Annotated in this window: 414 protein-coding genes and 4 pseudogenes; 182 read left to right on the top strand and 236 right to left on the bottom strand. The window is 67.1% G+C overall.

All coding sequences use genetic code 11. The features are described from left to right. Positions 1–485: 485 nt before the first annotated feature. The 7 genes from HWX55_RS04015 to phnS are packed head-to-tail and all read right to left on the bottom strand — an operon-like array spanning position 486 to position 7780. Complete coding sequence (locus HWX55_RS04015) at positions 486–1040, bottom strand: phosphonate degradation HD-domain oxygenase (protein ID WP_175974120.1); 555 nt, start codon at positions 1038–1040, stop codon at positions 486–488. 4 nt (positions 1041–1044) lie between these two features. After that, positions 1045–2499, bottom strand: coding sequence for a phosphonoacetaldehyde dehydrogenase (gene phnY / locus HWX55_RS04010; RefSeq protein ID WP_175974118.1), 1455 nt, complete (start codon positions 2497–2499; stop codon positions 1045–1047). After that, positions 2496–3806 carry a phosphonoacetate hydrolase gene (gene phnA, locus HWX55_RS04005; protein ID WP_175974116.1) on the bottom strand — a complete coding sequence of 437 codons (1311 nt, stop codon included), beginning with the start codon at positions 3804–3806 and terminating at the stop codon, positions 2496–2498. The genes phnY and phnA overlap by 4 nt, the downstream gene beginning before the upstream one ends. Beyond that, entirely contained in the window at positions 3803–4663 is an 861-nt protein-coding gene (gene phnV / locus HWX55_RS04000; protein WP_175974114.1) for a 2-aminoethylphosphonate ABC transport system, membrane component PhnV, read from the bottom strand. Before phnV ends, phnA begins: the two co-directional genes overlap by 4 nt. Next, positions 4653–5573, bottom strand: a complete 921-nt coding sequence (gene phnU / locus HWX55_RS03995) for a 2-aminoethylphosphonate ABC transporter permease subunit (protein ID WP_175974112.1) — start codon at positions 5571–5573, stop codon at positions 4653–4655. The genes phnV and phnU overlap by 11 nt, the downstream gene beginning before the upstream one ends. Next, positions 5551–6654: a 2-aminoethylphosphonate ABC transport system ATP-binding subunit PhnT gene (gene phnT / locus HWX55_RS03990; protein WP_175974110.1), complete on the bottom strand. Its 1104-nt coding sequence runs from the start codon at positions 6652–6654 to the stop codon at positions 5551–5553. The genes phnU and phnT overlap by 23 nt, the downstream gene beginning before the upstream one ends. Positions 6655–6688: 34 nt before the next feature. Further along, positions 6689–7780, bottom strand: a complete 1092-nt coding sequence (gene phnS / locus HWX55_RS03985; protein WP_175974108.1) for a 2-aminoethylphosphonate ABC transporter substrate-binding protein — start codon at positions 7778–7780, stop codon at positions 6689–6691. 259 nt (positions 7781–8039) lie between these two features. Between phnS and HWX55_RS03980 the strand changes: the two genes are divergently transcribed. Continuing rightward, positions 8040–9149, top strand: a complete 1110-nt coding sequence (locus tag HWX55_RS03980; RefSeq protein ID WP_175974106.1) for a 2-aminoethylphosphonate--pyruvate transaminase — start codon at positions 8040–8042, stop codon at positions 9147–9149. A gap of 102 nt (positions 9150–9251) precedes the next feature. Here HWX55_RS03980 and HWX55_RS03975 read toward each other — a convergent pair whose 3' ends face one another. The 3 genes from HWX55_RS03975 to aroQ are packed head-to-tail and all read right to left on the bottom strand — an operon-like array spanning position 9252 to position 11939. Further along, positions 9252–10595, bottom strand: coding sequence for an MFS transporter (locus tag HWX55_RS03975; protein ID WP_050017298.1), 1344 nt, complete (start codon positions 10593–10595; stop codon positions 9252–9254). 37 nt (positions 10596–10632) lie between these two features. Next, complete coding sequence (locus HWX55_RS03970; RefSeq protein ID WP_175974104.1) at positions 10633–11487, bottom strand: shikimate dehydrogenase; 855 nt, start codon at positions 11485–11487, stop codon at positions 10633–10635. After that, positions 11484–11939 (bottom strand): type II 3-dehydroquinate dehydratase, encoded by a 456-nt coding sequence (gene aroQ / locus HWX55_RS03965; protein WP_050017300.1) that lies wholly within the window; start codon positions 11937–11939, stop codon positions 11484–11486. Before aroQ ends, HWX55_RS03970 begins: the two co-directional genes overlap by 4 nt. Before the next feature lie 286 nt (positions 11940–12225). Between aroQ and HWX55_RS03960 the strand changes: the two genes are divergently transcribed. Next, positions 12226–14118 (top strand): sugar phosphate isomerase/epimerase and 4-hydroxyphenylpyruvate domain-containing protein, encoded by a 1893-nt coding sequence (locus tag HWX55_RS03960; RefSeq protein ID WP_175974102.1) that lies wholly within the window; start codon positions 12226–12228, stop codon positions 14116–14118. Positions 14119–14398: 280 nt separating this feature from the next. Next, positions 14399–14662 (top strand): hypothetical protein, encoded by a 264-nt coding sequence (locus tag HWX55_RS03955; protein ID WP_050017302.1) that lies wholly within the window; start codon positions 14399–14401, stop codon positions 14660–14662. A 76-nt stretch (positions 14663–14738) separates the two neighbouring features. On the opposite strand, the gene HWX55_RS03950 is transcribed toward HWX55_RS03955, so the two are convergent. Continuing rightward, entirely contained in the window at positions 14739–15533 is a 795-nt protein-coding gene (locus tag HWX55_RS03950; RefSeq protein WP_050017303.1) for an AraC family transcriptional regulator, read from the bottom strand. A 622-nt stretch (positions 15534–16155) separates the two neighbouring features. Here HWX55_RS03950 and HWX55_RS03945 point away from each other — a divergent pair. After that, entirely contained in the window at positions 16156–17292 is a 1137-nt protein-coding gene (locus HWX55_RS03945; RefSeq protein ID WP_084044544.1) for a branched-chain amino acid ABC transporter substrate-binding protein, read from the top strand. Positions 17293–17613: 321 nt separating this feature from the next. Further along, positions 17614–18924, top strand: coding sequence for an MFS transporter (locus HWX55_RS03940; RefSeq protein ID WP_175831668.1), 1311 nt, complete (start codon positions 17614–17616; stop codon positions 18922–18924). A gap of 113 nt (positions 18925–19037) precedes the next feature. On the opposite strand, the gene HWX55_RS03935 is transcribed toward HWX55_RS03940, so the two are convergent. From HWX55_RS03935 to garD, 4 genes are all read right to left on the bottom strand, one after another. Continuing rightward, positions 19038–19475 (bottom strand): DoxX family protein, encoded by a 438-nt coding sequence (locus HWX55_RS03935; RefSeq protein ID WP_006491342.1) that lies wholly within the window; start codon positions 19473–19475, stop codon positions 19038–19040. Between the two features lie 188 nt (positions 19476–19663). Next, positions 19664–20119: an RbsD/FucU family protein gene (locus tag HWX55_RS03930; RefSeq protein WP_175974100.1), complete on the bottom strand. Its 456-nt coding sequence runs from the start codon at positions 20117–20119 to the stop codon at positions 19664–19666. Positions 20120–20198: 79 nt separating this feature from the next. Continuing rightward, positions 20199–20591, bottom strand: a complete 393-nt coding sequence (locus HWX55_RS03925; RefSeq protein ID WP_124595400.1) for a nuclear transport factor 2 family protein — start codon at positions 20589–20591, stop codon at positions 20199–20201. A gap of 188 nt (positions 20592–20779) precedes the next feature. Continuing rightward, positions 20780–22333, bottom strand: a complete 1554-nt coding sequence (gene garD, locus HWX55_RS03920) for a galactarate dehydratase (protein ID WP_175974098.1) — start codon at positions 22331–22333, stop codon at positions 20780–20782. A 229-nt stretch (positions 22334–22562) separates the two neighbouring features. Between garD and kdgD the strand changes: the two genes are divergently transcribed. After that, positions 22563–23477, top strand: coding sequence for a 5-dehydro-4-deoxyglucarate dehydratase (gene kdgD, locus HWX55_RS03915; protein ID WP_089489801.1), 915 nt, complete (start codon positions 22563–22565; stop codon positions 23475–23477). Between the two features lie 116 nt (positions 23478–23593). On the opposite strand, the gene HWX55_RS03910 is transcribed toward kdgD, so the two are convergent. Further along, positions 23594–24148, bottom strand: a complete 555-nt coding sequence (locus HWX55_RS03910) for a hypothetical protein (RefSeq protein ID WP_050017310.1) — start codon at positions 24146–24148, stop codon at positions 23594–23596. Positions 24149–24533: 385 nt separating this feature from the next. Here HWX55_RS03910 and HWX55_RS03905 point away from each other — a divergent pair, with 385 nt between their 5' ends. From HWX55_RS03905 to HWX55_RS03870, 8 genes are all read left to right on the top strand, one after another. Continuing rightward, a complete protein-coding gene (locus tag HWX55_RS03905) occupies positions 24534–25043 on the top strand; it encodes a DUF1269 domain-containing protein (protein WP_175974096.1) in 510 nt (169 codons plus the stop codon). 102 nt (positions 25044–25145) lie between these two features. After that, positions 25146–25658: a hypothetical protein gene (locus HWX55_RS03900; protein WP_175974094.1), complete on the top strand. Its 513-nt coding sequence runs from the start codon at positions 25146–25148 to the stop codon at positions 25656–25658. 78 nt (positions 25659–25736) lie between these two features. Beyond that, positions 25737–26891, top strand: coding sequence for a c-type cytochrome (locus tag HWX55_RS03895; RefSeq protein ID WP_175974092.1), 1155 nt, complete (start codon positions 25737–25739; stop codon positions 26889–26891). 13 nt (positions 26892–26904) lie between these two features. After that, positions 26905–28659 (top strand): cytochrome c oxidase subunit I, encoded by a 1755-nt coding sequence (ctaD, locus tag HWX55_RS03890; RefSeq protein WP_175974090.1) that lies wholly within the window; start codon positions 26905–26907, stop codon positions 28657–28659. Beyond that, positions 28656–29267 carry a cytochrome c oxidase subunit 3 gene (locus tag HWX55_RS03885; protein ID WP_175974088.1) on the top strand — a complete coding sequence of 204 codons (612 nt, stop codon included), beginning with the start codon at positions 28656–28658 and terminating at the stop codon, positions 29265–29267. Before ctaD ends, HWX55_RS03885 begins: the two co-directional genes overlap by 4 nt. Next, positions 29264–29971 carry a heme-copper oxidase subunit III family protein gene (locus tag HWX55_RS03880; RefSeq protein WP_175974086.1) on the top strand — a complete coding sequence of 236 codons (708 nt, stop codon included), beginning with the start codon at positions 29264–29266 and terminating at the stop codon, positions 29969–29971. Before HWX55_RS03885 ends, HWX55_RS03880 begins: the two co-directional genes overlap by 4 nt. Positions 29972–29979: 8 nt before the next feature. Next, positions 29980–30321 (top strand): cytochrome C oxidase subunit IV family protein, encoded by a 342-nt coding sequence (locus HWX55_RS03875; protein ID WP_175974084.1) that lies wholly within the window; start codon positions 29980–29982, stop codon positions 30319–30321. A gap of 99 nt (positions 30322–30420) precedes the next feature. Beyond that, positions 30421–30735, top strand: a complete 315-nt coding sequence (locus HWX55_RS03870; protein WP_175974082.1) for a high-potential iron-sulfur protein — start codon at positions 30421–30423, stop codon at positions 30733–30735. 69 nt (positions 30736–30804) lie between these two features. Here HWX55_RS03870 and HWX55_RS03865 read toward each other — a convergent pair whose 3' ends face one another. Continuing rightward, on the bottom strand, positions 30805–32382 hold the full coding sequence (locus tag HWX55_RS03865; RefSeq protein WP_089489802.1) for an aldehyde dehydrogenase (NADP(+)): 1578 nt from the start codon (positions 32380–32382) through the stop codon (positions 30805–30807). A 246-nt stretch (positions 32383–32628) separates the two neighbouring features. Here HWX55_RS03865 and HWX55_RS03860 point away from each other — a divergent pair, with 246 nt between their 5' ends. After that, entirely contained in the window at positions 32629–34014 is a 1386-nt protein-coding gene (locus HWX55_RS03860; RefSeq protein WP_050017314.1) for an MFS transporter, read from the top strand. Positions 34015–34080: 66 nt separating this feature from the next. Here HWX55_RS03860 and HWX55_RS03855 read toward each other — a convergent pair whose 3' ends face one another. Together HWX55_RS03855 and HWX55_RS03850 are read right to left on the bottom strand one after the other, a co-directional pair. Beyond that, on the bottom strand, positions 34081–34806 hold the full coding sequence (locus tag HWX55_RS03855) for a site-2 protease family protein (RefSeq protein WP_175974080.1): 726 nt from the start codon (positions 34804–34806) through the stop codon (positions 34081–34083). Next, positions 34803–35765 (bottom strand): DUF2167 domain-containing protein, encoded by a 963-nt coding sequence (locus tag HWX55_RS03850; RefSeq protein ID WP_175974079.1) that lies wholly within the window; start codon positions 35763–35765, stop codon positions 34803–34805. The genes HWX55_RS03855 and HWX55_RS03850 overlap by 4 nt, the downstream gene beginning before the upstream one ends. A gap of 195 nt (positions 35766–35960) precedes the next feature. Here HWX55_RS03850 and HWX55_RS03845 point away from each other — a divergent pair, with 195 nt between their 5' ends. Continuing rightward, complete coding sequence (locus tag HWX55_RS03845) at positions 35961–36809, top strand: helix-turn-helix transcriptional regulator (RefSeq protein WP_175974077.1); 849 nt, start codon at positions 35961–35963, stop codon at positions 36807–36809. 32 nt (positions 36810–36841) lie between these two features. On the opposite strand, the gene HWX55_RS03840 is transcribed toward HWX55_RS03845, so the two are convergent. After that, complete coding sequence (locus HWX55_RS03840) at positions 36842–37468, bottom strand: LysE family translocator (protein ID WP_175974075.1); 627 nt, start codon at positions 37466–37468, stop codon at positions 36842–36844. A gap of 168 nt (positions 37469–37636) precedes the next feature. On the opposite strand from HWX55_RS03840, the gene HWX55_RS03835 reads away from it, so the two are divergent. Next, positions 37637–38101, top strand: a complete 465-nt coding sequence (locus tag HWX55_RS03835) for an Lrp/AsnC family transcriptional regulator (RefSeq protein ID WP_175974073.1) — start codon at positions 37637–37639, stop codon at positions 38099–38101. Positions 38102–38146: 45 nt separating this feature from the next. Here HWX55_RS03835 and zigA read toward each other — a convergent pair whose 3' ends face one another. From zigA to HWX55_RS03800, 7 genes are all read right to left on the bottom strand, one after another. Beyond that, complete coding sequence (gene zigA / locus HWX55_RS03830; protein ID WP_175974070.1) at positions 38147–39355, bottom strand: zinc metallochaperone GTPase ZigA; 1209 nt, start codon at positions 39353–39355, stop codon at positions 38147–38149. 151 nt (positions 39356–39506) lie between these two features. Further along, entirely contained in the window at positions 39507–40718 is a 1212-nt protein-coding gene (locus HWX55_RS03825; RefSeq protein WP_175974068.1) for an acyl-CoA dehydrogenase family protein, read from the bottom strand. Continuing rightward, positions 40715–41557: a hypothetical protein gene (locus HWX55_RS03820; protein WP_175974066.1), complete on the bottom strand. Its 843-nt coding sequence runs from the start codon at positions 41555–41557 to the stop codon at positions 40715–40717. The genes HWX55_RS03825 and HWX55_RS03820 overlap by 4 nt, the downstream gene beginning before the upstream one ends. A gap of 52 nt (positions 41558–41609) precedes the next feature. Beyond that, positions 41610–42266 (bottom strand): methionine ABC transporter permease, encoded by a 657-nt coding sequence (locus HWX55_RS03815; protein WP_050017321.1) that lies wholly within the window; start codon positions 42264–42266, stop codon positions 41610–41612. Then, positions 42259–43443, bottom strand: a complete 1185-nt coding sequence (locus HWX55_RS03810; RefSeq protein WP_175974064.1) for an ATP-binding cassette domain-containing protein — start codon at positions 43441–43443, stop codon at positions 42259–42261. The genes HWX55_RS03815 and HWX55_RS03810 overlap by 8 nt, the downstream gene beginning before the upstream one ends. A gap of 18 nt (positions 43444–43461) precedes the next feature. Then, positions 43462–44874, bottom strand: a complete 1413-nt coding sequence (locus HWX55_RS03805; protein ID WP_175974062.1) for an LLM class flavin-dependent oxidoreductase — start codon at positions 44872–44874, stop codon at positions 43462–43464. A gap of 10 nt (positions 44875–44884) precedes the next feature. Continuing rightward, a complete protein-coding gene (locus tag HWX55_RS03800) occupies positions 44885–45724 on the bottom strand; it encodes a MetQ/NlpA family ABC transporter substrate-binding protein (protein ID WP_050017324.1) in 840 nt (279 codons plus the stop codon). A gap of 434 nt (positions 45725–46158) precedes the next feature. Between HWX55_RS03800 and HWX55_RS03795 the strand changes: the two genes are divergently transcribed. From HWX55_RS03795 to HWX55_RS03775, 5 genes are all read left to right on the top strand, one after another. After that, positions 46159–47523, top strand: a complete 1365-nt coding sequence (locus HWX55_RS03795) for a 2-hydroxycarboxylate transporter family protein (protein WP_175974060.1) — start codon at positions 46159–46161, stop codon at positions 47521–47523. Positions 47524–47653: 130 nt separating this feature from the next. Beyond that, positions 47654–49540, top strand: coding sequence for an ATP-binding protein (locus tag HWX55_RS03790; protein ID WP_175974058.1), 1887 nt, complete (start codon positions 47654–47656; stop codon positions 49538–49540). Further along, the gene (locus tag HWX55_RS03785; RefSeq protein ID WP_175974056.1) at positions 49530–50891 is read left to right on the top strand and encodes a sigma-54 dependent transcriptional regulator; all 1362 of its coding nucleotides are present in this window, start codon (positions 49530–49532) and stop codon (positions 50889–50891) included. The genes HWX55_RS03790 and HWX55_RS03785 overlap by 11 nt, the downstream gene beginning before the upstream one ends. A gap of 25 nt (positions 50892–50916) precedes the next feature. After that, positions 50917–51246 carry a DUF3579 domain-containing protein gene (locus HWX55_RS03780; RefSeq protein ID WP_175974054.1) on the top strand — a complete coding sequence of 110 codons (330 nt, stop codon included), beginning with the start codon at positions 50917–50919 and terminating at the stop codon, positions 51244–51246. 240 nt (positions 51247–51486) lie between these two features. After that, positions 51487–52338 (top strand): alpha/beta hydrolase, encoded by an 852-nt coding sequence (locus HWX55_RS03775; RefSeq protein WP_175974052.1) that lies wholly within the window; start codon positions 51487–51489, stop codon positions 52336–52338. A gap of 93 nt (positions 52339–52431) precedes the next feature. On the opposite strand, the gene HWX55_RS03770 is transcribed toward HWX55_RS03775, so the two are convergent. Then, entirely contained in the window at positions 52432–52872 is a 441-nt protein-coding gene (locus HWX55_RS03770) for a PACE efflux transporter (protein WP_027790477.1), read from the bottom strand. Between the two features lie 101 nt (positions 52873–52973). On the opposite strand from HWX55_RS03770, the gene HWX55_RS03765 reads away from it, so the two are divergent. Further along, on the top strand, positions 52974–53882 hold the full coding sequence (locus HWX55_RS03765; protein WP_175974050.1) for a LysR family transcriptional regulator: 909 nt from the start codon (positions 52974–52976) through the stop codon (positions 53880–53882). Positions 53883–53944: 62 nt separating this feature from the next. Here the strand turns inward: HWX55_RS03765 and opcM are convergent, their stop codons facing one another. From opcM to HWX55_RS03745, 4 genes are read right to left on the bottom strand one after another with little or no spacing between them, the layout of a single operon-like run. Then, entirely contained in the window at positions 53945–55480 is a 1536-nt protein-coding gene (gene opcM / locus HWX55_RS03760) for a multidrug efflux transporter outer membrane subunit OpcM (RefSeq protein WP_175974048.1), read from the bottom strand. A gap of 10 nt (positions 55481–55490) precedes the next feature. Continuing rightward, positions 55491–58676 (bottom strand): multidrug efflux RND transporter permease subunit CeoB, encoded by a 3186-nt coding sequence (ceoB, locus tag HWX55_RS03755; RefSeq protein WP_050017332.1) that lies wholly within the window; start codon positions 58674–58676, stop codon positions 55491–55493. A gap of 45 nt (positions 58677–58721) precedes the next feature. Next, the gene (gene ceoA / locus HWX55_RS03750) at positions 58722–59939 is read right to left on the bottom strand and encodes a multidrug efflux RND transporter periplasmic adaptor subunit CeoA (RefSeq protein WP_050017333.1); all 1218 of its coding nucleotides are present in this window, start codon (positions 59937–59939) and stop codon (positions 58722–58724) included. Between the two features lie 32 nt (positions 59940–59971). Next, positions 59972–60832 (bottom strand): alpha/beta hydrolase, encoded by an 861-nt coding sequence (locus tag HWX55_RS03745; protein ID WP_050017334.1) that lies wholly within the window; start codon positions 60830–60832, stop codon positions 59972–59974. 174 nt (positions 60833–61006) lie between these two features. On the opposite strand from HWX55_RS03745, the gene ceoR reads away from it, so the two are divergent. Next, positions 61007–62011, top strand: a complete 1005-nt coding sequence (ceoR, locus tag HWX55_RS03740; RefSeq protein WP_089489807.1) for a putative multidrug efflux transcriptional regulator CeoR — start codon at positions 61007–61009, stop codon at positions 62009–62011. An 18-nt stretch (positions 62012–62029) separates the two neighbouring features. Here ceoR and HWX55_RS03735 read toward each other — a convergent pair whose 3' ends face one another. After that, complete coding sequence (locus HWX55_RS03735) at positions 62030–62647, bottom strand: hypothetical protein (protein ID WP_175974046.1); 618 nt, start codon at positions 62645–62647, stop codon at positions 62030–62032. Between the two features lie 351 nt (positions 62648–62998). Then, a complete protein-coding gene (locus HWX55_RS03730; RefSeq protein ID WP_124555316.1) occupies positions 62999–63316 on the bottom strand; it encodes an H-NS histone family protein in 318 nt (105 codons plus the stop codon). A gap of 331 nt (positions 63317–63647) precedes the next feature. Between HWX55_RS03730 and HWX55_RS03725 the strand changes: the two genes are divergently transcribed. Next, positions 63648–64334, top strand: a complete 687-nt coding sequence (locus HWX55_RS03725) for a response regulator transcription factor (RefSeq protein ID WP_175974044.1) — start codon at positions 63648–63650, stop codon at positions 64332–64334. A gap of 383 nt (positions 64335–64717) precedes the next feature. Continuing rightward, positions 64718–65011: a DUF4148 domain-containing protein gene (locus tag HWX55_RS03720; RefSeq protein ID WP_175974042.1), complete on the top strand. Its 294-nt coding sequence runs from the start codon at positions 64718–64720 to the stop codon at positions 65009–65011. 223 nt (positions 65012–65234) lie between these two features. Here the strand turns inward: HWX55_RS03720 and HWX55_RS03715 are convergent, their stop codons facing one another. From HWX55_RS03715 to HWX55_RS03700, 4 genes and pseudogenes are all read right to left on the bottom strand, one after another. Next, positions 65235–66314: a purine nucleoside permease gene (locus tag HWX55_RS03715; RefSeq protein WP_175974040.1), complete on the bottom strand. Its 1080-nt coding sequence runs from the start codon at positions 66312–66314 to the stop codon at positions 65235–65237. A 230-nt stretch (positions 66315–66544) separates the two neighbouring features. Next, positions 66545–67137 (bottom strand): annotated as a pseudogene (locus HWX55_RS03710) (LysE family transporter). 81 nt (positions 67138–67218) lie between these two features. Further along, complete coding sequence (selD, locus tag HWX55_RS03705; RefSeq protein ID WP_175974038.1) at positions 67219–68283, bottom strand: selenide, water dikinase SelD; 1065 nt, start codon at positions 68281–68283, stop codon at positions 67219–67221. Between the two features lie 140 nt (positions 68284–68423). Continuing rightward, complete coding sequence (locus HWX55_RS03700) at positions 68424–69932, bottom strand: PLP-dependent aminotransferase family protein (protein WP_175974036.1); 1509 nt, start codon at positions 69930–69932, stop codon at positions 68424–68426. A 126-nt stretch (positions 69933–70058) separates the two neighbouring features. Between HWX55_RS03700 and HWX55_RS03695 the strand changes: the two genes are divergently transcribed. Both HWX55_RS03695 and gabD read left to right on the top strand, forming a co-directional pair. After that, the gene (locus HWX55_RS03695; RefSeq protein WP_175974034.1) at positions 70059–71342 is read left to right on the top strand and encodes a 4-aminobutyrate--2-oxoglutarate transaminase; all 1284 of its coding nucleotides are present in this window, start codon (positions 70059–70061) and stop codon (positions 71340–71342) included. A 90-nt stretch (positions 71343–71432) separates the two neighbouring features. Further along, positions 71433–72902 (top strand): NADP-dependent succinate-semialdehyde dehydrogenase, encoded by a 1470-nt coding sequence (gene gabD / locus HWX55_RS03690; protein ID WP_124595385.1) that lies wholly within the window; start codon positions 71433–71435, stop codon positions 72900–72902. A 115-nt stretch (positions 72903–73017) separates the two neighbouring features. On the opposite strand, the gene HWX55_RS03685 is transcribed toward gabD, so the two are convergent. Together HWX55_RS03685 and HWX55_RS03680 are read right to left on the bottom strand one after the other, a co-directional pair. Beyond that, entirely contained in the window at positions 73018–74562 is a 1545-nt protein-coding gene (locus tag HWX55_RS03685) for a PAS domain-containing methyl-accepting chemotaxis protein (protein WP_175974032.1), read from the bottom strand. A gap of 411 nt (positions 74563–74973) precedes the next feature. Further along, positions 74974–76518 (bottom strand): PAS domain-containing methyl-accepting chemotaxis protein, encoded by a 1545-nt coding sequence (locus HWX55_RS03680; RefSeq protein ID WP_175974030.1) that lies wholly within the window; start codon positions 76516–76518, stop codon positions 74974–74976. A 311-nt stretch (positions 76519–76829) separates the two neighbouring features. Between HWX55_RS03680 and HWX55_RS03675 the strand changes: the two are divergent. Further along, a pseudogene (locus HWX55_RS03675) lies at positions 76830–76961 on the top strand (SAM-dependent methyltransferase); the annotation flags it as partial. Positions 76962–77044: 83 nt separating this feature from the next. Further along, positions 77045–77605 carry an N-acetyltransferase gene (locus HWX55_RS03670; protein WP_175974028.1) on the top strand — a complete coding sequence of 187 codons (561 nt, stop codon included), beginning with the start codon at positions 77045–77047 and terminating at the stop codon, positions 77603–77605. A gap of 158 nt (positions 77606–77763) precedes the next feature. On the opposite strand, the gene pcaF is transcribed toward HWX55_RS03670, so the two are convergent. Beyond that, positions 77764–78966 (bottom strand): 3-oxoadipyl-CoA thiolase, encoded by a 1203-nt coding sequence (pcaF, locus tag HWX55_RS03665; RefSeq protein ID WP_175974026.1) that lies wholly within the window; start codon positions 78964–78966, stop codon positions 77764–77766. A 229-nt stretch (positions 78967–79195) separates the two neighbouring features. Between pcaF and HWX55_RS03660 the strand changes: the two genes are divergently transcribed. Beyond that, complete coding sequence (locus HWX55_RS03660; RefSeq protein ID WP_050012439.1) at positions 79196–79981, top strand: IclR family transcriptional regulator; 786 nt, start codon at positions 79196–79198, stop codon at positions 79979–79981. A 228-nt stretch (positions 79982–80209) separates the two neighbouring features. Here the strand turns inward: HWX55_RS03660 and HWX55_RS03655 are convergent, their stop codons facing one another. Further along, complete coding sequence (locus tag HWX55_RS03655; protein ID WP_175974024.1) at positions 80210–81325, bottom strand: succinylglutamate desuccinylase/aspartoacylase family protein; 1116 nt, start codon at positions 81323–81325, stop codon at positions 80210–80212. Positions 81326–81389: 64 nt separating this feature from the next. Beyond that, positions 81390–82163, bottom strand: coding sequence for a transporter substrate-binding domain-containing protein (locus HWX55_RS03650; protein ID WP_175974022.1), 774 nt, complete (start codon positions 82161–82163; stop codon positions 81390–81392). 136 nt (positions 82164–82299) lie between these two features. Here HWX55_RS03650 and HWX55_RS03645 point away from each other — a divergent pair, with 136 nt between their 5' ends. Then, positions 82300–83220: a LysR substrate-binding domain-containing protein gene (locus tag HWX55_RS03645; RefSeq protein ID WP_175974020.1), complete on the top strand. Its 921-nt coding sequence runs from the start codon at positions 82300–82302 to the stop codon at positions 83218–83220. Between the two features lie 41 nt (positions 83221–83261). Here HWX55_RS03645 and HWX55_RS03640 read toward each other — a convergent pair whose 3' ends face one another. Further along, positions 83262–84593 (bottom strand): MFS transporter, encoded by a 1332-nt coding sequence (locus HWX55_RS03640; protein WP_175974018.1) that lies wholly within the window; start codon positions 84591–84593, stop codon positions 83262–83264. 55 nt (positions 84594–84648) lie between these two features. Then, the gene (locus HWX55_RS03635; RefSeq protein WP_175974016.1) at positions 84649–85839 is read right to left on the bottom strand and encodes a M20 aminoacylase family protein; all 1191 of its coding nucleotides are present in this window, start codon (positions 85837–85839) and stop codon (positions 84649–84651) included. 409 nt (positions 85840–86248) lie between these two features. Here HWX55_RS03635 and HWX55_RS03630 point away from each other — a divergent pair. Further along, positions 86249–86641: pseudogene (locus HWX55_RS03630) on the top strand (DUF3331 domain-containing protein); the annotation flags it as partial. 36 nt (positions 86642–86677) lie between these two features. Here the strand turns inward: HWX55_RS03630 and HWX55_RS03625 are convergent. From HWX55_RS03625 to HWX55_RS03610, 4 genes are all read right to left on the bottom strand, one after another. Further along, positions 86678–87067, bottom strand: a complete 390-nt coding sequence (locus HWX55_RS03625) for a limonene-1,2-epoxide hydrolase family protein (RefSeq protein WP_175974014.1) — start codon at positions 87065–87067, stop codon at positions 86678–86680. Positions 87068–87144: 77 nt separating this feature from the next. Continuing rightward, a complete protein-coding gene (locus HWX55_RS03620) occupies positions 87145–87981 on the bottom strand; it encodes an alpha/beta hydrolase (RefSeq protein WP_175974011.1) in 837 nt (278 codons plus the stop codon). A 159-nt stretch (positions 87982–88140) separates the two neighbouring features. Next, positions 88141–89223: an alkene reductase gene (locus HWX55_RS03615; RefSeq protein ID WP_175974009.1), complete on the bottom strand. Its 1083-nt coding sequence runs from the start codon at positions 89221–89223 to the stop codon at positions 88141–88143. Between the two features lie 56 nt (positions 89224–89279). Further along, positions 89280–90017 (bottom strand): SDR family oxidoreductase, encoded by a 738-nt coding sequence (locus HWX55_RS03610; RefSeq protein ID WP_175974007.1) that lies wholly within the window; start codon positions 90015–90017, stop codon positions 89280–89282. Between the two features lie 110 nt (positions 90018–90127). On the opposite strand from HWX55_RS03610, the gene HWX55_RS03605 reads away from it, so the two are divergent. Beyond that, entirely contained in the window at positions 90128–91048 is a 921-nt protein-coding gene (locus HWX55_RS03605; protein WP_175974155.1) for a LysR family transcriptional regulator, read from the top strand. 48 nt (positions 91049–91096) lie between these two features. Here HWX55_RS03605 and HWX55_RS03600 read toward each other — a convergent pair whose 3' ends face one another. From HWX55_RS03600 to HWX55_RS03555, 10 genes are all read right to left on the bottom strand, one after another. After that, positions 91097–92029, bottom strand: coding sequence for an amidohydrolase family protein (locus HWX55_RS03600; RefSeq protein ID WP_175974005.1), 933 nt, complete (start codon positions 92027–92029; stop codon positions 91097–91099). 2 nt (positions 92030–92031) lie between these two features. Continuing rightward, positions 92032–93354: an MFS transporter gene (locus tag HWX55_RS03595; RefSeq protein WP_175974003.1), complete on the bottom strand. Its 1323-nt coding sequence runs from the start codon at positions 93352–93354 to the stop codon at positions 92032–92034. An 11-nt stretch (positions 93355–93365) separates the two neighbouring features. Further along, a complete protein-coding gene (locus HWX55_RS03590) occupies positions 93366–94604 on the bottom strand; it encodes an MFS transporter (protein ID WP_175974001.1) in 1239 nt (412 codons plus the stop codon). Further along, on the bottom strand, positions 94601–95881 hold the full coding sequence (locus tag HWX55_RS03585) for an MFS transporter (protein ID WP_175973999.1): 1281 nt from the start codon (positions 95879–95881) through the stop codon (positions 94601–94603). Before HWX55_RS03585 ends, HWX55_RS03590 begins: the two co-directional genes overlap by 4 nt. Then, on the bottom strand, positions 95878–96924 hold the full coding sequence (locus HWX55_RS03580; RefSeq protein ID WP_175973997.1) for an amidohydrolase family protein: 1047 nt from the start codon (positions 96922–96924) through the stop codon (positions 95878–95880). The genes HWX55_RS03585 and HWX55_RS03580 overlap by 4 nt, the downstream gene beginning before the upstream one ends. An 11-nt stretch (positions 96925–96935) precedes the next feature. Further along, positions 96936–98087, bottom strand: coding sequence for a porin (locus HWX55_RS03575; protein WP_175973995.1), 1152 nt, complete (start codon positions 98085–98087; stop codon positions 96936–96938). A 49-nt stretch (positions 98088–98136) separates the two neighbouring features. Further along, entirely contained in the window at positions 98137–99516 is a 1380-nt protein-coding gene (locus tag HWX55_RS03570; RefSeq protein WP_175973993.1) for an MFS transporter, read from the bottom strand. Between the two features lie 91 nt (positions 99517–99607). Next, positions 99608–100537: an SMP-30/gluconolactonase/LRE family protein gene (locus HWX55_RS03565; RefSeq protein ID WP_175973991.1), complete on the bottom strand. Its 930-nt coding sequence runs from the start codon at positions 100535–100537 to the stop codon at positions 99608–99610. Between the two features lie 21 nt (positions 100538–100558). Then, complete coding sequence (locus HWX55_RS03560) at positions 100559–101506, bottom strand: hydroxyacid dehydrogenase (protein WP_175973989.1); 948 nt, start codon at positions 101504–101506, stop codon at positions 100559–100561. Then, on the bottom strand, positions 101506–102204 hold the full coding sequence (locus HWX55_RS03555; protein WP_175973987.1) for an RraA family protein: 699 nt from the start codon (positions 102202–102204) through the stop codon (positions 101506–101508). Before HWX55_RS03555 ends, HWX55_RS03560 begins: the two co-directional genes overlap by 1 nt. 165 nt (positions 102205–102369) lie before the next feature. On the opposite strand from HWX55_RS03555, the gene HWX55_RS03550 reads away from it, so the two are divergent. Continuing rightward, positions 102370–103080: an IclR family transcriptional regulator gene (locus tag HWX55_RS03550; protein ID WP_175973985.1), complete on the top strand. Its 711-nt coding sequence runs from the start codon at positions 102370–102372 to the stop codon at positions 103078–103080. Between the two features lie 118 nt (positions 103081–103198). Here the strand turns inward: HWX55_RS03550 and HWX55_RS03545 are convergent, their stop codons facing one another. Together HWX55_RS03545 and HWX55_RS03540 are read right to left on the bottom strand one after the other, a co-directional pair. Further along, a complete protein-coding gene (locus HWX55_RS03545; RefSeq protein ID WP_175973983.1) occupies positions 103199–104530 on the bottom strand; it encodes an MFS transporter in 1332 nt (443 codons plus the stop codon). 67 nt (positions 104531–104597) lie between these two features. Then, the gene (locus tag HWX55_RS03540) at positions 104598–106946 is read right to left on the bottom strand and encodes a cytochrome P450/oxidoreductase (protein ID WP_175973981.1); all 2349 of its coding nucleotides are present in this window, start codon (positions 106944–106946) and stop codon (positions 104598–104600) included. Positions 106947–107059: 113 nt separating this feature from the next. On the opposite strand from HWX55_RS03540, the gene HWX55_RS03535 reads away from it, so the two are divergent. Next, the gene (locus HWX55_RS03535) at positions 107060–107890 is read left to right on the top strand and encodes an IclR family transcriptional regulator (RefSeq protein WP_175973979.1); all 831 of its coding nucleotides are present in this window, start codon (positions 107060–107062) and stop codon (positions 107888–107890) included. Between the two features lie 54 nt (positions 107891–107944). Here the strand turns inward: HWX55_RS03535 and HWX55_RS03530 are convergent, their stop codons facing one another. Further along, the gene (locus HWX55_RS03530; protein ID WP_175973977.1) at positions 107945–108481 is read right to left on the bottom strand and encodes a carboxymuconolactone decarboxylase family protein; all 537 of its coding nucleotides are present in this window, start codon (positions 108479–108481) and stop codon (positions 107945–107947) included. Between the two features lie 65 nt (positions 108482–108546). Here HWX55_RS03530 and HWX55_RS03525 point away from each other — a divergent pair, with 65 nt between their 5' ends. Both HWX55_RS03525 and HWX55_RS03520 read left to right on the top strand, forming a co-directional pair. Beyond that, positions 108547–109584: an AraC family transcriptional regulator gene (locus HWX55_RS03525; protein WP_175973975.1), complete on the top strand. Its 1038-nt coding sequence runs from the start codon at positions 108547–108549 to the stop codon at positions 109582–109584. A 50-nt stretch (positions 109585–109634) separates the two neighbouring features. Further along, on the top strand, positions 109635–110540 hold the full coding sequence (locus HWX55_RS03520) for a LysR family transcriptional regulator (protein WP_124631311.1): 906 nt from the start codon (positions 109635–109637) through the stop codon (positions 110538–110540). A 57-nt stretch (positions 110541–110597) separates the two neighbouring features. Here the strand turns inward: HWX55_RS03520 and HWX55_RS03515 are convergent, their stop codons facing one another. The 5 genes from HWX55_RS03515 to HWX55_RS03495 all read right to left on the bottom strand — a co-directional run bounded on the left by HWX55_RS03515 (position 110598) and on the right by HWX55_RS03495 (position 115786). Next, positions 110598–111077 carry a nuclear transport factor 2 family protein gene (locus tag HWX55_RS03515; protein WP_175973973.1) on the bottom strand — a complete coding sequence of 160 codons (480 nt, stop codon included), beginning with the start codon at positions 111075–111077 and terminating at the stop codon, positions 110598–110600. A gap of 50 nt (positions 111078–111127) precedes the next feature. Then, positions 111128–113197 carry a pyridoxamine 5'-phosphate oxidase family protein gene (locus HWX55_RS03510; protein WP_175973970.1) on the bottom strand — a complete coding sequence of 690 codons (2070 nt, stop codon included), beginning with the start codon at positions 113195–113197 and terminating at the stop codon, positions 111128–111130. Positions 113198–113295: 98 nt separating this feature from the next. Next, a complete protein-coding gene (locus HWX55_RS03505; RefSeq protein WP_109342875.1) occupies positions 113296–113913 on the bottom strand; it encodes a glutathione S-transferase in 618 nt (205 codons plus the stop codon). Between the two features lie 268 nt (positions 113914–114181). Beyond that, the gene (locus HWX55_RS03500; RefSeq protein WP_175973968.1) at positions 114182–115057 is read right to left on the bottom strand and encodes an SDR family NAD(P)-dependent oxidoreductase; all 876 of its coding nucleotides are present in this window, start codon (positions 115055–115057) and stop codon (positions 114182–114184) included. Positions 115058–115207: 150 nt separating this feature from the next. Then, positions 115208–115786, bottom strand: a complete 579-nt coding sequence (locus HWX55_RS03495) for a TetR/AcrR family transcriptional regulator (protein ID WP_175973966.1) — start codon at positions 115784–115786, stop codon at positions 115208–115210. Between the two features lie 201 nt (positions 115787–115987). Between HWX55_RS03495 and zwf the strand changes: the two genes are divergently transcribed. Then, complete coding sequence (zwf, locus tag HWX55_RS03490) at positions 115988–117463, top strand: glucose-6-phosphate dehydrogenase (protein WP_050012127.1); 1476 nt, start codon at positions 115988–115990, stop codon at positions 117461–117463. A gap of 61 nt (positions 117464–117524) precedes the next feature. On the opposite strand, the gene HWX55_RS03485 is transcribed toward zwf, so the two are convergent. Then, positions 117525–118463 carry a LysR family transcriptional regulator gene (locus HWX55_RS03485; protein WP_175973964.1) on the bottom strand — a complete coding sequence of 313 codons (939 nt, stop codon included), beginning with the start codon at positions 118461–118463 and terminating at the stop codon, positions 117525–117527. Between the two features lie 101 nt (positions 118464–118564). Between HWX55_RS03485 and HWX55_RS03480 the strand changes: the two genes are divergently transcribed. The 7 genes from HWX55_RS03480 to HWX55_RS03450 all read left to right on the top strand — a co-directional run bounded on the left by HWX55_RS03480 (position 118565) and on the right by HWX55_RS03450 (position 124864). Further along, positions 118565–119767, top strand: coding sequence for an MFS transporter (locus tag HWX55_RS03480; RefSeq protein ID WP_175973962.1), 1203 nt, complete (start codon positions 118565–118567; stop codon positions 119765–119767). A 28-nt stretch (positions 119768–119795) separates the two neighbouring features. Then, positions 119796–120119 (top strand): adenylate cyclase, encoded by a 324-nt coding sequence (locus HWX55_RS03475; RefSeq protein ID WP_175973960.1) that lies wholly within the window; start codon positions 119796–119798, stop codon positions 120117–120119. Between the two features lie 13 nt (positions 120120–120132). Next, positions 120133–121083: an LLM class oxidoreductase gene (locus tag HWX55_RS03470; RefSeq protein ID WP_175973958.1), complete on the top strand. Its 951-nt coding sequence runs from the start codon at positions 120133–120135 to the stop codon at positions 121081–121083. 148 nt (positions 121084–121231) lie between these two features. Next, a complete protein-coding gene (dkgB, locus tag HWX55_RS03465) occupies positions 121232–122038 on the top strand; it encodes a 2,5-didehydrogluconate reductase DkgB (protein WP_175973956.1) in 807 nt (268 codons plus the stop codon). A 68-nt stretch (positions 122039–122106) separates the two neighbouring features. Further along, positions 122107–123222: an alkene reductase gene (locus HWX55_RS03460; protein WP_175973954.1), complete on the top strand. Its 1116-nt coding sequence runs from the start codon at positions 122107–122109 to the stop codon at positions 123220–123222. 19 nt (positions 123223–123241) lie between these two features. Beyond that, a complete protein-coding gene (locus tag HWX55_RS03455; protein WP_175973952.1) occupies positions 123242–124207 on the top strand; it encodes a cyclase family protein in 966 nt (321 codons plus the stop codon). Between the two features lie 138 nt (positions 124208–124345). Then, on the top strand, positions 124346–124864 hold the full coding sequence (locus tag HWX55_RS03450; protein WP_175973950.1) for a DUF3455 domain-containing protein: 519 nt from the start codon (positions 124346–124348) through the stop codon (positions 124862–124864). Positions 124865–124986: 122 nt separating this feature from the next. Here HWX55_RS03450 and HWX55_RS03445 read toward each other — a convergent pair whose 3' ends face one another. Beyond that, positions 124987–125652 carry an O-methyltransferase gene (locus tag HWX55_RS03445; RefSeq protein ID WP_175973948.1) on the bottom strand — a complete coding sequence of 222 codons (666 nt, stop codon included), beginning with the start codon at positions 125650–125652 and terminating at the stop codon, positions 124987–124989. A gap of 48 nt (positions 125653–125700) precedes the next feature. On the opposite strand from HWX55_RS03445, the pseudogene HWX55_RS03440 reads away from it, so the two are divergent. From HWX55_RS03440 to HWX55_RS03430, 3 genes and pseudogenes are all read left to right on the top strand, one after another. Next, positions 125701–126377 (top strand): annotated as a pseudogene (locus HWX55_RS03440) (TetR family transcriptional regulator). A 452-nt stretch (positions 126378–126829) separates the two neighbouring features. After that, positions 126830–128218 carry an NCS2 family permease gene (locus HWX55_RS03435; RefSeq protein ID WP_244140478.1) on the top strand — a complete coding sequence of 463 codons (1389 nt, stop codon included), beginning with the start codon at positions 126830–126832 and terminating at the stop codon, positions 128216–128218. Positions 128219–128422: 204 nt separating this feature from the next. After that, positions 128423–129016 (top strand): hypothetical protein, encoded by a 594-nt coding sequence (locus tag HWX55_RS03430; RefSeq protein ID WP_175973946.1) that lies wholly within the window; start codon positions 128423–128425, stop codon positions 129014–129016. 10 nt (positions 129017–129026) lie between these two features. Here the strand turns inward: HWX55_RS03430 and HWX55_RS03425 are convergent, their stop codons facing one another. Beyond that, positions 129027–129422, bottom strand: a complete 396-nt coding sequence (locus tag HWX55_RS03425; RefSeq protein ID WP_175973944.1) for a hypothetical protein — start codon at positions 129420–129422, stop codon at positions 129027–129029. Next, entirely contained in the window at positions 129419–129727 is a 309-nt protein-coding gene (locus tag HWX55_RS03420; protein ID WP_175973942.1) for a DUF3817 domain-containing protein, read from the bottom strand. Before HWX55_RS03420 ends, HWX55_RS03425 begins: the two co-directional genes overlap by 4 nt. A 105-nt stretch (positions 129728–129832) precedes the next feature. On the opposite strand from HWX55_RS03420, the gene HWX55_RS03415 reads away from it, so the two are divergent. The 4 genes from HWX55_RS03415 to HWX55_RS03400 all read left to right on the top strand — a co-directional run bounded on the left by HWX55_RS03415 (position 129833) and on the right by HWX55_RS03400 (position 134111). Next, positions 129833–130780 carry a helix-turn-helix domain-containing protein gene (locus HWX55_RS03415; RefSeq protein WP_175973940.1) on the top strand — a complete coding sequence of 316 codons (948 nt, stop codon included), beginning with the start codon at positions 129833–129835 and terminating at the stop codon, positions 130778–130780. 60 nt (positions 130781–130840) lie between these two features. Next, positions 130841–131761: a LysR substrate-binding domain-containing protein gene (locus tag HWX55_RS03410; protein WP_175884508.1), complete on the top strand. Its 921-nt coding sequence runs from the start codon at positions 130841–130843 to the stop codon at positions 131759–131761. 226 nt (positions 131762–131987) lie between these two features. Then, positions 131988–132770, top strand: coding sequence for an ABC transporter substrate-binding protein (locus tag HWX55_RS03405; RefSeq protein ID WP_050012144.1), 783 nt, complete (start codon positions 131988–131990; stop codon positions 132768–132770). A 225-nt stretch (positions 132771–132995) separates the two neighbouring features. Next, on the top strand, positions 132996–134111 hold the full coding sequence (locus tag HWX55_RS03400; RefSeq protein WP_050012145.1) for a succinylglutamate desuccinylase/aspartoacylase family protein: 1116 nt from the start codon (positions 132996–132998) through the stop codon (positions 134109–134111). A gap of 152 nt (positions 134112–134263) precedes the next feature. Here HWX55_RS03400 and HWX55_RS03395 read toward each other — a convergent pair whose 3' ends face one another. Next, positions 134264–135070 carry a MetQ/NlpA family lipoprotein gene (locus HWX55_RS03395; protein ID WP_175973938.1) on the bottom strand — a complete coding sequence of 269 codons (807 nt, stop codon included), beginning with the start codon at positions 135068–135070 and terminating at the stop codon, positions 134264–134266. A 330-nt stretch (positions 135071–135400) separates the two neighbouring features. Here HWX55_RS03395 and HWX55_RS03390 point away from each other — a divergent pair, with 330 nt between their 5' ends. From HWX55_RS03390 to HWX55_RS03345, 10 genes are all read left to right on the top strand, one after another. After that, positions 135401–136561 (top strand): porin, encoded by a 1161-nt coding sequence (locus tag HWX55_RS03390; RefSeq protein ID WP_050012147.1) that lies wholly within the window; start codon positions 135401–135403, stop codon positions 136559–136561. Positions 136562–136781: 220 nt separating this feature from the next. Beyond that, complete coding sequence (locus HWX55_RS03385; protein WP_124555281.1) at positions 136782–137042, top strand: DUF2866 domain-containing protein; 261 nt, start codon at positions 136782–136784, stop codon at positions 137040–137042. A 124-nt stretch (positions 137043–137166) separates the two neighbouring features. After that, positions 137167–137550, top strand: a complete 384-nt coding sequence (locus tag HWX55_RS03380; RefSeq protein ID WP_089437219.1) for a DUF6232 family protein — start codon at positions 137167–137169, stop codon at positions 137548–137550. 186 nt (positions 137551–137736) lie between these two features. Continuing rightward, positions 137737–137964 (top strand): hypothetical protein, encoded by a 228-nt coding sequence (locus HWX55_RS03375; RefSeq protein WP_012339294.1) that lies wholly within the window; start codon positions 137737–137739, stop codon positions 137962–137964. A 232-nt stretch (positions 137965–138196) separates the two neighbouring features. Next, positions 138197–140476, top strand: coding sequence for a TonB-dependent hemoglobin/transferrin/lactoferrin family receptor (locus tag HWX55_RS03370; protein WP_175973936.1), 2280 nt, complete (start codon positions 138197–138199; stop codon positions 140474–140476). A gap of 49 nt (positions 140477–140525) precedes the next feature. Next, complete coding sequence (locus tag HWX55_RS03365) at positions 140526–141617, top strand: ChuX/HutX family heme-like substrate-binding protein (protein WP_175973934.1); 1092 nt, start codon at positions 140526–140528, stop codon at positions 141615–141617. Then, the gene (locus HWX55_RS03360; RefSeq protein ID WP_175974148.1) at positions 141614–142531 is read left to right on the top strand and encodes a helical backbone metal receptor; all 918 of its coding nucleotides are present in this window, start codon (positions 141614–141616) and stop codon (positions 142529–142531) included. The genes HWX55_RS03365 and HWX55_RS03360 overlap by 4 nt, the downstream gene beginning before the upstream one ends. 15 nt (positions 142532–142546) lie before the next feature. Next, positions 142547–143635 (top strand): iron ABC transporter permease, encoded by a 1089-nt coding sequence (locus tag HWX55_RS03355; RefSeq protein ID WP_175973932.1) that lies wholly within the window; start codon positions 142547–142549, stop codon positions 143633–143635. 19 nt (positions 143636–143654) lie between these two features. Continuing rightward, the gene (locus HWX55_RS03350) at positions 143655–144476 is read left to right on the top strand and encodes a heme ABC transporter ATP-binding protein (protein ID WP_175973930.1); all 822 of its coding nucleotides are present in this window, start codon (positions 143655–143657) and stop codon (positions 144474–144476) included. 95 nt (positions 144477–144571) lie between these two features. Next, the gene (locus HWX55_RS03345) at positions 144572–144961 is read left to right on the top strand and encodes a VOC family protein (protein ID WP_175973928.1); all 390 of its coding nucleotides are present in this window, start codon (positions 144572–144574) and stop codon (positions 144959–144961) included. Positions 144962–144992: 31 nt separating this feature from the next. Here HWX55_RS03345 and HWX55_RS03340 read toward each other — a convergent pair whose 3' ends face one another. Both HWX55_RS03340 and HWX55_RS03335 read right to left on the bottom strand, forming a co-directional pair. Then, the gene (locus tag HWX55_RS03340; protein ID WP_175973926.1) at positions 144993–145604 is read right to left on the bottom strand and encodes a trimeric intracellular cation channel family protein; all 612 of its coding nucleotides are present in this window, start codon (positions 145602–145604) and stop codon (positions 144993–144995) included. Positions 145605–145612: 8 nt separating this feature from the next. Then, positions 145613–147751 carry a PBP1A family penicillin-binding protein gene (locus HWX55_RS03335; protein ID WP_175973924.1) on the bottom strand — a complete coding sequence of 713 codons (2139 nt, stop codon included), beginning with the start codon at positions 147749–147751 and terminating at the stop codon, positions 145613–145615. Positions 147752–147991: 240 nt separating this feature from the next. On the opposite strand from HWX55_RS03335, the gene HWX55_RS03330 reads away from it, so the two are divergent. Further along, positions 147992–148786 carry an aminoglycoside phosphotransferase family protein gene (locus tag HWX55_RS03330; protein ID WP_175973922.1) on the top strand — a complete coding sequence of 265 codons (795 nt, stop codon included), beginning with the start codon at positions 147992–147994 and terminating at the stop codon, positions 148784–148786. 373 nt (positions 148787–149159) lie between these two features. Here the strand turns inward: HWX55_RS03330 and HWX55_RS03325 are convergent, their stop codons facing one another. Continuing rightward, on the bottom strand, positions 149160–149735 hold the full coding sequence (locus HWX55_RS03325; protein WP_244140477.1) for a hypothetical protein: 576 nt from the start codon (positions 149733–149735) through the stop codon (positions 149160–149162). A gap of 302 nt (positions 149736–150037) precedes the next feature. Here HWX55_RS03325 and HWX55_RS03320 point away from each other — a divergent pair, with 302 nt between their 5' ends. Then, entirely contained in the window at positions 150038–150451 is a 414-nt protein-coding gene (locus tag HWX55_RS03320; RefSeq protein WP_175973921.1) for a hypothetical protein, read from the top strand. A gap of 79 nt (positions 150452–150530) precedes the next feature. Here the strand turns inward: HWX55_RS03320 and HWX55_RS03315 are convergent, their stop codons facing one another. From HWX55_RS03315 to HWX55_RS03295, 5 genes are all read right to left on the bottom strand, one after another. After that, positions 150531–151367: a bifunctional allantoicase/(S)-ureidoglycine aminohydrolase gene (locus tag HWX55_RS03315; RefSeq protein ID WP_175973919.1), complete on the bottom strand. Its 837-nt coding sequence runs from the start codon at positions 151365–151367 to the stop codon at positions 150531–150533. Positions 151368–152213: 846 nt separating this feature from the next. Next, positions 152214–152651: a hypothetical protein gene (locus tag HWX55_RS03310; protein WP_050012159.1), complete on the bottom strand. Its 438-nt coding sequence runs from the start codon at positions 152649–152651 to the stop codon at positions 152214–152216. Between the two features lie 378 nt (positions 152652–153029). Further along, positions 153030–153689 carry an isoprenylcysteine carboxylmethyltransferase family protein gene (locus HWX55_RS03305; RefSeq protein ID WP_175973917.1) on the bottom strand — a complete coding sequence of 220 codons (660 nt, stop codon included), beginning with the start codon at positions 153687–153689 and terminating at the stop codon, positions 153030–153032. A gap of 156 nt (positions 153690–153845) precedes the next feature. Continuing rightward, positions 153846–154010, bottom strand: coding sequence for a hypothetical protein (locus HWX55_RS03300; RefSeq protein ID WP_162838116.1), 165 nt, complete (start codon positions 154008–154010; stop codon positions 153846–153848). Between the two features lie 263 nt (positions 154011–154273). Beyond that, positions 154274–154693 (bottom strand): HIT domain-containing protein, encoded by a 420-nt coding sequence (locus HWX55_RS03295; RefSeq protein WP_089492911.1) that lies wholly within the window; start codon positions 154691–154693, stop codon positions 154274–154276. A gap of 235 nt (positions 154694–154928) precedes the next feature. Between HWX55_RS03295 and HWX55_RS03290 the strand changes: the two genes are divergently transcribed. Continuing rightward, positions 154929–156350 (top strand): serine hydrolase, encoded by a 1422-nt coding sequence (locus tag HWX55_RS03290; RefSeq protein ID WP_175973915.1) that lies wholly within the window; start codon positions 154929–154931, stop codon positions 156348–156350. Between the two features lie 66 nt (positions 156351–156416). Here the strand turns inward: HWX55_RS03290 and HWX55_RS03285 are convergent, their stop codons facing one another. From HWX55_RS03285 to HWX55_RS03260, 6 genes are all read right to left on the bottom strand, one after another. Next, positions 156417–157040: a glutathione S-transferase gene (locus tag HWX55_RS03285; RefSeq protein ID WP_175973913.1), complete on the bottom strand. Its 624-nt coding sequence runs from the start codon at positions 157038–157040 to the stop codon at positions 156417–156419. A gap of 72 nt (positions 157041–157112) precedes the next feature. Then, positions 157113–158612, bottom strand: coding sequence for a TIGR01777 family oxidoreductase (locus HWX55_RS03280; RefSeq protein WP_175973912.1), 1500 nt, complete (start codon positions 158610–158612; stop codon positions 157113–157115). Further along, positions 158609–159478 carry a DUF393 domain-containing protein gene (locus HWX55_RS03275; protein ID WP_175973910.1) on the bottom strand — a complete coding sequence of 290 codons (870 nt, stop codon included), beginning with the start codon at positions 159476–159478 and terminating at the stop codon, positions 158609–158611. Before HWX55_RS03275 ends, HWX55_RS03280 begins: the two co-directional genes overlap by 4 nt. Before the next feature lie 94 nt (positions 159479–159572). Beyond that, the gene (locus HWX55_RS03270; RefSeq protein ID WP_059238660.1) at positions 159573–160043 is read right to left on the bottom strand and encodes a DUF2269 domain-containing protein; all 471 of its coding nucleotides are present in this window, start codon (positions 160041–160043) and stop codon (positions 159573–159575) included. Next, positions 160040–161359 carry an SDR family oxidoreductase gene (locus tag HWX55_RS03265; protein ID WP_175973909.1) on the bottom strand — a complete coding sequence of 440 codons (1320 nt, stop codon included), beginning with the start codon at positions 161357–161359 and terminating at the stop codon, positions 160040–160042. The genes HWX55_RS03270 and HWX55_RS03265 overlap by 4 nt, the downstream gene beginning before the upstream one ends. A gap of 88 nt (positions 161360–161447) precedes the next feature. Further along, a complete protein-coding gene (locus HWX55_RS03260) occupies positions 161448–161981 on the bottom strand; it encodes a MarR family transcriptional regulator (RefSeq protein WP_050012168.1) in 534 nt (177 codons plus the stop codon). A gap of 162 nt (positions 161982–162143) precedes the next feature. Here HWX55_RS03260 and fabV point away from each other — a divergent pair, with 162 nt between their 5' ends. After that, positions 162144–163346 carry an enoyl-ACP reductase FabV gene (gene fabV, locus HWX55_RS03255; protein ID WP_089437238.1) on the top strand — a complete coding sequence of 401 codons (1203 nt, stop codon included), beginning with the start codon at positions 162144–162146 and terminating at the stop codon, positions 163344–163346. A gap of 57 nt (positions 163347–163403) precedes the next feature. On the opposite strand, the gene HWX55_RS03250 is transcribed toward fabV, so the two are convergent. Continuing rightward, positions 163404–164108 (bottom strand): SDR family oxidoreductase, encoded by a 705-nt coding sequence (locus tag HWX55_RS03250; RefSeq protein WP_175973907.1) that lies wholly within the window; start codon positions 164106–164108, stop codon positions 163404–163406. Between the two features lie 342 nt (positions 164109–164450). Here HWX55_RS03250 and HWX55_RS03245 point away from each other — a divergent pair, with 342 nt between their 5' ends. After that, entirely contained in the window at positions 164451–165029 is a 579-nt protein-coding gene (locus tag HWX55_RS03245) for a TetR family transcriptional regulator (RefSeq protein WP_050012171.1), read from the top strand. A gap of 48 nt (positions 165030–165077) precedes the next feature. Here HWX55_RS03245 and HWX55_RS03240 read toward each other — a convergent pair whose 3' ends face one another. Both HWX55_RS03240 and HWX55_RS03235 read right to left on the bottom strand, forming a co-directional pair. Beyond that, positions 165078–165656 (bottom strand): hypothetical protein, encoded by a 579-nt coding sequence (locus HWX55_RS03240; protein WP_175973905.1) that lies wholly within the window; start codon positions 165654–165656, stop codon positions 165078–165080. Between the two features lie 251 nt (positions 165657–165907). After that, on the bottom strand, positions 165908–166438 hold the full coding sequence (locus HWX55_RS03235; RefSeq protein WP_175973903.1) for a GNAT family N-acetyltransferase: 531 nt from the start codon (positions 166436–166438) through the stop codon (positions 165908–165910). A gap of 219 nt (positions 166439–166657) precedes the next feature. Between HWX55_RS03235 and HWX55_RS03230 the strand changes: the two genes are divergently transcribed. From HWX55_RS03230 to HWX55_RS03220, 3 genes are all read left to right on the top strand, one after another. Then, positions 166658–167023 (top strand): metalloregulator ArsR/SmtB family transcription factor, encoded by a 366-nt coding sequence (locus tag HWX55_RS03230; RefSeq protein ID WP_175973901.1) that lies wholly within the window; start codon positions 166658–166660, stop codon positions 167021–167023. Then, entirely contained in the window at positions 166995–167480 is a 486-nt protein-coding gene (locus HWX55_RS03225; RefSeq protein WP_050012175.1) for an SRPBCC family protein, read from the top strand. The genes HWX55_RS03230 and HWX55_RS03225 overlap by 29 nt, the downstream gene beginning before the upstream one ends. Positions 167481–167599: 119 nt before the next feature. Beyond that, positions 167600–168076 (top strand): SRPBCC family protein, encoded by a 477-nt coding sequence (locus tag HWX55_RS03220; RefSeq protein ID WP_175973899.1) that lies wholly within the window; start codon positions 167600–167602, stop codon positions 168074–168076. Positions 168077–168091: 15 nt separating this feature from the next. Here the strand turns inward: HWX55_RS03220 and HWX55_RS03215 are convergent, their stop codons facing one another. The 4 genes from HWX55_RS03215 to HWX55_RS03200 form a co-directional block, all read right to left on the bottom strand. Then, on the bottom strand, positions 168092–169207 hold the full coding sequence (locus HWX55_RS03215; protein ID WP_175973897.1) for an amidohydrolase family protein: 1116 nt from the start codon (positions 169205–169207) through the stop codon (positions 168092–168094). Position 169208: 1 nt separating this feature from the next. Further along, positions 169209–170516 (bottom strand): MFS transporter, encoded by a 1308-nt coding sequence (locus HWX55_RS03210; protein WP_175973895.1) that lies wholly within the window; start codon positions 170514–170516, stop codon positions 169209–169211. Positions 170517–170599: 83 nt separating this feature from the next. Beyond that, entirely contained in the window at positions 170600–171892 is a 1293-nt protein-coding gene (locus HWX55_RS03205) for a CaiB/BaiF CoA-transferase family protein (RefSeq protein WP_175973893.1), read from the bottom strand. Further along, positions 171889–172875, bottom strand: coding sequence for a hydroxymethylglutaryl-CoA lyase (locus HWX55_RS03200; protein WP_175973891.1), 987 nt, complete (start codon positions 172873–172875; stop codon positions 171889–171891). Before HWX55_RS03200 ends, HWX55_RS03205 begins: the two co-directional genes overlap by 4 nt. 172 nt (positions 172876–173047) lie before the next feature. On the opposite strand from HWX55_RS03200, the gene HWX55_RS03195 reads away from it, so the two are divergent. Together HWX55_RS03195 and HWX55_RS03190 are read left to right on the top strand one after the other, a co-directional pair. Then, positions 173048–173866, top strand: a complete 819-nt coding sequence (locus tag HWX55_RS03195) for an IclR family transcriptional regulator (protein WP_175973889.1) — start codon at positions 173048–173050, stop codon at positions 173864–173866. 145 nt (positions 173867–174011) lie between these two features. Beyond that, positions 174012–174650, top strand: coding sequence for a 2-hydroxychromene-2-carboxylate isomerase (locus HWX55_RS03190; protein ID WP_175973887.1), 639 nt, complete (start codon positions 174012–174014; stop codon positions 174648–174650). Between the two features lie 19 nt (positions 174651–174669). Here the strand turns inward: HWX55_RS03190 and HWX55_RS03185 are convergent, their stop codons facing one another. Then, positions 174670–175653 carry a LysR family transcriptional regulator gene (locus HWX55_RS03185; protein ID WP_175973885.1) on the bottom strand — a complete coding sequence of 328 codons (984 nt, stop codon included), beginning with the start codon at positions 175651–175653 and terminating at the stop codon, positions 174670–174672. A gap of 101 nt (positions 175654–175754) precedes the next feature. Here HWX55_RS03185 and HWX55_RS03180 point away from each other — a divergent pair, with 101 nt between their 5' ends. Then, a complete protein-coding gene (locus HWX55_RS03180; protein ID WP_175973882.1) occupies positions 175755–176987 on the top strand; it encodes an MFS transporter in 1233 nt (410 codons plus the stop codon). Positions 176988–177414: 427 nt separating this feature from the next. After that, complete coding sequence (locus HWX55_RS03175; protein ID WP_175973880.1) at positions 177415–178107, top strand: phosphatase PAP2 family protein; 693 nt, start codon at positions 177415–177417, stop codon at positions 178105–178107. 102 nt (positions 178108–178209) lie between these two features. Here the strand turns inward: HWX55_RS03175 and HWX55_RS03170 are convergent, their stop codons facing one another. Further along, positions 178210–178869 (bottom strand): glutathione S-transferase family protein, encoded by a 660-nt coding sequence (locus HWX55_RS03170; RefSeq protein ID WP_175973878.1) that lies wholly within the window; start codon positions 178867–178869, stop codon positions 178210–178212. Positions 178870–178995: 126 nt separating this feature from the next. Beyond that, positions 178996–180066 (bottom strand): MBL fold metallo-hydrolase, encoded by a 1071-nt coding sequence (locus HWX55_RS03165; RefSeq protein ID WP_175973877.1) that lies wholly within the window; start codon positions 180064–180066, stop codon positions 178996–178998. A gap of 290 nt (positions 180067–180356) precedes the next feature. Here HWX55_RS03165 and HWX55_RS03160 point away from each other — a divergent pair, with 290 nt between their 5' ends. Both HWX55_RS03160 and HWX55_RS03155 read left to right on the top strand, forming a co-directional pair. Then, positions 180357–181262, top strand: coding sequence for an HTH-type transcriptional regulator ArgP (locus HWX55_RS03160; RefSeq protein WP_175973874.1), 906 nt, complete (start codon positions 180357–180359; stop codon positions 181260–181262). Between the two features lie 169 nt (positions 181263–181431). Continuing rightward, entirely contained in the window at positions 181432–181644 is a 213-nt protein-coding gene (locus HWX55_RS03155) for a DUF1059 domain-containing protein (protein WP_034205979.1), read from the top strand. Positions 181645–181755: 111 nt separating this feature from the next. Here HWX55_RS03155 and ltaE read toward each other — a convergent pair whose 3' ends face one another. Further along, on the bottom strand, positions 181756–182769 hold the full coding sequence (gene ltaE, locus HWX55_RS03150; RefSeq protein WP_175973872.1) for a low-specificity L-threonine aldolase: 1014 nt from the start codon (positions 182767–182769) through the stop codon (positions 181756–181758). A 386-nt stretch (positions 182770–183155) separates the two neighbouring features. On the opposite strand from ltaE, the gene HWX55_RS03145 reads away from it, so the two are divergent. From HWX55_RS03145 to HWX55_RS03135, 3 genes are read left to right on the top strand one after another with little or no spacing between them, the layout of a single operon-like run. Beyond that, the gene (locus HWX55_RS03145) at positions 183156–184568 is read left to right on the top strand and encodes a cytochrome ubiquinol oxidase subunit I (protein ID WP_012339265.1); all 1413 of its coding nucleotides are present in this window, start codon (positions 183156–183158) and stop codon (positions 184566–184568) included. A 29-nt stretch (positions 184569–184597) separates the two neighbouring features. Then, on the top strand, positions 184598–185605 hold the full coding sequence (gene cydB / locus HWX55_RS03140; protein ID WP_175973870.1) for a cytochrome d ubiquinol oxidase subunit II: 1008 nt from the start codon (positions 184598–184600) through the stop codon (positions 185603–185605). Beyond that, entirely contained in the window at positions 185577–185756 is a 180-nt protein-coding gene (locus tag HWX55_RS03135; protein ID WP_050012191.1) for a hypothetical protein, read from the top strand. Before cydB ends, HWX55_RS03135 begins: the two co-directional genes overlap by 29 nt. Before the next feature lie 113 nt (positions 185757–185869). On the opposite strand, the gene HWX55_RS03130 is transcribed toward HWX55_RS03135, so the two are convergent. From HWX55_RS03130 to HWX55_RS03095, 8 genes are all read right to left on the bottom strand, one after another. Next, on the bottom strand, positions 185870–186154 hold the full coding sequence (locus HWX55_RS03130) for a helix-turn-helix domain-containing protein (RefSeq protein ID WP_175973869.1): 285 nt from the start codon (positions 186152–186154) through the stop codon (positions 185870–185872). Positions 186155–186168: 14 nt separating this feature from the next. Continuing rightward, on the bottom strand, positions 186169–187485 hold the full coding sequence (locus HWX55_RS03125) for a HipA domain-containing protein (protein ID WP_175973867.1): 1317 nt from the start codon (positions 187483–187485) through the stop codon (positions 186169–186171). Between the two features lie 120 nt (positions 187486–187605). Next, positions 187606–187800: a YqaE/Pmp3 family membrane protein gene (locus tag HWX55_RS03120; RefSeq protein WP_034206306.1), complete on the bottom strand. Its 195-nt coding sequence runs from the start codon at positions 187798–187800 to the stop codon at positions 187606–187608. A 121-nt stretch (positions 187801–187921) separates the two neighbouring features. After that, entirely contained in the window at positions 187922–188392 is a 471-nt protein-coding gene (locus HWX55_RS03115; protein WP_244140476.1) for a TIGR00725 family protein, read from the bottom strand. A 61-nt stretch (positions 188393–188453) separates the two neighbouring features. Beyond that, positions 188454–189284 carry an ABC transporter permease subunit gene (locus tag HWX55_RS03110; protein ID WP_175973862.1) on the bottom strand — a complete coding sequence of 277 codons (831 nt, stop codon included), beginning with the start codon at positions 189282–189284 and terminating at the stop codon, positions 188454–188456. Positions 189285–189294: 10 nt separating this feature from the next. Continuing rightward, the gene (locus HWX55_RS03105) at positions 189295–190383 is read right to left on the bottom strand and encodes an extracellular solute-binding protein (protein ID WP_175973860.1); all 1089 of its coding nucleotides are present in this window, start codon (positions 190381–190383) and stop codon (positions 189295–189297) included. A 26-nt stretch (positions 190384–190409) separates the two neighbouring features. Next, entirely contained in the window at positions 190410–191453 is a 1044-nt protein-coding gene (locus HWX55_RS03100) for an ABC transporter ATP-binding protein (RefSeq protein ID WP_175973858.1), read from the bottom strand. Between the two features lie 7 nt (positions 191454–191460). After that, complete coding sequence (locus tag HWX55_RS03095; RefSeq protein ID WP_175973856.1) at positions 191461–192312, bottom strand: ABC transporter permease subunit; 852 nt, start codon at positions 192310–192312, stop codon at positions 191461–191463. A 161-nt stretch (positions 192313–192473) separates the two neighbouring features. Here HWX55_RS03095 and HWX55_RS03090 point away from each other — a divergent pair, with 161 nt between their 5' ends. Then, positions 192474–193370 (top strand): LysR substrate-binding domain-containing protein, encoded by an 897-nt coding sequence (locus tag HWX55_RS03090; protein ID WP_175973854.1) that lies wholly within the window; start codon positions 192474–192476, stop codon positions 193368–193370. A gap of 433 nt (positions 193371–193803) precedes the next feature. Continuing rightward, the gene (locus tag HWX55_RS03085) at positions 193804–194025 is read left to right on the top strand and encodes a hypothetical protein (RefSeq protein ID WP_050012198.1); all 222 of its coding nucleotides are present in this window, start codon (positions 193804–193806) and stop codon (positions 194023–194025) included. Positions 194026–194087: 62 nt separating this feature from the next. On the opposite strand, the gene HWX55_RS03080 is transcribed toward HWX55_RS03085, so the two are convergent. Next, positions 194088–197921 (bottom strand): DUF748 domain-containing protein, encoded by a 3834-nt coding sequence (locus HWX55_RS03080; protein ID WP_175973852.1) that lies wholly within the window; start codon positions 197919–197921, stop codon positions 194088–194090. Between the two features lie 152 nt (positions 197922–198073). Then, positions 198074–199510 (bottom strand): DUF1254 domain-containing protein, encoded by a 1437-nt coding sequence (locus HWX55_RS03075; protein WP_175973851.1) that lies wholly within the window; start codon positions 199508–199510, stop codon positions 198074–198076. Positions 199511–199814: 304 nt separating this feature from the next. On the opposite strand from HWX55_RS03075, the gene HWX55_RS03070 reads away from it, so the two are divergent. From HWX55_RS03070 to HWX55_RS03060, 3 genes are all read left to right on the top strand, one after another. Beyond that, entirely contained in the window at positions 199815–200066 is a 252-nt protein-coding gene (locus HWX55_RS03070) for a toxin HicA (protein WP_175973848.1), read from the top strand. Beyond that, positions 200063–200386, top strand: a complete 324-nt coding sequence (locus HWX55_RS03065) for a toxin-antitoxin system HicB family antitoxin (RefSeq protein ID WP_175973847.1) — start codon at positions 200063–200065, stop codon at positions 200384–200386. Before HWX55_RS03070 ends, HWX55_RS03065 begins: the two co-directional genes overlap by 4 nt. A gap of 192 nt (positions 200387–200578) precedes the next feature. After that, entirely contained in the window at positions 200579–203710 is a 3132-nt protein-coding gene (locus HWX55_RS03060) for a heavy metal translocating P-type ATPase (protein WP_175973845.1), read from the top strand. A 159-nt stretch (positions 203711–203869) separates the two neighbouring features. On the opposite strand, the gene HWX55_RS03055 is transcribed toward HWX55_RS03060, so the two are convergent. The 4 genes from HWX55_RS03055 to HWX55_RS03040 form a co-directional block, all read right to left on the bottom strand. Then, positions 203870–204349 (bottom strand): GNAT family N-acetyltransferase, encoded by a 480-nt coding sequence (locus tag HWX55_RS03055; protein ID WP_175973843.1) that lies wholly within the window; start codon positions 204347–204349, stop codon positions 203870–203872. Between the two features lie 175 nt (positions 204350–204524). Next, positions 204525–204680: a hypothetical protein gene (locus HWX55_RS03050; protein ID WP_162838117.1), complete on the bottom strand. Its 156-nt coding sequence runs from the start codon at positions 204678–204680 to the stop codon at positions 204525–204527. A 175-nt stretch (positions 204681–204855) separates the two neighbouring features. Further along, positions 204856–206229 carry a flagellar hook-length control protein FliK gene (locus HWX55_RS03045; RefSeq protein ID WP_175973841.1) on the bottom strand — a complete coding sequence of 458 codons (1374 nt, stop codon included), beginning with the start codon at positions 206227–206229 and terminating at the stop codon, positions 204856–204858. Positions 206230–206334: 105 nt separating this feature from the next. Then, positions 206335–207033, bottom strand: coding sequence for an MgtC/SapB family protein (locus HWX55_RS03040; protein WP_175973839.1), 699 nt, complete (start codon positions 207031–207033; stop codon positions 206335–206337). Positions 207034–207148: 115 nt separating this feature from the next. On the opposite strand from HWX55_RS03040, the gene HWX55_RS03035 reads away from it, so the two are divergent. Then, positions 207149–208258 (top strand): AGE family epimerase/isomerase, encoded by a 1110-nt coding sequence (locus HWX55_RS03035; RefSeq protein ID WP_175973837.1) that lies wholly within the window; start codon positions 207149–207151, stop codon positions 208256–208258. Here HWX55_RS03035 and HWX55_RS03030 read toward each other — a convergent pair. After that, on the bottom strand, positions 208231–209850 hold the full coding sequence (locus HWX55_RS03030; protein WP_175973835.1) for a methyl-accepting chemotaxis protein: 1620 nt from the start codon (positions 209848–209850) through the stop codon (positions 208231–208233). The genes HWX55_RS03035 and HWX55_RS03030 overlap by 28 nt on opposite strands. Before the next feature lie 281 nt (positions 209851–210131). Here HWX55_RS03030 and HWX55_RS03025 point away from each other — a divergent pair, with 281 nt between their 5' ends. Beyond that, a complete protein-coding gene (locus HWX55_RS03025) occupies positions 210132–210575 on the top strand; it encodes a PaaI family thioesterase (RefSeq protein ID WP_124698878.1) in 444 nt (147 codons plus the stop codon). 28 nt (positions 210576–210603) lie between these two features. Here HWX55_RS03025 and HWX55_RS03020 read toward each other — a convergent pair whose 3' ends face one another. From HWX55_RS03020 to prpB, 7 genes are all read right to left on the bottom strand, one after another. Then, on the bottom strand, positions 210604–210885 hold the full coding sequence (locus tag HWX55_RS03020) for a type II toxin-antitoxin system RelE/ParE family toxin (RefSeq protein ID WP_059495132.1): 282 nt from the start codon (positions 210883–210885) through the stop codon (positions 210604–210606). Continuing rightward, positions 210875–211123, bottom strand: coding sequence for a type II toxin-antitoxin system prevent-host-death family antitoxin (locus HWX55_RS03015; protein ID WP_175973833.1), 249 nt, complete (start codon positions 211121–211123; stop codon positions 210875–210877). The genes HWX55_RS03020 and HWX55_RS03015 overlap by 11 nt, the downstream gene beginning before the upstream one ends. 121 nt (positions 211124–211244) lie before the next feature. Then, positions 211245–212297 carry a CaiB/BaiF CoA-transferase family protein gene (locus HWX55_RS03010; protein WP_175973831.1) on the bottom strand — a complete coding sequence of 351 codons (1053 nt, stop codon included), beginning with the start codon at positions 212295–212297 and terminating at the stop codon, positions 211245–211247. Positions 212298–212515: 218 nt separating this feature from the next. Next, entirely contained in the window at positions 212516–213706 is a 1191-nt protein-coding gene (prpF, locus tag HWX55_RS03005; RefSeq protein ID WP_175973829.1) for a 2-methylaconitate cis-trans isomerase PrpF, read from the bottom strand. Positions 213707–213730: 24 nt separating this feature from the next. Then, positions 213731–216325, bottom strand: coding sequence for a Fe/S-dependent 2-methylisocitrate dehydratase AcnD (gene acnD / locus HWX55_RS03000; protein ID WP_175973827.1), 2595 nt, complete (start codon positions 216323–216325; stop codon positions 213731–213733). 81 nt (positions 216326–216406) lie between these two features. After that, positions 216407–217579: a 2-methylcitrate synthase gene (gene prpC, locus HWX55_RS02995; protein ID WP_006480321.1), complete on the bottom strand. Its 1173-nt coding sequence runs from the start codon at positions 217577–217579 to the stop codon at positions 216407–216409. 39 nt (positions 217580–217618) lie between these two features. Continuing rightward, complete coding sequence (gene prpB / locus HWX55_RS02990) at positions 217619–218512, bottom strand: methylisocitrate lyase (protein WP_006480320.1); 894 nt, start codon at positions 218510–218512, stop codon at positions 217619–217621. Between the two features lie 170 nt (positions 218513–218682). Between prpB and prpR the strand changes: the two genes are divergently transcribed. Further along, the gene (gene prpR, locus HWX55_RS02985) at positions 218683–220671 is read left to right on the top strand and encodes a propionate catabolism operon regulatory protein PrpR (protein WP_175973826.1); all 1989 of its coding nucleotides are present in this window, start codon (positions 218683–218685) and stop codon (positions 220669–220671) included. 15 nt (positions 220672–220686) lie between these two features. Here the strand turns inward: prpR and HWX55_RS02980 are convergent, their stop codons facing one another. Then, positions 220687–221346: an ABATE domain-containing protein gene (locus tag HWX55_RS02980; RefSeq protein WP_175973824.1), complete on the bottom strand. Its 660-nt coding sequence runs from the start codon at positions 221344–221346 to the stop codon at positions 220687–220689. Between the two features lie 251 nt (positions 221347–221597). Here HWX55_RS02980 and HWX55_RS02975 point away from each other — a divergent pair, with 251 nt between their 5' ends. After that, positions 221598–221981, top strand: coding sequence for a VOC family protein (locus tag HWX55_RS02975; protein WP_050013351.1), 384 nt, complete (start codon positions 221598–221600; stop codon positions 221979–221981). 139 nt (positions 221982–222120) lie between these two features. Here the strand turns inward: HWX55_RS02975 and HWX55_RS02970 are convergent, their stop codons facing one another. Beyond that, on the bottom strand, positions 222121–222969 hold the full coding sequence (locus tag HWX55_RS02970) for an ureidoglycolate lyase (RefSeq protein WP_175973822.1): 849 nt from the start codon (positions 222967–222969) through the stop codon (positions 222121–222123). A 654-nt stretch (positions 222970–223623) separates the two neighbouring features. Between HWX55_RS02970 and HWX55_RS02965 the strand changes: the two genes are divergently transcribed. Both HWX55_RS02965 and HWX55_RS02960 read left to right on the top strand, forming a co-directional pair. Then, positions 223624–224445, top strand: a complete 822-nt coding sequence (locus HWX55_RS02965; RefSeq protein WP_124555231.1) for an IclR family transcriptional regulator — start codon at positions 223624–223626, stop codon at positions 224443–224445. A 185-nt stretch (positions 224446–224630) separates the two neighbouring features. Beyond that, positions 224631–225182: a hypothetical protein gene (locus HWX55_RS02960; RefSeq protein WP_006480314.1), complete on the top strand. Its 552-nt coding sequence runs from the start codon at positions 224631–224633 to the stop codon at positions 225180–225182. 651 nt (positions 225183–225833) lie between these two features. Here the strand turns inward: HWX55_RS02960 and HWX55_RS02955 are convergent. The 5 genes from HWX55_RS02955 to HWX55_RS02935 form a co-directional block, all read right to left on the bottom strand. Continuing rightward, the gene (locus tag HWX55_RS02955) at positions 225834–228191 is read right to left on the bottom strand and encodes a GNAT family N-acetyltransferase (protein WP_175973820.1); all 2358 of its coding nucleotides are present in this window, start codon (positions 228189–228191) and stop codon (positions 225834–225836) included. Positions 228192–228772: 581 nt separating this feature from the next. Then, complete coding sequence (locus HWX55_RS02950; protein WP_175973818.1) at positions 228773–229078, bottom strand: H-NS histone family protein; 306 nt, start codon at positions 229076–229078, stop codon at positions 228773–228775. Positions 229079–229180: 102 nt separating this feature from the next. Beyond that, positions 229181–229453, bottom strand: a complete 273-nt coding sequence (locus HWX55_RS02945; protein WP_012493616.1) for a hypothetical protein — start codon at positions 229451–229453, stop codon at positions 229181–229183. Between the two features lie 61 nt (positions 229454–229514). Then, positions 229515–230042 carry a BON domain-containing protein gene (locus tag HWX55_RS02940; protein ID WP_050013358.1) on the bottom strand — a complete coding sequence of 176 codons (528 nt, stop codon included), beginning with the start codon at positions 230040–230042 and terminating at the stop codon, positions 229515–229517. Between the two features lie 54 nt (positions 230043–230096). Then, the gene (locus HWX55_RS02935) at positions 230097–231584 is read right to left on the bottom strand and encodes a sigma 54-interacting transcriptional regulator (RefSeq protein WP_175973816.1); all 1488 of its coding nucleotides are present in this window, start codon (positions 231582–231584) and stop codon (positions 230097–230099) included. A gap of 326 nt (positions 231585–231910) precedes the next feature. Between HWX55_RS02935 and HWX55_RS02930 the strand changes: the two genes are divergently transcribed. Continuing rightward, on the top strand, positions 231911–233314 hold the full coding sequence (locus HWX55_RS02930; protein WP_175973814.1) for a GntP family permease: 1404 nt from the start codon (positions 231911–231913) through the stop codon (positions 233312–233314). A gap of 342 nt (positions 233315–233656) precedes the next feature. Then, positions 233657–233908 (top strand): DUF4148 domain-containing protein, encoded by a 252-nt coding sequence (locus HWX55_RS02925; protein ID WP_175973812.1) that lies wholly within the window; start codon positions 233657–233659, stop codon positions 233906–233908. A gap of 39 nt (positions 233909–233947) precedes the next feature. On the opposite strand, the gene HWX55_RS02920 is transcribed toward HWX55_RS02925, so the two are convergent. The 3 genes from HWX55_RS02920 to HWX55_RS36295 form a co-directional block, all read right to left on the bottom strand. Continuing rightward, complete coding sequence (locus tag HWX55_RS02920) at positions 233948–235543, bottom strand: thioredoxin family protein (protein ID WP_175973810.1); 1596 nt, start codon at positions 235541–235543, stop codon at positions 233948–233950. Between the two features lie 251 nt (positions 235544–235794). Continuing rightward, complete coding sequence (locus HWX55_RS02915; RefSeq protein WP_175973808.1) at positions 235795–236295, bottom strand: GNAT family N-acetyltransferase; 501 nt, start codon at positions 236293–236295, stop codon at positions 235795–235797. 114 nt (positions 236296–236409) lie between these two features. Beyond that, positions 236410–236544 (bottom strand): hypothetical protein, encoded by a 135-nt coding sequence (locus HWX55_RS36295; RefSeq protein WP_279612663.1) that lies wholly within the window; start codon positions 236542–236544, stop codon positions 236410–236412. 348 nt (positions 236545–236892) lie between these two features. Here HWX55_RS36295 and HWX55_RS02910 point away from each other — a divergent pair, with 348 nt between their 5' ends. From HWX55_RS02910 to HWX55_RS02900, 3 genes are all read left to right on the top strand, one after another. After that, positions 236893–239226, top strand: coding sequence for a phospholipase C, phosphocholine-specific (locus HWX55_RS02910; RefSeq protein ID WP_175973807.1), 2334 nt, complete (start codon positions 236893–236895; stop codon positions 239224–239226). A gap of 269 nt (positions 239227–239495) precedes the next feature. Beyond that, entirely contained in the window at positions 239496–239765 is a 270-nt protein-coding gene (locus tag HWX55_RS02905) for a hypothetical protein (protein WP_050013367.1), read from the top strand. A gap of 155 nt (positions 239766–239920) precedes the next feature. Further along, positions 239921–240913 carry a DedA family protein/thiosulfate sulfurtransferase GlpE gene (locus tag HWX55_RS02900; RefSeq protein ID WP_175973805.1) on the top strand — a complete coding sequence of 331 codons (993 nt, stop codon included), beginning with the start codon at positions 239921–239923 and terminating at the stop codon, positions 240911–240913. A gap of 55 nt (positions 240914–240968) precedes the next feature. Here HWX55_RS02900 and HWX55_RS02895 read toward each other — a convergent pair whose 3' ends face one another. The 7 genes from HWX55_RS02895 to HWX55_RS02865 form a co-directional block, all read right to left on the bottom strand. Then, positions 240969–242435 (bottom strand): OprD family outer membrane porin, encoded by a 1467-nt coding sequence (locus HWX55_RS02895; protein ID WP_124555224.1) that lies wholly within the window; start codon positions 242433–242435, stop codon positions 240969–240971. 168 nt (positions 242436–242603) lie between these two features. Further along, a complete protein-coding gene (locus HWX55_RS02890; protein ID WP_175973803.1) occupies positions 242604–243623 on the bottom strand; it encodes an oligopeptide/dipeptide ABC transporter ATP-binding protein in 1020 nt (339 codons plus the stop codon). Then, positions 243620–244612: an ABC transporter ATP-binding protein gene (locus HWX55_RS02885; protein ID WP_175973801.1), complete on the bottom strand. Its 993-nt coding sequence runs from the start codon at positions 244610–244612 to the stop codon at positions 243620–243622. Before HWX55_RS02885 ends, HWX55_RS02890 begins: the two co-directional genes overlap by 4 nt. Before the next feature lie 2 nt (positions 244613–244614). Further along, positions 244615–245517, bottom strand: a complete 903-nt coding sequence (locus HWX55_RS02880) for an ABC transporter permease subunit (RefSeq protein WP_050013371.1) — start codon at positions 245515–245517, stop codon at positions 244615–244617. A 13-nt stretch (positions 245518–245530) separates the two neighbouring features. Next, a complete protein-coding gene (locus HWX55_RS02875; protein WP_050013372.1) occupies positions 245531–246469 on the bottom strand; it encodes an ABC transporter permease subunit in 939 nt (312 codons plus the stop codon). Between the two features lie 10 nt (positions 246470–246479). Then, complete coding sequence (locus tag HWX55_RS02870) at positions 246480–248093, bottom strand: peptide ABC transporter substrate-binding protein (protein WP_175973799.1); 1614 nt, start codon at positions 248091–248093, stop codon at positions 246480–246482. Between the two features lie 178 nt (positions 248094–248271). Beyond that, positions 248272–248850: a cupin domain-containing protein gene (locus HWX55_RS02865; protein WP_011548888.1), complete on the bottom strand. Its 579-nt coding sequence runs from the start codon at positions 248848–248850 to the stop codon at positions 248272–248274. A gap of 496 nt (positions 248851–249346) precedes the next feature. On the opposite strand from HWX55_RS02865, the gene HWX55_RS02860 reads away from it, so the two are divergent. Both HWX55_RS02860 and HWX55_RS02855 read left to right on the top strand, forming a co-directional pair. Further along, a complete protein-coding gene (locus HWX55_RS02860) occupies positions 249347–250870 on the top strand; it encodes a peptide MFS transporter (protein ID WP_175973796.1) in 1524 nt (507 codons plus the stop codon). Between the two features lie 120 nt (positions 250871–250990). Further along, positions 250991–251197 carry a hypothetical protein gene (locus tag HWX55_RS02855; RefSeq protein WP_175973794.1) on the top strand — a complete coding sequence of 69 codons (207 nt, stop codon included), beginning with the start codon at positions 250991–250993 and terminating at the stop codon, positions 251195–251197. A 40-nt stretch (positions 251198–251237) separates the two neighbouring features. Here the strand turns inward: HWX55_RS02855 and HWX55_RS02850 are convergent, their stop codons facing one another. The 3 genes from HWX55_RS02850 to HWX55_RS02840 form a co-directional block, all read right to left on the bottom strand. After that, a complete protein-coding gene (locus HWX55_RS02850; RefSeq protein WP_175973792.1) occupies positions 251238–252362 on the bottom strand; it encodes an OpgC domain-containing protein in 1125 nt (374 codons plus the stop codon). A 408-nt stretch (positions 252363–252770) separates the two neighbouring features. Further along, positions 252771–253670: an EamA family transporter RarD gene (rarD, locus tag HWX55_RS02845; RefSeq protein WP_175973790.1), complete on the bottom strand. Its 900-nt coding sequence runs from the start codon at positions 253668–253670 to the stop codon at positions 252771–252773. A gap of 15 nt (positions 253671–253685) precedes the next feature. Beyond that, entirely contained in the window at positions 253686–253982 is a 297-nt protein-coding gene (locus tag HWX55_RS02840) for an acylphosphatase (protein ID WP_006480292.1), read from the bottom strand. 152 nt (positions 253983–254134) lie between these two features. Between HWX55_RS02840 and hpnA the strand changes: the two genes are divergently transcribed. Next, complete coding sequence (gene hpnA / locus HWX55_RS02835; protein WP_006480291.1) at positions 254135–255142, top strand: hopanoid-associated sugar epimerase; 1008 nt, start codon at positions 254135–254137, stop codon at positions 255140–255142. Between the two features lie 108 nt (positions 255143–255250). Beyond that, positions 255251–256651: a phage tail protein gene (locus HWX55_RS02830; protein WP_175973788.1), complete on the top strand. Its 1401-nt coding sequence runs from the start codon at positions 255251–255253 to the stop codon at positions 256649–256651. Between the two features lie 120 nt (positions 256652–256771). Here the strand turns inward: HWX55_RS02830 and HWX55_RS02825 are convergent, their stop codons facing one another. Then, complete coding sequence (locus tag HWX55_RS02825; protein WP_175973786.1) at positions 256772–257959, bottom strand: glycosyltransferase; 1188 nt, start codon at positions 257957–257959, stop codon at positions 256772–256774. Between the two features lie 403 nt (positions 257960–258362). On the opposite strand from HWX55_RS02825, the gene ispH reads away from it, so the two are divergent. Beyond that, positions 258363–259304, top strand: a complete 942-nt coding sequence (gene ispH, locus HWX55_RS02820; RefSeq protein WP_050013381.1) for a 4-hydroxy-3-methylbut-2-enyl diphosphate reductase — start codon at positions 258363–258365, stop codon at positions 259302–259304. Positions 259305–259316: 12 nt separating this feature from the next. Further along, complete coding sequence (gene hpnH / locus HWX55_RS02815) at positions 259317–260477, top strand: adenosyl-hopene transferase HpnH (RefSeq protein WP_012339213.1); 1161 nt, start codon at positions 259317–259319, stop codon at positions 260475–260477. A gap of 154 nt (positions 260478–260631) precedes the next feature. Here hpnH and HWX55_RS02810 read toward each other — a convergent pair whose 3' ends face one another. The 3 genes from HWX55_RS02810 to HWX55_RS02800 all read right to left on the bottom strand — a co-directional run bounded on the left by HWX55_RS02810 (position 260632) and on the right by HWX55_RS02800 (position 262063). Next, positions 260632–260892 (bottom strand): hypothetical protein, encoded by a 261-nt coding sequence (locus tag HWX55_RS02810; protein WP_050013382.1) that lies wholly within the window; start codon positions 260890–260892, stop codon positions 260632–260634. A 105-nt stretch (positions 260893–260997) separates the two neighbouring features. Further along, positions 260998–261471 (bottom strand): hypothetical protein, encoded by a 474-nt coding sequence (locus HWX55_RS02805; RefSeq protein WP_175973784.1) that lies wholly within the window; start codon positions 261469–261471, stop codon positions 260998–261000. Between the two features lie 214 nt (positions 261472–261685). Then, positions 261686–262063 (bottom strand): hypothetical protein, encoded by a 378-nt coding sequence (locus HWX55_RS02800; protein WP_175973782.1) that lies wholly within the window; start codon positions 262061–262063, stop codon positions 261686–261688. Between the two features lie 489 nt (positions 262064–262552). Here HWX55_RS02800 and HWX55_RS02795 point away from each other — a divergent pair, with 489 nt between their 5' ends. Next, a complete protein-coding gene (locus HWX55_RS02795; RefSeq protein WP_175973780.1) occupies positions 262553–262906 on the top strand; it encodes a DOPA 4,5-dioxygenase family protein in 354 nt (117 codons plus the stop codon). A gap of 113 nt (positions 262907–263019) precedes the next feature. Next, positions 263020–263445 carry a nuclear transport factor 2 family protein gene (locus HWX55_RS02790; protein WP_175973778.1) on the top strand — a complete coding sequence of 142 codons (426 nt, stop codon included), beginning with the start codon at positions 263020–263022 and terminating at the stop codon, positions 263443–263445. 59 nt (positions 263446–263504) lie between these two features. On the opposite strand, the gene HWX55_RS02785 is transcribed toward HWX55_RS02790, so the two are convergent. From HWX55_RS02785 to HWX55_RS02775, 3 genes are all read right to left on the bottom strand, one after another. Beyond that, entirely contained in the window at positions 263505–264125 is a 621-nt protein-coding gene (locus HWX55_RS02785) for a hemolysin III family protein (protein ID WP_050013387.1), read from the bottom strand. A 208-nt stretch (positions 264126–264333) separates the two neighbouring features. Further along, positions 264334–264540, bottom strand: a complete 207-nt coding sequence (locus tag HWX55_RS02780) for a YbdD/YjiX family protein (protein WP_012367086.1) — start codon at positions 264538–264540, stop codon at positions 264334–264336. A gap of 12 nt (positions 264541–264552) precedes the next feature. Continuing rightward, the gene (locus HWX55_RS02775) at positions 264553–266631 is read right to left on the bottom strand and encodes a carbon starvation CstA family protein (protein ID WP_050013389.1); all 2079 of its coding nucleotides are present in this window, start codon (positions 266629–266631) and stop codon (positions 264553–264555) included. 268 nt (positions 266632–266899) lie between these two features. Between HWX55_RS02775 and dapF the strand changes: the two genes are divergently transcribed. The 7 genes from dapF to HWX55_RS02740 all read left to right on the top strand — a co-directional run bounded on the left by dapF (position 266900) and on the right by HWX55_RS02740 (position 272338). Further along, positions 266900–267709, top strand: a complete 810-nt coding sequence (gene dapF, locus HWX55_RS02770; protein ID WP_175973776.1) for a diaminopimelate epimerase — start codon at positions 266900–266902, stop codon at positions 267707–267709. Next, on the top strand, positions 267706–268593 hold the full coding sequence (locus HWX55_RS02765; protein WP_175973774.1) for an RNA polymerase sigma-70 factor: 888 nt from the start codon (positions 267706–267708) through the stop codon (positions 268591–268593). Before dapF ends, HWX55_RS02765 begins: the two co-directional genes overlap by 4 nt. Positions 268594–268775: 182 nt before the next feature. Then, positions 268776–269255 carry a carboxymuconolactone decarboxylase family protein gene (locus HWX55_RS02760; protein WP_175973772.1) on the top strand — a complete coding sequence of 160 codons (480 nt, stop codon included), beginning with the start codon at positions 268776–268778 and terminating at the stop codon, positions 269253–269255. 62 nt (positions 269256–269317) lie between these two features. Next, a complete protein-coding gene (locus HWX55_RS02755) occupies positions 269318–269722 on the top strand; it encodes a cupin domain-containing protein (RefSeq protein ID WP_175973770.1) in 405 nt (134 codons plus the stop codon). A 109-nt stretch (positions 269723–269831) separates the two neighbouring features. Next, a complete protein-coding gene (locus HWX55_RS02750) occupies positions 269832–270836 on the top strand; it encodes a LysR family transcriptional regulator (RefSeq protein ID WP_175973768.1) in 1005 nt (334 codons plus the stop codon). Between the two features lie 205 nt (positions 270837–271041). Next, on the top strand, positions 271042–271797 hold the full coding sequence (locus HWX55_RS02745) for an SDR family oxidoreductase (RefSeq protein ID WP_175973766.1): 756 nt from the start codon (positions 271042–271044) through the stop codon (positions 271795–271797). A gap of 25 nt (positions 271798–271822) precedes the next feature. Further along, on the top strand, positions 271823–272338 hold the full coding sequence (locus HWX55_RS02740; protein WP_175973765.1) for an Ohr family peroxiredoxin: 516 nt from the start codon (positions 271823–271825) through the stop codon (positions 272336–272338). 55 nt (positions 272339–272393) lie between these two features. On the opposite strand, the gene HWX55_RS02735 is transcribed toward HWX55_RS02740, so the two are convergent. Both HWX55_RS02735 and HWX55_RS02730 read right to left on the bottom strand, forming a co-directional pair. Further along, a complete protein-coding gene (locus HWX55_RS02735; protein WP_050013398.1) occupies positions 272394–272822 on the bottom strand; it encodes a PRC-barrel domain-containing protein in 429 nt (142 codons plus the stop codon). 388 nt (positions 272823–273210) lie between these two features. Then, a complete protein-coding gene (locus tag HWX55_RS02730) occupies positions 273211–274341 on the bottom strand; it encodes a 3-deoxy-7-phosphoheptulonate synthase (RefSeq protein ID WP_077219626.1) in 1131 nt (376 codons plus the stop codon). A 282-nt stretch (positions 274342–274623) separates the two neighbouring features. Here HWX55_RS02730 and HWX55_RS02725 point away from each other — a divergent pair, with 282 nt between their 5' ends. Beyond that, entirely contained in the window at positions 274624–275178 is a 555-nt protein-coding gene (locus HWX55_RS02725; RefSeq protein ID WP_124594819.1) for a hypothetical protein, read from the top strand. Between the two features lie 28 nt (positions 275179–275206). Next, positions 275207–275629, top strand: a complete 423-nt coding sequence (locus tag HWX55_RS02720) for a hypothetical protein (RefSeq protein WP_175973763.1) — start codon at positions 275207–275209, stop codon at positions 275627–275629. Positions 275630–275728: 99 nt separating this feature from the next. Here the strand turns inward: HWX55_RS02720 and HWX55_RS02715 are convergent, their stop codons facing one another. Continuing rightward, complete coding sequence (locus HWX55_RS02715) at positions 275729–276439, bottom strand: YceH family protein (protein ID WP_050013493.1); 711 nt, start codon at positions 276437–276439, stop codon at positions 275729–275731. 408 nt (positions 276440–276847) lie between these two features. Between HWX55_RS02715 and HWX55_RS02710 the strand changes: the two genes are divergently transcribed. After that, positions 276848–277609: an SDR family oxidoreductase gene (locus tag HWX55_RS02710; protein ID WP_175973761.1), complete on the top strand. Its 762-nt coding sequence runs from the start codon at positions 276848–276850 to the stop codon at positions 277607–277609. Between the two features lie 17 nt (positions 277610–277626). Here the strand turns inward: HWX55_RS02710 and HWX55_RS02705 are convergent, their stop codons facing one another. From HWX55_RS02705 to HWX55_RS02695, 3 genes are read right to left on the bottom strand one after another with little or no spacing between them, the layout of a single operon-like run. Next, the gene (locus HWX55_RS02705) at positions 277627–278331 is read right to left on the bottom strand and encodes an MOSC domain-containing protein (RefSeq protein WP_175974144.1); all 705 of its coding nucleotides are present in this window, start codon (positions 278329–278331) and stop codon (positions 277627–277629) included. A gap of 8 nt (positions 278332–278339) precedes the next feature. Further along, entirely contained in the window at positions 278340–279236 is an 897-nt protein-coding gene (locus tag HWX55_RS02700; RefSeq protein ID WP_175973758.1) for a dihydrodipicolinate synthase family protein, read from the bottom strand. Between the two features lie 50 nt (positions 279237–279286). Next, a complete protein-coding gene (locus tag HWX55_RS02695) occupies positions 279287–280069 on the bottom strand; it encodes an aldolase (protein ID WP_175973756.1) in 783 nt (260 codons plus the stop codon). A 134-nt stretch (positions 280070–280203) separates the two neighbouring features. Here HWX55_RS02695 and HWX55_RS02690 point away from each other — a divergent pair, with 134 nt between their 5' ends. Both HWX55_RS02690 and hutC read left to right on the top strand, forming a co-directional pair. Next, entirely contained in the window at positions 280204–280746 is a 543-nt protein-coding gene (locus HWX55_RS02690; RefSeq protein WP_059688092.1) for an XRE family transcriptional regulator, read from the top strand. A gap of 31 nt (positions 280747–280777) precedes the next feature. After that, a complete protein-coding gene (hutC, locus tag HWX55_RS02685; RefSeq protein WP_124556554.1) occupies positions 280778–281515 on the top strand; it encodes a histidine utilization repressor in 738 nt (245 codons plus the stop codon). 82 nt (positions 281516–281597) lie between these two features. Here hutC and HWX55_RS02680 read toward each other — a convergent pair whose 3' ends face one another. The 5 genes from HWX55_RS02680 to HWX55_RS36290 form a co-directional block, all read right to left on the bottom strand. Beyond that, the gene (locus HWX55_RS02680; RefSeq protein WP_175973754.1) at positions 281598–282446 is read right to left on the bottom strand and encodes a phytanoyl-CoA dioxygenase family protein; all 849 of its coding nucleotides are present in this window, start codon (positions 282444–282446) and stop codon (positions 281598–281600) included. 31 nt (positions 282447–282477) lie between these two features. Then, positions 282478–283281: an ABC transporter substrate-binding protein gene (locus tag HWX55_RS02675; RefSeq protein ID WP_175973753.1), complete on the bottom strand. Its 804-nt coding sequence runs from the start codon at positions 283279–283281 to the stop codon at positions 282478–282480. Positions 283282–283706: 425 nt separating this feature from the next. Beyond that, entirely contained in the window at positions 283707–284105 is a 399-nt protein-coding gene (locus HWX55_RS02670) for a type II toxin-antitoxin system VapC family toxin (RefSeq protein ID WP_175973751.1), read from the bottom strand. Further along, positions 284102–284347 (bottom strand): AbrB/MazE/SpoVT family DNA-binding domain-containing protein, encoded by a 246-nt coding sequence (locus tag HWX55_RS02665; RefSeq protein ID WP_175973749.1) that lies wholly within the window; start codon positions 284345–284347, stop codon positions 284102–284104. Before HWX55_RS02665 ends, HWX55_RS02670 begins: the two co-directional genes overlap by 4 nt. Before the next feature lie 25 nt (positions 284348–284372). Beyond that, positions 284373–284504, bottom strand: coding sequence for a hypothetical protein (locus HWX55_RS36290; RefSeq protein ID WP_279612662.1), 132 nt, complete (start codon positions 284502–284504; stop codon positions 284373–284375). A gap of 186 nt (positions 284505–284690) precedes the next feature. On the opposite strand from HWX55_RS36290, the gene HWX55_RS02655 reads away from it, so the two are divergent. Further along, on the top strand, positions 284691–285554 hold the full coding sequence (locus HWX55_RS02655) for a LysR family transcriptional regulator (protein WP_006480257.1): 864 nt from the start codon (positions 284691–284693) through the stop codon (positions 285552–285554). Between the two features lie 55 nt (positions 285555–285609). Here HWX55_RS02655 and HWX55_RS02650 read toward each other — a convergent pair whose 3' ends face one another. Genes HWX55_RS02650 through HWX55_RS02640 form a run of 3 tightly spaced genes read right to left on the bottom strand, consistent with a single transcriptional unit; the run spans position 285610 to position 288574 of the window. Continuing rightward, on the bottom strand, positions 285610–286086 hold the full coding sequence (locus tag HWX55_RS02650; RefSeq protein ID WP_175973747.1) for a nuclear transport factor 2 family protein: 477 nt from the start codon (positions 286084–286086) through the stop codon (positions 285610–285612). Between the two features lie 54 nt (positions 286087–286140). Then, complete coding sequence (locus tag HWX55_RS02645) at positions 286141–287325, bottom strand: amidohydrolase family protein (protein WP_175973745.1); 1185 nt, start codon at positions 287323–287325, stop codon at positions 286141–286143. Between the two features lie 49 nt (positions 287326–287374). Beyond that, on the bottom strand, positions 287375–288574 hold the full coding sequence (locus HWX55_RS02640) for an amidohydrolase family protein (RefSeq protein WP_175973743.1): 1200 nt from the start codon (positions 288572–288574) through the stop codon (positions 287375–287377). Positions 288575–289033: 459 nt separating this feature from the next. Here HWX55_RS02640 and HWX55_RS02635 point away from each other — a divergent pair, with 459 nt between their 5' ends. From HWX55_RS02635 to HWX55_RS02625, 3 genes are all read left to right on the top strand, one after another. Then, positions 289034–289684: a glycine zipper 2TM domain-containing protein gene (locus tag HWX55_RS02635; RefSeq protein ID WP_175973742.1), complete on the top strand. Its 651-nt coding sequence runs from the start codon at positions 289034–289036 to the stop codon at positions 289682–289684. A gap of 267 nt (positions 289685–289951) precedes the next feature. Further along, positions 289952–290461: a GNAT family N-acetyltransferase gene (locus tag HWX55_RS02630; RefSeq protein ID WP_175973740.1), complete on the top strand. Its 510-nt coding sequence runs from the start codon at positions 289952–289954 to the stop codon at positions 290459–290461. Positions 290462–290962: 501 nt separating this feature from the next. Next, positions 290963–292324: an aspartate aminotransferase family protein gene (locus HWX55_RS02625; RefSeq protein WP_175973738.1), complete on the top strand. Its 1362-nt coding sequence runs from the start codon at positions 290963–290965 to the stop codon at positions 292322–292324. Positions 292325–292446: 122 nt separating this feature from the next. Here the strand turns inward: HWX55_RS02625 and HWX55_RS02620 are convergent, their stop codons facing one another. Together HWX55_RS02620 and HWX55_RS02615 are read right to left on the bottom strand one after the other, a co-directional pair. Beyond that, on the bottom strand, positions 292447–293631 hold the full coding sequence (locus HWX55_RS02620) for a M20 aminoacylase family protein (protein ID WP_175974143.1): 1185 nt from the start codon (positions 293629–293631) through the stop codon (positions 292447–292449). A 41-nt stretch (positions 293632–293672) separates the two neighbouring features. Continuing rightward, on the bottom strand, positions 293673–294905 hold the full coding sequence (locus HWX55_RS02615) for a diaminopropionate ammonia-lyase (RefSeq protein ID WP_175973736.1): 1233 nt from the start codon (positions 294903–294905) through the stop codon (positions 293673–293675). A gap of 176 nt (positions 294906–295081) precedes the next feature. Here HWX55_RS02615 and HWX55_RS02610 point away from each other — a divergent pair, with 176 nt between their 5' ends. Beyond that, positions 295082–295558 (top strand): Lrp/AsnC family transcriptional regulator, encoded by a 477-nt coding sequence (locus tag HWX55_RS02610; RefSeq protein WP_059581607.1) that lies wholly within the window; start codon positions 295082–295084, stop codon positions 295556–295558. A gap of 69 nt (positions 295559–295627) precedes the next feature. Here the strand turns inward: HWX55_RS02610 and HWX55_RS02605 are convergent, their stop codons facing one another. The 16 genes from HWX55_RS02605 to HWX55_RS02530 all read right to left on the bottom strand — a co-directional run bounded on the left by HWX55_RS02605 (position 295628) and on the right by HWX55_RS02530 (position 315600). Next, positions 295628–297352 (bottom strand): tannase/feruloyl esterase family alpha/beta hydrolase, encoded by a 1725-nt coding sequence (locus tag HWX55_RS02605; RefSeq protein ID WP_175973734.1) that lies wholly within the window; start codon positions 297350–297352, stop codon positions 295628–295630. A 33-nt stretch (positions 297353–297385) separates the two neighbouring features. Beyond that, the gene (locus HWX55_RS02600; RefSeq protein WP_050013420.1) at positions 297386–298534 is read right to left on the bottom strand and encodes a porin; all 1149 of its coding nucleotides are present in this window, start codon (positions 298532–298534) and stop codon (positions 297386–297388) included. Positions 298535–298601: 67 nt separating this feature from the next. Continuing rightward, a complete protein-coding gene (mhpT, locus tag HWX55_RS02595; protein ID WP_175973732.1) occupies positions 298602–299807 on the bottom strand; it encodes a 3-(3-hydroxy-phenyl)propionate transporter MhpT in 1206 nt (401 codons plus the stop codon). A 215-nt stretch (positions 299808–300022) separates the two neighbouring features. Continuing rightward, positions 300023–301915, bottom strand: coding sequence for a feruloyl-CoA synthase (locus tag HWX55_RS02590; protein WP_175973730.1), 1893 nt, complete (start codon positions 301913–301915; stop codon positions 300023–300025). Positions 301916–301926: 11 nt separating this feature from the next. Then, positions 301927–303375, bottom strand: a complete 1449-nt coding sequence (locus HWX55_RS02585) for an aldehyde dehydrogenase (RefSeq protein WP_175973728.1) — start codon at positions 303373–303375, stop codon at positions 301927–301929. Between the two features lie 72 nt (positions 303376–303447). Further along, complete coding sequence (locus HWX55_RS02580) at positions 303448–304278, bottom strand: p-hydroxycinnamoyl CoA hydratase/lyase (RefSeq protein ID WP_175973726.1); 831 nt, start codon at positions 304276–304278, stop codon at positions 303448–303450. Between the two features lie 238 nt (positions 304279–304516). Beyond that, positions 304517–305020 carry a MarR family winged helix-turn-helix transcriptional regulator gene (locus HWX55_RS02575; protein ID WP_175973724.1) on the bottom strand — a complete coding sequence of 168 codons (504 nt, stop codon included), beginning with the start codon at positions 305018–305020 and terminating at the stop codon, positions 304517–304519. Positions 305021–305295: 275 nt separating this feature from the next. Beyond that, entirely contained in the window at positions 305296–305529 is a 234-nt protein-coding gene (locus tag HWX55_RS02570) for a hypothetical protein (protein WP_175973722.1), read from the bottom strand. Between the two features lie 263 nt (positions 305530–305792). Beyond that, positions 305793–306695 (bottom strand): SMP-30/gluconolactonase/LRE family protein, encoded by a 903-nt coding sequence (locus HWX55_RS02565; RefSeq protein ID WP_175973720.1) that lies wholly within the window; start codon positions 306693–306695, stop codon positions 305793–305795. Between the two features lie 55 nt (positions 306696–306750). After that, complete coding sequence (gene araH / locus HWX55_RS02560) at positions 306751–307770, bottom strand: L-arabinose ABC transporter permease AraH (RefSeq protein WP_175973718.1); 1020 nt, start codon at positions 307768–307770, stop codon at positions 306751–306753. A 31-nt stretch (positions 307771–307801) separates the two neighbouring features. Next, on the bottom strand, positions 307802–309349 hold the full coding sequence (araG, locus tag HWX55_RS02555; protein ID WP_175973716.1) for an L-arabinose ABC transporter ATP-binding protein AraG: 1548 nt from the start codon (positions 309347–309349) through the stop codon (positions 307802–307804). Between the two features lie 21 nt (positions 309350–309370). Then, positions 309371–310384: an arabinose ABC transporter substrate-binding protein gene (locus tag HWX55_RS02550; RefSeq protein ID WP_175884365.1), complete on the bottom strand. Its 1014-nt coding sequence runs from the start codon at positions 310382–310384 to the stop codon at positions 309371–309373. 89 nt (positions 310385–310473) lie between these two features. After that, positions 310474–311403, bottom strand: coding sequence for a Gfo/Idh/MocA family oxidoreductase (locus HWX55_RS02545; protein ID WP_175973714.1), 930 nt, complete (start codon positions 311401–311403; stop codon positions 310474–310476). Positions 311404–311428: 25 nt separating this feature from the next. Beyond that, positions 311429–312358, bottom strand: a complete 930-nt coding sequence (locus tag HWX55_RS02540; protein ID WP_175973712.1) for a dihydrodipicolinate synthase family protein — start codon at positions 312356–312358, stop codon at positions 311429–311431. A gap of 49 nt (positions 312359–312407) precedes the next feature. Next, the gene (locus HWX55_RS02535; protein WP_175973710.1) at positions 312408–313766 is read right to left on the bottom strand and encodes an MFS transporter; all 1359 of its coding nucleotides are present in this window, start codon (positions 313764–313766) and stop codon (positions 312408–312410) included. Positions 313767–313848: 82 nt separating this feature from the next. Next, entirely contained in the window at positions 313849–315600 is a 1752-nt protein-coding gene (locus tag HWX55_RS02530) for an IlvD/Edd family dehydratase (RefSeq protein WP_089470867.1), read from the bottom strand. A gap of 114 nt (positions 315601–315714) precedes the next feature. Here HWX55_RS02530 and HWX55_RS02525 point away from each other — a divergent pair, with 114 nt between their 5' ends. After that, positions 315715–316665: a LysR substrate-binding domain-containing protein gene (locus tag HWX55_RS02525; RefSeq protein WP_050013434.1), complete on the top strand. Its 951-nt coding sequence runs from the start codon at positions 315715–315717 to the stop codon at positions 316663–316665. An 18-nt stretch (positions 316666–316683) separates the two neighbouring features. Here HWX55_RS02525 and HWX55_RS02520 read toward each other — a convergent pair whose 3' ends face one another. Continuing rightward, positions 316684–317160, bottom strand: coding sequence for an OsmC family protein (locus HWX55_RS02520; RefSeq protein ID WP_175973708.1), 477 nt, complete (start codon positions 317158–317160; stop codon positions 316684–316686). 140 nt (positions 317161–317300) lie between these two features. On the opposite strand from HWX55_RS02520, the gene HWX55_RS02515 reads away from it, so the two are divergent. Continuing rightward, on the top strand, positions 317301–317942 hold the full coding sequence (locus tag HWX55_RS02515; RefSeq protein WP_175973706.1) for a GntR family transcriptional regulator: 642 nt from the start codon (positions 317301–317303) through the stop codon (positions 317940–317942). A gap of 43 nt (positions 317943–317985) precedes the next feature. Here HWX55_RS02515 and HWX55_RS02510 read toward each other — a convergent pair whose 3' ends face one another. After that, positions 317986–318693 (bottom strand): TetR/AcrR family transcriptional regulator, encoded by a 708-nt coding sequence (locus tag HWX55_RS02510; protein WP_175973705.1) that lies wholly within the window; start codon positions 318691–318693, stop codon positions 317986–317988. 140 nt (positions 318694–318833) lie between these two features. Continuing rightward, positions 318834–319889 carry a LacI family DNA-binding transcriptional regulator gene (locus HWX55_RS02505; protein WP_175973703.1) on the bottom strand — a complete coding sequence of 352 codons (1056 nt, stop codon included), beginning with the start codon at positions 319887–319889 and terminating at the stop codon, positions 318834–318836. A 189-nt stretch (positions 319890–320078) separates the two neighbouring features. Between HWX55_RS02505 and ugpC the strand changes: the two genes are divergently transcribed. The 5 genes from ugpC (at position 320079) to HWX55_RS02480 (ending at position 326439) form a co-directional block, all read left to right on the top strand. Next, complete coding sequence (ugpC, locus tag HWX55_RS02500) at positions 320079–321236, top strand: sn-glycerol-3-phosphate ABC transporter ATP-binding protein UgpC (protein ID WP_175973701.1); 1158 nt, start codon at positions 320079–320081, stop codon at positions 321234–321236. Positions 321237–321245: 9 nt separating this feature from the next. Further along, positions 321246–323240 carry a beta-galactosidase gene (locus HWX55_RS02495; protein WP_175973698.1) on the top strand — a complete coding sequence of 665 codons (1995 nt, stop codon included), beginning with the start codon at positions 321246–321248 and terminating at the stop codon, positions 323238–323240. Positions 323241–323307: 67 nt separating this feature from the next. Next, positions 323308–324567, top strand: a complete 1260-nt coding sequence (locus tag HWX55_RS02490) for an extracellular solute-binding protein (protein WP_175973696.1) — start codon at positions 323308–323310, stop codon at positions 324565–324567. Between the two features lie 55 nt (positions 324568–324622). Beyond that, positions 324623–325567 (top strand): sugar ABC transporter permease, encoded by a 945-nt coding sequence (locus tag HWX55_RS02485; RefSeq protein ID WP_175973694.1) that lies wholly within the window; start codon positions 324623–324625, stop codon positions 325565–325567. A gap of 20 nt (positions 325568–325587) precedes the next feature. Beyond that, positions 325588–326439 (top strand): carbohydrate ABC transporter permease, encoded by an 852-nt coding sequence (locus tag HWX55_RS02480; protein ID WP_175973693.1) that lies wholly within the window; start codon positions 325588–325590, stop codon positions 326437–326439. A gap of 186 nt (positions 326440–326625) precedes the next feature. On the opposite strand, the gene HWX55_RS02475 is transcribed toward HWX55_RS02480, so the two are convergent. Continuing rightward, entirely contained in the window at positions 326626–327579 is a 954-nt protein-coding gene (locus HWX55_RS02475) for an aromatic alcohol reductase (RefSeq protein ID WP_175973691.1), read from the bottom strand. A gap of 93 nt (positions 327580–327672) precedes the next feature. On the opposite strand from HWX55_RS02475, the gene HWX55_RS02470 reads away from it, so the two are divergent. Next, a complete protein-coding gene (locus tag HWX55_RS02470; RefSeq protein WP_050013445.1) occupies positions 327673–328086 on the top strand; it encodes a helix-turn-helix domain-containing protein in 414 nt (137 codons plus the stop codon). A gap of 175 nt (positions 328087–328261) precedes the next feature. Here the strand turns inward: HWX55_RS02470 and HWX55_RS02465 are convergent, their stop codons facing one another. After that, positions 328262–328660 carry a nuclear transport factor 2 family protein gene (locus HWX55_RS02465; RefSeq protein WP_175974141.1) on the bottom strand — a complete coding sequence of 133 codons (399 nt, stop codon included), beginning with the start codon at positions 328658–328660 and terminating at the stop codon, positions 328262–328264. Between the two features lie 81 nt (positions 328661–328741). Here HWX55_RS02465 and HWX55_RS02460 point away from each other — a divergent pair, with 81 nt between their 5' ends. Further along, complete coding sequence (locus tag HWX55_RS02460) at positions 328742–329683, top strand: LysR substrate-binding domain-containing protein (protein WP_175973689.1); 942 nt, start codon at positions 328742–328744, stop codon at positions 329681–329683. An 80-nt stretch (positions 329684–329763) separates the two neighbouring features. Here HWX55_RS02460 and HWX55_RS02455 read toward each other — a convergent pair whose 3' ends face one another. The 3 genes from HWX55_RS02455 to glcC form a co-directional block, all read right to left on the bottom strand. Next, positions 329764–330147, bottom strand: a complete 384-nt coding sequence (locus HWX55_RS02455) for an ATP-dependent protease (protein WP_175973687.1) — start codon at positions 330145–330147, stop codon at positions 329764–329766. A 173-nt stretch (positions 330148–330320) separates the two neighbouring features. Continuing rightward, positions 330321–331775, bottom strand: a complete 1455-nt coding sequence (locus HWX55_RS02450) for a DEAD/DEAH box helicase (RefSeq protein WP_175974139.1) — start codon at positions 331773–331775, stop codon at positions 330321–330323. 61 nt (positions 331776–331836) lie between these two features. After that, entirely contained in the window at positions 331837–332607 is a 771-nt protein-coding gene (glcC, locus tag HWX55_RS02445; protein ID WP_050013449.1) for a transcriptional regulator GlcC, read from the bottom strand. A 223-nt stretch (positions 332608–332830) separates the two neighbouring features. Between glcC and glcD the strand changes: the two genes are divergently transcribed. From glcD to HWX55_RS02395, 10 genes are all read left to right on the top strand, one after another. Then, complete coding sequence (glcD, locus tag HWX55_RS02440) at positions 332831–334330, top strand: glycolate oxidase subunit GlcD (protein WP_175973684.1); 1500 nt, start codon at positions 332831–332833, stop codon at positions 334328–334330. Beyond that, complete coding sequence (gene glcE, locus HWX55_RS02435; protein ID WP_175973683.1) at positions 334330–335415, top strand: glycolate oxidase subunit GlcE; 1086 nt, start codon at positions 334330–334332, stop codon at positions 335413–335415. The genes glcD and glcE overlap by 1 nt, the downstream gene beginning before the upstream one ends. A 24-nt stretch (positions 335416–335439) precedes the next feature. Next, positions 335440–336660, top strand: a complete 1221-nt coding sequence (glcF, locus tag HWX55_RS02430) for a glycolate oxidase subunit GlcF (protein ID WP_175973681.1) — start codon at positions 335440–335442, stop codon at positions 336658–336660. A gap of 22 nt (positions 336661–336682) precedes the next feature. Beyond that, positions 336683–337087, top strand: coding sequence for a heme-binding protein (locus HWX55_RS02425; RefSeq protein ID WP_175973678.1), 405 nt, complete (start codon positions 336683–336685; stop codon positions 337085–337087). Between the two features lie 44 nt (positions 337088–337131). Next, the gene (locus tag HWX55_RS02420; protein WP_175973676.1) at positions 337132–339306 is read left to right on the top strand and encodes a malate synthase G; all 2175 of its coding nucleotides are present in this window, start codon (positions 337132–337134) and stop codon (positions 339304–339306) included. 538 nt (positions 339307–339844) lie between these two features. Then, positions 339845–341410, top strand: coding sequence for a sensor domain-containing diguanylate cyclase (locus tag HWX55_RS02415; RefSeq protein WP_175973674.1), 1566 nt, complete (start codon positions 339845–339847; stop codon positions 341408–341410). A 141-nt stretch (positions 341411–341551) separates the two neighbouring features. Further along, the gene (locus HWX55_RS02410) at positions 341552–342934 is read left to right on the top strand and encodes a cache domain-containing protein (RefSeq protein ID WP_175973672.1); all 1383 of its coding nucleotides are present in this window, start codon (positions 341552–341554) and stop codon (positions 342932–342934) included. 33 nt (positions 342935–342967) lie between these two features. After that, a complete protein-coding gene (locus tag HWX55_RS02405; RefSeq protein WP_069621734.1) occupies positions 342968–343612 on the top strand; it encodes a response regulator transcription factor in 645 nt (214 codons plus the stop codon). A gap of 202 nt (positions 343613–343814) precedes the next feature. After that, entirely contained in the window at positions 343815–344378 is a 564-nt protein-coding gene (locus HWX55_RS02400; RefSeq protein WP_175973670.1) for a PAAR domain-containing protein, read from the top strand. Next, complete coding sequence (locus tag HWX55_RS02395) at positions 344378–344971, top strand: type VI secretion system amidase effector protein Tae4 (protein ID WP_175973668.1); 594 nt, start codon at positions 344378–344380, stop codon at positions 344969–344971. The genes HWX55_RS02400 and HWX55_RS02395 overlap by 1 nt, the downstream gene beginning before the upstream one ends. Before the next feature lie 378 nt (positions 344972–345349). On the opposite strand, the gene HWX55_RS02390 is transcribed toward HWX55_RS02395, so the two are convergent. Then, positions 345350–345946, bottom strand: coding sequence for an ABC transporter substrate-binding protein (locus HWX55_RS02390; RefSeq protein ID WP_175973667.1), 597 nt, complete (start codon positions 345944–345946; stop codon positions 345350–345352). Between the two features lie 326 nt (positions 345947–346272). On the opposite strand from HWX55_RS02390, the gene HWX55_RS02385 reads away from it, so the two are divergent. Then, a complete protein-coding gene (locus HWX55_RS02385; protein WP_175973665.1) occupies positions 346273–348906 on the top strand; it encodes an MMPL family transporter in 2634 nt (877 codons plus the stop codon). Beyond that, complete coding sequence (locus HWX55_RS02380) at positions 348899–349930, top strand: VacJ family lipoprotein (protein ID WP_175973663.1); 1032 nt, start codon at positions 348899–348901, stop codon at positions 349928–349930. Before HWX55_RS02385 ends, HWX55_RS02380 begins: the two co-directional genes overlap by 8 nt. A 114-nt stretch (positions 349931–350044) precedes the next feature. On the opposite strand, the gene HWX55_RS02375 is transcribed toward HWX55_RS02380, so the two are convergent. The 5 genes from HWX55_RS02375 to HWX55_RS02355 all read right to left on the bottom strand — a co-directional run bounded on the left by HWX55_RS02375 (position 350045) and on the right by HWX55_RS02355 (position 355449). Continuing rightward, positions 350045–350752, bottom strand: a complete 708-nt coding sequence (locus HWX55_RS02375; RefSeq protein WP_175973661.1) for a phosphorylase — start codon at positions 350750–350752, stop codon at positions 350045–350047. A 3-nt stretch (positions 350753–350755) separates the two neighbouring features. Then, complete coding sequence (shc, locus tag HWX55_RS02370; protein WP_175973659.1) at positions 350756–352729, bottom strand: squalene--hopene cyclase; 1974 nt, start codon at positions 352727–352729, stop codon at positions 350756–350758. A gap of 12 nt (positions 352730–352741) precedes the next feature. After that, entirely contained in the window at positions 352742–353995 is a 1254-nt protein-coding gene (gene hpnE / locus HWX55_RS02365) for a hydroxysqualene dehydroxylase HpnE (RefSeq protein ID WP_175973657.1), read from the bottom strand. Between the two features lie 13 nt (positions 353996–354008). Beyond that, the gene (gene hpnD / locus HWX55_RS02360; protein WP_175973655.1) at positions 354009–354857 is read right to left on the bottom strand and encodes a presqualene diphosphate synthase HpnD; all 849 of its coding nucleotides are present in this window, start codon (positions 354855–354857) and stop codon (positions 354009–354011) included. Positions 354858–355116: 259 nt separating this feature from the next. Next, the gene (locus tag HWX55_RS02355; protein ID WP_124594853.1) at positions 355117–355449 is read right to left on the bottom strand and encodes a hypothetical protein; all 333 of its coding nucleotides are present in this window, start codon (positions 355447–355449) and stop codon (positions 355117–355119) included. A gap of 190 nt (positions 355450–355639) precedes the next feature. Here HWX55_RS02355 and HWX55_RS02350 point away from each other — a divergent pair, with 190 nt between their 5' ends. Continuing rightward, positions 355640–356524, top strand: coding sequence for an alpha/beta fold hydrolase (locus HWX55_RS02350; protein WP_124556598.1), 885 nt, complete (start codon positions 355640–355642; stop codon positions 356522–356524). A gap of 15 nt (positions 356525–356539) precedes the next feature. Here HWX55_RS02350 and HWX55_RS02345 read toward each other — a convergent pair whose 3' ends face one another. The 3 genes from HWX55_RS02345 to HWX55_RS02335 are packed head-to-tail and all read right to left on the bottom strand — an operon-like array spanning position 356540 to position 358465. Continuing rightward, the gene (locus HWX55_RS02345) at positions 356540–357481 is read right to left on the bottom strand and encodes a diguanylate cyclase (RefSeq protein WP_050013468.1); all 942 of its coding nucleotides are present in this window, start codon (positions 357479–357481) and stop codon (positions 356540–356542) included. Further along, the gene (locus HWX55_RS02340) at positions 357478–358104 is read right to left on the bottom strand and encodes a chemotaxis protein CheC (protein ID WP_175973653.1); all 627 of its coding nucleotides are present in this window, start codon (positions 358102–358104) and stop codon (positions 357478–357480) included. The genes HWX55_RS02345 and HWX55_RS02340 overlap by 4 nt, the downstream gene beginning before the upstream one ends. Beyond that, a complete protein-coding gene (locus HWX55_RS02335; RefSeq protein WP_050013470.1) occupies positions 358097–358465 on the bottom strand; it encodes a response regulator in 369 nt (122 codons plus the stop codon). Before HWX55_RS02335 ends, HWX55_RS02340 begins: the two co-directional genes overlap by 8 nt. 491 nt (positions 358466–358956) lie before the next feature. Between HWX55_RS02335 and HWX55_RS02330 the strand changes: the two genes are divergently transcribed. Next, positions 358957–361206, top strand: a complete 2250-nt coding sequence (locus tag HWX55_RS02330) for a hybrid sensor histidine kinase/response regulator (protein ID WP_175973651.1) — start codon at positions 358957–358959, stop codon at positions 361204–361206. Positions 361207–361274: 68 nt separating this feature from the next. Here HWX55_RS02330 and HWX55_RS02325 read toward each other — a convergent pair whose 3' ends face one another. Continuing rightward, positions 361275–361829, bottom strand: coding sequence for an NAD(P)H-dependent oxidoreductase (locus HWX55_RS02325; protein WP_175973649.1), 555 nt, complete (start codon positions 361827–361829; stop codon positions 361275–361277). Positions 361830–362199: 370 nt separating this feature from the next. On the opposite strand from HWX55_RS02325, the gene HWX55_RS02320 reads away from it, so the two are divergent. Both HWX55_RS02320 and HWX55_RS02315 read left to right on the top strand, forming a co-directional pair. Further along, a complete protein-coding gene (locus HWX55_RS02320; protein WP_175973647.1) occupies positions 362200–362799 on the top strand; it encodes an RNA polymerase factor sigma-70 in 600 nt (199 codons plus the stop codon). Continuing rightward, positions 362777–362992, top strand: coding sequence for a zf-HC2 domain-containing protein (locus HWX55_RS02315; RefSeq protein WP_175973645.1), 216 nt, complete (start codon positions 362777–362779; stop codon positions 362990–362992). The genes HWX55_RS02320 and HWX55_RS02315 overlap by 23 nt, the downstream gene beginning before the upstream one ends. 140 nt (positions 362993–363132) lie before the next feature. Here the strand turns inward: HWX55_RS02315 and arsC are convergent, their stop codons facing one another. Beyond that, the gene (gene arsC / locus HWX55_RS02310) at positions 363133–363489 is read right to left on the bottom strand and encodes an arsenate reductase (glutaredoxin) (RefSeq protein WP_175974137.1); all 357 of its coding nucleotides are present in this window, start codon (positions 363487–363489) and stop codon (positions 363133–363135) included. 965 nt (positions 363490–364454) lie between these two features. On the opposite strand from arsC, the gene parA reads away from it, so the two are divergent. Both parA and HWX55_RS02300 read left to right on the top strand, forming a co-directional pair. After that, positions 364455–365117, top strand: coding sequence for a ParA family partition ATPase (gene parA / locus HWX55_RS02305; RefSeq protein ID WP_006480195.1), 663 nt, complete (start codon positions 364455–364457; stop codon positions 365115–365117). A gap of 23 nt (positions 365118–365140) precedes the next feature. Further along, positions 365141–366202, top strand: coding sequence for a ParB/RepB/Spo0J family partition protein (locus HWX55_RS02300; protein WP_050013476.1), 1062 nt, complete (start codon positions 365141–365143; stop codon positions 366200–366202). A gap of 92 nt (positions 366203–366294) precedes the next feature. Here the strand turns inward: HWX55_RS02300 and HWX55_RS02295 are convergent, their stop codons facing one another. Continuing rightward, positions 366295–367662 carry a replication initiation protein gene (locus HWX55_RS02295; protein WP_006480193.1) on the bottom strand — a complete coding sequence of 456 codons (1368 nt, stop codon included), beginning with the start codon at positions 367660–367662 and terminating at the stop codon, positions 366295–366297. Positions 367663–369484: 1822 nt separating this feature from the next. Here HWX55_RS02295 and HWX55_RS02290 point away from each other — a divergent pair. Continuing rightward, complete coding sequence (locus HWX55_RS02290; RefSeq protein WP_175973643.1) at positions 369485–370666, top strand: DNA-binding protein; 1182 nt, start codon at positions 369485–369487, stop codon at positions 370664–370666. A 135-nt stretch (positions 370667–370801) separates the two neighbouring features. Here HWX55_RS02290 and HWX55_RS02285 read toward each other — a convergent pair whose 3' ends face one another. From HWX55_RS02285 to HWX55_RS02275, 3 genes are all read right to left on the bottom strand, one after another. Continuing rightward, positions 370802–371821 (bottom strand): tyrosine-type recombinase/integrase, encoded by a 1020-nt coding sequence (locus HWX55_RS02285; RefSeq protein ID WP_175974135.1) that lies wholly within the window; start codon positions 371819–371821, stop codon positions 370802–370804. Between the two features lie 103 nt (positions 371822–371924). After that, complete coding sequence (locus HWX55_RS02280) at positions 371925–372302, bottom strand: DUF2471 family protein (protein WP_050013480.1); 378 nt, start codon at positions 372300–372302, stop codon at positions 371925–371927. 141 nt (positions 372303–372443) lie between these two features. Next, positions 372444–373055 carry an XRE family transcriptional regulator gene (locus tag HWX55_RS02275; protein WP_175973641.1) on the bottom strand — a complete coding sequence of 204 codons (612 nt, stop codon included), beginning with the start codon at positions 373053–373055 and terminating at the stop codon, positions 372444–372446. A gap of 158 nt (positions 373056–373213) precedes the next feature. On the opposite strand from HWX55_RS02275, the gene HWX55_RS02270 reads away from it, so the two are divergent. From HWX55_RS02270 to HWX55_RS02255, 4 genes are all read left to right on the top strand, one after another. Beyond that, positions 373214–374413 carry a glycine C-acetyltransferase gene (locus HWX55_RS02270; RefSeq protein ID WP_175973639.1) on the top strand — a complete coding sequence of 400 codons (1200 nt, stop codon included), beginning with the start codon at positions 373214–373216 and terminating at the stop codon, positions 374411–374413. Positions 374414–374426: 13 nt separating this feature from the next. After that, a complete protein-coding gene (tdh, locus tag HWX55_RS02265; RefSeq protein ID WP_006480187.1) occupies positions 374427–375455 on the top strand; it encodes an L-threonine 3-dehydrogenase in 1029 nt (342 codons plus the stop codon). 551 nt (positions 375456–376006) lie between these two features. Further along, positions 376007–376612 carry a TetR/AcrR family transcriptional regulator gene (locus HWX55_RS02260; RefSeq protein ID WP_175973637.1) on the top strand — a complete coding sequence of 202 codons (606 nt, stop codon included), beginning with the start codon at positions 376007–376009 and terminating at the stop codon, positions 376610–376612. Between the two features lie 64 nt (positions 376613–376676). Next, on the top strand, positions 376677–377156 hold the full coding sequence (locus tag HWX55_RS02255) for a nuclear transport factor 2 family protein (RefSeq protein WP_050013484.1): 480 nt from the start codon (positions 376677–376679) through the stop codon (positions 377154–377156). Positions 377157–377631: 475 nt separating this feature from the next. Here HWX55_RS02255 and HWX55_RS02250 read toward each other — a convergent pair whose 3' ends face one another. After that, the gene (locus HWX55_RS02250) at positions 377632–378717 is read right to left on the bottom strand and encodes a tartrate dehydrogenase (protein ID WP_175973635.1); all 1086 of its coding nucleotides are present in this window, start codon (positions 378715–378717) and stop codon (positions 377632–377634) included. Positions 378718–378832: 115 nt separating this feature from the next. Between HWX55_RS02250 and HWX55_RS02245 the strand changes: the two genes are divergently transcribed. Continuing rightward, positions 378833–379756 carry a LysR substrate-binding domain-containing protein gene (locus tag HWX55_RS02245; protein ID WP_175973633.1) on the top strand — a complete coding sequence of 308 codons (924 nt, stop codon included), beginning with the start codon at positions 378833–378835 and terminating at the stop codon, positions 379754–379756. Positions 379757–379822: 66 nt separating this feature from the next. On the opposite strand, the gene argC is transcribed toward HWX55_RS02245, so the two are convergent. Continuing rightward, positions 379823–380764, bottom strand: a complete 942-nt coding sequence (gene argC / locus HWX55_RS02240) for an N-acetyl-gamma-glutamyl-phosphate reductase (RefSeq protein WP_175973631.1) — start codon at positions 380762–380764, stop codon at positions 379823–379825. 121 nt (positions 380765–380885) lie between these two features. Between argC and HWX55_RS02235 the strand changes: the two genes are divergently transcribed. Beyond that, positions 380886–381770: a LysR family transcriptional regulator gene (locus tag HWX55_RS02235; RefSeq protein ID WP_175973629.1), complete on the top strand. Its 885-nt coding sequence runs from the start codon at positions 380886–380888 to the stop codon at positions 381768–381770. A gap of 49 nt (positions 381771–381819) precedes the next feature. Here the strand turns inward: HWX55_RS02235 and HWX55_RS02230 are convergent, their stop codons facing one another. The 4 genes from HWX55_RS02230 to HWX55_RS02215 all read right to left on the bottom strand — a co-directional run bounded on the left by HWX55_RS02230 (position 381820) and on the right by HWX55_RS02215 (position 385263). Continuing rightward, positions 381820–382284, bottom strand: a complete 465-nt coding sequence (locus HWX55_RS02230; RefSeq protein WP_175973628.1) for a hypothetical protein — start codon at positions 382282–382284, stop codon at positions 381820–381822. Between the two features lie 60 nt (positions 382285–382344). After that, positions 382345–383562, bottom strand: a complete 1218-nt coding sequence (locus HWX55_RS02225; RefSeq protein ID WP_175973626.1) for a patatin-like phospholipase family protein — start codon at positions 383560–383562, stop codon at positions 382345–382347. 122 nt (positions 383563–383684) lie between these two features. Further along, entirely contained in the window at positions 383685–384470 is a 786-nt protein-coding gene (locus HWX55_RS02220) for a 3-hydroxybutyrate dehydrogenase (protein ID WP_126368365.1), read from the bottom strand. A 52-nt stretch (positions 384471–384522) separates the two neighbouring features. Next, positions 384523–385263 (bottom strand): acetoacetate decarboxylase, encoded by a 741-nt coding sequence (locus HWX55_RS02215; RefSeq protein ID WP_050017224.1) that lies wholly within the window; start codon positions 385261–385263, stop codon positions 384523–384525. A 433-nt stretch (positions 385264–385696) separates the two neighbouring features. On the opposite strand from HWX55_RS02215, the gene HWX55_RS02210 reads away from it, so the two are divergent. After that, entirely contained in the window at positions 385697–386278 is a 582-nt protein-coding gene (locus HWX55_RS02210; RefSeq protein ID WP_175973624.1) for a phosphatase PAP2 family protein, read from the top strand. A gap of 25 nt (positions 386279–386303) precedes the next feature. On the opposite strand, the gene HWX55_RS02205 is transcribed toward HWX55_RS02210, so the two are convergent. The 3 genes from HWX55_RS02205 to HWX55_RS02195 all read right to left on the bottom strand — a co-directional run bounded on the left by HWX55_RS02205 (position 386304) and on the right by HWX55_RS02195 (position 388259). Further along, on the bottom strand, positions 386304–386537 hold the full coding sequence (locus HWX55_RS02205) for a hypothetical protein (RefSeq protein WP_050017222.1): 234 nt from the start codon (positions 386535–386537) through the stop codon (positions 386304–386306). A gap of 148 nt (positions 386538–386685) precedes the next feature. Then, positions 386686–387507 (bottom strand): siderophore-interacting protein, encoded by an 822-nt coding sequence (locus tag HWX55_RS02200; protein WP_175973622.1) that lies wholly within the window; start codon positions 387505–387507, stop codon positions 386686–386688. Positions 387508–387545: 38 nt separating this feature from the next. Beyond that, on the bottom strand, positions 387546–388259 hold the full coding sequence (locus HWX55_RS02195) for a PadR family transcriptional regulator (protein WP_175973620.1): 714 nt from the start codon (positions 388257–388259) through the stop codon (positions 387546–387548). A 481-nt stretch (positions 388260–388740) separates the two neighbouring features. Here HWX55_RS02195 and tssI point away from each other — a divergent pair, with 481 nt between their 5' ends. Genes tssI through HWX55_RS02175 form a run of 4 tightly spaced genes read left to right on the top strand, consistent with a single transcriptional unit; the run spans position 388741 to position 395631 of the window. After that, positions 388741–391524, top strand: coding sequence for a type VI secretion system tip protein TssI/VgrG (tssI, locus tag HWX55_RS02190; protein ID WP_175973618.1), 2784 nt, complete (start codon positions 388741–388743; stop codon positions 391522–391524). An 11-nt stretch (positions 391525–391535) separates the two neighbouring features. Further along, on the top strand, positions 391536–393725 hold the full coding sequence (locus tag HWX55_RS02185) for a DUF3274 domain-containing protein (protein ID WP_175973615.1): 2190 nt from the start codon (positions 391536–391538) through the stop codon (positions 393723–393725). A gap of 6 nt (positions 393726–393731) precedes the next feature. Beyond that, positions 393732–395351 carry a DUF2875 family protein gene (locus HWX55_RS02180; protein WP_244140475.1) on the top strand — a complete coding sequence of 540 codons (1620 nt, stop codon included), beginning with the start codon at positions 393732–393734 and terminating at the stop codon, positions 395349–395351. Positions 395352–395370: 19 nt separating this feature from the next. Continuing rightward, positions 395371–395631, top strand: coding sequence for a PAAR domain-containing protein (locus HWX55_RS02175; RefSeq protein WP_012339060.1), 261 nt, complete (start codon positions 395371–395373; stop codon positions 395629–395631). 69 nt (positions 395632–395700) lie between these two features. Here HWX55_RS02175 and HWX55_RS02170 read toward each other — a convergent pair whose 3' ends face one another. Genes HWX55_RS02170 through HWX55_RS02160 form a run of 3 tightly spaced genes read right to left on the bottom strand, consistent with a single transcriptional unit; the run spans position 395701 to position 399345 of the window. Beyond that, a complete protein-coding gene (locus HWX55_RS02170; protein WP_244140474.1) occupies positions 395701–396915 on the bottom strand; it encodes an aromatic ring-hydroxylating dioxygenase subunit alpha in 1215 nt (404 codons plus the stop codon). Then, the gene (locus HWX55_RS02165) at positions 396816–398396 is read right to left on the bottom strand and encodes a GH3 auxin-responsive promoter family protein (RefSeq protein ID WP_050017215.1); all 1581 of its coding nucleotides are present in this window, start codon (positions 398394–398396) and stop codon (positions 396816–396818) included. Before HWX55_RS02165 ends, HWX55_RS02170 begins: the two co-directional genes overlap by 100 nt. A 13-nt stretch (positions 398397–398409) precedes the next feature. Then, entirely contained in the window at positions 398410–399345 is a 936-nt protein-coding gene (locus tag HWX55_RS02160) for a fatty acid desaturase (RefSeq protein WP_175973614.1), read from the bottom strand. A gap of 113 nt (positions 399346–399458) precedes the next feature. On the opposite strand from HWX55_RS02160, the gene HWX55_RS02155 reads away from it, so the two are divergent. Next, positions 399459–400343 carry a metal-dependent hydrolase gene (locus HWX55_RS02155; RefSeq protein WP_244140473.1) on the top strand — a complete coding sequence of 295 codons (885 nt, stop codon included), beginning with the start codon at positions 399459–399461 and terminating at the stop codon, positions 400341–400343. Next, on the top strand, positions 400340–401260 hold the full coding sequence (locus tag HWX55_RS02150) for a hypothetical protein (protein WP_175973612.1): 921 nt from the start codon (positions 400340–400342) through the stop codon (positions 401258–401260). Before HWX55_RS02155 ends, HWX55_RS02150 begins: the two co-directional genes overlap by 4 nt. On the opposite strand, the gene HWX55_RS02145 is transcribed toward HWX55_RS02150, so the two are convergent. Together HWX55_RS02145 and HWX55_RS02140 are read right to left on the bottom strand one after the other, a co-directional pair. Continuing rightward, positions 401248–402354, bottom strand: coding sequence for a hypothetical protein (locus tag HWX55_RS02145; RefSeq protein WP_175973610.1), 1107 nt, complete (start codon positions 402352–402354; stop codon positions 401248–401250). The two genes, HWX55_RS02150 and HWX55_RS02145, sit on opposite strands and share 13 nt — an antisense overlap. A 4-nt stretch (positions 402355–402358) precedes the next feature. Continuing rightward, positions 402359–403048, bottom strand: coding sequence for a hypothetical protein (locus tag HWX55_RS02140; protein WP_244140472.1), 690 nt, complete (start codon positions 403046–403048; stop codon positions 402359–402361). Here HWX55_RS02140 and HWX55_RS02135 point away from each other — a divergent pair. The 6 genes from HWX55_RS02135 (at position 403047) to HWX55_RS02110 (ending at position 413458) form a co-directional block, all read left to right on the top strand. Then, positions 403047–404606, top strand: a complete 1560-nt coding sequence (locus HWX55_RS02135) for a fatty acid desaturase family protein (RefSeq protein ID WP_244140471.1) — start codon at positions 403047–403049, stop codon at positions 404604–404606. The genes HWX55_RS02140 and HWX55_RS02135 overlap by 2 nt on opposite strands. Before the next feature lie 698 nt (positions 404607–405304). Continuing rightward, entirely contained in the window at positions 405305–406306 is a 1002-nt protein-coding gene (locus HWX55_RS02130) for an FHA domain-containing protein (RefSeq protein ID WP_175973608.1), read from the top strand. Next, a complete protein-coding gene (locus tag HWX55_RS02125) occupies positions 406303–410352 on the top strand; it encodes a TOMM system kinase/cyclase fusion protein (protein ID WP_175973606.1) in 4050 nt (1349 codons plus the stop codon). The genes HWX55_RS02130 and HWX55_RS02125 overlap by 4 nt, the downstream gene beginning before the upstream one ends. Before the next feature lie 33 nt (positions 410353–410385). Next, positions 410386–410730, top strand: a complete 345-nt coding sequence (locus HWX55_RS02120) for a BMA_0021/BMA_0022 family TOMM bacteriocin (RefSeq protein ID WP_175973604.1) — start codon at positions 410386–410388, stop codon at positions 410728–410730. A 16-nt stretch (positions 410731–410746) separates the two neighbouring features. Continuing rightward, entirely contained in the window at positions 410747–411109 is a 363-nt protein-coding gene (locus HWX55_RS02115) for a BMA_0021/BMA_0022 family TOMM bacteriocin (RefSeq protein WP_175973602.1), read from the top strand. 93 nt (positions 411110–411202) lie between these two features. After that, the gene (locus HWX55_RS02110; RefSeq protein WP_175973600.1) at positions 411203–413458 is read left to right on the top strand and encodes a TOMM precursor leader peptide-binding protein; all 2256 of its coding nucleotides are present in this window, start codon (positions 411203–411205) and stop codon (positions 413456–413458) included. A gap of 68 nt (positions 413459–413526) precedes the next feature. On the opposite strand, the gene HWX55_RS02105 is transcribed toward HWX55_RS02110, so the two are convergent. The 5 genes from HWX55_RS02105 to HWX55_RS02085 form a co-directional block, all read right to left on the bottom strand. After that, positions 413527–414618, bottom strand: a complete 1092-nt coding sequence (locus HWX55_RS02105) for a porin (protein ID WP_175973598.1) — start codon at positions 414616–414618, stop codon at positions 413527–413529. 176 nt (positions 414619–414794) lie between these two features. Further along, the gene (locus HWX55_RS02100) at positions 414795–415517 is read right to left on the bottom strand and encodes an SDR family oxidoreductase (protein ID WP_175973596.1); all 723 of its coding nucleotides are present in this window, start codon (positions 415515–415517) and stop codon (positions 414795–414797) included. Further along, a complete protein-coding gene (locus HWX55_RS02095) occupies positions 415495–416616 on the bottom strand; it encodes a 2,3-butanediol dehydrogenase (RefSeq protein WP_175973594.1) in 1122 nt (373 codons plus the stop codon). Before HWX55_RS02095 ends, HWX55_RS02100 begins: the two co-directional genes overlap by 23 nt. 1 nt (position 416617) lies before the next feature. Continuing rightward, positions 416618–417922 (bottom strand): MFS transporter, encoded by a 1305-nt coding sequence (locus HWX55_RS02090; protein ID WP_175973592.1) that lies wholly within the window; start codon positions 417920–417922, stop codon positions 416618–416620. Positions 417923–417940: 18 nt separating this feature from the next. Then, entirely contained in the window at positions 417941–418474 is a 534-nt protein-coding gene (locus HWX55_RS02085; protein WP_175973590.1) for a 2,4'-dihydroxyacetophenone dioxygenase family protein, read from the bottom strand. 177 nt (positions 418475–418651) lie between these two features. Here HWX55_RS02085 and HWX55_RS02080 point away from each other — a divergent pair, with 177 nt between their 5' ends. After that, complete coding sequence (locus tag HWX55_RS02080) at positions 418652–419632, top strand: helix-turn-helix domain-containing protein (protein ID WP_175973588.1); 981 nt, start codon at positions 418652–418654, stop codon at positions 419630–419632. A gap of 90 nt (positions 419633–419722) precedes the next feature. Here the strand turns inward: HWX55_RS02080 and HWX55_RS02075 are convergent, their stop codons facing one another. The 5 genes from HWX55_RS02075 to HWX55_RS02055 all read right to left on the bottom strand — a co-directional run bounded on the left by HWX55_RS02075 (position 419723) and on the right by HWX55_RS02055 (position 425490). After that, positions 419723–421288 (bottom strand): GMC family oxidoreductase N-terminal domain-containing protein, encoded by a 1566-nt coding sequence (locus tag HWX55_RS02075; RefSeq protein ID WP_175973586.1) that lies wholly within the window; start codon positions 421286–421288, stop codon positions 419723–419725. Positions 421289–421436: 148 nt separating this feature from the next. Next, positions 421437–422405, bottom strand: a complete 969-nt coding sequence (locus tag HWX55_RS02070; RefSeq protein WP_175973584.1) for a helix-turn-helix domain-containing protein — start codon at positions 422403–422405, stop codon at positions 421437–421439. A gap of 203 nt (positions 422406–422608) precedes the next feature. Then, on the bottom strand, positions 422609–423475 hold the full coding sequence (locus HWX55_RS02065; RefSeq protein WP_175973582.1) for a hypothetical protein: 867 nt from the start codon (positions 423473–423475) through the stop codon (positions 422609–422611). 97 nt (positions 423476–423572) lie between these two features. After that, positions 423573–424520, bottom strand: a complete 948-nt coding sequence (locus HWX55_RS02060) for an aldo/keto reductase (RefSeq protein ID WP_175973580.1) — start codon at positions 424518–424520, stop codon at positions 423573–423575. Between the two features lie 349 nt (positions 424521–424869). Further along, entirely contained in the window at positions 424870–425490 is a 621-nt protein-coding gene (locus HWX55_RS02055; RefSeq protein WP_175973579.1) for a LysE/ArgO family amino acid transporter, read from the bottom strand. A 109-nt stretch (positions 425491–425599) separates the two neighbouring features. On the opposite strand from HWX55_RS02055, the gene HWX55_RS02050 reads away from it, so the two are divergent. Then, entirely contained in the window at positions 425600–426493 is an 894-nt protein-coding gene (locus tag HWX55_RS02050; protein ID WP_006480142.1) for a LysR family transcriptional regulator ArgP, read from the top strand. A gap of 48 nt (positions 426494–426541) precedes the next feature. Here the strand turns inward: HWX55_RS02050 and fnr are convergent, their stop codons facing one another. The 3 genes from fnr to HWX55_RS02035 form a co-directional block, all read right to left on the bottom strand. Next, positions 426542–427288: a fumarate/nitrate reduction transcriptional regulator Fnr gene (gene fnr / locus HWX55_RS02045; RefSeq protein WP_069621242.1), complete on the bottom strand. Its 747-nt coding sequence runs from the start codon at positions 427286–427288 to the stop codon at positions 426542–426544. A 101-nt stretch (positions 427289–427389) separates the two neighbouring features. Beyond that, positions 427390–427857: a universal stress protein gene (locus tag HWX55_RS02040; RefSeq protein ID WP_089468845.1), complete on the bottom strand. Its 468-nt coding sequence runs from the start codon at positions 427855–427857 to the stop codon at positions 427390–427392. Between the two features lie 438 nt (positions 427858–428295). After that, the gene (locus HWX55_RS02035) at positions 428296–428703 is read right to left on the bottom strand and encodes a DUF3005 domain-containing protein (RefSeq protein ID WP_175973577.1); all 408 of its coding nucleotides are present in this window, start codon (positions 428701–428703) and stop codon (positions 428296–428298) included. Positions 428704–428981: 278 nt separating this feature from the next. Here HWX55_RS02035 and HWX55_RS02030 point away from each other — a divergent pair, with 278 nt between their 5' ends. Then, positions 428982–429215, top strand: a complete 234-nt coding sequence (locus HWX55_RS02030) for a hypothetical protein (RefSeq protein ID WP_050017188.1) — start codon at positions 428982–428984, stop codon at positions 429213–429215. Between the two features lie 138 nt (positions 429216–429353). Next, the gene (gene epsC, locus HWX55_RS02025; RefSeq protein ID WP_175973575.1) at positions 429354–430274 is read left to right on the top strand and encodes a serine O-acetyltransferase EpsC; all 921 of its coding nucleotides are present in this window, start codon (positions 429354–429356) and stop codon (positions 430272–430274) included. A gap of 163 nt (positions 430275–430437) precedes the next feature. Here the strand turns inward: epsC and HWX55_RS02020 are convergent, their stop codons facing one another. The 3 genes from HWX55_RS02020 to HWX55_RS02010 all read right to left on the bottom strand — a co-directional run bounded on the left by HWX55_RS02020 (position 430438) and on the right by HWX55_RS02010 (position 432899). Next, on the bottom strand, positions 430438–431241 hold the full coding sequence (locus tag HWX55_RS02020) for an SDR family oxidoreductase (protein WP_175973573.1): 804 nt from the start codon (positions 431239–431241) through the stop codon (positions 430438–430440). Beyond that, a complete protein-coding gene (folE, locus tag HWX55_RS02015; RefSeq protein WP_050017185.1) occupies positions 431241–431876 on the bottom strand; it encodes a GTP cyclohydrolase I FolE in 636 nt (211 codons plus the stop codon). The genes HWX55_RS02020 and folE overlap by 1 nt, the downstream gene beginning before the upstream one ends. A 96-nt stretch (positions 431877–431972) precedes the next feature. Next, a complete protein-coding gene (locus tag HWX55_RS02010; RefSeq protein WP_175973571.1) occupies positions 431973–432899 on the bottom strand; it encodes a LysR family transcriptional regulator in 927 nt (308 codons plus the stop codon). 117 nt (positions 432900–433016) lie between these two features. Between HWX55_RS02010 and pobA the strand changes: the two genes are divergently transcribed. The 7 genes from pobA to HWX55_RS01975 all read left to right on the top strand — a co-directional run bounded on the left by pobA (position 433017) and on the right by HWX55_RS01975 (position 439988). After that, entirely contained in the window at positions 433017–434249 is a 1233-nt protein-coding gene (pobA, locus tag HWX55_RS02005) for a 4-hydroxybenzoate 3-monooxygenase (protein WP_175973569.1), read from the top strand. Between the two features lie 144 nt (positions 434250–434393). Beyond that, positions 434394–435110, top strand: coding sequence for a 3-oxoacid CoA-transferase subunit A (locus tag HWX55_RS02000; protein ID WP_175973567.1), 717 nt, complete (start codon positions 434394–434396; stop codon positions 435108–435110). A gap of 20 nt (positions 435111–435130) precedes the next feature. Further along, complete coding sequence (locus tag HWX55_RS01995) at positions 435131–435787, top strand: CoA transferase subunit B (RefSeq protein ID WP_006482308.1); 657 nt, start codon at positions 435131–435133, stop codon at positions 435785–435787. Between the two features lie 88 nt (positions 435788–435875). Then, the gene (locus HWX55_RS01990) at positions 435876–437234 is read left to right on the top strand and encodes a 3-carboxy-cis,cis-muconate cycloisomerase (RefSeq protein WP_175973565.1); all 1359 of its coding nucleotides are present in this window, start codon (positions 435876–435878) and stop codon (positions 437232–437234) included. Positions 437235–437250: 16 nt separating this feature from the next. Then, entirely contained in the window at positions 437251–438036 is a 786-nt protein-coding gene (gene pcaD, locus HWX55_RS01985) for a 3-oxoadipate enol-lactonase (RefSeq protein WP_175973563.1), read from the top strand. A 10-nt stretch (positions 438037–438046) separates the two neighbouring features. Next, positions 438047–438433 (top strand): 4-carboxymuconolactone decarboxylase, encoded by a 387-nt coding sequence (gene pcaC, locus HWX55_RS01980; RefSeq protein WP_050017180.1) that lies wholly within the window; start codon positions 438047–438049, stop codon positions 438431–438433. 196 nt (positions 438434–438629) lie between these two features. After that, a complete protein-coding gene (locus tag HWX55_RS01975; RefSeq protein ID WP_175973561.1) occupies positions 438630–439988 on the top strand; it encodes an MFS transporter in 1359 nt (452 codons plus the stop codon). Between the two features lie 132 nt (positions 439989–440120). On the opposite strand, the gene HWX55_RS01970 is transcribed toward HWX55_RS01975, so the two are convergent. The 5 genes from HWX55_RS01970 to HWX55_RS01950 all read right to left on the bottom strand — a co-directional run bounded on the left by HWX55_RS01970 (position 440121) and on the right by HWX55_RS01950 (position 444272). Continuing rightward, positions 440121–440369, bottom strand: coding sequence for a hypothetical protein (locus HWX55_RS01970; protein ID WP_050017178.1), 249 nt, complete (start codon positions 440367–440369; stop codon positions 440121–440123). A gap of 110 nt (positions 440370–440479) precedes the next feature. Further along, positions 440480–441097, bottom strand: a complete 618-nt coding sequence (locus HWX55_RS01965) for a LysE family translocator (protein WP_175973559.1) — start codon at positions 441095–441097, stop codon at positions 440480–440482. 836 nt (positions 441098–441933) lie between these two features. Beyond that, positions 441934–443082: a hypothetical protein gene (locus tag HWX55_RS01960; protein ID WP_175973557.1), complete on the bottom strand. Its 1149-nt coding sequence runs from the start codon at positions 443080–443082 to the stop codon at positions 441934–441936. After that, positions 443054–443929: a serine/threonine-protein kinase gene (locus HWX55_RS01955; RefSeq protein WP_175973555.1), complete on the bottom strand. Its 876-nt coding sequence runs from the start codon at positions 443927–443929 to the stop codon at positions 443054–443056. Before HWX55_RS01955 ends, HWX55_RS01960 begins: the two co-directional genes overlap by 29 nt. Then, a complete protein-coding gene (locus HWX55_RS01950; protein WP_158380845.1) occupies positions 443874–444272 on the bottom strand; it encodes a hypothetical protein in 399 nt (132 codons plus the stop codon). Before HWX55_RS01950 ends, HWX55_RS01955 begins: the two co-directional genes overlap by 56 nt. Positions 444273–444451: 179 nt before the next feature. Here HWX55_RS01950 and HWX55_RS01945 point away from each other — a divergent pair, with 179 nt between their 5' ends. The 3 genes from HWX55_RS01945 to HWX55_RS35975 all read left to right on the top strand — a co-directional run bounded on the left by HWX55_RS01945 (position 444452) and on the right by HWX55_RS35975 (position 446438). Next, positions 444452–444664 carry a hypothetical protein gene (locus HWX55_RS01945; RefSeq protein ID WP_043204599.1) on the top strand — a complete coding sequence of 71 codons (213 nt, stop codon included), beginning with the start codon at positions 444452–444454 and terminating at the stop codon, positions 444662–444664. Between the two features lie 496 nt (positions 444665–445160). Continuing rightward, the gene (locus HWX55_RS01940; protein WP_175973553.1) at positions 445161–445517 is read left to right on the top strand and encodes a helix-turn-helix transcriptional regulator; all 357 of its coding nucleotides are present in this window, start codon (positions 445161–445163) and stop codon (positions 445515–445517) included. Positions 445518–445802: 285 nt separating this feature from the next. Then, on the top strand, positions 445803–446438 hold the full coding sequence (locus HWX55_RS35975; RefSeq protein ID WP_244140469.1) for a TnsA endonuclease N-terminal domain-containing protein: 636 nt from the start codon (positions 445803–445805) through the stop codon (positions 446436–446438). The last annotated feature ends 142 nt before the right edge of the window (positions 446439–446580 follow it).

Here is a 446580-nt window from a genome sequence, read left to right as displayed (position 1 = left end):
GTTAAGAACCGGTCGCTCACTCAAAGCTGACAGGAATATGAATCACTTCATAAACCTGACTTACTTTAGTGTGAGACTCTTGATACTTTCGCTATCTGATCCGAGGATCAGCTCGCTGCCATCAAGCGCCCACACTTATCGGCTGTTAATTTTTAAAGAGCATTTCTGCGAGAAACTTCGTGTTTCTCAGCAGCGCTGCGTTTTCAGCAGCAGAGAAGCGAGATTATGAACCGTGTTTCGCAGCTCGTCAACAACTTTCTGAACGACTTCGTTGCGACTGCGGGGCTCAACTTCCTGTACTGCCGAGGCTCGCTACGACCGAACCCCAACAGCACCGCTTCCCTTCCTCCCGCGCCGCGTTTCCGTTAGCGCGAAAGAGGCGTGATTCTATGCATCCCCTGGCAATCGCGCAAGAGGTTTCGCAAAAAAATATAAGGCGCCGCACGCTGCCGCGTGCGGCGCCTTATATAGAAGCAGCCGGACCGTCAGGAAGTCGCGCGCACCTGGCGCGCGACGATCTCCATATAGTGATCGAGATCCGGCGTCACCTTGCCTTCCTCCTTCGCCGTGTCGTCCCAGCGGCGCAGGCGCAGCGCGTCCTCCGCGAACGGGCGCTGCAGGAACGCTACCGTCTCCTCGTCACTAAAAATGCCGCCCTGCAACGCAAGACTGCGCACCGAGTCCGGAGACAGGCTCTCGAAGTAGCCGGCGTCCGTGCGGCACAGGCAGCGCTTCGCGTCGACGTGCAGCCGGATCGGCTCCAGCACCGCATCGTTGAACAGCGGCCGCAGGAATGGCAGCACGTAATACTGATGCAGATCGTCGATCCCGCGCGCGCTCGGCGTTTCGCCCTGGCGGTTCAACAGATGGCCGAGGTCGTGCAGGAACGCCGCCGCGACCAGCGCTTCGTCCGCCCCGGACTCCTCCGCCAGCAATCCGCTCTGCAATGCATGTTCGAGTTGCGTGACCGGTTCGCCGCTATAGGCCACATGGCCATGCTCGAGATACAGCCCGTGGATCTCTTCCACCGTCAGCGCCATCCGCTCACTCCCAAGGCAGCGAAAACGTCTTCAGGTTCGTGAAGCTCTTCATCGCCTCCTGGACGCCTTCCTTGTAACCGAGCCCGGAATCCTTGATTCCGCCGAACGGCGACAGCTCGATCCGGTATCCGGGCACTTCCCACACGTTCACCGTGCCGACGTTCAGCTCGTTCACGAACCGCACGACCGCTGCCGTGCTGTCCGTACAGACGCCCGACGACAGCCCGAATGCCGTGCCGTTGCTGATCCGGATCGCGTCGTCGATCGTGTCGAACGCGATGACGGGCGACACGGGCCCGAAGGTCTCCTCGCGCACGATCGTCATCGATGGATCGACGTTGTCGAGCACGGTCGGCGCATACAGCGCACCGCGCCGAACGTTGCCCGTCAGCAGGCGCGCGCCTTGCGCGACCGCCTCGTTCACGCGTGCCTCGAACAGCCGCGCCGCCGCCTCGTCGATCACCGTGCCCATCTCGTTCGCAGGATCGAACGGATCGCCGTATTTCCATGCGCGCGTCTTCTCGACGAGCAATTCGGTGAACGCAGGCGCGATCGAGCGCTGCACCAGCATCCGCTTGACGGCCGTACAGCGCTGGCCCGAATTCCGGTACGAGCCGAGCACCGCCAGCGATGCCGCGCGGTCGAGATCGGCGTCGGCGAGCACGATCAGCGGATCGTTGCCGCCCAGCTCCAGCACGATGCGCCGGTAGCCGGCCCGCGCGGCAATCGCCTTGCCGATCGCGACGCCGCCCGTAAAGGTAATCAGCGACGCATGCGGATGCGTGACGAGCTCGTCCGCGATTTCGGCAGGGTTGCCCGTCAGCACTTGCAGCATCGGCTCCGGCAGCCCGGCTTCATACAGCAGGTCGGCCAGATAGAACGCCGACAGCGGCACCTTCTCCGACGGCTTCACGATCACGCGGTTGTTGGTCGCGATCGCCGGCGCGATCTTGTGCGCGACCTGGTTCATTGGATGATTGAACGGCGTGATCGCGACGATCACGCCGTCGAGCGGCTGGCGCTGCGAGAACACGCGCCGTGTCTTGCCGTGGGGCGTCAGGTCGCAGGAGAAACTCTGCGCGTCGTCGCGCAGCGCCTCGGCCGCCGCGAACTTCAGCACGTCGGCCACCCGGCCGATCTCGTAGCGCGAATCCTGTTTCGACAACCCTGACTCGAGCGTGATCAGGTCGGACGCTTCCTCGGTGCGCTCGCGCAGCAACGCAGCCGCCCGTTCGAGAATCTGCGAACGCGCGTAGCGCGTGAGCGTCGGCCGGTAGGCCATCGCGTAATCGAACGCCGCGCGCACGTCGTCGACGCTGGCGAGCGGCGCGGTGCCGACGCGTGTGCCCGTGTACGGATCCGTGACGTCGAGCGTGCGCTCGCGCATCGCGCGCGTGCCGCACCAGCGCAACGCTTCGGCACGAAACGACGGATGATCCTGCCGCGGATGCGCCATCATGTCGCGATCCGGTTCAGCACGAAATCGAACACGTCGAAGTTGCGCGGGCGACGGGCGGGATCGTCCCGCTCGATACGGCGATTGAACAGCAGCGGCACTTCCTGCTCGGACACGCCTCCATGCGAACGCAACGGCACCGTGAGGCCCGACAGGTCGTGTTCGCGCTCGCGGGTGCCGAGCGTCATGTCGCGGCGGCCGATCACGATGAGATCGCCGATCCGGTCGGGCGGCAGTTCGAAACGTGCGGCGGCTTCCGCGTTGTCGAGTACGAGCTCGACGCCGTCGAGGCCGCCGACGCGCCACATCGCGTCGGCCCGGTCGACGCCCGGCGCCAGGTAGATCGTCGCGAACGAACCGAGCGCACCGTGATGCACGACGTACGGATCGGTAATCGGCAGGATCACGCGCGCAGCCTGCGCGCCGTACCAGCCATCGAACGCATCCTGCAGATAGATCACGTTCGGCCGGCCCGTCGCCGGATCGTGCTTCGCGTTCATCCCGTGGTCGGCCGTGAGGCCGATCGCCCAGCCGAGCGCGTCGAGCTGCGCGAGGTAGCCGTCCATCATCGCGTAGAACGCGTTCGCGCCGGCACTGCCCGGCTCGCATTTGTGCTGCACGTAGTCGGTGGTTGACAGGTACATCAGGTCGACCTGCCGCGTCTGCGCGAGCCGTACGCCGGCCGCGAACACGAATTCGGACAACGCCGCGCTGTACACGTCCGGCGACGGCAGGCCGACCCAGTCGAGCACGTCGACGATCCCGTTTTCCGCAAGATTGGCCTGCGCGGCCTTCTCGGCCGAAAAGCAGATGCCCTTCAACTGCCAGCCGAGCAGCCGGCGCAGCTTGTCCTTCGCGGTCACGACGGCCACCCGCGCGCCGACGTCGGCCGCCGCCGCGAGCAGCGTGCCGGCGCGCAGGTAGGCCGGGTCGTTCATCATCACTTCGGCGCCGCGCCCGCCGTCGGCGGCAGGATCCCAGAAATAGTTGCCGCAGATCCCGTGGACCGACGGCGGCACGCCGCAAACGATCGACAGGTTGTTCGGGTTGGTGAAGGTCGGCACGACGCAATCGGCACGCCACGCGGTGCCTTCCGCGATCATCCGCCCGATGAACGGCGCGACACCCGCTTCCACCGCGCGTTCGAGATAGTCGTACTCGCAGCCGTCGACGCAGATGACGACGGTCGGCTCGACCGGCAGCCGGTAGCGCCGGCCGTTGACGTCGATCGAGCGTCCCGCGAGATTCGCCGACCCGCTGCCGGCGGCCGCTTGCTCGCCGGGGCGCCGCAACGCGAACGCGGCGTTCATGATGCCGCCCGCGTGCCGCGCGGCACGCGCGCGGCGATCAGCAGCAGCGCCGCGAGCGACGCGCCGAGCATCAGCAGCGACAACGCCGACGCCGGCAGGTAATAGCCGCGCTCCACCTGGCCGATCACGACGATCGGCACGGTCGCGAAGCCGGGCGGATACACCGTCAGCGTCGCGCCAAGCTCGCCGAGCGACAGCGCGAAGCCGAGCGCGAGGCTCGCGCGCAACGCCGGCACGAGTTGCGGCAGCAGCACGCGGCGCAGCACCATCGCGGGTGGCGCACCGAGGCTCGCGGCGGCTTCGCGCAGCACGGTCAATTCGGGGCGCAGCGCGGCGGCCGCGCAGCGATAGCAGAACGGCAGAATCAGCGCGAGCTGCACCAGCACGACGATCGCCGCGGAGCTCGACAGGTCGAGCGGCTTCTGGTGATACGCGATCAGCACCGCGAGCCCGAGCACGACGCTCGGCACGCCGTTCGGCACCATCACGAGCGCGTCGACGAGCGCGCCGAGGCCGCGCCGGTCGCGCCCTTCGAGCGCGAGCGCCAGCCACAGCCCGAGGATCGTGCCGAGAACCGACACGCCGAAGCCGATTTCGAGGCTCGTCAGCAGCGCGTCGTATTCCGGCGACCCGAGCCGCTCGAACCAGCGCAGGCTGTAGCCGGCCGGCAAAATCGTTCCCGACCACTGCGTCGACACGCTCGACAGCGCGACGACGATCACCGGCAGCACGAACAGCCAGAAGCACGCGAACGCGGCCAGCGCGAGCGCGGCGCGCGACGCATGCTTGAGCAGCGTGTCGCTCCAGCCGATCCGGTGGCGCGGCACGGCGTGCCCGATACGGAATTCAGCGGACATCGTTCCCTCCCGTCGCGCGCCGGTTCACCCGGCGATAAACCGCATACAGCGCCAGCGACAGCGACAACATCACGACCGCGCCGGCCGACGCGGTCGGCAGGTCGAGATCGACGGTCGCGCTGCTGTAGATCGCGACCGACAGCGTGACGAGCCGCGCACTGCCGAGCACGAGCAGGATGCCGAACTCGTTCAGCGTCAGCAGGAAGCACAGCACGGTGCCGGCGGCGATGCCCGGCCATGCGATCGGCAGCACGACGCGGCGAGCGAGCATCCAGCCGGGCGCGCCGAGGCTGCGCGCGGCTTCGATCAGCCGCGGGTCGAGCGTCGCGAACGACGCGAGCGTCGGCCGGACGACGAACGGCGTGTAGAACACGGTCTGCGCGAGGATCACGCCGCCGATGTCGAACAGGAAGTCCAGCGGCGGATTCTCGAGATGGAACAGGTGCTGCAGCGCGATGCTGATCGAGCCCTGCGAGCCGTACAGGAAGATCAGCGTGAACGCGACGAGGAACGACGGAAACGCGACGTACAGTTCCAGGAAGCGCGTGACGAGCGACGCGCCCGGGAACGGCCTGAAGAACAGCAGTGCGGCCAGCAGCACGCCGAGCACCGACGCGGTGCCGGCGCTCGCGAACAGCACGCCGAGCGTCGTCAGCAGCACGTTGCGCGTGTCGGGATTGCCGAAGAAGGTCCGGTACGCGGCGAAACTCAGCCCGTGATCGCCCGACACGCTCAGCAGCACGAGCCGCACCAGCGGATAGACGACGAGCGGGCCGAGCACGACGATCGCGAGCGCGGCCAGGTGCAGGTCGCCCATTCGCCTGCGGCGCCGCGCGGCGGCCGCGTGTGCTGCGGCCGACGCGAGCACGTGCGGCGGCAGGCCGGCTTCAGGGCTCGATAAGGACGACATCGTCTGCCTCGCAATGCAGGGACACGCGCGCACCGCGCTCGGGGGCCGCGCCGCGGCCGCGTTGCATCGTCACGCGCACGGGCTCGTCGGGCGCCGCGTCGATCACGACCGCGATCGACAGGTCCGCGCCTTGCCATTCGACGGACGACACCGTGCCGTGCAGGCCGCCGGCCGCGGGCGGCATCACGGTCAGGCGCTCGGGGCGCACGCACGCGACCTTGCCGCGTATCTCGTGACGCGGATCGCCAAGCGGGAAGATCACGTGCGGCGGCAGCAGGTTCGCCGGGCCGAGATAGCGCGCGACGTAGCCGTCCTGCGGCGCGTCGTACAGCTGCTGCGGCGTGCCGAGCTGCGCGATGCGGCCGTCGCGCATCAGCAGCGCACGGTCGGACAGCACGAGTGCGTCGTCGCGATCGTGCGTCACGCAGACGACGGTCAGGTTCGGCAGGCGCTCGTGCAGCGCCTTCAGTTCGCTGCGCACCGACGCGCGCAGGTTCGCGTCGAGCGCCGACAGCGGCTCGTCGAGCAGCAGCACGTCGGGCTCGATCACGAGCGCGCGCGCCAGCGCGACGCGCTGCTGCATCCCGCCCGACAGCTGCGCGGGCAGATGGTGGCCCGCATCGCCGAGTTGCACGAGCTTCAGCGCATCGGCGACGCGGCGCGTCACTTCCGACGACGCCATCCCGCGTGCGCGCAGCCCGAATGCGACGTTCTCGAACACCGACAGGTGCGGGAACAACGCGTAATTCTGGAACAGCAGACCGAGGTTGCGCTTGTGCGGCGGCGCATAGGTCAGGTCGCGGCCGGCCACGGTCAGCGTGCCGGTCAGGCCGTCGGCCTTCACGAACCCGGCAATGAAGCGCAGCAGCGTGGTCTTGCCGCAGCCGCTCTTGCCGAGCACGGTCAGAAATTCACCGGCGCCGATCGACAGCGACAGATCTTCCAGCACCGTGCGTGCGCCGTAGCGCACGCTCAGGTGTTCGATCTGCACGCCGCCCGGCGCGCCGGACCACAGCGTCGCGTGCGGTTCGGCGGCGCCGAATGCGCCGGGATGGGTCAGGGTGGTTTCCACCGGGTTCATCCTCTTGCTCGCTGATACAGGCGGCGTGCGCCGCTCACTTCGGCTTGACGACGTCGAGCTGCTTGCCCGAGCTGCCGATCACGTCCTTCTTCCAGCGCTCGATCCATTCCGGCTTCTTCGCCATCACCTGGGTCCAGTCGACCGGAATCAGTTTCACGCCCGCGATCGCCTTCTTGACCGCTTCGCCGTTCTTGCCGGCTAGCGGCACGTCGGTGCGGCCCGGGATGCCGTACATGTCCGGCACCTTCGACTGCACGTCCGTCGACATCAGGTAATCGATCAGCTTCCTGCCGGCGTCCTGGTTCGGGCCGCTCTTGATCAGGCCGATGCCGTACGGCAGCTGGAACGTGGTCGGCTGGTCGCCGGCCTTCGCGGACAGGAAGATCGGCTTGACGGACAGCGCGCCGTGCTCGGCGTCGTCGAGATCCATCTGCAGATCGCCGTTCGCGACGCTGATCTCGTTGCGCGACAGCAGTACGTTCAGGTAGCCCGTGCCCTTCGTGTGGAACTTCACGCTCTGCGACAGCTTCGCGAGGTAGTCGAATGCCTTGTCCTCGCCCATCAGCGACGTCGTCAGGATCAGCACGGCCATCCCGTCGCCGGCCGTGGCCGGGTTCGAGTAGGCGACCTTGCCGGCGTAGGCCGGCGCGAGCAGGTCGGCGAACGTCTTCGGCTGGTTCTTCACGACGTCCGGGTTGATCGCGAACGAGAAGTAGTTGTTGACGAAGGTCGCCCACGTGCCGTCCTCGGCCTTCGCGATGGCCGGCACGTTCTTGTAGTTCACGCTCTGATACGGCTGCAGCAGGCCCATCTGGCCGGCTTGCTGGATGAACGGCGGCAGCGTGACGATCACGTCGGCCTTCGGGGAATTCTTCTCGATGTTCGCGCGGTTCACCACCTCGCCGCTACCCGCCGTCACGATCGCGACCTTCACGCCTTCCTTCTTCTCGAAAGCCGGCAGCACATCGCGATAGAGGTTCTCGAGGCCGTCCGCCGTGTACAGCACGACCGCATTCGCCGCCTGCGCCGGCATCGCGGCGCCTTGCAGCAGACCGGCGGCGCACGCGGCCAGCGCGAGCTTGCGGAATGCGCCGGCGGCGGCGCGCGAGGGTTTCTGCAGTGTCATCTCACTTCTCCGTAGGCGGAACACCAAACGGCCGGGGCACGATCCGGCTCTCCTGTTATCTCCGGGCAGGCCGACGAACGGCCGCCGCGCTGCCGCGCTCAGCTGGGTGTCGCGCGGCAACCGAAGGATCACAGCGTTCGATGACAAAGCCGTGACGAATGCCACAATTTCCAAAAAATGACACATTTTGCCACTATCATGCAAGTCATCGAGAAATGCCGCCCGGCGTTCCGTTCGCCCTTTGCTGGAGACAAAAGCCATGCCCGACCCGATTCTGCTCACGCCCGGCCCGCTCACCACGTCCGCCACAACACGCCACGCAATGCAACATGACTGGGGGTCGTGGGACGCCGCTTTCAATCAACTGACGGCCAGCGTCTGCGCGGATCTCGTCGCCATCGCGCAGGGCGGCGACGCGTACGTGTGCGTGCCGATGCAGGGCAGCGGCACGTTCTCGGTCGAAGCGGCGCTCGGCACGCTGGTGCCGCGCGACGGCGTCGTGCTGGTGCCCGACAACGGCGCGTATTGCGCGCGCATCCTGAAGATCCTCGGCCGGCTCGGCATCGAAGCGATCGCGTTGCCGTTCGGCGAGGACGCGGCCGTCGACACGGCGGCCGTCGAGGCCGCGTTCGCGCGCGAGCCGCGCATCACGCACGTCGCGCTCGTGCACCTGGAAACGAGCGCCGGGATCCTGAATCCGCTCGATGCGATCGCGGCCGCATGCCGGCGGCACGGCAAGCGGCTGATCGTCGATGCGATGAGTTCGTTCGGCGCGCTGCCGATCGCGCTGGCGGGCAGCGGCATCGACGCGCTGATCTCGGCCAGCGGCAAATGCCTGGAAGGCGTGCCGGGGATGGGATTCGCGATCGTGCGGCGCGACGCGCTCGACGCGAACGAAGGCAACGCGCGGTCGCTCGCGCTCGATCTCCACGATCAGTACGCGTATCTGCGCAAGACGGGGCAATGGCGCTTCACGCCGCCGACGCACGTGATTGCCGCGCTACGCGCCGCGCTCGACCAGTACCTCGCCGAAGGCGGCCAGCCGGCGCGCGGTGCGCGCTATGCGGAGAACTGCCGGACGCTCGTCGAATCGATGCGCGCGCTCGGCTTCGTGCCGTTCCTCGACGCGAGCGTGCAGGCGCCGGTGATCGTCACGTTTCACGCGCCCGACCATCCGGCCTACGATTTCCGCCGCTTCTACGACGCGGTGCGCGACGCGGGCTTCATCCTGTATCCGGGCAAGCTCACGCGGCTCGAGACGTTCCGCGTCGGCTGCATCGGCGCGATCGATGCGGGCGATATCCGGCGTGCGGTCGCGGCGATCGCCGCTGCGGTCGAATCGCTCGGCATCGCGATGCAGCACGCCTGAAGTGGCGTGCATGCCGGCCCGCCCGCCGGCACGCGCAAACAAAAAAGCCCGGCGGCCGATGGGCCGCCGGGCGAACGCACCGTGTGTGCGGGGAACCGGTGCTTACAGCTCGATCCGCTTGATGTCGCCGACGACGAAGATGTACGACAGCGCACCGACCAGCGCGATCACGCCGATGAACACGAGCGCGCCGACGAACGAGCCGGTCGACGCGACGATGAAGCCGACGACGAGCGGCGTGATGATGCCCGCGAGGTTCGCCGCGAAGTTGAAGATGCCGCCCGTCACGCCGAGCAGGCCGTCCGGGGCGATATCCGACACGAGCGTCCAGCCGAGCGCGGCCATCCCCTGCGCGAAGAATGCGACCGACATGATCGCGATCACCGCTTCGTTGCTCTGCACGTAGTTCGCGAGAATGATCGTCGACGCGAGCAGCAGGCCCGCGATGATCGGCAGCTTGCGTGCGAGGTTCGCGGACTTGCCGCGGCGCAGCAGCCAGTCGGAGAAGATCCCGCCGAACATCACGCCGACCGACGCGGCGATGAACGGCATCACCGCGAAGAAGCCGATCTTCAGCCAGCCCATGTGGCGCTCGGTTGCCAGATAGGTCGGGAACCAGGTCAGGAAGAACACGAGCGTCGAGTTGCCGGCGAACTGGCCGAGGCAGATGCCCGCGAGCTGGCGCTTCTTCACCAGTTGGCCGACCATCGACCAGCTGAACTTCGGCTGCTCGGCCTTGCCGCTCTTGGCGTCGGTCTTGCGCACGCCGTGCACGAGGCCGCCGCCCGCTTCGATATACGCGAGTTCCTCCGAGTTCGCGCCCGGATGGTTGCGCGGCTCGTGATAGAACTTCCACCAGACGAGGCCGAACGCGATGCCGACCGCGCCCACGACCCAGAACAGCGAGCGCCAGCCGAACGCGCCCATCAGCGCGAACAGCACGGGGCTGAAGAACGCGAGGCCGATATATTCGCCGACGGTATAGGTGCCGGTCGCCATCGCGCGTTCGTTCTGCGGGAACCACGTCGCGACGACGCGGCTGTTGGTCGGGAAGCATGGCGCTTCCGTCACGCCGAGGCCCAGCCGGCACGCGAGCAACGTCGCGACGCCCGGCACGAAGCCTTGCAGGAACGTGCACAGCGACCACAGCGTCATCGACCAGTAATAGGTGACCTTGCTGCCGAAGCGGTCGAGGAACAGGCCGCCGGGCACCTGCATCGCCACGTACGTCCACGAAAACGCGGAGAACATGATGCCCATCACGGCCGCGTTGATGCCGAGCTCCTTGGTGAGCTGCGGCGCAGCCACGCCCAGCACGGTGCGGTCGAGATAATTGATCATCGTGCCGATCGCGAGCAGTGCGAGGATCTTGTAGCGCGCCGACGTGCGCCGGACCGTGCCGGCCGCCTGCGCCGGCGCGGCGCTCGTGTGGGTAGTGTGCTGCATGGTCGTCTCCTGGTCTCTTTCTGTGTCTGTAAGGGGGTCAGCGCGCGACGAGCGACTGAAAGTGATCGAACATCCGCTCGGCGTCGGGCGTGCGCCCGGTGAAGAGCTCGAACGCGTCGACGGCCTGGTACACGGCCATCCCGCCGCCCGGCAGCGTCGCGCAGCCGGCCGCGCGCGCGGCGTGGATCAGTTCGGTTTCGAGCGGGAAATACACGATGTCGGCCACCCACATGCCCGCATGCAGCAGCTCGGCCGGCAGCGGCAAGCCCGGATGCTTGGCCATGCCGGTCGGCGTGCAGTGGATCAGGCCGGTCGCCGCGCGCATCGCGGCGGCGAGATCGCTGCCCGGCGTGACGCGGGCGGCGGGGAAGCGCTGCTGCAATTCGCCCGCCAGCGCGGTGGCGCGCGTGCCGTCGACGTCGAAAATCGTCAGTTCGGCCGCGCCCATCTGCAGCGCCGCGTGCGCGACGGCCGCGCCCGCGCCGCCCGCGCCGAGCTGGACGACGCGTTCGAGCGACGCGCCGGGCAGCCCACGGCTAAACGATTTCGCGAAGCCCGACCAGTCGGTGTTGTGGCCGATCCGCTTGCCGTCCTTGAACAGCACGGTATTCACCGCGCCGAGCGCACGCGCGTCGTCCGACAGCGCGTCGAGGTGCTCGATCACGCGCTGCTTGCACGGGTGCGTGATGTTCAGCCCGTTGTAGCCCATCCGCTGCGCGGCATCGAGCAGTTGCGGCAGCGCGTCGGCGGTCACGCCGAGCATGTCGAGATCGAGGCGCCGGTACACGTAGCCGAAGCCCTGGCGGAACCCCTCTTCCTCGTGCATCGCGGGCGACAGCGAACCGCCGATGCCCTGGCCGATCAGGCCGATCAGGAACGACGGGCGGCTCATCGTGCGGCTCCCTTCGCGAACACCGTCGCCAGGCGCTGCAGCGCGAACACGTAGCCTTCGGTACCGCAGCCGCAGATCACGGCTTCGGCGAGCGCCGACACATACGAATGGTGGCGGAACGCCTCGCGGCGATGGACGTTCGAGATATGCACTTCGATCACCGGCTTCGCGATCGCGGAAAGCGCGTCGGCCAGCGCCACCGACGTATGCGTATACGCGGCCGGGTTGATCACGATGCCGTGCGTGTCGTGACGCGCGGCGTGCAGCCAGTCGATCAGCTGATGCTCGGCATTCGACTGGCGAAAGTCGATTTCCAGCCCGAGCCCTTCCCCCGCCGTGCGGCAGCGCTGCTCGAGATCGGCGAGCGTTTCCGCGCCGTAGATATGGGGCTCGCGCGTGCCCAACAGATTCAGGTTCGGGCCGTTCAGCACCAGTACCTTGTGCTTGCTCATCGTGTTTCTGCTCCTGAAACAGGGGCGGACCACGATCGGCGCCGCCCCGAAGACATCGGAATTTGGCGCTAGTGTGCGCCCGTGCAAGCGGGCTGTCTTTCCGGGTTTTCGCTAATTTGTACCATCTAGTTAGTTTGTACAATACGGATAACTAGCCCAGTAAATTCGGGATATGGCGCCCGCACCGAACTCAACGACTGGTTCATTCAGGGTCGGTTCGACACGGTCGGTTAGACACGGTCGGTTAGACCGGCGTCATGCCCCGCTCATCCGCAGGAATCGCCCCATGCAGCGCTCGATCGCCACCGTGTCACTGTCCGGCACGCTCGCCGAGAAGCTCGCCGCCGTCCAGGCCGCGGGCTTCGACGGCGTCGAAATCTTCGAAAACGACCTCGTCTACTTCGACGGATCGCCGGCCGACGTCCGGCGCATGGCCGCCGATCTCGGCCTCGACATCGTGCTGTTCCAGCCGTTTCGCGACTTCGAGGGCGTGAGCGCGGCCCAGCTCGCGCGCAATCTCGACCGGATCAAGCGCAAGTTCGACGTGATGCACGCGCTCGGCACCGATCGCATCCTCGTCTGCAGCAGCGTGGCGGCCGATACGATCGCCGACGACGGGTTGCTCGTCGACCAGCTCGGCGTGCTCGCCGAAGCCGCGCGGCAGGCCGGCGTGGTGGCCGCGTACGAAGCGCTCGCGTGGGGCCGCGTCGTGAAGCGGTACGGCCACGCGTGGAAGCTCGTGAACGCGGTGAACAGTCCGCACCTCGGCCTCGCGCTCGACAGCTTCCACACGCTGTCGCTCGACGATTCGCCGGACGGGATCGCCGATATCCCCGGCGACCGCATCGCCTTCGTGCAGATCGCCGACGCGCCGAAGCTCGTGATGGACGTGATCGAATGGAGTCGCCACTACCGCTCGTTCCCCGGCCAGGGCGACTTCGACCTGGCGCGCTTCACCGCGCGCGTGATCGAGTCGGGCTATACGGGGCCGCTGTCGCTGGAGATCTTCAACGATGGCTTCCGCGCGGCGCCGACCGCGCTCACGGCCGCCGACGGCCATCGCTCGCTGCTCTATCTGGAAGACCTGACGCGCGCGCGGCTCGCCCAGGAGGGCCGCGCGCCGGCCGCCAGCCAGCCGCTGTTCGCACCGCCCGCGCCGCCCGCGCACGTCGGGTTCCAGTTCATCGAATTCGCGGTCGACGCGCAGGCGGCGGCAACCGTCGGCGAATGGCTCGGCCGGATGCGCTTCCGGCTCGCCGGGCGGCATCGCTCGAAGGACGTGACGCTGTTCCAGCACGGCGCCGCATCGATCGTGCTGAACGCCGAGCGCGACTCGTTCGCCGACGCGTTCTTCCAGCAGCACGGGCTGTCGCTGTGCGCGTCGGCGTTCCGCGTCGACGACGCGAAAGTGGCGTTCGAACGCGCGGCCGGCTTCGGCTACGCGCCGTTCTCGGGCCAGGTCGCGCCGAACGAGCGCGTGCTGCCGAGCGTGAAGGCGCCGGACGGCAGCCTCGAATATTTCGTCGACGAAGCGCCGGATGCGCCGACGCTGTATGAATCGGACTTCGTGCTGACCGACATCGACGGCCCCACCGAAGTCGGCCCGCTGACGGGCATCGACCATGTGTGCCTCGCGCTGCCGGCCGACGCGCTCGACACGTGGATCCTGTTCTTCAAGACGGCGTTCGGCTTCGACGCCGAGCGCAGCTGGCTCGTGCCCGACCCGTACGGGCTGATGCGCAGCCGCGCGGTGCGCAGCGCCGACGGCTCGGTGCGGATCGCGCTGAACGCGTCGGTCGACCGTCATACGGCCGTCGCCGAATCGCTCGACCGCTACCACGGCACCGGGCTGAACCACGTCGCGTTCCGCACGGACGACATCGTGAAGACGGTCGCCGCGTTCGCGGCCGACGGCGTCCCGTTCCTGCGCATTCCGGCCAACTACTACGACGATCTCGCCGCGCGCTATGCGCTACCGGACGAACTGATCGACACGCTGAGCGCGCATCACCTGCTCTACGACCGCGACGAGGACGGCGGCGAATTCCTGCATGCGTATACGGAACTGGTCGACAACCGCTTCTCGCTCGAGATCGTCGAGCGGCGCGGCGGGTATGACGGCTACGGCGCGGCGAACGCGGCCGTGCGGCTCGCCGCGCAGGCGCAGCGGCGGAAATAAGGATGAGAGAAGTTCGGGGCCGGAGCGCGCTCGCGATTCGGCGATCGATTGGACCGCGCGATCTCGCCGCGCGCCATCGTCGCACATCGGGCAGCCAGGTACCGGCCTGCGCGGTCGGCCGCGGCCATGCCGGCCCCCCCGCGCCGCCCGCCGTTACATCCCGTAACCCGTACCGCGGTGCAGCATTGCGCCGCCCGCCCCGGTTTTAAGAATCGCTTAAGTCTTCGACGGCACCATCCGCAACCAGTACCCGATGGTTATCTCGAAAAGGAGGAAAGCGATGAGCGCCGTAGAAGCACCCGCGGGCCGCCCGGCCGCGCCCCCTGCAAAGAAGACGATGCTGCGCCGCCTGCTCAGTCATCATGAAATCGCGACGTTGCTCGTGCTGCTGCATGCACCGATCGGCGCGAACGCCAAACCCGAATTGCCCGCGCTGCAGGAAGCCGGCCTCGTCGAAATGGTCAAGCTCGACCCCGATACGAGCCCGAGCTTCCGGCTGACCGAAGACGGCACGGCCGTCCTGAAAGGGCTCGGCTACCGCTGAGCCAGCGCTTCACCGTTTCCCGTTTCCCCGCCCCACCCCGATCCCTGTGACGCGCCAGCCGCCCCGGCGAGTCGCGTCACCCTGCCCGCTCCTGCAGCATCAACCGGTATTCCGTCGGCGTCACGCCGACCGTCGCCTTGAACTGGCGCGTGAACGCGCTGTGATCCGTATAGCCGCATAGCGCGGCGACGTCGGTCACCTTGTCGTGCGTGACGAGCAGCGCGGTGGCCGCGTCGAGCCGCGTCTTCAGCAGCACCTGGCGCGGCGTCAGGTGGAACACCTTGTGGAAGTAGCGTTCGAGTTGCGCGACCGACATGCCGGCCATCTGCGCGAGCTGCTTGAGGTTCAGCGGCTGCACGTAGTGGTCCTGGATGTGCTGGACCACGTCGGCGAGCCGGCTGTACGCCGGGTGCGATCCCTCGTGCGCCTTCAGGTCGCGCGAGATGCCCGCGAGGCCGACCACCCGGCCCGCGGCGTCGCGCAGCGGCTCCTTGCAGGTCAGGCACCAGCCCGGCTGGCGGCCCGGATACAGGTGCAGCTCGAGCTGATCCATCAACTGCTGGCCGGCGTTGATCGTCGCCATGTCCTGCTCGAAATAGCTGCGGCCGAAACGGCGCGGAAACACCTCGTCGGCCGTCTTGCCGAGCAGGTCGCGCTTGTCCTTGTAGCCGCAGCGCATCGCCAGCGTGCGATTGACGATCGCATAGCGACCGCTCGCATCCTTCACGAAGAACGCAACGTCGGGCAGCGCATCGAACACCGGTTCGAGCAGGCGAAAATGCGCGAGCATCGCGCCGAAATCGGCGTTGTCGGGCTGGTAGCACAACGTATCGGACAGGCTCATGGGCGGTACGGCAAGCAAGGTCGTCATCCCGGCAACCGCGAAGCGAGTGGCAGATGGCGTCGATTATAGGAGCGCCCCTTCGATCGCGTCGCATCGAATGCGGGGCGGACAAGACTGTGGCCGGCGGCATCGGACGCCGCCGATCGGCTCCATCGGTGGGCGACGCTGGTTGTGCACGCAACCAATGCGCATATGGTGTGCGGGCTAGCGACCGTTCCGCCCTCTCCGTAACCGGCGCAGCGCATCGACACGCCGGCACCACGCACCCGAATCCCGTCATCGTAAAAATGCCGACGACCCGCGTCTTGGCGGGTTTGCGCACTCGTCATGACGATTTCGGCATATATCAGGGTAATCGACGATATGCCGATATCGTCGCCGGCCGCGCATCGAACGCGCAAGACGCACGCATTTTCGCTATCTAGACTTCGCTTCACGGTCACGAGACGACCTCCCGGCGCTGCCGCAATCGGCACGCACGGGCCACCGCATCCGCTGTCGCGTACGCCGATTCCGGCACAGCACGCACGGCACGCGATGCACCTGCATGGCCTGCGCATCGGCCTGCCGACCAATACGTCTCGCCCGGTTTACCGGCGCCGCCCGCATGCGCGCGGCGCCCCAACCACGCCATCAAGGGGAAGTGAAAGTGAAGCTGAAGGTATCGCACGTCGCGCTGGCCGCCGCCTGCGCACTGTCGGGCGCGCACGCCGTCGCCGCCGACGTCGTCAAGATCGGTTTCGCCGCACCGCTGACCGGCCCGCAGTCGAATTACGGCACGGACATGCAGAAGGGCGTGCAGCTCGCGATCGCCGATTTCAACGCGACGCATCCGACGATCGGCGGCAAGCCCGTCACGTTCCAGCTCGACGCGCAGGACGACCAGGCCGACCCGCGCACCGGCACGACCGTCGCGCAGCGGCTGATCGACGACAACGTGCGCGGGATCATCGGCCACTTCAACTCGGGCACCAGCATTCCCGCGTCAGACCTGTACGATCGCGCGGGGCTGCCGCAGATCTCGATGGCGACGTCGCCGCAATACACGGCGCGCGGCTACAAGACGACCTACCGGTTGCTGACGAGCGACGCGCAGGCGGGCCGCATCGTCGGCACGTACGCGGTGAAGACGCTGCGCTTCAAGCGCATCGCGATCATCGACGACCGCACCGCCTACGGCCAGGGCATCGCCGACGAATTCGCGAAGGCCGTCGAAGCGGCCGGCGGCACGATCGTCAAGCGCGACTTCACGAACGACAAGGCGCTCGATTTCTCCGCGATCCTGACCAACCTGAAGGGCGTGAATCCGGACGCGGTCTTCTACGGCGGCGGCGACGCGCAATCGTCGCCGATGATCCGCAAGATGCGTCAGCTCGGGATGAAGTCGGCGTTCGTGACGGGCGAGATGTCGCGCTCGCCGACGTTCCTGAAGGTCGGCGGCGACGCGGCCGAAGGCGCGATCGTCTACATGGGCGGGCTGCCGAAGGAAAAGATGCCGGGCTTCTCCGGCTACGCGGCACGCTACAAGGCGCGTTTCAACGAAGACGTGATCACGTACTCGCCTTATTCGTACGACGGCACGATCGCGCTGCTCACCGCGATGAAGGACGCGAACTCGACCGATCCGAAGGTATACACGCCGTATCTCGGCAAGGTGTCGATCAAGGGCGTGTCGGCGCCCAGCATCGCGTACGACGCGAAGGGCGACCTGAAGGATGCGCCGGTGACGATCTACAAGGTCGAGCGCGGCGCGTTCAAGCCGGTCGACACGATCGCCGGCAACTGATAACCGATACGCGGCCCCGGCCCCGCGCGGCGCGCCCGCGGCTCACCGGCCGCCCGCGCCGCGCGCTTCGGCTGCATGGTCCGAAGCCGCTCCCGGCGCGCGCTCGCGCGCAGGCATTTCGCGCTCCTGTAGAATCCCCCCACCCGCTTTGACGCTTCGTCTCCGCCGTGCCCCATCCCGGTGCGGCGGCGCGTGTTGCGTGCCTCACCCGGCACGCGGCGCGCTTCGACGACGCAAGCCGCGCCTTGTCAGTCCATGCCGAAAAGCGGGCCCTGGAGACGCAGCACCGACAACTACATTCGAAAACCGATCGTCCTGACCATGCAAGCTTCCGAATTGAGCGGCGTGCCTCGCGCCGCCGAACGCGCGCTCACGCGCAGCGACTACAAGACCCTTGGCCTCGCCGCACTCGGCGGCGCCCTCGAGTTCTACGACTTCATCATCTTCGTGTTCTTCGCGCCGGCGATAGGACAGCTCTTCTTCCCGCACGACATTCCGGACTGGCTGCGCCAGCTGCAGACGTTCGGCATCTTCGCGGCCGGCTATCTCGCGCGCCCGCTCGGCGGCGTGATCATGGCGCACTTCGGCGACCTGTTCGGCCGCAAGCGGATGTTCACGCTGAGCGTGCTGATGATGTCGGTGCCGACGCTGCTGATGGGCCTGCTGCCGACCTACGACACGATCGGCATCCTCGCGCCGGTGTTGCTACTGCTGTTCCGCGTGCTGCAAGGCGCGGCGGTCGGCGGCGAAGTGCCGGGCGCGTGGGTGTTCGTGTCCGAGCACGTGCCGTCGCGCCACATCGGCTATGCGTGCGGCACGCTGACCGCGGGCCTCACGGCCGGCATCCTGCTCGGCTCGCTCGTCGCGGCCGGCATCAACAGCCGTTACTCCGCGGCCGAAGTCGGCGCGTTCGCATGGCGCATCCCGTTCCTGCTCGGCGGCGTGTTCGGGCTGTTCTCCGTGTACCTGCGCCGCTGGCTGCATGAAACGCCGGTGTTCGCCGAAATGAAGGCGAAAAAGGCGCTCGCCGCCGAGATTCCGCTGAAGGCGGTGCTGCGCGACCACGGCCGCGCGGTGATCGTGTCGATGCTGCTCACGTGGATGCTGTCGGCCGCGATCGTCGTCGTGATCCTGATGACGCCCGCGCTGCTGCAGAAACAGTTCCACCTGACGCCGGCGACGACGCTGTTCGCGAACAGCGTCGCGACGCTGTGCCTGACGGCCGGCTGCATCACCGCGGGTTCGCTCGCGGGCTGGATCGGCGCGAAGCGCGTGCTGGGCATCGGCGGCATCGGGCTGGCCGCGTGCTACTACCTGCTGTTCGTGCAGGTCGCGGCCGATGCGTCGACGCTGCCGCTCTACTACGGGATCGCGGGCTTCATGGTCGGCACGATCGGCGCGGTGCCGTTCGTGATGGTCAAGAGCTTCCCGGCCGTCGTGCGCTTCTCGGGCATCTCGTTCTCGTACAACGTCGCGTATGCGATCTTCGGCGGGCTCACGCCGGTGATCGTGTCGCTGATGATGAAGTCGAATCCGCTCGCGCCGGTCGTGTACGTCGCGGCGATCTGCGTGCTTGGCGCGATCGCCGTGCAGTTCTCGAAGGATGCGAAGGACGTGAAGGACGCACGCTGAACGTCGGCGCGCACGCGCCGGCCGGATGAACGAAGGGCCGAATCCCGCGGTGTGCGGGATTCGGCCCTTTTGTGTTGCGTCGGCGTCGCGGCGACTGCGCAGGTGTGCTCAGTTCAACGCAGCACGCCGTACGACGAACTCGGCCGGCGCAGCGCGTCGATGCTCGCGCCGCCGGCGCCGGTGACGAACAGCAGCAGGAAGCCGCCCGCGATCGCGACGTTCTTCCAGAAGTGAATCACCATGTCGTGCTGGACGGCGGCGTTCGTCGCGTCCCAGAAATTGTGCCCGACCATCGCGGTCGCGATCGTGTAGACCGCCATCAGCAACGCGAGCGGCCGGACCTTGTAGCCGACGATCAGCAGCAGGCCGCCGAGCCCCTCGATCGCGACGACGATCGGCGCGACGACCTGTTGATAGGGCACGTTCATCCCGTGCAGATACGCGACGAAATCGCTGTAGCCGAGCAGCTTCATGATGCCGCCCCACAAGAACAACGCCGCCAGCGCCAGGCGTGCGAAAAAAATGACGCCGGAATCGACGGTACGCGTCATGCCTCTCTCCTCGTATGCAATTCGGCCGCCCGCGCCGGGCGCGCCCGGGCGATTCGGCGCCGCGCGGCCCGGGAGGGCGCGCGGCAAATGGGCCAGCATAGAGGGTCTTTCCGCGGTGTCCAAGAGCTTGTAGCAAATCTTTACAACGCGGCGGCCGTGCGGGCCGCCTGGCGCACTGCAAAACGCGTTTAGCCCGCGTCGCTCAACAGCACGCCTTTCTTGAAGATGAAACAGCCGTAGCCGCGCGTTTCACCCGTGACGATCACTGCATACGCCTGCTGCGCGCGCTCGTAGAACGCGAAACGCTCGACGCCGGTCAGCGGCACCGAGCGCCCTTCCGCGCGGTCGATCTCGGCCTGCACTTCGCGCTGCACGGGCGGCAGCGCGGCCGCGTCGTCGACGACTTCCATTCGCCACGCGGGCGTGTCGACGAACGTGTCGAGCGGCAGCACCGACAGCACCGCGCGCACGACGCGCGCCGAATCGGCGCCGTCGACACGCAGTGCGCGGCCGACCACCGTGTGCTCCGCGACGGATTCCGCCGGGAAGTTCGCATCGCAGATCGCGATTTCGTCACCGTGGCCCATCGCGCGCAGCGTGTGCAGGATGTCGGCGTGGAGCAGCGGGTCGAGATTCTTCAGCATGTCGGTGGGTCTCCGGGGTGGGGAACGAATCGCATAACGTTACCCGATCCCGGCGGCCGTGGTGCATGCATCGTTCACGTCACGACGCCGCGGCCGGCATTTCGTCGATGAAACCCGTGACCGACGCGAGGCGGCCCGACGCGTCGACGATGCCGAAGTCCGAGCCCTTCACGATCGCCGCGCCGTCGGGCGACACGAGCGCCCACGAGAACCGCAGATGCTGGCCGAACGCGTCGACGTCGGTCGTGCGGCGAAAGCGGTACGCGGGGAAGCGTTGCTGCACGGCGGCGATCATCGTGTCGATGCCCGCGTGGCCGTCGCCGGCCATCAGCGGATCGCGATAGGCCGCGTCGCTTGCGTACGTCGCGTCGATCAGTTCGCGGCGGCGCGCGGCGTCGGATTCGTTCCACGCGTCGAAGTAGCGGTCGATCAGGTCGGCGTGGACGGACGATGCGGATTGAGCGGTGTTCATGGCGAGGCTCCTTGTGTCGGTGGACGATGTCGCGGACGTTTCGGGTCCGCGTGCCGCTATCGTCGCCGGGGCCGCGCGGACGGTCGATTACGTGCGAGGTAAGGAAATCGCGCGCGCCATCCCAAAAAGAAAACGGGCGCCCGAAGGCGCCCGCATCGTCTTGCCGCCACCACCGCGCGCGTCACGCGTCAGGTCACCGGCGCCGGATTGAACAGCGTCAGCGCATTCGCGAGCTTCCATTGCTCGGCCCACGTGCGGCGCTTGCCGCTCGCGACGTCGAGCATCAGCCGGAACAGTTCCCAGCCCGTGTCCTCGATCGTTGCCGCGCCGGTCGCGATCTGCCCCGCGTCGAGATCCATCAGGTCGTGCCAGCGGCGCGCGAGATCGCTGCGCGTCGCGACCTTGATCACCGGCACCTGCGCGAGCCCGTACGGCGTGCCGCGGCCGGTCGTGAAAATATGCAGGTTCATCCCCGCCGCAAGCTGCAGCGTGCCGCAGATGAAATCGCTCGCGGGCGTCGCCGCGTACAGCAGCCCCTTCTGCCGCGCGCGATCGCCGGGGCGCACGACGCCGGCGATCGGCGCGCTGCCCGACTTCACGATCGACCCCATCGCTTTCTCGACGATGTTCGACAGGCCACCCTTCTTGTTGCCCGGCGTCGTGTTCGCGCTGCGGTCGACGCGGCCGCGCTCCAGATAGCGGTCGTACCAGTCCATCTCGCGGATGATCTCGCGGGCCACCGCTTCGTTCGCCGCACGCGACGTGAGCTGCGCGACGCCGTCGCGCACTTCGGTCACTTCCGAGAACATGATCGTCGCGCCCGCGCGCACGAGCAGGTCGGCCGCGAAGCCGACGGCCGGATTCGCGGTGAGCCCCGAGAACGCGTCGCTGCCGCCGCACTGCACGCCGACGACGAGATCCGATGCGGGGCACATCTCACGGCGGCGGCAATTGAGCCGCTCGAGATGCGATTCCGCCATCTTCATGATCGAATCGATCATCGAATGGAAGCCGACGTGCGCGGCGTCCTGCAGGCACACGACGCCGCCGTTGTCGGTCGCGCCGTCGGCGGCCACCGGAATCGCGCCCGGCGGCAGCAGGCGCTCGGGCTGCAGCTTCTCGCAGCCGAGGCTCACGGTCATCACTTCGCCGCCGAAGTTCGGATTCAGGCTGATGTTGCGCAGCGTGCGGATCGGGATGTCGGCGTCGGGCGCATCGATCGCGACGCCGCAGCCGTACGTATGTTCGAGCCCGACCACGTCGTCGACGTTCGGGTAGCGCGGCAGCAGCTCGTCCTTGATCCGCTTCACCGCGTGCTCGACGACGCCCGACACGCACTGCACGGTCGTCGTGATCGCGAGGATGTTGCGCGTGCCGACCGAGCCGTCCGCATTGCGAAAGCCCTCGAACGTATAGCCTTCGAGCGGCTCGAGCGGCGGCGCGGCACGCGTCGCGAGCGGCAGGTCGTCGAGCCCCGGCGGCTCGGGCATGCGCATCGTGCGCTCGTTGACCCAACTGCCGCGCCGCAGGTCGGTCAGCGCATAGCCGATCACCACGTTGTAGCGAATGACCGGATCGCCGGCCGCGAGGTCGACGAGCGCGACCTTGTGCCCCTGCGGCACGCCTTCGCACAGCGTCAGCCCATCGGCGAACGTCGCGCCTTCGGGCAAACCGCCGTCGTTGACGACGATCGCGACGTTGTCGTCCGGATGCACGCGGATGTAGAGAGGGGAAGCAGTCATCGGAATTCCTGGAAGCCTATCTGCGATATCGTTAGTCATCATACGACATTCAACCTCACTTGATGATGCTGCGTAAACCCTTATCCGGAAAGACCCTACCCTTGACCCGCCAGCAAACCGCTTGCGTCGCTCATTCATGCGTTGTACGATGACATACAACGACATCGCCAATTCGGCTCGTATGCCGTTTCCGACGAACCAGCACTCGCGCTAGACGGACGACCCAACCATGACTTCACCGCAAGAACTCAAACAAATCATCTCCCACGGCCTGCTGTCGTTTCCGCTGACGGATTTCGACGCCGACGGCAGCTTCCGTCCGACCACCTACGCCGAGCGCCTCGAATGGCTGGCGCCGTATGGCGCGAGCGCATTGTTCGCGGCCGGCGGCACCGGCGAATTCTTCTCGCTCACGCAGCGCGAGTATTCGGACGTGATCCGCGTCGCGACGGAAACCTGCAAGGGCAAGGTGCCGATCCTGGCCGGCGCGGGCGGCGCGACGCGCGTCGCGATCGAATATGCGCAGGAAGCCGAGCGCCTCGGCGCGAGCGGCGTGCTGCTGATGCCGCACTACCTGACCGAAGCGAGCCAGGAAGGGATCGCCGACCACGTCGAGCAGGTGTGCCGCGCGCTGAAGATCGGCGTCGTGGTGTACAACCGCGCGAATTCGAAGCTGAATGCGGACATGCTCGAGCGCCTCGCCGACCGTTGCCCGAACCTGATCGGCTTCAAGGACGGCGTCGGCGAAATCGAGAGCATGGTCACGATCCGCCGCCGTCTCGGCGATCGTTTCGCATACCTCGGCGGGCTGCCGACGGCTGAAGTCTATGCGGCCGCATACAAGGCGCTCGGCGTGCCGGTGTACTCGTCGGCCGTGTTCAACTTCATCCCGAAGACGGCGATGGCATTCTACGAAGCGATCGCGAACGACGACCACGCGACGGTCGGCCGCCTGATCGACGAGTTCTTCCTGCCGTACCTGAAGATCCGCAATCGCCGCGCCGGCTACGCGGTCAGCATCGTGAAGGCGGGCGCGAAGCTCGTCGGCCACGACGCGGGCCCGGTCCGCGCACCGCTCGTCGACCTGACCGACGAAGAAGCAGCCGAGCTCGACGTGCTGATCAAGAAGATGGGCCCGCAGTAAGCCGGGTTCGCCGGCGGCGCGGGGCCTTCATCGGCACGGCGCGCCGGCTCCCGCAGTCCTCCGTATCCGTATCGTGCGATGGCCGCGCGGCTCGACGAGCCGGCGCGGCCATTGCATTACATCTGCGCGATCGCGCCGATGATCCGCTGCCGCACGCTCGCGAGCGTACGCTGCGTCTCGTCGATCCCCTTGCGGGCCGCAAGCGGTCGGCCGCGCGCCGGCGACTCGGCGCCGACGATCTGTTCCAGCACGTCGCGGTCGACGACCGCATCGAAGAAGCGCCCGACCGTGAACATCGCGTACTGCTTCGCGGTCGCGAGATGCGTGTTGGCCTGCGTGAGCGCGTCGGCGCGCTCCGCGCCGTTCGGCCCGTCGATGCTGCGGCGATGCTTCAGCGCGAACACCACGGCCTCCATGTCGTACTTGAAGCGCTCGACGGCCCTGCCGAAGATCAACGAATGCGGATCGGAGCCCGCGACGGGCCGCCCCTGGTTGATCGTCACGTCGAATTCGCTGCCGCCCAGTTCGCGCTGCAGCGCGAACAGCGCGTCGGCCAGCACGCGCCCTTCGCTGGTTTCGCCGATCTGGGTACGGACCGATTTCGCGACGTCGCCGATCGTTTTCCACAACCCGGCCGCGAACAGGTGGTCGCCACGCTTGCTGATAGTCATCGGATGGTTCCTTGTTGGTCTTGTGATCTCTCAGGCTCGCCTGCGGGCCGGACGGCCCGAGGCTTCGCTACTGTAGGAGAAAATCGGGTCGCGGGGAAGGTAGCGGCGACGATGCGCGTCGCCAACATCGGCACGGGTCGGAGAGGCGCTGCGTGCGACGGTTGCGCGCGAAAGTGCGCGGCGACTCGCCGGCTCAAAAATTCGTCACACGATTCCGTGCACGTCGCTTACCGCCGCGCTTCAACCGCGCATGCCACGCGTGTCGAACGACTGCACCGGGACGGTAAAAGCACCTACGCGTGCCTGCACGTACCGCGCGCCGATGCTGACATAGAATAAAAAAATACTTCCGTCGGAATGCGTTGACGGCAGAAAGGAGGCTGGCATGAGACGCCTTTATTTCCTCGTACCCGATACCGTGATGGCGAAGGCGATCGTCGATGACTTGCTGCGCGCACGCATCGTCTGGCGCCATATCCACGTCCTCGCCGATCACAGCGTCACACTTGATCAGTTACCCGAAGCGTCACTGCTGCAAAGCAGCGATGTCGTGCACGCGCTCGAGCGCGGCGTCGCGCTCGGCGGAGCGACGGGCGCGCTCATCGGCCTCATCGCGCTTGTGTTCCCCCCGGCGGAGCTCGTGATTGCGGGCGGCGCCGTCGTCGCATTGACGGTGGCGGGAGCGGGCTTCGGCGCGTGGACGGCCGGGATGATCGGCATCGCCGAGCCGAACGCGCGACTCCAGCGATTTCGAGAAGCGATAAAGGAAGGCCAGATTCTGATCATGGCCGATGTGCCGGCATTACGAGAGCAGGAAATCGAGCAGATGATCGCCGAGCATTTTCCGAAGGCGGATCTGGAAGGCGCCGATCCGACGACACCGGCCTTCCCCTGATACCTGAAACCGGCATGCACTGCCCCTGAGGCTGTCTCGACATCGAGCGTGCTGCGTCGGGCCACTGAAATTGGCCCCCGTCCACGCGGGAGAGGAGGTCGTATGGAACTGCACATTCAATCACACCATTGGGAGCGGCGCACACCTGACTGGCTCGCGGCTGCCGTGGCCGGTCTCGCGGGTGGCGCGCTGGTCATCGTGCTCGAGTTCTTCTGGTCGACCATGGTGCTAGACGAAAGTCCGTGGCAACCGACCCACAAGATCGCGGCCATGGTGATGGGCCGCAGCGCACTCGAAAACATGTCGGTTTTCAGCTATGGCATCGTCGGAACGGCGCTGGTATTGCACTACGTGTTCGGCTCCATCATGGGGATGATTCTCGCTGCGATCATGGCTCCGTTCCGCTTCGATTCGAGTGTGGGCATGGAGGCCGTCATCGGGCTGGCCTTCGGGATCGTCGCGTATGCGTGGAACTTCCATGTGATGACCGCCGTGTTCCCGTGGTTCGTCTCGGAGCGCGGTTCCGGACCGTTGCTGGCCAACCTGCTGTTCGGTGTGGTCACCGCCGTCGTCTACGGCATCCTCGAACGACGCAAGCAGAGCGAGATGCACTGACACGCCGCTTCTTCCCGCCGCGCGAGACGGCCGTCTCGTGTCGGCGGCCCCGGCGAGTGACATGCGGCGAGGCGGCTTATGGCGCTTGCGATTGCCCTGGTCCTGATCGTCCTGGTGGCGGTGGGGTTCCACTTTGCCAGTCCCTGGTGGATCACGCCGATCGCGTCGAACTGGGTGCGCATGGACGACATGCTGACGATCACGATCGTCATCACCGGCGCGTTCTTCATCGCGATCAACCTGTTCGTCGTGATCGCACTGGTGCGCTACCGCCACCGCGGCGGGCATCGCGCGGCCTACGAGCCCCACAACAGACGGCTGGAATGGTGGCTGATCGGCCTCACCACCGCCGGCGTGGCGGCGTTGCTGGCGCCGGGCCTCTTCGTCTATGCGGACTACATCCAGCCGCCGCGCGACGTGCTGCGGATGGAGGTGGTCGGCCAGCAATGGCAATGGCGCTTCCGCTTCGCCGGCGCCGGCGGCAAGCTGGGCACGACGGACGTGCGCTACATCAGCAACGACAACCCGTTCGGCCTGAACCCCGCCGACCCCGACGGCCGTGACAATTACCTGATCGAGACGCCCGAGGTACACCTGCCGCTGAACCGGCCGATCCAGGTCCTCGCACGCTCGCGCGACGTGCTGCACGACTTCTACGTACCGCCGTTCCGTGCGCGCATGAACATGGTGCCCGGCATGGTGACCACCTTCTGGTTCACGCCGACCAAGGCCGGGCGTTACGACATCCTGTGCGCGCAGCTTTGCGGGATCGGGCATTCCAACATGCGCGGCGTGGTGGTGGTGGAAGACGAAGCAGCGTTCTCGCGCTGGCTGGCGCAGCAGAGCACGTTCGCGCAGCGGCAGCAGGCCAGGGTGCAGGCCGCGGCGGCCACGGCAAGCGGCAGCGCGCAGGCGCTGGCTGACCAGGGCAAGGCGCTCGCGGCGGCCAAGGGCTGTTTCGCCTGCCATACCGTGGACGGCAGCCCGCGCGTCGGCCCGACCTGGAAGGGCCTGTACGGCAAGACCGAAACGATGGCCGACGGCAGCACCGCGAAGGTGGACGAAGCCTATCTGCGCGCCTTCATCCGCAACCCGACGGCCCGCGTCGTGAAGGGCTACGCGCCGATCATGCCGCATTTCGACCTGAGCGAGCCGGAGCTGACCGCGCTGGTGACCTACATCGAATCGCAAGGCGGCCCGGCCGCCAGCAGCGCGGCCAATCCCCAGCCCTAGCGGAGCAGACGCCATGACCTACGCGCACACCGATCACGTCCCGCACGGCTTCTGGACCCGCTATGTCTGGAGCCAGGACCATAAGGTCATCGCCGTGCAGTATGCGCTGACGGCCATCGCCATCGGCCTGGTCGGCCTCGTCTTGTCGGACCTGATGCGGTTGCAGCTCGGCTTTCCCGGCAAGTTCAGTTTCATCGACGCCAACCATTACTACCAGTTCGTCACCATGCACGGGATGATCATGGTGATCTACCTGCTGACCGCGCTGTTCCTGGGCGGCTTCGGCAACTACCTGATCCCGCTGATGCTGGGCGCGCGCGACATGGTGTTCCCGTTTCTCAACATGCTGAGCTTCTGGGTCTACCTGCTGGCCGTGCTGGTGCTGGTGGCGAGCTTCTTCGTGCCGGGCGGGCCGACCGGCGCGGGGTGGACGCTGTATCCGCCGCAGGCCATCCTGCCGGGCACGCCGGGCGTGGAATGGGGCATCGTGCTGATGCTGGTGTCGCTGGCGATCTTCATCGTCGCGGCCACGATGGGCGGCCTGAATTACGTCACCACCACGCTGCAGGCGCGCACGCGCGGCATGACGCTCATGCGCATGCCGCTCACGGTGTGGGGCATCTTCGTCGCGACCATCCTGGCGCTGCTGGCGTTTCCGGCGCTGTTCGTGTCGGCGGTGATGATGCTGCTCGACAGGACGCTCGGCACCAGCTTCTTCATGCCGGCCGTGGTGTCGATGGGGCAGACGCTCAAGCATGCCGGCGGTAGCCCGCTGCTGTTCCAGCACCTGTTCTGGTTCTTCGGGCATCCGGAGGTCTACATCGTCGCGCTGCCGGCCTTCGGCATCGTGTCGGATCTGATCAGCACGCACGCGCGCAAGAACATCTTCGGCTACAGGATGATGGTGTGGGCCATCGTCATCATCGGCGTACTGAGCTTCGTGGTCTGGGCGCACCACATGTTCATCTCCGGCATGAATCCGTACTTCGGCTTCTTCTTCGCCACCACCACGCTCATCATCGCCGTCCCGACCGCCCTCAAGGTCTACAACTGGGTGCTGACGCTGTGGCGCGGCGATATCCATCTGACCGTGCCGATGCTGTTCGCGATCGGCTTCATCAGCACCTTCGTGCTGGGCGGACTGACCGGACTCTACCTCGGCAACGTCAGCGTGGACATTCCGCTGTCGAATACGTACTTCGTGGTCGCGCACTTCCACATGGTAATGGCCGTATCGCCGATCCTCGTGGTATTCGGCGGCATCTACCACTGGTATCCGAAGGTAACGGGCCGCATGCTCGACGACCGGCTCGGGCGCGCGCACTTCTGGATCACCTTCGTCGGCACCTATGCGATCTACTTCCCGATGCACTATCTCGGCCTCATGGGCATGCCGCGGCGGTATTACGCGTATGAGGGCTACAGCTTCATTCCCCATTCGGCGCAAACTCTCAACGCGTTCATCACGATCGTTGCGCTGATCGTCGCGGTCGCGCAGTTGCTGTTCCTCTACAACCTGGCGTGGAGCCTCGTGCGCGGCAAGCGCGCCGACGGCAACCCGTGGCGGGCCACCACGCTGGAATGGCAGACGCCGCAAACGCCGCCCGCGCACGGCAACTGGGGCGCCGAGCTGCCGGTCGTCTATCGCTGGGCGTACGAATACAGCCCGCCGGGGCGCGAGGAAGACTTCGTCCCGCAAAACCAGCCGCCCGAGACGGCGCCTGAACCGGCCCGCCCGACGCTGCAACCCGGCGAGGTGCGCGAATGACCACGCTGCCACGCCCCTTCGTTCCCGACTCGCGCCCGGTCTTGCCGAATGCGAGCCGCATCGGCCTGTTCGTCTTCATGGCGGTGGCGACGGCGTTGTTTTCATTGTTGCTGCTCGCCTATGGCATGCGCATGCGCGAGCCCGACTGGCAGCCGATTCCGCACCCGGCGCTGCTGTGGTGGAACACCGGCGCGCTGGTGCTGGCAAGCATCGCCATGCAGCGTGCGCGGCAGATGACCTTGCACCGCGCGGCGTGGCTGGCGGCCGGCGGCGTGCTGGCGGCCGTGTTCGTGATCGGGCAACTGATCGCATGGCGCATGCTGGCGGCGGCCGGGCAGACCGTCGCCGTCAATCCTTCCAACAGCTTTCTCTACCTGCTCACCGGCCTGCACGGCGTGCACGTGCTGGGCGGGCTCGCGGCCTGGGCGGTGACGATCGCGCATCTGCGGCGCGCGGACCCGTTCCGGGCCCAGCGGGCCATCACGCTGTGCGCGATGTACTGGCATTTCCTGCTGGCTGTCTGGCTCGTGCTGCTGGCGGCGATGTCGTGGCTCACCCCCGCGATCATCGCGGCCATCTGCGGGCCGTCGTATGGAGTCGCGCCATGACCTCGCCCACGCTGCCCCCCGAGTCCGCCGCGTCCGCGGCCACCGATGCCGGGCCCGACGGCTGGCGCGGCATCGTCACCGACTGGTCGGCCGACCGCGCCGCCTTCAAGGTGCCGTGGGGCAAGGCGATGATGTGGATCTTCCTGCTGTCGGACACCTTCGTCTTCAGCAGCTTCCTGATCGGCTACATGACGGTGCGCATGTCGACCACCGTGCCGTGGCCCGACCCTTCCAGGGTGTTCGGGCTCACCGTGGGCGGAGTGGAAGTGCCGCTGCTGCTGATCGCGATCATGACGTTCACGCTGATCACGAGCAGCGGCACCATGGCGATGGCCGTCAATTTCGGCTACCGGCGCGACGCAACGCGCGCCGCCGCCCTGTTGCTGGCGACCGCGCTGCTGGGCGCGACCTTCGTGTCGATGCAGGCCTTCGAATGGACCAAGCTGATCACCCATGAAGGCATCCGCCCGTGGGGCAACCCGCTCGGCGCCGCGCAGTTCGGCGCGTGCTTCTTCATGATCACCGGGTTCCACGGCTTTCATGTGACCTGCGGCGTGATCTACCTGCTGCTGATCGCGCGCAAGATCCTTCGGCCGGGGTTCATCGAGCACGGCAACTTCCAGATCGTCGAGATTGCCGGCTTGTACTGGCACTTCGTCGACCTGGTGTGGGTGTTCATCTTTGCGCTGTTCTATTTGTGGTGAGGCAGATCATGGACCACACCGATTCCGGCCGTCGACCCGACGCCGCGCACGGCCAGCAGCATCCGATCGGTCTCTACCTGAAGATCTGGGGCCTGCTGTTCGTGCTGAGCACGATGTCGTACCTGGTGGATTACTTCCATGTGCACGGCCTGCTGCGCTGGACGCTGATCGTCGTGTTCATGATCGCGAAGGCCGGGCTGATCGTGTCGATTTTCATGCACATGATGTGGGAGCGGCTGGCGCTGGTGTACGCGATCCTGATACCGCCTCTGTGCCTGCTGGTGCTCATGGTGCTGATGGCCGCCGAAGCGCATCACACCTTCGGCATGCGGACGCTCTTCTTCCACTGATTCATTCGCTGCCCGCTTCGTCCGGCGACGCATGCGTCGCATCACGATGGGCCGGACGACGTCGGGCAATCCGTTCACGCCAACATGAAGGAGAACGCCATGAAATTTTCACGCCGACGTTTTATTGCGACCACCACCGCTCTGGTATCCGCGCTATCGCTGGGACGCCGCGCGGCGTCGGCAGAGGCCGCGGCCGTGCAGGAGTCCGATGCAAATGCCCAAGCCCTCGGTTACAAGACGGATGCGAGCCGGGTCGACCATGCGAAGTTCCCGCAATTTCAGGCGGGCCAGGCCTGTGCGAGCTGCCAGTTCTTCCAGGGTAAGCCCGGCGTCGCGATGGCGCCGTGCAGCATTTTCAGCGGCAAGCAGGTCAATGCAAAAGGCTGGTGCAGCGCCTACGCGAAAAAGGCGTAGCAGGGACGGCGTGGCGGCGGCACCTGCAGCCGCCGAAACGAAAACGATCCGTTCAGCCGTCCCGCCCCATCACTCCGCCTTGCCGTCCCGCAGCCGCGGAATCGCGAGCGGATTGCCTTCCCGCAGCCCTTCGGGCAGCAGGTCGTCCGGGAAGTCCTGATAGCACACCGGCCGCAGGAAGCGCTCGATCGCGGTCGCGCCGACCGACGTGACGGCCGGGTTCGACGTCGCGGGGAACGGCCCGCCGTGCACCATCGCATCGCACACTTCGACGCCGGTCGGGTAACCGTTGACCAGCAGGCGGCCGGCCTTGCGCTCGAGGATCGGCAGCAGCCGGCGCGCGAGCGGCTTGTCGTCGGCGTCGATTTGCAGCGTGGCCGTCAACTGGCCTTCGAGCGCGTCGAGCACGCGCGCGACTTCGTCGAGATCGCGGCAGCGCACGATCAGCGACGCCGGCCCGAACACCTCGTGGCTGAACGCCGGCTCGGCCAGGAACGCCTGCGCGCCCACTTCATACAGCGCGCCGCCCGCCTGGCAGTCGGTCTGCGCGGCCTCGCCCGCGCCGATTTCGCGCACGCCCGGCAATTCGGCCAGCTTGCCGCGGCCATTGCGATACGCGTCGGCGATGCCGTGCGTCAGCATCACGCCGGCCGGCTTCTTCGCGAGCGCCTGCGCGGCGACGGATTCGAAACGGTCGAGATCGGGGCCGTCGATCGCGAGCACGAGGCCCGGATTCGTACAGAACTGACCGACGCCGAGCGTCAGCGAATCGACGAAGCCCGTCGCGATCGCGTCGCCGCGCGCGGCCAGCGCGGCCGGGAACAGCACGACCGGGTTGATGCTGCTCATTTCCGCATAGACGGGAATCGGCTGCGGGCGCGCGTTCGCGTGCTGCACGAGCGCCATCCCGCCCTGCCGCGACCCGGTGAAACCGACCGCCTGGACCGCCGGATGGCTGACCAGCGCCGCGCCGATCACGCGGCCGGGGCCGACCAGCAGCGAGAACACGCCGGCCGGCATGCCGGTTTTCTCGACCGCGGCGCGGATCGCGCGGCCGACCAGCTCGGACGTGCCGAGGTGCGCTTCGTGCGCCTTCACGATCACCGGGCAGCCGGCCGCGAGCGCCGACGCGGTATCGCCGCCGGCCACCGAGAACGCGAGCGGGAAATTGCTCGCGCCAAATACGACGACGGGCCCGAGCGCGACTTTCTGCAGCCGCAGGTCCGAGCGCGGCAGCGGCGTGCGTGCCGGCTGCGCGGGATCGATCGACGCGGCGAGGAAGCGCCCGTCGCGCACGACGCGCGCGAACAACCGGAGCTGGCCGACGGTGCGGCCGCGCTCGCCCTGCAGCCGCGCGACGGGCAGGCCCGTTTCGGCGTGCGCGCGCTCGATCAGCGCATCGCCGAGCGCGACGATCTCATCGGCGATCGCTTCGAGAAACGCCGCGCGGGCCGCGAGCGGCTGCGTACGGTACGCATCGAACGCGTCGCGTGCGAGTTCGCACGCGCGGTCGACGTCGGCCTGCGTCGCGACGCCGAACGCCGGGGCCTCGATCGGCGCGCCCTTCGTCGGGTCGAACGCGTGCAAGGTGCCTGCCGAGCCGGCCACCGCTTCGGCGCCGATCAGCATCTCTCCTGTCAGTTGCATGGGTGTGCTCCGTGGTTCGGGAATGGATGGCTCATTGTAACGCAACAGATACGATGTCTGCCGACGGCATTGCATCATTCTCGCCGCCTGCGAGGGCGCGGACGATACACCGGTGCGCGTTGTCCGGCCAGTAAATCGCGACATTCCCATATTGTGACGCGTACTTTAAAGGGAAAACCCGAGGTTTCTGAATGCGTGCATTGTCAATACACTTTCGGCCATGTTATACGACGACGTACGTTTAAAATGCGCAATCCGTCCTCCCCTCGCGATCTTCCACTCGACCTCGCGCGCACCGCGCGTCGAACCGCGGTGCGTTACTGGATCCTGGCGATGCTGTTCGTCGTCACGACGCTCAACTATGCGGACCGCGCGACGCTGTCGATCACCGGCACGCCGATCCGCAAGGCGTTTGGTATCGATCCGGTGACGATGGGCTACATCTTCTCGGCGTTCAGCTGGGCGTACGTGCTCGCGCAACTGCCAAGCGGCTGGCTGCTCGACCGCTTCGGCGCGCGGCGCGTGTATGCGGCGAGCATCTTCCTGTGGTCGGCGTTCACGCTGTTGCAGAGCACGATCGGCCTCGGCGGCAGCGCCGCGTTCGCGGTCGCCGCGCTGTTCGCGATGCGCTTCGCGGTCGGCATCGCGGAGGCGCCCGCGTTCCCGGCGAACGCGAAGGTCGTCGCGAGCTGGTTTCCGACCGCCGAGCGCGGCACCGCGTCGGCGATCTTCAACGCCGCGCAGTACTTCGCGGCCGTGGTGTTCTCGCCGCTGATGGCCTGGCTCACGCATGCGTACGGCTGGCACCATGTGTACCTGTGGCTGGGTCTGGCCGGCATCGCGCTCGCGTTCCTGTGGCTGCGCGTCGTGAAGGACCCGGCCGACCATCCGGCCGTGAACCGCGCGGAACTCGATCATATCGAGCAGGGTGGCGGTCTCGTGCGGTCGACGGGCGGCGCGCGCGGCAGCGGCGGCGGCGCTTCCGAGGGCAGCCGCGTGGCCGGCTGGTACTACGTGCGCCAGTTGCTGTCGAACCGGATGCTGATTGGCGTGTACCTCGGCCAGTACTGCGTGAACGTGCTCACGTACTTCTTCCTCACGTGGTTCCCGATCTACCTCGTGCAGGCGCGCGGGATGTCGCTGCTGAAGGCCGGCTTCATGACGTCGCTGCCGGCGATCTGCGGGTTCCTCGGCGGCGTGCTCGGCGGGATGCTGTCGGACGCGCTGATCCGCCGCGGCGTATCGCTGACGCTCGCGCGCAAGATTCCGATCGTCGGCGGGATGCTGCTGTCGATGACGATCATCGGCTGCAACTACGTCGACAGCGAAGCGCTGGTCATCATGCTGATGGCCGTGTCGTTCTTCGGCAAGGGGATCGGCTCGCTCGGCTGGGCCGTCGTCGCGGATACCGCACCGAAGGAAGCGATCGGCCTGTCGGGCAGCCTGTTCAACATGTTCGGCAACACGGCGGGCATCGTCGCGCCGATCGCGATCGGCTATCTCGTCGGCGCGAGCGGCTCGTTCAACGGCGCACTGGTGTTCGTCGGGCTGAACGCGCTCGTCACCGTGTTCAGCTATCTCGTGATCGTGAAGGACATCAAGCGCGTCGAACTGCGTCATCGCGACGCGTGACGTTCGACCATTGAAAAACGGCGGCCGCCTTTTACGCGGCCGCCGTTTTTTTGCATCGGATCGGCGTCATGTCGACCCATGCACGACGCTCAGCATGTCGTGCACGCCGGACGTCATCAGCGCGAGGAACGCGAGCAGGCCGACGTAGCAGAGCGCGTAGGTCGTTTTCGTCTCGATCGACGTCGCGTAATACATGCGGTTCTCCGGCGCGTCGGGATCGTAGCGCCACGCGCGCTTCAACTGCGGCAGCGCGAGGATCGCCATCACGATCAGCAGCGGGCTCGGCCGATACGCGAACAGCGCGATCAGCACCGGCACGCCCGCGAACCAGATGCGCGGCGACAGCACCGCGGTGATCCGCCCGCCGTCGAACGGCGACAGCGGAATCATGTTGAACAGGTTGAGAAAGAACCCCGTGTACGACAGCGCAAGCAGCAGGTTGCTGTCGGTGTGCCGCGCGGCCGCGTAGCAGGCCAGCGCGCCGAGCGTGCCGACGAACGGCCCGGCGAGCCCGACGTACGCTTCCGTTTCCGCGTCGTGCGGCATTTCCTTCAACTGAATCCATGCGCCGACGAACGGGATGAAGGTCGGCAGCCCGACGTCGAGCCCGCGCCGCTGCGCGGCGACGTAGTGGCCGGCTTCGTGCACCAGCAGCAACGCGACGAAGCCGGCCGCGAAACGCCAGCCGTAGAACAGCGCATAGACCGCGATCGACGCGAGCATCGTGCCCGCCGATATGAGCACCTTGCCGAGCTTCAGGCCGCCGAAGATCAGCAGCAGCAGCTTCGTCATTCCTTGCGCTCCGTGGCGGCTGCATCAGCCGTATCGGATGCGTCGGCGACGGCCGGCACCGCGGCCGCCTTCGGCTTGCGCCCGAAGAAGCGCTTGAGCGCCGCGCCGCCGGCCAGCAGCGCAACCGCGCCGATCTTGAAGAACTTCACCGCGAACGCGCCGATCAGCGCGAGCAGGCCGAGCTTTTTCGCGCCGACGCCGACGATCAGCGCCGCGAGCCCGTACTCGGCGACGTGGTCGGTCGATTGGTTGAAGTCGGCATAGCGCTTGCCATCGTTGAAACGAATGTTCGACAGCAACTCGTCGGCCGACGCCTTGTACTTCGGCAGGTCGGCGAGCGTCGACGCCATCGTCAGCGACAGGTAGCCGTCGCGGCCGAGCACGAGCGTCCGGTAGTTCACGCCGTCGTTCGCGGCATTCGGCGCCGCGCCCTTGTCGCGAATGATCGCCGACCACACGAGCCGGTGCGTGGCCGCGTCGTAGGCGGGCGCCTTCGCCCAGCCGACCACCTCGGTTTCGGGCAGGCCGCGCTCCTTGCGCGCCGGGTTGTTTTCCTCGGTGCCGGCCTGCAGGCTTTTCAGCAGCTCGTCGGGCTTCCAGTCCTTCGCGTCGTCGTCGCGGATGTAGCCGCTCGGCTCGAACGACACGACCGAGATCCAGTCGGCGTCCGGATCGTCGGGCAGCACGAGGCCGACCAGCTTCGCCTCGTCGATCGCGTTGCCCATCGAGCGCAGGTAGCGGCCGGCTTCGGCGGCCGGCACGAACGATTCGCCGGCCTTCAGCTTCAGCACGGCTTCGTGTTTGATGTCGATGTCGGTCGGCCCCTTGACGACCGCTTCGTTGGCGGCCGCGGCGGCGGCCCTCATTTCGACCTGCGCAGCTTCGGTCTGCGCGTGGCCGCTGGTCGCGGCGAGTGCGAGCGTCGCCACGCAGGCGAGCCGGACGGCAAGTTTTTTCATTGTTGGATTCCCCTGGAATGCCTTGTTGTCGATGTGCGCGGCGGCCGGCCGATGCGTTGTCGTCGCGGGTCCGGCGCCGCCTCTCAGGTGGCACGGGCGCTATGGTAACGCAGCGGCTGCACGCGACCGGGCGCGGCGCGATGCTTACCTCGCAGGTAATGCCGAAGACGCGCGGGATTGCCTATCATCTTCCCCATGAACTCGACCGCTGCCCTCCCATCGCCCCCTCCGTCCGCCGGCCGTGCGTCCGGCATCGGCCCGCTGCTGCGCACGTGGCGGCAACGCCGACGCCTGAGCCAGATGGCGCTCGCGCTCGACGCGGAAGTGTCCGCGCGGCACCTGAGCTTCGTCGAATCGGGTCGCGCGCAGCCGAGCCGCGAGATGGTGCTGCATCTCGCCGAACGCCTCGACGTGCCGCTGCGCGAACGCAATGCGCTGCTCGTCGCGGCCGGCTTCGCGCCGCTGTTTCGCGAACGGCCGTTTTCGGACCCGCAGCTGGATGCCGCGCGTCACGCGGTCGAAGCCGTGCTGCGCGGGCACGAGCCTTATCCGGCGCTCGCGGTGGACCGCCACTGGACGCTGCTTGCGGCGAACCGGATGCTCGGCGCGCTGGTCGCGCAGGCCGATCCGGCGCTGCTGCAGCCGCCCGTCAACGTGCTGCGGCTGAGTCTGCATCCGGACGGTCTCGCGTCGCAGATCGTCAACTGGCACGAATGGCGCGCGCATATCCTGCATCGGCTGCAGCGGCAAATCGATGCGAGCGGCGACCGCACGCTGCATGCGCTGCGCGACGAGTTCGCCGCGTATCCGGCGCCGGCCGGGCAGCCCGACGATTCGCACGCGCGCACCGATTTCGCGGATATCGCCGTGCCGCTGCGGCTACGCACGACGCACGGCGAGCTGACGTTCTTCAGTACGACGACGGTGTTCGGCACGCCGGTCGACGTGACGCTGTCGGAACTCGCGATCGAGGCGTTCTTTCCGGCGAACCCGGAAACGGTGGAGGCGATGCGGGCGCTGGCGGAGGCGTTGCCGGCGGAGTAGAGCCTGCAGGCGTGCCGGCACGGTGGCCGCGATCAGCGGCGTTCGAGCGCGAGCTTCACGCCCAGCGCCAGCAGGACCATGCCGCTGACGCGATGCATGCGCGTCAGGATGCGCGGGTTGCGGCGAATCGACGCCGACAGCAGGCCGGCGAACAGCGCGACCGGCCCCTTGACGAGAAACGTCAGGCCGGCAAACGTCGCGCCCAGCACGAACAGCGACAACATCGGGTGCGCGGCGCCCGCCGGAACGAATTGCGGCAGAAACGCCAGGTAGAAAAGCGCGACCTTCGGATTCGACACGTTGGACAGCGCGCCTTGCGCGAACGTCCGGAGCCGCGATTCCGGCGCGGCGCCGCTGCCCGCGAGCGTCAATTCGCCCGACGAACGCAACAGCGTGATGCCGAGATACAGCAGGTACAGCGCGCCGATCACCTTCAGTGCGGTGAACAGCCATTCGGATGCCTGAAGAAGCGCGCCCAGCCCGAGCGTCGCGAGCATCGTGTGGACGAGCAGCCCGACGCTGACGCCCGCGGCGGTCACGAGGCCTGCGCGCGTGCCGCCGGACAGCGTGCACGACATCACGAGCACCATGTCCTGGCCGGGCGTCAGGATGATCAGAAGGGAGGTGGCCATGAACGGCAACCAGGCGACGTGCGGCATCGGGAATCTCCTGAGAGCGGCGCCGCGGCGGGCGGGAATCGCGCGCTTCCGGGCCGGGGCAGTCGTCAGATTATCGGGAATTTTCCGTGGAGATTGGATGCAAACCCGGCTATTTTTGGAGTCACATTTGGCGTTATTCTCCAATATCAACTTCATTGATAGCCAAAAATGCCAATCAAACTGGACGCGATCGATCGACGCATCCTGCGTGCGTTGCAGCAGAATTCGAACCAGACGAACGCCGACATCGCGCAACAGGCCGGGCTCTCGCCCACACCGTGCCTGCGTCGGGTTCACCTGCTCGAGGAACAGGGCGTGATCGATGCGTACGTCGCGCTGCTGAACCCCGCAGCCGTCGAGCTGCGCTTCACGGCATTCGTCCGCGTCACGCTGGAGCGCCAGGACAAGACGACGGTCGAACGCTTCGCGCGCGAGATGGAGCAGGCGCCCGAAGTACTCGAATGCCACCTGATGGCCGGCAGCTACGACTATCTGCTGCGCGTGATCGCGAAGGATCTCGACGACTATCAGCGCTTCCAGATGGAGACGCTCACGCAGATCGAAGGCGTACGCAACGTCGAAACCGAGATCCCGCTGAAGCGCATCAAGCAGACGATGCGGCTACCGATCTAGGTGTCGGGAAACGCCATCCGGATCGATGCGGGCAGCGCGTCCAGGTCAGGTCCAGTCGCGAAACGGGTTGTCCCATGCGGTCCAGTGTTCCGGGCCGGCGGCCATCTCGGCGTCGGTCAGCAGACACGCGTCGAAGCGCGCGCGCAACGCCGGCTCGTCCATGTCCATGCCGATCAGCACGAGTTCCTGCCGTGCATCGCCGACGTGCTCGTCCCAGCGCGCACGGATTTGCGCGACGGCTTCCGCGTCCCGCGGCCAGCGCTCGGGCGGCACGGCCGCCCACCAGTGGCCGGCCGGCCCGTGCCGCGCGACCGCGCCAGCCTGCGACCACGAACCGGCGACGGTCGGATGCGTGGCCAGCCAGAAGAATCCCTTCGAGCGGACGACGCCCGGCCATTCGCTTTCGACGAGATCGAAAAAGCGCTGCGGATGAAACGGCCGCCGCGCGCGATAGACGAAGCTGCGGATCCCGTATTCGTCGGTCTCCGGCGTATGCGTGCCGCGCATCTCCTGCAGCCAGCCCGGCGCGCGCGACGCCGCGTCGAAATCGAACAGCCCGGTGTCGAGCACGCGCTCGAGCGGCACCTTGCCGAACTCGGCGATCTCGATCCGCGCACGCGGGTTCAGCCCGCGCAGCAGCGCGATCAGCCGCTCGCGCGCGCTGACGTCGATCAGGTCGATCTTGTTGATCACGAGCACGTCGCAGAATTCGATCTGGTCGATCAGCAGATCGACGACCGTGCGCGCGTCCTCGTCGCCCATCGATTCGCCGCGTGCTTGCAGGCTGTCGCGCGACGCGTAGTCGCGCAGGAAATTGAACGCGTCGACCACCGTCACCATCGTGTCGAGCCGCGCGACTTCGCCAAGGCTACGGCCGTCCTCGCCTTCGAACGTGAACGTCTCGGCCACCGGCAGCGGCTCCGAGATGCCGGTCGATTCGATCACGAGCTGATCGAAGCGCCCTTCGCGCGCGAGCCGGTCGACCTCGATCAGCAGATCCTCGCGTAGCGTGCAGCAGATGCAGCCGTTGCTCATCTCGACCAGCTTCTCGTCGGTGCGCGACAGCCCCGCGCCGCCGTCGCGCACGAGCGCCGCGTCGATGTTGACCTCCGACATGTCGTTGACGATGACCGCGACGCGCCGGCCCTCGCGATTATTGAGGATGTGGTTGAGCAGCGCCGTCTTGCCGGCGCCGAGAAAGCCGGACAGGACGGTCACGGGAAGGCGCGTGGACGGATGAAAGGCGGGGCTCATCGGGCGATTCCGGAACAGGACGTTGAGGATGAAATGATATATTGTATCGATACGATATAACATATCATTTCGAACGTCCAGCAGGCCGTTCATCGATGTGGCGACAGCGAAGGCAGTACGCGGCGCCGTGCCGGTACTGCCCCGCCGCCAATTAGGTATAGAGCGACGCCGGCGGCAGTTCCGCGGTCAGCGCGAACCGGCCGACATCGCGCAACCGATAGTCGAGCGGATCGTGCAGCGTATGCGTGCGCGCATTCCGCCAGAAGCGGTCGAGGCCCAGGGACGCGGCCGTCGCGCGCGCGCCGCACGCATCGAACAGCGCCTCGCCGTTGTCGAGCGCCGCGCGCTGCGCGACGATCTTCGCTTCCGATACCGCGAGCGCGACTTCAGCGCGTTCGTCGGCCGTCAGCGCATCCTGCCGCACCCACGCGTGCTGCAACGCGCCGGCCGCGCGATCGGCCAGCGCCGCCGCCGCAACCGCGCGCACGCGCATGTCGCCGAAGCGCTGCAGCGTGTACGGATCGTCTTCGGCCCGCTCGACGCCCGAGTGAATCCACGGGCGGCCATGCTGCCGCACGTAGTCGCGCGCCTCGGCCAGCGCGCCTTCCGCCAGGCCGACGAACAGGTTCGTCAGCACGAGCTGCGACACGAGTGTGCGCAGCGTCGCGCGCGGCGTCGGCGCGGTCTCGGAGCGGTGCAGCACCTCGTCCGCCGCGAGTATCACGCCGTCGAAGCGCACGCTGCCGCTGTCGGTCTGACGCTGGCCGACCGGATCCCAGTCGTCGTTGACGGTGATCCCGGCCCGATCTGTCGGCACCACGCCGAACACGGTGCGGCCGATCGCCGGGTCGTGCGCGGACACCGTCATCCGCTGCGAGCCGCGCGTGCCGGAACAGAAGCCCTTCACGCCGTCGAGCCGGTAGCCGCCGTCGGGCGTCGCCGTGGCGACGAGCCGCGTGTCGAGCGGATTGACCGCGTTGCCCCACCACCAGCGCCCGTCGACCGTGCCGCGCAGATAGCGCTCGCGCTGCGCGGCGCTGCCCCACACGTCGACGCTCACCACCTGCAGACACTGGAAGCCGACGAGATGCGCGAGCGCGCTGTCGACCCGCGCGACCTGCCGGATCACGTCGTAGATCGCGGGCCACGCCGCTTCCTGCCCGCCGAACGCACGCGGCACCGCGAGCGTCAGCAAGCCCGCGTCGGCGAGCCACTGCTTCTCCTGCGCCGCATGACCGCCGGCGCGGTCGCGCTCGGCGGCGCTCACGCGCAGCGCATCGATCGCGCGTGCCAGCGCGGCGCGGTCGACGGCCGGTGTATCGGTATCCGGCGCCAGCGTCGCCGGGCCGCGTGGATCGTTCATGCGACAGCTTCCTGTTCAACGGTTTCGCCCGACAGCGGGACGAGCGCGCCAAGCTGGCGGCCGGTCAGCCGCGACAGGATCTCGCGCCGCCAGTCGTCGTAGATCGCACGATATTCGGCGATATCCGCGCCGAACACCAGTGCGGTATGCGCGTACTCGTCGTGCAGATAGCCGTCGAGCCGTGCCTGGGTTTCCTCGTCGGCCGCGATCACGCGATCGATCAGCGCGTCGCGCTCGGCCACCGGCAGCGCCTGTAGCGTGTCGAACCACCACTGGACGATCTGCACGCGATGCCATTCCTCGTCCGGGCGAATCCGGTTCTCGCCGTGCTCGCGCATCGCGCTGTCGCCGATGCGACCGGTCTTGCGCTGAATCCACAGCTTCGCGAGGATGTGCAACTCGTAATGCCATTCGAACGCGAGAAAGCCCGCGACGTCGCGCACCGCGATATCGCCGATGCGCGCCCAGTGCGCGGCGACGAGGCGGTCGACTTCCGGCAGCGGATCGCGCCCCGTGAGTTCGGTCACGCGCTCACGGCCAATCACCGCGTGCGCGCCGTCGTCGCCCAACTGGCGCGACAAGATCAGCTGGAAATGCGGATCGTCACGGAACAGCGTGTCGATCGCCTTCGCGACGACCTGCACAATGAACAGGTCGTGCGACGCCATCTTCGTGTAGTAGTCCGCGACGGCAGCCAGCTCGTCGCCGTTGCGCGGCTCGCGCGGCGGCGTCGCCACCTTGTCGGGGAAGTCCGGGCGATGGCGTCGCGCCACCTGCAGAAACAGCGCTTCCTCGAATTGTCCGTTCCATTCGCGCGGCGCGCCGATGGGCAAGGTCATGGTTTTTTCTCTCAGGATCAGGAATGAAGCGAGCGGACGCTTGTGGCGTCGCTCAGGTTCGCCGGGTCACGCGTCGGACCAGGCGGTCGCCCGTGATTTGCACGGCCGAGACGAGCGCGATCAGGATCACGATCACGGTCGCCATGACGGTGGTGTCGAAACGTTGATAGCCGTAGCGGATCGCGAGATCGCCAAGGCCGCCCGCGCCGACGGCGCCCGCCATCGCGGTCGAGCCGATCAGCGCGACGACGGTGATCGTGAAGCCGCCGAGCATGCCGGGCAGCGCTTCGGGCAGCAACACGTGCCACACGATGTGGCGGCGCTTCGCGCCCATCGCGAGCGCGGCCTCGATCAGCCCGCGATCGACTTCGCGCAGGCTCACTTCGGCGATCCGCGCGAAGAACGGGATCGCGGCGATCGACAGCGGCACGACGGCCGCCCATACGCCGATCGTCGTGCCGATCAGGATGCGCGTGAACGGCAGCAGCGCGACCAGCAGGATGATGAACGGCGTCGAGCGGAACACGTTGACGAGCGCGCCGAGCACCGCGTTCACGCCGCGCCGCGCGTAGATGCCGCCGGGCGCGGTGGTCACGAGGATCACCGCGAGCGGGATGCCGATCAGCGCGGCGATCGCGGCCGACGCGGCGACCATCGACAGCGTGTCGCGGATCGCGTCGAGCAGTTCGGGCCACCAGAGCTCAAACATAGCCGAGCACCTCCGCATGATTCGCATGACGGCGCGCACGTTCGAGCAGCGCGGCGACCGCGCCGCCGCGCGTGGCCGACGGGCCGGCGTCATCGGCACGCGGCGTCGCGGCGATCACGAGCCGCCCTTGCGCATGCCCCTGGATGCTCTCGATGCCACCGTGCAGGAACCGCACGGAGCCGCCGAGCGCCGCCGCGAGCGCGCCGACGTCCGGTTCGCCGCCGCTCTCGCCCGTATAGCGGACGTCGAGCACGATCTGCGCGCCGTCAGGCAGCGCGGCCTGCTCGGGCAGCGGCCGCACGCGCGCGGCCAGTTCGGCCGGCAGGTCGTGCTGCAGCGTGCTCAGCAGCGCGCGCGTCGCGCCATGGCGCGGATCGCCGAACACGCGCCACACCGGGCCCGTTTCGACGACTTCGCCCTGTTCGATCACCGCGACCGTGTCGCATACCGCGCGGATCACCTCCATCTCGTGCGTGATCAGCACGATCGTCAGCCCGAGACGACGGTTGATGTCCGCGAGCAGCGCGAGGATCGATTGCGTGGTTTCCGGATCGAGCGCCGACGTCGCTTCGTCGCACAGCAGCACCTCGGGATCGTGCACGAGCGCCCGCGCGATGCCGACGCGCTGCTTCTGCCCGCCCGACAGGCTCGCCGGGTACGCATCGCGCTTCGCGGCGAGCCCGACGAGATCGAGCAGCGCGTCGACCTTGCGCACGCGTTCGGCCTTCGGCACGCCGGCGATCTTCAGCGGCAGCGCGACGTTCTCGAACACCGTCTTCGCGGACAGCAGGTTGAAATGCTGGAACACCATGCCGGTGCGGCGCCGCAACGCGACGAGGCCATCCTCGTCGAGCGCGCCGACGTCGACGCCCTGCACGCGCACGCGGCCCGAGCTGGGCCGTTCGAGGCCGTTCAAGAGGCGCAGCAGCGTCGACTTCCCCGCGCCGCTGCGGCCGATGATCCCGAACACCTCGCCGCGCCGCACGTCGAGCGTCACGTCGCGCAGCGCGGCGGCCTGGCCGCGCGGCGTCGCGAACACCTTGCCGACCTGCTCCAGCGACACGGCCGCGCCGTCGGCCGGCACGGCCGTTTCGTCATGCGCCGCCGCACCGACGCCGGCGCCGGCGCGCACGGCCGATGCCTCGATGAAACCCAGCGTATCGAACAATTGCGTCATCGCTTCGCTCCGTCACGTTCAGGCATGCGCGGGATGCGCGGGTTCGGCTGCGGCCGCCGGCCGGTGCTGCGCGCCGGTGTGCCAGGCGGGCAGGCGCGGGCCGGCGCCGAACAGCTTCTCGCGCAGCGTCGACGCGGGGTCGTAGTCTTCCTTGTAGACGCCGCGGTTCTGCAGCTCGGGCACGACCCAGTCGACGAAATCCTCGAACGACTCGGGCATCACGGTGCGCGTCAGGTTGAAGCCGTCGATGCCGGTCTCGTCGATCCACGCCTGCAGTTCGTCCGCGACCTGCGACGGCGAACCGACGATCGGCGCATAGCGGCCGCCGAGCGACATCTGTTCGAGCATCCGGCGCACGGTCCACGTGCCGGTCGTGCTCTTCTTCGAGATCGCATCGACGGCCGACTGGATCGAATCGGTCTTCACGTACGAGATCGGCTCGTCGAGGCCGTACTTCGCGAAATCGATGCCGGTCGAGCTCGCGAAATGCGCGAGGCCGGCTTCGGGGCTCGCGTAGCGCCGGTATTCGTCGAACTTTTCGCGGGCGAGCAATTCGGTCTCGGCCGTCACGACGCTCACGCCGGCGAAGATCTTGATCGAAGCCGGGTCGCGCCCCTGCCGCGCGGCGGCCGCGCGGATGTCGAGCGCCGCCGCGCGCGCCGCGGCCTTGCTCTGCCCGTTCACGAACACGCATTCCGCGTGACGGCCCGCGAACTCGACGCCGCGCGCGGACGAGCCGGCCTGGTACAGCACCGGCGTGCGTTGCAGCGACGGTTCGCTCAGATGGATCGCATCGATCGAATAGAACGGCCCGTCGTGCTTCACGCGCCGCACCTTGCCCGGCTGCGCGAACACGCGTGCCTGCGCGTCGCGGATCACCGCATCGTCGTCCCAGCTCTGTTCCCACAGCTTGTAGACGACGTCCATGTAGTCGTCGGCGCGCTCGTAGCGGTCGTCGTGGCCGATCTGCTGTGCGAGGCCCATCCCGCGCGCGGCGCTGTCGAGGTAGCCGGTGACGATGTTCCAGCCCACGCGCCCTTTCGTCAGATGATCGAGCGTCGACATGCGGCGCGCGAACAGGTACGGCGGCTCGTAGGTCAGGTTCGCGGTCACGCCGAAGCCGAGATGCCGCGTGACCTGCGCCATCGCGGGCACGAGCAGCAGCGGATCGTTGACGGGCACCTGCACCGATTCGCGCAGCGCGGCGTCGGGCCCGCCGCCGAACACGTCGTACACGCCGACGATGTCCGCGAGAAAGATCCCGTCGAACTTGCCGCGTTCGAGCGTCTTCGCGAGATCGGCCCAGTAGTCGAGATCGGTGTAGTGCGCGGAGCGGTCGCGCGGATGCGTCCACAGCCCGTGGTTGATGTGCCCGACGCAGTTCATGTTGAACGCGTTGAGCAGGATCTTCTTGCGGTTCGCCGTCGTCATGCCGCCTCCGTCACCATGCGATCGCGTACAGCGAGCCGAACGCGTTGTCGAGCGCTTTGCGCACCGCCGGCGAGTGCTGGTAGATCGAGATGAACTTGCGGATGCGCGGATCGTTCGCGCTCTCGGGCCGCACGACCCACTGGATCGCGAAGTTCTTGTTCTCGGTGCCGTCGAACAGCAGCGCGCTGTTCGGGTCGGTCGTGCCGGCGAGCTTGATGAAGCTCGGGTAGCCCTGCGCGAGGTCGACGTCGTCGAGCGAGCGCGCGAGCTGCGACGCTTCGAGCGGGATGATCTTCAGGTGCTTCGGATTGGCGACGATGTCGTGCGTCGTCGCGCGGTAGTCGGCGCCCGGCTTCAGCGTGATGAGCCCCGCGCGCTGCAGCAGCAACAGCCCGCGCCCGCCGTTGACCGGATCGTTCGCGATCGCGACGCGCGCGCCGTCCTTCAGCTCGGCGAAGCTTTTCACCTTCTTCGAATAGAGACCGATCTTCATGATCGTGCCGGGCGCGATCGAGATGAAGTTGTAGCCGCCCTGCTTCTTCGCGTTCTCGAGAAACGGGATGTGCTGGAAGTAGTTGACGTCGATGTCCTTGTTCGCGAGCGCCGCGTTCGGCGTATTCCAGTCGGTGAATTCGACGATCTTCACGTCGAGGCCCTGCTCCTTCGCCTCCTTCGCGGCGATCTTCAGCGCCTCGATCTGCGGGCTGGTCGAGATGCCGACCTTCAGCGGCGCGGTGTCGGCGCGCGCGCCGTTCAGCAGCACGACGCCGAGCAGCGCGGCCGTCAGCAGGCGGGCGAGGCGGGCCACACGGCCGGCGGAAAAGCGGGCGGAAAACACGGGATGCAGCATGGGAACCACTCTCCTGTCCAAAGACGGTATCGACGGATGAGCGAAGCCGCGGCGAACGCGCGGGCGTTCTCCGGACAGTCGTCGTCACGTCGGAAAAAGATCAGCCGATGATAGAGAGCGGCGGGGAGGCGGTCTACGAAGCGATTGTGCGAAGAAAATCGCGCGCGGCGATATGGCGGGCGGTACCGCGGGCGGCTGGCATGGCCGGGCGCCCGGGCCGCCGTCAGGCCGAAATCTCGGCCTCGCCGCCGCGGGAATTCCGAAATCTCGGCCAGCCCGCGCGGAAAACCGTTTCCGCAGACGAAATAAATCCCTTATGAATCAATGGATTAAAAATATTCCGGCGCTTCGGAATTCTGGCATGGGGGTTGCGTAATAGACGGCACACGATGCCGCGAAGCAATGCAGGCATTCCAAACATCAGGAGACACGTCTTGCAGACCTCTATCCATACCCCGTCCCATCCCGAGCCGATTGCGGCAGCCGGTCCCGCCACGCGCGAACGCTTCTGGCCGGAAGGCTGGTGGAAGCTGATGGAAATCCGCATCGGCATCATTCCGCTGCCGGTCTACGTGATCCTGTTCGGGCTGATCGTCGGCTTCGCGGTGACGGGCAAGGTGCCCGGCGAAATCTCGATGGCGATCGCCGTGCTCGCGTTCTTCGGCTTCACCTGCGCGGAACTCGGCAAGCGCCTGCCGCTCTTGCGCAACATCGGCGCGGCCGCGATCTTCGCGACCTTCGTGCCGTCCGCGCTCACGTACTACCACGTGCTGCCGAAGCCGGTGCTGAACCTCACGGTCGAATTCACGAAGTCGACCAACTTCCTGTACCTGTTCATCGCGTCGATCATCGTCGGCAGCATCCTGAGCATGGATCGCCGCGTGCTGATCCAGGGCTTCGTGAAGATCTTCATTCCGCTCGCAGCCGGTTCGGTCGCCGCGGCGATCGTCGGCACGGCGGTCGGCACCGCGCTCGGCCTCGGCGCGCGCCACACGCTGCTGTACATCGTCGTGCCGATCATGGCGGGCGGCGTCGGCGAAGGCGCGATTCCGCTGTCGATCGGCTATTCGGAACTGATGCACCTGCCGCAGGGCGAGATGTTCGCGATGGTGCTGCCGCCGGTGATGCTCGGCAGCCTGACCGCGATCATCCTGTCGGGTGCGCTCGACATGCTCGGCAAGCGCCTGCCGCACCTGACCGGCAACGGCCGCCTGCAGGTCGGCGAAAGCGGCGACATGACGCCGCAAAGCGAGGAGATCCGCGGCCACGTCGACGTCACGCACATCGCGGGCGCCGGCATCACCGCGATCACGCTGTACCTCGTCGGCCTGATGGCCCACAAGCTGTTCGGCCTGCCCGCGCCGGTCGCGATGCTGTTCCTCGCGGTGCTGGTGAAGCTCGCGCGCGCGGTGTCGCCGCCGCTGCAGGAAGGCGCGTTCGTCGTCTACAAGTTCTTCTCGACCGCCGTCACGTATCCGCTGCTGTTCGCGATCGGCGTCGCGATGACGCCGTGGGACAAGCTGACCGCCGCGTTCACGATCGTCAACGTGGTCACGATCGTGTCGACCGTCGCGACGCTGATGGGCACCGGTTTCGTGGTCGGCCGCCTGCTGAAGATGTACCCTATCGACACCGCAATCGTGAACGCCTGCCACAGCGGGCAAGGCGGCACCGGCGACGTCGCGATCCTGACCGCCGCGAACCGGATGCAGCTGATGCCGTTCGCGCAGATCGCCACCCGCATCGGCGGCGCGATCGTCGTCACGGTGACGCTGATCCTGGTCGCGCACTTCGGATAACGCGCGGCCGCGCGCACCGTCGCGCCGGCTGCCTCGCACGCGCCGCCGCCGGCTCTGCCGGCGCGCGGCGCGCGTCGTTCCGGGCGGGCGATTGCGGACGGCCGGTAGCGGACGGCCGGTTGCGGCTTCGATGAGGGCGAACGTGCAGAAGAGCTTCAAGGGAATCCCGTGGTGGGGCTGGGCATCGGCCGCTGTGCTGTATGTCGGCGTGGCCGGCGCGGCCGTCGATTTCGCATGGGAACGCGCGATCGACGCGCTCGAGGAAGCCGGCGCGCACCGGCTCGACCTGTACGCGTCGAGCCTGAAAAGCGAGCTCGGCCGCTTCGAGATCCTGCCCGGCCTGGTCGCGCGGCAGGACGGCGTGCGCGCGATGCTGAAAGCCGCGCCGAACGACGCACCCGCGCTCGTGCATGCGGTGAACACCTACCTCGAAGCCGTGAATCGCGACGCGGGCAGCGGCGCGGTCGACGTGATCGATCTGCAAGGCGACGTGATCGCCGCAAGCAACTGGAACGAGACGATCAGCTTCGTCGGCACCAACGTGTCGTACCGGCCGTACTTCAAGGACGCGCTCGCGCGCGGCAGCGGCCGCTTCTTCGGCATCGGCACCAACACCGGCGTGCCCGGCGTCTACTTCGCGAGCGCGGTGCGCAGCGACGGCGCGCCGATCGGCGTGGCCGCCGTGAAGATCAGCGTCGACCCGCTCGAATCGGCGTGGCGCGCGCCGGGCGTCGCCGCGCTGGTCGTCGACAGCAACGGCGTGGTCGTGATCTCGACCGAGCCCGCGTGGAAATTCACCGCGCTGCGCCCGATCACCGCGCAGCAGCAGCGCGACATCCAGGCGTCGCGCCAGTACGCGGGCCGCACCGTCGACGCGCTGCCCTATCGCCGCATCGGCGACCGCAGCTCGGCCGCGTGGTTCGGCACCTTCCCCGATCCGCGCCACGCCGGCCGCACCACGCGCTATCTCGTGATGTCGCGCCCCGCGCCGCAGGGCGGCGATTCGTTGATGGTGCTGCTCGACATCGCGGGCGCGCGGCGCCAGCAGCAGACGGCGTTCGTGTTCGTCACCGGCGCGTTCCTGATCGTCGCGCTGCTGGTCGGCTATGCGATCCAGCGCCGCCGGGCGATCCTCGCGCGACTGAGCGCGCAGGACACGCTGCGCCGCGCGAACGACCGGCTCGAACTGACCGTCGCGCAGCGCACGGCCGCGCTGACGGCCGCGAACGAGCGGATGCAGCGCGAGATCGACGAACGCGAACGCACCGAGCAGCGGTTGCGCGATTCGCAGCAGGAAGTGGTGCACGCGGGCAAGCTCGCGGTGCTCGGGCAGATGGCCGCCGGCCTCACGCACGAGCTGAACCAGCCGCTCGTCGCGATCCGCACGCTGTGCGACAACGCGCGCACGTTCTTCGAACGCGGCCAGCCGGCGCCGGCGCTCGCGAATCTCGAACGAGTCGGCAAGCTGGTCGACGGCATGGCCGTGCTCACGGGCGAACTGAAGACCTTCGCGCGCAAGCCCGACGTCGAGCGCGTCGCGGTGTCGCTGAACGAGGCCGTCGCGCATGCGCGGCTCATCTACGATGCGCGGATTCGCGACGAAGGCGTGCGGCTCGACGTCAACATCGCGCCCGGCACGACGGTCTCGGCCGAATCGAGCCAGTTGCAGCAGGTGATCGTGAACCTGCTCGGCAACGCGCTCGACGCGGTCCACGACGCACCGGTGCGCCGCATCGTCATCGACGCGGCCGGCCCGGACGAGGACGGCCGCGTGCGCTTCACGGTGGCCGACAGCGGCGCCGGCATCGCGCCCGACGTGCTGCCGCACCTGTTCGAGCCGTTCGTCACGACCAAGCCGCGCGGCCAGGGCCTCGGGCTCGGCCTCGCGATCACGTCGCGCATCGTCGAGGCGTTCGGCGCGAAGATCGCCGCGACGAACCGCGACGAAGGCGGCGCGCAGTTCACCATCGAATTCGCGGCGGCGACGCCGCAACAAAGGACAGAGCATGGAAGATGAGATTCGCGTGCTGGTCGTCGAGGACGACGAGAACGTCCGGATCGGCGTCGAGCAGGCCGTCGCGCTCGCCGGGTTCCCGGTCGACGCGTTCGCGTCGGCTGCCGACGCGCTCGCGCACGTCGCGCCCGGCGCGCCGGTGGTGATCGTGTCGGACGTGCGGATGCCGGGCATCGACGGGCTGCAACTGCTCGACCGCGTGATGGCCATCGATGCGCAGATTCCGGTCGTGCTGATCAGCGGCCATGCGGACATCTCGACGGCCGTCGGCGCGATGCAGGTCGGCGCGTACGACTTCATCGAGAAGCCGTTTTCGTCGGACGTGATCGCCGGCCGCGTCGCGCGCGCGGTCGAGAAGCGCCGGCTGACGCTCGAGGTGCAGGGGCTGCGCGCGGCGCTGAACAACTGGCAGGGCATCGAGGCGTTCGTGCTCGGCAAGTCGCCCGCGATGGCCGACGTGCGCAAGAAGATCCTGCGCCTCGCCGATACGTCGGTGTCGGTGCTGATCACCGGCGAGACGGGCACCGGCAAGGAGCTGATCGCGCGCAGCCTGCACGACTTCGGCGGCCGGCGCGACGCGCATTTCGTCGCGCTGAATTGCGGCGGCCTGCCCGAGCAGATCTTCGAGAGCGAGCTGTTCGGCCACGAGGCCGGCGCGTTCACCGGCGCGATCAAGAGGCGCATCGGCAAGATCGAATGGGCGGATGGCGGCACGCTGTTCCTCGACGAGATCGAGACGATGCCGATCGCGCTGCAGATCAAGATGCTGCGCGTGCTGCAGGAGCGCGTGGTCGAGCGGCTCGGCGCGAACGACCTGATTCCGGTCGACTGCCGCGTGGTGGCCGCGTCGAAGGCCGATCTCGCCGAACTCGCGGCCGACGGGCGTTTCCGCGCGGACTTGCTGTATCGCCTCAACGTCGCGCAGATCGAGCTGCCGCCGCTGCGCGAGCGGCGCGAGGACGTGCCGCTGCTGTTCGAGCATTTCGTGCTCGCGGCCGCGCGGCGCTTCGGGCAGCCGGCGCCGGTCGTCACCGCCGCGCAGGTGTCCGAACTGATGACGCACGCGTGGCCCGGCAACGTGCGCGAGCTGCAGAACGTGGCCGACCGCTTCGTGCTCGGGCTGACCGGCGACAGCCTGCTGTCGTCCGGCGGCACGCCGACGGCCGGCAGCACGCTCGCGGAGCAGCTCGCGTATTTCGAGCGAATGCTGATCGAGGACATGCTGCGGCGTCACAACGGCAACGTCGCGGACGCGAGCGAGGCGCTCGGCATGCCGAAGAAAACGCTCTATCACAAGCTGCGCAACCTGCGGATTCCCGCGCGCGGCGACGCGGCGGCCGACGGCGGCGAATGACGCGCACGAGGACACGCACAACAGCATGGATCGCATCGACATCACCGAACACGGCCGCATCGCCGGCCACCTGATCCGCGGCGTCACGCGCGCGCAGAAAACCTTTCGCCCGAGCGACTGGCCCGAGCGCCTCGCGGGCGTCATCACGCTGTTCGTCGGCGAACGGCGGCCCGGCTATCCGTGCGCGCTGTCGCGGCTCGCGATGCCGATCGTCGACGGCGGCGTCAAATGCCTGTTCGTGTCCGACGAATTGCGCGTCGTGTGTGCGGATGCGTTCGAATTCGCGATGCAGTTCGCGGCGGACAACGATTTGCCGGTCGAGCTTCAGCGCGTGCCGGCGTTGACGGTGCGGTGATGCGCCCCCTTCCCCCGCTCTGATGCAAAAGCGCGTGCGCGCAGGCCGCCGCACGCCCCTTTCGGCGCCGCAATCAATCGTCAGACGATTGAAGGCTTCGACACATGACCACGCTCCGACAAGGGTCTCCGGCGCAGCCATCAATAAAATTGATCGTCACGATGAAAATTATGCGTTTTCCTTGCAGGTCGCCGTGATGCATAGTTGCGTCGTGTTGACGCACCCTTGAGTCTTTCAGCCATGAACATGCGAATCGAGCCGTCCGTGCTCGCGAACCCCGACCTGCAATTTGCGACGCTTTCGTCAGGCATCAGCCTGCCGTATGTCGAGCGGGGCGGCGGTGCGCCGATGGTGTTCGTGCACGGCTCGCTGTGCGACTACCGCTACTGGGATCCGCAGCTTGCGGCGCTGTCGGCGCACTACCGCTGCATCGCGCCGAGCCTGAGCCACTACTGGCCGGCCGTCGAAGCGGGCATCCAGGACGAGTTCAGCTGGCAGAACCACGTCGACGAGCTCGCCGAATTCATCGACGCGCTCGATCTCGGCCCCGTGCATCTGGTCGGCCATTCACGCGGCGGCAGCGTCGCGTTCAACGTCGCGCGCCAGCATCCGCACCTCGTCGAATCGCTGACGCTCGCCGATCCGGGTGGCCCGCTCCAGCAGCCGGGCGTGCGCGAAGCCGCGCTGCCGGCCGCCGCGCTCGCGCTGCGCACGAAGGCCGTGAACCTGATCGATCAAGGCGAAGTCGAAGCCGGCCTCGAGATGTTCGTCGATTCCGTGAGCCTGCCCGGCGCGTGGAAGAAGAGCACGTCGCGCTTCCGTACGATGGCGATCGACAATGCGAGCACGCTGCCGAAGCAGCTGCGCGACCCGCTGCCCGCGTATTCGCAGCACACGGCCGGCGATATCGCGTGCCGCACGCTGCTGATCGACGGCCAGCGCAGCCCCAAGATGTTCCGCCACAACGTCGACACGCTGTCGCAGTGGATCGGCAATGCGCAACGGCAGACCGTCGCCGGCGCATCGCACGGGATGAATGCGGCGAGCCCCGCCGTGTTCAACCGTTACGTGCACGAGTTCGTCGCCGCGTAACGCGAGCGGGCGGCATACGCGCCGCCCCGTCTTCCTCCCTCTTGCAGAAGCGAAACGGCGCGGGCAGTCCGCCTCGTTTCGCATCCGTCTGCATCACGCAGCCGACGCTGCCTTGCGCGTCACCGCATCCGGCAACCCGAACACGCTGTCGAACGCCCAGTTGTACGTGAACGTGAAGATCGGGAAGAACACGATCAGCACCGCGTCGTACAGGAACGCCTGCCATAACGACACATCGAGCCACCACGCGATCAACGGAATCAGGAACGTCACGAGCGCGACCTGAAACCCGATCGCATGCACGACACGTCGCCCGACGGTGCGCGTCGTTTCGGTGCGCCGCCGCTCCCACGCCTCGAACCCGAGGTTGTACAGAAAATTGACGGTGACGCCCGTCGTCGAGATCATCACGCCGAGCAGCCCGCTCGTCGCCGCACTCGCGCCGCTCAGCATGCCGAGCACCGACGATGCGACGAGGATGCCGAGCACCTCGAACATCACGACGTAGACTATGCGTCTCTTCCATCCTTGCATAACCGGCCACCTTCATATCGAACAAGGTGGCGAGACTACAGCGGGCACTGCGTCCGCAAAAGTCAGGTCCTTTCAATTTTTCTGACAGGAGGCGGCCGACCATGCTGACCAGCGATCACATCGACATGCTGCTGACCGTCATCGACAAAGGCTCGTTCTCGGCAGCCGCGCGTGCGCTCGGCCGCACGCCGTCGGCGGTCAGCATGGCGATCGCGAACCTCGAGGCCGAACTCGACCTCGTGCTGTTCGATCGCGGCTCGCGCGAGCCGACGCCGACCGCCGCGATGGCCGCGCTGCTGCCCGACGCGCGCGCGATCGCCGAACGGCTGCATGCGCTGCGTGCGCATGCGCAGCACTTGTCGGACGGTGTCGAGGACACGCTTCGGCTCGGGCTCGCGGCCGAAATCGACGGCGCGCCGATTGCGCGCGCGCTGACGGCCGTCGCCGCGAAATATCCGGCGCTCGCGGTCAGCGTCGTCACCGCGCCGCAGGATGCGATCGTCGATGCGTTGCATCGCGGCGCCGTCGATCTTTGCGTCGCGTACGGCGGACTCGATCTTCATCCGCAGGAACAGATTCACGCGTTGTGGACCGAGACGCTGATCGCGGTTGCCGCGCCCGGTCATCCGGCGATTGCCGACGCCGCGCATCCGGAGGCGATCGAGCGGTTGTCAGGGTTTCGGCAGATCGTGATCGCCGATCCGGAGCGGCCGCTCACCGACGTGCGGCCGCTGATCGGCAACCGCACGTGGAAGGTGACCGACATGGCGACCGCGATCGCGCTCGTGAAGGCCGGGCATGGCTGGGCGAATTTGCCGGAGTCGATCATCGGTCGGTATGTGGCCGACGGCGAACTCGCACCGCTCGTGTTCGCGAACATCCGCAACGGGCTGCCGTTGCCGGTGTATTTGAGGCGGCCGAAACATACGGGGCTCGGCAAGGCGGCGGGGGAACTCGTGCGGACGCTGCGGGCTGAAGACAGTCATAAAAAACCCGGCACACAGACCTAAGCCTGCATGCCGGGGTTCTTCGCTTCACGGCCGGCGAGCGACGACCCGCGCACCGTTCGCGCTTACCGCGCAGCCACCTCCGCCTTGACGGCCCCCACATCCCCGACAGCCGTCGGCGCCGGGCCCCACCCGCCGCCCAGCGCACGAATCAGATTAACGGTCGACACCGCCTGCGCACCCGTCAACTGGTTCGCCTGCAGTTGCGACTGCAACACCGACCGCTCGCTGTCGATCACGTCGAGATACGCGACCTCACCCTCTTGATACTGCGTCCGCGACAACGTCGCCGCCCGGCGCGACGCATTGACGGCCGCATCCTGCGCGCGGATCTGATCATCGAGCAGACGCAGGTCCGCAAGATTGTCCTCGACCTCGCGGAACGCGACGAGCACCTGCTGCCGGTAGTTCGCGACCTGCTCGTCGTACTGCGCGCGCGCCTGCTGCACGCCGGCCGCACGCCGTCCGCCGTCGAACAGCGGCAGCGTCAGCGCGGTGCCGGCGAACGGCCCGAGCAGGAACGTGCGGCTCGACCACAGGAACAGGTTGCCGAGCGTCGACGCTTCATACCCGAACGCGCCGGTGATATCCAGCTTCGGGAAATACGCCGACTTCGCCAGCCCGATCCGCGCGTTCGCGGCCGCCATCGCGCGCTCGGCCGCCGACACGTCCGGGCGCCGTTCGAGCAGCGCGGACGGCAGGCCTGGCGGAATCTTCACCGCGACCGGCACGATCGGCGTTTCCTTGAACGCGAAATCCGCCGGCGCCTTGCCGAGCAGAATGGCCAGCGCATGCTCGGACGCCGCGCGCCGACGCGCGACGCCGACCGCATCGGCCTGCGCGCTCGCCAGCTCGTTCTTCGCGCGCGACACGTCGAGCTCGCTGATGTCGCCTTCGTTGAAGCGGCGCTGCACGAGCTTCAGCGCCTGCTCGCGCAGCTCGACCGTGCGGCGGTACAGGTCCTGGTCCGAATCGAGCTGGCGCAGTTCGAAGTAGTTCTGCGCGACGTCGGCCTGCAGCGCGAGCTGCACCGAGCGGAACAGCGCTTCGCTCTGCGCCTGGTCGGCGCGCGACGCCTCGACGTTGCGGCCGACGCGGCCGAACAGGTCGGCTTCGTACGACACCGTGCCCTGCGCGCGCCACAGCGTCGCATTGGTCGGGCCGGTGCCCTGCGGCTGGAACTGCGACGCCGACGACAGCCCTTCGCGCGTCGGCCCGAACCCGGCGCCGATCTGCGGGAACCATTGCGAGCGCGCGGAACGGGTCGCCGCACGCGCTTCCTCGACCCGCGCGGCCGCGGCCTTCAGGTTCTGGTTCGCGGCGAGCGCCTGCGTCTCGAGCGAATCGAGCACCGGGTCGCCGAACACCTTCCACCATTCGCCGCGATGTTCACTGTCCGACGGCTCGGCCGTCTTCCACGTGCCGGCCTGCTCGCCGGCGGCGAGGGTCGGCGCTTCCTTGAACGCGGCGGGCGCCGCCGCGTCCGGACGCTTGTAGTCGGGGCCCACCGCGCACGCGGCGAGCAGCGTCGCGAGCAGGGTGCTCGCGGCCGCCACCTTCGCGAAGCGCATCAGGCCGTTCGTGTTGTGCAAGTTATTCATTTTCTGGTCCTCAAGCATCGGGCGCCGGCACGCCGTACCCCGTCGAATCCTTGCCGGCGACGTGAATCTTGCCGCCCGCGAGCGTACGCAGCACGACGTAGAACACCGGCGTCAGCATCAGCCCGAACAGCGTCACGCCCAGCATCCCGAAGAACACCGCGACACCCATCGCATGGCGCATTTCCGAACCGGCGCCGGTCGACGTGACGAGCGGCACCACGCCCATGATGAAGGCGATCGACGTCATCAGGATCGGGCGCAGCCGCAGCCGGCTCGCCTCGATCGCGGCCTCGAGCGGCGTCCTGCCGTCGTGTTCGAGTTCGCGTGCGAATTCGACGATCAGGATCGCGTTCTTCGCGGACAGCCCCACCAGCACCATCAGCCCGATCTGCGTGAAGATGTTGTTGTCGCCCTGCGTGAGCCACACGCCCGTCAGCGCCGACAGAATGCTCATCGGCACGATCAGGATCACCGCGAGCGGCAGCGTCAGGCTTTCATACAGCGCGGCGAGCACGAGGAACACGAGCAGCACGCTGATCGGGAACACGTACATCGCCGAATCGCCCGCGAGGATCTGCTGGTACGTGAGGTCGGTCCATTCGAACCGCACGCCGCGCGGCAGCGTTTCGTGCGCGATGCGCTCGACCGCGGCCTGCGCCTGACCCGACGAGAAGCCGGGCGCCGGGCCGCCGTTGATGTCGGCCGCCGTGTAGCCGTTGTAGCGCACGACCATTTCCGGGCCGAACGTCGGCGTCACCGTGACGAGCGACGACAGCGGCACCATTTCGCCCTTGTCGTTGCGCGTCTTCAACTGCAGGATGTCGTCCGCGCGCTGGCGGAACGGCGCGTCGGCCTGCACACGCACCTGGTACACGCGCCCGAAGCGGTTGAAGTCGTTCACGTACAGCGAACCGAGATACACCTGCATCGTGTTGAACACGTCGGTCACCGGCACGCCGAGCTGCTTCGCCTTCACGCGATCGAGATCGACGTTGAGCTGCGGCACGTTGATCTGGTAGCTCGTGAACAGCGGGCCGAGTTCAGGCGCCTGCTGCGCGCGCTTGATGAAGTCGTTGGTCGCATCCGACAGCTTCGCGTAACCGACCGCGCCGCGATCCTCGATCTGCATCTTGAACCCGCCGAGCGTACCGAGGCCGAGCACCGGCGGCGGCGGGAACACCGCGACGAACGAGTCCTTCATCGCGCTGTACTTCTGGTTCAGCGCACCCGCGATCGCGCCAGCCGACAGCGCCTTGCCGTGCCGTTCCGAGAACGGCTTCAGCGTGACGAACACGATGCCCGCGCTCGAGCTGTTCGTGAAGCCGTTCACCGACAGCCCCGGGAACGCGACCGCGCTCTCGACGCCCGGCTGCTTCAGCGCGATCGAACCCATATCGCGGATCACCTTCTCGGTGCGGTCGAGCGATGCGCCGTTCGGCAGCTGCGCGAACGCGATCAGGTATTCCTTGTCCTGCGCGGGCACGAAGCCGCCCGGCACGACCTTCGACACGAGCACCGTCGCACCCACCAGCACGAGGTACACGCCGAGCATCAGCGTCTTGCGCGACAGCACGCCGCGCACGCCGCGGCCGTAGTTCTCCGCGCCGCGATGGAACACCTTGTTGAAGCCGCGGAAGAAGCCGCCGAGCACGCGGTTCATCACGCGCGTAAGCCAGTCCTCCTTGTCGCCGTGCCCCTTCAGCAGGATCGCGGACAGCGCCGGCGACAGCGTCAGCGAGTTGAACGCCGAGATCACCGTCGAGATCGCGATGGTCATCGCGAACTGCTTGTAGAACTGGCCAGTCAGGCCCGACATGAACGCGAGCGGCACGAACACGGCGACCAGCGTCAGCGCGATCGCGATGATCGGCCCGCTCACTTCCTGCATCGCCTTGTAGGTCGCCTGCCGCGCGTTCATCCCGCCTTCGATGTTGCGCTCGACGTTCTCGACGACGACGATCGCATCGTCGACCACGATCCCGATTGCGAGCACCATCCCGAACAGCGACAACGCGTTGATCGAATACCCGAACGCGAGCAGCAGCGAGAACGTGCCGATGATCGACACCGGCACCGCGATCAGCGGAATCAGCGACGCGCGCCAGGTCTGCAGGAACACGATCACGACGATCACGACCAACGCGATCGCTTCGAGCAGCGTGTGCACGACGGCCTTGATCGACGAGCGCACGAACTGCGTCGGGTCATAGACGATCTTGTAGTCGACGCCCGCAGGCATGTCCTGCTTCAGCTCGGCCATCGTCTTGCGCACTTCGTCCGAGATCTGCAGCGAGTTCGCGCCCGGCGACTGGTTGATCGCCATCGCGACGGCCGGCTTGTTGTCGAGCAGCGAGCGCAATCCGTATTCGGATGCGTCGAGCCCGATCCGCGCGATGTCGCGCAGGTGCGTGACGCCGCCGTCCGGCGTCGTCTTCACGACGATGTCGCCGAATTCGTCTTCCGTCTGCAGACGGCCGCGCGCGTTCACCGACAGCTGCAGCGGCGTGCCGGGCAGCGACGGCGATGCGCCGATCACGCCGGCCGCGACCTGCACGTTCTGCTCGCGGATCGACTGCACGACGTCCTCGGCCGACAGCCCGCGCTGCGCGACCTTCTGCGGATCGAGCCACACGCGCATCGCGTAGTCGCCCGAACCCCACAGCTGCACCTGGCCGACGCCCTGGATCCGCGACAGGCGATCCTTCACGTTGATCAGCGCGTAGTTGCGCAGGTAGGTCATGTCGTAGCGGTTGTCCGGCGAGATCAGGTGGACCACCATCGTCAGCGTCGGCGAGCTCTTCACCGTCGTGATGCCGAGCCGCTGCACGTCTTCCGGCAAACGCGGCAGCGCCTGGTTCACGCGGTTCTGCACGAGCTGCGTGGCCTTGTCCGGATCGGTGCCGAGCTTGAACGTGACGGTGATCGTCATGTTGCCGTCGCTGTTCGCCTGCGACTGCATGTAGAGCATGTCCTCGACGCCGTTGATCTGCTCTTCCAGCGGCGACGCGACCGTCTCGGCGATCACTTTCGGGTTCGCGCCCGGGTACTGCGCCTTCACGATCACGGAAGGCGGCACGACTTCCGGATATTCCGAAATCGGCAGCAGGAACATCGCGATCACCCCGCCGAGCAGGATGATCACCGATAGGACTCCTGCGAAGATCGGCCGGTCGATAAAGAATTTGGAAATGTTCATGGGTTGCTCTGTCTGGTTGAACGCGGATGCGAAGCGGCGCGCCGCTTACGAATCCGCCTTCGCCGGTGCGGCCGGCTTCGCGTTATCCGCGAGCGGCGCGGACGGCTCGTCGCCGCCCGTCATCGGGACCATGTGCGGCTTCACCTGCGCGCCGGGACGCACGCGCTGCGTGCCGTTCACGACCACGCGATCGCCGGCGGCAAGGCCGCTCACGATCACGCGCCGGTTACCGTGCTGCATCCCCGGCTGCACTTCGCGATACGACACGCGGCCCTGCTGATCGACGACGAACACGAACTTCTTGTCCTGGTCGGTGTTGATCGCCGCGTCGTCGACGAGCAGCGCCTCGTGCGGCGCGCTGCCGCCCACCTTCACGCGTGCGTAGAGGCCCGGGACGAGCGTGCCGTCCGCGTTGTCGAAGCGTGCGCGCACGCGGATCGTGCCGGACGACGTGTCGAGCCGGTTGTCGACCGAATCGATCTCGCCGCTGCGCGAGTAGCCGGTTTCGTTCGCGAGGCCGAGCTCGACCGGCACCTTGCGGCCGCTGCGCGCGCCGTTGATGTATTGCAGATAGGTCTGCTCGTCCGCGTCGAACGACGCGTAGATCGGCGACACCGACACCAGCGTCGTCAGCGGCGCGGCCGATGCGCCGGCCGACACGACGTTGCCGAGCGTGATTTCCGCGCGCGACACGCGGCCCGATACCGGCGCGGTGATGCGCGTATAGCCGAGGTTGATGCGCGCCGTTTCCAGCGCGGCTTCGGCGGCCTTCAGGTTCGCGTTCGCTTCGCGCGCCGCATTCTGCTTCTCGTCGTAGTCGCGCTTCGCGATCGCGTTGTCGCCGATCAACCGCTGCGCGCGCTGCCAGTCGGTCTGCGCATAGCCGTTGCGTGCCTGCGCGGCCGCGAGCTGCGCGGCGGCGCGGTCGACTTCCGCCTGGTACGGGCGCGGGTCGATCACGAACAGCACGTCGCCCTTCTTCACGAGCGCGCCGTCCTTGAAGTTCACCGCGACGATCGTGCCCGACACCTGCGGGCGCACGTCGACTTTCTCGACCGCCTCGAGGCGGCCCGAATAGCTTTGCCAGTCGGTGACGGTCTGCGGCACGACGGTCGCGACGTCGACTTCGGGCAGCGGCGCCGCCGCTTTCTCGGGGGCGTTCGCGTTCACGCGCATCGCGCCGAACGTGCCGAGGCCGACGACGGCGAGCGTGACGATCGCCGCGGTCGCGATTCGGGAGCGGGAGGTGCGTAGGATGGCCATTTGGATCTCCGGTAAGCGTGGATTGGTTCTGGTTATTCGGAACGGTTCGGCTGGCGCGCCTGGAAGCGGCACTGAAAGAAGCGCACGGCTTCCTCGAATGCGGCTTCGTGCGTGGCGAGCGCGGCGTGCGTGATGTCCGGATAGCGGATCACCTGCGTGAGCACGCCCGACGAGATCAGGCAGCCCGCATATTTCTCCGCCTCGACGTGCAGCACGTCGTTCTGCGCGGTGACGACGAGCGTCGGCGGCAGCCCCGCGAGGCGCACCGACTCGATCGGCGCCGCGTACGGGTGCATGCGCTGCGCCGCCTGCGGCAGATATGCGCGATAACAGGCCGCGCATTCGCGCGCGGTGATGTCGGACGCGAGGCGCTCGGCGTCGCCGATGCGCGTCATGCTCGGATCGAGCATCGGCCCGAACAGCGCCTGCGCAGCGATCGACACTTCGCCGCGGTCGCGGGCGATGAAGGCCAGGCAGTTCGCGAGCTGGCCGCCCGCGTCGTGCCCGGCCACGCCGATCTTTTTCGGGTTGCCGCCGAACGCGCGGGCGCGCGTCGCGGCCCACACGGCGGCGCGATACGCATCCTCCGGCGCGGCCGGAAAAGGGAAGGCCGGCGCGAGCGAATAATCGACCGACACTACGAGCGCTGGTAAGCGTTCTGCTAAAAAGCGCGCGGCGAAATCCGCGTCTTCGAGCGAACCGCGGACGAAGCCGCCGCCGTGGAAATAAAGCACTACTGGCAGCCCGGTCTTGTCCGGACGGCGGTAGAGGCGCAGCACGATGTCCTGCGCGTAGCCGGGAATTTCCACTTCGGCAACCGTCAGCGCCGCGCCCGCTATGGCTTGAGCGGGCAGCGCGGCTTTCAGGAATTTGCTGAATTCAGAAGCGTCCATGACGATGCAGCGTCCATTTCGAGATGGAACGAATTCTGAGTCCGGCAGACATTGGGATAAATGCCTATAATCCGGCAACACAATTCAACGCCCCCGAACAATCCGAGGCTGCGTTTACCCACGAGGTAGCGCAGCCTTGTCGTTCCGGAGGCTCATTAGATTGCGGAGGTTGTGATGGACCGGCTTCAGGCCATGCAGGTGTTTACTCGCGTCGTCGATACAAGCAGCTTCACCAAGGCAGCAGAAACGCTCGGCTTGCCGCGGGCGTCCGTCACGACGATCATCCAGAATCTCGAAGCCTTCCTCGGCGTGCGGCTGATGCACCGGACCACGCGCCGGCTGTCGCTCACGCCGGACGGCGCCGCGTACTACGAACGATGCGTGCGAATCCTCGCGGACGTCGAGGAAACCGAAGCAAGCTTCCAGGCCAACAACCGGAAGCCGCACGGAAAGTTGCGTATCGACATGCCGGGCTCGATCGGGCGGCTGCTCGTGATTCCGTCGCTGTGCGAATTCCATACGCGCTATCCGGACATCGACCTGCAACTCGGCCTGTCCGACCGGCCGGTCGACCTGCTGCAGGAAGGCGTCGACTGCGTGATCCGCGTCGGCGCGCTGCAGGACTCGTCGCTCGTCGCGCGCCGCGTCGGCCTGTTCGAATGCGTGACGGTCGCGTCGCCCGACTATCTCGAGCACCACGGCGAGCCGCAGACGATCGACGACCTGAGCCAGCACAAGGCCGTCAACTACTTCTCGAGCCGCACGGGCCGCACGATCGACTGGACGTTCCTGATCGACGGCAAGGAAGTCGAGATGAAGATGGAGGGCATCGTGTCGGTGAACGACGCGGACGCGTACGTGACGTGCGGGATCGAGGGCTTCGGGCTGATCCAGCCGCCGCTGTTCATGGTGCTGCCGCACCTGCGCGAAGGCCGGCTCAAGGAAGTGCTGCCCGGCGTCAAGCCGCTGCCGATGCCGATCTCGGTCGTGTATCCGCACAGCCGCCATCTGTCGCCGAAGGTGCGCGTGTTCGTCGACTGGATCGCCGAGGTGTTCGACCGCTGCCCGCTGCTGAGCGGCAAGGGCAGCCTCGACGCGACGTGCAGCAAGCGGACGTTCGAGGAGGCCGAACGCGCGCCGGTGCTCGATACGCCGGTGATCAACGAGTGGGTTGCCTGAACGCGGCGCACCGCCGCGTCACTTCGCCCGCCAGTTGCGGATGAACGCGCCGACCTGCACGTGACGCGCGACGCGGCCGGGCCGCACCTCGTGCGCCAGCAGCCGCGCAAACTCGACGCGCTGCGTGTTCACATGCCGCGCGCAATGGCTATCGATCACCGCGATCTGGTGTTTCAGGAATGCGATCGTCTGCACGATGCCATTGCGCACGCTCGCGTGACACAACGTCAGCAGTTGATATTCCGCGATCTGCATGCGCGCCAGTTGACGTCGGCGCTGAACCAGCGCCTGCACGTGCGCCAGTTGCGGATCGGACAGCGGCTCGACGAGGCGCCCGCACGACGGATGCCGGTTCAGCGCATCCGCGAGCGCCGCCAGCAGGCGTGCCCGCGCCCCTTTTCCGTCGAGCGGTAGCGTCGCCGAATCCGGGAGCCAGTCCCGCGCCTGATGCGGCTTGACGATGGCAAGCGGCAATCGCAGCGCCTGCAGCGCGCACGCCACCTCATGCTCGGCCCCGCCGGCCGATTCCAGCACGATGACCGCGGGCGCCCATCCGGCGACCGCATCGGCCAGCGACTCGATGCCGAACGTCTCGTTCCGGTAACCGAAAATCGCGCTCACCGACGAAATACACATCTCTAGCGTGTCGTGTGTCACGCCGATCCCCACGCAAATGGGTTCGGGCGCCAGCCCCGGGTGATCCCGACCGGCCATTCCGTCGTTCATACGCATTTCCCCTTGCTACGACCCCGTATCCCGCCTCGTTGCCGGCAGGACCTTGGTCAGTTTCACGAAATGTCACAATGAAGATGTAATATGTTTGTATTGGAACCGGTCCTGTTTATGATGCCGATCGGGCCCTAGCAAGCCATCCGACCGGCGATCGCGCTGTCGGTGACCGGCCCGCCAGACGGGCGGGACGCACGGGGAAACATCAGCGTTACCGCACCGCCGGAACCCACATGCCGATTCATCGTTCATACGAGATCAGGAGTACTCAGGTTGATTCGAATCGACAGGCGGCGCATCGATCGCGAACCGGCTTCGATCCTGACCGCGTATCCATGCCGGTTCACGGCCGACGCCGGACCACGTCTGTCCGGTCTCCGGATTGAAGTATTTCGCGCGACGCTTTCTTCCGGGCGTACCGCCATCGCCCGAAAAAATCTCCTGCGGCGTGAAACCAAACTCTTCGATGCAACGTCGCACTTCGGTCAATACCGTCGCTGCAATGGCAAGACGTTCCCGCTCCAGCTGGGCCTCGAGCAGCGCCTTCTTTTCCACAAACGACTTGTAAATCAACATGCGCGCCCCCTGGATCGCTCATTCCTGTCGTGCGCCGGCCTGCTACCGGCACGACCAAGCGTAATCGAGCCATTCACGGACATTGACAACCTTTGTCAACAAAGAGACCAAACCTCGCGCCCCTTTCACAAACCAAAAAAAATGATTAATACCACTAACTTAATGAATTCCACACGTTCAAAATCGTTGACAATTTTTCCGACACATCGAGACGAATATCGCGGCAAATTACGTGCTGCCGATCGTCGGGTGCGTGAGCCGGATCGCCCTTTCCCGCCGGGACGCTCGACGCGGCCCGATCGTTACGATCAATATCCAAGGAGTACGTAGCATGAACGTTCTCTATCTCGAGGACGATCCCGCCTATGTCGAGTTGATCACGTCGATACTGGAAACGGCAGGCTATCGCGTGCATGCCGTCAGCAACGGAAATCAGGCAATTCGCTATCTGGAGAGTTCGGTGGTCGATCTGCTGATTCTCGACTGGCGGGTGCCCGGCATGTCCGGATTCGAAGTGCTCCAATGGACGCGCGAACGCATCGGCGGTCGCCTGCCGATTCTGTTCTTGACGCAACGCGCGCGCGACGATGAAGTCTTCTCCGCGATCAACGCGGGCGCCGACGACTACATGGTCAAGCCGATCAATCAGTTCGAGCTGCTGGCGCGCGCCAACGCGCTGCTCAGGCGCGCGTATCACGGCGGCGCCGGCCGGCACGACACGCTCAGGCTCGGCGGCTATCTGATCGACACGCGAACGCGAACCGTGCTGCTGCATGGCGCACCGGTCAAGCTGACGCCGCGGGAATTCGATCTCGCCGTGCTGCTTTTCCGCAACCCCAACCGGATCATGCCGCGCGACGCGCTGATTCGCTCGCTGTGGGGCCGCGACATGGCCGGCGTGTCGCGCAGCCTCGACACGCACATCTACCGGTTGCGGATGAAGCTCACGCTCCAGCCGTCGAACGGCGTGCGCCTCAGCGCGGTCTATACGCTGGGCTACCGGCTCGAAGCGATCTGATTCGCCGTCCCATCATCGCGTACCGCAGCCGGCCGTTCCCGTCGACACGATGCGCGATGAACGGCGCGCGCCGCGGCATCCTGACACCGTACGCAATGGACTGTTGCTGAACACGCGCCGATCGTCGCGGCACGCTCCGTCCGGGCCGCCGTATCCCGCCGGGGGCGCCGCCGGGCAAGGCTGTGCACATGTCCTCACTGCGTGTGCGGATTCCAATTGTTCCTGTACAGCGACAATTCAATTCGCGTCTGCCGCATTTATCGCGACGGAACGGACACCTAGAGTAAACCCTGTCGCGCACCTCGTTGCGCATCGAACAGATCCCGCCGCGCGGGACCGGAGTCAGCGCTCGGGCGCCAGCTCCGACTTCCAGGAGTCATGCCATGAACCGCCGCCATCTTCTCTCGGCCCTTGCTCTCGCACTTGCCGTGTCCGCACCGGCCTTTGCCGACTCGGGCACCCCGCATGCCGGCGACTACGCCAACACGTCGTGGTACTCGCAACACAACGGTCCGCGTACGCGCGCCGAAGTCAGCGCGGAAGTCGAGCAGGCACGCAAGGACGGCACGCTCGCGTACCTGCGCAAGGCGACCTCGTATCCGCAAGGGCTCGAACTCGCCCAAGGCCCGTATCGCCCGATGCCGGAAGGCAACCAGCTCGCCGGCGGGGGCCGGTAAACGCGCGACGCCGCGCAGCGGGTTGCCCCGTGCGCGGCGTCTCGAACGACCTTATCGACGACTTTGCTGAATCAGTTAGTTGCAGGAGCACATGATGAACGATCAACTTCCTTCGCCGCTCGATCACTGGGACGACACCACGCCGGTGTGGACGCCGTTCCGTTCCGGGCCGCAATCGCATTAAGGCTCGCGTCGACGCGTCGCTGATACCGTCCTGCGGCGATCAACGACGCGGCACCCCATCACGCCATTCGCCCCAGTGCGTGACGATGTCCTGCACCAGCGGATTGCCCGCACGATACAGGTTTTCGGTCGCGGGCGCGAAGCCGCCTTGATCCGCGTAGTTCAGTAGGTTGTCGGCGCTGGTCTGCCCCGCATACGGCCGGTCGAAGTCGGACCCCGTGCGCAGCACGGCCACGCGCGACAAGTCGACCCGCTTCACGCTCGCCGCGCGCTTGAGCGCTTCGAACGTCGCGTTGTCTTCCTGCGCGGTCATGCAGTAGGTGCCCTTGCCGTCCGTCAGGATCTTGGTCCACTGGCGCGCGCGCTCGCCGATCAGCGTGCCCGAGAACCACGTGTTGCCCGATGACGTGTCGCACTGGATCACCGTCGGCGGCCGGTTCGCCGGCGCATACGTGAACTTCGCGCGCGCGGCCTGCGCCTGTGCGCTGTCGGCGAGCACGACGTTGCGCGACAACGCATACGCGGCATCGGTCAACTGCGGGTTGAGCTGGAACACTTCGGTGCGATAGTCGAGCGGCGGCTTGTCGTTCGGGCTCTTCGTGTTGATGCCGAGAAAGCCGGTGTTCCACCCGGCCGGAATCTCGCGCGCATCGAGCTCCCACTGCAGGCTGAAATCGACGAGGTATTTCGACCACGCGGCCGACCCGACCGTGCCCTGTGCAGGGTCGACGCCCGCGATGCCCGAGACCAGGAAATACGTGCGGCGCAGATCGAAGCGTTGCGAGAACGTGAGCGCCATGATCGTCGCCGACGCGTTCGCATAGCCCATGCCGGTCGTCACCACGCACACGTCCTGCTTGTTGCAGTGGACGGCCGGATAGTCGGGCGACAGGCCGGGCACGGTGACGTCGCGCCACGGGCCGAGCCGGTCGAGCCACGCCTGGCCTTCCGGGCCGAACATCGTGATGATCATGACCTTGACCGGGCGGCCATGCGAGCCGGTCTCGGCGAATGCGGCATTGCCTGCATCGTTGCCCTGGTTGTCCTGCGCGATCGACGGCGCGGTGGCACAGGCGGCGAGCGAGAATGCAGCGGCGGAAAGGATGGAGCGAGTCAGCATCGGCGTTCCTTGTTTCGATGATGTTGGGTGAGAACGGCTGTCGGAGACTGCGCGACGAGTATAGAACGGGCGTGCGCGATGCGGAACCCGACTACGAAACGGCTGGCCGTGTTTCGTGCGAACGGATGCGTGTTGCGTGACGGAAAATCGCGCGTCCGTCGCGGTGTTGTAAACATCAGGAATGCTATCGGGTTCGGAGCTGCACGCGACATCGGCCGTTTCTCGCCGCACTACATGCGCATCAGCCCCGCGACGCCGTAACCGAGCACGACGAGTGCGGCGACCACATGACTCATCGCGAGCCACCCCGGCGATTTCACGAAGCGCCCGATCGCACTGCCGCCGAACGCGAACACGAGCTGCCCCGCGAGACTGCCTGCAAACACGCACGCGGCGCCGACCAGCCAGTGCCGGTGCGCACCGGCGGTAGCGGTCGCATAGCCGTAGAACAGCAGGATGGTCAGCGGGTTCGCGAGCGTGACGAAGAACATCGACACGAACGGGCGATCGCCCGGCGGCGTCGGTACGTCGCCGTCGGGCGTGCGGCGCCGGTCACGCAGCGCCTGCCACAGCATCCGTGCGCCCATCGCGAGCAGCACGAGCGCACCGACGGCGCGGAACAGCGACAGATGCGACGCGAGCGTGTTTGCGAGCATCGCACCGATCGTAAACGCGACGACCGCATAGCAGCCATCGGCAGCGGCCACGCCGATCGCCGCGCGCACGCCGGTCGCGGTGCCGGCGCGCATGCCGTAGTTCGCGATCATCAGTGCGACGGGCCCGACCGACAGCGCGATCATAGCCCGAACAGGAAGTCGTTCATCGGTCGTCGATGGCATCCATACCGTCGATGGAAGGCATCAATTCCGGCGACGTCGAAACGGTCCGGCGTGTGAATCCGAAGTCAAGCGACGTCGACGCGCGACGGCCCGTCCACCATCTCGCCGATCACGGCCGCGCGGTCGAAACCGTCGGCACGGAAGCACGCGAGCACGTCATCGACGGCCTCCGGCGCACACGCGACCAGCAGCCCGCCGGACGTCTGCGGATCGGTCAGCAGCGCCTGCGCGACGGGCGGCAGCCCGTCGGCGAGCCGCACGTCCGTGCCGTACGCGGCCCAGTTGCGGCCCGACGCACCGGTGAACACGCCGTCGGCAACGAACGTCTCGACGCCCGCGAGCCACGGCAGCGACGCGTAATGCACGCGCGCGGTGAGATTCGCGCCGCGCGCCAGTTCGAGCGTATGGCCGAGCAGCCCGAAGCCGGTGACATCGGTCAGCGCATGCACGCCCGGCAGCGCCGCGAGTTCGGCGCCCGGCCGGTTGAGCTTCGTTGTAGTCGCGACCATCTGCGCGTAACCGTCGGCATCGAGCTGGTTCTTCTTCAGCGCGGCCGACAGCACGCCGACGCCGAGCGGCTTGCCGAGCACGAGCACGTCGCCCGCGCGCGCGGCCGCATTGCGCTTCACGCGCGACGGATGCACGACGCCGATCGCCGCGAGCCCGTAGATCGGCTCGACCGAATCGATCGAATGGCCGCCGGCGACCGGAATGCCGGCCTCCGCGCACACCGATTCGCCGCCGCGCAGCACGGCCGCGATCGTCTCGTGCGGCAGTACGTTGATCGGCATGCCGACCAGCGCGAGCGCGAGGATCGGCTTGCCGCCCATCGCATAGACGTCGGACAGCGCATTCGTGGCCGCGATACGGCCGAAGTCGAACGGATCGTCGACGATCGGCATGAAGAAATCGGTGGTGGCGACGATCGCCTGCTCGTCGTTGAGCCGGTAGACGGCCGCGTCGTCGGACGTCTCGGTGCCGACCAGCAGATCGGGGAACAGCGCGGGCGGCGTCGCGCGCTTGAGCAGCTCGGACAGCACGCCCGGCGCGATCTTGCAGCCGCAGCCGCCCCCGTGCGACAGGCTCGTGAGGCGCGGAACGGCAGGCTGGGCTTGGGTGGCTTCGGTCATCGTCGGCATCCGGTGAATAACAACATTCTATTATCGACAATTCCGCGCGAGCGCGCCCGATCGCGCTCTCCAAGTTGCGAATCGAGCCTCGCCCCGTCTTTGACGGAATCGCAACGAGCCGATATTGCCGTGCTCACCCGTCAAGCCAGCGCAACGGCCCCACCGAACGCCCGCTCGTCGATCGCCTCGGCAAGCGTCGCGAACGCCGTCCCGATCTCGTCTTCCGGCACGCACGCATAGCCGAGCAGCAACCCCGATGCAGCGCGCGAGCGATCCGCGTAATACCCGGACAGCGGCCGCACGACGATGTTGCGCTCGAGCGCGGCCTGCGCGACCACGCGATCGTCGACGCCGGCCGGCAATTGCGTGACCAGATGCAGCCCCGCGTCGCTGCCGAGCGCGTGCAGCGTATCGCCGTAGCGGCGCGCGACCGCATCGAGCAGCACCTCGCGGCGCTGCCCGTACAGCGTGCGCATCTTGCGGATATGCGACACGAAATGCCCTTCCGCGATGAATTCGGCGAGCACCGCCTGCTGCAGCAACTGCCCTTCGCGATACAGTTCGGCGCTCGCGGTCGCGAAACTCTCCGCGAGCGGCTCGGGCGCGACGAGATAACCGACCCGCAGCCCCGGAAACAGCGTCTTGCCGAAACTGCCGACGTAGATCACCTGCCCGGCCGTGTCGAGGCCCTGCAGCGACGCGAGCGGCCGGCTGCCATAGCGGAATTCGCTGTCGTAGTCGTCCTCGATGATCCAGCAGCCGTGCTGGCGCGCGTATTCGAGCAGCATCCGCCGCCGCGCGAGGCTCATCACCATCCCGAGCGGATACTGGTGCGACGGCGTGACGAGCATCAGCTTCGGCGGCTCGGCGAGATCGGCGGCCGACGGCGCGATGCCTTCGTCGTCGACCGGAATCGGCCGCGTGGTCAGCCCCGACACGTTCAGCACGCTGCGCACGCCCCAGTAGCACGGATCTTCGGTCCAGATCGCGTCGCCCGGGTCGGTCAGCAAGCGCACCGCGAGGTCGATCGACTGGTGGATGCCGGTCGTGATCACGATCTGCTCGGGCGTGCAGCGCACCGAGCGCGACGTGCGCAGGTAGTCGGCCAGCGCCTCGCGCAGCAGCGCGAGCCCGCCGCCGGGCGCGTAGGTCAGCAGGTCCGGGCGCAGGCGGCGCCAGTACTTGTTGTGCAGCCGCGTCCACACGCGCGCCGGAAAGCGCGACACGTCGGGCACGCCCGGCATGAACGCGCCGCCCTGGCGCTTCGACACGCCCGCCCCTTCGACGAGCCGCGTGCCGCGCGCGGACAGCCGCCGCGCGGACGGCGTCGCGACGGCCGGGCCGGCCGCCGCGTCGGGCGGCGCGCCGACGATCTCGTCCGGCGCGCTGTCGGCGACGAAGGTGCCGCGGCCCGTCGCCGAGTTCACATAGCCTTCCAGCGCAAGCTGTTCGTAAACCTGCGTGACCGTGTTGCGCGCGATCCCGAGCTCGGCGGCCAGCAGCCGCGACGACGGCACGCGCGTGCCGGCCGGCAGTTCGCGCGACAGGATCGCCTGTTGCAGCAGCCGGTGAAGCTGCCGGTAGATCGGCTGTTCGCCGCCGCGCACGAGGCGCTGCGCCAGCCAGTCCGACAACACGCTCGCGCGCATGATTGGCTCCTGAATATTTATTGAAATGGCTCTGATTGCCAGAGCCAAATGTGATTATAGTCGCCTCCATGGGCTGCCCAGGCGCCCGATTTCCTACCCACCGGACAGAACATCAAGGAGATGACCGTGAAGAATGCCGACCTGCAGGCCCGCAAGAACGCCGCCACCCCGCGCGGCGTCGGCGTGATGTGCGATTTCTACGCAGCCCGCGCCGAGAACGCGGAGCTGTGGGACGTCGAAGGCCGCCGCTTCATCGATTTCGCCGCCGGCATCGCGGTGCTGAACACGGGCCACCGCCACCCGAAGATCGTCAAGGCGATCGCCGATCAGCTGAACCACTTCACGCACACCGCCTACCAGATCGTTCCGTACGCGTCGTACGTCGAGCTGGCCGAGAAGATCAACGAGCGCGCGCCGGGCGACTTCCCGAAGAAGACGGCGTTCTTCACGACCGGCGCCGAAGCCGTCGAGAACGCGATCAAGATCGCGCGTGCGGCCACCGGCCGTCCAGGCGTGATCGCGTTCTCGGGCGGTTTCCACGGCCGCACGATGATGGGCATGGCGCTGACCGGCAAGGTCGCGCCGTACAAGCTGAACTTCGGCCCGTTCCCGGGCGACGTGTTCCACGCGCCGTACCCGAACGCCGTGCACGGCGTGACGACGGCCGACTCGATCAAGGCGATCGAGATGCTGTTCAAGGCCGACATCGATCCGAAGCGCGTCGCCGCGATCATCTTCGAACCGGTCCAGGGCGAAGGCGGTTTCTACGCGGCACCGGCCGAATTCGTGCGTGCGCTGCGCAAGATCTGTAACGAACACGGCATCCTGCTGATCGCCGACGAAGTGCAGACGGGCTTCGCGCGTACCGGCAAGCTGTTCGCGATGCAGCACTACGACGTGCTGGCCGACCTGATCACGATGGCGAAGAGCCTCGCGGGCGGCATGCCGCTGTCGGGCGTCGTCGGTCGTGCGGACGTGATGGACGCAGCGACACCCGGCGGCCTCGGCGGCACCTACGCGGGCAACCCGCTGGCCGTCGCGTCGGCGCACGCGGTGCTCGAGATCATCGACGAAGAGAAGCTGTGCGAGCGCGCGACGCAGTTCGGCGACGTGCTGAAGGCAAAGCTGACCGCGCTGCAGGCCGACGTGCCGCAGATCGCCGACGTGCGCGGCCCGGGCGCGATGATCGCGGTCGAATTCCTGAAGCCGGGTTCGGGCGAGCCGGATGCCGAATTCACGAAGCGCGTGCAGACGCGTGCGCTCGAGCGCGGCCTGCTGCTGCTCGTGTGCGGCGTGTACTCGAACGTCGTGCGCTTCCTGTTCCCGCTGACGATCCCGCAAGCCGTGTTCGACGAAGCGCTCGCGATCCTCGAGGAAGTGCTGAAGGAAACGGTCGGCGTGCCGGCCTGAGTGCCCGTCCGCTTCCACTGAATGCGCCGCCGCCGTCGTGAAGACGGCGGCGGCCGTTTTCTTCCGTCCTTTTCATAGCAGGCGATTCATATGAGCACTGTTCAGGAAACCCTGGCACTGAAAGATCCGTCGCTGTTCCGCCAGCAGGCGTACATCAACGGCGAATGGCAAGGCGCAACGAATGGCGAGTCGTTCGAGGTCCGCAACCCGGCAACCGGCGGCCTGCTCGGCACCGTGCCGGCGATGGGCACGGCCGAGACGCGTCACGCGATCGAAGCCGCGAACGCCGCCTGGCCGGCGTGGCGCAAGAAGACCGCGAAGGAGCGCGCGACGATCCTGCGCAAGTGGCACGACCTGATGATGGAGAACGCCGACGACCTCGCGCTGATCCTGACGACCGAGCAAGGCAAGTCGCTGGCCGAAGCGAAGGGCGAGATCGGCTACGCGGCGTCGTTCCTCGAGTGGTTCGCGGAAGAAGGCAAGCGCGTGTACGGCGACACGATCCCGACGCCGGCGAGCGACAAGCGCATCGTCGTGACGAAGGAAGCGATCGGCGTGTGCGCGGCGATCACGCCGTGGAACTTCCCGGCGGCGATGATCACCCGCAAGGTCGGCCCGGCGCTCGCGGCAGGCTGCCCGATCGTCGTGAAGCCGGCCGAAGCGACGCCGTTCTCGGCGCTCGCGATGGCCGTGCTGGCCGAGCGCGCGGGCGTGCCGGCCGGCGTGTTCAGCGTCGTCACGGGCGACCCGAAGGCGATCGGCGGCGAACTGACGTCGAACCCGATCGTGCGCAAGCTGTCGTTCACCGGCTCGACGCCGGTCGGCCGCCTGCTGATGTCGCAATGCGCGGCGACGGTCAAGAAGGTGTCGCTGGAGCTCGGCGGCAACGCACCGTTCATCGTGTTCGACGACGCCGATCTCGATGCGGCCGTGCAAGGCGCGATCGCGTCGAAGTACCGCAACAGCGGCCAGACGTGCGTGTGCACGAACCGCTTCTACGTACATGAAGCCGTGTACGACCAGTTCGCGCAGAAGCTCGCGGCGGCCGTCGGCCAGTTGAAGGTCGGCCGCGGCACGGAGCCGGGCGTCACGCAAGGCCCGCTGATCAACGAAGCAGCGGTGCTGAAGGTCGAGGCGCACATCGAGGACGCGCTCGCGAAGGGCGCGACCGTCGTGACGGGCGGCAAGCGCCACGCGCTCGGCCACGGCTTCTTCGAGCCGACCGTGCTGACGGGCGTGACGCCGGCGATGAAGGTCGCGAAGGAAGAGACGTTCGGGCCGCTCGCACCGCTGTTCAAGTTCGGCAGCGACGACGAGGTGATCCGCCTCGCGAACGACACCGAGTTCGGCCTCGCTGCGTACTTCTACAGCCGCGACATCGGCCGCGTGTGGAAGGTGGCCGAAGCGCTCGAATACGGGATGGTCGGCGTGAACACAGGCCTGATCTCGAACGAAGTCGCGCCGTTCGGCGGCGTCAAGCAGTCGGGCCTCGGCCGCGAAGGCTCGCACTACGGCATCGACGACTACGTCGTGATCAAGTACCTCTGCCTCGCCGTCTGACGGTTCGGGGCCTGGCGCCTCGGCGACAGGCCCTGGCCGCCCGGCCGGAACCGGGCGGCCCGACGCGGGCCGGTATCCCTCTCCGCCGTACCCGCGTCACCTTCCCCTCCCGCGATCAGCGGAACACGTTCACCGCCTCCACCAGCCGCGTCGCCTGCTGCTTCAGGCTTTCCGACGCCGCCGTGCTCTGCTCGACGAGCGCCGCGTTCTGCTGCGTGATGTTGTCCAGATGCACGACCGCCTGGTCGACCTGCGCGACGCCCGTGCTCTGCTCGGCCGTCGACGAGCTGATCTCCGCAATGAGATCCGACACGCGCTTCACCTGCGTGACGATGTCCTCCATCGTCTTGCCCGCGCCATCGACGATCCGCGCGCCCGACTCGACCCGCTCGACGCTCGCGCCGATCAGCGTCTTGATTTCCTTCGCCGCGTTCGCACTGCGCTGCGCGAGCGCGCGCACTTCGCCGGCCACCACCGCGAAGCCGCGCCCCTGATCACCCGCGCGCGCCGCCTCGACGGCCGCGTTCAACGCGAGAATGTTGGTCTGGAACGCGATGCCGTCGATCACGCCGATGATGTCCGCGATCTTGCGCGAACTGTCGGTGATGTCGTTCATCGTCGCGACGACCTCGTTCACCGCCTGCCCGCCGCGCCCGGCCGCCTCGCTCGCGGAAACGGACAGCTGATTCGCCTGCAACGCCGTCTCGGCATTGCTCGACACGGTCGCCGTCATCTCGGCCATCGACGCGGCCGTCTGCTGCACGCTCGACGCGGCCTGCTCGGTGCGCGCGCTCAGGTCGTTGTTGCCTTGCGCGATCTCGTTGCTCGCGCGCTGCACGTTCAGCACCTGCTCGCTGACGTCGTCGACGAGCCAGCGGAACATCAACCCGAGCTGGTTGATCGTGCGCAGCGTCATGCCGATCTCGTCGACGCGGTTCATCCGCACACCGCTGCGGCTTTCGCCGGTCGCCACGCGCAACGCCTCGTCGCGCAGTTGCCCCAGCGGCCGCACGATCTGCGCGTCGAGCCACAGCCCGGCCGCCGCCGTCACGCCGACCGCCGCACCGGCAAACGCCGCGAACGCGCCGCCGGTCAACCCGGCCGCCCAGCCGGCGCCGACGACCGCCGGCGCGAGGACGCACAGCGTCGACACCAGCCGGGACCGCACCGACATCGTCTGGAACAGCGACGCGACGCGCATCGCGCCCGTGCGGACGATCAATCCCTTGTGGAACCGGCGGCTGCCGGCCTTGCCTTCGCGGAAATCGCGATACAGCGCCTCGGCGGCCGCGATCTCGTCGCGCGTCGCCTTCGTGCGCACCGACATGTAGCCCTTCGGCTGCCCGTTGCGCATCACCGGAATCGCGTTCGCGCGCACCCAGTAGTGATCGCCGTTCTTGCGGCGGTTCTTCACGAGCGCGGTCCACGGCTCGCCGCCCTTGAGCGTCGCCCACATGTCGGCGAACGCTTCCTTCGGCATGTCCGGATGCCGTACCATGTTGTGCGGCTGGCCTTCGATCTCCTCGGGAGAAAAACCGCTGACCTGGATGAACGCCGCGTTCGCGTACGTGATGTGGCTGTCGACGTCGGTCGTCGACATCAGCGTCGCATCATCGGCAAATTCGAATTCGCGTTGCGTGACAGGCTGGTTGTTGCGCATGGTGTGGAGCTCCGGGTGGCGGATCTTGCGTCCGTTCGTCGATTGATTCGAGACTCCACGCATGGCGATCGATTCGCCTGCGTGTGAGTCGACTCCTGCGCTTTGGGCAAATTCCGCCAAAACATGATGCCGTACTCGGGTAAATATGCATTAAAGATGCATGATCGTGTTTTTGCCGAATGATTTGTTTATGGATAAACCAGAATGCGTGGCCGCACAACGGCCTGACGGCCATTCGCCCGATCGTTCGACGTAATGCATTCGGCCCGATTTAGCGCGTAACGATAAAGTCGTAAATACGAATATTTCGCGTTTGGCGTCATTCGATTGAATTCGCCAATCCGAACATGTGCCGTGCGCGACATGCCGGATTCATTGATCGAATCCGCCCGTCGCGCACGCTTGCAACCCTCACCTGAACACGTTCACCGCATCGACGAGCCGCGTCGCCTGCTGCTTCAGGCTTTCCGACGCCGCCGTGCTCTGTTCGACGAGCGCCGCGTTCTGCTGCGTGATGTTGTCCAGATGCACGACCGCCTGGTCGACCTGCGCGACGCCCGTGCTCTGCTCGGCCGTCGACGAGCTGATCTCCGCGATCAGGTCCGACACGCGCTTCACCTGCGTGACGATGTCCTCCATCGTCTTGCCCGCGCCGTCGACGATCCGCGCGCCCGATTCGACGCGCTCGACGCTTGCACCGATCAGCGTCTTGATCTCCTTCGCCGCATTCGCGCTGCGCTGCGCGAGCGCGCGCACTTCGCCCGCGACCACCGCGAAACCTCGCCCTTGCTCGCCTGCGCGCGCCGCCTCGACCGCCGCGTTCAGCGCGAGGATATTGGTCTGGAACGCGATGCCGTCGATCACGCCGATGATGTCCGCGATCTTGCGCGAGCTGTCGGTGATCTCGCTCATCGTCGCGACGACCTCGCTCACCGCCTGCCCGCCGCGCTCGGCCGCGCCGCTCGCGGAAACGGACAGCTGATTCGCCTGCAGCGCCGTCTCCGCGTTGCTCGATACGGTCGCCGTCATCTCGGCCATCGACGCGGCCGTCTGCTGCACGCTCGACGCGGCCTGTTCGGTGCGCGCGCTCAGGTCGCTGTTGCCTTGCGCGATTTCGTTGCTCGCGCGCTGCACGTTGTGCACCTGCTCGCTGACGTCGTCGACGAGCCAGCGGAACATCAGCCCGAGCTGGTTGATCGTGCGCAGCGTCATGCCGATCTCGTCGACGCGGTTCATCCGTACGCCGCGCCGGCTCTCGCCGGTCGCGACGTTCAGCGCCTGCTCGTGCAACCGCTTCAGCGGTTGCACGATCTGCGCGTCGAGCCACCAGCCTGCCGCGACCGCCACGCCGGCCGTCACGCCGGCAAACGCCGCGAGCCCGCCGCCGGTGAGCCCGCAGGCCCACCCCGTGCCGACAACGGCCGGTGCCAGCACGCACAGTGCTGTATGAACGCGCGCACGCACCGACATCGTCTGCGGCAGCGACGCGATTCGCAGCAGCCCGGTGCGGATCACGAGCCCCTTGTGGAACCGGCGCCGGCCGGCCTTGCCGTCGCGAAACGCGCGATACAGCGCGTCCGCGGCAGTGCTCTCGTCGTGCGGCGCCTTCGTGCGCACCGACATATAGCCCTGCGGCGCGCCGTTGCGCATCACCGGAATCGCGTTCGCGCGCACCCAGTAGTGGTCGCCGTTCTTGCGGCGGTTCTTCACGAGCGCGGTCCACGGCTCGCCGCGCCGCAGCGTCGCCCACATGTCGGCGAACGCCTCCTTCGGCATGTCCGGGTGACGGACCACGTTGTGCGGCTGGCCGACGAGCTCCTCGGTCGAGAAGCCGCTCACTTGCGCGAACGTCGTGTTGGCGTAGGTGATGATGCTGTCGGCATCGGTCGTCGACATCAGCGTGACGTCGTCGGGAAAATCGAATTCCTGTTGGGTAACGGGCTGGTTGTTGCGCATGCAAGGCTCCGAAAGGCGGATCTGTCGTCCGCGCCGCGCTGAAATCGCGCTCAGTAGCCGAAAAACGGTTGTTCGCTTTACGACACTCTCGTCCTTACTGTCGGCAATTCACCGGCAAACCTTAATTTCGATGCGCATAAAACGGGCAATCCGGCCATTACCATGATTCAGATCAAATAATCCGGCGATAATCCCCGCGCACGTTTATCTGTCGGTCACGAAGCGCCGCACGACATTGGCAATGCCGGCCGCTGTTGCGCGCAGCGAAACGATTGGCCTATCCTGCTCCATTCCACTGGAATTCGAATTCGATGAAAAAGGCATTGCATGAGCTGAATCGGCTGTCCTGGAATACCGCGACGGCCGCGCATGAGCGCCATCAACGCGATCAGGCCGCGTTTTTCCGGAATGGCGGCGCCACGCGGTTTCCGGGACAACGCGAACCGGACGGCTATCGGATGGCGCCGCCCGACCGCATGCCGCGCCTGCCGCTGACGGGTACGATCGCCGCGCACCGGAGGGCCGCATGACGCGCCGCACCGCCGCCGAACGCGACGCGCTGTCGGCCCGCCCGCTTGCGCGCGACGACGTACCGCTCGTATGGACCATCGACCGGCGCGAAATCATCGAACACCTGTACGTGCTGCGCGACGGCACGCTGCATCTCGTGCCCGAGTTCTACGACGTGGCCGGCTGGCCCGACGGCGAAGCCGATCACTACACGCCGATCCTGCTCGACTGCCACGACCGCGGCGGCTGGTTTCTCGGCAGGTTCGACGGCGCGCGGCTGGTCGCGGCAGCGGTCGTCGACAGCCGGCCACTCGGCCCGCAACGCGACATGCTGCAGCTGAAGTTCCTGCACGTGAGCCACGACTGGCGCGGCTGCGGGCTCGGCGAACAGCTCTACCGCACGGCCCGCGCGCAGGCGCGTGCAATGGGCGCCGAGCGGCTGTACGTATCGGCCACGCCGTCGCAGCGCACGATCGACTTCTACCTGCGGCTCGGCTTCACGGTCAGCGCGTCGCCCGATCCCGAGCTTTACGCGCTCGAGCCCGACGACATTCATCTGGAAGGGCCGACGGCCTGACGGCTGGCACGCGGAGGGCGGCGCGCGCGTCAAGCAACTGTCGCGGGCCGGTGGTTAACGACGAAGGGCGGCGCGAGATGTCTCGTGCCGCCCTTCGTAGGAGAAACAGCGCAGCAGCAAAGCGGCGCGTATCCGGCCACTTCACCGCATCACGCCGCTCACACGCGTTCGATCGCGATCGCGATGCCCTGGCCGACGCCGATGCACATCGTGCACAGCGCAAAGCGGCCGTTCGTGCGATGCAACTGGTACATCGCGGTCGTCACGAGGCGCGCACCCGATGCGCCGAGCGGGTGGCCGAGCGCGATCGCGCCGCCGTTCGGGTTCACGCGCGGATCGTCGTCGGCGACGCCGAGCATGCGCAGCACCGCGAGACCTTGCGACGCAAACGCTTCGTTCAGCTCGATCACGTCGAACTGGTCGATCGTCATCCCGAGCCGCGCGAGCAGCTTCTGCGTGGCCGGCGCCGGGCCGATGCCCATCACGCGCGGCGCGACGCCGGCCGTCGCGATCCCCAGCACGCGGGCGCGCGGCGTCAGGCCGAAGCGCTTCGCGGTGGCCTCGTTCGCGAGCAGCAGCGCGGCGGCGCCGTCGTTCACGCCCGACGCGTTGCCGGCCGTGACCGAGCCGTCCGGGCGCACGACGCCCTTCAGCTTCGCGAGCGTCTCGAGCGACGTTTCGCGCGGATGCTCGTCGCGCGACACGACCAGCGGATCGCCCTTCTTCTGCGCAATCGTGACCGACACGATTTCTTCGGCGAGCGTGCCGTCCTGCTGCGCGCGCGCGGCCTTCTGCTGGCTGCGCAGCGCGAACAGGTCCTGATCCCCGCGGCTGATGTGGTAGTCGACCGCGACGTTCTCGGCGGTCTCCGGCATCGAATCGACGCCATGCAGCTGTTTCATCAGCGGATTGACGAAGCGCCAGCCGATCGTCGTGTCGTAGATGTCGGCCTGGCGCGCGAACGCGCTCGCGGCCTTGCCCATCACGAACGGCGCGCGCGTCATGCTCTCGACGCCGCCCGCGACCATCAGCGCGGCTTCGCCCGACTTGATCGCGCGCGCGGCCACGCCGACCGCATCCATCCCCGATCCGCACAGGCGGTTGATCGTCGATCCCGGCACGCCTTCCGGCAAGCCCGCGAGCAGCGCCGACATGCGCGCGACGTTGCGATTGTCCTCGCCGGCCTGGTTCGCGCAGCCGTAGATCACGTCGTCGATCGCCGTCCAGTCGACGTCGCGGTTGCGCTCGACGAGCGCCTTGAGCGGCACCGCGCCCAGATCGTCGGCGCGCACGCCGGACAGTGCACCGCCGTAACGCCCGATTGGCGTACGGATCGCATCACACAGAAAAGCTTCGGTCATCAGTGTCTCCGGTCCCATGGAAGGCTGGGAAATGAACAGGGCGCGCGCCCCTTGCATTGCCCGCCGGGATGCGCTTAAATGTTCTATATACGAACATAAGATCGTGTATCGAACGTTCAACGCATCATAGGGAGTGCGGGGACGACCTGTCAAGCGCGCGGTCCGCCGGGCGGTTGGCGTGTCAGGCCCCATGCGCTATCTTCTCGGCTGCACGACAAACCAACCGTTCATGACAACCGAAGACATCCAGAAACCCGGCGACTCCTATGTGCAGTCGTTCGCGCGCGGCCTCGCGGTGATCCGCGCGTTCGACGCGACGCGCCCGGAGCAGACGCTCACCGAGGTCGCGTCGGCCACCGGCCTCACGCGCGCGGGCGCACGCCGGATCCTGCTCACGCTGCAGACGCTCGGCTACGTCGAGGCCGACGGCCGGCTGTTCCGGCTCACGCCGAAGATCCTCGAGCTCGGCTTCGCGTATCTCACGTCGATGCCGTTCTGGAATCTCGCCGATCCGGTGATGGAGCAGCTGTCCGCACAGATCCACGAAAGCTGCTCGGCCGCGGTGCTCGATCGCACCGAGATCGTCTACGTGCTGCGCGTGCCGACCCGCAAGATCATGACGATCAACCTGTCGATCGGCAGCCGGCTGCCCGCGTACTGCACGTCGATGGGCCGCGTGCTGCTGTCCGCGCTCGACGACGCGGCGCTCGACGAAACGCTCGCGCAGAGCGGCATCCGCGCGCACACGCCGCGCACGATCACCGACCTCGGCGAGCTGAAGGCGGCGATCGCCCAGGCGCGCCAGCAGGGCTGGGCCGTGGTCGACCAGGAACTCGAAGTGGGGCTGATGTCGCTGTCGGCGCCGATCCGCAACCGGCGCGGGCAGATCATCGCCGCGATGAACATCAGCGGCAACGCGCAGCGGCATACCGCGAAGCAGATGGTGAAGGAGTTTCTCGGGCCGCTGCAGCAGGCCGCGCAAACGGTGTCGGAACTGGTCGCGCGGCGCGGGTGAGCGGTTACTTCGCTCGCGGGACCGGCACGACGGTCATTCGCGGATCGCGCGGATAAAAAGACGGGCGGCATGGGCCGCCCGCTCAACTCTCTGACTCTGCTTGCAACGTCCTTCTCACGGAACACGGAGCGCGCCCCGCAACACCCAATTTAGGGGCGCGGCAACGCCCGGTCAATTTGACGAGAACGAAATTGCGGGGCGCCGTTCGGACAGCGTCCGTCCCGCCACTCATGCGCCCAGCAGCATCCCCTTGCGCACCGGCACCGTGCCCGTCACGCGGCCGAGCGGCGCGCCGGCCGTCACGAAGCGGATCGCGCGGCGCATGTAGAACACGCCGTCGGTCGCGCTCGAGATCGTCGTGACCGCATCCGTCAGCGGATCGACGATGTCGAACAGCGGATCGCCCGCGCGGATCGTCGCGCCGATCGCCGCACGGTGCACGAGGATCCCGCTCACCGGCGCGTAGAACTGTTCGCTGCCCGCGAGCGGCGTGGCCGGCGCGGCCAGCGGCGGCAGCGGCGCGGGTTCGCCGCGCACCGCGCCGCGCCACACCAGATAGTCGACGAGCGCGTCGGCGTCGCGTTGCGCATATTCGTACGTCACGTCGCGCTGGCCGCGGCACTCGACCGTCACGGCCACCGTGCCGGCCGCCATCGGCGTACCGGCCGGCAACAGCGCGCGCAACCGCGACCACAGCAGGTGATGCGCATCGTCGAACGCGTGCCCGCCCGAATCCTCGGCGAGCAGCGACACCTGTGCGCCGAGATAACGCGCGAGCGGCTCGACGTCCGGCCACGCGCTATCGCTCGTGTACACGTGCATCACCGCTTCGAGCGAGCAATGCAGGTCGATCACGACGTCGGCGTCGTGCGACAGTTTCAGCAGCGCAAGCTGCAGCGCACCGAACTCGGTGCGCGGCGCGATTTCCGCGAGCGCCGCCCCGACGCATTCGCGCACGATCGCGCGATTGCGCGCGCCGTCGTCGCCGAGCCGGTCACGCGCGCTCGCGGCGATCTCCGCGAGCGGCAGAAAGCCGCGATTGAAGTTGCGGCCGCTCGCGAGGTCGAAACGGCCGATGAACTGCCCGAGCAGATGATGATTGAGGCCGATCGGGTTCGACACCGGCACGAGCACGATCTCGGCCGCGAGCCGGCCTTCGGCGTCGAGCTGTGCAAGGCGCTGCTTCAGCAGGACCGCCGCGAGCATCGCGGGCGTCTCGTCCGCGTGCAGCGCGGCCTGCAGGTAGATCTTGCGGCCGCTGCCGGCCGGCCCGAAATGAAAGCTCGTCAGCGTGCGCTGCGTGCCGATCGACGGCGACAGGAGCGGCGTGGTGCGAATCTGCATCGATGGTCTCGAACGGATGAAAACGGAGAATCGGAGGAATCTGCGGAATCGGCCGGCACGGCGCTCAGTCGCCGTACGGGTTGAAATCGAAATACTGCTTCGCGATCCGCTCGTACGTACCGTCCTTCAGCATCGACGCGATCGCGCCGTCGATCGACGCCTTCAGCGCGGTATCCGACTGCCGCATGCCGATGCCGACACCGCGATCGCCCAGGTCGAGCGGCGCGCCGACGAACGCGAAACCCTTGCCGCGCGGCTGGCGCAGGAACCCGTAGTCGGCCTCCACGGCGCCGAGCAGCGCCGCGTCGAGGCGCCCGTTCACGAGATCGGCGAACACGTCGTCCTGGCTCTTGTACGGCACCACGCCGACGCCGGCCGGCGCCCAGTGCGCGAGCGCCCACGATTCGAACTGCGTGCCCGACTGCACGCCGACGCGCTTGCCGGCAAGCGACGCCGCCGTGCCGTCGAGCCCGCTGCCGGGCCGCGCGACGAGCCGCGACTTGAAACGGAACAGCTTCGACGAGAACAGGATCTGCTTCTCGCGCTTCGCGGTGATCGCCATCGACGACAGGATCGCGTCGATCTTGCGCGCCTGCAGCGCGGGAATCATCCCCGAGAATTCAAGCTCGACCCACTGGCAGCGCAACTGCGCGCGGCGGCAGATTTCGTTGCCGAGATCGACGTCGAAGCCCTTCAGGCTGCCGTCGGGCGCTTTCGCATCCATCGGCGGATAGGTCGGGTCGATGCCGAGCCGCACCACGTGCGCGTCGAGCGCATACGCGGACGTGGCGGCCAGGCCAAGGCACAGGGAAACGAGCGGGACGAGGAAACGTTTCATGGTCGACGATGGGCAGGAAGCGAGGCAAACGGCATGAGCCGGACTGCCTGCGATCGTAGAAGCGCGGGGCCCACGCCGGAATCATCGGCTGACTTATCATGATCGGTATTTCCGATCACCGGCTTCGCTGCTTCCCATGGCGTTCACGCTGTCCCAGCTCCGCATTTTCCAGGCCGTCGTCGAGCACGGCAGCCTGCGCGCGGCCGCCCGCGCGCTCGACCTCGCGCAAAGCGGCGTCACGCAGCAACTGCAGGGCCTCGAGGCGACGCTCGGCGCGACGCTGTTCACGCGGACCAATCGCGGGATCGTGCCGACGGCGGTCGGCCAGCGGCTGCTCGCGCGCTCCGGTTCGATCCTCGGCGAATGCGAGCAGGTCGAGCGGGAAATCCGTCAGTTGAGCGGCGCCTACGAAGGCACCGTCACGCTCGGCCTCGTGACCGAGCCGCTGATCGACGCGTTCGCGCCCGTGCTGACCGCGTTCCGCGCGCGCTTCGACAAGGTGGACGTGCACCTGCGCACCGGCACGTCGCGGATGATGATCGGCTGGCTGCGCGAAAGCGCGGTCGATTTTGCGATCGCGCTGGTCGCGAAGCAGACCGACACGACCGATCTCGCGGTCACGCCGCTGCGCACGTCGGCGCCGGTGGTCGTGTGCCGCAACGGGCATCCGGCGATGCATGCGCAATCGCTCGCCGAGCTGGCCGACTATGGATGGGTGTCGACGCGCTCGCCGAACCTGAGCGCCGATCCGGTCGTCAACCGGCTGCTCGCGTACTTCGACGCGCACGGCCAGCCGCCGCCGAGGATTCTCGCGACCGTCGAAGGGATGTTCGAGACGCTGCAGATCGTCACGCAGACCGATTCCCTCGCGCTCGAAACCGAGGCGATCACGCGGCACGGGCCGTTCGCCGGCGCGCTGGTGAAAGTACCGGTGCGCGAACAGGCCGGCGCGCAGGACGTCTGCCTGCTGCAACGCGCGGCCGTGCCGCAGACGCCGGCCGCGCAGGAACTTGCGACGATGCTCGCGTCGTATCTGAGGGTGGTGCGCGGGCGGTAAGCGCACACGGCCGCGCCGCCGCCCACATCACGCCTCGCGCGTCAGTCCAGCGATTCCCGCGCCGTCTCGCGCAGCATCGCGACCGCGATCAGCGACAGCACCACGCACGCGGCCACGTAGCCGGCCGGCGCGAGCTTGCTGCCGGTCGTCTTCACGAGCCAGGTCGCGATCAACTGAGCGGTGCCGCCGAAGATCGTCACCGCGAGCGCATACGCGATCGAGATGCCCGTCGCACGGACGTGGCGCGGCAGCGACTCGCACATCAGCGCCATTTCCGACGCCGAGCCGAGCGAATAGAACAGCAGCATCAGCGCGGTCAGCGGCAGGATCACCGACAGCGTCGGATGATGGTTCATCAGCCAGAACGCCGGGAACAGCAGCGCGACCAGCACGCCGCGGCCGACGAAGATCGGCAGGCGGCGGCTGCCGAGTTTGTCCGACAGCCAGCCGAACAGCGGGCACGTGACCAGCATCACGCAGCCGGACGCGACGCCGACGAACATCGACAGCTTCATCGGCAGGCCGAGCGTATGGATCGCGTAGGTCGGCATGTAGAACGTCAGGATGTAGGTCGACACCGTGCCGCCCATCACCGTGAGCATCAGCAGCACCACCGTGCGCGTGTGCTTCGAGAACAGCTCGTGCAGCACGCCGCGCTCGATCCCGTGATGGCGGTCGCCGGGCGCATCGTCCGCGAGCCGGCGACGCAAGAACATGCCGACCGGCGCGATCAGCACGCCGACGAGGAACGGCAGCCGCCAGCCCCAGCCTTCGAGTGCGTCCTTCGTCATCGTGTTCGACAGCAGCGCCGCGAAGCCCGAGCCCATCAGCGCGGCGCCGCCCTGCGTCGCGAGCTGCCAGCTCGCGCGGAACCCGCGCCGCGACGTGCCGCCCTGCTCGAGCAGCGTCGACGTCGCCGCGCCGAATTCGCCGCCCTGCGAGAAGCCCTGCAGCAGGCGCGCGAACACGACGAGCAACGGTGCGGCCACGCCGACCTGCGCATAGGTCGGCGCGATCGCGATCAGGCCGGTGCCGAGTGCCATCAGCATGATCGTCAGGTTCAGCGCGGCCTTGCGCCCCTTGCGGTCCGCATAGACGCCGAGCACGACGCTGCCGAGCGGCCGCGTGAAGAAGCCGGCGGCGAACGTCGCGACCGACAGCAGCAGCGACGTGGTCGGGTCGCTCGACGGGAAGAACAGCTTGCCGATCAGCACCGCGAAGAAGCCGTACACGGTGAAATCGAAGAATTCCAGCCAGTTGCCGATCACGGCCGCCGCGATCGCGCCGCGCTTGGTGACCGCAGGCGCATCGCGCGTGCCGGTTTCAACGGCCTCCGCCGACGCGGGGTGCAGCGCGAGATGGTCTTTCTGCATTGCTATCCTCTCCTGTCAATGCGCCGGAAGCGCCGGCCGCGCGCCGCCGCCGCGATCACTGCCCGAGGTAACGCTCGACGAGGCGCGTCCAGAACGCCGCGCCGATCGGCAGGTTGCGATCGTTGAAGTCGTATTTCGGGTTGTGCACCATGCAGCCGTCCTCGCCTTCGCCGTTGCCGAGCCGCACGAACGAGCCCGGCCGCTGCTGCAGCATGAACGCGAAATCCTCGCTGCCCATCAGCAGGTCGGTCTGCTCGACCACGTGCGCATCGCCGACGAGTTCGCGCGCGACCTGCGCGGCGAAATCCGTTTCGGCATCCGTATTGACGACGACCGGATAACCTTCGATGTACTCGACGTTCGCGCTCGCGCCGTAGCTCGCGGCCTGCGTTTCGGCGAGCTCGGTGATGCGGCGCTTGAGCAGCGCGCGGACTTCCGGGCTGAACGAACGCACGCTGAGTTCGAGGCGCGCGCCGTTCGGAATCACGTTGTTCGCGGTGCCCGCGTGCATCGAGCCGACCGTGACGACCGCCGGTTGCGACGGGTCGACGTTGCGCGCGACGATCGTCTGCAGCGCCATCACGATGCTCGCCGCGACGACGACGGGATCGACCGTCAGGTGCGGCCGCGCCGCGTGGCCGCCGACGCCTTCGATCGTGATGATCGCCTTGTCGCCCGCCGACATGAACGGGCCGCGCCGCGTGAGGAACACACCGGGCGCCGCGCCCGGATGGTTGTGCATGCCGAACACCGCATCGCACGGGAAGCGCTCGAACAGGCCGTCGTCGATCATCTTCTTCGCGCCGCTGTCGACGCCGTGCTCTTCCGCCGGCTGGAAATACAGGTGCACGGTGCCTGAGAAGTTACGCGTTTTAGCGAGATGCTGTGCGGCGCCCAGCAGCATCGTCGTGTGGCCGTCGTGGCCGCATGCGTGCATCTTGCCGTGCGTGCCGCTCGCATACGGCAGGCCGGTCGCCTCGACGATCGGCAGCGCGTCCATGTCCGCGCGAATGCCGATGCTGCGCACGCCGTCGCCCACCCGCAGCGTGCCGACCACGCCCGTCTTGCCGACCCCGCGCGTCACCTGCCAGCCCCATTGCTCGAGCTTGTCGGCGACGAGCGCGGCCGTGTCGTGCTCTTCGTACGCGAGTTCGGGGTGGTGATGGATATGGTGACGGATCTCGCGCAGCCCGCCGGCGGCGGGCATCAGATCCTCGACTTCGGTGAATCGGGTATCGGTGGTCATCAAGGGGCTCCTGCGTTTGTCTACGCACGCCGATGGCGCGTGCGGGAAAGCGAGCCACTATATCCAGCCGATATCGGTTCAATAAGATGCGGAATTTTTCACCGTGATAAGGCTTTTTAATCAGGGTTAATACGGATGCGTCGGGTAACCCCCTTCGTCAGGAACCTCGGCCCAACGCGCAAGCGCTCATCCCTGACCTGTTCCATCGTGGAATGACACATCGGAGTCCTACGCCAATTTTCAATAAAAAATAGACGTCGTATCCTCCACGCTGTCGTGAACGTCCTTAAGCGAAAACAATTACCTGTCATTCGCCGATCGACTGGGTGGCATACCGCGCGCATCACTGAAAAGCGGCCATATCCCGGCCGCTAATTGAGGCGACGCATCTCTCACACCATTTTCGAAGATGCATGGCATGAACGACCTCAGTCCCTGGGAACAGATGATCGCGGCGCTTGCTGCCATGCTCGACGGTGGAACCCGTGTACCGGAGCAGGGTCGCGTCAATGTGATCGCAGCGCGAGAGCCAAACGGAACCGGCGTCCGGGCGAACGGTATTGACGAAGTCGCCAGGGCCATCGTCGCCGTCGAGCGTCTGAATGGGTCGACGGTCCTCGTGTCGTGGAGCGACTCGACACGCTGTCGCTATGACGAGCAGCGCTGGGTCAACGCGAAATCACGGCGCAAGGGGCGCTGTGCATTGAGTGGCGAACTCGTGCAAGTTGGCGACGATGTCTACAAGCCGCAGTGGCGTGGCTCGAAACGGCCGGGGAATAGCGCCGAGATGATCCTCGCGTCGGCAATGGATTGCATGATCCGCGGCCGCAGTTCAAGACTACTGCTTGATTGCGCTCAACTGCCGATCGAAGTCCGCGGGATCGAAGTAGTCTCGCCAAACCGTGATTCGATCATCGACGATGGTGAGTGTGCCCATTACGGGAAGTGTGATTTTTCCGCCTGAAGCGTGTTGAAAGACGTCGATCCGCTCATTGAGAACGACGTTTCCCGCTGCGGCGATATGGGTCACCGTCCAGTCGGCCTTGAACGTCGTACCGATCCCGAAGTCGCCGTGGAATTTGCGGACATTGTCCCGTCCAACGATGTCGGGGAACGGAACGTTATCGTAGAGGACATCATCGGAGAGCATCGACAGTGCGTCGTCGATGCGGTTCTCCGTCCAAAGCGAAAAGAAGCGAAGCGCCACAGCCAAAACATCGGTAGTCATCTCGGCTCCACGGATTAGGGAGTGGAAAGCAGGCGCGGTACATGGCGCATAGGCAGGGTCTCCATGTACCGCCGGTCTTAGCCTTGAACGAATGCCAGCAATTCTGGGTTCAAGACACCTGCGTTGACGGTCAACATCCCATGTGAGAAGCCCGGGAACGTCTTCAGCGTGCCGTTCTTCAACAGCTTGATTGTCTTGAGCGCCGCGTCTTTGTACGGGACGATCTGGTCGTCTTCGCCGTGAAGCACCAGCGTCGGCACGTCGATCAACTGGAGATCTTCGGTCTGGTCCGTTTCCGAAAACGCCTCGATACCGTCGTAGTGGGCCTTCGCGCTACCCATCATTCCCTGGCGCCACCAGTTCTGGATCACGCCCTGATGAACGGTCGCATCCGGACGGTTGAACCCGTAGAACGGACCCGCGGGCACGTCTACGAAGAACTGGGCGCGATTTTCGGCGAGCCCCTTGCGTAGCCCGTCGAAGACATCCTGCGGCAGGCCTTCGGGATTCGATGGCGTCTTCAGCATCAGCGGCGTCACGGCGCTCACAAGAATTGCCTTGGCGACACGCCCCGCCGGCCCGCCGTGTCTTGCAACATAGCGCGCGACTTCGCCGCCACCGGTGGAATGGCCGATATGCACGGCATTCCTGAGGTCCAGCGTCTCGACGAGCGCAAACACGTCCGCTGCGTAATGATCCATGTCGTGACCTTCGGCGACCTGCGACGAGCGCCCGTGTCCGCGCCGGTCGTGCGCAATGACGCGATACCCGTTCGACAGGAAGAAGAGCATCTGGGCATCCCAGTCATCCGCGGAGAGTGGCCAGCCGTGATGGAACACGATCGGCTGAGCATCCCTGGGCCCCCAGTCCTTGTAGAAAATGTCGACGCCGTCTCGCGTGGTAATGAATGACATGATCGTTTTCCTTTCGTACGGTTGCAGGGAAGTAACGGTTGCTGCGGAAGTCGTCGTGGCAAGCGCGATCTCGGGTGGTTGTCGCCCGAATGCGGCCGGCAGGCGAAAGGGACGTACACGGGTGCCGCCCGATCGCGAGCCCGCTTCAGGAAGGCAGAGTTACGTCGACGCCGCGAACGGGTAATCGATGTAGCCCTCCGCGTCTTGCGTGAACCACGTTGCCGGGTCGTCCGACGCGAGCGGAATCGCTTCGGCCAGACGCCGGGGGAAATCCGGATTGGAGATGAACGGGCGCCCGAACGTAACGGCGTCGCCAACGCCCGCATCGAGTTCCGCCTGAGCGCGAATGGCGTCGAAATCCGAGTTGAGCACCAGCGGTCCTTTGAAAGCCGGCCGAATTTTCGCAGCGAGCGGATCGAGGTAGCCGACGCCGAAACTGCCGTTCAGCGGAGGCTCACGCAGTTCCAGGAATCCGATCCCTACCGCGGATAGCGCCTCGGCGGCCGCGACAAACAACGGCAAGGGATCGCTGTCACGCACGCCCTGGGTTTCGCCGTTGGGAGACAGGCGAACGCTGGTACGGCCGGGACCCGCTACATCCGCGACAGCCCGGGTTGCCTCGATGAGAAGCCTGAGCCGATTCGAGATCGATCCGCCATACGCGTCGCTGCGGAAGTTGGCACTGTCTCGCAGGAATTGATCGATCAGATAACCGTTCGACGCATGCAGCTGTACGCCGTCGAAGCCGGCCTTCAGCGCATTCCGCGCTGCGGCGGCGAACTGCTCGACAACCGCGGGAATTTCGTTTGTCTCGAGTGCGCGTGCCTGCGTGTAGGGCTGCTTGCCCGAGTAGGTGTGAGCATGGCCGGGCGCCGTCGTCCCGGACGAGGAGACAGGCGGTGCGCCATTCAGAAAGCTCGGATGCACGACTCGCCCCATATGCCAAAGCTGAGCGATGATGCGACCACCCGCTTCGTGCACGGCATCGGTCACCGTGCGCCAGCCGGCAATTTGCGCAGTTGTCCACAGCCCGGTGGCGTAAGGCCATCCCAGGCCCTGCCGGGAGATGCCGATCGCCTCCGAGATGATGAGCCCCGCGGACGCACGCTGACTGTAATAGTCTGCCATCATCGCGGTCGGTACGTGTTCGCGCGTTCCCCGCGCACGCGTCATCGGCGCCATGAAGATACGGTTGGGCGCTTCAATCGCACCGAGTCGCAACGGATCGAACAGCGTAGGCACCCGAACCTCCTTCTCGTTTTTGCCAACGTGGAAATGCCGGCAACTCTTTATCCGACTCAGACAAGGCGAGCGCCGCCGTCGACATGAATCGTCTCGCCGTTCATGGATCCATTGCTCATGAGGAACACCACGGCAGCGCCCACTTCTTCGGCGGTTCCCAAACGGTGCAGCGGCAATTTGTCCTTCAATGCGTTGACGTACGCGTCACGCCCTTCGCCGAGCGTGCGAGCCAGCAACGGTGTATCGGTGGTGCCGGGCGAAACGGTGTTGACACGGCGAGGCGCAAGTTCGAGAACCAGCCCCCTGGCCAGCGCCTCCATCGCAGCCGACGCGGACGCAAGAATGGCTGTGCCATAGGCGTTGGGTCGATCGGCCAACATGCCGGAAATGAACGTGACGGAGGCATCGGCCGCCAGACGGTCACCCAATGCGCGCAAGGTATGGACGGCTGCCCAAACGCGCTCGTCGAACGCCCGCCGTAGATAGTCGACGTCCGCCTCGAGTACCTTGCCTGCCACGAAGGTTCCCGCGAGGAGAACGAGATGGTCGACGTGAGCGATGTCGGCCAGTGCCGCGACGATGGTTTCCGGCTGGGTCACGTCGGCGCTCCGCCAACCCGCGAATCCATTCTCGATCGCGACCTGTTCGGCGCCCTCCGGGTTGAACCCGACAACCGTGACGCTTGCACCGGCGGCCTTGGCCTGTTTGGCCGCGGAAAGGCCGATTCCGGACGTTCCGCCGAAGATGAGGACGGACTTGCTCTCGAGTGAATGCGAATCGAAATCGGAGGTCATGAAGGGGGTCCCTGTCAGCCGGCGCAACTCAAGACGGCGCCGTGCAGAGCACTCTATACTTGGCAGCGGACATTGATAATCAGCGCCGCATTCGCTTCTATATTTCCGCCATGGAACAAATCAGCCTGGACCGCCTCACCGGTCTCATCGCATTTAGCCGCGCGGCATCGTTAGGAAGCTATTCGGCTGCAGCGCGCGCGCTTGGCGTAACGCCTTCCGCTGTGAGCAAAAGTATCCAGCGCCTGGAGCGTCACTTCGAGATCAAACTGTTCAACCGCACGACACGGTCATTGACGCTGACTTACGAGGGGCGCGACCTGCATGAACGCACGCTGCGCCTGCTGTCGGAAATGGAAGCGATCGAACAGGCTGCTGCCTCGGCGCGATCCGAGCCTGCGGGCATCCTGAAGGTGACCGCGCCGCTCCCGATCGGGGTCCATCTGATCGCGCCCGCCCTACCCGCGTTTCGTCAGCGCTTTCCAAAGCTGTCGATCGACCTGCGCCTGGGCGATCATTTCGTCGACCTCGTCGGTGAAGGCATCGACGTGGCTGTTCGCGTGGGGGATCTCGCGGGCTCTCGTCTGGTCTCGCGAGCGCTTTCCCCTCACTACATCGGCGCCTACGCGTCTCCGGACTACCTTGCCAAACGCGGTGTTCCCAGACATCCCGACGACCTCGTGGATCACGATTGCGTGAACTTTCGTTTTCAAAGTTCGGGGCAAGTTCTTCGCTGGACTTTTGCCACGGGCGAAGGGTCGCTCAGCCTCACGCCGGATGCGGGTATCGTTGTCGATACCAGCGATGCGGTAGCTGCCGTCATGGCGGCAGGTGGTGGCGTGGGCATTTCACCGACGTATGTCGCTGCATCGTACGTTCGGCGCGGGGAGCTCGTGCCGATCCTCACCGAGTTCGTCGAACCGCGCTCCACTATCACTGCGCTGTGGCCGGAGAGCCGCAGGAGTAGCCCGGCCGTCAAAGTATTCGTGGCATACCTGAAAAAGGTCTTTGCTTCGTATGCGGCAGGCCATTGACGACGTACCCGCTGTCGGGTCGCGCCGATGCCGGCCCACCGCATTGGGCTATGCAAATCCGTACAACTTCGCAGGGTTGGTGACGAATATCAATTGCTGCCAGTCCGGACGCCCGATCCAGCCGGCGATCACGTCCAGCAGGCTTGCGTCGTCCGGCTTGTCCGGCTTCTGCGTCGGGTGCGGCCAGTCGGTGCCCCACAGCATGCGTTCCGGCGCCATGTCGATCAGTGCCTTCGCGACCGGCGCGACGTCGTCGTAGGCGGGCGCCCCCGTCTTGCTGTCGACGTACGGCCCCGACAACGTGATCCACGTATGACCCTTTTCGACGAGGCGTTGGGCGGTGCGAAACGCGGCCGACGACAGCCCGCCGGGCTGCGGCACATGCGCGATATGGTCGATGACGAGCGGACAAGGCAGCACCGCAAGATGTGGCTCCAGCTCCGGGAGCCGCGCACCCTGCACCACCAGTTCGATATGCCATCCGAGGTTCGCGATACGCGCGGCGAGCGGCGCCAGCATGTCGAGCGTCGTCGCGCCCGGATAGCTCAGGTTGAACCGGATCGCACGGATGCCGCCGCGATCGAGCGTACGAAGTTCGTCGTCGCTCGCGGTGCCGTCGACGACGGCGACGCCGCGCGCGTCGTCGCCGAACTGCGCGAGCGCCGCCAGCGTGCAGCGATTGTCCGTCCCGTACGTCGACGGCGTCACGACCACGTTGCGCTTCACACCGATGCGCGTCTGCACGCGCCGGTATTGCGCGACGGTCGCATTCGGCGGGCGCAGCGTCGTGCCCGGCGCAACCGGAAACCGGTCGTCGTAGATGTGCATGTGGCAGTCGATCGCCCCTTCGGGCAGCCGGAACGCCGGCCGTTCGATGCCGCTCGACCACGTTTCGTCGGCAGCGGCCAGCCTCGGCAATGCAGCCGAAGCCAGCGTCGCGCCGGCGATCCTGAGGAATCCGCGTCTCGCGATGCGCGCCATGATCAGATGGTCCCCGTCTTGCCGACCAGCTTGCCGGACGCATGATTGCGCGTGAGCAGCAACAGCGTCGCGACGCTCACGAGCGTGAGGAGCGCGAGCGGCATCAACGCGAGCGCGTAGCTGCCCGTCGCCGCCTTCACCCACCCGTACACGTTCACCATCAGCCCGCCGCCGAGCAGGTTCGCGATCGCATTGACCGTCGCGAGCCCGGCCGCCACGGTGCTGTTGGACAGCATGTCGGTCGCGAGCGCCCAGAACGGGCCCTTGAACGAATACGCACCGACCAGCACCGCGCAGAGCATGCAGATCGTCGGCAGCAGCGATCCGCTCAACGACGTCGCGAACAGGCCCACGCCGATCAGCAGCATCGGCACGACCGTGTGCCAGCGCCGTTCGCCGACGCGGTCCGAGCGCCGCCCCCAGTAGACCATCAGGACGGAGGCCACTGCGTACGGCACCGAATTCAGCAGGCCGGTCTCCATGACGGTCAAGCCGAACGACTTCAGCAGTTGCGGCTGCCACACCGACAGCGTGCTGCCTGCCGCGGAAGCGCACGTGTCGACGAGCGCGAGGCACAGCACGTAGCGGTTGCGGAACAGCTGCGTGAGCGGCAGCGACGGCACCTTCTTGCGCGCCTTGCGGCCGGCGGCCAGCGCGGTCGTGAGCCATGCGCGCTCGTCGTCGTCGAGCCACCTCGCGTCGTCCGGCTTGTTCGTCAGCACGAACAGGCACGCGATGCCGAGCAGCACGGTCGGAATGCCTTCGAGGATGAACAGCCAGTGCCATCCTCGCAGGCCCCAGACGCCGTCCATCTGGAGCAGCAGCGCGGAGATCGGCGAGCCGATGAAGCTCGCGGCCGGAATCGCGACCATGAACGTCGCGACGATCCGCGCACGATACTGCGCGGGAATCCAGTACGACAGATAAAGCAGCACGCCGGGGAAGAAGCCGGCCTCGGCCGCGCCCAGCAGGAAACGCAGCACGTAGAACGTCGTCGCGTTGTGCACGAGCGCGGTCGCCGCCGATACGATGCCCCACGTGATCATGATTCGCGCGATCCAGATTCGCGCGCCGTATTTCTGCAGCGCGAGATTGCTCGGCACTTCGCAAAAGAAGTACGAAATGAAGAACAGGCTGCTGCCGAAACCGAAGACCTGCGCCGACATCCCGAGGTCATGGTTCATCTGCAGCGACGCCATCCCCACGTTGCCGCGGTCGATGAAGGCAAGCAGGTAGCAGATCATCAAAAAGGGAATGAGTCGCCAGACGACCTTTCGTATGGCCCGGCGCTCGATCGCGGCCGCATCCATGAAACCGGTTTGCATGTTGTCTCCGTTTATTGTGCGCCTACGCGCGTATGGGTGAACCGTTGCCACGCGATGACCGCAATGACGCCGCATGCGAGCACGGCGGCCATGGCGGCGAAGGTGTGTCGCACGCCGAGCGCCTCCGATGCGCTGCCGACGAGCAGGTAACCGAACGGCATCGTGCCGTTGTAGGCCATGCCATACATCCCGACGAGCCCGCCGCGCACGTGTTCCGGACACTGCCGCTGAATCGTCGCGTTCGTCGACGTGGCCGCGAACGTGAGGCTGAAGCCGAGTGCATAGAACGCGGGAATCGATCCCGCCGCATCGGTGGTCGCGGCCAGCACGGCCAGCGCGCCGACTGCCGTCCACGGCGCATACGCGATGAACCGGTGCGACGCGCGCGGCCCGAACGCCGACGACAGCAGCACCGCCGCGCTCAACGAGCCGGCGCCGGCGCAGGCGAAGAACACGCCGGTAAAGCGCGCCGCATCGTGAAAGCCCTGGTCCGCGAGCAGCGGCACGAGCGTCTGGTAGCTGCCTGCGAACAGGCCGATGCACGCGAGAATCGGCAGATAGCGGGCCGAGAACGCATCGGACAGCACGTAGCCGACCGCGTCGCGCAGGCCGCTCTCCGCACGCGACGGGCGGTCCGCCGACGCAGTCCCGATCGACCGCACGCACGCCGCCATGAAGCACAGCGCGAGTGCATAGATCGCAAACGACGTCCGGGGCCCGAGCGTCGGGTAGACGAATCCGGCGACGGTCGGGCCGACCATGCGCCCGACGTTGTAGACCATCGTGTTCATCGCGACCGCGTTGGACGTGTGCGTCGCATCCTGCAGGCTCGTCAGCAGCAGCACCTGCCGCGCCGGCGTTTCCACCGCGCTCGACACGCCGATCGCCAGCGCATGCGCGAGGATCAGCTTCACGCCGAGCAGGCCGAGCAGCGACAACGTGAAGAGGCTGCCCGTCAGCAGCAGCGACGCCGTCAGCACGCATAGCGTCACGCGACGCGCGTTGGCCGAGCCGATGCGGGAGCCCGCCACCGGCGCGACGATCAATTGCGGCCCGTACAGCAGGAAGTTGAGCAGTGCGAGGATCGCCGCCGATCCGGACAGGTGATAGATCAGCAGATTCAGCGTGACGTTCTGCGTCCAGCTGCCGAGCACCGACGCGACCTGCCCGCCCAGATAGCGCCGCAGCGATGCCTCCGATAGCGCGGGAAACAGCCTGTTCACCCACCCCGCTTGCGTTGCGATGTTCATGACAGCGCCTTCCCGCGCGTTTCGGGCGCGAACAGCACGACTGCCGCCGCGGCGATGAACGCGACGATCGTCGTCGCGAGTCCGAGCACGAAGCCGCCCGACGTCGACGCCAGCGCACCGATGATCAACGGCGCGATGAAGCCGCCGAGCCGGCCGCCGTTGTATGCGAGACCCATGAAGAACCCGCGCGATGCCGTGTTGCCGATGATCTCCGCGAGGAACGGGCCGGCACCCGCGAAGATGCCGTTCACGCTGAAGCCGGTCAGAAAGATCGCGGTCATCAGCAGCAACGGATTCGCCGACACGATGTACACGCCGACGGCGACCGCACCGACCAGCAGATACGCCAGGAACATCGGTCGCCGTCCGAGCCGGTCGACCCATGCCGAGAACAGCAGAAACCCGGTGATCGCACCGAACTGCAGCGCCAGCACGAACTTCAGGCTATGCACGAAGTCGAGGTGCTTCACCGTGACGAGGAACGTCGGCGTCCACGTGAATACGCCCCAGTACAGGTACTGCAGAAAGAAGATGAAGCAGAACGCGGTGAGCAGGCCGCGCACGTTCAGCTTCTCGCGATCTGCCGCGTCGGGCTTGCGGGCCTGCGACTTCGCGTGCCGGCGTTCGAGCCAGATCGGCGACTCCGGCGTCTTGCGCGCGACCCAGAACAGGATGAAGAACGGCGATGCACCGATCAGGAACAGCAGACGCCAGCTGTCGCCGCCCAGTCCGCCATGCACCGCGCCGACGATGCCCGAGATCGCGATCGCGAGAATCGCGCCGATCGGCAAGCCCATCTGCATCAGCGCACCGCCCTTGCCGCGCCGGCTCGGGTGCCAGGTCTCCGCGACGAGCGCCGCGCCGGCGGTCCAGGTTCCGCCCATGCCGAGCGCGCCGAAGAAGCGCAACGCGGCGAACGAGTGCGCGTCGGGCGCAAATGCGATCAGGCCGGAAAACAGCGAGTAGATGCCGACGCAGAGCAGCGCGGTGCGCACGCGCCCGATCCGGTCCGACACGAAGCCGAACAGAATGCCGCCGACGATCTGTCCGGCCGCCGTGACGCTCGTGAACATGCCGAGCTGCGCCTTGCTCAGCCCGAACTGCAGCGCGAGCGTCGGCAGCAGCAGCGACAGCAGGAACGAGTCGTAGCTCTCGAACGTCCAGCCGAGCCCCGCGAGCGACAGCGAACGCCACTCGATACCGGTCACGTGCGTGAGCCCTTTTTTCGCGGCTGCGGAATCGATGTCCTGCGTCGCCGCGGTTGCACTCGTCTTCATGGGTTGTCTCCGGGAATCGCGACGCGATACGTCGAGGCGGCCGTCCGGCTGAACAGCGCGGCCTTTTCGTCGGCCGACATCGACGATGCGAGTCGTTTGAAGGCGTTCCACAGCACGCGATAGCCGAACATCCCCTTGTCGACGGGGAAGTTGCTTTCGAACATGCAGCGATCGACGCCAAAGCATTCGACGCAGGTATCGAAATACGGCTGCCACGCAGCCGCCAGTTCCTGTGACGACGGCGGCAGGTCGCGCGCGGCGAAGTCGAAGCCGAACACGGTCATGCCCGCGCCGCCGAGCTTCATGCGCGTGTTCGGCAGCGCGGCGAGACGCGCAAGTTGCCGTTTCCAGTGCGCCTGCACTTCCGCACGCCGGCCGGCATGCGGGCCCACGCCGACCGGACCGCCGAAATGGTCGATGACGACGGTGACGTGCTCGCATGCGCGCGCGAGTTCGTACAGGTCGTCGAGCTGCGTGTGATAGACCCACGCGTCGAGCGACAGTCCGTGGCGAGCGAGCGTCGTCACGCCCTGCCGGAAAGCCGGATCCGACATCCGGTCGCGCGGCGGCGTCACCGGGCTCGATCGCACGTCGGGGCTCGCATGCCACGCGAGCGGATTGCGGATCCCGCGCAGTCGCCCGCCGGACACCTGGAGCATCGTGTCGAGCACCGCATCGAGTTCCGCGCCGAGCGACAGATCGGCGCCGCCGACGATGGCCTCGCAGCACCGCGCGGGACCGTATGCGCCGCTGTCGAACATCGCGGCGACGCCGCTCGCGAATTCCACTTCGCCCACCGGCTTGAATGCGTCCGGCCCGCTTGCACGCAACATCGATCGGCACTGCACGTACACCGTCGACACGACCCGATGCCCGCTGTACACATCCTCACCGAACTCGTCCGCGAGATAGCGCCCGGTCTGGCGGTCCCACAGGTGATGATGGGCGTCGACGATCGCAAGCTCGGGGTCGAGCACCGGCTCGTCGCGCAAGGCGAGCCACTCGGGCCGGACGGGCAGATGGGGCGCATGAACGGTCTGCATCGCGCTCGCCGTCAGAACTTCTGGCGCATGCCGATCACCACGCCCGTCTGGTTGTGATCTGGCGCGACCGTGCCATAGCCGTTCACGCCGAGCGCGGAACCGCCCTTGTTGCGCGCGAAACCCGCCGTCGCATAAATATCGGTACGCTTCGACAGCAGATAATCCGCACACAGCACGGCGAGCCACGGATCGGCACTCGTCGAATGCACGTCCTGGTAATAGGCCGTTGCCGTGAACACGAACGCCGGCGACACCGTGTATTGCGCGCCGGCCCAGTACAGGTTCGCCGCGCTGGCTTCGGAACCGTTCGCGACACGAATCGGGTTCGCCGGCAGAAACGCGTTCGACGCCTGAAGGTAGCGATAACCGGCGAATCCCTTCACCGGTCCGATCGCATACGACGCGGCGGCCGTCGCGCGACGCTCGGCGCCCGTGTTGGTCGCGACGGTGTTGCTGTTGCGCTGCTCGTACGACACGCTCGCGGCGAGCGGTCCTTGCGAGAAAGTCAGCGCCCCGCTGAAGAAGCGGCCGGTGAGTTGCGCGCCCGGCACCTCGGCGCCATACCCGGTGTCGTAGCGGGTGCTATACATGGCCTGCGCCGTCAGCGGACCGAACACGCCGGTGTACTTCGCCGAATTGTCGATACGCGCGGCCGCCGCGTAGTCGAGCGACAGCACCGAGTATCGCGACGACGCGCCCATCGGGTCGAACGCCACGGCCTGTTCGTAGAAGAGCGAATTCTGGCGGCCGAACGTCAGCTGCTGCCCCCGGTACGACAGCCCGACCCACGCCTGCCGGCCGAAAATCCGCGACGTCGTGGCCGCATTCGAACCGAGGCCTTTCGTCGACTGCGCGGTCGTGCCGTCATTGATGTTAAAGCCGTTTTCCAGCTGGAAAATGGCCTTCATGCCGCCGCCGAGATCCTCGACGCCCTTCAGTCCCCAGCGCGAACCGGACAGATTGCCCGACGCTTCGCGCGTCTGCGCGCCGCCGGTAGTCGTGTTGTTGATGTGCTCGATACCGACGTCGGCAATGCCGTACAGCGTGACGCTGCCTTGCGCATGCGCGGCGCCGCACCACAAGGTCGCGCTCGCGACGGTGACGGCCCCGAGCGCAAGGCGGGGTTTCGGGCGGGTATGCAGGCTGGCCGAATTCGACAACATGGCGTCTCCAAACTGATTTTTGTGGGTGGGTCTTCTGGCGAACGAAAATTCACGGCTCGCGGGCGGCAGGCGCTTCGCCGGCGCCCGAGCCCGGATCGCCGAGCCACACGATGGTCAACGCGCCGAGCAACAGCACACCCGACACGGCGACGAGCGGCGCGGTGAAGCCGCCGGAGAATTGCCTTAGCGCGCCGATCAGCGACGGCCCGACGAAGCCGCCGAGATTGCCGACCGACACGATCAGCGCGAGCCCGCCCGCGGCGGCCCGGCCGGTGAGGAATCCCGACGGGATGGCCCAGTAAGTCGCCTGGAACGCGAGGATCCCGCTCACCGTGACGCACAGTGCGATCAGCTTGAAAACCGGCGCATGAATGAAGGCGCTCGCACACAACGCCACCGCGGCGAGCGCCAGTGCGCCGGCGACATACGGAATGCGGTTGGCCGCGCGATTGGCGAGACGCGCCCACCAGAGCATCGCACCGGCGCCGATCGCATACGGAATGGCCGTCAGCCAGCCGACCACCGCGTGTTCGACGCCGAACTGCTTGATGATCTGCGGCATCCACAAGCCGACGCCGAGCGAGCCGACGATCCCGCAGAAGTTGACGAACGCGAGCACGAATACGCGCCAGTTCGTCATCGCGTCGCGCAGCTTGCTGCCGTGCTTCGCGCCGATGTCGCGCTGTTCGAACGCGAGGCGCTTCGCGAGCGACGCCTTCTCTTCGTCGCTGAGCCACGCGGCTTTCTCGGGACGGTCGGCCAGCACGAACAGGCACGCGATGCCGAGCATCACTGCCGGTACGCCTTCGATCAGCAGCAGCCACTGCCAGCTGCGCAGCCCGTGCAGGCCGCCGAGTTCGAGCAGCGCACCGGAAATCGGCGAGCCGATCATGTTCGCGACGGGGATGCCGACGAGGAAGGCGGCCGTCACCTTCGCGCGCCACTTGCCGGGAAACCAGTGCGTGAAATACAGGTAGATGCCGGGCGTGAACCCTGCCTCGGCGAGCCCGAGCAGAAAACGCGCGGCCGCAAAGCTCTTCGGACCGACGACGAACGCCGTCGCCATCGAGAACACGCCCCACGTGATCATGATTCTCGCGATCCATACACGCGCCCCGACCTTCTGCATGATCAGGTTGCTCGGAATCTCGAACAGGAAATAGCCGATGAAGAACAGGCCGGCACCGAAACCGAACTGCTCGGCCGTGAGACCGAGATCCTTGTTCATCGTGAGCGCGGCAAAACCGACGTTGGTCCTGTCGAGATAGCTGATCACGTAGCAGACGAAGATGAACGGCAGAATGCGCCGGAACGCCTTCGCGAGCGTGCGCTCGCTGGCCGCGTAATCGTCGCCGGCCAGGCGCTCCGCCGATGACGCGTCGGCGTGCGGTGCGTCGTCGCCGGCATGCAGCGCGTGCGAAATGGTCATGCTTGTCTCCTTCGTCGCGCGGCTGGCGGCGCGATCTTTCGGCATACGGGCGGGAGGCCGACGTACGGCCTCCCGGCCCGGCTCGTGGGTCTCAGTCCTGCTTCGCCGCCTGCTTCGGCAGCGGCCCGGCAATGCGCATGTCCGCTTTCAGGACGGAACCGGACGTCGATTCGGTGATGAAGAGCGTCTTCATGTCCGGGCCGCCGAAGCACACGCTCGTGAGCGACGCCCCCTTCGGCCCGGTCAGGATCTCGACGGGCTCCGCGCAGTGGTTGAGCACCCATACGCGGCCGAGCCCCGGATTCGCGACGAACAGGCGGCCTTCGAGATCGACGGTGAGGCCGTCGGGGCCGCTCGGTCCGTAGGACGTGAAGAACGCGCTGACCTTGGTGACCGATCCGTCGGTCTGCAGCGGCATGCGCCACACGGCATTGCCGCGCGTCATCGCGACGAACAGCACCTTCTCGTCGCGCGACAGCACGAGCCCGTTCGGGCTCGGGCAGGTGCCGAGCAGCATGTCGAGCTTGCCGTCGGGCGACAGCCGATACACACGGCCCGTCGGATCGTGCAGCCCGGTCTGCCCTTGATCGGTGAAATAGATATTGCCGGCCGAGTCGAACGTCAGGTCGTTCACGCCCTTGAAGCGCTCGGTGTTGCGGCGCTCGAGATAAGGGCGCACTTCACCGCGCTCGATATCGAGCAGCATCAGGCCGTTCCGGTAGTCGGTGATGATCAGGTGCGATGCGTCGAAACGCTTCATCCCGTTGGGCTCGCCGTCGTATTCGACGACGAGATCCCAGTCTCCCGACGGCGAAATGCGGAAGATGCGCCCGTGCGGAATGTCGGTGACGAACAGATAGCCGTCCGGATCCCACACCGGCCCTTCGAGAAAGGAATCCGTGACCATGCCGCCGCGATTCGCGCGCGCCCATTCCGTGCGGACGTCCGGCTTGCGAAACTTCTCCGGCATGCGCGTGAACACTTCGGCTTCGCGCACGTCGGGACTCGTCAGATAAAACATGTGTACCTCGATGTTCGGGATTCAAGCCGCGCTGTGCGCACGTTCGTCCAGCACCGCGAGAACGTTGGCGGCCGCGCCCGTCCCCATGTTCACGTATGCGGCATCGCTCACGCCGCCGATATGCGGAGACAGAATCACGTTGGGGATCTGCTGGAACGGGTGCGGCACCGCCATCGGCTCCGCGTCGAAGCTGTCGAGGCCGGCCGCGCGCAAGTGGCCGCTCGACAGTGCGTCGGCAAGCGCGGCTTCGTCGATCAAGCCGCCGCGTGCGGTATTGACGAGCATCGCGCCGCGCTTGAAACGCGCGAGCGTGTCGCGGTCGAGCATCCGGCGGTTGTCGGCCGTCAACGGACAATGCAGCGACACGACGTCCGACTCCGCGTACAGCGTGTCGAGCGGTACCAGCTTCACACCGGCCGGCGCTTCCTTCGCGAACGGATCGAACGCGAGCACCTTCATGCCGAACGCCGCGCCGATCGCGGCCACGCGCCGGCCGATCGCGCCGAGTCCGACGAGGCCGAGCGTGCGCCCGTCGAGTTCGACGGACTTGTGCGTCGACTTGTCCCAGTGGCCTTCGCGCATGCGCATATCGAGCTGCGGAACCGACTTCGCACACGCGAGCAGCAGCGCCCATGTGTGCTCGGCGACGGCGGCCGCATTCGCGCCGACCGCGGCGCGCACCGCGATGCCGCGAGCGGCGGCAGCGTCCTGATCGATCACGTCGATCCCGCTGCCGTGCTTCGAAATCACCTGCAGATTTTCGGCCGCATCCATGATGCGGGCGTTGACCTTGCCGTACCGGACGACGATCGCGACCGGCTTGTGCCGGGTGCAGAGCGCCACGATGTCGTCTTCGGTCGGTTGCTTGCCGGCGAACACGACGTCGAACTGCGCAAGCATCTCGAGCGCCTGCGGCGCCAGGTCGGCGGCGGTCACGAGGACCACGGGCTTGTGCGAAGCGGCCTGCATCACAGTGCCTCGCCTTCTGCCAGCATGCCGGCTGCGCGCAACTCCTTCTCGATCCAGCCCGGGCGAAGGTCGCCCTTGTGGATCGCCGCGATACGCGCGGTTTCGAAGTCGAGCTTTTTCTGCGCGAGATCGACGATGCGCGCGACGTCGGCGCGCGCAATGACGACGACGCCGTCGGCGTCGCCGACCACCAGATCGCCCGGATTCACCGTCGTGCCGCCCAGCGAGATCGGCGCATTCACGCGCCCCGCGACGCTCTTGGTCGGGCCGCACGGATTGAGGCCGGCCGCGAAGATCGGATAGTCGCCGTTGGCCAGTTCGTGCGCGTCGCGCACCGCGCCGTCGATGACGATACCGGCGATGCCGGTCGCCTTCGCCTGCGCCGCCATGATTTCGCCGAGCAGCGCGCACGAGATGTCGCCCTTGCCATCGACCACGACGACGTCGCCCGGCTTCGCGACGGCGAGCGCCGCATGGATCGCGAGGTTGTCGCCCGCGCGGACTTCGACCGTGACCGCGGGGCCGGCGACCTTCATCTTCGGCGACAACGGCCGCACGCGGCCATGCACCGTGCCACGGCGGCCCGCGACGTCGGCCAGGATCGCGGCCTGGTAGCGCGCGGCCGCCTGAACGAGTTCGGGCGAGACGCGTTCGATGTCGCGATTGATCGGAGAAGTGCTGACGGATGGCTTGCTCATGTTTCGACCTCGGGTTGTGCGTTGTACTCTGTACAACACTGGTGTACATAGTGAAACCACTATAGCCAGAGGACACGCGCGAAGGCACTGGCGTTTACCCTTTTACGTGGTAAACCATCGTTTTACTCTGTACAATTTCGAATGAATGTAGACGGGAGAGAAGGAATGGGAAACGACGGGGTCGTTGCCGTGGAAAAGGCGCTTTCGCTGCTGGACTGCTTCAAGCCCGGCGCCGAATCGCAGTCGCTCGCGATGCTGTCGCAGGCATCCGGCATGCACAAGACGACGGTCTATCGGCTGATGAATTCGCTGGAGCGAATGGGGTATGTCGTGCGCGCGCAATCCGGCAACTATTCGCTCGGACATCGCGTGCTGTACCTCGGCAAGCTGTACGAGCAGTCCTTCCATCTGTCCACGGTGGTGGAACCGGCGCTGCATGCGCTGGCCGCGTTGACGAAGGAAAGCGCATCGTACTACGTGCACGACAACGGGCAGCGGCTCTGCCTGTTTCGCGTCGAGCCGTCCGAAGGTCTACGTGAAACGCGGCTCGCTGGGACGATGCTGCCGCTCGACGACACGGCCATCAGTCACGTGATCCGCTTCTGGGGGCTCGGCGAGCCGATCTACGACAAGCCGCCTGCACTGCCCCTCTTCACCGCGGGTGCGCGCGACGTGCACACGGCGGCGTTCGCGGTGCCGGTCTTCGGCGCCGGCGACAAGTTCATGGCGGCGCTGACGCTTTCCGGTCCTGCGTCTCGCCTCAGCGTCGCGCACGAGTCGGGCGAGCTGGATCGACCGCAACTGGATGCGGCCGCCGATCTATCGCGGAAGCTGGGCGCGAGTGTCGCGCTCTGCGAGAACGTCTACGGCACCTGATCGCCGCTTCGGCAAAGGCCGGGTTCGAGCCGACGAGCCGTAACAGGGCTAGTACGGACCGGTCGAGCCGGCACGCGCGCAACCCGCTTCTTCGCCCGCGTGACGCGGCCGCCGTTCTTTACGCATGCGTCGAGCGCGGCCGGTCGTTCGTCCGCATCGCATGTCCCGCGAACATCGACTGTGAATCGATGTCCTCACCGCGCGATTCGCGCGACGCGATCACCGCGACGAACGCGGGAAGCGCCATCAGCATCGCGTAACCCGCGACGAAGATCGCGGAGCCCGTGTAGCTCACGAGCAGCGTGCCGACGATCGGGGCGATCGACCCGCCGAGCACCGATGCGAGCTGATAGCTGGTCGACAGTGCGGTAAAGCGCACCCGCGTCGGAAACAGTTCGGCCATGTACGCGGCCATCGGTCCGAGAATGATGCCGTGGCAGGCCAGGCACGCGATCAACGCGAGTTGCAGATGCGCATAATCGCTGCCGGGCGACAACGTGAACAACGAACAACCGGCGACCGCCGCGCCGAGCAAGCCGGCGATCAGCACCGGGCGCCGTCCGACCCGGTCCGACACGTGCGCGGCGATCAGGATGACGACGACCTCGATCGCCGACGCCCACATCAGCGCGGACAGCGCCTGCGGCCGGCTGAAGTGCAGATAGCCGGTCGCGAGTCCGAGCGCGAATGTCGAGAACAGATACAGGAACGTGTTTTCCGCGGCCTTCACGAAGAACGCACGCGCCATCTGCCGCCAGTTGCCCGCACACGTTTCGCGCAGCGACGCGCGCTCGACCGTCCGATGCGCGGCGGCCAGCTCGGCGAACGCCGCCGATTCCTCGACGCGCCGGCGCGTCCAGAAACCGACGATCACGAGCAGCGCGGAGACGAAGAATGGAATCCGCCACGCCCAGTCGACGAATGCGGCATCGCCGTAGAACCGCTGCACCAGCCCGATCACGAACGCGGTCAGCACGTTCGCGAGCGGGCCGGCGAACATCGTGAAGCTGGTCCAGAAGCCGCGCTGCGCGGCGGGCATCGATTCGGCGATCATCAGGATCGCACCCGTCGCCTCGCCGCCGACCGCGATCCCCTGCACGATCCGCAGCAGCACGAGCAGCAGCGGCGCCGCGATGCCGATCGACGCATAGGTCGGCAGCAGGCCGACGCAGAACGTGCTGATGCCCATCATCAGCAGACTGACGACGAGCGTCTTGCGGCGGCCGATGCGGTCGCCGATCATCCCGAACACGATGCCGCCGAGCGGCCGCGCGACGAAGCCGACCGCGAACGTCGCGAGCGCGAGCAGCGTGGCCGCGAGCGGATTGCCGACGACGAAGAACTGCTTGTCGAACACGAGCACCGCACATGCGGCGAACGCGAAGAAGTCGTACCACTCGAGCGTGGTGCCGACGGTGCAGGCGAACATCAGGTTGGCACGCTTTTTCATCGCGCATGTCTCCGGTCTTTTTTGTGGTTTATGGGGGGCGAGCGGCGCTCGCGGCGCCACCGCGCGTTCAAAGTTCGAGAACGAGCCGCTCGCCGCCGCACGCGCGCGAACAGCAGGTCATCATGCGGTCGTGCGCGTCGCGCTCCGCGCGCGTGAGCACGCTGTCGCGATGATCGACTCGACCGGCCAGCACGCGGACTTCGCACGAGCCGCACAGCCCTTCGCGGCAGTCGCTCTGCACGTCGATGTTCGCGTGCTGCAACGCGTCGAGCACGGTCTGGTTCGCCGAGACCGTCAGCGTGATGCCCGAATCCTTCAGTTCGACTTCGAACGGCCGCTCCTTCGACGGATCGAGCGCCGCCTTCGTCGACACGAAATGCTCGACTCGCAGCGCATCGCGCGGCCAGTGTGCGCAGCTCGCTTCGAGTGCGTCGAGCATCCGCGCGGGGCCGCACGCGTAGATGTGCGTGTCGTCGGCCGGCTGCGCGAACAGCGCGCGAAAGTCGTTACGCGAGCCTTCTTCCGACACGTACACGTGCAGACGTTCCCCATGCAACGCGGCGAGCGTGCCGAGCATCGCCATCGACGCGCGTCGCGAGCCGCTGTAGTGGATTTCGTAATCGATCCCGCGCGCCTTCGCTTCGCGCGCCATCGCACTGATCGGCGTAATGCCGATGCCGCCCGCGACGAAGATGGCCTTGTCGGCGTCGGCTGCGAAGCGGAAGTGATTGCGCGCGCCGCGGATCTTCAGCCCATCGCCGGCGCGCAGATTCGCATGCACCCACGCCGATCCGCCGCGGCTCTGCGCTTCGTGCAGTACCGCGATCTCATACACGTCGCGCTCGTCCGGGTCGCCGCACAGCGAATACTGGCGCGTGATGCCGGTATCGCCGCAGATCACGTCGATGTGCGAGCCGGGCGTCCAGCGCGGCAGCGGGCGGCCGTCGGCGGACACGAGCCGGATGTGGGCGATGCGCTCCGCGCACATCGACACGCGTTCGACCGTGACCGCGCGGCTCACCGCGTGCGACGACGGCTCGCCGATGCGCACCGCCGCGCGCGGGCGCAGCACCGACGGGTCGCGGCGCTCGGGATTCAGCGCCGGATCCCATTCGACGTACAGATGCTCGGGGCCGCGGAACGACGTGTTCGGCACATACGTGAAGCGCTGCTCGGCGAGCTTCATGTGCGGCAGACGGCGCGTGAACTCGTCGAGGAAGACCTGCATCTCCATGCGCGCGAGATTCTTGCCCATGCACTGATGCGATCCATAGCCGAACGTCAACTGATCGTTCGCGTTCTCGCGGCGGATGTCGAACAGGTCGGCGTCCGCGAAGCGCGCTTCGTCGTGATTCGCGGACGACGTGACGATCAGCAGCTTCGAGCCCGCCGGAATGTCGATGCCGCCGATCGTCACGTCCTTCGTCGCGAGCCGTCGCCATGCGGCGACCGAGCCGTTGTGGCGCAGGCACTCCTCGACTGCGTTCGGGATCAGCGACGGATCCTCGCAGATGTCGCGCCACGCGTCGGGATGCTGCAGCAGCAGTTTCATCGCGTTCGCCGTCGCGTTCGCGGTCGTCTCGTGCGCGGCGACGATGCCCGCCATCATCATCGAATGCAGATACGAATCGGTGATCACGTCCGGCAGTTCCTTCTGCTTGCGGATCCCGTACTGCATCCAGCCGGGCCCGGACGGATTCTCGCGCATCTTGTCGAGCACCTTGCCCGCGAACTGCCAGAACTTGCCGACCGCGTGCGCGACCGCGACCTGCTCCTCCGGTTTCGGGCGCCCCCACGTGTTGATCGTGTGCGCGATCGAGTATTCGCGCAGCGTGTCCATGTCCTCCTCGGGCACGCCGAGAAAGTGCAGCGCGACGGTGAGCGGCACTTCCCACAGCATCTGGTCGACCAGATCCGCTCGACCGTCGTCGATGAAGCGGTCCACGTATTCGCGCGCGAGCCGGCGCACCATCGGTTCGTGATGCTTCAGCGCGTCGGGCGTGAACGGGTCGAGCAGCGCGCGGCGGCGCGGCATGTGCGCGGGCTCGTCCTCGTTGACGAGCGTGCGGTTCAGCGCAAAGCCGTACGACGCGAGCACCGCGTTCGCCTCGGGGCCGGTGGGCGTGATCTTCTCCAACGCGATCGACGGGCTGAACGTGAGGTTGTCGCGAAAGATCGCCTTGATGTCGTCGAAGCGCGTGACGACCCAATAGCCGAGTTTGGGGCTGTAGAACACGGGCTCCTGCTCGCGCGCCCAGCGCACGTACTCGGGCGGGTCCTGCTGGTAGCCGTCGTCGAACGGATCGAACGCGGCTGCGGCGGCGCTCACCGGACAGCCGTTCGGCGCGCGCGCCACGGCCGGCGCAGGATGAAACGGACATTTCGACGATGACGCGTGGCGCTCCGTGACGGACATGATTCACTCCCGTGCTATGATTTTGCGTAAATCTAATACGCAATGCGTAATCAAACGACTGGGGTAAACCTTGGCGGCCGGGCGCCGCCGGTCGTCCGGCTAGAATCCGGCTTATGGAAAAAATCGCCAGAACGAAGAAGACCGCGCCGCCCGAGCGCGACCGCCGGCAGCGCGTCCAGTCCGCGTCGACCGGCCTGCTCGTGCTGAAGGAGCTCGCCGCGTGCGGCGGCCGCGCCACGCTGACCGCGCTCGCGGCGCGACTCGACGAGAATCCCGCGAAGGTTCACCGCTATCTGGCGAGCCTGATGGAGGAAGCGTTCGTCACGCAGGAGCGCGCGAGCCAGCAATACGTGCTTGGGCCCCAGTGCATCTCGATCGGGCTCGCGGCGATCCGGATGGCCGACCCGATACGGCTCGCCGAACCGTCGCTCGTGCGCGTGCGCGAGCGCCTGGAAGTAACGTGCTTCGTCGCGATCATGGGCAACCGCGGGCCGACGATCATGCGCTTCGAAGAGCCCGGCCTGCCGGTCACGGTCAATGTTCGCGCCGGCTCGGTGATGTCGTTGCTATGGTCCGCAACCGGGCGGCTGTTCCTCGCGCTGCTCGACGAGCCGAAGGTGCGACAGCTTGCGGAAGACGAACTCGCGTCGGCGCCGGCCGAGCTGCGCGCGCAGCTCGATCGACGCGATCCGGTCGGTCAATTGCAGCGCGAGATTCGCGCGGCCGGCCTCGCGACCGTCTGCGACACCAACCTGAAGGGCATCAGCGCCGTGTCGGCGCCGCTATTCGATGCGAACGGACATATGTGCGCGGCGATCACCGCGCTGGGCGCGACCGGCGGCTTCGACGCATCGATCGACGGGCCGGTCGCGACGGCACTGCGCCACGAGGCCGCGCTGATCAGCGGCGAACTCGGGTACAGCGCCGATCCCGACGGCCGGTAGTGCATCCGCGTATCGGCGCAGACGCGGGCTTCCTGTCCGCGATCCACCGCGCCGTTACGCCACGGCCGGAAAATCGAGCGTCGTATCGTTCACGCGATTGACGAGGTTCGTGAACGTGATCGACGCGATGGCGAGATTGATCTCGATGAGCTGGCGTTCCGTATAGCCCGCCTCGCGCACCGCATCGACGACCGCAACGGGGACCGTGCCGTGCGTGCCGACGAGCGTACGGACATACGCGACCAGCGCATCGCGCGCGGCGTCGCCGGTTGCCGCGCCCGCGCGCACCTGCTTCATCTGATCGCTTGTCAGGCCTGCCAGCTTGCCCATCAGCGTGTGAGCGGCGACGCAGTAATCACATCCCGCGTATTCGCTGACCGCCAGCTTGATCGCTTCGATATCGGCCTTGCCGAGCGTGCTCGCCGCGACCGCCGCATCGAACGCCAGCGCCGCGCCGAGCGCTTCGGGGCTTTGCGTGCCGATGGTGGCGTATGCGTTGGGCACCTTGCCGACGGCCTTCTTGATCTTCGCGAACACTTCAGCGGCCGCGCCGGTTGCCTCTTCAGGGCGAATGGTGGTGAGACGGGACATGATCGACTCCTTGCTTCGTGGTTGAACGGTTAGCCATGTCGTATGGCATGGGAGTCAGTGTAGGGATGCGTGACGTTTTCTTTAATGCCATACTGCCGCAACTCCATGCTCAAACGTCTCATATGGAAATGCTCGACCGATTGCTGTCGATGATGCCGGTCACCGGGCGGCTTGACGTGCGGTGCCACTTCGGGTCGCCGTGGCGCATCGACCATCCCGAGTCGAGCGAGTGGGAACTCCCCTATCACATCCTGTTGCGCGGCGAGGCCGTCATCGAATGCGAGACGGACGGAGAAGACGAACCGACGCTGCGGATGAAGGCCGGCGACATCGTCGTGTTTCCGTCCGGCAGCGCCCATCGGCTGCACGACGGCAGCGGCGAGGCGCCGCGCGCGGCGCGCGAGCGGCACAACAACGGCCTGACCATCGCGACGAACGGCAGCGCCAATGCGAGCACCGATGTGCTGTGCGGGCGCTTCGTGCTGCCTGCCGTCCCGCAGCAGTTGCTGCGCGACCATCTGCCTCGACGTCTGCTCGTGAGCAGCGTAACCGCGGGCGACGAACAGACGCGCGACGCCGCGTTTGCAGTCACGCGGCTCGCGCGGCTCATCGACTTGATGCGAGAGGAAGCGCTGGAGCAACGCGCCGGCAGTGCCGCGGTCGTGGATCATCTGTCCGGTGCGCTGTTCGCGTTGACCCTGCGCAGTGCGTCCGAGGCAGGCCACGCGCCGCGCGGGCTGCTTGCACTGGCACAACGTCATCGGCTGCAGCCGGCGCTCGCAGCGATGTTCGACGAGCCCGAAAAGCCCTGGACGCTGGCCCAGCTGGCCGAGCGCTGCCACATGTCGCGCGCGACGTTCGCACGCCACTTCGACGAGGCGATCAGCCGCTCGGCAACCGATGTCCTGACTGAAATCCGCATGGCGCTTGCCGGGCGCAAGCTCGCGCAAACGACGATGTCCGTCGCCGAGATCGGCGAATCGGTCGGCTATCGATCCGAGGCCGCATTCCAACGGGTGTTCAAACGGCAGGTAGGCATGACGCCGGCGAAGTGGCGCATCCGATCGTCGAGCATCGCGGAGCCGGACGCGCGTTCATCCTGACGCACGATGCGCGTGCGGACACGTTCACTTCACCCGGATATCTTTCATACATGGACAGGCTCCAGGCCATGACCACCTTCGTCACGGTGGTCGAGACGGAAGGGTTCGCATCGGCGGCGCGCAAGCTGAACGTCTCGCCGTCGGTGATCAGCCGCGTGATGACGGAACTCGAGGAATATCTCGGCGTGCGGCTGTTGACGCGGACGACGCGCGTGGTCCGCATCACCGATGCGGGCGCGTCGTTTTACGAGGACTGCCGGCGCATTCTGGCGGACATCGACGCGGCCGAGCTTTCCGCCACCGGCACCGGCAATACGCCACGCGGCCAGCTCACCGTCACGGCGCCCGTGCTGTTCGGCAAGAGCTATGTGACGCCGATCGCGCTCGAGTATCTGCAGCAGCATCCTTCCGTCAATCTCAACTGCTGGTTTCTGGACCGTGTCGTCAATCTCGTCGATGAAGGCGCCGACGTGGCCGTGCGCATCGGCGAGCTGCCGAACTCGTCGCTGCAGGCGATCTCGGTCGGCAAGGTACGCCGCGTGCTGTGCGCGTCTCCCGCTTATCTGGACGCGCACGGCACGCCACAGCATCCGGACGATCTCGCGGCTCACGTCACGATTCAGGCGACGGGCATCACGCCGGCGCCCGAATGGCGCTTCCGCGCGCGGGACAAGACGCTCACCGTCCCCATCCAGCCGCGCCTGCTGACCACGACGAACGATTCCGCGATCGCCGCGGCAACAGCCGGCCTCGGCATCGTGCGCCTGCTGTCCTATCAGGTGGTCGACGAACTCGCGCAAGGCACGCTGTGCGTGCTGCTGGCCGAGCACGAACTTGCGCCGCTCCCGGTTCACGTCGTGCATCGGGAGGGCCGGCACGCGAACCGGAAAGCGCGCGCGTTCATCGATCTCTGCGTCGAAAGGCTGAGGGCCCAAGCGCCGATGTGGTCTGCCTAGCAGGCACCGGCGAGTCGGCACGCGTAGCGAGCATCGCGCGCCGTAGGCAAGCAGGCCTTACAGACCGAGATCGCTGAGGCCCGGATGATCGTCGGGCCTGCGCCCGAGCGGCCAGAAGAGCTTGCGATCGGCCTCGGCGATCGGCAGATCGTTGATGCACGCATGGCGGTGGTGCATGAGGCCATCGTCGCCGAATTCCCAGTTCTCGTTGCCGTACGAGCGATACCAGTTCTGCGCGTCGTCATGCCACTCGTAGGCGAAGCGCACGGCGATCCGGTTGCCGCCGTACGCCCACAACTCCTTGATGAGCCGGTAGTCGAGTTCGCGCTGCCACTTGCGTGTGAGCAACGCAACGATTGCCGCACGGCCCGTCGCGAATTCGGCGCGGTTGCGCCACACGCTGTCGACGCTGTATCCGAGCGAAACCTGCTCCGGATTGCGCGTGTTCCACCCGTCTTCGGCGAGCCGCACTTTCTCGATCGCCGTGTCCAGCGAGAACGGTGGAACCGGCGGGCGGGCAACGTTGACGTCTTTCATGGTCAAACTCCTTTCGTCGGGAATCGTCGCCGTGCGACGAGGGTTCTGAATCACACGTCGAGCAGCAGACGGTCGCCGCCGCCCGATCCGCGATGCGCGGGCACCGCGCAGCAGATCAGCGCTTCGTCGTCCGGTACCTTGAATTCCGGTGCGACCGGATACGTCACCGCGCCTTCGACGATCCGGGTGCGGCAGGTGCCGCAACTGCCTCCGCGGCACCCGTATTCGGGCGTCAGGCCGCGCGCCTCGGCCAGGTCCAGCAGCGAGCCGCTGCCCGGCTGCCAGCGCGCTTCCTTGCCCGACTTGACGAACGCGACGGGTGTCGGCGTATCCGCCGGCGCACGCAATGGGGCACTCGCGCCCGAATCGGCTCGACGCTTGAGCCCGGAAGGGCCGAACGACTCCGCGTGGATTCGATGGTCCGCCACGTTCAGGTCGCGGAGCGCGTCATAGACCGCTTGCATGAAACCCGACGGTCCGCACAGGTAAAAGTCGTAGTCGTCGAACGGCAGCGTCGCGCGCAGCAGGTTCGCATCGATGCGGCCGACGACGTCGACTTCGTCGCCCTCGCGCGCGCCGGTCGCGTCCGACAGCACGCGCACCACGTTCACCGCGCCGTTCGCCGCCGATGCGAGCTGGCCGATCTCGTCGCTGAACGCGCGCTCCTTCACGGAGCGTGCGGCGTGAAAGAACCAGGTCTTGCGGGTGCCGCGCTTGCGCGCGCCTTCGTAGACGATGTGACGCAACATCGCCAGCATCGGCGTCACCCCGACACCGGCCGCCAGCAACACGGCAGGACGGCGCTCGAGCGCATCGATCGTGAATTGCCCGGCGGGCGCTCGCACTTCGATGCGGTCACCGACCTGCACCCCGTCATGCAGATGCGACGACACGCGCCCTTCCCGCTTCACGCTGATGCGATACACACCGTCCGACGGCGCGCTCGACAACGTATAGGTGCGGATGAGCGGATCGCCGCCCTCCGACAGGTTCACGCGAATCGGCACGTGCTGGCCCGCCAGGTGCGGCACCAAGCCGGCGCCGTCCGCAGGGTCGAGCTGGAACGAGCGAATCAGCGTGCTCTCGTCGGTGATTTTCGCGACCCTGAACGGACGCCACGCCCGTGCCAGTTCGGCGGCGCTCAGGCGGCTCGCGGCCTCGTCCCAGCTCCCCGTCATCAGCGAGTTGGGCGACCAGCCTTCCGCCCGGAACGTCCAGCGCAACGGCAATGCGCCGGCGCGATAAACGACGCGGCGCGGCTTGAAGCGCCACAGTCGCTCCGCGCCCTGAAATGCGGCGATCTCCGGTGAATCGAGGTCGACTTCGGCTTCGCCGGTCATCTGCAACACATCGCCGGTTTCGAAGTCGGCAAACACGATGCCCGCGCGCGGATTGACCCGAAAATTGCCCAGTGTCGCGAAGAACAGGTTGCCGGCGAAATCCGGGATCGTCAGCACGCCGTCGTCGCCGATGCGCACGAACCCCGCCTTGCCGCCGCGATGCGAAACGTCGACCTGACGCTCGGCGCCGTCGCCGACGTAGGACGCCACGAACAGCGTGTCGGCAGCCGCGATGATCGCGCGGGCGCGATCGTCGAGACGATCGCTTTCCTCCGGTGCGATTTCCGAGAACGTATCGGGTTCGCGTACGAACGCGAAATCGCGCAACTGGATGTATTGCGGGCAGTTGCCGAAGCTCTGCACGACGTCGAGATCGAATGCGCGCGTCTCGCCGCGACGGATCATGCCGTTCAGGCGATTGCGACGCCGCGTATGCAGTTCGATGCCGAGCAGGCCGATCGCCGCGCCGTCGTGCGTGCCACTGGCAGCCGGATCGTTCGGATCGAATACGGTGTCGATGCGCAGGCGCTTGTCGTTCGGCGACTGCATGAAGCCGGGCTGGCCGAATGCGAAGGTCGCCCATACGTCTGCGTCGTCGGCCACCGCACCGACGACGACGAAAGGCAGCTGCGCGAAGAACGCGCGATGCTGGTCGGGCATGTGATCCCTGACGAAGCGCCGTCCCACGCTGTCCATCTTCTGCATCACGCCTGTTTTTTCCTGCAGCTCGAGTTCGCCCCGATGCCACGGCGAGTTCGCTTCATTGGATACCGTGCTCACGATGTGTCTCCTCGACGGAACCTGCACATGACGCATTCGGCGCGCGTTGACGCGCAGGCGTCGCCTCCGTCACCGCACGGGCGACGGGCCGACCTCGATCACGCAGCGGCCGCGAGCCCGACCGGCGTCTTCACGAACTCGACGAAACCCGGCAACGCTTCGATGCGGCGCAGCCACGCCGCGACGTTCGAATAGCCGGACAGGTCCACATTGCCTTCGGGTGCACGCGCAACGTAGCCGTACAACGCGACGTCGGCGATGGTGGGCTTCGGCCCGACGATGAAGTCGCGCCCCGCGAGTTCGGCGTCGATGAGCGCGAGGATGCGATGCGCACGGGCGATCACTTCGTCGGCATTGAACTTCGCACCGAAGACCGTGATGAGCCGCGCGGCGGCCGGCCCGAATGCGATCTCGCCGGCCGCGACCGACAACCAGCGCTGCACGGCGGCTTCCTGCACGGGCGATTGCGGAAGGAAGTCGCTATTGCCCGACGTGCGGGCGAGATACACGAGGATGGCATTCGAATCGGCGATCACGGTGTCCCCGTCTACCAGCACCGGCACCTGACCGAAGCGGTTCAGCGCCAGAAATTCAGGCGACTTGTGCGCGCCGGCGGCCAGGTCGACTTCGATCAGTTCATGCTCGATGCCGAGCAGCGAAATGAGCAGGCGGGCGCGGTGCGAATGACCGGAAAGCGGATGAACGTAGAGCTTCATGACTGTGTCCTTTTGGAAGGTGCGACGAGCAGGTCTCATCGCTTGAGGCAAGTCTAGAAACTCGACGGTTGCGACAGAATCCCCGCTGAGGAGAATTGATCGTTCTCGTTTCGCGAATGGTCGGGCGAAAGCCGGCGTTGCGATGCGGACCCACGCGGCGTTTTGCGCGCCGGGCCGCCGGCGAAATCGATCGCGCCGGCACGCGACCCGGCTTGCGGGAGCGACGCGGTCGACGCGATCGATGCGCCGCCCGCGACAGCGGCCGCCCTTACTCGATCGCCTTCAACGCCTCCAGCCCGTCCGGCAGCTTCGCGTCCGGAAACTGCGTGGACAGCGTGGCGTCCCGCCACCGCGCCGCCTCTTCCGCGCGCTGCCGTTCCGCCTGCTCGCAGACGAACAGCGCATCGCCGCCGAGCAGCAGGCGCAGCGGCACGTCGTCGCGGCGCGACAGGTCGACGATCAACGCCGCGATCCGCGCGGGATCGCCGACCTCGTGGCCGCCATACGCACCGAGCAACTCGAGAATCTTGCCGACCGACGGCTGATAGTCGGGCAGCAGATCGTCGACGTCGCGCTTCGCCTGCGCGGCCCATTCGGTCCGCATCCCGCCCGGCTCAAGCGTGCACACGCGCACGCCGAACGGCGCGACTTCCTTCGCGAGCACGTCGCTGAATCCGCCGACCGCCCACTTCGCGGCCTGATACGCGGACAACCCGGGCGTCGACGTCCGCCCGCCGACCGACGATACCTGGAAGATGCGCCCCGCGCGTTGTGCGCGCATCGTCGGCAGCACCGCGCGCGTGAGATTGATCACGCCGAACAGGTTCGTTTCGATCTGGTCGCGAAACACGTCGGCGCCCATCTGCTCGAACGGCGCCGTATGGCCGTAGCCCGCGTTGTTCACCAGCACGTCGATGCGGCCGAATGCGGCGCGTGCCGCCGAGACGGCCTGCTCTGCCGCCGCTTCGTCGGTGACGTCGAGCGCGACCGGCAGCAACCGGTCGCCATACCGTTCGGCCAGATCGGCCAGTTGCGCCGGGTTGCGTGCGCCGGCCACCAGTCGGTCGCCCGCCGCCAGCACGGCTTCCGAAATCGCGCGTCCCAGGCCGCGTGCGGCCCCTGTTACCAACCAGACTTTCGACATTTTCCACTCCTTGATCGTGGTGAAACGATGAAAATGAATGATTACTCACTCATTAATATGGACGATGAACCGATCCCATGACCTGCATCGCCCTGCCTGAAACTCCGTGCCTGTCGTCGCGGCACGCGCCGCCCGACGGCCATGCCTGACTCACACCGCATGCAACACGGCCCACAACGCGCGAAAGCCGGCTTCCTGGTACGCATCGGCTCGCACCGGCTCGCGTGCGATCGATTCCATCGCCGTTTCCGCAATCGACGTAAACAACGCCGAGCAGAACGCATGCGCTTCGTCGCGGTTCAGCGCGCCCGACGCGGCGACCTGTTCGCGCAGCAGCGCACGGATCGCGCCGAAGCCTTCGGCGCCGGCCGCGCGATGCGGGTCGTCGATGCGCCCGCTCACGCCGAGCTGCTGCAGCGCGCGCCGGCCGTCCGGATTCGCGACGCCCCACGACACATAGCCGTTCCACGCATGCCGTACCGCCTGCTCGGCCGGCGCGTGTTCCGGAAACCCGGTCATCATCGCTTCGCGCATGTCGGCCTTCAGGCTCACGTACAGCGCGTTCAGCAACGCGTCCTTCGTCTCGAAATACGTGAACACCGTGCCTTCCGCCACGCCGGCCAGCCGCGCGATGCGCGCGGTCGTCGCGGTCGCGCCGTCCTCGGCGAGCGCGCGCGCGGCCGCGGCGAGGATGGCTTCGTGCTTGTCGGGACTGCGCGGTCGGGCCACGTTCGACTCCTTTAATGAGTGAGTGCTCAATCATAATCGAGCCATCAGCGAGAACGCAAGCCCTGTTACATCCGGGGGAACGCACACGCAAACCATCAAAACGGTGCACTATTGCGTTTTGCCGTACCGGCGCCGGCCATCCGGCACCCGATTGCCCTCGACGTTCGTTTCACGTTCACCGTTTCAAACCGCGAACCTCCCATGACGAATCAGCCTTCCCAGACGGCGGCCGACCGGCCCGTCGACATGATCATCTTCGGCGGCGGCGGCGACCTGGCCGCCCGCAAGCTGTTGCCCGCGCTGTACATGGCGCATCTGCACTGCAATCTTCCGCCCGAGACGCGCATCATCGCCGTCGGCCGCCGCGACTGGGGCATCGACGGCTATCGCAAGTTCATGGACGAGCAATCGCGCCCGTTCATCGACGAGAAAGCGTTCGACGCCGACGCGTGGAGCCGCTTCCTCGACCTGTTCAAGTACGTGCTGATCGACGTGAACGCGCCGGACGACTACCTGCGGCTCGCCGAAGCGGCGCGTGGCGACGCGATCCGCGTGTTCTACCTGTCGACGTCGCCGGAGCTGTTCACGACGATCTGCGACAACCTGTCGGCCGCGCACCTCGTCGACGCGCACTCGCGCGTCGTCCTCGAAAAGCCGCTGGGCCACGATCTCGCGTCCGCAAAGGCGATCAATAACGCGGTCGGCAAGCACTTCGAAGAATCGCAGATCTACCGGATCGACCACTATCTCGGCAAGGAAACCGTGCAGAACCTGATGGTGCTGCGCTTCGGCAACCCGATCTTCGGGCCGCTGTGGCAGGCGCCGAACATCCGCAGCGTGCAGATCACGGTCGCGGAAACGGTCGGCGTCGGCAGCCGCGCGGGCTTCTACGACCATACCGGCGCGCTGCGCGACATGGTGCAGAACCACCTGCTGCAGTTGCTGTGCATCGTCGCGATGGAGCCGCCCGTGTCGCTCGACCCGGACGCGGTGCGCGACGAGAAGCTGAAGGTGCTGCGCTCGCTGCGGCCGATGTCGCTGTCGGACGTCGCGCGCGACACGGTGCGTGGCCAGTACACGGCAGGCGCGGTCGACGGCCAGCCGGTCAAGGGCTATCTCGAGGAAGACAACGTGCCGGCGGACAGCCGCGCGGAAACCTTCGTCGCGTTGCGCGCGCACATCAACAACTGGCGCTGGGCGAACGTGCCGTTCTTCCTGCGCACCGGCAAGCGGCTGCAGCGCCGCCAGTCGGAAATCGTGATCGAGTTCGCCGACATGCCGTTCTCGATCATCCCGACCGGCCCGCGCAATTACGGCAACCGTCTCGTGATCCAGCTCCAGCCGGAAGAGTCGATCCAGCTGCAGATGCTCGCGAAGGAACCGGGCAGCGGGATGAACATGGTGCCGGTGAGCCTGAACCTCGACCTGCAGCAGGCGATTCCGGAACGGCGCGCGGAAGCGTACGAACGGCTGCTGATCGACGTGATCCGCGGCCGCCTCACGCACTTCATGCGCCGCGACGAACTCGAAGCCGCGTGGTCGTGGGTCGAGCCGATCCTCGACGGCTGGAAGCAGCTCGGCGATCGGCCGCGCCTGTACACGGCCGGCACGTTCGGGCCCGCGGCTTCGTCGGCGTTGCTCGCGCGCGACGGGATGTCCTGGGCCGAAGAGGCGTAATCGCCGCACGACGGCGTGCCGCCGCGCGGCACGCCGAATTCGGAAAGGCAGCGCCGCGTCGCTACTGCGACTCCATCCACGCGGCCTTGCGCCGCGCCGGCGCATCGCCGCTGCCGCCGCCCAGCACCTCGATCAGGTAGTCGACGAACGACGCGATCCGCGACGAGATCGCGGTATTCCGGTAGTACACCGCGTGAATCGGCTGCCTGACGTCGAGCGTCTGGCGCGCAAGCACCTGCACCAGCCGCCCCGCTTCGCGATCCTGCGCGGTCACGAAATCCGACAGGCACACGACCCCCGTGCCCGCCAGCGCGAGCTGCCGCAGCGTCTCGCCGCTCGACGACCAGACGTCGGGCTCGATGCGGCAGGGCTCGCCGTCCGCGCCGAGGATCGGCCATACGTTCAACGATTCGGGCTGCGTGAAGCCGAGCAGCGTGTGCTTCGGCAGATCCTCGACCTTGCGCGGCTGCCCGTGCGCGTCGATGTAGTCGGGGCTGGCGAGGATGCGCACGCGGCTGTTGCCGATCCGCCGGCTGTGCAGCGTCGAATCCTTCAGCCGGCCGATCCGGATCGCGACGTCGGTGCGCCGCTCCAGCAGGTCGATGATGCCCTCGTTGCTGTTCAGCTCCAGCTCGACCTTCGGGAAGCGCTCGCGGTAGCCGCGCACGAGCGGCGCGATCACGTGCAGCATGAACGGCGTCGCGGCGTCGACGCGCAAACGCCCGGACGGCATCTCGCGCCGCGCGAGCATCTGCTCCTCCGCGTTCTCGACCGATTCGATGATCGCGCGCGCGTCCTGCAGGAATGCGCGCCCTTCCTCGGTCAGTTCGAGCCGGCGCGTGGTCCGGCGCAGCAGCGTGGTCTTCAGCTTTTCCTCGAGCCGCGCAAGCGTGCGGCTCGTCGCCGACACGGTGAGGTCGAGCTGCTGGGCGGCGGCCGTGATCGAACCGGTGTCGACCACGGCGGCAAAGGCCTGGAGTTCGTCGAGAGTGATCTTCATTGTTGATTTGAAATCAAAACAATTTGGTTTATAGACCAGTTTTTCCGCAAAAGTAAAGCCGGCACACTGCGATCCATTCCTACTGAAACCCGGATCCCGTCATGCCACTCGCGTTGCTTGCGCTGACCATCAGCGCCTTTGCCATCGGCACCACCGAATTCGTGATCGTCGGGCTGATCCCGACGATCGGCGCCGACCTCGGCGTCAGCCTGCCGTCCGCCGGCCTGCTCGTCGGCCTGTACGCGTTGAGCGTGGCCATCGGCGCGCCGCTCCTCACCGCGCTCACCGGCCGCGTGCCGCGCAAGGCGCTGCTCGCCGGGCTGATGGCGCTCTTCACCGTCGGCAACCTCGTCGCATGGCAGGCGCCGGGCTACGAATCGCTGATCGTCGCGCGCATCCTCACCGGCCTCGCGCACGGCGTGTTCTTCTCGGTCGGCTCGATCATCGCGACCACGCTCGTGCCGAAGGACAAGGCCGCCAGCGCGATCGCGACGATGTTCAGCGGGATGACCGTCGCGTTCGTCGCCGGCATTCCGCTCGGCACCTTCATCGGCCAGCACTTCGGCTGGCGCGCGACGTTCCTGATCGTCGCGCTGTTCGGCCTCGTCGCGTTCCTCGGCGCGGTCGCGTTCGTGCCGCGCGGGCTGCCGCAGACGCCGCCCGCGCCGCTCGCCCGCCAGTTGCGCGTGCTGGCCCAGCCGCGCCTGCTGCTCGTCTATGCGATGACTGCGGTCGGCTACGGCGGCTCGCTGATTGCGTTCACGTACATGGCGCCGCTGCTCGAACAGATCGCCGGCTTCACGCCGTCGCAGGTCAGCCTCGTGCTCGTCGGCTACGGCGTGTCGGTCGCGGTCGGCAACGTGTGGGGCGGCAAGCTCGCGGACGCCGTCGGCCCGGTGAAGGCGCTCAAGCGAATCTTCCTGCTGCTCGCGATCGTGCTGCTCGCGCTGACCTTCACGATCCACGTGAAATGGCTCGCGGTGCTGACGATGCTCGCGTGGGGCGCCGTGGCGTTCGGCAACGTGCCGGGGCTGCAGGTGTACGTCGTCAAGCAGGCGCGCCACTTCGCGCCGGACGCCACCGACGTCGCGTCGGGCTTCAACATCGCCGCCTTCAACCTCGGCGTGGCCGGCGGGTCGTCGCTCGGCGGCCTGATCGTCGCGAACGTCGGCCTCGGCCACACGCCGTGGATCGCCGCCGCCGTCACGCTGGGCGCGTTTGCGCTCACCGCGCTGAGCGGCCGTCTCGACAGCCGTCAGGGCCTGCCGGAACGCACGGCCGAACCCGTCGAACTCGCCCATTGAACGTCATCCTTTTGCAGGAGCCACCCGCATGAACGCATCGACCCAACGTCCGCCGTTCGCCGGCAAGACTTTCGAAGTCCGCTACGACGGCCTCACCGCGCTCAACGCGTACGACGAAGACGGCCTCCACATGCGCTACGAGATCACCGAAGGCCCGTACGCGGGCGCGCAGGGCGAAGTCGAATACGCATGGCAGCCGATCGCCGGCGACACCTACGCGATCTCGTGGCAGGAAGCCGATCGCGCCACCGTCGTGCATATCGACGATTTCGCCGCGGGCACGTCGCGCTCGTTCTTCACCGCGCCGTCGCTCGATTTCTACCGGCTCGACGGCAGCCTGCGCGCGATCTGAACGGAGCCCGACCATGCCCACTTCACTCGACACGCTCGCCGCCGGCGGCTTCAGCATCGGCATCGAACTGCCGCTCGACAACGACTGGACGCCGTCCGGCAATGCGAAACGCCGGCATGACGGCCGCCTCCCCGGCGTGCCCGACCTCGACATCCACGCGGAGCTCGCGCAACTGGCCGACACGCTCGGCTTTCGCGCGCTCTGGGTGCGCGACGTGCCGGTGTACGACCCGTCGTTCGGCGATGCCGCGCAGGTGTTCGAAACATTCTCGTATCTCGGCTACCTCGCCGGAATCACGCACGACATCCTGCTCGGCACCGCGGCCGTCGTGCTGCCGCTGCGCGAACCGCTGCTGACGCTGAAATCGGCCGCGACGATCCAGGAACTGAGCGGCGGTCGCCTGCTGCTCGGCGTCGCGAGCGGCGACCGGCCGGTCGAATATCCGCTGTTCGGCCGCGACTTCGCCACGCGCGGCGAAAACTTCCGCGACCAGATCGCGCTGCTGCGCGACGGCGCGCGCGGACACTTGCCGCCCGGCCTGGAAGTGCTGCCCGCCGCCCGTTCGCCGGTGCCGCTGCTCGTCGCGGGCCTCGCACAGCAGACGCCTGCGTGGATCGGCGAACACATGGACGGCTGCCTCGCGTATCCGGGCACGCCGGCCGATCACCTGCAGCGCGCCGCGAACTGGCACGCGGTGGCCGGCGACAAGCCGTACGTGAGCTTCATCCATCTCGACCTCGCGGAAGATCCGCACGAACCGCTGCAGCGGCACCGCTTCGGCGCCCGCGCGGGGCGCATCGCGCTGACGGAAGAACTCGCGGCGATGCGCGACGCGGGCGTGCAGCACATCGGCCTGCATTTCCGCCGCAACCGGCGGCCGCTCGACGAGACGATGGCCGAAATCGCATCGGACGTGCTGCCCGCGTTCCATCCGAACACGACGCCGCAGACGCGCGCCGCATAAGGGCGACCACGGTCCGGACGCCCGCGGCGCGACCTATATTTGACTTTAAATCAAATATTTTTGACTTATGAAGGCGTTTATCTCATCAGTCTCACGCGCCAGAATGACGTCCATACCGCAATCGTTCCCCCTCTTTCAGGAGCACATGATGAGCAAGATTCCCGCATTCGGCCTCGGTACCTTCCGCCTGCAAGGCCAGGTCGTCATCGACTCGGTCCGCAACGGCCTCGAAGTCGGCTACCGCGCGATCGACACCGCGCAGATCTACGGCAACGAAGCAGAAGTCGGCGAAGCGATCGCCGCGTCGGGCGTGCGCCGCGACGACCTGTTCCTCACGACGAAGATCTGGGTCGACAACTACGCGCCGGAAAAGCTGGCGGCCAGCCTCGAGGAAAGCCTGCGCAAGCTGCGCACCGACGTCGTCGACCTGACGCTGATCCACTGGCCGGCACCGGGCAACGGCGTGTCGATCGACGCGTTCATGACCGCGCTGGCGGACGCGAAGGCGAAGGGCCTCACGCGCCAGATCGGCATCTCGAACTTCAACATCGAACTGACGAAGGAAGCGATCGCGGCCGTCGGCAAGGACGCGATCGCGACGAACCAGATCGAACTGAGCCCGTACCTGCAGAACCGCAAGCTGGTCGAGTTCCTGAACGCCGAAGGCATTCACGTGACGTCGTACATGACGCTCGCGTACGGCAAGGTGCTCGGCGACCCGGTGCTCGGCGCGATCGCGCAGCGTCACGACGCGACACCGGCCCAGGTCGCGCTCGCGTGGGCGCTGCAGCTCGGCTACTCGGTGATTCCGTCGTCGACCAAGCGCGAGAACCTCGCGAGCAACCTGCTCGCGCAGACGCTGCGCCTGACCGACGAAGACATGGCGCAGATCGCCGCGCTCGAGCGCAACGGCCGCGAAGTCGACCCGGACGGTCTCGCGCCGAAGTGGGACTGAGCCCACGCCACCTTCATCCGACATGACCCGTCCGCGGCCCGCCGGCCGCGGCACCGACAGGACACACCATGACCCAGGACCCGCTTTTCCAACCGCTGCGACTCGGCGCGCTGACGCTGCCGAACCGCATCGTGATGCCGCCGATGACGCGTTCGCGCGCGAGCCAGCCCGGCGACGAAGCCAACGAACTGATGGCCGCGTATTACGCGCAGCGCGCGAGTGCGGGCCTGATCGTCAGCGAAGGCACCTACATCGCGCCGCTCGGCAAGGGCTACGCATGGACGCCCGGCATCCACACGCCGTCGCAGGTCGCCGGCTGGCGCAAGGTGACGGACGCCGTGCATGCCGCGCACGGCCGCATGTTCGCGCAGCTGTGGCACGTCGGCCGGCTGAGCCACACGAGCCTGCTCGGCGGCGCGCAACCCGTGTCGTCGTCGCCGCTCCAGGCGAAGGGCGTGAACGTGTTCATCGCCGGCGAGGACGGCAGCACGCCGGGCTTCGTGCAGGCGTCCGAGCCGCGCGCGCTGTCGATCGATGAGATCCGCGAGATCGTCGATCAATATCGCACCGCCGCGCGCCACGCGATCGAAGCCGGCTTCGACGGCGTCGAGCTGCATGGCGCGAACGGCTATCTCGTGAACCAGTTCATCGATTCGAACGCGAACACGCGCACCGACGCGTACGGCGGCTCGCTCGAGAACCGGCTGCGCTTCCTGCGCGAAGTCACGCAGGCGCTGATCGACGGGACCGGCGACGCATCGCGCGTCGGCATCCGCCTCGCGCCGCTGACCACGCTGAACGGCTGCGTCGACGACGATCCGGAAACGACCTACCTCGCCGCAGCGAAGCTGCTCGGCGAACTCGGCGTCGGTTACCTGCACATCGCGGAAGCCGACTGGGACGACGCGCCGCTGATGCCGGTCGCCTTCAAGCAGCAATTGCGCGCCGCGTTCCCGGGCGTGCTGATCTATGCCGGCGCATACACCGCCGAGCGCGCGCGCGAGGCGATCGCCGCCGGCTGGGCCGACCTCGTCGCATTCGGCCGCCCGTTCGTCGCGAACCCCGACTTGCCCGAGCGGCTGCGCACCGGCGCCGCGCTCGCGCCGCACGATCGCAACACGCTGTTCGGCGGCGGCGCCCACGGCCTGACCGACTACCCGACGCTCGCGCAAGCCGCGGCATAACGATCGACAGGAGTCTCGAATGAAAGCGACGCTCGCCCGGCTCGCGCTCGCCGCGATCCTGCCGTTCGCGGCCGCGCAAGCGGCCCACGCCGCCCCGTCCGAGGCGGCGGCGGCCGGCTGGTATCCGTCCGTCTATGGCGCCGACGACGAAATCGGCGCGGCCAACCTGCTGACGCCCGACGTCGTCAAGCAGGCGGTCGGCCTCGTGAAAGCCGGCAAGACCTATCCGCTGGCCGTGCCGGTGGACAAGAACCTGCCGGCATACCGCCACCGCAGCTTCCGGCTGTACAACGTGCAGGTCGGCCAGCAGGCCGGCAAGAGCCTCGGCCCGAACAAGTTCACGTTCAACGACGAACTCGTGAACGCATGGACCGGCGTCGGCACGCAGTTGAACGGCATCGGCCACATCGGCATCGACAACGTGTACTACAACGGCAACCGCGCGGCCGATTTCGTGACCGTCGACGGCGTGAAGAAGCTCGGCGTCGAGAAGGTGCCGCCGATCGTCACGCGCGGCGTCGTGCTCGACATGACCGCCCACTACGGCAAGCCGATCGTGCCGGGCGGCACCGAGTTCACGGTCGCCGATATCCAGGCCGTGCTGAAGAAGCAGCGGCTGACGCTGCGCAAGGGCGACGTCGTGCTGTTCAACACCGGCTGGCTGGAGCTGGTCGGCAAGGACAACAGGCAGTTCCTCGACGTCGAACCCGGCATCGGCATGGAAGCCGCGAAGTGGCTGGCCGATCAGGGGATCGTCGCGTTCGGCGGCGACACGTGGGCGTCGGAGGTCTATCCGAATCCGCATACGCAGGACGAATTCCCGGTCAACCAGTACATGCTCGCGAAGCGCGGCATCTACAACCTGGAGCTGATCGACAGCCGCGCGCTGGTGCGCGACAAGGCATGGGAATTCCTGTTCGTGCTCGGCCAGCCGCTGTACGTCGGCTCCACGCAGGTCAACATCAACCCGGTAGCGATCCGCTGATCGCGCATCCGCCCTCCGGCAATCGCGGCGACTATCGCCGCGATTGTCATTTCCGAGTTGCGGCCCACGCAATCGGCGTCTAGTGTTGACAGGATCGACTCCACACGACCGTCACCCGACCTGAAAGGACACCGCGCGATGCCAAGCCGCTCCCCGACACGCGACATGCTGCTGGCCCTTGCGGCCGGTTTTTCCCTCGCGGCCTTTACCGCGCCTTCGCACGCCGACGAGGCTGCCGGCCTCACGGCGCCAGCGCCGGCCACGCCGGTGCTGTCGACCACCGCGAGCGGCTTGCAGGTCTACACGTGCGAATACGATGCCGAACACCGGCTCGCGTGGACATTCCAGCACCCCGAAGCGCTGCTGTTCGATGCCGGCGGCACGCTCGTCGTCCGGCACGGTGCGGGGCCGTCGTGGGAAGCGCTCGACGGCAGCCGCATTACCGGCAAGAAGCTCGCGGAAGTGCCGAGCGCCAGCCCGGCCAGCATTCCGCAACTGCTGCTCGCGGCGACGCCGGCCGCAACCGGCACGCTCGCCGGCGTGCGCTTCGTACAGCGGCTCGACACGGCGGGCGGCACGCCGCCGGCCGCGACGTGCGCGACCGAGCATGCGGTCGGCCGCTTCCCGTACTTCGCGCGCTACGTGTTCCTGAAGTGACGCGCACGGCGTCGCAAGCGACGGGCATCATCCCGTCGCGTCTCGCCACGCTCTCATTTAATCAGTGATCCTATATTGGATGCGAGGAAGCGTGAAATCGTCGATACCCTCGTTCCGTCCGGTCAGCGCAGCCGCATCGACAATTCGACGTCGTCGCCGAACGGCACCGACAGATAGCCGTTTTCCGGCGCACGCACGTAAGCGAGGTAATCGGGGCTGTATTCCGCGTTGTCGGCCACGACGAATGCGCCCGCCCTGAGCCGCGGCTCGACCAGCGCGAGAATCTCCGGATACAGCGCCTTCGCTCCGTCGAGCAGCAGCAGGTCGACCGAATCCGGAAGATCGGCGGCCAGCGTGCGCAGCGCATCGCCTTCGCGAATCTCCACGAGATCGGCTAACCCGCCCGCCGCGAGGTTGGCCTGCGCGCGCACGACCTTCGACGGCTCGAACTCGCTCGTGATCAGCCGGCCGCCGCCGTTGTCTCGCAGCGCGGCCGCGAGATGCAGCGTCGAGATGCCGAACGACGTGCCGAATTCGACGATTGCCTTCGCGCCGCCGCCGCGTGCGAGCATGTACAGCAGCGTGCCCGTCTCGCGCGACACGGGAAGCGGATAGTCCCTCAGGCGCGCATACAGATCGGCGTAGTCCGTCTTGCTGCGCATCAGCCGCGCTTGCTCGTCGCGCGACACGTTGGCGAAGGCCGGGCTCGTCGCGGGCGACGACGCGTCGGCTTCGTCGAACAGGCGCGCCAGCAGCGAAGCCAGCGGGTCGAGCATCAGGGTGGTCATGCGATATCTCCGTATCGGGTTGAGTGCGTCAGTGCACCCGACTAGAATATGACGAACTATTCAGGTTTTACTATTCGCATTGGCAAACCGCTCATGACCGACCGCCGAAACGCCCGATCGCCACGCGCAAGCAGCCTCGGCAGGCGCGCTCGACCCGCCTCGTCGAGGACGTCCTGCAGGCCGCTATTCAGGTTTTGGCGAGCGAAGGCGCGCAGCGCTTCACGATGGCGCGCGTCGCCGAGCGGGCCGGCGTGAGCGTCGGCTCGCTGTACCAGTACTTCCCGAACAAGGCGTCCGTGCTGTTCCGGCTCCAGCACGACGAGTGGCGGCAGACGCACGACATGCTGTGCGCGATCCTGCAGGACACGCGCAAGACGCCGCCCGAGCGGCTACGCGCGGCCGTGCATGCGTTCATCCGTTCGGAATGCGACGAAGCGCCGATGCGGACCGCGCTCGACGATGCCGCTCCGCTCTATCGCGACGCCCCCGAGGCGCAGGACGTGAAGGCCGAGGGCAACCGGGCGTTCAGCGCGTTCATCCGCGAAGCGCTGCCCGACGTGCCCGACGCCACCCATGCGCTCGCGTGCGAGCTGATCCTGACGACGCTCACGACGGGCGGCAAGGCGTTCTCCGAAACCGCGCGCACGCCCGCGGAAATCGACGCGTACTCGGACGCGATGGCCGACATGTTCTGCGCGTATCTCGCGCATCTCGCGCGCAGTTGAAGCCCGCGTCGGGACGGAAACCATGCACGCGCACCGGCCTCCCGGGCCACCTTGAAAGCCATTCGTAACGTCCAATGCCCCCCCGCCCGCCGACCCTGCATTCAAATAGTCGCCTTAACGGATTCGAACTAGGCGTATACACGCGTGTCGGCGCGACGGAGCCCCGTTGCACGCCGATATAAGCGCTGCGACATGCGCTGCATGCTCTTCCCCCGATGGGACGTGATGGGCCGCTCGCCTAACCTTCGCTACGGCAAAGCACACGCGACGGGGTCGACCACACCATGCGTCGTCCGACGCGACACCCTCGCGATCGTTTCGATTCGCCCGTCACGACACGCACCGCGCGTCATGCGTCCCCGCGACGTTGCCGATCAATCCAACCAGATACGAGACACCCTGACGACGGTTCGCTGCGGGCCGTTTCAGCATGCTGATAAAGGAGCAAGCTCATGAGTGATACCCCGGTGCAGCCGACGGTCGGCGTCGGCGCGGAAGAAACCGGCTCAGGCGTCAACGGCGCCATCGACCGGTACTTCGGCATTTCGTCGCGCGGCAGCACGCAGCGCCGCGAGATCATTGCCGGCGTGACCACCTTCCTCGCGATGGTCTATTCCGTGTTCGTCGTGCCCGGCATGTTCGGCAAGGCCGGCTTCGACACGAGCGCCGTGTTCGTCGCGGTCTGTCTCACCACCGCGTTCGGCTCGCTGCTGATGGGCCTGTGGGCGAAGCTGCCGATCGCGATCGGCTGCGCGATCTCGCTGACCGCGTTCACCGCGTTCGGGCTCGTGCTGGGCAAGGGGCTGCCTCCGACGGTCGCGCTCGGCGCCGTGTTCCTGATGGGTCTCGTGTTCACCGGCATCTCGATCACCGGCGTGCGTTCGTGGATCCTGCGCAATCTGCCCGCGGGCGTCGCCCACGGCACCGGGATCGGCATCGGCCTGTTCCTGCTGCTGATCGCGTCGAACGACGTCGGCCTCGTGATCAAGAACCCGGGCGCCGGCCTGCCGGTGTCGCTCGGCCAGATCACCGCGTTCCCGGTGATCATGTCGGTCGTCGGCCTCGCCGCGATCTTCGGCCTCGAAAGGCGTCGCGTGCCGGGCGGCATCCTGCTCGTCGTGATCGCGATCTCGGTGTTCGGGCTGATCTTCGATCCGGGCGTGAAATACCGCGGCATCTTCGCGCTGCCGTCGCTGAGCGCACCGGGCCACGCATCGCTGATCGGCGCGATGGACATCAAGGGCGCGCTGTCGATGGCCGTGCTGCCGAGCGTGCTCGCGCTGGTGATGACCGCCGTGTTCGACGCGACCGGCACGATCCGCGCGGTCGCGGGCCAGGCCGGCCAGCTCGACGCGAACGGCCGCATCGTCAACGGCGGCCGCGCGCTGACCGCCGATTCGATCAGCTCGATCTTCTCCGGCTTCCTCGGCGGCGCGCCGGCGGCGGCCTACATCGAGTCGAGCGTCGGCGTGGCCGCCGGCGCGAAGACGGGCCTCGCGGCCGCGGTGGTCGGCTTGCTGTTCCTCGTCGTGATGTTCTTCTCGCCGCTCGCGGGTCTCGTGCCGTCGTATGCGACCGCGCCCGCGCTGATGTACGTCGGGCTGCTGATGCTCGGCAGCGTGAGCAAGCTGCACATGGACGACATGGTCGACGCGATGTCGGGCCTCGTGTGCGCGGTGTTCATCGTGCTGACCGCGAACATCGTGACGGGCATCATGCTCGGCTTCTCGACGCTCGTGATCGGCCGCGTCGCCAGCGGCGAATTCCGCAAGCTCAACGTCGGCACCGTGCTGATCGCGGCCGTGCTCGTCACGTTCTATCTCGGCGGCTGGGCGATCTGAGCGCGACACATGCGCGACGTCGCCTGCAGAAGGGCGGCGCGCATCGGGACGATACCGTCTCCTCCACCATCGTCGTTGATGGTTTCCCGCCTGGGAACGCGAGTTTCCAGGCTTTTTTTATCGGTGCGGCGCACTGCGCGAAAACGTCGCGACGCTCATTCGCGCGCGGTGCTACGATCGCGTTTTGCCCCTTCAGGAGTCGCGATGAACCCACTTGGCATCGTCTCCGAATCGACCACCCGGGCCTCGGCGCGCAAGCCGCCGTTCATTCCGTCGTTCGGCTTCCACGAAGTGCATGAATCGCAGCCGATCGACGCGCCGCCCGCATCCATCATCGATGTCGTCGCCTCGCTCGACATGCGCGCCGATCCCGTCATCGACACGCTGCTGACGGTACGAGAATTCCCGGCAGCCGTCGCCGGCGCGCTGCGCCACGCGCCGGCCCGCCCCGAACGCGCGCGCTTCGGCTTCGACACGTTCACGCCGCTCCATCGCGACGACACGTCGCTGTCGCTCGGCCTCGTCGGACGCTTCTGGCGCCCGACGCCCGACGTGCGCCCCGTCGCCGATGCCGACGCGTTCGTCCGGCACGACGACCCGCGCGACGCGAAGCTGGTGCTCCGGTTCGAGGTCGTCGGGCTCGCATCGGGCGCGCACATCCTGCGCACCGAAACCTTCGTCCATTGCCCGAGCGCGCGCACGCGCTGGCTGTTCACGCCGTACTGGCTCGCGATCCGGCTGGGCAGCGGCTGGATCCGGCGCCGCACGCTGGCGGCGGTCGAGATGGCGCTCGCCTGAACGCGCCGCGTCAGAACGGCTTGATCACGGCCAGCCCGACGACGAGCGCCATCCCGACGATCACCGCGCCCGCCGCGTGCCCGAGCCACGGCGCCGGCACGACGACGAGATCGTCGCGCGCCATGCGCCGCAGCGCGCCGGCCAGGATCCCGTGCAGCACCGACAGCGCGACGACGAGCGCGAGCTTCACCGACAGCCACGCGGCGCCGAACCAGTGACCGCTCAGCGCGATCGCGATGCCGGCGATCCAGACGATCGCGAGCGCCGTCACCGTGCGATCCCAGCGCCGCACCGCGCGATGCACGGCGAGGTTCGCGATCCGGACCGCGACAGACGACAACAACAACCCGCCGACGAACGTGACGACGGCAACCAGATGCACGGCCTTCAGCATCAGATAGATCATTGCGCGTGCCGCCTGCGCGCGATCCAGCCGGCGCTCGCGAGCCCCGCGAACGGCACGATGGCCGACAGCACGAGCCGCGCGACCTCGCCCTTGCTCCACAGCCCGCTCGATGCGGTGCCGACCACCGCCCACACGTACATCGCGAACGCGATGCCGTGAACCGGGCCCATGATCGACACCGCGACCGGGTAGCCGGCCAGATGCTTGAGCGGCACGGCCACGCAGACCAGCGCGACGAGCGTGGTCGCCTCCAGCAGCGACAGGTATTGCAGGTTCCGCAACGCGTTGCGATCGTCTTGTTTCATCGGCAGGGCTCCAGGTGGTCCGCCGCGATTGTCGCGTGTGGTGCCGGCCCGAGCCATTGGCTAGAATGACATCTTTCAACGGATTCTGGCCACGGCCGCAACGCCATGCACACGGTCGCCGTTCTTGCCTTGCCCGATGTCGTCCCGTTCGACCTCGGCGTCGCCTGCGACACGTTCGTGCGCGTGCGAGCGCCCCATGTCGAACAGGCGTACCGAGTACGCGTGTTCAGCGAGCAGCCGCGCGTCGGCGGCGACCTGTTCGAGCTGCGCCCGCCGTTTCGCCTCGATGCGCTGGCCGACGCCGATACGATCATGGTCCCCGGCACGTCGGTGCCGCTCGCGCCGACGTCGCGCCGCGTGCTCGACGCGCTGCGCGCGGCGGCCGCGCGCGGATGCCGGATCGCGTCGATCTGCAGCGGCGCGTTCGTGCTCGCGGAAGCCGGGCTGCTCGACGGCCTGCGCGCGACGACGCACTGGCTCGCGGCCGCCGAACTCGCGCGCCGCTATCCGACCGTCGACGTCGACCCGAACGTGCTGTTCGTCGACAACGGCCGGATACTGACCTCGGCCGGCGCGGCGGCCGGCCTCGATCTGTGCCTGCACATGATCCAGACCGACTACGGCGCGGCCGTCGCCGTCGACGCGGCCCGCAACGCGGTGGCGCCGCGCGTGCGCGAAGGCGGCCAGGCGCAGTTCATCGCGCCCGAATGGCCGGTCGGCGGCGACGGGCTGCACGACCTGATGGACTGGTTGCACGCGAACCTGCGCCAGCCGCTGACGCTCGACGCGATCGCGCGCAAGGCGTCGACGAGCGTGCGCACGCTGACGCGGCGCTTCCAGGAGCAGACGGGCACGTCGCCGGGGCAATGGCTGCAGACCGCACGCGTCAGGCATGCGCAGCAGTTGCTGGAGGTGACCGAACTGTCGATCGAACATGTGGCGACGGAAGCCGGGTTCGGCTCGGTTACCGCCTTTCGCGAACGCTTCGCGCGCATCGTCGGCACGTCGCCGCAGCGCTATCGGCAGGCGTTTCGCGCACGCGCCGATGCGTGACCCTCATCGGGCTCGCCCCCCGAACCCGCCGCCCCCTTTCGCGCCAACCGGACCCGACCGATGACCCGCATCCGCAATCCCCTGAACATCGCGCAGCTCCAGGCGTTCGTCTCCGCCGCGCATCTGAAGAGCCTGCGCGCCGCCGCGCGCGAGCTGGGCGTCACGCAGCCGGCGATCACGCATACGATCCGCGAGCTCGAAACGGCGCTCAACGCGGAGCTGCTCGTACGCAGCGTGCGCGGCGTCGAGCTGACCGCCTGCGGCGCGGCGCTGCTGCCGCGCGCCGAGCAGTTGCTCGGCGACGTCCGCCGCACGGTCGAGGCCGTCGAGCAGGTGAAAGGCGAGATGTCGGGCCGCGTCGCGGTCGGCACGATGCCGTCGATCGCGCTGACCGCGTTGCCGCACGCGGTGACGGCGTTCCGCCGGTCGATGCCGAACGTGAGCCTGCATCTGGAGGAAGTGACGGTGCCGGACGCGCTCGCGCAGTTGCGCAACGGCACGCTCGACATCGCTGCGATGCACCATGTGCCCGCGCTCGACCGCGATTTCACGCAATTGCCGCTGCTGTCGACCGAATTCACGATCGTGATGCGCGACGGTCATCCGCTTGCGCACGCGCGCCGGTTAGAGGAACTGCTCGACGCCGAGTGGATCGTCACCGTCGGCGCCGAGCAGTTTCCGCACAGCGTGATGGTCGGGATGTTCGAGGCGCACGGGCTGCCGCTGCCGAAACGTTTGCTGCGCTCGCCGATGTCGTTCGCGGTGACGCTGGGGCTCGTCGCGCGCTCGGACGTGATCGGCTGCTTCACGCGCCCGCTCGCCGCGATGGTCGCGCCGCTCGGCATCCGCACGGCCGAACTCGACGAAAGCATGCCGCGCTTCGACCTGTCGATCATCGCGCGGCGCGACCTGCTGCCCACGCCGGCCGTGTCGCACTTCGCCACGTGCCTGCAGCGCGCGGTCAACGAAACGCTCGGCTGAATCGTTCCTGTGTATGAAACGGCGGTGCGTCCGACGCGCCGCCGCCGGGCCCGGTATCGGGGCTTGTCCTAGGCGCCCTGCCGGTATTTTGTCTTGATAATCTTTCGCACGTCGCGCGCCCCCATCGGGCGGGCGAAACGGACTGTCCGACGCGAAGCCGCGGCGGGCCGAAGGCTTACGGCGCGGCACAACCGCGCACCCATCGAACAAAACGAGGAGTCACCGAGTGAAAAAGATTCTTGCGGCAGTGACCGTGGCCCTGCTCGCCGTATCGGCCGGCAGTGCATACGCGAAGGACTGGTCGACCGTGCGGTTCGGCGTGGACGCCAGCTACCCGCCTTTCGAATCGAAAGGCGCCGACGGCAAGGTCGTCGGCTTCGACGTGGATCTCGGCAACGAGATCTGCCGCCGCATCAACGCGAAGTGCGTGTGGATCGAAAACGACTTCGACGGGATGATCCCGGCGCTGAAGGCCCGCAAGTTCGACGGCGTGCTGTCGTCGATGTCGATGACGCCGGCGCGCGCCGAGCAGATCGCGTTCTCGTCGAAGCTGTTCAACACGCCGACGCGCCTCGTCACGAAGAAGGGCGCGAACCTGCAGCCGACGGCCGAATCGCTGAAGGGCAAGTCGGTCGGCGTCGAGCAGGGCACGATCCAGGAAACCTACGCGAAGACGTACTGGGCGTCGAAGGGCGTGAACGTCGTGCCTTACCAGAACCAGGACCAGGTCTACGCCGACCTGATCTCCGGCCGTCTGGACGGTGCGCTGCAGGACGCGGTGCAAGCCGAGATCGGCTTCCTGAAGACGCCGCGCGGCGCGAACTTCGACTTCGCCGGCAAGGACCTCGACGATCCGAAGACGCTCGGCAACGGCGCCGGTATCGGCCTGCGCAAGGAAGACACCGACCTGAAGACGAAGATCGACGGCGCGATCGCCGGCATGCGCAAGGACGGCACGTACGACAAGATCGCGAAGAAGTACTTCGATTTCGACGTCTACGGCAAGTAATCCGGCTGAACGACGCGCGATTCGGCGCGACGGGAACGGGCTCCGCGAGGAGCCCGTTTTTTTTTGCGCGCGGCGCGGGCAGCGTTATTTTTTCCGCGCCAACCCGATGATTCTCAACGGAAAACCGAACGCTCCGGCACCGGTTTGATGGCGGCGAGGAAGGCAACGTACAATCGATCTTCCACGCACACGGATCATTCGCGGCTGCGCCGCACTCCCCTCATCATGCAAACGCAGACCCATCCGCTGATTTCCCCCGCCGTCGGCACCGAACGCCAGATCACCAGCTTCCACTACGGCCCGCGCGGCGGCAAGAAGGTCTACATCCAGTCGTCGCTGCACGCGGACGAGCTGCCCGGCATGCTGGTCGCCACGCTGCTGCGTCGCAAGATCGCCGCGCTGGAGACGGCCGGCAAGCTGCAAGGCGAAGTCGTCATCGTGCCCGTGCCCAATCCGATCGGCCTGTCGCAACACGTGTTCGGCGATCACCTCGGCCGCTTCGAGCTCGGCTCGATGCAGAACTTCAACCGCAATTTCCACGATCTCGCGGCGCTCGTGCTGCCGCATGTCGAAAGCCGCCTCACGAACGACGCGCAGCGCAATCTCGCCGTCGTACGCGCGGCGATGCGCGAAGCGCTCGATGAACAGAAGCCGCGCACCGAACTCGACTCGCAGCGTCTTGCGCTGCAGAAGCTGTCGTTCGACGCCGATATCGTGCTCGACCTGCATTGCGACAGCGATGCGGTGATGCACCTCTACACGAATCCCGATCTGTGGGCGGACGTCGAGCCGCTGGCGCGCTATCTCGATGCCAAGGCGTCGCTGCTCGCGCTGAATTCGGTCGGCAACCCGTTCGACGAAATCCACAGCTTCTGCTGGTCGGATCTGCGCAACCGCTTCGGCGATCGCTTCCCGATCCCGAACGGCGCGATTTCCGTCACGGTGGAACTGCGCAGCGAACGCGACGTGTCGTACGAGTTCGCGGAAAAGGACGCGCAGGCGATCGTCGACTACCTGACCGAGCGCGGCATCGTCGAAGGCACGCCAGCGCCGCTGCCGCCGCTCGCGCATCCGGCCACGCCGCTCGCGGGCACCGATCCGCTCGTCGCGCCCGTGTCGGGCGTGATCGTGTTCCGCACGCCGGTCGGCGCGATGATCGAGGCCGGCCAGGCCGTGGCCGACATCGTCGATCCGCTGACCGATCGCGTCGTCACGCTGAAGAGCAGCGTGTCGGGCGTGCTGTACGCGCGCCAGGTCGTGCGCTTCGCGACGGCCGGCATGGAAGTCGCGCGCATCGCCGGCGCGACCGCGATCCGTACCGGTTCGCTGCTGTCGGCCTGAGCCTGCGCGCGGCCCGCGCGCCGGGCCGCGGCGCGCATCGCACGCCATCGGCTGCATCAAACGAAATCGCCCGCTTGCGCGGGCGATTTGCTTTCCGGAGCCGGCGTCGGCAGCCGATGCTGCGCCGCCGGCGCGCTGCGCGCGAAGGACGTTCAGAACGCCGGCACGATCGCGCCGCCGAACTTCTGGTCGATGAACTTGCGCACGTCGTCCGATTCATAGGCCGCGACGAGCTTCTTCACCCACGGCTTGTCCTTGTCCTGCGCGCGCACCGCGATCAGGTTCGCGTACGGCCCGCGCAGATCCTCGATCGCGATCGCGTCCTTCACCGGCGTGAGCCCGGCCTTCACTGCGTAGTCGGTGTTGATCGACGCGGCGTCGAGGTCGGGCAGCGCGCGCGGCAGTTGCGCGGAATCAAGCTCGACGATCTTGATCTTCTTCGGGTTCTCGGCGATGTCGAGCGGCGTCGCATTCACGCCGTTCGCGCCGACACCCGGCTTCAGCTTGATCACGCCGTACTTCTGCAGCAGCAGGAGCGCGCGGTTGCCGTTCGACGGATCGTTCTGGATCCCGACCTTCGCGCCCGTCGGCAGATCCTTCAGCGACTTGAGCTTCTTCGAATAGAAGCCCATCGGCGCGGTATAGGTGAGCCCCACGTTGACGATCTTGTAGCCGCGCTGCTTGATCTGGCTGTCGAGGAACGGCTGGTGCTGGAAGCCGTTCGCATCGAGATCGCCGGAATCGAGCGCCGCGTTCGGCTGCACGTAGTCGTTGAATTCGATGACCTTGATCGCGAGGCCTTCGCGCGCGGCGACTTTCGTCACCTCGGTCCAGATCTGCGCGTCGGGGCCGCTCATCGTGCCGATCTTCAGCGTTTGGGAGTCGGCGTGCGCGCCGGGTGCGGCGAATGCCAGCGCGGCGGCGAGTGCGCCGAGGCCGGTCAGAATCGAACGTCGCATGGGGTGTCCTCTTGTCCCGTGTCGTTTGTTGGAGCACGGATCGTGGCACGCGGCGCGGACGCGGCAAACCAAGCTTATTTCATGTGCATATTCCGGATGGGGATCGAATCTCAGCCGAAATCGGTATAACTCCCGCTATACAACCCGGGCAGAATTTAGGGCCTGCTTGCAGGCCTCAATGTCGCATCGGCACCACAGATTCGTCATATGACAGTCGCTGTCATATTCATTACGTGGCCCGCCGATAAAGTTGCGCCGGTCCGTGAAAGCGCTCCATAGAGAGCGCCGGAACCGCAACTGGACACGCCATTCATTCGCTCGGAGAATCCTTTGAACAAGAAACTGTTGACCATCGCCGCCCTCGCAGCAACGGCCGGCACGGCGCACGCACAAAGCAGCGTGACCCTGTACGGCGTCATCGATGCCGGTATCAGCTACGTGAACCACAGCAAGACCGCCAACGGCGGCAGCAGCAAGCTGTTCAAGTACGACGACGGCGTGGCCCAGGGCAGCCGTTGGGGCCTGCGCGGCACCGAAGACCTCGGTGGCGGCCTGAAGGCGATCTTCGTGCTCGAAAACGGCTTCAACAGCGGTAACGGCACGATCGGCCAAGGCGGCGCGATCTTCGGCCGCCAGGCTTACGTCGGCCTGAGCCAGGCGCAATACGGCACGGTCACGTTCGGCCGCCAGTACTCGTTCTCGACCGACATCCTCGGCTCGAACTACTCGACCGGCGGCAACACGGTCGCGGGTAACTACGCGTACCACGTGAACGACATCGACCAGCTGACGTCGAGCCGCATCAACAACGCGGTGAAGTTCCAGAGCGCGAACTACGCCGGCTTCACGTTCGGCGCGTTGTACGGCTTCTCGAACTCGACCGACTTCGCCGGCGCACCGTCGACGACGACGGGCACCACGACGACGGCCGGTTCGTCGCGCGCATACAGCTTCGGCCTGAACTACGCGAACGGCCCGTTCTCGCTCGGCGCCGCATACACGGACATCCGCTTCCCGAGCCAGTCGACGCCGGCCTTCTCGACGTCGATCGCGAACATCGCGCTGACGAACATCCGCGACCTGCGCACGTATGGCGTCGGCGGCCGCTATGTCTTCGGCCCGGCAACGGCATGGCTGCTGTGGACGCGCACGCAGTTCACCCCGATCGCGGCAGGCGCATCGGGCACGTTCTACAACGCATACGAAGCAGGCGTGAAGTATGCGTTCACGCCGGCGCTGTCGGCGGCAGCGGGCTACACGTACACGAACGCGACGCAAAGCGGCAGCTCGGCGCACTGGAACCAGGGCAACGTGGGCCTCGACTATGCACTGAGCAAGCGTACGGACGTGTACGGCCTGGTCATCTACCAGAAGGCATCGGGCAACAACGTGCAGGCGCAGATCGGTTCGAGCACGAGCTACTTCAATACGTCGGGCAACGGTTCGTCGAACCAGCTGGCTGCTCGCGTCGGTATCCGTCACAAGTTCTAAAGCATCCGCTTAACTGTCCGCGTCACGCGCGGATCAGGACGGCACGCAGCGCCCCGCTCGACGCGGGGCGCTTTTTTATGCGCTTTTAAGTTTCGCTTAATTCTGGGCTGAGACGATGCTCTCACCCCCCCTGTTGGCCGCCTGAGCATCGGCGGCTTTTTTTTTGAGACACCCTACGGCACCGCCATCAACTGCCCACAAGACAGGATCGGAGGCCACGATGATCGAAGATACCGTTTTCAGCCATCTGCACGCGATTCTGACGTGCCAACACTCGCTGCCGGTCCAGAGCTGCCGCGTCTCGGTGGAAATGCAGCGGCCATGGGGCCGTCCGTATCGCCTCGTCGAGTGGACGATGCATCTCGATGCACCCGCGCGGCGCCAGATCGTGCCGGCCGAATCGACCGACGCAGAGATCGCCGAGGTCGTCGCGTCGCACGTGCCGGGCCGGCTTTACGGCGACGGCCGGCTGCAGTTCTGAACGCGTTTCCACTCCCCCCATTTCCCGTCCGCCGGCCGCGCCGCACGCATCGTGCGGCAGTCGGTCTCGTTTGACGCGGCAACGAAACCTGCTACGCTGCGCGTTTTCGTCCACGTCACACACGATGGAAAACGCATTCAACGAACGTGGCGTCATGGTCACGCGCAACGGCCTGTCGGCCGCCGGGCAGGTATTCGCACTGCGTGACATCCGCCAGGTCGATGTCGTCAAGATTCCAAAGAACCGTCTCGTGCCGTCGCTGATCTCGCTGATCGGCGCGGCCATCGCCGTCGCGGGCGGCATCGGCGCATCGAGCGCCGCGCTGGTGGTCGGCGTGATGCTCGTCGTCGTCGGCTATCTCGCGTGGGCCACGCAGGACATCACGTATCGGCTGATGGTCGAGATGCCCGACGGCAAGCGCGAAGCGCTGTCGAGCGTCGACGCCGCGTTCGTCGAACGCGTCGCGCAGGTCGTGCGCGATGCGCAGTCCGCCACCGCCGCCGGCTGATTCCACTCCATTCGTGCACGCTTCGACTCGCGCTTGCCGCACGCCTGCGGCGAGCGTCGGCGCGCGCGGCCTGTCCGTCGAATCGCGTGCCATGCGCCGCTCCACACGCACCTCGCCTCCACGGCGGACGCCGACCGCCTAGTATGGAAAGAGCGGCTCGCCGCCGCATCGTCCGAGGAGGCCAGCATGAACGCTCAATCGCTGTCCGGCATGCTTCGCGCACAGGAACTGCTGATCGTGTCGATGATCCGCGCGCTTCCCCCTGACACACGCCGCGCGCTCGTCGAGCTCTACACCGAACAGATCGCGTTCGCCGAACAGGCCGGCATCGAAAGCCACAGCGATCGCGCCACGCACGACGCGTTCATCGCGCATGCGCGCAACCTGCTGATTCGCATCGAAGCGCTGGCTTAGCCCCTGTTTCTCTCAAATTTGCGCCACGGCTCGCCCGAGCCGTGCATGCAAGTGCTCACTCGCATGCGCCGCTTTGCGTTCTTGTATTGATAATAATTCTCATTTAAACTGACAAGGTTGTCAGTTGCCTTTCAAATCGCCGTTTGCCGCACGTCGCGCGCAAACGGGCCAGCCAGGTGAACGCGTCGCCCAGCCAGCCTTCGGGCTTGTTATCGTCAATGGGAGACCACCTGTGCATTGCTATACGCTGGCGCGGCGGCCGATCTGTGCCGCGCTGTTCGGCGCGTTCGGCCTGTCCGCTGCCCCGGCTCACGCCGATTCGTCGCCGCAAGGCGCCAACCCGCCTTCCGCCGTTCTGACCACCGCCGCCGCGTCCGCGCGCGGCGATGCGGCGCTGCTCGATCCCGTCACCGTCACGGCCACCCGCACCGCCACCGCGGCGAGCCGCACGGCGGCGTCCGTGTCGGTGATCACCGACGAGGATCTCGAAGAACAGCAGGTCACCAACATCAAGGACGCGCTGCGCTACGAGCCGGGCATTACGGTGCGCCGCACCGCGTACCGGCCGGGCAGCGCCGCGCTCGGCGGCGGCCGCGACGGCGATTCGAGCATCAACATCCGCGGCCTCGAAGGCAATCGCGTGCTGCTGATGGAAGACGGCATCCGCCTGCCGAACGCGTTTTCGTTCGGTCCGCTCGAAGCGGGCCGCGGCGACTACGCCGATCTCGACACGCTCAAGCGCATCGAGATCCTGCGCGGGCCGGCGTCGGCGCTGTACGGCAGCGACGGCCTGACCGGCGCGGTGAACTTCATCACGAAGGACCCGCGCGACCTGCTGTCGATCTACGGAAAGCCCTACTACTTCTCGTTCCGGCCGAGCTACGACTCGACCGACCGCAGCATCGGCGCGACCGTGTCGGCCGCGGGCGGCAACGATCGCATCCAGGGGATGATCATCGCCGACGGCCGGCGCGGCCACGAGGTCGACACGCGCGGCAGCAACAATTCGGCGAGCACGCTGCGCACGACGTCGAACCCGCAGGACGTCTATTCGGAATCGCTGCTCGGCAAGCTCGTGCTGACGCCCACCGCGCGCGACACGATCAAGTTCACCGCCGAAACGGTGCAGCGGCGCGTGAGCACCGACGTGCTGTCGGCGATCAATGCGCCGGCCACGCTCGGCCTCACGACGCACGACCGGCTCGAGCGCAACCGCTTCAGCGTCGACTACGACTTCCGCGACGACACGTTCCGCTGGTTCCAGACCGCGCACGTGCAGTTCTACTACCAGGACGCGAAGCAGGACCAGTACGCGTTCGAGACGCGCGGCAGGCAGCCGTCGCGTTCGCGCGACAACCAGTACAAGGAACGCACGTTCGGCGGCGCCGCATTCGCCGAAAGCGGCTTCGCGACCGGCCCGCTCGCGCACAAGCTGCTCTACGGCGTGGACGGCAGCGTCTCGCGCGTGACGAACCTGCGCGACGGCACGGTGCCGGGCGTCGGCGAAGCGTTTCCGAACAAGGCGTTCCCCGACACCGACTACACGCTGTTCGGCGCGTTCGTGCAGGACCAGATCGGCTACGGCCGCCTGCTCGTCACGCCGGGCCTGCGCTTCGACACGTACCGGCTGAGCCCGACCGAAAACGATCCGCTGTTCACCGGCAAGGCCGTGTCGACGAGCGCGAACGAACTGTCGCCGCGCGTCGCCGTGCTCTACGAGATCACGCCCGCCGTCATTCCGTACGTGCAGTACGCGCACGGCTTCCGTGCGCCGACGCCCGACCAGGTGAACAGCAGCTTCTCGAACCCGGTGTACGGCTACACGTCGATCGGCAATCCGAACCTGAAGCCCGAAACCAGCGACACGTTCGAAGCCGGCCTGCGCGGCAAGGCCGGCACCGGCTACGGCGTCGTGCGCTACAGCGCGGCCGCGTTCACCGGCCGCTACCGCAACTTCATCTCGCGCACGACGATCGCCGGCAGCGGCCGGCCGGTCGACCCGTTCGTGTTCCAGTACGTGAACTTCGCCGACGTGCGCATCCACGGCGTCGAAGGCCGCGCCGAATGGGTGATGCCGAACGGCATCACGCTGAAGACGGCGATGGCCTTCACGAAGGGTTCGACGCAGGACAACGGCGCGGCCAGCCAGCCGCTCGACACGATCAATCCGTTCTCGGCCGTGTTCGGCGTGCGATATGAACCGAGCGAACGCTGGTTCGTGCAGACCGACCTGCTGTTCCAGGCCGCCAAACGCGACAAGGACATCCCGGCGAACGCGTGCCCGGGGGCGAGAACGTCGTGCTTCGCGCCACCGTCTTCATTCGTCGTCGACCTGCGCGGCGGCTACCGCTTCAACAAGCACGTGAGCGCGACCATCGGCATCCGCAACCTGTTCGACCGCAAGTACTGGAACTGGTCGGACGTGCGCGGCATCGCGGCCGATTCGCAGGTGCTCGACGCGTATTCGTCGCCCGGCCGCACGGTCGCCGTCAGCATGAAAGTGGATTTCTGATGCGCGTCGCCCGCGCGCCCACCCCAACCGTTACTCGAAGGAGTCCGACATGATGCAATCCGCCCTTCCCGGTCAATCGGCCACGCCGGCCCGCGCGGCCGCCGCGCTGCGCGACGCGTTCGTCAAGCTCAAGACCGAGCGTCAGCTGCGCAACCGCGACGTCGCGCAGGCGCTCGGCGTCAGCGAAGGCGAGGCGCTCGCCGCGTTCGTCGGCGAGCACGTCGTGCGGCTCGACGCGCGCTTTCCGGCGATGTTCGAGGAAATGCCGCGCCTCGGCCGCGTGATGGCGCTGACGCGCAACGACACGGCCGTCCACGAAAAGGACGGCGAATATGCGCAGATGAGCCACGACGGCCCGGTCGGCCTCGCGCTCGGCGACATCGACCTGCGCATCTTCTATCGTCACTGGGTGTCGGCGTTCGCGGTGCGCGACGAGACCGCGCACGGCCCGCTGAAGAGCCTGCAGTTCTTCGATGCGCAGGGCCATGCGATCCACAAGGTCTATCTGCGCGCGCACAGCGATCACGCCGCGTACGACGCGTTCGTCGAACGCTGGCGAGCACCGTCGCAGGAGCCGGGCCTCGCGGTTGCGCCCGCTACGCCGAAAACGCCCGAGCGCGCCGATAGCGAGATCGACGTCGCGGGCTTTCGCGCCGCATGGGACGCGATGACCGACACGCACCAGTTCTTCGGCATCACGCAGCGCTTCGGCGTGAGCCGCATGCAGGCGCTGCGCCTCGCCGATCCGCACTACGCGTATCCGGTCGAAACCGCGCATGCGTTGCGCCACGTGCTCGAACACGCGGCGAAAAGCGGCCAGCCGATCATGGTGTTCGTCGGCAACGCGGGGATGATCCAGATCCATACGGGCCCCGTCGCGAACGTGCGCGAGGTCGGCGCGTGGATCAACGTCCTCGATCCGGGCTTCAACCTGCATGTGCGCGAGGACCTGATCGCCGCCGCATGGGTCGTGAAGAAGCCGACGAGCGACGGCATCGTCACGTCGCTCGAGCTGTTCGACCGGCAGGGCGACCACGTCGCGCTGCTGTTCGGCGAGCGCAAGCCCGGCAAGGTCGAGCGCGACGACTGGCGCGCGCTCGTCGCGACGCTGCCGGCGGCCGCATGCGGGGCCGCGCGGTGAGCGCGCGGCCGTTCGATCCGCGCCGCCGGTCGCTGCTGGCCGGCGCCGCGACCGGTGCGCTCGCGGGCGCGCTGCCCGCCGGCGTGCTCGCCCAGGTCGCTGCCGCCGCGCCGAAACGCGTGATCGTGATCGGCGGCGCGCTGGCGGAAACCGCGTTCGCGCTCGGCGGCACCGAGACGCCGCGTTACCGGCTCGTCGGCGCGGACACGACCTGCACGTATCCCGACGCCGCGAAGCGCCTGCCGAAGGTCGGCTACCAGCGCGCGCTATCGGCCGAAGGGCTGCTGTCGCTGCGGCCCGATCTCGTGCTGGCCTCCGCGGAAGCCGGCCCGCCAACGGCGATCGCGCAGGTGAAAGGCGCCGGCGTCACGGTGACGACGTTCGACGAGCGCCACGACGTCGAATCGGTGCGCGCGAAGATCACCGGCGTCGCCCAGGCGCTCGACGTACGCGACGCCGGCACCGCGCTGTTGCAACGCTTCGATCGCGACTGGCAGGCCGCGCGCGACGCGGTCGCCGCGCGCGTGCCCGGCGGCGCGCAGCCGCCGCGCGTGCTGTTCGTGCTGAACCACACCGGCACCCAGGCGCTCGTCGCGGGCCAGCGCACGGCCGCCGACGCGATGATCCGCTACGCGGGCGCGCGCAACGCGATGCAGGGCTTCGAGCACTACAAGCCGCTGACGACCGAGGCGCTCGCGGCGGCCGCGCCCGACGTCGTGCTGATCTCCGACGAAGGGCTGGCGGCCGTCGGCGGCCACGCCGCGCTGCTCGCGACGCCCGGCTTCGGCGCGACGCCAGCCGGCCGCGCGCGGCGCGTCGTGTCGCTCGACGCGCTGTTCCTGCTCGGCTTCGGCCCGCGCCTGCCGCTCGCCGTCACGACCCTGCATCGACGCCTGTCGGATGCGCTCGCCTGATTCCGGATCGACCCGATGCCCGCTCACGCTTCGCCCTTCAACGCGCCGTCGCCCGCCTCGCGCGCCGGCGCCGCACGCATCGGCACGTCGCGCCGCTTCGCGCCGTTCGTCCTCGCCGCGCTCGCCGTTCTGGTGGGCGCGATGTCCGTCGTCGCGCTGTGCGTCGGCGCGTACCGCATTCCGCTGGCGCAAGCCTGGGCCGCGCTGAGCGGCGACGCGGCCGCGCAGCAGGCGCGCGCGGTGCTGCTCGACATCCGCGCGCCGCGCGTCGTGCTCGCGCTGCTGGTCGGCGGCGGCTTCGGCGCGACCGGCGCCGCGATGCAGGCGCTGTTCCGCAATCCGCTCGCCGATCCGGGGCTCGTCGGCGTGTCGAGCGGCGCCGCGCTCGGCGCGACCACGCTGATCGTGCTCGGCCCCATGCTCTTTGCCGCGCACGCGAGCGCAGCCGCGCTGCCGGTTGCCGCGTTCGCGGGCGGCCTCGCGGTCGCGGCGCTCGTCTACCGGCTGGCCGCGTCGCGCGGCCGGCTCGCGCTGCCGCTGCTGCTGCTCGCCGGCATCGCGATCAATGCGCTGGCCGGCGCGGCGATCGGGCTGCTCACGTTCGTCGCCGACGACGCGCAGCTGCGCTCGCTGACCTTCTGGAGCCTCGGCAGCCTCGGCGGCGCGCAATGGTCGACGCTCGCGGCCGTCGCGCCGTGCGTCGCGCTCGGCTGCATGCTGCTCGTGCGCGAACGCGATGCGCTGAACGCGCTGCAACTCGGCGAAACCGAAGCGCTGCATCTCGGCGTGCCCGTGCAGCGACTGAAGCGGCGCGTGCTCGTCGCGGTCGCGCTCGCGGTCGGCGCACTCGTGTCGTGCGCGGGCATCATCGGCTTCATCGGGCTCGTCGCGCCGCATTGCGTGCGCCTCGCGTGCGGCCCCGACCAGCGCATCGTACTGCCCGGCGCCGCGTTGCTCGGCGCGTTGCTGACGCTCGCGGCCGATCTCGCCGCGCGCACCGTCGCCGCGCCCGCCGACATTCCGCTCGGCGTGCTGACCGCGCTGCTCGGCGCGCCGTTCTTCCTCGCGCTGCTGTGGAAGAACCGCGGCGCGCTCGGCGGCTAATCCCTTCTTCACGACGACCATGCTGACCGCCCATCACCTCGACGTCGCCCGCCGGCACGACACGATCCTGCGCGACCTGTCGCTGTCGATCGAACCCGGCCGCGTGACCGCGCTGCTCGGCCGCAACGGCGCGGGCAAGAGCACGCTGCTGAAAACCTTCGCCGGCGAGCTGACCGGCAGCGTCGCGCCGAACGGCGTGCGCGTGACGGGCGACGTCACGCTGAACGGCGAACCGCTCGCGCGCATCGATGCGCCGCGGCTCGCGTGCCTGCGCGCGGTGCTGCCGCAGGCCGCGCAGCCCGCGTTCCCGTTCAGCGTCGACGAAATCGTGCTGCTCGGCCGCTATCCGCATGCGCGGCGCAGCGGCGCCACGTCACATCGCGATCGCGACATCGCGTGGCGCGCGCTCGAACGCGCGGGCGCCGATGCGCTCGTCGGCCGCGACGTCACGACGCTGTCCGGCGGCGAGCTCGCACGCGTGCAGTTCGCCCGCGTCCTCGCGCAGCTGTGGCCGGACCACGACGCGACGGAACCCGGCCCGCGCTATCTGCTGCTCGACGAGCCGACCGCCGCGCTCGATCTTGCGCACCAGCACCGGCTGCTCGATACCGTGCGCGCCGTCGCGCGCGAATGGCAGCTCGGCGTGCTCGCGATCGTCCACGATCCGAACCTCGCCGCGCGACATGCGGACACGATCGCGATGCTCGCCGACGGCACGATCGTCGCGCAGGGTGCACCGCGCGACGTGATGACGCCGGCCCACATCGCGCTGTGCTACGGTTTCGCGGTGAAGATGGTGGAAACCGGCGACGGGACGCCGCCGGTGATGGTGCCCGCGTAGCGCGGGCGTGTGTCCCATGATCGTAGCGTCGTGCGCTGCCGTCAGCGGCGGCGTTCGCTCGATATTGTTCGTCTGCCCCTTTCGAGGAAACCTCCGTGCCGCTTCCGATGACCCGCATCATCCTGTACGTCCGCGACGTCGCGTTGCTGAAGGCGTTCTATCAACGCTATTTCGCGCTGCCCGTCATCGAGGAGATCGACGGCGAATGGGCCGTGTTGGACGCAGGCGCAATTGAACTTGCGCTGCATCGGGCCGGGCCGGCGTTCCGTGATGCGGTCGCATTCGCAAACACGAACGCGCACGCAGCCACCAGCAACGTGAAACTCGTATTCACGATCGACGCCGATATCGACACGTATCGCGACCGGCTCGCCCGCGACGGCGTGACCGTGCGCGATCTGAAGCGCTACGACGGCTTTCCGTACCGGATGGTCGACGGCGTCGATCCGGAAGGGAACGTCTTTCAGCTGATGCAGCCGGACTGAGCGCCGGCGCGGCAACCTCCGGCGCGAGCGCTCAACGCTCGACATCCGCCGCGCCGAAGCTCCGCATCTTCCAGCCGAGCCGCACCGCGAGCATTCGCATCGAGAAGCCGGCCGCCAGCGCGACGAGCGTCGCGAATCCCGCGTCGATGCCGACATGCTGCACCCCGACATACAGCGCGCCCGTGACGAACGCGACGCTCGCATACAGTTCCTCGCGCAGGATCAGCGGCATCTCGTTGCAGAGTAAATCGCGCAGCATCCCGCCGCACACGCCCGTGATGGCGCCGGCCAGAACGACGATGATCGGCGCCGTGCCGGTCGACGCGCCGATGTCGCAGCCGATGATCGTGAACGCCGCGAGGCCGATCGCGTCGACGGTGACGAACAGCGTCTTCATCCGCGCGACGTGCCGGGCCGCCCACGACGCGACGGTCGCCGCGACGAGCGTGATCACCAGGTATTCGGGATGCGCGATCCAGCCGAGCGGATAGTGGCCGAGCAGCACGTCGCGCACGGTGCCGCCGCCGAGTGCCGTCACCGCGCCGACGAGCGCGAGCCCGAAGCGGTCCATCCCGCGACGCATGCCCATCAGCGCCCCCGACATCGCTTCCGCGACGATCGCAATCAGATAGAGCGTATGCATCGTGCGCGTCAGTCGTCGGTCCGGAACAGGTCGAGCACGCGTTCGCGCTCGGCCGCATCGACGGCGGCCGGCATCGGTTCGCCGCGCTTGCCGTCGCCGGCCGGTGCATCGGACGCATCCGACGCATCGACGGCCGCCGCGCCGCCGCACGCAAAGCGGCTGCGGATATACACCGGCACGTCGGCCGTACACGTGCCGCGCGTGTATTCGGCGTAGACGAAATCGCCGTCGACCAGCGCGACGTCCTGCGGCGGCGTCGCATCGACCGGCGTGCGCCCGTCGACGGCCGTCTTCATGTAGTCGAGCCAGACCGGCAGCGCAAGCGTCGCGCCGGTCGCGCGCCCCATCGGGCGCGGCGTGTCGTAGCCGAGCCACGCGACCGCGACGATGCCCGACGAATAGCCGGCGAACCATACGTCCTTCGACCCGTTCGACGTGCCCGTCTTGCCGGCCGCGTCGTCGCGCCTGAGCGCGAGCGCGCCGCGCGCGGTGCCGGCGCGCACGACGTCGCGCAGCATGCTGTCCATCACGAACGCATTGCGCGCCGACACGACCCGCTCGCCTGCCGGCACGGTCGCCTCGTACATCGCGCCGCCGTGACGCTGCTTCACCGACAGGATCAGGCGCGGCTCCATCCGCGTGCCGCCGTTCGCGAACACGCTGTACGCGCTCGCGAGTTCGAGCGGCGTCACGGCGCCCGCGCCGAGCGCGAGCGGCAGCGACGCCGGATTGCGCTGCGCGTCGAAGCCGAAATGCACCGCATGCTGCTGCACGTAGCGCGCGTCGGTGGCCTGCATCAGGCTGACCGCGACCAGGTTCTTCGAGCGCACGAGCCCGCGCCGCACCGGGATGAAGCCTTCGTAGCGATTGCCGAAATTGCGCGGACGCCACGGCCGCGCGCCGGTTTCCGCGTGCGTGAGCGTGCGCTGCGTATCGTCGACGAGCACGCCGGGGAAGTAGCCCTTCTCCAGCGCCGCCGAATAGACGAACGGCTTGAAGCTCGACCCCGGCTGCCGATACGCCTGCAGCGCATGGTCGAACACGTTGCGATTGAAATCCGCGCCGCCGACCAGCGCGAGCATGTCGCCGGTGGCCGCATCGAGCGACACGAGCGCGCCTTCGAGGCCGTTGCGCGCATCGCGTGTCGCGCGCGACTGGCGGCTCAACGTGCGATCGAGCGCGGCCTCGGCGGCGCGCTGGTCGCGCATCGAGATCGTCGTCGTCACGTCGAGGCCGAGCGTGTACGCGTCGTCATGAAACCGCTCGACCATCATCCGGCGCGCCCGCTCGGCGACGTACGGCGCCGCGATGATCCCCGGCGGCGGCGTGGTCGCCAGCGCGATCGGCGCGTCGACGGCCGCGCGATACGCCGCATCGTCGAGCTGGCCGAGCGCATGCATCCGGCCGAGCACGTAGTTGCGCCGTGCGGTCGCGCGCGCAGGGTTGACGACCGGGTTGAACGCGGACGGCGCCTTCGGCAGCCCGGCGAGTACGGCCGCCTCGCCCGCGCTCAACGCGTCGAGCGGCTTGCCGAAGTACACGTGCGCGGCGGCCGCGAAGCCGTATGCGCGCTCGCCCAGATAGATCTCGTTCATGTACAGCTCGAGCAGCTTGTTCTTGCTGTATGCGCGTTCGAGCTTGGCCGCCATCAGGATCTCGGCGAGCTTGCGGCTCAGCACCTTGTCGCGCGTCAGGTAGAAGTTGCGCGCGACCTGCATCGTGATCGTGCTGCCGCCCTGCCCCGGCTGGCCGGTCACGACGTTCGCGAACGTCGCGCGCGCGAGGCCGCCGACATCGACCGGGCCGTGCTCGTAGAACTTTGCGTCCTCGGCCGCGAGCAGCGCGTGGCGCATCAGCGGCGGGATGCGTTCGAGCGGCACGAACTCGCGCCGCTCGACGCCGTATTCGGCCAGCAGATCGCCGTCGCGCGAGAAGATCCGCAGCGGCAGCGCGGGACGATAGACGGCCAGGTGCTCGACGGACGGCAGCTGCGTCCAGATGCGATCGATCGTCCAGGCGCCGATGCCCGCGCATGCGAGCGTCAGGCCGAGCAGCGCGCCCGCGAGCGTGCGCCATACGCGGCGGCGGCGCGGCGGTGTGGAGGGCGGCGCGGGCGGCGGAGGCGGATTGGCGGTGGGGTCGGTCATGTCGAGCTCCTTCTTCAGTGCCGCGACGACCGGCGCGAGACAGGCGCCGATCGGTCACGAAAGGCGCGCATTGTCGAAGGGATGGCATGAAACCGGAACATTCTTTAGCCAAAGTTTGGCTGGCTAAATTTTATTTAGGAAAGCGCTTTGGAGCCCGCTCGCACCGTGTATGCGGGTTTGCGGCATTCGTCGCGACGAGCGCGCCGGGCGCGTGAACCGGTTCGCTTGTACCATCGTCGGATGTTCGATCGATACCTCGACCTGTGGGGCCTCGTCCCCGACGGCGGCCCAATCCTGACCGCAAGCGGCGGCCTGCTGCCGGTCGTCTGGCACGCGCGGCCCGCGATGCTGAAAGTCGCCACTTGCGACGAAGAGCGGCGCGGCAATGCGCTGATGACCTGGTGGGACGGGCAAGGCGCTGCGCAAGTGTGGCAGCACGACGGCGACGCGATCCTGCTCGAACGCGCACAACCGGCGCCGACGCTCGCCGCGTTGTCGGCTGCGGGCCACGACGACGACACGATGTGCATCGCGTGCGACGTCGTCACGCGGCTGCACGCGCATCGTGCGCCGCAGGTGCCGCCGGCCGTGCCGCTGCATGACTGGTTCTACGCGTTGCTGTCGAACGATGCCGACAATGATGCGCTGCGCCGTTCGGCGGCGGTCGCTCGTCAGTTGCTGGCGGGGCCATCCGTCGACGAAGTCGTGCTGCACGGCGACATTCACCACGACAACATCCTTCATTTCGGCGATCGCGGCTGGCGCGCGATTGATCCGAAAGGACTGCGCGGCGAGCGCACGTTCGATTACGCGAATCTGTTCTGTAACCCTGCGCATGACATCGCGGTCGATCCGGTATGTTTCGAGCGGCGTGTCGTGATCGTGGCCGATGCGGCGCGGCTCGAACGGCGACGGTTGTTGAAGTGGATACTCGCGTGGGCCGGGTTGTCGGCGGTGTGGTTGATGGAGGACGATCTGCCGGCCGATACGCGGCTGCAGGTTGCGATGCTCGCGGCGGGTGTGCTCGGGCTGTAGCAATGCGCATCGACCATGAAAACAGCCCATCGCGGATTTCTGCGGGCAAGGAGAGATGGCCGACGGCCGCCGAGGCGACACTCAATGACGCCCTCCGCGCAGAGCCCAACGACGGGGTGCGAGAGTACATCACTCAGGTGCTTTCTCGTTAAACTCCGACGTCTCTTTACCGGCCATAAGCGGGTTAGGAGCACTTCTCGGCAATTTCGGTTTGTGAGACAAATCGCATGGGCGAGCCGAGCCGATGAATGTAGCCGTATTTCCACAATGGCTTGAGTACGCTCGCCGCGTGCGTCGGGATGAACGATGCGGCGGACACGCCAATGCCGACACCAGATTGTCGCCTAGGCCATAACTGGATCTTTGCCCGTCGCTAGGCGCAAGCACACCATTCGCGGAATCGCTCAAATATCCGGAATCCAACGTAATCGAGTGTCCGCTTGTATCGCCAGCGATAGTAGCAGTCCCAATAACTGATCATGCGATCGTGCGTTCGGCTCAAGAACGCCGGGTTGTCCCGGAAGAACGCTCCGTAAACGCTCTGGTCCATGAACGGCAAGTTCGCTTCGATCGTGGCGAGGATTTCAATGACATACTCACCGGAGAGGTGCACGACGAACGGCGCAATCCAAGGTTCGGATGACGTGACCAGCCGCTCGATATGGCGCTGACGTACATGTCCGTCGAGGTGTCTCGTCAACACACACGCATAGATCGCCGCCTGAACCTCGTTCAGTCGAGCAAATAGCGTGTCGTCGCAATCGTGGTGGATTCGATATGGGATATTGAGTGATTCACCTCGAACAATGACTGACGATCCGGGATGACTCGCTGCGCTGGGCCGAATCAAATCCGTGACGACGGTCACGTCGGAGCGAAGCTCTGCAGGAAAGGCCGTCCCTAACCGGCCGGTTTGAGCAATGTTGGCCGCAGCTTGAGTATTTTTCACACAATGTCGCCGTCCGCCCCAAAAGATAATTGTGTCATACGTTGCTCAACGATCGATGGGGCAGGTGAATGTCCGCATTGGGTATCCGCCACTGTCGCTTCAGAGGCGCCAGCCGTCGATTTCGTGCGCAAGCGCACCGATAGACGCAAGCGTCGACCCTGGCCTCGCTCGAAACAGCAGCCGCCCGATCGTGGAGTAGTATTCCCCGATATCGAGGCGATTGCCCGCCCTCTACGGCGCACAGCCGACCCGTTTACGTGTAGTGACGCCGACCGTGACGACGGCATTGATGGAAACGCATCATGTCAACCGAGTGGAAGCACCGCGTCCGACTGTTTATCCAGCGCTTCTGGCAGCCGACCAGCGCGTGCATGACCTGCATGCCCGGGAGCTGGGGAAACGTCATGAGCGTTGCCCACTGGACCATCGCCTTTCATACGGGTCTGCTGACCGGGCTCCTGGCGATACTTCTGACTTTCACGCCTGTCTCGAAACTCTACGCGCATCGATACGGCAATGCGCTGATCGTTGGCGTGCTGACGACGTTGGGCGATGCCTACTCGCACACGAGTCATTACCGCATCCCCTACGTCGAGCACATCGTGACGGGTGCGATTTCGGGTCTCTTGGCGCTTGCGGCCTCATATCTCTTCGAAGACCGCGCGCGACGCCTTCGGGCGGTGTGGGCTCGGGTTGTCGGACAGCCTATCCGCTGACTGTCTGAACCTACGCTGAACCCGAAAAAAACCCGCCGGCAAACACCGACGGGCTTTCATATCCGACCTGCGCCGCGCTTCAGCGCGCCGGGTTCAGCGTCAGATTCATGTGACGGTTCACATCCTTGTACAGCAGATAACGGAACCGCCCAGGCCCGCCCGAATAGCATGCCTGCGGGCAGAACGCGCGCAGCCACATGAAGTCGCCGGCTTCCACCTCGACCCAGTCCTGGTTCAGTCGATAAACGGCCTTGCCTTCCAGCACGTACAGGCCGTGCTCCATCACGTGCGTTTCGGCGAACGGAATCACGCCGCCCGGCTCGAACGTCACGATGTTCACGTGCATGTCGTGACGCATGTCGCTCATGTCGACGAAGCGCGTCGTCACCCATGCGCCGTTGGTGCCAGGCATCGGGATCGGCTCGACGTCCTGCTCGTTCGTCACGAACGCGTCCGGCAGCGGAATGCCGTCGACCGCTTGATAGTGCTTGCGGATCCAGTGGAAACGCACCGCGGCATCGCTGACGTTGTGCAGCGTCCAGTCCGCGCCCGGCGGAATGAATGCGTAACCACCCGGTTTCAGCGTGTGCTGCTTGCCCTGCAGCGTCAGCTCCGCTTCGCCTTCGACGACGAACAGCACGGCTTCGGCGTGCTTGTCCTGCTCGGGCTTGTCGCTGCCGCCGCCCGGATTCACTTCGACGATGTACTGCGAGAAGGTTTCCGCGAAACCCGACAGCGGGCGCGCGATCACCCACAGGCGCGTGTGGGTCCAGAACGGCAGCCAGCTCGTGACGATGTCGCGCATCACCCCCTTCGGGATCACCGCATACGCCTCGGTGAACATCGCGCGATCGGTCAGCAGATCCGTCTGCGGCGGGTGGCCGCCATGCGGCGCGTAATACGTTGTCTTAGACATAGTGCATCCAGGCAATGGGTTGGTCCGGCCCCGGGCGCAAACGGCATCGGGCGGTTCGCCTGCGCGTGAAACGCGCAGACGACGGCGGGACGTCGTTGCCGGGGTGGCTTGAAAGCGCATGCGCCTTCGGTCGGTCGGCCAGGCTTCGCATCGGGTCCGTCCGTCGAGCGGACGCGGCGGCCCGGATGGTCGGGCCGGCGGTCAGGCCGCGGCCCTCGCGATCAGGCAGCGAGGCGCGGATGGCGGCACGGTTCGACTCGGTACGCGAGCATCGCCGACGATAGCGAAGTCGATCTCGATCGACCAATTAAATGTTGCGATGACATGCATTCGATTTCCCACTACCCAGCAGCGCCCGCGATGTGCGGTGGGGAAGCGTTGCCGGGCGCGCCGGCTATCGGGGAAATCCTGACGGTTGCGAACGCTCGCGCGATGGGTCCGTCCACGACAACGCAGCGGGCAAAGCGCCGGTCTCGATGCATCCCATTACGCGGATCGAAGGCAGTCGATACGTGCGCGGCAGTTGATCGCTACGGCATGGTCACGGGATGCGGTCACGTCAGAACGAGCCGACGTGTCGAAGGAAAAGTGGACGGCATTCGGCCGACCCTGCCCGCGCACGTTCGGACGCGGCAACGGGTGCCGTCGAGAAACGGAGAAAACAGCGGAAGGAGGATTGCCGGCCCGTCGATCGGGCACATGGCAGCGGCTGATGAAGCCGGAGGAGAATCGCCGGTCCGGCCGGCGAAGCGGCCCGGCAGAGTGCCGGGCTGAGGCTCGCGTCGGGATGCCGACGCCGTCGGCGCGCCGGTGCGCGGGTCGCGCACCGGGCTGCGCCAGCGGCGATCAGTCCCAGTCGCGGTGGTGGCGATGCTTGCGGCGATGGTAGCCGCGGTCGCCGTGATCGCGATCGTACGAGCTGCGCGACATGTTGCCGCCGAGTGCCGCGCCGGCGCCGCCGCCGACGGCCGCGCCCAGCAGGCCGCCCGTGCGGCCGCCCATCGCGTTGCCTGCCGCGGTACCCGCGCCGCCGCCGAGGGCGCCGCCGATGATCGCGCCGGTGCGCTCGCGACGGTTCGACGTCACCGCGCCGCCGGCGCCGCCGCCGATCGCGCCACCGATGACGGAGCCCGTGCTGCCGCCGACCGCGCCGCCGACCGCTGCGCCGGCAACCCCGCCGAGCGCGCCGCCGAGCGCGTTGTTCAAGTCACCGGCCATTGCCGGCAGTGCAGTCGCGCCGGTCAACGCGGCGACGACGAGAGCGGGGGCGATTTTCTTCCACATTCCCGTATTCTTCCTTGTTCGCAATTCTGGTTATCGAGGTCCGCTCGGTACGACGATCTGAATCGATCGACGTCGGGCCAGGCATTGTGCCGAACCGCGGACCAATTCATTTCAACGAGCTTGCGGCGAAGAATAGCACCGGTCCCGCATTCCTGCCGTGGACATTGTGGTAACAAGTTGTTTACGAATAACAGACGATAAGCGGGCCCGCCGAATCCGCCTGAAACCCTTGCCGGTATTGGCTTCGGCACGGTTCCGGCCCCGCATCGCGACAGGCCGGCGATGCATGCGGCCGCACATTCGAGACACACGTGGCAACACATCCGTACATGCCGCGCGCGGGCCGCCGAACGACGATCAGGGGGAAGACGACGAGGGTCAGTACACGCCGGGCAGCAACCGCCACGTCCGCGCGCAGTACGCGTCGTACTCGGCGCCGAATTGCGAGCGCAGCAATGCCTCCTCCGAGCGAATTCGCGCGACGAGCGGCACGAGCGTCAGCACGACCAGCAGCACGCCGACGCCCGAGCGGAATGCCAGCGCCCAGCCGAACGAATTGACGACCAGGCCCAGATAGCTGGGATTGCGGATGCGGCTGTAGATGCCGCCGGTCACGAGCGTATGGCCTGGCTGGATCGCGACGAGCCCGCTGAAGCGCTTGCCGAGCACGAACACGGGCCACATCCGCAGCACGCCGCCCACGAGGTACAGCGCGACGCCGATCCAGCGCACCGTGTCGCCGCCGAAGGTCCAGACGTCGAGCCGGTCGGTCAGCGCGGGCAGGTACGCGAGCAGGAAGCCGCTCACCGCGAACGCCGCGAGCACCCAGCGGTTGTCGCGACGCTCGCGCTCGCCGCTACTCAGGTTGCCTTCGGTGAACAGCGCGGCGACGGCCATCGCGAGCGTCGCGAGCGCGACGACGGTCAGCTGGGGATGCGAGAAGAATGCAGCGAACCCGCCGATGCCGAGCACGGCGAGCCCGAGATAGACGAGCGTGGACAGGCTCGACAGAACGATGACCTTGCGGGTGGCTGTCATGACGGCCTCGCGGGGATACGCATTCCTGTGAAGTATAGGAACCGCGCAGCCCGCGCGCCGTGCAGCACCGTGATGCGGCGCGCGAACGCGCGGGCATCGTCCGGCCAACGGCAGCCGACCGGGCCGGTATGGCCGCGGCCGGCGTGCTGCGACGGATCAGCGGATGTGGAAGTGGCCGCCGATGCCGACGGTGACGGGCGGCGCGTAATACGCGGGGGCATAGCCGTAGTAGGCCGGCGCGGGCGCGTAGCCGTACGGCGGCGCGACATAGCAGCCGGACAGGCCGCCGATCAGGGCAAGCGTGATGAGAAGTCTGGACATGGCTCGGTTCCCGGCGCGAAAGACGAACGGCATCTCGCGAAGACCGCGCCGCCGCGTGTCGCCGCACCACGCGACGGCCGGCACGAAGAGGCGATCCGCCCCTCCTGTCGCTCGATGAAACAATGCGCGGAGTCTAGCGCCGGGCCCGGCCGGCCGAGTTTCCCGGGCGGTTACACGTGTTACCTGGTGTGACCGCTGAAACGGGCTCTGGCGGCGCAGCGGCCGGCCGGTGGAAGGCCGCTGCACCGGGTGCGGACGGGTTGTTACACGAAGCGGGCGCGAATGCGCTGCGCGAGCGCTTCGAGCGTCGCGGCGTCGGCGATGTCGCGCGCGTGCATTCGCAGCTCCGCGCCTTCCCAGCGCGGAATCACGTGGAAATGCACGTGCGGGACCGTCTGGCCGGCGGCCGCGCCGTTGAACTGGCCGATGAACACGCCATCCGGCTCGAGCGCCGCGCGCACCGCCGCCGCGACGCGCTGCGTCATGCGGATGCCGGCCGCGGCCGCATCGCCGGACAGCTCGAAGATCTGCGCGGCCGGCTCCTTCGGGATCACGAGCACGTGACCGTCGGCCTGCGGCATCAGATCCATGATCGCGAGCGTCGCGTCGTCTTCGGCGACCTTTACGCACGGCAGTTCGCCGCGCAGGATTTTGGCGAACGGGTTGTTGTTGTCGTAGGACATGGCGTTTTCCGATCTCGATTGGACAGGGGGACTGGGACAGCAATGCCGGACGATTATCGGCCGACGGCCGGCCCGATATCAACTCGCGCGACGCGTGCCGAATCGTCGAGCGGGCGGCAACGCGCCTGTATGCGGCCGTCGTCACGCGTCACGCAGCCGCGATTGCAACGCATCGCCCGAACCTGCGACACTGCCGCATCGTTGCCGGCCGGCACGCCACCGAGGACGCTCGCGCATGACGATCCCCCTCAAGAAGCTGATTCTGCGCGGTGTCGCGCTCGCGCTCGTCGCCGCGATCGGCTACACCGGCTACATGCTGTCCCGGCTCGCGCCGATCGCGACCGGCTATGCGGCCAAGGCGCTGTGCTCGGGCGTGTTCGTGTCGGGCCGCCCGGCCGCGTCCGTGATCGACGTCGACATCATGGCCGGCGTCCATCCGCTGCTGAAACTGGTACGCCCGTCGCTCGATCCCGACCATCATCGCGCGGTAGCGACCTTCGCCGGCTTCGCCGAACGCGAAGCCGACTTCCGGCCCGGGCTCGGCTGCACGCTCGCACTCGGGGCCCCGACCGGTGCGGCGGCGGCCACCTTGCCGGCCGCGTTGCCGGCCCTCCCCGATCCGCCGGTCGCACCGCCCGACCCACCCGCACCGGCCACGCCGCCCGCCGGCATCGACGCACGCAAGCTGCAGACCGCGCTCGACCGCGCGTTCGACGAACCCGATCCGGCGCGACCGCGGCGCACGCGCGCGGTCGTGGTGATGTGGCGCGGCCAGGTGATCGCCGAACGCTATGCGCCCGGCTTCACGGCCGACACGCCGCTGCCCGGCTGGTCGATGACGAAAACCGTGACGGCCGCGCTGGTCGGCACGCTGGTCGCACGGCACAAGCTGTCGCCGGACGCGTCGGCGCTGCTGCCCGAATGGCGCGGCAGCGGCGATCCGCGCGCGGCCATCACGCTCGACGCGCTGCTGCGGATGACGAGCGGCCTGCAATTCAACGAGGACTACGACGACCCGCTGTCCGACGTCGCGGTGATGCTGTTCACGCAGCCCGATACCGCGCGGTTCGCGTCGGCGAAGCCGCTTGTCGCGACGCCCGGCGCACAGTGGTCGTACTCGAGCGGCACGAGCGCGATCGTCGCGCGCGTGATGCGCGAAGCGCTGGGCGGCAGCGACGCCGACTACCTCGCGTTTCCGCGCAGCGCGCTGTTCGCGCCGCTCGGGATGCGCAGCGCGGTGTTCGAGCCCGATGCGTCCGGCACGCTCGTCAGCGCGTCGTACATGTATGCGAACGCACGCGACTGGGCGCGCTTCGGGCAGCTTCTGCTGCAGGACGGCGTGTGGAACGGGCAGCGGCTGCTGCCGGCAGGCTGGGTGCGCTACCTGACGCGCGCGACGCCGCAGTCGACGCGGCAGGAATTCGGCGCGCAGCTGTGGGTGAAGGTGCCGGAGCCGTTCAACGATCGCGATCCGAATGCCCGCGCGATGCCGGCCGATGCGTTTCATGCGGTCGGCCATGAAGGCCAGTTCGTGAGCGTGGTGCCGAGCCGCGAGCTGGTGGTCGTGCGGCTCGGGCTGTCGCGGCCGGAAGCCGCGTGGAATCACGAGGCGTTTCTCGCGCGCGTGCTCGACGCGATGCCGGCGCCCGGTGCGTGACGACGGGCGCTTGCCCGCTGGACGCGATGCGGCGGCGGCAGTAGCGCCGCCGCTTCAAGCGCTACCTTACGGATTCGCGCTGCCCGCGTACTGCTTGAACCCTTCGCGTGTCGCGAGGCGTTCGATGTAGCGCGACACCGCCGGCAGGTCCGGATGCTCGAACGGCGTGCCGAACCAGCGGTTCACCGACAAACCGATCGGGATATCCGCCAGCGTGAACGTGTTGCCGGCCACGTACGCGCCGGTCTTTTCGAGTTGCGCATTCAGCACGCGCATGTGCGTCGTCCAGCCCGCGATCGACCGCGCGATGCCGTCCGGATCCTGGTGGTCGGGCGACTTGCGCACGAGGCCGAGGAATGCGCCGACCCACGAGCGGTTCAGGTCCGAGCCCTGCCAGTCGATCCACTGGTCGACGCGCGCACGCGCCTGCGGCTCGGCCGGATACAGCGCATCGCCGCCGTAGCGGTTCGCGAGGTAGCGGATGATCGTGTTCGATTCCCACAGCACGAAATCGTCATCCTTGATGACGGGCACGAGCGCGTTCGGATTCAGCGCGAGGTAGGCCGGATCGTGGGTCGTGCGGAAGCCCGCGCCCCAGTCTTCCTGTTCGAACGGCAGGTTCAGTTCGGTGCACAACCACAGCACCTTGCGAACGTTGATGGACGGAATCTTGCCGAGGACGTGCAGCATGCAGTCTCCTTGTGAGGTCGGGTGCGGAGCGTTCGGCGCGCACGGCACACGCCGAACGCGTTCACGCCGAATTTATACACGACCTCGCGGGAAACGGCAGACCGCGGGCGCGAAATCGGTGTGCGGCCGATTCGTCAGGTCGCGCAGCGCGTGCTCGGCCGTCGGGAAGCGGAACATGAATCCGTCCTGATGCAGTCGTGCCGGCACCACGCGCTGCCCGTCCAGCAGCAGCTCGGCCATCTCGCCCATCGCGGCGCGCAGCGGCGCGGCCGGCACGTGCAGAAACGCCGGGCGGCGCAGCACCTTCGTCACGACCTGCACGAACGCGCGCTGGGTCAGCGGCACCGGTGCGACCGCGTTGTAGACGCCATGCATGCCCGCATTGGACATCGCCCGCGCGACGATCCGCAGCACGTCGTCGCGGTGAATCCAGCTCATCACCTGCGCGCCGTCGCCGAATCGTCCACCCAGCCCGACGTAATGCGGCAGCAACATCGGGCGTAACGCGCCGCCCGGGCCGAACACGATGCCCAGCCGCAGCACCACCGCGCGCACGCCGTGGCGCTCGAGCGGTTGTACGGACTGCTCCCACTGCCGGCACAGCTCGGACATGAAGCCGGTGCCGGTACTGCTGCTCTCGTCGAGCCGTTCGTCGCCCGGCCGCACGCCGTAGTAGCCGATCGCCGACGCCTGGATCCACGTGCGCGGCTTGACCTCGGCGGTCTCGACCCAGCGCATCAGCGCCTGCGTGACGCCGACGCGGCTGGCGAGCAGCAGCGCCTGCCGGCGCTTGCTCCAGCGTGCGCCCAGCACCGGCGCGCCGGCGAGATTGACGACCGTGTCGAAGCGCTCGTGCGGCTGCAGCTGCTCGACCGACGTCACGCTGCGCACGCGGCCTTGAAACAGGTAAGCCGCGCGCAACGGATCGCGCGCCAGCAACGTGACCGTATGCCCGGCATCGAGCAACTGGTTCACGAGCGTTTCGCCGATGAAGCCGGTCCCGCCGGTAACGAGTACATTGCCCGGCCGCTGCCCGGCGAACGGGTTGGCGGCCGGCGCGCGTGGCGCGATGCGGTATGCGGCGATCCCGTCGCGCACGCCCGACACCGTCACGCCGACGGCAAACAGGCTGAGCAGCCAGCCGCGCCAGCCGACGTCGATCGCGTGCAGCGCGGTCGGCTCGTGCGCCCACACGGCGAGTTGCATCGCGATCATCCCGAACAACGCACCGCCGTTGACGGCCAGCAGCGTATGCAGCACGCGCTCGGTCGCCGGCAGCTTGCGGCTCTGGTCCTCGACGACGAAATCCCACAACGTCAGCACCACTTCGACGAGCACGACCGTCGCGAGCGCCGCGACCCACGCGCCGTGAAACGCGACGTTCGCAATCGACGCGAACACGAGGCCGTACAGCACGGACCGCACCGCGTGAATCGCCAGCTCGAGCCGCGCGCGCGGGCTGTGCGGCAGGTCCTGCGTGAGTTCGTGGTGATAAAGCGTGTCGAATGCGCCCATCGCGCCCTGCACGATCAGCAGGTTGAGCGCCCAGTCGAAAGCAGGCAACGTATTCATGCGGCATCCCTCCTCCAAAGCCAGACGAGCGGCGGCGCCATCGCGACGAGTGCGGCAACGTCGATCGCCACGTGCCCCCACGCCTGCGCCTGCCACGACAACAGCATGTCCTGCGGCGCCCAGATCGACAGGCCGGCCAGCAGCCAGCCCCACACTTCCCGTTTCCGCAGCCGGTTGCCGAGATGGACGAGCGCGAGCATCCAGACCGACGCGCACTGCACCGTCGCGCCGAGCAGCGACATCCACCAGACCTGCTGGGCGCGCGCGGCTTCGGGCGCGGCTCCCGTCCAGAAATGCCACTCGATGTCGCGGTGATAGGCGTCGAGCCACGGCGCGCCGGCAATCCACGGGATCACCACGCCGACGAGCAGGTGCGCGATTGCGGCTGCGTACATCCAGCGCACGACGATGCGGCGTGGGGTGTCGCGCGGCGCGCGATTCACCGCCACGCTTTCGGCGTTCCTGCCGATGCCGCACACGTCGCCTTCACAGCAGGCTTCTGCGCGATACCCGAGCCAGCGCGATACCGCGTACCGGTTGCGTGCGAGGCGGCGATACAGCGGCGCGAACACGGCACGCATCGTCGGCACGCGAAGCAGCCAGGCGAACCAGCGACGCCCAACCAGCGCATGGGCGACCGCGATGCCGTCGACGCCGGTCAGCATGCGTCCGTCGGGCAGGCGCGCATGCAGTTCGCGATTCAGCGCGGGCAGGTCGACGCCCAGTGGCGCCGGATCGAAACCCGGCGTGGCGATATCGACGAACGCCAGCCGGTGTCGCGCGTCCCGCGCGCCGAGACGCCGGATTTCCGCGACGCATAACGGACATCGCCCGTCGAAGTACAGCACCAATTCATTGGCATTCATGCTTCGCACTCCTTCTTGTTATTGCAAGCATCATGAATCGATCGATTGACTGCTGTCCCGCGTACGCCGCCGCTCCCGCGCGACGGCGACAGGCTTACATCGGCTTGACCACCATCAGGAAGTACACGGTCAGCATCGCGAAGAACGCCGGATAACCGAGCAGTTCCCAGCGCTTCGCATAGCGCCAGTAGCGCTCGGGCAACGCGGCATCGCCGTTCGCGTGCGCGAGCTTCGCCATCGATGCAAGTTCGAGCTGCAGCCACACGACCGGCAGCCAGCACGCACCGGCGACCGCATACAGCACGATCGACGCGAGCAGCCACGGCGTATGCCACGGCCAGCCGGCCGTATGCGCGAGCCACAGCCCGGACGCCGGCTGGAAGATCACGGCCGGCGTCGTGAACCACCAGTCCGCGCGCACCACGAGCCGCGACACGGCCGCGATCGCGGGCACCGACCGCGTGCGGTTCGCGAAGAACAGGTAGAACGCGGTGCCGAACCCCGTGCCGACCAGCAGCACCGAAGACAGGATGTGAAGCGCCTTGATGACGAGATAGGTATTCATGCGTGTTCTTCTTCTGAATAGAGGATCAACAGGATGGCGAGGATCGGCACGTTCTTCAGCACGGGGCCGAACGGTTCGGCCAGCAGGCCGGGCATCGTGACTGCGATGACCGCCGAGTACGCGACGATCAGCGCCGCCTGCGCAGCCCACAGGCGCCGCGACGGCGCGACGACGGTCGCGATGCCGAACGCGAAATCCAGCACGCTGGCCGCGTAAAGCGCGATCAGCGCGGGCAGGCCCGTCAGGTGCGCAGCCGCAAGCAGCGCGAGGCTCGCGCGCAGCGGATGGATGAATGCGCTGGCGATCGCCGTCCAGATCCATACGATCGCGAGTGCGCCCAGCAGCAACGGGCGCCGCCACATCGCGAGCGCGTCGCGGCGCAATGCGCCGGCTTCCGCGCCGATGAAGCTGCCGAGGCCGCGCGGCGGCCGGCCCAGCATGGCGGTGGCGGCCGCCGGGTCGCCGGTGTTCCCGCCGCGCAGCATCGTCCACGTGTCGCGCGTCAGCATCGCCCCCGGCAGCGTGCCGAGCAGTGCGGCCGCCGCGCCGACCAACGGGCCCGGCAGCGTCACGCGGGCCGCCGGCGGAAATCCGAGCGCGGCGCGGTAGCCGGCCAGCATCTCGCGGTATTCGACTTCGTCGCTGCCGACCACGTCGATCACCCGGCTGTCGGCCGCCCGCGAATCGCCCGGCTGTACGACGAGTCGCGCCACGACTTCGGCGAGATCGTCGACATGCACCGGGCGCAGCCGTTGATGGCCGCCCGCCGGCAACATGTGCACGGGCAGGCTCGCGAGCATCCGGAAAAACCGCGCGGACGCGCCGGCCGCCCCGTAGACGAGCGCGGGGCGCACGATGCGGAAGTCGATCGGCAGCGTCTGCAGGAAGCGGTCGGCCGCCTGCTTGCTCGCGAAGTACCGCGTGTCGCCGCGTTCGACCCCGAGCGCCGAGATCTGGATCACGCGCCGCACGCCGGCCAGGCAGCACGCGGTAAAAAGCGCGCACGGCGCGGCGCGATGCACGGCATCGAGCGTCGCGCCGCGTCGATCGGCCAGCATGCCGACCGCGTTGATCACCACGTCGACGCCCTTCAGCCGCGCGAGCCACGCTTGCGGATCGACGTCCTGCGCGAAGTCGATCGCGACGTCGTGCGGGCCGGCCGCGCGGCGCACGCCGCGCAACACGCGATGCCCGCCGGCTTCGAGCCGCGCGCACAGCGCCCGCCCGATGAAGCCGTTCGCGCCGCAGACGAGCACGGTCATGCCGCGCGCGCCGGTGCGCTCGGGCGAACAGGTCGATGGCAAGACTGCGTTCATGCTCATCCTCTATTTACAGTTATTTCTGTACAGACAGAAATAAAAATCCCAAAAAAAGCGGGCTGCGTGCCCGCTCTGCCGTTACCGCTTACTTCGACGGCTTGCGCCTGACCGTCTGGCTGATCTTCGCGCCGATGCCGAGCGCCTTCATCAGCGTATCGGGCTTGAGCCGCAGCATTTCGTCGGACCAGGTCGTGAGCGTCTCGACGAACTGCAGCGTGTCGCGAATGCGCTGCTCGGTCTCGCGGCTCTCGTTCGCGATGTCCGGATTCGTCAGGCAATCGCGCAGCACCGTGAGCGTCGGCTCGATCTCGCGCTGCCGTCGCCCTTCGACGATCAGCTTGAACAACTCCCAGATGTCGGTCGACGTCTCGAAGTGGTCGCGGCGATCGCCCAGCACGTGCACGACCTTCGCGAGCCGCCACGCCTGCAGTTCCTTCAGGCTCGTGCTGACGTTGGAGCGTGCGACGTTGAGCGTCTCGGCGATCTCGTCGGCCGCAACCGGCCGTCCGGCCAGGTAGAGCAGCGCGTGAATCTGCGACACAGTACGGTTGACGCCCCACCGCGAGCCCATTTCGCCCCAGTGGAGAATGAATCGTTCGGCAATCGGTGTGAGTTCCATGGTGGGGAATTTAGTTTTTTCAGTTATTTCTGTCAAGAGAGAAATAACCGGGCGATCCGGCGCGTTCCGGCCGTGCCCGCCCGCGATCGGCCGCTTCCTTTACAATGCGCGGGATTTTTCCGATTTCAGGCCGTCCCCGCCTTTCTGACTAGAGGTTCTCCCATGATCATCAAACCGCGCGTGCGTGGCTTCATCTGCGTGACGACTCATCCGGTCGGCTGCGAAGCCAACGTCAAGGAACAGATCGATTACGTGACTTCGCACGGCCCGATCGCCAACGGCCCGAAAAAGGTGCTCGTGATCGGCGCGTCGACCGGCTACGGCCTCGCCGCCCGGATCTCGGCCGCATTCGGCTCGGGCGCGGACACGCTCGGCGTGTTCTTCGAGCGCGCCGGCAGCGAAACGAAGCCGGGCACGGCCGGCTGGTACAACAGCGCCGCGTTCGAGAAATTCGCCGCCGAAAAGGGGCTGTATGCGCGCAGCATCAACGGCGACGCATTCTCCGACAAGGTCAAGCAGGTCACGATCGACACCATCAAGCAGGATCTCGGCAAGGTCGACCTGGTCGTCTACAGCCTCGCCGCGCCGCGCCGCACGCACCCGAAGACGGGCGAAACCATCAGCTCGACGCTCAAGCCGGTCGGCAAGGCCGTCACGTTCCGCGGGCTCGACACCGACAAGGAAGTGATCCGCGAAGTGTCGCTCGAGCCGGCGACGCAGGAAGAGATCGACGGCACCGTCGCGGTGATGGGCGGCGAGGACTGGCAGATGTGGATCGACGCGCTGGCCGACGCCGGCGTGCTGGCCGACGGCGCGAAGACCACCGCGTTCACGTACCTCGGCGAGCAGATCACGCACGACATCTACTGGAACGGCTCGATCGGCGAGGCGAAGAAGGATCTCGACAAGAAGGTGCTGTCGATCCGCGACAAGCTGGCCGCGCACGGCGGCGATGCGCGCGTGTCGGTGCTGAAGGCCGTCGTCACGCAGGCCAGCTCGGCGATCCCGATGATGCCGCTGTACCTGTCGCTGCTGTTCAAGGTGATGAAGGAAACGGGCACGCACGAAGGCTGCATCGAGCAGGTGTACGGGCTCCTGAAGGACAGCCTGTACGGCGCGACGCCGCACGTCGACGCAGAAGGCCGCCTGCGCGCGGACTACAAGGAGCTCGATCCGCAGGTGCAGGCGAAGGTCGTCGCGATGTGGGACAAGGTGACGAACGAGAACCTGTACGAGATGACCGACTTCGCGGGCTACAAGACCGAGTTCCTGCGCCTGTTCGGCTTCGAGATCGCCGGCGTCGACTACGACGCGGACGTGAACCCGGACGTGAAGATCCCGGGCATCATCGACACGACGGTCTGACGGGTCGATCCGCCGCCGCGCGCACGGCGCGGGCGGCGGGTTCGCCTGCCGGCGGCGTCAACGCGGCGCCGGTTCTTCCAGATAGACGCCCGACGACAGCGTGGCCTTCACCTGCCGCGTGAACTCGTCGGTCGACACTTCCTCCGCCCCTGCCTCGATGGCGTCGTACGCCTGGCGCACGACGTCGGCCGGCGTGGCTTTCGGCACGTCGAGGCCGGCCGTCAGGTCGGTATCGATGAAGCCAGCATGCAGCCCGATCACCTGCGTGCGCTGCTCGCGCAGCGAATGGCGCAGCCCGTTGGTCAGCGCCCATGCGGCCGATTTCGATACGCCGTAGGCCGACAGGATCGGCCGGTTCGTCCAGCTCGCGACCGACAGGATGTTCAGGATCGCGCCGCCGCCGTGGGCCGCGAGCGTTCCCGCGAATGCGCGCGACATCGCCAGCATCCCGAACACGTTGGTCTCCAGGTGCGCGCGCAATGCATCGACCGCGCCGTCGTCGGTCAGGCTGCCGAGCCGCGCGATGCCGGCGTTGTTGATCAGCAGCGTGACGTCGCGCGCCGCCTCGGCGGCCGCGGCGACCGCCGCCGGATCGGTCACGTCGAGCTTCACGGGCACGACGCCCGGCAGCGTCACGCTGGCCGGATCGCGTGCGCCCGCATAGACCTTGCGCGCACCCCGCTCGAGCGCCTGCTTCGCGAACTCGAGGCCAAGCCCGCGGTTCGCGCCCGTGATGAAAACGACTGCACCTTCGATCTTCATGACCCTTCCTTTCGGAGATTGAATCCCGTGCGCGCCGGTTCGCCACACGCCCGGAATCCGGTGAAAAACCACGCTGCCATCGCGTACCGAACCGTTGCACCGCCGGTGCCGCCAGCCGGGCCGTCCCGCCGCCCGCGCCTCGCCGCACCCTGGACGCCGACCGACTTCGATCCATGCTGCGCCGAGTTGCTTCGCTTCGTCCGCGAAGTCGGCTACACTTGAATCTCAATGTCGATCACCATCGTCTTTGCGAAGCATGGTGCCAGCGCGAGGTCGGCACGTCAATGGCGATCACCATTGTGTTTTCCAATCGACGCAATTGCGGGAAAGAGGGAGGGATCGATGGGCGTCTCGAGACAACAGGCCGCGGAAAACCGCAACGCGATCGTCGCGGCCGCCGAGCGGCTGTTTCGCGTGCGCGGCGTCGAGGCCGTCGGGCTGACGGAACTGATGAAGGAAGCCGGCTTCACGCAGGGCGGCTTCTACAACCATTTCAAATCGAAAAATGCGCTGGTCGCCGCGGTGATGGAGAAAGCCATGCAGGACCGCGCGGATTCGCCGAGTGCCGGCAGCGTCGCGAAGCAAGTGACGGCCTACCTGTCGACCGCGCATCGCGACAACGTCGAAGGCGGCTGCCCGCTGTCAGGCTTCGCGGGCGACGCGCCACGGCTGACCGACGCGGCGCGCGCCTGCTACACGCGCGGCGTCGCCGGCTATCTCGACCGGCTGGAGCGGACGTTGGCCGCCGAAGGCTCGGCAGACGCGCGCCGCGACGCGCTCGCCGTCTTCAGCCAGATGATCGGCGCGCTCGTGCTGTCGCGCGCGATTGCCGGCACCGATCCGGCGCTGGCCGACGAGATCCTCGACGCGGGGCGGCGCACGCTCGTGGGGCAGCCGGACGATCCGACCGTGCCGGCGTAGCGGCATGTCGGGGCCGGTCGCGCGCGATCGTCATTGCCGTCATTCCCGCTATTCCACCGCCCGCGCGGCGTCCCACAGCGGCCGCGCGCCGCGCGCCGCATTCCACGCGGCGAACTGCGCGCGCCACGATTCGAACGGTGGCGCGAGCGGATGACGCGGATCGTCGCTGAGCGCATACGCCATCCCTTCGATCAGCCAGCGCGGCTTCGTCACGACCGCGACGTTGCCGAGCACTTCCGCCTGCCGGTGATGGATCAGCTCGTGCGCGAGAAAGTAGGTCTGCCAGCCGCGCGGTGCGATCGCCACGCCGAAATCGCCGAGCGCCAGCGCCGCGCGCGAGCCGAGGCCGAACGCATCGGCGCACGCGCGCGTCGAGCAGAACACGACGCGCGGTGAAGCCCGAAACGCGCCGACGGCCGCGGCCGCGCGCGCGTAGCCGTCGCGATAGAGCCGCCGTGCGTCGTCGAGCTTCGCGGCATCGTCCGTGCAGATGTCGGCGCTCGGGCACGACACGCCGGGAATCAGCGCGGGCGCGACGACGCGCAGCGGCTTGACGAGCGCATACGCGGCAATCGGCAGCGCGACCAGCAGGCCCGTGAGGGCGAAAGCGACATAGGAGCGTTTCATCGAGGCGGCGGTTGCGTGACGTGTCGTTGGCGTGTTTCTGCGTGACCGTGAATATATCGGACGGAGGCTGCGTCCGGTCCTGCTATTCCTGACGGTTGCCGCCGAGCGAGAGGCGACTCCCGAGACGCCGGGCACAATGCCGCGTACGGCTGACACCGTCCGTACCCGTCATGCGACGTGCGCCGTATGCATATCGCCGGCGGCTGCTCCCCGAAGCCACACCGGCCCGACCGGATGCATCGCGGATGCCGTTACGCGAGCTGCTTGTGGAAAACCGTCGTCGCGCACAGCGCGCCGTCGGGCATCAGCGCATAGTTCGGCACGATGCCGACGCGCTGCCAGCCGGCCCGTTCGTACAGCCGTTCGGCGTCGCCGCCCGTCACCGTGTCGAGCACGAGCACGGTCTTGCCGGCGTCGCGCGCGGCCGCTTCGGCCGCGGCCATCAGGCGCGCGGCGACACCCTGCCGGCGCGCGTGCCGCGACACGAGCATCTTCGCGATATCCGCGCGATGCGGCTGGTTCTCGGGCTGCGCGGTCACGACCTGCACGGTGCCGACGATCCGCCCGGCCCCGTCCTCGGCGACGAGCAGGATGCGCTCGTCGTTCGCGACGCCTTCGGCCACGCGCGTCCAGAACGCGACGGCGGTCGCCCGCTCGATCGGCAGCATGAAGCTAACGGACGCGCCGCCTTCGACGCAATCGATCAGCACGTCGGCCAGCGCATCGACACAGGCCATCGCTTCGCTCGCGCCGACGCGACGGACGGTAACAGGTTCGGTCATGCCATCTCCGGTAGTCAGGTAGTCAGCTGAGCCGCACGCGCGGGTTCGGCGTGGGGCGGGATCGGAACGAATGCCGGCCGGGTGTCGAGGCTCCCACCACGGCGGCCCGCGACAGACGCCCGGCAACGCCGTGCCCGGTCGGCGCGCGTTACCGCCCCATCATCGTACGCGACGAAAATTGTCGTTGCAGCGGTGTCGACATCGCCTACACTTAGCCGAATGGATAACCTTCCCCTCCCCATCAGCGACGTGTTCCATGCGCTCGCCGATCCGACGCGCTGCGCGATCGTCAGCGCGCTCGGCCATGGCGAGCGGACCATCTCCGCGCTGGCCGCGCCGTTCGACATGGCGCTGCCGTCGTTCATGAAGCATGTCGCCGTGCTCGAGCGCAGCGGCCTCGTGGAGACCCGGAAAACCGGCCGCTCGCGCACCTGCGCGCTGGTCGGCAGCCGGCTGACCGAGGCCGAGGCATGGCTCGCCGCGCAGCGCGCGCAGTGGGAAGCACGATCCGATCGTCTCGTCGAATTCGTCGAACGCCGTCACCAGGAGGAGCACGATGTCAGCCAGCCACGTCGACCCCGCTGAAGCCCACGATCTCGTCATCACGCGCACGCTGCGCGCACCACGCCACGCGCTGTGGCGCGCATGGACCGACCCCGAACTGCTGAAGGAATGGTGGTGCCCGAAGCCGTGGACCACCGAGGTGCGCGCGTTCGATCTGCGGCCGGGCGGCGCTTTCCATACGTTCATGCGCGGCCCCGACGGCGGCACGAGCGACAACCCCGGCTGCTTCCTCGACATCGTGCCGGAATCGCGCATCGCGTTCACGTCGATGCTCGCGGGCGGCTGGCGGCCGCAGACGCCGTGGCTCGGCTTCACGGCGATCGTCACGATGGCCGACGACGACGCGGGCAGCCGCTACGAGGCGCGCGTGATGCATCCCGACGCCGCGACGCGCGAGCGCCACGAAGCGCTCGGCTTTTTCGAGGGCTGGAACACCTGCATCACGCAGCTCGACGCGTTCGCCGCCACCCTGCGCTGAACGCCGCTGCACGTGCGGTCATTGCATGCCGCCGCGCCCGCGCCTAGGATTCCTGAAGGAAGCATGACGACACGCCGGGCGCCGGCGTGCACCGTCTCGCACGCTTCGCGGGAGGCGACATGTTGCACACGCACACGCATTCGACCCGGGTCAGCCGGCACCTGAACGCGCCGCGCGGGCGGGTCTACCGCGCGCTGCTCGACCCGCACGCGGTCGAGCAATGGAAAGTGCCCGACGGCATGACGTGCCGCGTGCATGCGTACGACACGCGCGAAGGCGGCGCGCTGCGCGTGTCGCTGAGCTACGACGCGCCGTCGGGCAGCGCCGGCAAGACGACCGCGCACACCGACACCTATCACGGCCGCTTCGTCACGCTCGTGCCCGACGAGCGGATCGTCGAGATCGATGTATTCGAAACCGACGACCCGATGCTGCGCGGCGCGATGACGATCACGATCACGCTGTCCGACGAAGCGGGCGGCACGCGCGTGGACGCGGTGCACGACGGCGTCCCGCCCGGCGTGCCGGCCGCCGACAACGAGACCGGCTGGCAGATGGCGCTGGCGCGGCTCGCGGCGCTGGTGGAAGCCGGTTGACGCCGCGCATGCGCGTCAGCCAAGCCGGTACGCGCGCGTGACCGTGCCGCGAAACAGCGCGTCGCGCTCATCCGCGCCGGCCTGCGCGGTCAGGCGCTTGAACGCGTTCCAGCCGTTCACGAACGAATACGAGCCCTTGTCGACCGGGAAATTGCTCTCGAACATGCAGCGCCCGGGGCCGAACGCGTCGATGCAGGTCATCATCCACGGCTTCCACGCGTCCGCGAGCTGCGTCGACGACGGCGGCTTCGCGCCTTTCTCGAAATCGAACCCGTTGATGCGCATCCCGAGGCCGCCGACCTTCACGTACACGTTCGGCAATTGCGCGAGCGTGCGCATCGACGCCGACCAGCGCGCGAACACCTCCGGCCGCTTGTCCGCATAGCTGCCGATCCGCACGACGCCGCCGCAATGATTGACGACGATCCGCGTGTCGGGGTTCGCTTTCGCGAGTTCGAACAATTCGGGCAACTGCGGGAAGAACAGCCACGCGTCGTACGACAGCCCGAGCGGCGCGAGCTGCGCGACGCCGGCCCGGTACGCGGGATCGAGCAGCAGCCCGCGCGGCACCGCCGACAGCGGATTGGCGAGCGTCGGATCGGCATCCCACGTGCTCAGGTGCCGCACGCCGCGAAACCGTCCGCGCCCGGCTTCGACATGCGCTTCCAGCACGTCGCGCACGCGTTCGCCGAGCCGCAGGTCCGCGTGACCGACGATGCCCTTCGCGACGGCCACCGGGCCGTGCTGAAGCGGCTCGGTCACGCCGGCGACGTAAGCCGTCTCGCCCACCGGCTTCAATTCGGCCGGGCCCGAATCGCGATAACGCGTCTGCGCCTGCATGTAGACGGACGCCTGGATGTTGTGACCCGAGCGCGCGTCCTGCAGATAATCGTCGAGCATGTAGACCCAGCCCGGCCGTTCGTAGAAGTGATGATGCGCGTCGACGATCGGCAAGTCGGGCTCGAGCGCGGGTTCGAGCGCCGACGCGAGCCAGTCGGGACGAACTGCGAGGTAGTTGCTTTGCGTCATGCGTGAAGCTCCATCATGGGCCGCCGTGTCGGCAAACGCAGGCAGCGCGAACGATGCGGCGGCCGCGCCGATCAACCGGCGCCGCTTGATCGAAAAGGTCATGTCATTCGCTCCGGTCGAATGCATACAGCGACAGCGTGAGTAACGTCGTGATCGCCAGCACGATCGCGAGGCCGAGCATCCCGGCCGTGAAGGTGCCGAAGCTGTCCTTCAGGTAGCCGACGAGATAGGGGCCCGCGAAGCCCCCGAGCGCGCCGATCGAATTGATCAGCGCCAGCCCGCCGGCCGCGGCCTGGCCGGACAGGAAGCGCGACGGCAGCGTGTAGAAGATCGTGCGGCCGGCAATCGTGCCGATCAGCGCGAGCGTGATGCCGACGAGCGCCGGCCCGAGCGTCAGGAAATGCGTCGACACGCCGAGCGCCACCGCGCCGATGAACAAGCCGATCGCCAGGTTCGCGACCGGGCCGCCGCGACGGTCCACCCGCTTCGCCCACCACAGCAGCGCAATCGTCGCGAAGAAGTAAGGCACGGCGGACAGCCAGCCGGTCTGCATCGTCGTCATCCCGTGCGCCTTCAGCATTTGCGGCAACCAGATGCCGATCCCGTACGAACCCATCGTGAAGCCGAACGAGATCAGCGCGAGCACGTACACCCGCACGTCGCGCAGCGCGACGCCGAAGCGCTTCTTGCGGCCGGCCGCCGCGCCGTCGCGCTCGAACGCGCGCTGCAGCGCGGCACGTTCGTCGTCCGACAGCCACGCGGCATTCGCCGGCGAATCGGACAGCAGCTTCAGCACCAGGAAACCAAGCGCGCACGCGGGCAGCCCTTCGACGATGAACATCCACTTCCAGCCGGCGAGCCCGAGCGTGCCGTCGAGCTGCAGCAGCCACGTCGACAGCGGGCCGCCGATCAGCGACGACAGCGGCGTCGACACGGTGAACCACGCGAGCACACGCGTGCGGTAGCTCGCCGGAAACCACACGGCGAGGAAGAAGATCACGCCGGGAAAGAATCCAGCCTCGCCGATGCCGAGCAGCAGCCGGATCGCATAGAAACTCGTCGGCCCGGTCGCGAGCGCGGTCGCGGCCGCCATCAGCCCCCACGTGATCATGATGCGGGCGAGCCAGCGGCGCGCGCCGAAGCGGTACAGCGCGAGATTGCTCGGCACTTCGAACACGCAGTAGCCGGCAAACATGATCCCCGCGCCCCAGCCGAACTGCGTCGCCGTCAGCCCGAGATCGCGGTTCATCGTGAGCGCGGCGAACCCGACGCTCGTGCGATCCAGATAGTTGAAGAAGTACGCGAGCGCGAGCAGCGGGATGAAGCGCCACGCGGCCTTGCGCACCGCGCGTTGCTCGATCGACGCGTCGGTGTCGCGATCGGCGGCCAGCGCCGGGGAAGCGGATGTCATGGTTGTCTCCGTGGATGCGGCGATCCTCTGCCGCGCGGCGCGCGGCCGGGACGCCTTTGTTCGTTCGATGAATCGCGGCTGCGCTACGCGCTCGCCACTTCGTTCGCAGACGGCGCGCCGCCCGGCCCGTCGCCGTGCGCGGCGACGTCCGCGCCGTATCGCCCCGCGACGACGCCGGCATCGATCAGCGCACGCGCGTCGTCCGGCGTGTAGCCGAGCTCGCCGAGCAGCGCGCACGTGTCCTGGCCGAGCGCGGGCGGCGCCGAGCGCAGCCGCAGTCGCTCGCCCCCGAGCGTCAGCGGCAGCAGCGCGGTGCGCGTGTCGACCGGCCGCCCGGCGCTGCTCGCGTCGGCCGGCAGCGTCACGGCTTCGAGGCCGCCCGTGGCGAGCAGATGCGGATCGTCGAACAGGTCCTGCGGCTTCGTGATCGGCGCATACGGCAGGCCGGTCGATTCGAAGATCGCGCCGATCTCCGCGGCCGAGTACGACGCGAGCCGCGAACGCAATGCCGGCAGCAGCCATTCGCGCGCCTGCACGCGCAGGTTGTTAGTCGCGAGGCGCGGGTCGTCCTTCAGCGCGGCCAAGCCGAACGCATCGCAGAACAGCGCCCACTGCGTATCCGACACGACCGCGAGAAAAATCTGTTCGTCATCCTTGACGGAGAACACGTCGTAGACGGCCCACGCGGAAATCCGGCTCGGCATCGGCGACGCGGCCTGCCCCGTCACCGCGAACTGCATCATGTGCTGCGCGACGAGAAACACGTTGTTCTCGAACAGCGAACTCTGCACCTGCTGGCCGCGGCCCGTGCGCTCGCGCTGCGCGAGCGCGGCCATCGCGCCGATCGCGCCGAACATGCCGCCCATGATGTCGTTCACGCTCGCGCCCGCACGCAGCGGCCGCCCTTCGGGGCCCGTCATGTACGCGAGGCCGCCCATCATCTGCACGACCTCGTCGAGCGCGGTGCGATGCTCGTACGGCCCCGGCAGGAAGCCCTTGTGCGACACGTACACGAGCCGCGGATTCAGCGCGTCCAGCTGCGGGTAGCCGAGCCCGAGCCGGTCCATCGTGCCGCTCTTGAAGTTCTCGCTGAAGACGTCCGCCGTCGCGACGAGCCGCCGCACGATCTCCAGCCCGCGCGGATCCTTCACGTCGACCGCGACGCTCTTCTTGTTGCGGTTGAACATCCCGAAGAAGCCCGCGCCGGACCCGCGCAGCGCCCGCGTGCTGTCGCCCGCGATCGGCTCGATCTTGATCACTTCCGCGCCGAGATCCGCGAGCAGCATCCCGCACGTCGGGCCCATCACCATGTGCGTCATCTCGATCACGCGCACGCCTGCGTACGGCAGCGCGGCAACCGGTTGCCGATCGTTCATCGTGCGACTCCCGTCACGCATCCTTCCGGCTGCGCGGCCGAGGGCACGCGGCCATCCGCATAGCGAAAGCCCTTCGGCAGCCCGGCGTCGGGCACGTGGCCGTACAGCGCGTCGGACGGCAGCGCCGCATGCAGGATCGCGCGCGCGGCGAGCAGCGCGTCGACGTCGACGCCCGTGTCGTATCCCATCGCTTCGAGCAGGAACACGAGATCCTCGGTGACGATGTTGCCGGTGGCGCCCGGCGCGTACGGGCAGCCGCCGAGGCCGCCCTGGCTCGCGTCGATCGTCGTCACGCCGGCGTCGAGCGCCGCGACGACGTTCGCGAGCCCCTGCCCGCGCGTGTTGTGGAAATGCGCGCCGCCGGCCTTGTCGCCGACTTCGCGTTGCAGCCGCGTGAACAGCCGGCGCACCTGCGCGGGATTCGCATAACCGCTGGTGTCGGACAGGCCGATTTCGTCGACGCCGCATTCGGCCATCGAGACGGCCATCGCGATCGTCTCGTCGTCGCTGACCGCGCCGGCAATCGTGCAACCGAACGCCACCGACACGCCGGCCTCGATCTGCACCGACGGAAACCGCGCGTCGCGCAGCGCGACGATCGCGCGCACCTCGTCGATCATCTGCGCGGGCGTCTTGCGGATGTTGGCCAGAGAATGCGCTTGCGTCACCGAGACCGGCAGCGTCAGCTTGTGCACGCCCGCGTCGAACGCGCCCTCGGCGCCGCGCAGGTTCGGCGCCAGCGCGGCGACGTGCAACCCGGGAATCGTAAGCGCGTGCGCGACGACTTCACGCACGTCGGCCATCTGCGGCAACAGCGTGGCCGGCACGAACGACCCGACCTCGATCTCGCGCAGGCCGGCCGCGGCCAGCGCGGTGATCCAGCGCAGCTTGGCGGCCGTCGGCATCACGGTCTTGATGCTCTGCAGCCCGTCGCGCGGACCGACCTCGCTAACCAGCACCTTCGGAGTTTCGGAAACCTTCATTCGGCACCTCATCGTTCTATCTGAAAGAACATAGTTCTGTTTGACAGAACTTTAAGCATGCATCGAAGGGGCGATAAGCGGGGTATACCCGTGAAATCGCGTTTTTCTGGAACTTGAGTTCTGTCAGATAGAACGATATAGTCCGCCGACCATCATTCGAAGGAATCAGGCCGTGCCTAGGAATCCAGCAGATCACGCCGGCGACGCAGCCGATCCGGCGACGGAAGAGGCGTCCAGCGGCGTCGCGGTGCTCGACCGCGCGTTCGCGATCCTCCGTGCGTTCGGCCAGACCGACGACCGGCTGTCGCTCGCCGAGTTGTCGCGCCGCACCGGGCTGTACAAGAGCACGATCCTGCGTCTGCTCGCCGCGCTCGAGCATGGCGGATTCATGCGCAAGCTCGACGACGGCCAGTACGCGATCGGGCACGAACCGTTGCGGCTCGCCGCGCTGTACCAGCGTTCGTTCCGCGTCGGCCCGGTGGTCGAGCCGCTCCTCGAGACGCTGAGCCGCGAACTCGGGGAAACGGCATCGTTCTATGTGCGCCAGGGCGACGTGCGCTCCGTCCTGTATCGCGTCGAGCCCGCACGGGCGGTGCGCGTGTCGATCCGCGTCGGCGAAGAGTTTCCGGTCGGCCAGGGCGCATCCGGGAAGGTGCTGCTGGCCTTCACCGACACGCAGGACGCCCGCTGGAACGACGTGCGCGAACAGCTGTGGGCCGCGTCGTACGGCGAGCGCGACCCGGAAACGGCGTCGGCGTCCGTGCCCGTGTTCGGCGCGGCCGGCGAATGCGTCGGTGCGCTGACGGTATCAGGCCCGAAGTCGCGGCTCGCCGCCGCGCCGGCGATGACGGCGGCGCTCGCGATGCTGCTGCCGCTCGCGCAGAAGGCGACCGTCGCACTCGGCGGCGCGGGCGCGCGCTACGACGCGCCGGCCGTGCGCGACAGTCTCGCGCGGCTCGCATCGTCGGCGGACGACGCTGCACGGTCGTAGGAAGCCGGTTGCGCGCGGCACGCGATACGGCAGCGCGAAAGACGGCCGCATGCGACACTGGCCGCCGATGCGCGCAGCGCGCCGTTCGCAGGCGACGCACCATGCGTGCAACCGACCACCGGACCCGCCCGAGGAGACCCCCGCGATGAACGCCGCGCGCACCGCCAGCTGGTATTTCGATTTCGTTTCGCCGTTCGCCTATCTGCAGCAGGAACAGTTCGACCGGTTGCCGCCCGCCGCCGCGTTCGAGCCGCGGCCGATCGTGCTCGGCGCGCTGCTCGCGCACTGGGGCCAGAAAGCGCCGGCGGAAATCGCGGCCAAGCGCGTGTTCACCTATCGGCATGCGCAATACCGCGCGGACAAGCTCGGCATTGCGTTCCGGATGCCGCCCGCGCATCCGTTCAATCCGATCAAGCCGCTGCGTCTCGCGATCGCGATGGGCAGCTCGCGCGACGCGATCCAGCGGATCTTCCGGCATATCTGGCGCGACGGCCAGGACGTGTCGACGCCCGCAGGCTTCGCCGCGCTGTGCGAAGCGGTCGGCTTTCCCGAAGGCGTGACGGCCGTCGAGGCTCAGTCGGTCAAGGACGCGCTGCGCGCGAACACGGATCGCGCGATCGCCGAGAACGTGTTCGGCGTGCCGACCTTCGTACTCGACGGCGACCTGTTCTGGGGCGAGGATGCGACCGACATGTTCGTCGACTGCGCGACGTCGCGCGCGTGGCTCGATTCGCCCGAAGTGCGCCGCATCAGCGCGCTGCCCGAAGGGATCCGGCGCGGCTGACGGCGAGCCGCCGCCCGCTTCAGCCGTCGCGCCCTTCGACGAGCGCCGGCACCGCCTCCCGCATCATCGCGGCGAACCGCACGAGCCGCGACGGATAGAACTGCGCATGCGGATAAGTCAGGTAGACGGGCAGCGCCGCGGCCTGCCATTCGGGCGCGAGGTGCACGAGATCGCCGCGCGCGAGATCGTCGGCCAGCATCCACGACGATCCGACGCACGCGCCGACGCCCAGCAGCGCCGCGCTGCGCAACGCATACAGGTTCGCGGTCGTGATGCGCGGGCGGATCGGAATGCGTCGCGTGTCGCCGGTGGCCGCATGCGTCAGCGCGAGTTCGGTGCGGTAGTACGTGCGCAACGCGAGCCACGGCAGCGCGGCGAGCGCGTCCGGATCGGCCGGCACGTCGGCGCCGCTCAGCACGGACGGCGCGGCGACCACGAAGCGCGGCACCTTCGTCAGCCGGATCGCGACCACGCCCGGATCGGTCGGTTCGCCGACCTGGATCGCGCAATCGATGCCGCTGCCGACGAAATCGCGCACCTCGTCCTGCAGCAGCCACTCGACCGACACGCGCGGGTAGTCGCGCAGGAACTGCGCGAGCGGCGCAACGAAACGCTGCTGGCCGAACGCGTGCGGCACCGCGACGCGCAGCAGCCCGTCCGGCTCCTCCTGCGCGCCACGCAAATCGGCTTCGAACGCCGCCCAGCTCGCCAGCAGCTCCTTCGCCTGCTTGAAGCACCGCTCGCCGTCGACCGTCAGCCGCATCGTATGGGTCGTGCGTTGCAGCAGCCGCATGCCGAGCGAATTTTCCAGCGCCTGCAGCCGCCGGCTGATGGTCGGCTGCGTCGTGTGCAACTGCACGGCGGCCGCCGACAGGCTGCCGGCCTCGACTATGCGCACGAAGGTTTCCATCAGCTCGAAACGATAGCCGGCGCCGTCCACCGGCACCGGCTGAATGCGCCGAGACCCGCCAGCAGCGGGAGAAGAAGAGGATTTTTCGGTCATTCGTGGAGCGTATAACAAATCTGCGCGAGGCGGCACTACCGTCGCCGGCCGTGTACCGCCACACTCGCGTCCATCCCATTCTTCCACCGAGGATGTACGCGATGTCCACCCCGACCCGTCTCGATGCCGCGCCCCGCGCGGCGCACGCTGCGGCCCGCCCGGCCGCCCATTCGATGCCCGATCGCCGGCTCGTGCTGCTGCTCGCGGCCGCCGCGGGCCTCGGCGTCGCCCCGCTCTACTACGCACAGCCGATGCTCGGCGCGCTCGCGCCCGATCTCGGCGCGTCGGCGCGAGCGATCGGCTTCGTGCCGACGCTCACGCAACTCGGCTATGCGCTCGGCATCCTGCTGCTCGCCCCGCTCGGCGACCGCTTCGACCGGCGCCGCGTGATCGTGACCAAGGCCTCTGCGCTGGTCGTCGCGCTGTTGCTGGCCGCCGTCGCGCCGTCGCTCGGGCTGCTGCTCGCGGCGAGCTTCGCGATCGGCCTCGCCGCGACGATGGCGCAGGACGTCGTGCCGGCCGCCGCGACGCTCGCGCACGACATGCATCGCGGCCGCATCGTCGGCACGGTGATGACGGGGTTGCTGCTCGGCATCCTGCTGTCGCGCGTCGTGGCCGGGTTCGTCGCCGAGACGGCCGGCTGGCGCGCGATGTTCGCGCTCGCGGCCGCCAGCGTCGCCGCGATCGGCATCGTGGCCGCACGCGGGTTGCCGCGCTTCGAGCCGACCACGCGGCTGCCGTATCGTGCGCTGATCGGCTCGCTCGGCGCGTTGTGGCGCGAGCATTCGGCACTGCGCCGCGCCGCCGTCGCGCAGGGCTTGCTGGCCGTCGGGTTCAGCGCATTCTGGTCGACGCTCGCGGTGATGCTGCACGGCGCGCCGTTCCACCTCGGTAGCGCGGCTGCCGGCGCCTTCGGCCTCGCGGGCGCCGCCGGCGCGCTGGCCGCGCCGATCGCCGGGCGCCTGGCCGACCATCACGGCCCCGAGCGCGTGACGCGGATCGGGATCGGCATCGCAACGGTGTCGTTCGCGTCGATGGCCGCCGCGCCGCTGATGTCGCCGCATGCGCAGCTCGTGCTGCTCGCGGTCGCGACGATCGGCTTCGATCTCGGCGTGCAGGCCACGCTGATCGCGCACCAGTCGATCGTCTACCGGATCGATCCCGCGTCGCGCAGCCGCCTCAATGCGGTGCTGTTCGTCGGCATGTTCATCGGGATGGCGGCCGGCGCCGCGATCGGCAGTTTGTTGCTCGCGCAACTGGGCTGGAACGCGGTGACAGCGCTGGCCGTCGTGACGTCGCTGGCCGCGCTCGCCGTGCGGGTGTGGCGCAACTGACGTCGGGCATCGCGTAACATCGGCGGGCAGGCCCAAGAGGCTTGCCCGCTTTTTTTATTTTTTGATCGGCGCGCGCATGACGCTGCGCCGCCCGGCAGGTTCGCGCGGCTGTAACTCGGCAATCGTTCATCCGGCGCAAGGTCCGCACCGACTGACCGAATTGTCCAGTTCACCCAAATATTTTTCCGGCGTCCGTGCACGCGCGCACGCAAACGTCGGACGATTCGTCGCTGCCGCACCACCCGGCGCGCTCCCATCCGGCCCCACCACCGAACCCCGTTTTATCAGGGGAATCCCGGTATTTTTTCGCATTTTCTTCGAAATAACGGGTGACATACTTGCCTCCCGTTGCGCTCCGTGCGAGCGCGCTTTCCGATCCAGCCGGCCGCCTGTCATGCGCTGCGCGTCCGCCCGGGTCGCACAGGACATGAATAATTTCGACACGACGATCCAGGTCTTCCTCACTCACCTGACGTTCGGTCCGTTGATGAATCACGCGATCCGCGTGATCGCGGGCCTCTACACGTTCAAGGGCTTCGTGCTCGTTCCGGTGCTGTGCTGGCTGTGGTTCCAGCCGGGCCCGAACCGCGAGCGGCAACGCGAGCTGGTCGTCGCCACTATCGCGAGCGGGCTCATCGCGCTCGCCGTCGGCCGCGTGCTCGCGCAAGTGCTGCCGTTCCGCGTGCGGCCGATCTACAACCCCGACCTGCACCTGCACTTTCCGTCGGCCGGGTTGCGTGCGGCGACGCTGCAGACCTGGAGTTCGTTTCCGAGCGATCACGCGATGCTGTGGATGGCGATCGCGACCGGCATCTTCATCATCGCGCGCCGCGTCGGCATCGTCGCGCTGCTGTATTCGGTCGTATTCATCTGCCTGCCGCGCGCGTATCTCGGCTTTCACTATCCGACCGACCTGATCGCGGGCGCCGCGATCGGCATCGCGATCGCGTGGCTGCTGACGCGCGACGCGATCCGCACGCGCTTCGCGCCGCAGGTGCTGGAGATGATCCGGCGCTTCCCCGCGCCGGCCTATACGCTCGCGTTCCTGCTGTGCTTCGAGTTGATCACGCAGTTCGACGAACTGCTGACGCTCGCGCAGTCGGCCACGCGCACGATGTGACGGGCAGACGCGCGATGCTGCCGCTGCTGCTGTCGTTCCGTCGCCCCGGCGCGCGCTGCCGGCCATGCGCGGCCGCGGCGCGCCGTGCGACGGCCGCGCCCGTCAGTCGCGATCGGGCGCGCCGAGCGGAAAGAACGAGCGATACGGCCGCGCCTCGTCGACCGCGCGCGCAAACGACGGCCGCGCGAGCAGACGCTTGCGGTACGCGATCACGTTCGCGAACGCCGGATCGATCCGGTGCGTCCAGTCCGCATAAAACAGGAACGGCGCCGCGCCGCAATCGGCGAGGCTGAAACGGTCGCCGGCCGCCCATTCGCGATCGGCCATCGTCTTGTCAAGCCACGCATACGACGTGTCGAGCATCGCGCGCGCGTCGGCCACCCCGCGCGCATCGCGCTCGGCTTCCGGCCGCAGCGCATCGAACACGACCTTCTGCTGCGGCGTCGCCACGTAGTTGTCGAAGAAGCGGTCCATCGTCCGCACCTCGAGCGCGGCATGCGGATCGCCGGGCAGCAGGCGCATGGGGCCCGGATGGTTCAGGCCGAGATACTCGATGATGATCGACGCCTCGATCACCGTGCGGCCCGCATCGACGAGCACCGGGAAGCGCTTCAGCGGCCACAGCCCGGTCAGTTCCTGCATCGGCTTCGGATCGTCGTGCGCGAGCACGCGATACTCGAACGGCGTGCCGTTCTCGTACAGCGCGGTCAGCACTTTCTGGCAGTAGGACGAAAACGGATGGGCGTAAAGCGTCGGCATCATCGTGGAGGCTCCTGGGGTTTCGGCGCCGCGTCAGGCGGCGCCGCATGATCGGATACCTTGACGACGCTCGGCGCCCGGCCGTTTCGACATCGGCCCGATATTTTTTTCGACGGACCGCCTGGGCCGCTACGAGCGACCGTCCATCACGACGCGCCCTTCGGCGCGCCAGCGCAGCATCCCGCCGCCGAGATTCGCGACCGCGTCGAAGCCGGCCTTCTTCAGGATCACCGTCGCCTGCGCGGAGCGGCCGCCGGCCCGGCACACGGTCACGACCGGCCGGTCGCGCGCGATTTCGCCGGTGCGCGCGGCCAGTTCGCCGAGCGGGATCGGCGTCGCGTCCGGCAGATGGCCGAGCGGGCCCGCGAATTCGTCCGGTTCGCGCACGTCGACGACCTGCACGGCCGGCAGATGATCCTCGAGCCATTGCGGATCGATTTCCCAGAAACCGGCGAACGTATAGACGAGCGGCGCCCAGTCGGCGGCCGCCCGCGCATCGGGTGCGTTCGCGGCGACGCCGCATTGCAGGTTCGCCGGCACCGCGACGTCGATCTGGCGCGGATGCGCGAGCCCGAGGTTGCGCATGTAGCCGGCGAAATCGTCTTCGCTGAGATCGCCGCCCAGGCGCGGGTTGAAGCGCCGCTCCTCGCCGACACTCGTTACCGTGAGCCCGCGATAGTCGTGCGCCGGATACAGCAGGCACGTGGCCGGCAGCGTGAAGAGCCGGCCGTGCACCGCGCGATACAGCGCGCGCGGGTCGCCCTGCTGGAAGTCGGTGCGGCCGGTGCCGCGGATCAGCAGGCAATCGCCGGTGAACGCCATCGATTCGTCGTCGAGCACGAGGCTGATGCAGCCGCTCGTGTGGCCGGGCGTCGCGCGCACCGTCAGGTAGCGCGCGCCGAACGCGCAGCGCTCGCCGTCGTTCAGGTAGCGGTCGGCGCCTTGCGCGCCGCTCGCGGCCGAGATCGCGATCGCGCTGCCCGTGCGCTGCTTCAGCAGCCACGCGCCCGTCACGTGATCGGCATGCACGTGCGTGTCGACGGTCGCGACGAGCCGCAGCCCGAGTTCGTCGAGCAGCGCCGCGTCGCGGCGCACCTGCTCGAACACGGGATCGATCAGCAGCGCTTCGCGCGAAGCGCTGTCGGCGAGCAGATACGTGTACGTCGACGATTGCGGGTCGAAAAGTTGCCGGAAGATCATTGCTCGATTGCTCCGTCGCGTGTTCTTCGGTGAGGTGTAGTCCGATCGGCGTGCTGCATATCGTCGTCGGGCACCGGCGTCGGCATGACCGCATCGCCGCCGCGCGAGCGGCATCGCGCCCATTCATACAGCGTAGAACAAAATGCCCACGCCGCCGCGCATCCCCTACGCGGCAACCGATTCCGTCGACGAATCGCGCACCGCGGGACGATTCGCCGCGCCGGGACGGCAGCGCACGCTGCCTTACACTACCGCCTGTTCTCGTCCCCGATCACAGGAATGCCCCCGACATGTCGATGACGATCGATCCAAAGCAGGCCGCCGCGCTGCTGGCCGTCGCCGACACCGGCAGCTTCGAGCAGGCGGCCGTGCGCCTGCACGTGACCGCGTCCGCCGTCACGCAGCGGGTCCGCGCGCTGGAAGCGAGCCTCGGCACGCCGCTCGTGCTGCGCACGCGGCCATGCCGCCCGACGGTGGCCGGGCAGCGCGTGCTGCAGCACCTGCGCCGCGTCGCGCTGCTGCAGGCCGACCTGCAAAGCATGCTCGCGGCCGACCGCGAATCGCCGATCTCCGTGACGATCGCACTCAACTCCGACAGCCTCGGCACATGGTTCCTGCCGGCGCTGACGTCGGTGCTCGCGGGCGAGCGGATCCTGTTCGAACTGATCGTCGAGGATCAGGATCACACGTTCGCGCTGCTCGAAAGCGGGATGGCGGTCGGCTGCGTGACGACCGAGCCGAAGCCGATGCGCGGCTGCATCGCGACGCCGCTCGGCACGATGCGCTACCGGCTGCTCGCGGCCGCCGCGTTCGCGGTGCGCTGGTTTCCGCGCGGGCTGAACCGCACGAGCGCGCGCCACGCGCCCGTCGTCGCGTATTCGCGGCGCGACACGCTCCAATCGTCATTCCTGAAGGAGAAGTTCGGCTTGCCCGAAGGCGCGTACCCGTGCCACTACGTGCCGGGCACGCATTCGCACTTCGCGGCGGTGCGGCACGGGCTCGGCTACGCGATGGTGCCGGAGCCGCTGATCGGCGCCGCGCCGCTCGATACGCAGGGGCTCGTCGATCTCGCGCCCGCGCATCCGACCGACGTCACGCTGTACTGGCACGCGTGGACCGTGCAGTCGCCGACGATGGCGTCGCTGTCCGCGCGGGTGGTCGAAGCGGCGCGCCGGCTGCTCGCGCCGTTGCCGTAATGCGCTGGCGGGCACGCGCGGGCGCGCGGGCGATCGACGCTGCCGGCGCGGTACGCACGGCGACGAGAAAGTCGGCCGCGCCGCCTATACTTTTCCCATCGGCCTCGCGAACGCGCCGCGCGGCCGCTCATCCAGGTCCGGCCGTTCCCTTTCATGTGAGGAGAACATCATGTCCCGCCGCTATATCGATTGCCGCGAGTTTCCCAGCGCGACGCATTGCTCGGTCGCAATCTCCGCCGACTCCGACAACGAACTGCTGGAGGCCGCCGTTCAGCATGCGGTCTCGGTCCACCAGCACACCGACAGCGCCGAACTGCGCACGCAGCTGAAATCGCTGTTTCACGACGGCACGCCGCCCGCCGACATGCCGCGGCAGGCGTAATCCGCCGGCACGGCAAGGATCGACCGACCGCGTGCCGCGTCACCCGTTCGTGTGTTGCGTGATGCCACGCCGCGCCGGCCCGTCGCCGGCCGGCGCATTCCGCGTAACGCGTTATGCGCGACGCTGCGCGAAATACGCGCCGACTGCGTCGATAAAGGTGTCGATATCCGCGCGCGACACGTCGCAATGCGTGACGAAGCGCGACGCATACAGCATCTGCGTGAGGATTCCGCGTTCCTTCAGCCAAGCCTCGAGCGGCGCGCAATCGGCTTCGGGGAATTGCGCGAACACCATGTTCGTCGCATGCGACAGCACCTTCACCGAATCGATGCGCGCGAGGCCGGCCGCGAGATGCGCGGCATTCGCGTGATCGTCCGCGAGCCGCTCGACGTTGTGATCGAGCGCATACAGGCACGCCGCCGCGAGAATGCCCGACTGCCGCATCCCGCCGCCCAGCACCTTGCGCCAGCGCTGCGCGCGCTCGACCAGCGCACGGCTGCCGACCAGCACCGAGCCGACCGGCGCCCCGAGCCCTTTCGAGAAGCAGATCGACACGGTGTCGAACGGCGCGCACAGCTCGGCGATCGGGCGCCCCGACGCGACGGCCGCGTTGCACACGCGCGCGCCGTCGAGGTGCGTGGACAGCCCGCGGCTGCGCGCGAACGCGACGGCTTCCTGCACATAGCCTTCCGGCAAGACCTGGCCGCCGATCGTGTTTTCGAGCGCGAGCAGGCGCGTGCGGGCAAAGTGATTGTCGAGCGGCTTGATCGCCGCGGCGATCTTCGCGAGCGGCAGCGTGCCGTCCGGCGCGTTCTCGATCGGTTGCGGCTGAATGCTGCCGAGCACGGCCGCGCCGCCGCCTTCGTACTTGTAGGTGTGCGCGAGCTGGCCGACGATGTACTCGTCGCCGCGCTCGCAATGCGACATCAGCGCGGCGAGGTTGCTCTGCGTGCCGCTCGGGAAGAACAGGGCGGCTTCCTTGCCGGCCCGCTCGGCCGTCACCGCCTGCAGGCGCAGGACGGTCGGGTCGTCACCCCAGACGTCGTCGCCGGTTTCGGCGGCGGTCATTGCGGCCAGCATCGCCTGGCTCGGACGTGTCACGGTATCGCTGCGTAAATCGATCATCGCTGTGCCCTGAGTAAACGCGAGCCGGAACCGATGCGCCCGGCCCTGCCGAAACGAGACTGAGAGTGTACGCAATTCGCGCGGCGCCTGCCGGCCGTCGCCGCGCACCGCGATGCCGCACGCGCGACGTCGTTCCGATGACGCGACGCGCCATATTGCCGCACGTGCGGCATGCCGCCACGCCGCGGCCGCATGCGCCGCGAACGGCCTTCTTGATACGAATCAACGATTTATCGCGAAACAACGCACGACGGGCTGGACATCTGCGACGAGTTGGCGCATTTCGCGGTGCAACATCGCAGCCCATACTCCAGCCAACCCCGACGCCCGTCCGCCGGGGTCCGCCGGCACCCGCCGGCGGGTATCGTCAGCCTCGGTCATCTGGTATGGACACCGCACTTTCGGCCCTCGATCTGGCCCGCCTGCAATTCGCGTTCACCGTCTCCTTTCACATCGTCTTCCCGGCGCTGAGCATCGGCCTCGCCAGCTTCATCGCCGTGCTCGAATATCGCTGGCTGAAGACCGGCAAGCAGTACTACAAAACCCTCTGCCTGTTCTGGTCGAAGATCTTCGCGGTCGCGTTCGGGATGGGCGTCGTGTCCGGCGTCGTGATGAGCTATCAGTTCGGCACCAACTGGTCGGGCTTCTCGAGCTTCGCCGGCGCCGTCACCGGCCCGCTGCTGATGTACGAGGTCATGACGGCGTTCTTCCTCGAAGCCGGCTTCCTCGGCATCATGCTGTTCGGCTGGAACCGCGTGAGCCCGCGCGCGCACTTCGGCGCGACGCTGATGGTCGCGATCGGCACGCTGATCTCGACGTTCTGGATCCTCGCGTCGAACAGCTGGATGCAGACGCCGCAGGGCTTCGAGATCGTCGACGGCCGCGTCGTGCCGACCGACTGGTTCGCGATCATCTTCAACCCGTCGTTCCCGTACCGCCTGTTCCACATGGCGATCGCCGCGTTCATCGTCGCCGCGCTGGTGGTGGCCGCGACCGGCGCGTGGCACCTGCTCAAGGGCCGCCGTGACAAGGGCGTGAAGAAGATGTTCTCGATGGCGCTGTGGCTGCTGCTCGTACTCGCGCCGCTGCAGGCCGTGATCGGCGACCAGCACGGCATCAATACGCTGAAGCACCAGCCCGCGAAGATCGCCGCGATCGAGGGGCTGTGGGAAACCGAGAAGGGCGGCACCGCGCTGAACCTGTTCGGCATTCCGGACATGCAGGCCGAAACGACCCGCTACGCGGTGAAGGTGCCGCACCTCGGCAGCCTGATCCTCACGCACAGCTGGGACGGCGAAATCCGCGGGCTGAAGGACTTCCCGCCGCAAGACCGCCCGAATTCGACGGTCGTGTTTTGGAGCTTCCGGATCATGGTCGGCCTCGGCTTCGCGATGATCGGCCTCGCCGCGCTCGCGTGGCTGCTGCGCCGCCGCGGCCGCCTGTATGAATCGAAGTGGTTCCAGCGCTTCGCGCTCGTGATGGGCCCGACCGGTTTCGTGTCGCTGCTCGCGGGCTGGGTGACGACCGAAGCCGGCCGCCAGCCGTGGGTCGTGTATGGCGTGATGCGCACCGCGCAGGCCGTGTCGCCGCTGTCGGTGCAGCAGGTCAGCCTGTCGATGATGACGTTCGTGATCGTGTACTTCCTCGTGTTCGGCACCGGCGTGTACTACATGCTGAAGCTGATGAAGGCCGGCCCCGCGCTGCCCGACGTCAAGCACGACGATAAACCGGACACGCGCCCCGATCACACCGCGCGCCGGCCGATGTCGGCCGTCGACGAGCTGATCGAGACCGTCTGAGCCCACCCCATTCGCAAACGAGAAAACCTATGGACGTCACCGTAATCTGGGCCGCGATCATCGCATTGGGGCTCTTCATGTACGTCGTGCTCGACGGCTTCGACCTCGGCATCGGCATCGTCTTCCCGTTCTTCCCGGACGAGAAGGAACGCGACCTGATGATGAACACGGTCGCGCCCGTGTGGGACGGCAACGAGACGTGGCTCGTGCTCGGCGGCGCCGGGCTGTTCGCGGTGTTCCCGATCGTCTATTCGACCGTGCTGTCGGCGCTGTACCTGCCGCTGATCTTCATGCTGGTGTGCCTGATCTTCCGCGGCGTGTCGTTCGAGATCCGCGCGAAGGCGCGGCGCACGAAGCAGCTGTGGGATCTCGCGTTCATCGGCGGCTCGGCCGGCGCGACGCTGTTCCAGGGGATCACGCTCGGTGCGTTCCTGCAGGGCATCGACGTGAAGGACGGCGTGTACGCCGGCGGCGCGTTCGACTGGCTCACGCCGTTCAGCCTGCTGACGGGCCTCGGCCTGATCGTGACCTACGCGCTGCTCGGCTGCTGCTGGCTCGTCGCGAAGACCGAAGGCGATCTGCAGCGCCGCCTGCATCGCGTCGTATGGCCGCTGACCGTCGTGCTGCTCGGCTTCATCGCGGTGATCAGCCTGTGGACGCCGCTGCAGGATCCGGCCATCGCGCAGCGCTGGTTCGATTCGGGGTTGTTCTGGCGCCTGCTGCCGGTGCCGTTCCTGGTGGCCGCGTGCGCGGCGTGGATGCGTCGCGCGGTGCGCAACCGGCACGACATGACGCCGTTCGTGCTCGCGCTGGCGCTGGTGCTGCTCGGCTACGTCGGCCTGCTCGTCACGCTGTTCCCGTATGCGATTCCGCAGACGATGACGATCTGGGAAGCGGCGGCGCCGCGTTCGAGCCAGACCTTCACGCTGGTCGGCGCAGCGGTTATCCTCCCGATCATCATCGCCTACACGACGATGGGCTATTGGGTATTCCGAGGCAAGGTGCGCCATGAAGACCAGCATTACTACCACCACTGATTCCACTGCCGGCCAGCCCGGCGCGCCGCGGCCGCGGATGCGCGGCTGGATGTGGTTCGTCGTTCTGTGGGCGGGCGGCGTGATCGGCGCCGTCACGCTCGGCTATGCGTTCAAGATCTTCATGAACCTGACGCTGTTTGCGGTGAAGTAGGCGGAGCGGCCGCCCGGTCGAAAGATGGACCGGGCGGCCGTTTTGTCGTTGGGCCGCGGCTTCGGCCGGATACTGCCAGCGCCGCAAGAGACCGCGGACAACACGTCTCCCGGCTACGCGTCCTGTCGCACCACACCCAGTTTGAGCCCCAACATGCCGAAGATGCGACTCATCGTCTGTACCGTCCCGTCACTGCGGCCCTGCTCGATGTCCTGAATCGTCTTGGTTGACACGCCTGCGAGCTTGGCCATTTCGGCGCTCGTCAGCCGCATCGTCTTCTTCAGATGGCGCACCGATTCGCGCAGCGACCATTCCGGGTGCGCAAGCACGTCCTCGATCGCTTGCCGCCTCAGCGCGAGCTGATCGGGAAGCGACATCGCGTTATAGCGTTTGTCCATGGTGTCGTACCGGCTCAGCGCAGCGCATCCAGTTCACTGGCCTGCCGCTCCAGGCCCGGTTTCAGAAATGCATGCACGTCGGGCTCCAGGCCAAAATCCGCACCTTGATCGGCGATCTCCTGCAGGCGTGGCGCCATTGCATGCAGCCGCGCACGCAGCGCGTCGCGATCCAGCACGGGCTGCCCCTCTCCCGCCTGCTGCTCGCTCGATCGGACAACCCCATCGAGCACCCGCTCCCAATCTGGTCGACCGGCATCATTTCCCTCCCAGCGAATGCGTCGCGCAATGCCATCGGGATGCAGATACATCGGTGCAAAGTCGAAAAGCGGCGTCAGCGCGATGCGCCCTTGGAAATCGCGTTGCAACGCGGTGTTTCGCGCATGATTGTCCTTGTTGCCCAACGCAAGATTGGCGACGTCGCGACACAAGTACTCGGCAATCTCGGCTTGGGGATCCGTACATTGGCGTACGAGATGCGCGCATACCTCGTCGTGACTGGGCACGACGCCGAAGCCGGCTTTGCCCGTCAACGAAGCAATGCTTTCCTGAGCGAACCGGACAACGCCGTCGCCGACGCGTGCACGATCGAACCGCGGAATGAACAACGCTCGATCACGCAGTGTCAACTCCGCATGCACGCGCAGCCCGAGACGCCGGGCCAAAGCCATGTAGGGCGCTTCGTGACGCAGGATCTGTGCAAGGCGCTCGTTGCTGCCGCGCCCGAACTTGACGATGTAGTGCGCAACCGCACGCTCGTCGGGCAACGTGTGATCGAGATAGAGCAGTCCGTCGTCAGCACGGGTCAGCAACAGCTTCGGCCATTCGCCCTGCACACCCGAAGAGCCTGCAACGAAGAATCCGTGTTCGGCGAGATACTCGCTGAATGCGTCTCCGCGCATGGCCACGTCGTCGTCCGTGAAACCTTGCTGCGGCCCCTGTCGCTCGGCAAGCCACTGCGCGGCTTCCTTGATCCGCAGATTGCCGATCGAATTGCCAGCTCCCGCCAGCAGTAATGGCCAGTCGGCACGCTCCTCCGCCGTTTCCGGCAAATCGAGGCGGCGCAACAGTTCCTGGCGGCCGAAACCCTGCGGCAACAAATCGATCAGGAAAACCGGCCAGTGTGATGTCACCAGCGGCTCGAGTTCGACCGGAAAAGTGCACGACATCGCATGCGCGTCACGCGCAGCCTGATGACAAACGATCCATTCGACGTCGTAACCCGAATAGGTACGGCCGCGCCATCCTTCGTCAGGCTCGCCGAACAAGGTGACGCTGCCGATGTCGTGCCAGTGACCGGCGGCGTGCAGCTGAATGGTGCAGGAATTCGTCATTTCGGCAAAAATCTATACAGATCATATCTGTCGATACAAATAAAATATATAAATTTCTACCGAAATGCAAACTGTGCGGCCGAACTACCCGGAACGGGTTCCGCTGCCACTCATTGTGGCCTACCCCCGCCCGCGCAGCGCCGCCTCGATCTTCCGATCGGTCTTGTACTGGCTCAGCGCATACACCGACCAGATCGCGGCCGGCAGCCAGCCGATGATCGTGAGTTGCAGAAGCAGGCAGATGATCCCGGCGATCGGGCGGCCGATCGTGAAGAACTGGAACCACGGGAGCAGCAGGGCAAGCAAAAGGCGCATAAACGATCCTGTCGGTACGTCGTTGAACGGGTGATACCCAGCCAATATGGCGGGTTGCGCGCGCCGTTTCAAGCCCGGGCACGACGCGCGCCGGACGAAGCGCCGTACCGATGCCTCCCCGCTACGCCGAATCGGCCAGCCATTGCGCGACGCGCGCGACGAGCCGGTCCGCTTCGTCGAAGCACTCGACGCCCGCGACCTGCGGCGCGTCGCAAATCGTGAATACCGGCTTGCCCCACTGCAGCCCGAGCGCAATTTCGGACAGCGTGCCGAGCCCGCCGCCGACCGCGATCAGGCACACCGACGCACGTGCGACCAGCGCATTGCGCGTAATGCCGAGCCCGGTCGGCAGCGCGACGCTCAGGTACGGATTCGCCAGCGCGGCATCGTCTTCGGGTAACAGCCCGATCGCGCAGCCGCCGGCCGCGTGCGCACCGCGCGCGGCGGCCTCCATCACGCCTTGCTTGCCGCCGCCGACGAGCGCGACGCCTGTGGCCGCCACCGCATACGCGATCCGTTCCGCGACCCGCATCTGTTCATCCGTCGCGTCGCGCGGGCCGATCACGCCGACCGGCATCCGGTGCCGGTGCATGCCGCGTTGCCGTTGCGCGAGTCGCGCAAGCGCGTCGCGCGCCGGTTCGGACCACTCGCATTCAATGACGCCGTTGCCGAACAAGGCCTTCCCCCAGTGCAAGAACGCAGGTACAGATGGCCGTCAGCACGATCGACAGCACGGCCGCCTGCGAGAAATCGGTTTGCCCGTCCGACAGCTTCAAATACATCAGCAGCGGCAGGATGTTGATCTGCGTGCCGGCCAGCGCGAGCGCCGTGCCGTACGTGCCGAGCGCGATCGCAGTCACGAGGCACCACGCGGACGCGACCGACGGCCACAGCTCGCGCCACGCGACGTCGAGCCATGCGCGCCACGGCCGCGCGCCGAGCGTCAGCGCCGCCTCGAGCGGCCGCCGGTCGAGATTCGCGAGCGTGGGATAGATCATCAGCGCGACGCGCGGGATCAGGTAGTACGCATAGGCGACCGCGAGCCCCGGCATCGTGTAGATCGCGCCGCCGACCACGGTCGGATCGGCGCCCAGCGCGGCCAGCAGCGTGGTCACGAAGCCCGCGCGGCCGAACGCGAGGATGAAGCCGTACGCGATCACCAGCCCGGAAAACGCCAGCGGCACGCCGAGCAGCGCGAGCGACCAGTGGCGACGGGCCGGCGACTGTCCGGCGAGCGCGAACGCGACCGGCACGCCGACGGCGACCGACAGCGTGCCGGCGCCGACCGCCAGCGCCAGCGAGCGCGCGATCGCATCGGCGACGAGCGGATCGCGCCACACCGCCGCGAACGCGCGGCCGCCGCCCGCGCATGCCGCATCGACGAGCGCGGCCAACGGCAGCACGAAGCACACCGCGAGCAATGCGGTCGCGGGCAGCGCGCCGAAACGGCGCAGCACGCCGCGCTCGGGTAAGGAAGCCTGCATCCCGCGCCCCTTACTGGCCGAGCGTGGCCTGCGACCAGAGCTGGTCGACCTCGGCCTTGCGCGCCGCCGCCTTCGCGACATCGAGCGGGCGCACCTGCGGCGCGTTCGGCAGCTTCGCCGCGACCTCCGCTGCAACCGGCGTGCCCGGCACCGCCGGGCGCACATAGCCTTGCGCGAACAGCGCCTGCCCAACGTCGCTCATCACGAGGTTGAGCCAGAGCTGCGCGGCGGACGGATTCGGGCCGTTCTTCACGAGGCTCATCGCATACGGCGCCGACACGCTGCCGTCCTGCGGAATCACGACGTCGGCCGCGTCGCCCATGCCGTCCGCGTACTTCGCCTTGAGGCCGTCGTTCTCGTAGCCGATCAGGATCGGAATCTCGCCCTTCACGAACTTCGCGTACGGCGTCGTGCCCTCGACGCGCAGCACGTTGCCGGCCTGCTTCAGCTTGCCGAAGAAGTCGGCGCCCGGCTTCGGGTTCTCGACGCTGCCGCCGTTCGCATACGCGGCCGCGAACACCGCGACCTGGCCCTGCCCGGTCGAGCGCGGGTCGAGATAGACCACCGCGTTGCGGTACTCGGGCTTTAGCAGGTCGGACCAGCGCTGCGGTACGTTCTTGACGAGCTTCCGGTTGACGAGGAACGCGATGTTCAGCGAATGCACGGCGAACCAGCGGGCGTCGGTCGCGCGGAACACGCCCGGCAGCTTGTCGAAGTTGACCGGCCGGAACGGCGCGACGACGTCCTTGCCCGCGGCATCGAGCGCCGACGCCGCGAAGTAGTACGCGGTATCGGCCTGCGGACGGCGGCGCGACTTGTCGAGCGCGACGACGGTCGCGGCCGAGCCGATGTCGTTGTACGTGATCTCGACCTTCGGGTAGCGCTTGCGGAATTCGGCGAACAGCGCCTTCCAGTTCGCCCATTCGGGGCCCGTGTCGAACGACACGACGAGCCCTTCGTCGGCCGCCTTCGCGTACAGTGCGTCCTCGCCCGGATACAGCGGCGCGGCCTGCGCGGCCGCGCTGGAAAGCGCCGCGAGCGCGCACAGCGCCAGCACGCGGGCGCGCATGGCCTTCACAAAAAAAGAGCCTGCAAGCATCGTGAATCTCCGTTGAACGAAAGAGGTCATTGCGCGGCCGGCGATGCCGGCAGCACGAGCAGATGGCGAGGGTCGATCGCGATGCTGCGCGCGGCGGGCTCGCGCCCTTCGCACAGCAGCACGTCGGCCGAGCCGTCCGGAATGAAGTCGTAGCGCTGCGTCGCGCCGAAATAGCGCACGTCCCCGCGACGGCCGTCGATGCGGTTCGCGCTGTGCTCCGGCGGATCGGCCTGCACGTGTTCGGGCCGCACCAGCACCTCGATCTCCGCGCCCGGCCGGTGCTCGCCCGTTTCCGCGCGCAGCGTCGCGAAACCCACGTCGACGGTGCCGTGCGCGAGCACGCGGCCGCGCAGCAGCGTCGAATGCCCGACGAAGCGCGCGACCTGCGCGGTCGCCGGGCGCTCGTACAGGTCGCGCGGCGTACCGGCCTGCAGCACGCGGCCGCCGTCGACGATCGCGACGCGGTCGGCCATGCTCAACGCTTCGTCTTGGTCGTGCGTGACGAACAGCGTCGTCGCGCCGCAGGCGCGCTGCAGTGCGCGGATCTCGTCGCGCAACTGATGACGGATGCCGGCATCGAGCGCCGCCAGCGGCTCGTCGAGCAGCAGCAGCTTCGGTTCGATCACGAGCGCCCGCGCGAGCGCGACGCGTTGCTGCTGTCCGCCGGACAGCATCGCGATGCCGCGCGTCGCATGCGCGGACAACCCGACCCGCTCGAGCATGTCCAGCGCGCGCCGGCGCCGCACGTCGGCCGCGACGCCGCGCATCCGCAGCCCGTACGCGACGTTGTCGACGACCGACAGGTTCGGGAACAGCGCGTAGTGCTGGAACACCATCCCCACTTCGCGCCGCCACACGGGCACGCCGGCCACGTCGTCGCCGCCGATCGCGATGCGGCCGCGCCAGCCGTCGAGCAGGCCGGCCGCGAGCCGCAGCAGCGTGGATTTGCCCGACCCGCTGCGCCCCATCACCGCGAGCAGTTCGCCCTGCGCGGCGGACAGCGTGATGTCGTCGACGCCATGACGGGCGCCCGGATACTGAAAGCTGACGTGTTCGAATTCGAGGCTCATGGATGACTCACTTCAGACGTTGCACGGTGCCGACGGAGACAAGCGTCGCGAGCACGGCGAGCACGAGCAGCACGACGGTGGCCGCGCACGCCATCCCCGTCGCACCGTAGAACGCCTGCAGCAGCACGATCGGATAGTTCCGGTAGCGGAAGCCGGCGATCAGGTTCGAAATCTGGAATTCGCCGATCGACAGCGCGGCCACCATCACGAGGCCGGAGAACAGGCTGTGCCGCAGGTTCGGCAGCACGATCGTGACGAACTGGCGCAGCGGCGTCGCGCCGAGCGTCGCCGCGCAGGCTTCGAGCCGCGCGAGACCGAGGTGCCGCAGGTCGCCGAGCAGCGTCTGCAGCAGATACGGCAGCGTCAGCACCGCGTGGGCGGCGATCATCAGCGGCAACGTGCCGAGCCACGGCAACGTGTCGCCGCTGAAGATCGCGATGTAGCCGAAGCCGAGCGTCAGCGCCGGCACGGCGACCGGCATCAGCATCACGACGCGCGTCGCGAACCCGCCGCCGGCCTGCGCACGATGATGGAGCGCATACGCGAGCGGCAGGCCGATCACCGCGTTGAGCGCGCAGCACGCGAGCGCCACCATGAAGCTCACGCCGAACGCGCGCGTGAAGCTCCGGTTCGCGGCCAGATCGGCGAACCAGTGCCCGGTGACGCCGGCCGGCAGCAACGTGTTCGTCCACGATTCGCCCACCGCGCCGATCAGCAGCAGTGCGATCGGCAACAGCAGGTAGAGGCCGAACACCGCGAGCAGCGCCTGCAGCAGCAGGCGCCCGACGGGCGGCCGGGCCGGTTTGTTACGACGAATCGGAATACCGTCGGCCATGGCCGGGGCGGTTGACTCAGACATGAAGACACTCGCTGACGATCGGGAAAAACCTCGCGCAACGCCCGCCGGACGGGCCCGCATGCGTTGTCGAAGCCGGCGCAGTGTGCGGTTTCGACATGGCATCGTCATGAAAAAAACGTAAAAAGCCCGCATCGACCTGTGCAAGGACGGAACAGCTCGCGATGAAGCATCTGTATCCGAACGTGGCGGAGCTGCATGCCTTCGCCACGTCCGCGAAGTATCTGAACTTCTCCTATGCGGCCCGGGAACTGGGCCTGACGCCGAGCGCGGTCAGCCGGCAGATCGCGAACCTCGAGGCGCTGTTCGGCGTGAAGCTGTTCGTGCGCGAGGGGCGCGGGCTCGTGCTCACTCGTGCCGGTCAGGTCTATCACGCGCGCGTCGTCGGGCCGCTGCGCGAAATCGGCAACGCGTCGATCGAATTGCTGAGCGCCCGCGAGAACAGCGACCTGCTGACGATCGCCAGCGTGCCGACGTTCACGACCAAGTGGCTGTTGCCGCGCCTCACGCGCTTTCTCGCCGCCGCGCCGGGCGTCACGCTGAGTTTTCGCCGTCATCTCGCGCCCGGCGACGTGTTTCCGTTCGGGCTCGACGCGGCGATCCGCTACGGCGACGGTGGCTGGGAAGGGGTACGAAGCGACTATCTCGGCGGGCGGACCTTCGTGCCCGTCTGCTCGCGCGAATTCGCCGACCGGCATGCGCTACGCGTGCCCGCCGACGCAGCGGCGGCGCCGCGCCTCGTGCACGAGCAGGCGGAGATCGCGTGGTCCACATGGGCGGAACGTCATCGCGCGACGCAGATGAACGCGCTGGCGGGGCCGCGCTTCGAGCAGTATTCGGTGTTGATCCAGGCCGCACAGGCCGGACTCGGGATCGCGCTCGTGCCGCGCTTCCTGATTCTCGACAATCTCGCGGCGGGCACGCTGGTCGAGCCGTTCGACGCGCCGGTCGACGTGGCCGCGCAGGGACACTACCTGTGCTACGCGCCGGAGCGCCTCGACACGAGCGATGCGTTGCGGCGCTTCAGGGAATGGATGCTGGACGAGGCCGGGCGCGCGTAAGGCGACGCGCATCGCCGCACGGCTGCGCGCGCCCCTAGCCCGACGGACACCGCCCCCGGGCGGCATCCGGCCTACAACGTCAACGCCCGATACCCAGCCCCGGCAGCTCGACACCACAGCTACTTTCCTCCCCGTCCTGAAGGACGAGGTTTCTCGGAGCAACTGATAAACCTGGAAATCATCACCCCACCTCACCGATTGATGTTGAACTACGTGACTTGCCGTCAGGCGCGCAAAATATCGCCGGATCGTGCGGCGGTCGGATGAAGCGGGGCTTTCTGTTCTCTGTCAAACGTAACCAATCGCAAATGACACGAAGCGATCGCCATGCGCGACCGTCGCGTGCGCCGGCCCGTGCGGCCGGATTTTTTTTCGGGTTGGCCCGCGACTATTGGCGTGGCATAAAGGGTTTTCCCTGACCCGGAGCACGAGTATGTCGACCCTGGAAGCCCTCCGGTTCGTGCTGGACGATGCACGTACCCCCGAAATCATTCGCCATCACGTCGTCGACGCGCTGCAGTACGCGTTGCGCAACCACGGACCGGTGTTCACCACGAAGGAAGTCGAATGGCTGACGCAGTGGGACGACGCGCGTCTGCCGCTGGCCGCGAGGAAGGAGCTGGACAAGCGCGAGCCGGCCGTCGCCAGCCGCTGAAAAAAAAGCCGCCGCGCCCGGCGGGTGCGGGCGCGGCGGCGGATCACGGATGGTGGTAACGCTTACTGCAGCCCGAAGTCAACGCGGGTCGTCGCGCCCTTGTCCGAGATGCCCTTCGCGTCGAGCTTCGGCGCGACGACGAACATGCGGCTCGAGTCGATCTTGCCGTCGAGATACTGGCGCACGGCCTGCGCGCGCTGCTGCGCGAGCGCCCGCAGCGCGTTGTCGTCGGCCGGTGCGTGATCGGCGAGCGCCTGCTTCATGTCCGCATCGGGCAGCGTCTTCTGCAGGCCGACGAGGTTGCGCGGCTTCTTGAAGTCGGCGGACTTGTACGCGCGCGTCAGGTACTTCGAGTATTCGGCCTTGTCGACCTTCACCGACATCGGATCGACGCTCTCGCCCTGACCGATCACGTCCTTCAGCTTCTGCTGGCGCACCAGCCGCTCGACGTACGCGTCGCGCAGCCCCGGCGTGTCCTGCGCCGGATCGACGCGGCCGATCAGGTCGAGGCGGATCGACGGCTTCTCGGTCAGCATTTTCACGACGGTGTCGAGCTTCTTCTGCTGCGCGTCGGTCAACTGGTACGAGCCCGGCGCGAACTCGACGTAGCCGAGGTCCTCGCCGCCGCTGCCGCCGAACGCATTCGCGAGCAGCGTGAACGGCGACGTGACCGCCTTCGCGATCAGGTTCAGCACCGCGTGCCAGATCAGCCCGCCGACGCTGAATTCCGGATTCGACAGCGAACCCGACACCGGCAGGTTCACGTCGATCTGGCCGCGCGTGTTCTTCAGCAGCGAGATCGCGAGCTTCACCGGCAGCTTCGTCGCCGTGTCGTTCTCGACGTGATCGCCGAACGTGAGCTGGTCGATGAAGATGTGGTTGTTCGCCGACAACTGGTCGTTCGCGAGCTGGTAGTGCAGGTCGACGTTGAGCTTGCCCTTCGTGATCGGATAGCCCGCGTACTTCGCCGAATACGGCGTCAGGTTGGTCAGCTCGATGTCGTGCGCGGTGGCCGTGAGGTCGAGCGCCGGCTTCTCGATCAGCGGGTTCACCGTGCCCTTGATCGAGATCGGCCCGTTGCCCGCGAGGTTCGCGGCGACGTCGACCGGCGCGGACGTCGTCGAATCCGTGCCGAACGCGCCGACCGTGCCCTTGATCGCGACGAGGTTCGCCGTGTAGTTCGGCTTGATGAAGTTGTCCGTGTACGTGACGCGGCCGTTCTGCAGCAGCAGTTCTCCGAAGTGCATCCGCACCGGGTTCTGCGGCTGCGGCGCGGCCTTCACGACCACCGTCGCCGACGCGGCGGCCGGCACAGACGCCTGCTGCGCGGCCGCGGCCGAGGCGGCCTGCGCGGCGGCCGGCGGCGTCACGCCCGGCGACAGCGGCACCGGCTCGCCCTTGCTCGCGTCGCGCGTGAGCGACTGCGCGGGGCCCGTCTCCTTCGCGACCACGTCCTTCAGGTTCAGCCGGCCCTGCGCGTCGAGCAGCACGCGACCGTAGAAGTTCGAGAACGTCACGCGCGCGGCGTCGACGTCGGTGCCCTTCTCGTCGTAGTTGGCCTTCAGGTTCGACAGCGCGAGCGAGCGCCAGCCGGCGAACGGGTCGGACGTCGCCTTGTCGAGCATCCGCACGTCGACCAGCGCGACGTCGCCGCGGTAGGTCGCGCGCGGTGTGTCCTTCACCTGCGCGAACGTCAGGTTGCCCTGCGCATTGAGCAGCGCGCTCGCGATCGTCGCGTTCAGCGCGCTGCCGAAGTACGGCTCGAACGCCGCCGCGTCGAGGCGGTTGCCGTTGATCTTCAGGCCGAGCTTCAGCGGCTGCGCGGTCACGTCGCCCGTCACGTTCAGCGAACCCTTGCGGTTCAGCGTCGCCTTCAGCTGCACGGGCAGCGGCTTCGTCAGGTCGTCGCTCACCTTCTGCACCGACAGCTCCAGCGGCTGGATCGCCAGCTTCACCGGGCGCGGCGTCGACAGGTCGGTGAAGTTCGCGGACGCGTCCTTCACGTTCAGCGCGTCGATCCGGTAGTGCCACGACGGCGCGGCGGCCTGCGCCTTGCGCGCGACCGTGCGCGGCGGTACCGCCGCCTGCGCGGGTTCGCCCAGCGCCGCGAGGTCGATCTTGCCGTCCTTCAGGCGCTTCACGTCGAGCGCGAGGCCAGTCGCGTCGACGCTCGCGATTTCCGCGGTGCGCGCGGCGACGTCGACCTTCGCGATCTTCGCGTTCGCGTCGGGGAGCACGATCGCGGGCGCCTTGTTGTCCGGCGCGGCGACCTTCAGGGATTTCAGGCTGACCGTGCTGTCCGCGACTTCCGCGGCGAGCGGCGTCTTGCCCCAGTCGGTCTTCGCGTTGACGGTCGCGCCGAGCGTGCCGTCGAGCACGCGGGCGCGCGTCGCCTCGCCGAGGTACGGTTGCAGCGCCGGCAGCGCGAGCGCGGCGACCGTCAGCTTCGTGTCGGCCTGCTTCGCCGCGAGATTGAACGTCCCTTCGGCGTTCACGTCGCCGCCGCGCGACAGCGACGTCGACAGCGTGTATTTCGCCGGCGTCTTGCCCTGCAGCGTGAAGCCGTCGAGCGTCGCGGCGAGCTTCGTCAGCGACAGCGCGGTCGGCGTCGCCGGCACGCGGTCGTCGACGTTGATCGTGCCGCCGTCGATCGCGACGTGACGGATCGTCAGGTCGAGCGGCGGCGTTTCCTTCGCGGCGGCGCCTTCGGCCTTCGCACCGCTGGCGCCGCTGGCCGCGGCGACGGTCGCGCCGGACGCCGCGGACGCACCGGAAACGGCGACGGCCGACGCGGCCGGCTTGCCGGCTTCGGCCTTCGGCGCGGCGACCGGCTGCGCGACGAGCTTCTCGACGTTCAGCACGCCCTGCTTGTCGCGCGACAGGTCGACCACCGGCTGGTCGAGCCGGATCTCGTCGAAGTGCATCGCGTTGCGCAGCGGTTCCAGCCCGGCCGCCGCGACGTGCACGCCGCGCGCGGCGAACAGCGGCGCCGACGCGCGGTCGGTCACCTTCGCATCGTTCAGGTCGACGGTGCCCGACACGCGCAGCGCGGGCGTCTCGCCGCTCATCACGAAATTGACCGTGAGGTTGCTGCTCAGCAGGCCGCTCGTCACGGCCACCGGCAGCTTCGCCGGCACGTACGAGATCAGCTTCGGCACGTCGAGGCGATCGAACTTCAGCGCGATCTCCGATTCGCGCGATTGTGCGAACGGCTTGGTCTTGCCGTCGATCGAGATCGGGCTGCCGTCGAAGCGCGCGCGCAGTTTCGGTTCGACGAAGATGTCGGTCTTCGAGGCCAGCGTCGCGATGTACGGAATGCCGAGCGTCCAGTTGTCGACCACGTGCTTTTCGTTCAGCAGGCGATCGTCGAAATCGATCCGGCCGTCGTTGACCTGGATGTTCGACACCGAGAATTGCGTCGGCTTGCTATCGGGTGTCGGCGACGGCGACGAGAACTTCTCGATCAGGTCGGTGAAGTTGAAGCGCTGCGCGTCGTAGCGGACGACGTGAAAACGCGGCGAGTCGAGCCGGATCTCGTTGACGATCGGCGCGCCGCGAAACAGCGACGACCACGACGGCCTCACGACGAGCTTGCCGATGTCGATGAAGTCGCCCTGGCCGCCGCGCTCGCCGAGATGGATGCCGTCGGCTTCAAGGTTGAGCGTGTACGGGTTCAGCGCGATGCGCTGGATCGTGGCCGGCCGGTCGAGCTGCTTGCTCAACTGCTGTTCGGCGACGTGGCGGATCAGCGGCGGCGCCGCGAAGAAGCCGAGCAGTCCAAACAAAACGACGAAGATCAGCAGGCCGATGCCGATACGCCGGGTCCGGTGCGAGCGTGCAACGCCACCGAGGGCATGGAGGGTCGAGGGTAGGGTTTCTTTGTCTGCGCTTGCCATGCTTGAATATCTCGGGAATGGATGCCGGGCCGCACCGGACAAACCGGGCGGCCGCGCACGCTATCCCGAAAGTATAGGCTCAAGAGGTGACGGCACAGCGGTCGGCCGCCGCCGCCGCGCCCTCCGGTCGGACAACCGCGGCACTCAACCGTTCATTTCCGGACGACGACGGGCGGCATCCACGACCCGTCGCTCGCCTGCGGCTTCGGCGCGTACAGCCGCAACGCGAGCGCGAAATCGGTACGCGGCGCCGGCAGCCAATTGGCCGCATGCGTGCCGCCCGGCGACGCCGATACGACGATGTCGATCGAGCCGTCGCGGTTGCGGCGCAGCCGGTCGCGATCGCCGAGCGAACGCCGCGCCGATCCGACGTCGGGCAGCGCACCGTTGGTCGTGTACGGCGTGAGCGTCCAGAATGCGCGTACTGGCGGCAGCGCGCCCGGCGCGAAATGCAGCACGTAGCGGTTCGCGCCGTTCAGCGCATGACCGTCGCTGTCGACGCGGGTGACCGCGAGCGTCTCGTCGTCGCGCGTCGCGGTGCCGAACTGCGTGTAGGCCGCGTACGCGCGCAGCGCGTAGTCCTGGCCGTACTTGCCGGCCGTATCGCCGATCCAGGTCCAGCCGTTCGCGCTCAGCAGGTTCGACGGCGGCGTCGCGAGCCGCGCGCGCGCCTCGGCCACGCCGGCCGTCGCGGCCGTGAGACGGTCGCCCGTCCACAGCACCGGATAGCCGGCCGTCACGCCGATGTCGCCGAGCGATTCTTGCGCGTGCGCATCGTCGGCCGGCGGCGGATTGTCCTGCAGCGCCCGCGCGAAGCGCGTGAAGAACGCCTTCGGATCAAGCGCGGCCACCTGCTCGGCCGGCGTGCCGCCGCCCACCGCTTCGGACGGCGCGCTGCCCGCATGGACCGCGACCGACGCGCCGCGCTCGGCACCGGTATAGACCGACAGCGGCACCACGCGGATCGCGCGCTGCAGTTTCTTCACGTTCGTCAGGTCGCGCCCGCCGCTCGTCTGCAGCCGCACTTCGAGCCACGCATTGGCGGACGGCACGTCGACGCGCACCACGCCCTTCGGCAGCGTGCCCTGCCATGCCTTCGCGGCGAAGGCAATCGTTTGCGATCGCCCGGCGCCACGCGCACCGCGTGCCGCGACGCTCGACGACGACCACAGCACGTTCGTCCACATGTCGAGTGCGCGTGCGTCCCAATAGCGGCCGCGCGTGTCGGGCAGCGTGACGATCACGGGTTCGGCGGCGACGTCGAGCCAGCCGGTCGAGTCGAGCGTGTCGACGCCCGGCAGCGGCGGATTGACCGCGCCGACAGGCGGCAGCGCCTGCGCGTGGCGCAGCGTGTTGAGCGGCGCCTGCCCCGGTTGCGCGCCGTCGCCGCCCGTCGCCGCTTCCTTCGCGACGTCCATCAGCACGAGCGGATACGCATAGATATAGGAGTCGGCGACTTCCGCGCGCATCCAGCCGGTCTTGCGCTGGATCGCGTCCGGTTGCGACGCGCATCCTGCAAGCAACGCCGCAATGGCCAGCGACGCGCACGCGCGTCGCAGAGAAACTGATTCTCGCTGGTTTTCAATCATCGATTACTGGCCGAATATCGTTCTTTTCAGTCAACGCCTTGTTCGTCTCGCGAACGGCGAAGCAAGGCACCCCAGCGTGCCCGGATGACCGTTCGTGACGCTTCGTAACGGTGGGCGCTGATGTCAGGCCGGTATCATAGCGCCTAAGGGCATCCCCCAATATGCCGAATAACGGGTAAAACGCTAGCCGAACCGTCACAAAATCTGAAATAGTTCACGGGATTCAGCAAGTATCCGAAACAGTTGGCAGACGAAGATCGTCGGCGAGGATTGACAAATGGTGTCACTATTGACACCATAAGCCGTGGCAAGCGAATGGAAGATCCTCGACCCAATGAGGTGCGAGCCCGCGAATGTGCGCTTCAACGATCTGTTCAAGATCTGCGAGGCCCACTTCGGAGCGGCCCGCCAATCCGGTTCCAACCATGCGATTTTCAAGACACCGTGGCAAGGCGATCCTCGAATGAATATCCAGAATGATCGCGGGAAGGCAAAGGCCTATCAGGTGCGGCAGGTTCTCGACGCGATCGATCAACTGAAGGAACGGAAATCATGAACCAAGACCACTTTACGTACCGCGTAACGTGGTCCCCGGAGGACGGGGAGCACGTCGGCCTCTGCGCGGAGTTCCCGTCTCTTTCGTGGCTCGATGCAACACCCGAGGGCGCGCTGGTCGGCATTCGCCGGCTCGTCGCCGACGTCGTGCGCGAAATGACGGCGAACGGCGAGAAGGTGCCCGAACCGATCGCCGACCGAACCTACAGCGGTGAATTCAAGGTCCGCATCCCGCCGCAGGCGCACCGTGCGCTAGTCATCCAGGCCGCCGAGCAGGGCGTCAGCCTCAATCGCCTCGCCAGCGCCAAGCTCTGCGCCTGAGCGCGCACCCACCCGCCCCGACCACGATCGCCCGGCTGTCCGTCCGGAAGCCGGGCGATCGCTTTTTCCGCGTTGTGACACCCTGTGTGCATCGGCATGCGTCGCATCGTCGCCGACGCTTGACCTTACCATCATGGGAATGTTGATACTGGAACCATTCGCGGTACGAACCGCGCTTTTGGGGAATCCGACATGACTGAACCACTTGCCTCCGCGGCGCTGCAAACGATCGAACTGAGCGTCGACGGCATGCATTGCGGCGGCTGCACGGGCCGCGTGCAACGCGCGCTGGCCGCCGTGCCGGGCGTCGTCGATGCGGCGGTCGATCTCGATGCGCATGCGGCGACGGTCACGGCGCAGGAAACCGTCGCGGCGGGCCAGCTCGTCGACGCCGTCCGTGAGGCCGGCTACCGCGCGGCGGTGCGCGAGACGCCGGTCGCAGCCGGCGCGGCCACGCATTCGGCGCACGCGTCGCGCGACGAAACGCCGTCCGCGGCTTCCGCGCGTCCTCCCGTTGCTGCGACGATCGAACTCGATATCGACGGGATGACCTGCGCGTCCTGCGTGTCGCGCGTCGAAAAAGCGCTGGCGAAGGTGCCGGGCGTCACGCGCGCGTCAGTCAATCTCGCGACCGAACGCGCGACGGTCGATGCGTCGGCCGGCGTTTCGGCCGCGCAATTGGCGGATGCCGTGAAGCAGGCCGGTTATGGTGCGACGCCGACGGCGTCGGAGATCGTCGTCCCGGCCGCCGCCACTGCATTGCCCACCGCGCCCGCGCCCGCGCCCGCGCCCGCGCCCGCGCCCGCGCCTGCGACTGCGACTGCGCCCGCAAGCATCGAACTCGACATCGACGGGATGACCTGCGCGTCTTGCGTGTCGCGCGTCGAGAAGGCGCTCGCGAAGGTGCCGGGCGTCGCGCGCGCATCGGTCAACCTGGCGACCGAACGCGCGACCGTCGACGCGTCGAACGCCGTATCCGCCGCACAGCTCGTCGACGCGGTGAAACAAGCCGGCTACGGCGCGACACCGGCCGCCGTCGCGGCTCCGGCCGCCACTTCCGCTGCCACGCCCGCTTCCACCGACGTCGAACTCGACATCGGCGGCATGACCTGTGCGTCCTGCGCCGGCCGCGTCGAAAAAGCGCTGGCCGCCGTGCCGGGCGTCGCACGCGCGACGGTCAACCTCGCGACCGAGCGCGCATCGGTGCACGGCGCCGGCCCACTCGACGCCGCCACGCTGGTCGCGGCGGTCACCACGGCTGGCTACCATGCATCGCTTCCGGCCGCGTCGCCTGCCGGCGCACCGGCCGGCGCCGACTTGCAACCGGCCAGCCCCGCGCAGGACGCCGACGCCCGCAAGCGCCGCGAAGCGATCCGCGAACGCAACCTCGTGATCGGGGCCGCCGTGCTGAGCGCGCCGCTCGTCGCGCCGATGCTCGCCGCACCGTTCGGCATCGACCTGATGCTGCCCGGCTGGCTCCAGCTCGTGCTCGCGTCGATCGTGCAGTTCGGCTTCGGCGCGCGCTTCTACCGCGCGGCCTGGCATGCGGTGAAGGCCCGCACCGGCAACATGGACCTGCTCGTCGCGCTCGGCACGTCGGCCGCGTACGGGCTGAGCCTGTGGATGTTGCTGCGCGATCCCGCGCATCCCGGTCATCTGTATTTCGAGGCGTCGGCCGTCATCGTCACGCTCGTGCGCTTCGGCAAGTGGCTCGAATCGCGCGCGAAGCGCCAGACCACCGAGGCGATCCGCGCGCTGAACGCGCTGCGGCCGGACCGCGCGCGCGTCGTCGAGGATGGCGTCGAACGCGACGTGCCGCTGTCGCAGGTGCGCGTCGGCACGCACGTCGGCATCCGGCCCGGCGAGCGCGTGCCCGTCGACGGCCGAATCGTGTCGGGCCGCTCGCACATCGACGAATCGCTGATCACCGGCGAGAGCCTGCCCGTGCCGAAGGACGACGGCGACGCGGTCACGGCCGGCTCGATCAACGGCGAAGGCGCGCTCGTCGTCGAAACCACCGCGATCGGCGCGGAGACGACGCTCGCGCGCATCATCCGCCTCGTCGAATCCGCGCAGGCCGAGAAGGCGCCGATCCAGCGGCTCGTCGATCGCGTCAGCGAGGTGTTCGTGCCGGCGATCCTCGGCATCGCCGTGCTGACGCTGGTCGGCTGGTTGATCGCCGGCGCCGGGATGGAAACCGCGATTCTCAACGCGGTCGCGGTGCTCGTGATCGCGTGCCCGTGCGCGCTCGGTCTCGCGACGCCCGCCGCGATCATGGCCGGCACCGGCGTCGCGGCCCGGCACGGCGTGCTGATCAAGGACGCGCAGGCGCTCGAGCTCGCGCAGCGCACGACCGTGATCGCATTCGACAAGACCGGCACGCTGACCGAAGGCAAACCGTCCGTGACGGCGTTCGACGCCGTCGGCGTGCCGCGCGCCGAAGCGCTCGCGCTCGCGGCAGCCGTACAGCGGCAGAGCGACCATCCGCTCGCGCGTGCGGTGGTCGCCGCGCATGACGCGGACGTGGCCGCACAGGGCGGCGCGGCGGAGCCGGTCGTCGCGACCGATGCGCGCGCGGTGGCCGGGCGCGGCGTGGAAGCGCAGGTCGGCGGGCAGCGGCTCGCGCTCGGCAGCACGCGCTGGCGCGATGAGCTCGGCATCGCGGTGCCGCCGGCGCTCGACGCCCGCGCGGCGGAACTCGAGCGCGCCGGCAACACGATCTCGTGGCTGATGCGTGCCGATGCGCCGCGCGCGGTGCTCGCGCTGATCGCCTTCGGCGACACCGTGAAGCCGGGCGCCCGCGACGCGATCGCGGCGTTGTCGGCGCGCGGCGTCGCGAGCGCACTCGTGACGGGCGACAACCGCGGCAGCGCGGCGGCCGTCGCGGCGGCGCTCGGCATCGGCGAAGTGCATGCGCAGGTGCTGCCCGACGACAAGGCGCGCGTCGTCGCCGAGCTGAAGCGCACGCACGGCGGAATCGTCGCGATGGTCGGCGACGGGATCAACGATGCGCCCGCGCTCGCCGCGGCGGACGTCGGCATCGCGATGGCGACCGGCACCGACGTCGCGATGCACACGGCCGGCATCACGCTGATGCGCGGCGACCCGGCGCTCGTCGCGGACGCGATCGACATCTCCAAACGCACGTACCGCAAGATCCAGCAGAACCTGTTCTGGGCGTTCGTCTACAACCTGGTCGGCGTGCCGCTCGCGGCGCTCGGCTTGCTGAACCCGGTGATCGCGGGCGCGGCGATGGCGTTTTCCAGCGTCAGCGTCGTGACCAACGCGTTGCTGCTGCGGAGATGGAAAGGCCGCGCGCGCTGATGCGGTGGGCGGTGGGCGGTGAATGGCGGATGGCCGGATGGGCCGTTCGGCGGTCGGCGGTCGGCCGACACAGGAAGGATAGGGACGCATGCCGGCGTTGGCCGGCGACGCGGCGTGCCGAACCGGCCGCATGTGACGACGCATCGCCGGCCGGCGGATTCAGTCCGACACGACCGGTTTGATCAACGTCGTGGTGATCGGCACGAAGCCGCACGCGCGATACAGCGCGCGCGCCGCCGCGTTGTGATTGAACACCGACAGCCCGATCTCGGTGACGCCGTAGCGGCGCGCCTCGGCGTCGAGCGCATCGAGCGCGCGCGTCGCCCAGCCCTGGCGGCGCCGGGACGGAACGATGTCGAGGTCGTAGATGAACAGCGTGCGGTTCGGCCCTTCAGGGACGATCGCGTACCAGAGGTCGCCCACCGTGTCGCCGCTGGCGCCGTCGATGAGCGTGACGAGGGTCTGGCCGGCGGTCAGCAGGCCGTCCGGCAGCAGCGTGTCGAAACAGGCGCGCGCACGATCGGCCGCGTCTTCGACGGCATTTTGCCCGGAGGAAGCGAGGTCGCTCGCGTAGCCGTCGATGGCTCGCGTGCGGTACGCGCGGAATTCGCCGGCCGTCATCGGCCGCATCTGCAGCATGGCCCGGTCGCCGTGAACGGAATCGGACTTCCAGTGTAGCGGGACAGTCGCACCGGCGCGCGATGCGGCGGCGGAAAATGGGCAGGCAGGTGCGGCGAACGTCGCGCCGAATCAGCGAATCAGCGAATCAGCGAATCAGCGAATCAGCGAATCAGCGAATCAGCGAATCAGCGAATCAGCGACGGTACAGGACGATCGGCACGAGGTGCGCACGGCGCACCCGCTCGGCTTCCGCATGACGCGCAGCGTACGAGTACTCGGCGTCGAGCGGCAGGTGCGGGGAGACGAACAGGTCGTCGATTTTTTGCAGCAGGGCGAAGATGAAGCTCATGTGAGACTCCTGACAGACGTGGCTAGGGTTTTCCCCTAGATTATCTCCATTCTAAGGGTTTTCCCTGAACTCTGCCAGTGAGCTGCATCGGTTTGCCGCAGGCGCGCGACAGCCGATCGCCGGCGCGGAACGGCGATCCTTGCCGCGTCGGGCTTCCAGGATGGGGTCGAAACGATCAGCGCGCGCGGTGAGCCCGCTTCCCGACGGCCGCCTCGCGGTTCGCGTTGCGCTGAAGCCGGTCGACTTGCGACAGCAACGCTTCGTGGTGCTCCTCGAGCGTCATCAGCGTGGCCTGCTGCGTCGACAGATCGGCCGCGAGGCGATCGATCCGCTGCTGCTTGGTGGCGACGTCCTGCTTCAGGTGCGCGATCTGGCGCGTTTGCAGTACCAGCGCGACGAGCCCCGCCAGCACGACGACGGCCAGCGCGAGCAGCAGGCGGTTCACGCGGCGCATCTCGCGATCGGCCGCGCGCGTCAGGCCATCCACGTCGGACTGCAACGCGGCGATCCGGTCGGTCAGCGGGCGCAGGTGCGTGTCCGGATCGAAGGCCGGCGTGGGCGGTTGCGTACGCTCCGACGAGGGCTTGGTCACGAATGATGCGGCGGAGGCGACCGGCTGTGGGGCCGGCGACGGCGAAGCGTCGGGATGCCGGGTCGTGTCGCGGGGCTTCGCGGAATGCGGGGGGATCGCCGGTTCGGACGGCTCTGCCGGCGTCTGCGGCTCGACCCGTGCAGCGACGACCGGCGGCGGGTTCAAGTCAGCCGCTTCCGGCTTCGAATCGATGCGCGTCGGAACCGGTGCGGCTTGCGTCGCCGTCGCTTCGCTTGCGCCGGCAGCCGCCCGGCGCTTGCCGCCCGACGACGCGCGACGCTCCTTCACGGCGTCACCCGACGATTTCCCTTCGCGGGATTTGACGCCCGCCGCCTCGACGGCAGGCTTCGCGACTTCGCCCTCTGCCGCTTGCGATTCCGCCGCCTGCATCGCAGCGCCGTCGGCGGCTTGCAGCTTCGCCGCCGCGTTCGCGGCGCCATCGACCACGGGCACGTCGCTCTGCGTTACGACGCCATCGCCGGCGGGCAAATCGGCTGCCTTCGTTGCAAGACCCTCTGCCGATGCGCCGTCGACGTTCGCGGCCACGTCGCGTTCAGGCGTCGAACCAACCTTAGCCGCCACATCCATCGTCGCCGCACCTCCAGGTTCCGCATGCGTCGCCACAGCCGCATCCCCATCCGCAGACGGGGTGAACCCGTCCAGCGTGGCCTGTCGGCCGTCGTCGACACCGGCCGCCGCATCGGCTTCCACGCTCGCTTCATCGCGCGCCGCAACCGGCATGCGCTCGCCCGGCTCCAGCACCGGATCGCCGAACAGGTCGAGCGTCCGTTCGTCGCGCGGCGCGTCGCCGGCCGGTGCGCTGCCGGATCGTGCCGTCGCCCTGGCGGACGTGCTGCCGACGGCAGCGGCCGCGCGCTGGCGCGAACGGGCCGACGAACGGGCCGACGAACGGGTGGAACGGGAGCGGGAGCGAGGCGTGGAAACGGATTCGGTCATGGAAATCGGATAGCGGGGCCCGCAGGCGCGAACCCGGATGTCGAACGGAATCGGTGGTCGGCCATTGTCGCACGCCCCGCAACCGAGTCACGCAATCGAGTCACGCTATTCGTCGCCCCCCAGCCCGTTCCCGCCGTCGAAGCGCGTGACGCCCGGCAGCGCACGCAGCTTGGCGCAGATCGCCTTGTATTCGAGTTCCGACACCCGCGCCAGCGCGATGCGCACTTCGTCCTGCTCGCCCGTGTCGTCGGCACGCTGCACGATGAACTGCTTCACGCGCGCACTGTCGGGGCCGAGCGCCGCGTGCAGCGAATCGAACGTCAGCGTGCCGCTCGCGACCGTGAACGCGAGCTGGCGCCGCTGGCGCACCGTGAAATAGCGCCGCTCCAGCGGCTTGATGCCGGCCAGGATGATCAGGATGATGATCGTCGCCGAGATCGCCGCGACATAGAGCCCGCCGCCCACCGCGAGGCCGATCGCGGCGACCGACCACAGGCTCGCGGCCGTCGTCAGCCCGCGCACGATCTCGCCGCGCAGCAGGATCGAGCCCGCGCCGAGGAAGCCGATGCCCGACACGACCTGCGCGGCGATCCGCGACGGATCGAGCACGACGTGGTCGCTGGTGCCGAGCACGTCGGCGAAACCGAACGCCGACACGATCATGATCAGCGTCGAGCCGACGCACACCAGCATGTGCGTGCGCAGGCCGGCCGCCCACGACAGGCGCTCGCGCTCGAAGCCGATGACGCTGCCGAGCGCCGCCGCGAGCACGAGCCGCATCACGAGTTCCAGGTTGCTGAGCATCGTATTTATCTCCTTTTTTTGGTGCCGGCCGCGCGGAATGTTTTATCCTTGGCCCCGGCCGCGCCGATTCTCCGGGCCGCGCCGACACGTTTCGATCCAAGCGCTCAACCCCGCCATGTCCGTTTCCGACTCCGCTTCCGCCCAGGCCGCCCAGCTGCGCCACCATTTCGCGCACGTCGTCTTGCCGATCTGGCGGGGTTCTGGGTTCGACCCAGCATTGCAACTGCCGTTCGAGGCCGTCGATCCGGCCACCCATGCGCCGATGCCCGTGACCCGTTATCGCGCAATGGCGTGCGCCCGGCAACTGTTCGTGTTCGCGCAGGCCGGCGACACCACGCATGCGGCCACGCTGTTCGACGCGCTGTGCCGGCACTTTCGCGACGCGCGCCACGGCGGCTGGATCTACAGCGTCGACGCGCAGGGCGCGCCACTCGATACGACCAAGGATCTGTATACGCACGCGTTCATCGTGTTCGCGTGCGCCGCCTGGCATGCGGCGTCGGGCGACGCCGCCGCGCGCACGGTGGCCGAAACCACCGCCGCGCTGATCCAGGACCGCTTCGCGCCGCGCCACGGCGACGCGTTGCTCGATGCCGCGCGCCACGCCGATTTCTCGTCATCCGGCAGTGGCGCGCTGCAGAATCCGCTGATGCATCTGACCGAAGCCTGGCTCGCGGCCGCCGATGCATTCGGCGACCGGGCGTTCGACGATGCGCTCTTGCGCATCGCGCAGGCCGTCGAGCGCACGTTCGTCGACGCGGCAACCGGCTGCGTGGCCGAACTGCCGCTCGGGGCGGCCGACAACCGTTTCGAGCCCGGCCATCAGTTCGAATGGTTCTATCTGATCGACGCGGCCGGTGCGCGGCTCGCGCAGACCGGGCTCCCCGCCGCGCTGTCGCGCGCGTTCGCGTTCGCCGAGCAATACGGCGTCGATCCGCAGACGGGCGGCGTGTGCGCGGCGCTCGACGCGCAAGGCGCGTGCATCGACGGCACGCAGCGGATCTGGGCGCAGACCGAATACCTGCGCGCGCTCGCGACGCACGGCGGCACGCCGGCCTCCGCGCCGCTCGCCCGCCAGATCGAGCGGTTCGCCGCGCGCTTCCTGCATCCGTGCGGCTGGTTCGAGTGCAAGACGGCCGACGGGCAGGTGTCCCGCGCCGACATGCCGTCGACGACGCCCTACCACCTCGCGACCGCCTACGCGGCGCTGCCGGCCAGTTCGTAACCCGTCGCCGCGAGCGACGGCGCCGCGCGATCTCCGCGTGCGGCGCGTCCGTCGCCCAGGTCGAACACCGACACCGCCTGCATCAGGTGCGCGGTCTGGTCGTTCAGCGACGCGGCCGCCGCCGCGACCTCCTCGACCAGCGCCGCGTTCTGCTGCGTGAGCTGATCCATCTGCGTGACGGCCTGGTTCACCTGCTCGATCCCGACGCTCTGCTCGACCGACGCCGACGTGATCTCCGACATCGTCTGCACGACCCGCGTGATCGATGTCGACACCGTGCGCATCGCGTCGCCGGCACGCTCGACGAGCTCCGCGCCGCCGTTGATCTGCGCGACCGAATCCTCGATCAGCGCCTTGATCTCCTTCGCCGACTGCGCGCTGCGCTGCGCGAGCGAGCGCACTTCGCCTGCGACCACCGCGAAGCCGCGCCCCTGTTCGCCGGCCCGCGCGGCCTCGACCGCCGCATTCAGCGCGAGGATGTTGGTCTGGAACGCGATGCCGTCGATCACCGAGATGATCTCCGCGATCCGCCCCGAGCTCTGTGCGATGCCGCGCATCCGGTCGATCACGCTGTCGACCACGCCGCCGCCGTGGCTCGTCGCTTCGAGCGCCGCGTCGGCCAGCGCGCTCGCCGCGCGGGCGCTGTCGGTGTTCTGCCGCACGGTCGCGGTCAGTTCCTCCATGCTCGCGGCGGTTTCCTCGAGCGACGCGGCCTGCGTGCCCGTGCGCGCCGACAGGTCGGCGTTGCCGCCCGCGATCTCGCCGGCGCCGAGATGGATCGCGTCGGATGCGTGGCGCACCGTGCGCACGGTGCCCGCGATGCTCGTCTGCATCGTGGCGAGGCCGCGCAGCATCCGGTCGATCTCGAACACGCCGCCCGCCTGCACGGCTTCGTCGAGACGGCCCTGCGCGATCCGCTCGAAATGGCGGCCGGCCTGCTCCAGCGGCGCGACGACCGCGCGCCGCGCGGCCATGTAGATCGCGACGCTCGCCGCGAGCATCGCCACCAGCAGCACGATGCCGACCGACTTGAACCACAGCATGCCGCCGTCGATGGTGTCGAGCGCCGCGCGGCTCGACGTGCCGCCGTAGTCGGTAAAGCGATGCAGCTCGGCGATGTATGCGTCCTGGAAGCCCTGGGTCGGCTGGTCGAGGAACGCCTGGATGTTGTCGGCGTCGAGGAACTGCACGAGTTCGCCCAGCGCGCCGCGCAGCGCGCGATAACGCTCGGTGAGCGCCGCGACGCGCGTGCGGTTGGTGTCGTCGACCGGCTGCGCGGCCGTCAGCACCGCGAACGCCTTGTCCGCTTCCGCGAGCGACGCGCCCGCATGGCGAATGATGTCTTCGGGCTTGGGGCCGCCGCGCACCATCCGCGTGCCGGCCCGCGACAGGTTGATGCGCGCGTCGAGCAGTTGCTCGGTCGCGCGGCTGGCCGCGTCGACCTGCGCGATCGCGACGTTCGACAGATCGTCGACGCCGCGGCGCGTCGACGCGAGCGTCCAGAAGCCGAGCGCTTCGATCGCGAACAGGAAGAGGCAGAACACGGTCAACACGCCGAGCAGACCCGACGCGAGCTTGATTTTTCCGAACATGGGGGAATTCCTGGAGAGCGGACGATGAGGCGATGCCCCGGCATTAGCGGCATTTCTTCGTCGGACTTTAGGCGGAATGGCCGACAACGCAGGTCGATCGCGCGCTTCGCGCGCGCATTCGCGTCGAATCGCCCGCAAACGCGGAGATCTTGCGTATTCGGCGCAATAATCGCGTCGCATCGCGCCGGGATTTGCACGAAACGCGGACGAATTTCCTTGCTTATCCGGAGCCCCCTTCCTAGAGTTCAGCGCAAGCGGGCACTCATTTCGAAGGAACTTCGATGACCGACATCACGGACCACGCGCGCGGCGCATTGCGCGCGCAGCCGTTCAGCATGCTGCTGGGCACGCAGCTGATGCATATCGGCGACAACGAAGTGTCGCTGTGTCTGCCGGTGCGCGAGGAATTGCGGCAGCAGCACGGTTTCGTGCACGGCGGCGTCATCAGCTATCTCGCGGACAACGCGCTGACGTTCGCCGGCGCGCTCGTGCTCGGCCCGCGCGTGATCACAGCCGAATACAAGATCAACTACCTGCGGCCGGCCGTGAACGGCACGCTCGTCGCCCGCGCGAAGCTCGTCTACGCGGGCCGGCACCAGGCGACCTGCCAGTGCCACGTGTTCGTCATCGACGGCGATCACGAGCGGCTCGTCGCGATCGCGCAAGGCACGATCAACCGCGTCGGCGACGGCAAGATGCCGGATGCACCGGTGGAAACGGCGTGAGTGGCCAAGGCCGAGCATCGATGCCGCGCTAGCGTTTCATCGCAGCCAGATAAACCGCATCACGCTCGCGACGACCGACCGCGACCACCAGCACGATGACTTCCGCGTCGCGCACTTCGTACACGAGGCGATAGCCGACACCACGCAACTTGATCTTGTAGCGATCCGGGTGGCCGTGCAACTTGGCTGACGGGATGCGAGGATGCTCGAGCCGCTCGGCGAGCTTGGCCTTGAATTGATCGCGCACGGTGCGATCGAGCTTCTTCCACTCCTTCAATGCGGGCTCGAGAAAGGCGAGCTCAAAGGTCATTCAGCTCGACCTTAACGACCTTTTCTCTGGCGCGCGAATCGGCCAACGCATTGTCTTCGATGTCTTCCAAACGTTCGACCATCGCCTCCCATGTCTTCGCGGGAATGCAGTAGAACGCGGGTTCGTTGTGATTCAGGATCGCGACTGGGAAACCCTCGCCTGCAGCGACGGTTCCCATCGGATTACGCTTCAGCTCCGAGACGCTCGCCGTCACGCTCGCCAGAATGGTGTGGGGCATGTCTGCTCCTTCGTCAATCGAGCATCGATTGTACTCTATTTAACATCAAATTTAGCACCGAAATTGGTGTTCTGATGCATTCGGCCGTCGACGAATGGAAGCCACCTCCCGAAAGTCAGCCCTAATCGGCGTCATCCCCCGCCAACGGCAAAAACCGCGGCGCCACCCGCGCCCGCACGTTCCCGTGCTCATCCGTCCGATAGATGCCGCGCGCCGCATTGTGCGGATGCGCGGCCGCGTCGGCCACGCTCAGCACCGGCGCGAAACACGCGTCGGTGCCTTCGAGCAGCGCGCGCCAGTGCGCGGACGGCTGTTGCGCGAACACCTCAGCGAAACGCGCCTTCAGCGCGGGCCAGCGCGCCCGGTCGTACTGCGACGCGGGATCGACGTCGGTCAGCCCGAGCCGTTCGACCAGCAGCGCATAGAACGGCGGCTCGAGCGCGCCGATCGTCACGCATTCGCCGTCCGCGCAGCGATACACGTCGTAGAACGGCGCGTCGTGGAACAGGCTCGGCTGCGCGCCGTCGAGCTGCCCGTTCGCGCGTGCCCACAGCGCGAGCGAACCAAGCATCGACACGATGTCGACGATCGCGCCGTCGACCACGCGCCCCGGCCCGCCGCCGCGCACGTCGAGCAATGCGCAGACGATCCCGAACGCGAGCCCGAGCGCGCCGCCCGCATCGCCGACCACCGTCGGCGGCACGCCCGGCCGGCCGTCGCGCGGCGCGGACAGCGACAGCAGCCCGGTCAGCGCGACGTAGTTCAGATCGTGCCCGGCCGCGGCCGCGAGCGGGCCGTGCTGGCCCCAGCCCGTCATGCGGCCGTACACCAGCTTAGGATTGCGGCGCGCGCAAGCGTCGGGCCCGAGTCCGAGCCGCTCCATCACGCCGGGCCGCAAGCCCTCGATCAGCGCATCGGCCTGCGCGATCAGGTCGAGCGCGGCGTCACGCCCGGCCGGTGCCTTCAGGTCGAGTTCGACGATCGTCTTGCCTTCGCGCAGCAGGTCGCCGTCGCGGGCCCGCAGCGCGTCCGGCGCACTGGTGCGGCCGGACGGGCGCGCGACCAGCGTGATGCGCGCGCCCATGCCGGCAAGCATCCAGCCCGCGAGCGGACCGGGGCCGAGACCTTCGAATTCGACGATGTGGATGCCGGAAAGCGGCGCATCGAGTGACATGCGATTCTCCTGTCGATCAGCGTTAGCGCTTGAGCTAATCCCATGCTTCGCGGTCGGCTGCCGTCCGCGCTTCGTGACGCACGCCGGCCCGGCGCCTTGCGTACCGGATTGACTCCGTCACGCGTACGCCAAACGAAAAATCCCTGCGCGGCAGTTCCGCCGCGCAGGGATCGCTCAAGAGTCGGCGGCGCCGGTTGGCACGCGCTCACCGCCATGCGTCAGAACGCATCCCCCGGCACCCGCACCCACCCTTCCATCAGCACGCGCGCGCTGCGGCTCATGATCGCCTTCGTGACGGTCCATTCGCCGTTCTCGCGCCGCGCTTGCGCGCCGACGCGCAGCGTGCCCGACGGATGCCCGAAGCGCACCGCATTGCGTTCGCCGCCGCCCGCCGCGAGATTGACGAGCGTGCCGGGGATCGCCGCGGCCGTGCCGATCGCGACCGCCGCCGTGCCCATCATCGCGTGGTGCAGCTTGCCCATCGACATCGCGCGCACCAGCAGGTCGACGTCGCCCGCGTTCACGCGCTTGCCGCTCGACGCGACGTAGTCGGCCGGCTTCGCGACGAACGCGATCTTTGGCGTGTGCTGCCGCGTCGCGATTTCGTCGAGCGTATCGATCAGGCCCATGCGCAACGCGCCGTGCGCGCGAATCGTCTCGAACTTCTCGAGCGCCTTCGGGTCGCCGTTGATCGCGTCCTGCAGCTCGGTGCCCGTATAGCCGATCGCTTCCGCGTCGACGAAGATGGTCGGGATCCCCGCGTTGATCATCGTCGCCTTCAGCGTGCCGATGCCCGGCACGGCCAGATCGTCGACGAGGTTGCCGGTCGGGAACATCGAGCCGCCCGCGCCTTCTTCCTCGGCGGCCGGGTCCATGAATTCGAGCTGCACTTCGGCGGCCGGGAACGTGACGCCGTCCAGCTCGAAGTCGCCCGTCTCCTGCACCGCGCCGTTCACGATCGGCACGTGCGCGACGATCGTCTTGCCGATGTTCGCCTGCCAGATCCGCACGGTCGCGACGCCGTCCCTCGGCACGCGCGCCGGATCGACGAGCCCGCCGCCGATCGCGAACGGGCCGACTGCCGCCGACAGGTTGCCGCAGTTGCCGGTCCAGTCGACGAACGCCTTGTCGATCGCGACCTGGCCGAACAGGTAGTCGACGTCATGACCGGGCCGCGTGCTCTTCGACACGATCACCGTCTTGCTGGTGGACGACGTCGCGCCGCCCATCCCGTCGATCTGCTTGCCGTACGGATCGGGGCTGCCGATCACGCGCAGCAGCAGCGCGTCGCGCGCGGCGCCCGGCGTCTGCGCGGCATCCGGCAGGTCCTGCAGCCGGAAGAACACGCCCTTGCTGGTGCCGCCGCGCATGTACGTGGCGGGAATCCTGATTTGAGGAATGTGAGCCATGTCTGTGTTCCCAATGTGCGCCGGTCAGGCGGCCTGCGACGATTCGAGGAAGTCCTGCGCGAAACGCTGCAGCACGCCACCCGCTTCGTAGATCGACACTTCCTCGGCCGTATCGAGCCGGCACGTCATCGGCACTTCCACGCGTTCGCCGTTCTTGCGGTGAATCACGAGCGTGAGATCGGCGCGCGGCGTACGCTCGCCGATCACGTCGAAAGTTTCCGTGCCGTCGATGCCGAGCGTCGTCCGGTTAGTGCCCGGCTTGAACTCGAGCGGCAGCACGCCCATGCCGATCAGGTTCGTGCGGTGAATCCGCTCGAAGCCTTCGGCGGCGATCGCCTCGACGCCCGCGAGCCGCACGCCCTTCGCGGCCCAGTCGCGCGACGAGCCCTGGCCGTAGTCGGCGCCGGCCACGACGATCAGCGGCTGCTTGCGATTCATGTACGTCTCGATCGCTTCCCACATCCGCATGACCTTGCCTTCCGGCTCGACGCGCGCGAGCGAACCCTTCTTCACCGCGCCATCGACGACCGCCATCTCGTTGACGAGCGTCGGGTTCGCGAAGGTCGCGCGCTGCGCGGTCAGGTGGTCTCCCCGGTGCGTCGCGTACGAGTTGAAGTCTTCTTCCGGCAGGCCCATCTTCGCGAGGTACTCGCCGGCTGCGCTATCCAGCAGGATCGCGTTCGACGGCGACAGGTGGTCGGTCGTGATGTTGTCGCCGAGCACCGCGAGCGGTCGCATGCCCTTCAGCGTACGTTCGCCGGCCAGCGCGCCTTCCCAGTACGGCGGGCGGCGGATGTACGTGCTCTGCGCGCGCCAGTCGTACAGCGGCGCCGCGCGTTCGCCCGCATCAGCGCTGCGCGCGAACATCGGCTCGTAGACCTTGCGGAACTGCTCCGGCTTCACGCTCGACGCGACGATCGCATCGATCTCTTCGTCGGTCGGCCAGATGTCCTTCAGCGTGACGGGATTGCCGTCCTGATCGTGGCCGAGCACGTCCTTCTCGATGTCGAAGCGGATCGTGCCGGCGATCGCATATGCGACGACGAGCGGCGGCGACGCGAGGAACGCCTGCTTCGCATACGGATGGATGCGGCCGTCGAAGTTGCGGTTGCCGGACAGCACGGCGGTCGCGTACAGGTCGCGCTCGACGATCTCCTGCTGGATCTTCGGATCGAGCGCGCCCGACATCCCGTTGCAGGTCGTGCACGCGAACGCGACGATGCCGAAGCCGAGCTTCTCGAGTTCGGGCAGCAGGTTCGCTTCTTCCAGATACAGCTCGACCGCCTTCGAGCCGGGCGCGAGCGAGCTCTTCACCCACGGCTTGCGCGTCAGGCCCTTCGCGTTCGCATTGCGCGCGAGCAAGGCTGCGGCGATCACGTTGCGCGGGTTGCTGGTGTTCGTGCAGCTCGTGATCGCCGCGATGATCACCGCACCGTCGGGCATCTCGCCCGGCTTCTCTTCCCACTGACCGGCGATCCCGCGTGCGGCGAGATCGGACGTCGGTAGCCGCTTGTGCGGATTCGACGGGCCGGCCATGTTGCGCACGACGCTCGACAGGTCGAACGTCAGCGTGCGCTCGTATTGCGCCTGCGCGAGCGTATCGGCCCACAGTCCGGCCGCCTTCGCGTAGGTTTCGACGAGCTTCACCTGCTCGTCGCTGCGGCCGGTGAGGCGCAGATAGTCGGTCGTCTGGCCGTCGATGAAGAACATCGCGGCCGTCGCGCCGTATTCGGGCGCCATGTTCGAGATCGTCGCGCGGTCGCCGAGCGTGAGGCTCGCCGCGCCTTCGCCGCGGAACTCCAGATACGCGCCGACCACCTTCTCCTTGCGCAGGAACTCGGTCAGCGCGAGCACGACGTCGGTCGCGGTGATGCCGGGCTGGCGCTTGCCGGTCAGCTCGACGCCGACGATGTCGGGCAGGCGCATCCACGACGCGCGGCCGAGCATCACGTTCTCGGCTTCGAGCCCGCCGACGCCGATCGCGATCACGCCGAGCGCATCGACGTGCGGCGTGTGGCTGTCGGTGCCGACGCAGGTGTCCGGGAACGCTACGCCATCCTGCACCTGGATCACCGGCGACATCTTCTCGAGGTTGATCTGGTGCATGATGCCGTTGCCCGGCGGGATCACGTCGACGTTCTCGAACGCCTTCTTCGTCCACTCGATGAAGTGGAAGCGATCCTCGTTGCGGCGATCCTCGATCGCGCGGTTCTTCGCGAATGCGTCCGGGACGAAGCCGCCGCATTCGACGGCGAGCGAGTGGTCGACGATCAGCTGGACGGGCACGACCGGGTTCACCTTCGCCGGGTCGCCGCCGCCGTCCGCGATCGCGTCGCGCAGGCCCGCGAGATCGACGAGCGCCGTCTGGCCCAGGATGTCATGGCACACCACGCGCGCCGGGAACCACGGGAAATCGCGTTCGCGCTTGCGCTCGATGATCTGCTTCAGCGAATCGGCGAGGATCGCCGGATCGCAGCGGCGCACGAGGTTTTCGGCGAGCACGCGCGACGTGTACGGCAGCGTGTCGTACGCGCCGGGTGCGATCGCGTCGACCGCGGCACGCGCGTCGAAATAGTCCAGTGACGTGCCGGGCAGGGGTTTGCGGTTGGCGGTATTCATGATGTGGGGCGGAATTCGGGGTAAGACGTGCCGCGTGCGCCGGCCGCCCGCATCACGGGCGCCGGCGCATGCGGCGGACGATCAGCGCTTCTCGATCGGCACGAACTGCAGGTCTTCCGGACCGGTGTAGTTCGCGCTCGGGCGGATGATCTTGTTGTCGATGCGCTGCTCGATGATGTGCGCGCTCCAGCCCGACGTGCGCGAGATCACGAACAGCGGCGTGAACATCGCGGTCGGTACGCCCATCATGTGATACGACACCGCGCTGAACCAGTCGAGGTTCGGGAACATCTTCTTCGCGTCCCACATCACCGATTCCAGGCGCTCGGCAATGCTGTACAGCTTGGTGTCGCCCGCTTCCTTCGACAGCTTGTGCGCGACGCCCTTGATCACCTTGTTGCGCGGATCGGAGATCGTGTAGACCGGATGGCCGAAGCCGATCACGACTTCCTTGTTCTCGACGCGGCGGCGGATGTCGGCTTCGGCGTCGTCCGGCGAGCTGTAGCGGCTCTGGATCTCGTACGCGACTTCGTTCGCGCCGCCGTGCTTCGGCCCGCGCAGCGCGCCGATTGCGCCGGTGATCGCCGAGTAGATGTCCGAGCCCGTGCCCGCGATCACGCGACCGGTGAACGTCGACGCGTTGAATTCGTGCTCCGCGTACAGGATCAGCGACGTGTGCATCGCCTCGACCCACGACTTCGACGGCGTCTTGCCGTGCAACAGGTGCAGGAAGTGGCCGCCGATCGAGTCGTCGTCGGTTTCCGTCTCGATGCGCTTGCCGTTGTGCGAGAAGTGATACCAGTACAGCAGCATCGAGCCGAGCGACGCCATCAGGCGGTCGGCGATGTCGCGCGCGCCCGGCAGGTTGTGGTCGTCCTTCTCCGGCAGCACGGTGCCGAGCACCGACACGCCGGTACGCATCACGTCCATCGGGTGAGCCGACGCCGGGATCTGTTCGAGCGCGGCCTTCAGTGCGCTCGGCAAGCCGCGCAGCGCGCGCAGCTTGGTCTTGTACGCGGCCAGTTCGGTCAGGTTCGGCAGCGTGCCGTGCACGAGCAGGTGCGCGATTTCCTCGAATTCGCACGATTCGGCGACGTCGAGAATGTCGTAGCCGCGATAGTGGAGGTCGTTGCCGGTCTTGCCGACCGTGCACAGCGCGGTGTTGCCGGCCGTCACGCCCGACAGCGCCACCGACTTCTTCGGCTTGAATGCGCCTGCGGCGGCCGGTGCTGCTGCGTCTTTCGTCTCGCTCATGTTTTCCTTCTCCAATGGGTATCGGGGGTGCGGGCCGCGTTACTTCTTGCCCTGCGCGAACAGTTCGTCGAGCTTGCGCTCGTATTCGTGATAGCCGAGGAAGTCGTACAGCTCGGCGCGCGTCTGCATCGTCGGCACGGCCGCCTTCTGCGTGCCGTCGCGGCGCAGCGTCTCGTAGAAATTCAGCGCAGCCTTGTTCATCGCGCGATATGCGCCGCAGCAGTACAGCGCGATGTCGACGTTCGCCTCGCGCAGTTCGTCGACGGTGAAGAGCGGCGTCGAGCCGAACTCGGTCAGGTTCGCGAGGATCGGCACCTTCACGGCGGCCTTGAAGCGGCGGTAGTCGTCGAGCGTCTTCATCGCTTCCGGGAAGATCATGTCCGCGCCGGCTTCGACGTACGCGACCGCGCGCTCGATCGCCGAATCGATCCCTTCCGCGGCGGCCGCGTCGGTGCGCGCCATGATCACGAACTGGTCGTCGGTGCGCGCGTCGACCGCGGCCTTCACGCGATCGACCATTTCGTCGATCGGCACGACCTCCTTGCCCGGACGGTGGCCGCAGCGCTTCTGGCCGACCTGGTCCTCGAGGTGCACGGCCGCGACGCCGGCGTTGATGAACGAGCGGACCGTGCGCGCGATGTTGAACGCGCCGCCCCAGCCCGTGTCGATGTCGACCAGCAGCGGCAGGTCGGTCGCGTTGGTGATCCGGGTCGCGTCGATCAGCACGTCTTCCATCGTGCTGATGCCGAGGTCGGGAATGCCGAGCGAGTTCGCGGCGACGCCGCCACCCGACAGGTACACGGCCTTGAAGCCGACGGCCTGCGCCATCTTGGCCGCGTACGCGGTGATCGCGCCGACCACCTGCAGCGGCTGCTCGGCCGCGACTGCCGCGCGGAACTTCGCGCCGGCGCTCTGAAGATGCGTATTGCTCATGAACGGCCTCCTGATGGAATGCCCGATAACAGCAAGGACCGGGCCAGCTTGCGGAACGTCGCTAACCCACTGATTCTTAAGCGACCGCCGTGGGTGCGGTATCGCCCGGCGATTTCAATTTAGCGATTTCATGTTTCAAAAATGAAATCGCGCGCGCATAATCGGCCGTCATGGACCTCTCCTCGACCAAGCCCGTCGGCCCCGCCGACCGCACGGTGCGCCCGCGCATCTGGGCGATGGGCATCAGCCGGCTGCGCGAGCTGTTTCGCGAGATCGCCGGCGAATTCGACGAACGCGCGGACGTGCGCATCGTCACGCGCGCCTATGAAGATGCGCTCAGCGCAATCGCGGAGGCCGGCACCGCGCGGCCCGACGTGATCGTCGCGGCCGGCTCGAACGGCGGCTTCCTGAAAACGCGGGCGCAGGTGCCGGTGGTGGTCGTGTCGCTGACCGGCTTCGACGTGATGCAGGCGCTCGCGCGCGCGCGGCGCGATGCGACGCGGATCGCGCTCGTCAGCGCCGGCGAGACGCCGCCCGAAGTGCGCCGCTTCGTCGCCGCATACGGCCTCGACGTGCAGTTTGCGTCATATCAGTCCGCCCAGGAAGCGGAAGCCTGCGTGCACGACCTGCGCGATCGCGGCATCGAGACGATCGTCGGCCCGGGCCTCGTCACCGATCTCGCGGCCAGCGTCGGCATGGGCGCGGTATTCCTGTATTCGCATGCGTCGGTGCGCAAGGCCGTCGAAACGGCGCTCGAAGTCGCGTATGCGACGCACGCCGAGGCGTTCCGCCGCCAGCGGCTCGACACGCTGCTGCAGCACCTGCGCGACGGCGTGGTCGCGCTCGACGCGCACGGCCGCGTCGAGGCGATCAACGAACGGCTCGCATCGGCGCTCGGGGTCGAACCCGCGGCGGCCGTCGGCCGCGCGCTCGTCGACCTGCGGCCCGAGTTGCGCACGCTGCGCGGCGAGGACGGCGACGCGCTCGCGACCGTGCGCGGCGTGCGCTACGTCGTGCATCGCGGGCCGCTGGTCGATCGCGGCGTCACGTCGGGCAGCGTGCTGACGTTCCAGGAATCGCGCGCGGTCGAACGGCTCGATCGCGCGCTGCGTTCGCAGCCGACCACGCAGCAGTTCGCCGCCCGCTACGCGCTCGACGACGTGGTCGGCGCGTCGGCGCCGATGACGCGCGTGCGCGAGCTCGTGCGCCGCTATGCGAAATCCGACGCGACCGTGCTCGTGCTCGGCGAAAGCGGCACCGGCAAGGAAATGATCGCGCAGAGCCTGCATGCGCTGTCCGCGCGGCGCAGCTATCCGTTCGTCGCGGTCAACTGCGGCGCGTTTCCGGAAGCGCTGCTCGAGAGCGAACTGTTCGGCTATGAGGAAGGCGCGTTCACCGGCGCGCGGCGCGGCGGCAAGACTGGCCTGTTCGAGGCCGCGCACCGCGGCACGCTGTTTCTCGACGAGATCGGCGAGATGCCGCCGTCGCTGCAGAGCCGGCTGCTGCGCGTGCTGCAGGAGCGCGAGGTGATCCGCCTCGGCTCGACCGAGCCGATCCGCATCGACGTGCGCGTGATCGCCGCGACGCACCGACCGCTGCTCGCGGCCGTCGAGGCCGGTACGTTCCGCGCGGATCTCTATTACCGGCTCAACATCCTGAACATCGGCCTGCCGCCGCTGCGCGAGCGCGCGGCCGACATCCCCGCGCTCGCGGCGACGCTGCTCGTGCAGGCCGCGCGGCGCGAGCCGCGTCTCGCCGACCGCGTGCGCGACGCCGACGACGCGCTGCGCGTGCTCGCCGCGACGCAAGCGACGCTCGCGCGCTACCGCTGGCCCGGCAACGTGCGCGAACTGCAGAACGTGGTCGAGCGGATCGCGGTGGAGCTGGCCGAGGAAGTCGACGAAAATGATCCGGCCGCCGCGTGCGCGGCGCTCGCCCCCGGCGCGCTGCAAGTGATCGCGCCCGAGCTGTTCGCCGCGCCGCCCGATGCGGCCGGCGACGGCGACGACGATGCACGGACGCTCCACGCGCGGCGCCGTCGCGCGGAAGCCGACGAGATCCGCGCGGTGCTCGACGCGTGCGGCGGCGACCGCGATCGCGCGTGCGCGATGCTCGGCATCAGCAAGACGACGCTGTGGCGGAAGTTGTCGGCGAAATAGGTTCCGTCCGCGCCGTCATTCGGCCTTGTGATAGTGGCGATACGCCTTCGCGCGATTGCCGCACGACGACATCGAGCACCAGCGTCGGCTGCCGTTCTTGCTGTCGTCGATGAACAGCCACTGGCATGCGTCGTTCGCACAGCGCTTGACCTTCGCGAACCGCGCGCCGCCGAGCAGGTCGATCGCCGACCACAGCACCGGGCTCAATAGCCGCGCGAGCGTCGCGCCCGACGCGTCGATCCGCCACGCATAGCGGCCGTCGACGCGCGCCAGCGCAACGCGCGGCGATGCTTCCACCAGGAAGCCGCCGAGCAGCGCGAGATCCTCGGCCTGCGGCTCGCGCTGCTCCGCCTGCGCGTGAAAGAGCCGGTATAGCGCCTCGCGCAACGCGAGTGCGCGCGCCAGCATCGTCGGCTCGTCGCCGTTCTCTTTCCCTTTCTCGTTGTCGGGCACGCGACATGCGTCGGTCAGCTTGGCCGGTACGCCCGCCTGCTCGCGGCACCACGCGAACAGGTCGTCCATCGTGCCGAAGGTTTCCGTCGGCGGGTCGCTGCCGCGCCAATACAGCGTGTTCGCGAAATCGAGGCTCAACGTTTCGGGCGGCGCCGGGATCAGGCAGTCCGTTGTGACGGAAGGTTGCGTTTTGCTCATGACGCGATCGTATCTAACCACCATGCCGGTTGACAAGCGTCCGAGCGATTTCTAACATAACCGGCATGGTGGTTAAAAACTGGTTGACCGCACCGATGCCCGTTCAATCCAAGGAGACACAGATGATCGATCGCTTTTCGTTCAGCGTTATCCACACCTCCACTGGCCGCAGGTACGACGACAGCACGCTCGGCGCGCTGCGCTACAAGCGGCTGGCATGGTGCCTGTAAGCAGGTTTGCCGCACTGACGTCCCCCTCAGTTCAAGGAGCCACAGATGATCGACCACCTTTCGTTCGGCGTTGCCCACATCGACCGCAGCCGCACCTTCTACGACAGCGCGCTCGGCGCACTCGGCTACAAGCGCCTGTATAGCGACGACGGCGCACTCGGCTACGGCACGACCGAGCCCGAGCTGTGGTTGCAGCACGCGGCCCGGCCTGTCGTCGCCGATCCCGATTCGGGGCTGCACCTGTCGTTCAAGGCCGCGTCGCCGGTCGAGGTCGACGCGTTCTACCGCGCCGCGCTCGAGCACGGCGGCAAGGACAACGGCGGGCCCGGCAAGCGTGAGCACTACGGCCCCGGCTATTACGCGGCGTTCGTCGTCGACCCCGACGGCTATCGGCTCGAAGCGCACTGCGAACTCGACAACGTCGTGTGATCCGCTTCGTCCGGACGCGCACGAGCGACAAGGGCCCGATTCCGCCTCGCGCGGAATCGGGCCCCTGGTTTTTGGCTACGTCGTCGTTCGCTGCGCGCCGGTAGCTGCATCCTCCAGCCGGTCCGCGCCGCGCACGCGCTTATTGCGCGTGGCGCGTGCTCTGCAACTGCTCGCCGAGTCCTTCGATCCCGAGGCGCACCGTTTGGCCGGCCTTCAGGTATATCGGTGATGGCTTGATCCCCATCCCGACGCCCGGCGGCGTACCGGTCGTGATCACGTCGCCCGGCTGCAGCGTCATGCAGGTCGACAGATACGCGATCAGCTGCGCGACGGTGAACACCATCGTTCGCGTGTTGCCGTTCTGATAACGATGGCCGTCGACTTCGAGCCACAGGTCGAGACGCTGCGGATCGGGCACTTCGTCGCGCGTGACGAGCCACGGGCCGATCGGGCCGAACGTGTCGAAGCCCTTGCCCTTGTCCCACTGGCCGCCGCGCTCGATCTGCCATTCCCGCTCGGATACGTCGTTGACGACGCAGTAGCCCGCGACGTAATCGAGCGCGCGCGCTTCGTCGACGTCCTTGCACTTCGCGCCGATCACGACACCCAGTTCCACTTCCCAGTCGGTCTTGACCGAACCCTTCGGGATGTCGATGCCGTCGTTCGGGCCGCAGACCGAACTCGTCCACTTGCCGAACACGACCGGCTCCTTCGGCACCGGCATGCCGGCTTCGGCCGCGTGATCGGCATAGTTCAGGCCGATGCCGATGAACTTGCCGACCTGGCTGACGCATGCACCGATGCGCGGCTCGCCCGACACGAGCGGCAGCGTGGCCGGATCGATCGCGCGCAGCCGCGCGAGACCCGCGTCGGACAGCACATCGCCGGCAAGATCCGGCACCTGCGCGGACAGGTCGCGAATTCGGCCGGCCGCGTCGAGGATGCCGGGCTTTTCCTGGCCGGACGGGCCGTAGCGAAGCAGTTTCATCGTGCTTAACCTCTGTTGTCGAGTGGGACAGGATACCGGCCGACGCGGCCTTTCGCAGCCACGCGCCGGACTGGTCGTCGATCGTCGATCGTCAATTGCACGCGTCGGCGCCGCGTGCGGCATGCCGTCGACGCGCGAGCGTCGCGCGGGCGCAGCGATCGTGGCGCCGTACTGCAGTACGGCACGCATCGAACGGGCGGCCGCCGGTCTGCGCATCGGCGACGGCGGCCCGGCATCCGCGACGCGTGCCGGCCCATGCCGGCCGGCTGCACGCGCGGCCGCGCCGTCGCTGGCCCGCAAGCCTTTGTACCACCGGCCGCGCGCCGTGAAATGACACGCGACGGATACCGACTATTGGTGCGACTGCCGAAGCTGCTTCGCAACACGCGCCGCGCCCACGTCGATCGACCGGCCGTCATGCGCAGGCGCGCCTGCCATCCGGGCATGAATACTGGCTATTCGGGGTGCCCCTGTCATCGAAAACGTTTGCCCATCCGTTCTTGTCGGGTAATGATCGGTAAAAAGACGCTGCATTGCACACTGTATGTTTATTGCTAAGCTCGTACGGACGGCTTTCATTGTCATACGCGGAGCAGAACCGGCCAGCGTGCGTCGCCCACCGATCGACGGTAATCCCCCAACTTCACATCGACAATGCAGACAACCAACGACCCGCTTCCCGGCTGCGACGCACGGGAATCGATGGCCGCTCTTGATCGCTATCGCGCACCCGCGCTCGACAAGGGCCTCGACATTCTCGAACTCCTGTCCGAGCAGAAGGAAGGACTCACCCGCACCGAAATCACGAAGGAACTCGGTCGCAATGCGAGCGAAATCTACCGGATGCTCGAACGCCTCGTCGCGCGCCGCTACGTGATGCGTTCGACCGGCGGCGATCGCTACACGCTCAGCCTCAAGCTGTTCGCGCTTGCGCACCGGCATCCGCCGATGAACCGGCTGATCGCCGAGGCGCTACCGCCGATGCAGCGCTTCGCCGATGCCGCCGAGCAGTCGTGCCACCTGTCCGTCTACGATCGCGGCAACCTGCTCGTGATCGCACAAGTGGACGGGCCGGGCCCGTGGGGCGTGTCGGTCCGGCTCGGCTCGCGCGTCGGCCTCGCCGACACGGCGTCGGGACGCATGATGCTGGCGTTCCAGAGCGCCGAGCAACGCGCGCACATGCTGGCCGAGCATCGCAAGGTCAAGGGCGAAGCGCCGCTGAACGAGCAGGAGCTCGCGAATGCGTGCCAGTCGATCCGGCAGTCCGGCTATCTGCGCCAGGACAGCCGCCAGGCGTACGGCGTGACCGACCTGACCGTGCCGATCCTCGGGCCGGCCGGCCATGCGATCGCGGTGCTGACGTGCCCGTACATGCGCCGGATCGATGCGCACCTCGCGCCGTCCGTCGACGTGGTCGTCGACGCACTGCGCGACACGGCCGCCCGTCTGTCGATGTGCCGCACCGAGACCTGCTGACACACGCGGGTTCCCGGCAACGCGCACGGGCCGCGGCGCAGCGGCGCCGGCTCCGGTCCCGTGCCACCCAGCGATGCCCGTGCGACGCCCGATGCGCGATCCCGCATCGGGCGCCCGCGGCGCTACGCTAGAATAGCGACCCTCTCAAAAACTACGGCGGCCGGTTGTCGCGGCCGTCGTGTCCGATGGATGTCATGGCCAAACTTCTGAACGATCAAGAATTCCAGCGTTTCTCCGAACTTCAGCAGAAGCAGGCAAGCTTCACGATCACGCCCGAGGAAGCGGACGAGCTGCGCGATATCGTCGCGCGCGCGCAGAAGAAGCGCGACGATCGTGCCGCCGCGATGCAGGCGATCGAGAACTACATCGAGCAGTTCGACATCACGCCTGACGAACTCTTCTCGCCCGAGCAGATCGGCGACGCGGCGCGCACCTACGGGCTCATCACGGCGACCAAGAAGGAACGCACGCTGCCGCCGTCGATCACGTTCAACGGCAAGCCGTACCAGTGGACCAAGACGCTGCCGGACGACGTGCGCGGCGCACTGTTCGACGCGTTCACGTCCGGCGAGTCGGTCAAGCGCTTCATCGCGATGCCGAAAGACACCGCGCGCTGTGCGCTGACGATCGCCCGCCTCGAGCGCGAAACCGGCGCGGTCTACGCCGATCCGCACCTCGAGGAACTCGCGATTTCGCGCGACCAGGTGAACGACGCGGCGTCGAAACTCGCTGCGTGAACGTGACCGCGGGCACGGTTCCTGCGTGCCCGCACCCGCGTATCGCGCCGGCATGGGCCGGCGCCACGCCCATGGGAGCCGTGCGTTCGCATGCTCCCGAAAAAGCTCACCTCGGCATCCCGCAAGCACTCACCGCAGTCTCCCGAAAAGCCTCACCCAAGGCCCCTGAGACGCTCGCTGACGTCTCCCGAACGTCCTCACCGATCGCTCCCGCAAGGGCTCACCGACACGCCCCGAAAAGGCTCACCGGCCTCTCCCGCAGGTGCTCACCGGCCGTTCCCGGGAAGGCTCACCGAACGCTCCCGTATCGGCTCACCACGCTGCCCCGTAAAAGCTCACCCGCTGCTCCCGAAAAGTCTCACCTTGCTGACGGCCTTGAATTGGCGAGGCCGGAATACGGCCACAAACGTGTACACGCCCATCGCTTGAAACGGCTGCGGAGGGTGGCCATCGCGGCACGCTCCGTGCGTCTCCGGACACCGTGCGTGCGTCGCGATATCGCCGCGATCGACAGATCCGACATGTCGGCAGACGTTTCACCGCAGAGATTGATTTTGAGTTATTTGCATTCCTGATTGAATTCGCAGCATGGCGGCCCATTGCAGCATCGACGCCATGCGCTGCCCTCGGCGTCGAACCACGGACCGACGCCTACGGCTGTAACTTCATCCTGAAACCCACGACGCCGGGCTCCTCCGTCGTCGACACCGCAAACCCGCACGATTTCGCGAGCGAGATCATCGCCGAATTCTCGCGCAGCGCCTCGCCGACCATCCACGCGGTGCCGCGCGAGCGTGCGTAATCGATGATGCGAGTCATCAACAACCGGCCGAGCCCCTTGCCCTTTTGATCGGGTCGCACCGCGATCGCGAACTCCGCCGTCTCGTTGTCCGGATCGGCGACCTCGCGCACCACCGCGAGCGTGTGGTCGCGCCCGGACACATCGGTGAACGACACGATGAACGCCATTTCGCGGTCGTAGTCGATCTGCGTCATGCGCGCCACCTGCGAATGATCGAAGCTGCGCACCGCGCCGAAGAAACGCATCCGAAGATCTTCCGGCGTCATCGCACCGAGCAGTTCGTTGTGGGCGGCCTCGTCCTCCGGACGGATCGGACGGATCGTCACCGTCTCGCCACGCCACTCGAGCGTCTGCTCGAGGTGCCGCGGATACGGCATGATCGCGAGCCGGCTGCGCCCCGAGGCCAGCGTGATGCGCGGCGCAATCACCCATGCGCGGTCGGACAGCACGCGCAGCGTGACCGACATCGCGACGACTTCGCGCACGTCGCAGACGACCTGCGACAGGGCCGTCAGCGCGTCGAGCGTCGGCTCGACACGCGTGCTGCGCGCATACGGCGAGCGTTCCATCACCGCGCGGGCGAGCACCGTGTTCAGCGGCGGCAGGCCGTAGACGACGAACGGCGCCGATACGCCATCGGCCGGTGGCACGGCATAGCGAAACACCGGACCGAAGTTCGAATCGTCGTACATGTCGACCGCGATATCGACGACCTTCTTGCCGGCCGGTTCGTCGGGCTGCTCGCCCTGCAGACCGAAACGGGACAGCCAGTGCAGCGCGCCCTCGCCGGCCAGTTCATGCCGACCGGCTTCGACCAGCCGGCGCGCATCGGCCTGGGCGGACGCCACGCACTCGGCCGGCTGCAGCGGCGTGCCCTCGGGCGTCTGCATCAGCAACTGGCGCCCGAGGTTGTAGTCGACGAGACGCGCATACGCGCGTGCGAGCCGCTGCGGCGTCGTGTGCACCGGAATGCCGTTCGCGTGCAGCGCATCGCGCGTCGCCGCGTCGACCGCGCCGAAGAAACACGCGAGGATGCCGCGATGCGCGTACTGCCGCGAATCGATCAGCGTGCGCGCGACCGACTCGGCCGGCGCGCTGTGCGAAGTGGAATGAACGACGAACAGCGTGCCCGTCTGCGGAAACGGGGCGAGCGCCTTGATCGCCGCGGCAAAGTGCTCGGGGCGCGCATCGTCGCCCAGCGCGAGCGGGTTGCCGGGCGCCGCGAGATGCGGAAGCGCGGCCGCGACGGCCGACGTTGCCGCGGGCGACCAGTCGGTCAGCACGTCGCGCACGTCGGCCACCGCATCGACCGCCAGCTTCGCCACGCCCGCATCGCTCGTCACGAGCGTCGCCGCGCCCCGCGCGGTGACGCGGCCGACGCCGAGCGTCTCGATTTCGTCGAGCAGATCGTCGAGCGCATCGACGCGCACCATGCCCGCGCGCTGGAATGCCGCCGTGTACAGCGCGTCGCCGGGATCGGCACGGCCGGTGCGCAACGCGAGTACCGGCTTGTTGCGTGCGGCCGCCCGCGCCGCCGACATGAACTTGCGCGCCGCGCGCACGGTATCGAGTTCGAGCAGGATCGCGCGCGTGCCGGGATCGCTTGCCAGATAGTCGAGGACGTCGCCCGCATCGACATCGGATTCACTACCGAGCGCGACGACGTGCGAAAAGCCGAGGCCGCGCGCATCGGCCCAGCCGAGCACCGCGTTCGTCAGCGCGTTCGATTGCGACACCCATGCGACGCCGCCCGATCGCGCCGTATAGGCAGGCGCGCCGAAATGCGCATGCCGCGCAGGCGACAACACGCCGAGGCTGCCGGGCCCGACGATACGGAGCACGAACGGCTTCGCCGCCTTCAGCGTGCGATCGACCGCGGCGCGATCGGCATCGGTGCGCGCGTCGCCGACGATCACCGCGACGCGCGTGCCGAGCTCGCCGAGCTTGCGCACGATGCCGGCCCAGGTCGCGGGCGGCGTGCAGATCACGGCAACCGACGGCGGCGTGGGCAGCCGGTCGACATCGGAGACGACCGCATGCCCGTCGAGCTCGCGATATTTCGGATTGACCGGCCACACAGGCCCCTGGAACGCGCCGTCGAGCACACGCGACCACACCATCGCGCCGATACTGCCGGCGCGTGACGACGCGCCGACGACCGCAACGGACTTGGGCTGGAACAACGCATCGAGATGGCGAACGGTCACATCGGCTCCCTGCGGTGACGAAAGACGACACGATCGGCATGCGGCCGGGCAGGCCGTGCGCCGATCGACGCGAACCCCAAGCATAGGCGAAGCGCTTGCGACTGCCTATATGCCAAACGGCCGACTATTCGACGGGTGTCAACGCCCGCACCATGGACCTGCAACACACACGGCCCGGCATCGCAGCGCCGCATGCACGAGGCACGCCACGCGGCACGGCGCTGCAGCCGCTTTCTCAAAGGTGAGGATTTACAGGAGCCATGGTGAGTATCGTCGGGAATCGCACGGCACACCGCATCCGCATGCGAAAGGTGATGAAAATCCGCGTGATGCATGCACCGCGAAAATCGCACATGTCAATGCGCATGCATTGCGCCATTACGCGGTTGTTTACGCGAATTACCGGCAACATGCAGCCGGATCGCGGCGAATTCGCAAAACGGGATCCGTTAATTGCGCGGCATTGCACTTCAATTCGTCGGGGAAAATCGCGTGACGATTGCGCGAAAACAAAACGGTGCGAAGGCCGCATGGCCGTTCGCACCGTCAGTCGGTACACGAAAGGTGAGGATTTCCGGGAGTCAGTCCTTGATCAGGAAACGTCCGCGGTTCTTGCCGAGCCATGCCGGCGCCCGCCCGCGGCCACTCCACGTTTCGCCCGTCTTCGGGTTCAGGTACTTCGGCGGCAAGGTGCGCTTGGGCTTCGCGGCGGCATTGGCGGCGGCCGATCCTGCCGCGCGAAAACCGAGCTCTTCGGGCGTAATGTCGTATTCGTCGATTTTCGCGCGGATATGCGCAATCGCGTCGGCAATCGCCTTTTCACGTTCCTTGTCGATCTTTTGCTGAAGCCGTTCGAGCTGCGCGCTCAGTTGCCTGTAGGTCGCCATATGGATGGGACTCCATGAGTGTTATTCGTGAAAAACAAGTGACTCAAAGCAAACGGAAAAGCGCTTTGCCCGATCGTGTCTCCTCAGCCGGTCATTTCGGGATCAATAACCGCTTTTCTTCTTGCATGCGAAGAGAAGGTTTCGCACGGCGTCATCCGTGGATTGCTGGATCACGTCGAAATCCCCGTTGCACATGGCCCGGGCATTGTCCGTGCAATTGCTCCAGTCGCTGCCGGTGCATTGCACCTGAGTGGTCGGGCGCCCATCCGACGTGAACAGCGGAGCACCGCCGCCGCACCCGCCGAGCCCTGCAACCAGAGCCAACATCACGGCCGCCCGAGGCCACCGACAGACCGACGCAAGCATGTGTTTCATTATTCTTCCCGTCAACCTTTTTTTGAATGTCGCGAGTATGCCATGGGCTGCTCATCGGCCGTCAGTCCGGCGCGCGGTCGGGTTGGCCGCGCGCCTTGTACGGCAAGCGCTTGCGCGGATCGTCGGTGATGCGAACGAAAACCTGCTCGACGTCCGGAAGCGCCTCGAATTCGCGTTGCAGCGCGTGGCGATCGAGCGTCGTATCCGCGCATCCTTCGACGTAGATGAAACGTCGCTGCACGGTGATCCACAGGCTCGTGCCGCGCAGGCGATCGGAGCCGGCGAAGTGCGCCTTCGCCGCATCGGCGATCGACGCGTCATACATATACGAGTTCGGCTTCGTGCAGCGATGGGCGAGCCAGCAGGTCGTGCCGCGCTCGGCGCGGTAGTGCGCATCGTCCGTCATCTCGGCGCGCGTCATCCACGGGCCGAGCGGCAACGGGCATTCGGCGACGTCCTGCGACAGCGCGACGAACGGATCGTTGTACCAGTTGCGCCGCGCGTCGGGCGCGTCGGCATCGCCCGACTGCGCGAGCGCGGCGCTCGCCAGCAACAGGGTCAACCACCCTGCGAAGCCGATCCGCTTCATCGTGACCTCCTGTTCGATGCGTTACATCGGGCCGCACCGGCATCGCCGAACGGCCTACCGGCCGATACCGAGCGCGGCCAGTTTCTTGTACAGCGTCGCGCGGCCGATGCCGATGCGCGCGGCCGCTTCAATGACCTTGCCGTCACAGGCCGCCAGCGCATCGCTCAGGAACTGGCGCTCCCACGCCGCCAGTGCATCGGCATACGAAACGGCCGGCGCCCCGGAGGCCGCCGACGCATCGCCCGCACGCTGCTCGGCCGGCACCGCGGCAACCCGCTGCGCCGGCGCCGCGCCGTCCGCCGAGATGCGCACCGGCCCGAGAAACGGCGCGAGCGCGCGCGCATCGATCACCGAACGGTCGGACAGCATCAGCGCGCGCTCGAGCGTATTGCGCAACTCGCGCACGTTGCCGGGCCACGGATACGCGCACAGCATTCGCAGCGCATCGTCGGTCAGCTCGCAGTGCGCGGCGCGCCCGTGCTGCGCGGCCAGCTCCTCGAGCGTCGCGTAGACGAGCGCCGCGATGTCGGATGCGCGTTCGCGCAGCGGCGGCGCATGGATCGTCAGCACGTTCAGCCGGTAATAGAGATCCGCGCGGAAACGCCCTGCCGCCACGAGCGCCGGCAGGTCGGCCGACGTGGCGGCGATGATGCGCACGTCCGCGCGCACGATCCGGTTCGAGCCGACCGGCTCGAACTCCTTGTCCTGCAGCACGCGCAGCAGCTTGCCCTGCAACGGCAGCGGCATGTCGCCGATCTCGTCGAGAAACAGCGTGCCGCGATCGGCCAGCTCGAACTTGCCGACGCGGCCCTTGCGATCGGCGCCGGTGTACGCGCCGGGCGCCGCGCCGAAGAATTCGGTTTCGAGCAGCGTGTCGGGGATCGCGGCGACGTTGACGGTCACGAGCGGCTGGAGCGCACGTGCCGACGCCGCGTGAATCGCGTGGGCGAGCAGTTCCTTGCCGGTGCCCGTCTCGCCAAGCAGCAGCACCGGCGAATCGACCTGCGCCGCGCGGCGCGCCTGGCGCTTGGTCTCGAGGCTCGCGGCACTCGTGCCGACGAAGCTCGCGAACGTGTATTTCGCGCGGCGCGCCTGCGCGAGCGAGCGCTGCGTCGCGATCAGTTGCTGCTGAAGCTGCGCATAGCGGGAAAAAATCGGCGTGAGCGTCTTCAACTGATCGAACAGCGCGAAGCCGATCGCGCCGACCGTCTCGCCGGCTTCGTTCTTCAACGGCAGGCGCGTGACGACGAGCGGCTCGCGGCCCGTCTCCATGATGTCGAGCAGGATCGGCTGGCCGGTCGATACGACTTCGCGCATCAGGCTGTTCGGGATCACGGCCTCGCAGTCGAGGCCGACGGCCTGCTGCGGATCGGCGAAACCGAAGCGCGCCGCGTAACGCTCGTTCATCCACACGACGCGCGCGTCGCGATCGACGACCACCGTGCCCGCACTCGAATCCTCGAAGGTCCGGAACAGCGACTCGGCGGCGCGCCGCAGCACGTCGCCGTAGTTGACGGGCAGGCGGGCCCAGTCGTTCATCATCGTGTCGTCGTCTCCGTATATCGTCGGCCGGATGTCTCCGGAACGAGACGGATTATCTCACTCCGGAGACACACCGCAACGCGTTGTCCGGAAAAGCCCTGCGCGATGTCGAGGGTTGGCCGGATGGCTGAAACGTCTCCAGATGGAGACGTTTTATGTAGAATCGTCAGACCTGGACCGGCGCGGGCCCGCCGGCCGCCGGCGGACCCATGTCCGGCGGCGCAATCCGGCCGATGGCACGAAACCTGCACGAACCTGAGTTGGTCCGCGGCGCATCGCGCGATCGAACAACAACCAAAGCCATTCCAAGCTTTTAGGAGACTCCCTTGTCTTTCGTGATCGTCCTCGCCGCGCTGGCGTTCCTGATGTTCGCCGCGTATCGCGGCTACAGCGTGATCCTGTTCGCGCCGATCGCCGCGCTCGGCGCGGTGCTCCTGATCGAACCCGCCGCCATCGCACCGGTCTTCTCCGGCATCTTCATGGAGAAGATGGTCGGCTTCGTCAAACTGTATTTCCCGGTCTTCATGCTCGGCGCCGTGTTCGGCAAGGTGATCGAACTGTCCGGGTTCTCCGAGTCGATCGTGCACGCGGCGATCCGCTACATCGGCCGCTCGCGCGCGAATGCGGTGATCGTCGCGGTGTGCGCGCTGCTCACCTATGGCGGCGTCTCGCTGTTCGTCGTGGTGTTCGCGGTCTATCCGTTCGCGGCCGAACTCTATCGCCAGAGCAACATCCCGAAACGGCTGATGCCCGGCGCGATCGCACTCGGCGCGTTCTCGTTCACGATGGATTCGCTGCCCGGCACGCCGCAGATCCAGAACATCATCCCGACCACGTTCTTCAAGACGACCGCGTGGGCCGCGCCCGCGCTGGGCACGATCGGCTCGCTGTTCATCATCGTCGTCGGCCTCACCTATCTCGAATGGCGCCGCCGTTCGGCGATGGCGAAGGGCGAAGGCTACGGCACGTCGCTCGTCAACGAGCCGGAGCGCGTCGAGGCGAAGGCGCTGCCGCATCCCGCGCTGGCGATCCTGCCGCTGATCCTCGTCGGCGTGTCGAACTTCGCGTTCACGAAGCTGATCCCGCAGTGGTACGGCGCCGCGTCGTACACGGTCGCGCCGGAAGTGCTGCCGGGCGTGCACGCGCCGGTCACCACGTCGATCAAGACGGTCGTCGCGATCTGGTCGGTCGAGGCCGCGCTGCTGCTCGGTATCGTGCTGGTCGTGCTGACCGCGTTCAAGCGCGTCAGCGGCCGTTTCGCGGCCGGCTCGAAGGCCGCCGTCGCCGGCGCGCTGCTCGCCGCGATGAACACCGCGTCGGAATACGGCTTCGGCGGCGTGATCGCCGCGCTGCCGGGCTTCCTCGTCGTCAGCGACGCGCTGAAGAGCATCCCGAACCCGCTCGTCAACGCGGCCGTGTCGGTCAGCTCGCTCGCGGGCATCACGGGCTCGGCGTCGGGCGGCATGAGCATCGCGCTCGCCGCGATGTCGGACCTGTTCATCAAGGGCGCGCAGGCGGCCAACATCCCGATGGACGTGCTGCACCGGGTCGTCGCGATGGCGAGCGGCGGCATGGACACGCTGCCGCACAACGGCGCGGTCATCACGCTGCTCGCGGTCACGGGCCTCACGCACCGCGAGTCGTATCGCGACATTTTCGCGGTCACCATCATCAAGACGCTCGCGGTGTTCTTCGTGATCGCCGTGTACTACGCGACGGGGCTCGTGTAAGCCTGGGCATCAAGGCGGCGCTTCGTGCGCCGCCTTCCCGTCCGCCTAGATCGGACCGCATGCGCACCGGAACGGATTCCGGAATGCGCATCCGGTCCGATTTCATTTTCTGCCCGTCGAATCAGGCCAGATCCACGCCGCAGCGCTCACACGTGCGTGGCGGTCGCCCGGGTCATTGCACAGCTTCCGCCCTTACGCGCCCATTGTTACCCGCAGCAAAACACTGCGTTGGGCGCGATCGCATTTTTCGCGCGCCCGCCGCAGCCTACACTGGTTTCAACGTCGCACGGCGCTTCGACGAACGAAGCGCCGCGATTCACCGGAATCGTGGAGGTCCCGATCATGAAGCGCCTGATCCAAGCCGTTGCCATCGCCCTGGCCGTCTCGGCCCCGTTCGCCGCACAAGCGCAGTCGAACCAGCCGCTCACGCGCGCGCAGGTCCACGCCGAAGTCAAGGCGCTCAAGCAGGCCGGCTTCCAGTCGAGCGACTGGTTCTATCCGGCCAGCATCGTATCGGCCGAAGCGAAGATCGCCCGCGAGCACGTCGCCGGATACGGCAGCGATCGCGGCGCGTCGTCGGAATCGGGCCGGTAACGAATCCCCCGGCCCGCTCGCCGATGCCCCCGCGCGTCGTTACGCCTTCACGGGCTGGATCAACTTCGCGCACGCCGCCGCCTGCGGATCGCCGGCAGGCAGCTTCCCGCATACGCCGTCGAACTGCTTGACGACCGTCCTGACCGACGCATCGTGCGCGCCGCTACCGCGCCAGCGATTCAACTGCGTGACGACCTTGGTCAACGCACGCAGGTTCGCGCCGTAGAACGCGTCCCGGGTCTTGTCGGCCTGCGCGAGCACACTGGCCGCAATCCCTTCGATGCGGGCGGAATCGTTCGGTGCCAGCTCAACCGCGTTCGCAAAGTAAGTCGCGCCCCAGCGCAGCTTCGTCGCCGGCCCGCTCGCCGCGTCGTACGCCTTACGATACCAGTCGAGCGCGGCCGCCTTGTCGCCGCGCGCCTTCGCGTTCGCGGCGAGTCCCGACATGAAGTAGTACGGCGTGGACGAGCGCGGCAGCTCGGTCTTCAGCAACACATCCGATTCGTCGTACAACCCCGCGTCGGTCAGCGTGTCCGCGCCTTCGCTGACGAGCGCCTGCCGCTCGTACGCGTTCGCCGCGCCCTGCACCGACGCGGCGATCTGCTTGCGCGCGGTGTCGGCCAGCGCCAGCGCAGCGAGCGGTGCGCCGTTGCGCGCGTCGCCGCGCGCGAGCAGCACGCGGCCGTGCAGCGCCATCAGCCGGTCGATCGACGACAGCGTGGTGTCGGTCGACAGGCGCGCGAGCGCCGTGTCGTACGCGCCGCGCAACTTCGTGCGCTGCGCGTCGTCGCGGCCGAGATACGCGACCACGCGCGCGGGCGCCGCGACCAGCACGTCCGAATCGGCCCGCGACAGCGCGGCATCGTGCAGCACCGTGCGCAGCGAATCGGCAAGCGCGGCCTTGTCGAGCGCGCCGGCCTGGGTCGGGTCGTTCGACGCGGCAACCACCGCCGACTTCAGCGCGAAGCGCGCCGATTCGGCTTTCGCACCGGCCGCCCGCGCACGTTGCGCGAGCGACTGCAGCGTCTCGGCGACGCGATCGGCCGGCACCGGCAGCGCGCCGTCCGTATCCCATGAATAGTCGGCCAGCAGGCGCCATTCGTCCGGCGTCAGCGCCGCGCCGTTCTTCAGCGCGGTCGCGAGCGTCTGCCGCACCGGATGCGCGGCCGTCATCCCGAGCGACAGCGCCTGCATGTAGCGGTCGAGATCGGCTTCGCCGGGCAGCCGCGTCACTTCGGTGCCGTCGGGACGGAACAGGATCATCGTCGGATAGCCGTGCACCTTGAAACGCTCGCCGAGCTTCTGCGCGCTTTCGGTATCGCCGTCGAGATACACGGGCACGAAGAACGACGAACGCGTCTTGAATGCCTGCTGGCTGAAGATCGTCGACTTCACCTGGTTGCACGACGGGCACCACACCGCGCCCCAGTACAGCAGCAGCGGCTTGCCCTCGCGCTTCGCGAGCGCGAACGCGGCATCGACGTCGCCGTGTTGCCAAGCGATGCCGGGCGGCAGATGGGCGCCGTCGGACGATGCGCTCGCCGCCGGGGCGCCGACGGGCGTGGCGGCGGCAAGCGCCGCGCTGGCGGCAGCGAACAGGCAGGCGGCGGTGAGCGTGCGGAGAACGGTTTTCATCGAAGCGGGTTCCGTTGAAAAAGACGGTTTCAGGGCGATGCCGCGCACGCAACGAGGGCCGTGAAGCGATGACGATGAGGCCGGCCGACGCGCAGCGCCGCGCATGCATCGATACGGAAAAGCGAAGCCGGCCGCAGCTGCCGGCAAATCGTTCGACGATACGACGGGTACAGCCGAAGGAAAACGAACGAATTCTCGATTGGATATGACGCGCGGCGGCGTGTGCCGTCACGTCCGCGACGGCCGGCCCTTCATTGCCGCGCCTTGATCCGCGCCATGTGATACACGGACGCATGCACGCCGTCGCGCAACGCGTAATCCGGCGATTCGCCTTCGATGCGGAAACCGTGTTTCTCGTAGAGCGAGATCGCCGCGCGGTTGTCGGTAAACACGGTCAGCTCGAGACGCGTGACGTTCAGCCAGTTCTCCGCGAGATCGATCGCGGCCGCGAGCAGCCGGCCGCCGATGCCGCGCCCGTGACGGGCCGCGTCGACCATCATGCCGAGCGCCGCCGCGTGGCGCCGGCGCGGATTCGGCTCGGGATGCAGGCCGAGATGGCCGACCACCGTACCGTCGATTTCGGCGACGAGGCTCACGCCGTGCTCGCGTAGGTTGTCGAGCCGCTTCTGCCATTTTTCGAGCGACGGAAACGGCTGCTGCAACGTATTCATGTACACCGCGGGATGCGCGGCGATCTGCCGGATCGCGTCGACGTCGTGCGTCTCGCAGTGCCGGATTCTGATATCGGTCATGGATGGGCCGGTTCCGAAAAGTCGCGCCGAAGGCACAGGCTGCACAAGCGCGCAGCAACGCAATGAGCTTAGCCGATTTCATGCATTTGAAACACGGGCGTCACGCGGCGCACATCACGTTGCATCCACAACGAAACGCGCGCGCGCCATCGTCGCGAAATCCGGAAAATTCTGACCGGTCACACCGGCGTCGATCGGTAATTTCTTACCTTCTTCGGCCTCGCATCGCGCTTGAACGAATCGTTGCATGCACAACGTCACGTGCGCGACATGCGATGTCATTTCTTCATCACGTCGACGTCATGTCGCCTCCCTAGACTGGGCGCCGCCCGAGCCCGGCATGCGCCGGGCCGGTGCGTGCCGATACCTGCCCCGCGCATCACGAGCGCGCGGCGCACGGGACCGCGACGACGAGGCCGCCGCATCGGCGCGACGTCGGATGCCGGGCGTCGCGTGTCGGGCCCGACGCGCGCACCACCGCGACGCGCGGCCGACGCACCGAACGCGCACGCATCGGCGATCGTCCCGGGGCGGGACGACGCCGGGCACGACAAGACGCACTCACGAACGCTCCCACCTTCACAGGATCCGAACGCCATGACGTCACGCCGCAAATTCCTTCAGCAGACCGCCGGTTCCGGCCTCGCCGCCGCCGCGCTGTCCGCGTTTCCGCCGAGCATCCGCCGCGCGCTCGCCATTCCCGCCTTCCACGAAACGGGGACCATCCAGGACGTCAAGCACGTCGTGCTGCTGATGATGGAGAACCGCGCGTTCGACAGCTACTTCGGCACGTTCAAGGGCGTGCGCGGCTACGGCGACCGCTTCGCGGTGCCGTCGCCGAACGGCCGCGACGTGTTCTATCAGGCGTACACGAAGGGGACGCCCGCCGCGACCGTGACGCCGTATCACCTCGACGCGCGCCAGGGCAACGCGCAGCGCGCGGGCGGCACGCCGCACACGTGGGCCGATTCGCAGGCCGCGTGGGATCATGGCCGGATGAACCGCTGGCCCGACGCGAAGACGCCGCTGTCGATGGGCTATTACGACGCGGCCGAAGTGCCGTTCCAGCGCGCGCTCGCCGATGCGTTCACGCTGTGCGACCACTACCACTGCGGAATGCACACGGGCACGATCGCGAACCGCCTGTTCTACTGGAGCGGCACCAACGGCCCGAACGGCATCAGCCCGGCCGACGGCAATCGCGTGAAGATCGCCGCGCTGAACAACCAGTTCAACGGCGGCAACGACATCGGCCCGTCGAGCCAGGGCTGGACCTGGACGACCTATGCGGACCGGCTGCAACAGGCCGGCGTGAACTGGAAGGTCTACCAGAGCCTGATCGACAACTTCGGCTGCAACGAAATGATGAGCTTCCGCCACTGGCGCGCGGCGATCGAGCAGATGCCGGCCGCGCGCCGGCCCGCGTACGTCGCGTCGACCGACATCACACAGCCGGTGACGGCGGCCGGCGCGTTCTACGACCCGGCGATCGACGATCCGCTGAGCCCGCTCGCGAAGGGCTTCGGCAACACGATGCCGTACGGTTTTCTCGAAACGTTCCGCGACGACATCCGCAACGGCAAGCTGCCGGAAGTGTCGTGGATCATCCCGCCGTCCGCGTACAGCGAGCACCCGGGGCCGTCGAGCCCCGCGCAGGGCGGCTGGTACGTGCAGGCCGTGCTCGACGCGCTGACGGCGAATCCGGAGGTCTGGAGCAAGACCGTGCTGCTGGTCAATTACGACGAGAACGACGGCTTCTTCGACCACATGCCGTCGCCGGCCGTGCCGTCGCGCAACGCCGACGGCACGCTCGCGGGCGGCCATACGCTGTCGGCCGCCGACGTCGCGGTCGAGTACCACGACTTCGCGCCGGCCACGGCGAGCCAGCCGGCGGCCGACGGCCGTCCGTACGGGCCTGGCCCGCGCGTGCCGATGTGGATCGTGTCGCCGTGGAGCCGCGGCGGCTGGGTCAATTCGCAGGTGTTCGACCATACGTCGACGCTGCGCTTCCTCGAGGCGCGCTTCGGCGTCGCGGAGCCGCAGATCAGCGCATACCGCCGCGCGGTGTGCGGCGACCTGACGAGCGCGTTCAACTTCCGCACGCCGAACGACGAGCCGCTGCCGACGCTCGCGGGCCGCACGACGAAAAGCCAGGTCGACGCGCTGAGCGCCGCGCAGCAAGCCGCGCCGAAGATCGTGCCGCCCGCCACGCCCGCGCTGCCCGCGCAGGCCATCGGCGTGCGCCCGTCGCGCGCGCTGCCGTACGAGCTGCATGCGAGCGCGCGCACCGATGCCGACGCCGGCACGGTCACGCTGAAGTTCGCGAACACCGGCCGCGCCGCCGCCGTGTTTCACGTCTATGACAAGCTGCACCTCGACCGGCTGCCGCAGCGCTACGTCGTCGAGCCCGGCAAAAAGCTGCACGGCGACTGGGCCGCGCGCGCCGACAACGGCGGTAAATATGACCTGTGGGTGCTCGGCCCGAACGGCTTTCACCGGCGCTTCACCGGCGACCTGAGCCGCGTGGCCGGCGCGCGCGCGCCGCAGCCGGAAGTGCGCGTCGGCTATGCGGGCGCGAGCGGCAACCTCCACCTGCGGCTGCGCAACGACGGCGGCGGCACGGTGCGCTTCACGGTCAAGTCGAACCAGGTCTACGGGCCGTTGTCCGGGCGCGGCGCAAACGCCGACCACGGTCATGGCCACGGCAACGAAAACGGCAACGGCCATGGCGCCGGCACCGTGTGGACGGTCACGGTGCACGCCGGCGACCAGTCCGAACTGCACTGGAAGCTCGACTCGACCGGTCATTGGTACGACTTCATCGTCACCGCCGACAGCGACGCGAGCTTCTCGCGCCGCGTGGCCGGCCGCGTGGAAACCGGCCGCCACTCGGTCAGCGACCCGGCGATGGGGCTCGCCGACCGCTTCTGACGCCGCCGCGGCGACGCGCGGCGCAGCGCGTGTCGCCGCCCGCGCCGGCGTGGCCGCGAACGCCGTTCGGGTACCGGTTCCGACCGGCCCCGATCTGGCGCAGACGCCCGCCCGGCGCGGCTCAAACATCAGAAGGATCGGTGGTGTAACCCTCTTTTCATCCCCACGAAAATGCTCCGTGTCGCGGCCCGTTCGCGTTAAACTGCGTCAAGCTGTATTCAACAAAGACATCTTTGCCGCTACGGCACCACGACACGAGGATAGGTTCGATGCGCACTACCGGCTCATCCGGGGCAATGACCCTGCTCACCGAACACGACGCGGCCGACGGCCGCGAACTGCGCTCGCTCCGGCTCGAAGCCACGGCCGACGGCAAGAGCGTGCTGCTGATCGAGGTCGACGAACGCAAGCCCGGCATCCACCGCGAGGTCCGCTACGAGATCACCCCGGCCGAACTGATCGCGGCGATCCGCTCGCACGGCGCCGAGTTGCCCGGCGAAAACCACGGCGCCGCATCGCTCGCCCGTACGCCTTCCTGATTCCGAACGGTGAGCCGCGTGCAACGCGTCGGCTCACCCACATCTCCCTGACGCCGTCAGGCGCTTTTGCGTCATTCCCGCCGCTGTGTTGAAAAAGGCCGATAATCGGTCCATCTGCGTTTCCCGCCCACGCGTTTCCTTTTCGGCCAGCCGTCATGCTCCGTGACCTCGTCGCCCAGTACGGGCCGCTTCTCGTGTTCGCCAACGTGCTTGCGGCGGCCATCGGCCTGCCGGTGCCGGCGATGCCGACGCTCGTGCTGTTCGGCGCGATGTCCGCGATGCATCCGGCGATGATCGGCTCGCAACTCGTGACGGTCGTGGCGATGTCCGTGCTCGGCGCGCTGATCGGCGACACGGTCTGGTACGTGGCCGGGCGGCGTTACGGCGGCACGACGCTGAAGACGATCTGCCGGCTGTCGCTGTCGCGCGATACCTGCGTGAAAAAGACCGAGCGCTTCTTCGGCCGCTACGGCGTGCGCGTGCTCGCGGTCGCGCGCTTCATTCCGGGCTTGTCGCTGGTGTCGGTGCCGATGGCCGGTGCGCTCGGCACGCGCTATCGCACGTTCGCCGGCTACGACGCGCTCGGCGCCGCGCTGTGGACGATCGTCGGGCTGGGCGCCGGCCTCGTGTTCTATCGGCAGATCGACTGGCTGTTCGCCGGCGCGAGCCGCCTCGGCCGCGCGGTGCTGCTGGTCATCGTCGCGCTGCTCGCGATCTATGCGGCCGTGCGGTGGATGCGCCGCCGTGCGCTGATCCGCCAGCTCGCGAACGCGCGGATCGGCGTCGACGAGCTCGACGTGCTGCTGCGCGATGCCACCGCCCCGGTGGTGCTCGACGTCCGCTCGCCCGAGCATCGCAAGCTCGACCCGTTCACGATTCCCGGTGCGCAGTTCGCCGACGAACGCCAGATCGGCGACATCGTCGCGCGCTATCCGCTCACGCAGAAATTCGTCGTGTATTGCTCGTGCCCGAACGAAGTGACGGCCGCGCTGATGGCGAAGCGCCTGCTCGATGCAGGCTTCACCGATGCGCTCGCGCTGCGCGGCGGCCTCGATGCATGGCGCGATACGGGCCGCCAGCTCACGTCGCTCGTGGAAGAGATGCCCGCCGCGAACGATTCCGTGGCGGGCTGGCACAAGCCGGCCTGATCGCACCGATCGCAGGCCGGCCCGTACGACACCGGGGACGTGCGTCCCCGTTGCATCAGAACGCGTGCAGCGGCAGGTTCACGACCAGGCGGTACTCGGTGTTCGTCGCGTCCGAGTAGTGTGCCGAGCCGTTGTGCCACATCGCGATGAACGTGACCTTCGTGTTCTTCAGCTTGCCGCTCTGGAACGTGTACGACGGGATGAAGCCGAACTCGTGGTGACGGCCCTGCACCGGCGCGCCGTTGCTCCAGTAGATGCTCGACTTGCTCGGGTCGTTGGCCGCGCCCGCGCTGCCGTCCGCGCCCCAGCCCGTCACGCCCCACACCATCGCCTTGAAGCCCGGCAGGCCCGCTTCCTTGCCGTAGAACGTGTAACGCAGCTGCAGCGACTTTTCGTGCGGCGCGTTGTAGTCGACGTCCATCGAGTTGGTCAGGAAGATGCCGTTCGTTTCGTTCAGGTAGTCGAAGAACTGATCGCCGAGCACGTGCTGGAAGCCGAGCAGCAGTTCATGCGGGCCGTGCTGCGCGGCGAGCGACAGGCTGTACGCGTTGTTGTTGATCTTGCCCTGCAGCGCATCGCCCGTGTCGTGCGTCGAGTAGACGTTGCCGAAGCCGGTCCACTTGATCGTCTGCGGGCTGCCGATGCTGTGCTTCACCGACGCGTAGTACTGGTGCCACACGTCGTCGGCCTGGTTCGCGTACAGCGCGACTTCGCCGTTCGGCGAGTAGTCCCACGTGCCGCCGACGTACGACAGGCGATTGATGCGCGTGCCGCCGTACTGCGTCGTCAGATTCGTGAGCGTCGTATGGCCGCGCGCGTCGGTCTTCGTGAAGCTGCCGGCCTCGAGCATCACGTTCTTGAATTCATTGCTGACGAGCGTCGCGCCGAGGAACGTCGGCGGCAGCGCGCGGTTGTCGTGCTGCTCCATGAACGGGTTGTCGACGGCCTGCAGACCGTACTTGACCACCGTGTTCGAGATGCGCGCCTTGATGTCGTAGATGCCCGGGTACGCCCACGCGAGCTGGTTGCCGCCACCGCCGCCCTTCGCGATGTGCACCATGCTGCCGGCGCCCTGGCCGCCGTCGAGCTTCAGCGCCGCATACAACGACGCGTCGAAGCCGATCCCGATCAGGCCGGTCGTGTAGCCCGATTCGAAGTTCGCCATCGCGCCCTGGACCCACGCATGACGATGCGGCCCGCCCTTGTTGTCGAGCACGTCCGCATAGTTGCGGAACAGGAAGTCGAGATGGCTGTCGGCGATGAAGCCGTTCGATTTCGACTGCGCCGACGGCTCGTCGGGCGGCGTGACGGCCTGGGTCGCCTCGGCGTTGATCACGGCGTTCGGGGTCGTTGCCTGCGCAACCGACGTGCCCGACGCGGCGGCCGGTGCGGCCTGCGCGACCGTCAGCGGCGCCGCGTCGTCGGCGTGCGCGACACCCGTCAGCGAGACGCCGGCGAGCGCCGGCAGCCCCCATGCAAGCAGCATCTTCGATGCCGTCCCGATCCTCTTCTGCTTTTTCATCGTAATAATTCTCGTCTTGTGTTGATATCGTCCACGCCGGTCGCGATCCGCTCCCAGCCCCCCGGCGAGCCCGGCTAAGGACGCGCCTGTACCCGCGGCGCGAAGATCGTTCGCGCCGCACCTACCCCTGTTGACCTGCCTTGGTTTTGTTTTCTGCGTTACTTCACATCACGCCGCGCCCGCGCGGATGCACGCGACGCGCGCCGCCGACCCCTGCCGCACTTCCGGCAGCGGCACGTCCTGCGCGCACGCGTCGACCGCGACCGGGCAACGCGTGCGGAACGCGCAGCCGGACGGCGGGTTGAGCGGCGAGGGCATCTCGCCCGCCAGCAGCATCGGACGGCGAGCACGCTCGCGCGCCGGCTCCGGCGTCGGCGCCGCATCGAGCAGCGCCTTCGTGTACGGGTGTTGCGGCACGCCGTACACGTCATGCCGCGTGCCGAACTCCATCACGCGGCCGAGATACATCACGAGCACGCGCTGGCTGATGGCCTTCACCACCGCCAGGTCGTGCGCGACGAACAGATAGGACAACGACAGTTCGCGTTGCAGATCGCGCAGCAGGTTCACGATCTGCGCCTGGATCGACACGTCGAGCGCCGATACGGGCTCGTCGCAGATCACGAGCTTCGGCTCGCTGATCAGCGCGCGCGCGATGCCGACGCGCTGGCACTGCCCGCCGGAAAACTCATGTGGATAACGCAGCAGGTGATGTGCGTTCAGGCCGACGCGTTCGAGCATCGAGATCACGCGGCGGCGCACTTCGGTCCGGCCGAGGCCCGGCTGGTGCGTGACGAGCGGCTCGGCGACGACCTGCTCGATCGTCATGCGCGGATCGAGCGACGCGAGCGGATCCTGGAAGATCATCTGCACTTCGCGCCGCATCGCGGTGCCGCGCAGGTGATCGGGCGCCACGGCCTGGCCGCGCCATTTCACGGTGCCGGCCGTCATCGGCACGAGGCCGATCAATGCGCGCGCAAGCGTCGATTTCCCGCAGCCCGATTCGCCGACGAGCCCGACCGTCTCGCCGCGCTTGACGTCGAACGACACGCCGTCGACCGCGCGCAGCGTGCCCTTCGGCGACCACGGATAGCCGCCGAGCGGCACGCGGAAATGCACTTTCAGATTGTCGACGGACAGCAGCGTGTCGTCCGTCGCGCCGGCTTGGCGGCGTTCATCGACGCTCATCGCAGACCTCCCGTCAGATCGGCCAAGGGCCGGTGGCACGCGCGCACCGCGCCCGCGGCGCCATAGGTTTCGAGCGCCGGGCGCTCAGCGCCGCAGCGTTCTTCCGCATACGTGCAGCGCTTCGCGAACGCACAGCCGGCCGGCGCGGTGCCGGGCATCGGCGGGTTGCCGGGAATCGCGACGAGCGGCGCGTCGTCCGCGTCGGTCAGGCGCGGCAGCGCGTTGAGCAGCCCGATCGTGTACGGATGCGACGGCGCCGCGAAGATCGATTCGGCCGGCGCATATTCGACGGTGCGGCCCGCGTACATGACCATCACGTTGTCGGCGAGGCCGGCGACCACGCCCATGTCGTGCGTGATCAGCACGATCGCGGTGCCGCGCTCGCGGTTCAGCTCGCGCAGCAGGTCGATGATCTGCGCCTGCACGGTCACGTCGAGCGCGGTGGTCGGCTCGTCGGCGATCAGGATTTCCGGCTCGGAGAGCAGCGCCATCGCGATCATCACGCGCTGGCGCATGCCGCCCGAGAACTCGTGCGGATACATGCGGATGCGGCGCGCCGCATCGGGAATGCGCACCGATTCGAGCGCCTCGATCGCGCGCTTGATCGCTTCCTTGCGCGACAGCTTGCGATGCAGCTGTAGCGTCTCGGTCATCTGCCGCTCGATCGTCAGGAACGGATTGAGCGACGTCATCGGATCCTGGAAGATCATCGCGATGCGATCGCCGCGCACCGCGTTCAGCGCGCGCGTATCCATGTCGAGCAGGTTGTCGCCGCGGTAGCGCGCGGCGCCGGTCGTCGTGCCGTTGCCGGCCAGCAGGCCGAGCAGCGCCATCACGGTCTGGCTCTTGCCCGAGCCCGATTCGCCGACGATGCCGAGCGTCTTGCCGGCTTCGAGCGAGAACGACACGCCGTTGACGGCGTCGATCGGCGGCGCATCCTTGCGCGTGAAGCGCACGCCGAGGTTTTCAACTTCCAGTAGAGCGGTCATCTTCAGCGATCCTTCGGGTCGAGCGCGTCACGCAGGCCGTCGCCGACGAAGTTCACGCAGTAAAGCGTCACGCACAGCATGACGGCCGGGGCGAGCAGCAGCCACGGCATCGATTCCAGTTTCTGCGCGCCGTCCTGGATCAGCACGCCCCAGCTCGTCATCGGCTCCTGCACGCCGAGGCCGAGGAACGACAGCACCGATTCGGTCAGCACGATATTCGGCACCGAGACCGTCGCGTACACGACGACCACGCCGAGCAGGTTCGGCACGACGTGGCGCAGCACGATCGATGCCGGCGACACGCCGATCGCGCGCGCCGCATCGACGAACTCGCGATTGCGCAGCGACAGCGTCTGGCCGCGCACGACGCGCGCCATGTCGATCCACGAGAACGCGCTGATGGTCAGCACGACCAGCATGAACGAGCGGCCGAACAGGGTCATCATCAGGATCGCGATCAGCAGGTACGGGATCGCGTACATCATGTCGACGACGCGCATCATCACGGAATCGACGCGGCCGCCCGCGAAGCCCGCGGTCGCGCCCCACGCGACGCCGAACAGGCCCGACACGAGCGTGCCGAGCAGGCCGACCTCGATCGATACGCGGCCGCCGATCAGCGTGCGCACGAGCAGGTCGCGGCCGAGTTCGTCGGTGCCGAACCAGTGCTGGTTCGCCCAGGTCGGCGGCAGGCTGATCGACGCCCAGTCGCTCGCGGCGGGATCGGCCGCGAGCAGCCACGGGCCGACGAAGCAGGCGAGCGTGATCAGCACGAGCAGCGCGAGGCTGAACAGCGCCGCGCGGTTGTGAAGGAAGCGCGCGAACGCCAGCTCGAGCGGCGAGCGCGAATGCGGCGGCGAATCGGTCTGCACGGGCAGGCCGACGACGGGAGTGGTCGGAGTCATCGCTGTGCCTCGCTCAATAACGGATGCGCGGATCGAGCCACGCGTACGCGAGGTCGACCAGCAGGTTGAACAGCACCGCGAAGACGGTCGTCATCACGACGAGGCCGAGCACCAGCGTGTAGTCGCGGTTGATCGCGCCGTTCACGACGAGCTGCCCGACGCCCGGCAGCGCGAACACCGATTCGGTGACGACGGCCGCGGTGATCGACGTGATGCAGACCGTGCCGAACAGCGACACGACCGGCATCAGCGCGGGCTTGAGCGCATGGCGCAGCACGATCGTCGAGCCCGGCAGGCCCTTCGCACGCGCGGTGCGGATGTAGTTGCTCGACAGCGTCTCGATCATCGAGCCGCGCATCACGCGCGCGAGCAGCGACACGTTGATGAGGGTCAGCAGCGCGATCGGCAGCAGCCGGTACTGCCAGCCGCCGTCGCCCCAGCCGCCGGCCGGCAGCCAGCCGTTGCCGGCCGACGTCTTCAGCAGGATTGCGAAGATCCACACCATGACGGGGCCGAGCACGAACGGCGGCACGACGTTGCCGAAGTTGCCGATCAGCATCACGAAGCGGTCGATCACGCTGTCGCGGCGCACGGCCGCGACGGTGCCGAGCAGCACGCCGAGCACGATCGAGATCGGGATCGACACGCCGCCCACGCCGAGGCTCACGGGCAGCGCCTTCTTCACGAGATCGTTCACCGACCAGTCGACGTAGCGGAACGACGGGCCGAGATCGCCGTGCAGCAGCGAGCCGAGATACAGCAGGTACTGCTTCCACAGCGGCTCGTCGAGGTGGTACTTCGCGTTCAGGTTCGCGAGCGTCGCGGCGGACAGCTGCTTCTCCGTATCGAACGGGCCGCCGGGCGTGAAATGCAGCAGCAGGTAGCAGACGGTGATGACCGCGAGGATCGTCGGCACCGCCCACAACGTGCGCCTCAATGCGTAGGCCAGCATGATCGCTCCGTCAGTGCTTGATCAGGTACATGTCCTGCGAAGCACGCATGTCGATCACGTTCTTCAGCGAATAGCCGCCCACGTACGACTTCACGAGACGGTCGGCCGAGTACTGGAACAGCGGCACCATCGGCGTGTCCTTCATCGCCATGTCGTGCGCCTGCGTGAGCAGCGCGGTGCGCGCGTTGTCGTCGAGCTTCTGGTTGCCTTCCTCGACGAGCGCGTCGACCTGCTTGTTGCAGTAGCCGACGGTGTTCTGCGAGCTGCCGCAGCGGATCAGGTCGAAGAACGTCATCGCGTCGTTGTAGTCGGCGAACCAGCCGTCGCGCGCGATCTGCACCTTGCCGTCATGCCGCTGCTTCATCAGCACCTTGAACTCGACGTTCTCGAGCTTCGTGGTGATGCCGAGCTTCGTGCGCCATTCCGATGCGGTGAACAGCGCGACCTTCTTGTGCAGGTCGTTGGTGTTGTACGTGAGCGTGAACGACAGCGGCTTCGCGTCCGAATAGCCGGCCTGCTTCAGCAGGTCCTTCGCGGTCGCGATGCGCTTGGCCATCGGCCACGACGCCCATTCCGGCGTGAACGGCTGCACGCCCTTCGTGCCGTTCGGCATCAGCCCGTACATCGGCTTCTCGCCGGCCTGCGTGAGCTTCGACGTCAGCACGTCGCGATCGATCACCATCGACAGCGCCTGGCGCACGCGCTTGTCCTTCAGCGCCGCGTCGCTGTTGTTCAGGAAGTAGTAGTAGGTCGCGAGCTGCAGGCCCGGGCGCAGCTCGGCGCCGAACTGCTTGCTGACCTGCTGGAAGATGCCCGACGGAATCGAGTAGCTGTAGTCGATCTGCCCGGCCTGGTACATGCGCATCGCGGTTTCGTCGCTTTCGATCGGCAGGTACGTGACCTTGTTGATCACGACCTTCGACGCGTTCCAGTACTTCGCGTCCTTGGTCGCCACGATGCGATTGTTCGGCTGCCAGTCGACGAGCTGGTACGCGCCGTTGCTGACGAGGTTGCCCGGGCGCGTCCATGCGTCGCCGAACTTCGCGACCACGTCCTTGTTCACCGGCACGAGCGGCGCCATCGCGGTCAGTTCGGGGAAGAACGCGACCGGCACGTCGGTCGTCACCTCGAGCGTGTACGGATCGACCGCGCGCACGCCGAGCGTCGTCGGTGCGGCCTTGCCGGCGATGATGTCCTTCGAGTTCTTGATGAACTCGACGAGGATCGTGTATTTCGAGCCCGTCTTCGGATCGACGAGGCGCTGCCACGAATAGACGAAATCGGCGGCCGTCACCGGCTGGCCGTTGCTCCACTTCGCGTCGTGGCGAAGCTTGAAGATCCACGTCTGCGGCGTCTTGCGCTCCCACGACAGCGCGACGCCCGGCACGACCTGGCCGGCCGCATCGATGCGCGCGAGCCCTTCGAACAAGTCGAGGCCGATCGTGTTGCCGGTCCACGATTCGATGTGCGCCGGGTCGAGCGACTCGACTTCGGCCGGCACCTGTCGCGTCAGGTCCTGTTGCGGAGCGAGCGCGACGTTCGACGGAACGGTTACGGCGTGGGCGACGGGCGTCGTCAGGGCGAGCGCGGCCAGCACGGCCGACATGGCATGCAAGGATTTCATCGTGGCAGTCTTGAGAAGGTGGTTCGGTGGGCGTCGCGCGGCGGATGCCGCGGCTTACGCGTGAGACGCTGACGGGGGCAGCGATTGAGGAGGCCCGTGATTCTCGTATTGCATGTTAGTATTCCTTACATTTCTTTCGACAGGTATCCCGTCGAAGAAACGAAGGAATACCCGTGCGTTAGAACAGTCGCGGCGTACCGACCCAGACCACCACCGACTCGATCTTCGCGGTGTTGACCCAGCTGTGCGGGACCGTCGACTGATAGTGCGAACTGTCGCCGGCCTGCAGGACGAACGTCTTGCCTTCCAGCGTCAGCGACACTTCCCCTTCAATCACGTACAGGAACTCCTCTCCTGCATGTGTCGTCACCTCGGACCGTTTCTGCCCCGGCGGCATCCTCACGAGGATCGCCTCCAGCTGGCGCCCTTCGGACACGTTCGTCAGTCGCGCGAACAGGTTCGCCGAATCGGCAAACCCGAAGAAGCGCAGCTGATCGCCTCGGCACACCGAGCGTTCCTCGCTCGGCGTATCCACGAAGTACTGCACCGTCACGCCGAGCGCGTGGGCGATACCGGCCAGCGACGTCAGTGACGGCGACGCGAGCCCGCGCTCGACTTGAGACAGAAACGGCTTCGAAATCCCCGCGGCGGTAGCGGTGTCGTCGAGCGTGCGCTTCAGACGTTGGCGCAACGCGCGAATCTTGCTGCCGAGTGCGACAGCGTCTGCCGATCGCGAGTTTTCAGTGGGGGGAACCATAGCAGGCCGAAAAGTGGTCGTCAAAAAATGTTTGATGGAAAGTAACTAAGTTAATTCGAGATAGCTTAATCTTCGGGTTCGCCCCCGTCTTCGGCGTTGAGCCCGGTGCACTAAACAGGGCCCGAAGCGAGCGAAACGACGCGCTATCTTGCCAGACTCGCAGCCTTCACAGGCAAGCTGCAAGCGGCTCTCCGGGAATTTGCGGAGAACCGGCGTCAAGCTTACAAGTAGATGATGAGACAAATGTTCCTGAAAGCTGCTGCCATATCGGGAGTTTCCCTAAGTGGCGCGGACCCGACGCACCGGACCGGCAAACGTTACCATTCGCGCGCCGGTCGGGGCCGCGCTCCGCCTTCTCAGGTGGAATCCGACCCCGGCCCGAGCTAACCGCTCGACTGCTCCATCGCCGATGCCAGCCTACCCGGCCACAGTGCTCCGGCGCCAGTTCGACCTTAAGGCGACGCGCGATCCGCGCCGTCCGTTTCAAACGAGATTGATGATGCACGCACCTGTTTCACAGACCCGATCGTTTATGACGGTCTTCCTCATCGAAATGTGGGAGCGCTTCGGCTACTACGGCATGGCCGCGCTCCTGGTCCTCTTCATGGTCGACCGGCTCGGCTTCACCGACAGCCACGCGAACCTGACCTGGGGGGCCTTCACCGCACTCGTCTACGCCGCGCCGTCGATCGGCGGCTGGATCGGCGACAAGGTGCTCGGCGCCCGCCGCACGATGATCATCGGCGCGGCCGTGCTGTGCGCCGGCTACCTGATGCTCGCGGTGCCGAACGATCAGCTGACGTACATGTACGCGTCGCTCGGCGTGATCGTCGTCGGCAACGGCCTGTTCAAGGCCAACGCGGCGAACCTCGTGCGCCGCATCTACGAAGGCGACGACGCGCGCATCGACAGCGCGTTCACGATCTACTACATGGCGGTCAACATCGGCTCGACGGTGTCGATGCTCGCGACGCCGTGGATCAAGGATCACTGGGGCTGGCACACCGCGTTCGCGGTCTGCTGCGGCGGCATGCTGCTCGCGATCCTGAACTTCATGCTGATGCACCGCACGCTCGCGCACGTCGGCTCGCAGCCGGACGACCAGCCGATCCGCTGGAAGCGCCTCGGCGCGGTCGCGGCCGGCGGCGTCGCGCTCGCGCTGGTCACGCTGTACGTGCTGCAGCACAAGCAGCTCGCGGTCGCCAGCGTGTGGGCGGCCGCATTCGCGATCCTCGCGATCTTCGCGTACATGATCGCGAAGTCGGAGCGCTCGGAGCGCGCGGGCCTGATCGCGGCGCTCGTGCTGATCGGCCAGGTGATCCTGTTCTTCATCTTCTACGTGCAGATGTCGACGTCGCTGACGCTGTTCGCGCTGCGCAACGTCGACCCGCGCTTCATGCTGTTCGGCACGACGCTGTTCACGTGGAGCGCCGCGCAGTTCCAGGCGCTGAACCCGATCTGGATCATGCTGCTGAGCCCGGTGCTGGTGTGGGTCTACAACGCCGTCGCGAAGGGCGGCCGCGACCTGCCGGTCGCCGCGAAGTACGCGCTCGGTTTCGGCGCGGTCGCCGCCGGCTACCTGGTGTTCACGATCAGCGGCCGCTACGCGGTCGACGGCCGCGTGTCGTCGTGGTTCATGGTGTGGGGCTACGGGCTGTACTCGCTCGGCGAGCTGCTGGTGAGCGGCCTCGGCCTCGCGATGATCGCCCGCTACGTGCCGGCGCGCATGAGCGGCTTCATGATGGGCGCGTATTTCGTCGCGACGGGCGTGTCGCAGTATCTGGGCAGCGTCGTCGCGAACTTCGCGCAGATGCCGTCGCACGAGCTGCCGGCCACCGAATCGCTGCCGCTCTATCTGTCGCTGTTCGAGAAGCTCGGCTGGCTCGCCGCGATCGGCATGCTGCTCGCGCTACTGCTGCTGCCGCTGATGAACCGCCTGTCGCGCCAGCATCAGCGCTGCACGGACGAGCGCCGCGAAGAAGCGCTGCAGGCGCAGGCCGCCGCCGTCGCCGCGCAGTAAGTACTATCCCTCGGCGTGCGGCGTGCACGCCACATTCTCCCGCCGGAAACGCGAACGCGTCCTACACTGGTTGCAGGCAACGCATCCGCTTCCCGAGATGCGCACTGGCGGGAGAACCCGATGAAAAGCAAGACGACGCGGCTTTTGAGGATACTGTCGGACATCCGGCACGCGCAGCGCTGCACCGCGATGCGCGCCGCCCGGGCCGCGGCCGAAGCCGACGCGGTGCTCGCGGAGCGCGAGGACCCGACGCAGGACGAACGCTACGACGCCGAAGCCGACGACGCCACCGCCACGCCCCGCTCCCGTATCGGCTCACCTCACTGACGCTGCGCGGCGCCTGCCGCGCCGCCCTTCTTGCGCGCGCCTACGCCGCCGCGCCGCGCCATCGCGCGATCCACGTCCCCGAACCGGCCACCGCCATCATCAGCCCGACCGCGCACGCGTCGGCCACGAGGCCCACGCCGACCTGCCGCAGATCGGCGCTGCCCGCGACCGGATGCAGCAGCGAATCGATCACGAGCGAGATCGCCGCCCCCGCGACGAAGCAGATCAGCCCGCGCTGGCCAACCGCCACGACGGGCCGCACGCCCTGCGCGATCCGCGCGATCCAGCCGAAGCGTACGCAATCGGCCATCAGCCACGCGATGGCCGCGAAGCTCACGACGCGCGGCAGCGCGAGATCGCGCTTGAGCACGCCTTCGGGCGCCGGCAGCCCCGAGAACAGCTTGTAGCTCGCGCAACCGAGCACGATCGCGCACGCGAGCCCGGTCGCCGCCGCGCCCCAGCGGCCGAGCGCGACGCGCCGGTAGAACGGCTGGCCGCGCGCGAGCACGCCGGCGACGAACATCAGTTGCCACGCGAACGGGTTGAAGCTCCAGCGGAAGCCGTCGGTGTCGAGCAGTTCGGGGCCGAGCCAGCCCGCCGCGAGCCACGACCCGGCGCTGAGCGCGACGAGCGGCCACGGATGGCGCCGCGCGAACGGCACCAGCACCGGCGACGCGAGCGCGAACAGCACGTACATCGGCAGCACCGACGCGAGATACGGCTGGCGCTGGAACGTCAGCAGCTCGGCGAGACCCGTCAGCGGCGACGCGAGCATCACGCTGACGTCGTCGAGCGCGAGGTTCGGCGCATCGATGCCGAAGTGATCGAGCACCGCCGACACGACGAGCATCAGCGTCGACGTCGCGAGAAACGCGCGGTAGATCTGCGTGGCGCGCCGCACGAACCGCTGCTGCGCGGCGCGCGCGCCGTGCCGCTCGGCGATCGCGCCGTACGCGCTCGCGGTCGCGAAGCCGCCGAGGAACACGAACACCTCGGCCGCATCGCACAGCGCGAACGCGTGCAGCGTCACGCGCGACAGCACGCTCGCGCCGATGTGATCGACGACGATCATCAACAGCACGAGCCCGCGGAAGAAGTCGATTTCGATCAGGCGGCCGCCGCGCGACGGCTGCGCCGTGGCGGCATGCAGCGGGCTCAACGACATGAGCGCACCTGCACGGCGGCGGTGCGACGTGCACCGGCGAAGGGAGCGGGAGAAAGACGGCGAGCGCGATCGGCGACGACACGCGTATGCCCGTATCGTGCCAACCCGGCCGGCTTGGCACGGAGGTGACCGTTCATTGAAAGCTGCATACGAAGGGAAGTCGATCGGATCAGTCTAATGGCCGATCAGGGGCGACCCTAAGTAACAAAATGCAACTGAATCTTCTCTTCGATTACAAGCGTGAGCGTGGCGCGGCGAAGCAGGCAGCGTCGCCAGATTCGCGTCAGCGCGGCGTCAGTCGGCGGTCAGTATCGACGGATTCGAGAGGACGTGGCAGCGGAACGAACGCGGTTCGACGGCCGGACGATGCGCGATGCGCGGCACGGCCCGCACATCGCGACGATGCGCTTATCCGCGCGCGGGCAAGCGCCGCATCAGCATCGCGCTGTGCCATGCGGTGAGCGCGACGGCGACCCAGATCGGCCCGTACGTCGCGAGCTGCGAGGCGCTCAGCGTCTCGCCGAGCAGCAGCAGCGACACCACGACGAGCAGCACGGGCTCGACGTAGCCGAGAATCCCGAACAGCGCCATCGGCAGCATCCGGCTCGCCTTCAGGTAGCTCGCGAGCGCGAGCGTGCTGAGAAGGCCGAGCCCCGGCAGCAGCGCGGCCCACAGCAGCGGATGGCCGGCGACGCGCGTCGCGCTCGTCGCGACCATCGCGAACGCGATCGGGCACAGCAGCACGATCTCGATCGCGAAGGCGGCGAGCGAATCGGCGTTGATCCGCCGGCGCAGCACGAAATACGGCGGATAGCCGAGCGCGACGACGAGCGTCGGCCATGCGAACGCGCGCGTCGCCCACACTTCGTGCGCGACGCCGAGCGCCGCGCACGCGACCGCCGCCCATTGCAGCGGGTCGAGCCGTTCGTGATAGTAGAAGCGGCCGACGAGCACCATCGTCAGCGGCAGCAGGAAATAGCCGAGCGACACTTCGAGCATGCGGCCATGCAGCGGCGCCCACAGGAACAGCCACAGCTGCACGCCGAGCAACGCCGCGCTCACGGGCAGCGCGATCAGCAGGCGCCAGTCGCGCGCACCACGGCGCGCCAGCTCGACGAGCGCCGGCCAGCGGCCGCGCAGCGCGATCAGCGCGAGCGCGCCCGGCGCGGTCCACACGATGCGCCACGCGAAGATGTCGAGCCCCGTGAGCGGCGCGAGCAGTTTCGCGTAAGCCGACATCAGCGCGAACAGCGTCGACGCCATCACCGACAGCAAGAGGCCGCGCCCGGCTTCCGGATACCCCGTCATGTCGTAGTGCGCCGCTTACTGCTGCTGGAAGCGTTCGAAGCGCTTCTCGGTCCGGCGTTCCTCGAACGTCACCTCGGTCACGCGCGCGGCGGGCGGCCCGTGACGCAGCCATGCGAGCATCCGGTCGATCTGCGCGCCGGGCCCCTGGATCATCGCCTCGACGGTGCCGTCCTCGAGATTCGCGACCCAACCGCGCAGCTTCAGCGCATGCGCTTCGCGCACCGTCGCATGACGAAAGCCGACGCCCTGCACGACGCCGCGCACCCGCACGTAGTAGGTCTCGATCCGTTCGTCCAGTTCATTGCGGCTCATCGCGTCGCCCTCCCGTTGCATTCAAGCCCGGCATTGTAGTCGCGTCGGCGGCTTCGCACACGCGCCGGCCGGGCGTCGCCGCGCCCGCCGACCACGTACAATCTCGCCGATGCCCAACCGCCGCGCCGCCCGCGCGGCCCAGAAGGAAACGCATGACTGATACTTCCCGCGATCTCGTTCTCGTCACCGGCGCGTCCGGTTTCGTCGGCTCCGCCGTCGCGCGCATCGCGCAGCAAAAAGGCTATGCGGTGCGCGTGCTCGTACGCCCGACCAGCCCGCGCACGAACGTCGCGGATCTCGACGCCGAGATCGTCACCGGCGACATGCGCGACGAGGCGTCGATGCGCGCCGCGCTGCGCGGCGTGCGCTACCTGCTGCACGTCGCGGCCGACTACCGGCTGTGGGCGCCCGACCCCGACGAGATCGAGCGCGCGAACCTCGAAGGCGCGGTCGCGACGATGCGCGCGGCCCGCGCGGAAGGCGTCGAGCGGATCGTCTACACGAGCAGCGTCGCGACGCTGAAGGTGACGAGCGCCGGCGATCCGTCCGACGAGAACCGGCCGCTCACGGCCGAGCAGGCGATCGGCGTCTACAAGCGCAGCAAGGTGCTCGCGGAGCGCGCGGTCGAACGGATGATCGCCGACGAAGGGCTGCCCGCCGTGATCGTCAACCCGTCGACGCCGATCGGCCCGCGCGACGTGAAGCCGACGCCGACCGGCCGCATCATCGTCGAGGCCGCGCTCGGCAAGATTCCCGCGTTCGTCGACACGGGGCTGAACCTCGTGCACGTCGACGACGTCGCGCACGGCCACTTCCTCGCGCTCGAGCGCGGCCGGATCGGCGAGCGCTACATCCTCGGCGGCGAGAACCTGCCGCTGCAGCAGATGCTCGCGGACATCGCGCAGATGACGGGCCGCAAGGCGCCGACGATCGCACTGCCGCGCTGGCCGCTGTACCCGCTCGCGGTCGGCGCCGAAGCGATCGCGAAGTTCACGAAGAAGGAGCCGTTCGTCACCGTCGACGGGCTGCGGATGTCGAAGAACAAGATGTATTTCACGTCCGCGAAGGCCGAGCGCGAGCTCGGCTACCGTGCGCGCCCGTATCGCGAAGGGCTGCGCGATGCGCTCGACTGGTTCGGCTCGGCGGGCTACCTGAAGTAACACAAAGCGGCGCACGTCGCGCCGCTTTGCGCACTTTGTTACACGTCGCGCACGGACCGGCATCGGCGCAGCGGTTAAAATCGCGGGTCTTACGCAGAGAAGACACGCATGAACCTGAACGATCAGATCGCTTCGCTCGCCACGGGCGTCGATCAGCTCCTCCACGATCACCACGCCGCCCAGCAGGCGGCACGCAGCGCGGAAGCCTTCGCGCGCGCCGCGGCAGCGGAAGCCCGGGCCGCGGCCGAGCGTCACGCGGCGGCGGAAGCCGAAGCGCAGGCGGCCGCGCAGCGCCACACGGCCGCAGCCGCCGACGCCGAAGCTGCGCAGCGGCGCCACGCCGACGCCACCGCCGCCGCCGAAGCGGCCGCCCAACGTCATACGGATGCCGCCACGCAAGCCGAAGCCGCTTCGCAGCGCCATGCGGAAGCCACCGCGCTGACCGAAGCGCTCGCGCAACGTCACGCGGATGCCGAAGCCGCGTCGCAGCGCCACGCGGCGGCGATCGCCGAAGCCGAGGCCGCCGCGCAGCGTCATCACGCCGCGGCGACCGAAGCCGAAGCGGCCGCGCAACGTCATGCCGCGGCGACCGCCGAAGCGGAAGCCGCCGCGAAGCGCCACGCGGAAGCGACCGCCGAAGCCGAAGCCGCCGCGCAGCGCCACATGGCCGCGATCGCCGAGGCCGAGGCGCTCGCCCAGCGTCATACGCAAGCGCTCGCCGACACGCAGGCCGCCGCCCAGCGTCATGCCGACGCAACCGCCGAGGCCGAAGCCATCACGCGGCGTCACGCCGAAGCGATCGCGCAGGCCGAAGCCGCCGCGCAACGCCACGCGGAAGCGACCGCCGCAGCCGAAGCGATCACGCAGCGCCATACCGAAGCGATCGCGCAGGCCGAAGCGGCCGCGCAGCACCACGCGAAGGCGATCGCCGACGCCGAAGCGCTGGTCGAGGCCGTCGTCAAGGAAGCCGCGACGAGCGCGGTTGCCGTGACGGCCGATGTCGTCGAGCCGTCCGTGGCGGCGCAAGCGTCGGTGAACACGACCGCGCTGGCGGCGGCGGAAACGGTGGAAACGATCGATGTGGTCGAAGTCGCCGACGCCCCGGCCAATGCCGAAACCGCGCTGATTCCGACGACGCAAGCCGAAACCGCGGTTGAAGCCGACACCGCTGCCGCGCCGGCCGACAAGGCGACGCTGCACGTCGCGCGCCCGTCCCAGAACGAACTCACGCTGACCATCAACGGCCAGTCGATCACGCTGCATCCGGAGCAACTGGGCCAGCTGATCGAGGAACTCGCGCACGCCCGCGCGTCGATGCAGCCGGAGCCGCCGCCCGGCATTCCGGCCGGCTGGCGTTTCGTGACGACGAAGAACCCGATGATGGCCGTGCAGAAGCAGTCGAACGGCGACCGTCTGCTGGTCGCCCGCCATACCGGCTACGGCTGGGTGCCGTTCACGTTCTCGCCGGACGTCGTGATCCAGATGTACATGATGCTGACGCAGCGGTAAGCGCGCGCATCGGCCGGAAGGCGGCCAAAAAGCACACAGCCCGGATCGGCTCGAGCCGATCCGGGCTGTGTGCTTTCAGCGTTCCGGTTGATCGGGACGGCCGGCCTCCGCCGGCGCGGGTCAACGCTCCACCGGCGCCTGCACGCGCGCCTTCCACTGGCCGCCCTTGCCGCGCCAGTAACGCCACGCGGATGCGAACGTCGCGCCGACATAGAACAGCGCGACGAGCGGCAGCGCGGGCGCCCACAGCGGCGAGCGCCGGTAGTAGCGCAGCATCGGCGCATACGCGGCGCACATCGACGCCCACGCGAGCCACGCCGGCCACGCGCGCGCACCGTAGGCGAGCGCGACGACCGGCGGCACCAGATAGATGATCGTCATCCCGAGCAGCGTGCCGGCCAGCAGCAGCGGCGAATAGTGCAGTTGCGTGAACGCAGTGCGCGCGATCATGTTCCAGATGTCGCGCCAGCTGTCGTACGGGCGCAGCGACACGCTGCGATCGGCGAGATCGAGCCGGATCGGATGGCGGCCGCTGCCGCGATGCTTGATCTGCGCGGCGAGGCTGCAGTCGTCGATCAGCGCGCCGCGAATCGATTCGATGCCGCCCGCTTCCTCGAGCGCCGTGCGCTTCACGAGCATGCAGCCGCCGGCGGCGCCGGCCGTCCGGTTGCGCGGGTTGTTGATCCACGAGAACGGGTACAGCTTCGCGAAGAAGAACACGAACGCCGGGATCAGCGCCTTTTCCCAGAACGAGTCGCAGCGCAGCCGCACCATCAGCGACACGAGATCGCGCTGCTCGGCCTGCGCGCGCGTGACGAGTTGCGCGACGGCGTCCGGCGGATGGCCGATGTCGGCATCCGTCAGCAGCAGGTAGTCGGCCGGCAGGCCGAGCGTGTGCACCGCGGCGATTCCCTGCGACTGCGCCCACACCTTGCCCGACCAGCCGGCCGGCAGCGGCTTCGCGCTCAGCACCGTCAGCCGGTCGGCGCGGTTGATCGCGAGCGCGGCCGCGCGGGCCGCGTCGGCGGTGCCGTCGTCGCTGTGGTCGTCGACGATGATCAGGTGGAAGTCGCCCGGATAGTCCTGCTCGAGCAGCGAAGTCGCCGCCCGGGCGATCACGTCGGCTTCGTTGCGCGCCGGCACGACCGCCACGACGGCCGGCCAGCCGGCCTCGGCCGCCGCGCCGCGCGCGTCGGGCGGCAGCGGCCGTGCGGGCTGCGCGCGCCAGAAGCCGCCGCGCGCGACCAGCAGCAAGATCCAGATCACCAGCGACAGGCCGGACACCAGGAAGGCGATCGCGAGCATCATCGGCCTGCCTCCTGCCGCCCGCCGGCTCGTTCGGTAGAAATAAGGGTCTGGAACACAACACCCGACGCCGCACGGGCGGACGGGCAATACGCGTGAGAATCGACGGTCATCGAAGGGCCTTGAAATGAGCGCGATGGCGGGCAGCCGGAGCGGCCGCCCGCGAAACCGCGCAGTTTACCGGGTTCCGCGCGCGCCAGCGCCGACGCGGCTCTCCCGCAATTGCAACGGTGTCGACACGGCACCGAAGCACGGACGGCCCGATAGGGTTAAAATGCGCGATTAATTCGGGGTTCCGGGGCCTGGCCGGCCGGTTCGTTCCTGCCTTCATAACATCAAGCCGGGGCGAGCAAGCGCGTGCCAAGCGCCTCGAACCCCGGCGTCTGTCGTCGGAGTTCGCTCACTTATGCGAGTCATCCTTGCCCAGCCCCGCGGCTTCTGTGCGGGGGTTGTCCGTGCGATCGAGATCGTCGATCGCGCGCTGCAACAGCACGGTGCGCCGGTCTATGTGCGTCATGAGATCGTGCACAACCGGCATGTCGTCGAAAATCTGCGTAATAAAGGGGCACGATTCGTTGAGGAACTCGACGAGGTGCCGCACGGCGCTGTCGCGATCTTCAGCGCGCACGGTGTCGCCCAGACGGTCGAGCGCGACGCGCAAACGCGCGGGCTCGACGTGCTCGACGCGACCTGCCCGCTCGTCACGAAAGTGCACGTGCAGGGCCGCCAGTACGTCGCGGCGGGCCGCCGGCTGATCCTGATCGGCCACGCGGGCCACCCGGAAGTCGAAGGCACGATCGGCCAGATTCCGGCCGAGGTGATCCTCGTGCAGAGCGAAGCCGAAGTCGATACGCTGACGCTGCCCGTCGACACGCCGGTCGCGTACATCACGCAGACCACGCTGTCGGTCGACGACACGCGCGGCATCATCGAAGCGCTGCAGCGCCGGTTCACCGACCTCGTCGGCCCGGACACGCGCGACATCTGCTATGCGACGCAGAATCGCCAGGCCGCCGTGCGCGAGCTGAGCGAACAGGTTGACGTGCTGCTCGTCGTCGGTGCGACGAACAGCTCGAACTCGAACCGCCTGCGCGAGATCGGCACCGAAAGCGGTGTACCGAGCTATCTCGTCGCCGACGGCTCGGAAGTGAAGGCCGAATGGTTCGCGGGCGTGCAGACGGTCGGCCTGACCGCCGGCGCGTCGGCGCCCGAGGAAATGGTCGAGGATGTAATCGGCGCGCTGCGCGCGCTGGGGCCCGTCGATGTCGCGACGATGGCGGGCCGTGAAGAAAAAGTCGAATTCAAGTTGCCGGCGAAGCTCACGCAAGCTGTCGCCCGCGAAGTTTAAGGAGGACATCCCTTGTCTATTCCGCTGCTCCAGCAAGTCCGTGTCGGCGCCTACATCGTGCGCCAGCACCTGTCCGGCAACAAACGCTATCCGCTCGCGCTGATGCTCGAGCCGCTGTTCCGCTGCAACCTCGCGTGCAACGGCTGCGGCAAGATCGATTATCCGGATCCGATCCTGAACCAGCGCCTGTCCGTCGAGGAATGCCTGCAGGCCGTCGACGAGTGCGGCGCACCCGTCGTGTCGATCGCCGGCGGCGAGCCGCTGCTCCACAAGGAGATGCCGGAAATCGTCAAGGGCATCATGAAGCGCAAGAAGTTCGTGTACCTGTGCACGAACGCGCTGCTGATGGAAAAGAAGATGGACGACTACCAGCCGAGCCCGTATTTCGTCTGGTCGGTCCACCTCGACGGCGACAAGGAAGCGCACGATCACTCGGTGTCGCAGGAAGGCGTGTACGACAAGGCCGTCGCGGCGATCAAGGAAGCGAAGCGCCGCGGCTTCCGCGTGAACATCAACTGCACGCTGTTCAACGATGCGGTGCCGGAACGCGTCGCGAAGTTCTTCGACACGCTGGGCCCGATCGGCGTCGACGGCATCACCGTGTCGCCGGGCTATGCATACGAGCGCGCGCCGGATCAGCAGCACTTCCTGAACCGCGACAAGACGAAGAACCTGTTCCGCGAAATCCTGAAGCGTGGCGAAGGCGGCAAGCGCTGGTCGTTCAGCCAGTCGTCGCTGTTCCTCGACTTCCTGGCCGGCAACCAGACGTACAAGTGCACGCCGTGGGGCAACCCGGCGCGTACGGTGTTCGGCTGGCAGAAGCCGTGCTATCTGGTCGGCGAAGGTTACGTGAAGACCTTCAAGGAACTGATGGAAACGACGGAGTGGGACAACTACGGCGTCGGCAACTACGAGAAGTGCGCGGACTGCATGGTCCACTGCGGCTTCGAGGCCACGGCCGTGATGGACACGATCTCGAACCCGCTGAAGGCGCTGCGCGTGAGCCGCAAGGGCATCAAGACCGACGGCCCGTTCGCACCGGATATCTCGATCGCGAAGCAGCGTCCGGCCGAATACGTGTTCTCGCGTCACGTCGAGATCAAGCTCGAGGAAATCCAGCGCGCCGGCAAGGGCAAGCTGCAGAAGCCGGCGAAGTCGGCAACGGCCGCTTAAGCAGCGCGGTGAGCCGCGCGGAGGGTCGCACCTTCGCAGCGGTCTGGTATCGAAGAAGCGCCACGGAGTTCGCTCCGCGGCGCTTTTTGTTTTGGCGGACGCCGCGTGCCGCATTGCGCTGACGCGCCTGCGTGCGGCGGCGAACGTCGGTTGCCTAGCTGCGCGACTCCGCCGCGGCGATCAGTTGCCACGCGGTGGGCCCCGGATCGAGCAGCGGGTCGGACGGCGGATCGAGATCGTGCGGATGCGCGTCCTCGGACGGCAGCATCTGCCATTTCGCAATGCCGATTTCGTCGCCGCACACGGTGCATCGATAGATGCCCGCCACCGTCACCTTGCTGCCCGGCGGCAGATTCTCGCTGAATGCGCGGCCACTTCCGCACGTGAAGTAGCCGCCGCTCCTGTATAGCGCCATCGCTCCTCCTGACCGAAACGAATGCGTTCGCGTCGACACGCACGATCGCCGCAAACGCGAGGATGGATCCTCGTCGCCCGGACTCGCCGGGTTCCAGTCATGTAATTAGACGGCGCGCGGCCGCATCTTCGCCGCCGCCTGCGCGACGATTCCCGGCTGTTCGGCGGAAGCGAACGTGCAGACGTGACGCCACAGCTCGGCCAGCCGATGCCGCATGAGCGTCGCGACGCATGCGTCGTTCGCGGCGAGCACGCGTTCGAGCACCGCGCATTCGTCGTCGTGCAGCGTCCATGCACCGCTTCGCGCGGCGCGCGCCATGCTCGCGTCCAGCACGCGCTCCGCGTCGACGCACAGGTCGATGGTCGCGTCGGGAGAGACCACATCGTCGAGCGCGAGGAACACCAGATACACGCTCGTGCGCAGCCTCATCAGCAGCGTTTCGCTACCGTGCTCGCCGCGCAGCGCGACCAGCGCCATGTGGCATTTCAGCGAGATGTCGCGGGCATGCGCGGGCGGCAGCGGCAGCAGCCATTCGCGCGTCAACGGCGGATGGCGACGGCCTTTCCGGGCAGCCTTCATGATCCGCCCTCGCTCGCGCTCGCGTCGTCCGCCGCCTCGGACCGCGCGCCGCCGCACGCGGCCACGCACCGGCCCGCGTCGCGCGGGTCGTCCGCCCGGCGTCGCATGCCGCGCACCTCGGCGCGCCGCCGTGCCGCGCATGCCAGCCTGCGTATCGCCGACGCACGCCACACGCCGAGCAGCCGGTGTGCGCATGCCATGTTCGTCTCCTGCGTCAAAACGTGTTCTCGCCCTTCAGGTAGTACGCGGTTTTCACGAAGAACGCCTTCACCGGATGGCCGCTCTGCACGTCGCGGGCCGCCCGCGCTTGCATCGCGGCTTTTTCGTCGGGCCACCGGTTCGGCTCCGGGTTGTACACGCGCTCGAGCGCACGTTGCATCGCGAGCGGATAGTTCTGGTTGCCGGCCGTCGTCGCGCGATAGCCGGCACGCGTCATCTGCATCAGCTGCACATCGGTTTCGGCACGCGCCGCCGACCAGGTCAACGGCGCGGCATGCGAAGTGTCGGCGACGCCGATCGACTGCGCGAAGCTGACGGCCGGCAGCGCAGCGAGTGCGCAGGAAAGAACGGCAACGGGAACGAGGGATCGCATAATGGCCTCCAGATGGTTGTCCCCGCATCGATCCAGCATCGATGCGTTGAAATCATCGTATGTCGGGCCGCATCCCGCTTGAATAGCCGAATCCGCAATTGTTATTTTCAGCCGCGCATTCGGCGGGCGCGCTGCGTCATTCGCGTATCCCCTCGAAATGGAATTTCTTTATTTCATTCAACGATCTGATCGGATTTTTACCGGCGATCCGGTGGGGCGCTCACCGCGCTCTTTCAATTTCCGAAATGACGTGTTGCCGATGGAAATCCGGCCGGCGCGCCTGCGCACAAGGCTTCCGGCGTGATATCGCGCACGCGGATACCGCCGAAGCGATTTCGTCGGATCAGCCGATTCTTCTGATGCAGGACAAATCACTCGCATCGGCCTGCCGGATTGAGACACGACGCAATCTGCAAGGACGCGCGATAATCACGCATCGGCCGTTTCGCACGGCATCTCAGGCATTTTCATTTTTAATCGAGTCTTCCCATGGCTGCTCTCGACACTACCGCCATCGACAGCTGGCACGCGCACGTCTATTTCGATGCGGCGAGCCGCGACGCGGCCTGGGCGTTTCGCCAGGTCGTCGACGCGCGGTTCGGCGCGATCATCGAACTCGGCCGCTTTCACGAACGCCTCGTCGGCCCACATCCGGCGTGGTCGTACCAGATCGCGTTCGACGCCGCGCGATTCGACGACATCGTGCCGTGGCTCGTGCTGAACCACGGCGCGCTCGACATCTTCCTGCATCCGAATACGCACGACGAACTGCGCGACCACCGCGATTGCGCAGTGTGGATCGGCAAGTCGTATGCGCTGAATCTCGACGCGCTGGCCGGCTAAGAGCCACCCGCAGAGCGCCCGCGGCCCGGCATCCACGTTTCGGGTCGACGTGAAACGTCTCGCGGCGGCGCACCCCTACAGTGGTTTCCGTGATCGACTTCCGGAAACCCGCCATGACGCCCGCAGACACCGACGCCGCCGCCCGGCGCATCCATGACGACTGGCACGCGGCCGTCGTCGCCCGCGACCTCGACGCGCTGATGTCGCTGTATGCCGACGACGCGGTGCTCGAAACGCCGCTCGTCGTCGCCACGCTGCCCGAACATGGCTCGGGCGTGCTGCACGGCAAGGCCGCGATCGGCGCGTTCTTCGCGGCCGGCCTGCGCAATCCGGACAACCCGCTCGGACGCTGGTACCGGACCGGGCTGTTCTTCTCGAACGGCCGCCAGCTCGTCTGGGAATACCCGCGCGCCACGCCGGACGGCGATCAGGTCGATCTCGTCGAGGTGATGGATCTGCGCGACGGGTTGATCGCGCATCATCGCGTGTACTGGGGATGGGTGGGCTTCGGCGCACTGCGGGACGCGTCGCGCCGGTAGCGCATGCTGCGGCCGACTCGCGACGCGCGGAGCATCCCGCGCTCAACGCGCCATGCCGCTCACGCGACGTACATCGCGACACTGACGAACTGGCACAGGCTGCCGGCCAGCACGAACAGGTGCCAGATACCGTGCCCGTGACGAATGCGTTCGTCGTTGATGAAGAAGTAGATCCCCGCGCTGTAGATCACGCCGCCGGCCACGAGCCATGCGGTGCCGACCGGCGGCAGCGCGTGGATCAGCGGCCGCACGGCGACGAGCGCGAGCCAGCCCATCAGCACGTACAGGATCATCGACAGCAGGCGCGTGCGACGCCCGAGCGTCAGCTCCTGCACGATGCCGAACACGGCGAGCCCCCAGCTCACGCCGAACAGCGACCAGCCCCACGGGCCGCGCAGCGTGACGAGCGTAAACGGCGTATAGCTCCCTGCGATCAGCAGATAGATCGCCGCATGGTCGCATTTCTGCAGGATCGCCTTCAGGCGCGGGTTGCGCACGCTGTGATAGGCCGTCGAGATCGCGTAGAGCAGGATCAGCATCGCGCCGTACACGCTGAAGCTCACCACCTTGTACGGGTCGCCTTCGAGCGCGCCCATCGTCACGAGCGCGACGAGGCCGGCCACCGACAGCACCGCGCCGACGAGATGGGAAATGCTGTTGAAACGCTCACCGACATGCACGACGTGTTCTCCTGCGGTCCATCGGGAAAAGAAAGTGCCCTAATGATACCGGCGGCCGGATGCCGCCGCGCTGCGCGCGGGCAAACCGCGCGCAAGCGCCGTGCGGTGCGCGTCGTCGGCCCGCCAAAGAAAAAAGCGCCGCGACAGCCATCGCGGCGCTTCCGTTTCGATCCCGAACCGATTCGTCAGGCGATTGCAACGGCCCGGTTCAGCAACACTTCCCCGCCCCCGATCCGTACCGCGCATTCTGACGCTCGCGGAAGAATTCCTCGTACGTCATCGGCTCGCGGTCCGGATGGGTTTCGCGTATGTGCGCGACGTAGGTATCGTAGTCGGGCAGGCCGACCATCAGCCGCAACGCCTGCCCAAGGTAACGCCCCGCGCTGCGCAGGTCGCCGCCGAGATCGCTGAACATCGCGGCCTCCCCTTAACGTCCGCTGCCGAGCGCCTGCGCGGCCGGCATCGCTTCGTACGGCGTCTCGCGCACGGTCGGCTTCGACTCGCGGCGCGCGCGCAGCACGGCGAGCAGGCCGTACACCGCGATCGCCACGACGACGAAGATGAACAGCCCGGCCAGCGCCGCATCGATGTAGTCGTTGAAGATGATCCGTTTCATCTGCGCGATCGACTTCGCCGGCGCGAGTACCTTGCCCTCGTCCACCGCGGCCTGCAGCTTCGCGGCGTGCGCGAGGAAGCTGACCTTCGGGTTCGCGTCGAAAATCTTCTGCCAGCCGGCCGTCAGCGTGCAGATCAAGAGCCACGCGGTCGGCACGATCGTCACCCAGGCGTAGCGCTCGCGCTTCATCTTGAACAGCACGACGGTGCCGAGCACCAGCGCGATCGCGGCGAGCATCTGGTTCGAAATGCCGAACAGCGGCCACAGCGTGTTGATGCCGCCGAGCGGATCGACCACGCCCTGGTACAGGAAGTAGCCCCACGCGGCCACGCACAGCGCGGTGGCGACGAGGTTGGCGGGCAGCGACTCGGTGCGCTTGAGCGCCGGGTGGAACGTGCCGAGCAAATCCTGCAGCATGAAGCGGCCCGCGCGCGTGCCGGCGTCGACGGCCGTCAGGATGAACAGCGCCTCGAACAGGATCGCGAAGTGATACCAGAACGCCATCATCGCTTCGCCGCCGATCACCTGGTGCAGGATGTGCGCCATGCCGACGGCCAGCGTCGGCGCGCCGCCCGCACGCGCGATGATCGTGGTTTCGCCGACGGCCTTCGCGGTTTGCGTGAGCATGTCGGGCGTCAGCACGAAGCCCCATTGCGTGACGGTGTTCGCGACCGCTTCCGGCGTTGAGCCGAGCACGGCGGCCGGCGCGTTCATCGCGAAGTAGATGCCCGGTTCGATCACGCACGCGGCGACCAGCGCCATGATCGCGACGAACGATTCCATCAGCATCGCGCCGTAACCGATGAAGCGCGCGTTGGTTTCGTTGTCGATCAGCTTCGGCGTCGTGCCCGACGAGATCAGCGCGTGGAAGCCCGATACGGCGCCGCACGCGATCGTGATGAACAGGAACGGGAACAGGTTGCCCGCCCACACCGGGCCCGTGCCGTCGACGAACTTCGTCAGCGCGGGCATCTTCAGTTCCGGTGCGACGACCAGGATGCCGATCGCGAGGCCGAGGATCGTGCCGATCTTCAGGAACGTCGACAGGTAGTCGCGCGGCGCGAGCAAGAGCCACACCGGCAGCACCGACGCGACGAAGCCGTAGCCGATCAGGATCCACGTGAGCTGCGTGCCGCTGAACGTGAACCACGCGGCGATCGCCGGCGAGGCGGCCACGTTCTGACCGAACGCGATCGCGGCCATCAGCCCGATGAAGCCGATGATCGACACTTCGCCGATGCGGCCCGGGCGGATGTAGCGCGTATAGACGCCCATGAACAGCGCGATCGGAATCGTCGCGGCGACGGTGAACGTGCCCCACGGCGAATTGGTCAGCGCCTTCACGACGATCAGCGCAAGCACCGCGAGGATGATCACCATGATCAGGAACGCGCCGAACAGCGCGATCACGCCGGGCACCGTGCCGAGCTCCATCTTGACGAGATCGCCGAGCGAGCGGCCGTCGCGCCGCGTCGAGATGAACAGCACGATGAAGTCCTGCACCGCGCCGGCGAACACGACGCCGGCCAGGATCCACAGCATGCCGGGCGTATAGCCCATCTGCGCGGCGAGCACGGGGCCGACGAGCGGCCCGGCGCCGGCGATCGCGGCGAAGTGATGGCCGAACAGCACGTACTTGTTGGTCGGCACGTAGTCGAGGCCGTCGTTGTACTTGACCGCCGGCGTCATCCGCAGCCCGTCGAGCTGCATGACCTTGCTGGCGATGAAACGGCTGTAGAAGCGATACGCGATCAGATACACGCAGACTGCGGCGATCACGATCCAGAGGGCACTGACGCGTTCGCCGTGCGCGAGTGCGATCGTGCCGAATGCGAACGCGCCGAGCAGCGCGACCGCGATCCATAGCAGGGTACTGGAAGCCCGATTCATGGCGTCTCCTGGTCTCCAATGTGTTTTTGAGTGGATGCGGCGAGGCGCCGAACCCGCGTGACGTCGATGCGTCGTGCCGCAGCCTCGCAGAGGCCGCGGCGATGGGCCGTAGTATTCCGCGCGATGGGGGAAGCTTACAAGCGCACAACTACGTATGACGATCTACGTAGAATTACGTAGATGCCCGCCGCTGCCCGCCGTCAGGCCACGATTGCCCGCGATCGGCGAGCCACGTACAGTATTTGCCTGCCTCCATTCCGGAACCGCCATGCCGATCGGATTTCAGAAGTTGAACGCGAATGGCGATGATTTCGTCATCGTCGACCTGCGCGGTCAGGAACACGATCCCGCGCAGCGCCTCGATCGCGACCTCGTGCGGCGCATGGGCGACCGGCATCGCGGCATCGGCTTCAACCAGCTCGCGGTGATCTCGGACGGCGACGACGCGGCCGCGCGCGTCGCGTTCCGGAACCCCGACGGCTCGGCGCTCGATACCTGCGGCAGCGCGACGCGCGGCGTCGCATGGAAGCTGATGCGGGAAACCGGGGCGGCGTCGGTCGTGCTGCGCACGAATCGCGGGCGCCTGCATTGCTCTCGGGATGCGGACGGGCTGATCACAGTCGAAATGGGCGCGCCGCGACTCGGCTGGCAGGACGTGCCGGTCTCGGAAGCCGTCGATACCCTCGCGCTGCCGCTGCCCGGCGCGCCGGCCGCATGCAGCATGGGCAATCCGCACTGCACGTTCTTCGTCGACGATGTCGCCGCACTCGACCTCGAAACGCTCGGCCCGGCGATCGAAACGCATCCGCTGTTTCCGCAGAAAACCAACGTGCATGTCGTTCAGGTCATCGACCGCACGCACATTCGCCTGCGCATCTGGGAACGCGGCGGCGGCGTGCCGCTCGGCTCCGGCTCGTGTTCGTGCGGCGCGGTGGTCAACGGCATTCGGCGCGGGCTGCTCGACGCTACCGTGCGGGTGACGTGCGACGGCGGCGACGTCACCGTTCGATGGGACGGCGCCGGCAGCGTGTTCCTGAGCGGGCCGGTGACGTTCGGCTTCAGCGGGGTGTGGCTGTGACGACCGACGACGCACGAACCTTCCACGCGCTGCGCCCGCGCCTGCAGAAGATCGCGTACCGGATGCTCGGCTCCGTCGCGGATGCCGAGGACATCGTGCAGGACGTATGGCTGCGCTGGCACGACGCGGCGCACGACAGTATCGAGAACGCCGAGGCGTGGCTCGTCGCGGTCACGACGCGGACGTCGATCGATCGTCTGCGCGCGGCGAAGCTCCGGCGCGAGCACTACACGGGTATCTGGCTGCCGGAACCGGAACTCGGCGAATCGCCCGCGACGCCCGAGGAAATGACGGAGCGCGCGAACGACGTATCGGTCGCGTACCTGCTGTTGCTCGAACGGCTGACGCCGGAAGCGCGCGCGGCGTTCCTGCTGCATGAAATCTTCGAATTCGACTACGACCGGATCGCCGACGCGATCGGCAAGACCGAAGCCGCGTGCCGGCAACTAGTCAGCCGGGCCCGCGCGCGGCTGCGCGACGATACGCAGCCGCGGCATGCAGTGCCGCACGAAACGCATCGCCGGCTGCTGCAGACGTTCACGCATGCGCTCGCGCACGGCGACTTCCCGTCGATCCAGGCGCTGCTCGCCGAAGACGCGATGCTGATTGGCGACGGCGGCGGCCACGTCCAGAGCTTCCCGAAACCGATGGTCGGCGGCCGGCGGATCGCTCAACTGTTCTATGCGACGTGGTTGCGCTGCGGCAGCGGTGTCGAGATGCGGCCGGTCGTGCTGAACGGCCAGTGGGCGATGCTGCGCTTCATCGACGGGCAACTCGAAGCGGCGATGTCGTTCGAGACCGACGGCACGCGCATCGGCCGGATTCTCGTGCAGCGCAATCCCGACAAGCTCGCGCGAATCGCGGCCGCCTGCGCCGCCGGCTGACGGCCGGCGGCGCGCAACGCGCCGGCCGTCGCGCGCGGATTGGTGCAGCGCGCGCAACACGATGCGTCCCTGTGCGTGGCTACCGCGCACCGGCGCACACTCCTAAGATGATTTCGCGCGGCGCCCTGCCGCCCACGACACCCGCGCCACGCGGGCCCGCCTCTTCGTCGCCAGGAGAAATCATGACGCAGCGTATCAACTACATCCAACAGTCACCCGAGTTGTTCAGAAAATTCCTCGAACTCAGCAACCTGCTGCGCGACAGCGCGATCGAGGAACCGATCCGCGATCTCGTGTCCGTCCGCGCATCGCAGCTCAATGGCTGCGCATTCTGCGTCGACATGCACGTGAAGGAAGCGCGCATCCACGGCGAGCGCGAACTGCGTCTGCATCATCTGACGACGTGGCGCGAATCGACGCTCTTCTCGCCGCGCGAGCGGGCCGCGCTCGCGTGGACCGAAGCGCTGACGACGCTGGCCGCGCACGGCGTGCCGGACGAACTCTACGATCGCGTGCGCGGCCAGTTCTCCGAAAAGGAATTGTCGGACCTGACGTTCGAAGTGATGGCGATCAACGGCTGGAACCGCGCGAATATCGCGTTCCGCACCGTGCCGGGTTCGTCCGACAAGGCGTTCGGCCTCGACAAGGCCAATCTCGTCTGACGGCCACCCGCCGCCCTCCCTCGCTGCCGGCCGACGGCCGGCGGCCCACCGGAACCACCACCATGATTCGCATGAAACACGTGATCGCGTCCGCGCTCGTCGTCGCGGGCGCCGCGACCGGCGCCGTTCGCGCGGCGCCGTCGGCCATCGTCACACCGCTGATGACGAAGCCGCTCGACGCCTACCCGGGCAAGGAAGCGCAGATGATCTCGGTCGAGTATCCGCCCGGCGCGGTCGACCCCGTCCACCGCCACCACGCCGAGGCCTTCGTCTATGTCGTCGAGGGGTCGATCGTGATGCAGGTGAAGGGCGGCGAGCCCGTCACGCTGAAGCCGGGCCAGACCTTCTACGAGGGCCCGAACGACCTGCACACGGTCGGACGCAACGCGAGCAGCACCCGGCCCGCGAAGTTCATCGTGCTGCTGTTGAAGGACCAGGGCGCGCCCGTGCTCGTGCCGGAAAAATAACCGGCTCGCACACCGCCGCGCCCTTTTTTTAAAAATGCGGCGGGCGGTGTCACAGGCGGCAGCGCTGAAACGTCTAGTCGCATACGGACACCACGATTCCAGCGCCTCCATGCCCGACACCTCCATTCCCCGCCCCGATGCCGACGATCCGTTCGCGCGCAGCTTCTCGACCTGCTATGCCGGCGTGGTCACGTTCCTCGCCGTCGTCACCGAGGGCAGCTTCGCGCGCGCCGCCGATCGCCTCGGCGTCGGCCGCTCGTCGGTCAGCCGCCACGTGCAGCGCCTCGAGGACCGGCTCGACGCACGCCTGTTCCAGCGCACCACCCGCAGCATGTCGCTGACGCGCGAAGGCGAACTCTTCTACGAAAACTGCCGGCCCGGCATCGAGCATCTGGCGCAGGCGCTCGAGGACATGCGCGAGCTGCGCAGCGGGCCGCCGAGCGGGCACCTGCGCGTCGGCTCGACGCCGGGCTTCGGCCGCAAGGTCATCGCGCCGCTGCTGCGCGATTTCCATGCGCGGTATCCGGACATCACGCTCGACCTGCTGCTGAACGATCGCCCGGCCGATTTCTCCGCCGACCGCATCGACGTCGCGTTTCGCGACGGCCGCATGGAGGACAGCGCGATCGTCGCGCGCCGGCTGATTCCGATGCAGATGATCGTGTGCGCGTCGCCGTCGTACGCGCACCGGCACGGCTTGCCGCGCCACGTCGACGAACTCGCGCAGCATCGCTGCATCAACCTGTGCACCGCGTCGGGCCGCGTGACGGAATGGGAATTCAGGATCGACGGGGTGACGCAGCGGCGCCAGCTCGCCGCGCATCACACGTTCAACGACATCGACCTCGTCGTGCGCGCGGTGCTCGACGGGCTCGGCATCGCGCAACTGCCCGCGTACCAGGTGTGCGACCTGCTCGCCGACGGCCGGCTGCTGAGCTGTCTCGGCCAGCACGCGCCGGACGACGGCGGCCACTATCTCTGCTACCTGAGCCGCAAGCATCTGCCCACGCGCATCCGCGTGTTCATCGACTACATGATCGAACAGACGCGGGCGCGCGATCTGCAGTGCCTGACCACGATGACGACGCTGGCGCCGCTGGAGACGATCGATTGATGCATTCCCGGCAACATGGTGAGGGCTTGCCGGCCTCTACCGGATCGCGCGGCGCATGCCTACGATGCGAGCTGTTCGACAGGCACGCGAATACGGCGCTGCGCCGTTCGGCAACGTACCGGCCCGATCGCGCGCACGCGATGGGCGCCGGTTTCGGCAGATTCAAGCGGCGCGCATGTCGCGCGCCCGTTCAAGGAGAGCAATCGTGAAAATCGTCGTGATTGGTGGTACCGGCCTGATCGGCAGCAAGGTCGTCAGGAACCTGATCGCACGCGGCCACGACGCGGTCGCGGCCGCGCCGTCGACGGGCGTCGATACGATCACGGGCGCGGGGCTGGACGCCGCGCTCGCCGGCGCGGAGGTCGTCGTCGATCTCGCGAATTCGCCGTCGTTCGAGGAAGCGGCCGTGAAGGCGTTCTTCGAGGCGTCGGGGCGCAACCTGTTCGCCGCGGAGCGCGCGGCCGGCGTGCGCCATCACGTCGCGCTGTCGGTGGTCGGCACCGACCGGCTGCAGCAGAGCGCGTATTTCCGCGGCAAGATCATCCAGGAGAACCTGATCCGCGAAGCGGGCGTGCCGTACACGATCGTGCGCTCGACGCAGTTCTTCGAATTCGTCGGCGCGATCGCGCAGGCGGGCGCGCAAGGCGACACGGTCCGCTTGACCACCGCGCACTTCCAGCCGATCGCATCGGACGACGTCGCGGCCGCCGTGACCGACTTCGCGCTCGACGCGCCGCGCAACGGCATCGCCGAGATCGGCGGCCCCGAGCGTGTGCGGATCGCCGACCTGGTCGAGCATTTCCTGTCGGCCACGCACGACGCACGCACGGTGACGCGGGATGCGGGCGCCGACTACTTCGGCGCGATGCTGCAGGACGACACGCTCGTGCCCGCGCCCGGTGCGCGCCTGGGTGCGACGACTTTCGACGCGTGGTTTCGGCAGAACGCGCTCGCGCGGTGACTCCCGCCACCGGATCACGCTCGCCATGACGCCATTACGCCCACCGCCGCTGTCGCTGCTCGACCGGTATCGCGGACAGGAACCGCAGAAGCTGTACTCGACGACGGTGACCGTCACGGGCGGCGCGGCCGATCACGGCCGCGCATCGGGCGTCGCGCGTTCCGACGACGGGCGCCTCGATGTCGAGCTGCGCCTGCCGTCCGCGCTCGGCGGCCCCGGCGACGGCCCGAACCCGGAGCAACTGTTCGCCGCGAGCTATGCGGCGTGCTTTCACGGCGCGCTGAGCCTGCTGGCCGCACGGGCGGGCGTGTCGATCGCCGGCGCATCGGTATCCGCGTCGATCGACTTCTGTCGCGATCCGGTGGACGGATTGTTCATGCTGAACGCGAACATCCGCGTGCGGCTGCCGGGCATAGAACGCGCGGTGGCGGAAGAGCTCGTGCGCAATACGGAGCGTTTCAGCCCGTATACGAAGATGGCGCACGAAGGGATCAGCCACGTCGTGGCGCTCGCGCCGGCGGACGAGACACCGAAGCGTTGAACGAAAACGCGGCGCCCGCCGCATCGCGCAACGGGCGCCGCGTCGATACGGCGGATCAGTGCTTTTCGTCGACCTTCTTCGGCTTCGGCGCCGACGGCACCTTCGCGTACTGGAACGCCGGCGTGGCTTTCAGCGCTTCCTTGGTCGCACCCGGCAGGTAGATGTTGCCGTTGCGCACGTCGAGCGACGCGATCGGCACCGCGACGTCGTGCGCGGCCACGCCGAGGAAGCCGCCTGCCGACACGATCGCGGCCGACACCGAGCCGTCCGGCGCGACGATCAGGTCGCGCACCTTGCCGACTTTCTGGTTCTCGTCGTTGTACACGGTCTTGCCGAGCACGCTCTTCTTCACGCTCCAGCCTTCGAGCAGCGCCTGCGATTGCTCGACGGTCACGCTGATCGGCTGCGCGCCCGCGATCTGCGCATGCGCGCTGATGCTCGACGCGAGGACGGTTGCTGCGAGGAGGGTCTTGTAGAACTTCATGTGTGATGCACTCCGGTTCGGTTGTTGTGGATTCCGGGAGCGAAGCGGGCGCAACGGCTGATCGGTGAGCGCCCGCGGATGGCCGCCCCGCGCTTCGTCGGTCGCGTGACGGCCGGCCGCACCGCCACTGCGTGTGTGCGTGGCCGGACTGCAGCGAGCAACACGTCTTTCATGGTAGCGGGATTCGCCGGATCGTGCGTTGAGCGTGCAACGTGGCAAGCGGGGCGAGCAGATCAGGATCAAGGATCGTGCAGACAGACGGGAGGCGCGGCGCGGAAAAATGGCGCCGCGGCCGGTCGATCAGGACAATCTCACGGACGAGCGCCCGATCTTCGCGGCGTATCGAACACATCGAACGACGCGACGGGCGCCGCGCTGCCCCACGGCATCACGCATTCCGCGAATACACCCGGCGATGCCGCACCGCCTCCGCCAGCACGTCGAGCACCGGCTCCGTCTGCGTCCAGCTCAGGCACGCATCGGTGATCGACACGCCGTATTGCAGCGGCACGCCCGGCTTCAGGTCCTGCCTGCCCGCCTCGAGATGGCTCTCCACCATCACGCCGACGATCCGGTGCTCGCCCTGCCCCAACTGCCGCGCGAGATCCTGCGCGACCTCGATCTGCCGCTCGTGCGACTTGTTCGAGTTCGCATGCGAGCAGTCGACCATCACCTGCTCCCGCAAACCGGCCTTGCGCAGCACCGCGCAGCTCGCTTCGACGTGCTCGGCATCGTAATTCGGGCCGTTCTTGCCGCCGCGCAGGATCACGTGCGCATCGTCGTTGCCGCGCGTCTCGAAGATCGCGGCCATCCCCATCTTCGTCATCCCCATGAACGCATGGCTCGCGGCCGCGGCGACGATCGCGTCCGACGCGACCTGCACGCCGCCGTCGGTGCCGTTCTTGAAGCCGATCGGGCAGCTCAGCCCCGACGCCAGCTGGCGATGGCTCTGGCTCTCGGTCGTGCGCGCGCCGATCGCGCCCCACGCGATCAGGTCGGCGATGTACTGCGGGCTCAGCAGGTCGAGGAATTCGGTCGACGCCGGCAGGCCCAGCGCGTTGATGTCGAGCAGCAGTTGCCGCGCGGCGCGCAGCCCTTCGTTGATGCGGAAGCTGCCGTCGAGGCGCGGATCGTTGATGTACCCCTTCCAGCCGACCGTCGTGCGCGGCTTCTCGAAATAGACGCGCATCGTGATCAGCAGGTCGTCCTTCAACGCGTCGGCGGCGGCCTTCAGGCGGCGTGCATAATCGAGCGCCTGGTCGTGATCGTGGATCGAGCACGGGCCGACGACGAGCAGCAGCCGGTCGTCGCGGCCGTGCAGGATGTCGCCGATCGCGCGGCGCGTATCCTCGACGAGCGTCTGCGTCGCGGCCGGCACCGGCAGCTCGTCGAGCAGCAGCGCGGGCGAAATCAGCGGACGCACCGCGCCGATGCGGACGTCGTCGATGCGCGTGGTGTCCTGCGTCGCGTCGGCGCTGCCTACCTCGCGATCGTGGGAAGGATTGTCGAGGTTCTGCATGGTGATTCTCCGGGGGACATCTGTCTGGAATGATGGGCAGGCTCGATTATGGCACCCGTGCGGGACGATAGCGGGTTGCGGGGAAGTCGACCGAAATCGATACGACGGTCGCGACGTGACGGCGATCGCGGTCCGCCGGCCATTCGGCCGAGTGGTCGCGTGTCACCGCGGTGCCGTACGATCGTGGCTGTCCGCTGCCGATGCGGCCCCTCGCTCGACACAGGCGGCAACATGCGCCGCCTGCCTGCGACCGATCGTTCACCCCTTGCCCGACACGCCACGATGACCGTATCCGACCTCCTCAGCGCCATCCGCCAACCCTACGCCGACCTGCTCGCGCAAGCGGCCACGCAACCGGCCGCCGTCGTCGAGCCGGCCTACCGGAAAGCCGACGGCACGCTCGCCACCGAAGGCCCGCTCGCGCTGCCATGCCGGGCCGATACCATTCACGGCGAAGGCGAATCGGCTGGCCAGCCGGCGATGGTCGATTCGACCACGCAACTGGATTTCGAGCCGTTCGCGTTCGAGCTCGAAACGGTCGCCGTATCGATCCATCCGTTCGTGTGGGACTGGGCGACGATCGAAGCCGACGGTCTCGACGAAGCCGCGGCCACCGAGGTGTTCAAGACCTGGTTCTTCGCGTGGTTCGATGCCGACGACGAAAGCATGCCGGCCGAAGACGGCCTGCACGGCATCGTTCACTATCTGTCTGAACCGGCTAACACCGAGCACGGATGGCGCGTCAACGCGGATCTCGGCTCGGCGCCGGGCGCGGCGGTCGAGGACCTGCTGTTCCGGCTCGTCGATGCGGGCGCCACGCGAATCAGTGTCGGTTGAAGCGCTTTTCCATGACGGACAGACGAACATGAAAAAAACATTCGCGGCGTTGTTGCTGTGCATCGCATTGCCTGCGTCGGCGGAAGTCAGTACCGAAGTGCTGTGTTTTCAGACGAGCGGAGACAAACCCGTGCGCTTCGAATTGCGCACGTACTACGACGACGTGGCCAAGTGGCGAGGCGGTGTCGTCCGGTATGCGAAGTCGAAGACGGCGATCCCGCTGCTGTTCAAGCACGAGGATCACGAAGAACTGGCGGAGGGCCGGCCGTACCAGTTCACGACCACGTGGTGGGAAATGGTCGACGGCAAGATCAACGGCGAGTACGAAATGACGAGCCAGGGCGCGATCGTCTATTCGATGACGTACCGCAACGCACGCACCGGCAAGCAAACGGATTTCGCGTGGGCGCAGGACGTCGATGCGTCCGCGAAGGCGGGGTGCCGCTGGTAATGCGGCTTCGGGCAGGGTGGCGGAGCGCGTTCGTCACCCGGCGGGCGCGTAAGCGCGTGTGCGCCGGTGTCACTCCGTTTCAGGTGCCTTGGGCGTCTGTCAGCCCGCGTCGCCCGGCGCGTCGACGTCGATACCGAGTTCGCTCGCCATCCGCTGAACCAGCGCATTGAGTCGCGCCACTTCGTCCGCGAGGCGCTTCTGCTCGGCCTTCAGTGCCTCGAATTCGGAAGGCGGCACCGAATCCGCGCCACCGCCGGCATCCGCGCTCGCGAAGTCGGCCATGTTCACTTCGCCGCACATCAGGTGCATCCAGCGGTTCTCGCGCGCACCCGGTGCACGCGGCAGCCGGACGACGAGCGGCTGCGTGCGCGCCGCGAGTTCGTCGAGGAACGCCTCGACCGACGAGATATCCGCGAAGCCGTGCAGGCGCGCGCTGTTCAGGCGCAGCTCGGCGGCCGTCTGCGGGCCGCGCAGCAACAGGATCGTCAACAGCGCGATCGCCTGGCTCGGGATGCCGAGCACGCGGTTCATGTTGTGCTCGAAACGCGGCACGCGGCTGCTGCTGCCTTCCATCACGAGGCTCAGGTGCTTCAGCCCGTCGAGCGCGGTCGTGACTTCGTCCTCGCTGACGTTCATCACCGGCGCGCGCGCGGTTTTCTGGTTGCAGCCCGCGGTCAGCGCGTTCAGCGACAGCGGGTAGGTATCCGGCACCGTGTGCTGTTTCTCGACGAGCACGCCGAGAATGCGGGCCTCGAGGGGCGTGAGTTCGCGAAGGGCGCGGGGCGTGGGCGTATCCGGCGTGGTGTTCATGAGTAGCGTCGCGGCGTGCAGCAGGTGAAGGGAAACGATCGCGGCCCGCGCGGCATCGCGCACGGGCGAGCCATATGATAGCTTGCGACGCACGCCCCGGCGCCCGTCATCGCACCAGCGCGCGCACGTGCTGCGGCATGCTTTCGTCCGACGTAGCGGCGCGGCCGATCGCGCGCGGTGCAATGCGACGATGCGTGGGCCGCAGCGCCGCAGATTCGGCCTTCGCGCACGCCCCCGCGTTTGCGCGATGCCCATGCCGGCGCTACGATAGGCGTTCACCCCGATATCAACCGCGCCGCGCGCGACCGTCGTCGCTCGTCGATACCACGCATCACCCGTCCCGAATTCACTGCCGCCGTGCGTGCGCGCCGCTCGCCACTACCGTTCACCCCTCACCGGTTCACCACCATGACTGCATCTTCTCCCGCACCCGTGCGCGCCATCGTCACCGGACACACCCGCGGCGTCGGCGCGGCGCTCGCCGAACAACTGCTGCAGGAAGGCATCGCCGTGCTCGGCGTGTCGCGCAGCCGCCATCCGTCGCTCGCGTCGCAGGCCGGCGAGCGCTTCGCCGAAGTCGAACTCGACCTGTCGGATTCCACGGCCGTCGCGACCTGGCTGGCCGGCGATACGCTGCGCCGCTTCGTGGACGGCGCGTCGCTCGTGCTGCTGTTCAACAACGCGGGCATCGTCGATCCGATCGGCCCGCTCGCCGTGCAGGACCCGACGATCGTCGCCCGCGCGGTCGGCCTGAACGTCGCCGCGCCGCTGATGCTGTCGGCCGCGCTCGTGCAAGCCGCGTCGGCCGCGACCGAATGCCGGATCGCGCACCTGTCGAGCGGCGCGGCGCGCAACGCGTATGCGGGCTGGAGCATCTACTGCGCGACCAAGGCCGCGCTCGATCACCATGCGCGCGCCGTCGCGCTCGACGCGAACGGCGCACTGCGGATCTGCAGCGTCGCGCCGGGCGTCGTCGATACGGGCATGCAGGCCACGATCCGCGCGACCGACGAAAAGAATTTCCCGATGCGCGAGAAATTCGACGAGTTGAAGGCGAGCGGCGCGCTCGCCACGCCCGAGGCCACCGCCCGACAGCTGATCGGCTATGTGCTGAGCGACGCATTCGGTAACGAGCCGACGGCCGACGTGCGCAACCTGCCGACGAAGTAAGCATCGGACGCGGCCCGTCATCCTTCGAGCCGCTTCGTCCAGTCCTCGACCTGCCGCTCCGTGCGGCGCTTCTCGAGCATCTTGCGCCAGCCGGGCGGCAGCAGCGGCACGTCGCACAGCGCGTCGAGCGCGGCCATGTCGAGCGTGCGTCGATACAGCACGTCGAGCACCGCCGACAACGGCCATTGCGGGTAGCGGCGCGCATGCAGCGCCAGCACGTCGCCCGCCGCCACCCAGCCTTCCTGCAGCACGCGGTAGTACCAGCCGGTCCGGCCGCTTTGCTGCACGAGCGCCGCCATGCGCGGATGATCGAAACGCGCGTTGAGCTTCGAGCACGGCTGCCGCGACTGCGACACCTGGAGCACCGCGCCGCCCAGCGTGAACACGTCGCCGAGACACACGTCGCGCTCGGTGATGCCGCGCGTCGACAGGTTCTCGCCGAACGCGCCCGGCCGCGCGAGCACGTCGCGCGCGCCGATCTGCCCGGACCACCACGCATAGTGATCGTGCGCATAGTGATGAACGGCCTTGTCGGGGCCGCCGTGATGCCGCGCATCGGCCTGCTCGTCGCCGGCAAAGCCGAGCGCGCCCAGCCACAGGCGCGCATCGACCGGCTGCTTGTCGATCGCGCTTGCGTGTGGCGTGCCGGCGAGCGGCCGGCTCGTGCCGATCCGCACCGCGTCGATGGCGGCGGCGATCGCCGGCCGTGCGCCGTCGCTCATGCCGTCGCTCATGCCGTCACACCGTCCGGCAGCGCCGCGAGCAGGCGCTCGAGTTCGCGCGTGCGTGCGTCGCCGAGCGGCAGCAGCGGCCGCCTCGGTTCGCCGGCGTCGAAACCGCGCAGCCTCAGCCCGGCCTTCACCGTCACCGGCAACCCGCCGTTGACGATGAACTGCAGCAACGGCAACTGCGCGTGAAAAACCGATCTGGCGCGCGCGAGATCGCCCGTGCGCATCGCGTCGAACAACGCGAGCGGCAACGCGGCATTCAGGTTCGGCGCGGCCGTGCACCATCCGGACGCGCCCGCGGCCAGCGCGGCGAGCGCCATCGGATTGCTGCCGTTGTAGAACGGAATCGTCCCGTCGCTCAACTGCGCGAGCCGGTGCATCCGGCCGATGTCGCCGGTGCTTTCCTTGACCATCGTCACGTTGTCGACGGCCCGGCAGATCGTCGCGATCAGGTCGGGCGACATGTCGACGCCGCTCGTCGCCGGGTTGTTGTACAGCATGATCGGGATGCCGATCGCGTCGCCGATCGCGCGATAGTGCGCGACGATCTCGTCGTTGCCGAGCTTCCAGTACGACACCGGCAGCACCATCACCGCATCGGCGCCGGCCTGTTCGGCGAAGCGGGCGCGGCGCACCGCGCCCGCCGTGGTGAGATCGGAAATTCCGACGACGGTCGGCACGCGCCGGCGCACCGCGCGAATCGATGCGGTGGCGACGGCCTCCCATTCGGCATCGGACAGGTATGCGCTTTCGCCGGTACTGCCCAGCGGCGCGATCGCGTGAACGCCGTCGGCGATCAGGCGTTCGATCAGCGCATCGAGCGCGTTCAGGTCGACGTCGCCGGCGGCGGAGAACGGCGTGACCGGGTAGGCAATGATGCCTTTCAGCAGGATGGACACGATTGGTATTCCTCAATGATTGTGTGAAGAGATCGAAACGGCGCACGCGCTCAAGCGACGCAATCCCGATGCGTACGCAACGCACGGCGTGCGTAGTAGTCGAACGTCACCGCATCGCGCTTCGGCTTCGAGATCCAGTCGTGCGCTTCGCGCGCCAGCGCCGGCGGCACCGGTTTGATCTCGCCGGCCGACATCGCGAGCAGTTGCAGCTTCGCCGCGCGTTCGATCAGCAGCGCGAGGATGCACGCCTCCTCGATCGTCTTGCCGACCACCAGCTGGCCGTGATGCGACAGCAGGATCGCGCGCTTGCTGCCCAGCGCCTTCGAGATGATCTCGCCCTCCTCGTTGCCGACCGGCACGCCCGGCCAGTCCTTCAGGAACGCGCAATCGTCGTACAGCGGGCAGGTGTCCATGTGCGACACGACCAGCGGCTGTTCGAGCATCGACAGCGCCGCGACATGCGCCGGATGCGTGTGGATGATGCAGTTCACGTCCGGGCGCTCGCGATAGATCCACGTATGGAACCGATTGGCCGGGTTCGGAATGCCTTCGCCATCGACGACGTCGAGATCCTCGTTGACGCGCAGCAGGTTCGCGGCCGAAATTTCGTCGAAACCGAGCCCGAGCCGCTGCGTGTAGTACGTGCCGGCCGCATCCGCGCGGCAGGTGATCTGCCCGGCCAGGCCCGAGTCGTGGCCGGCGTCGAACAAGATCCGGCACGTCAGCGCGAGCTTTTGTCGCGCGGACCAGCCGCTGTCGCCCACTTCGTTTTCAAGCCGCCGCTCCGCCAGCGCGACCAGCGCTTCCTTCGTCAAGTTCAGCGTTTCCGCCATGTTCGCCTCCTGAATGAACCGGGTCTGCCGCGCCGTCCGCGGCCGTTTTTCCCGGCGTACGTGACACACGATACACCGAATGACACTTTGTGTCATGCGTTACAATCGGTTTTTCGAAGGACACCTGGCGCCCCATGACGATTCGCCTGAAGCTGCTCAGAAAACAGAAGGGCTGGACACTCGACGTGCTGGCCGACGAGACCGGCCTCACCAAGAGCTATCTGTCGAAGGTCGAGCGCGGCCTGAGCGTGCCGTCGATCGCGGTCGCGCTGAAGCTGTCGAAGGCGCTGAACGTCGACGTCGAGCAACTGTTCTCGGAAAGCCGCAACCGCGAGCTGATCACGGTCACGCGCGCCGGCGAGCGCACCGCGATGGGCGCGGCAGCCGATAGTCACGCGCACCGCTTCGAGAGCATCGCGGCGGGCGTCGCGCCGAAGAAGATGCTGCCGTTCGTCGTGCATCCGCCGCACGAATTCGTCGCGTCGACGTTCCGCGAACACGAAGGCGAGGAATTCCTGTTCGTGCACAAGGGGCGCGTCGAAATCGAATTTCCGAACGAGACGGTGCAACTCAGGACCGGCGATTCAGTCTATTTCAACGCACTCATCCCGCACCGCACGCGCAGCCTCGGCGCCGCGCAGGCGGAGATCCTGGTCATCGTCAGCCACGACGACTAGCCTCGTCACTTCTTCGCGCAAGGATCTTCCGATGGTCACCAAGGCCACCGCACCGTTCCAGCAGATCAAGACGCTCGTTCGCCAGCACGTCGAGTCCGGCGACTGGCGCCCCGGCGACCGCATCCCGTCCGAGCTCGATCTCGCCGCGCAGTTCGGCGTCGCGCGCATGACGGTCAACCGCGCGCTGCGCGAGCTGACCGAGGAAGGCGTGCTCAAGCGCATCGCGGGCGTCGGCACCTTCGTCGCCGAGGTGAAGCCGCAGTCGAACCTGCTGATGATCGCGCATATCCGCGACGAGATCCGCGCGCGCGGCCACGAGTACCGCTGCCGCGTGCTCAGCCAGTCGCGCGAGCCCGCGTCGTTCGACGTCGCGGCCGCGTTCGGCCTGCCGGTCAACACGCCGGTCTTTCACGTAGTGTGCGTGCACGAGGAGAACGGCCGCCCGATCCAGCTCGAGGATCGCTACGTGAACCCGGCCGCCGCACCCGGCTTCATCGATCAGGATTTCCAGACCGAGCCGCCGTCCGAGTACCTGTACAACAACGTATCGCACCACGAACTGGAAATCGAGCACGTCGTCGACGCGTCGCTGCCGACCGGCGAACAGGCGCGGCTGCTCGACATGCGCGCCGACGAGCCGTGCCTGACGCTCACGCGCCGCACGTGGACGGACGGGCTGCCCGTCACGTTCGTGCATTTCCTGCATCCGGGCAACCGCTACCGGCTCGGCTCGCGCTTCAAACCGGGCGCGGGGCGCCACCCGACCTGATCCTTCGTCGCACGCGCCCAACGCACGACGGCCGTTTCGTCCCTGAAGCCGCCGCCGGGTTCGTTACCTCGACGCGCGAGAGTCAGATCGCGCCGACCTGCCCCGCATCGCGCGACCACACGACCGGAAACAGCGGGTGATCGAGCGGCGCACCGTCCGGCAGTTGTTCCGCGAGCCCGGGGAAATGGGGCGACGTTTTCCAGCGGCGCGGCGCGTGACGGATGTCGTCGCCGACGAAGCGGATCGAAAACGCACGCCGGCGGTTCTGCGTGCCGCCCGACGCATGCAGCGTGAGCATCCGGAAGCACACCATGTCACCCGGTTCGAGCGCCCAGTGGCGGATCGGGAAGGCCGCACGGTCGGCTTCGATGTCGGGCAGGTCGGCGAGGCTGCCTTCCGGAAACCACTTCGCCTCCTTGTCCATGAACGTACGCGGCATCAGCCACGGCCCGCGATGCGAACCCGCGACGAATTCCAGCGTCGATTCGAGCGGCACCGGATCGACCGGAATCCACATGCTGACGTTGTCGTCGCCTTCGATGTCGTAGTACGGCTGGTCCTGGTGCCACGGCGTGCGCTGCCGCGTGCCGGGCTCCTTCACGAGCAGGTGGTCGTGATGCAGCCGCACGGTGTCCGTGCCCATCAGCGCGGCGGCGACCGACGGCGCCGGCGAGCGCACGATGAAGTCGCGATACGCGTCGTTGTGCTGCCAGTTGCAGAAATCCTCGAAGAACCAGCCCGGATCGTCGGGCCGGCTCGCGACCTTCGCGCGTTCGCTCGGCTGCGCGAGGTTCGCGTCGATGCCGGCCTGCAGCGCGGCCACTTCGTCCGGCGAAAAGATGCCCTTGATGCAGACCGCGCCTTCGTCGCGGAACGCGGCGATCAGTTCGGGCGTCACGGCTTGCGCGACGCGATCCTGGATACTCGTCATGGTGTGCCTGTCGATGGGATGAGTCACGGGGTCACGGCGCCGAAGTCAGTTGCTGCTTTGCGCCATAGATGTCGAAGTCGAAGTATTTCGCGGCGATCTTCTGGTACGTGCCGTTCGCACGGATCGCGACGATCGCGTCGTTCAGCCGCTTCTTCATGTCGCCGTCGCCCTTGCGTATGCCCATCGCCACGCCGTGGCCGGTGATCCGCGCGTCGGTCACGTCCGGGCCCGCGAACGCGTAACCCTTGCCGCGCGGCGTCTTCAGGAACGAGTAGCCGGCCTGCGTCTTGTCCTGGAACGTCGCATCGAGACGGCCGTTCACCAGATCCTGATACACCTGGTCCTGATTCTGGTACGACACGATCGTCACGCCCTTGGTCGCCCATTCGGCCTTCGCGTACGCCTCCTGCGTCGTGCCCTGGTCGATCCCGACGCGCTTGCCGGCGAGCGACGCGGCATTCGGCAGCAGCTTCGAGCCGACCGGCGCGACGAGCGCGCCCGGCGACGCATACAGCTTGTTCGAGAAGTCGATCTGCTTGAGCCGCTCGTCGGTGGCCGTCATCGCGGACATGATCACGTCGAACTTGCGCGCGCGCAGCGCGGGGATCATCCCGTCGAAGCTTTGCTCGACCCACAGGCACTTCGCATGCAGTTGCTCGCAGATCGCATTGCGCAGGTCGATGTCGAAGCCGGCCAGCGAGCCGTCGGGCTGCTTCGCCTCGAACGGCGGATACGTGGGGTCGATGCCCCAGCGGATCGTCGACGCGTCCTGCGCGAACGATACGAGCGGTGCGAACGCCAGCGCGGTGACGAGGAGCTTTGCGGTGCGGTTCATGGCGGGTCCTTGAAAGTCTCGACGCGGGCGGGCGATGCCGGCGTCCGGTGGGGCGACGCGACGGGATGCCGGCGCGGGGCGCGAAAGACGGGACTTCGATGAAACTGCGATGCAGTCTAGACCGCTCGATTTTTGAGCGCAAGCGGGGGAGAACCGGGGGCGAAGCGAACCGAGGGCAAGCAGGGATCGGCGTGGTAAGACAGAGCTCGATCTACAGCGCTAATGCGGGAGTTTCGGGTGTTTACCCTGTTTAACGCGCGCTCGCCATCGAGGGCGTCCTTTTTGGATATCCATGGCGCAGCGATATCAATACGAATGGCCGACGCGAGGGTGTGTCCAGGGGGAATTGACGTTGCGCCCTATACCACCCGGCGAGTCGCTCGGCACGGTCGCCGCGTGTTGCGCCTTTTCGGCGGGGGCGACGACTACTTGATCAACTGCATTCCAGCGACCTTCGAGGCCGTTACGTCGAATGTAGCCGTATATTCGCACTCGGCTGCAAACCCCGAGCGCTCGATCAGGCAATCCGAGAAGTCCGCCTTCGGGGACGCCGCGAAAACACGAAGCGCCTTTCGCACCGTATCGGCGCCTTCAACCACGAGTTCCTTCGTGCCGATCATCGAGTCGATGATGTCCTTCATCTGCTCACGCTCGACGCCGTAGCAGCGCGCGAGCACCCACACGACCTCGACCAGGGCGACCTGTGAAACATACCCCGGCCGCTCGGCCGATAGGGACTCCATCAGCGCCGTCGCCTTCTTCGATTGCACGACATCATCCTGAGCGAAGTAGCGGACCAGCACGTTCGTATCCAGTCCGATCATCGGTCGGATGCCCCCTGCTCGGCGATGGCCCGATTCATGTCCTCGATCGACACCGGTTTCGCGGGCTTCTTCACGATGCCTTTGAGCGACGCAAGCGAGCGCGTGGCCGGAATGACTTCATACCGGCCCGTTGCCTCGTTGAAGCTGAATTCGATCCGGTCGCCCGACTGCAAACCAAGCTGATTGCGCACGTCTACGGGAATCGTAACCTGACCCTTTGAAGTGATCGTTGCTGCCGTCATGATGGCACCTCCTTGGCTCCTTACTTTACGGTAAGGCAAATGACAAAGCAAGGGCCGTGCTGCCGTCTATCCGGGCGCCGCCGTCGGCGGCGGCCACCGCCGACGCGAGCATGGTCAATTCAAACGAGCCGATGATCGCGATCCGGTTGAAGGGCATCCGGTTTCCTCATGGCGTGCCCGCGCTCGCCGACGCGCGGCCGATACGATGCGTCGGACGCGTCAAAAGCGCCGCGAAACGCCGCGCCGGGTCCGGCGAAACCGCGATTGCCCGCGATGCCTTGCCATGTTAAAAGTCGTCGCACGCATTTGAAAATGCAATGCCAGAATCCCTAGAAGTGCATAAATGAATAGACCCCTGTTCGACATCGACCTGCTGCGTGCGCTGGTGATGGTCGCCGACTGCGGCAGTTTCACGACGGCATCCGCGCGCCTGCATTCGACCCAGTCGACGGTCAGCCAGAAGGTGCGCCGGCTCGAGGAAATCGCCGGCCACCGCCTGCTCGACCGCGGTGCGCGCGACGTGCGGCCGACCGATGCGGGCGTGACGGTGCTCAGCTATGCGCGGCGCATGCTCGCGCTGAACGACGAGATGCTGGAGGCCTTGTCGGGCGCGACGGTCGCGCTGACGATCCGGCTCGGCGTGCCCGACGATTTCGCGGCGGGCCGCACGACGCATGCGCTCGCGGCGTTCAAGCGCGAGCATCCGCAGGTGAAGCTCGAAGTGACGTGCGGGCTGAGCCGCGACATCAGCGCCGCGTACGATCGCGGCGAACTCGACCTCGTGCTGATCAAGCAGCGGCGCGACAGCCGCGAGGCCGTCGTGCGCTGGCCGGAGAAGCTGCGCTGGATCGACAGCGCGAAGCATCCGTCGATCGATCTCGACCCGGTGCCGATCGTCGTGTTCCCGCCGCGCGGGCTCTATCGCGACGACATGATCAAGGCGATCGAGGAGCGCGGCCGCCGCTGGCGGATCAGCTTCACGACGTCGAGCCTGAGCGGCATCCAGGCGGCGGTCGCGGACGGGCTCGGCATCAGCGTACTGCCCGCGCGCGTGGTGACGGACGAGCATGTGGTGCTGACCGCGAAGCAGGGCTTCGCGCCGATCGAACACATGGACATCGCGATCCTGCACCGGCCGACCGCCGACCCGATGGTCAGCGCGCTGACGAAGGCCCTCGCGGCGATGCTGGAACTCGAAGGGCGGTAGGCGAAGCGGATTTCAAACGGGAGCGGCGCGCAGGGGGCGTCGCGCGTCACACGCGTCAGAACATCGTGTTGCCGTTCGCCGCCTGCTCGGGCACCGGCTGGTTGACGTCCCAGTGTTCGACGATCTTGCCGTGCTCGAGCCGGAAGATATCCATGATCGCGCTGCCGCGCGTGCCCGGTTCGCGCACCGCGTGCACATGCAGGATCACGTAGTCGCCGTCGACGAACGCGCGCTTGAACTCGCTGTGCGACTGCGGATACTTGTCGCGCAGGAACGCGACGAACTTGCGGAAACCGTCACGCCCGTCGGCCGCGTTCGGGTTGTGCTGCACGTAGCGATCGCCGACATACGCGAGCGCGGCGTCCGCATCCTTCTCGTTCAAGCCTTTCTCGTAGAACGCGAGCACCGTGCGCCGGTTCGCTTCCTGCTGCGCGTCGGCCGGGCCGGCCGCCACCGCATGCGCGGCGCTCACGGCGAACAGGGCCGCCGCCATCCATCGCGTTGCGGCCCGTGCCGCGGTCGTGCGTCGCATCGTCGTCTCCCGACATCCGGTTGAAAACCGGATCATACCGGGGCGACGCGGCGCTCAGACCAGCGCGCCGTTGCGCGCGACGATCTTCCCGGACGATACGACGAGACGCCGCACCGGCCGCGCGACGACGGCCTCCGCGAACGTCAGCGCATCGACGAGCACGACGTCCGCAAGGCTGCCCGGCTGCAGCCCGTAATCGGCGAAACCGCAGCCGCGCGCCGCGCCGTGCGTCACGCAGTCGAGCGCGACTTCGAGCGCATCGTCTCGGCGGAAATCGTTGCGCATGCCGATCAGCATCGCGCGTTCGAGCATGTCGGGCGAACCGTACGGCGTCCACGTGTCGCGCACGCCGTCGTTGCCGCCGATCACGGTCACGCCCGCCGCGCGGCACGCGGCCACCGGCGGCACCGGCACCGCGGCCGGCGCGGTCGTGACGATTCCCACGCCGAGCTCGGCCATCCGCGCGAGCAGCGCATCGCGCTCGCGTTCGGCGAGATCGCCGAGACAAAAGCCATGGCTGATCGTGACCTTCCGCTGCATGCCGTGCGCCGCGGTGCGCTGCAGGATCAGGTCGAGCGAGTACGCGCCCATCGACCCGCGCTCGTGCAGATGGATATCGAGCCCGCGGCCATGGCGCTCGGCAATCGCGAACAGCACGTCCACCGCCTCGACCGGATCGCCTTCGATCGCGCACGGATCGAGCCCGCCGAGCAGGTCGGCGCCGGCGTCGAGCGCGTCGGATAGCAGCCCATCGGTGCCCGGCCGCTTGAGCACGCCCGATTGCGGAAACGCGACGATCTGGATCTCGACCTGCCCGCGCAGCGTCTCGCGCGTCGCGAGCACGCCGTGCAGATGGCGCAACCCGGCTTCGGTATCGACGTCGACGTGCGTGCGGATGCGCGTCGTGCCGGCCGCGAGGAACGCGCGCGCCAGCCCGAGCGACGCGGTGCCCGCGTCATGGCCGCTCGTCGCGCGATAGCGGCGTTCGTTCTCGATACGGTCGACGAGACGCGGCCCGACCGCGTTGCGATACCACGGCATCCCCCAATGGGTCTTGTCGAGGTGCGTGTGGCCTTCGACGAGGCCGGGCAGCGCCAACGCGAGCGCGCCGTCCTCGATCGCGCAGCCGGCGGGCGCGTCGAGCGACGGGCCGACGCGCGCGATGCGATCGCCTTCGATCAGGATATCGAGCGCGGCGTCGGCGTTCGTGCGGACATTGCGGATCAGCAGGTTCGTCATGTCGGTTCCGGTCGGGTCGGTCGGTGCAAGGTGCCGCGGATCGGGTGGATCAGCGCGTGAAGCGCAGCGACGGCGCGAGCGGTGCGCCCGGATCGCTTTCGCCGCGGCGGAATACCCGGCGTTCGGCCGGCACGCCCGCGACGGCCGCCGCCGCGTTCGGCGCACGCACCGCGACGAAGCTCGCGTCGCAGCCGACCGCGATTCCGTAGTTCTCCTTGCCGATCACGCGCGCGCCGGCGTGCGTCGCCATGTCGAGTGCGATGCCGAGCGCGTCGTCGGTGTAGAAGCCGGACCGGTAGCCGACCATCATCGCGCGCTGCAACATGTCGCCGTTGCCGTACGGCCACCACGCGTCGCGGATGTTGTCGTTGCCGGCGAACACGTGCACGCCCGCGTCGCGCAGCCGTTGCACCGGCGGGAACGCGCAGTCGCCCGGCGCATTCGTCAGGATCGATACGCCGGCGTCGGCCAGCGTCGCAGCGGTGCGCTGCACGTCGTCGTCGCTCACCTGGCCGAGCGCGTACGCATGGCTCACGTTCACGCGTCCGCCGAGCCCGGCCGCGCGCGTGCGCGCCGCGATCCGCAGCAATTGCGCGATGCCCGTTTCGCACGGCTCGTGCAGGTGGATGTCGATTTTCGCGCCGCGCTTCTCGGCGATGCCGAACACGATGTCGAGCTGGCCGTCCGCGTCGCCGTCGAGCGTTGTCGGGTCGATTCCGCCGACCACGTCCGCGCCTTCGCGCACCGCCGCATCGAGGATCTCGGCGGTGCCCGGGCACGTGATCACGCCGGCCTGCGGAAACGCGACCAGTTCGATGTCGACGATCCCGCGCCACTGTTCGCGCGCGGCCATCACGGCCTGCAGGTTCGACAGCCCCGTCGTCGCATCGACGTCGACGTGGCTGCGCATCGCAATCGTGCCGAACGCGGCGGCCTGCGCGATCAGCGCGTTCGCGCGCTCGACGATCGGCGGCGCGGCCGCGAGCTGGCGCTTCTCGACCGCGAGCCGCTCGCGCAGCGAGCCGACCGGCTCATGCGGCACCCAGCGATCGCCGACGAAGCTCTTGTCGAGATGGATGTGGCCGTCGACGAAACCGGGCAGCACGACGCGGCCGTCGAGGTCGATCGTCTGCGCGCCGGGCGCGGCGGTGCAATCGGCGCCGATCGCGGCGAAGCGGCCGTCGCGGACGACGAGATTGACGGGTTGGCCGCTGGCGTCGCGGGCGTTGATGAAGAATCGTTCGGTCATGGCTTCGATTGGGGCGGTCGCGGCGCGACACCGGCGCGGACAGGGGAGGAACCGCGGCCGGCGCGGCGCGACCGTTGGCAGGGAATCCGGCCACGATATCGGACGCCGCTGCGCGAGGCCAATTAAAAGTCGCGATGCCGCGCATTCGATTTCGCGATGTGTGGCGCGCAAGGCCGGCGGACCGAGCGCGAAGACGGGTGTCGTTGGCCGTGGAAGTGGCTGGATGTCGGCGGCCGCGCGGGGGTGCAGCGCCCGCACGCGTGCGCCGGGAAACCGCGTCGCGCCGTTGCCGGCCGCCCCTTCGACGCCCCGCCCCACCGGCGATTTACGCGGCAACAGACTTTACACGTTGTTACCCGGCCGCACCGGACGCGCATCCGGCCATTCCTTATACTCACGCCGAGTTCGCCACCCTGACGGGAATCCAGCGGCGGACACGTTGCCGATGCAGGAAACATCATGATGCGCATGCCTTCCACGAAGACCGTTCTGTTCGCCTCGCTCGTCGCCGTGGCGGCGCTTCCGCTCACCGCTTGCGTCGCGCCGGGCTACTACGGCGCGCAGCCGGGCTATCCGCAGCAGCAGCAATACGCGACGCCCGGCTATGCGCAGCCCTCGTATTCGCAGCCGGGCTACGTGCAGCAGCAACCGGCGTATCCGAACCAGGCGCCGCAACCGTACGATCAATACGGCAATCCGTCGCAATACGGCTCGCAGCCGTATGACCAGTACGGCAACCCGCAACAGCAATACGCGACCCCGTACGGCACGCAGTACGGCACCGTGTCGAACATCCAGCCGGTCAACGGCTCGGTCGCTCCGTCGGGCATCGCCGGCACCGTCGTCGGTGCGCTGGTCGGCGGGCTGGTGGGCAACCAGTTCGGCCGCGGTCACGGCCGCGATGCGGCGACCGTGATCGGCGCGCTCGGCGGCGCGGTGGCCGGCAACCAGATCGGCCAGCAGATGGGCGCCGCGCAAGGCCCAAGCAGCTACCGAATCGACGTGCAGGTCAGCGACGGCTCGATGCGCTCGTTCGACGTGCAGTCGCCGGGCAACCTGCGTCCGGGCGACCGCGTGCGGATCAACGGCAATCAACTGTCGCGCTATTGATTCCCGTGGCGTGCGCGTGAGTCGATCGCGCGCACGTCGCCTGTTCGACGTCGTGCGCCGGACCGGCGCGACCGCGCATACGCTTGACGCGCACCCTCCTTGATCGCGGTACGACGCGCCGCCATCAGTGTCTTCTCGTTCACGCCCGTGCGACGCACCGCGCATCGCCACGCGGCATCCGGATTCCTATTAGGATTAGGACGATGCATCCCCGCGACCGCCGCAGCGGCGCGCCGGCATGCATGCCCCTCAACCGGAATGCCGCCGATGACGATCACGATCCGCCTGCTTGACGCCGCCGACGCGGCGCAGTTCCAGACCGTCCGCCTGCGTGCGGTCGACACCGCCCCGACGTCTTTCCTGCCGACGCTCGACGAAGAGTCGCAGGTGCCGGTCGACGAATTCGCGAAACGCCTCACGCCGACGCAGGCACAGGCCGTGTTCGGCGCGTTCGACGGCGACACGCTCGTCGGCATCACTGGCGTGCGCCGCGATGCGCGCACGAAGATCGCGCACAAGGCGACGATCTGGGGCGTGTACGTCGACGCCGCGTATCGCGGGCAACGCGTCGCGCAGGCGCTGCTCGACAGCGCGACCGCGCATGCGGCGAACGCGTGGGGATGCAGCCAGCTGATGCTGTGCGTGAACGCGGTCAACCACGCCGCGGAGCGACTGTATGCATCGCAGGGATTCGTGCGGTTCGGCACGGAGCCGCGCTCGATGTGCGTCGATGGCCGCTTCTACGACGAGCACTACATGGTGAAGACGCTGGCGTAGCGTATTCGTGCTCGCGTGCACATCGCATCGTTCATCAGTTGGTCGTCGCAGCCGAGCGTGACGATGAAGGCGTGGCACGTTACCCGCTTCGATGCGGGTGATCGGAGAGAAAGATGAACGACGACGATGGGCGCCATGGGCGCGCCTTCCGGGGAAGGGTATCGATGCGCTGGGCGACAGATCGCACTTATACGTCGTCATACCATATCGCGCAGTCGGTGCAAGCTTCGCACGGATCATGCATCCGTCGCTTACTCAGCTTTTACGCACATAGCTTTCTGTATGTGTGCACACACTCACATTTCACCGCCTACGCTTAGAGATAAGTTGTCGTATGTTTATGCGCAAAAACTTCAATTAAATCGTCTCGGCCGACCTATCCGCCAAAGCGCTTTCCCTGCTCGCCAACCGCCGCCGCCTCGCCTCGGTAATTCCGCCTCTGTTCAGCTCCCTGCTGCCCGCGCTATCGTTTCCCCTCTCCCCACAGCCGAGGAGCTGCCTTTGCCTACCCGCCACGGAGTCGACCTCATCCGCGCCCGCGCGCTGTTCGATCGCGAGCGCCGCGCGTTCACCGAAGCCATGCCGGTCTCCCGCGCACTCTCCGCGGAAGCGTCCGAGCACTTGCTGTTCGGCGTGCCGTTGCACTGGATGCAGGACTGGTCGACGCCGTTCTCGCTATACGTGAAGGAAGCACGCGGCGCGACGTTCACCGACGTCGACGGTCATCGCTACGTCGACTTCTGCCTCGGCGATACGGGCGCGATGTTCGGCCATGCGCCCGAACCGGTCGCCCGCGCGCTCGTCGAGCAGGCCACGCGCGGCTATACGACGATGCTGCCGAGCGAGGACGCCGCCTGGGTGTCGCGCGAACTCGCGCGCCGCTTCCAGCTGCCGGTCTGGCAATTCGCGCTGAGCGCGAGCGACGCGAACCGCTTCGTGCTGCGCTGGGCGCGCGCGGCCACCGGCCGCAACACGATCGTCGTGTTCAACGGCTGCTATCACGGCACCGTCGACGACGTGTTCGTCGATCTCGTCGACGGCCGCCCGGTGCAGCGCGACAGTCTGCTCGGGCAGTCGTACGACCTGCTCGCGAACACGCGCGTCGTCGAATTCAACGATCTGGACGCGCTCGAAGCGGCGCTGAAGGACGGCGACGTCGCGTGCGTGCTCGCCGAGCCCGCGATGACGAACATCGGGATGGTGCTGCCCGACCCCGGCTTCTGGGAGGCCGCGCGCGAACTGACGCGCCGCCACGGCACGTTGCTGGTGATCGACGAGACGCACACGATCAGCAGCGGGCCCGGCGGCTACGCGGTCGCGCACGGCCTCGAACCGGACATGCTGGTGGTCGGCAAGCCGATCGCGGGCGGCGTGCCGTGCGCGGTGTACGGCTTCAGCGCCGAATTCGCGGAACGCGCGAAAGCGGCGAAGCTGAACGCGCCGCCCGGCCATTCGGGGATCGGCACGACGCTCACCGCGAACATGCTCGCGATGCATGCGATGCGCGCGACGCTCGCCGAAGTCGCGACCGACGCCGCGTATGCGCACATGTTCGCACTCGCCGCACGGCTCGCGACCGGGCTCGACCAGGCGATCGCAAAACACCGGCTGCCGTGGTGCGTGACCCGCATCGGCGCGCGCACCGAGTTTCAGTTCGCGCCCGTGCCGCCGCGCAACGGCACGCTGGCCGGCGCGCAACTCGACAGCGAACTCGAGCACATCGTGCACCTGTACCTGCTGAATCGCGGCGTGCTGATCACGCCGTTCCACAACATGATGCTCGTGTGCCCGCAAACGACGGCCGACGATGTCGATACGCTCGTCGCACAGTTCGATGCGTGCTTGGGTGAACTGGCCGGTTGATCGAATGCGACGACGGACGATCCTCGACGCGCCGGCAAACCGGTGCGCTCGAGCATCGACGCGTCGTCGATGACGAAGTGCACCGCACGCGCGGCGAACCGAATACGCAGTGCCCCGCGCCGCTACGCCGCCTTCAACGCGCGCCGCGCCACTTCCGCGAAATAGCGCGCACCGGTCGGCAAGATCTCGTCGTTGAAATCGTACGTCGCGTTGTGCAGCGGCACGCCGCCCTGCCCGGCCACTTCGCCGTTGCCGATGAACACGAAATTGCCCGGCACCGCCTGCAGGAACGCGCCGAAATCCTCCGAGATCATCATCGGCTGCACGTCGGCGTTCACCGCATCGGCGCCCGCGACGTGCGCGGCGGCCTGCACGGCCGTGTCGACCCATTCCGGCGAATTCACCGTCGGCGCGAACTCGTGCGTGTACTCGAACGTGCAGGCCGCACCGTGCGCACGGCAGACCCCTTCGCTGATCTCGCGCATCCGCGCCTCCAGCAGCGCCTGCACGTCGCGCGAATAGCTGCGCGTGTCGCCCTTGATCGTCACTGTCGACGGCAGCACGTTGCGCAGCCCGTCGGTGATGAATTCCGTGCACGAGATCACCGCCTGCTGGCCCGGGTCGAGATTGCGCGACACGATCGTCTGCAGCGCGAGCACGACCTGCGCGCCGATCACGATCGGATCGATGCCCATGTGCGGCCGCGCCGCATGCGTGCCGCGCCCGTCGATCCGGATCACGAAATTGTCTTCGCTCGCCATGATGCCGCCCGCACGCGTCGCGAACGTGCCCGCGCGCATGCCCGGCATGTTGTGCGCACCGAAGATCGCGTCGACCGGAAAGCGCTCGAGCAGCCCGTCGGCCATCATCGCCTTCGCGCCGCGGCCGTGCTCTTCCGCCGGCTGGAAAATGAAGCGCACCGTGCCGTCGAAATCCTTGCGCTCGGCCAGCAGCTGCGCGGCGCCGAGCACCATCGACATGTGGCCGTCGTGCCCGCACGCATGCATCTTGCCGGGCGTGCGCGACACGTGTTCGCGGCCCGGCGCGTGCTCGACGATGTTCAGCGCGTCCATGTCCGCGCGAATGCCGATCGCGCGCTGGCCGGTGCCAGCCGTCAAGTTCGCGACGAGCCCCGTGCCGCCGATGCCGCGATGCACGTCGAGCCCGAGCGTCGTCAGAATCCGCGCGACGTAGTCCGACGTGTTCACCTCTTCGAAACCGGTTTCCGGGTGCTGGTGCAGATACCTGCGCCAGGTCTTCAGTCGGCCCTGCAGCGTGCTTTCTGCCGTTGCGTCGATTGCGTCCATTGCGTTCGCCTCGTCGGTGGTCATGTCGATGGTCATGTCGTTCAGGCCGCCACCGCCGCGCGGCTCAGCCAGTCGCGCTGGCGCGCGAGCACCGCGTCGGCCGTCTCGCCGACGCAGTTCCGGTACACGGACGGCGCGGTCGCCCCTTCCGTGTTGATCGCCAGCACGCGCGCGTTCGCGTCGAGCCCGACCTGCCGCGCGCGCGCCGGGTCGCGCATCAACACGGCCAGCCCCGCCACACCGGCCGCGCCCGATTCGCCGGCGACGAGCGGCACGTCGCGTTCGCTGCCGGCCGCGAGGCCGCACATCGCCTGCACCGCGTCGTCGTCGTCGATCAGCATGAAGTAGTCGATGCACATCTCGAGGAAATCCCACGCGAGCGGCGACGCCTCGCCGCACGCGAGCCCGGCCATCACCGAATCGACGCTGCCGCTCGCCTTCGTCGCGCGGCCGGCCAGCGCGCTCTGGTACAGGCAGTCGGCCTGGCGCGGCTCGACGACGACAAAGCGCGGCCGCTGCACGCCGTCACGCTCCCACAGGTAACTCGCGACGCCCGCGGCGAGGCCGCCCACGCCGCCTTGCAGGAACACGTGCGTGAACGGCCGCCCGTCTTCCTCCGCGGCCTGCGCGGCCGCTTCGGCGGCGATCACGCCGTAGCCCTGCATCACGTCGCGCGGAATCGCTTCGTAGCCGTCGTACGACGTATCCGACACGACGTACCAGCCGTTCGCCTGCGCGAGCTGCGCCGCGCAGACGACCGATTCGTCATAGTTCCCCGCGATGCGCACGATCCGCGCGCCGTACGCGGAGATCGCGCGTTCGCGCTCGGCGTCGACGTGCGCGTGCAGCACGATCACGCAGCCGCAGCCGATCGCGCGCGCGGCGGCGGCCAGCGCGCGGCCATGATTGCCGTCGGTCGCGCTGATCACCGTCAGGTCGGCCAGTTCCGACGCGTAGCGGCCAGTGACGAGCCCTTGCGGATCGAGTGCCTGCGTGCGGCGCAGCCGCTTCACGAGCCGCACCAGCGCGATCGGCGCACCGAGCGCCTTGAAGCTGCCGAGCGGCGAACGGCACGACTCGTCCTTCACGCTGACGCTCGCGACGCCGAGCCGCGCGGCGAGATCGGGCAGCGCGCGCAGCGGCGTGCGTGCATTGCCGACGAGCGGCCAGTGCGCGAGCCATGCGCCGCTTTCGTCGGCCGACGCGATGTTCATCACGCGGCGCAGCGCGTTCGGGTAGGCGGTGCGCGACGCGCGCGGGTTGGCGATCAGCATGGCGAAAGGCTCCGGAGCGGGACCTCGGGCGGTCCGTCGGGTGAGTCGGGTCGGGCAGGCGCGGGTTGCGCGCCGTCGGTTGGAAAAATAATATTGCGCAGGCGGGTGAACGAAATCGCCAAATCGACCGCTTCGATGCAAAAATTTCTCATTCTTTCGAGGTTGCACGCGCCATCATGACGACTCCACTCGATGCGTTCGATCGCAAGCTGCTGATGGAAGTCCAGCGCGACGCGCAGACGCCGCAGGCCGAGCTCGGCGCGCGCGTCAACCTGTCGACCGCCGCCGTGAACCGGCGGCTGCGGCGTCTCGCGGAAGCGGGCGTGATCGAGCGTTATACGGCCGTCGTCGCGCCGGACAAGGTCGATCATCCGCTGACGATCGTCGTGAACGTCGAGGTCGAGAGCGAGCAGATCGACCAGCTCGACGCGATGAAACGCGCGTTCGAGCGCTGCCCGCAGATTCAGCAGTGCTACTACGTGACGGGAGAATGGGATTTCGTGCTGATCCTCGCGGTGCGCAACATGGATCAGTACAACGCGCTCACGCGCGAGCTGTTCTTCGCGAACAACAACGTGAAGCGGTTCAAGACGCTGGTCAGCATGAGCCGCGTGAAGGTCGGGCTCGACGTGCCGGTCGATGCCGGCGAGTGAATGTGAATGCGGCGATGAAACAGCCGGCGCGAGACAACGTGCGCCGGCCGTTTCCCATCGACGGTTACCTCAACGACAACTGAAGCTCGCCGCCGAGTTCAAGTCGCCCGAACCGTTGTAGCGCGCAACCTGCGGATACGGACACAGCGGCCGCGTACGCCCCGCACCCCATGACGTCGGCACGTCCGCGTTCGGCACCGCGTTCGTCGTGTCGCGCGCGGCAGCCACGACCGCCGCGGGCGCCTGCCCCTGTTCGACCCACGCGACGAGCGGCGTCAGCATGTCGAACTGGTCGGCGGCCGGCCCGCCCGAGCAGTGGTTCATCCCCGGCACCGGATAGAAGCGTGCGAAGCTCGACGCGTCACCGCCGTTCGCCTGCGCGACCTGCGCGTACCAGTCGCGCGTGTCGTTGAACGAGAACACCGGGTCGCCCGTGCCGTGATAGACGAGCAGCTTCGCGCCGCGCGACTTCAGCGCGGCGAGGTTCGTCTCGTCGGGCGGCGTCATGAACGACCATGACGATTGCGTATAAGTGCCGTTCGTCGCGAAGATTGCCGGCGCATCGTTGTCCATGTCGAAGCCGAGCGCGAAGCCGGCGAGGTTCGCGAGAACCGCGGCGGTTTTCGGCGGCGTCATGAACGTGAACGCCATCGCGGCCGGGTCGAGCATGATCGAGTTCGACTGCTTCCATGCAGCCCAGCCAGGGCCCGACAGGCCCGGATCGTACGGAAAGCTCGCGTACAGCGCCGTGCCCGCGCTGTTGCGCGCCCCGGCGAACACGTTCTCCAGCGCGGTTTTCTGCGCAGGCGTCAGGCACGACCCGGTGCGCGTGCCGTTCGCGCAGGTGGGAACATCGGCATCGACGCTGAAGTGCGCCTGGCACGCGGCGACGTCCTGCACCATCCCGTCGGCCGCGCCGTCGAGCGCGTCGCATTTTTCGAGAATCTTCGCGCCGACGAACTGGCGTTCCGCATCGTTGAAACCGCTGCGGATATCCGGCAACCCGTTCGTTCCCGTGGCCGATGCGATCTTCGCGAACTGCTGCGCGCCGTACATCTCGCCGATCGCCGCCTTCGGCAGATGGAAGCCCGGATCGCCCGCGATGATGCCGTCGTAGTCGGCCGGATTGCGCACCGCCGTGACCATCGCGTGACGGCCGCCGTTCGAGCAGCCGCCGAAATAGCTGCGATCGGGCGCCTTGCCGTACGCGAGCCGGATCACCTGCTTCGCCATCGGCGTCAGCGCGTCGACGGCGCCGTAGCCGTAGTCGGTCCGCGCCTGCGGATCGAGGCCGAACAGCGGATTCTGCGCGGCGCTGTGCCCGGAATCCGAGCTGATCACCGCGAAACCCTGGTTCAGCGCGTTGGTCAGCGGCCCGCCGCCGCCGATCTCGCCGGTCGCGGTCACGACGTTGCCGTCGAGCCCGCCGTTCGCCTGGTAGAAGAAGCGGCCGTTCCATGCTTTCGGCAAGCGCATCTCGAAGCCGATCGCATAAGTCTTGCCGTCCACCGCGCTCACGCGCTCGTTCATTTTCCCGGCGATCACGCAGTGCTCGGCGACCGGCTTGCCGGCCACCGTCAGCGCGCCGACCGCCGCGGTCGTCGCCGACGTGAACGACGTGTTCGCATACGCGAGCTTCGCGGCGAGCGCGTCGCAGGTCTGCGCCATCGCGGCCGGCGTCGCGGCGCTCAGGTGCGTGGGCGGCGCGCCGATCGAATCGTCGCCGCCGCAACCGGCGAGCAGGGCGGCGGCGGACAGCGGCGCAATACAGAGGAATGCAGATTTCCTGTTCAAGATAACTCCCATTCGGTTCGTCACGCCGCTGAATCAGAACATGTGCCGCACGCCGACCATCGCGCCGAGCTGCCCCATCCCTGCGCCGGGCGTCGTGCCGGGCCCGCCGCCGCTGACCGAGTAGCGCGCGTGCGCGCTGTTCCACAGATACGACGATTGCGCATAGACGGCCGTGCGCTTGGTCAGCAGATAGGTCGCGCGCAGCGTGGCCATCGTCGCGCGCGTGTCGTGCGCGCTGTTGACGATCCGGTAGCCTTCGCCGTCGACGATGAAATCGGGCTTCACCGCATACGACGCGCCGACGAAGAACAGATCCGAATGCGCGCCGGGCGCGGCTGGCGAACCGGTCGACACGCGCCGCCCGATCCAGCCCGCGCCGATCTTCGCGCCGGCCGCCTGCGCATACGCGCTCACGTGCGTACGCGCATCCTTGCCGCCGCTGCTCGTGAACGGGACGGGCGCCACGCCGTCGAAGAAGTTGGCGGCCGCGCCGGTGCCGCCGCGCTGTTCTTCGTACGATGCCGCCGCACCGAAGTACGCGCTGTCGTACTTGAGCATCACCGACCAGTTGCGGCACTGCACCGCGTCGCCCGGCACCTGCCCCGCGCACGTGCCCTGCCCCGGCGAGTTGCCGGTGCCCGCGCCGTCGCGGCCGAACGAATACGCGGCGCCGAACGTCACGCCGCGATACGCGCCGACGTAGGTCACCGCGTTGTCGGCGCGGCCGTTCGGCACATACGCGTCGAACGAGCCGAGCCCGTAGATGTCGGGGCCGATGATGTCCGCGCCCTGCAGCGCGAGATAGGTCATCGTGTACTGACGGCCGAACGCGAGCGTACCGAAGCCGCTCTTCAGCCCGACGAAGGCCTGGCGCCCGAACAGCCGGCCACCCTGGCCGAGATCGCCGCCGCGCACGTTGAAGCCGCTTTCGAGCGTGAACACCGCCTGGTAGCCGCCGCCGAGATCCTCGGTGCCGCGCAGCCCCCAGCGCGACGGCAGCTCGCCCGTCACGCCCGGCATCCGCACGACGTGGTCGCCGGCCGCGTTCGCGTGCGACACGAACTCGACGCCCGTGTCGATGATCCCGTACAGCGTCACGCTCGACTGCGCGTGCGCGCCCGGCGCGGCAAGCGCGCAGCACGCGCCGGCGGCCAGCAGGCCGTTCCTTGTCTTCGTCTTCATTTCGTTGCGTCTCCAGACCGTGTTGAATTGCGCGCTCTGACGGCGCGCCTTGAAAAAAAACGAAACGTTAGTCGTCGGCTTGCGGGCGACGAATCAGCACGAATGCAGCGAAGGCCGCGACGAGCGTGACGGGAATGCTCGCGCCGATCACGACCGGCGCGCTGCGGCCCGCGGCCAGCAGCGTCGCGGCCGCGAGCGGCCCGACGACGGAACCGAGCCGGCCGACGGCCACCGCCGCGCCGACGCCGGTGCCGCGCATCGCGGTCGGGTAGTAGATCGCCGCGAGCGCATACAGCACCGACTGCCCGCCGACGACGAACATCCCCGCCGCGAACGCGGCCGCCGCGAGCGACGCGAAACCGGGCGCGGCCGCGAGCGCGGCGAGCGACAGCACGATCCCGACATACATGCCGCCGACCACGCGCGACGCGCGCATGCGGTCGAGCGCCGCGCCGATGCCGAGCGCGCCGAGCCCCGCGCCGACGTTGAACGCGATCTGCACGAGGCCGACATGTGCGCGATCGAGCCCGCGCGAAGCCATCAGCGACGGCAGCCAGTTCAGCAGGAAGTAGAGGACGATCAGCGTGCAGAAGTAGCTGACCCACAGCGCGACCGTCGACGTCGTGCGGCCGTCGCCGAACAGCGTCTTCCCGACGCTGGTACGCGCGGCCTGCGTGCCCGCGACGTCGAGATACGCGCGCGATTCCGGCAGGCACCACACGAGCAGCGGCACGAGCAGCAGCGGGCCCACGCCACCGACGTAGAAGATGTGCCGCCATTCGGTGTCGCCCGCGAGCAGCACGCCGATCACCGACGCGATCACGCCGCCGAACGGAATCCCGCAGTACATCGTCGCGACCGCGCTGCTGCGCGAGCGCGGCTCGACCGCTTCGGACGACAGCGCGATCAGGTTCGGCATCGCGCCGCCGAGGCCGATGCCGGTCAGCACGCGCACGACGACGAGCATCGCGAACGTCGATACCTGCGCGGTCGCGATCGACAGCAGCCCGAACAGCACGACCGATGCGATCAGCACGCGCTTGCGGCCGATCCGGTCGGCGAGCCGCCCGCCGAGCATCGCGCCCGGCAGCAGCCCGAAGGTGCCCGCGCTGAACGCGATGCCCATCTGCGACACGGACAGCCCGAATTCGCGCGCCATGCGCGGCGCGGCGACACCGACCGACTGCAGGTCGAGCCCTTCGAGGAGAGCGATCGCGAAACACAGCGCGAGCGTGGTCGCGACCGTGGATTTTTCGGCAACGTAAGTGTTCATGTCTCCATTCCCATGTCTTTGTAGTCGGTCGGCCCTGCAACGGCCGCCGCGCGCCGCCGCCGGCCAGTGGCGGTTCGGCGCGCGAGGTGTCGTATGAACGGCCGCCTTTATCAGGCAACCTGATTCACTGGCCGAAAAAATGCCTGCCGGTGTCGTGGCCGGCCGGTCGTTGTGCGTGCGTGCTGCTTACCGCTGCAACTGCCCGTGCGTGCTGCTTACGCGTAAATCACGTCGGGATCGCGTCGCGCCGGGTCGTATAGCGCGTCGATCGTCGCCGCGCGATGCTTCTGCACGGCCGCCTGGTTCAGCGAACCCTTGTCGGTCACTTCGCCGAGATCGAGCGACGGCGGCGTGTCGATCAGCCGGATCCGCGCAACGAACGTCGACCCGCCGCTCGCGTTGCGGTTCAGCGCGGCGAGCCACGCCGCGAACGCCGCGCGCACGGCCGGCGCGCGCAGCACGTCGGTCACGGGCGCATCGGCCGGGAGCCCCGCCAGCGCACGGCAGGCATCGACGCGCGGGAACACCAGCAAGCCGATGTCGTCGCGATTGATCCCGGTGACGACCACGTCCTGCACGTACGGCGCGCCGGTCGACACTGCATTCGCGCGCAACGGCCCGACGCTGACGAACGTGCCGCTGCTCAGCTTGAAGTCCTCGGTCAGCCGCCCGTCGAACAGCAGCCCGAGTTCCGGTCGCTGCGGATCGGCAAAGACGCCTGCGTCGCCGCTGCGGTAGTAGCCTTCTTCGTCGAACACGTCGCGCGGATCGACGTCAGCATGCCAGTAGCCGCGCATCACGTTCGGCCCCTTGAAGCGCAGTTCGTGCTTGCCGCCGCACGGCACGAGCTTCGCGTCGCAGCCGGGCGCGGGCAGCCCGATATAGCCGGCGCGCATCAGCGGCCCCGTCGTGAACAGGCACGACGGCGACGCCTCCGTCATCCCGAGGCCGGCCATGATCCGGATGCGCTCGCCGCAGTGCGCTTCGGTCACGCGGTCGAGCCGGTCCCACGCGGCTTGCGACAGCCCCGCGCCGCCGAAGAAATACAGCTTCACGCGCGAGAAGAACGTATCGCGCAGCTCGGCATCGCGTTCGAGCGCGGTAGTCAGCTCTTCCCAGCCCTTCGGCACGTTGAAGTAGATCGTCGGCGCGATCTCGCGCAGGTTTCGCACGGTTTCGTCGAAGCGACCGGGCATCGGGCGGCCGTCGTCGATATACAGCGTGCCGCCGTTGTACAGCGCGATGCCGAGGTTGTGACTGCCGCCGAACGTGTGATTCCACGGCAGCCAGTCCACCAGCACCGGCGGCTCGCGCGTGAGTTCCGGCATCGTCTGGCGCAGCATCTGCTGGTTGCTGCACAGCATCCGGTGCGTGGTCGGCACGGCCTTCGGCTGCTTCGTCGAACCGGACGTGAACAGGACCTTCGCGAGATGGTCGGGGCCGACCGCCGCGTGGATCGCGTCGATCGTGCGCGGAACGGTGGCGAGCAGGCGCGACAGCGGCACTGTGCGGCGCTCGACATCGGTTTGCGCATCGGCGTCGCGGGCCACGATCAGCGTCGCATCGGCCGGCAACGTCGCGTCGAGCGCACGCGCGAACGGCGCGCGGTCGGCAACGAACACCGCACCCGGCCGCAGCACGCCGAGCGTGTGACGCAGCTTGCCGTAGTCGGTCGACACCAGCGAATACGCGGGCGAGATCGGCGAATACGGCACGCCGGCCAGCATCGCCGCGAACATCATCTGCAGATGCTCGAGATCGTTGCCGGACAGCACCGCGAGCGGACGCTCGGCCGACAGCCCGAGATCGACGAGGCCCTGGCCGAGCACGCGCGCGCGTTCGAGCATCTGTGCATACGTGATCTCGATCCAGCGGCCATCGGCGCCGCGCCGCGCGGCCAGCACGCGGTCGGGATGCGCGTGCGCGCCGCGCACGAGGCAGTCGGTAAGGCGCGTCGGGTAATCGCCGAGCGGCTCGCGCGAGCGCAGGTACCACGTGCCGTCGTCGTCGCGGCGAATCTCGGCCGCGCCGACCGCGACGGCGGCCGCGCGATAGCGCACGGCGTCGGCGTGTTGGCCGACCTGAAGCGGCGCCTTCTCTGCATTCATCGTCGGCTCGCTCATATCGGGTAATGGCGCGGCGCGGTCTGCACGGTGATCCAGCGCAGCTCGGTGAATTCGGCGATCGACGCGCGGCTGCCGAAGCGGCCGTAGCCGCTCGCCTTCGTGCCGCCGAACGGCATCTGCGCTTCGTCGTGCACGGTCGGCCCGTTGACGTGGCAGATCCCCGATTCGATCCGGCGCGCGACCGCCATCGCACGTGCGATATCGCGGCTGAACACGCTCGCCGACAGCCCGAATTCGCTGTCGTTCGCAAGCGCCACCGCTTCGTCGTCGCTGTCCGCACGCAGGATCGCGACGACCGGTGCAAAGGACTCCTCGCGATAGAGCCGCATGTCGCGCGTGACGCCGTCGACGATCGCCGGCTGCATCGTCGCGCCTTCGACGCGACAGCCGAGCGGCAGTTGCGCGCCAAGCGCACGCGCATCCTCGACCAGCGACGCCGCGCGCGCGGCGGCCGACGCATCGACCATCGTGCCGAGCGGATGGCCGGCCAGCGGATCGCCCGCGACCAGCGGGCGCACCTTCGCGGCGAGCCGCTCGACGAGCGCGTCGGCGATCGGCCGTGCGGCGATCACACGCTCTGTCGACATGCAGATCTGCCCCTGGTTGAAGAACGCGCCGAACGCGATCGCGTCGACGGCCGCATCGAGATCGGCATCGTCGAGCACGAGCACCGGCGCCTTGCCGCCGAGTTCGAGCAGCACGGGCTTCAGGTGCGCGGCCGCGTGGCGCGCGATGATGCGCCCGACGTGCGTCGACCCGGTGAAGTTGATCCGCTTCACATGCGGATGCGCGATCATCCGCTCGACGAGCTCGGGCGCATCGGCCGCCGCGTGCGTGATCACGTTCACCACGCCCGCGCCGAGCCCTGCTTCGTCCAGCACCGCACCGATCAGCGCATGCACGCCCGGGCACGCCTCGGACGCCTTCAGCACGACCGTGTTGCCGCATGCGAGCGGCATCGCCAGCGCACGCGTGCCCAGGATCACCGGGGCGTTCCACGGCGCGATGCCGAGCACCACCCCGCACGGCACGCGCATCGCGAGCGCGAGGTTGCCCGGTACGTCGGACGGAATCACGTCGCCGGCGATCTGCGTCGTCATCGACGCGGCCTCGCGCAGCATGTTCGCGGCGAGCGTCGCGTTGAAGCCGAGCCAGCCGGGCGTCGCGCCGGTTTCGGCGACGCCGGTCGCGATGATTTCGTCGATGCGCGCGTCCATCAGGTCGGCCGCCTTCAGCAGCCGGCGGCGCCGCTCGGTCGGCGCGAGGGCCGCCCACGCGGGGAACGCGCGATGCGCGGCGTCGATCGCCGCGTCGGCGTCGGCCACGCCGGCCGCCGGCGCGCGCGATGCGAGCACGCCCGTCGCGGGGTTGAAGCGATCGAAGGTGCGGCCGTCGCGGGCGTTGCACCACTCGCCGCCGATCAGCATCCGTCTGTCGGTCATTGTCGTCTCCTGCCTTGCCTGTCTCTTGCGATTACGCCGGCGGGGAAGCCGGCGGCTGCGTCCGCGCTTGTCTCAGCGCTTGTATGCCTGCAGGCCCGGCTTGATCGTCTTGTCGTCGAGGAACTGCTTCAGCCCCTGCTCGCGGCCGCGCTCCGGGTCGCGCAGTTGCGCCTGGTCGAGCTTCGCATACAGGTAATCCTCGCACTGCTCCCACGTGAGTTCGCGCGAACGCTTGAAGCCGTGCTTCGCCGCGCGCAGCACGACCGGGTTCTTGTCCATCAGCCGCGCGGCGAGCGCGATCGTCGCGTCGCGCAGGTCGGCCAGCGGCACGCTGCTGTTCACGAGGCCCATCTCGGCCGCTTCCGCACCGGTGAACGTATCGCCGGTCATGATGTAGTGCAGCGCGCGGCGGTGCCCGACCGTATCGGCCATCGCCTTGCTGACGAGGTTGCCGGGCGGGATGCCCCAGTTGATCTCCGACAGCCCGAACACCGCGTCGTCCGCCGCAATCGCGAGGTCGCACGCGACGAGCGGCGAGAACCCGCCGCCGAAGCACCAGCCGTTCACCATCGCGATCGTCGGCTTGTTGTACATCCGCAGACGGCGCCACTGCCATTCCGACGCGTCGCGGCGCACCTTTTCCTGCAGCGCGTCGGAGCCGCCGTCGATCTCGCGGAAATATTCCTTCAGATCCATGCCGGCCGTCCACGCGGCGCCCGCGCCGGTCAGCACCAGCACCTTCGCCTCGTCGTCGAACTCGACCGCGTCGAGGACATCCAGCATCTCCCGGTTCAGCGTCGGGCTCATTGCGTTGCGCTTCTCGGGGCGATTCAACGTGACCCACGCGATGCCGGCCTCCACTTTCACTTCAACGGTCTGCCAGCGGTTGTCGTACTTGCTCATTGTCTGTTCCTGTCGTTCGTTTCCAGTGCGATTCGGTGCGCAGCATGCGTGCTGCGGACGACTTCATTTAATATCAGGCTACCTGATATTGCAAGCGGCACGAGCGCCGGTGTAAACCCGGAGCGGAACGCGGAGAAAGCGGCGGGAAATCAGGGAGCGGTGGGGCGACCGTCGATGGCGTGGACGAAACGAGCGCGGGTCTGGCGGCGGGTCCGCGTCGCGAAAATGCGGGAAGCCGTCAGCCGCGCAGGTTGCGCGAGAACAGTTCGAGCGCGCGCTGCACGTGCGCGGCGTCGTCGGCCGGGATGTCGCCGAGCATGCGCGCCTCGACCGGCCGCAGCGCGGCTTCGCATTCGCGCAGCATCGCCGCGCCTGCGGCGGTCAGCGTCAGCAGGATGATGCGGCCATGCGACGGGTCGGCTTCGCGCGTGACGAAACCGCGGGCGGCCATCACGCTCATCACCTCGTTCGCCGATTGCGGCGTGATCCACGAGCGCTCGGCCAACTGCGCGTTCGACGATGCACCGCGCGCCTCGAGCACCGACAGCGCCGTGTATTGCGCGAGCGTGATGCCGAGCGGCGCGAGCGCGTCGGTCATGTGGCGGCGCAGCAGCCGGTCGAGGCCGCCGATCACGTAGGTCAGGCGCTGTTGCACGCGCGGCTTCGGCTTGTCGGCCGGGGAGCGGGCAGCGTCCTTCGCGGCGGGTTTCGAACGGGCGGGCTTGGTCGGGGTGGAACTCATGGCGCGTGCTGGGTGGAATTGCGGGCCATCTTACCAGCAGGTGGGGGGGACGAACGCATAGTCGCGACATCACGCTCAGCGTCCCTCCATGTTCTCAGTTGCCTCGTATAAGTACGAAATTATCGGTCCGCACATCCATTAAATTACCAAAAACAATCGATTCTCATCTTGAAAATGGTTCGTCACTTCGTGACGGGGTAAAAGAACAGTGACTGCGATACTGAAACCAACAATGGTTAATACAGGAAGAAATATGCAGACCAGCCTCCCAAAAATCACTGGGCTAGCCATTCTTGTGTTTTTGCTGATTGGCTTTTCCATTCATATGACCAGACCCAATTATGGTCAATGTGATTTTTTTGAAAAATAACTGAATGGAGGGAAGAAAGAATTTGGAGGTGTGGAATATTACGCAAAGTTGTGCGGCGCGTATGTTCGGAATGGGCATGAAGTGAGGCTTCAGCTTTTTGACGGAACTGGGGAATTGCGCGCTCAACGCTATTTTTCATACTACGTAAATTCGGCGACCGAGCGAGAACTGGTAGATGGTGCCGGCGGAATCGTATATTACGATAGCTCGAGCAGCGATGTGATGCAGTTACTTGCGATTCCGCCTACCAAATGGGATTGGATTCGCGCCCGACTACCTTTATTTTAATTGTGGTGATCGTGTGCAAAACAAAAGCCCCCGACCTTCACAAGCCGGGGGCTTTCGTCATTCTGAGCAACTTCCGGTTGCCAGCCGATAGAACCTGCCGTCCACACCCGCTATTCATCCAGTACGAGTCCCCGCAAACCGCGCGGTCGGCAGCCCCACATGGCGCGTCTGCGCGACGAACACACCGCCCGCGTGCGCATCGCCCGCCAGCGCGTCGTCGCTCAGGTCAACACGCGCACTCGTCACATACAACCGGCCTTCGCCATCAATCGCAACGCAACTCGGCTGCGCGGTCGGCACTTCAACGCGATCTGTCTCGACTCCATCCGGCCCATAACGCACCACCCGCCGCCCACCCCACTGCGCATTCCACAGTCCGCCGTCACGATCGACGATCGAGCCGTCCGGGTCGCCATCGGCATCGGTTAGCCGCGCGAATGGCCGCACGTTCGCGACGTCACCACCTGAGCGGTAATCGCACACAAAAATCTCGCGCACCAGCGAATCGCAGAAATACATCTTCGACCCATCCGGCGAGAACCCGATGCTGTTCGCGATCGCGGCCGGCGGCAACGCAAGCCGTTGGAGCGTGAGATCCGGATTGAGCCGATAGAACCCGCCGACCGCGCGCGGCGGCTCACCGCCTTCGTCCTTCATCCCGAACACGAACGCGCCGGCCCCATCGCAGCGCCCGTCGTTCAGCCGCGTCGGCAGCTCGGGCTCGACGTCGACGATCCGCGTGAACGCGCCGCTGCGCAGGTCGAAGAACGCGAGATGCGTCGCGAGCCCCACGAGCAGCACGTCCGGGTCGTCGGTCAGCGCGAAGCACGCGAGCCGTTCCGGCATCGCCCACTGCGTGAGATCGGAACCGTCCGCGCGGCAGCGCCACAGCTGCGCGCCTTCGATGTCCACCCAGTACAGCGCGTGCGTCCTGTCGCACCACGTCGCGCCTTCGCCGAGCGTGTTGCGGCTGTCGGCCAGCAGCGTCGCCGCCGTGCCCGGATGAGTCTGTTGCATGCCGTCTCCAATATCTGATCTGTCGCGTTCGCGGGCGGCCGCGCAATCACCGAAATCAGATCTTCATCGCGCGCCGCTGGTTGCGACGATACTGGTCGAACAGCACCGCGAGCAACAGAATTCCGCCGCGTATCAGATATTGGTAAAAGGTCGGCACGTTCAGCAGGCTCATCGCGTCCTGCACGGAGCCCATGATCAGCACGCCGACCAGCACGCCGGAGATCGTCGCGACGCCGCCCGTCAGCGACACGCCGCCGAGCACACACGCGGAAATCACGCCGAGCTCGAGGCCGACCGACGTCTTCGGGTCGCCGAGGCTCATCCGCGACGCGAGCATCACGCCGGCAAACCCCGTCACGAGCCCCTGCAGCACGAACACGGCGATCTTGATGCGCATCACCGGCAGCCCCGCGAGCAGCGCGGCCTCGCCGTTGCCGCCGACGGCCAGCACGTTCTTGCCGAACACCGTCTTGCGCAGCAAAAAGCCGAACACGACGAAGCCGATGATATTGCTCCAGATCGGAAACGAGATGCCGAGGAACGACCCGCCGCCGAGATCGAAGAAGCGCTCTTCCGAGATCATCACCGCGTCGCCGTTCGACGTGATGAATGCGAGCCCGCGCACGACTTCCATCATCGCAAGCGTGACGATCAGCGAGTTGATCCGGTAGCGCGCGATCAGCACGCCGTTCACGAGCCCCACCGCGCCGCCGGCGAGCACGCCGGCCGCGACACCGAGCACGATGCTGTGCGTCGCGGTGATCAGCGTCGACGCGACCACACCCGAGAACGCGACGATCGACGCGACCGACAGGTCGACTTCGCCGAGCGCCAGCACGAACATCATCGTCACCGAGATCGAACCGATCAGCGTGACCGACAGCAGCAGGCCCTGGATGTTGCGCGGCGTGAGAAAGTCCGGCACGGTCAGCGACAGCGTCGCGAACAGCACGAGGAACACCATCACGATGCCGGAGCGGTTGATCAGCTGCCACACGCCGCCGCGCGCGCGCGCGGGCACGGCGGGGGTATCCGGGGAGGGGGAAGTACGTTGGGGTTGCATTGCCTGGCTCATAACGTTTGCTTTCCAGTTTGACTGCGGGCCGCTAGCGCGGCAGCGCGAGCTTGATCAGCGCATCGGGCGTCGCCTGCGCCTTCGCGACCTCGCCCGCGATCCGTCCTTCCTTCATCACGACGATGCGGTCCGACACGCCGATCACCTCGGCCAGATCGCTCGACACGAGGATCACCGTGCGGCCCGCTTCCGCGAGTTCGTAGAACAGGTTGTAGATTTCCGCGCGCGCGCCGACGTCGATGCCGCGCGTCGGCTCGTCCATCAGGAACACGTCGATGCGCTCGGCCAGCCAGCGCGCGAGCACGACCTTCTGCTGGTTGCCGCCCGACAGCGCGCCGATCGGCGTTTCGCCGTCGCGGGTCTTGATCGCGAGGCGCTCGATGTATTTCTGCGCGAGCTCGCGTTCGCGCCGCCCGTCGAGCAGCACGCGCGCCGGGCTGAAATGACGGCGCGCGCTGATGTTCAGGTTGTCGGCCACCGACGCGATCGCGACAATGCCTTCCTGCTTGCGGTCTTCCGGGCACAGCGCGATGCCGGCGCGCACCGCGTCGCGCGGGCTGCCGAACGCGACGCGCTTGCCGTTCAGCTCGACGTGCCCGGCGCTCGGGCGCACCGCGCCGTACAGCAGCTTCATCAGCTCGGAACGGCCCGCGCCGACGAGCCCGAAGAAGCCGACGATCTCGCCGCGCCGCGCGGTGAACGACACGGGCTCGGCGAGCCCCGGCCCCGCCAGCCCTTTCGCTTCGATCAGCACGTCGCCGGCCGGGCGCGGCCGATAGCCGTACACGTCCTCGATCGAACGGCCGACCATGCAGCCGATCAGCCGGTCGCGGTCGAGATCGGCGACGGAATCGAACGTATCGATGCGGCGGCCGTCGCGAAACACCGTCACGCGGTCGCACAGTTCGTACACTTCCTCCATCCGGTGCGTGACGTAGATGATCGCGCGGCCTTCCGCGCGCAGCGCGCGGATGATCCGGAACAGTTGCGTGGTTTCGCGCGCGGACAGCGAGCTCGTCGGTTCGTCGAACGCGATCACGCGCGCGTCGCGCATCAGCGCCTTGCCGATCTCGATCATCTGGCGCTGGCCGATCGACAGATACTTCACCGGGATGCCCGGATCGATGTGCTCGCCCAGCCGCTCCAGCGCATCGAGCGCGCGCGCGGCGAGCGCACGTTCGTCGACCACGCCGAGCCGGCTCGGCAATTGCCCGAGCATCAGGTTTTCCGCGACCGTCAGCTCAGGCACCAGATGCAGCTCCTGGTAGATGATCGCGATGCCGGCCTCGAGTGCCGCGCGCGTCGACGCGAAGCGCTGCTCCGTGCCGTTCAGCGTCAGCGTGCCGGCCTGCGGGTGGTTCACGCCGGACAGCACCTTCAGCAGCGTCGATTTCCCCGCGCCGTTCTCGCCCATCAGCCCGTGCACTTCGCCCGCGCGCACCGACAGCGACACCGCGTCGAGCGCACGCACGCCCGGAAACGTCACGGTGATGCCGTCAAGCGCGAGCAGCGGGCCGTCCGGCGGCGTACCCGCTTCGGCGTCGTGGCCGCGCACGGCCGTCATCGTCTGCATCGTCATCGCGTTCTCGCCTCGCCCCGCTCAGATACCGAGTTCGGCACGCACGGCCTGCCAGTTCGCGCGGGTCATCAGCTTGCCGCTCGTCTGCGTGTCGGCCGGCGGCGTCTTGCCGTTACGGATCCAGTCGACGAGGTTCTGCGTGCTGTCCTTGCCGTGGTTCGTCGAGCTGACCGCGATCGTCCCGTAGAAGCCGGTCGGCTCCTTCTTCTGGAATTCGGCAAACGCCTCGCCCGCGCCGTTGATGCCGACGCCGATCACGTCGGCCGCCGGGATATGCAGCTGTTCCGTCGCGCGCACCGCGCCGAGCACGGTTTCCTCGTTCAGCGCGTAGACCACCCATTTCTTCACGTTCGGATGGCGGGCGAGCACCGGCGCCGCCGCGCTGAAGCCGCCTTCGTCGTCGGTCGTCTTCTGCGGCGCGTCGAAGATGTTCTCCTTGCGGAAGCCGTTCGCGAGCAGCGCCTGCGTCGCGCCGTCGGTGCGCAGCTTCGCGGTCGGCAGCTCGTAGTTCGTGATGCGCAGCGCGCCGACTTCCTCGGGCTTCCAGCCGCGCCGCTTCATCTCGTCGGAGATCGCCTGACCGACCTGGTTGCCGATCTTGGTCGCCGACATCCCGAGGTGCGGCACGTTCGGCAGCGGCTTGCCGCTCGAATCGACGAGCTGGTCGTCGACGGTCACGAACTTCATGTTGTAGCGCTTCGCGCGCGACGCGATCGCCGGCCCGAGGCGCACGTCCGGCGCGCAAATCACGAAGCCCTGCGCGCCTTGCGAGCCGAGGTTGTCGATCGCGGCCAGCACCTTCTCGCCGTCGGGCGTGCCGATCTTCACGACCGAGAAGTTCTCCTTCTGGCCGAGCGCGGACGCCGCGTTCTGCTCGTTGATGAACCACGCCTGCTCCGGCATCTTCACGAGGAAGCCGATCTTCAGCGGTGCATCGGCATGCGCGGCGCCCGTCATCCCGAGCGGCGCGATGCAAAGCGCGGCCAGCAGCGCGCGCAGGGTGTGTCGACGGATCGTGTGAGTCGTGCGGTTCATGGTGTCTCCTTGGTATCGGCTGATGCCGTGATGCGTGTCGAAATATCAATCAATCGTCGCGTGCGCTTCATGCCGACGCGCACGCAGGTTCAGCGGCCGAACGCGTCGGTCTGCACGCGCCGGCCGAACAGGAAGGCATCGGCGACGAGCCGCAGCGGCCGCACGTCGACGTCGCTTTCGCCACGCGCGATCAACGCGTGGAAGTGCGCATACAGCGCCGGGTACTCGCGTTCCGGCCCGATCTCGACCGGCTCGCCCGCGATCGACAATTGCGCGCCGCCGCGGCTGATCGCGAGCACGCCGTCGGCCGTGTCGACCGCGATCTCCCATTGCTCGACCGGGCCGTGGCGCCAGTCGAATTCCGCGCGCACCGGCACGCCGTCGGTATCCGCGCAATCGAGTTCGGCCGCGATCGGCATCTGTGCGTCGCTCGGTACGATCAGCGTCGCCTCGCGCAACACGAGCTCGCGCGGCAGGATTCGCGTGACGATCGACAGCGCGTTGATGCCCGGATCGAATACGCCGAGGCCGCCCGGCTCCCAGATCCACTGCTGACCCGGATGCCAGCGCCGCACGTCTTCCTTCCAGCGCACCTGCACCGCGCGGATCGTGCGTGTGGCGAGCCACGCGCGCGCCGGTTCCACCGCGCTCGCGCAGCGCGAATGCCAGGTCGCGAACAGCGTGAGGCTGCGCTCGCGCGCCAGCGCGTCCAGCGCGGCCACTTCGCCGAGCGTCGCGCCCGGCGGCTTCTCGAGCATCACATGCTTGCCGGCTTCGAGCGCCGCGCGCGCCTGCGCGTAGCGCACCTGCGGCGGCGCGCACAGCGATACCGCGTCGAGCTCGGGCTCGGCGGCCAGCAGCGCGTTCAGATCCGGATAATTGCGCACGCCGTCGACTTCCGCGTGACGGCTCGCGCAGGCAGTCAGCGCGAAGCCCGGTTCGGCGGCGATCGCCGGCAAATGCTGGTCGCGGGCGATCTTGCCGATCCCGACGACACCCAGCGAAATTGGATGGCTCATCGTGCGTCTCTCCTTCGCGAATCGCTCAGCGCGCCCAGCGCAGCACGAGCGGATCGAGCCGGCGCGCGATCGCGAGCAATTCCGCGCGCGTGTCCGGGTGCAGTTCCGGCATCGGATGCCGCGGCCGCTCGCATGCGATCACGCCGCCCGCGCGCATCAGCGCCTTCGCGGTGAGGATCCCGGACTGGCGGTTCTCGTGATTGATCAGCGGCAGCCACGTCTGGTAATGCGCGAACGCATCGTCGTGGCGCCCGTCGCGCCATGCTTCGAGGATTGGCCGGATGCCGTCCGGGAAGCCGCCGCCCGTCATCGCGCCGGTCGCGCCCGCATGGAGGTCGGCGAGCAGCGTGATCGCCTCCTCGCCGTCCCACGGCCCCTCGATCGCGTCGCCGCCGAGCCGGATCAGCTCGCGCAGCTTGTTCGCCGCACCCGGCGTCTCGATCTTGAAGTACGCGACCTGCTCGATCTCGCGGGCCATCCGCGCAAGGAACGGCGCGGACAACGCAGTGCCGCTCGCCGGCGCGTCCTGGATCATGATCGGGATGTCGATCGCATCCGACACGCGCGCGAAGAAATCGAAGATCTGCGCTTCCGGCACGCGGAACGTCGCGCCGTGATACGGTGGCATCGCCATCACCATCGCCGCGCCGAGCTGCTGCGCGCGCAGGCTGCGCGCCGCGCAGACCTGCGTGCTGTAGTGCGACGTCGTGACGATCACCGGCACGCGGCCGGCGACGTGTTCGAGGATCGTGCGCGTGAGCACGTCGCGTTCGTCGTCGGTGATCGCGAACTGCTCGGAGAAGTTCGCGAGGATGCACAGCCCGTCCGAGCCGGCGTCGATCATGAAGTCGACCGCGCGCTTCTGGCTCGCGAGGTCGAGCTCGCCGGTGTCGGAAAACGTCGTCGGGACGACGGGGAAGATGCCGCGATAGCGCGGTGTGCTGCTCGATGTCATGGTGGGTCCTGCGTCAGTCGAATCGGCGTTCAGCCGGAAAACAAGGCGTTCAGGATTCGCGTGCGAATGCGCCCGCGGCCGGCTCGGGCGCGCGCAGCGCGGCCCGGACCACGAACGTCATCAGCACCGCGAATAGCAGCGTCGCCGCGAGAAAGTACAGGCCGGCCGCGAGGCTGCCGGTGGATGCCTTGATCAGGCCGATCCCGTACGGCCCGACGTAGCCGCCGAGATTCGCGAGCGAATTGATCGCGGCGATGCCGACCGCGGCGCTCGTGCCGGCCAGGAATTCGCCGGGCAGCGCCCATACGACGGCCTGGATCGAATAGAGCGAGAACGCGGTGAGGCAGATGAACAGGAATTGCAGCGCCGGCTGCCGCACCCACGCGCTCGCGGCCATCGTCACGGCGGCGGCCGCCGACACGACGACGATGTGCCAGTAGCGCTCGCGCTTGCGATCCGAATGGCGCGGCACGACGAGCAGGCCGACCACCGCGAACAGGTAGGGCACCGCGGACAGCAGGCCGGTCGTCGCATCGCCGGCGCCGAACGCGTGGATGATCGTCGGTAGCCACAGCGACAGCCCGTAGATGCACAGCGGGAACGGCAGGAACAGCGCGGCGAGCAGCAGCACGCGGCGGTCGCGCAACGCGGCAAGCGGATTGCCGTGCGAATCGGGGCGATACGTGTCGCGGTCGGCAGCGAGCTGCCGCGCGATCCAGCGGCGTTCGTCGTCGTTCAGCCAGCGCGCATGCGCGGGCGATTCGGGCAACAGCCGCAGCGTCGGCCATGCGAGCAGCACGGCCGGCAAGCCGCTGACGACGAACAGCGTCTGCCAGTCCGACAGGCCGAACCACCCGTGCGTCGACAGCAGCCATCCGGCGAGCGGCCCGGTGACGATACCGGCGAGCGGCTGCGCGAGCACGAGCAGGCCGATCACGCGGGCGCGATCGCGCATCGGGAACCATTGCGTGAGGAAATACAGGATGCCGGGATAGAGGCCGGCTTCGGCCGCGCCGAGCAGGAAGCGCAGCACGTAGAAGCTGGTCGGCCCTTGCACGAGCGCCATCGCCATCGTGATCGCGCCCCAGGTCGCGAGGATGCGCGCGAACCACACGCGTGCGCCGAAGCGGCCGAGCGCGAGGTTGCTCGGCACCTCGCACAGGAAGTAGCCGATGAAGAACAGTCCGGCGCCGAGCCCGTACGCGGCGTCGCCGAGGCCGATCGCGGCGTTCATGTGAAGCTTCGCGAAGCCGACGACGGTACGGTCGACGTACGCGACCACGTAGATCAGCGCGAGGAACGGCACCAGCTTGCGCGTGAGCAGGCGGGTCAGTTGCCGTTCGTCGACGGCTGCCGGCGAATCGGACTGTTCCGCCGCGGCCTGCGCGGGCGTGTACTGCGTCGTCATCTTGTCTCCTGTCGGCCCACGTTAGCGCTTCAGCGCTTACGCGGGCCGTATCTCTGCACAACCGGCGGTCACCGCCCGCCGCTCAATGCGAATGGCTCGGCACGTCCGCGCCGCGCATGCCGACCAGGAAGTCGAGATCGCACCCCTCGTCGGCTTGCAACACGTGATCGATATACAGCCGCGCATAGCCGCCCTTGCCGAGCTGCCCGGCCACGCCCGGCGCCGCGGTCGGATCGACGTCCGACAGGCGGCGCTGCAGTTCCTCATCCGTAATATCGAGATGCAGCGTGCCGGCCTCGCAGTCGAGTTCGATCCAGTCGCCGTTGCGCACCGCGGCGAGCGGCCCGCCGGCCGCGGCTTCCGGCGCGACGTGCAGCACGACCGTGCCGTACGCGGTGCCGCTCATCCGCGCATCGGAAATCCGCACCATGTCCTTCACGCCCTGGCGCAGCAGCTTCGGCGGCAGCCCCATGTTGCCGACCTCGGCCATGCCCGGATACCCGCGCGGCCCGCAATTCTTCAGCACCATCACCGAGCTCGCATCGATATCGAGCGCTTCGTCGTTGATCGTCGCCTTGTAGTGGTCGAGGTTCTCGAACACCACCGCGCGGCCGCGATGCTTCAGCAATTCGGGGCTCGCCGCCGACGGTTTCAGCACCGCGCCGCGCGGCGCGAGGTTGCCGCGCAGGATGCAGATCCCGCCGTCCGCGATCAGCGGGCGGTCAAGCGGACGGATCACTTCATCGTCGTAGTTCGGCGCTTCGCGCACGTTGTCCCACAGCGACTTGCCGTTCACGGTCAGCGCATCCGGGTGCGGCAGCAGCCCGCCTTCGCCGAGCCGGCGCAGCACGGCCGGCAGGCCGCCCGCGTAATAGAACTCTTCCATCAGGAAGCGCCCCGACGGCATCAGGTCGACGATCGTCGGCGTGTCGCGGCCGATGCGCATCCAGTCTTCCAGTTCGAGCGGCACGCCGATGCGGCCGGCGATCGCCTTCAGGTGAATCACCGCATTGGTCGAGCCGCCGATCGCCGCGTTCGTGCGGATCGCGTTCTCGAACGCCGCGCGCGTCAGGATCTTCGACAGCACGAGCCCTTCGAGCGCCATCTCGACGATCCGGATGCCCGACATGTGCGCGAGCACGTAGCGGCGCGAATCGACGGCCGGAATCGCCGCGTTGTGCGGCAGCGCGACGCCGAGCGCCTCGGCCATGCACGCCATCGTCGACGCGGTGCCCATCGTGTTGCAGGTGCCGGCCGAGCGCGACATCCCGGCTTCGGCCGACAGGAAGTGATGCACGTCGATCTCGCCGGCCTTCAGCGCTTCGTGCAACTGCCACACGGCCGTGCCCGAACCGATGTTCTTGCCCTCGAGCTTGCCGTTCAGCATCGGGCCGCCCGACACGACGATCGCCGGCACGTCGCAGCTTGCCGCGCCCATCAGCAGCGCGGGCGTCGTCTTGTCGCAGCCGGCGAGCAGCACGACCGCGTCGATCGGGTTGCCGCGGATCGCTTCCTCGACGTCCATCGACGCAAGATTGCGCGTGAGCATCGCGGACGGCCGCAGGTTCGATTCACCGTTCGAGAACACCGGGAACTCGACCGGGAAGCCGCCCGCTTCCGAGATTCCGCGCTTCACGTGCTCGGCGAGCTTGCGAAAGTGCGCGTTGCACGGCGTCAGTTCGGACCACGTGTTGCAGATGCCGATGATCGGCCGGCCGTCGAATTCGTGATCGGGAATGCCCTGGTTCTTCATCCAGCTTCGGTACATGAAGCCGTTCTTGTCGTTCGTGCCGAACCATTGAGCGGAGCGCAGCCTGGGTTTTGTTGCCGACATCGTCAGTCCTGTGGTGACGGGATACCGGCGCAGTCTAGGCAGAATTTTGATAACTGGCTAATGACGATTTAGGCGATTACGATATCGATTCAGATATCGATATAAACCCGTACGATGACCGAAGCCAGCCCGTGGGGAAACCGCGCCCGCCTGAAGACGCGCCAGTTGCTGCTGCTCGTCGCGCTCGCCGACGAAGGCAGCATTCACCGCGCGGCGGCCGCGCTGAACATGACGCAGCCGGCCGCGTCGAAGCTGCTGCGCGAACTCGAGGAATCGATCGGCGCGGTGCTGTTCGAGCGCCTGCCGCGCGGGATGCGGCCGACGCTGTACGGCGACGCGCTGATCCGCCACGCGCGCGCGGCGCTCGGCAGCCTCGACCAGGCGCGCGAGGAGCTGGCCGCGCTGAAGGCCGGCCATCTCGGCCACGTCGCCGTGGGGGCGATCACGTCGCCGGGCCTGCGGCTCGTGCCGCCGGCCGTCGCCGCGGTAAAGGGCACGCACGCGGGCCTGCACGTGTCGGTCGAGATCGACACCAGCAACGTGCTGCTCGAACACCTCGCACAGGAAAAGATCGACATCGTGCTCGGCCGGCTGTCCGCCGAACACGATAAGCTGCGCCTGCGCTACGAACCGCTGACCGGCGAGTCGGTGGCCGCCGTCGTGCGGCCCGGCCACCCGCTGCTCGCGCAGGCGCCGCTGTCGCTCGCGGACGTGCAGCGTGCCGCGTGGGTCGTGCCGCCGGCCGGCAGCGTGCTGCGTCACCGCTTCGAGCTCGTGTTCCAGCGCGCGAGCCTCGCGCCGCCGGCGAACGTCGTCGAGACGGCCGCGCTGCTGTTCATCACGCAACTGATCGAGCAGAGCGACATGATCGCGGTGCTCGCCGAGGACGTCGCGCACTACTACGCGCGGCACGGCATCGTCACGGTGCTGCCGCTGGAGATGGATTGCCGGATGGACGATTTCGGGCTCATCACGCGCACCGACCGGCTGCATTCGCCGGCCGTCGCGGTGATGGTCGATGCGATTCGGGCCGCGGCACGGGAGGTTTACGGCGTCGCGCCGTGACTGCGCAGCCGCGGTTGCCTACTCCGCGGCAAACTCGATCACCGGTTCGCAGCGAATCGGGAAGTTGACCGAATTCGCGATGTAGCACTGCGCATGCGCATCGTGATGCAGATGCGCGGCCCGTTCGCGATCGTCGCCGGCCCGGATCGTCACCTGCGGCCGCAGCACGATCTCGGTGAAGCGGCCCGCTCCGGCGCCGTCGACCATCATGCCTTCCGCGTGGTCGACGTAGGCCAGTACGCGGATGCCGGCCTCCGCGCACAGATGCAGATACCAGAGCTTGTGGCATGCCGACGCCGACGCGAGCAGCAGGTCTTCGGGGTTCCAGCGCGCCGCGTCGCCGCGGAACGCCGGGTCCGACGAACCGGGGATATCCGGCTTCGAACCGGCGCGGATCACGTGATCGCGGCCGTACTCGCGATACCCCGACGTGCCGGTGCCGCGGTTGCCCGTCCACTCCACTGCGACGCGATAGTGATGTTCACCCGATGCCATCTCGCTCTCCATTGATGTCGGTTGTCTTGACCGGTCCGAACGGGCCGGACGCCGTTACGTGAAGCCCGCCGGTGATCGCCATTCTGGCACCGGATCGTCGTTTGGTATACCATTATTCCAAAATGACGGAACACGCAGGCATGGAAGCCAAACTCGACTCCACCGCGGACGCGGTCGCCGCGTCGCTGCGCGACATGATCATCAACGGCGAGCTGGCGGCCGGCGAGCGGCTCGTCGAGCGCGATCTGGCCGAGCGGTTCGGCATCAGCCGGATTCCGATGCGCGAGGCGATCCAGCGGCTCGAACGCGAAGGCTTGCTCGATATCTTCAGGAATCGCGGCGCGGTCGTGCGGATGCTGAGCGCGTCCGACGTGCAGGAAATCTACGATTTGCGCGTGCTGCTCGAAGGCGATGCGATCTACCGCGGCGTGAAGCGGCTCGACGACGAAACGCTCGCGCGCGCCGAACTCGTGCATCGGCTGCTCGGCGATGCAACGGCGCCGCGCCGGCAAGGCGAGCTGAACCGCGAATTCCACGCGTTGCTGTATGCGTGCTGCGGCAACGCGCGGCAGTTGAAGTCGATCGCGGAGCTGCGCAGCCAGGTCGAACGTTACGAGCGCCTGCAGGCCACGCTGCTCGCCGATACGCCGTCGTTCCAGGTCGAGCACGACGATATCCTCCAGGCGTGCCGCGAACGCAATGCACGCGCTGCCCGCGCGATGACCGTCGCGCATCTCGAATCGGCCCGACGCATCGTGCTGCGGCTCGTCGAAGGCGGCTGAGGCCGGCGCGACGATGCGCGCGGCCGACATCGTCAGCGGGATATCAGCGTGAAGCGCGGCGCTTGCCGGTTTTTGTGGGCGCCGGCGCAGGAGATTGCGCCATGTCCGTCATGTGCCGCAGCGCGATTTCGCGCCAGAGCGCGAACGCGGCCCGCGCCACGGCAGGGTCACTGCCCGTCACGACATCGATGGTCAACCCGCGGATCATCGATCCGGCCAGTAACTGCAATTGCGTGATCTTGAGCGCAATCGCACGATCGAAACCCGCGACGGCATCGTCCATCAATGCGCGAAACCCCTCGTCGAACGGCTTGAGGATATGTGCCACGGCCTCGTCGAGTTCCTTGTCGGCGCGCCGCGCCAACTGGATCTCCATGCTGGCGGCGAACAGCGGCGTGCCGATGAGCGCGCCCGCGACATCGAGCATCCGGTCGATCCGCTCGAGCGGCGTCGTCGCGCTGCGCGACGCGTGTTCGAACTGCGCGAAGCGATCGCCGGTGAGCCGCTCCTGCACCGCGGCCATCAATTCCGCCTTGGTCGGAAACTGGTGCTGCAGCGCGCCCATGCTGACGTCGGCTTCGCGCCGGATCGCGAGCGTCGTCGCGCCCGAATAGCCTTCCTTGTGCAGCAGCGATATCGCGGCGGCAATGACGCGTTCGCGCGTCGCGTGGCTGCGTTCCGCCTGCGTCTGCCGGCGTGCGCGCGCCGCGCCGGAAGCCGTTGCCGCACCTGTCTTGACGGTTTTCTTCATTCACGTATGGGATCGAGCGCCGAAGCGGGCGCGGGTCGGCCGTCGGGCGCAGCCGCCGGCGGTCTGGATCGCTGCCGGGGGCTGTCTACGGATGCGAATTCTACCAATGAACGTCGCCGCCACCTGGCCCGTTCGCGGCCTTACGTGCCGCGCGCGCGCCCGGCGCGGCGCGTTGCGCGGCCGGGTACCGGCCCGGTCGTCCCGCGCACCGTCAGCGTCGGCACCGACGCGACCCGCACGCGCGATGCGTCGTCACCCTGCCCGCCCGCCTCGCGCAGCGTATTGAGCAATTCGACCGCGATGCCGGCCGCCTCGGCGGTCGGGATCGCGACGGTCGTCAGCGTGGGCCGCGTGTCGCGGGCGAGATGGATGTCGGTGATGCCGACGATCGACAGATCGTCGGGCACGCGCCGGCCGCGATCGGCCGCCGCGTGCATCGCGCCGATCGCCGGCAGGTCGTTGGTCGCGACGAGCGCGGTCAGCTCGGGATGCGCATCGAGCAACTGCCCGGCCGCGCGCACGCCGCCCTCGATCGAATCGTGCCCGGCGCCGACGCGCGACGCGTCCAGCCCGGCTTCGCGCATCACGTCGACGCAGCCGTCGTAGCGCGCGGCCTGCACGCCGTTTGCCGACCCGCCGACGATCACGCCGATCTCGCGATGGCCGAGTTCGAGCAGATGCCGCGTCGCGATCCGCCCCGCCTCGCGAAAATCGATCGCCACGCACGGCAGCCCGTCGGGCGGCGCCTCGGGCCGCTCCCACAGGCACAGCACGACCGGCACGCCGCGCCGCGCGACGTCGAGCAGATCCGGCAGATGCAGGTTCGCGTTGGTCACGAGAATCCCTTCGGAGACCGTGCCGGCGATCTGGTCGAGATACGCTCGCCCCTGCAACGGATCTTCGTTCGTGTTGCAGACGATCAGGAACTGCCCGTTGCGGCGCACCGCCCGCTCGACCGCCAGCGCGAACTCCGGATAGAACGGGTTCGCGATGCTCGATACCATCAGCGCGACCGTCGGCGCGCGCCCTTCCGCCAGCGCCCGCGCGGCGAGATGCGGACGATAGCCGAGCGCGTCGACCGCTTCGAGCACCCGCGCCCGCGTCGCGTCGCCCACCCGGCCGCGGTCGCGCAGCACGTTCGACACCGTCGCGGCCGTCACGCCGGCGCGGCGCGCCACTTCATCCAGTGTTGCCATCGTTTGCCCACTATATGAGACGTCGATCCAGTATTTGCTTCGCTCACCGAAGCGGCGCACTATCGCCGCACACCTTGCCGCCCGCCAACGGGCGCGACTCGGCCGCGATCGCATCGCCCCTTTTTTTTGATCGCGATGATTAAGCGCTTAATCAAGTCGTACGGCGCATTAAAACATGGAGCGGAGACAATGGCGAGCATCTCGATGCGACGCGTGCAGAAAGCCTACGGCGAGCACGCGCCGGTCATTCGCGACGTCGATCTGGAGATCGGCGCGCACGAGTTCTGCGTGTTTCTCGGCCCGTCCGGGTGCGGGAAGTCGACGCTGCTGCGCATGATCGCCGGGCTCGAGGATCTCAGCGCGGGCGAGCTGTCGATCGACGGCCGCCGTGTCGACGACGTGCCGGCCGCCGAGCGCGGCGTCGCGATGGTGTTCCAGAGCTACGCGCTGTTTCCGCACATGACGGTGTACGAGAACATGGCGTTCGGGCTGAAGCTCGCGCGCGTGCCGAAGGCCGAGATCGACCGGAAGGTGCGCGACGCCGCGCGCATCCTGCAACTCGACACGCTGCTCGAGCGCAAGCCGAAGGCGCTGTCCGGCGGCCAGCGGCAGCGCGTCGCGATCGGCCGGGCGATCGTGCGCGAGCCCGGCGTGTTCCTGTTCGACGAACCGCTGTCGAACCTCGACGCGGCGTTGCGCGGCCAGACCCGCATCGAGATCGCGCGGCTGCATCGTCAGTTCGAACGCGCGAGCGTCGTCTACGTGACACACGACCAGACCGAGGCGATGACGCTCGCCGACAAGATCGTGCTGCTGCACGCCGGCGCGGATACCGCGCAGCACGGCAGCATCGCGCAGGTCGGCGCGCCGCTCGACCTCTACCACCATCCGGCCAGCCGCTTCGTCGCGGGCTTCATCGGCTCGCCGCGGATGAACTTCCTGCCGGCCGTCGTGACCGCGTGCGACGCGCGTCGCACGGCCGTCACGCTCGTGCCGTCCGGCGAAACCTTCGTGCTGCCGCGCGACGGCTCGGCGCTCTCCGCCGGCGCCGCCGTGACGCTCGGCATCCGCCCCGAACACCTGACGCTCGGCGCCGCGCCCGACGCGACGACGCTCGCGCGCGACGTCGCGCTCGTCGAACGCCTGGGCGAGCAGACCTACGTGCACCTCGATCCGGCCGGCCAGCCGAACGCGACGCCGCTGATCGCGAAAGTGCCCGGCGACGCGCAGGTGCGCACCGGCGAACGCGTGCACGTGCACGCGCCGGCCGCGGCCTGCCACCTGTTCACCGAAGACGGCCGCGCGGTGCCCGCGTGCGTCGACCTTCCCGTCCACCACTACGCATAAGGATCGGGCATGCGCCTCGGAGTCTGTTACTACCCGGAACACTGGCCGGAATCGATGTGGGCCGACGACGCCCGCCGGATGAAAGCGCTCGGCATCGAGCAGGTGCGGATCGCCGAATTCGCATGGAGCCGCATCGAGCCGTCGCCGGGCGAATACGACTGGGGCTGGCTCGACCGCGCGGTCGACGTACTCGGCGCGGCCGGCCTCGAGATCGTGATGTGCACGCCGACCGCGACGCCGCCGAAATGGCTGGTCGACCGCCATCCCGACATCCTCGCGATCGGCGCCGACGGCCGGCCGCGCGCGTTCGGCTCGCGCCGCCACTACGATTTCTCGTCGCCGATCTATCTCGAAGCGTCGCGCCAGATCTGCACGGCGGTCGCCGAACGCTACGGCCGTCACCCGGCCGTGCGCTACTGGCAGACCGACAACGAGCTGGGCTGCCACCAGACCGTCGTCAGCTACTCGCCGGCCGCGCTCGTGCGCTTTCGCGAATGGCTGAAAGCACGCTACGGCACGATCGACGCGCTGAACCGCGCGTGGGGCACCGTGTTCTGGAGCATGGAGTATCGCCATTTCGACGAAGTCGACGCGCCGGTGGGCACCGTGACCGAAGCCCATCCGTCGCATCGCCTCGACTACCGGCGCTTCGCGTCCGACGAGCTCGCGCGCTATCACCGGATGCAGGTCGACGTGATCCGCGCGCACTCGCCGGGCCGCGTCGTCGCGCACAACTTCATGCAGCTGTTCACCGAGTTCGATCACTACGAAGTCGCGCGCGACCTCGACGTCGCGACGTGGGACAGCTATCCGCTCGGCGCGCTCGAAGAGCTGTGGTTCGCGCCCGACGTGAAGGCGCGCTGGCTGCGTACCGGCCATCCCGATTTCGCGTCGTTCAATCACGATCTCTATCGCGGCATGTCGAAGCTGCCGTTCTGGGTGATGGAGCAGCAGCCGGGCCCGGTGAACTGGGCGCACTGGAATCCCGCGCCGCTGCCGGGCATGGTGCGGCTGTGGAGCTGGGAAGCGTTCGCGCACGGCGCCGGCTGCGTGTCGTACTTCCGCTGGCGGCAGGCGCCGTTCGCGCAGGAGCAGATGCACGCGGGCCTGAACACCCCCGACAACCGGCTCGACGAAGGCGGCCGCGAAGCGCAGCGCGTCGCGCAGGAAATCGCCGCCGTGCTCGACGCCGGCGCGGATGCCGATGCGACCGGCCCGGTGCGCGCGCCGGTCGCGCTGGTGTTCGACTACGAAGCGAAGTGGCTGTTCGAAGTGCAGCCGCAAGGTGCCGATTTCCACTACCCGCGTTTCGCGTTCGAATACTACTCGGCGCTGCGCTCGCTCGGCCTCGACGTCGACATCGTGTCCGCGCACGCGCCGCTCGACGGCTACCGGCTCGTCGTCGTGCCGCCGCTGCCGGTCGTGCCAGACGATTTCGCGTCGCGGCTCGCCGCATCGGGTGCGCACGCGGTGTTCGGCCCGCGCACCGGCTCGAAGACGGCCGACCTGCAGATTCCGCCGGCGCTGCCGCCCGGCCCGCTCGCGTCGATCCTGCCGGTACGCGTGTGGCGCGTCGAATCGTTGCGGCCGAACCTGACCGAACGGATCGACGGCACGCTGCACGACGGTTCGCCGCTCGCAGGCGAAGCGCGTCACTGGCGCGACCTCGTCGAATTGAACGACGACGGCGCGCGCAGCGTCGTGCGCGCACGCTTCGCCGACGGCCATCCGGCCTGCGTGTCGCACGGCGCGCTGCACTACTGGGCCGCGCTGTTCGACGACGCGACCACCGCGCGACTGTTCGCCGATGTCGCGGCCGTTGCGGGCCTGGCGCCGACGCCGCTCGGCGACACCGTGCGCGTGAGCCGGCGCGGCGGCCTGACCTACGTATTCAACTATCTCGACACGCCGCATGCGATCGACGGCGTACCGCCGTCCGCGTTCGTGGTCGGCGCCGCGCAGGTCGAGCCGCAAGGCGTGGCCGTGTATCGAAGCCGTTCGTAGCAACCGCCCCCGGCGCCGCCACGCGCCGGTCACGCACAAACAACGACACACAGGACTGGAGACACTCATGACCCATCGCCCCCTTCGCGTCGCTGCCCGCCTGGCGAGCGCCGCCGCCATCGCGTTCGCATCGTTCGGCGCCACGGCGCCCGCCGATGCCGGCACGCTGACCATCAACATCGCGTTCAAGGGCGCGAGCCAGCGCGCCGTGTGGCAGTCGACGATCGAAGCGTTCCACAAGGCCCATCCCGACATCGACGTGAAGCCGACCTTCGTCGACGAGGAAGCGTACAAGGTGCAGCTCCCCGCGTGGCTCACGACCGTCGCGCCGGACGTCGTGAACTGGCACGCGGGCGAGCGGATGGCGTACTACGCGAAGCGCGGACTGTTCGAGGACCTGAGCGGCGACTGGACGAAGAACGGCTGGGATGCGATGTACGCGTCGACGCGCAGCGCGTCGTCCTATAACGGCAAGCAGTACGCGGCGCCGACCGTCTACTACTCGTGGGGCCTCTTCTACCGCAAGGACCTGTTCCGCAAGGTCGGCATCGCCGACGAACCGAAGACCTGGGACCAGTTTCTCGATGCCTGCAAGAAGCTGAAGGCGGCCGGCATCACGCCGATCGCGGTCGGCGGCCGCGACGCGTGGACGCTCGCCGGCTGGTTCGACTATCTCGACCTGCGCCTGAACGGCAACGCGTTCCACCAGCAACTGATGGCCGGCGACGTACCGTACACCGACCCGCGCGTGAAGAAGGTCTACACGACGTGGAAATCGCTGATCGACTCGGGCTACTTCATCGACAACGCGCTGTCCTACGATCTCGACGGCGCGCAGCCGTTCCTGTTCCAGGGCAAGGCCGCGATGATGCTGATGGGCACCTTCATCGCGGCCGGCTTTCCGTCGAACGTGAAGCCGGAAATGGGCTACTACCGCTTCCCCGTCATCAACCCGAAGGTGCCGACCGCCGAGGACGGCCCGGTCGAATCGCTGCACATCCCGACCAAGGCGAAGAACAAGGCCGACGCGCACACGTTCCTCGCATTCGTCGAAACGCCCGAGATCGGCGCGAAACTCGCCGACGGGCTCGGCTCGCTGTCGGCCAACAGCAAGTCGCCGGAGCCGGCCGATCCGATCTCGCGGATCGGCTTCCGGATCCTCGCCGACACGAAGGGCGGCGTCGCGCAGTTCTACGACCGCGACATGACGAAGGAAATGGCCGACGAGGGGATGAAGGGCATGCAGCAGTTCGTCGCGAATCCCGCGCAGCTCGACACGGTGCTCGCGCAACTCGAACAGACCCGCAAGCGGATCTACAAGAAGTGACCGCGTGACCCAACCGGCGGCCGCGCGCCGCCGTGTCCGTTTCAGGAGGCTTGCCGTGTCCAGTCCGATCGCGCCCCCCCCGCCCGCCGGCGCCGCGCCGCCGTCGCGCCGCTCATCCGCCGGCGCGCTGCCCGCGCGCCGCCCGTCGCCCGCCGTGCGGCGGCAACGGCGCGCCGCGTGGCTCTTTCTCGCGCCGGCCTGCGCGATGGTGGCCGTCTATGTGATCTGGCCGATCCTGTCGACGCTGTGGCTGAGCTTGTACAACTGGGACGGGATGACCGAGCGCACCTTCGTCGGCCTCGCGAACTACGCGGAGCTGCTGCATGCGCCGACGTTCTACACGGCGCTGCGCAACAACGTGATCTGGCTCGTGCTGTTCATGCTCGCGCCGCCGCTCGGCCTCGCGCTCGCGCTCTACCTGAACCAGGCGGTCGGCGGCATCCGGCTCGTGAAGTCGCTGTTCTTCGCACCGTTCGTGCTGTCGGGCGTGGTCGTCGGGCTGATCTTCTCGTGGTTCTACGATCCGACCTTCGGGCTGCTCGCGCTCATCGCCGGGCACGGCATCCCGGTGCTCGGCGACGCGCGCTACGCGACCTTCGGCATCGTGTTGGCCGCGCTGTGGCCGCAAACGGCGTACTGCATGATCCTGTACCTGACCGGCCTCACGTCGGTCAACCCGGAACAGATCGAAGCCGCACGGATGGAAGGCGCGCGCGGCTTCGCGCTGCTGTGGCACGTCGTGCTGCCGCAGCTGCGGCCGACCACGTTCATGGCGATCGTCGTCACCGTGATCGGCGCGCTGCGCAGCTTCGACCTGATCTCGGTGATGACGGGCGGCGGCCCGTTCGAGAGCTCGACCGTGCTCGCGTATTACATGTACGACCAGGCGATCAAGTACTACCGGCTCGGCTATTCCGCGTCGATCGCGGTCGTGCTGTTCGCGATCATGCTCGTCTACATCGCGTTCCAGTTGCGCCGCATGCTGCGCAACGAACAGTGACTTTCGGGAGTGCACTCCTCATGTTTCCGACACCCGTTTCCCACTGGAAGCCGGTATCGCGCCGGCTGTACAAGCTGTCGCTGCCCGTCGCGCTCGTGATCTGGCTGCTGCCGATGATCGCGGTGTTCGTCACGTCGGTGCGCTCGACCGAGGAACTCGTCGAAGGCCACTACTGGGGCTGGCCGCGGCATTTCTCGATGATCGAGAACTATCGCGACGCGCTGACCACGTCGCCGATGCTGCATTACTTCTGGAACAGCGTGCAGATCACGGTGCCGTCGGTCATCGGCTCGATCGCGCTCGCGGCGATGGCCGGCTTCGCACTCGCGACCTACCGGTTTCGCGGCAATACCGCGCTGTTCGGCACGTTCGTCGCCGGCAATTTCGTGCCGGTGCAGGTGCTGATGATTCCGGTACGCGACCTGTCGCTGCGGCTCGGCGTGTTCAATACCGTCGAAGCGCTGATCCTGTTTCACGTCGCGTTTCAGACGGGGTTCTGCACGCTGTTCCTGCGCAACTTCATCAAGCAGCTGCCGTTCGAGCTGATCGAGGCCGCGCGCATCGAAGGCGCGGGCGAATGGACGGTGTTCTGGCGCATCGTGCTGCCGCTGATCCGGCCGGCGCTGGCCGCGCTCGCGATTCTCGTGTTCACGTTCGTGTGGAACGATTATTTCTGGGCGCTGTGCCTCACGCAAGGCGACGAGGCCGCGCCGATCACGGCGGGTGTCGCGGCGTTGAAGGGGCAATGGACGACGTCATGGAATCTGGTATCGGCCGGGTCGATCCTCGCCGCGCTGCCGTCGGTCGCGATGTTCTTCGCGATGCAGAAGCATTTCGTCGCGGGGCTCACGTTCGGCGCGACGAAAGGCTGAACGCGCGCCGGTTGCGTTTTCGCATCTCCCCCTCCGCATCGTGAGGTTGCCCGCTTCGGCGGGCTTTTTTCATGCTTGGCGGGTTGGGTGGATGTCGGTTGGTGAGCCTGATCCGCCATCCAGGCTTCAACGCCGTCGACGATCGCCTGTCATCGATGCCGTTTATCCGGATGGTCGGGCTTGCGATTACTCGCCGCGACCCGAAGCGAGGTTGGCATGGATCCACGACGCCACGTCGGTGACCGGAATGGCGTGGCGTTGATTGAACGTCCCGCTCTTGTCCCATGCGACGCCTCGCCCTTGAGCAAATGCCGCACGGTACTTGCGCATCATGTTGTTCGGATCGCGCGCCAGCTCGTCGAGCAAATACTGCTCGCTCCATACCGAACGGCTGAAGGGGCGACCAAGGCCCGCTTCCAGCTTGTCGGCGACCTCCCCGTAAGTCACGGTGTCGCCGGCCAGATACACGATCTCGTTCCGGATACGGGGTTCGGCGAACACGATCGCGGCAGTCAGCGCGCCGATATCGTCGGGCGTCGTCAGCGTCACGGCGGTGTCGAGGCTACCCAGCGCGTGGACTGCGTCGTTTTTCAGGTCGACTACGCCGAAGTCCGGCTCGAATAGATAGCTCGTGAACATGCCGGTCGAGATGATGACCCACTCGGTCTCGTGCTGACTACGCAGCAATTCGCGCACGTCCAGCTGGGCGTCGAAGATGTCCTGCGGACTACCGCGACCGATCACGTCGAAATCGACGCCGAACTGCCAGGGGAAGTACCTCGGGATGCGCGCCTGCAACGCAGCCCGCGCCAACTTCATCGGCGTGTCGATGCCGGCTGTAATGCCCGCGCAACCGATTACCGTGTCATATCGCGCGAACAGGGCGGCGAGTTCATCGATGGAATGCTTCACGAAATCGCCTACGACGATCCCGATTCCAAGCGCGCGAATCTCCGCGATATCATGCCGCTTGGCGGGTGCGCTGGACTCGAGGGCACTCGCGCGCAGCAGCACGCTGATCTTCGCGCCGGCGACGTCCTTCGCTCTACGTGCAAGATTGCGGAGTACCGGGAGGCCGAGTTCGCCGGCACCGAGCACGAGGATGTTCCGAGAAGTCGCGTGAGGGTCTGTTGGGTTCATCGTCCAGCCTGCTGAGGAATGTGTTGCACGCAGTCTAGCGATGCACGGACGTGTATGAAAGAAGGTACACGCGTGATACTGGGAGCCAGATAGTTGGATCGAGACGAACTTCTCCGATATTCGCAGACCGTGTGTGACGGCCTGCGAGACGATGATGACGGGTTGCGGCGGGAGGTGCTCGCTCATGCCGGAAGCCGTTGGTCGCTCGGTGTCGTCCACACGCTCGGCGTGTACGGCAGACTGCGCCATGCGGAAATCGGCAGGCGCATGCACGGGGTGACTCAGCGCATGTTGACGCGCACGTTACGGCAGCTCGAGCGTGACGGCCTGGTGCTCCGTCACGATTTCGAAGAAGTACCGCCTAGAGTCGAATACGAGTTGTCCGACACGGGCATGGACCTGCTCGTCAGGATGGTTCCGCTGTGGACCTGGATCGTCGAGAATGCGGACCGCTTCCGGGAAGCGAGGCAGAATTTCGACAGAGCGCACCGCGACACAGACGCGTAGCTTGCCGGGATTTCGACGTGCTTCGCAAATGGGTACGACTTCGATCAACATCGGTCGTCGAGATATATTTCGACATGCTGACAAAACCTGGGAGACAGCGTCCGCGGAAGTTTGGCGTCGTGCGGAACTGCCGTCCGCACACGCCAGCCTTCGGCATCGAGCGACACCGATTCGACTACGCGTACTTGTCGCCGACCGTACTGCGAATCGGATGGGTGTCGTAGACGATGATCATCCGTTCGATGAGCCCCGCGGTGTCGAACTCGAACACGTCGACGCACTCGAAGTGCGCCACCGAACCGTCTTTCAGCGCCCAGTCGTAGATGAAGTAACCTGTCGCACGTCGAGCGCCGGTCGTGCTGACGCAGATATCGATCGGTGTAATCTTGCTTTCTGCCGATGCGGCGGCGACCTTCGAAAAGAAGGGCCCGGGGTGCATCCAGCCGAGAAATGGCGAGAAAATCTGCGCGTCCGGCGTGAATAGCGCGCAGATGGCGCCGACATCGCCGCGCTCCAGTTCCCGCAGGTAAGCGCGAACCTGTTCCGTGTAGAGTGATTCCGACGTTGAGCCCAAAATTTCCCTCCGATCGTTCGTCGACAACCCGTTCATTCGCCAGAACAGGGCATCCGGTAGACGCACGATAGCGACGCACCGATGACCGAACAATCGAAAAATTTGCAACCCGGGTATGCGGCGCATGCATATCCGCTGGCCGACCTGACGCGGCCGCTCCCGCCGTTGGCGGCGATTCAGTCGTTCGTCGCCGCGGCGCAACTGGGCAGCGTCAGCAAGGCCGCGGATCATCTATGCCGTACGCAAGGCGCGGTGAGCCGCCAGATACAGCAGTTGGAAATGCATTATCGATGCGCACTCTTCGTGCGCCATGTATCGGGGCTGACGTTGACGCCGGAAGGCAATGCATTGCTGACGGTCGCGGTCAACGTGCTCGCGCAACTGGTTCAGCACGCGGATTCCCATGCACGGGCAACCTCGGTGCTCACGTTGAAGTTGCCGTCCACGTTCGCCGTTCGCTGGTTGCTCCCGCGGCTGCCGGACATTCATCGCGCGATGAGCGGCACGGAGCTGCGTATTTCGACCTCCGCGGACGACACGCCGGATTTCACGACGTCCGACGTCGACGCCATCGTCGTGCGCGGCACGGGACAGTGGACCGGTATGGAAGCAGTACCGCTCTTTTCCGAGCGGCTCACGCCGATGTGCGCGCCTGCGTTGGCGACATCGCTGCGATCCGTTGCCGACCTTGCGCAGGTCGATTTGCTCCATCCCGGGCCCAGCCACGCAGAGTGGAGATGCTGGCTCGATCACGTGGGGGCACGCCAGACCGATGCGGGACGCGGGCTCGTATTCGATACCCTCGAATTGACGCTCGCGGCGTCGATGGAAGGACACGGCATTGCAATCGGCGACCCGCGAATGGCGAGAGACCGACTCCGTGCCGGATCGCTGGTGACCCCGTTTGAGGAAGTGGTTGAAGACGGCCTTTCCTACTTCCTCGTCTATCCGCCCCAACGGGCGGCACAACCGAAAATTCGGGCCCTCGCCGATATCTTGCTACGACTCGCGCGAGAAGATTGATTGACAGGCGAGCGTCCGGTACGTGGTGCGGAGCCGACCTTCAAATCGCGCACCAACGTACCGACGAATGACGCGCCCGGTCAAAGATCCCCGCGCACTTCCCCGGTGCCCAACGCGCTCCGCTGCCGGTTGACCTCCGCCCACAGTTCATCGCTGTCGTCGTCGCGCAGCACGATCATCCAGTCCAGTTGCTCGTCGGTCACGCCGAAGTACTCCAGAATTTCCCGCCGCACCCCATCGATGAACGCCGCGTATTCCGGCGTGGCCTGCGCCCGCGCGTGCAGTGCGTCGTATTCCGCATCGTCCACGCCGCCGCCCTGCTCGTCGATATAGCGCGAGATCCACTGGTCTCGTTCGTGGTCGTAATCGGCCTCGGCGCGCATCGCTTGCACAGCCGTGTAGAAATCCAGTTGGGCAAACGCGGCGATCGCCGCCGTTGTCGCCTCGTCGAATGTCGTCGTCATTCCATCTCTCACTTCAGTCATCGCACATCATGGGTCACGCGGGGAAGCCGCTATCGCGCGCGGTTTCAGGTCGCTCACGAGAAAACCGGCAGCGCTGTTCCGAACCACCCGTATGCGTTCACTGCATCGGACGGTTCGATCGTATCGGGCACTTTGAAAGGGAAGGATTGAGCCTACCTGGACGGTTTGCCAGGTTTGCCGCGACCACCAGCAGATTTACCGGCAGCCTTCCCCGGCGCCGGCTTGCCGGCCGGTTTGCTGCGCGGCTTGTGCACGCTGAACGGGCTGCCGATGGTGTAGTCCGGGCCTTGACCGGCACCATTGGCCGCCGCGTGCTGCACCCCAGGCTTGCGGTTGCCTTCGCCACCTTGCGTATGCGGCTTCTTGCCCGGCGTCTGCTTGGCCACCGGCGCAGCTTGCGGCACCTTCGGTTTCTTCGGCTTTTTGGGTTTCTTGATGATCTGGCCCGTCGCGCTGGTTTCCGGCACGCGGTGTTCGGCTTCGAAACCCGGCTCTTCCTCCCGGCGCAGCGTCTGCCGGATCAGCGCTTCGATCGCGGCCAGTTGCGGTGCTTCATCCGCGCACACGAGCGACACCGCGACGCCGCTCGCGCCCGCGCGGCCGGTCCGGCCGATACGGTGCACGTAGTCTTGCGCGACGATCGGCAGATCGACGTTGATCACGAGCGGCAGATCGTCGATATCCAGCCCGCGCGCCGCCACGTCGGTGGCGACCAGCATCTGCACGTCACCCGTCTTGAAGCGCTCCAGCGCGCGCAAACGTGCGGGTTGCGGCTTGTCGCCGTGGATCGTATCGACCGCATAGCCGGCCTTCTCCAGCATCACCGCCAGATAATCGACGCCGTTGCGGGTCTTGACGAACACCAGCGCGTGCTCCCACTTGTTTTGGGCCACGAGGTGCATGAAGAGGTCGGGCTTGTTCCGCTTGTCGACCGGTACGACCCACTGCTTGATCTTGCTGGCCGTGGCGTTGGGCGGGCTGACGCTGATGTCGACCGGGCTGCGCAGAATGCCGGCCGCCAGCGTGCGGATTTCGTCGGAGAACGTCGCGGAGAACAGCAGCGTCTGGCGCTTGGCGGGCAACGCGGTAAACACCGCGTCGAGTTCGCGCGCGAAGCCGAGATCGAGCATGCGGTCGGCTTCATCGAGCACCAGCGTCTGGACCTGATCGAACTGCACGGCGTTCTGCCGATTGAGGTCGAGCAAGCGGCCGGGCGTCGCGACGAGCACGTCGACGCCCTTGCGCAGCTTCATCATCTGAGGATTGATGCTCACCCCGCCGTACGCGGCCAGAAAGCGCAGATCGAGGCCCTTCCCGTACTCGACGAAGCTTTGCAGCACTTGCTCGGCCAGTTCGCGCGTGGGCACCAGCACCAGCACGCGCGCACGGTTGCTGGATACCGCCGGGCCGTGTTGGACGAGCCGTTGCAACAGCGGCAGCGCAAAGCCGGCCGTCTTGCCGGTGCCGGTCTGTGCGGCGGCCATGACGTCCTTGCCGCCGAGCACGACGGGAATCGCCTTGGCCTGCACCGGCGTGGGTGTCTGGTAATTGAGGCCCTGCAGATTACGCAGCAACGGCTCGATCAGGCCAAGCGAGGCAAAAGACATGGACGTGTTCCGGGCTAAAACCGCAATTCTAGCGGTTACCGTGTCGGCCAAGCCCGCCCGCTCATGTCCACCCTTCGAGCCGCAACGTCGAACGTACGAGCCGTTGTTCCTCCTGCTCGATCTCGCGCAGATAGTCGACGCACTGACGGATATGTTCGCTCGCGGCCTTGCGCGCCTGGTCGGGCAGCCTCCCGGTGACCGCGTTGTAGAGCCGCGCATGCTGGCGGTCGATCTGCTTCTTCAGCGGTTCGCGGTGATAGAGGTTGTTCACCGACGCGAACACCGAGCTGAGCAGCAGGTCGGTCAGCGACTGCAGCGTATTGACGAGCACCGGGTTGTGCGATGCCTCGCAGATCGCCAGATGAAACGCGTGGTCGAGCTTCGCACGCGCGGCGGGATCGAGATCCTGCGCGTCGGCCGCCGTCATTTCCTCGTAGCGGCGCCGGATCAGGATGAAATCGGCCGGCGTGCCGCGCAGCGCCGCGAGCCGGGCGGCCTCGGCCTCCAGCATCCCGCGCACCTCGAACAGGTCGTACAGCGTGCGTGGCTGCGAGCCGAGCAGATGCATCATCGGCGTGATCGCGCGCTGCGGGGTCAGGCTCGCGACGAACGAACCCTTGCCGTGCGTCGTGTCGATGATCCCGCGCGCGTGCAGCAGCTTCATGCCTTCGCGCACGGCCGTGCGCGATACGCCGAGCTTCTCGGTCAGCCGCCGCTCCGACGGCAACGCCTGCCCGGCCTTCAGCACGCCGTCGACGATCAACTGCTCGATCCGCTCGGCGACGACGTCGGCCACGCGCCGCGCCGGCCGCTCTCGATCCTGCATTTCCATACTGGTATGACCACTTTGGACGGATGTCGTCGATTTTCGCACAAAGCCTTGTCGTGATTGGGTTTTATCGATCATTCAGGAAACCAGGATCGATGCCTTTCCAAAAACTGGTACGACCACTGTCAAGACGGCTGGACAGGCCCGCGCGTCCCGCCAAGAATGCCGTCCATCCGGCGTGTCGCGCATCGCGCGGCCAACTGCCTGGTGGAGACGGAGACACACGATGAGTTTCATCTACGACGAACGGATCGACGGCCCGTTGGCGACCGTCGACCGCGCCACGCTCGTCGCCGCGTTGCGCGCGGCGGCGCCCGGTCTCGACGTGCTGCATGAACGCGAGGCGTTGAAGCCGTTCGAATGCGATGGCCTCGCCGCGTACCGCACGGTGCCGCTCGCGGTCGTGCTGCCCGATACGGTCGACCAGGTGCGCGCGGTGCTGCGCGTCGCGGCCGCGCACCGCGTGCCGGTCGTCGCGCGCGGCGCCGGCACGGGGCTGTCGGGCGGCGCGATGCCGCTCGAAAAAGGCATCCTGCTGGTGATGGCGAAGTTCAACCGGATTCTCGACATCGACCCCGATGCCGGCATCGCGCGCGTGCAGCCCGGCGTGCGCAACCTCGCGATTTCGCAGGCTGCCGCGCCGCACGGCCTCTACTACGCGCCCGACCCGTCGTCGCAGATCGCGTGCTCGATCGGCGGCAACGTCGCCGAGAACGCGGGCGGCGTGCATTGCCTGAAATACGGGCTCACGGTGCACAACATCCTGAAGGTCGAGATCCTGACGATCGACGGCGACACGCTCACGCTCGGCGCCGACGCGCTCGACGCACCTGGCTTCGACCTGCTCGCGCTGTTCACCGGCTCCGAGGGGATGCTCGGGATCGTCACCGAAGTGACCGTGAAGCTGCTGCCGAAACCGCCGAGCGTGAAGGTGCTGATGGCGAGCTTCGACGACGTCGCCGAGGCCGGCGCCGCGGTCGCGCGGATCATCGGCGCGGGCGTGATCCCAGGCGGCCTCGAGATGATGGACAACCTCGCGATCCGCGCGGCCGAGGATTTCATCCACGCCGGCTATCCGGTCGACGCGCAGGCGATCCTGCTGTGCGAGCTCGACGGCGCGGCCAGCGACGTCGAAGAAGATGCCGAACGCGTCGCCGCGCTGCTGCGCGACGCGGGCGCAAGCGAGATTCGCGTCGCGCGCGACGAAACCGAACGCCAGCGCTTCTGGGCCGGCCGCAAGAACGCGTTCCCGGCGGTCGGCCGGATGTCGCCCGACTACTACTGCATGGACGGCACGATCCCGCGCCGCGAACTGCCGCGCGTGCTCGAAGGGATCGCCGCGCTGTCCGCCGAATACGGGCTGCCGGTCGCGAACGTGTTCCACGCGGGCGACGGCAACATGCATCCGCTGATCCTGTTCGATGCGAACCGGCCGGGCGAACTCGACCGCGCGGAAGCGCTCGGCGGCAAGATCCTCGCGCTGTGCGTTGCGGTGGGCGGCAGCATTACCGGCGAACACGGCGTCGGGCGCGAGAAGATCAACCAGATGTGCGTGCAGTTCAACGCCGATGAAATCACGTTCTTCCACGCGGTGAAGGCCGCGTTCGATCCGCAGCGCCTGCTCAATCCCGGCAAGAACATCCCGACGCTGCACCGCTGCGCCGAATTCGGCGCGATGCACGTCCATCACGGCAAGCTGCCGTTTCCCGAACTGGAGCGCTTCTGATGCGACGCGACATCGAATCGATCGAGTCCATCGACGACAGCGCGGCGCTCGTCGCGCAGGTCGACGCGGCGATCCACGCTCGCCAGCCGCTGCAGATCCGCGGCGCCGGCACGAAGGCGTTCGTCGGCCGGCCGGTCGAAGGCCGCACGCTCGACATGCGCACGCATCGCGGCGTCGTGTCGTACGACCCGACCGAACTCGTGATCACCGCGCGTGCGGGCACGCCGCTCGCCGATCTCGACGCGATGCTCGACGCGGCCGGCCAGATGCTGCCGTGCGAGCCGCCGTCGTTCGGCGGCGCGGCGACGGTCGGCGGCATGTTCGCGGCGGCGCTGTCGGGCCCGCGCCGCCCGTGGGCCGGCGCGGTGCGCGACTTCGTGCTCGGCTGCCGCGTGATCACCGGCCACGCGAAGCATCTGCGCTTCGGCGGCGAGGTGATGAAGAACGTCGCGGGCTACGACGTGTCGCGGCTGCTCGCCGGCAGTTTCGGCTGCCTCGGCGTCGTGACCGAGGTCTCGCTGAAGGTGCTGCCGAAGCCGCGTGCGACCGGCGATCTCGCGTTGACGCTCACGGCGAGCGAAGCCGTGCAACGCGTCGCCGCGTGGCGTCGCGCGGGGCTGCCGCTCGCGGGCGCGTGCCACGCGGACGGCGTGCTGCGCGTGCGGCTCGAAGGCGGCGACGGCTCGGTGAAGGCCGCGCGCGACACGCTCGGCGGCGACCGGATGGACGACCGCGACGACGCGTTCTGGGCACATCTGCGCGACCTGTCGCTGCCGTTCTTCGACGATCCGCGGCCGCTGTGGCGCGTATCGGTGCCGGCCGCCGCGCCGCTCGATGCGCTCGCGGGCGCGCAGCTGGTCGACTGGGGCGGCGCGCAGCGCTGGCTGAAGACCAACGCAGCGCCGGCCGACGTGCAGCGCTTCGCCGCGCAGTGCGGCGGCCACGCGACCTGCTACACGCCGGGCACGACAGCGGAGCCGTTCCAGCCGCTGCCGCCCGCGCTGCTGCGCGTGCACCGGCAACTCAAGGCGCAGCTCGACCCGCACGCGATTTTCAATCCCGGCCGGCTCTACGCCGACTTCTGACGCGAACCCGACTTCGACCCGCCGATGCAAACCAACCTCAGCGAAGCAAGCAAGGCCCTCGCCCGGGCCGACGAAGCGGAAGCGATCCTGCGCGCCTGCGTGCACTGCGGCTTCTGCAATGCGACCTGCCCGACCTACCAGGTGCTCGGCAACGAGCTCGACGGGCCGCGCGGCCGCATCTACCTGATCAAGCAGCTGCTCGAAGGCGGGCCGTGCGGCGAACGCACGCAACAACACCTCGACCGCTGCCTGACGTGCCGCAACTGCGAGACGACCTGCCCGTCCGGCGTGCGCTATCACACGCTGCTCGACATCGGCCGCGCGGAAGCCGAGAAGCGCGCGCGGCGGCCGGCGCGCGAGCGCCTGCTGCGTGCGGGGTTGCGTCACGTCGTGCCGCGCCCGGCGACGTTCGCCGCGCTGCTGAAGGCCAGCCGCGCGCTGCGTCCGCTGCTGCCCGGCGCGCTGCGGGACAAGATCCCGGCCGCCGTGCCCGCGGCCGCGCCGCGCCCGGCCGTGCGTCATGCGCGGCGCGTGCTGATGCTCGAGGGCTGCGTGCAGCCGGCGCTGTCGCCGAATACCAATGCGGCCGCCGCGCGCGTGCTCGACCGGCTCGGCATCAGCGTGACCCCGGCGCGCGAAGCCGGCTGCTGCGGCGCGACCGAATATCACCTGAACGCGCAGGACGCGGGCCTTCAGCGCGCACGCCGCAACATCGACGCGTGGTGGCCGGCGATCGACGCCGGCGCGGAAGCGATCGTGCTGACCGCAAGCGGCTGCGGCGCGTTCGTGAAGGAATACGGCGACCTGCTGCGCTCCGACCCCGTCTATGCGGAGAAGGCGCGGCGCGTCAGCGCACTCGCGCGCGATCTGGCCGAAGTGATCGCGGCGGAGCCGCTCGACGCGCTCGCCGACGCGACGCCACGGCGCGTCGCGGTCCACTGCCCGTGCACGCTGCAGCACGCGCAGCGCCTCGGCGGCGCGGTGGAAAGCATCCTGACGCGGCTCGGCTTCGATCTGACGAATGTCGCCGACGGCCATCTGTGCTGCGGCTCGGCCGGCACCTATTCGCTGACGCAGCCCGCACTCGCGACGACATTGCGCGACAACAAGCTCGATGCGCTCGAAGCCGCGCAGCCGGACCTGATTGTCACCGCCAACGTCGGCTGCCAGACTCACCTGAACGGCGCGGGCCGCACGCCCGTGCGTCACTGGATCGAGCTCGTCGACAACCGGCTGGTCGACTGACCGCCTATTCCGGAGGAAAGCCATGCAAACGAAACCCGAACTCGAACTGGCCGATGCCGAGCGCATGCTCGCCGCGGCCCGCGCGGAAGCGGAACGCCACGGCTGGGCCGTGTCGATCGCCGTCGTCGACGATGGCGGCCACCTGCTCGCGTTCGCGCGGCTGGACGGCGCATCGCCGGCCAGCAGCACCATCGCGCAGGACAAGGCGCGCGCGGCGGCGCTCGGCCGTCGCGAGACGAAGGCGTATGAGGATATGATCAACGGTGGCCGCACCGCGTTCCTGAGCGCGCCGCTGACGGGGTTGCTCGAAGGCGGCGTGCCGGTCGCGGTCGACGGCCGGATTGCAGGCGCGATCGGTGTGTCTGGCGTAAAGTCCGAACAGGACGCGCAGATCGCCCGCGCCGGTACACAAAGCGTCGCGGAATAACCAGCCAAGCCGCGCGCGCGCATTTTTCCCCGGGAGGATTCACGATGATCGACCAAGCAGGACTGCAAGTCGCGCCAGCGCTGAGCCAGTTCATTGAAAACGAAGCGCTGCCGGGCACCGGCATCGACAAGGCCGCGTTCTGGAGCGGTTTCTCGGCCCTGGTGCACGACCTCGCGCCGCGCAACCGCGAGCTGCTCGCCGAACGCGACCGCCTGCAGCAGGAACTCGACGCGTGGCATCGCGCGCACCCGGGCCCGGTACGCGACCACGCCGCGTATCGCGCGTTCCTCGAACAGATCGGCTACCTGGTACCGGTCCCGTCGAACGTCGCGGCCGCCACCGCGAACGTCGACAGCGAGATCGCCACGCAGGCCGGCCCGCAGCTCGTCGTGCCGCTGTCGAACGCGCGCTATGCGCTGAACGCCGCGAACGCGCGCTGGGGCAGCCTGTACGACGCGCTGTACGGCACCGACGCGCTGCCGGAAGACGGCGGCGCCGAACGCACCGCGGCCTACAACCCGACGCGCGGCCAGCGCGTGATCGACTATGCGCGCAACGTGCTCGACAACGCGGCGCCGCTCGCGAGCGGCTCGCACCGCGACGCGCTGCGCTACCGCGTGCAGGACGGCCAGCTCGCGGTCGAAACCGCGAAGGGCAACGTCGCGCTCGCGCAGCCGGCGCAGTTCGTCGGCTACCAGGGCGCGGCCGATGCGCCGTCCGCGATCCTGCTGAAGCACAACGGCCTGCATCTCGAGATCCAGATCGACGCGTCGACGCCGATCGGCCGCGCCGATCTCGCGAACGTGAAGGACGTCGTGCTCGAAGCCGCGGTCAGCACGATCATCGACTGCGAGGATTCGGTCGCGGCGGTCGACGCCGACGACAAGGTCCAGCTCTACCGCAACTGGCTCGGCCTGATGCAGGGCACGCTCGTCGAGGAAGTCGCGAAGGGCGGCAAGACGTTCACGCGCCGCCTGAACGCCGATCGCGAGTACACGACGCCGGCCGGCGGCACGCTGTCGCTGCACGGCCGCTCGCTGCTGTTCGTGCGCAACGTCGGCCACCTGATGACCAACGGCGCGGTGCTCGACCGCGACGGCAACGAGATTCCGGAAGGGATCCTCGACGGCGTCGTCACGACGCTGTGCGCGCTGCACGACCTGAAGGCCAAGCGCAACTCGCGCACGGGCTCGATCTACATCGTGAAGCCGAAGATGCACGGCCCGGCCGAAGTCGCGTTCGCCGACACGCTGTTCGCGCGCATCGAGGATCTGTACACCCTGCCGCGCAACACGCTGAAGATGGGCATCATGGACGAGGAGCGCCGCACCAGCGTGAACCTCGCCGCGTGCATCGCGGCAGCGGCCGCGCGCGTCGCGTTCATCAACACCGGCTTCCTCGACCGCACCGGCGACGAGATGCACACCGCGATGGAAGCGGGCCCGATGATCCGCAAGGGCGACATGAAATCGTCCGCGTGGATCCAGTCGTACGAGCGCAACAACGTGCTCGCGGGCCTGTCGGCCGGCCTGCGCGGCCGCGCACAGATCGGCAAGGGCATGTGGGCGATGCCGGACCTGATGCATGCGATGCTCGAGCAGAAGATCGCGCATCCGCGCGCCGGCGCGAACACCGCGTGGGTGCCGTCGCCGACTGCCGCGACGCTGCACGCGCTGCACTACCACCTCGTCGACGTGCAGGCCGTCCAGCAGGAACTCGAGAAGACGCCGTACGCGAGCGAGCGCGACGCGCTGCTCGAAGGGCTGCTGACGGTCCCGGTCGTCGAGCGCGCCGCGTGGAGCGAGGCCGAGATCCTGAGCGAGGTCGAGAACAACGCGCAGGGCATCCTCGGCTACGTCGTGCGCTGGGTCGAACAGGGCGTCGGCTGCTCGAAGGTGCCGGACATCCACGACGTCGGCCTGATGGAAGACCGCGCGACGCTGCGCATTTCGAGCCAGCACATCGCGAACTGGCTGCGCCACGGCGTGATCACCGAGGCGTTCGTGCTCGACGTGTTCAAGCGCATGGCCCGCGTCGTCGACCAGCAGAACGCGGGCGACCCGAACTATCGTCCGATGGCGCCCGGCTACGACCAGTCGACCGCGTTCAAGGCCGCGTGCGCGCTCGCGCTGCAAGGCACGTCGCAACCGAGCGGCTATACCGAGCCGCTGCTGCATCGGTTCCGGCTCGCGTTCAAGGCGCAACAGCACGGCGCATAAGTCCGCGCATGCGGGCGAGCCCGCATGCCGGGTGCCGGTCGTACGCCGACCCTTCGAAACGGGCAGCCCGCGCGGCTGCCCGTTTTTTTATTCGGGTTCACCCGACCGTTGAAACCGATAATCGATGCAGATCGCGCGCTTTCGCGCGCGGTGCTCATCCGGCGTTAATCCCCGTGCGTGCGCGGCGGTGCGCCGCGCGACCTTTTCCGCGCTGCCGCAAAGCCTTGCGCGGCAACGCTCCGCCCGATATTTGCAAGCCCGGGATTACGCGAAAATTTGATCCCGATCAACGGGTTGCAACATTTTCCGCGCACGCAAACACGCGCGTTATACTCCGTTCAATTCGCGTCGCGATTCGTCAGATGGTCGAATTGCAGCAGACGTTACCCGTGCTGTGCATACACGGTTTATCGGTTTCTCTGGCCGCGATGGTCGATAATCGGTGCCCGGGAAGGGCGCACACCGGATCGCCACCGGTAGTCATACGAACAATCGCATCGGCCCGCCGCCCGGCGACGATGCCCCCGATCCACGGACCATGGCAGAAACCGACTACGCAATGCCCAGCGAATCCGGCGTGACGAGCCGTGTCGCCGCTCATCTGCGCCGGTCCCTCCTGCCGCACCTGATCTTCTATACGGGGCTGCTGATCGCGCTGATCCTGCTGCTGCTGTGCGGGATCGTGCTGTACGAAGGCCGCATCGACGCGCGCGACCGCTCGCGCAGCATGCAGCAGAACCTCGCGCTGATGGCGTCGTGGGACATCGAACGCAACATCGAGATCTATTCGCTGTCGCTGCAGGCGGTCGTCGAAGGCGCGAACGACCCGGCGGTGACCCGGCTGCCGATGGCGCTGCGCCGCCAGGTGCTGTTCGACCGCGCGACGACCGCCAAGTACCTCGGCGGCATCTACGTGCTCGACGCGAAAGGCGACATCGCGGTCGACGGCATGAGCGACGTGCCGCGCAAGGCCAACTTCGCCAACGAACCGTACTTCACCGTGCACCGCGACAGCCCCGACGTCGGCCTGTACGTCAGCCCCCCGTATCACTCGCGGCTGCGCGGCGGCTCGCCGAGCATCGCGCTCAGCCGGCGAATCACGCGGCCCGACGGATCGTTCGGCGGTGTCGCGGTGATGTCGATCCGGCTCGAATATTTCCAGAACCTGTTCTCGCGGCTGTCGCTCGGCGATCGCGGCTCGGTCGCGCTGATCAACACGGATGGCAGGATGGTCGCGCGCGAGCCGTACGACCCCAAGATCGTCGGTCGCGACATCAGCCGCGCGAGCACGTTCCGGCACTTCATGACCGCCAGCGAAGGCAGCTTCGCCGATACCGCGACGATCGACGGCGTGCGGCGCCTGTACGTGTTCCGGCACCTCGAGCACCTGCCGCTCATCGTCATGGTCGCGCGCTCGGAAGCGGACACCTACGCCGCGTGGTACGACCGTGCGATCCCGATCGGCTCCGCGATGGTCGCGCTCGCGATCGGCTTCGTCGGCCTGTCGCTGCTGCTCGACGTGCAGTTGCGCAAACGCCATCGCGCGGAAACCGAGCTGCAGGCGCTCGCGCGCACCGACGGCCTGACGGGCCTCGACAACCGCCGGATGCTCGACGTCACGCTCGCGCGCGAATGGCGCCGCGCCGCGCGCTCGCAACATGCGCTGTCGCTGCTGTTCATCGACGTCGACGACTTCAAGCGCTACAACGACACGCAGGGCCACCAGGCCGGCGACGACGCACTCGCCGCGGTCGGCCACTGCATCGCCGGCTGCCTGCGCCGCCCGGCCGACTATGCGGCGCGCTACGGCGGCGAGGAATTCGTCGTCGTGCTGCCGGACATCGATACGGACGGCGCGGTGACGATCGCCGAAACGATCCGCACGGGCATCCTCGATCTCGGCATCCGGCACGACGCCGGCACGGTCGGCCGCCTGACGGTGAGCATCGGGGTGACGACCAGCTATCCCGAACACGACGACAACATCCAGGCCGCGCTGAAGCGGGCCGACGATGCGCTGTATCGGGCGAAGGAAGGCGGGCGCAACCGCATCGCCGTGCAGACGGCCACGTCGCCCGACACGCGCGAATCGCGGCGGGCCTGAGCGCACGGGCAGCGGCGGGGCGACCGCCGGGCCGCCGCCCGCATGCAAAATCGCCGACAATACCGGCTCGATACGCCACCGCGCCGCCGCGCGGCCGATGCGCCCGGCAGGCTCGCGCCTAGCCAGCCGCTTCGCACCACCATGAGACTCAAGGCAAAGATCTTCCTTCTGGCCATCGTGCCGTTCCTGCTCGCGATCGCCGGCATCGGCTTCGGCGTGCGCCAGCAGGCGACGTCGCTCGCGCGCACGCAGCACGCGACGATCCAGGCCGCGTACCTGTCGAGCAAGGAAGTCGAGCTGAAGCACTACGTCGAGCTCGCGACGAGCGCGATCATGCCGCTCTACGACGCGAGCGGCCGCAATGCGCGCGACGACGCGCTGCTGCGCACGCAGGCGCTCGCGATGCTGCAGAAGATGGATTTCGGTCCCGACGGCTATTTCTTCGTCTACGACCTGCACGGCAATTCGCTGATGCATCCGCGCGAGCCCGAGCGCGTCGGCCACAACTTCTGGTCGATGCGCGACCCGCAGGGCGCGCTGACGATCCAGAAGCTGATCGGCGCCGCGTCGCAGGGCGGCGGCTACGTGCGTTATGCGTGGCAGCGGCCGTCGACGGGCCGCGTCGCACCGAAGCTCGGCTACGTCGTCGCGCTCGAGCGCTGGGGCTGGATGGTCGGCACCGGCATCTATCTCGACGACGTCGACACCGCGCTGCAGCGCATCGACGCACGCGCGTCCGCGAACATCGAGCGCACGATGAGCTGGCTCACCGCGATCGCGCTGACCGGCGCGGCGGCGATCGCCGTGTGCGCGCTGGTACTGAACGTCAGCGAGTCGCGCAGCGCCGACGCGAAGCTCAAGCTGCTCGCGCAACGCGTCGTCGAATCGCAGGAGCAGGAGCGCGCCCGGCTGTCGCGCGAACTGCACGACGGGATCAGCCAGATGATGGTGTCCGCGAAGCTGATGCTCGAATCCGCGCTTGCGCGCTTCGAGCGCGGCACGTCGCGCGTGCCCGAAGCCGAACAGGCGCTCGCGTCGGGCGTCGGGCGGCTCGGCGACACGCTGCGCGAAGTCCGGCGCATCTCGCACGCGCTGCGCCCGTCGATGCTCGACGATCTCGGCCTCGCGGCCGCGCTCGAGCAACTCGTGCGCGAGCTGGGCGCGGAAAGCGGCATCGACATCGGCTACACGCAGGTCGCGCACGGCGGCGCGCGGCCGCTGCCCGAAGCCGTCAACACCGCGCTGTTCCGGATCGCGCAGGAAGCGCTGAGCAACATCGTGCATCATGCGCGGGCGTCGCGCGCGGCCGTCACGCTCGACGTCGGCGCGCAATCCGTCACGCTGACCATCGCCGACAACGGCTGCGGCTTCGACGCCGAACGCTCGCAGGCCGACGCGCGCCGCGGCATCGGCCTGCGCAACATGCGCGAGCGCCTCGACGCGCTCGACGGCACGCTGACGATCACGTCGCAGGTCGGTCACACGATCGTCGCCGCGCGCGTGCCGCTGCGCAGCGCGGCGTGACGACGCGCCCCCATTACAGGAGACCTTTCACGCATGAGCGCCCCCGATACCGCCCGGCCCGCCGCCCGACTGCTGCTCGTCGACGATCACCCGCTCGTGCGCGACGGCTTGCGAATGCGGCTCGAAGCGGCCGATCTGTCGGTGGTCGGCGAGGCCGGCAACGCGGACGAGGCGCTCGCGCTGGCCGCCTCGCTCGAACCCGATCTCGCGCTGATGGACGTCGGCATGAACGGGATGAACGGCATCACGCTCGCGGGCGTGTTCCACGAGCGTTTTCCGGGCATTCGCGTGCTGATGCTGTCGATGCACGACAACATCGAATACGTGACGCAGGCGGTGCGCGCCGGCGCGAGCGGCTACCTGCTGAAGGATTCGCCCGCGAGCGAGATCGTCCGGGCGATCGGCGTGGTGCTGGCCGGGCAGACGTTCTTCAGCGAAGGGCTGGCCGCGCGGATGATCCAGGCCAGCGCGACGGCGTCGCCGCTGGACCGGCTGACGCCGCGCGAGCGCGACATCCTCGACGCGCTGGCCGAAGGGCTGTCGAGCAAGCAGATCGCGCAACAGACGGGGCTGTCGGTGCGCACGGTCGAGACGCACCGGCTCAACCTGAAGCGCAAGCTGGAAATCGAAGGGCAGGCCGAGCTGATCAAGTTCGCGGTCGAGCATCGGCGGCGGTAGGCGCGAATCCGGATTGCTCGCGCGACGCGCAATTCACTTTCAAATTTCATACTTGTCCAATCGACCTCACCCTGGCGCGATGGAATTCTTTCGCTTGCCGAAACGAGCACCGTGCTCGTGATTCGCATGACACGCGTGAACTCGTCATGCGGCCCCCGGCATCACCGGCTGATATCGGTGACCTGGATCGAGGAGCGAAATCATGATGCGCCGTATCGCCGTTGTCGGTGACACGCTGGAAACCGGCGGATACATTCTCGCCTACGCAGGGCCGCCGTTCACGTTTGGCGACGCTGGCCATCAGGTTGCGCTGATCGGCGGCCTCGCGTTCTGCGAAGCGTGTGAAAGCACCGGCCGGATCGCCAAGATGGGTGGCCCCAAGCGCCTCGAATTCATGGGCGAGACGGCGGCCGACGGCGACATCGTTCAATGTCGATGCTCGTCGCCACCGCGCATCGTCGCGCTGCTCTCCGGCAATTCATGGTGCGACGACCAGGCGGAAGCGGCAGGCATCGTTACTTCCGGACTGAACCGGGCAGGCAATGTCACGAGCTCAGCCGCAGGTGCCTACGACGAATGCGTCCGCGCCGTCGGAAACGGCGCGTCACCAGACTATCCCTACATCATCGAAACATCGGACGGGCGCATTCATTCAGGCAGGCTCGACAGCACCGGGTGCCTGCCGCGCATCCATACGACCGACAGCGACGAGTACACGGTCTATTGGGGCGACGAAGCGCTCGCGAGATCGGACGGAGACGCTTAATGCCGAACGGAAAAACAGTCGTCAGGACGACCGCCGTGCAAAACTCGTACAAGGAAGTCGAGCTGAAGTCGGTGACGTTTTCCGAGCTGTGGAAGAACTACGCTCACGGCAACCCGTACGATGATCCGAACGGACAGTACAAGAACCAGTGTGCGATCCGGATGAGCGTGACGCTGCACAAGGTCCGCATCGCAATGAAGTCGTTTTCGCAGAAGCGGGTTCGGCCGATGCCAGGCAAACCGGCGCTGGGCCGCCTTCTGATCGACGGCAAACCGACCGCGACTCGCGCATACGAGTTCGCGGAGTGGTTGAAGCTGCGGCCGATCGCGGGCGTACTGGCTCCCGAGAACATCACGGGCCCGAATTGGGCGAGTAGGGGATCCGGTCGGACCGGAATCATATTCTTCGACGGCTATTGGCTTCAGGATGGCGACTCACCGGACAACTTGAGCGGCGGTCACGTCGACCTCTGGAACGGGAGCAAACTCACCGGCTTCGGATCAGGCGTGCGGATCTCATGGAATATAGTCCTACCGGGCATCTGGTCGGATTTCCGAAATTCGAAAACCATCTTGTTTTTTCCCGTCAAATGAAACTCGTGACTGTGGTAGCAGGCGCACTTGTCGGTGGAGCGCTCGCGACAATGTTCTGCTGGGGAGCGCTCTACGTGTACGGGGCATTCGTCCTGCATGGCAAGGGAAGCCTCTTCGACACGGACCCGGAGATCGCGAATCTATTTTTCGTCACATGGGGCGGATTGATTTTAATTTTCGCAATGGCCGGCGCAATTGTCGTGACTCGCAGGAAATCCCGTTAGCCAACTGATTACCCCTGCGATGCTGTTTTTTCTCGCTTCGTATGTGATTCGCTGAGTCAGCCTCGCGCCGTAGCCACCCCTCGTTCGACCGACCTACGAATAGAAAAGGCGCCCGAAGGCGCCTTCCCTGCATCCGAACAACGCGCAACAGCCGTCAGTTCGTCCGCGAATTGTGCTTCTGCAGATACGCGATCAGGCCGTCGATCCCGCCCGTCGCCAGCTGGCTCTTGAACTGGCCCTGGTAGACCTGGATCAGCCACGCGCCCGACATGTCGATGTCGTAGATCTTCCAGTCGTTGCCGACCTTGCCGAGACGATAGCCGACCGACTGGCTGTCGCCCGGCGTCGTGACCGTCGACTGCACGAGCGCGTCGGCGCCCGACGCGCCGCCGGGCTTGAACGAGAACTTCGCGTCCTGGTTGCCGAGCTGCGCGAGCGACGCGGCATAGGTGCGCGTCATCAGCAACCGGAACTGCTTGTACAGCTCCTGCTGCTGTTGCGGCGTGGCCTGCTTCCACGCGTCGCCGACCGCGATGCGGGTCGTGCGCTCGAAGTTGGTCGCGGGCAGGAAGCGCTGCTCGACGACCTGCGTGACCTTCGCCATGTCACCGCCGCGCGCGGCCGGATCGGCCTTCATCGCATTGACGGTGCCCTCGACCGCCGTGCGGACGATATCGACCGGCGCGCTCTGCGCGAAAGCGGAAACCGACACGGCGGCCGCCGCGACGAAAGCAAACAGATGACGTTTCATACGAATTTCGCACTCGATGGGAAAAAACGGCCGGCTCTTTGCATCGGCCGGTGGAGCAAAGTATACCGGGCCTGCCGCCGCGTTGCCGCGCGGTGACCGACTGTTACCTTTCAGCGCCGTTTGTCACAGGCGCGTCGCGGCGTGTCGACGCATCGCCGCCGCGATTATGTAAATATCTGCATACAAACAATCCGGCCGCGCGATCCGATTGCCACGCCGGTAGCAAATATCCTTCCCGCCCCGATTCTCCGCAACGTCACGACCGTCGCCGCGCTGCGCCGGTATACTTGGCTACTTTGCCCTAGCCAGCCGCTCCCCACCGCCACATGGTGACATCTCTCATCGTCCGACTCGTTGCGTGGTCGGTGCGCCGCCCCGTCTGGGTCGTCGTCCTGTCGCTCGTGATAGCCGCCTGCAGCGGCGTCTACGTCGCGCAGCATTTCAAGATCAACACCGACATCAGCAAGCTCGTCGATGCGGAACCGCAATGGGCCGCGCTCGGCCAGGCCGTCGACAAGGCGTTCCCGCAACGCAACGGCACGATCCTCGCGGTCGTCGAGGCGCCCGCGCCCGAATTCGCGACGGCCGCCGCGCATGCACTGACCGAAGCGCTGCAGAGGGATGCCGACGCCGGGCGCATCGGCCCGGTCGCCGAACCGGGCGGCGGGCCGTTCTTCGAGCACAACGGGCTGCTGTTCCTGTCGCCGCAGGAGGTCTCGGACACGACCGCGCAGCTCGCGAGCGCGCGCCCGCTCGTCAACGAACTCGCGAAGAACCCGAGCCTCACCGGGCTCGCCACCACGCTGTCCACCACGCTCGGCCAGCCGCTCCTGACCGGCCAGGTGAAGCTGCCCGCAATGGCGAAGCTGCTCGCGCGCAGCGCGGCGACGGTCGACGACGTGCTGGCCGGCAAGCCGGCCGCGTTCTCGTGGCGCGCGCTGGTCGACAACGACGCCGCGCGGCAGCCCGCGCGCGCGTTCGTCACCGTACAGCCGGTGGTCAACTACGGCGCGCTGAAGGCCGGCGCGGCAACGAGCCAGGTGATCCGCGACGCGGCCCGCTCGCTCGACCTCGAAAAGCGCTACGGCGCGGCCGTGCGCCTGACCGGCGAACAGCCGCTCGCCGACGACGAATTCGCGTCGGTCGAGGACGGCGCCGCGCTCAACGGCGTGCTCACGCTGCTCGCCGTGCTCGTCATCCTGTGGCTTGCGCTGCGCTCGAAGCGGATGATCGGCTCGGTGCTCGTCACGCTGTTCGTCGGCCTCGTCGTGACGGCCGCGCTCGGCCTCGCGATGGTCGGCTCGCTGAACATGATCTCGGTCGCGTTCATGGTGCTGTTCGTCGGCCTCGGCGTCGACTTCTCGATCCAGTACGGCGTGAAGTACCGCGAGGAACGCTTCCGCGACGAGCGCATCGATCACGCGCTGATCGGCGCCGCGCACTCGATGGGCATGCCGCTCGCGCTGGCCACGACCGCCGTCGCCGCAAGCTTCTTCTCGTTCATCCCGACCGCGTATCGCGGCGTGTCCGAGCTCGGCCTGATCGCGGGCGTCGGGATGTTCGTCGCGCTGCTGACCACGCTCACGCTGCTGCCCGCGCTGCTGCGGCTGTTCGCGCCGCCGGGCGAATCGAAGACGCCGGGCTTCCCGTGGCTCGCGCCGGTCGACGATTACCTCGATCGCCATCGCAAGCCGATCCTGATCGGCACGCTGGCGGTCGTGATCGGCGCGCTGCCGCTGCTTGCGTTCCTGCATTTCGACTTCAACCCGCTGCACCTGAAGGATCCGAACAGCGAATCGATGGCGACGCTGCTCGCGCTGAAGGATTCGCCGGAAGCCGCCGTCAACGACGTCACGCTGCTCGCGCCATCGCTCGCGCAAGCCGATGCGGCCGCGAAGCGCCTCGATGCGCTGCCGGAAGTCGGCCGCACGACCACGCTGTCGACCTTCATCCCCGCCGATCAGCCAGCCAAGCGCGCGGCGATCGCCGCAGCTGCGAGCGAGCTGCTGCCCGCGCTGACGCAGCCGGCCGCGCCGCCCGCGACCGACGCGCAACGCGTGGCCGCGCTCAAGCGCGTGTCCGATCTGCTCGGCTATGCGGCCGAGGATCACCCGGGCCCGGGCGCCGCGGCCGCGCAGCACCTGTCCGCGTCGCTCGCGAAGCTCGCCGCCGCCGACAGCGCGACGCGCGACCGTGCCGAACGCGCGTTCGCCGATACGCTGCGCATCGCGCTCAACCAGCTCGCTGCGCTGCTGCAGCCGCAGGACATCACGCGCGAATCGCTGCCGCCGCAAGTCGTGCGGGACTGGGTCGCGCCGGACGGCCACGCGCTCGTGCAGATCTCGCCGAAGGTGCCGAAGGGCGTCGACCCGAACGACGACACGATGCTGCGCCGTTTCGCCAAGGCCGTGAAGGCCGCGGAACCAGGCGCGACCGGCGGGCCGATCTCGATCCTGCATTCGGCAGACACGATCATCAACGCGTTCCTGCACGCGGCGCTGTGGTCGATCATCTCGATCACGGTCCTGCTGTGGGTCACGCTGCGCCGCTTCGGCGACGTGCTGCGCACGCTGGTGCCGCTGCTCGTGTCGGGCATCGTGACGCTCGAGATGTGCGTCGTGCTCGGCATGTCGCTGAACTTCGCGAACATCATCGCGCTGCCGCTGATGCTCGGCGTCGGCGTCGCGTTCAAGGTGTATTTCGTGATGGCGTGGCGTGCGGGGCAGACGGGGCTGCTGCATTCGAGCCTCACGCACGCCGTGCTGTTCAGCGCCGCGACGACGGCGACCGCCTTCGGCAGCCTGTGGCTGTCGCACCATCCGGGCACGTCGAGCATGGGCAAGCTGCTCGCGCTGGCCCTGACCTGTACGCTGATCGGCGCCGTGGTGTTCCAGCCCGTCCTGATGGGCAAACCGCGCGTCAACCGCGCCAAGAACCAATCGCAAGGAATCAATGAATAAGGTGCGAATCATTGCGGCGACCGTCGCCGCCAGCGCGATGCTGACCGGCTGCGCGACGGGACCGAACCGCAATCCCAACGACCCGCTCGAGCCGATGAACCGGGCGATGTACACGTTCAACGACACGGTCGACACGCACATCGCGCAGCCGATCGCGAAGGGTTACCAGAAAGTCACGCCGACGCCGGTGCGCACCGCGATCAGCAACTTCTTCTCGAACCTCGGCGATCTCGGCAACATGGCGAACAACCTGCTGCAGTTGCGCATCACCGATGCGACGCAGGATCTGATGCGCGTGGCGATGAACTCGCTGTTCGGCGTCGCCGGCCTGATCGACATCGCGACGCCGGCCGGGCTGCCGAAGCATCACCAGGATTTCGGGCTGACGATGGCGCGCTGGGGCATGCCGTCCGGCCCGTACCTCGTGCTGCCCGTGTTCGGGCCGAGCACGATCCGCGACGGCGTCGGCCGCGCGGTGGACGTGCGCTTCAACCTGCTGAACTACATCGAGCCGGCCGCGCGCAATCCGATGTACATCGCGCAGTTCATCAGCGCGCGCTCGGACTTGCTCGGCGCGACCGATCTGCTGAAGCAGGCCGCGCTCGATCCGTATTCGTTCGTGCGCGACGCTTATCTGCAGCAGCGCAAATCGCTGACGTATCACGGCCAGTCTGCATCGGCCGCGGCGCCGAACTACGCGGAGCCGGGTGAAGCCGGCGCGGTGCCGGCGGCCACGCCGACCACGCCGGGCGGCTTGCCGAACTATGAGGATCCGGGCGAGTCGGGCGGCGCATCGGGCGCCACGCCGAACAACGCGCCGGCCGCGCCGGGGTTGCCGCAATACGACGATCCGGGTGCGGATAGTGCGATGCCGGCGAGTGCGCCTGCTGCTGCGCCGGTCGCTGCGTCGACTGCCGCACCGGCTGCTGCGTCGGCTGGAGCGACGACAGCGCCGGCCGCCAACGGCGCGCCGATCGCGCCGGCAATGCCGACGCCGCCGGCAAGCAGCCCGGCCGCGCAGTAACGCCGCAACGGCGGCCGCGCAAAAGCAAAGAGCACTGCATCATGCAGCGCTCTTTTTTTGTCCGCGCGAAACGGCAAACCGAGAAGCAGGGAAGAGGACAGCGGCGAACGCCGCTCAGACGATCCGCATCGCCCCCGCACGCTCGAACGCATGCCGGGCCTGAATCAACGTCGTACGCGCCGCGCGCGCATCGCCCGCGACCTGCAGCAACGGACCCAACTGCGACGGCTGCTTCAGCAGTTCGCGCAGGATCGGCAGGATCGCCGTGCTGCCGTCGTCGCGCAGGCCGGCCGTCGCCGCGCGCGGCAGCGTGCGCCACGCCGGATCGACGATCGCGCGGCACACCGCGAACGGCACGCCGCGCGCGGCCGCGAAGGCCGCCGCGATATGCGACTCCATGTCGACGGCGAGCGCGCCTTTCGCGCGATGCAGCGACGTCTTGTCCTGCTCGCTGACCACCGGCGCGCCGACCGCCGCCATCGTGCCGCGCGTGACCCGCGCCCACACAGGCGTGTCGTGCAGCGCGGCGACGAGCCGCGCGCTCCAGCCCGTATCGGTCTGCACGCGGCCGAACGGCCCGTCGATCGCGTCCGCGATCACGAGCGCGCCCGGCGCGAGGTCGGGCGCGAGCCCGCCCGCGGTACCGAAGCTGACGATGCCCGCGCAACCGCGCGCGGTCGCTTCGGCCAGTGCGCGCTCGAGCCGGTCGGCCCGCGCGGCGAACACGGCCTCGACGCCGTCGCCGCGCGCGATGCGCGCCTCGAACGCCATCCCTGTGACCGCGATGACGGGCAATGCGCCGTTGTGCTGCGTCGTCGCCACGCGTTACATCCCGACCGTCACGCGCGTCGCGTTCGCGCGCTTCAGGTTGCGGTAGCGCGCGAGCGCCCACAGCGGGAAGAACTTGCGATAGCCGTGGTAGCGCAGGTAGAACACGCGCGGGAAGCCCGTCGCCGTGAAGCGCGTCTCGTCCCACAGGCCTTCTTCGTTCTGCTGCGCGACAAGATAATCGACGCCGCGCGCGACGGCCGGGTTGTTCACCTCGCCCGCCGCCATCAGGCCGAGCAGCGCCCAGGCCGTCTGCGACGCCGTGCTCGGCGCCTGCTCGTAGCCGCGGTAGTTGAGCTTGTAGCTGTCGCCGTCTTCGCCCCAGCCGCCGTCCTTGTTCTGGATCGACAGCAGCCACTGCGCACCGCGCTTCATGCGCGGATCGTCCGGCGTCAGGCCGGCCGCGTTCAGCGAGCACAGGGCCGTCCACGTGCCGTACACGTAGTTCATCCCCCAGCGGCCGTACCAGCTGCCGTCCGGCTCCTGTTCCTTCAGCATGTAGTCGAGCGCGCGGCGGGCCGGCTCGCTGTTCAGCGGCGTCTCGCCGAGCTGCGCCAACATCGACAGGCAGCGGCCCGACACGTCGGCCGTCGGCGGATCGAGCAGCGCGCCGTGATCGGAGAACGGGATGTTGTTCAGGTAGTACTGCGTGTTTTCAGGTTCGAACGCGCCCCAGCCGCCGTCGCTGCTCTGCATGCCGACGACCCATTCGCGCGCACGCGCCATCGATTCGCGATACGTGTCCGACTGCGTGAGCTTCTGCGCACGGTCCATCGCCATCACGACCACGGCCGTATCGTCGACGTCCGGGTAGTGCGCATTCGCGTACTGGAACGCCCAGCCGCCGGGCCGCACGTTCGGGCGGCGCGAGATCCAGTCGCCGCGCACGTCGAGGATCTGCAGCGGACGCAGCCATTCGAGGCCGCGCAGCACGGCTTCCTGCGCACGTGCATCGCCGGTCTCGAGCAGCGCATGCGCAACGAGCGACGTGTCCCACACGGGCGACAGGCACGGCTGGCAATACGCTTCGTCCTCCTGCACGACGAGCAGCTTCTCGAGCGCCTTGCGCGCGATCGCGCGGTTCGGATGGTCTTCCGCGTAGCCGAGCACGTCGTACATCATCACCGCGTTGGCCATCGCCGGATAGATCGCGCCGAGGCCGTCCTCGCCGTTCAGGCGCTCGTCGACGAACGACACGGCCTGACGGATCGCGCGTTCGCGCGTGTAGCTCGGGAACAGGCCGTCGACCGCGCGCAGCGCATGGTCGACCACGCGGAAGAACGCAAACCAGCCCACGCTCTGGTGGCCCTGGCGCGGCAGCAGCCCGGCGTTGACGGGCGGGTCGATGAACAGCTCGTCGATGCGCACGCCGCGCGGGTTCTTCGCGAGCGGACGCTTCGCGTTCAGCACCAGCAGCGGCACGATCACCGTGCGCGCCCAGTACGACACCTTCGACAGATGGAACGGGAACCACTGCGGCAGCAGCATGATCTCGACCGGCATCATCGGCACCGCGCGCCACGGAATCGCACCGTACAGCGCGAGCTGGATGCGCGTGAACACGTTCGACATCTCGGCGCCGCCCATCGCATGGATCGCGCGGCGCGCGCGCTGCATGTGCTCGGCGTTCTCGTCGTCGCCGATCACCTTCAGCGCGAAATACGCCTTCACGCTCGCGCTGATGTTCGGTGCGCCGTCGGTAAACAGCGGCCAGCCGCCGTCGGCCTGCTGGATGCGGCGCAGATACTTGCCGATCTTCTGTTCGAGCTCGAGGTTCGGCGTCTCGCCCAGATAGTGGACGAGCAGCACGTATTCGGCAGGAATCGTCGAATCCGCTTCGAGTTCGTAGACCCAGTGTCCGTCCGCTTGCTGAGCGGCCAGCAGCGCGTCGGTCGCACGCGCGACAGCCGCGTCGACGTCGGCCGGCACGGCGCCGGCGGACAAGGTAGCCATTTCGGTGAGATCGTTCATCGGTCCCTCTCTTTATTGCGTCTGGAGCACGTCCGCGGCCAGCTGGCCGGAACGGATCGCGCCGTCGATCGTGGCGGGCAGGCCAGTGGCAATCCAGTCGCCCGCGAGTACAAGATTGGTCCAGCGCGTACGCACGGCCGGCCGTTTCATTTCCTGCGACGGCACCGCCGCAAAGCCCGCGCGCGGCTCGACGACGAGTTGCCACGCGGGGATGGTTTCCGGGTTCGCGCCGGTCACGCGCGCGACGTCTTCCCAGATGCGCCGCGCGAGCGTGTCGCGCGGCATGTCGAGCCAGCGGCCCGCATCGCGGATCGTCGCCGCGAGCTGGCCGTCGCCGGTCCGCACCGCATCGACGACGCCGTTGACGACGATCGTCTGCAGTGGATGACCGGCCGGCGATTCGACCGCGAAATACGCGGTCACGACCGCGCTGAAGGTATCGGGCGCGGTGAGTTCGGGCACGAGCGGCTGCGCGACCTCGGGCGGCACGGCCAGCACGACCGCGTCGCCCGGCGCGAGATCGATCCGCTCGCCGCCGACCGACACCGCATCGACCGCATTGCCGTGCGCGCCGAATTCGAACGCGTCGAGCCGCGAATTCAGGCGGATCTGCGCGCCGCCGTACTGCAGCATCCGCAGCGCCGGTTCGACGAACGCGCTGCCGAGCCCGCGGCGCGCGACGAGCGGACGGCAGCCGGGGCCGCCCGCGGCAAACGTGCCGCACAGCGCGGCGCGCGCGAGTTCGGCGCTCGCGTGGCGCGGCTCGATATTCAGCACCCCGAGGAAATACGGTCGCAGCCAGCGATCCCACAGCACGCCGTCGCATCGCATCGTCTGCGCGAGCGAGCGGCCCGTGCGGGCGAATGCGAGCGGGGCCAGCGCGAGATAGTCGAGCGGCGTCGTGCCCGGCGCCCGCGACGCAGCATCGAACAGCCACGACGGCCAGCGGCCGCTGCCGAAACGCAGCGTCCAGCGCTGCTGCGACGCGATGTCGATGACCGGGAATTCAGCCAGCGCGGGCCCCGCGAGCTGATCGACCGCGCCGATCGCGCGCAGGTAGCGCTGCGTCGCGGGCTGTCCCGCGAAAACCGTGTGCAGCCCACTGTCGAGCGTCGTGTTCAGCGTCCCGTCGAACCACGAGCGGCAGCGGCCGCCCGCGTGCGCATGCGCGTCGTGCAGCACGACGCGCCGCCCGCGACGTTGCAGCTCGACCGCGGCCGACAGGCCCGCGAGTCCTGCGCCGATCACGTGGACGGTTCTGGGCATCGCGTCGGTCGACTCAGAACAGCGCGTAGCGCGCGGCGATCATCAGCATGCGCGCCTTCGGCTTGCGCAGCGGCGCGCGCGGCGCGGCAAAGCCGCGCGCGATTGCGGCCTCGAGAATGCAGCGATACGCGCCCGACATGATGCGCGGCGCCTTCACCTGCGCACGCGGGCAGGTATCCATCACCGCGTCGGCCTGGCGGAAGTGCTCGAGCGCGCGCTCGACGAGCGTCGCGCACACGCGCGGCAGCGCCGGATCGCGCACGATCGTCGCCGGATCGGTGATCGCGATGCCTTCGCGCACAAGCAGCTCGCGCGGCAGGTAGCACCGGTTGATCGCCGCGTCGTCGTCGATGTCGCGCAGGATGTTGGTCAGTTGCAGCGCGCGGCCGAGGTGGTGCGACAGCGTGATCCCTTCGGCTTCCGGCATCCCGAAAATCCTCACCGACAGCCGGCCGGCCGCGCTCGCCACGCGATCGCAGAACAGGTCGAGCGTCGGCTCGTCGGGCGCGCAGATGTCTTCCACCGCGTCCATCGCCATCCCGTCGATCATCGCGTGGAAATCGTCGCGCTGCAGGTCGAACGCGCGAATCTCGCGATCGAGCGCGACGAGGTGGCGCGGCGGGCGGCCGGCGAAGCAGGCGTCGATGTCCGCGCGCCAGCGATTCAGGCCCGCGGTGCGCTCGGCGCGCGGCAGGTCGCTGTCGGCGATGTCGTCGACCGCGCGGCAAAACGCATAGACCTGGAACATCGCATCGCGCTGCACGGCCGGCAGGATGCGCATCGCCAGATAGAAGGAGCTGCCCGATGTGACGGCAGCGGCGTCGGTTTCTTGTTCGTCCACGACGGAATGGGAAACGGCCAAGACGAAGCTCCACGGAGACACCCACGCGGGGCGATTGAAGAAGCCATGCCCGGCTGGGATGGTCAGGGCGTCGAATGCGTGCGAGATATGCGAACGATCGACGCAGACAGGCACAAATTACCGGCCGGAAGCCGGAATTGGGCGAAAGTATAGCAATCTTTGAAGTTCGATGGCGGACGCGCGCCCTGTCCGGCGGGGTGTCGAGCGCCACCGGCGGGCCGGTGCGGCCGGCCTTTGCGAACGGCCGCCCGAACGCGCGTCAGCCGTACACGATGTCGCGCTGCAGATCGAGCGCGATGAGCCCCATTTCGCGCGTGAGCTGCAGCATCGAGCGGCGCTCGAGGCGCGAGCCCATGAAGCTCGTCACGCGGCCGTCGGGCTCGGCGGTGAACTGGAAAACCGCGCCGCCGGTACCGAACCACGCGCCCGGGACGTCGGGCGATTCCTGCCAGTCGATCTGCTCGAACACGCGCGCGATTCCCGCGCGCACCACGGCGCCCGGGCCGATCGGCGGCGCGATGTCGCCCAGGTCGTCGAGCGAATAGGGGCCGGGTTTGTTCGGCTTCCGATAGAAGAGATAGTCGACGTTCATGGGGTGCAATCGCAGGCAAAGCAACAAATTAGCGCGCTTCGGCACAAATTCAAATCGGATCCGGACGAAATGTGGCCTGCGCGACACAAAGGGACGGATCGTTACCGGTCAGGAAACGCGCCGCGCGAGCGCGTCTCGATGGCGGCCGGTTCGTCTAAGATGACACCTTTCTCGAAAAAATACGGACACCATGGAGACGAACGCCCCCGCCACCCCGCCGTCCGATCATCCCGTTTTCGTGCTCGTGCACGGCGCGTGGCATGGCGCGTGGTGCTACGCCCACGTGGCGGCCGCGCTGGCCGCGCGCGGCTACCTGTCGATCGCGCGCGACCTGCCCGCGCACGGCATCCATGCGCGCTTTCCCGCGTCGTATCTCGCCCGGCCGCTCGATAAGGACGCGTTCGGCGCCGAGCCGTCGCCGGTCGCCAACACGACGCTCGACGACTACGCGACGCAGGTGACGCAGGCCGTCGACGACGCGTACGCGCTCGGCCGCGGCAAGGTCGTGCTGGTCGGGCACAGCATGGGCGGCCTCGCGATCACGGCGGCCGCCGAACGCGCGCCGGACAAGATCGCGAAGATCGTCTATCTCGCGGCCTTCATGCCCGCGTCGGGCGTGCCGGGCCTCGACTACGTGCGCGCGCCGGAAAACAACGGCGAGCTGCTCGGCCCGCTGATGCTCGCGAGCCCGCGCGTGGCCGGCGCGCTGCGCGTCGATCCGCACAGCGGCGACGCCGCGTATCGCGCATCGATGAAGCGCGCGCTGTACGAAGACGTGCCGCAAGCCGATTTCGACGCGGTCGCGAATCTGATGAGCTGCGACGTGCCGGCCGCGCCGTTCGCGACCGCGATTCCGACGACCGCCGCACGCTGGGGCGCGATCGACCGCCACTACATCAAGTGCCTGGCCGATCGCGTGATCCTGCCCGCGCTGCAGCAACGCTTCATCGACGAAGCCGACGCATTCGCGCCCGGCAACCCGACCCACGTGCACCAGCTCGACAGCAGCCACTCGCCGTTCGTGTCGCAGCCGGCCGTGCTGGCCGGCGTGCTCGCCGACATCGCAAAAAGCTGAGCGGAGCGGGCGCGGTCAGTCGGCGTACGCGACCGACCGATCGCGCCCGAGCCGCTTCGCCCGATAGAGCGCGGCGTCGGCCTCGTTGACGAGTACGTCGCAGGTCGGCGCGCCGGCTTTCGCGCACGCGCCGCCGACGCTCGCCGTGACCGGCACGCTGACGCCCTCGGCGTCGACCGGCACGCTGCCGATCGCGTCGCGCACCTTGTCGGCCACCCGCATCGCCTCGTCGAGCGTCGTGCACGGCAGCAACAGCGCGAATTCCTCGCCGCCGAACCGGCCGAACGTATCCTGCGCGCGCACGATCGACGCGACGCGGCGCGCCGTCTCGCGCAACACCGCGTCGCCCACCGCATGCCCGAAGCGGTCGTTGATCGTCTTGAAGTGGTCGAGGTCGAACAGCAGCACCGACAGGTCGCCGCCGTAGCGCTGCCAGCGCGCGAATTCGTCGCCGAGCCGCGCCTCGAAGAAGCGCCGGTTCGCGATGCCGGTCAGCCCGTCGAGATTCGCGTGCTCGCGCAGCTTCGCGACCGCTTCCTCGCGCTCTCGCTGCATCACGCTCACATGCGTGACGTCCGAGATCGTCACGCATACGGCCTCGACGTCGCGGCCGCGCGTGAGCGGCATGAACGTGCAGTCCTGCTGCATGTAGTCGACGCCGCCCGTGATCGGCCGGTCGTGCTCGAAGCGGAACAGGTAGGGCCGCTGCTCCCACGAGCTGAACGCGAAGCTGCCGAGCTGGAACACGCTCTCGAGCTTGCGCGACAGCCACGCGCGCGGCAGGTCCGGAAAGCGGTCGAACAGGTTGCGGCCGATCACGTCGGCGGCCGGGATCCCGCTGTGGTCCTGCATGAAGCGATTCCACATCAGGACGGTCATCGAACGGTCGAGCACGAACAGGCCGAAGCCGACGCGCTCGATCACGAGGTCGCTCAGCGACGGGGCGGCGGCCGTCATAGCGCGGACAGCAACGCGTCGAGCGCGTCGCCCATCAGCCGCATCGAATCCTCGGCCATCAACATCACGAAATGCGCGCGGAACATGTGGTTCTCGAGCCCGAAGTTGACCTCGAGCAGCAGCGCGACGCTCCATCCCAGTTCGTTCGGCTGGAACACGTCGTCGAACGACACGTTCGCGCCGAGCAGCCCCGGCGGAAAGAACACGGGCTTGCGGCCGAGTTCGTCGAGGATCGACGCGACGCAGGCGCCCATCAGCACGTTCGCGACGTCGAACACGAGTTCGTCCGGCGTCGCCATGCCGCCGTACACGCCGTCGCCGAACGTGCGGTCGACGACCGACATGAGCCGCGCGACGCCCGCCGTGCGGCACAGCACGATCGCCTCGCCCTTGATGTCGGAACGAAAACCCTGGCGCACGGCGGTCACGTTGTCGTGGATGCCCGTCATCTCGCGCAGCGCGTCGCTCGCATCGGCCGCTTTCACGACGCGCACGCGCGGCACCGACAGCTCGATGAAGTGCCCGAGCAGCAACGCAAGCCGCGCGGCGGCGCGGCCCATTGCAAGGTTGGCGATTTCCTGCAACGCGTCGCGTTGCTCCGCCGTGAACACCGATTCAGGCATACAACCCATACTCCTTGAGAATGGGCAGCAATGCCTCCGACGTCACGGGCTTGGCAACGAATGCGATCGCGCCCAATTCGCGCACGCGTGCTTGCGCCTGCGGCTGAATATCGGCGGATACCACGATCACGAACGTGTTCAGATCTTCGTGGCGCAGTGTTTCCAGGACCTGATATCCGCTCATGTCGGGCATCGTCAGATCCAGAAACATCACGGAAGCTTTGCCGTCACGATAGAGCGCCAAGGCCTCGCGACCATTCGCTGCATACGCGATGTCGACGTCCCAATCTCCCGGCAGCGCCTTTGTCAGCAGTTTGCGAGCGAGCAGCGAATCGTCGGCAATTACAATCGGCAAAGGCATGGGGCGATGCGGTATACGGAATGGTCTCTCTCGCGTTAACGACCGCGCGGCGCATTTCTTTAGGACCATGCGTTTCGGCGCGGGCAACCGCCTTGCGGCCGCGCACGGGCGCCGCGACGCAGGTGCGCGCGACGCACCGCGCGGCAATCGCGGCGGGCGCATGTATCTGTCATAGGGAAAGCAAGGCGCGATTCTCGGAGTAAACCGGAGGCGATGCAACTCGCCATTTTCGCCATTTCGAACAGAATTGGTCCGATCGCGCATCATTCCGAAAATAGCCGCGACCATTTTCGAGATAAGTACGCAAAATTTTTCCTTGTGTACGTTTGCGCTGCCGGATTCGTCGCGTTTTCAATCCGACGGTTTACCGCTGTCATATACGGCAGGATCGCGCCTGTACGAACGGCAGGATCGCCACGTACGGCGCCGCGCGGCGGGCCGTCGCAACTCGTTTATGATGACAGACACCGCTGCCTCACCCGCTTTCCTCGATGACGTCCGAACGGCCTGCCGACTCCCACACCCCCGCCCCCCCTCCCGCCGACGACTGGCAGGACGACGGCAGCTACGCGGCCGGCGCACCCGAGCACGATTTCGCGGTGCGCCGCGTGACGCTGATCGTGCTGCTCGTCGCGGCGATCGTGCTGCCGTGCATCTACGTGGTGGTGATGGCGTACAGCGACCTGAAGGCGCGCGAGGCCGCCGCGAGCGACGTGACGATGCGCACGGTGCGCGTGGCCGAGGAGCATGCGCTCAAGGTGTTCGACCTGAGCGAAACGCTCGATGCGCGCATCGTCGACCTCGTGCAGGACATGGACGACGCGACCGTGCGCGGCAGGGAATCCGACATCCACGAGGCGCTGAACACGATCGGCGGCGGCTATCCGCAAGTGGCCGCGGTGTCGATCTTCGGCGCGAGCGGGATGCTGCTCGCCAACAGCCTCTACTATCCGGCGCCGTATGCGTCGATCGCGAACCGCGACGACTTCGCCGGCATCCGCGACGGCAAGGTCATCGAACACATCTCGAAACTGATGATGGGGCCGCTCAAGCTCGAGAACATTCCGGTGTTCAACACCGGCGTCGCGCGGCGCCATAGCGACGGGTCGTTCGCCGGCATGGTGTCGATCGCGCTGAAATCGTCGTATTTCAACGCGTTCTACCGCGACCTGCTCGGCGGCGCGAACACGCCGATGACGATGGCGCTCGCGCGCTCGGACGGCGCGGTGATCGCGTCGTATCCGCCGCCGCCGTCGCTGGCGCACACCGATCGCTCGGTCACGTTCGGCAACGCGCACAACGAGCCGCGCGCGGGCGTCGTGCGGGTGCGTCACGACGACGCGAGCAGCGAGATCGTCGCGTATCGCCAGGTCGGCAGCTATCCCGTCTACGTGAGCTGCGCGTACCGCACGTCGGCAATCTGGCATGAATGGTACGAACACCTGAGCGTGCTGTTCATCTCGATGTTCGCGCCGTCGGTCGCGCTGTGGTCCGTGATCTGGCTGTCGCTCAAGCGCTTGAAGGCGGAAGAGGAGGCATGGGACCGCTGGCAGGCCGAAGCGTCGATGCGGCGCTCGATCGAATCGGCGTACCGGCAGTCGCGCAAGATGCAGGCGCTCGGCAATCTCGTCGGCAGCGTCGCGCACGACTTCAACAACCTGCTGATGATCATCTCGAGCAACGTGCAGATCGCGCGGCGGCGCGGTGTCGAGCATCTCGACAAGGAGCTCGGCGCGATCGAACGCGCGCTGAAGAACGGGCAGTCGCTCACGCGCCAGCTGCTCGGCGTCGCGCGCAAGCAGCCGCTGCACAACGAGACGATCGACATCGGGCAATGGGTCGGCACGTGCCGTGAGCTGCTGAAGACGTCGCTCGGGTCGAAGTCGTCGCTGGTCGTCGCGATCGAGCCCGGCGTCTGGCCGATCCGCGTCGACGTCGCGGAGCTCGAGCTCGCGGTGATCAATCTCGCGGTCAACGCGCGCGACGCGATGGCGACCGGCGGACGCTTCACGGTCGGCGCGCGCAACGTCACGCTGCGCCGCGAGGACGGCTTCCCGCTGACCGGCGATTTCGTGCAGATCTCGCTCGACGACACGGGTTCGGGCATGGCGCCCGACGTGCTCGCGCGCGCGTTCGAACCGCTGTTCACGACGAAGGCGCAGGGGATGGGGACGGGGCTCGGCCTGCCGCAGGTCTTCGCGTTCTGCGAACGCTCGGGCGGCCTCGCGACGATCGACAGCGCGGTCGGCGCGGGGACGTCGGTGCGTCTGTACCTGCCGCGCGCGCGCGCCGAGGATGTCGTCGCGCGGCCGGCGGCCGTCGCGCACGATGCGGGCAACGGCGCGCTCGCCGGCCTGCACGTGCTGCTCGTCGAGGACAACGGCGAAGTCGCGGCCGGCACGGAAGCGCTGCTGTCGCTGCTCGGTCATCGCGTGACCTATGCGCCCTCCGCCGACGACGCATTGCGCCTGATCGAAGGCGCCGCCGCGAACGACGCGTTCGACCTCGTGATTTCGGACATCCATATGCCGGGCCGCCTGAACGGCATCGATCTGGCCGAAGCGATCGACAAGCGGCCGGGGAAGCTGCCCGTGATTCTCGTCACCGGTTATGCGGAGGAGCTCGACCGCACGCGCACGGTCAATGTCCGCGTGCTGTCGAAGCCGTTCGATATCGCGCTGCTCGACGAGATCCTGCTGGGCATCCGCGAAGCGCGCGACGCACGACACGCCGGCGCGTGACCCGCGGTGCGCGGGGCGGCGCCGGCGCGGCGGCGTGAACGAACGCGGCGATCAGGCCGCCGACGACGTCACGCCGATTTCAGCAGGCGCACCCAGCCCGCGTAGCGATCGACGAAGCCCTGCAGGAACTTGCGGGTGTCCTCGCTGACGATCTGCCCCTGGTCGTCGATGCGCGCCGGGTCGTGCTTGATGAACATCTCGGGCTGAGCGAGCGTCTTCACGTCGAGGTAAGCCAGCACGTTACGCAGGTGCTGCTGCGCGAGCGCGGTGCCCACCGCGCCCGGCGACGTGCCGAGCACCGCGCCCGGCTTGCCCGACCACGAATTCGAACCCCACGGGCGCGAGCCCCAGTCGAGCGCATTCTTCAGCACGCCCGGAATCGACCGGTTGTACTCGGGCGTGACGAACAGCAGCGCGTCGGCGGCTTCGATCGACTGCTTGAAGCGCTTCGCGACTTCCGGGAAATCCGCGTCGTAGTCCTGGCTGTACAGCGGCAGCTCGCCGATCTCGACGAACTCGAACGAAAAATCGGCGGGGGCGAGCGAGATCACGGCGTGCGCGAGCGCGCGATTCGTCGACGCGCGACGCAGGCTGCCGACGACGACCGCAATACGATAGGACATGGCATTCTCCTTCCGGTGAGTGAGGAATCGGATCGATTACTTCCGAATGAGCGACAAAGGTCTGTTTATAGGCAAGCCAGCCCGCGAGCCGTCCCACGGGGCCGTCCGGCCGACTTTCCACAAGGTTTTCCACAGAAATTGTGGATAACTCGAGCGTTATGTTCTGACGTTACAGATTGCCCGCCGCACGGCGGGGTCGACGTGCGAGACGGGGTTCGGCAAGCATAGCGCAGCGCGACAGCCGGTTCCGTGAATTCGTGACGGAACATTGCGTTGCAGGCGCGGACCGCGCCCAGTAAGCTGCTCGCACCGCGACGCGCCCGCTCCCGTGACGCACGCGCGATCGCTTCGACACACTGCCCACCCACCCATGCCGTTCGCACACGACGATCCCACCTATCTCGCGCAACTGCGGCGCGACCTGCTGCGCTTCGCGCGGCTCCAGCTCCGCGACGCCGACGCGGCCGAAGACGCCGTGCAGGAAGCGCTGGCCGCCGCGTGGTCGCATGCCGGCGAGTTCGCGGGGCTGTCGGCCCACAAGACCTGGGTGTTCGGGATCCTGCGCAACAAGCTGATCGACGTGCTGCGCGCGCGCCAGCGGATGGTGAGCCTGAGCGCGCTCGATGCGGAGCTCGACGGCGAATCCGTGCTCGATCGCGAACTGTTCAAGGACAACGGGCACTGGGCCCCGCATGCGAAACCGCGACCGTGGCCGAAGCCCGAAACGCTGTTGCAGCAACAGCAGTTCTGGACGCTGTTCCAGGTCTGCCTCGACCATCTGCCGGAGCAGATCGGACGCGTGTTCATGATGCGCGAATTCCTCGATGTCGAGATTGTGGATATCTGCAGCGAATTGACGCTGACGACGAATCATTGCAGCGTGCTGCTGTACCGGGCGCGCACGCGCCTGCGAACCTGCCTGAGCGAAAAAGGACTGACGACCGAAGATGCTGCCGGGGAAATGTACTGACGTGACACGACTGCTGTCGGATGCGCTCGACCGGCATCTGACGCTGCACGAGCGCCTGCAGGTGCGCGTGCATCTGCCGACCTGCAGCGGATGCCGCGCGTATCGCGGACAGATCGCGCTGTTGCGGACGGCCGCGAAAGCGGCGGCGGGGCGGGAGCCGGAGGATGATGACGGATCGTCCGGTGGCGGCTAGGCGGCGCGGCGTGTCGACGTGTCGTTCCGCCGGCCGCTCGCGCGTGCGGTCTGGCGGTCGCGTCGGCCTGGATTGCCGTTGCGTGTGCCGGGCCGGACTCGGTCGCGTTGATGCAATAAGAAAAATACGCCGGGGAAGAATTATTCGAACAGCGCCTTCACCGACTCGGGCGGGCGACCGATGGCCGCCTTGCCGTGATACACGACGATAGGGCGTTGCAACAGGATCGGATGAGCGGCGATCGCCGCGTAGGCTTCGGCGTCGCTCAGATCCGCGCGGGCCAGATTCAACGTCTTGTACGGCTCCTCGCCGTCGCGCAGCATGTCGCGAACCGGGCGGCCAAGCTGCCGATGCAGCGTTTCCAGTTCCTCGACCGTCGGCGGCGTCTTCAGGTACTCGACGACGTTCAACGGCGCGCCGGCGGTATTCAGCGACTCGACCAACGCGAGCGTCTCGCGGGACTTCGAGCATCGGGGGTTGTGGTAGATCGTGATCATCATTCAAGCCTGGATGGGGAGCCCTGTATTGTAGCCAGTCTGCATTGACGGGCTCGGTGGGGTGGTTCAAGCACGATCGGGATGGTTTTCCTCTCGACAGGTTGCTGAGGTGGTTCGGTTTGGCGATGTGCTGTGCGTCGGGTGTCTGGGAGACGCTTCGAAGATGCGGTTACGTTTATGCGCATAAAGGCCGGGCAACGGCCTCGCGGGACCGGCAACTGTGATCAGCCTGACCAATGCCCAGTGAGGGCTGTCCCGGGTGGCGAAAGGGCGCGTGATTGCGGGACACGTCGGCCGCGTTTATGCGCATAAAGCCTGCGATTGTGGGCGCGGTGCAAGACGCCCTCTGGCGGATGTATGCCAACACGAGATGGCACCAGACAATGGCTGTATCGATAATCCATCGCCCCGGCACGACATCATTGCGTTCCTGACGCGGGCGAGGCGCCTGCCTTCAGCCCTTCACCGCGGGCCATCGTTGCGTCTGGTTTATGCGCATAAACGCCGCGGGCCGAGACGGCGTTGCCTCGATGCACATCGGTTCTGCGATGCAATCGAAGACGCACGTCCAGCCTCACAGACCACTCATCCTGCTCGCGAATGCGCGGCGGGTTCCCCAACGAAGTTGATCGCCGCGAGCTCCGCGGAGTTTATGCGCACAAACTCCGCGGCTCGCAGGCAACGCGGCCCATCCAGCGAAAGGGCAGCGTACCGAGGCAGCTCTGCGACGAACAGCCCCAACGATGTAGCTTGTGAAGAGGCAGCCATCGAGCCTCGCATCGACCGCTCTGCATCAATCTCGCCATTTCCCCCATCCCGCTAAAAACGCGCCACCAATCCCCGCCACCTCGTTTATGCGCATAAACCGATAGTCCGAATGGCCAACGCGTAGTTGTCGAACGACAATTTCATTGAAATTCAAATATCGTCCTGTAGAATTCGAACGACCAAAACAGGAGTGAAAATTGGCCGCGGAAATCATTGCAGTCACTCAACAAAAAGGTGGCGTCGGCAAAAGCACGATTGCCATGCATCTCGGCGCCGCGTTCCATGAAAAAGGGAAGCGCGTCCTCGTCATCGACGCAGACCGTCAAAACACGCTGGTTCACTGGTCGAGCGCATCCGGCGACAGCGACAACGGCATCCCGTTTCCGGTCGTCAACCTGGCCGAAGCCGACGGCCAGATCCATCGCGAGATCAAGAAGTTCATCAACGACTACGACATCATCGTCGTGGACTGCCCGCCATCGATCACCGAGAAAGTCTCCGGCGTCGTCCTGCTGGCCGCATCGATTGCCGTGATTCCGACATCGTCGTCGCCGGCCGATTACTGGTCGAGCGTCGGGCTGGTCAAACTGATTCAGCAGGCGCAGGTGATGAACGAAGACCTCCGCGCGGTGTTCCTGCTGAACAAGACCGAAGAGAAGCGCATGCTGACCCGCGAGCTCAAGCGTGCGCTCGAGGAACTCGGCTTCCCGCTGCTGAAGACGCAGATTCCGACTCGGGAAGCGTACAAGCAGGCAATGGCGCTCGGTCAGACCGTGCTGCAGATGAACGATCGCGGCGGCAAGCTGGCCGCCGCCGAAATTCGCGCATGCGCCGACGAAATCGTCGCCATGCTGCCCTGACTTTATGCGCATAAAGGAGTCACATGAAACCTTCCCAATTTGCCAAAGGATTCCAAGCGCGCCCGGATATCACGACGAGCGAGAAGCGCACGGCGCTTGATCGGCTCAATGCGATCGACGGCATCGTCAAGTCCGACACGCCGACCCCGGCATCGACCAAATCCGCGAAAAAGGACATCGCCCCTCCGCCTGCTCCGGAATTCACGATCGATCCGTCGATCGACGAATCGCAGCAATATCGCGCGTGGCGCCTCGAGAATCGCTATGCGCCGGGGCAGGTGATCGAGTTGCCGCTGAAGGCGATCAAGCATAGCCCGTTCAACCCGCGGCACTTCTATCTGAAATCGTCGATTGCCGAACTTGCGGTCAACCTCGCGAAGCAGGGTCAGCAGCAGGCGATCCACGTGATTCCGGATTACGACAATCCGGGCACGTATTTCGTCAGTGATGGCGGCCGCCGCGTGCGGGCGCTGAAGGAAGCGAACAAGGAGTCGGTCAAGGCGATCGTGATCGACGTGCCGATCGGCATCCAGAGCTACAAGCTCGGCTACGACCTCAACGTTCAGCGCGATTCGCAGACGGTGTTCGACAACGCCGTCGTGTGGCGCCGCTTCCTCGACGACAAGCATTTCCAGAGCCAGAAAGAACTCTCCGAGCATCTCGGACTCGACGAGTCGACGGTGGCCGTCGCGCTGTCGATCGGCAAGCTGCCGGAAGCGATCATGCAGGAAATGGTCGCGCGCCCCGATCGCTTCGGATCGAACATGGCGTATCAGGTCGGCCGCTATCACAATGCGCGCGGCACCGAGGCAACGCTGCGGCTGATCAACAAGATCGTGTCGGACGATCTCAGCACGCGTCAGGTGTCGGATATCGTCAAGGGCCGCGTCGCGGCGCAGGAAACGCCAAAGGCGGCCGGCCGTCAACGCTATGCGCAGCGTCTCGAGATCAAGCTCGGCGGCAAGTCAGTCGGCGACCTGAAGTCGTATGGCGAAGACCGCATCGAGCTGCGCCTGCGCGGCCTCCCGAAGGACAAGCGCGACGCGATCCTCGAGCAGCTCGAGCGGATGCTGTTGTCGGAGTGAGGGCAGCGGCCGGCAGGGCCTGGTGAGGACGCCGGCCCCGCCCGACCAGGGCTGGGGACCGGCGGCGGCCCGTCAGCGGGCCTGAGCGGGCGTCAAGCGGCCCGCGACTGGTTCAGCGTGAACGACAGCAGGTCGCCGTCCGTCGGCTCGCCCCAGGTCTTCTGGGCCAGCCAGTCGAAAAAGGCCGTCTCGGCCAGTTTGGAATCGAGGCCGCGCTTGCGCCAGTCGTCGCGCAGATGCGAGCCCATCGTCGGCAATGCCTCCGACTCGAACGACTCGCGCGCGACTTCGCGCTCCGCGTCGCCCTGCTCTTCGTACAGCACCTTCGCTTCCTTGCGGCGGAACGCCGCGAACTCGCTCAGCAGGCGCGCCTTCAGATCGTCCGGCTGCGCAGCCGCGACCTTCGCGGACGGCGTGCCGGCCGGCAGTGCGTCGACCGACTCGACCGGCGGCGCATAACCCTTCTTCAGCGCATCCTTGAACAGCGCCGGCGCGCTGCGCACCGGCGGCAGCGTCGTGCTGCGCATCCGCTGCTCGGTCATCTGCAGCGCGGCGCGAATCCGGTTTTCCTCGCTGTCCGCATAGAGCGTCTGCGCTTCCTTCAGCGGGATCCCGAGCTTCACCATCCGGTCGACCAGCGTGCTGTCGAACACGTTCGGGTGTTCGTCGAGCGCGAGCATCGGCTGCTTGCGCTCGGTCACGCGGAACTGGATCTCGGCCACCCGACGCCCTTCGCGGTGCTCGATCAGCTCGACGAAGATGTTGGTGACCGCGTTGACTTCCGCGATCGCGGGGCGCAGGTAGTCGCGCTTGAAGTACTTGTACTCGCGCTTCGCTTCGTCGCCGGCTTCCGTGTCGGGCGTGCCCGACAGGATCGGCCGCCACCATTCCCACGGCTCGCGCATCGTCAGGTGACTCGGGTTCGTCAGGTAGCGCACGCAGATCTCGTACAGCGCGAGACCGGCGCTGCTGCGCAGCTGGCTCTGGAACTGCAGGCTCAGGCGCGCATACTGGACCGGGTCGAGCAGCTTCTTCTTGATCTTCGGCGCGAACGAGAATTCGACCCACACGCGGCGGGTGGTCGGATCCTCGAGAATTTCCGCATCGGCGATCAGCGTGGAGATCCCCCACTTGCGGCCGGGCTTCTGGCTTGATGTGCCCGTGCTCCATTCGACCTGCACCGACACCATGCGGCGCAGGTGTTCCTTCACCAACGCGGTGTCGTTCGAATCGAAAGCGGAGTTGGCGACGATGTCCGACAGCAGCGCGCGATACGTGTCGCCCGAGTCGTCGGCCTGCTGCGCGACGGCCAGCAGGACATTGAACAGCTTGCGAGTGAGGAGCGTGATCTTGCCGCTCTTCGGCTGAATGGCGATCGCCTCGACGGCCTTTCGCAATTCGGCTGAACTGGCACTCACCACATCCACATCGGTTTTCTTGGCGCGCTTCGTCGTGGCCATACGTCGGGTCGGAGGAGAAGTTTCCCGGAAGGATAGCGCCTGCGGTGATGTGCGTCCAGAACGACATGCTCACCATAGCCGGTGAAGCACGCCGGCAAAACGGCACTCACCCGAACCGCTCCCGAAAACGCTCACCGGTGCGCCCGGACGGCGTTCCGGACTCGTCCAGACGTGCCGCGGCATGCGCCGATTCACAGAATTTCACCTGTGCAGGACACGTGCGAAATTGGCTCCCGTATCGGCTCACCTGTCGATTTGTCGTAATTTTGCGACTGCGCAACCGTGAGTTCGACACAGGGTCGCGATTGCACCTCACCGTTCGTCCCGGACCGCCGCCCATCGGCCTGTATGCATGTACAGGCGTGGTCCGCCGGAACATCGGTTCGGCTTCGACACGTGGAAAACCGCCATCGAAACCGGTACGCGCAGCCCGATCGGCGGCTGCTTCGCCAGCCCGGGCGCGCATTGTACAGTGCGCGAATCGTGTCCGGTCCCGAAAATACTCACCTGTGGCACAGCATCTCGATTCGTCCGGATGCCGACGAAGGTCCAACACACGCGGGACTCGCTACCAATGACTCCCGCAAACGCTCACCTTACAGAAGAAATGCGGCACCGCAGCGGGTCCGAAAAAGACTCCCGAAAAACCTCACCGTAACCGGCGCGGTATCAAAAATCTCAATCCCTTCCGATACTTATGCACAGAAGGCATTTGGCTGTGCATCGCCAGGATCCCCCGAAAAGCCTCACCTTTCGACGGGAATCCTTCATACGACAACCGGATGTCTGCCCCTGAAAAGTCTCACCTGTGCCAAAAAGTGGCACAGCAAAAACGAGATTTCCGCCAGTCCTGGCGGGCTTTTCGGCGAATTAGGCCGGTCACCGGTCCCGAAAAGCCTCACCTTTGACCATTTTTTCAGCAAATACGGCTCCCGGAAAGCCTCACCTATGAGCGAGATCGCAGCCTGTGATCGATGCCCCGAAAAAGCTCACCTTTAGGGGATCGGAGCAGGAAAACCCGGATTTCGCTCCCGAAAAACCTCACCTTTGGGGCATCACGGGCGCCGAAAAGCACTTTTGCTGTGCAAAATGGCGTTCGCTTCCCGGAAATCCTCACAGCAAATTCCCGTGGAGTCCCGTGAAACCTCACCTTTCGCCAAATCTGCCCAAAAGATGGGCAGAATCAGGGCGCGAAGCACGTCCTGCAAGTTCTCACCTATGTCTGCACAGGCAGAAAACTGTGCAGCCAGGCATGGCGCGGGTTCTGTGGCTGTGCGGCCCCGAAAACCCTCACCTGTGGGAAAACGCGAGTTTTACTGTGATCCCGAATCCGCTCACGACCCTTCCTGCAACGGCTCACGCAGCTCCCTGAACCCCATCACGTCAGCTCCCGCAGAAGATCACCTTGGCTCCCGTAAAACTTCACCTTGTCGGCCGGAAAGCCTTGCGCCATAAGGCTGTGCCGTGGCGTTAACGTTTTTAACTAAGGGTTCAAGGGTGTTTACTTCTAATACTCTCAAGCCATCCGCCGGGGAGTTTTCCACAGACACCCCAACCCCTGAACACCCACAGGCAACCCGATCCATCATCATGTGAAACAAATGCCCAAATTCGGAGTTCACGGGAAATCGCTTGCAGTACAAGGACTTGGCTGACTTTCTTCGCTTTGTTTCACGGAATTCCAGGTTACCGTCAGCAGGATGGACTCGCCGAGCCGATTTCTGTGCAAAACGATGTAAATTCACAACGGACCCTCGAAACAAGTATCGATAAATACGTATTTCGTTATGATTGCAACATTTCATTGTCTGTGAGCATGGCCATGACCCTGGACGAAATGCGTCAAGTCATTCGGGAAGAACTGGAATCGCTGCGCGCAAGCGGTGCACGGCGTCAGGAATTGTCGCTGCATGCATGCAAGCGCTTGTTCTTCGATCTCGGCATCCGGCCGTCGGCCGCCAACGTCCGCGATCTCACCCAGACCGGCAGCGCCAGCGACATCCCGAAAGACATCGATCATTTCTGGGAGCGCATCCGTTCCGCTTCCAAGATCCGGCTCGACGGCGCGGCGATCCCGAAAGCCGTCGAGGAAAAAGCCGGCGCGTTGCTCGGTGCACTCTATGAAGAGGCATTGAAAGCCGCACGCGACAGCCTCGATGGAGACCGCGAGCAGGTCCGCGCCGACATGGCCGACGCGGAACAGCGGTTGCGCGACGCAACTATCCGTCAGGAAACGCTCGAAGGCGCGCTCGCGCGCGGGGAAGCGAGAAACGAGCAATTACAGGCGCGGGTGACCGAACTCGAGGTTCAGCTCGCGTCCCAGACCACCCACGGTTCGGCAAGCGAAGCCACGTTGCTCACCACAGTCGCTCGACTGGAAAAGGAATTGGCTGCGGCTGCCGGCCGGATCGATGCCGAACAAGCGCAGAACGCCGCGCTACGCGACCGCATCGATGCGCTGCAGGCCGAATTGCAGCAGCGCACCGAGCATTACGCGCAGCAAATCAAGGATGCGGTGGCCGAAGCCGAACGCCGCGTCAAGCCGATGCTGGTCGAACTGGATTCGTTGCGCAGCATGGCGTCGACGTACCAGAGCGGGTTGCGCGACGTCCAGCGCAAGGAATTCGATTTCCTGCAGCAGTTGAGTTCGGCCAAGGCGCGCGCCGACCGGCTCGAAGAACAATTGCGTACCCAGAGCGACGAACTGGAGCGCGCCACGCGCGACGTGAATTCATTGCGCGCGAACCGCGGAATGAATCCGGAAATCGCCGCGCTGATCCGGCGCCTGGCCGAGGCGGGACGACTCGATGCCAACGCGTATGCCGCGATCGGCACCTCGCTGGATCACGAGATTCCGGCGCCGACCCGGTGCCCGCATTGCGACGGCGAACCGGAACTGTCACATGGCAACGAGGGGTTTGAAGTCGCGTGCCCGGAGTGCGAGCACGCGTCCGGCGCGTGGCCGTCCCGCTTCGAAGCCGTCGCGCGTTTTGCGCAGACCTGACGTGGAAGCCGGCAGCGCCTCACAGGTGAGAAGATCCGGGAAGCTTGAGGTGAGGTTTTTCGGGAGCTGTGAAACGGTGAGGCTGCGCCACGCAAGGCTGCTCACGGATCGTTTCCGTGAGCAGCCGTTTCCCGATCAGTGAGTTTCGTCGCGGTCGGACGCGTCACCGTTGCTGTCGACCAGCCCGTCACGCCAGTTTTTCCAGGCGCGATGCAGGCGATTCGACGAGATCGGCCGCATGAAGCCCAGCCATTTGCCGACGCGCTCCGGCGGCACGTCGTGCTCGAACAGTTCGGCCGCGTAGCTATTGCGCAGGGTTTGCGGGCTGGCGCGCGCCGTGCGTGACGACGTGAGCCCGGCCGATTCGACGATCGCGTCGATCGCGCGCAGCATCGTCGCCTTGTGCATCGGCCGCCCGGCATGCGATGCGGGGAAGACGAGTTCTCCCGGAATCTCCTGGCGTTTGCGTTCGGTGAGCCACGCTTCGAGCAACGCGATCGCAAACGAGGCCAGATGGGTGTCGCGCGAGTAATCCGGATGCGCCGACTCGATTCGCAGCGACGTGCCGCTCGTGTTGATGCAACTAATCGTGAGTGCGCGCGCTTCGCCGGTTTTGATGCCGGCGCCAAGAAACGCGGCGACGAGCGCACGGTCGCGGCGTTCCTTCCAGTACGCGGAACCCGAGACGCCGATCGGCGAAAACAGATACGCGAGCAACGTCGCCCGTTCCGCCGGCGTGAGGAAACCGGTCGGTTCGTTGTCGCGTGCCTTGCGCCAGTTCGCTTCGCCATCCTGAGCAATGAAGCGGGCCGGATTGGTCGATGCGTACTCGGTGCGACGGACATGATCGAGCACCCGCTCGATCAGCCGGAGATAGCGCATTCGCTGGGTTTTCTTGATCGGCAGTTCGCCGACGAAATTCGCAATGGTCGGCGTATCGACCGTCGCCAGGTTCTTTTGATGGGCGCGCATCCATGTGAGAAACGCACCCCATTGCGCGCGATAGACGTCGGCCGACGAGCGGCGATAGTCCTGCATCGCCAGCCACGCGTCGAACGCGGCTTCAGGCGAGGCGACCCAGTCGGACGCATCGCGGTCGAACAGATCCTTTTCTTCCGGCGAGGCGGCGGTGTCGGGAGAGGCGGGAAGGGACATGGCATTAATTCCGTTAGTTGCGTATATGGTAGCCCTTTTCCGCAACGTATCGGGCAGCAAGCGAGTGAACCGGCCGCCATGCGCGACGGCCGGGGCCGGGCCGTCAGTCGCCCCACGCCTTGGACTGGCGGTGCGGGCGCGCGGGACGCGCGGTGTCGTGCGCGTTTGCCGCGGCTTCGTATGCGAGCACGGCAAACGAAAAGACCGCCGGCAGCGCATTCGAGCGCCCGAAGTCGATCGGATCGTCCGTTTCGGGAAACGTCATGTCCGACGGCCGTTCGAACAGTTGACGCATGCCCGCGTCGTGTCGGCTGGCAAAGCCGAGATCGGCGAGCGCTTCGGCTTCGATCGCATGCAGCAGGCGCCACGTCAGCGGCACGCGCTGACGGATGTAGCGCGCGGCGATATGGCGAACGATCAATTCGAGGTCATGCGCGGCAGCCTTGAAGCTGAGCGCGGCCAAATCTTGTTCTTCTGTCATTGCAGGCTCCTGTCGACCGGGACGGGCGCCTCGGTGCGCCGGCTCCGGCCCATGCATGGCGGAATGTCCGTATACTGTACAAACATACAGTATTTTCCGCAACTGGCCTGCGACTGACCTTTTGGCCGACTATCTGCGCCGTCAGCGGTGTATCACGATAAGCAATGCCCGCGCTTCGGCCTTGCCGGGATTGCGGATCGCATGCGGCTCGTCGGCCGGGTAGCGTGCGGTGTCGCCCGCCTTCAGTCGGCGGCTGGCCGCGGCGGCCTCGATTTCCATCGTGCCCTGCAGCACGGTGAGGTGCTCGCGCGTGCCCGGTTCGTGCGCGTTCGATACCAGTGCGCCGCCGCCCGGCAGCGTCAGCTCGTACCACTCGAACTTGCCGGCGAGGTCGATCGGGCCCCATACGCGCAACTGGTACCGGCCGTCGTGGCCGGCGAGCGTCGGAATGTCGTGCGGGCCGTCCACGCGGATCGTCTCGGGCGCCTTCGGCTGCGAGAACAGTTCGTCGAGCGTGATGCCGAGCGCGTTCGTCAGCCGCCATGCGACGGCGATCGTCGGGTTAGCCTTGTCGCGTTCGATCTCGGAGAGCATCGATTTCGATACGCCGGCTGCGCGCGACAGGTCGTCGAGCGTCAGCTTGCGCTCGTTGCGCAGCCGCTGGATCTGCTCGCCGACGCGCGGCGGGGTCACGGCCGGTGGCTGCGGGGCGGCGTCGGCGGGCGTGCGCCGCGATCCGGAGGAACTTGCCATTTGGATTCCGTTCGCTTAGAGTTGTTCGATATTTCGAATTCTAGTTCGGAATATCGGATAAATGCGGTCAACCGAACGACCGACTATAACAGTAGCAGGCCGTTGCGCCGCCACGAGCCGTGCGCCGCGGAATGCGAAACCCTGTCAGGAGCTTTGCGATGCGTGATGCCTTTCTCGCCCAGGTGCGCGGGACGCTCGACCAGATCCGCGCGGACGGTTTTTACAAGACCGAGCGCGAGATCGCGAGTCCCCAGGCGGCAGCCGTGCGGCTCGCCGGCGGCGCCGGCGTGCTCAATTTCTGCGCGAACAACTATCTGGGTCTGGCGAACGATCCGCGCCTGATCGACGCGGCCAAGGCCGGCCTCGACCAGGACGGCTTCGGCATGGCATCGGTGCGCTTCATCTGCGGCACGCAAACCGTCCACAAGCGACTGGAAAGCGCGCTGGCCGCGTTTCTCGGCACCGAGGACAGCATCCTCTATTCGAGCTGCTTCGACGCGAACGGCGGGCTGTTCGAGACGCTGCTCGACGAGAACGACGCGGTGATCAGCGACGAGTTGAACCACGCGAGCATCATCGACGGCATTCGCCTGTGCAAGGCGAAGCGCTTTCGCTACAAGAACAACGATCTGTCCGACCTCGAGGCGAAACTGAAGGAAGCCGACGCCGCGGGCGCGCGCCACAAGCTGATCGCGACCGACGGCGTGTTCTCGATGGACGGCATCATCGCCGATCTGAAAGGCATCTGCGATCTCGCCGATCGCTACGGCGCGCTCGTGATGGTCGACGATTCGCATGCGGTCGGCTTCATCGGCACGCACGGTCGCGGCACGCCCGAGCACTGCGGCGTCGAAGGCCGCGTGGACATCATCACCGGCACGCTCGGCAAGGCGCTCGGCGGCGCGTCGGGCGGCTATGTCGCCGCGCGTCGCGAGGTGATCGAGCTGCTGCGCCAGCGCTCGCGTCCGTATCTGTTCTCGAACACGCTCACGCCGAGCATCGCCGCGGCATCGCTGAAGGTGCTCGAACTGCTCGGCAGCGACGAAGGCGCGAAGTTGCGCGAGCGCGTGCGCGAGAACGGCGCGCGGTTCCGCAAGCAGATGACCGAAGCCGGCTTCACGCTCGTGCCCGGCGCGCATCCGATCATCCCGGTGATGCTCGGCGACGCGCAGCTCGCGACGAACATGGCCGACAAGCTGCTCGGCGAAGGCGTCTACGTGATCGGCTTCTCGTTCCCCGTGGTGCCGCGCGGCCGGGCGCGCATCCGCACGCAGATGAGCGCCGCGCATACGCCCGAACAGATCGACCAGACGGTCGCCGCGTTCGTGCGCGTCGGCAAGTCGCTCGGCATCATCTGACGGAGGCGCGACCATGAAAGCACTGGCAAAGCTCGAACGCGGCCCCGGCCTCACGCTCACGCGCGTGAAGCGCCCCGAAGTCGGCCACAACGACGTGCTGATCAAGATCCGCCGCACGGCGATCTGCGGCACCGACATCCATATCTGGAAGTGGGACGACTGGGCGCAGAAGACGATTCCGGTGCCGATGCACGTCGGCCACGAATACGTCGGCGAGATCGTCGAGATGGGGCAGGAAGTGCGCGGCTTCGCGATCGGCGATCGCGTGTCCGGCGAAGGTCATATCACGTGCGGTTTCTGCCGCAACTGTCGCGCCGGGCGCCGGCATCTGTGCCGCAACACGGTGGGCGTCGGCGTGAACCGCGAAGGCGCGTTCGCCGAATACCTGGCGATTCCGGCGTTCAACGCGTTCAAGATTCCGCCGGAGATCTCCGACGATCTCGCGTCGATCTTCGATCCGTTCGGCAACGCGACGCACACGGCGCTGTCGTTCAACCTCGTCGGCGAAGACGTGCTGATCACCGGCGCGGGCCCGATCGGCATCATGGCCGTCGCGATCGCGAAGCACGTCGGCGCGCGCAACGTCGTCATTACCGACATCAACGACTATCGGCTGGAACTCGCGCGCAAGATGGGCGCGACGCGTGCGGTCAACGTCGCACGCGAGTCGCTGCGCGACGTGATGGCCGACCTGCACATGACCGAAGGCTTCGACGTCGGTCTCGAGATGTCCGGCGTGCCGAGCGCGTTCACGAGCCTGCTCGAGGCGATGAACCACGGCGGCAAGGTGGCGCTGCTCGGCATCCCGCCCGCGCAGACGGCGATCGACTGGAACCAGGTGATCTTCAAGGGGCTCGAGATCAAGGGCATCTACGGCCGCGAGATGTTCGAGACCTGGTACAAGATGGTCGCGATGCTGCAGAGCGGCCTCGACCTGTCGCCGATCATCACGCATCGCTTCGCGGCCGACGATTACGAGCAAGGCTTCGCCGCGATGCTGTCCGGCGAAAGCGGCAAGGTGATTCTCGACTGGACCGTCTGAGTCGGGGGCCGACAGAGACGGGGCGGCGCGGCACGTTTGCCCGCCGCCCCGTTTTCGTTTGCACACGCACGCGCCGTCGTGCATCGAAACGCGTGATTCAACGCTTGAGGTGAGATTTTTCGGGAGCTGTGTTCGCGCGCCGAATCGTCGCACGATCCCGCGTAGGTGACGTGCAATGGCAGGTTCGCTTCACCTGTCGGAAGCCGCTTCGCTTCTCGCCGTCATGCCATTCCGTGCCCGTTTTTCCTCTTCCATGCACTCCCCGCTTCGTTTGGCGCGCGAGCGTTCGCCCGCAACCTTAGGCGGGATCGTACCGACCCGGAACATCAACCGTGAGCCGCATGCAGCGCGGCGACTCACTGAGACGAAGCGCGATCGGCCTCGACCGGTGCGCGGCCACCACTTGATTTGTTCACCCTCGAATCCGCGCGGATCGCGCTGAAGGCTCAACCCGACGAGCCGGCGCTTCGCGCAAGATTCAGCCCTCCCATCGGCAGGGCTTTTTTCATCCGGGTATTGACGACGGAGAACGATCGTTCTACCGTAAACCCATGAACACACCTCTCGACTCCTCCGGCGAACCGGGCGTTCGCGACCGGCTGCTCGACGCGGCCGAAGCGCTGATCTATTCGGGCGGCATCCATGCGACCGGCGTCGATGCGATCGTCAAGCGATCCGGCGCGGCGCGAAAGAGCTTTTATTCGCATTTCGAATCGAAAGAGGCGCTGGTCGTCGCCGCGCTCGAACGTCGCGACGCGCGCTGGATGCGCTGGTTCGTCGACGCGACGCTGGCGCGCGGCCACGCGCCGCGCGCGCAACTGCTCGGCATGTTCGACGTGCTGCGCGACTGGTTCGGGCAGCCCGACTTTCACGGCTGCGCGTTCCTGAATGCGTCGGGCGAGATACCCGACGCCGACGATCCGGTGCGCGTCGTCGCCCGCATGCACAAGGCGCGTCTGCTGGCATTCGTGCGCGAGCGCTTCGACGCCTACGCCGACGAAACCGGCGTCGCGCGCCGCGGGCTCGCGCGCCTCGCGCGTCAGTGGCTCGTGTTGATCGACGGCGCGATCGGCGTGGCGCTCGTCAGTGGCGATGCAAGCGCCGCGCGCGATGCGCGCGCGACGGCTGAACTGCTGCTCGATACCGTATCGCGGTAGCCGACGCAGCGAATCCGAACCCGCTGCGTGCGTTCGCAGCCAGAACCCTGAACAGGAGCAATCCATGTCCGCTTCCCCCGAAGTTCGTCCGCCCGTTCCGCCTTTCACGCTCGAAACGGCGCGCCAGAAAGTGCGCGCCGCCGAGGACGGGTGGAACACGCGCGACCCGCAACGCGTGTCGCTCGCCTATACGCCGCAAAGCCGCTGGCGCAACCGTGCGGAATTCGTGACGGGCCGCGACGAGATCGTCGCGCTGCTGCAGCGAAAGTGGGCGCGCGAACTCGACTACCGGCTGATCAAGGAGCTGTGGGCGTTCGACGGCAATCGCATCGCGGTGCGCTTTGCATACGAGTGGCATGACGATGCCGGCAACTGGTTCCGTTCGTACGGCAACGAGAACTGGGAGTTCGACGAAAACGGCCTGATGGCGCATCGTCACGCGAGCATCAACGATCTGCCGATTCGCGAGGCGGACCGTCTTTATCACTGGCCGCTCGGCCGTCGTCCGGACGATCATCCGGGACTGTCCGACCTCGGGCTGTGATGCTCGCGCCCGTTCGAAGGAGCGGCGAACGCATCACCGGAGGTTCAATGGTGAGGAAATTCGGGAGCCTTCCGCTGAAGGTGAGATTTTTCGGGACGAGGTGAAATGTCGCGTCGAACTGTGTGCGTTGAACAGGTCGACGCGACATCGCACGGGTAAAGCGGTGCATACGTCGACGTGCAGCGGTGTGCGTCACCGTGCGATGCATTTCACCGATCGTGTCGAAGCGATCGTGCATTGACGATCGGTGTGCGCGAGCGACACGTGCAACTCACCGATCGGATCATCTTTCGGCTTGCGATGAAAAACCCCGCAAGCAGTGCGCGTGGCGAAGTGTCGTTGCTCACCAGTCGACTTCACGCCGACGCATCGGCGGCGTTCACATACGTGCGCAACCGCATCGTGTGCCGCTCACCGCAGACCGATTCACGAAGCGGCCGCGCCCGGCGCGCGCGCCGGGCACGACCCTCGACCCTCAGCCCGCGATCCGCGCGGCGATCGCCTCGCCCACTTCCTGCGTGCCCGCGTTGCCGCCGAGATCGCGCGTCCGCGGCCCCGTGCGCAGCACGTCCTCGATCGCGGCGACGATCGCATCGTGCGCGTCGCGTTCGCGGCCCGTGCCGTTGCCGAGGAAATCGAGCATCATCGCCGCCGACCAGATCATCGCGACCGGATTCGCGATGTATTGCCCCGCGATGTCGGGCGCCGAACCGTGCACCGGTTCGAACAGCGACGGGAACGTGCGATCGGGGTTCAGGTTCGCCGACGGCGCGATGCCGATCGTGCCCGTGCAGGCCGGCCCGAGATCCGACAGGATGTCGCCGAACAGGTTCGACGCGACGACGACGTCGAAGCGGTCCGGCTGCAGCACGAAGCGCGCGCACAGGATGTCGATGTGCTGCTTGTCGACCGCGATCTCCGGATAGCGTTCGGCCATCTCGGCCGCGCGCGCATCCCACCACGGCATGCTGATCGCGATGCCGTTGCTTTTGGTCGCGACGGTGACGCGCTTCGCGCGCCGCTGCGCGAGCTCGAACGCGAATTTCAGCACGCGCTCGGTGCCGTGCCGCGTGAAGATCGACTGCTGCATCACGACTTCGCGCTCGGTGCCTTCGAACATCGTGCCGCCGACCGACGAATATTCACCCTCGGTGTTCTCGCGCACGATCATGAAATCGATGTCGCCCGGGCGGCGGCCGGCGAGCGGCGACGGCACGCCGTCGAACAGGCGCGCGGGCCGCAGGTTGATGTACTGGTCGAATTCGCGGCGGAATTTCAGCAGCGAGCCCCACAGCGAAATGTGATCGGGCACCGTCGCTGGCCAGCCGACCGCGCCGAACAGGATCGCGTCCATGCCCGACAGCTGCGCTTTCCAGTCGTCCGGCATCATCGTGCCGTGCTGCGCGTAGTAGTCGCAGCTCGCCCAGTCGATCTCGACGAAGTCGAAGCGGATGCCGAAGCGCGCGGTCACGGCGGCGAGCGCGCGCAGGCCCTCGGGCATCACTTCGCGGCCGATGCCGTCGCCGGGGATCACGGCAATCCTGTAAGTCCTGTCGGTCATGCAAATCTCCTTGGCTGGTTGGCCGGCTGCCGGGAAGGCAATGGCCCGTCACGTCATTCTATTTATTTCCATCTGGATTAAAATCGCTCAAAAGTTAATCGACTTTCCACGAATCGTGAATAAATCGCCGAACCTCGACGACCTGCGCGTGTTCAGCCTGGTCGTCCGCCTCGCGAGCTTCAGCGCGGCCGCCGAGCAGCTCGCGGTGTCGCCCGCGTATGTCAGCAAGCGCGTCGCGATGCTCGAGGCGCAACTCGGCACGCGCCTGCTGCATCGCTCGACGCGCCGCATGACGGTCACCGAAGCCGGCGATCGCGTGTTCGCGCGCGCCGAAAAGATTCTGGACGACGTCGATCATCTCGTCGAGGACGTGTCGACCACGCGCACGGTGCCGCGCGGCACGCTGCGCATGTCGAGCAGCTTCGGCTTCGGCCGGCACGTCGTCGCGCCGGCGCTGCTCGACTTCAGCGCGCGCTATCCGCAACTGAACGTGCGGCTCGATCTGTTCGACCGGCTCGTCGATGTGGCCGGCGAAGGCTACGACCTCGACGTGCGCATCGGCGACGACATCGCCGATCACCTGATCGCGCGCCGCCTTGCCGCGAACCATCGCGTGCTGTGCGCATCGCCCGACTATCTCGCCCGCCGCGGGACGCCGCGCTCGCTCGCGGATCTGGCGTCGCACGACTGTCTCGCGATCAAGGAGCGCGATCATCCGTTCGGCGTATGGCGGCTGACCGTGCGCGGCGAAACGGCGACGGTGAAGGTCGGCGGCGCGCTGTCGACGAACCACGGCGAGGTGGCCGTGCAATGGGCGCTGGCCGGGCGCGGGATCGTGCTGCGCTCGATCTGGGAAGCCGGGCCGCTGATCGAGCGCGGTGCGTTGTGCCGCGTGCTGCCGGACGCGGTCCAGCCCGCGAACATCTGGGCCGTGTATCCGGAGCGCGTCGCGGCGTCGGCGAAGGTGCGCGTGTGCGTGGATTTTCTGGTGGAGACGCTGGCCGGCCTGAATGCCGCCGCGGGTGACGATACGGCCTGAAACCGGCTAAAGGTGAGCTTTTACGGGGGGCGTGCGCACGCATCGCCGACGATGCCTGCGGGCGCGTCACGCCGCGTATCGCGCACCGAGCATCAAGTCGAGATTCTGCACGGCTGCGCCGGATGCCCCCTTGCCGAGATTGTCGAACACGGCGGACAGCAGCACCTGACCGCCGTCTGCGTTGACGAATACGCCGAGCCGCAGATCATTGGTGCCGTTCAGCGCTTGCGGATCGAGATGCGTTGCCGCGCGTGCATCCGCGAGCGGCATCACGTCGACGTGACGCGCGTTAGCGTAGTGGTGCGCGAGACACGCATGCAGCCGCTCACCCGTCACCTCGGCCGGCAGCAGGCGCAGCTCGATCGGGATGGTGAGCACGATGCCTTGCCGATAGGCACCGTAGGCCGGCACGAAGAACGGACGGTGCGCGAGCCCCGCATGTTGCCGGATCTCGGGCACGTGCTTGTGCTCGAGCGCGAGGCCGTAGACCTGCAGCGGCAACGCGTGTGCGGCGGCGTCGCCCGATTCGAACGCGTCGACGGCGGCCCTTCCGCCGCCCGAGTAACCGGACACCGCGTGGATGCTCACCGGGTAGTCGCGCGGCAGCAGCCCGGCCTGCAGCAGCGGGCGAAGCAGACCGATCGCGCCCGTCGGGTAGCAGCCCGGATTGGTCACGCGCTTCGCCTGCGCGATGTGTTGCGCGTGTCCGTCGGCCATCTCGGGAAAGCCGTAGACCCAGTCGGGCTGCGTGCGATGGGCCGAACTCGCGTCGATTACGCGTACCGCCGGGTTCCGGATGAAGCCGACCGCTTCGCGTGCGGCCGCATCGGGCAGGCACAGGATCGCGATATCGCACGCGTTGAGTGCGTCGGCGCGGCGGGCCGCATCCTTGCGTTCGGCGGCGGGAAGCGTGAGCAGCCGCAGGTCAGTGCGCTCGCGCAGACGCGCGTGAATCTGCAACCCGGTCGTGCCCTGGTCGCCGTCGATGAAGACAGTGGGGAAGCTCATGATGGTCGTGTGCGTCGCGTTCGGTCGTCGGGGGAAACCGTATCGTCCACCGAACGCCTAGAATAGGAAAAGTTGAATTTGCTGACCGTTCGATTCAGCTTTTCTGAACGAGAGGTGTGTGATGCGCGAGATCAGTCTGGACCGCCTGCGTACGCTGGTCGCGATCGCGGACCACGGCTCCTTCGTGGCGGCGGCGCAATGGCTTCATCTCGCGCCGCCGACCGTCAGCCTGCATGTCGCCGAGCTGGAAAGCCGCATCGGCGCGCCGCTGCTGTCCCGCACGCGCGGCAACGTGCGTCCTTCGGTGATCGGCGAAGTGCTGGTGGAGCGGGCGCGGCGTCTGCTGGCGGAAGTCGAATCCACGCTGGATGACGTGCAGCGACAGGTGCAGGGGTTGACCGGGCGCGTCCGCCTCGGCGCATCGACCGGCGCGATCGCGCACCTGTTGCCGCAGGCGGTGGCCGGATTGCGCGCGCAGCATCCGGATATCGACGTGCAGATCGCGGTGCTCACGTCGCATGACACGCTGGCGCGCCTTGCGCAAGGCACGCTCGATGTCGGGCTGGTCGCGCTGCCGCAAGCGCCGGTCGCGGGGCTGGCGATCCACCCGTGGCGTCGCGATCCGGTGATGGCCTTCCTGCCCGCGGACTGGCCGCTTCCGGCGCGTGTGACGTCCGCGTATCTGGCCGAGCGGCCGCTGATTCTCAACGATGCGACGACGCGCCTGTCGCGGCTCACGACCGAATGGTTCGCGCTCGGCGGCCACCGGCCCGAGCCGCGGATCGAACTCAACTACAACGACGCGATCAAGAGCCTGGTCGCCGCAGGATACGGCGCGACGCTGCTGCCGCATGAGGCGGGCGCGCCGCTGCCGGATGCGCGCATCGTGATGCGGCCGCTACGCCCGGCGTTGTGGCGTGAATTGGGGATTGCGCATCGAGCCGGCCCGGTCGAACGGGCGACGCAGCACGTGCTCGATGCGCTGCGGGCGCTCCGCGCGCGATAGCGTCCGTTGTGCGGCTGACGCGCGCGAGCCGTGCGGCCCGAACGCGCGTTCAGAGCCGGTTGTCCTTCGCGAGCGTGAGCACGCGCGCCCAGCGCTGCGCATCGCGCTTGTCCATCATCGGCAGCTTCCATTCGCCGCGCACGGCGTCGCGCACGCGCACGACGAGATGCCAGCGGCCGTCGATCGGCGCGGCCTCGCAACCGTCGAGCTGCGACAGCGTATAGCGGCCGTCGGCGCCGTCATGCGACAGCCACAGCAGCCCTTGCGTCGCGGACACGCGCAACTCGCCCCACGCGCGGTGCACGATATGCGTCCAGCCTTCTTCCTTCGTGTTCGGTGCGATGTCGTGGCGGCGCTTGATCCACCACGCGATCAGTGCGATCAGGAGCGCGGCGGCCAGCACGGCGGCCGCGATCGCGACCGGCTGGCCGAACTGCGCGGCGATGACGTGAAACAGGTGAACGGCGCCCCAGCCCAGGGCGATGAGCGCGAACAGCGCAATGAAAATCGGCATGTCGAATCGGAAAGGAGGACGGGCCGGCGCAGGCGGCGCGCCGGCCCGTGGCACACGGCATTACCGGCGGCGGTGAATGTCGTGCGTGACGAAGCCCGCGTCGTTGACGGGCAGCGCGAGGCCGTCCTTCACCGCGAGCGTCTTGCGGATGTCGTCGAGACCTGCGGACCAGTGGTCGCGCATCGTCGACAGACCGAACTGATAGTCCTTGTAGTGATGCTCGTACGCTTTCTGCTGATAGATCAGGTGCTGGATGTTGTACTTCTTGCCGCTCGACATCGCTTCGGCCTCGACGCACCACGGGTCGTTCTTGCGCTGTTCTTCCGGCACCTGTTCGAGCACGTGGCGCAGCACGTTGCGGTAGCGCTGTTCGCGCTGCAGCGTGTCGGTGACGAAACGCGTGCGGCTCGAATACTGCACGTCCTTCGTGCGCTCGGCGACGTCGGCCATGGTGCGCGGCAGCGGCCCGCGCGCGCTCCACAGATCGACCTGGAACGCGAGCGTGTCGCTGCGCGGGCGGGCGCGCAGCACTTCCATCAGCGGCGTGTTCGACACGACGCCGCCGTCCCAGTAGTACTCGCCGTCGATCTCGACGGGCGGGAACGCGGGCGGCAACGCACCGGACGCCATGAAATGCTCGGGCGCGAGACGGATGCGCGAGTTGTCGAAGTACACGAAGTTGCCGGTGCCGACGTTGACCGCGCCGACCGACACGCGCGTCTCGCCCGAATTGATCCGGTCGAAATCGCACAGTTTCAGCAGCGTCGTGCGCAGCGCCGACGTGTCGTACCAGCTGATTTTTTCCGGATGGTCGGACACGCCCGGCAGCGGCGGCGGAAAGCGCGGCACGAAAAAGCCCTGCTGGCCCTGCATCATCGCGCTGGCGGCCTGCGACGCGGTGAAGAACGTGCGGATCTGATCGATGCTGTTGAACAGCGCGAATTCGAACGCGGCCGGAATCGTCGGGAAGAACGCCGGCTGGCAGATCGTTTCCCAGAATTCGCGCAGGCGCTCGACGCGATGCTCGGGCGCATTGCCGGCGATCAGCGCGGTGTTGAGCGCGCCGATCGAGATGCCCGCGATCCAGTCGAGCGGAATGCCTGCTTCATGCAGCCCTTCGAATACGCCGGCCTGATACGCGCCGAGCGCGCCGCCGCCCTGCAGGACGAGCGCGATCGTTTCGTACGGCAGCGACCGCGCAGCGGCCGGCGCGCCGGCTTCGTGGCGCAGGTCCGCCGCATCGACGGCCTGCTTTTCTGTACGCGCGTGCGGTTTCATCAGTTGCTCCGAGAAATCCCGCCGTGGACGGCGGTGATGGATGGCGTGACGTCGATCGACGGCACGCCATCTCGAGAAGGGCGGTGGCGCGGAAGTCGCCTACCGTCGGGGAAACGCCGGCGTTACTGCATGAACCAGCCGTGGCTGACGACGAACGACTGGCCGGTGAGCGCGGCGCTCGGGAACGCCGACAGGAACAGCACCGTCTGCGCGACGTCCTGCACCGTCGTGAACACGCCGTCGACCGTGTTGCCGAGCATCACCTTCTTGATCACGTCCTCTTCGCTGATGCCGAGCTCCTTCGCCTGCTCCGGAATCTGCTTGTCGACCAGCGGCGTGCGCACGAAGCCCGGACACACGACGTGCGAGCGCACGTTGTGCTTCGCGCCTTCCTTCGCCAGCACGCGCGCGAGACCCAGCAGGCCATGCTTGGCCGTCACGTACGCGGACTTCAGCGGCGACGCCTCGTGCGAGTGCACCGAACCCATGTAGATCACGACGCCGCCGCGATCGTCCTTGTACATGTGCTTGAGCGCGGCCTTCGTCGTCAGGAACGCGCCGTCCACGTGGATCGCCTGCATCTTCTTCCAGTCAGCGAACGAGTAGTTCTCGATCGGGTTGACGATCTGGATGCCGGCGTTCGACACGAGGATGTCGACCGAGCCGAACGCGTCGGCCACCTTGTCGATGCCGCTGTTCACGGCGTCCTCGTTGGTCACGTCCATCGCGACGCCGATCGCCTTGCCGCCTGCCTTGTTGATCTCGTCGGCGACCGCGTTCGCGCCGTCCTGGTTCAGGTCGGCGATCGCGACGGCCGCGCCGGCCTTGGCCAGCTCCAGCGCGATTTCCTTGCCGATGCCGCTCGCGGCGCCCGTGACGACTGCGGTCTTGCCATTCAGGTTGCTCATGTTCGAATTCCCGTGGTGAAAGGATTGACAGGGAGAAAGGAGTGCGGACGTGTTACTGGGCCAGATAATCGTAGACGACTTCGCCGAGGCCCAATGTCAAATCTGCGACGATGTGCCGGGCTTCGACGATCTCGAGCACGGGCAGGTCGGCCACCGGCGCGAGCGCGTGCGGCGCCAGCTCGAGCGATGCCGGGCCCGTCCACGCGCCCTTCATCTTGATGTCCTGCATGTAATAGCGCACCAGTTCGCACACGCGCGCGGTGCCGTCGACGTGCGGGATGATCTTCAGCAGGAAATTGGGGCCGGCGAGCCGTTTCGTCTGCTCGTCGATGTCGAGTTCCTTGTGCTTGTAGCCCATCGTGCCGGTCGCGACGCGCACCTTGCCGTAGTCCAGCGTGCCGAGGAGGTGATCGGTGTTCACGTGCAGCGTGGGCGACGCGAGCTTCTTCGGGAAGCCCCACAGCTCGCGGCCGCCGGCGATCGGCGGGTGATCGTCGAGATACATCGCGAGCGTATAGCCGCCCGGCTGGCCGTCGTATTCGACGGGGATCACCTGGCCGCTTTCGGTGTAATCGCCGAAGCCGGTCGAATCGGCCATGCGGATGAATTCGTAATGCACGAGCGGCTCGGTGATTTGCAGCGGCTCGGGGACGATTTCACGAAGGCGGTCCGGATCGGTGCGGTACGTGATGATCAGAAACTCACGATCGACGAAACGGTACGGGCCCATCGGGAACGCAGGGCTGGTCAACGGCATCGCAAACGCTTTCGATCGGACATCGCTGGGTTTCATGCGGACTCCTTGTTGTTGATCGCTTCGTGGATGAGTGGTCGTAATCGTATGCCTGTGCATTGCCGTTGTGCGATGCCGCATATGGAATTAATTGTTGCCGATTTCGAATTATTTGCGGCATAAATATTGAGACGAATGGTGTGAAACGGCGCGGTCGGCACCCGGCCGCGTCAGCGTCGCACGCGTCGATGACGCCATCATGTGAAAAAGGTGAGTCTTTACGGGAAGCAGGGTGAGCTTTTGCGGGAGACCCGGCGCGGGAATATGACAATTGTGTGAACTTGTGTTGCAGTGCAGGTTCTAAGTGCGTTCGCCGCGCGGTCCTTGTCCGGGCGGCCGCCGCCTTAAGCACCGCCTAAGCGGTCACGTCCTAGCATCGTTCGTCTCTGGCCGGGCAACCGGCCGGTCGTTTATGCGTCACGCAACCGGATTCATGCAGAACCTCAATCTCGCCCTCTTTTCCGCCATCAACGCCGGGGTTGCGCCGCACCCGGGCGTTGCCCGCCTCGCGATCTTCGCCGCCGACTGGCTCGTCTATGCGCTGCCCGCGATGCTGCTGCTGACCTGGATCTTCGGTGCGCGCCCCGCGCGGCGCCAGGCGATCGAAGCCGGCGTCGGCGTCTGCGTGGCGCTTGTGCTCGCGCAGGCGCTCGGGCATGTCTGGTTCTCGCCGCGCCCGTTCATGGCCGGCGTCGGCACGCAGTTGATTCCGCACGCGCCGGACAGCTCGTTTCCGAGCGATCACATGACGTTCGCGTGGAGCATGGCGGTCGGCCTGCTGCTCGGCGGCACGACGCGGGTCACCGGTTTCGTGATGGCCGCGATGGCCGTGGCGATCGCATGGGGACGCGTCTATGCGGGCGTGCACTGGCCGTTCGACATGGCGGGCGGCGTGCTGGTCGGCACGGTCGGCGCGCTGGCCGCGCACCTGTACGGGCACCGTGTGACCGCGCTGCTCGAACGGCTTGGCGATTCGGTGCACGCGGTCGTGATGGGGCGCCGGCAGGCGCCGTAAGCGAAAGGAAACCGGCAGGACGCCTTCAGCCGGACGAGCCGGGCGTGCGGGCCGATTCGGCCGACGCGGATGGACCGCCACCCGCGTCGCGCAGCTCGGGTGTATCGGCCGGATGCCGCGCGGTATCGCGGTCGAGGGCGCTTTCCGTGAGGATCGCGCACATCGCGACGAACAGCGCGACGACGACCGCGGCGAGGCCGCAATAGCCGGCGATCTTCAGGTGGCGAAGGAAAGGCGAAGCGTGGCTTTCTTTTGTCATGACCGGGCGCTCCTGGGCGGGCTGCGGCGGCTGTCGCCCGACAGCGGCGCGCAGACATAGATATATACCAGCCGCGATGCCGGTGCCAAGCCCGCTGCTGCGCGGGCGCCACGATTGTTGCAACCGCCGGGCAACCGGGCGCCTCCGCTCAGTCTTCCAGCGTTTCGTGCACGGCCGCCGCGCCGCGCTTCCAGTAGGCCGCCGCGCGGATGCGCGACTTGTCGATGCCGCGTTCGCCAGTCAGGTGCTGGCGCACCGCGCGCATCGACAGCGCTTCGCCGGCCGCCCACACGTAGCCGTCGCCGGACGGCGGCAGCGGCAGATCGCGGACGGCGTTCAGCAGCGTGTCGCCGTTCGCCGTGTCGGCTTCGGCGCGGAAGCGCCAGATTTCATGCACGTCGGCGCGCGTCTCGAACGAGATCTGCGCGGTGCGATCCGCGACTTCCAGCACGACCGCCGCGCGCGCACCGGCCGGCAATTCCTCGAGACGCCGCGCGACGGCCGGCAGCGCCGTATCGTCGCCGATCAGCAAATGCCAGTCGAAATCGGTCGGGACCACGAACGAACCGCGCGGGCCGCCGATGCCGAGCCATTGGCCGACACGCGCTTGCGCGGCCCACTGCGATGCGGGGCCAGGATGGTTCAGCACGAATTCCAGATCGAGCTCGCGGGCGGCGCGATCGAAGCGGCGTGGCGTGAAGTCGCGCGCGACCGGCTTCGGTTCGCCTTCCGGAAACTCGGGGCCGTTCGCGCCGAGCGTCGGCAGCGCGGGCCGTTCCGCGCCGGGCGGCGGGAAAAAAACCTTCACGTGATCGTCGAACGATGCGGATTCGAAATCCGCGAGATCGGCGCCGCCGAGCGTGACGCGCAGCAGATGCGGCGTCACGGTATGCACGCGCAGGACCTGCAGCAGCCGGAACTTGAGGGTGTGGCGCACGCGGGTGACGGTGCGCTCGGACGTGTTCTGCATCGATCCGTTCTCCTTGGGTTGTGACGGGGCGGCGCGTTTCACGCGCCGGCGCCGCCTTCGATTTCGGCCGTCGCGCGGCGCATGATGGCCGCGATGCGGCGCTGTTCGTCGGCATCGGCGGCGCTCTTGTGCAGCAGCGCGCGCTTGAGCGCGAGACGCGCCTCGACGAATTCCGGCAGCCAGCCTGCCTGCGATTCGTCCTGCGCGTCGGCGCCGGCCGATTCCCCGGCGAACGCGCGGCGCATGAATTCCATCTTGCGAGCGAGGTGCGTGAGGCGCGCGAACAGCGTGTCGACGCGTTCGCGCTGGGCGTCGAGATGCACGCGGCCGGCGTCGGTCAGCGCATAGCGCTTGCGGTTGCCTTCCGCCTGCGACGCGACGAAGCCGACTTCGTCGAGATACGTGAGCGCCGGATACACCATGCCGGGGCTCGGGCTGTAGAAACCGTTCGAGCGCGTGTCGAGCGCCTTGATCAGTTCGTAGCCGTGGCTCGGTTGCTCGGCCACCAGCGCGAGCAGCAGCAGCTGGAGATCGTCGGAGTTGAACTGGCGGCCGCGCGGCATCGCGTCGTCGCCGAAATCGCCGAAGCCGCCGCGCCCGCCCCGGCCGCCGAACGGGCCGCCACCGAATCCATCGTGACCGCCGCGACGGTGGCGGCCGATCGCGTACCAGAGACCGGCGAACCAGTCAGGGCGGGCATGCGCACCATGACCGTCGCATCGGGCATGGCCGCGGGAGGGGTTGTGTCGCATGATCGTGTCCTGTGTGTCGTAAAACATATCTAAAGATATATATCGAAAGATAGGGCGTCAAGGGGATTATTGGGGGCGGGATGGGGAACCGGGCTGTGGCGCAGGGCTTGCGGGCAGCCGTCCTGCGTGATCGAAAGTCGGCTCTCCGCTGGCAGTCGCCGAATGCTGGGGAGTGAGGCGGCGAACTCGGACGTAGCAGATTGGCACCTACATGCGCGTAGTCTCGGTTCGGGTCCGCGCGCGGTGGGCTTTGAAAAATGCTCTGCGTCGAGAGACTCGGGAGATAGCTGGCATTCGAGCACTCCGCGTCGCTTCAAATAGAGCGACGGAAAGTGTTTTTCGTCAAATAACATGAAAAATTGCTAATCGGCATACCGATTTTTTACCTGTGCGTCATATTTTGGTAGACTCGCGCGCAGCCGCCCGCTATATAGAACAGCAACATCCGGCGGATCATAACGAATCAAACTGAGAGACCGTCGTGAATATCCGAGAGTCATTCCGCAATTTCGTATCGGGAATCGATGCGAATCGCCGGCCAGTCGTGCTGAATTGGGGTAAGGCGCAGCACGCGCTGGGGTCGAAGATCGCGTTGCAGCACGCGAGCATTCGTGAAAGCCTGATGACAGGCATCAGCGGTCAGTTGACCTGCATTTCTCAGCAGGGCGATCTGCCTCCGAAGCTTTTCATTGGAGCGCCAGTCTCAATCGGTATCGTCACGGACCGCGGCCAAGTGCATGCCATCAACGCAATTATTAGCGCCGTTCAGGTCGGCCGGACCGACGGGGAGTTGACGGTTTACCAGTTCACCGTGACTGACGCGTTGAACCTGCTGCACAAGCGCACCAACTCTCGCATCTTTCGTAACGTGAGCGTGGTCGATGTACTTGGCGTCGTCCTGAGCGAATGGCGACAGCGTAGTGTGGCCCTTGCGCAGGCGTTCGAGTTCGACCTGTCGCAACTCGATAGATCCCGCTATCCGGTTCGCTCTTTCGTACGTCAGGTCAACGAATCTGATGCCCATTTCGTCTCCCGGATTGCGCGTCGCGACGGCATCACGCTGTTCGTGCGCGCCGGACGGGTAAGCGGGGAGACAAAAGACGGCGATTCTCCCGTGCATGCGCTGGTGTTCTGCGATGACCCTCGGAAACTGGGCGAGTCCGCCGCGGGTATAGTGCGGGTTCATCCACGAGACGCTGGAACGGAACAGCGCGATACCATCACCACTCTGACGATGCGTCAGCAACTGATTTCGGGGGAATCGGGGCGCCCTTCGTGGGACTATCGATATGCTCGCGTGGACCAGTCCAGTGCATCGACAAGGATCGATCAAGGCGAATCGGGTAACGATCTCGCGAAATTGCTGACGGACATCGTGATCGACGTCCCGCATATGGCGGACTCGTGGGCAGACCACGAACGGATGACGGAAGATCGCATTCTGGCTCATGAAGCGCAGGCGGTGCGATACGACGGCGTGAGCGGAATTCGCGACCTTGCAGTCGGCTCATGGATCACGATCGCCGGAGAGGACGAGTGGGGCGCGCTCCCGTCCGACAAGCAGCAATTCGTGATTACATCATTGCACCACGAGATCTGGAACAATCTGCCCAAAGGGTTGAGCGAGCGTGCGCAGGCACTGTTCGCCGCCAGCCACACGCTTCAGCAACCACGGTCGCTGAGCGATGGCGACCCGTCTGGTCAGGATACGCGCTACGAAAATACGTTCTCGTGCGTGCCGCGTGGCACGCCTCTCACGCCGCCTTATGATCCCAAGGCTGACCTTCCGCCGACGCCGTTGATTACCGGGCGCGTGGTCGGGGCCGATGGCGAGGAAGTCAGTTGCGACGAGAATGGCTGCGTGTTCGTGCAGATTCTCGGGCAGGAACCCCGTGATCATGCGCACGCGCAGGGTGCCGGGACAAACAGCAACGAGAGCGACAGCGCACCGATTCGCGTGGCATCCAGTCTGGCCGGGCCGAATTTCGGCGAGACGTTCTTGCCGCGGGTGGGCACCGAAGTTCTGCTCGGGAGCCTCGGCGGAGATCCGGACAGGTTGGTCATCATCGGCGTACTGGCAAACGGCGCGAACATGCCGGCGAGTTTCACTCATACCGGCAGTTTGCCCGGCAATCGCTTTCTTTCCGGTATCAAGACGAAGGAAATCAAGGGGCAGCGCTACAACCAACTTCGTCTCGACGACACACCGCAACAAATCAGCGCGCAGCTTGCATCGGAGCACGCGCATAGTCAGTTGAATCTCGGCTATCTGACGCAACCGCGTGATAACGGACAGGGTGCTGACCGCGGCCAAGGTGCCGAATTGCGCACCGACGCGGCAGCCGCGTTGCGCGCGGCGCAAGGGATGCTTTTGACCACCTACGCGCGTACTCAGGCGAGCGGCGGACAGCTTGATCGCGATGAACTCGTCGAATTGCTCGGCGAATGCGCGGAGCTGTTCAAGGCGTTGGGAGATTACGCCGGACAGCACGGTGGCACGGCGACCGATGCGACGGGGCAGCAAGCTGTCGTGACCGCTTTCAAGGGTTGGACGCCAGGCGGCCATGCGTCAGGCGGCGATCGTGCGCCGAACGCTGACGCAGGCGATTCTCAGGCGCTGATGGCATTTGGCGCAAAGGCCGGTGCGCTCAATATCACTCCCAAGACTTACGTGACCTACGCCGGCGAGAACATCGATCAGATCGCGCAGCAGAACCTGCAATTCGCCGGGGGGCAGCGCGTGATCACGACGGCTGGCAAGGGCATCCATCTGTTCGGGCGGGGGGAAGGCGTCCGCGCGATTGCCGGCGAAGGCCCCGTTGTCTTGCAGGCGCAACAGGACACGCTCGCGGCGACCGCGCAGAAGGGGATACAGATCATGTCGGTCGGCGACGAAGTGTTGATCTCGGGCAAGTCGATCCGGCTCGTCGCGGAAGACGGAAGCTACGTGAAGGTCGGTGGCGGCGTCGAGGTTGGTTCCGACGGTGCGTTCACCGCACACACGGCGGGACATGATTTCGTCGGTCCGAAGACGGACCACGTTGCGCCGCCGGCGTTCAATCGCGGAGGAGCCGACCAGAAGTTCCGCTTGCGGTACCCGGGCACCGACGGTGACGATGGTACGCATCCCGTGCCGAATCGTCCGTACAAGATCACGCTGCGCAATGGCCAGGTCATTAACGGTGTCTCGGATGCACACGGGTTGACGGAGCTTGCATCGAGCGACGCGATGCACATTGCACACATTCAGGTTTTCGACGCTTAAGGCAGGCGATCATGTCCGATACCACAACCTCTTCGCCCCGGATCGTCGGAGAACATCAGGCGATTCTCAATTGCAACCGGCCACAGAATGCGTTTGTCAATACCGACGTACAAAATCGTTTCCCGTGCACGACGATCCTGATCCATGGCGTGAATGACCTGGGAACGGATTTCGGCACGGTCGAAGGCGGACTGTGCGAGGGATTGAACGACCGCCTCGGTCGCACCGATTTCAAGGGCGCGGAGTACTCGCACGGCCGCATGGCGAACGACCCGAGCCAAGTGAGCGTTGCCGACATGATGAAGAACATGGACGACGTGATCTATCGTCGGCAGGAAAGCGAAGAGACGAGGAGTCCGTTGATTCCGTTTTATTGGGGATTGCGCGTCGGGAAGGAGGATTTGCCCCGGGACCCCAATAAGGAAACCGTCAACGGCCAGTACGTCGACCGGTTCGGCAATCGCCTCGATGAGCACCGTGCGCGCAACGGCGGATTCTTCGCCAATGCGACCAACAACATTCCCGACATGTTCGACTCGAATTTCAAAGGGGGAATGGCGACGAAAATTCTCGACAGGATGCAGGGTGACCCGACGCATCCGCTTCGCGAGGCGGAAAATCGGCATTACATGGTGCTGGCAGCACGGCGGCTCGCGGCATTGGTGCGGCAAATCCGCCTTATCGACCCGGACGGGACGGTCAATATCATTGCGCACAGTCAGGGCACGCTGATATCGCTACTCGCCCAGGCCTATCTCGTCGAGGGGCTGATTCCAAACCAATGTGGCCCCGCTGACCGCCCTGCCGACACGTTGGTTCTGATCGACTCGCCCTACAGCTTGAGCGAGGAGTTCATGGATCGGCTGCTGCAACGTGGGGATCAGCAGCAGACGACTTATGCGCGTGCAAAGACCCTGGCAAACCTGGTCGGGCATGTGGCGAGCGGCAAATATCCGACGCCACCATTCGATCAATTGAAGTACGAGCCGGGCCGGGACAATTTTGGCGTCGTCGGGCCGACGTGGGATCCCGCGCAGGCGAGGCGCCTGAGCGGGCCGCAAGGCAATGAATGCGTCGTGTTCGCCGAGCGCGACAATCGCGGCAAAGTGTATACGTACTTCAGCCCGGAGGATGCGACCGTCGGGCTGAGCGGCGTCAATGGCATGGGTTGCTCGGGCCTGCCCGACTCAATCGACGTGCGTGCGGCGCAGCAGGGAAGCAAGCCAGAGACTATCAATTTGCTGTCGGCGGCTTTCCGGCAGCGCGTTTTTACCCGGCGTCTGCGACAGGGCAAGCCGGTTCAGGTTGGTACGCCGCCCGGAAACTTTACGATACGGGAAAAGGGCGAAACATCCCATGGCTTGCCCGGTGGCTTTACGACATGGATCAAATCGGCGCAGATAAGCGTGGGTACCCAGCGCAATATCAATGGCGAAGCATTGACGCCACCATTCGATCCCGAAATGGAGGGCAATGTGCTGCCGGGAACCGCAGCGACGCCGCTCTCGAAAAATAATGACGGCGAGTTTGCGCCCGGCAAGCAAGCCATTGATCAACTTGAAGCGGAAATTGCATTGAGCACGAACAGTGGCGAAGGTGCGTTGCAGGCATTGCCTGCACAAACCATCGACTGGCCAACGAGTGAGGATGGGACGCTGCCGGCCTCCACCGAGGTCGAGGCGTCGCTGAACGCTGGCAAGGGTCCCGACGATCAGTGCAAGGTAAGCCGGGTCGTATCGACGGTACCGCCGTCGCCCGGGCACATCGTCGTCTATCGGCAGGAGACGCTCAATGAAGCCAAGGTTCGGCTGATGAATCAGCATAAGGGAGAAAGCTCATATCACTCGGCGGTCATGAGTGGTCGCAGAAATCACCGCTGTGCGACTGCGTTCGATGTGTCGGTAGGCCAGGCGCGTGCGCTGGACGATCCGGACTGGGCGACGCTGCTGCGTGCTGTCGCCGACTGGCGTACACCAATGAGCAGGATCGACAAATTGACGAAAGCCCATACGAACCTGGACGAGCAGACGCTGCACATCATAAGGGCGAACTGCGAATATTACGACCAAGGGAATTTCCCTGGGGAAGACGTCATTCCCAAGGCCTTTCCTGCAGGCGTAGTCAGCGAAACCATCGAGATGAGAACCGATGAAATCAACAAGCAGGTTCGAGCTCGTTCACCCCACCATATGCACGGTTGACGCTACATGACGACAACATCGGTCCCGCGTCTATCAGGATCGCGAGTATTTATTTTTTTGTTCGCGAGCCTCACTTTGATTTGGCTCGTGGCATTCGAGTTGACCGCGAGATATGGATTTTCGTTTCTGGAAAATATGACGATGATAAGGCGATTGCTATTGTTGATCCTGCCGCCACTGTTACTGGCTGCTGGCGTGAGCCTTACCTATGGCGCATCGCTGCGCAAGGACTCGTCACGTCCAGAGGAAGCCAGTACCGCACAGTCTGCGCTGAGTGTGGCATCGGCCGGAGCGGGATCGCAGGATCCTCAATTCACATTGGAGATTCGGCGTATCGGCGTGACGGTTGACCGCTTCCGGCAACGGGCACTATTGATGCGCCTGGATGAAACTGGGGCGAGCGGAACGCTGCTGCTGCAAGATCCCAAGCAATATCCGTGGTCAAGTGATACGCGCGATTCGGAATACGCCAAGCGCCAGAACAACGTGTTCGGCTATGCATTGCGCAACTGGGTGGATTACTGGCCTATTCCCGTTGTCGTGCTGGGACCGCCCCGTAACGTCGCCGATCCGCATGCCGATCGCATGGCGACCCACATCAATAGCGCCGATAACGGCGCGGGCATTGGTAACACGCTATACATCAGACTCGACGAGATTCACGGCGAACATGGCGACACGGCGGTAGCGCGCCTGTTCGACTTCTTCGACCAGCATCCGGATTTGCCAGCTGTCGTGGTGCTTGCCGAAGATGGTCTTGTGACGCGAGGCTACATGCGCACACCACACGGTGATTATCTGGACAAGTCGAACGCGAACGGCAATTTCGTTCCGCAATATCCGGATAGTTTGGTTGCGATGCTGGTGACGCGCAAGGATCGCGTCGATCGGACGATTCGACCATATGTTGTCGATGCGCCGGAGGCGATCGACAAGACCAAGACACAATTTGATGTCATCAAGCTGTGGAACTACTTCTGGGCACAGCACAAATCCTATCCCAGGCCAGCGCCCGGTGTTTATGAAATGTCTTGGGACTATTGGCACGCGAAGCTCCCCGAGTTCTGGAAGACCGCAGCGCTGAAGATGCCGAACGGCTTCAAGCCGAACCCGTGGGTGCCGATTCCGTGGACGACGTGGCAACTGAAGGAGTACGACAAATGGCCGGTCCTGGCCAATCTGCATCGGCCCGTGCGAGTCGATCTGAGCAACGGCCACGGGGCGCCGTTGAAGAAGGGCGAGCGAATCGAAAAGATCCGCGCCGGCTGGCAGCAGGCAGTGGGCACGCTTGCGCCCGGCGAGCAGCCGGGACGGATGTTCTACGATACCGGCACCTCGACCGCCAATCTCGCGTTGCTGGTGCAGTCGCTGCACGACAACCCGCAGCATATCGATATTGACGACCCGAAAGACGCATTCGACATGCAGCGTCGTATAGGTGGCGACACCGGAACGAGTTCGATCTGGGTTCAGAGCGCGCTGGCGCTGATGATGGGTTATGGCGACGGGAAGACGAGCGCACTGATCAACCTGAGGGACCCGCTGCATGCCACGATCGTCATGCTGACGCCGCCGGACGCCGCGTCGCGGCAGGCGCATCCGCAGACCTTCAGCTGGGATTACTGACGGACCGGATCGACACGTCATGGGTCAAAAGCGATACATCATCGAAGGCGATGTGCACAGTCACGGCGGACGCGTTGTGTCCGGGGCGCCGAACTCGCGAATCAACGGGCGCGCAATCGCACGCTTGCACGATCCCGCGATCTGCGAGATTCACGGCCTGACCTTCATTGCGACGGTGTCGGGCCACGCCCGATTCGACGGGCAAGTCGCCGCATGCGACGGCGACTTGCTGGCATGCGGAGCACGCCTGATCGCGAGCCAGCACCAGACAGGAGGCTAACGGAAATACGGGGCGCGTGAGCGGTGCGCCTCAAGCCGGGCGGGCCTCGGCTGATCACGCTGGTCACGCTCAGATCACGAATTCCATCGACTTCGTGCCGCATTGCGCATCGGGCAACGGCTCGCCACGCTGCGTCGCGGCTAGCAACCGTCCGATCGCAATATGGACTACATCGGCGCGCACGCTCGACGGCGTGAAGCCTGCGGCGTTGTCGAGTCCCTCGCGGTGTGCACGCATGATTCGCACGTCTTGCTGGATCACGGAATGCGTGTAGAGGTGCAGCAGCGGTTTCAGCGCGCGCAGCAGCGCGGCCGGCAACGCAAAGCGATAGGCGATGTACGTATAGACACGCGATCGACGTGTGTCGAGCGGCGTGATCTGGCTGATGATCAGAAAACTCGAGCGGCTACCCCAGTGATAGTCGCATCGCGTGACGTTCGGCGCATAAAAATGATCGGTATGCCGAAGCGGTTCCCTGGATGGATTGGTCAGCCAATCCAGCATGCCGATCTTGTCGCCGTCATCGTGATACGTGACCTCGACGCTTTGCTGCTTCAGTTCGACGGTCGCCCGTAGTCGCCGCCCAGTGGATGAACGAAAAATCCGGTCGTGCACGAACACCGTATGCGGGACGTCCATGAAGTTCTCGACCAGTGCACCGAGATCGCCATCGAACGTATTGATCATATAGTACGACTGCCACGGCCGTTCGCCGTGGTGCGGCATGTCGAACGGTCGCTTCAGCGCTGGATCGCCTCGCCCGCGATAGACCCAGACGAGGCCGTGCCGAATCAACACCGGCAATCTGCGCTGACGATATGGGTAGGTCGTACCGGTCGGTTCGGCGCTTGCGCTGTCGATGCTGGGAATTCGGGTGACGCTGCCGTGCTGGTCGTAATGCCAGCCGTGATACGGACAGACGAGGCAGCCGTCGACGACTTTCCCGGCCGACAACCGGGTGCCGCGATGCACACATTGATCGACGAGCGCGACGATCTCGCCGTCGGCCGCCCGGAATAGCACGATGCCGAGGCCCAGTACGCGAGTACCGAACGGTTTGTCCCGCTTGACCTCGGCTTCGGTGCTCGCGACATACCATTGCTCGACGAGTGCGCCGAAGGCTTCGCCATCGGCATTCGGCGCGGATTCGTCGCACGGCGAACACGTTGATGCGATCGATATGTTCAACATGAGCACGCGTCCTCGATAAATGCGCGGAGTGCGTTCGCCACGGCGGGCTTGGCCACCAGAGCGCGGGGTTTGACATCCCCAGCCCGGATGCATGCACGCTCGTGGGCTCGCTGGACGAGATCCGCCAGTTGGGCGGCACCCCCACGTATGCGAACCGCGCGCAACGGGCCAAGCTGGCCGACCGTGCGTGCGTGCCGGTAGTGAAAAGCGCGGGCGAGAGCCTGTTCCAGCGCAACGCCCAAGGTGGCGACGTCCGGCGTATCGCTTGCAAGCAACAGCAGGTAATGGGGTGGATCCGCGTCCGCGCACGGAATCACGCAACCTTCGTCGCCTGGTTGCAGTAACTTGGAAAGCGACGCGGCCAGATAGGCTTCGTCCAGCTTTTCACCGACCAGATCGCTTTGCGTGTCCGCCCGCCCGACGAAGGTCACGCATGGCGTTCGTCCCGCATATCCGGTCACACGGACCCGATCGCCGAGCCGATAGCGGTACAGGCCGCCTCCGGTCGTCACGACGACCTCGACCGTGTCGCCCGGCTTCAGTTCTTCCACGCCTATCGCGGTTCCATCATCGAGCAGGAACTCGAGGAAGTGGCTGCAGACGGCGAGGGGACAGCCGGCTGTATCGCCGAACGGCAGGCTGACCACTGCCTCGGTGGAAAACAAGCCTTTCGGAAACCATGCGGCCTGGGGTAACAAGGTGCGGGCATGTGCGGCGTAGTGTTTGCTCGGACCGTCCATCCAACAACTCACTGCCGCGAGTTGAGGCCACAACCGGCCGCAGTGACCATCATCGAGTGCGCGCCGCAGCGCGGCCGTACGATTCGGCGGCAGCGAATCGAACAGGAAAGTGAGTGTGTCGCGGCGTTGCGGTTCGGCGTTGTCGAACAGCGGACGAAGCAGACTGGTCAGGAAGGTTGGGCTCCATACGCTGATGAAGGCCAGATCATGAGCGGCGATCAATGCGCGCAACGTTTCGGTGCGCCACGTGCGAGCATCACCCGATAGCGATGGTACGACGAGCGTCGGCAGCAGATCGACGAGCGGGCTGTCGGCCAGATAATCGAGATCGCTGTCCGACCCGATCATGATGCCGTTGGGAGCGCGGCCGCGCGCTTGCAGCGGAGGCGACATCGACCAGTACGCGCGGCCGGCTGCGACGCCGGGCACGGCGTGATGCAGATCGGAGAGCCAGACGACCAGTGCGAACTGCAATTCTTCGAGAAAGGCCGGCGTATAGGGAATGAGCTTTTGCTGCTCGCTGCCGCCGCTTGTGCGCTCGAAGAAGCGTGGCGGTTGCGCGGTCAGGATCGGAGTGGACTCCTGGAGTGCACGATCGATCCATCGGGACACGCCAGCGTAGGGGGCAACCGGCACGCGTTCGCGAAATTGTGCCGGATCCGCGATATCGGCAAACCCGTGGGCGATGCCGAACGCCGTGTTCCGATTGGCGGCGAGCAAGCGTGACAGATAGGTCGCCTGCGCGTCACCCGGCGCGTCGAGCGCCGTGAGCCACACGCGGCGAAAGGGTTCTGCAGCAGCGCCGAACGCGGCCCACGCATCCTGTGCACGCACGTGCGTCCTCTCGTTAGAAATAGGTTTTTTCGAGTTGTGTCGGATCGCTCGGCAAACGCCGGGGCGCTTCGAACACATGCAGCCAACCGTACCACAGCGGCCGCGTCTCCGCCGCGTCGGAGCACGCATGAAGCTCCTGCCAGCGCAGGCTCGGACGCCGGTGATGCGTCAGGTTGTAGTTGAAGTTGAGGAATGCCCAGCGGATCAGTATGGGGGCACGCATATTGTATGTGCCCTCGACAACGTCGAGCGGCGTGTGCATGTGATAAACCCATTGGAGCGACGACCACGAAAACGCGAATGCGAGGTAGGCAAGCGAGATGTCGAGCACGCGCCAGTCCAGCAATGTCCCCAGTGCAATCCATGCGGCCACGCCTGCGAGGGTTTCGTATCGAATTCGTCGGAATTCCGCGTGGCCGAAGTCTCTGAACGCGGCCGCATAGGTGTTGTCGTGTCCGTACGTGGCCCAACCATACGGAATGCGACTCGGAAGCACGGCCAGGACGAAGCTGCCCGCGAAACTCGCGAACCAGATGCCGCCGACGATCGCCGCGTAGTATGCGATTCGCTTGCGCCACAGCGAAGCATCCGGCTCGACGAAGTCCACCCGCTCCGCAGGCGTTCGATTTCGCACGTGGTGACCGAGATGATTCACGTGAATCAGCGTTGCCGCGGCGCCGAACATCGTCGATGCCCACCACATCATCAAGTAGTTGATTTTCCCGCGCCGATGCCCGAAACCGTGGAATGTTTCGTGCATCATCGAAAACACGCCTTGCATGATCAGGCAGAACGGTACGAGCGCCCCCCAGCGCCACGGGCTCGTACCGTGCGACAGCCACGTCAGGATGCCCGCCCATACAACGCTCTGTAGCGCGAGCACGCAGAGATTCAGCCGATCGAACCGTCGCGAACGATTATCTATGGCGCTTGCATTGGCATCGAACATACAATTCGGACATGGATGGTGGCAGCGACGCAGAGCATACCTTCGATCGCCATCGTCGAACAATACGCCCGCCTGCGCTGACCCTGCGCGTTACGCCACGATCGGCCACGACCATGTACGCCAAACGAACCGACGATTCAATGCATGAACGCCGCAATGACGCGGCAGACATCCGTCGGCGCAATCCGCGGTTTTGTTTTGCCGACGACATTCCGCGCTATTGGTATCGTGACAACCGCAGGGTGACGCGCTTTTTCGACGCGTTCTCGATCATGTTTCCGCTTGGCGAGAAGTTCTTTGTCGATAGCGTGAGGCAGTACTGCGACGCGCTGCCGGCCGACGGCACGCTCGCCGCGCAAGTGGATGCATTCCTGTACCAGGAAGCCACTCACATCCGCGAGCACCGCGCGTACAACCGACGCCTGGCTCGCCAAGGCATGCCGGTCGACGCACTCGAGGCGCTGATGAGGAGACGGCAGGAACAATGCCGGCGTGTCGCGTCGCCGCTGCTTCAATTGACCTTCACCGCATGTCTTGAGCACTACACCGCCATTCTGGCCGATCTGCTGTTGCGCGATCCCGCCATTTTCGACGGTGCCGACCCCTCGATGGCCGCGATCTGGCGGTGGCATGCGATAGAGGAAACCGAACACAAGTCTGTCGCGTTCGACGTATTTCGCGCTTGCGGCGGCGGCGCGATCAAGCGCTATGTCGTACGGGCGGCGGCGATGCTCGGTGTCACGGCATGCTTCATCGTCGATCTGGGGTATTTCATCGTCCGTCTCGCGCGTGCCGACCGCGACGCCGGCAATTGGCGAAGCTGGGCACAGCTTGGCTGGTGGCTGTTCGGCGCGCGGGGCATCGTTACCCGCGTGCTACCCGCGTGGCTGGCATGGTTCTCGCCGCGTTTTCACCCTGACCGAATCGGGAATCCAGCCACGCTGGCTGCTGCCCGCGCGGCGCTCGCTGCCGATGGCGTGACAACGGAGCCGGCATGAGTGCACGGTACCCGGCGTGGTCGCCGTCCGGCTTCGACGAGTGGCGGCAACACTACCCATTGACGCCGTTCGAACCGGCGCCCACAGCACTCGACTGGACCGAGCGCTTCATCGAATGTTGGCACGCGCATGACGCCCATGCATCCTCGAACATCGTCATCGTGCTGATTGCGGGACTCTATTCCGAGTGGATACCCGCCTGCTTCCGGCATGCTGCGCAGGCGTTGCGTGCCGCGCGGTACTCAATCCTGCGTGTGCCGGTCCGCTCGTCGCGCGCGGTTGCCGAGCAGGGCGCGCATATCGTTCGCAATCTGTATGCGCGCTTACCCGCTGATCGCCGCTTTATCGTCCTTGCCCACAGCAAAGGGGGACTCGATGCATTGGCGGCGCTGCATGCGGATTCAGGGCTTCGTGCTCGCTGCGACGGTATCGCACTCGTTCAGCCGCCCGTCGGTCCGAGTGCGATCATCGATGGCTTGCTCGAGCAACGGGGGGCGCGCATCGATCCCGCATGGTTGGGTCGAGCCGCCGGGAGATTGCTGCGCACACGCTGGTTGTATGCAGGCTCGCGCGATATCGGCAGCGGGCGCGACGCCGGCATCGCGAATCTGTTGTCTACGGTGCCCGGTGGCCTGCACTGTGTGCATGTCGTAAGCTGGTCGATAGAACGCACGTCCCGGTTCGATGCATATCACTCACGCCTCGACCGCTACCGTCCCGGCTGTGCGCATGACGGACAGTTCTACCTCGACCACCAGACGATTCGCGGCATACCGCGAGTTTGCATGCCACATCTCGACCATGGCCAGCCTGTGCTCGGTGGCGCCGGCTTCGATGCGGGGCGTTTCTGGCTTGCACTCGTTGCGCTCCTGAACGACGCGCGGGCGGCAGCGGTCGCAAGCGGTCAGACGAGATAGATCTCGAACCCTGGGATCGCTTCGGTGGCGCCCGAATCGAGTGCACTCGTGCCGGGCGCGGATAGCGTGTATAGATCCATCGGTAATGCGGTGTATCGATAACCCTGCAAGGCGGGCCATAGCGGATCGTGATCGTACAGGCAAAGCTGCAGCAGGGCATAGCGGCTCCGCTCTTGTTGCCAGACCGCATCGAGCAACGCCTGTGCAATGTCCGGGTCGCGTCCGCTCACATGCAGATGAGTCAGGTAGATATCCCGGAGCGGCTGGCCCGGAGCTGCGATGGGAGGGCGTCCGAGCAAGGGTGCGATGGCGTTGAAGCTGTGACGCAGCGCACCGAGCGAGCGCGGCAGACGTTCCAGCACGATGCGTTTGATACGCCCTGCATCCCACGGAGCAACGCAGCCCACGATACGCCGCTGCGCGTTACGTGCGACCAGAAAGCGCTCGATTCCGAAGTCGGGCCAGGTGTTCAGGCGGCGCGCGAATTCGTCCGCCGTAAAGACGCAACCGAAGGGTTGGGAACGAGACTCTTGGTCCAGGAATGTGCGGAGTGCGTCGGCATCGGCAGCCGACGCGTTCGTGATCTTGACCGAGCCGGTGCTCCGCGCAGCAATACGCCGCGCATAGATTGATACGTTACTGTAGCCGCGCCAATGTCGAAATCCGAGCCGGGGCCGCTTGCCTGTCCTGAATAGCGATTGCGTCGCGATCCGGTTGTCGCGAATGATGCAGCAGTACGTATGCTGTACGCCTTCGTGCCGGGCGAGATCGGCGAGGCGGTCGACGACATAGTCGACCCAAGTGTGCGCTAGTTCGCGATCGGGTGCGATGCGCAAGTCGCCGAGGTAAGCGATGCGCTGTTTCTCGCCGGCGAGGTAGCCGTCGCGAACGACCATGCTGGCTATTCCCTTGACGCGCCCTGCGCTGTCCTCCGCGAGCCACGTTCGACAGTCGTTCGAATGACACCGATGCAGTGCGAAGTAATCCGGTGAACGATCGAAGCGAAGTGGCATCCCGCTGAGCATCGCGTAACGTGTTTGAAACGCGAGGAGCCGTTCGTTGTCGACCGCTGTGGCTAGCCGGATCCGCGTCATTGGCTCATTCACCGGTGAAGATTCGTCTTGCCATCGGGCGTAGGTTTTCCGGCGTCAGTTCGCACAGGCATACGAGCTCGTTGCCGCACGCGTATTCTGGATTGCGCTTCAGAAAATAGGCGACATCCGGCAGCCGTCGATGTGCGTCCGGCACTTCGGCGAGGGCTGGGGCGAGGCGGCCTTGCGGTACCGGAAACTTGAGCACGCCGGACGCGGCGTCGTATGCGTACCCGAAGCGCTCAACTGCCAGATGATCCAGTAGCGCCTGATTTACGGGTTCAGTCGGTCGGTCGAATCGCGGGGTGAAATCATGTGCGAACGCTCGCAAGTAGCGGTACGTACGATGCCCCTTGCAGATTAGAAACCAGTATAGTGCGACGTCAGGCACGTTGCGTTTGAGCTCACCGGCGAGTCGAATCCAGCAAAACGCGAGTTGCTGACTGCCCCAACAGGCCGGATCCACAATCGTGTCACCGGAAAACAGGATGCGCAGTGTAGTGTCTTGCCACTGCTGTTCATATAGTTTCAACGTGGAGAAGCCGCGTAACTTGCCGGTGTCGTCACGCATGATGACGCAATGTGTCTTGTCGTCGAGATCGTGTTCGAAGCGTGCCTGTTCCGTATCCCGGTAACAGGTCGAGTAGAGCGCGTACATATGTGCAACATCGACGTCGCGCAACTGCGCACGTGTCATGGAACTGGCTCGAAGCGGCATAGCGTCGTTATTCATGCGAGCTGAAACGATTTATCATGATACGCGATTGAGCCGCTCCTTTTTTCACATGCGTGCCATACCTCCTGTTTCCGTCTCCTATACACCGTCGGCGTTCGACGCGTGGCGCTGGCTTGCGATCTATGTCGTCGTGTCGGGTGCACTGTACTTCTGGGTCACACACGCGCCGATGGCACCCGTGACGCTGTTGCGTCCGGGACCGTACGATGCGGTCATTCCGCGTGTGTCTGCCAGCGTACCGCTTTATTTGAGCTACGCGCTCGTGATGCCGTCGATTGTCTGGTTCGGCCGCAGCCGAAATTGGCTGCTGCCCGTATTTTTCGCCGGGGCACTTGCCGCAGGCCTGTGTATCGTCTGTCATCTGTTATGGCCGACTGCCGTGAGCCGGTCGCCGGCAGCGACAGGATGGATCGCGTGGCTGTATCGGATCGACACGCCGCTCGCGGCGAGTCCCTGCGGGCATGTTGCGCTGCCTGTGGCTGTAACCGTGGTGCTGGCTGCGCTACGCGTCCGGGCAGCGCGCTATTACGCTGCGTGGAGCACGATGCTGGCGATCACCGTCTTAACGACCGGACAGCATTTGCTCGCGGACATGCTCGTGGGACTCGCACTCGGCATCGGCGTCGGCTGTGCGACGACCGTACTCATTCGTCTCGACGTCGACCTGCGTACGGCCGCCGCATTACTGCTTGAATGGCTATGTATCGTAGTTACGCTGCGAGTTGCGTTATCGGTGGGGCATTGGGGAGGCTACCTTTTCGCCGCCGTTGTTGTCGCGACTCGGCAACACGCATTATTCATTCTGTATCACGACGCGACCCACTATCACTTAACCCGCCGCCGTTCCGCCAACGACTTTCTGATCAACTTGGCAATTGGCGTACCGGGGCTTGTGCCCATCGAATTTTATCGCCCGCTGCATCTTGCCCACCATCGACATGTCGGGACGGCGGAAGATCCTGAGCGGAATTATCTGTACCACGCGCAGCCATGGAAATTCGAGCCACTCGACACACTCCCCCTCGTCCGGCAACTGCTCGGTGATTTGCTCCTGATCAACATGGTGAAAAACATGCGCGCATATCGGCGTGCGAACGGGCGTGGTGCATCCATGTCACTGCCGCTGCTTACGGCGATAGCGACGTGGGGTATCCTGCTTTTGTCGCTCGTGCATGCATGCACAGTACGCGAACTGTTGACGCTTGCGGCGCTTTGGTTCGTCCCTCTCGTGACAATCGGGGCGTTCGTGCAGAAGATCCGTAGTATTGCAGAGCACAGCGGTGGGCCTGGTGCCACGGCTGGCTGGAATGACTGGACTTATTCGTGGCGCGTCGGGTTACTTGGCCGCTTCTTTATCTGGCCGTACAACATTAACTATCACCAACAACATCATCGCGAACCCGGCGTGGCGTGGCATCGCCTGCCCGAACTGCGTGCGTCTGACGAGCCGGTTCTGTCTTCGCGGCAATTGCTTGCGTTGCTATGGTCGGGTGCCTCGCGCAGTGGTAACCCAAGATAGAAAAATCCCTTCGACGGCGCGATGAAGTTTCCCGTCGGTCCTGGTGCGAAAGATCGGCACGACCCGTCGTACTCCGTCTGACGCGTGCCGCGCAGCCATTGGCCTCTGCGCATGGTCGTGCCGGCCCGTCTGCGTTTGCGATTAATCGCTGGCTATTCCTCCGGCACGTGATTCCTGAATAAGTTAAACAGCGTCGTTTGTAAGAACGACGATGAAAATTATTTAAATAATAGAAATTGTTCGATTTTATTTTCGCTCGATCAAACAAAATGTCCGCAGCGCCAAAGCCCATTAGATCCACCCCATCGTTCAATGTCATGATGTTTGTGTGATTTATGACTGGCGCAGATTCTAGCGGAGGCAAGAGGCGTGACCCTTTATTCGTACCCCGAAAATTCATCGAAAATGTAAAGCATTGCAATATAAAACCATGATCCGCGAATTCCGATTGCGACGCATGATTTTATTTGGCAGGATTTTCATCGAGGTGCCTGATTTTAAAACAACAAAGCGGTCGACAATTCAATTTACCGAAATAACGCGCGACGCTTGGCACCCCGTGGCAGGGAAGCTGGCTAGAAAAACAGGTAACGAGACGGCGAACGGGCGGCACCGTTCGCGATCATTGAATCAATCGCTTGCCCGGCGGCGTCGATGCGTCACTCGAACGATCCGGGCGAATCCGACACGGGGCGGCCATGGCGATACTCAAGAACGACGCGTCCGGAGAAGCATGCCTGCTCCGCGCGTATCACATGTTCGGCCGCGACGACGCGCGCTGCGACACGGTCATCCGGGACGGCTCGGTGTCCCGCGTCCATGCCCATATCCGCTGGATCGGCGGGTGCTGGGAACTCCACGATCACAGCAGCAACGGCACGTCGGTATCGGGCGTATCGCTGCGCGACGGCGAGCATGCGGTGCTGCAGCAAGGCGATGTGGTCCGCTTCGGCAGGGCCGGTGTCGCGCCGTGGCGCGTCGAGTCGCTCGACGATCCGGCCGACACGCTGTGGCCGATACGCGGCGCCGCCGCGCCGATCGTGCTCGCGCCGCGCCAGATCCTCCCGCCCCCCGCCGCGCAGCCGGTCACGATCGTCCGTTCGCCGGCCGGCGAATGGCTGTGCGACGACACATTGCCGCCGCGCGCGCTCCATGACGGCGACGAAGTGTCGACCGGCGACTTCGCATGGCGCCTCGCCCTCGCGCGCCACGGCTCGACGGTGATGCTCGCCGCCCGCGCCGATCCGGCCGTGCCGGCGCAATTGCTCGAATTCTTCGTCAGCCGGAACGAGGAGCACGTGCGCATGCTGCTGCATGTCCGCGGCGGCGTGGTCGACCTCGGCGAGCGCGCCCATCACTATGGTCTCGTCACGCTCGCCCGCGCCCGCTCGGCCGACATGCAGGCCGGGTACGACGCCGCCACGCAGGGATGGATCGAACTCGACCGGCTCGCGCGCATGCTCGGCATCGACGCGTCCCATGTCAACGTGCAGATTCATCGCGCCCGAAGCCAGTTCGCGGCGCTGCCCGGGCTGGGCGCGAGCCAGCTCGTCGAGCGTCGGCGCGGCAGCGTCCGCTTCGGCGATGTTCCGTTCCGGATCATGCGCGGCGAGCATCTCGAATGCGAGTCGGTACCGGCCGTCGGGCCGCGTATCGGCCTGCCGCGCGCGGTGCCGGCCCCGGTCGTCCAGTGCTCGTGAACGCGGGAGAACCGGCCGTGCTGACGAGCACGCCCCGCGCCGCCGCGGGACCACTCGCGCGTGAACCGCAGCGGCACGCGGTGCCGTTCGCGACGCTTGCCGGTAAATGGCATTACCGGCTCGGCGCGCTGCTCGGCGAAGGCGGCAACGGTGTGGTGTTTCGCGCGACCTGCGACGAGACGGGGCAAGCCGTCGCGATCAAGCTGATGCGCGACGACGCCGCGCTGATCGCGCCGGAGCGCATGGGCCGGCGCGCGCGCTTCCGGCGCGAGACGAGCCTGTGCGAGGCGCTGCGGCATCCGAACATCGTGGCGCTGCTGGACCAGGGGGAAGCGCCGGACGGGCGGCTGTTCGCCGTATTCGAACTGGTCGAAGGCCGGACGGTGCGCGACCGGCTCGCGGTGGACGGGCCGCTGTCGGCGGTCGACACCGGGCGGCTGATGACGGAGGTGCTCGACGCGCTCGCGGCCGCTCATCGGCGCGGCATCGTGCATCGCGATCTGAAGCCGCAGAACATCGTGATCGCGATGGCCGACGACGGGCCGCACGCGAAGCTGCTCGATTTCGGCATCGGTGCATTGCTGCCCGGTGCCGAAGACATCGCGCGCGAGACGGCGACGCTCGCGACCGAGGTGCTCGGCTCGCCGCCCTACTGCGCGCCGGAGCAATTGCGCAACGAGCCGCCGACGCCCGCCAGCGATCTGTATGCGTGGGGCCTGATCGTGATCGAATGCCTGACGGGCGAGGTGGTCATGCAGGGCGCCAGTGTGGCCGAGATCGTCTATCGACAACTGAGCCCGGTGGATGTCGCGCTTCCGCCGTCGATCGCGTCGCTTCCGCTCGGCGCGGTATTGCGGGATGCGCTGAACAAGAATCCGCGCCAGCGCGCCGCGTCGGCCGAGGCGCTCGCGGCGCGGTTTCGTGCGCTCAACTTCGCCGCGCTCGTCGGCCAGTTCGACGCCGCTCGCGCCGGCCGGCAGACGCGCTCGCGCCCGCTCGCGCCGCGCGGCGAAACGATCGTCGAGGTGGGCGAGTATCGGCAGATCACCACGCTGTGCTGCTGCGTGACGATCGCCGGAGAGGGCCGCGAACGCCATGCCGGAACCGAGCACGGCATCGCGCTCGACGGCTACGAGGAGCAGTGGCTGACGAAGTGCGCCGATATCGCGGTCGGTTATGGCGCGCATGCGGGCGGACGGCTCGGCGACACGCTGCTGTTTCATTTCGGTCTGCAAGGCGACATCGACCGGCCCGCCCGCCGTGCGGCGCGGGCGGCGCTCGACATGGTGCGCGTGGCCGAGCGCGCGCGGTTGCCGGCGCTGACGGCTGCCGGCGGGCATGCGGCCGGCGCGGAAGAAGGCTGGCGGGTCGAAGTGGCGGCCGCGATTCATGTCGGGCAGGTGCTCGCGCATGCGTCGCACATGTCGGGCGTATCGACGGCCGCCGCGGCGTCGCGGCTGCTCCGGCTGGCCCGCCCCGGACAGATCCTGATCAGCGACGATGCGCGGCTCGTGCTCGAACGGCATGCCGATGCCCGGCCGACCGCGTTGCGGCTGGCGCGGGCGGGCCTCGTGTCGCAACCGGTTCATGAATTGCTCGGCGAACGGCATGCCGATACGCCGTTCGATTCGCTCGACGCCGACAGGCGGACGCCCATGGTCGGCCGCGCACGCGAACTCGATGCACTGCTGCGCGCGTGGCAGGACACGCATGGGCGACATAGCCGCGCGATGCGCGGCGAGCCGGCATCGCACGGTGTGCCGCGGCTCGTCGTCGGCGACGCGGGCTTCGGCAAGTCGCGGCTCGTGCACGAGCTGTGCGAGGCCGTGCGGACACGCGGCCACGCGTTCGCGCAGTGCGGGTGCCTGCCCGAACGCGAGAATCATGCGTTGTTCCCGATCCTGCGGTTCATCGCCGCGCACTGGCATGTCGATGCCGAGCGCGCACCCGGCATGGCGCTCGCGGCGATCGACGCGATGATCGCGCCGCTCGACTGCGACCATGCGGCGGCGCGCGTCGCGCTCGCGACGTGGCTCGGGCTGTCCTGCGAAGCGACCGGGCTCCTGTGGTCGAGCGCGCGCGAGCAGCATGCGCTGTTCGACGTCCTCGAACAACTGATCGTGTCGCTCGGCAACGGCGCGCCGGTGCTGCTGGTGATCGAGGACGTTCAGTGGCTCGATCGCTCGACCGAGGATTTTCTCGCGTATCTGCACCGCTCGCCGCGCGCAGCGGCACTGTGCATCGTGCTCACGTCGCGCCCCGACAAGCTCGCGCGCTGGCGCGGCGCGACCGACCGCGTGGTGCTGCGCCGCCTGCCGCGCGACGACGCGCAGCGCCTGATGTCGGCGCATCTGGGCCCGGGCGCGGTCGATCCGGCGTGGCTCGACCGGCTCGCCGATCGCACCGCGGGCATCCCGCTGTTCATCGAGGCCGTCGCGCGCGAACTGGCGGTGAGCGGCGCGGATGGTCTGCTCATCGAGCCATCGGTAACGGACCCGTATCCGTTGCCGCTCAGTCTCGGCGGCATGCTCGGTCTGGCGTTCGACCGGCTCGACGACGCGCGCGGCACCGCGCAGCTGGCCGCGACCATCGGGCTCGAAGTGGATGCGCAACTGCTCGCCGATGCGTCGCCGCACGACCGGACCACACTCGACGCCCATCTGCGGCTCCTGCTCGAAGAACGGATCGTGTATGCGCAACATCGGCGCGATCGCGTGTTCTATGCGTTTCGCCATGCGCTGATTCGCGACGCCGCATACGAATCGATGCCGCCTGCCGTGCGGCGCGGCAACCATGCGCGTGTCGGGCGCGCGCTGCTCGCGCACGCCGATCGCGGCGCCGGTGCGCATGCGTTCGGCATCGCCGGGCACTTCGCACGGGCAGGCGCATGCGCGGACGCGATCGCGCACGGCATCGACGCGGCGCGTCGCGCGCTCGAACGGTCGCGATACGACGACGCGATCCGCTACGGGCAGGCCGTGTTCGACTGGCTCGCCACCGCCGACCACGCGCAGCGCGAGCACGACAGCGCGCGCATCCGCGCCACGTTGACGCACGCGACGATGGCGCGATTCGGCTGGGCCGATCCGCAGGTACGCGAGCATGCGGAGCAGTTGCTGCGGCAGACGCAGACGCTCGACGATCCCGAACTCGAGATCAGCGCGTTGTGGACGCTGTCGACGTGCTACCACGTCGCCGGTGACCGCCCGATCGTGCGCCGGATCGGCAAGCGGCTCGACACGCTCGCGACCGAGCGCGGCGATGCGGGCGTGCAGGTGGCGGCAGACGCGATGCGCGGCATGAGCCTGTGGGTCGATGGCGACTATGCGCGCGCCCGTGCCGCGTTCGACGCGGTGCTGGCCGGCTACGACGTGCGACGCGACGCGGGGCACCGGCGCATCCTCGGGCTCGATACGCGCGCGTGGACGATGGCGTCGCTCGCCAGCGTGCGCTGGTGCATGGACGACGATCCCCAGCCGTCGCTCGCGATGGCGCGCGAAGCCGTGTATTGCGCGACCTGCCTCGATCATCTGCCGACGCTGGGCGTCACGATGATGTACCTCGCACGCACGCATCAGCTCGCGGGCGACCGCGATGCGGCGCGATCCGTGTCGGAAGCGATTCTCCGGCTGGCGGACGCGCACCGGCTGCGCGCGGTCGGGCACTACGCCGCGATCATTCACGCGTGGACGCAACGCGATCGCGCGGGCGTCGTCACGCATCTCGACGCGCAGCGGCAGTCGGGCGGCCTGCTCGGGCTGACCTACTATGCGTCGCTGCTTGCGGAGCTGGATGCCGAACGTGGCGACTACGACGCGGCGCTCGCGCAGATCGGGACGTGTCTCGCCTGGTGCGATTCGAGCGGCGAACGGTATTACGAAGCCCAGCTGTTGCTGAAGCGGAGCGAGTACTTGCGCCGTGCCGATCCGCGTTGCGGCGGGGTGGCCGCGCTGGACGCGTGCCGGCGCGCAGTCGAAGTTGCAAGGGCGGCGGGCATGGGCCGGATCGCCAGGCTCGCCGAAGCGATGTTGCAGTCGTTGCCGTAAGCAGTTCAAACCGTCATTCAGGAGGACAGACCGATGAGCAAGGATCTTCGATTGCCGACGTACGAACAGTTTCTCGAATACCGCGCGACCGTCATTCGGGCGATCGCTCTCGCGTGGCATTCACCGGCGTTTCTCGACAAGCTCGAGGCCGATCCGGTCCACGCATTGCGCGAGCAGTTCGACTATCACTTTCCGTTCAAGCTCGACCTGAAGGTGCAGGTCAAATCGTCGGAATGGACGCCCACCGTCAACGGCGACTGGACGGCCGGCCAGAGAAACAAGCTCACGCTGTATCTGCCGCCCGCGCCGGCGGACGACGCGCAGTTCGCGCAGGCGCTGGCCGCGTACAACGCGGACCACATCACCATCATGGAATGACTCCGGAGAAACCGACATGGCAAAGGACAACGCCAATCCGACGCTCGAATCGATGCTGGAGTTTCAGAAGGTCTACCTGCGTGCGATCGCGCTTTCATGGCGGGATCCGGCGTTCAAGGCCGAACTGCTGGACCGGCCGCTGGATACGCTCGCGAAATACTTCGGCTATCAGTGTCCGTGGATCATCGACATCGACATCGAGAAGACGGGCGCCGATCATGGCTGGACGAGCGACGGGAAAGGCGGCGGGAGCTGGAACCTGCCGCGCAACGTGATGACCGTCGGCATACCGGCGCAGCCGGCACACCTGGACGAGGAGGCGGTGGCGCTCGCAGCCTACTGCGACGCGGGGCCGTGCTACCTGTTCACCTGCTGCTGACCGGGCGCGGCCGACCCGCGCACCGTCGCGCGGCCCGAGGGCGGTTGCCCGGGCCGCGCGACGTTTGTCCGACCCGTCGCACGGAACCCGACGATGCTCGATGATCTCTCGCGCGTATTGCGTTTCAAGCCGCATTTGCTCGTGCTCGATGCAGGGCCCGAGACCCTGTTCGTCGTCGACGAATTCAAGCGCGCGATGCTGTCCGGCACGATCTTCGTGCGGATCGCCGCGTGCCTGCGGGCGCGCATGACGACTGCCGAGATCGTGACGTCGCTCGCCGGCGTGTTCGGCGAATGGGAGGTGCTCGCGCGGCTCGACCATCTGGTGCGGCGCGGCTACGTGCGCGCCGATCCGCCGCACGGCGACGACGCGGCGCGCGGTTTCTTCGAGCGCGCCGGGCTCGACGGCGACGCCGCGTGCGCACGCATGGCGCAACTGCGTGTCGCGGTGGAGACGTTCGGCGCGGACGGCGCGGCGCTCCGGCGCGCACTCGACACGGCCGGCATCGGCGTCGTGAAGGATGCCGAACTGACCGTCGCGATCGTCGATACGCACGACCGTGACGATCTCGCCGCGTGCGCCGCCCGCGTGGCGGCGCGCGGCGGTGCGCTGCTCGTCGTGGCGACCGGCGGCGTGCAGACGCTGATCGGGCCGTTGCTGGCCGGCAGCGGTAACGGCAGTGGCGTCGGCGCGCTCGCCGATGCGCCGTGCATCGAATGCGTGCGCTACTGGATTCGCATCAACCGGCCGGTCGAGGCGCTGCTGGCGCGCCATCATGGCAGCGACGCGACGCATGTGCCGCCGGCCAGCTCGCGTGCGGGGGCCGCGGCGGCCGCGGCGCTCGTGGCCGCGACGGTCGAGCAGATCGCCGTCAATTGCGCGATCGCGGAACGTGCGCAAACGCACATCGTCGCGCATCGCCTCGACACGCTGGCCGTCGAACCGCACCGCGTGATCCGGCGACCGCAATGCCCGTGCTGCGGGAATCCCGCGTGGATGCGCGAGCAGGCGGCGCGTGCGCCGCGGCTCGCCGGGTCGGTGCCGTTGGCGCGCGCCGACGGTGGCTACCGGGCCGCCGATCCGCAGCAGGTGTTCGCGCGCCACGCGCATCTGATTTCGCCGGTCAGCGGCGCAGTCGCGTATCTGCATCCGATGCCGAAGCGGCACGCGGGCCTGCGCAAGGTCTATGCATCGGGTTTTCTCGTGTGCCCGGCTGCCGTACCGGACGGCAACCGGTTCGACAGGCTCTGCTCCGGCAAGGGCCGCACCGACGAGCAGGCTCGCACGAGTGCGCTGTGTGAAGCGCTCGAACGGTTCAGCAGCGTGTACCAGGGCGACGAGGCGACGGTGACCGGCAGCATCGACAGTCTGCGTGCCGATCCGGCTTGCGACGCCGAGCCGATCCACGTGAACGATCTTCAGCAGTTCAGCGAACGGCAATTCGACGCGCGCGACGCGATCAACGCATTGACACGCGATGTCCGCAAGCAGGTGCCGCCGCGCTTCACGCTGCGGGACGTCATCGACTGGACGCCTGCGTGGTCGCTCGTGAGCGGCCGGCGTCGCCTCGTGCCGTTGAGCTACTGCTATGCGGAAACGCCCGACAGTGCGCAGGCCGCGGCTGCGTGCGTGCACAACCCGAACGGCTGCGCGGCGGGCTCGAGCGTCGACGAGGCGATCCTGCAGGGCATGCTCGAATTGATCGAGCGTGATGCGGTCGCGATCTGGTGGTACAACCGGATCGAACGCCCCGGCATCGATCTCGCGAGTTTCGACGATCCGTATTTTGACGCGCTCGTGCACGAATACGCGACGTTCGGATGGCGGGTGTGGGCGCTCGACATCACGACCGATCTCGCGGTGCCGACCGTGGTCGCGCTTGCGGAGAATCCGCGTGACGGACGTTTCTCGATCGGCTTCGGTTGCCATCCGGACGGCCGGATCGCGGTGCAGCGGGCGCTGACCGAAGTCAATCAGCTGCTCGATATCGCGGCGGATGCGCCGCATCCATGGGATCGCGACAAGCTTCCGTCGACCGGATTTCTGTATCCGGCGGCGAGCATGCCCGCAACGACGCATTCGACGTGGCAGCCGATCGATGCCGCGTCGTTGCCGGCGGCGATCGCGCAGTGCGTCGGGCGCGTCGCGGCGGCCGGGATGGACGTGCTCGTCGTCGACAAGACGCGGCCCGACATCGGCTTGTCCGTGGTGCAGGTAATCGCGCCGGGGTTGTGTCATTTCTGGCCGCGTTTCGGCGCGCGACGGCTGTATTCGGTTCCGGGGGAGCGGGGTTGGCGCACGCAGCCGTGCGACGAAGCGGCGTTGAACCCGGCGCTGCTGTTTCTGTGACCTTGACTGCGGAATCGTGTGGTCGGCGAACGGCGCCGGACGCCGGACCGACGACAGCCCGCACCGCATCAGAACCGCGTACTGAACCCCACCCGCGCGACCGACTGCAGCGCGTCGCTCGATGCGCCATCCGCATCCATCACGCCGTTGATCTGCGCGTGGCTGCCGTGGCCTGCGCGCTGATGCACGCCCGCGACGTACACCATCGTTCGCTTCGACAGCCAGTACTGGACGGCGGCGAGCACCTGGTGCGCATGCGCGTTGTCGAGCGTGTCGTTGCCCTTCATGTACGTGTAGCTCGCGCCGATCACCCATACCGGCGATGGCCGCCACGCGGCGCCGGCCTCCGCCGACCACGCGAGCGCACCGTTCCGCGCATTGTGCACGGTCGTGAAGAGCGCCTTCCCGGTGACCGTGCCGACCGTGTAGTGCACGCCCGCGCCCCAGTTGCGCACGCTGGTGGGCGGCAGCCCGTCAGCCGCGCCGTATTTCTGGTTCGTATAGGCGGCGCCCGCGCCGAACGGGCCGTGGTCGTAGCTTGCGCCGACGCTGACCGTGTTGTTCGCGCCGATCGATCCCGCGACGTTGCCGAAGCCGTACAGCGCGCCGAAGGTCAGGCCGGACAGCGACGGGCTCGTGTACTTGATCGAATTCGCGACGCGATTGCTGCCAGCGACGCGGTCCCAGTCGAATGCGCCGGTCGGATTGTTCGGCAGCGCGAGCCGGTCGAACGGCCCGTTGCGAAACCCGTACAGGCCGACGAGATCCTGTGCGATCTCGTTGCCGCTGGCGGCCAGCGAATCGACCATGAACTCGTACTGGTTGCCGAGCGTCAGCGTGCCGTACCTATCGTTCTGCAACCCGACGTAGGCCGTGCGCGCGAACAGCCCGCCGCCGATGATCGCGCCGCTGCCGAGCGAATACTGGTTGACGAGCCGGAAGATCGCCCGCGTGCCCGCGCCGAGATCCTCCTTGCCTTCGAAGCCGAGCAGGTTCGGAAAGAAGATGTTGTCGTCGAATTTCGCGCTGCCGTGGCCGCTCTGATTGCTGACGTAGCTGATGCCGGTATCCATCAGCCCGAACATCGTCACGCTGCTCTGGGCGAACGCCGCTGCCGGAAGTGCGCAGGCCGCGAGCGCCAGAAAGGTCTTTTTCGTCATCTCCAAAGTGCTCCTCACATGATCCGATCGAGTCGGAATATTTTTAGTCGGACTACTGATTGATATGAAGAAACATGAACCGGGCGACCCCGGTTCAGCGACAGTCAAAGCAAGCCGTGGCGCGCAACGGGCATCGGCAGGCCTCGTCGATCCGCCGATGCACCGCGCGCCATGCGCTAGACCGTCGAATACCCGCCGTCCACCGGCACGACTGCGCCGGTGACGAACGACGCGCCGGGCGAGCACAGGAACAGGATCACTTCCGCGACTTCGTCGGCCGTGCCCCAGCGCCCGAGCGGCGTGCGCTCGAGGATGCGGCGCGACGCCTGCGTGTCGGCCATCAGAGCGCTGCTGAGCGGCGTGTCGATCCAGCCCGGTGCGACCGCGTTCACGCGGATCGCGTGATCGGCCCACGCCTGCGCGAGCGAACGCGTGAGCTGCGCGATGCCGCCCTTGCTCGCGCTGTACGCGGGCCGGTCCTTGCTGCCGAAGTACGTGTACATCGACGCGATATTGACGATGCTGCCGCCGTGCGCCGCCAGCGCGGGCCGCGCGGCGTCGGATGCCCGCATCACCGACGTCAGGTTCACGTTCAGCACGTGCTCGAACTGGTCTATCCGGTATTCGTCCGCGTGGCGGCTGATGCCGACGCCGTTGACGAGCACGTCGAGCCGCGGCAGCGCGGCGATCGTGCGCGTCAGTGCATCGCCGTCGGCCACGTCGAGTTCCACGCAACGGATGCCGGCATGCACGGGCGCATGCGGGCCAGCTGCGTCGAGCCCGAGCGCGACCACCGATGCGCCGGCCTGCGCGAACCGCAGCGCGGTGCGCGCGCCGATACCCGACGTGCCGCCCGTCACCACGACGGATTGCCCTTCAAACGTCCACTGACGATTCATGCTCGACACTCCCGATGGTGGTGGCGCGGCGGGCCGGCCGCTGCGCGGGTGAAACGAGGATCTTGATCTGCGTGCGGTCGGCGAGCAGCGCGTCGAAGCCGTCGGCGACGGCATCTTCGAGCGCGACGGTGCGCGTGACGATCGACGTGAGATCGAGCGCGCCCGACGCGACGATGCGCAACAGGTCTTCGTACGCATGCCGGTAGCCGACGCTCGCGGTGAAGGTCAGCTCGTCGTTGACCGCGCGGAACGCGTCGAATCCGGCGTGCGGCATCAGGCCGACCATCACGATGCGACCGCCCTTGCGCAATGCCCGCATCGCCGATTCGAACGTGGCCTGCAAGCCGGCCGCTTCGAAGCTCGTATCGACGCCGAGTCCGCCCGTGGCCGCGCGAATCGCGTCCTCCAGCGCGGATGCATCGAGCCCGCGCGCGTCGAACGCATGCGTCGCGCCGAAGCGCGTGGCCGCCGCGAGCCGTTCGGACGACACGTCGACGGCGACGGTCGTCGTCGCGCCCTGCAGCTTCGCGAGCATGATCAGCAGCAGGCCGATCGGCCCGAGCCCGAACACCGCGCAGGTATCGCCGAGCCGCAGTTCGCCGCGCCGCAGCGCATGCAGCGCCACGGCGGCCGGCTCCATCACCGCGGCCTGTTCGAGGCTCACGCCGTCGGGCAGGCGATGCAGCATGTAGGCCGGCACGACCGCGAAATCGGCCATCCCGCCGTCGCCCATCAGCCCGGCGAAGCCCATCGACACGCACAGGTTGTACGAGCCCGAGCGGCAGTACGCGCACTGGCTGCAGCGATACTCGGGCTCGACCGCGACGCGGTCGCCCGCGCGCAGCGCTGTCACGCCTGCGCCGACTTCGACGACGGTGCCGCAGAACTCGTGGCCGAGCGTCAGCGGCGCGGTGCGACGTGACAGCGGATGCGGCGCGTCGACCGGAATCGCGTGCGGGCCGTCCGCGTATTCGTGCAGGTCGCTGCCGCAGATGCCGCAATACGCGACCGCGATGCGCACGTCGCCGGGGCCGACGCGCGGCGTGTCGATTTCCGCGAGACGGACGTCGCGCGGGCCATGCCATTGAAGTGCGCGCATGTCAGCGTCCTCCGAGGTTCGGGGTATCGAGACGGCCGGCGGCGCCGCCTGCGAGCGCGCGCTTACGCAGCACGGCCGGTGCGGTTTCGACGAGGCCGAACGACAGCACGCACGCGAGAATCGCGCCGGCGGCCGACGTCCACATCGCGAACTGCAGGCCGTATCGGTCCGCCGCGAAGCCGGCGACGGTCGGCGCGACGAAGCCGCCGATCAGCTCGCCGGCGCCCATGATCAGCCCGAGCGCGCTCGCGATCGCGCGCGGCGGCACCGTTTCGGCCGGGATCGTCGCCATGAACAGCGTGAAGCAGCCGAGGCCCGTGTACGTGGCGAACACGAGTGCGCCGAGCGCCCACACCGAGCCGACATGGATCAGCATGAGCGGGCACGCGGCCGCGACCAGCGCGAACACGATCATCGTCGGCTTGCGGCCGATCCGGTCGGAGATCGCCGGCACCGCGAAGCCCCAGAACACCCACGCGGCGCCGAGGCAGGTCATCACGACGCCCATGTCGGACGGCGACAGGTGGCGGCTTTCGACGAGGAACACCGGCGCGAACGAGATGATCACGACGAACCACGTGAGGAAGAAGCAGCTGATCAGCACGCACAGCAGGATGTTGCGCTCCTTCAGCAGCGCCCAGCGGCTGACCTCGGCGCCGCTTCCGGCCGGTATTGCAGTGGTATCCGCCTGCGCGTGGCGCACGCCGCCGGGCGGTACTTCGCGCACCCAGCGCCAGATGCAGAACGCGATCAGGAAGCCCGGGATGCACGACACGTAGAACGCCTCGCGCCAGCCGTACGCGGTGGCGATGCCGATCACGACCGGCGGGCCGATCATCGCGCCGAGCAGGCCCGCGGCCGAGCCCTGCAGCAGGCCCATGTTCAGCCCGCGTCGGCTCGGCGTCGAACTCTCGACCATCAGCGATTGCGACAGCGGCAGCACGGGGCCTTCGGCGATGCCCATCAGCGCGCGAAACGCGATCAGGCTCGCGAAGCCGCCGACGAGGCCCGACAGCGCCGAGCACACCGAAAAGCCGAGCACGGCCGCGACCAGCAGCGGCTTGCGGGTGCCGCGCGCGTCGGACCACGCGCCGGTGGCGGCGCCCGACAGCGCCCACGTAAGCGCGAGCGCGGACGACACCATGCCGAGCTGCGTGTTCGTCAGGTGCAGCTCGGCCGACATGAACGGAAACAGGAACGACAGCGCGAGGCGGTCGAAGAACACGAAGCCGAACGTCATGAACAGGATCAGCAGCAGCCTGTTCTCGTACGTCCAGGCGGGTCTGGAAGAGGAAGGGGACGTCATCGTGAGCCTCGCCGCGCGTCAGCGGAACAGCTTCTCGATCGCTTGCGCGCCGAGGCCGACCTTCTCGTAATGCGCCCGGCACATCGCGATGTACGAATGCACGTCGAAGTAGCCGTCGGGATTGCCTTCGTCGTCGAGCCAGATCAGCGGGCCCGTGACGATGAAGAACGCGCGCATCGGCTCGGGGTGATCGAACGCGACGAGCGTGTGGCCTTCGCCCGGCGTCTCGTACACGAAATCGCCGCGCGTCGCGGTCCATTCGTGCTCCAGGTAACCCCATTTCCCCGACAGCGTGTACGCGAATACTTCGTGCGGGTGATAGTGCCGGTTCACGAGCCCGGCTTCCTTCGCCATCAGGATGTCGCACCATTTGTTCTGCGACGGCGAGATCCACAGCGGCCGAGACGAAACCGTTTCGGTGAACGGAACGTAATAGCGCTCGTCGTCGGTGGCCGCGTTCGGGATGTAGGCTTCGGGCAGCGCATCGGGCTTGAACGGATTGGCAATCGCCGGGATGTTTTGCCAGAATTCGGATACGGCTTTGTCGACCACAGTGTGTCTCCTTGTATGGGTTGTCGTGGGCTCGACTTTAGCCAGCCGGTGCGCGCCGCTCTTGACTGGGCTGGACGAATTGCTTGACCGCGCCGGACATTGCAGCGCACCAAAAATCCAGACGAACCATTCCCCAATCCGTGCCGCTCCGCACGACAGGCGCCCGCAGGAGGCGACGTGACGAATTCGACCGTTCTTTCATGCACGCGAGGCTCGACGGCCGACGTGCCGGCGCGCGACAGGATGGCGTACTGGGATGCGTTCAACGCGGCGACGCTGGTCGGCCTGCGCTGCTCGTCGCTGTCGCCGGCGGGGCTCGAAGCCGAGAAGACCGACATCGCGCTGCCGGGCCTCGGCATCGCCGACATCAGCGGGCAGGATCACGTGATCGAGCGCAGTCCCGCGCTGGTGCGCCAGTTGCCGAAGGAGTCGCTGTTCGCGTGCCAGATCGTGAGCGGGCGCGCCTATTTCATCCAGCACGACCGGTGTCTGCTCGCGGAAGCCGGCGATGTGGTCGTCTACGACACGCGCGTGCCCTATCTGTTCGGATTCCTGACGCCGATGCGGCAGCTGCTGATCGATATCCCGATCACGACGTTCGACGATCGCCTCGATGCGGCGCTGGCCGCATTGCCGCTGCGGATCGCGCCGAAGCCGGGCGCGGGCGCGATGCTCGGCGCGACGTTGCGCGCGAGCGTCGAGCGGTTCATGAAGGCGCCGGTCGAGCGCGATGCCGCGCGGTTCGTCGAGCACACGCGCACGCTGATCGCGGAACTCATCGACACGGAAGTGAACGGCGCGGGCGCATCGCGCGCGTCGCTGTCGTATCTGCTGACCGCGAAACAGTACATCGCGACGCATCTCGGCGAGCCGGAGCTCGGGCCGCAAGCCGTCGCCGATGCGGTCGGCCTGTCGCTGCGGCATCTGGGCCGCCTGTTCGCGGCCGAAGGCGAGTCGATCACGCAGCACATCTGGTCGGAACGGCTGTCGCACGCGCACCGCGAGCTGACCGATGCACGGCTGCGCAAGACGAGCATCGGCGAGATAGCGTTTCGCTGGGGATTTTCGAGCCAGGCGCACTTCAGCCGCGCGATCCGCGACCGTTACGGCGCGTCGCCGATGGCGCTGCGCGATGCGGCGCGTGACGCCGGGGGTTGATGCGGGCTTTTCGATGATTCGGTGGCGGCGGCGGCGCGTGCATCACGCGCCGCTTTCATTTTCGGCACGATGCGGCGCACGCACACCGCGTCACTCTGCCAGCATGAACGCCGCGCAGCGCTCCGCGATCATGATCGTCGGCGCGTTCGTGTTGCCGGACACGATACGCGGCATCACCGACGCATCGCAGATCCGCAATCCGTCGACACCCTGCACCGCGAGACGCGGCGTGACGACCGCGTGCGCGTCGCTGCCCATGCGGCACGTACCGGCCGGGTGATAGACGGTTTTCGCGCGACGCCGCACGTAGTCGGCGAGCGCGGCATCGGTCAGCGTCTCGGCTTCGCGAACGATGCGGGCGAGCGACGGCGCGCGCAGGATCCGCCGCGCGAGCGCGACGCCGCGCACGAGGCCGTCGACGTCGGCCGGATCGGACAGCGCGCCGCTGTCGAAGCGGATCGGCGCGGCCGGATCGTTGCCGCGCAGTTGCACGGAGCCGCGCGAGCGGGGCCGGAGCAGGCACGGGTTGATCGACAGCCCGTGGCCGGGCAGCGGTTCGCGATCGACGTCGCCGACCAGCGTCGGCAGCACGTGGAACTGGATGTCCGGGCGGCCGCTGCCCGTCGTGTCGACGAACGCGCCCGATTCGACGACGTTCGACGTCAGCAGGCCCGAGCGGCACAGCATCCATTGCAGCCCGTGCCGCAACGCGTTCCACCCGCGATCCTCGCCCAGCAGGCTGATCGGCGCGTCGCTGTAGCCGTAGATCGATACTTCGAGATGGTCCTGGTAATTCGCGCCGACTTCCGGGCTGTCGTGCAGCACGTCGATGCCGTGCGCGTGCAGGTGCGCGCCGGGGCCGATGCCCGACAGCATCAGCAGCTTCGGCGTGCTCAGCGCGCCGGCCGCGAGCACGACGTCGGCGCGTGCGGCGGCCGATCCCGCCGAGCCGCTCGCGGTGCGCCATTCGACGCCGCTCGCGCGACGGCCGTCGAAGCGGATGCGCGTCACGCGGCAGCCGGTCAGCACGCGCAGGTTCGGATCGGTGATCGCGTCGGCCAGGTAGGTGGCCGCGGTGCTGCCGCGCTGCCCGTCGAAGATCGTCGTGTGATAGAAGCCGACGCCATGCTGCGCGGCGCCGTTGAAGTCGTCGTTGTACGCGATGCCGGCTTCCTGCGCGGCCTTCACGAACGCGAGACTCAGCGGATGCCGGAAGCGCGTGTCGCCGACCTTCAACGGCCCGTCGGTGCCGTGGTACGGCTCCGAGAGCCGCAGATGTGATTCGGCGCGCTTGAACACGGGCAGCACGTCGTCCCAGCCCCAGCCGGTGCAGCCGAGCGCGGCCCAGTCGTCGTAGTCGTCGCGCGTGCCGCGCACGTACAGCATCGCGTTGACCGAGCTGCCGCCGCCGAGCGTGCGGCCTTGCGGCACGTAGGTCCTGCGTCCCGCCGCGCCGGGCTGCGGCTCGCTTTCGAACGTCACCGTGCGCTGCGTGCCGAGCACGCGGATGAACGTCGCCGGAATCCGGATGAACAGGCTGTCGTCCTTCGGGCCGTCTTCGAGCAGCAGCACGCGCCGGCCGGCCTTCACCAGCCGGTGCGCAACCGCGCAGCCGGCCGAACCGCCGCCGACGACGATGTGGTCGTACGTCTCCATCCCGCTTGTTCTCCTCGCTGTCGGGCGGCGGAACGGATGCCGCCGCGCACGAAGCCAGCTTAGCGAGCGGATTGAGGCCCCATTTGACCGGGGCGGACGCCGTGCTTGCCTCGGCGGGACATCGCAGGAAGGGGCAGCGGCGTGCGGTCTAGCGCGCGTCGGCCGGCGCGCGCGTGTCGCTCGGCGTCTCGCCGAACCGTGCGCGATAGCTGCGGCTGAAGTGCGCGCTGTTGTTGAAGCCCCAGCGGAACGCGATCTCGCTGACCGTCAGATGCTTCAGCGACCGGTCGCGCAGGTCGGCGCGACAGCGTTCGAGCCGCCGCGCGAGGATGTAGCGCGTGAGCGGCATCCCCTCGATCTCGAACACGCGCGCGAGCTGGCGCGGCGACAGGTTGATCGCACGGCTGACCGATCGGCTGTCGAGGTCGTCGTCGGCAAGATGGCTGTCGATGAACGCCTTCGCGCGCGACAGCGTGTGGACCGTCGACTTCGTCGGCGACGTGTCGCCATCGTGCAGCCGCAGCATCGACTGCACGAGCTCGAGGATCGCGGCGGCACGCCGTTCGCGCGCGTCGGGCGTCGGCTCGGGCGGCGCGGCGAGCAGCGCAACCACCTGCCGCACGGCCCACGACGCGACGCCGTCGCCGCGGTCGATCTTGACGAGGCTGCGGTAGCGCCACGGGCCGACGCGCGCCTCGAACACGTCGCGCGGCACGTCGAGCACGGTCATCGCCATGTCGGCGGGAAAGCCGTGACCGTACGGCATCGACGTGTCGTACAGCACAAGGTCGCCGGGCCCGTGCTGCATGCAGTCGACGTCCTGGAACGTATAGCCGTGCCCTTCACGCATCACGCAGATGAACACGGCGTCGCGCTGGTCCGCGTGGATGTTGTGCGGCGTGCGCACGACCGCGTGCCGGTTCGCGACGATGTCGCACGCGCGGAACAGCCCGAGATCGCGTTTGCGCAGCGACGCATCGATCCCTTCGGACGACCTTCCGCTGCATTCGATCCGCACGAGCGTGCGCGCGACGTGGTCGACCCAGAAGTCGACGCGCTCGGCGCCGCATACGGCGCGCGTCGAGATCGTGGCGATCTCCGTGCTGGTGTCCGGCATGACGTTCTCCCGATGACGGCCCGAGCGGGGCAGTCTCGGGCACGCCGAACGCCGCGGTCAATCCGTGAAAGACCCGGGGCACGGGCGCGAGGCGCTTGCAGCGGGGCGCGGCGGGCGATTGCGCGGTCGATGTCCGTCCGGGTCAACGAAAGCGGCCGGGCGAGTCAAGACATGCGTGCGGCTTTGGGGTAAGCGTGGCCGGCCTACTTCGACTTCGATGAAGACGACGGCAGCCCGAGCGACACGTTCTCCTGGTAGCCCATTTTGCCGTCGCGGAACTCGACGCTCACGTAACGGGCCCGCCGCGCGTCGGCGACATTCGCGTAGATCGAGGTCATCACCATCCCCGCATCGCAGTCGAGCGCGATCGTGCGATCGACGCGGCCCGTCGCGATGTTCACGGCCCGCAGCGACTGCATCGCGATGCCGCACTTGTCGGACAGCGCGTAGACGCCGACCAGCATGTGCGTTTTGGTGCGATACCACATCGGGATATCGACGCTGCCGTCGAGCTGCAGGTGTTCGCCTTCGGTATCGTTCAGCCGGCCGACTTCGTTCAGCGTGATCGGCAGCGTGTTGCGGCCGTCGTCCCACGTGCCGGTTGCCGTTTTCCCGGCGACGACGAGCGCGATCGGGCAGGGCTTCGGCCGTGATGGCGACGCGGCCGGCACGACCAGCGAGTCGGCGTTCGACGCGGGCGACGACGCTTCGCACAGCGTCAGGCGGCCGTCGGGCTCGCGGTGGCCGCGCAACGGGATCGGCTTGCGATGCGCGTCGTAGTAGTAGCTGCCGTCGACGCGCCAGCGGCCCGCGTCGTTGTGGTTGATCGCATCGTAGGTCTGCACCGACACGTGCACCGGCGCAGTGCCGATCGTGCCGGTGTAGTTCGCGATTTCGTACCAACCCGCGAAGGACGCGGCCGGTGCGCAGGCGAGCAACGCGGCAATCGTTGCGGCGACCGGACGGCCATGACGGACGTAACGGGAACGGCGGGCAAGGTGGTTCATCGGCGGTTTTTTATGTGTGGTTTTGATTCGGCGCGAAGAAGCCCGGTCGAGCCCCGCGGCCATCGGATGCTCGCCATTGTATCCATCCGTCCTGCATGACTCTCAGGCAAGCCGCGGAACCGCCTGCCCGTACGGTTCCATCGGCCTGCCGCCGGTGGCTTCAGGGCGCGCTGGCTGCGTCGATCTGGCGAATGTCGTCCTCATCGAGCGTGACGCGGATCGCTTCGCCGAGCAGCGCGAGTTGCTCGAGCGACGTCGCGCTCGCGATCGGCGCGGTGATCGTCGGCCGCGCGATCTGCCATGCGAGCGCGATCGCGGCCGGCTGCGTGCCGTGCTTCGCCGATACGGCGTCGAGCGCGGCGAGGATGCGCAGGCCGCGTTCGTTCAGATAGCCGGCGACGCGATCGCCGCGCACGCTCTTCTTCAGGTCGGCCTCGCTGCGGTACTTGCCCGACAGGAACCCGCTCGCGAGCGCGTAGTAGTTGACGACGCCGAGCTTCAGGTCGCGCACGACCGGCTCGAGATCGCGTTCGTAGTCGGCGCGGTTGAGCAGGTTGTATTCGGGCTGGATGACCTGGTACGCGGGCAGTCCGTCGCGGGCACTGATGGCGGCGGCTTCGCGCAGGCGTGCGCCGCTGTAGTTCGACGCGCCGATGATGCGCACCTTGCCCGCGTCGATCAGCGTTTGATACGCGCCGAGCGTTTCTTCGAGCGGGGCCGTGTCGGCCAGATCGCGGTGCGAGAAATACAGGTCGATGTAGTCGGTCTGCAGGCGGCGCAGCGAATCGTCGGCGGCCTTCAGGATGTTGTCTTTCGACAGCCCCGCGCGCGTGCCGAGCATGCCGACCTTGGTCGCGATCACGACCTGCTCGCGCTTGCCGGAGCGCTTCAGCCACTTGCCGATGATCGTTTCCGATTCGCCGCCGTGATTGCCGGGCGCCCAGACCGAATAGACGTCGGCCGTGTCGATGAAGTTGATGCCGGTGTCGGCGAGTGCGTCGAGCAATGCGAACGATGCGTTCTCGTCGACGGTCCAGCCGAAGACGTTGCCGCCGAACGCGAGCGGCGAAACCTGGATGCTGGATGTACCGAGGGTGCGATGTGCCATGTTCCTCTCCGATAACTAGCAGATAACGGGATTGAACTGCGGGATGGGTCGAGGCGATCGCGGCGGGACGGCAGGATGCGCGGTGCGGTTCCGCCGTGGTCGCGGGACACCGGACATTCTCGCCGATCGTTTCGATTCGTGCATGCGCGGTAACGGCGCGATGGTGGACGGCTTGCGGCAGATGACGGAGACCGTGTCCGCTGCATGCGTATTCCGTGCGGCTGCGTTCGATCGGGAGCGAATTTTTGCGGCGACGTGCGCGACGGGGATCACGCAGGTTGCGCTGGCATGGTGCCCACGCGGAGGGAAAGCCGGGCGGCAGGCGGCCGCCCGTGTGCGGACGGTTCGGTCAGCGCAACTGCACCGCCGCGAGGAACAGCACCATGCTGCCGATCGCGCCATCCAGCACGCGCCACGCGACCGCCTTGCGGAACCACGGCGCCAGCAATCGCGCGCCATAGCCGAGCCCGAGGAACCACACGACGCTGACCGTCATCGCGCCGATCGCGAACGCGAGCCGCGCACCTTCCGGCTCGCGCGCGCCGGCCGTGCCGATCAGCAGGAACGTGTCGAGATACACGTGCGGGTTGAGCCACGTGAACGCGAGCGTCATCAGCACGATCGCGAGCGCGCCCTGCGGCGGTGGCGCGACCGCGTCGCCGCGCACGTCGAGCGTGTCGTGGCCCGGCTTGAACGCACGGCGCAGCGCGTTGACGCCGAACCACGCGAGATACGCGAGGCCGACGTACAGCACCGCGTGGACAAAGGTCGGATAGCGCTCGACGAGCACCGAAGCGCCGCCGACGCCCGCGCCGATCAGGATCATGTCGGACACCGCGCACAGCAGCACGATCTTGCCGACGTGCGAGCGCATGATGCCCTGGCGCAGCACGAACGCGTTCTGCGCGCCGATGGTGACGATGAGCGACGCGCACAGTGCGGCGCCGTGGGAAAAAGCAAGCCAGTTCATGAGGGGGACAGCCGTGGAAGCAGTAGACGAATGAATCGGGTAGCGCTAGTCTGCGGTCAGCACGGGAATAAGAGAAGCTAAATCACCTAATGCGGATTAAGGAAATCTAATGCTCGACTACGCGTTGCTCGATGCCCTCGCGGCCGTGATCCGGCACGGTTCGTTCGAGCGGGCGGCCAAGGAGCTGAACGTCACGCCGTCGGCGGTGTCGCAGCGCGTGAAGCTGCTGGAGGAACGGGTCGGCAGCGTGCTCGTCAAGCGCGGGCAGCCGTGTGTCGCGACCACGTCGGGCGCGCTGCTGTGCCGGCATACCGAACGCGTGCAGCTGCTGGAAGCCGAACTGGGCGGCCGGATGCCCGCATTGCCGGGCCAGATCGCGAGCGCGTGGCCGACGTTGCGCGTGGCGGTCAACGACGACAGCGTCGCGACGTGGTTCATCGACGCGGTCGGGCCGTTCTGCACCGAGCGCGAGACGCTGCTCGATCTCGTGATCGACGATCAGGATTACACGGCCTCGCGCATCCGCGACGGCAGCGTGCAGGGCGCGGTGACCGCGCAGGCCGAGCCGATCCAGGGATGCCGGTCGGAACGGCTCGGGCGGATCCGCTATCGCGCGGTGTGCTCGCCGGCGTTTTATGCACGCTATTTCGACGCGGGGATCACACGCGATGCGCTACGCCGCGCGCCGTGCGTGATGTTCAATCCGAAGGACGGGTTGCAGGCGCGTTTCATCCGGCGCGTGACGCGCGCGGATCTCGATCCGCCGCAGCACTGGATACCGCACGTCGCAGGCTATCTGCGCGCATGCGAAACGGGATTGGGATGGGGGATGTGCCCGGACCGGATGGTCGACCGCCAGCTGGCGGCGGGTGAATTGATCGACATGTCGCGCGGACGAACCATCGATATCGATCTGTACTGGCAGAGCTGGCGTTTGTCGATCGGCTGGCTCGACGATTTCAGCGCGGCGCTGAAGGCGCGCGCCGCGCTGTTTCTCGATTGACCGGCGACGTGATGCAGGCGGCGCGCGCGAGGTGCGCGCCGTGCGGCGTCAGACGTGCTGCAGGCCGTCGAAGTCGACGATCTGCACGTGGCGGCCCTGCATTTCGATCAGGCCGCGCTTCTGGAATTTCGACAGCGTGCGGCTGACCGTTTCGAGCGTCATGCCGAGATAGCTGCCGATATCCTCGCGCGTCATTCGCAGGTTGAATTCCGACGGCGAGTAGCCGCGCTTCAGGTAGCGCGACGACACGTCGAGCAGGAAAGCGGCGACGCGCTCTTCGGCATTCAGCGAGCCGAGCAGCATCGTTTGCGACGTTTCGCGCACGATCTGTTCGCTCATCAGCTTGTGCATGCGCAATTGCATCGAGCCGGCTTCCGAGCACAGCGCCTTGAGCGCGCTGTACGGGATCACGCAGACCGAGCTGTCTTCCAGCGCGACCGCGGTGCGCGGGTGCGTATCGTCGCAGATGCCGTCGAGGCCGAGCGCTTCGCCGGCGAGATGCAGGCCCGTGACCTGTTCGCGGCCGTCATGGCGCGTCGCGACGGTTTTCAGCGAACCCGAGCGCACCGCGTACAGGTTGTCGAATGCGTCGCCTTCGCGGAACAGCGCTTCGCCGCGCTTGACCGGGCGCGCCGCGCAGATGACCGACTCGAGGCGGCTGAGCGCTTCGGGCGCCAGGCCCTGCGGCATGCACAGGTGCCGCATCGCGCACGACGAGCAGTGTGCGGCCTGACGGGGAGCCCAGCTACCGGTATGGGGCACGGCGGCGGGGCGGGTGGCGACGGGCGTCAGCATGATCGTTTACTCCGGCATTGGATCGACGAAATCATTGTCCCACCGCAAGTTGCCGCTGTCGGGTGACAAAACGTCGCGACCGGCCGCGTGCCGAACGCCGCTCAGGCAGCCGGCTCGTCCGCGTTGGCGGCCGCCGGGATCAGCAGCACCGGCAGCGTCGCGTGACGCACGCATTGTTCGGCGATGCTGCCGAGCACGAGGCGGCGGAAGCCGCGGCGGCCGTGCGTGCCGAGCACGAGCAAATCGGCGCCGAACGCTTTCGCGCCGTCGAGGATCAGCGACGATACGTCGTTGATCGACGTCGCTTCGTTCAGCCGCGTTTCGCCTTTCACGCCGGCGGCCTGCATCAGCTTCGCGAAATCCTGCGCGAGCGCGTTGCCCTGCGCGACGAGCTGATCGCGCAGCACGGACGGATCGTAGCCGGGCACGTTGTAGTAGATCGCGGCGTTCTCGACGACGTAGAACGGCTGCAGCTCCGCGCCGTGCGCTTTCGCGAGCGCCAGCGCGGCATCGAACGCATGGCGGGACGTGTCGCTGCCGTCGACGGCAACCAGAATACGCTTGTACATAGTGTCTCCGAGTGGCGGGTTGAAACGAAGTCGGCCGGATGGCCGAGCGGGCCGGGCAATGCGCAATGCTGCGAGGCAGGGTAAACCAACGGCCGCGATCGTGCAGCGAGGTGCGCGACGGGTTCGGCCGCAGCGTCGGCGAAAACGCATGCGCGCGCATCGACCCGGCCCGCAACCATGCCGATGCGCCGTACGTCTTGCCATTCAATCGCAATCGCGCCGTGACGCCATGACTTCGGTCAATGCATGTGCGTCGATGCGATGCGCGGCATGCATGATTGCGAATCCCGATACCAATACGCGGAATCGTTCACTGCTGCATCGTGCGAACGAGTCCCGGCCCGCAGTCCGGTCGCGCGCGCGAATGCGCCGCCATCGATCACCGTCATCGACCGATCGCGATTCCCAATCGAACGATCGATTCAAACGCCGCGCCGGCTATCCCGGCACGACGGTCAACTCGATCACGCGCTCCGGCCGGCGGCCGTGGCCGGGCCAATACGCGCTGCCGTACATCCGATGAACGGGACCGAACGGCGTGTCGCCTGCAGACGGCGCGTCGAAGCCTTTCTCGATCACCCTGTAGCCGGCGCGCAGCGCGAACGCCGGATGGTTGCCGTCGGGGCGGCTGTCGAATCCGGCCAAACCGTCGCCGGCTTCCGGCATCGCATTGACGAGCGACGCGTTGCTGCGCGTGATCTGGTCGGGCGAGATCGGCCCGGCGCCGGCGAGCCGCGACGCTTCGCGGTGCTTGCCGTCGGCATCGACCGTGCTGTCGTGCGTGTCGTCGTTGTCGAGTTCGATGCTGCGCGGATGCGCACCCGGTGTTTGAGCGGACGATTCCATCGCGGCTCTCCTGGCGGCGACACGCTCCGGATCGAAGCAAATCCCGTTCCGGGCACGACGGGAAAAGGCGCGCGGGCGATCGCCGCGGTCGCGCGACGCGCACTGATTTGTCATGATTTATTTCAGCTAGAAGACGCGTTTTCTACAGAGTATGATTCTTTTCCTGCGAAGCGGCGACAGGGGATGAAGTCTCGCCGCCTCTGCCCGCGCCGGGGCGCCGCAGCACCCTTAAAGACGGGTAGCGAACAACAAAGCAAGGGACTAGAGGTGGCGGACTCATGCAAGCGACTACTGCCTTCACGCATCGCGGTTATCTGTTGAATTGCGCGCCCGCACGCGCCAGTGACGGTTCGTTCAAGCCCTACGTCGTGATCTCCCGATCGAGCGACGGGGAACTCGTGGCGAACCGGTTTTTTCCGATCGAGCTCCAGTTCAACGACGAAGGCGACGCGATCGCGCACGCGCGCGACTGGGCCGTGCGCTGGATCGACGCGAGCAGCATCGCGATGTGACGCCGTCGCCCGCGAGCAGCGTCGGCCGTCCGGCCGATCCCCGGGGGTGCCGCTCCCGGACAAAAAACGCGGTAATCTTGCGGAACCCGTCACTTTATTAGCGGCCGCGCAACCGCGCTCGGCTGTCTGCATTGGCCTATGTCGACATCACCCGCCCGTCAGTGGGGCCTCGAAGAAATCGTCGCCGGCTTGCGCGAGTCGCGCGAGGAACTCCATCGCACGCGCCATCCGCGCGGCATCCGCGAGCTGCCGTCGCGCGACGCAATCTGCAAGATTGTGACCGGCCTGCGCGCGTCGATGTTTCCGACGCACTACGGCGCGCCCGACCTGACCGACGAAAGCGTCGACTACTACGTCGGCCACACGCTCGAAAGCACGCTGCGCGTCTTGTCCGAGCAGATTCGCCGTGCGCTGCCGTTCCTGCCCGAGCATGTCGATACGCCGTTCGCCGAGCTCGACGAACGCGCGTTCGAGATCGCGCGCGAATTCGGCCGGCAGTTGCCCGCGATCCGCGCGCTGCTCGTCAGCGACATCCAGGCCGCGTACGCGGGCGATCCGGCTGCGCAGCACATCACCGAGATCCTGCTGTGCTACCCCGGCGTATTCGCGATGATGCACCATCGGCTCGCGCACGCGCTGCACCAGCTTGGCGTGCCGTTGCTCGCGCGGTTCATCAATGAAATCGCGCACTCGGCCACCGGTATCGACATTCATCCGGGCGCGCAGATCGGCCCGAGCTTCTTCATCGACCACGGCACCGGTGTCGTGATCGGCGAAACCGCGATCATCGGCGAACGCGTGCGCGTGTACCAGGCCGTCACGCTCGGCGCGAAGAGTTTCCCGGCGGATGGCGAAGGCGCGCTGGTGAAGGGCAATGCGCGGCACCCGATCGTCGAGGACGACGTGGTGATCTACGCGGGCGCGACGATTCTCGGCCGCGTGACGATCGGGCGCGGCTCGGTGATCGGCGGCAACGTGTGGCTCACGCACAGCGTGCCGCCCGGCACGAGCGTCGCGCAAGGCAAGATTCGCGAGGGCGGGAGCGCGGAGAAGCCGTAACGGGGCGGCGGGCGAATGCGCGGGGGGGCTGCACAACGCGGCGCATGACGCGCAATGGATCGGCGGTTAGCCCGCCGTCGGGCGTTATCGGGCGTGAGCGGCGCGAAGCCTGTTCGACCCGGCGCACGAAGGCGGCGCGCAGCCGCCTTCGTTCATCGAAGCCTCAGTGCTTGCCGTCCGGCGAGCGGTGCTTGTACAGCACGTCCTGATCGACGCGGATCAGGTTCTGGCCCGCATCGACGACGAAATCGACGCCGTTGTACGCGTTGCCCGTCAGCAGCAGGATCGCGCTCGCGACGTCGTCGGGGCCCGCGATGCGCGCGAGCGGCGTCGATGCGCGGCTCGCGTGTTCGAAGTCGGCCTGCGTCTGGTCGTCGCTCGGCAGCATCAGCCCCGGGAACACCGCGTTCACGCGCAGCACCGGCGCGGACGACAGCGCGAGCATCTGCGTGAGGTTGCCGAGCGCGGCCTTCGCGACCGTGTAGCTGAAATGGTCGCGGTGAAAGTTTTCCTTGATCTTCTGGTCGACCACGTTCACGACGACGCCCTGCGTGCCGGCCGCGCGGGCCCGTTCGTAGAACGCGCGTGTGAGCAGGATCGGCGCGCGGCAGTTGACGGCCCACGCGTGGTCGAACGCCGCGAGATCGAAGCTCGGGAAATGATCCTGCCAGAACACCGACGCGTTGTTGACCAGCACGTCGAGGCGCCCGAAGCGCGCATACACCTGGTCGATCAGCGCGGTGATCTGCGCGGCATCGGACAGGTCGGCCTGCAGCGCGACCGAATCGTACCCGCGTTCGGTGATCGTTCGGGCGGCGGCGTGCGCGGCATCGGCCGAACGGTCGTAGTGCACCGCGGTGCGATAGCCGTGCGCGGCGAAATACTCGGCGAACGCGCGCCCGGCCCGGCGCGCGGCGCCGGTCACGAGCACGACGGGCGCGGGTGCCGTTTGCTTCGTCTGCTCCATCAGGTATTCGTCAGGTTGACCGAGGAAGGATTCGCGACGATCGACAGGAATTCGCGACGCGTCGACGGATCGGTGCGGAACGTACCGAGCATGCGCGACGTGACCATCTCGACGCCCGGCTTGTGCACGCCGCGCGTCGAGATGCATTGGTGCGCGGCTTCGAGGATCACGCCGACGCCCTTCGGCTGCAACACGTCGAACAGCGTGTCGGCGATCTGCACGGTCATCTTTTCCTGGATCTGCAGGCGCTTCGCGAATGCGTCGACGAGGCGCGCGAGCTTCGAAATGCCGACGACCCGATGGTTCGGCAGATACGCGACGTGCGCGCGGCCGATGATCGGCACCATGTGGTGCTCGCAGTAGCTCTCGAAGCGGATGTCCTTCAGCACGATCATTTCGTCGTAGCCGTCGACCTCGCTGAACGTGCGCGCGAGGATGTCGCGCGGCTCCAGCGCATAGCCGGCGAAGAACTGCTCGTAGGCGCGCACGACGCGTGCGGGCGTGTCGAGCAAGCCTTCGCGCGCGGGATCGTCGCCGGCCCAGCGCAACAGCACGCGGACGGCGTCTTCTGCTTCTTCACGGCTCGGCCGCGAGGCGACCGGCTCAGGCTGTGTGGTTTTCTTTCCCTTACCCATGTAGTGGCTCCATCGAAGGCCGCCTGCGGCGGCCGATATCCGACCATTGTTTCATGCTTTCGCCGGTCGTGTGTGCGGGCCGCCGCGCCCGCTTCTTCACTTCGGCCATTCGTCCTGCTCGTCGTTGAACAGCGACGCGACGACGCCGCGCAGCCATGCGGTGCGCGGATCGTTGTGGTACTTGCGATGCCAGTGCTGTTTCAGGTCGAAGCGCGGCAGCGCGAGCGGCGGCTCGACGGGCACGATGAACGCGTGCTCGGCCGCGTACGCATAGCCGATCGCATGCGGCACCGTCGCGATCAGGTCGGTGCGGCTCAGGATGAACGGCAGGCTCATGAAGTGCGGCGTTTCGAGCACCGCGCGGCGCTGCATGCGCTGCTTCGCCAGGTATTTCTCGAGCACCTCCTGGCTGCGGCCTTCGGCGCGCACGACGGCGTGGCCACACGTGAGGAACTGCTCGACCGTGAACGGCGGCGTCTGCTCGAACGGATGGCCGCGCCGTATCAGGCAGACGAACCGGTGCGTGAACAGCCGCTGCTGGAAGAAGTTGTTGCCGTCGAGATCGGGGAAGTAGCCGACCGCGAGATCGATCGACCCGGCTTCGAGGCCGCGTCCGACTTCGTCGTGCGCGAGCGAGACCGAACGCAGGTTCGCGTGCGGCGCAAGCGTCGCGAACGCCTGCAGCAGCTTCGGCAGGAACACGATCTCGCCGACGTCGGACAGCGCGATCGAGAACGTATGCGTGCTCGCGGCCGGGTCGAAGTCGTGCGGCGCGACGAGGCCGCGCTCGATCTGCGCGAGCGCGTCGCGGGCGGCCGGCAGCAGCGCGAGCGCGCGCGGCGTCGGCTCCATCCCGCGCGACGTGCGCACGAACAGCGGATCGCCGAAGTACGCGCGCAGCCGGCCGAGCGCCGTGCTCACGCGCGGCTGGCTCACGCCGAGCAGGTCGCCCGCGCGGCTGACGTTGCGCGTGTCGTCGAGCGCGACGAGGTAGGGAATCAGGTTCAGGTCGAGCGGGTCCATCGCCGGGGCCGGTATCTTCAAAACGTATACAACATATCTCCTGAATCGCGTTGCCGCATAGTCGGGAAAGCGCTCAAATGTGTTCCATTACTCGAACCAAAGTTCTGGAGGCGAACAATGCGCACCCAAGTCGCGATCATCGGCGCCGGTCCGTCCGGCCTTCTGCTGTCCCACCTGCTGCGCCTGCAAGGCGTCGATTCCATCCTCGTCGAAGCGCGCTCGCGCGAATACTGCGAGAACCGCATCCGCGCCGGTGTGCTGGAGCAGGGCACGGTCGACACGCTGAACGAAGCCGGCCTCGGCGACCGGATGCGCCGCGAAGGGCTCGAACATCACGGCATCGAGCTGCTGTTCGATGGCCAGCGCCACCGCATCGACCTGTCCGAACTGACCGGCGGGCGCGCGATCACCGTCTACAGCCAGCATGAAGTCGTGCGCGACCTGATCGCGGCCGGCATCGAGCACGGCCATCAGATGCACTTCGAAGTGAGCGACGTCGCGCTGCACGACGTCGAAAGCGAGCAGCCGTTCGTCACGTTCAAGCACGCGGACGGCCGCGCGGACCGCATCGACTGCGATTACATCGCCGGTTGCGACGGCTTTCACGGCATCGCGCGCCAGACGATTCCCGCCGAGCGGCTGAACACGTTCGAGCGCGTCTACCCGTTCGCGTGGCTCGGCATCCTCGCCGACGCGGCGCCGTCGCTCGACGAACTCGTGTACGCACATCACGACAACGGTTTCGCGCTGTTCTCGATGCGCTCGCCGACGGTCACGCGCCTGTACCTGCAGTGCAAGCCGGATGAAGACCTCGCCGAATGGTCCGACGCGCGGATTTGGGACGAACTGCACACGCGTTTCTCGAACGACACCGGCTGGACGCCGACCGAGGGCCGGATCACGCAGAAGAGCGTGACGCCGATGCGCAGCTTCGTGTCGGAGACGATGCAGCACGGCCGCCTGTTCCTGGCCGGCGACGCCGCGCACATCGTGCCGCCGACCGGCGCGAAGGGGATGAACCTCGCGGTGGCCGACGTCCGCGCGCTGTCGCGCGCGCTCGGCGCGCGGTACCGGACGGGCGACGCGACGCCGCTCGAGCGCTATTCGGCGACCTGCCTCGAACGCGTATGGCGCGCCGAGCACTTCTCTTACTTCATGACGAACATGCTGCATGCATCGCCGGACGACTCGCCGTTCGTCAATCGCCTGAAGTTTGCCGAGCTGAAATACGTGACGCGTTCGCGGGCCGCCGCGCAGTCGCTCGCCGAAAACTACGTGGGCTTGCCGTTCGACGACGCGACGGCCCCCGAGGGAACCCGCCTTGACAATGCGCTGTGCGCGACTCTATGATCGGCCCATCGTTCGCTAATCGAATCTAAGTTCGAATGACGAACAAAAGCCGAGGGTCGACGAAGGCCTCCGGCGCGGCACGCGGCACGCGCGTGTCCCCTCGACAGGCCGCGCACGAGCCGCGGGTTCGCATCAGGAAGAGACATGGTCAACAAGATTTTCGAATCGCTTCAGTCGGCGGTTGCCGACGTCCACGATGGCGCGACAATCATGATCGGCGGCTTCGGCACGGCCGGCATGCCGTCCGAGCTGATCGACGCGCTGATCGAACAGGGCGCGCGCGACCTGACGATCGTCAACAACAACGCGGGCAACGGCGAGACGGGTCTCGCGGCGCTGCTGAAGGCGAAGCAGGTGCGCAAGATCATCTCCTCGTTCCCGCGCCAGAGCGACTCGCAGGTGTTCGACGCGCTGTACCGTGCGGGCGAGATCGAGCTGGAGCTCGTGCCGCAGGGCAACCTCGCGGAGCGCATCCGCGCGGCGGGCGCCGGCATCGGTGGCTTCTTCACGCCGACGGGCTACGGCACCAAGCTCGTGGAAGGGAAGGAAACGCGCGTGATCGACGGCAAGCCGTACGTGTTCGAGACGCCGATCCATGCCGATTTCGCACTGGTGAAGGCGTACAAGGGCGATCGCTGGGGCAACCTCGTGTATCGCAAGACCGCGCGCAACTTCGGGCCGATCATGGCCAGCGCGGCGAAGGTCGCGATCGTCCAGGTGTCGGAAGTCGTGCCGCTCGGCGGGCTGAACCCGGAACACATCGTGACGCCGGGCATTTTCGTGCAGCGGATCGTCGAGGTGCCGCAGGCCGCGCACGCGGCCGAGCTGGCCGCCGAACACGCTGCATCGCAAGCCGCCTGACTGCCCCCGAGGAACTCGAAATGAAACGACTGACCCGCGATGAAATGGCCAAGCGCGTCGCCCAGGACATCCCCGAAGGCGCGTACGTGAACCTCGGCATCGGCGTGCCGACGCTGGTGGCGAACCACCTCGACCCGAGCAAGGAAATCTTCCTGCACAGCGAGAACGGCCTGCTCGGCATGGGCCCGGCGCCCGCGCCCGGCGAGGAAGACGACGAACTGATCAACGCCGGCAAGCAGCACGTGACGCTGCTCACCGGCGGCGCGTATTTCCACCACTCGGACTCGTTCGCGATGATGCGCGGCGGCCACCTCGACTACTGCGTGCTCGGCGCGTTCCAGGTGTCGGCGAACGGCGACCTCGCGAACTGGCATACGGGCGCGCCCGATGCGATTCCGGCCGTCGGCGGCGCGATGGACCTCGCGATCGGCGCGAAGCAGGTGTTCGTGATGATGGAGCACCTGACGAAGCAGGGCGAGAGCAAGATCGTCGCACAGTGCTCGTATCCGGTCACCGGCGTGCAATGCGTGAGCCGTATCTATACGGATCTCGCCGTGCTCGACGTGACGGCCGATGGCCTCGCGGTGAGCGAGATCTTCACCGACCTGTCGTTCGACGAGCTGCAGAAGCTGACCGGCGTGCCGCTGATCGACGCGACGCAGAAGGCCGCCGCCTGAACGGCAAGCATGCCGGTGCGCGCATTCGAGCGCACGCCGGCACGCTTGGGTAGACAATAGGCGCACGCCGTTTCCCCATTCCGATGCCATGCTCGAAGACAGCGCCCGCCTGACCTCCCTGATCTGCGGCACCGAGCCGCTCAACCGGATCTGGTCGCCCCGCGCGACGATCCAGCGGATGCTCGACGTCGAGGCCACGCTCGCGCGCGCGCTCGCCGCGCAGCACGTGATTCCCGCCACCGCGGTCGCGCCGATCGAACGCGCGTGCGATGCCGCCCTGCTCGACGCCGATGCGCTCGCGCACGGCGCGGCGCTCGGCGGCAATCTCGCGATTCCGCTCGTCAAGCAGCTCACCGCGCAAGTGAAGGCCGACGACCCCGAGGCCGCGAAGTTCGTGCACTGGGGCGCGACGAGCCAGGACATCATCGATACCGCGACCGTGCTGCAGTTGCGCGACACGCTCGACGTGCTCGAACCGCTGCTCGACGAAGCCTGCGCGTCGCTCGCGGCGCTCGCGCGCACGCACCGCGCGACGCCGATGATCGGCCGCACGTGGCTGCAGCAGGCGCTGCCGATCACGCTCGGCCTCAAATTCGCCCAATGGCTCGATGCGCTGCTGCGCCATCGCGCGCGCTTCGTCGAGTTGCGCGAGCGGGCGCTGGTGCTGCAGTTCGGCGGCGCGGCCGGCACGCTCGCGAGCCTGCGCGAGCATGCGGCCGGCGTGAGCGCCGCGCTCGCGGCCGACCTGAAGCTCGCGCTGCCGGCGGTGCCATGGCACACGCAGCGTGACCGCATCGCGGAAGCCGCGTCTTGCTTCGGGATGCTGACCGGCACGCTCGGCAAGATCGCACGCGACGTGTCGTTGCAGATGCAGACCGAAGTCGGCGAACTCGGCGAACCGGCGGCCGCCGGCAAGGGCGGCTCGTCGACGATGCCGCACAAGCGCAACCCGGTCGGCTGCGCGGCCGTGCTGACGGCCGCCGTGCGTGCGCCGAATCTCGTCGCGACCGTGTTCGCTGGGATGGTGCAGGAGCACGAGCGCGCCCTCGGCGGCTGGCAGGCCGAATGGGATGCGCTGCCCGATCTTGCGCGCCTGACGGGCGGCGCGCTCGCGCAGATCGCGCAGATCGTCGCGGGCCTCGACGTCAATACCGACCGCCTCGCCGCGAACCTCGACCTGACGCACGGGCTGATCCTCGGCGAAGCGGTGATGCTCGCGCTCGGCGACCGGATCGGCCGGCTCGATGCGCATCACGTGGTCGAGCACGCGTCGAAGGAAGCCGTGCGCACCGGCGCGACGCTGTTCGACGTGCTCGCGGCCGATGCGACCGTGTCGGCCCACCTGTCGCGCGACGCGCTCGCGCGGCTGCTCGATCCCGCCCATTACGTCGGCGAGGCGCGGGCCTATGTCGACGCCGTGCTCGCGCTGCACGCGGGCGCGAAATAACCAGGAGAACCTTGAGATGCCTTTCGCCACTGTCAACGGCGTGAAACTGCATTACCGGATCGACCGTGCCGCACGCGACGACGCGCCGTGGCTCGTCTTCTCGAACTCGCTCGGCGCCGATCTGCAGATGTGGGCGCCGCAGATTCGCCCGCTCACGCAGCACTTCAATATCCTGCGCTACGACACGCGCGGCCACGGCCATTCCGACGCGCCGGCCGGTTCGTACACGATCGAACAGCTGGCCGGCGACGTGATCGGGCTGCTCGACCACGTCGGCATCGACTGCGCGCATTTCTGCGGGATCTCGATGGGCGGCCTGACGGGCGCCGCGCTCGCCGCGCGCTACCCGTCGCGCATCGTGCGCGCGGTGCTGTCGAACACCGCCGCGAAGATCGGCTCGCCGGAAGTGTGGGTGCCGCGTGCGCAGAAGGCGCGCACGGAAGGGATGGCCGCGCTCGCCGACGCCGTGCTGCCGCGCTGGTTCACCGACGCATTCGTCGAACGCGAGCCGCGCCTGTTCGATGCGATCCGCGACACCTTCGTGCATACCGACAAGGACGGCTATGCGGCGAACTGCGACGCGCTGAACGCGGCCGACCTGCGCGAGGAAGTAAAGGGCATCGCGCTGCCGGTGCTCGTCGTGACCGGCGCGAAGGACATGTCGACGCCGCCCGACCAGGGCCGCGCGCTCGCCGCCGCGATTCCCGGTGCGCTGCACGTCGAATTCGATGCCGCGCACATTTCGAACATCGAGTGTACCGACGGTTTCAACCGCGCGCTGCTCGATTTCCTGACTGCGTGAGGCACCGGCGATGGACGACCAGGAACGTTATGAAGCAGGGATGAAGGTGCGTCGCGCGGTGCTCGGCGACGCGCACGTCGACCGTTCGCTCGAGAATCGTACCGAAGTGACGGAGGAATTTCAGAACCTGATCACGCGCTATGCGTGGGGCGAGATCTGGACGCGCGACGGCCTGCCGCGCCATACGCGCAGCCTGCTGACCATCGCGATGATGGTTGCGCTGAACCGCGGCGAGGAGCTGGCGCTGCACCTGCGCGCCGCGCGCAACAACGGCGTGACGCGCGACGAGATCAAGGAAGTGCTGCTGCAGACCGCGATCTATTGCGGCGTGCCGGCCGCGAATTCCGCGTTCCATCTCGCGGACAAGATCTTCAAGGAACAAGATGGGGCCGGTTAAGTGCCGGCGGTAATCTGATCGATTGGCCCGCCGAGGTTGGCGGGCCGTCGTCGATGAAGAACGCGCCGGCAGCGAATCGGTGCGTGAACGAAGGAAAGGCGCGGCCACGAGGCCGCGCTTGTTGCATCTATATCAATGTTGGATGCGACCGGATCGAGCGCTGACGCGCCCACGCCGGCCGACAAGGAGACAAGCGATGAATCGCACACCCGTGGTCGATGTCCAGACCTTCATCAACGAGCAGCCGTTCGGCGGCTTTCAATGGCTCGTATTCCTCATGTGTTTCGTGATCGTGCTGCTCGACGGCTTCGATACGGCCGCGATCGGCTTCATCGCGCCGTCGCTGCTCGGCGAATGGAACCTCACGAAGCCCGATCTCGCGCCGGTGCTCAGCGCCGCGCTGTTCGGCCTGGCGTGCGGCGCGCTCGTGTCGGGCCCGCTGTCCGACCGGCTCGGCCGCCGCTCGCTGCTGCTCGGCTCGGTATTCCTGTTCGGCGTCGCGTGCCTGATGTCCGCGTTCTCGAACACGATCGGACACCTGACGATCCTGCGCTTCATCACCGGCGTCGGGCTCGGCGCCGCGATGCCGAACGCGGTCACGATGATGGGCGAATTCTGCCCGGACAAGCGCCGCGCGACCGTGATCAATCTGATGTTCTGCGGCTTTCCGCTCGGTGCCGCGTTCGGCGGTTTCCTGGCCGCATGGATGATTCCGCATTTCGGTTGGCGCAGCGTGCTGATGCTCGGCGGCGTGACGCCGCTGCTGCTCGGCGTGCTGTTGCTGCTGAAGATGCCGGAATCGGTGCGCTTCATGGTGGCGAGCGGCCAGTCCATCGACAAGATCCGCGCCACGCTCGCACGGATCTCGCGCGACGCGCTGAACGCCGGCTCGTTCGCGCTGACCGAAGCCGTGCCGCAGACCGGCGGCAAGGGCCTCGGCGTCGTGCTGTCGCGCTCGTATATCGTCGGCTCGGTGATGCTGTGGCTCGCGTACTTCATGGGCCTCGTGATCTTCTACGCGTCGATCAACTGGATGCCGATCCTGCTGAAGGATGCGGGCCTGACGCCGAAGAGCGCGACGCTGATCTCCGCGCTGTTCCCGCTCGGCGGCGTGGGCGCGGTGCTGTGCGGCGTGCTGATGGACCGCTTCAACGCGAACCGCGTGATCGCCGTGTGCTATGCGTTGACGGCGGTGAGCGTGTATGCGATCGGGCAGGCGGCCGGCAACGTCGGGGTGCTGGTGCTGGTCGTGTTCGTGGCCGGCGTGCTGATGAACACTGCGCAATCCTCGATGCCGGCGCTGGCCGCCGCGTTCTATCCGACCGAAGGGCGCGGCACGGGCGTCGCGTGGATGCTCGGCGTCGGCCGTTTCGGCGGGATCGCGGGGTCGTTCCTCGTCGCGGAACTGACGCGCCGGCACTTCTCGTTCGCGGGCGTGTTCGCGACGATCGCCGTCGCGGGCGTGCTGGCCTGCGTTGCGCTACTGATCAAGCAGATGGCGCGGCCGCATGGCGTCGCGCAGCCGGCAGGCAAGATCGAGTCGCTCGGGCATTGAGCGGCGTGCGGGCCGGTGCGGTGCGCCGGCCCAGTGCATGACGGATTCGGGTCGGTTGCAAGCCAATCGACCGACGCACGACAGCAGCCCGGGCCGCCTTCGCGGCCCGTCGACATTCCGGCCGTCGCACCGTTACTCCTCCGCGTCGTGCTCCTTGACGAAGTTGCGCAGATACGCGCGCAACGCGGCTTCCCGGCTGCGATGATCGTCGTGGTTCGCGGCGCCCATTTCTTCCTCGTCGCCGAACAGCGTCGGCGGCGCGCAGTAAGTGCCGACTTCGATGTTCTCGCGCAGCACGCGGATGTCGTGCGTGAGCGGGTGATACTCGGCGATCCAGTGCATGCCCTCGATGTGCTCGCCCGCTCTGAGCATTGGCTTCATCAGCAATCTCCATGCAGAGCAGCGGTGCAACCGCCGAAGCGGTTGCACGCGCCTGTACCGAAAGGGTACGCCTGCATCACGTGAAGCTCAACGGGCGCGCTTGTGAGCGCTCACTGCGGCAGCAGATGGGCGACGAGCGGGTACAGCGACAGGATCAGCAGTATGGCCATCGTCACGTTGAAGATGCGCAGCGCGCGGGGATTCGACAGGAAGCGCCGCAGGCCGAGGCCGAACGCGGCCCACAGGCAGATGCACGGGAAGCCGATCAGGATGAACACGACGGACATCCATGCGGCGTTCATCCCGTAGTCGGCGGACAGCTGGACCGTCGTCGCGGCGGTCAGCACCATCATCCATGCCTTCGGATTGACCCACTGGAACGCGGCGGCTTCGATGAACGTCATCGGCCGCGGCTTGGCGCCGTGCGCCTTCACTTCGCCCGACGTGCCGATGCGCCACGCGAGGTACAGCAGGTACGCGACGCTCGCGGCTTCGAGGACCGTGTACAGCAGCGGCAGGCGCTTGAACGCTTCGCCGAGGCCGAAGCCGACGCAGAGCATCAGGATCGCGACGCCGATGCTGATGCCGAACAGGTGCGGCATCGTGCGGCGGAAACCGAAGTTGACACCGGACGCGAGCAGCATCGTGTTGTTCGGGCCGGGCGTGATCGACGTGACGAGCGCGAACAGCATGCCGGCTGGCAGCGCGCTGAGGGTGAGGAATTCCATCGCGGATTCTCCATTCGGTTCGAGGCTGGGATGGAGTCAGTGTAGCGACGGTTTTCTGTACAGTACCGGTACAGTTTGCTTGGCGGATGCCGGTACGGGGAAAGGGCGACTGCGTGGTGCGTGGAGAGCGTGTTTTGGTCTCTCAGAAAAGATGTCCGCAGTCTCGATATGTTGTCTTTGAATAATTGGCCACCATCCACGTGTCAGGGACGTAATTCATATCGACAGACAGAGAATGATCAGAGAATATTTTGCGATGGTCACCTAGGACGCAATGTTTGATCGACGATGTCAAATTTGTCGCATCAGAAGCGCTCATTGTCATTTCATGTGTGGCGCTCGTTCACACAAAGGTATCGTCGATTACGACCGTCAAGCAGCGTGCGACAGCGATCCGTCACCTGTTCGACTGAATCATCACCGGCCAGGTTGTGCCGTACAATCCGGTCGCGTCGGTGGCCCGAGCCACACTACAAAGCAGGGCAAGATGCCGGTGCTCGACACGACCGAACCGGGGCAACTGCTCGACAGTATCGATGTGGGGACGCCGATCGGGCATCGCGACCGCCATCGGCAACCACGCGCTTTACGCTACGATCGCGTCGATGTCAGAGCACGGCATTGAGCGGATGCGCGGTGCTTTTTTGTCAATCCGATCAGGCAAAAATGGAGGTCGGTCTGCGAGCCACAGGAGCATGGGATCGCATCAAGCAAGCTCGAGCATCAAGAGCAGCATGGAGTGTTGACGCTTCGTGGATACTGGCCGCCGAACGACTTGCCAGTAAGTCTTGGTTTAGTGTTCGCCGGCGGCCTTGAGACTTAGGAGAGTCTGAGCGCTAGCGCGAAGCCTCTACGATGGCGTTTATCCACGGCCTAATCCACTCACCAGTGTTAAGTCGGTCATACAGTTGTATCTCGGATTTCTCTATTTCCCCCCACTTCCTGTCAGCTGACCGCAGTAGTTCCAGAGCGTAGCTCGGATCCTGGCCTATGCTTTGTTCTATCTCTTGAAACCAGTAGAGATACTGTCTCCAGCCGATGGCAACCCAGGGCGTGCCTGATTTAGAGTCGAGAATTTGTAAAATTTCGGCCGAATGTGGATTGTGTGAAGCCGCTTGGCGATCGATTAATTTGGCGTTCAAAAGGAGTTGGACATCTGGTTCGCGAAGCCAGGTTATCAGCCCGTCGTCCGTCCAGTAAGGTACAACCTTGCCACCGTCAGCCGCATCGTCCCATCTTCCGGGAACGAAGCGTCGAAGGTTGAAGAACTTGCCAGTCGCGAGATCCGTGGCGCCCGCGTGCTTCCACAAAATTCCATCTAGCCCGCTGAAGCCAATAATCACTTTTGTCCCGGCCTGTTCGAGCAATCTTATAAGTTTTATGGCATTTGCCAATGATTCGTGGTCGGTGCGTTGCTGTCTTGGTTTGAGATCATCTAAAAATATCAAATAAGCGCGTGCTACTTTTGTCCGAGTCAAAACTGTGGCGATACGATGAGGTGAATTCTTATCTGCCAAGGCTTTAAGATCAACAATTGCAGTCAAGATTATTTCTATTTTTGACTCGAGTGCAATTGGTTGCAGTTGATTTGTAATATCAACTATTTGGCTGTAGTATGCGTCATCATAAACTCGTGGCAACATGGCAGGAGAGCAAATGGCTGTCGCCCCGATTTCATTCGCACATTTTACGAGTGCTTCACCGCGTTGAACCCACCAGGCGACTTTTGTCAAGTCAGCAGAATCGAGATCGCCCGGGAAATATGGCCAAGTTGCTAGCTTGCCGCGATCACTTCGTGGTTTGTAAAGTTGCGGATCGAGAATAATGTCGATCATGTTTCGGGTAAAACCCAGCTGACCGAGACGATCCAATATTTCAACGGGAGAATTGTTGACAGGGCTTAAAATGATGCCGCGGTATTTTTGCAATTCTGGCCTGTCAATCAAATTCCATGAATCATGGCCCATTTGATGATATACGCCCATTTCCAGTCCCCGATAGAGCGTTGATGAAATCAGACGGCCAACGATACCGTGAAATCGGCCAGGGTTGCAAGGCACGAATGAGTGCGGTCAATCCGGCGCTCGTCAAATCGTGTGCAGTGCGCTCCGGTATTTCATTATATTCAGCAACGGCTTGAACAATTTCCTGCCTGGTCATGCCGGGCGACGAGTACGGGTGGTAGTTAAGTGCGCACTCAGCTATAACTACTGCTAGTCCGAACTGATCTGTTCGCCAGTCGATGGCGGTCTTGTTATTGTTAAGCTGCTCTGGTGCAGAATAAAAAGGTGTGCCTGGACCTTGAAAAATGAAATCTTCGGTCAATGAAGATGCATCAAGCATTCGGACTAGGCCAAAATCTGTTAAAACGGGATCATTTTTAGATCTGAATAAAATATTCGCAGGCTTAATATCGCGGTGGACTAAATTTTTCGAATCCAGATGTGCGAGAGCGTCGGCGAGCGGAATCGCAATAGCGCGGATTTCGTCAGGGGATATCGCTCCGATCCGTTGACGAGCACTCAGTGTCCCACCGGAAAGGTACTCCTCGATGGTTGCCCAGTAGACAAACTCTCCTTCCTTATACGGGAAGCACTCAAATATCTTGGTAATAGCTGAGTGATTACATCCACGGAGTGCGGCTACTTCTCGCTCGAATCGTGGTTGTAAGCCATCTGAGATGGCTGAAATTTTGAGCGCAAGGTGCTCACCGGCTTTCTCGATCAGGAAAACCTGCTTAAACGCCCCGCTGCCCAGTGGACGGACAAGGGAGGCGTCAATTGTGACGCACAGCCTCTTGGCTACGTTTGCGAGGTCTACCGTATTGTTCATTGGCCATTTGATCGAAATGATTTTGAGCCTTTTGATGCAAATACGGGAGCAAGGGATCGCAATCGTGAGGCTCGATGAGAACCTTTATACCATCAATCCCCATAACGCAAAGTCCGATTTTATAGGTTGAGAAGATCTCAGGATGCGCGAGTGCCCGCTGTGCGGCTCGTTCAGGCATCACCACATAGGCATGTCGAGCATACATGGTGTTCCGGTATGCCTGATGAGTTGCTCGTCTCCAATCGGAGAGCTTTGCCTCAAACGCGACCAGATCACCGTTCTCGGTTCTGACGAGCACATCGGTGAAGCCGGACTTGTAGTCCCATTCCGTCGTGGACAGCACTGCGCCCCACGGCGACCGACCGTTTTCAATTGTCTTAAGAAATGCTTGTACAAGGTCCGCTTCCGATGCGAAGCGAGGAATCTTTTCGGCGCTCCTGGTAGCACACATAGTCGGAGTTGAAACCCTATTTAAATACGATTAAATTCCACAGAAGTGTAGCCCGATCCTGGAGAAATGTCATGGCTGGTGCAGGGCGCAAGTCGACCGCTGACGCAACTCGACTCGTTCAGTTGACCCTTCCCGTACAGGTGGATGCAGCACTCGAACGCATCGCCAAGATCGGCTACTACGGCCGTTCGAAATCGGAAGTTGTCGTGACCTTGCTGTCGCGAGAATTTGAGCGAATCGCCAAGGATGGTCTTATCGATCGCCTCGATGGCCTCACGAAGTAAGTCTGAGCGTGCTTTGCGCAGCCCTCTGACGGCGAGCACGCCGTTGTTGGCGCGCAAGTTCTTTCGTCTTTATGGTCCAGCATGGCCACAAACTGGCCATCCATGTCGACCTGCAATCCAGTTCGGACTTGCACCAGAAGTGTAACTTTGACACAACAGGATGCCTGTCGGCCGGCGGGCGTCGTTTATCCGTCGCCGCAAATCTGTGTGTTGTTTGAACACCTATAGATCAATTTTCGTCAATTCCGCCGCGTTCGCCGTTCAGAAGTTTGACGAATGAATTGACCCTACTCGGGAAACGTACGAACCGGGACTTGTACAAAAAGGGAAATTATTTTCTTCTCATTTTCTGCGCCTCCATAACACGCCCCACTATTTTTCTATTCACACGAGACTTCTTCTGCCTGTGTTGTCAGGCAGAGAAAGAAAAAATCCCTTGCCGGCCGGCTGGGTCACGACATAAATTGAGAGACAGGAAACGTCCATGTGAGAAGCAATGACCCCGTTCTCGAATGCACTGGTGAATTACCGGAAGCGCGCCGGCCTCAGTCAGACGAATCTGGCCAAGCAACTCGGGGTCGCGATCCAGTACGTGTGGAAGCTTGAGCGCGGAGTGAAGCCACCGCCGTCAGTCGAGCAAATCGAGCGCATTGCCGCGGCACTGAGCATGGGCGAAGCAGATGTCGCTTCATTGCTCGAGGCGGCCCGGGATTCACAAAAGAAACTGCGACTACCTGACGACCTGCACTCGGATACGTTGCATCTGATCAATCGCTTGGTGCGAGCGTCGACGCGTCTGAGCGGTGGCGAAGTCACCTTGCTTGATGAACTGGTGATGAGGCTCGACCGGTAACGTTCCTCAAAGATGTCTTTTCCCATCAACCTAATGGATTAGGAGTGCTGCCTATTTGACAAAAAAGAAAAAACCAACCCATCGAGGACGGATTGGTTTCTTCGACCCGGGCGAGCCGGGGGCACTGGCGATCTGGTAAGTCCCAGTATAGCCCTCCTCTCGTCCGCGTCAAGTCCAACTCGTCTCCTCGTTGCGTGGAAATGACATCCACGCGGCCGGCGCTCGTCCATGTGGACCGGCGCCCCCGACATCCACGCGCCCAAAAAGGGCGCAGGAGACATCACCATGCCTTCCTACGATACCCGCAGTGGCGGGAATTTTCGAGGTTTCACGCCTTCCATCAAAAACGCTTGCTCGATGCCCTGGTACTCGTTGGCCGAAGAGGCGTCGACCCTCCTGCTCGAGTTCAGCCCGGAGGTACTGCGCTTTCGCAGTGCTCAAGATAGAACATTTCTTCTCCGCGAGAGCGGCCAGACTTTTCGATACACGCCCGACTACGAAATTGTGCGTCGCGACGGTACGACTGTATTCGTCGAAGCCAAGCCTGCAAAGGATTTACAGAAGCCTTCAGTGCAGGCCCGCATGGCGCGTGCGAGAGCCGTCCTCGCGCAGCATGGACACGCACTCTTCATTTGGGATGAACGCACCTACATCTGCGGCACGCGTCACGAGACACTGCGGCTCCTGCGGCCGTGGCGAGGGCGAATGTCGGCCGAACGGATTCAGGAAGCGCAGAGGCTCGTTGAAAAGAAGCATCCGAAGACTTTCCGAAACCTCGTGCATCTGGCCCGTACGCGCAACGTCGCGTTGAATTGGATCGCCAATGGCGCCGCGGGCATCGATCTCGATGTGCCGCTGACCTCCGACGCAGCCATTTACGTTGCTCCTTCGGAGGTGCGTCATGCAAAAATTTTTGATTAAGCGTGTTGATTTGCATGGAATCCTGACCCACGATTTGCATTGAATTCTGACCCACCCCTTGGACCAGCTTTGCGGGTTATTCGGTGGGTATCTGGGTCTTCTTTCTCTCCTTTTTTGGCTGTGTCGTGCTGTTTCTGAAACG

Source organism: Burkholderia sp. BCC1047, from assembly GCF_902833155.1.
In the GTDB taxonomy this organism is placed as follows: domain Bacteria; phylum Pseudomonadota; class Gammaproteobacteria; order Burkholderiales; family Burkholderiaceae; genus Burkholderia; species Burkholderia sola.
Note: the sequence above shows the minus strand (reverse complement) of the source record. Positions and strands in the feature narration are given on the sequence as shown.

What these genes read in the sequence shown, in the direction of transcription:
- HWX55_RS03720 (WP_175974042.1), top strand. Translation starts at nt 64,718, where the DNA reads ATGAACCGCCGCCATCTTCTCTCGGCCCTTGCTCTCGCACTTGCCGTG.
- shc (WP_175973659.1), bottom strand. Translation starts at nt 352,729, where the DNA reads ATGAACGATCTCACCGAAATGGCTACCTTGTCCGCCGGCGCCGTGCCG.
- HWX55_RS01945 (WP_043204599.1), top strand. Translation starts at nt 444,452, where the DNA reads ATGGCTGGTGCAGGGCGCAAGTCGACCGCTGACGCAACTCGACTCGTT.
- HWX55_RS03010 (WP_175973831.1), bottom strand. Translation starts at nt 212,297, where the DNA reads ATGTCACTCGATGCGCCGCTTTCCGGCATCCACATCGTCGAATTCGAA.
- HWX55_RS02130 (WP_175973608.1), top strand. Translation starts at nt 405,305, where the DNA reads ATGGCGATACTCAAGAACGACGCGTCCGGAGAAGCATGCCTGCTCCGC.
- HWX55_RS02545 (WP_175973714.1), bottom strand. Translation starts at nt 311,403, where the DNA reads ATGAGCCATCCAATTTCGCTGGGTGTCGTCGGGATCGGCAAGATCGCC.
- glcD (WP_175973684.1), top strand. Translation starts at nt 332,831, where the DNA reads ATGAGTTTCATCTACGACGAACGGATCGACGGCCCGTTGGCGACCGTC.
- HWX55_RS03470 (WP_175973958.1), top strand. Translation starts at nt 120,133, where the DNA reads ATGCCCACTTCACTCGACACGCTCGCCGCCGGCGGCTTCAGCATCGGC.
- HWX55_RS02300 (WP_050013476.1), top strand. Translation starts at nt 365,141, where the DNA reads ATGAAACCTTCCCAATTTGCCAAAGGATTCCAAGCGCGCCCGGATATC.
- HWX55_RS01975 (WP_175973561.1), top strand. Translation starts at nt 438,630, where the DNA reads ATGAATCGCACACCCGTGGTCGATGTCCAGACCTTCATCAACGAGCAG.
- HWX55_RS03560 (WP_175973989.1), bottom strand. Translation starts at nt 101,506, where the DNA reads ATGCAGGCCGCTTCGCACAAGCCCGTGGTCCTCGTGACCGCCGCCGAC.
- HWX55_RS02550 (WP_175884365.1), bottom strand. Translation starts at nt 310,384, where the DNA reads ATGAACCGCACGACTCACACGATCCGTCGACACACCCTGCGCGCGCTG.
- HWX55_RS03970 (WP_175974104.1), bottom strand. Translation starts at nt 11,487, where the DNA reads ATGAGCCGCCCGTCGTTCCTGATCGGCCTGATCGGCCAGGGCATCGGC.
- HWX55_RS03030 (WP_175973835.1), bottom strand. Translation starts at nt 209,850, where the DNA reads ATGTTCGGAAAAATCAAGCTCGCGTCGGGTCTGCTCGGCGTGTTGACC.
- HWX55_RS03385 (WP_124555281.1), top strand. Translation starts at nt 136,782, where the DNA reads ATGATCGAAGATACCGTTTTCAGCCATCTGCACGCGATTCTGACGTGC.
- HWX55_RS02200 (WP_175973622.1), bottom strand. Translation starts at nt 387,507, where the DNA reads ATGCAGAACACGTCCGAGCGCACCGTCACCCGCGTGCGCCACACCCTC.
- HWX55_RS02520 (WP_175973708.1), bottom strand. Translation starts at nt 317,160, where the DNA reads ATGGCATCGGGTGAACATCACTATCGCGTCGCAGTGGAGTGGACGGGC.
- tdh (WP_006480187.1), top strand. Translation starts at nt 374,427, where the DNA reads ATGAAAGCACTGGCAAAGCTCGAACGCGGCCCCGGCCTCACGCTCACG.
- HWX55_RS02860 (WP_175973796.1), top strand. Translation starts at nt 249,347, where the DNA reads ATGATGCACGCACCTGTTTCACAGACCCGATCGTTTATGACGGTCTTC.
- HWX55_RS03090 (WP_175973854.1), top strand. Translation starts at nt 192,474, where the DNA reads ATGAAGCATCTGTATCCGAACGTGGCGGAGCTGCATGCCTTCGCCACG.
- HWX55_RS02925 (WP_175973812.1), top strand. Translation starts at nt 233,657, where the DNA reads ATGAAGCGCCTGATCCAAGCCGTTGCCATCGCCCTGGCCGTCTCGGCC.
- hpnE (WP_175973657.1), bottom strand. Translation starts at nt 353,995, where the DNA reads ATGCCCAGAACCGTCCACGTGATCGGCGCAGGACTCGCGGGCCTGTCG.
- HWX55_RS03015 (WP_175973833.1), bottom strand. Translation starts at nt 211,123, where the DNA reads ATGCCCCACACCATTCTGGCGAGCGTGACGGCGAGCGTCTCGGAGCTG.
- HWX55_RS03180 (WP_175973882.1), top strand. Translation starts at nt 175,755, where the DNA reads ATGTCCACCCCGACCCGTCTCGATGCCGCGCCCCGCGCGGCGCACGCT.
- zwf (WP_050012127.1), top strand. Translation starts at nt 115,988, where the DNA reads ATGACGAATCAGCCTTCCCAGACGGCGGCCGACCGGCCCGTCGACATG.
- HWX55_RS02140 (WP_244140472.1), bottom strand. Translation starts at nt 403,048, where the DNA reads ATGACACGTGCGCAGTTGCGCGACGTCGATGTTGCACATATGTACGCG.
- HWX55_RS02810 (WP_050013382.1), bottom strand. Translation starts at nt 260,892, where the DNA reads ATGGCGCTATACAGGAGCGGCGGCTACTTCACGTGCGGAAGTGGCCGC.
- HWX55_RS02805 (WP_175973784.1), bottom strand. Translation starts at nt 261,471, where the DNA reads ATGAAGGCTGCCCGGAAAGGCCGTCGCCATCCGCCGTTGACGCGCGAA.
- HWX55_RS03535 (WP_175973979.1), top strand. Translation starts at nt 107,060, where the DNA reads ATGGAAAAAATCGCCAGAACGAAGAAGACCGCGCCGCCCGAGCGCGAC.
- HWX55_RS03735 (WP_175974046.1), bottom strand. Translation starts at nt 62,647, where the DNA reads ATGTGTATTTCGTCGGTGAGCGCGATTTTCGGTTACCGGAACGAGACG.
- HWX55_RS02850 (WP_175973792.1), bottom strand. Translation starts at nt 252,362, where the DNA reads ATGTCGTTGAGCCCGCTGCATGCCGCCACGGCGCAGCCGTCGCGCGGC.
- araG (WP_175973716.1), bottom strand. Translation starts at nt 309,349, where the DNA reads ATGACGATGCAGACGATGACGGCCGTGCGCGGCCACGACGCCGAAGCG.
- HWX55_RS03925 (WP_124595400.1), bottom strand. Translation starts at nt 20,591, where the DNA reads ATGAACACCGCTCAATCCGCATCGTCCGTCCACGCCGACCTGATCGAC.
- HWX55_RS03215 (WP_175973897.1), bottom strand. Translation starts at nt 169,207, where the DNA reads ATGACCTTTTCGATCAAGCGGCGCCGGTTGATCGGCGCGGCCGCCGCA.
- HWX55_RS02940 (WP_050013358.1), bottom strand. Translation starts at nt 230,042, where the DNA reads ATGAAGCGGATCGGCTTCGCAGGGTGGTTGACCCTGTTGCTGGCGAGC.
- HWX55_RS02000 (WP_175973567.1), top strand. Translation starts at nt 434,394, where the DNA reads ATGGTCAACAAGATTTTCGAATCGCTTCAGTCGGCGGTTGCCGACGTC.
- HWX55_RS02315 (WP_175973645.1), top strand. Translation starts at nt 362,777, where the DNA reads ATGCTGCCGGGGAAATGTACTGACGTGACACGACTGCTGTCGGATGCG.
- argC (WP_175973631.1), bottom strand. Translation starts at nt 380,764, where the DNA reads ATGAGCTTCCCCACTGTCTTCATCGACGGCGACCAGGGCACGACCGGG.
- HWX55_RS03230 (WP_175973901.1), top strand. Translation starts at nt 166,658, where the DNA reads ATGGATAACCTTCCCCTCCCCATCAGCGACGTGTTCCATGCGCTCGCC.
- HWX55_RS02620 (WP_175974143.1), bottom strand. Translation starts at nt 293,631, where the DNA reads ATGGACGCAATCGACGCAACGGCAGAAAGCACGCTGCAGGGCCGACTG.
- HWX55_RS02480 (WP_175973693.1), top strand. Translation starts at nt 325,588, where the DNA reads ATGTTTCCGACACCCGTTTCCCACTGGAAGCCGGTATCGCGCCGGCTG.
- HWX55_RS02900 (WP_175973805.1), top strand. Translation starts at nt 239,921, where the DNA reads ATGCTCCGTGACCTCGTCGCCCAGTACGGGCCGCTTCTCGTGTTCGCC.
- HWX55_RS03670 (WP_175974028.1), top strand. Translation starts at nt 77,045, where the DNA reads ATGACGCGCCGCACCGCCGCCGAACGCGACGCGCTGTCGGCCCGCCCG.
- HWX55_RS03120 (WP_034206306.1), bottom strand. Translation starts at nt 187,800, where the DNA reads ATGCGCCTTTTGCTTGCCCTGCTGCTCCCGTGGTTCCAGTTCTTCACG.
- glcF (WP_175973681.1), top strand. Translation starts at nt 335,440, where the DNA reads ATGCAAACCAACCTCAGCGAAGCAAGCAAGGCCCTCGCCCGGGCCGAC.
- HWX55_RS03545 (WP_175973983.1), bottom strand. Translation starts at nt 104,530, where the DNA reads ATGAAAAAGCGTGCCAACCTGATGTTCGCCTGCACCGTCGGCACCACG.
- HWX55_RS03805 (WP_175974062.1), bottom strand. Translation starts at nt 44,874, where the DNA reads ATGACGACGGCGAACCGCAAGAAGATCCTGCTCAACGCGTTCAACATG.
- HWX55_RS03260 (WP_050012168.1), bottom strand. Translation starts at nt 161,981, where the DNA reads ATGGAACTCACACCGATTGCCGAACGATTCATTCTCCACTGGGGCGAA.
- HWX55_RS03930 (WP_175974100.1), bottom strand. Translation starts at nt 20,119, where the DNA reads ATGCTGAAGAATCTCGACCCGCTGCTCCACGCCGACATCCTGCACACG.
- HWX55_RS03025 (WP_124698878.1), top strand. Translation starts at nt 210,132, where the DNA reads ATGACCGACATCACGGACCACGCGCGCGGCGCATTGCGCGCGCAGCCG.
- HWX55_RS03940 (WP_175831668.1), top strand. Translation starts at nt 17,614, where the DNA reads ATGCAAGCTTCCGAATTGAGCGGCGTGCCTCGCGCCGCCGAACGCGCG.
- HWX55_RS02665 (WP_175973749.1), bottom strand. Translation starts at nt 284,347, where the DNA reads ATGACGGCAGCAACGATCACTTCAAAGGGTCAGGTTACGATTCCCGTA.
- HWX55_RS02400 (WP_175973670.1), top strand. Translation starts at nt 343,815, where the DNA reads ATGATGCGCCGTATCGCCGTTGTCGGTGACACGCTGGAAACCGGCGGA.
- HWX55_RS02260 (WP_175973637.1), top strand. Translation starts at nt 376,007, where the DNA reads ATGAACACACCTCTCGACTCCTCCGGCGAACCGGGCGTTCGCGACCGG.
- epsC (WP_175973575.1), top strand. Translation starts at nt 429,354, where the DNA reads ATGTCGACATCACCCGCCCGTCAGTGGGGCCTCGAAGAAATCGTCGCC.
- HWX55_RS03250 (WP_175973907.1), bottom strand. Translation starts at nt 164,108, where the DNA reads ATGAAGATCGAAGGTGCAGTCGTTTTCATCACGGGCGCGAACCGCGGG.
- HWX55_RS03235 (WP_175973903.1), bottom strand. Translation starts at nt 166,438, where the DNA reads ATGACCGAACCTGTTACCGTCCGTCGCGTCGGCGCGAGCGAAGCGATG.
- HWX55_RS03350 (WP_175973930.1), top strand. Translation starts at nt 143,655, where the DNA reads ATGCTGACCGCCCATCACCTCGACGTCGCCCGCCGGCACGACACGATC.
- HWX55_RS02280 (WP_050013480.1), bottom strand. Translation starts at nt 372,302, where the DNA reads ATGACAGAAGAACAAGATTTGGCCGCGCTCAGCTTCAAGGCTGCCGCG.
- HWX55_RS03580 (WP_175973997.1), bottom strand. Translation starts at nt 96,924, where the DNA reads ATGCAGACCGTTCATGCGCCCCATCTGCCCGTCCGGCCCGAGTGGCTC.
- HWX55_RS03160 (WP_175973874.1), top strand. Translation starts at nt 180,357, where the DNA reads ATGTCGATGACGATCGATCCAAAGCAGGCCGCCGCGCTGCTGGCCGTC.
- HWX55_RS02155 (WP_244140473.1), top strand. Translation starts at nt 399,459, where the DNA reads ATGTACGCCAAACGAACCGACGATTCAATGCATGAACGCCGCAATGAC.
- HWX55_RS03275 (WP_175973910.1), bottom strand. Translation starts at nt 159,478, where the DNA reads ATGAATGCCAATGAATTGGTGCTGTACTTCGACGGGCGATGTCCGTTA.
- HWX55_RS02170 (WP_244140474.1), bottom strand. Translation starts at nt 396,915, where the DNA reads ATGCATCCGGGCTGGGGATGTCAAACCCCGCGCTCTGGTGGCCAAGCC.
- HWX55_RS03900 (WP_175974094.1), top strand. Translation starts at nt 25,146, where the DNA reads ATGGAACTGCACATTCAATCACACCATTGGGAGCGGCGCACACCTGAC.
- HWX55_RS02225 (WP_175973626.1), bottom strand. Translation starts at nt 383,562, where the DNA reads ATGAAACCGCACGCGCGTACAGAAAAGCAGGCCGTCGATGCGGCGGAC.
- HWX55_RS03205 (WP_175973893.1), bottom strand. Translation starts at nt 171,892, where the DNA reads ATGAACGATCGGCAACCGGTTGCCGCGCTGCCGTACGCAGGCGTGCGC.
- HWX55_RS03020 (WP_059495132.1), bottom strand. Translation starts at nt 210,885, where the DNA reads ATGACCTTTGAGCTCGCCTTTCTCGAGCCCGCATTGAAGGAGTGGAAG.
- HWX55_RS03335 (WP_175973924.1), bottom strand. Translation starts at nt 147,751, where the DNA reads ATGACCGACCCCACCGCCAATCCGCCTCCGCCGCCCGCGCCGCCCTCC.
- HWX55_RS02350 (WP_124556598.1), top strand. Translation starts at nt 355,640, where the DNA reads ATGGAGACGAACGCCCCCGCCACCCCGCCGTCCGATCATCCCGTTTTC.
- HWX55_RS03220 (WP_175973899.1), top strand. Translation starts at nt 167,600, where the DNA reads ATGTTGCACACGCACACGCATTCGACCCGGGTCAGCCGGCACCTGAAC.
- HWX55_RS03875 (WP_175974084.1), top strand. Translation starts at nt 29,980, where the DNA reads ATGGACCACACCGATTCCGGCCGTCGACCCGACGCCGCGCACGGCCAG.
- HWX55_RS02495 (WP_175973698.1), top strand. Translation starts at nt 321,246, where the DNA reads ATGCGCCTCGGAGTCTGTTACTACCCGGAACACTGGCCGGAATCGATG.
- HWX55_RS03145 (WP_012339265.1), top strand. Translation starts at nt 183,156, where the DNA reads ATGGACACCGCACTTTCGGCCCTCGATCTGGCCCGCCTGCAATTCGCG.
- HWX55_RS03950 (WP_050017303.1), bottom strand. Translation starts at nt 15,533, where the DNA reads ATGACGACCTTGCTTGCCGTACCGCCCATGAGCCTGTCCGATACGTTG.
- HWX55_RS02895 (WP_124555224.1), bottom strand. Translation starts at nt 242,435, where the DNA reads ATGAAAAAGCAGAAGAGGATCGGGACGGCATCGAAGATGCTGCTTGCA.
- HWX55_RS02600 (WP_050013420.1), bottom strand. Translation starts at nt 298,534, where the DNA reads ATGAAGACGAAGACAAGGAACGGCCTGCTGGCCGCCGGCGCGTGCTGC.
- HWX55_RS02680 (WP_175973754.1), bottom strand. Translation starts at nt 282,446, where the DNA reads ATGACGAGTATCCAGGATCGCGTCGCGCAAGCCGTGACGCCCGAACTG.
- HWX55_RS02355 (WP_124594853.1), bottom strand. Translation starts at nt 355,449, where the DNA reads ATGAACGTCGACTATCTCTTCTATCGGAAGCCGAACAAACCCGGCCCC.
- HWX55_RS03185 (WP_175973885.1), bottom strand. Translation starts at nt 175,653, where the DNA reads ATGACCGAAAAATCCTCTTCTTCTCCCGCTGCTGGCGGGTCTCGGCGC.
- acnD (WP_175973827.1), bottom strand. Translation starts at nt 216,325, where the DNA reads ATGAATACCGCCAACCGCAAACCCCTGCCCGGCACGTCACTGGACTAT.
- HWX55_RS03420 (WP_175973942.1), bottom strand. Translation starts at nt 129,727, where the DNA reads ATGAAACAAGACGATCGCAACGCGTTGCGGAACCTGCAATACCTGTCG.
- HWX55_RS03655 (WP_175974024.1), bottom strand. Translation starts at nt 81,325, where the DNA reads ATGCAGATTCGCACCACGCCGCTCCTGTCGCCGTCGATCGGCACGCAG.
- HWX55_RS02855 (WP_175973794.1), top strand. Translation starts at nt 250,991, where the DNA reads ATGAAAAGCAAGACGACGCGGCTTTTGAGGATACTGTCGGACATCCGG.
- HWX55_RS02145 (WP_175973610.1), bottom strand. Translation starts at nt 402,354, where the DNA reads ATGACGCGGATCCGGCTAGCCACAGCGGTCGACAACGAACGGCTCCTC.
- HWX55_RS02425 (WP_175973678.1), top strand. Translation starts at nt 336,683, where the DNA reads ATGCAAACGAAACCCGAACTCGAACTGGCCGATGCCGAGCGCATGCTC.
- HWX55_RS03240 (WP_175973905.1), bottom strand. Translation starts at nt 165,656, where the DNA reads ATGAAACGCTCCTATGTCGCTTTCGCCCTCACGGGCCTGCTGGTCGCG.
- selD (WP_175974038.1), bottom strand. Translation starts at nt 68,283, where the DNA reads ATGACCGAAGCCACCCAAGCCCAGCCTGCCGTTCCGCGCCTCACGAGC.
- HWX55_RS02185 (WP_175973615.1), top strand. Translation starts at nt 391,536, where the DNA reads ATGTCCGATACCACAACCTCTTCGCCCCGGATCGTCGGAGAACATCAG.
- HWX55_RS02675 (WP_175973753.1), bottom strand. Translation starts at nt 283,281, where the DNA reads ATGAACCGCACCGCAAAGCTCCTCGTCACCGCGCTGGCGTTCGCACCG.
- HWX55_RS03530 (WP_175973977.1), bottom strand. Translation starts at nt 108,481, where the DNA reads ATGTCCCGTCTCACCACCATTCGCCCTGAAGAGGCAACCGGCGCGGCC.
- HWX55_RS02780 (WP_012367086.1), bottom strand. Translation starts at nt 264,540, where the DNA reads ATGTTCAGCGATCTCGGCGGCGACCTGCGCAGCGCGGGGCGTTACCTT.
- HWX55_RS02755 (WP_175973770.1), top strand. Translation starts at nt 269,318, where the DNA reads ATGATTCGCATGAAACACGTGATCGCGTCCGCGCTCGTCGTCGCGGGC.
- HWX55_RS02290 (WP_175973643.1), top strand. Translation starts at nt 369,485, where the DNA reads ATGACCCTGGACGAAATGCGTCAAGTCATTCGGGAAGAACTGGAATCG.
- gabD (WP_124595385.1), top strand. Translation starts at nt 71,433, where the DNA reads ATGAGCACTGTTCAGGAAACCCTGGCACTGAAAGATCCGTCGCTGTTC.
- HWX55_RS01970 (WP_050017178.1), bottom strand. Translation starts at nt 440,369, where the DNA reads ATGAAGCCAATGCTCAGAGCGGGCGAGCACATCGAGGGCATGCACTGG.
- HWX55_RS03955 (WP_050017302.1), top strand. Translation starts at nt 14,399, where the DNA reads ATGAGCGCCGTAGAAGCACCCGCGGGCCGCCCGGCCGCGCCCCCTGCA.
- HWX55_RS03610 (WP_175974007.1), bottom strand. Translation starts at nt 90,017, where the DNA reads ATGACCTCCGATTTCGATTCGCATTCACTCGAGAGCAAGTCCGTCCTC.
- HWX55_RS03265 (WP_175973909.1), bottom strand. Translation starts at nt 161,359, where the DNA reads ATGAACGCAGTCTTGCCATCGACCTGTTCGCCCGAGCGCACCGGCGCG.
- kdgD (WP_089489801.1), top strand. Translation starts at nt 22,563, where the DNA reads ATGACTTCACCGCAAGAACTCAAACAAATCATCTCCCACGGCCTGCTG.
- HWX55_RS02525 (WP_050013434.1), top strand. Translation starts at nt 315,715, where the DNA reads ATGACCGAAGCCAGCCCGTGGGGAAACCGCGCCCGCCTGAAGACGCGC.
- HWX55_RS03585 (WP_175973999.1), bottom strand. Translation starts at nt 95,881, where the DNA reads ATGAAGACGAGTGCAACCGCGGCGACGCAGGACATCGATTCCGCAGCC.
- rarD (WP_175973790.1), bottom strand. Translation starts at nt 253,670, where the DNA reads ATGACGGGGTATCCGGAAGCCGGGCGCGGCCTCTTGCTGTCGGTGATG.
- phnV (WP_175974114.1), bottom strand. Translation starts at nt 4,663, where the DNA reads ATGTCCGCTGAATTCCGTATCGGGCACGCCGTGCCGCGCCACCGGATC.
- HWX55_RS03105 (WP_175973860.1), bottom strand. Translation starts at nt 190,383, where the DNA reads ATGCTTGCAGGCTCTTTTTTTGTGAAGGCCATGCGCGCCCGCGTGCTG.
- HWX55_RS02325 (WP_175973649.1), bottom strand. Translation starts at nt 361,829, where the DNA reads ATGTCCTATCGTATTGCGGTCGTCGTCGGCAGCCTGCGTCGCGCGTCG.
- HWX55_RS02615 (WP_175973736.1), bottom strand. Translation starts at nt 294,905, where the DNA reads ATGCTGATCGCCAACCCGCGCGCGTCGCGCACCGCCTACCCGAACGCG.
- HWX55_RS03855 (WP_175974080.1), bottom strand. Translation starts at nt 34,806, where the DNA reads ATGACGAAGCTGCTGCTGCTGATCTTCGGCGGCCTGAAGCTCGGCAAG.
- HWX55_RS02150 (WP_175973612.1), top strand. Translation starts at nt 400,340, where the DNA reads ATGAGTGCACGGTACCCGGCGTGGTCGCCGTCCGGCTTCGACGAGTGG.
- HWX55_RS02405 (WP_069621734.1), top strand. Translation starts at nt 342,968, where the DNA reads ATGAGCGCCCCCGATACCGCCCGGCCCGCCGCCCGACTGCTGCTCGTC.
- HWX55_RS03375 (WP_012339294.1), top strand. Translation starts at nt 137,737, where the DNA reads ATGAACGCTCAATCGCTGTCCGGCATGCTTCGCGCACAGGAACTGCTG.
- HWX55_RS02530 (WP_089470867.1), bottom strand. Translation starts at nt 315,600, where the DNA reads ATGTCGGCAACAAAACCCAGGCTGCGCTCCGCTCAATGGTTCGGCACG.
- HWX55_RS02060 (WP_175973580.1), bottom strand. Translation starts at nt 424,520, where the DNA reads ATGGCACATCGCACCCTCGGTACATCCAGCATCCAGGTTTCGCCGCTC.
- HWX55_RS03730 (WP_124555316.1), bottom strand. Translation starts at nt 63,316, where the DNA reads ATGTTGATTTACAAGTCGTTTGTGGAAAAGAAGGCGCTGCTCGAGGCC.
- HWX55_RS03225 (WP_050012175.1), top strand. Translation starts at nt 166,995, where the DNA reads ATGTCAGCCAGCCACGTCGACCCCGCTGAAGCCCACGATCTCGTCATC.
- HWX55_RS03680 (WP_175974030.1), bottom strand. Translation starts at nt 76,518, where the DNA reads ATGCGCAACAACCAGCCCGTTACCCAACAGGAATTCGATTTTCCCGAC.
- HWX55_RS02065 (WP_175973582.1), bottom strand. Translation starts at nt 423,475, where the DNA reads ATGGCCGCGGGGCTCGACCGGGCTTCTTCGCGCCGAATCAAAACCACA.
- HWX55_RS02210 (WP_175973624.1), top strand. Translation starts at nt 385,697, where the DNA reads ATGCAGAACCTCAATCTCGCCCTCTTTTCCGCCATCAACGCCGGGGTT.
- HWX55_RS02650 (WP_175973747.1), bottom strand. Translation starts at nt 286,086, where the DNA reads ATGCGACGCACGACCGCGGCACGGGCCGCAACGCGATGGATGGCGGCG.
- HWX55_RS03445 (WP_175973948.1), bottom strand. Translation starts at nt 125,652, where the DNA reads ATGACCACCCTGATGCTCGACCCGCTGGCTTCGCTGCTGGCGCGCCTG.
- HWX55_RS02160 (WP_175973614.1), bottom strand. Translation starts at nt 399,345, where the DNA reads ATGTTCGATGCCAATGCAAGCGCCATAGATAATCGTTCGCGACGGTTC.
- HWX55_RS02880 (WP_050013371.1), bottom strand. Translation starts at nt 245,517, where the DNA reads ATGACTCCGACCACTCCCGTCGTCGGCCTGCCCGTGCAGACCGATTCG.
- HWX55_RS03980 (WP_175974106.1), top strand. Translation starts at nt 8,040, where the DNA reads ATGCCCGACCCGATTCTGCTCACGCCCGGCCCGCTCACCACGTCCGCC.
- hpnA (WP_006480291.1), top strand. Translation starts at nt 254,135, where the DNA reads ATGACTGATACTTCCCGCGATCTCGTTCTCGTCACCGGCGCGTCCGGT.
- dkgB (WP_175973956.1), top strand. Translation starts at nt 121,232, where the DNA reads ATGAGCAAGATTCCCGCATTCGGCCTCGGTACCTTCCGCCTGCAAGGC.
- HWX55_RS03310 (WP_050012159.1), bottom strand. Translation starts at nt 152,651, where the DNA reads ATGTGGAAGAAAATCGCCCCCGCTCTCGTCGTCGCCGCGTTGACCGGC.
- HWX55_RS02115 (WP_175973602.1), top strand. Translation starts at nt 410,747, where the DNA reads ATGGCAAAGGACAACGCCAATCCGACGCTCGAATCGATGCTGGAGTTT.
- HWX55_RS02830 (WP_175973788.1), top strand. Translation starts at nt 255,251, where the DNA reads ATGAACCTGAACGATCAGATCGCTTCGCTCGCCACGGGCGTCGATCAG.
- HWX55_RS01940 (WP_175973553.1), top strand. Translation starts at nt 445,161, where the DNA reads ATGACCCCGTTCTCGAATGCACTGGTGAATTACCGGAAGCGCGCCGGC.
- HWX55_RS03590 (WP_175974001.1), bottom strand. Translation starts at nt 94,604, where the DNA reads ATGAACATCGCAACGCAAGCGGGGTGGGTGAACAGGCTGTTTCCCGCG.
- HWX55_RS02020 (WP_175973573.1), bottom strand. Translation starts at nt 431,241, where the DNA reads ATGGAGCAGACGAAGCAAACGGCACCCGCGCCCGTCGTGCTCGTGACC.
- prpC (WP_006480321.1), bottom strand. Translation starts at nt 217,579, where the DNA reads ATGAGCGAGACGAAAGACGCAGCAGCACCGGCCGCCGCAGGCGCATTC.
- HWX55_RS03485 (WP_175973964.1), bottom strand. Translation starts at nt 118,463, where the DNA reads ATGAAGATCACTCTCGACGAACTCCAGGCCTTTGCCGCCGTGGTCGAC.
- phnT (WP_175974110.1), bottom strand. Translation starts at nt 6,654, where the DNA reads ATGAACCCGGTGGAAACCACCCTGACCCATCCCGGCGCATTCGGCGCC.
- HWX55_RS03045 (WP_175973841.1), bottom strand. Translation starts at nt 206,229, where the DNA reads ATGACCGAATCCGTTTCCACGCCTCGCTCCCGCTCCCGTTCCACCCGT.
- HWX55_RS03115 (WP_244140476.1), bottom strand. Translation starts at nt 188,392, where the DNA reads ATGCACCGGCACCGGATGCCGGTCGGCGTGATCGGCCCGCGCGACGCG.
- HWX55_RS02335 (WP_050013470.1), bottom strand. Translation starts at nt 358,465, where the DNA reads ATGCCTTTGCCGATTGTAATTGCCGACGATTCGCTGCTCGCTCGCAAA.
- HWX55_RS03460 (WP_175973954.1), top strand. Translation starts at nt 122,107, where the DNA reads ATGACCCAGGACCCGCTTTTCCAACCGCTGCGACTCGGCGCGCTGACG.
- HWX55_RS03885 (WP_175974088.1), top strand. Translation starts at nt 28,656, where the DNA reads ATGACCACGCTGCCACGCCCCTTCGTTCCCGACTCGCGCCCGGTCTTG.
- HWX55_RS02950 (WP_175973818.1), bottom strand. Translation starts at nt 229,078, where the DNA reads ATGGCGACCTACAGGCAACTGAGCGCGCAGCTCGAACGGCTTCAGCAA.
- HWX55_RS03415 (WP_175973940.1), top strand. Translation starts at nt 129,833, where the DNA reads ATGCACACGGTCGCCGTTCTTGCCTTGCCCGATGTCGTCCCGTTCGAC.
- HWX55_RS03480 (WP_175973962.1), top strand. Translation starts at nt 118,565, where the DNA reads ATGCCACTCGCGTTGCTTGCGCTGACCATCAGCGCCTTTGCCATCGGC.
- HWX55_RS03380 (WP_089437219.1), top strand. Translation starts at nt 137,167, where the DNA reads ATGGAAAACGCATTCAACGAACGTGGCGTCATGGTCACGCGCAACGGC.
- HWX55_RS03315 (WP_175973919.1), bottom strand. Translation starts at nt 151,367, where the DNA reads ATGTCTAAGACAACGTATTACGCGCCGCATGGCGGCCACCCGCCGCAG.
- HWX55_RS02905 (WP_050013367.1), top strand. Translation starts at nt 239,496, where the DNA reads ATGCGCACTACCGGCTCATCCGGGGCAATGACCCTGCTCACCGAACAC.
- HWX55_RS03935 (WP_006491342.1), bottom strand. Translation starts at nt 19,475, where the DNA reads ATGACGCGTACCGTCGATTCCGGCGTCATTTTTTTCGCACGCCTGGCG.
- HWX55_RS02965 (WP_124555231.1), top strand. Translation starts at nt 223,624, where the DNA reads ATGCAGACAACCAACGACCCGCTTCCCGGCTGCGACGCACGGGAATCG.
- HWX55_RS01960 (WP_175973557.1), bottom strand. Translation starts at nt 443,082, where the DNA reads ATGGGCGTATATCATCAAATGGGCCATGATTCATGGAATTTGATTGAC.
- HWX55_RS03975 (WP_050017298.1), bottom strand. Translation starts at nt 10,595, where the DNA reads ATGCAGCACACTACCCACACGAGCGCCGCGCCGGCGCAGGCGGCCGGC.
- HWX55_RS02095 (WP_175973594.1), bottom strand. Translation starts at nt 416,616, where the DNA reads ATGCGCGCACTTCAATGGCATGGCCCGCGCGACGTCCGTCTCGCGGAA.
- HWX55_RS03790 (WP_175974058.1), top strand. Translation starts at nt 47,654, where the DNA reads ATGAGGGCGAACGTGCAGAAGAGCTTCAAGGGAATCCCGTGGTGGGGC.
- HWX55_RS03825 (WP_175974068.1), bottom strand. Translation starts at nt 40,718, where the DNA reads ATGAACGATCCACGCGGCCCGGCGACGCTGGCGCCGGATACCGATACA.
- phnS (WP_175974108.1), bottom strand. Translation starts at nt 7,780, where the DNA reads ATGACACTGCAGAAACCCTCGCGCGCCGCCGCCGGCGCATTCCGCAAG.
- HWX55_RS02070 (WP_175973584.1), bottom strand. Translation starts at nt 422,405, where the DNA reads ATGCCGGACACCAGCACGGAGATCGCCACGATCTCGACGCGCGCCGTA.
- HWX55_RS02040 (WP_089468845.1), bottom strand. Translation starts at nt 427,857, where the DNA reads ATGTACAAGCGTATTCTGGTTGCCGTCGACGGCAGCGACACGTCCCGC.
- HWX55_RS03165 (WP_175973877.1), bottom strand. Translation starts at nt 180,066, where the DNA reads ATGATCTTCCGGCAACTTTTCGACCCGCAATCGTCGACGTACACGTAT.
- HWX55_RS03305 (WP_175973917.1), bottom strand. Translation starts at nt 153,689, where the DNA reads ATGACAGCCACCCGCAAGGTCATCGTTCTGTCGAGCCTGTCCACGCTC.
- HWX55_RS02510 (WP_175973705.1), bottom strand. Translation starts at nt 318,693, where the DNA reads ATGAAGAAAACCGTCAAGACAGGTGCGGCAACGGCTTCCGGCGCGGCG.
- HWX55_RS02705 (WP_175974144.1), bottom strand. Translation starts at nt 278,331, where the DNA reads ATGAGCGACGGCGCACGGCCGGCGATCGCCGCCGCCATCGACGCGGTG.
- HWX55_RS02235 (WP_175973629.1), top strand. Translation starts at nt 380,886, where the DNA reads ATGCGCGAGATCAGTCTGGACCGCCTGCGTACGCTGGTCGCGATCGCG.
- HWX55_RS03775 (WP_175974052.1), top strand. Translation starts at nt 51,487, where the DNA reads ATGAACATGCGAATCGAGCCGTCCGTGCTCGCGAACCCCGACCTGCAA.
- HWX55_RS01995 (WP_006482308.1), top strand. Translation starts at nt 435,131, where the DNA reads ATGAAACGACTGACCCGCGATGAAATGGCCAAGCGCGTCGCCCAGGAC.
- HWX55_RS02915 (WP_175973808.1), bottom strand. Translation starts at nt 236,295, where the DNA reads ATGACCGATATCAGAATCCGGCACTGCGAGACGCACGACGTCGACGCG.
- HWX55_RS03245 (WP_050012171.1), top strand. Translation starts at nt 164,451, where the DNA reads ATGGGCGTCTCGAGACAACAGGCCGCGGAAAACCGCAACGCGATCGTC.
- HWX55_RS02295 (WP_006480193.1), bottom strand. Translation starts at nt 367,662, where the DNA reads ATGGCCACGACGAAGCGCGCCAAGAAAACCGATGTGGATGTGGTGAGT.
- HWX55_RS02610 (WP_059581607.1), top strand. Translation starts at nt 295,082, where the DNA reads ATGACGACTCCACTCGATGCGTTCGATCGCAAGCTGCTGATGGAAGTC.
- HWX55_RS01955 (WP_175973555.1), bottom strand. Translation starts at nt 443,929, where the DNA reads ATGAACAATACGGTAGACCTCGCAAACGTAGCCAAGAGGCTGTGCGTC.
- HWX55_RS03550 (WP_175973985.1), top strand. Translation starts at nt 102,370, where the DNA reads ATGGGAAACGACGGGGTCGTTGCCGTGGAAAAGGCGCTTTCGCTGCTG.
- HWX55_RS03515 (WP_175973973.1), bottom strand. Translation starts at nt 111,077, where the DNA reads ATGAAAGACGTCAACGTTGCCCGCCCGCCGGTTCCACCGTTCTCGCTG.
- HWX55_RS03175 (WP_175973880.1), top strand. Translation starts at nt 177,415, where the DNA reads ATGAATAATTTCGACACGACGATCCAGGTCTTCCTCACTCACCTGACG.
- HWX55_RS03320 (WP_175973921.1), top strand. Translation starts at nt 150,038, where the DNA reads ATGTCAACCGAGTGGAAGCACCGCGTCCGACTGTTTATCCAGCGCTTC.
- HWX55_RS03625 (WP_175974014.1), bottom strand. Translation starts at nt 87,067, where the DNA reads ATGACTACCGATGTTTTGGCTGTGGCGCTTCGCTTCTTTTCGCTTTGG.
- HWX55_RS02110 (WP_175973600.1), top strand. Translation starts at nt 411,203, where the DNA reads ATGCTCGATGATCTCTCGCGCGTATTGCGTTTCAAGCCGCATTTGCTC.
- HWX55_RS03080 (WP_175973852.1), bottom strand. Translation starts at nt 197,921, where the DNA reads ATGGCAAGCGCAGACAAAGAAACCCTACCCTCGACCCTCCATGCCCTC.
- HWX55_RS02970 (WP_175973822.1), bottom strand. Translation starts at nt 222,969, where the DNA reads ATGAAACTGCTTCGCTACGGCCCGTCCGGCCAGGAAAAGCCCGGCATC.
- HWX55_RS03725 (WP_175974044.1), top strand. Translation starts at nt 63,648, where the DNA reads ATGAACGTTCTCTATCTCGAGGACGATCCCGCCTATGTCGAGTTGATC.
- HWX55_RS03905 (WP_175974096.1), top strand. Translation starts at nt 24,534, where the DNA reads ATGAGACGCCTTTATTTCCTCGTACCCGATACCGTGATGGCGAAGGCG.
- HWX55_RS03290 (WP_175973915.1), top strand. Translation starts at nt 154,929, where the DNA reads ATGACGATCCCCCTCAAGAAGCTGATTCTGCGCGGTGTCGCGCTCGCG.
- HWX55_RS02795 (WP_175973780.1), top strand. Translation starts at nt 262,553, where the DNA reads ATGGCTGCTCTCGACACTACCGCCATCGACAGCTGGCACGCGCACGTC.
- HWX55_RS03395 (WP_175973938.1), bottom strand. Translation starts at nt 135,070, where the DNA reads ATGCGACGTTCGATTCTGACCGGCCTCGGCGCACTCGCCGCCGCGCTG.
- HWX55_RS36295 (WP_279612663.1), bottom strand. Translation starts at nt 236,544, where the DNA reads ATGCAACGATTCGTTCAAGCGCGATGCGAGGCCGAAGAAGGTAAGAAA.
- HWX55_RS02385 (WP_175973665.1), top strand. Translation starts at nt 346,273, where the DNA reads ATGGTGACATCTCTCATCGTCCGACTCGTTGCGTGGTCGGTGCGCCGC.
- HWX55_RS03810 (WP_175974064.1), bottom strand. Translation starts at nt 43,443, where the DNA reads ATGACGCAATTGTTCGATACGCTGGGTTTCATCGAGGCATCGGCCGTG.
- HWX55_RS03640 (WP_175974018.1), bottom strand. Translation starts at nt 84,593, where the DNA reads ATGCAGAAAGACCATCTCGCGCTGCACCCCGCGTCGGCGGAGGCCGTT.
- HWX55_RS02285 (WP_175974135.1), bottom strand. Translation starts at nt 371,821, where the DNA reads ATGTCCCTTCCCGCCTCTCCCGACACCGCCGCCTCGCCGGAAGAAAAG.
- HWX55_RS02825 (WP_175973786.1), bottom strand. Translation starts at nt 257,959, where the DNA reads ATGATGCTCGCGATCGCCTTCCTGGTGTCCGGCCTGTCGCTGGTGATC.
- HWX55_RS02935 (WP_175973816.1), bottom strand. Translation starts at nt 231,584, where the DNA reads ATGATGAACGACTGGGCCCGCCTGCCCGTCAACTACGGCGACGTGCTG.
- HWX55_RS02710 (WP_175973761.1), top strand. Translation starts at nt 276,848, where the DNA reads ATGACTGCATCTTCTCCCGCACCCGTGCGCGCCATCGTCACCGGACAC.
- HWX55_RS03910 (WP_050017310.1), bottom strand. Translation starts at nt 24,148, where the DNA reads ATGACTATCAGCAAGCGTGGCGACCACCTGTTCGCGGCCGGGTTGTGG.
- HWX55_RS02750 (WP_175973768.1), top strand. Translation starts at nt 269,832, where the DNA reads ATGCCCGACACCTCCATTCCCCGCCCCGATGCCGACGATCCGTTCGCG.
- HWX55_RS02865 (WP_011548888.1), bottom strand. Translation starts at nt 248,850, where the DNA reads ATGGTTCCCCCCACTGAAAACTCGCGATCGGCAGACGCTGTCGCACTC.
- HWX55_RS02790 (WP_175973778.1), top strand. Translation starts at nt 263,020, where the DNA reads ATGACGCCCGCAGACACCGACGCCGCCGCCCGGCGCATCCATGACGAC.
- pcaD (WP_175973563.1), top strand. Translation starts at nt 437,251, where the DNA reads ATGCCTTTCGCCACTGTCAACGGCGTGAAACTGCATTACCGGATCGAC.
- HWX55_RS02215 (WP_050017224.1), bottom strand. Translation starts at nt 385,263, where the DNA reads ATGAAACCCAGCGATGTCCGATCGAAAGCGTTTGCGATGCCGTTGACC.
- ugpC (WP_175973701.1), top strand. Translation starts at nt 320,079, where the DNA reads ATGGCGAGCATCTCGATGCGACGCGTGCAGAAAGCCTACGGCGAGCAC.
- HWX55_RS02575 (WP_175973724.1), bottom strand. Translation starts at nt 305,020, where the DNA reads ATGAGTTCCACCCCGACCAAGCCCGCCCGTTCGAAACCCGCCGCGAAG.
- HWX55_RS02050 (WP_006480142.1), top strand. Translation starts at nt 425,600, where the DNA reads ATGCTCGACTACGCGTTGCTCGATGCCCTCGCGGCCGTGATCCGGCAC.
- HWX55_RS03745 (WP_050017334.1), bottom strand. Translation starts at nt 60,832, where the DNA reads ATGGACGCTTCTGAATTCAGCAAATTCCTGAAAGCCGCGCTGCCCGCT.
- HWX55_RS02270 (WP_175973639.1), top strand. Translation starts at nt 373,214, where the DNA reads ATGCGTGATGCCTTTCTCGCCCAGGTGCGCGGGACGCTCGACCAGATC.
- HWX55_RS36290 (WP_279612662.1), bottom strand. Translation starts at nt 284,504, where the DNA reads ATGCCCTTCAACCGGATCGCGATCATCGGCTCGTTTGAATTGACCATG.
- ceoB (WP_050017332.1), bottom strand. Translation starts at nt 58,676, where the DNA reads ATGAACATTTCCAAATTCTTTATCGACCGGCCGATCTTCGCAGGAGTC.
- phnY (WP_175974118.1), bottom strand. Translation starts at nt 2,499, where the DNA reads ATGATGGCGCATCCGCGGCAGGATCATCCGTCGTTTCGTGCCGAAGCG.
- HWX55_RS02455 (WP_175973687.1), bottom strand. Translation starts at nt 330,147, where the DNA reads ATGACGACGACATTCGACGAGGCGACAACGGCGGCGATCGCCGCGTTT.
- HWX55_RS03555 (WP_175973987.1), bottom strand. Translation starts at nt 102,204, where the DNA reads ATGAGCAAGCCATCCGTCAGCACTTCTCCGATCAATCGCGACATCGAA.
- HWX55_RS02380 (WP_175973663.1), top strand. Translation starts at nt 348,899, where the DNA reads ATGAATAAGGTGCGAATCATTGCGGCGACCGTCGCCGCCAGCGCGATG.
- HWX55_RS02840 (WP_006480292.1), bottom strand. Translation starts at nt 253,982, where the DNA reads ATGAGCCGCAATGAACTGGACGAACGGATCGAGACCTACTACGTGCGG.
- HWX55_RS02075 (WP_175973586.1), bottom strand. Translation starts at nt 421,288, where the DNA reads ATGGAGACGTACGACCACATCGTCGTCGGCGGCGGTTCGGCCGGCTGC.
- HWX55_RS03295 (WP_089492911.1), bottom strand. Translation starts at nt 154,693, where the DNA reads ATGTCCTACGACAACAACAACCCGTTCGCCAAAATCCTGCGCGGCGAA.
- HWX55_RS02635 (WP_175973742.1), top strand. Translation starts at nt 289,034, where the DNA reads ATGATGCGCATGCCTTCCACGAAGACCGTTCTGTTCGCCTCGCTCGTC.
- HWX55_RS03565 (WP_175973991.1), bottom strand. Translation starts at nt 100,537, where the DNA reads ATGTTTTATCTGACGAGTCCCGACGTGCGCGAAGCCGAAGTGTTCACG.
- HWX55_RS03660 (WP_050012439.1), top strand. Translation starts at nt 79,196, where the DNA reads ATGACAACCGAAGACATCCAGAAACCCGGCGACTCCTATGTGCAGTCG.
- HWX55_RS02645 (WP_175973745.1), bottom strand. Translation starts at nt 287,325, where the DNA reads ATGACGAACCTGCTGATCCGCAATGTCCGCACGAACGCCGACGCCGCG.
- HWX55_RS02390 (WP_175973667.1), bottom strand. Translation starts at nt 345,946, where the DNA reads ATGAAACGTCATCTGTTTGCTTTCGTCGCGGCGGCCGCCGTGTCGGTT.
- HWX55_RS03300 (WP_162838116.1), bottom strand. Translation starts at nt 154,010, where the DNA reads ATGTCCAGACTTCTCATCACGCTTGCCCTGATCGGCGGCCTGTCCGGC.
- HWX55_RS02590 (WP_175973730.1), bottom strand. Translation starts at nt 301,915, where the DNA reads ATGAATGCAGAGAAGGCGCCGCTTCAGGTCGGCCAACACGCCGACGCC.
- HWX55_RS02980 (WP_175973824.1), bottom strand. Translation starts at nt 221,346, where the DNA reads ATGGTGGTTAGATACGATCGCGTCATGAGCAAAACGCAACCTTCCGTC.
- prpR (WP_175973826.1), top strand. Translation starts at nt 218,683, where the DNA reads ATGGACCTCTCCTCGACCAAGCCCGTCGGCCCCGCCGACCGCACGGTG.
- HWX55_RS03170 (WP_175973878.1), bottom strand. Translation starts at nt 178,869, where the DNA reads ATGATGCCGACGCTTTACGCCCATCCGTTTTCGTCCTACTGCCAGAAA.
- HWX55_RS02450 (WP_175974139.1), bottom strand. Translation starts at nt 331,775, where the DNA reads ATGTCTTTTGCCTCGCTTGGCCTGATCGAGCCGTTGCTGCGTAATCTG.
- HWX55_RS03595 (WP_175974003.1), bottom strand. Translation starts at nt 93,354, where the DNA reads ATGCAAACCGGTTTCATGGATGCGGCCGCGATCGAGCGCCGGGCCATA.
- HWX55_RS03865 (WP_089489802.1), bottom strand. Translation starts at nt 32,382, where the DNA reads ATGCAACTGACAGGAGAGATGCTGATCGGCGCCGAAGCGGTGGCCGGC.
- HWX55_RS02695 (WP_175973756.1), bottom strand. Translation starts at nt 280,069, where the DNA reads ATGGCGGAAACGCTGAACTTGACGAAGGAAGCGCTGGTCGCGCTGGCG.
- HWX55_RS02655 (WP_006480257.1), top strand. Translation starts at nt 284,691, where the DNA reads ATGAATAGACCCCTGTTCGACATCGACCTGCTGCGTGCGCTGGTGATG.
- prpB (WP_006480320.1), bottom strand. Translation starts at nt 218,512, where the DNA reads ATGAGCAATACGCATCTTCAGAGCGCCGGCGCGAAGTTCCGCGCGGCA.
- HWX55_RS03450 (WP_175973950.1), top strand. Translation starts at nt 124,346, where the DNA reads ATGCCAAGCCGCTCCCCGACACGCGACATGCTGCTGGCCCTTGCGGCC.
- HWX55_RS35975 (WP_244140469.1), top strand. Translation starts at nt 445,803, where the DNA reads ATGCCTTCCTACGATACCCGCAGTGGCGGGAATTTTCGAGGTTTCACG.
- HWX55_RS02220 (WP_126368365.1), bottom strand. Translation starts at nt 384,470, where the DNA reads ATGAGCAACCTGAATGGCAAGACCGCAGTCGTCACGGGCGCCGCGAGC.
- HWX55_RS02490 (WP_175973696.1), top strand. Translation starts at nt 323,308, where the DNA reads ATGACCCATCGCCCCCTTCGCGTCGCTGCCCGCCTGGCGAGCGCCGCC.
- HWX55_RS03820 (WP_175974066.1), bottom strand. Translation starts at nt 41,557, where the DNA reads ATGACCTTGCCCATCGGCGCGCCGCGCGAATGGAACGGACAATTCGAG.
- HWX55_RS02230 (WP_175973628.1), bottom strand. Translation starts at nt 382,284, where the DNA reads ATGCCGATTTTCATTGCGCTGTTCGCGCTCATCGCCCTGGGCTGGGGC.
- HWX55_RS03035 (WP_175973837.1), top strand. Translation starts at nt 207,149, where the DNA reads ATGTCCGTTTCCGACTCCGCTTCCGCCCAGGCCGCCCAGCTGCGCCAC.
- HWX55_RS03700 (WP_175974036.1), bottom strand. Translation starts at nt 69,932, where the DNA reads ATGCGCGCGAGCGTGTTGTCGGACTGGCTGGCGCAGCGCCTCGTGCGC.
- HWX55_RS02715 (WP_050013493.1), bottom strand. Translation starts at nt 276,439, where the DNA reads ATGAACACCACGCCGGATACGCCCACGCCCCGCGCCCTTCGCGAACTC.
- HWX55_RS02320 (WP_175973647.1), top strand. Translation starts at nt 362,200, where the DNA reads ATGCCGTTCGCACACGACGATCCCACCTATCTCGCGCAACTGCGGCGC.
- HWX55_RS03960 (WP_175974102.1), top strand. Translation starts at nt 12,226, where the DNA reads ATGCAGCGCTCGATCGCCACCGTGTCACTGTCCGGCACGCTCGCCGAG.
- HWX55_RS02975 (WP_050013351.1), top strand. Translation starts at nt 221,598, where the DNA reads ATGATCGACCACCTTTCGTTCGGCGTTGCCCACATCGACCGCAGCCGC.
- phnU (WP_175974112.1), bottom strand. Translation starts at nt 5,573, where the DNA reads ATGTCGTCCTTATCGAGCCCTGAAGCCGGCCTGCCGCCGCACGTGCTC.
- HWX55_RS02890 (WP_175973803.1), bottom strand. Translation starts at nt 243,623, where the DNA reads ATGAGCGTCGATGAACGCCGCCAAGCCGGCGCGACGGACGACACGCTG.
- fabV (WP_089437238.1), top strand. Translation starts at nt 162,144, where the DNA reads ATGATCATCAAACCGCGCGTGCGTGGCTTCATCTGCGTGACGACTCAT.
- HWX55_RS02475 (WP_175973691.1), bottom strand. Translation starts at nt 327,579, where the DNA reads ATGAACCCAACAGACCCTCACGCGACTTCTCGGAACATCCTCGTGCTC.
- ceoA (WP_050017333.1), bottom strand. Translation starts at nt 59,939, where the DNA reads ATGGCCATCCTACGCACCTCCCGCTCCCGAATCGCGACCGCGGCGATC.
- HWX55_RS03200 (WP_175973891.1), bottom strand. Translation starts at nt 172,875, where the DNA reads ATGAAGGTTTCCGAAACTCCGAAGGTGCTGGTTAGCGAGGTCGGTCCG.
- HWX55_RS03425 (WP_175973944.1), bottom strand. Translation starts at nt 129,422, where the DNA reads ATGATCTATCTGATGCTGAAGGCCGTGCATCTGGTTGCCGTCGTCACG.
- HWX55_RS02920 (WP_175973810.1), bottom strand. Translation starts at nt 235,543, where the DNA reads ATGAAAACCGTTCTCCGCACGCTCACCGCCGCCTGCCTGTTCGCTGCC.
- HWX55_RS03060 (WP_175973845.1), top strand. Translation starts at nt 200,579, where the DNA reads ATGACTGAACCACTTGCCTCCGCGGCGCTGCAAACGATCGAACTGAGC.
- HWX55_RS02690 (WP_059688092.1), top strand. Translation starts at nt 280,204, where the DNA reads ATGACGATTCGCCTGAAGCTGCTCAGAAAACAGAAGGGCTGGACACTC.
- HWX55_RS03800 (WP_050017324.1), bottom strand. Translation starts at nt 45,724, where the DNA reads ATGCTGCATCCCGTGTTTTCCGCCCGCTTTTCCGCCGGCCGTGTGGCC.
- pcaC (WP_050017180.1), top strand. Translation starts at nt 438,047, where the DNA reads ATGGACGACCAGGAACGTTATGAAGCAGGGATGAAGGTGCGTCGCGCG.
- HWX55_RS02345 (WP_050013468.1), bottom strand. Translation starts at nt 357,481, where the DNA reads ATGACGGCCGCCGCCCCGTCGCTGAGCGACCTCGTGATCGAGCGCGTC.
- HWX55_RS03100 (WP_175973858.1), bottom strand. Translation starts at nt 191,453, where the DNA reads ATGAGCCTCGAATTCGAACACGTCAGCTTTCAGTATCCGGGCGCCCGT.
- HWX55_RS02725 (WP_124594819.1), top strand. Translation starts at nt 274,624, where the DNA reads ATGACCGTATCCGACCTCCTCAGCGCCATCCGCCAACCCTACGCCGAC.
- HWX55_RS03645 (WP_175974020.1), top strand. Translation starts at nt 82,300, where the DNA reads ATGGCGTTCACGCTGTCCCAGCTCCGCATTTTCCAGGCCGTCGTCGAG.
- HWX55_RS02250 (WP_175973635.1), bottom strand. Translation starts at nt 378,717, where the DNA reads ATGACCGACAGGACTTACAGGATTGCCGTGATCCCCGGCGACGGCATC.
- HWX55_RS03600 (WP_175974005.1), bottom strand. Translation starts at nt 92,029, where the DNA reads ATGGCGCGCATCGCGAGACGCGGATTCCTCAGGATCGCCGGCGCGACG.
- prpF (WP_175973829.1), bottom strand. Translation starts at nt 213,706, where the DNA reads ATGGCTCACATTCCTCAAATCAGGATTCCCGCCACGTACATGCGCGGC.
- HWX55_RS03840 (WP_175974075.1), bottom strand. Translation starts at nt 37,468, where the DNA reads ATGCCGCACGTCGCCTGGTTGCCGTTCATGGCCACCTCCCTTCTGATC.
- HWX55_RS03500 (WP_175973968.1), bottom strand. Translation starts at nt 115,057, where the DNA reads ATGTCGAAAGTCTGGTTGGTAACAGGGGCCGCACGCGGCCTGGGACGC.
- HWX55_RS03870 (WP_175974082.1), top strand. Translation starts at nt 30,421, where the DNA reads ATGAAATTTTCACGCCGACGTTTTATTGCGACCACCACCGCTCTGGTA.
- HWX55_RS02120 (WP_175973604.1), top strand. Translation starts at nt 410,386, where the DNA reads ATGAGCAAGGATCTTCGATTGCCGACGTACGAACAGTTTCTCGAATAC.
- HWX55_RS03040 (WP_175973839.1), bottom strand. Translation starts at nt 207,033, where the DNA reads ATGCTCAGCAACCTGGAACTCGTGATGCGGCTCGTGCTCGCGGCGGCG.
- HWX55_RS02100 (WP_175973596.1), bottom strand. Translation starts at nt 415,517, where the DNA reads ATGAATCGTCAGTGGACGTTTGAAGGGCAATCCGTCGTGGTGACGGGC.
- HWX55_RS02505 (WP_175973703.1), bottom strand. Translation starts at nt 319,889, where the DNA reads ATGGCAACACTGGATGAAGTGGCGCGCCGCGCCGGCGTGACGGCCGCG.
- HWX55_RS03410 (WP_175884508.1), top strand. Translation starts at nt 130,841, where the DNA reads ATGACCCGCATCCGCAATCCCCTGAACATCGCGCAGCTCCAGGCGTTC.
- HWX55_RS02415 (WP_175973674.1), top strand. Translation starts at nt 339,845, where the DNA reads ATGGCAGAAACCGACTACGCAATGCCCAGCGAATCCGGCGTGACGAGC.
- glcE (WP_175973683.1), top strand. Translation starts at nt 334,330, where the DNA reads ATGCGACGCGACATCGAATCGATCGAGTCCATCGACGACAGCGCGGCG.
- HWX55_RS03085 (WP_050012198.1), top strand. Translation starts at nt 193,804, where the DNA reads ATGTCGACCCTGGAAGCCCTCCGGTTCGTGCTGGACGATGCACGTACC.
- ctaD (WP_175974090.1), top strand. Translation starts at nt 26,905, where the DNA reads ATGACCTACGCGCACACCGATCACGTCCCGCACGGCTTCTGGACCCGC.
- HWX55_RS03055 (WP_175973843.1), bottom strand. Translation starts at nt 204,349, where the DNA reads ATGCTGCAGATGCGGCCGATGACGGCCGGCGAATTCCGCGCGTACCGC.
- HWX55_RS03435 (WP_244140478.1), top strand. Translation starts at nt 126,830, where the DNA reads ATGAGTGATACCCCGGTGCAGCCGACGGTCGGCGTCGGCGCGGAAGAA.
- HWX55_RS03650 (WP_175974022.1), bottom strand. Translation starts at nt 82,163, where the DNA reads ATGAAACGTTTCCTCGTCCCGCTCGTTTCCCTGTGCCTTGGCCTGGCC.
- HWX55_RS02035 (WP_175973577.1), bottom strand. Translation starts at nt 428,703, where the DNA reads ATGGAATCGTCCGCTCAAACACCGGGTGCGCATCCGCGCAGCATCGAA.
- HWX55_RS03605 (WP_175974155.1), top strand. Translation starts at nt 90,128, where the DNA reads ATGGAACAAATCAGCCTGGACCGCCTCACCGGTCTCATCGCATTTAGC.
- dapF (WP_175973776.1), top strand. Translation starts at nt 266,900, where the DNA reads ATGCCGATCGGATTTCAGAAGTTGAACGCGAATGGCGATGATTTCGTC.
- HWX55_RS02730 (WP_077219626.1), bottom strand. Translation starts at nt 274,341, where the DNA reads ATGCAGAACCTCGACAATCCTTCCCACGATCGCGAGGTAGGCAGCGCC.
- HWX55_RS02760 (WP_175973772.1), top strand. Translation starts at nt 268,776, where the DNA reads ATGACGCAGCGTATCAACTACATCCAACAGTCACCCGAGTTGTTCAGA.
- arsC (WP_175974137.1), bottom strand. Translation starts at nt 363,489, where the DNA reads ATGATCACGATCTACCACAACCCCCGATGCTCGAAGTCCCGCGAGACG.
- HWX55_RS02735 (WP_050013398.1), bottom strand. Translation starts at nt 272,822, where the DNA reads ATGAAGTTCTACAAGACCCTCCTCGCAGCAACCGTCCTCGCGTCGAGC.
- HWX55_RS03075 (WP_175973851.1), bottom strand. Translation starts at nt 199,510, where the DNA reads ATGATTGAAAACCAGCGAGAATCAGTTTCTCTGCGACGCGCGTGCGCG.
- HWX55_RS03285 (WP_175973913.1), bottom strand. Translation starts at nt 157,040, where the DNA reads ATGCTGCACGTCCTCGGCAAGATTCCGTCCATCAACGTTCGCAAGGTG.
- HWX55_RS02670 (WP_175973751.1), bottom strand. Translation starts at nt 284,105, where the DNA reads ATGATCGGACTGGATACGAACGTGCTGGTCCGCTACTTCGCTCAGGAT.
- HWX55_RS02330 (WP_175973651.1), top strand. Translation starts at nt 358,957, where the DNA reads ATGACGTCCGAACGGCCTGCCGACTCCCACACCCCCGCCCCCCCTCCC.
- HWX55_RS02585 (WP_175973728.1), bottom strand. Translation starts at nt 303,375, where the DNA reads ATGACCGACAGACGGATGCTGATCGGCGGCGAGTGGTGCAACGCCCGC.
- HWX55_RS03340 (WP_175973926.1), bottom strand. Translation starts at nt 145,604, where the DNA reads ATGCATACGCTCTATCTGATTGCGATCGTCGCGGAAGCGATGTCGGGG.
- HWX55_RS03155 (WP_034205979.1), top strand. Translation starts at nt 181,432, where the DNA reads ATGTCCCGCCGCTATATCGATTGCCGCGAGTTTCCCAGCGCGACGCAT.
- HWX55_RS02515 (WP_175973706.1), top strand. Translation starts at nt 317,301, where the DNA reads ATGGAAGCCAAACTCGACTCCACCGCGGACGCGGTCGCCGCGTCGCTG.
- pobA (WP_175973569.1), top strand. Translation starts at nt 433,017, where the DNA reads ATGCGCACCCAAGTCGCGATCATCGGCGCCGGTCCGTCCGGCCTTCTG.
- cydB (WP_175973870.1), top strand. Translation starts at nt 184,598, where the DNA reads ATGGACGTCACCGTAATCTGGGCCGCGATCATCGCATTGGGGCTCTTC.
- HWX55_RS02565 (WP_175973720.1), bottom strand. Translation starts at nt 306,695, where the DNA reads ATGCAACAGACTCATCCGGGCACGGCGGCGACGCTGCTGGCCGACAGC.
- HWX55_RS02055 (WP_175973579.1), bottom strand. Translation starts at nt 425,490, where the DNA reads ATGAACTGGCTTGCTTTTTCCCACGGCGCCGCACTGTGCGCGTCGCTC.
- HWX55_RS03575 (WP_175973995.1), bottom strand. Translation starts at nt 98,087, where the DNA reads ATGTTGTCGAATTCGGCCAGCCTGCATACCCGCCCGAAACCCCGCCTT.
- fnr (WP_069621242.1), bottom strand. Translation starts at nt 427,288, where the DNA reads ATGCTGACGCCCGTCGCCACCCGCCCCGCCGCCGTGCCCCATACCGGT.
- HWX55_RS02570 (WP_175973722.1), bottom strand. Translation starts at nt 305,529, where the DNA reads ATGAAAAATAGCGTTGAGCGCGCAATTCCCCAGTTCCGTCAAAAAGCT.
- HWX55_RS03895 (WP_175974092.1), top strand. Translation starts at nt 25,737, where the DNA reads ATGGCGCTTGCGATTGCCCTGGTCCTGATCGTCCTGGTGGCGGTGGGG.
- HWX55_RS03355 (WP_175973932.1), top strand. Translation starts at nt 142,547, where the DNA reads ATGCCCGCTCACGCTTCGCCCTTCAACGCGCCGTCGCCCGCCTCGCGC.
- hutC (WP_124556554.1), top strand. Translation starts at nt 280,778, where the DNA reads ATGGTCACCAAGGCCACCGCACCGTTCCAGCAGATCAAGACGCTCGTT.
- HWX55_RS02740 (WP_175973765.1), top strand. Translation starts at nt 271,823, where the DNA reads ATGACGCCATTACGCCCACCGCCGCTGTCGCTGCTCGACCGGTATCGC.
- HWX55_RS02460 (WP_175973689.1), top strand. Translation starts at nt 328,742, where the DNA reads ATGACCGAACAATCGAAAAATTTGCAACCCGGGTATGCGGCGCATGCA.
- HWX55_RS03685 (WP_175974032.1), bottom strand. Translation starts at nt 74,562, where the DNA reads ATGCGCAACAACCAGCCTGTCACGCAACGCGAATTCGAATTTGCCGAT.
- HWX55_RS03815 (WP_050017321.1), bottom strand. Translation starts at nt 42,266, where the DNA reads ATGTTTGAGCTCTGGTGGCCCGAACTGCTCGACGCGATCCGCGACACG.
- HWX55_RS03765 (WP_175974050.1), top strand. Translation starts at nt 52,974, where the DNA reads ATGCTGACCAGCGATCACATCGACATGCTGCTGACCGTCATCGACAAA.
- HWX55_RS03190 (WP_175973887.1), top strand. Translation starts at nt 174,012, where the DNA reads ATGAACGCCGCGCGCACCGCCAGCTGGTATTTCGATTTCGTTTCGCCG.
- HWX55_RS02420 (WP_175973676.1), top strand. Translation starts at nt 337,132, where the DNA reads ATGATCGACCAAGCAGGACTGCAAGTCGCGCCAGCGCTGAGCCAGTTC.
- HWX55_RS02640 (WP_175973743.1), bottom strand. Translation starts at nt 288,574, where the DNA reads ATGACCGAACGATTCTTCATCAACGCCCGCGACGCCAGCGGCCAACCC.
- HWX55_RS02395 (WP_175973668.1), top strand. Translation starts at nt 344,378, where the DNA reads ATGCCGAACGGAAAAACAGTCGTCAGGACGACCGCCGTGCAAAACTCG.
- HWX55_RS02720 (WP_175973763.1), top strand. Translation starts at nt 275,207, where the DNA reads ATGAAAAAAACATTCGCGGCGTTGTTGCTGTGCATCGCATTGCCTGCG.
- HWX55_RS03540 (WP_175973981.1), bottom strand. Translation starts at nt 106,946, where the DNA reads ATGTCCGTCACGGAGCGCCACGCGTCATCGTCGAAATGTCCGTTTCAT.
- HWX55_RS02960 (WP_006480314.1), top strand. Translation starts at nt 224,631, where the DNA reads ATGGATGTCATGGCCAAACTTCTGAACGATCAAGAATTCCAGCGTTTC.
- HWX55_RS02580 (WP_175973726.1), bottom strand. Translation starts at nt 304,278, where the DNA reads ATGAGCAAGTACGACAACCGCTGGCAGACCGTTGAAGTGAAAGTGGAG.
- HWX55_RS02195 (WP_175973620.1), bottom strand. Translation starts at nt 388,259, where the DNA reads ATGCGACACAACCCCTCCCGCGGCCATGCCCGATGCGACGGTCATGGT.
- HWX55_RS02180 (WP_244140475.1), top strand. Translation starts at nt 393,732, where the DNA reads ATGACGACAACATCGGTCCCGCGTCTATCAGGATCGCGAGTATTTATT.
- mhpT (WP_175973732.1), bottom strand. Translation starts at nt 299,807, where the DNA reads ATGAACACTTACGTTGCCGAAAAATCCACGGTCGCGACCACGCTCGCG.
- HWX55_RS03430 (WP_175973946.1), top strand. Translation starts at nt 128,423, where the DNA reads ATGAACCCACTTGGCATCGTCTCCGAATCGACCACCCGGGCCTCGGCG.
- HWX55_RS03850 (WP_175974079.1), bottom strand. Translation starts at nt 35,765, where the DNA reads ATGAAAAAACTTGCCGTCCGGCTCGCCTGCGTGGCGACGCTCGCACTC.
- HWX55_RS02800 (WP_175973782.1), bottom strand. Translation starts at nt 262,063, where the DNA reads ATGCGATCCCTCGTTCCCGTTGCCGTTCTTTCCTGCGCACTCGCTGCG.
- HWX55_RS03520 (WP_124631311.1), top strand. Translation starts at nt 109,635, where the DNA reads ATGGACAGGCTCCAGGCCATGACCACCTTCGTCACGGTGGTCGAGACG.
- HWX55_RS03845 (WP_175974077.1), top strand. Translation starts at nt 35,961, where the DNA reads ATGAACTCGACCGCTGCCCTCCCATCGCCCCCTCCGTCCGCCGGCCGT.
- HWX55_RS03130 (WP_175973869.1), bottom strand. Translation starts at nt 186,154, where the DNA reads ATGGACAAACGCTATAACGCGATGTCGCTTCCCGATCAGCTCGCGCTG.
- HWX55_RS03270 (WP_059238660.1), bottom strand. Translation starts at nt 160,043, where the DNA reads ATGAATACCTATCTCGTCATCAAGGCGCTTCACATCCTGTCTTCGGTG.
- HWX55_RS02105 (WP_175973598.1), bottom strand. Translation starts at nt 414,618, where the DNA reads ATGACGAAAAAGACCTTTCTGGCGCTCGCGGCCTGCGCACTTCCGGCA.
- HWX55_RS03835 (WP_175974073.1), top strand. Translation starts at nt 37,637, where the DNA reads ATGCCAATCAAACTGGACGCGATCGATCGACGCATCCTGCGTGCGTTG.
- HWX55_RS03635 (WP_175974016.1), bottom strand. Translation starts at nt 85,839, where the DNA reads ATGACCACCGATACCCGATTCACCGAAGTCGAGGATCTGATGCCCGCC.
- folE (WP_050017185.1), bottom strand. Translation starts at nt 431,876, where the DNA reads ATGGGTAAGGGAAAGAAAACCACACAGCCTGAGCCGGTCGCCTCGCGG.
- HWX55_RS03455 (WP_175973952.1), top strand. Translation starts at nt 123,242, where the DNA reads ATGAAAGCGACGCTCGCCCGGCTCGCGCTCGCCGCGATCCTGCCGTTC.
- HWX55_RS03210 (WP_175973895.1), bottom strand. Translation starts at nt 170,516, where the DNA reads ATGACATCCGCTTCCCCGGCGCTGGCCGCCGATCGCGACACCGACGCG.
- HWX55_RS02030 (WP_050017188.1), top strand. Translation starts at nt 428,982, where the DNA reads ATGCAAGCGACTACTGCCTTCACGCATCGCGGTTATCTGTTGAATTGC.
- HWX55_RS03110 (WP_175973862.1), bottom strand. Translation starts at nt 189,284, where the DNA reads ATGCAGGCTTCCTTACCCGAGCGCGGCGTGCTGCGCCGTTTCGGCGCG.
- HWX55_RS03365 (WP_175973934.1), top strand. Translation starts at nt 140,526, where the DNA reads ATGATGCAATCCGCCCTTCCCGGTCAATCGGCCACGCCGGCCCGCGCG.
- HWX55_RS03050 (WP_162838117.1), bottom strand. Translation starts at nt 204,680, where the DNA reads ATGAGCTTCATCTTCGCCCTGCTGCAAAAAATCGACGACCTGTTCGTC.
- HWX55_RS03095 (WP_175973856.1), bottom strand. Translation starts at nt 192,312, where the DNA reads ATGTCTGAGTCAACCGCCCCGGCCATGGCCGACGGTATTCCGATTCGT.
- HWX55_RS03860 (WP_050017314.1), top strand. Translation starts at nt 32,629, where the DNA reads ATGCGCAATCCGTCCTCCCCTCGCGATCTTCCACTCGACCTCGCGCGC.
- glcC (WP_050013449.1), bottom strand. Translation starts at nt 332,607, where the DNA reads ATGGAAATGCAGGATCGAGAGCGGCCGGCGCGGCGCGTGGCCGACGTC.
- garD (WP_175974098.1), bottom strand. Translation starts at nt 22,333, where the DNA reads ATGACTGCTTCCCCTCTCTACATCCGCGTGCATCCGGACGACAACGTC.
- HWX55_RS03330 (WP_175973922.1), top strand. Translation starts at nt 147,992, where the DNA reads ATGTTCGATCGATACCTCGACCTGTGGGGCCTCGTCCCCGACGGCGGC.
- HWX55_RS02255 (WP_050013484.1), top strand. Translation starts at nt 376,677, where the DNA reads ATGTCCGCTTCCCCCGAAGTTCGTCCGCCCGTTCCGCCTTTCACGCTC.
- zigA (WP_175974070.1), bottom strand. Translation starts at nt 39,355, where the DNA reads ATGAGCCCCGCCTTTCATCCGTCCACGCGCCTTCCCGTGACCGTCCTG.
- HWX55_RS03785 (WP_175974056.1), top strand. Translation starts at nt 49,530, where the DNA reads ATGGAAGATGAGATTCGCGTGCTGGTCGTCGAGGACGACGAGAACGTC.
- HWX55_RS02870 (WP_175973799.1), bottom strand. Translation starts at nt 248,093, where the DNA reads ATGAAATCCTTGCATGCCATGTCGGCCGTGCTGGCCGCGCTCGCCCTG.
- HWX55_RS03770 (WP_027790477.1), bottom strand. Translation starts at nt 52,872, where the DNA reads ATGCAAGGATGGAAGAGACGCATAGTCTACGTCGTGATGTTCGAGGTG.
- HWX55_RS02540 (WP_175973712.1), bottom strand. Translation starts at nt 312,358, where the DNA reads ATGACATCGAGCAGCACACCGCGCTATCGCGGCATCTTCCCCGTCGTC.
- HWX55_RS03400 (WP_050012145.1), top strand. Translation starts at nt 132,996, where the DNA reads ATGCAAACGCAGACCCATCCGCTGATTTCCCCCGCCGTCGGCACCGAA.
- HWX55_RS02875 (WP_050013372.1), bottom strand. Translation starts at nt 246,469, where the DNA reads ATGCTGGCCTACGCATTGAGGCGCACGTTGTGGGCGGTGCCGACGATC.
- HWX55_RS02775 (WP_050013389.1), bottom strand. Translation starts at nt 266,631, where the DNA reads ATGAATCGGGCTTCCAGTACCCTGCTATGGATCGCGGTCGCGCTGCTC.
- HWX55_RS02340 (WP_175973653.1), bottom strand. Translation starts at nt 358,104, where the DNA reads ATGCCTGAATCGGTGTTCACGGCGGAGCAACGCGACGCGTTGCAGGAA.
- aroQ (WP_050017300.1), bottom strand. Translation starts at nt 11,939, where the DNA reads ATGAGCAAGCACAAGGTACTGGTGCTGAACGGCCCGAACCTGAATCTG.
- ltaE (WP_175973872.1), bottom strand. Translation starts at nt 182,769, where the DNA reads ATGATCGATTTACGCAGCGATACCGTGACACGTCCGAGCCAGGCGATG.
- HWX55_RS03880 (WP_175974086.1), top strand. Translation starts at nt 29,264, where the DNA reads ATGACCTCGCCCACGCTGCCCCCCGAGTCCGCCGCGTCCGCGGCCACC.
- HWX55_RS02945 (WP_012493616.1), bottom strand. Translation starts at nt 229,453, where the DNA reads ATGAAACACATGCTTGCGTCGGTCTGTCGGTGGCCTCGGGCGGCCGTG.
- HWX55_RS03780 (WP_175974054.1), top strand. Translation starts at nt 50,917, where the DNA reads ATGGATCGCATCGACATCACCGAACACGGCCGCATCGCCGGCCACCTG.
- HWX55_RS02090 (WP_175973592.1), bottom strand. Translation starts at nt 417,922, where the DNA reads ATGACGTCCCCTTCCTCTTCCAGACCCGCCTGGACGTACGAGAACAGG.
- ispH (WP_050013381.1), top strand. Translation starts at nt 258,363, where the DNA reads ATGCGAGTCATCCTTGCCCAGCCCCGCGGCTTCTGTGCGGGGGTTGTC.
- HWX55_RS02535 (WP_175973710.1), bottom strand. Translation starts at nt 313,766, where the DNA reads ATGACGACGCAGTACACGCCCGCGCAGGCCGCGGCGGAACAGTCCGAT.
- HWX55_RS03475 (WP_175973960.1), top strand. Translation starts at nt 119,796, where the DNA reads ATGAACGCATCGACCCAACGTCCGCCGTTCGCCGGCAAGACTTTCGAA.
- HWX55_RS02175 (WP_012339060.1), top strand. Translation starts at nt 395,371, where the DNA reads ATGGGTCAAAAGCGATACATCATCGAAGGCGATGTGCACAGTCACGGC.
- HWX55_RS02010 (WP_175973571.1), bottom strand. Translation starts at nt 432,899, where the DNA reads ATGGACCCGCTCGACCTGAACCTGATTCCCTACCTCGTCGCGCTCGAC.
- opcM (WP_175974048.1), bottom strand. Translation starts at nt 55,480, where the DNA reads ATGAATAACTTGCACAACACGAACGGCCTGATGCGCTTCGCGAAGGTG.
- HWX55_RS03505 (WP_109342875.1), bottom strand. Translation starts at nt 113,913, where the DNA reads ATGAAGCTCTACGTTCATCCGCTTTCCGGTCATTCGCACCGCGCCCGC.
- HWX55_RS02910 (WP_175973807.1), top strand. Translation starts at nt 236,893, where the DNA reads ATGACGTCACGCCGCAAATTCCTTCAGCAGACCGCCGGTTCCGGCCTC.
- HWX55_RS02275 (WP_175973641.1), bottom strand. Translation starts at nt 373,055, where the DNA reads ATGGCAAGTTCCTCCGGATCGCGGCGCACGCCCGCCGACGCCGCCCCG.
- HWX55_RS02630 (WP_175973740.1), top strand. Translation starts at nt 289,952, where the DNA reads ATGACGATCACGATCCGCCTGCTTGACGCCGCCGACGCGGCGCAGTTC.
- HWX55_RS03620 (WP_175974011.1), bottom strand. Translation starts at nt 87,981, where the DNA reads ATGTCATTCATTACCACGCGAGACGGCGTCGACATTTTCTACAAGGAC.
- HWX55_RS03525 (WP_175973975.1), top strand. Translation starts at nt 108,547, where the DNA reads ATGCGTGACGTTTTCTTTAATGCCATACTGCCGCAACTCCATGCTCAA.
- pcaF (WP_175974026.1), bottom strand. Translation starts at nt 78,966, where the DNA reads ATGACCGAAGCTTTTCTGTGTGATGCGATCCGTACGCCAATCGGGCGT.
- HWX55_RS03065 (WP_175973847.1), top strand. Translation starts at nt 200,063, where the DNA reads ATGAACCAAGACCACTTTACGTACCGCGTAACGTGGTCCCCGGAGGAC.
- araH (WP_175973718.1), bottom strand. Translation starts at nt 307,770, where the DNA reads ATGAGCCAGGCAATGCAACCCCAACGTACTTCCCCCTCCCCGGATACC.
- HWX55_RS02135 (WP_244140471.1), top strand. Translation starts at nt 403,047, where the DNA reads ATGGAACTGGCTCGAAGCGGCATAGCGTCGTTATTCATGCGAGCTGAA.
- phnA (WP_175974116.1), bottom strand. Translation starts at nt 3,806, where the DNA reads ATGAACGCCGCGTTCGCGTTGCGGCGCCCCGGCGAGCAAGCGGCCGCC.
- ceoR (WP_089489807.1), top strand. Translation starts at nt 61,007, where the DNA reads ATGGACCGGCTTCAGGCCATGCAGGTGTTTACTCGCGTCGTCGATACA.
- HWX55_RS02205 (WP_050017222.1), bottom strand. Translation starts at nt 386,537, where the DNA reads ATGACAAAAGAAAGCCACGCTTCGCCTTTCCTTCGCCACCTGAAGATC.
- HWX55_RS01965 (WP_175973559.1), bottom strand. Translation starts at nt 441,097, where the DNA reads ATGGAATTCCTCACCCTCAGCGCGCTGCCAGCCGGCATGCTGTTCGCG.
- HWX55_RS03135 (WP_050012191.1), top strand. Translation starts at nt 185,577, where the DNA reads ATGAAGACCAGCATTACTACCACCACTGATTCCACTGCCGGCCAGCCC.
- HWX55_RS02885 (WP_175973801.1), bottom strand. Translation starts at nt 244,612, where the DNA reads ATGACCGCTCTACTGGAAGTTGAAAACCTCGGCGTGCGCTTCACGCGC.
- HWX55_RS03570 (WP_175973993.1), bottom strand. Translation starts at nt 99,516, where the DNA reads ATGACCATTTCGCACGCGCTGCATGCCGGCGACGACGCACCGCACGCC.
- HWX55_RS03125 (WP_175973867.1), bottom strand. Translation starts at nt 187,485, where the DNA reads ATGACGAATTCCTGCACCATTCAGCTGCACGCCGCCGGTCACTGGCAC.
- HWX55_RS02410 (WP_175973672.1), top strand. Translation starts at nt 341,552, where the DNA reads ATGAGACTCAAGGCAAAGATCTTCCTTCTGGCCATCGTGCCGTTCCTG.
- HWX55_RS03715 (WP_175974040.1), bottom strand. Translation starts at nt 66,314, where the DNA reads ATGCTGACTCGCTCCATCCTTTCCGCCGCTGCATTCTCGCTCGCCGCC.
- HWX55_RS04015 (WP_175974120.1), bottom strand. Translation starts at nt 1,040, where the DNA reads ATGGCGCTGACGGTGGAAGAGATCCACGGGCTGTATCTCGAGCATGGC.
- HWX55_RS01990 (WP_175973565.1), top strand. Translation starts at nt 435,876, where the DNA reads ATGCTCGAAGACAGCGCCCGCCTGACCTCCCTGATCTGCGGCACCGAG.
- HWX55_RS03280 (WP_175973912.1), bottom strand. Translation starts at nt 158,612, where the DNA reads ATGAATACGTTGCCTGCTTTCGACTGGGCGCTCAACCTGCTGATCGTG.